The sequence below is a fragment of the Microlunatus elymi genome, from assembly GCF_007362775.1.
Taxonomy (GTDB): domain Bacteria; phylum Actinomycetota; class Actinomycetes; order Propionibacteriales; family Propionibacteriaceae; genus Microlunatus; species Microlunatus elymi.
On sequence record NZ_CP041692.1, the window covers coordinates 633,346 to 1,094,718 of the forward strand.

Consider the following 461,373-nt stretch of genomic DNA (forward strand, 5'->3'; position numbering starts at 1 on the left):
GAAGAACTTCACCCAAACCAGCTTCCCATACGTAGTCTCTTCCTGTAACGACGGCGTCGCATACGGCTTCGGTCACCAACATCGGGAGGTCGGTCGATCGGGCCAGAAGGATCCGAAAGTCGCCAATCCTGGCCACGAGTCGCCGATTTCCCTGAAATTGGCCCAGCACTGAGGGACAGCTCGCGAGGACCTCACTCATAAGGCGCCCGGTGTTGGGAAGTCCAATGGTCATGGGCCTTGACTCTGGTGATGGCCCCTTGAATCTATATGTCCACATGGCGAGATCCGATCATGCCTACCGTACGGTGGTACTCGACCCTCGCATGTGAGATCCAGACGATCCTCACCGAGTACATATCAGGCCCGGCATCCATCGGGACAGTGACCGAGATGCGCTGCTCGGCGAGCTGACTCCCGGGCTGTATGGCGTGGTACATCACGCCTACCTTCGACTTGTCCCGTACTTGAATGACTAAATTCCCGGATATTCGGGCCTTCGGGTCAACCGTCTGGCAGTGGATTTCTGCGGTTCCGCCAGCGTGCCATTTGACCGGCGTGCTCACTAGCAGTCGGACACCCTGAGGGGCAAGTGTTGTAGTGCCGCAAGCCAAACATCCGCGCTCCATGACCGGCACCCCGGCCTCATACGCATCGCTGTGTTCAACCTCATAGACACGCCCTCTGCAGAACTGGCAAATCGAGATCACCCTGCGATTGCGGGCGGCTCGCCTCCACTTCATAGCCTTGGTTAGGTTGTCGCCAACGCCCGCGAGTGATGATCCCCCTGATATCAATCTTTGCTCGACCAGAGAAATAATAGCTGCGTCCGTGGCGTCTACCAGGGTTGACAGCTTCTCGTTGGCTGTCGCGTCACGTTCTCTACCCGGCGGAGATCCACGATATGCGGCGAGGCGAACGCGACCTAGTGCGGCCTGGAGGTGCTGCGTCTCCGCCGCCTCGATTAGTTTCGTCGCGAATGCTGCTGAGACGAGGCGCTCCGTCGAAAGGGTGTTCCGTGGCAGATCACTCAGGCTCATATCGGCTAATTCTGGCAGTGACACAGTCACGTCTGTGCCGAGGCGTACGAAGTATCCGCCGAGACCATATCTGTAGCCGTCGTTCAGCCGATGGCAGATATCCCCCAACGTTTCGCCGCGTTGCCATGCACTCCGTATGAATTCGATCTGCTCAGGTGTGACCGGCATTTGACGCGTGGTGCCGACGACTTCCGTGAATCCTGATCTGATCGCGGTCATTGCGATCCCTGGCCGGGTATCACCGAAGGTGTACTGTCCGGCGACATTGAGGCTGTTGCACGACAGCAGAACCAGGACATCACCAGGCATATCGCGCACAAAGACTAAGCGGGCAGCGTAACGCTCCCTGACGCATCGGCGCAGGTCGGCAGAGCACGGTCCACCCATCGGACGGACCTCGCCGCAGACAACTGTACCGTCCTCCAGGATTATGTGATTGCCGTCGCCGTGTCCGGCGAGAACGATCAACAGTTTCCCGTCAGGCGACATGGCCAGAGGCGCATCTACTTCGGCGTTCCGAACGCGTAATTCAGAATTGGAGTCCGTGACGAACGTCTCTGGGGCCTCCATTGGGACAAGCAGCGAAGCTCCACCAGCTTGGGCCTTCTCCGCGAGCGCTTCGAGGTTGTCGAACGTCCACCCGCTGTCGATCTGCATTTCTGTTCCTAATCCGTCTGCATGGCTGGGATTTCGCATGTGTCCGCTCTAGCCACAGTTTCGGACGCAGCACGCGCGGTTGATCGGTCAACAACTGGCGAAAGCTCTGGGTTCCGGCGGCTGAGCGAACGGTGAAGCCGCGCCAACAGTTCGCGAGTCGGTTTTGGGCCGGACATGAACCGTGACAAGCTCCTGATGGTTATGTACGGTTCAGTGACATAGGCATCGAACGACAGCCGTGGTCCGTCTGCCGAATAGCTGCCCCACTCTGCATGGTGCCGCAGTTCGTCGGGGAAGCCCAGTTCAACAAGCTTCGCTTGAACCGTCGTGATGGAGTCCGCTGGACCGAAAAGACTACCGGGGACTCCACTATCTAGCAGGTCGTCCAACTGGATGCGGTAGTTGCGAGCCGAGAATTCGGATGTCTCGACGGCAGATCCGAATGGCTCGCCGACCTGCACGCGCATCGGGTGACATAGGACGGACAGAAGTGCCAGTAGGCTGGCCTCGGTACGGCATACACGTCCCCGAGTATGCCAACTTCGTGCCACCTTCCGGTCAATAGCCGGCAATCTCGTTGGGGTCAATTTGCCAAGGAACTCTTCGATCTGACCCCGAGACAACTCGCCATCTAGGCCGAGCCCTCCGACAATGACAGTCTTGTCGTCATGGCGAACTCGCCGCAGCGCCGTGATGAGGAGGGCCTCGCTTAGTGGGCTCACCACCCCAGGTGCTGGTCCGTTCGCCAGAACATCTCCGCCGACGTCGACGAGGGAAATCTCATCGGCCCGGTGCTGCTCTGCGAGATGCTCAATCTGTTGACTTAAGGGTTCGGCCACGTTCAGGGCATACAGCGGGGCCGGAGCCAAGATATCGGCGATTACCGGCAGCTGCGACGCGCACCCAAGAGCCGACGTTCCACCGGTAACGCGATAGCCGCCGCCGTCGCGGGCGATCCCTTTCAGATCTGACAGCGCTCTTGGCCCGACATGAGGATCGACAGACGGCCTTTCCCAAGGGATCGCCGCGTAGATCGCCCATCGGCGTTGAGTCTCTGCGATCGCTGCTGCCAGCAGTAGGTCGCCCAGACCGCCCGACGCGACGTAAAGGGTCACTCCTTGATGTCTGAAGGTCACCAGCTGAAGACTGCCGGCCCGACTTCGGACTCGTCGGCCTCCTCCAGCTCATAATCGCTCATGGAGTCGAGCAGATGGGCCATCACTTCGTCAAGGCCCGGGCCCTCGAGTTCGTTTGCGGGCTGTTCAACCGCCATTCGTCAGCTCCTTCGCTGGTCGCGCCATCGTGGCTTGCTGATCCTAACCGGGGCAAGCTCACTCGGCGATACTTTTTTGTAAGTTCTCGTAGCAGGGTCTGCCGCTGCGACCGGGGACGACCCTGGCCACATCCAGTCGAAGACAGTGTTGAGGACTGTAGTTGCAGAACCAACGTAGATCTGCCGCGATCTGGCTCTCAATACGGAACGAGCGGTTGGTGCATCCGACCCAACCTGAGACGGAGCCCTGTCGAAGCCGTCGCAAGGGGTTGTCAGGCCGTTGCCCCATCAGACTCATATCCACGGGCCTGCTGCATGAACAGGCTCCGATACTGGGTCTGTCTCGCCATGAGCTCATCATGAGTGCCCGCTTCGGCAATGCGGCCATCGTCGATTACGACGATTTGGTCAGTCATCGTAACTGTCGAGAAACGGTGTGAAACAAGAATCGTGACAGCTCCGGTGCGCGCGGCGATCGAGCGTGCTCGTTCGGCGAAACGTCTGAACAAGTCATGCTCGGCCTGCGGGTCAAGAGTGGCTGTCGGCTCGTCAAGTACAAGGATGACAGGATCGGGTCGCATCATGCCACGGCTAAGGGCGACTCGCTGCCACTGTCCCTGACTGGGGCGGTGACCATCAAAGGTGGATCCAAGCTGTGTTGTCCACTGCTTCGGGAGCCGCTCAATGAAGCTGTCGGCACTGCCCTCTTCGGCAGCTCGTGCTACGGCCGGAATGTTGTCGATCTCAGGCAGGTGCCCGATGCCGATGGCCTCATGCGCCAGCGTCTGGGGCCGGAGGTAGTCCTGGAACGTTGCTGACGTCGATTGAGAGAGCTGTCCGGGCTCCACCGGAGCGCCGTCAGCAAGCAGTTGACCGCCCGTGGGTGTATAGAGCCCCGTAAGCAGCATCACCAGTGTGGACTTTCCGGCGCCGTTGACGCCTACGATTCCAAGCACGCTTCCTGCAGGGATGTGGAGATTGATGTCGGTCAGGACATCTTTTCTCCCTCCGGGATACCGAAAGGAAACGTGGTCCAAACTGATCCCGTGTCTAAGCTGGCCGATTGGATTTCTAGCTCTGGGGAGCTCTTCTGTACGTTCCTTTAGCCATAGGTAGTGTTCGGTGACCCTTCCGGATTCGATGACACTGTTCCTGGCGCGCAGAACCGCGCTGACCTGCCCAAGCAAGCCAACCGTCAGCGCCATCGTAACGGCGATGTCGCCGATGCTTAGCGCCTGTCGATGCGCCAGTTCGATGACCCACCACGTGCTCAGGCCGATGCCGAGCGTGTAGAAGGCCCAGCCGCTGGCAGTGAGCGCCACGGTCACGGCGCGGACCCGTAACTCCTTCCGAGCCGCCTCAATCCAAATCTGCGATGCCGCGCGGTCGACGGCGTTTCCTTGGTCGGACCCCTTGATCTCAGCAAGGGACTCCGGCTTGGTCGCCAGTTGATGTAGATCTTCTTCCCAGCGCAGCAGATGCTCCGTGCTATCTACGATGTTGAGATGAAGTATTCCCGCCCTACCCGCAAGCAAGACAGCTGGCACTGTGAACACGACGACGAGCGGCAGAAGTATGTCGACGCGAAAGAGCAGGGCTAACGTGACCATGAGTGCGACAACGGTGCCAATCGCGGAGATCGCGGCCCATGCGGCGTACGCGACCGCCCCTGCATCACGAAGAACTCGACTTTGCCTGTCTAGGTATTCCGGCTCTTCAAGGTGCTCGACAGTCGCAGCCTCGGTAGACCAATGCAACAGGTCGGTAGTCAACTCCAACTCGGTCAGTTCCGACAGCTCTCTAGTGAGGCTGTACTCGTAGAGTCCGCCAATCTGGGCGACGACCAAGAATGCGGCACCAATTGTCCCGGCGAGGAAGACACGCAACAACAGCGTGTTCTGAAGACCGTCGACAAGTTGGCCTTGTGTCCAGGCGAGAACGCTCGGGGCAGTCACTCGGGCCAGGATCAGCGCAAGCACGGTTAGCGTCGTTGCGCGCCGCCGTCGTAAACACATGACCACTACATAAGCGGTGAACCTGACCTTCGACCACGCACGTGATGTGGTTTTCAATCCAACCCCTGCCCGAGGTTATTGCCAGCTGCTTCGAAGCGACTGGCTTGAAGCCGGAAAAGTGAGGCGTAGCGTCCACCAGCTGTCATTAGCTCGCCGTGGGTTCCGCACTCTGTCAGTCGGCCACCGTCTAGTAGCGCGATTCGGTCTGCGGAGCGAACGGTTGACAGTCGATGCGAGATCAAAACGACTGAGGCGCCGTTCAGGTTGCGCACGATCTGATCAAAGAACTCCGCCTCAATCGCGGCATCGAGGAAGGCCGTGGGCTCGTCCATAACCACGAGTCGCTTGCCACCGCGGACAGCATAGAGAATGCGAGCCAGTGCCACTCTCTGCCACTGCCCCCCAGACAGATCAATGCCGTCTCGCTGCTGTTTGGACAACACAGTGTCAATCCCGAACGGTAGCTGTTCGACTAGGTCCTCGCCAGCGGCCAATCGAATTGAGTCTAAGACAGCATCTCTGTCGATGGGGCCATCCGATGATATAGCGACGTTCTCGGCAAGGGTCAACGGATAGCGGACAAAGTCCGAGAACAGCACAGCGGTGTTGCTGGGGGGACCTGAATTGCCTGGCCAGGAAACTGAGCCTGTGGTGGGCTGGTACAACCCGGTGAGTAGCTTCGCGAGAGTTGTCTTTCCAGCGCCGTTAACTCCAACAAGCCCCACCACCTCTCCTGGCGCGATGTCCAGGTCAAAGTGATCGATCACAAGGGGACCGTCGCCATATCCAAAAGAAACCCGTTCCAGTCGGATCTGACCATCCGAAGAAGTGGCGAAAGGAGCCGGAGCATTCTCGGATGCACGTCGCTCAAGGTAGTCGACTGCCGCTAAGGCGCTCACTGCGAAGCTGGTCATTTGAGCCCTACCGCTGGGCCATGTCGCGAAATAGGCAGCCGATCCCGCCACGATCGCCCCGACGAACCCGGCTGTGCCGATCTGACCGTTCCAGGCAAGCCAGGACGGCCAGGCGAATATCACTGCAGCCGTTCCAGCCATCAACGCTACGACGCCGCGCTGGCCACGTAGCGCGTCGCGACGAGCGCGCCATAGAGGGTGCAAGTACTCGGTCGCTTGCCGGTAATGGCGTTCGCGGGCCCAGCCCCCTAGGCCGAAGACTCGCAGGTCCCGGGCACCCGCGGCGCCGACGGCCAATTCGCTCCAATAGGCGGTCCTGCGCGACCCAGCCGCTTCAATCGCGGCTCCGTCGTCTCCGCGCAGCGATAGTTGTTTGCGCCATTCGCGAAGACCGAGCACCAATAGCCCAACAGTTACTGCCAACGGAACGTTGGCCTGTCCGATCACGACGCAGGAAGCGATCATGCTACCTACTCTGAATAGGTCCTCCAGCTGGGCGAACGCTCCGCTGCCGATGGACTGGCTATACCCATTCGGGCCGCTGGAGGTCGTGGCTAGTGCAGCCGCGTCTAGTACCTCAGGGTCTTCTACGTCGCTCTGCTCAGGCATACCCGAGAGGAGGAGTCGAACACGGCTTCGGACGTCGCCATCTATGGCGCGCCCAACGGCACGATTCAGCACCTCCATCGTGTAGGCGCATAGCTCTCGCAGTGCGAGCAGAACACACAGTGCAACGATCAATTGAAGCGGCTGCCGCCCGTCTAGTGCGGCGCTAATAATCCCGGCAGTCAGAGCTGCAGACAGTGCTGGGGTAACTGCAAACCCAAGATTCGATATGACCAGCGCAACCAATAGTCCCTTTGGCGCCTGCAGTAGCATTGCCATCAGGCGGCCTCGCCGTATCAAAACGACACTCCAATCCAGCTGCGCCGGTCGTGAGCCAGCAGCTGCTCTGCAGCGGCGAGACGCAGGTTGAGCAATGATGGCACCGTTCGGCTAGCTCCGCCACTTTGCCTCACCGAGTGTGTCGTTGCATTGGCAACCTCCGCTGCTCTCACATCGAGCATCGGCCTCCGTATCGGTTCCGACACCGGGACACCGCAGCCAGAGGCATACGCGCTTGGGGAACGGTTGTCCGTAGGTCCCGTTTGGCACCAGGTGCCTGGACAGGTACTGCATACCGAACGCCAGGGGCCAGACGGCGTCGCGGCATCTGACAGAGCACAGGACCTTGTTCGTGCCCTTCGTGCCCTTCGTGCCCTTGTCTTGAATCACCTGATGCTTGACGGATCCGTCTCACCTGATTCTTGACACCTGGTCTAGGAATCTAAGGGGTAGCCGTCCGCGGTCGGTTGGACTTGATGTTAATCACCGGCGTTCTGGTGGTGCGCCGGACGACTCGGGTTCCACCGTCGTCCAGCTCGATCGCAAAGTCGTTTCGGAGACGTAGATCGTCACGGTGGCGTATCGGTGGATCCGGCCTAGCGAGACTCTCTGGCTGCAGATACTGATGGTGCCGTCCTTCGAGGCTCGGCGTTGCACCCGGATCGGCTCGACCGAGGGCCGCGGCGGTGGTCCGGCCGGCCGGAGCCCACGCAACCGGGCCACCTGTTCCGGGGTCAACGGGTTGGGCCGAGTCCGCAACAGCTCACGGGACTGGAGGTCGAAGAACTGCAGGGTGTCGGGCTCGATCCTGATCCCGACCCGGCGCCCGGCCAGGATCTCCGCGGCCAAGATCGTCTTGCCGCCCAGCGAGGTGATGCCGCCGCTTGCAATGGACCGGTCGACCTCCACCGCGGCACCGTCCTCGATCGGCGGCAACGGTGACGGGCCGGCGTTGACCGCACCCGCAGCAACCAACCGAGCCAGATCCTTGACCGTCAAATGTGACCGGACCGTTTTGACCCGAGCACCACCGATCAACACGTGGATCATGTCGACACTGGCCCAGAACCGCACCACCTGACCTGACCGGGCCGGTCCCAGCCAGAACTGCTTGCCACACAGCAGCATGTTCCCCGACGCCGGCACGACCCGATCCAACTCGACCGGACCACCAGCCCAGGACTCCTCCGGCGAGTCCGGGCCAGCATCGACCAAAGATTCCTTGTCAGTAAAGGATTCCTGGGCGGGTGGTGACTCGTTGTCGGTCACAGACTCGGTGGGTTTCAGGGCCGGTGGCAGCCACACGTCGATCAATGCCCGATCCGCTTCCGGGACCGGCCGGAACCGCTGGACCGGGGTCACGGGCAGCTGGTCGTCCAAGGCCTGGTGCGGCCGGTCGGTGTTGTAATGCTCAACCCAGGCATCGACTGCTGCCTGCGCCAAGATCAGGGACTCGAACGGCTCGGCCTGGTCTAGAAAGTCGGGCCGGAAGGTGCCGTGGAATCTCTCCACCTTTCCGTTCTGGTTCGGCGAGGCCGGCTGGGTCAACCGGTGGGTGATGCCGTTGTTGCGGCAGATCTTGTCAAACAACACCTCACCGTTGCGGGCTCCATGACGGCCGAACCGGTCGGTGAACTGCTTCCCGTTGTCGGTGATGATCTCTTCCGGCACCCCGAACCGGGCCAACGCCTCAGCCAGCGCCAGGCATACCTGCCGGCTGGTGGCCCGCTCCACCACCTTGGCCATCACACAGAACCGGGAATGATCATCAACCCCGGTGACGATCTTCGCACCGCGGATCTCCCCGGTCCGGGTGTCAACCAGATCGATCCCGCCGACAATATCGATGCCCCACATCTGCATCGGACCCTCACGCTGGAACCGGACATAGGACTCCCGCGGACGCTTCCGCGGCCGTGGCTGCGACAGACCTTGCCGATGCAGGATCCGCACGATGGTCCGCACCGAGGGCACCGTCAGCCCCTCGGCCGGCCGGCGCAGCATCTCCATCCGGATCCGTTTCGCACCCCACCGGGGATGCTTCCGTCGCATCTCCGCGACCAGCACCTCCACCGAGGTCGCGACCTGATGCGGACACGACTCCGGTCGATGCGACCGATCCGACAATCCCGCAACGCCCTCGATCAGATACCGCGCCATCCACCGATGCAACGTGGATCGATGCACCCCCACCGACAGAGCGATCTCGCCGACGTCACCGCCGCCCAAAGCCGCCCGAACCGCGTCCAGACGCTGCTCCACTACCGACAACACGATCAGTGCCAATCTCGGCCTCCTCCGAGTCCGACGCCCCGCGGAGACGCCAAACTCACAGTGGCCGAATCAGCCCATGTCGCACATCAGCTGGCACAAGAATGTCGCGCATCACCTGGCACAAGACATGCCCTTCGTGCCCTGCACTGCCGATACTGGCTCTGGTGTATCAAGAGCGGCTCGCTGCGCTCGCCGCTGGCGGGCGCGTGTCCTCGCTTCGCTGCGGGCCGCGCCCGCTCAGCGTAAGGGTCCGTCGAGCGGAACCTCGGAGAGCCCCGTCTGATTCACCAGATAGAACCACGGTCCCTCCGGCCTATCTGCGACTATCTGCTCCATCCGATTCCAGTACCGCACGAACCGGCCGAGCCAGTCCCAGGTCGACTGGTCCTGCTTTCCGCCGATCCTGAAGACGCGTAATCCAGATTCCCGAATTGCTTCACGCTCAGCCGGCCGAGTTCGAATGCGTTTGTCACGGCCGATTGCCACCAGTCCCCTCGCGGCCACCGCACGCATCCAGTCGTCGTCAAGTGTGCCGAGAGGGCACTCCGGGATTAGCGGGTGACCGACGTGGATAACATCCTTCCTCGCAGCCGTCAGAGTTCGCCCAAGCCCCAGCGCGCTCTCGTCAACGTAGAACCGCTCCGCACCTGACACGGCAGTCATCGGATGTCAGGCCGCGCGCCGTTGTTCGTACTCAATCGCCGCTACCACTTGCGGCACATCCAATTCGTACAACTCCGCGATCATCTCGATTGGGTCGCCGGCCCGATGAAGTTCGGCAAGGACCGAGGTCTCCACGCCGCGAACGACCGGCTCACCGAAGGAGCGGAGTGGGTCTATCTCAACTTGTCGATCCGTCCCGGTGGCCCAGACCAGAACCGGCAGCTGTAGTGGCGGAGACGACCACTTCAACGACTCCTGGAATCGGTGCGATGGTGGCGTCCAGTCGATGGGCAGCATTTGGTCATCCGTACGAACCACCCACAGGGATTGTTCGATCCCAACTTCGTCCTGAACGCGCGCAACGATTTCACGTCCCTGAGGTTCCAGCCACAGCTGAGCGGAGGCGAGCGGATACCGCGTGCCCAGCTCAGCTCTGAGCTTCTCGACCACCGGGCGCATGTGCAGCATCGGAACGCCAGCCTCGCGGTACTCCGCCAAGAACCGGCACTCTATAAACTCTCCCCAAGTGGCTACTGGGTTCCCCGTAGATCGTCTGCGAATGACCGGGGGGTAGTCGCGGCCCTGTCGCCTGTAGCCATCTATCCAACGCTGGGCGGTCGACCCTCTCAGCCCCAGCAGATCATCCACCTGGGCGAAGGTGTAAAGCCTTCGGTCAAGCAGACTGGTCACGGTCCCCATGTCGGAATGATTGCACGGTCGTCGGACCCTCTCCGGCACTCGCTCGAGTTCATGGATCCTTCGTGTTCGCCGCGTCCCCTCTCCGGACCAGTCTCCGGCCTCCACTCCGCGCGTCAAGGGCGCCTGCGGCGTCCTTCGGATTCCGCTGCGCTCCACCCTTGACCCACTCCGCTCCGACCTACGATTGGCGCCTACGAGGGGACGCGGCCGGTGTGGGTCGCCGGCTGGGTAGAGGGGCGAGTTCTGGTCTCAGTTTTGGTCTCATCCACCACCGTCCAGCGGCGTCCATGCAGGCCAATTCGGGCGGTACGTTACCCCGGCCGCAGCGAGAAATCGCTGCCCGGACCCCCACGAGACGACCTGCTAAGCGGGTTGAGGGCTCAAACCCTCTCGCGGGTTCAAATCCCGCCGCCTCCGCCCCTGCGAAGTGTCTGCGGACATCGAGTGATGTTCCCAGATCTCGCCCGGCCCGAACTCTCGTACGAGGGTTCGGGCCGTTTGCGTCTCCCGGCCCGAGTCCGCGGCTGCCCGCACTCCCGCGCGCAAGATCGACTCCCGCACCCGAACCCGCCGCCGACCAACACTGCCGCGCGCAAAACCGGCTCGCGCGGCCGAAATACCGGGTGCGGGAGACGATTTGGCGCGCGGCTACGACCGGCGACCGCGAAAGTGGCGGACGGCGTTCGTAGGAAGGGTTTCCTCAGCCGGACACGTAGTGCTGGATGGTGGGTCCGACCAGGCGAACCAGGGTGTCGGGGTCGGCGGAGGCCAGCGGTTCCAGGTGGACGACGTAGCGGGCGAAGGCCAGGCCGATCAGTTGCGAGCCGACGAGCTGGGACCGCAGCTGGGCGTCGTCGCTGTCGATCACCTGCTCGATCCGGGCAACGATCTCGCGTTCGATGAACTCCTTGAACGGCGTTGCCGCCCCGGACTCGGCTGATCGCATCAACGCGAACAGCGGATCGAACCGATCACGGTCGTCCCAGATGCCCACGAAGTGCCGCACGATGCGCTCGCCGAGACCGTCCACCCCCGGTTCGAGCAGCCGGGTGATCAACTCCGGAACGATTGCCGGGAGTTGCATCGAGGTGGCGAACAACTGCGCCTTGTTGGTGAAGAAGTAATGCACCATCGCCGGATCGACGTCGGCTTCGGCAGCGATCGCCCGGATCGTCGTAGCCGCGTAGCCACGCTCACCGAAGTTGCGTCGAGCAGCGTCCAGGATCCGTTCCCGGCTCTGTTCGCCGGTACGCCATCGGCCGGGTCGGCTGTTCTGTTGCGGCACGATTCCGGATGGTACTTCATTTTCTGTTGAAGAATCCGCGTCCGACTGTTAGCGTCAAACTCCAACAGTCGGTGAAGTTTATTCGGGGAGGCCGGGATGAGCGGCTACACAATTGATCTTCACGGGCGCGACGTGCCCGAGGACGAACGGCAGGACGGCGGCGCACCGTCCGCGCGGGACGTCGAGCTGATCGGCGGCAAGGGGCTCGGGCTGACGGCCCTGACCGCAGCCGGATTCCCGGTGCCGAACGGGTTCGTGATCACCACCGACGCCTACCGCGAGGTCGTCGCCGCGGCCGGACTCACCGCCGCCGATCCGGCGGAAATGCGGGCGCAGTTGCCGACGATCGCGATCTCGGCTCCGATCACCGAGCAGATCCTGACCGGCTACGCCCGGCTCAAAGCCGCGGCCGTCGCGGTCCGTTCGTCTGCCACCGCCGAGGATCTGGCCGGTGCCTCGTTCGCCGGACAGTACGACAGTTATCTGTCGCTGTCGACCGGCCAGGAGGTGCTTGACGCCGTACGCAACTGTTGGGCGTCGTTGTGGACGCCGCGCGCCGTCGACTATCGAGCGCAGCACGGCGCCGACGACCGGCGGTTGGCGATGGCGGTGGTGGTGCAGGCGATGGTTCCGGCGCAGTGGGCGGGGGTGCTGTTCACCGCCGATCCGGTGTCCGGCCGCCGCGACCGGATCGTGCTGGAGGCCGTTGCCGGACTGGGGGAGGCGCTGGTCAGCGGCACCGCGACGGGCGAACATGTCGATCTCGACAAGACCACCCTGGCGGTACGAGGTGAGCCCGGCCCGGGTGCCGCGGTGGTCCGGGAGCTGGCCGAGCTCGGTCTACGGGTCGAGCAGGAGTTCGGCGGGCCGCAGGACCTCGAGTGGGCCTACGCCGACGGCAAGATCTGGCTGCTGCAGGCGCGTCCGCTGACGGCGCTACGCGCCGAGCCTGCTTCCGGGAGGTCATCGCGCAGGCGGGGCCGACGGGATCGGCAATCCCGGCCGAGCCCGTTCGCGGTGACCGCCGACCACATGCCCCAGCCTCCGTACCCGATGGATCTGGCGCTGTTCGTCCGACCCGTGTTGCGTGCCGTACTCGGCGCGATCGCGTCCACCGGGCTGACCACCCCGCCGCTGGACGAGGTGCTGGTGGAGATCGACGACGGCGTGGTGCAGGTGATCCCGCCGAAGATCGGCTTCGACCGACGCGCACTGCTGGGCGTACCGGCCGCGCTGCCGAAGGTGGTCGGCTTGCTGCGCACCCGCACCGACGTCTGGCGGGCTCGCTCGGCCGAGACCTTGCTGCCGCTGGCCCGCCGACTCGACACCGAGGACCTCGATCGGCTGTCCGACGCGGAGTTGCTGGATCGCGTCGGCGAGCTCTTCGGTACCGCCGGCCGGCTGTCACCGAGCCGTTTCGGAGCGGTACCGATCGGAGCCGCCGCCGAGCAGGTGGCCGCACTGCTGCTCCGCCCGCTGGTCGGCACGCCGCGGGCAAAGCGACTGCGGGCCGATCTGATGGCCGACCTCGACTGCGTCACCAGCCGCGCGAACGCGGACCTGGCCCGGCTCACGAGGACCGTGCGCGACGCCCCTGAACTGCTTGCGGCCTATCGGGAGCGCGAGCCGGAGGAGTTGGGTGAGCGACTGGCCGGCTCAGAGTCCGGGCGCCAGCTGCTGCTGCAGGTCGACCGTTATCTGGCCGACTACGGCTATCGCGAGCTGGCGCTGCTCACGGTCGGGCAGCCGTCGCTGCGGGAGCGACCCGAGGTGGTGCACACGCTGATCAAGGGGCAGTTGGAGCGTGGTGACGACCAAGCTCCGCGCGATCGCGCGATCCGGGCCCGCGCCGAACTGGCTGCCGAACCGGGGCTGATCGTCGGCGCGCTGCGGCCGGTGCTGGGCAAGCTGTTCGACACCGCCCGGGATCGGACTGCCTTTCGTGAGGACAGCGACTACCAGTTGGCGATGGTGCCGTCGGTCGCGCGTCGGCTGCTGCTGGAGCTCGGCCGGCGGATGGTTCGCCGCGGCGCGCTGGCGGACCCGAACGACATCGCCTTCCTGGAGCCGGACGAACTCGACCTGCCGACCGACCGGACCCAGGAGTTGGTTGCCCGCCGCAAGCAGGCTCGGGAGGCGGCGCTGCCCGGCTACTCGATCATCCCGGCCCATCTGCTGGGCTCGGCAGCCGCCGGACAGGTCCGGGGAACGCCGGCCAGCCCCGGCTCGTACGTCGGCATCGTGCGGGTGGTACATGACGAGACGGAATTCGCCACCCTGAGGGCCGGCGAGGTGCTGGTCTGCCCGTACACCAATCCGTTGTGGACGCCGCTGTTCGGGTTGGCCGGCGCAGTGGTCGTCGACTCCGGCGGGGCCGCGTCGCACGCCGCGATCGTGGCCCGCGAGTACGGCATCCCGGCCGTGATGGGGACGCAGAACGCGACCCGTGAACTGATCGACGGCCAGCGGGTGCTGGTCGACGCCGACCGCGGCACGGTGACCACGGTCGGATCCTCGAGGACCACCCGTACGCCGGTCGGCCGCTGAGTCGCGGAACTCGGTTCAGACACGAAAAGGCGGCCCTCGGCGACGCTGCCGAGGGCCTGTGCATGTGTGGTCGACGGTGACCACACATAGCCGATCATCGACATTGATGATCAAGTTCTGCTGCTGTTAGCCAGAGAGTTTCTGCTTGAGAGCCTCAAGCTCTGTGGAAAGTCCTGCCGGCAGCTTTGGGCCGATCTTGCCAAACCATTCCTCGATCAGCGGAATCTCGGCCCGCCACTCCTCCGGGTCGACCCGGCAGGCTGCGGTCAGGTCGTCCTCGGTCACCGCAAGGCCGGCGACGTCGAGCGAATCGGCGGTGGGCGTGTAGCCGATCGGGGTCTTCTCGGCCGCCGCCGTGTGGTCGATCCGCTCGGCGATCCACTTCAGCACCCGGCTGTTCTCGCCGAAGCCCGGCCACAGGAAGCCGCCGTCCTCACCGCGCCGGAACCAGTTGACGTAGAAGATCTTGGGCAGCTTGTCCTGCTCGTGCCGCTCGCCCAGTCGGAGCCAGTGCGCCAGGTAGTCGCCGACGTGGTAGCCGATGAACGGCAGCATCGCCATCGGGTCGCGGCGCACCACACCGACCTTGCCGGTGGCCGCAGCGGTCGTCTCGCTGGACAGGGTGGCGCCGAAGAACACCCCGTGCGTCCAGTCCCGGGATTGGGTGACCAGTGGCATGGTGTCGCGCCGTCGGCCGCCGAACAGAATCGCGTCGATCGGTACGCCGGTCGGTGAGTCGTACTCCGGTGCCAGGATCGGCGTCTGCTTGATCGGCGTACAGAACCGGCTGTTGGGATGGGCGGCGGGCTCGATCTTGTCGCCATCTGGAACGGGCAGAGTGGGTCCTGATCCTGTCGAAGGACCCGTCTCGGGCGTCCAGCTGCGGCCCTTCCAGTCGGTCAGATGTGCCGGCGGCGTCTCGGTGGCACCCTCCCACCAGACGTCGCCGTGGTCGGTCAGTGCGACGTTGGTGAACAGCGAGTTGCCCCGGTTCATCGCCTGCATCGCGTTCGGGTTGGTGTGCCAGCCGGTGCCCGGCGCGACGCCGAAGAATCCGTACTCTGGATTGACCGCCCACAGCCGCCCGTCGTCACCGAATCGCATCCAGGCGATGTCGTCGCCCAGCGTCTCGGCCCTCCACCCCGGCACGGTCGGGTTGATCAAGGCCAGATTGGTTTTCCCGCATGCACTCGGGAACGCGGCGGCGATGTGATAGACCCGGCCCTGCGGCGAGGTCAGCTTCAAGATCAACATGTGTTCGGCCAGCCAACCCTCGTCGCGAGCGATCGCGCTGGCGATCCGCAACGCGAAGCATTTCTTGCCCAGCAAGGAATTCCCACCGTAACCGGAGCCGTACGACCAGATCATCCGATCCTCGGGGAAGTGGCTGATGTACTTCTCCGTGTTGCACGGCCAGGGCACATCATGATCACCGGGCTGCAGCGGTGCGCCCACCGAATGCAGGCAGGGTACGAAGTCATGATCATGATCACGCGTCATCGCGGCCAGGATGTCGGAGCCCATCCGGGTCATGATCTTCATGCTCATCACCACGTAGGCGGAGTCGGTGATCTCCACGCCGAACATCGGCTTCTCGGCCTCCGGGCTCCCCATGCAGAACGGGATCACGTACATCGTCCGGCCGTGCATCGCACCACGGAAGCGGTCGGTCAAGATCGACTTCATCTCGTCCGGATGCATCCAGTTGTTGGTGGGCCCGGCATCGTCGGGAGACTTCGAGCAGATGAAGGTCCGGCCCTCGACCCGGGCGACGTCGTCGGGATCGGTCCGGGCATAGAACGAGTTGGGTTTGGCGCGCTCGTCCAGCCGGACCAGGGTGCCGGCCGCGATCAACTGCTCGGCGAGCCGATCCCACTCCTCCCGTGAGCCGTCACACCAGTGCACCGCCGCCGGTTCCGCCAATTCTGCGATCTCCTGCACCCAGGCGAGCAGTTCGGCGTGCCGGGTGGGAGACTCCGCCACCGGCGTCGGCGCGTCCGGCGCCGGGGCATCCCGCCTGGGGGCTGTGGTGGTCAGAGCGGCGTTGCGAGCGGTTACGGCAGTCACGCGATCTCCCTCGAGAGTAGAACCAGTAGCTCTGGTGGTCTGACGATAGTCCACCCATGCCACTGGTCTTATCCCGATCGGCCGACATGAATCAGGTGATCGGAAGTCCGGTGCTCAGGTAATCGCTTGCCTCGGCTGGCAGCCGGCCGGCGATATGAGGCAGATCACGAAGGACTGGCCTTACCAGTGGTCCTACTGGTCTGCTCGCAGACGGTCGGTCGGTGGCTGTCGCCCAACATCCCCAAGTCGTGACAACACGAGTTCGGGCGGTCCGGTACGGCGTTCGGCAGCAGGAAGTCGTGACAACACGAGTTCGGGCGGTCCGGTACGGCGTTCGGCAGCAGGAAGTCGCGACAACACGAGTTCGGGCGGTCCGGTACGGCGTTCGGCAGCAAGAAGTCGCGCTGCCCAACCTGGCGCAGGGTCAGTGGAACTGCGGGATGATCAGATAGAGCCCGAAGGCGATCATCATCCCGATCAAGATCAACAGGGTCCAGCCACCGACCGATGCTGGGCCGGATCGGCGGCCTTCCTCGCCGGCCAGCCTGGCGTCGGACAGCAGCCGGATCGCAAAGGCCAGCAGCAGGGCGAACACCGCGGTGGTTGCGATCGAGACGACGGCCACGATCAGCAGTGAAAGCCAGTCGATCATCGTTCCTCACCTGCCGTCGGCTCGTAGCTCTCGGTCCGGGCCGGTTCGGACGACCGCTCGGTCGCTCGTTGCTCGGCAGGGCGCTGTTCGGCAGAGCTCTGCTCGGCGGTCGCGCTCGCATGGGGCCGCTCGGAGCCGGAACCGGAGCCAATGCCGGCTTCGGCTACTTCGTCCGATGCCTCGGACCGCTGAAGACCCTCGGCTTCTCGGAGTACTGCTTCGGCCCGCAGCCGCTCCTTTTCGCGTCGCTTGGCTTCCTTGCGCTGCGCCTTGGCGATCTTGTTCGGCTTGGCGGCGTTCAGCACCAGCACGTCGGGGCTCTCGGTGACGTTGGTGCGATCGACCTGGTTGCGCCGGGAGGCGAGCCAGATGATCAGGCACGAGATGCCCAGCAGTGCCAGCAGGACGATGGTGCCGACCATGCCCTGATCGGCCAGCAGCGCGGCCAGCCCACCGACGATGGCGGCGGCCGGCAGAGTCAGCAGCCAGGCGTACACCATCCGCCGGGCGACGCCCCAGCGCACGTCGGCACCCTTCCGGCCGACGCCCGAGCCCATGATGCTGCCGGTCGACACGTGGGTCGTCGACAGCCCGAAACCGAGGTGCGAGGACGCGAGGATGGTGGCCGTGGTGGCGGCGCCGGCGGCGGCGCCCTGCTCGGTGTCGATCTTGACGATGCCCTTGCCCATCGTGCGCATGATCCGCCAGCCGCCGGAATAGGTGCCCAGTCCGATGGCCAGCCCGGCGGTGCCGATCACCCACCACTGCGGGCCGGTACCGGAGGCCTGCAGGCCGGCGGCGATCAACACCAGGGTGATCACGCCCATCGTCTTCTGCCCGTCGGAGGTGCCGTGCGCCAGCGCGACCATCGCTGCGGTGAAGGCCTGTGCCCTCCGGTAGCCGCGTTTGGTGTCCTTCTTCGCCACGTCGCGGGTTACCCGGTCGGCGATCTTGATCCCGGCGGCCGCGGCCAGGCCGGCCACCACCGGTGCCACGACGGCGGGCAGCAACATTTTGGAGACGACGACCGAGTAGTTCACCGAGGCCAGGCCGGCGCCGACGATGACGGCGCCGATCAGGCCGCCGAACAGCGCGTGGGACGAGCTGGAGGGGAGCCCGAACAGCCAGGTGACCAGGTTCCAGACGATCGCGCCACAGAGTCCGGCCAGGACGATCTGAGGCGTCACCAGACTGTCGTCGAAGAATCCACCGGAGATGGTCTTGGCGACTTCGGTGGAGAGCATCGCGCCGACGACGTTGAGCACGGCGGCCAGCAGTACGGCGATCCGTGGCGTCAGAGCGCCGGTCGCGATCGGTCCGGCCATCGCGTTGGCGCTGTCGTGGAAGCCGTTGGTGAAGTCGAAGATGAGAGCGACGACGATGACGCAGATCACCACGAACAGGGCAACTGTCACGGTTTCCTCGCGACTTCTGGGCGATAGCTGTACGGCCGCGACACCGATGCAGCCGGTTGAACCGGCGCCGCTCGATGAACAATAAGTGACTGCGCCCCGGTACACCTATCTGAGCCGCCGCGCCACCTGTTTGACGGACACTGTCGGAACGCATTTGGGCGGATCGGGCCACGACCGCTAAGCTGACTCGGCGTTGCCGGACTTGAGTCGGCAACCTGCGCCCGTGGCTCAACGGATAGAGCATCTGACTACGGATCAGAAGGTTGGGGGTTCGAATCCCTCCGGGCGCGCCAGCGACAAACCCGCCCTGACTAGGGCAATCACCTCCCCGCCGATCCTCGCAGCGAGCCTGATTTCTCATCACGCACCGCCTTGGGAGCCAGACTGGGAGCCAACGGTCCCAAACAGGGCCGTACTCATCGCCTTCGACGCCTCACGTTTGTGCCCTTCGACCAGGTGTCCGTAGATGTCCTTCGTGATCGCGATGCTGGCGTGTCCGAGGACTTCTGAGACCACGTAGAGGTCGGTTCCCTGAGCCAACATGAGCGATGCGCCCGAGTGGCGAAGCTCGTGCGGATGCCAGTGCCCGAGTCCCGCCTTCGTCGTCAACCGGGCGAACACGTGGGAGAAGTTGTCCGGATCCAGCGGCGTCCCGATCTCGGTCGGGAAGACGAGACCGTGGTCCTGCCAAGCTGCGCCCGCAGCGATCCGCTCCGCCGCCTGTCGACCGCGGTGTTGCTTCAGCAGTTCGACCAGTTCAGGCGTCAGGAACAGCGTCCGGCGCGACCGCCGCGTCTTCAGCTCGCCAATCTCGAGCCGGGTCTTTCGCTTCGATTCTGTCCGATCTTTGACGCGTTTGACGCCGTGCGTCACCCGAAGCGTCATCGCATCGGCATCGAACGCCGACCAGTGAAGGCCCAAAGCCTCGCCCCGGCGCAGCCCGAACGCCAGCATGATCGAGATCAGCGCGCGATGTCGATGGGTCTTGATCGTGTCGAGCAGCTCCCGGGCCTGATCCACCGACATGGATCGTCCCTCGCCGGCATCCAGCCGCGGAGCGCCCGACAGTGCCGCCACGTTGCGGAGGATGACACCTTCCCGCTCCGCCTGGGTCAGCGCACGGCGCAGCACCGAACGCATGATGCGGATGCTGTTCGCGCTGTATCCCTGCTGCCGCTTCGACTGCCACAGTGCATCGACTTGGCTCACAATCAGCTTCCGAACGGGAATCCGACCCAGCCCCGGAACCAGGTGCAACCGCACCGTGTCCGCATAGCTGTCGGCAGTCTTTGCCGACACTCGGCCATCCAGCGAGAGCACCCAGCGATCAAGGAATGCTCCGGTCGTCAGCCGATCACTTGGTGCAGATACTCCTGCGTCCAACTCGCGGCGCAGCTCGCGGAGTTTGCGAACCACCTCGGCCCTCGAACGACCGCTGACCTTCTTCCGAAGCCTGCGGCCATTCACGCCGTAGCCAAGATCAACAGCGCCCCGCCATCGATCACCGTCGCGGTACACGGAGTCCTCGCCAGAGCTCCGACGCGTCATGACGACTCCTGATGCCCCGAGACGAAGTCGTGCAACGCCTCCGTCGATATCCGGCGAGAGCCACCGATCTTCAAGGACCGGAGCTCTCCAAGCCGAATCAGCTCGTACACCTTGCTCCGGCCGACGCGAAGCAACGCCGCCGCCTCCTCGGGCGTCACCAACAAAGCCAACCCATCGGGACCGGCACCACCTGCATCGCCGGTCGGCGCCGCAAACAGATCCATACTCGGAACACCCATGATCAAGAGTCCTTTCCGGTTGGGGGAGTGGCCTCCCCGACTTGTGATGGTCTGGTCCCCGGGCCGCGCGTCAAGGGCACTTCGTGTCCTTCGGATTCGCTGCGCTCACCCTTGACCCACGGCCCGGGGACCGCAAACTGGCTGGCTATCGGGGAGGCCACCCTGTGGTCACCCTCTTGGTCTCTGTTTCCTGGCGTTGGCTGGTCCGACGTTTCATGATCAATTGCCGAAACACCGTCCACAGGTTCGCGTTGTTTGGCTGCCTCGTACTGCTCCCGCCATCGGGCGCGCTCGTTCACCGACTGCAGAATCGTCCACACGTAGCCGGCATGATCAACTTTGGAATCGGACCACACGAATCGGGGTCGGCCGTCGGGCAAGGTGATCGACGCGGCGAGGCGTTCGATCTCCGGCGCGAGGATGCCCGCGTTCAGCAGTGCCTCGCGGACAACGGTGGCGCGGTCGGCACGGTGCTCTTGCAACGTCTTGCCCGACCATTGCCGCGATACCAGCACCCGCCGGCCGCCGATGCCCAGGTTCTCGCGATCGTGCGCCTTCGATGCGCAGGCACCTGGGCTGAGCCCGGGGCCGGCGTTCTTGGGTTGGATCCCGAAGCGGAGCCAGTTGGCGCATCGCTCACTGCAGGGCAGGTAGGTCAGTTCCTGATGGAGCCGGTTGACGTGCGCCTCGTATTCAAGATCAACATCGTCCCCGTCGACGTAGGCCGAGGCGATCGACTTCGCCAGGTACTTGGTCAGGTAACGGATCGCGCGATCGGCGTCCTCGCTCGGCGCGACGATCCCGGCCATGTCCAACTGCGGGCCCAGTCGCAGCACGTGCGCCGGCCGTGCCTGCTCGTCGAGGTTGGCGATGGCCTGATCCCAGCTGGGCAGTACCTCACCGGAGTCGGGATCGACGTAGTCGTGTCCGTCCCAGACCGGCGCCCTGTTCACGTAGATCGGGTGGTCAAATTGCGGCCACCACACCTGCGCGTAGGTCCCCGGGCAACTTGCCGGATCGTCTCTCGCGGGATAGCGCCACGAATTGCCGCGTGCAGATGCGGAGCGAGTCGTTTCTGCGGTTCCACGGCGGCGAAGTACTGCACCTTGAACCCGGCACAGCGGCGCAGGTTCTGCCAGAACCGGTCCACCAGCTTCGGGAAGTGCAGCGCATCCAACGCGGCGCGGCGGTAGTCGTACGTGCTCGGATCGACCGGGGCACCGTTGGGTTTCACCTTCCCGTACGAGGGAAGCGTGATCGTGACGAACATGCTCGGCCGGTACCGGCGCCCGTCGGGGGTCTCGAACACCCTTCCCACGGTCCGGTCCTCGACGGGGACTCGAGGGAGATCAGCGGCATCCTGTCGACGCCGTGTTGACCGGACCCGACGAGCGCCGGAGTCGTCAAGATCATCATCGGCGCTTTCAAGATCATCATCGTCATCCATACTCTCGCGGGTCGGTTGCCCGGCGTCTGGTTCGATGTCGCGGTGCCATCCCTCTGCGCATTGCTGGATCCGGAGCCGGCGGGCCTTGTCCGCACACGATGGGCAGACCGATTCGCGAGTGGACCCGCAGGGCAGCGCGACTCGAGTTTCCTGGCCGGTCTGCTGATCGAGCACTCGCCGCAGCAACGGCCGAATGCAGACCTTCTGCTCCACCGCCAGCTCCCGTGCCATCTCCGGGGTGATCCGGGGCATCGTCGCGACGCTCATGCCGCCACCTCACTCGCGTCCACACTTGCGGCATGTTGGCGGCCGGCCTCGACAATCCGGTCGTCGGTGACGTAGAAAAACCGCACTCGGCGGGGCTCGGCAATCCCGTCGACCACGACGTAGCCCACTCCCGGCAGACGTTCAGGGATCCGGTCGGCGAATGCCCCACGAGCTCGGGCGCCTTGGCCCAGCACCAACCCGACCTGTTCTGCCTCGCTGACGCGCAGCGCGATCCGGGTCGGGAACAGGTCCCGCATCGGCAGTACTTCCTTGCGGGGATCCTGCACGGCACCCAGGACCACGACGCCGACCGCTCGGCCCTGTGACAGCAGCAGCCCGAGTGCGGTCTCGATCCTCTTCTTCAGCGTGCGATCGGCTACCCAGCCGGACAGAGCAGCCAGCTCGTCGATCACGATGATCAACAACGGCTCATCCACACTCGGCTCGTGCAGCCGAGTCACGCCCCGCAGCAGATCCTGGCGTTGCCGCATCACGGTGACCGCATCGTCAAGCAGGACGGCGAACGCCTCTTCGTACGAGGCCGAGGTTGCGTCACCGTGGCAGAAACGATCAAACAAACCTACGCCCAGCGACAGCTCCATACCGCCCTTCGGGTCGATCGCCCAGACCCGTACCAGCCCGGCCGTGATCGCCGGCCGCAGCCCGACCAGCAGCGACCACACCACCGACCCCTTACCCGAGCCCGTCGCCCCCACCACCAACACGTGCGAACCGACGATCACCAGGCGGTGCACCTGCCCGTCCTCGGATCGTGCCACCGGGATTCCCCGAGTCAGATCGTCGACCGTGGTCGGAAATGGCTCGACGATCTGCTCGAGTGGTTCCTTGATCAACATCCACAGCTCCAAGCGGTGTGGACGTCGAGGAACACTGTGCACACGGCAATCCAGCGCGCCGAACGTCTGCGCCAACCGATCAGCGACGCCCGCGAAATCGTCCAGCACCTGGCCGGGCAACATCTCCACGGTGACCCGATCGACCGATCGAGAACTCCGCACCCGGACCAGACGGGGCACCTGCCGAGCCTGTTCGGTCACCCTGACCAGACCGGACGCGTCCATCGCACTGCTCCACTGACGCCGGTAGATCCGCCCTCCCCGCCGCACCGATCGCAGCGGCAGGCCCAGCACCCGGCCGAACCCGGACGGCCACAGCCACCGCCAACCCAGCAACACCACCACGACGGTCGGACCGAGTTGCCACCAACGCCAGCCGTAGACCGTCAGCAGCACGGCCCAGCCGGCCAGGGCGACAACGGCCAGCACCCCGAACGGCGCTCGGGCCAACCGGCGGGCACCTCGGGAGACGACCCGGCAGACAGCCAGAGTCACCACGAGCCAGGCCGGCTCGCGACGGATTGGCCCGATCCGCACCACGAGGCGCCGCATGATCAGGACCGCCCACTCACACCGGACGACTCATCGGCGCAAGGATCCGCGCCCGTCGATCGCGAGCCGCACCCATCGTCGCCGGCCTCGTACACGTTGCAGGCCACGTCGATGTCCCCGGCAGACTGCAGGAGTGCTGCCATGAGCTGACGGGCGCGCCGTATTTCGCGCTCGAACAACAGCAGCGCATCGGGATCGCGGCTCATCAGAGTCACTTCCGGCGCGATGTCGATCGACACGAACGGAATCGAGCCGGGGACCTCCCGCGCCGTCACGGTCCCCGGCGCACCCAGATGCACCATCACCGACGCCCGGCCCGAGTCGATCCTGCCGGGGATCATCAGGCAGCCCTGCTCGACTCGGACCGGGACTGATCTGTCTTGCTTGCCTGTGTCGGCTTCGGCGCAGCCAGGCCCGAGCAGCGCAGGCTGTAGGCGATCCGGGGCCGTTCGCCGTCTTTGATGTACGGCGTCATCAGCAGCCCTTCCAGATACACCGGTCGCACCGGCGTACCGGCAACCAACTGCGGCGGCACCGGCTGGACCTCGGCGACGACCTTGACCTTGAAAGTGCGCTCGCGTGCCTCGGGGTCGAAATCGATCACGTCGACTACCCAGACCGGCAGCCCGGACGCCTTGTCCCTCGCCTGAACCCGGTTGTCCTTGCTCGAACGCTCGAAGTCGGCCTGCGGCGCAACCTCGCTGACGACGCCCACGCCGTGCGGGAAGAGCTCGCCGCATTCGACCTTGAACGGACCTTGAACAGCCATGTCGAACCTCCTGTGAGGACTGATCCTGCCTAATAGGACTAATGCGACACTAGAGGCAGTATGAGTCACTGTCAAGGACCTACGCGTCCCTTTTGGACAGATTTTTCCTCTAGGGGACGGATGCGTCCTAGGGTTGACGGTGTGGAGATGTCCGAAGTGATGAGAGAGCGTCGAGCGGCCCTGTCGCTGTCGCAGACTGACCTGGCTGCAGCGGTCGGCCTCGACAAGCGACAGATCCGCCGCTATGAGGCCGGCGAAGCGCAGCCGACGCTTCCGGTCGCCAAGGCCATCGCCCTCGCACTGGACATCAGCATCGACGAGTTGGCCGGCCTCGGTGAACAACGCCTAAAGATCGCCGGCGATTGGTGGGCCACCTGGCAGACCTCGAAGGATGGCGAGGAGGTGTTCACCTGCCAGCCGATCCAGATTCGCCAGCGCGGCACTGACCTCGAGATCCGCGCGGTCGAGCGCGGGATCACCGTCGAAGAGGGCGGCTTCCTGTGGCGTGGCCAGCTTCGCCTTTGGGACAACGAGATCCTGATGGGTTGGTACACCGCCGACGATGAGGCGATCCGCTCCAAGGGCACCCTGTATCTGGTCATCCACCAGCACGGCCAGCAGATGCTCGGCCGCTGGGTTGGCCTCAGCTACGACGGAATGATCCAGACCGGTCGTGCGGCTATCGCCCGAACCGACGAAGCTGCGCGCGAACTCATCAAGAACGAGCCGATTTCATGACGGATCAACCGGACATCTGCGAGGTCGTGATCACCGCACCGGACGAGGCGTGGCTGCTGGCGTTCACCCGCCAACTCGTCGAGCGTCGACTGGCCGCCTGCGGTCACCACGCCTCGATCCGCAGCATCTACACCTGGCAACACAGCATCGAAGCTCATCAAGAGACCCGAGTCGCTCTCCATACCCGTGCCGAGCACGTCCCGGCGATCATCGAAACCACCAACAACCAGCACCCGTACGAAGTCCCGTGCGTCATCGCAACACCGATCATCCATGCTAACCCGGAGTACGCCCAATGGATCATCGACTCGACCAACGACCCGACGTGATTGGCCCGCGGACGCATCGCAGCCGCCTGTGCCAGTTCGTCATCGACGTCGATGATCTTGATCGCGGAGTCACGTTCTGGGCAGCAGCCCTCGGCGCCACCGAGGAACCGGTCGGGGTAGCGAGCCGACACGTTTACCGGCAGCTTCGGCTTCCCGACTCCGAGATTCGCATTCTGCTCCAGCACACGAACGATCCCAAGATCAACAAGGAGCGCATGCACATCGATATCGAAACCGATGACGTCGAGGCCGAGGTCGTCCGGCTAGAGCAGCTGGGTGCGGTTCGGATCGACCACCAGCAAGAACGCGGCTACGACTTCTGGGTCCTCCAAGTCCCGTGGGGCAACGAGCTTTGCATCCTGCAGTCGGTCTTTCCGCACCTCCTGGCCGCGCGCGTACCGTGGGCCGCTTCGGCAGAGCCGGTGCGGGCCTGATAGGCCGCGCCACGGTCAGGGCTACTGCCAATCGGCCTTTATGCAGTCTGGGATCCGGGATCGAAGCCATCGATTGCTGTTGTCGAACCCCCGCATGATCAGTCGAGGCAGAGCAAACCGGTCAGCCGTGTCTGTACCGCGATGTCACGATTCGATAACATCACCGAACTATTGGCCCCGGCTGTGTGTGGGCTTTGTAGCTTTCTCGCCAGGCGGCCTCCGCTTGTAGAGGCTCTCGGGTCTCAGTGGAGTGCGTCGTCATGGCCCTGGTTTATCGCGCCCTAAATCAGCTCAGTTCTGCGCCGCGTGGTTTGCGTGCCGGGATTTGCGGCCTTGCTGGGTTGATCACGTTCAGCGTGTTGGCGACGGATCTGTCGGTCCCGCTCGCACACGCTGATCCCGCTCCGACGCCGTCGACGGGGTCGACGCCTTCCAAACCAGGTTGGGTTGAGCCGACGGGCGATGGGCTGGTTCGCCCGGATGTGGTGTCTGCCCGGGTGACCGCTCGGGCGTCGGGCAGGCGGGTTGAGGTGTTGGCGCAGCGGTCGGAGACGTCGCGGACGTGGGCGAATCCGGATGGCACATTCTCTTCGGAGATGGCTGGCGGGCCGGTCCGGTTCCAGGATGAGTCGGCGACGAAGACGGATGGGTGGCGCGATATCGATGTCACGTTACGTAAGAACGCTGACGGGACGGTGTCACCGGCCGCGGCACCGAACAAGGTGGTGTTGGCCGGTTCGGGCGATGCTGCGGCGAAGTTGATTACGACCGTCGATGACGGAAACAAGGTGGTCCTGGGCGCCGGGATTGACGGCACCTTGCCGGAGCCGATTCTGGATGGGCCGACGGCGACGTATCGGGATGTGTTGCCGGGTGTTGATGTAAAGGTCGAGGTCCGGCCGACCGGGTTTGAGACGTTCTGGGTGGCTAAGGACCGTGCTGGTTTGGATCGCTTGTTGGCCAAGCAGCCGGGCGGCGATCAGGGCCTGTCGACGGATCTGACCACCGGCAAGGATGTGTCGGCTGTCCCGCGGACCGACGGCAGCGTCGCGTTGATTGATGGCCAGGACAAGGCGGTGGCGAAGATCGCGCCGGCCACGGTTTGGGATGCGGCCAGCACGGACCAGTCGTCGGCCGCGCCGACCCAAGTGGAGCCGGCGGAGTTGACCCTGACCGATGGGGACGGGAACACGGTTCCGGTCAAGCAGGACGCCTCGGGTGATCTGGGCCTGTCGATGGTTCCGGATCAGGATTGGTTGAACGATCCGGCCAGGGTGTTCCCGATCACCATCGATCCGACGTATGTGGCCGCGTCGGCGAAGCCGATCTATGACGGGTTTGTCGAGGAGACCTGGACCGGTGACCACTCCTCGGACGACAAGTTGAAGTTCGGCGACAACGGCGGCAATCCTGGGTTGAAGGCACGCACCTATCTGGCGTTCTCCACCACCGCGCTCCAGGGCAAGACGATCACGTCCGGATCGTTGGACCTGTATGGGACCTACACCCGCACCTGCGCGGCGCGGGGCTGGTCGGCGTTTGATGCTGGCGTGCCGACGACGGCGACGCGGTGGACGAATCAGCCGACGATCGGGGCGAAGTACGCCACCTCGACCCAGGCGAAAGGTTATCAGTCGGGCTGCCCGAACGGCACGGTCAAGATCGACATGACGAAGCAACTGCAGGCCTGGGCGGACAGCAGCACGAGCCCTCGGGGCATGTTGTTGCGGGCCGATGATGAGACCGACACGGCGTATTGGAAGGAGTTCGCCTCGTCGGAGACGACGCATCCGCCCGTGTTGCGATGGACCTACAGCCGCAACCCCGGGTCGACCGCGACACCGACCGTGTCGCCGGTCACCTCCTACAAGCCGTCGGGTTCGTCGACGAGCTACTACTACACGTCGGATCCGACGCCGAACGTGACCGCGGTGATGGCCGCCGATCCGGACGGTGATGTGATGCGGGGCCGATTCTTCGCCTTCGACAACCCGACCTCGGTGTTGGAGGCGGACAAGATCCGCAGCTGCGCGGGCAATGTCTGGCACGCCGCTGGAGAGAAGTCGATGTGTTGGTTCGGCACCGATCTGCCGGACAACACCACAGCATGGATCAGGGCCCGCTCGCAAGACAGCACCGGGTTGAATGGTCCGATGTCGGCGGCCCGGGAGATCCGGATCGCCTCGAAGGTGCCGACCAAGCCGGTGATCACCTGCCCGGGCTTGTCGAACAACACCTGGACCACCAGCGGCCCGTCGTCGGCTACCACGTGCACGATCACCGCAACCGGTAGCGGCTTCTCCGCACCGTCGACAATCAAATGGTCGGTCGACGGGAAGACCGCAACGTCGACACCGATCACCCAATCGACCTCGACCGCGACCGCGAAGACCACGGTGTCGCTGCCGGCAGCCAGCGGCGGGCACAAGATCACCGCTTATGCGATCAACCCGGCCGGCCTGACCTCGGCACAGTCCGTATTCCAGACCGGATGGGGCACCGCCTCGCTATCGGCGCCGAAGAACAGCCCTCAGGTGACCACGACCGACACGGTCACGGTGACCGCCGCCGGGCCGCCGAAGGGCGGTTCCGCGCTGCCGGGTGCGAAGGTGCAATGGCGGGTGTCGGGGGCGACCGGCACCGCGGGCTGGAAGGACGCCCCGGCCGGCACGAGCTTCACCGTGACCGATGATGCTGGCGGCACCAACGCCACGGCGAACTTCGACACGAGTCTCCTGGTCGGCGAGTCGGACGACTCGTCGGTGAAGGTGGGGGAGCGGACCGCGACCCTGCTCGACCTGCGGGTCTGTCTGACCTACGACTCCGGCATGCAGTGCACCGGTTCGGCCCGGATCCAACGGGTTCCGCACGCTTACGGTGATGGGTTCCCGACCGCTGATGCGGGTCCGAGCACGGTCGCCTTGTGGACCGGTGAACTCTCGGTCTCGGACAGTGATGCCGAGCTCGCCACCCCCGATGGCGGCCTGTCGGTGTCGCGGACGCACAGTTCGTTTGCCGGTCCGGCAGCCGGAGCGCAGAACCGGGTCTTCGGGCCGGGCTGGACCGCCTCGTTTGATGGTGATGACACCGGCGCCGGTGGCGCAGAGATCTGGGACAACAGCTACATCGACGGCTCGATCTCGGTGGTCGATGCCGACGGCGGTTTGTTGACCTACCTTCGCCCCGGCACGACCCCGGGTGCCCGGCGCACGACCGCGACGATGCCGACCGGCACCTGGGTCCCGGCCGACGACGACACCGCCGAAGCCGGCATGGCGCTGAGCATCACCGGCAGCGGCGCATCCACGATTTTGGAGTTGAAGAGCGCCGAAGGGGTGATCACCAAGTTCCAGGTCACCGCCGCCCCGGTCGCCAACGATGCCGCACTGTTCCGCACCCTCGAGGTCCGCGAGCCGGCCACCAGCAGCAAAACCACCTACACCTACGACTCCTCCGGCCGGGTCACCGCGATCGTTGCCGGACTTCCCGACGGAGTGACCAGCTGCGCCCCTGGCACGCCATCGGCCGGTTGTCGGGTGTTGAAGATCAGCTACGCCACCACAACAACCGCGACCGCCAGCACACCCGGCGACTACGCCGGTCAGGTGTCGAAGATCACCGCCCAGGTCAACACCGACAGCGATCGCACCCTGGCGACCTACAAGTACAACACGGCCGGCCAGCTCGTCTCGGCCACCGATGCCCGCACCAACCTGACCACCAGCTACGGCTGGATCGGCACCGGCACCGGGCTCCGGCTGGCCAGCTACACCCCACCCGGGCAGGCCGCCTACACATTCGTCTACGCCAACAATCGACTGTTCAAGGTGACCCGTCCGAACCCGGCCACCGCCGGCGGCGGCACCGCCCAACTCGGCGCCTACCTCTACAACGTGCCCCTCAACGGGACGGTGGCCGGGCTGCCGAACATGACCACCGAAGTCGACAAATGGAACCAGGACCGCACCCCGACCTGGGGAACGGCCGTGTTCGGCCAAGACAAACCGATCACCACCGCGCCAGCCGCGGGAAGTGACGACTGGAAGTACGCCGACCTGCAATTCACCGACGACCAGGGCTACACCCTCAACACCGCCAGCTACGGCGCAGGCGACTGGCAACTCACCGCCCAGGACTACGACGACCACGGCAACGTCATCCACTCCTGGGACGAACGCGCCATCGCCGGCATCCGCAACGGCAGCCTCCTGACCGGAGGATCAGCCACCGACGTCGCCACCATCACCGTCTACAACAACGACATCACCAACACCGCCGGCGACGTCGTCACACCCGCCGGGACCCTGGTCACCGACACCTACGGCCCGGTGCACGATGTGGTTGCCGCCGACGGCAGCATTCAGCCGTTGCGGCTGCACACCGCCACCACCTACGACCAGGGTGCACCCAACTCCGGCATCGACACCAACACCGGACAGCCCTACCGGCTGCCCACCAAGGTCGTCCAAACCGCCGAGACCGTCGACGGGGACCAGGACGGGAAACCCCTGTCGATCACCCTGACCGGCTACCAGCCGCTGCAGTCGGGCGACAAGTCCGGTTGGGACCTAGGCCAGGCCACCTCCAGCACAGTCGACATGGACTTGTCCGGCACCGTCACCTCCGGTGACATCACCAGCAAGACCCGCTACGACGAGCGGGGTCGGGTGATCGAGAACCGGCAACCCAAGTCCGATGGCACCGACGCCGGCACCCGGGTCACCGCCTACTACACCGCAGCCGCAACAGGCACCACCGGCTGCACCAGCAAGCCCGAATGGGCCGGCCAGGTCTGCCAGGTCGGGCCCGCCGCCCAACCAGCCGGCCAAACCATGCCCATCGCCAAGACCACCGGCTACACCTGGGACCTCCAGACCTCCAAAGAAGTCGACACCTCGGGCAGTGTCACCTCCACCACCACAACCAGCTACGACGCACAAGATCGGCCCACCACCGTGGCGACCACGGTCTCGGGACTGGCCAGTTCCGAGCCCGTGCCGGCCGTGACGACCAGTTACGATCCCGCGACCGGGCTGGACACCGGCACCACCTCCGCGGCCGGCACCACCGGGAAGACCTACGACAATTGGGGACGACAGGTCACCTACACCAACACCCCAGCCGTACAGGCGGCCGACAAAGCCACCACCACCTACAACACCGCCGGCAACATCACCGCCGTCGTCGACAACAACGGACAAACCACCTACAGCTACGACGGCACCGACGCCGCCGGAAACCAAGAACGCCGAGGACTGGTCACCGCGGTCAAGGTCAAGATCACCGGTGGCACCGAATACACCTCCACCGGCGCCTACGACACCGGCGGCGACCTCACCCTCGAAAAACTGCCTGGCAATCTGATCCGCCGCACCGACACCGACATCGCCGGCGACCAAGTCGGGCTATCTGTCAACGGACAAGCCGTCAACCCCGACACCGGAAATCTCGAGCCCGACCAGCCGTGGCTCGGGTGGACCACCACCGTCAACGCGCAAGACAAGGTCATCGGTGAATACTCGCCCGACAGCAGCACCCTCGAGAACGCCGACCAGGCCAACCGCACCTACACCTACGATCCAGCCGGCCGCCTCACGAGCGTCCAAGACGCCACCGGAACACCCGACGCCGACGGCAACGTGCCCTGCCAAACTCGCACCTACGCATTCGACGCCAACGGCAACCGCGCCAGCCAAAAGGCCATCCCGGCGGCCACGGACGGCACCTGCGCAACAACCGGCGGGACTGCCACAACTCGCGCCTACGACAACGCTGACCGGCCCACAACCGGAGCGGATGGAATCGGCAGCTATGCCTACGACCCACTCGGCCGACAGACCGCCATCCCCGCCGGCGACGCGCCGCAGCCCAGCGATGGCAACATCAGCCTCGGCTACTACGACACCGACGCCGTTCACACCATCACCCAAGGCACCTTGGGCTCAGGTGGAACGCGGCTCACCTACACCCTCGACGGAGCGCGACGGCGACTGACCGAAGAAGCGGAGAGTAACTCCGGCACTTCAACGCTAACCCGTCACTACGTCGACGACTCTGACAACCCAACTTGGTCCGTTGAAGGCAGCAGCAGTGGCACAACAACGACCACGCGATATACGGAGCTTCTCGACGGCCAACTTGGCCTCACGATCAGCGTCGCTGGCGCCACAACCAATGCCGAGATTGCCCTAGCGACACCGCGTGGCGACGTCGTGTCGGCAATCAGCCTCGAAACCGGCATGACGGGCCCTGCGGAGACTCCGGCAGAAGGAATCACCACGTGGAGCTCCTATGGCGAGTATGGCGCGGCGCAGCAGCCTTCAATGACAGCGCCGGACGGGGTAGCCCGAATCGGATACGGCTGGCTTGGATCACAGCAGCGCGCGACGACTGATGCTGGGTTGACGCTGATGGGTGCCCGAATCTATAACCCGGCAACTGGGTCGTTTACCAGCGCGGACCCCGTCTACGGTGGCGGGAGTACTAGCTATGGATATCCCACAGACCCGATAAATACGCAAGATCTGGACGGGAACACGTGGTGGAAGCGCGCACTGGGCTTCGCGGCCAGAACCGCGCGCGGCCCGGCCGAAGACGTAACCAATATGGCCGTCCGCGTATACAAGCACGTAGCACCAAAGCGGGTCCGGCGTTTTGGCCATAGGCATGTATATGGGTATAACTCGTACCTTTTTGGTGGGACCAGAGGGCATCGCAAGGGTAAGCTCAATCACAACTCCTACGTCAGAATAGGCTGGGATTGGCACGGCCCCAACGAACACAACGGTCGCAGGGTCTTCCGTATAGCTACGGGGACCATCAGGAAGAAGGTCAAGTACCGCCTGCCCCGGAGCCATTTCGACATCTATGACCCGTGGCGCTTCCGGTGAAGGGGCTCTAATGGTCTTACAACCATTTGAGGGCGTGGTCGTCGACGCAATCCAACGACTAGCGAAACTCTACGTGTGCCAGGTCACGGTCAACCCTGATGAGCATGTCGTCGGGGTCCGCGGGGGCGATCGGAATTGCACCATGAGTTTCTGTTACGGTGAAGAGGAGTCGCTGGGGATGGCGATTGGACTGGCCGGCTGGGATGACGGGTATACGGGGGTTGTGTCGCTCAGCGAACGCGCAGAAATCGCAACCTCCGTCGCAGTAGAGGTGCTGGCAGGTGCAATAACGGAAGAGGTGTGGCGACGGGGGTCGGAAATTGTGAAATCTGTAATTCGATTCCCGCGGATCAATGACAAATTCGTGTATCAGAAGTCGCTACTGATTCTCGGCGGTCCGCGGGAAATGATCCAGTACGAGCCCTACCCGCTAAAGTAGAATCAGTCGAACTTGTCCGCACTGCCGAAAACTGCCGGGGCCCCAACTCGGATAGAAAGATCAACTTCACAACACTCCAAAACTCGGCATGTCCCGGCCCAGCAGGCATCCGAAACTGTCGATATCGGACACACGGCTTGGGGCCTGCGCCGGGAAAGATAACTCAAATGTGGAGCCTGGCTCCGCAATAGTCGCTTGCGCGCTAGGCATGTTGAGCGGTTGCTGCCGCTCGAGCGCTCAGCAATGCGCCCCTCGACCGTCTGCCAACCTTGCTGAATTTGGCTCTACTGGATCAAGGCGGCGCTTCGCGCCGCCGGCCCGCGTCCTCGCTCGCTGCGCTCGCTGCGGCGCCGGGCCGTGAGTCCCATCTTTCCAGCGTGTAGCAAGGCGGAGATATCTGGCTCTTCGCAGTTGAGGGTGTAGAGAAGGTCGGCGCGTCGGTGCCGGGATAGGTGCCGAGGTCTTCCGAGGATGGAAGTTCTCACACTGCCCATCGGGAAGACCTCGACGTGTCCGACGCTACCTTCGACTGCCCTGATCTGACTACCTTCTGCCGGCTTGACGAACTCGGCCTCGTTGTCGTTGGTCAACGACTTGAGCCGGATCGTGCGGTACTGGCCTGCCGAGTCAGCGATCCCGATCAGTGGTGTCATCACTGCGGCTGCGAGGGCGTCCCGCGTGACACGGTGGTTCGGCGGCTGGCCCACGAACCGTTGGGTTGGCGACCCACCACGCTGGAAGTCAGGGTCCGTCGGTATCACTGCACCGGTTGTGGACAGGTATGGCGACAGGACACCAGTCTCGCGGCCGAACCGCGGGCCAAGTTGTCTCGGCGTGGTCTGCGGTGGGCCTTGGAAGGCATCGTCTGTCAGCACCTGACCGTGGCCCGCATCGCCGAAGGGCTCGGGGTGTCGTGGAACACCGCCAACGCCGCGATCCTGGCCGAGGGCCGACGGGTGTTGATCAACGATCCGGCCCGGTTCGATGGTGTGCGGGTGATCGGGGTCGACGAACACTCCTGGCGCCATACCCGTCGCGGGGACAAGTTCGTCACCGTGATCATCGATCTCACCCCGGTGCGGGATCGGACCGGTCCCGCGCGCTTGTTGGACATGATCGAGGGCAGGTCCAAGCAGGTGTTCAAGGGCTGGCTCGCCGATCGGCCACAGTTGTCGGCGTACTACCTCACATGTTGCATGGGGTACGACCTGACGTGTCGGTCTCGGCATGGTGATCATGGCATGGTTTCTCCTCCGGTGGTGAGGTTGAAGCGGTCTTTGAGTCGGTAGGAGGGTCCGTTGATGTTGATGACGTCGCAGTGGTGTAGGAGTCGGTCGAGGATGGCGGTGGCTAGGACGTCGTCGCCCAGGACGCTGCCCCATTCGGTGAAGGCCTTGTTCGAGGTGATGATCATGGAGCCGCGTTCGTAGCGGCGGGAGACGAGTTGGAAGACCATGTTGGCTTCGGCCCGGTCCAGGGGGAGGTAGCCGACTTCGTCGACGATCAGGACCGCGGGTCGGAGGTAGGTGGCGAGTTGGCGGTTGAACCGGCCGGTGGTGTCGGCGGCGCGGAGTTTGCGGACCAGGTCGTCCAGGGTGGTGAAGTAGATGGAGAACCCGGCTTGGCAGGCGGCGACCGCGAGGGCGACGGCGATCATGGTTTTCCCGACGCCGGGTGGGCCGAGGAGGACCACATTGGATTTGGTGCGGGCGAACTCCAGGGTGGCCAGGTCGCGGACCTTGCGGACGTCGAGGTCGGGTTGGAAGGCGAAGTCGAAGTCGTCGAGGGTTTTGTGGTGGGGCAGGCCGGACAGGCGTAGGGCGTTGCGGAACCTGCGGCCCTCGCGCAGGCCGACTTCTTCTCCCAGGAGCAGGTCGATGAAGTCGAGGTAGCCCAGTTGGGCTTGCTCGGCGCGGTCGACCAGTGGGCCGATCGATTCGGTCAGGTGGGTCAGTCCGAGTTTGGTGGCGTGGTCACGGATCCGGTCGCTGGTCAGGCTGTTCACCGGGCCACCACCCCGGTGCGGGCCTGGGCAGCGGTGACCGGGATGATCCGGTCGTGGTCGGGGTCGGTGTGCCAGTTGTCGCGTGGGCTGGGGGTTGTGGCCTTGATCCGCTGGTGCAGGTGGAGTTGGTGGAAGCCGAGCATGTCGATCAGCCAGCCCGGGTCGGCCGGTGGGGTCTGGCCGGTGAGGTATCGGCGAAGTTCGGCATGGACGGCCGGGCCGGCGGTGCGGAGGAATTCCTCACACAGGCCGAGCAGCTCGGCCAACGTGGCGGCGGTGTACTGGCTCAGCTCCACCCCGGCAGCTGCTGGTGTCGGGCTCGGGTCCAGGCTGTGTCCGGGCAGACCCTGGATCGACGACACGGAGTTGGGTGGGCCGCAAACCTTACCGCTGCTGCTGTTCGTGCTGTTGATCATGTCGTTGTTGATCATGCTCTCGTCGTTGTTGATCTTGTTCCTGTTGTTGATCATGGTCAGCTCCTGGCGGTGTGGGATCCGGCGGCGGGGTTCGTCTGGGCGGCGGGGTTGGTCTGGGCGGCGGTCTGGTAGTCCGACAGCGGCCGGACAGCGACCGGCTGGCCGGCGGCGTGATGGCTGGCCAGCAGCGCGGTCAACGGACTTGGCTCGGCCGGACCGGTTCTGGAGCGTGGTGCCGGTGGAGGGTCGAGACAGATGGCCCGGGTGTGACCGTCGGGCAGCCCGGCCCAATGGGTCTCATCGACGATCCACGAGCCCCGTCGGCGGGCCCGTTGGTGGGTCGCCAGCCAGCCGCCACCATCAACGGCGAGCGCGCTGATGGTCACGGTGTCGGCGTTCACGGCCACCTCGACCTGCCCACCGGGCCGGACCCGGCTGGCGGGCACGGAGTAGAAGCTGGCCTCAAAGGAGACCAGGGCGTCCTTACCGACTCGACGCAGATACCGATCGCAAACCAGATATGGCCGGTCCGGCAACGGCAACAGGGCGGCCCGATCGCCGATCGCGCGAACGGCGATGACCTGACCGTGGGTGCGGTGGACCTGCCCACGTCGGATCGGTAGCCAGGCATCGAAGGCGCCGTCCAACTCCTGGATCGAGTCGAACCAGCGGCCGGCGACCACGTGTTCACGCACGATGTTGACCTGGCGTTCGACCCGGCCCTTACCGGTGGGTCGGTAGGCGGCCAGAACGTCGATGACGAACCCGTAATGATCGGCGAACGCGGCCGCTTCCGGGTGCACCGGCACCGCCAGCCCGGGCGCGACATGGCGTTTGACCACGGTCTTGGTCCGGTCATAGACGATCGCACCCGGCACCCCGCCGAAATGGGCGAACGCGCGCCGATGGCAGTCGAAGAACGTGGCCAAATCCATGCTGGTGGTGAAACAGCAGAACGGGTCCCGGGAATGGGACAAGGTCATGTGGAACGAATACACATGGCCGATCCCGACATGGGCCAGCAGATCACCCTCATCGCCCCAATCGACCTGGGCCTGCGCACCCGGCACGACCTCGAACCGGCGATGGAACCCGATCAACGGGTTCTCATCGGTCTGGGCCAGCTCGGCGGCGATCCGGGGCCGGGCCTCGGCCAGGAACATCTTCACCCGCTGATACGACCCGGTGAACCCGTGCTCGGCCACCAGCCGCTCATGGATCACCGTGCCCTTCAACCCGACATCGGCACGCAGCCAGGCCTCGACCACCCCGATGAACGGGGCGATCACCCTCGGCTGCGTCCCGGCCCGGGGCGGTGGTGTCGGTGGGACCGAGGCAGCGTCCTCGATCAGATACCTCTTCACCGTGCGCCAATCCACCCCGCACTCACGGGCGATCTCGGCAAAGCTCGCGCCGGCAACATGCAAGGCGCGGAAACGACGGACATTCATCCAGGACTCCGTATCCAGGATCATGGAGCAAGTCACCCTTCGGACTCGTCTACTTGGCAGTTGACGAACCGAAGGGTGACCCAACTCAAGGCGAGCAGGGACTCAACTCGCCGAGACCGACCTACACGTCAGGTCGTACGGAGAACGACATGTGAGGTCGTACGCGGACAACAGTCCTGGCGCGACCAGATCGAGGTGGTCGGGATGGACGGTTTCACCGGCTACAAGACCGCCGCCACCGAGGAACTACCCGAGGCGGTGACGGTGATGGATCCCTTCCATGTCGTGCGGTTGGCCGGCGATGCGCTGGAGCAGTGCCGGCAACGGGTCCAACAGGAGACCCTCGGCCACCGCGGACGCAAGGGCGATCCGCTCTACAGCGCCCGCCGGACCCTGCTCACCGGCGAAGATCTCCTCACCGAGAAGCAACGCGACCGACTGGTCGCCGTGTTCGCCGCCGAGGGCCACGTGCAGGTCGAAGTCACCTGGGGTGTCTACCAAAAGGTGATCGCCGCCTACCGGGCACCAGACCCCGCGACCGGGAAGATGATCATGAAACAAGTCGTGGCGGCAACCTCCGGCAAGGTCCCGGCCGTGCTGGCCGAGATCGGCAAACTCGGCCGAACGCTGAAACGCCGCGCTGCTGACGTGATCGCCTACTTCGACCGGCCCCACACCTCCAACGGACCTACCGAAGCGATCAACGGCCGCCTCGAACACCTCCGCGGCTCCGCCCTCGGATTCCGCAACCTCACCAACTACATCGCCCGTAGCCTGCTCGAAGCCGGAGGATTCAGACCCCAACTACACCGTCGATTCTGAAGAGCCAGATATCTAGGGCTCAAAGTCTCTGGCCAGGCGTCGCAACGCAGCACGCTCGCCCTTTGTGCGGGGATTCCCACTCATGCTAAACATGACGGCGTGCCAAGGCGCATTCTCAAGCGGGTCAGGCATAACACCATGCAGAATTGCGGTTCCGTCACCGAGAGTGAGGTTGCGCACCTCACGAACTGGCAGCGCAAACAGCAATGAACCGGGCGCGAACCCACTCAGTAAATCCTCAACACTGCCGCTCAAGTCGCGCCAAATCCGCTCAATCGCGACCGAAGCGCAGGCACCAGAGAATCCATACGTTGCAGCATCGGCAGCCGATCTGTCCTGGAATGCGTTGCTCTGCGGGCGACCATTCTGCTGAAATATGGGCTGCACGACGCGTATTAGGGTGTCATCGTCCAGAATGGCTTCCGTGTCATCAACTAGCGATCGCAGCGGATCGCCCTGAGACCAAGTCACACTGATCCGTCAGTGGTGGGTGAGCTTCCATGCCCACTTTTCAAGGCCGTCTGGCACACTGTCTAACGACCCTTCCCACTCCGATCCCGTCGGCTCGTACACATACACGCTGGGCTTCCTCGTGCCATCAGTCTCAAGATGGACCTCGACACCGCCCGAAATGAACTCGGCGCTGAACCCGCGGTCTCCGCACGGGCTAACAAATGGCGCAGGCGACGACGACCACAGTGGATCGCTCAAGATTTGAAGGAGCTGCCAGCCTGCCTGTGCGCGAGGGTACATCGCATCGACTTCAATCTCTCGCACGATCACGTCCGCCACCAGCCGGAGCCAGTCCGGGGACCGATGCCCAAAAGGACGATAATCAAAGTCCAGGACGTCTGAGCCCGAAATCGTTAGCTGTGACGGCAGGCGGGGCGAGAAGGCGGAGAGCGGCACAGCGGACCAAACCGCCTCGGGCCGGCTTCCAACATAGTCGGTTTTCATCGCTGCCCCCACGACTGCCTCGCCTTCAATGACGTCATCGACAAAAATGATTGCACAACGGCCGACCGACCGCGAGCAAGTGCCTTCACAACAGCATCATGGCTCATTTCACCAGGCGCTCCCCGTGCGGTGATCTGGAGCACAATAAGAGGCGATGCATTCGGCGGAGCACGGTCAAAAGCCGGCTGCACCGAAACGTGCAAGCGCCATGGCGGGATGTCGTCAATCGGGGGCAGCCGGAACTGGGCCTGCCAAGTGTTCTGCTCAAGTTGGCCGCCGGGAAATTCCGGCGCACCCATCCACGAAAAGACCCCCGCCCACGACGAGTGATCTTCCCAAACCCCTTCAATCGGTCGAATGTGATTAATGTAGGTAATCTCACATTGGTCCGGACGAAGGTCCTCACCAATAGATCCCGCCCAATTTTGGAACTGAGCCCATCGGTGACTGAAAGATTCGCGGCGAGCCGGCCATCGGTCGTAGGTCGAAGTTGAACCATCGGGCCTGGCGCTTCGCCAATTTACCGCGAACCAATTATGTTGAACCTGAATCAACTCTTCGCGCGAATTACTTGTGAACCACAACCGTGGCATGGGAGGAGCGCTCGCAATCCCGAAACTAAATTCCGGAGGTCTGTAATTGCTCTCAAAACTCTCAACTGGTGCTTCGAATGGAGGCTGGACATTGACTGCCTCGAAGTCCGGCCTAAGTGTCGAGCGCCAGAAATCACCAAGGCTCAACGCAGCAACGTCGGACAGGCCGCCGAACCTCACCGATGCTACGACCTCGACGATTGGTGGCTGCGTGAAGGTGACGATGACGTCGTCAGTCATGGGGACCGGCACGCCTCCAAACATACTGGACCGGGCCAACCGTGGCTCCGGCCGTGGGAAGGGTGTTTCCTCAAGTTTCGGATCGGGCTTCCCGGTCTACGGAGACGTTGAAGCCAACGGCATGACTGGTTCAGTGACCCTGGCGAGCGGGTCGCTCCTCCAGCCAGACATACCGAGCTGGCCAGCACACCGCTTTGCCCGGCCGCTCGGATCGTCGCGCCGCGGGTTGGTTGAGCCAATCCCACCATTGGTCTTCTCCGATGAGGTGGACGTACCAGCCTCCGGCGTCTTGGAAGACTTCGGAGGCGATACGGAGGTCGAAGGTGGGACCGTTGGAGTTCCGGGTGGCGGCGCGGCGTCCGAAAACGTTGGGCACGTCCGTGACGTTGGCCCAGGTGATCGGTGGTGGCGGTCCGAATTCGACGAACTCGACGGGACCGTTGACGTCGACGAGACGGCCGTTCTCGTCGAAGGCGAGGTCTTCCCAGCGGCTTGGCCGTTCGGTCATGGTTTGACTCCTCGCGTGGTGAGCCATTGGTCGGGGTCGACCGGCGTGCCTGCTACTCGGATCTCGAGGTGGACATGTGGTCCGGTGGTGTTACCGGTGGCGCCGACCCGGCCGATGGTTTGGCCTGCGGTCACGGTGTCGCCTTCTTTGACTGTGATGGCGGATTGGTGTGCGTACCAGGTTTGCACACCGCCGGCGTCCTGCACCTTGGTCAGGTTTCCGTAGGCGCCGCCCCAGCCGGTCCAGACCACTATGCCGCTCAGGGTGGCGTGGATGGGTGTGCTGGTGGCGGCAGCGAAGTCGAGGCCGGTGTGACAGTTCGCCCAGTGCGATGAGCATTGGCCGAACGTGGCGCTGATCGTGTAGTGGTCGACCGGGAGCACCGGCGTACCGGAGTTCGTGGTCGAAGTCTGGCCGGCTTGGTTGCCGTAGACGGAGATGTGGACGTGGTCGCGGTGGGCGGCGGTGTCGTCGGGTCCGCTGTAGCAGCTGGCGTTGGGGCCGGCGCAGGCTCGCCAGCCTTCTTTCGCACGCGCGACGTTCCAGATGTGTGCGTTCCAGATGACGTACTTGACGCCGAGCCGCTGGCGGTTGGCGACGGCCCAGTCGGCGACGGTCTTGCCGAGCTTCCGTCCGATGTCGGTGTGGCAGTTGGGGATCATGGCGTCGATGGCGCGGCCTTCTTGGTGGTCGCGGTCGACGTTGCTGGGGCGGTCGCCGATGCCGCCGAGGCTGGTGACTTGTGGCCAATGCTGTTTTGTGCAGCGCAGCACGCGTAGTGCGTCGGGGGTGAGGCCGGCTTCGACCGGCATGCCGGTGGTGGGGCAGGATTGGGCGGCCCCGGTTCCGCACATCGCCGAGCCAGCCATGATCTGGGCTTGAGCGGTGCCGGGTTCGGCATGGGATTGGAACGTGGCGACCAGGCCGGCGGCAGTCTTCTCGAATTTGGTGTAGGCGTCTGGGAAGGCCGAGCGTTGCACGGCTTGCGCCGCAGCAGTTACCGACATCAGTTCCCAGCCGCGGGTCTTCTTTAGTGCTTGGAAGAACAGTCGTGCCGACTGTTTGGGATCGGCCCGATCGGTGTAGCTGCCCCAGCCGGCGCGCTGTTGGAAGAGCCCGACGGAGTCGCGGTCGCCGCCGGGCAGGTTCTTCAGCGAGGATTCTTGCAGCGCGGTGGCGATTCCAATGACCGCGGCCTGCCCGGGCAGGGACATCGAGCGGGCGACGGTCCAGATGATTCGGGCGTTCGTGACCTGTTCGCCGGTGAGTGCCGAGGCCGATGTGTGGTTGTCATCGCTCGTCTCGCTGCTGGTGGTGCAGGTGCCGGCATCGGTGGTTTGCTGCTGGTTGTGGTGGCTGACGCTGGCGGCGAGTTAGGTGGTCAGGATCCAGGGGCCGAAGGTGAGCGAGAGCACCGCGAGCATGGCCGCGAGGATCGAGCCGACGACCAGATAGCGCACCGCCTTGGAGCGGGCGAGGGTGAGGCCGATCTGGATGGCCATCTGGGCCGTTATCGGATCCACGGGCTTAGGCCTGTTCGACCGAGGTGGCGACCCAGCCGTGTTCGGCCTGCGGATCCGCCGCGAGGTAGATGCGGATCGCCGTGCCGTCGGTGAGCCGTTGGGTGTATTCGGCGCTGTAGGTGGAGACGTGCTCCAGCACCGGGGGACCAGCCGGCTTAGCGTCCGGAACGTTCTCCCTCGCCGTCATCATCAGCTGCTCGGCCAAGCCAGGCACCGCGGTACCCTGCAACGCTTGCTTGCGCGCGTCGGTGTCTGGTTCGAGCCAGGCCGCGACGAAATCTGAGGCCGCCGATTGGGATCCCGCAGGCGCACTTGTCGCTTTGGCGTCGTCTGATCCCGGCGGCGTCGAAGACCCGGGCACTGCGGACGAGCGAATCCCGGACGGTGTCGAAGCCGCGGGCACCGGGTCGTCGACGGCCGAGCTGGTGCGGTTGTTCGCGTGCAGCATCCACACCGTGAGCAGCGCCGCCATCGCGAGCACGCCGGCCAGAAGCAGGATCATCGGCCGACTCACCCGTGCACGAGAGGTGCGGTGTTGGTCGCCGAGGTCGTAGGTCAGCTGGTCACGGCGTCGCATGACCGGCTCCGGAGTGGTAGGTGACGTGTTCGTGTTCGCTGCCGTCCTGGGCAAGTTCGAGGTCGCCCATCGGGATGTACGTCTCCCGCGATCGACCATCGTCGGATTCGGACCGTCGGTACAGCGGAGCCTCGTCGTCGGCCACGAGAACACCGGTCGGATAGACCACCTGCTGGCCATCACCCTCGGGGGTCCCAGGTCGAGGTCGATCGCCGAACGCCTCGGTCGTGCCGACATCGCTCGCTGAGTCGCTGCGGGCGCTTTCAGGTTCTTCCTGGGGTGAGGTTGTGTTCACGACTTCGGTGTGGTCAGTCGCAGGCGAGCTGCCTGCGGCAATCGCGAGAACGGGCATGCGCGTTGCGGTGGGGCGTGACGGCGCTGCTGGCAGTTCGCCTGCCCGCGGTCCGGCTACGACGCCGGGCCAGACGGGGTCTTGGCTCCCGTTTGGTTGGGATCGTTGCGTGGGTTCGCTTTGCACGACCCGGATGCTGGCCGTCTGGTCGGCCGACTGCCATTGCGGCGCGGGCAGTGCGGGCAGTGATTCCTGCGCATCGGGCGAGGGTCGAACCGTGGTCGTCTTCTTCGTCTGGGTCGAGCATCCATCCTCGCCGTCGTCGTGTTGGCCGTCTTCGGCGCCGGCGCGGGCTCCCAAGTAGCTCGCGATGCCGGAGACGAGGGTGCGGATGTAGGAGCGGTTAGGGTCCATGCCCGGGACGATGGTTTTGAAGCTGCGCACCGGATGGGTGAGCACGATCCCGACGATGGTGGCCACGACGATCCAGAACAGTTTCGGCGCCCCGCCCAGATCGTCATTGGTTTCGATCGCCGCCAGCACCATTGTCATCACACCGCCGGCGATGACGAACTTGGCCACCGCGAGCAGCGCGGCGGTGAACAGATCCCACACCCGCGCGAGGGCGAACGTGTGGGTGGGCAGGATCCCGACGACCGCGGCCAGCGGTGCGGCCAGGGCGAGGCCTTGCATCATCAACCGGGCGACCAGGACCATGATCATCGACACGATCACGAAGAACGACATGCACAGCGCGAGCACCATCCCGAACAGGGCGGGTCCGGTCCGTTCACCTCTGCCGGTGAAGGTTTCGTAGGCGGCTTCGTCGCGGTCTTCGAGTTCGTTGGCGATCTTCTTGAATTCGTCGGCTTTGGCATCGTCGATGTCGTCTTTGGCATCGGGGTCGGCCTGGATCCGTTTGATGTCGGACCAGGAGTAGTGCGTGGACGCCATCAGCCGTGGCCCGAGGTCTTTGGCGACTTGGGAGTCGGGGTCGCCGAAGTTCCCGGCCAGCCAGGTCCGATAGGCGCTTTCTCGGTTGATCGCATCCGATGAGGAGTGTGGGAACTGGGAGCCTGCGGCGTCGGCCACGGTCACGACGGCCTTGTCAGCGGTTCTGGAGGCGATGGTGGGGTAGGCGAGGGCGAACACGGCCAGGCTGATCGCGCCGGTGACGATCATCAGGGTGCGCAGGGTGTCGGAGTAGCTGGCCCGTTTCGCGCGAACGCCGATGATCACCCCGACCCCGAGCAGGGCCAGCGGCAGCCAGACGGCCAGGACGGGGGTGCGGAGTTTGTCGGCGATGCCGGTGATCACGGTGGTGAGCCAGGCCAGCGACGAGGTACGGGCCATCTGCTCCAACGAGGCGACCCCGGCCGGGACCATGCCGACGAAGGAGAGGACGACGTTGCCGGATTTGGTGTTGGTGACCGCGACCGGGTCGCGGAGGAAGTCGTTTCCGCAGCCCAGGTCGTAGTTGGCCCATTGCCAGTTGTAGCCGTACACGTCCCCGATCGGCACCGACGTGTCGGCAAACGGATCCGGCGCCTGATCCGGGATGTCCTTCGGCCTGCTGGTCAACAATCCCGGCAGCCCCGACTTGGGCTCGATCGGCGCCGGCGCATCCTTACAAATATCCGCCGCCGCCGGCCGAGTTTCGACTGTCAGCACCGCAGCCGCCAAGATCAACAACACGGTGATCCGGACAATCCAGCGATGCCGGCCAGCGTGAGTGGCAAGTGCCGCCCTCATGCCGCCACCTCCACGGTGTCCTCGATCGGGATGTGGGGCACGTACTCGAACAGGTCCGGGTCGATGAACGGAGTCGGCTGCGGCTCCACCGGACCGATCCCACGAACTCGACCAGGTGTCGTCTGCAACGCCGCCCGCAACGCGGGATGCCAGTCCAGATCGATCCGAATCTTGCCCAACCGGCCGAGCGGGTCCAGCCAGACGAATTCGCCGGTCTCGGCCGTGGTTTCACCCTCACGGGGCTTCGGGGACAGGGCTTGGATGACCGGGGCGTAATCCTCCGGGCACTGGATCAGCTTGCACGCCTCGACCGCGGTCGCATCCTTCGTCAACCGGCCCACGAACGCCGACCCCATCAGCGCGTCCATCCGGCCGATCGACAGATGATCGGCAGGGTGCTGACTGGCCGCGCCGATCGCGGTGTTCCACTTCCGCGAATCCCGCGACAACCTCACGAAGAAAGCCCGTCCGGATCCCCACTGGCCCATCAGATGGTTCTCATCCAGGAACACGTTCTTGCGGACATCCCTCGGGCGGCCGTAGATGAACTTGGAGGCGAAGAACGCCGCCAAATGCAACAAGGGTTGGGTGTAGCGCTCTTCCGATCCCCAGAACTCCCGCTCCACCGATTCCGGTGGCGGCGCCAGGCCGGGCATGGTGACCACGACGAGGGTTTTGTCTTCGATTTGTTCGTCGTCGATCGGGGCCCGGTGGGGCGGCATGATCAACTCACCCAGCGGGAACTCCGAGGCCGCGCGGAGTTCCTCCACCAACTGGTGGGCCAGGTCCTTCGACGCCTCATTGGCGGTGTCGGCGAGCTGCTCGAGTTCTTCGATGATCCAGCGCGGATTGGTCCGGGTGTCGCGCAGTCCGCGTTTCTTCACCCGTTCGGCCACCTTGCGCAGCGCATCGCGCAGCATCACATCGGTGCCCGGATGGCGCAGGGTCGAGGACGGGAGCCACATCCGCAGCACGTCGAACATCAACTGCTGCCGCTCGGCCACCGCCCGCCGGACCGCCCGTTCGAACTCGACCTCATTCAGCCCGCCGGCATCGTTGGTGAAGGCGTCGCGGCTCGGTTCGGGCACCAGCTGATACGGCGACAACGTCCCCGCCCGGGAGGCGGTCAGATCCAGCACCCGCGAGAACGGCGCCAACTCCGGCAACTCACACAACCGGGCGAGCGGTCCAGACGGGTCGAAGATGATCGTCGGCTGCCCTGCCCGAACGGCGTTGTAGGCCAGGGTGCCGATCAGCACACTCTTTCCGCCGCCCGGCTCAGCGACGATCGGGAACAGACCGGGTGTTTGCAGCACCTCCGGGCCGTAGTGCATGTCGAACCGGGATGCCCGTCTGGCCGAGCCGATCCCGTACCCCAGATACGGGCCGGTCGGGGTGCCGAGGGCGCTGTCGACGTTCGGCAACGCGGAGGCGAGATAGCGGACCGGCATCCGGCGTTCGTAGCCGTGGGCGGCTCTTGGTTCGCCGGGGATGAATTCGCGCAGGGCGCGGGCCTGGCCGCGGGCATGATGCAGCGGCATGTTCAACCGCTCCCCATACAGATCGACCACGTCGCGGGCCCGTTTCAACGCCTCATCCTCGCTGGCCCCGTACACGGCAAGCCGGACCGTCCCGAGGAAGCGTGCGGCGGTTCGGGAGTCGCCCTCGGTGACCTCGTCCAGGTTCCCGGCCGCGGCCCGGATCGCCCGACCCACCGACGGAGGCGGCGCCATCCGATGTTCGTCGTAGTGGGCGGCGATGCCGGAGGCACGGTTTTGTTCGAACTCGATCGCCTTCGACAAAGTCTTCGCCGACAGGAGAGTGCCCGACAGTGACCACTCGACCGGGAAGCCGAGGCGGTTCGAGGCGACCATCCAAGGATCCTTCCCGTCGTCGGGCCAGGTCCGATCCGGCATCACCCCCATCGTCAACACCGCCGCCGACCGCGCGACTTGAGCACCACGGATCTCGGAGATCACCTGCACCGACGACCCGTACGGCTCACACAGCCAGGCCCGGCGTTCAGTGAACTCGGCCAGATCCCCGACATCCCAGCGTTCACCACCCACACCGGCGTGGACCGGTGCCGGGATGCCCATCGACAGGGAGCGGTGCATCAGGAACGCCATTTCTCGGCCGGTGGCGCGGCGGCCGTCGAAACCGGGGCCGGAGACGATCTTCTCGATCTGCAGAATCTGCTCGATGATCCCCATGGCTTCCCGCGACGGCGACGGCGCACCCTCCACCAGCTCCTCCCGCACCACCAGCTTCGGCGTCGGCGCCACCCACACCCCCAGCGCGGTGACCTTCTGGTCCAGGCCGGTCGATTGCAGCCGGCGTTGCGCATGCCCGAGGTAGTCGTCCCACGATTCGCCGCCCTCGACCTGCGGCAACGGATCCGGGGTCTGCTCATCCAAGCTGCGGGCATACTCAAACGACGGATACGGCCGGGTCGACAACCTGAGCCGGATCGGCCGACCCTCCGGACGCGAAGCCGCCAACTGGCCGTACCGGAAGGCTTGTTGATCCCACAGGCGGCGCCGTTCGTCCAGGGTGCGGAAGTCCCACGCCTGCCCTTCCAACATGAACCAGACGAACACGCCGCCGCGCGTGAACTGCAGCGGTCCGGCGATTTCCCGTGTCGCCAACGGGAACGTCACCTCCCGGCGGGCCATCAGCTGGCGATGTAGCCAGCCCTGCGTGGCCCGGCCCGGATGCACCTCACGGGCCCCGCTGGCCGGCCGCTCATCCTGCTGTTGTTGATCTTGCTCAACAACGCGACGTTTGAAGATCATCTCTGCTCCTCATCCGATTCCGGCCAGGCGCCGTCGAGCAGCGCATCGGTGTTCGGGTGCAACTCGCCCACCCTCGGCCACGGCATCTGCCACCGGGTGGACTTCTCGGCTGGCATCCGGGAGCCGTGGCCCCACTCCTGGCGCAGGGTGGTGATCTTGAACCGCAACGGTTCATCGAAACTCACCCCGCGCATCAGCCGCACCGCCACCCACACCCCGGCCGGGCCGCCGTAGATCAGGCCGAACCACCAGGTGAACCACGGCGGATGCCCCAACACCAGCAGGCCGCCGGCGGCGACGATCCCGGTGACCAACAGGACGCCGACCGGGATCATCAACAACGTCACCGCCCACTGGACATAGGTCCACTCAAACGGCAACGTCGCACCCTTCGGGCCCAGCCAGACCGCCCGCAGTTTCCGCGGACCGTCATCAGTACGCAACTCCGGCATGGTCGATCACCGCAGATCAGCTGATGCCCAGCGCGTTCAGGACCTTGCCGCCGAACGCGGCCACCCCGACAGCGCCCAGGCCGATCGCCACGATCACGATCGACACCATCGTGTTGAACCCGACCCGGGCAGTCTCCGAATACTGAGCCCGCTTCGCACCAGCCGCGATTGCGATACCGACCGCGATCACGACCAAGCCGAACACCGCCAACAGCAGGGTCTGGATCTTGCCCTCATCAAACATGACGAACTACCTCCAGGGGAGAGAAGGGAGCCGTAGCCAACTGGCATACGACGGACACGCCAGACAAAGCGCGTCGAACCAAGGGAGAAATCGCCCACGGCCCAGAACGAGCGCGGCCACAAGGCACCCGCCAACTGCCCCCGAATCGGATGCCACACGATGACGACCGAGCACCTCGAAGAAGCGCACGCCACCCACGGACCGGGCAACCGCCACAGCCGGGTGGGAGCTCACGCACGCCTCCGGGTGAAAGGAACGTCCGAAACGTTGCTCCCGACGCTTCCACCGATCTCAGCCGGGACTCAGCTGCGACACACCGGCGATTCCGGACTGTCAGCGGCACTTCACCCGGTGGTCGTAAGGCCCCGTACGAGAGGAGAACGGGCTCGGGCTTCGGGAGCCGATCTGGGAGCCAGCCCGACCAACCTTCATGACACGAGACCGGATCGCCCGGGACAATGTCCCTCACGAGCAAGTACGCAAATGTCCGGTTGGATCCACGACAAACGGCTGAACGAGACCTACGGATCAGAAGGTTGGGGGTTCGAATCCCTCCGGGCGCGCCGAACTCCGCCTGCGGCGTCTTTCCCGCACTTACGACTCTCTGCTGCTCTACGGTGGGAGCGCCGCGCACAGCTGCAGACTGGTCGTCTGCCGACCTGGAGCATCCCGTGAATAACCACGACAGCCAACTCGTCACCGAATTCAGCATCCGGCTGCCGGGTTGGCTGCGTACGGAGTTGGCGAGGCTGCCGGGCCACATCGCTGATCGCGACGACCGGATCCGGATCGTGAACGAGCTGGCCGGCCGGAATATTGCCGAGGGGACGGGCGGTCCGTTCGCAGCCTTGGTGGTCGAGCGGGACAGCGGCAAGCTGCTCTCGGCCGCGGTGAATCTGGTGCCGGAAGTTGATCTTGCTCTGGCCCACGCCGAGATGATCGCACTGAGCCTGGCCCAGGCTCATATCGGTTCCTGGAATCTCGGCGCAGATCCGGCGCGAGCTCACAGCCTGGTGATCAACGCCCAACCGTGCGCCATGTGCCTCGGCGCGTTGATCTGGTCCGGCATCGGCGAACTGGAGTTCGCCGCCTCGGGGGCGGACGTCGAACGCATCACCGGCTTCGACGAAGGGCCGGTTCCGCCGGACTGGCGGGAGCAGCTCGAGAGCCGCGGGATCGCTGTGCACGCAGGGAGATCGGCGGCCGAGGCGCTCGTTGTGCTGCAGGACTTCCGGGCCCGAGTGGCCGAGGGCAGCGCCACTCTCTACAACGGTTGACGGCCTCGGCGCTCCGGTTGCTGGTGCGAACCTGAGCCGGCCTCTGAGGGGCGTTTGAGAGAAGGTCGATCGTCGTTACCGCATTCCCGGCCGCTCGTGAACGCTCAGCACTGTCGGCTCGCAACGGCAGCTCGCAACGGCAGGGGGAGCAACGGTGTCTGCAACGGCGTCCGCACCGGGATCGGTGCCGCGTCTCGAATCGCCCCCTCGCGCACGGCGCGGCCTCGGACTGCCGGCGACCGCCGCGGCGATCTTCGTGGTGACCGTCGCGGCCAGACTGGTCCCGATGCTGCGCGGCGGCGGGTTGAGCGGCTACGGCTCGTACGACGACTCGGTCTACTTCGCCGCCTCGCTCGGCTGGGTGCACGGCCGCTGGCCCTATCGCGACTTCCTGCTCGTGCACCCGCCCGGCATCGTGGTCGCGCTGTCGCCCTTCGCCGAACTGAGTCGGTGGGTCGGTGACGCCAACGGGGTTGCTGCGGGCCGGCTGGCCTGGAACGTGATGGGCGGGCTGACCGCGGTCGGCATCGTGTTGTTGGTCTGGCGGCTCAGCCGGGCCGGCGCCGTGGTGGCCGGGCTGTTCTACGCGCTGCTGTGGCCGGCGGCCATGGTCGAGCGGCTGACCGATCTGGAGGGTCCGCAGAATTTCCTGCTGATCATCGCCTTGCTGCTGCTTCGACCCTTCGGCCCGGAGCGTCGTACACGAAGATCGGCGCAGGTCGCTGCCCTCGCCGCAGGGGCTGCCATGGGCTTGGCCTGGAGCGTGAAGATCTGGTGGGCCGCGCCGCTCCTGGTGCTGGCGGTCTGGCTCGCGTTCGGGCCACGACGGCGGCAGCTCGGCTGGTTCCTGATCGGTGTCGCGGCCGCACTGGCGGCGGTGTGCCTGCCCTTCTTCCTGACCGCCCCGCGGCAGATGTGGCGGGACGTGATCAGTGATCAACTCAACCGACCACGGCACAACTTGTGGCTGCCCAGACTGACCGACATCACCGGCACCACCCGGCTGCTGCACGGATCGCAGCGGCCAGAGGGTTTGATCTTGGTCGGGCTGATGGTGTTGATCATCATCCTGCTGTCCTGGCGGCGGCCGGGGGCGCGGATGATCTCCCTGCTCTACCAGACCATGCTTGCGGTGTTGATCATCTCGCCGCCGGTCTTCGTACACTACGGATCCTTCGTCGCCGTGCCGTTGGGGATCTTGATCGGAGTAGCCACCGGGGAGTTGCTCGGCCTGGCACGACGCATACCGTTGACGATCCTGCGGGTGGCCGGAACGACCGTCGTTGCCGTTGGCATCGCCGCCACGTTGGTGATCATGGCCGTGCCGATGGCCAGAGCGAAGGCGAACCAGCCGGTGGCGACCGGCCGGCTTGCCGCAGAGGTGGCCCGGATGCCGGGCTGCGTCTCGTACGATCAACCGTCGCAGGCGATCTCACTGAACGTCGTCACTCGTGATCTTGAACGCGGCTGTCCGATGATCGCCGATCTCGGCGCGACCAGCCACTGGACGAAGTTGAAGGCAACCTCGGACGGCTGCCTGACGCATTCGGAGAAGATCGCGCTGGACTACCTGCGGAGCGCCTCGGCCAGCCTGCTCTGGCGCTATCCGCCCGGGCACGGAAAGCACGCAGCGATCCACATCATCGGCGGTTGGAAGCTGCTGGCGCGCCAGCATCGACTCCGGCTGGTCGTCCCCGAACACCTGCCCGGCAGGGCCGAGCAGTGCGGCGCAGGCTGATCTTGGTCGCGAGTCTTGACCCTTCCTGAGCCGCATCCGGCGACTGTTGCCTGATCTTGACCTCGCCGCGATCGGATTGCGATCGGTTTGGTCCGTCGCTCGATTAGTTTGATCGAGCAATCATCGGGTGGATGGAGGACCATGTCGTCGAGACGCTGCCGGTTCGGCGCGGGCACGGCCGCGATCTTCGCGGCCGTAGTGCTGATGATCACCGGCTGTGGGCAACAGCCCGGCCACGTCTCCACGGCCGGGACGTCGCCGACTTCGGCCGGCACGACCAGTGGCCAGAATCCAACCACGACGGATCCGACCAGTACGGGGACCGCGTCGACCTCGACCGATCCGGGCTCCGATCAGACCGCCGGTAGCGATCCGAGCAAGAAGACCAGCCCGGAAACGACGCCGAGCAAGAAGCAGCCGTCCGGGCCGCCGATGCTGCTGGACTCGATCGTGCCCACCGACAAGAGCACGGTCGGGGTGGCGATGCCGATCGTGATCATCTTCTCTACCCCGGTGAAGAAGTCGGCCCGGGCAGACATCGAGCGAGCCGCCAAGGTCACCACGTCGATTCCGGTGACCGGCGCCTGGCACTGGTTCGGCGATCGGCAGGTCGAGTTCCGGCCGAAGGAATACTGGCCGAGCGGCGACGAGGTCACCCTGCGGGCCGAATTCGATCAGGTCGGTGACGGCTACGGACGCTACGGCACCCACGCCTACGTCCGCCACTTCACCATCGGCGGGGACTTCGAGACCAAGATCTCGGTGCCGCATCACACCACCAAGGTCTACCGGGACGGGAAGTTGATCAAGACCATGCCCAGCGATGCCGGCAGCCCGGAATTCCCTTCCTGGGAAGGGACGATGGCGGTCGTCGGCACCGTACGCAATCAGCACATGACCTCCTGCAGTGCCGGCATCACCTGCAACAAGCACAATCCGAACTATTACGACGGTTGGTATCCGTGGGCCGTTCGGCTCACCTACTCGGGCACCTTCGTGCACTACTCCGACGCCGACCCGCAACCGGGCCACGGCAACGGCTCGCACGGCTGCGTACACCTGTCCTGGGATGACGCGAAGTGGTACTTCCGGCACATCTCGGTCGGTGACCCGGTGACCATCACCGGCTCGGGCCGCGGCAAGGCGTCGGCCGACAACGGCTACGCCGCCTACAACCTGTCCTGGAGCCAGTGGCAACACGACAGTGGACTGGGCGCGGTCACCACAAACCAGAGCTGATCAGCTGGGCGCGGTCAGGCGTGCTGGGCGGCGAGCAGCGCCTCGACGGTAGCCAACCGGTGCCGACGCGAGGTGAGTTCGATCTCCACCGGATCGGCACGCCGGGCGATCAAGTCGAGAATTTGATCATGCTCGGCCACCGACTCCTTGGCCCGGCCGGGCACAAAGCTGAAGGTCGAATCGCGGAGCATTCGCAACCGTCCCCAGCCGCGATGCACCAGGTCGACCAGGTCCGGGTTGGGGCACGGCTCGAAGAGCACGGCGTGGAAGTCCTCGTTCAGCTGGGTGAAGCGGTGCGGGTCGAAATGATCAAGGGAGCTGCGGAGCCTGTCGTTCACCGCCCGAGCCTTCGCCAGCGCGTCGCCGTCCAGCAGCGGCGCGGCGAACCCGGTGGCCGCTCCCTCGACCACGGCGAGCGTCTGCATGGTGGCCACGTATTCGTCCTCGTCGACCAGCGCGACCTGGGCGCCGACGTTCGTCTCGAAGCTGACCAGGCCCTCTGCCTCGAGCCGGCGGATCGCCTCCCGGACCGGCACCGTGCTGACACCGAGCTGAGCCGCGATCTGGCTGAGCACCAGCCGATAGCCGGGTGTGAAGCGATGACCGACGATGCGTTCACGGATCCACTCGTACGCCTGCTGGGATTTGCTCGCGGCGGTCGTCGCCGCGCGGACTCCGCCGATGCCGGTACTGACCGTGTCGGCCATGGTGATCCTCCAGTCGGGCGAACAAACAACATCGAGGGCCGGATCAGCTCCGGGCGATCCACGCGGATCCCGCGTTGTGATCAGATATGAGATCGTATACGTTCAGTCCCATGACGTACGACGAAGTCCGTCCGCCGGTGCCGGAAACCGTCGACGCCGGGCTGGCTACGCATCCGCTTGTCGGTCGACCCGGCAAGATCATCGCAGTCCATCTGAACTATCCGTCACGGATCGCCCAGCGCGGCCGCCGACCCGCCAAGCCTTCGTACTTCCTGAAGCCGGTGACGTCGTTGGCTGTCAGCGGCGCGAGCGTCGAACGACCCTTGGGCACCGAGTTGCTCGCATTCGAAGGCGAGATCGCGTTGATCATCGGCCGCACCGCTCGCCGGGTGAATCCGGACCACGGTTGGTCCCACGTCGCCGGGGTGACGGCAGCAAATGATCTTGGTGTGTACGACCTGCGCGGCGCCGACAAGGGGTCCAACCTGCGCTCCAAGGGCGGCGACGGGTTCACCCCGATCGGGCCGTCGATGATTTCGGCTGAAGCGGTCGATCCCGCGCGGCTGCGGGTGCGTACCTGGATCAACGGTGAGCTCGCCCAGGACGACAGCGCCGCGACGGTGGTGTTCGGATTCGGTGAACTGGTGGCCGACCTCTCCCAGTTGATCACCTTGGAGCCGGGCGACGTGATCCTGACCGGCACGCCGGCGGGATCCTCGGTGGTGGTGCCGGGAGACCTGATCGAGGTCGAGGTCGACGTGCCGGACTCCGGCTTGACGAGCGGTCGTCTGGCGACCGCCGTCACCGAAGGTTCCACCCCGCTGCCGGAGTACGGCGCGCAACCGATGGCCGATGATCATCAACGGATCGAAGCGTGGGGAAGCGCTGAGGCGGCCGGGGTTTCGGAGGTCGAGGAGTTGGAACTGACCGACGAGATGATCAACAAGCTGCGTCAGATTTCCGTTGCCACGCTGGCATCTCAGCTGCGCAAGCACGGATACAACCAGCTCTTCATCGACGGCGTGCACACCAATCACCCCGGACACAAGATGATCGGCCGGGCGCGCACCCTGCGGTTCGTGCCGGCCCGGGAAGACCTGTTCGGCAGTCACGGCGGCGGCTACAACGCGCAGAAGAAGGCTTTCGACGCGCTGAATCCCGGAGAGGTGTTGGTGATCGAGGCCCGCGGTGAACGTGGCACCGGTACGGTCGGCGACATCCTGGGCCTGCGCGCGCAGGTCCGCGGTGCGGTCGGGATCGTCACCGACGGTGGCGTACGCGACTGGGCGGCGGTCGCCGAGTTGGACATCCCGACCTTCTCCGCCGGTCCGCATCCGGCGGTCCTCGGACGCCGGCACGTGCCCTGGGACAGCGATCTGACCATCGCCTGCGGCGGCGCGAGTGTGCAACCCGGCGACGTGATCATCGGAGACGACGACGGCGTGCTGGTGATTCCGCCGGCTGTGCTGTCGGAGGTGTTGGACGACAGCCTGGTGCAGGAGGCGGAGGAGGAATGGATCGCCGCCAGGGTGGCCGACGGCGAATCGGTGGACGGACTGTATCCGCTGACCGGCGCCTGGCGTCAGCGTTACCGTGATCAGAACAGCACGGAAGGAAGCTGAGATGGCAGCGAACCCGGCTGGATACCGGACTCGGCCCGACGAGTTGACGGGGTCCATCGCGCCGGTGGTCACGCCGTTCACCGAGGAAGGTGAAGTTGATCATGACTCGCTGGCCAATCTGGTCGATTGGCAGATCTCCCAAGGCTCCAACGGGATCTCCATCGGTGGCTCGACCGGAGAGCCGAGTGCGCAGACCATCGACGAACGGGCGGCCGCCATTGCGACGGTGATCAAGACCGCCGACGGCAGAGTGCCGGTGGTGCCCGGCACCGGTTCGGCGAAGCTGCAGGAGACCATCGACCTGACCGGGGCAGCGTACGAGGCCGGAGTGGACGCGGCGCTGGTGATCACTCCGTACTACGCCCGGCCGACGCAGGAAGCGCTGTACGTCTGGTACGAGACGGTGGCTGCCGAGTATCCGGACCTGCCGATCATCGCCTACAACGTGCCCAGCCGGACCGCGGTCGAGATCGCACCGCAGACGGTCGCCCGGTTGTTCCGCGACGTGCCGAATTTCGTTGGGGTGAAGGAAACCACGAAGGACTTCGAACACTTCTCCCGGGTGATCAAGGCGGCCGGCCGGGAGCTACTGGTGTGGTCCGGGATCGAACTGTTGTGCCTGCCGTTGCTGGCGCTGGGTGGCACCGGGTTCGTCAGTGCGACCGCCAACATCGCCCCGGCAGCGACCCGGCGGATGTACGACGCGTACACCGAGGGCCGATTCGACGAGGCACTCGAGATTCACTACGGGCTGCACCCGCTGGTCGATCTGATCTTCGTCGAGACCAATCCGGCGCCGGTGAAATGGGTGCTCGAGCAACGCGGACTGATCAACTCCGGGCACGTCCGGCCGCCGTTGATCACGCCGACCGACGCCGGCCTGGTCAAGATCACGTCGTTGCTGAACGAGGGTGCCGACTACCTGTCCCCGGTGCACGACAACGACACCATCGCCGCTCGCCGGTCCTCCCAGCCTGGAGCTAGTTGATCATGAACTCGAACGCAACGACAGCCGCCACCGGCGAGGTCACGACGCCGCACGTACCCACCGAGTTGCCGCCGCGGATCCAGCACTTCATCGACGGCGCGTTCGTCGACAGTGTCGACGGTGGCACCTTCGACGTGCTGGAGCCGGTCACCAACAGCACCTACCTGCAAGCCGCAGCAGGACAGAAGGCCGACATCGATCGCGCGGTGCACGCCGCACGGTCGGCCTTCGACGACGGACCGTGGCCGCACCTGCTGGCCCGCGAACGCAATCGAATCCTGAACAAGATCGCCGACATCGTCGAATCCACCGACGCTCGGCTGGCCGAACTCGAGACCTACGACTCCGGGCTGCCGATTACCCAAGCGCTCGGCCAGGCCCGCCGGGCCGCCGAGAACTTCCGCTTTTTCGCCGACCTGATCGTGGCCCAGTCCGACGACACCTACAAGGTGCCTGGCAGGCAGGTGAACTACGTCAACCGCAAGCCCAAGGGTGTGGCGGGCCTGATCACGCCCTGGAACACCCCGTTCATGCTGGAGAGCTGGAAACTGGCGCCCGCGCTGGCTTCGGGTTGCACGGTGGTGTTGAAGCCGGCGGAATTCACCCCGCTGTCGGCCAGCCTGTGGCCGGCGATCTTCCGTGAGGCAGGAGTGCCGGACGGAGTCTTCAACCTGGTCAACGGTCTGGGCGAGGACGCCGGCGACGCCCTGGTCAAGCACCCGGACGTGCAGTTGATCTCGTTCACCGGTGAATCGGCCACCGGGCAGTTGATCTTCGCCAATGCGGCGCTCACGCTGAAGGGCCTGTCGATGGAGCTGGGCGGCAAGAGTCCGGCGATCGTGTTCGCCGATGCTGATCTTGATGCGGCTTTGGATTCGACGCTGTTCGGTGTCTTCTCCCTCAACGGTGAACGCTGTACGGCCGGCAGCCGGATCCTGGTGGAGCGCAGCATCTACGACGACTTCGTCCGCCGCTACGCCGAGCGGGCGACCAAGATCAAAGTCGGCGACCCGCATGACCCGCAGACCGAGGTCGGTGCGCTGGTGCATCCGGAGCACTACGCGAAGGTGACCGGCTACATCGACATCGGCAGAACCGAGGCCCGGCTGGTCGCCGGCGGCGAACGACCGGAGGGTCTGCCGACCGGGAACTACGTGCAGCCGACCGTGTTCGCCGATGTTCCTTCCACAGCAAGGATCTTTCAGGAAGAGATCTTCGGACCGGTGGTGGCGATCACCCCGTTCGACTCCGAGGAGGAGGCGCTGCGGCTGGCCAACGACGTCAAGTACGGCTTGGCCGCCTACGTCTGGACCTCCGATCTGGAACGCGCGCACAATTTCGCGCAGCGGATCGATGCCGGCATGGTCTGGCTGAATTCGCACAACGTCAGGGATCTGCGCACTCCCTTCGGCGGGGTGAAGGCATCCGGTCTGGGACACGAGGGCGGCTATCGCTCGCTCGACTTCTACTCCGACCAGCAGGCTGTGCACATCTCACTCGCCAATGTCCACACACCGAAGTTCGGCGCTTGACCGGCCGCACCGCGCCATCAAGCGCCATCTGATCATGAAGGAACGTCAACGATGACCACCACCGATCCCGCTGCTGATGCCGCCGCCGACACCGCGGCGCCCGGCCTCGTACCACCGGACATTGTCCGCTGCGCCTATCTCGATCTGGTTGTCACCGACCTGGCCGCATCCCGGAAGTTCTACGTGGACGTGCTCGGCCTGGTCGTCACCGAAGAAGATGATCAAGAGATCTACCTTCGGCCGCTGGAGGAGTTCATCCACCACAATCTGGTCCTGCGCAAGGGACCGGTCGCTGCCGCAGCCGCGTTCGCCTTCCGGGTGCGTACGCCCTCCGATGTCGATCGGGCCGAGCAGTGGTTCGCGGCGCGCGGCTGCCGAACCGAGCGGCGAGAACACGGCTTCGTCAAGGGCATCGGCGATGCCGTACGGGTGATCGATCCGCTCGGCTTCCCGTACGAATTCTTCTTTGCTGTCGAGCATGTGGAGCGACTGGCCTGGCGTTACGACCTCTACACACCCGGTGCGCTGGTTCGTCTTGATCACTTCAACCAGGTCACCCCGGACGTGCCGAAGGGCCGTGCCTACCTTGAGGAGTTGGGATTCCGGGTCACCGAGGACATCAAAGATGATCAAGGAATCACGTACGCGGCCTGGCTGCGGCGTAAGGACACCGTGCACGACACCGCGCTGACCGGAGGCGACGGGCCGCGGCTGCATCACATCGCCTTCTCCACCCACGAACAGCACAACATCATCGCGATCTGCGACAAGCTCGGCGCGCTGCGGATGTCCGACGTGATCGAACGCGGCCCGGGCCGGCACGGAGTCTCCAACGCCTTCTACCTGTACGTCCGCGACCCCGATGGACACCGGGTCGAGATCTACACCCAGGACTACTACACCGGCGATCCGGACAACCCGGTGGTGACCTGGGACGTGCACGACAACCAGCGCCGGGACTGGTGGGGCAACCCCGTGGTGCCGTCCTGGTACACCGATGCGTCGCTGGTTCTTGATCTTGACGGCAATCCGCAACCGGTGGTCCAGCGGACCGACGCCAGCGAGCTGGCCGTCACGGTCGGCGCGGACGGTTTTTCCTACACCCGCAGGGATGACCAGGAAGAAGGCTTCAAGCTCGGAAACTCGGTCTGACCTCAGCCTGCTGACCCGGGCGAGTCCTAGGCTCGGCTCAACCGCCGCCGAGCAGTTGGGCGCTGGCGGATCGCTTCGTGTTGGGGGACGGGGAGCCATGAAGGTCCGGAGTCTGGCCGCAGTGGCGGCCTGCGTAGCGTTGATGATCACGGGCTGCTCGGCGTTGCCGCAACGATCATCCGGCGATCACCACACCGCGTCGGCCGGTCCGGTGGCCGGCCCGTCCGTCACTGCCTCCGGCGCCGGTGGCGGCACCACACCCTCTCCCACCGGTGGCGGCGCGACGAGCCCCGCCAGTCCGTCGAGCTCAGCCGCCGCGCCGCCGTCCGATCCGGTACGAGAGTTCGACGGCGCGAGCACTGCCGATCCGGCAGACTTCCCCGGCACGGTGACCAAGGTGGGCTTCAGCACGCCATCGAGAAACATCAGCTGCGGCATGCACGGCAGCACGGTGGTCTGCCAGCTGCAACAGTTCGACTACCATCCGACGCCGACGCGGGATTGTCGTGGCGGCGGCAATTGGGGCAGTCAGGTGCATCTGATCGGTGCCGGCAGTGCCGCGTTCGGCTGCGCCGGCGACGTCGAGAGTGGCGGCCCGCAGTTGCCGTACGGGGCCCAGCTGAAGACGGGCGTCGTCCGGTGTGTCAGCCGTGAGGACGGTGTGACCTGCCAGAACACCAGCAGCGGAAACGGCTTTCGGGTTTCGCGGCAGGGCTTTGTGTTCTTCCCCACAAGGGAAAGCTCGAATCTACCGGCGGCGCTGGTGGGCCAGTGGGACGGCCACGGCCGGCGCTTGGTGATCAAGGAATCGGGCGCGTCCGTGCTTACCTACCGGGCCTACCGCTACTGCAGCGACGACCCGACCAAACCGTGCGACAAGGTCAAGGGCAACGTGATCTACCCCGGCGGCAAGGTGAAGTTCACCCTGCAGCCCGGCGCGAGCACCATCTCCGCCAGCGGCAAGATCACCAGCTCCAACGACCCCGCCTACCCGGTCGGCGCAACGGCAACCGTCACCGTGTCCGGGTATCAGCGACTGCTTCGCCTTGCTGGCAAGACCTTCGCCAACTTCTGCGCTCCGGGCGATCCGAACCTGGGCGAGTGCGGGGCGTAGGTAACCCGCGGCCGGTTCAGCGGTTGATCCACTGCTGCATCCGTTCCGGGTAGCGGTTGGTGGTCAGGTCGACCTGGGCCGACACCTGGTTGAGTTGATCAAGGTCGGCGGCGGTGAGTTGCAGTTCGGCCGCGCCGGTGTTCTCCTCGAGCCGGTGGAGTTTGGTGGTTCCGGGGATCGGCACGTTGGTCGGATGCTGGGCAAGGATCCAGGCGAGCGCGACCTGGGCCGGGGTGGCGTTGTGCTGGCCGGCGATCGCGGTGACTTGATCGACCAGGCCCTGGTGCGCCGTGCGCATCTGTTCGGTGTAGCGGGGTGACCGGCTGCGGACATCCCCGTCACCGAACGACGTGCTGCCGCTGATGGTGCCGGTGAGGAATCCCTTGCCGAGCGGGCTGAACGGGACCAGACCGATGCCGAGTTCGTGCAGAGTGGGGATGATCTCGGCTTCGGGTTCACGCCACCACAGCGAGTATTCGCTCTGGAGTGCGGTGACGGGCTGAACGCTGTGAGCACGACGAATCACCTCGACGCCGGCTTCGGAGAGTCCGAAGTGTCCGACCTTGCCCGCCTCGATGAGTTCCTTGACGGTGCCGGCGACGTCCTCGATCGGTACGTCGGGGTCTACGCGGTGTTGGTAGAGCAGGTCGATCCGATCGGTGTCGAGCCGTTGCAGGGATTCGTCGACGGTGGCGCGGATGTGGTCGGGGCGGCTGTCCAGGCCGGTGGATGAACCGCCGTCGATGGTGAACCCGAACTTGGTGGCGATCACGACCCGGTCGCGGATCGGGGCGAGGGCTTTGCCGACGAGTTCTTCGTTGGTGTACGGGCCGTACACCTCTGCCGTGTCGAAGAACGTGACACCGAGGTCGACCGCCGCCCGGATCACGGTGACGGCTTCCTGTTCCGCCAGGGCGTGACCGAAGCCGTGGTTGAGGCCCATGCAACCGAAGCCGATCGCCGATACGGCGAGTCCGCTGTTGCCGAGGTTTCTGTTGATCATGCTGTACTCCTTGGGGATATGCCGGCTCCTCGCCGAGAACTGCGGGTGCTGGGCTGTCGGAGGTCTATCCGGGTTGGCCGGTTGGCCGCAGGAGGATCTCGTTCAGCGTCATCCGCCTCGGGCGGGTGACGGCGAAGGCGATCACACCGGCGACGTCTTCGGCGCTGATGGCGAGCTGTTCGTAGAACTGCTCGGACGCCTGTTTGGCGGTCGGGTCGGTGATGTGGTCGGTGAGTTCGGTGGCGACGGCGCCGGGTTCGATGACCGTGACGCGGACGGCGGGTTGGAGTTCCTGGCGCAGCGCCTCCGACCAGCCGTTCATCCCCCATTTGGTTGCTGCGTAGGCGGCGTTGCCGGCGCGAGCAGTACGGCCGGCGACCGAGGAGATGTTGACCAGGTCGCCACCGGATCCGGTGCGGAGTTGATCAAGGAAAACCTCGGTGGCGGTCATCGCACCGAGCAGGTTGACCTCGACCATCCGGCGTTGTTCTTCCCGTTGGCTGCTGTCGAACGGGCCCAGCAGCATCACACCCGCGTTGTTGACCAGCACATCGGCAGCACCCAACTTCTGCCGTACGCGTTCGGCCGCGGCGACCACGGCGCCGCGATCGGTGACGTCGGCGGCGATCGCCACCGCGTCACCTCCGAGCTCGACAGCGAGCTGTTCGAGGCGATCGGTACGGCGGGCCAGCAGAGCCAACCGGTAGCCGTTGGCGGCCAGTGCGCGGGCAGTGGCAGCGCCGATACCGGAGGACGCGCCGGTGATCACGGCGACGGGGCCGTCGGACGGATTGTCAGGCATGGCGGTCGGCACCTTGTCAGTCGTTGTCGGCAAAGACGGTTCGGACGACCTTGACCGCGGACATGGCCTTGGGCCAGCCGGCGTAGAAGGCGAGGTGGATGATCGCCTCGGCCAGTTCTTCCTCGGTGAGTCCGTTGGCCTTGGCCCGGCGCAGATGGCCGACGAGCTGTTCGGTGCTGCCGGAGGTGACCAGGCTGGACACTGTGACCAGACTGCGGTCCCGCTGGGAGAGTTCGGGACGTTCCCACACGTCGGCGAACAGGACGTTGTCGGTGAGGTCGGCGAGCTTCGGCGCGAAGTCTCCGGCCAACCGTTGGGCGGTTGTCAGATTGTCGTCGGACACGATGATTCCTTTCCAGGCAGGGTGCTGTTGGCCCTGGTGCGGGCGGTGCGGTGCGTCGATGCGGTTCAGCGGTAGCTTTCGTGGCCGCTGCCACGGGCTCCGGTCACGGTCAGCGCGGCCGATCGCCGGTCGATCTCGTCAATCTCGTCCGGGGTGAGCCGGACCTGCGCTGCTGCTGCGTTCTCCTGGACCCGGTCGAGGTTGCGGGAGCCGGGGATCGGCACCACGTTCGGAGACTTGGCCAGCAGCCAGCCCAACGCAACCTGCGCCGGCGTCACCCGCCGCCGGCCCGCGATGTCGACGACCAGGTCGACGACAGGCTGGTTGGCCTCGAGCGCCTCGGCGGTGAACCCGCGGGAAGCGGCTGCGGATATCCGTGCTCGCGAACTTCTGGCCGGTGCGGACCGCTCCGGTGAGGAATCCTTGCCCGAGCGGCGACCACGGCACCAAGCCGATGCCCAGCTCCGTACAGGTCGGTAACACCTCCGCCTCACACTCCCGGGCCCAGATCGAGTACTCGTTCTGCACGGCCGCGACCGGCTGAACGGCGTGGGCCCGGCGGATCGTGGCAGCACCGGCTTCGGAGAGTCCGAAGTGTCCGACCTTGCCCGCCTCGATCAGTTCCTTGACCGTGCCGGCGACGTCCTCGATCGGCACCTCGGGGTCGACGCGGTGTTGGTAGAGCAGATCGATCCGGTCGGTCCGGAGTCGCCGCAGCGACTGGTCGACCGAGGCGCGGATGGTGTCGGGTCGGCTGTCCAGGCCGGTGCGATCGGTGCCGTCGAAGCCGAAACCGAACTTGGTCGCGATCACCACCTGGTCCCGGATCGGCGCCACCGACTCGCCGACCAACGTCTCGTTGGTGAACGGCCCGTAGATCTGGGCGGTGTCGAAGAACGTGACGCCGAAGTCGTACGCGGCCCGGATCAGCCGCACGCCGCTCTCGGTCTCCACCGGTTCGCCGTAATTCATGCTCAGGCCCATGCAGCCCAGGCCGATCGCGGAAACGTCCAACGTTCCCAGGGAGCGCTGCTCAATGCTCATTTCTCCTTCCACGGTTCAGTCCTCGGGGATGTCTCGGCCGAAGGACGCGAGGGTGATCGCCTCGGGTTCGGGGCCGCCACGCCGGCCGGTGTCCAGGGCGTCGATCCGGGCCAGCTCGTCGGTGCTGAGATCGAAGTCGAAGACGTCGAAGTTCTCACCGATCCGCTGTGGGTTGGTCGATTTCGGGATGGCGGAGCGGCCCTGCTGCAGGTGCCAGCGCAACATCACCTGGGCCGGCGACTTGCCGTGTGCCTGAGCGATCTCGCCGATCACCGGGTCCTGCAGGGTGCTGGTGTGCTGGCCGTCGCGGTAGAAGGTGATGCCGCCGATCGGTGACCAGGCCTGGGTCAGGATGCCGTGCTCGGCGTTCGTCGTCTGTAGCCCGGGCTGGGAGAAGTACGGGTGCACCTCGATCTGGTTGACCGCCGGGACCACGTTCGCGTGATCCAGCAGGGATCTCAGGTGGTCGACCATGAAGTTGCTGACCCCGATCGCGCGTACCTTCCCGTCGGCCAGCAAGGTTTCCAGCGCTCGGTAGGCCTCCAGGGTCTTGTCGAAGTCCGACGGCAACGCCTGATGCAAGATCAACAGATCGAGCTGATCCAGGCCGAGCTTGCGTGCGCTCTTCTCGAACCCGTGCAGCGTCCGGTCATAGCCGTAGTCGCTGATCCAGATCTTGGTCTCCACGAACACGTCGGATCGCTCCAGCCCGGAAGCGGCGATCGCCTCGCCGACCTGGCGCTCATTGCCGTACGCGGCGGCTGTGTCGATCAGCCGGTAGCCGGCTGCCAGGGCCGCCGACACCGCGGCGCGGGTCTCGTCCGGCGGAGTCTGGAAGACGCCGAAGCCCAGCGCCGGCATCACGACCTCGTTGTTCAAGGACAGGGTGGAACTCTCAGACATGAGTGATCTCGATTCTTCGTTGTACAGAAGGGAAAGCGGCGTTGTTCCGGTCAATCGGTGACGGAGGACGGCTTGCTCGACTCGGTGGTCTCCTGACCGGCAGCCCAACTGGCCAGCAGCCGGAGTTGATCTTCGGCCGGTGACCCCGGATCGGCGGTGTAGGCGATCAGGACCAGGTCATCAGCCGGCAACTCCAAGGCGTTGCCGGTCAGCTCGATCTCGCCGACCACCCGGTTCTGCAGTCGCTTGCGGGTTGTGCGATGCAGCCGGACGTTCTGCCGTGCCCACCGGGCCACGAACTCGTCACTGCGGGTGGACAGTTCGCCGATCAGATCGCTCAGGGCCCGGTCCCGCGGGTCGCGGCCGGCCTCGATCCGCAGGGCGCCGACCAGGTCGTCGGCCACCGACTCCCAATCGGTGAAGAAGCCCCGTGAATGCGGATCCAGGAACAGATAGCGGGCCAGATTCAGCGGCAGCCGATCCTCATTCAGAGCACCCCCGTACAGGGCCCGGCACAGCCCGTTCGCCGCCAGGATCTCCATCCGCGGCGTGCGCACATAGGCGGGCAGATCGGCCATCCCGGCCAGGATCGACAACACCGCCTGACGGGGGCCCGTCGGGGGCGCCGGCTTGCGCCGCGGGCGAGACGCCGGCCGGGGCTCCAGCACCCGCGCAAGATCGAACAGATGCTGCCGTTCGGCCTCGTCCAACTGCAGTGCCCGCGCGACCGCGTCCAACACCGAATCCGAGGCACCGGCCAGTTGGCCCCGTTCCAGACGTGCGTAGTAGTCGACGCTCACCCCGGCCAGCGTCGCCACCTCCTCGCGGCGCAAACCCGCGACCCGACGCTGATCGCCGGTCCGGACCAAGCCGGCACGCTCCGGCGACAACCGCGCCCGACGACTGGTCAGGAACTCCTGAATATCCCTACGCCGATCCACACCGAGGACGGTACGGGCGAAGCAGCCGCCGAACCAGGACCTGTCAGTGCACCCCACGCACACCGCGGTAAAAATGTAGGAGCAGACGGCCCAAACCCCTCGAATTCGGGGGTTGGGGACCATCTGCTCCTACGTTTTTACCGCGGTGCCGGCGAGACAGGGGCGCGCGTACCTGCCTGATCAGCGGGCGGCGATGAAGGAGTCGACCGCGGCCGCTACCTGGTCGACCTGATTGATCAACTCGTCCAGGATGGCCGCATCGGCGATCAGCGGCGGGGCCAAGATCAACATGGTGGCGCCGCGATCGTCGGGGCGGGTGAGCAGGCCGGCTTCGCGCATCGCCGTCGGCATCACGCCGCGGACGAGCTGCTGCGCCTGGTCGGTGGTCAGCGGCCGGCCGCTGCGCCGGTCGGCGGTGAACTCGATCGCGTAGAAGTAGCCGGTGCCGCGTACGTCGGCGATCGTCGGATGGCTGTCCAGCAACGAATCCAGCCCGGTCTTGAACTGGGGTTCATGATCACGGGCGTTGCCGACGGCGTTCATCTCGATCATCGCGTCGATGTTGGCGACAGCGGCTGCGGTGGCGACCGGGTGTCCACCCCAGGTGCTGCCGTGGAAGAAGGAGCCGCCGTCGGGCGAGTCCCAGAGTTGCTCGACCAGGGGCGTACGCACCGCCATCCCGCCCAGCGGCGCGTAGCCGGAGGTGGCGGCCTTGGCGAAGGTGATCACGTCCGGCACCACCTCGAACCTCGTGCTGCCGAACCAGGCGCCGAGCCGGCCGAAGCCGCAGATCACCTCGTCGGCAACCAGCAGGATCCCATGCTGGTCACAGATCTTGCGCAGTTCCTGCCAGTAGCCGGCCGGCGGTACCAACGCTCCACGAGAGTTCTGCACCGGTTCGGCGAAGATCGCCGCGATCCGTTCCGGGCCGACCTCGTCGATCAGGGACTTCAACCGGGTGATCGACGGCAATCCGGCCGCGCTGCCGCCGTCGGGCACAACCTCGCCGAGGGTGTGCGGGAAGTGCCGGACGTCCGGCATCACCGGTTCGAAAGGTTCTTTGTACCAAGGGATTCCGGTCAATGCGAGCGCGCCCATGCTGACCCCGTGATAGGCCATGTCCCGGGCGATGATCACGGTCCGCTCCGGTTGTCCCTGACTACGGTGATATTGCCGGGCGAACTTCAACGCGGACTCGACCGCCTCGGAGCCCGAGTTGACGAAGAAGATCCGATCAAGATCACCGGGGGTCAGCTCGGCGATCCTGGCTGCTGCCTCGATCGCCGACGGATGCGCCGCGCCCCAGTTGGGCCAGTAGGCCAGCTTCTCCATCTGCTTCATCGCCGCCGCGACGATGTCCGTACGTCCGTGGCCGATGTTCACGCAGAACAGACCGGACAGCCCGTCCAGGTAGCGGCGCCCCGAATCGTCGTACACGTAGCAGCCCTCGCCGTGATCGATCACCGGCAGGTCGGGTGACCGCCACGCCTCGGCACGGGTGAAGTGCGGGAACAGGTTCCTGCGCGCCGCGGCACGGATCTCTGCGGGATCGGGCTGAGTCATGACTGTCCTTCATGGATCGAGTACGTCTACCGACATCTTCCGCCCCGCAGCGTTCGTGGTCCAGTCCCGCCTGAACCGCGCCCAACCGTGATCCCGAAGCGCTCGGATTCAAGCTCCCTGAGCTTGTCGAAGGGCACCCACCGCAAGATTCGGACCGCCCCAGCCCAAGATCCCTGAGCTTGTCGAAGGGCACCCAGCTCGCACCAGGTACGGTCCGCACTTCTTGCTCAGGACCCCTGGCTTGCGGGCAGGGTCACGCCGAACGGCAGCCCGCTGTCCGGTGTACGACAAATCTGCTGCAGCCGCCGGTATCCCTCGGCCACGACCTCGGGCCGCTGCGACCACAGATCGGTGGTCTCGTACGGATCGCGGTCAAGATCGTAGAGCTGACCGACCGGATGATCTTCGTCGAAGGCGACACCTTTCGGCTCGGTGAAGCCGGCACCCGAACCGGTGGTGAATTCGATCTTCCAGCGGCCCATCCGCAGACCGAACCGGCCGCTCAAGGTGTGGTGCACCAGCAGATCGTCCTCATCGTTGTGGTCGGGATCGGGCCGACCGAGCAGCAGCCGGGCCCTCGACCGCGAATCCTCGCCGCCGGTGCCCGGATCGACGGCACACAGCTCGGCCAAGGTTGCGTACAGATCGACCAGCCCGACCGGGTGATCGATCACCGCACCGGCGTCGATCTGAACTGGCCATCGCACCAACAGCGGCTCGCGATGGCCGCCCTCCCAGATGTCTGCCTTCTGGCCTCGGAACGGCCCGTTCGGCAGATGATCTTCGAGGCGACCGTCCTCGGCGAACAGGGTCGGTGCACCGTTGTCACTGGTGACGATGAAGATCGTGTCGTCCCGGGCGCCGATCTCGGTCAACGTGCGGTCGATCTCGCCGACCATCCAGTCCACCAGGCAGACAGCATCGGCCCGGTTGCCGATTCCGGTCCGGCCCCGGACGAATTCGGGCGGTACGCACGGCCGATGAGGGGCCGCGGGAGTCAGGTACAGGAAGAACGGTTGATCATGGTCCCGTTCTCGCAGCCAGCGGACCGCCTCTTGGGTGACTCGAAGATCAACTTGATCATCCTGCCAGCCCGGCGTCTGAAGTCCGGTCCGCTGCCCGGGAGCGTAGACCTGCTTGGGCTGATCCGGAACGCCGAGAGTTTGATCTTGGTCCAGGAAGCAGTAGGGCGCCATGTCCAGCGACGCCGCGATGCCGAAGAACCGATCGAAGCCGCGGGTCGTCGGGCCGTCGGCGAATCCTTGCTGGTAGTCGATCTCGGCCCCATCCTCCAACTCCTGCGGTGCCCCGAGTCGCGCATCTGCTCCGAACGCGCTGTCGAGATGGCCGTCCCGCCAACGCCACCCGACACCGAGATGCCATTTGCCGAAGGCGCCGCAGGCATAGCCGGCCGAGCCGAGCATGCTGGCCAGCGTCGGCCGATCGGGCTCGATGATTGCCGGGCCGTGCCCCATCAGCACTCCGGACTTGAGCGGCCCGCGCCAGGCGTAGCGGCCGGTCAACAGGGCGTACCGGCTCGGCGTGCAGACGCTGGAAGCCGAATGCGCATCGGTGAACCGGACGCCCTGGTCGGCGACGGCATCCATCGCCGGTGTCGGGATCGCCGTGGCACCGTTGCAACCAAGATCACCCCAGCCCATGTCGTCGGCGAAGATGATCACTACATTGGGACGGCGAACGTCGGAATCGGGCACGAGTCAACCCAACCACAGCCGGTGCGGCTGTGGCTCAGGTACGGCCGTGCTTCAGACACGACTGCGGGCCGCCACCCAGTTTGGGTGACGGCCCGCAGCCGTACGTGCTGGAACCTGGTCAGGCGTTGGCGGGCTCCTTGGCCGGGCGCTTCCAGGTGACGGTCGGGGCGAGGGCCTCGATGTTCACCCGGTCCTTGTGCGCCGCGACGATGTCGAAGAGCGATTCGATCAACGTGTCGGACAGCAGGTGCGGCTGCAGACCAAGATCAACAAGCCCGGTGTGCTTGACGTTGTAGTAGTGGTCGGACTGCTCGACCCGCGGGTTGGTGAGCCGCTCGATCTGCACCGGGCCGGGGAAGTCCTCGGCCACCTTGTCCGCCAGCTGAGCAACCGAGAACGACTCGGTCATCTGATTGAAGACCCGGAACTCGCCGCGGTCGGCCGGGTTCTCCACGGCCAGCCGCAGACACTCGACGGTGTCGCGGATGTCCAGGAAACCGCGAGTCTGGCTGCCGTTTCCGTACACGGTCAGCGGCTCGCCCAGCACGGCCTGGATCACGAACCGGTTCAGCACGGTGCCGAAGACGGAGTCGTAGTCGAAGCGGGTAGCCAGGCGCGGATCGAGCTTGGTGGCGTCGGTCTCCAAGCCGTACACCACGCCCTGGTTCAGATCGGTGGCGCGCAGCCCCCAGATCCGGCAGGCGAACTCAATGTTGTGCGAGTCGTGCACCTTCGACAGGTGGTAGAAGGATCCCGGCTTCTTCGGGTAGAGCATCCGGTCCTTGCGGCCGTTGTGCTCGACCTCCAGCCAGCCTTCCTCGATGTCGATGTTCGGCGTGCCGTACTCGCCCATCGTGCCGAGCTTGACCAGATGGATCTCCGGGTTGACCTCGGCGATCGCGAACAGCAGGTTCAGGTTGCCGATCACGTTGTTGTGCTGGGTGTAGACCGCGTGCTCGCGGTCGATCATCGAGTACGGCGCGGCACGCTGCTCGGCGTAGTGAATCACCGCGTCCGGCGCGAACTCGCGCAGCGTCTCGTACACGAAGTCGGCGTCCAGCAGGTCACCGACGTAGTTCTTGATGGTCTTGCCGGAGACTTGCTGCCAGGCCGTGACCCGCGTGTCCATGTCCTCGATCGGGACCAGGCTCTGCACGCCCAGCTCCTCGTCGTAACCACGGCGGGCCAGGTTGTCCAGGACCGCCACCTCGTGGCCGGCTTGGGAGAAGTGCAGGGCCGTCGGCCACCCGAGGTAACCGTCACCGCCCAGGATCAGTACTCGCACGAAATTTCCACCTCCGCGGATCGCTTCAAAACACAAGTTGCATCGCTAGTCTTAAGCGGTCCGCCGCTCAAAACCCTCATCGCATCGTATCTTGTCAATCCTGTTGACCAACTTTCGCTGACCGTGTGCCTGCTGTGAAGTTCTGCTGGATGGGCTTGTGAGCGGCTGAAGTTGGACCAAATGCGGACTTGCGCGCCGGAAGGTGAAGACTGAGCGACATGGCATCAGTCCCCGAAGTGAACGGCCCGACGGTGGATCCCGGCGTCGCCGAACCGGTCGGCTCGCAATCACTCGCTGGCACGGGCCCGGCCTCGCGTCACGGACTGTTCGGTCGGCTGATGCGGGCCGGGGTCACCTCGGTTGGGGCGACGATCCTGTCCCACGGCACCTATGTGGCACTGCTCGCTGCGGCGCACGCGAATGCGACCATCGCCAGCACGATCTCGTTCCTGGTCGGCGCCAGCTTCAACTACTTCGTCGGTCGACGGATCACCTGGGGGCGCAAGCACCGGCCGCACCCGATCAAGGAGACGCTGCCGTACCTGGCTGTCATCGCAGCCAGCGGTACGTTGTCGATCGTCGTGGCCACGGTCGTCCAGCACGTGATCGGTCCGATGGGGCTGTCCGACCTGCGGCGAACCGCCGTACTGGAACTGGCGAACATCTGTTCCTACGGCGTGGTGTTCATCTTCAAGTTCACCCTCCTGGACCGGCTGGTCTTCCGCCACCACGAGGACCACACACCCCGTTGAGTGGGCCTACTTTCCGGGACCGCGGCGGCGCAGCACCCAGCCGCGGAACCAGGCAGTCACCATCACTCGGCCGTAGTTGTAGCCGTAATAGATCGGGTGACCCTTCTTGGACTTGCCGGCCTTGCGGAGCAGCATCTTCACCGGCACCTCTTTGACCCGAGCGCCTTCGGCCATCGCCCCCAGCAGCAGCTGTGAGGCGTGATACTGCGGTTCACTCAGCCGTACCCGCATCAAGGTGTCGGTCCGCATGGCACGGAAACCGGACGAGGTGTCGGTCAGCTTGGTACGAGTCAGAATCGTGGCCAAAGTCGCAAAGAACCTGACCCCGAGCCAGCGCGTCCGGCTGTCGGCCTCTTCCAAGCCCATCCGCCGCGAACCGTTCACGAAGTCGGCGTCACCGGCCAGGATCGGTCCGACCAGCGCGGCCAGCTGATCTGCCTCGTACTGACCGTCGGCGTCGGTGATCGCGACGACCTCGGCTCCGTGGCCCGCTGCCAGGTGGTAACCCAGCCGCAGCGCGGCGCCGTGTCCCCGGTTCTTGGAGTAGGCGTGGGCGTAGATGTCGGAGTGCTCGGCCACGATCTCGGCCGTACGATCGGTGGCGCCGTCCACGATCACCAGGGTGGCGACCTCGACCTCCGTGCCGTCCGGGCCGGGAATCTTGCGCGGCACGGTGTCCAGCACCGGCCCGATCGCGCCCTCCTCGTTATATGCGGCGATCAGCAGCACAACCGGCGGGAAGGTGAAATCCCCGTACTGCTGATTGAACTTCTGCTCGGCGTCGTGATCGGCGGGCTCGGGGTACGCGGCGAGGGAGCCTCGCTTGGTTGCGCTCAACTCGGTGGTTCCCATCCTTCTGGTGCTGCGTCTTGTCGTTTGGTGAGGGCTGTGAACCCGATCGCGCCGGCCAGCGGGAAGAACACCAGCCCGGGGAGCTGATATCGCCAGGAGAAGAGATACGCATCGGCTCCACCGACCAGCAGCAACCCGAATCCAACCGCAACCATGGCCTCGGCGCGTAATCCGCCGCGCCGGACGAACATGCCGGCGACGCCGATCAGGCCGGCACCGGCCAGCAGGGTACCGGGGGTGTAGCCGCCATGCAGCTGGTAGGCCCGCAGGAAGGTGGTCAGCGGATGCAGCACGTGCGGCAGGGTGTTGTCGAACTGCAGCGTCAACGGGTCGGCATCGGTCCGGTACCACCGCGGGTAGTCGTGCTGGAACTGCCAGCGTGTCAGCGGTACGTCGTTGGCCGACGTGGTCTTGGTCCAGGCGAAGCCCTTGATGAAGTCCTTCAGGATCGCTCCGGCCACGTCCAGCGGCTGTTGCTTCAACACGGCGACGCCGAACTCGCGCCGCATCTGAGCCTGGGTCTTGCCCGGAGGCAGCGGATCGACCCGGGTCGTGCTCAGGTTGTTGTAGTAGTCGACGTTCTGACGTTCGCCGATCGGTGCCTTCGGACAGAGCTGCCGCAGATATTGATCAAGATCAAGACTGTCGCAGTCGGCAACCGTGGCCGCCCGCCCGTACAGCACACCCGAGGTGGCGCCACTCAGGCCCCATTGCCCGGTTGTGGCCCGGAACGCCGCAGCGTAACCGCCGAGCACGATCGCGAAGCCGGCCAGCCCGGCGATCAACCGGATGATCATGGCCTTCCACCACTGCCCGTTACGCCACCGAGCACCGGCGAAGATCAGGTACGCCACCAGTGCGATCACCAAGGTGATTCCGATGATGCGGATCGGCACATTGGCCGCGATCAGAGCACCAGCCAGGGCCGCCTGCCACCAGCGGGGACCCAACCGGGGCCGCTTGGTCGCGGTGTTGGCGCTGGAGCGGAATTTCCACGCCATCAAGGCCCACACCGCACCGAGCAGGATCGCCTCCGACCACGGCTCGGACATGATGTTCTGCTCGATCTGTAATTGGTAGGCGTCCAGCAGTATCGGCAGGGTGATCACGGCCGCGACGATCTGGCGGGCGCCGAGCCCGCGGGCGATCCGGTACATCACGATCGCCATGCCGAGCCCGACGAGGTGCTGAACGGCAACCGTGAAGGAAAGTCCCGAACCGAAGAGCTTGCCGAACGTCACCAGCGGCCACAGGATCAGTTCATAGCCGATCGGATGCAGGCCACCCATCTCGAAGGTGTGCAGATTGTTCAGGTAGGCGAACGAGTCGATGTAGAGCATCGCCGGCTGGTAGGCCAACCAGGTGATCACCCGCATCGCCAAGCCGAGGGCCAGGAAGATCGAGAACAACCAGTTCTGCCGGATCAGGGTGCCCAGGCGAGTGGTGATCTTGCGTCCCGACCGCCGGCCGGTGCCGCCCTCGGCGTCGGTTCCGGCAGTCGCGGTCTGATCGGTCGACGACGCGGCCGGAGCGCTGTCCTTCGCCGTCTGTGCGTCGGGGCTCACCGGGTCGACGGGGCGGGGTCGCACAACTCGTCGCGGACGAGCCGGGCCATCGAGGTGTTCGTTGCCGGCACGGGTGTCACCGCGTCGCCGATTCCCTGACTCGTCATGCCCATACGCTACCTGGCCGGTTCGCGACCCGGATCGGTGAACGGTCGATGGCGGGTCGGCGACACTTTCGAGCTGCCGCCGCGAGGCGGACGGTTATTTCGGTGGCTGCCGCGGTTGATACGTCTACTATCTGCGCAGGAGGCGCGGATGACCGACGTGCTGGTGCTGAACGCGAGCTACGAGCCGCTGCAGCGGGTGAGCGTGCGACATGCGATCGGCATGCTCTACCGCCAGGTCGCCGTGGTCGAGGAAGAGGTCGACGGTTCCCGGTTCGGCCCCTATCCGATGCCCCGCGTCCTCAGACTGGTCCGGTACGTGGTGATGAAGTGGGTGCATCGCGGTACACCGCCGTGCACGAAGGCCGGCATCCACGCCCGCGATCGGGTCTGTGCCTATTGCGGCGGACGCGCCACCACGGTCGATCACGTGCTGCCGCGCTCCCGGGGTGGCGGGTCGACCTGGCACAATCTGGTCTCGGCCTGCACGAAGTGCAACGAGCGCAAGGGCAACCGGACGCCGGCCGAGGCCGGCATGAAGCTGCGAGTCACTCCGTACGCCCCGAGTTATCTGCAGTTGAAGGCTCTCCGCGCCCGGCGCTGAGCCGGCCACAAGTTCCGGTTGGCCGCCCGGCAGAGCGCGGTTGCTTCACGCAACTTTCCTTCTGCCGTAGGAAAATCGCGAAAAAATCCTGATGTCGGGAATACCGATCACTCGTAGAGTTGCTGTCGGCTCTGGTGGTCGGTGCTGATCGCCCTGGAAGATCCCCGGCGGATCGTCCGGCCCGAGCCCGCCACCTCCTCAGCTCCGTCAACGGTGCTGCCCATCGAAGAGATTCGAAGTACGTCGCGCTGTCGATTTTCGGCCGACTGCTTCGACTTACTGTCGAGGGCGCCGAACACCGGGGCCAGTGACGTCAGAAAGGTCCAGTAGCGTGACGAGCCCCGAACTGAGCAACTCCGAACTGACCAACCCGTACGACATCGGTACTCGACCGGAGCGGATGTCGAGCCGCGACCGTACTGTCATCGGCATTTTGCTGATCGCCGCGTTCGTGGTGATCTTCAACGAGACGATCATGAGTGTGGCGCTGCCGCGACTGATGGTCGATCTGGATATCTCGGCCAGCACCGGGCAGTGGCTGACCACCGCCTACATGCTGACCATGGCGGTGCTGATTCCCACCACCGGCTTCGTGTTGCAGCGGCTGAGCACGCGCACCGTGTTCATCCTGGCGATGAGTCTGTTCAGCGCCGGCACCCTGCTGGCCGCCCTCGCCCCGGGATTCGGGCTGTTGCTGACCGCCCGGATCATCCAGGCTTCCGGGACCTCGGTGATGATTCCGCTGCTGATGACCACGGTCCTCAACCTGGTGCCGCCAGCCCGCCGCGGCAGCTTCATGGGCACGGTCAGCATCGTGATCGCGGTCGCGCCGGCCATCGGCCCGACCGTGTCCGGACTGATCCTGCAGTACCTGTCCTGGCGGTTCATGTTCCTGATCGTGCTGCCGATCGCGTTGGTCGCGTTGGCCATCGGCATCTTCCGGCTGACCAACGTCGGCACCGAGGATCATCATCCGCTGGACCTCCGCTCGGTCGCGCTGACCATCCCAGCCTTCGGCCTGTTCGTGTACGGCCTGAACGCGTTCGGTGTCAGCGGCGGCCAGGGCGTCCCGGTGGTCGGCATCGTGGCCGTGCTGGTCGGTGTGGCCTGCTTGTTGATCTTCGGTCGCCGGCAGATCACGTTGCAGCGCAGCGGCAACCCGTTGCTCGACCTGCGGGTCTTCGGCTTCAAGGACTTCCGCAGGAGCCTGTTGGTGATCTTGCTCGGCATGGTCGCCATGTTCGGGATGATCTTGATCCTGCCGTTGTATCTGCAACAGGTACGTGGTCTGGACACGCTGTCGACCGGACTGCTGATGCTGCCCGGCGGGATCCTGATGGCGATCATGGGCCCGATCATCGGCCGGCTGTACGACCGTTACGGCCCGAAGGCGCTGATGATGATCGGCACCGGTCTGCTGACGGCGATGCTGGTCGCCTTCAGCGTTGCCAATGAGCACACGCCGATCTGGCTGCTCGGTCTGCAGTACGCGATCATGATGGGCGCCGGGATGGGCATGATCATGACCCCGGCGATGACCAACGGCCTGAATCCGCTGCCGCCGAAGCTCTACTCCCACGGCAGCGCGACGCTGATGACCCTGCAGCAGGTCGCCGGTGCCGCCGGTACCGCGCTGCTGATCGCGATCATGTCGGTCCGGGCCAGCGGGTTGGCCGGCCGCGGAGTGGATCAGCTGCATGCCGAACTCGGCGGCATCCACGCCAGTTTCATGGTCGGCGCGGTGGCCGCTGCGATCGCGTTCGTGCTGTCGGCCTTCGTCACCCGCGCGGTGCCGGTCCAGGAAAGCGATCCGCACGTCGCCGAGCCGGTCGCGGTCAGCGAGGGCTGAACCACTCGCGAACAAAATCCCCCGTTGATTGGCGAAATCCGGCGGCCCTTTCCGACCTGATCGAGGCAATCAGCGGGGGCTCTTGTTCGCGGCTTCCCGTGCAGCGGCACCCGTGACCGTGGTGTCTGCTTCGATCAGCGCCGCCCGATCGCCGGGCCGGAGCAGTCCGGGCTGCATCACGGTTGCTTGCACGCCGAAGATCGGATCGAGGAACTGCTCGCCGGTGCGGGCGGCGCGGGCCAGGGTGCGGAGCAGGTTGCCGTCGCGTTCACCGGTCACCGGATGGATGTCGATCACCGCGCAACGGGCGATCGGGCCGGTGACCCGGACCGTGGCCGTGCCGATGGTCAGCTGCCGCCCGATCCAGTCGGACTCGACCGGATCGGTCAGCGTCCGGCCCTCGGCATGATCATCGACGACCGCGGTCGCCCGCAGCCGGGCAGGATCGATCGACCGGCCGATCAGTGTCGACAGCGCGGCCAGTGAACCGGTGGTGATCAAGCTCAGGCTGTCGCCGAAGACGACGTCCCCGGGGGCACAGGCGACCAGCTCGACCTCGGCTCCGAGGTAGCGTCCGAACGCCGCAGCCCACGGCCCGGTCACGCGCCGGCCGGACACTTGCCGTCCCCAGTAGTCGAACTCGATCGACTGCTCGTCGACCATCACCGCCTCGTCGACGCGGCTGCCGTCGGGAAAGGTGCAACTCAGCTCGGGGTCCCGCCAGTCAACCGTGACAGCAACCAGTTGTGGGGTTTCCACCGTCCGCAGCGCTCGGCGGCGTACCGGATCGACCAGGCAGAATCGGCGATCACCGACCGGTCCTGATTTTGTCAGCACGACCTCGGGCAACTCGCGGTGCCGGGTGCCCTTGATCGGCGCGAAGCCGACTCGCGCTACCGTCCACGTCACCGCAGCATGGTGCCACGCCGTTCAGCGTTCACAGCATCCGCGGCCCCTCTCAGGCCGCCCTCAGTGCCGTCGGCCTAGGGTGTGCTCCGGCACAACTGTCGGTTGTGAGAAGTGTTGTGAAGTCGATCATGATCAATTGAGGAGTGAGTGTGCTCAGCGGACGCGTTCCCGATCTTTCCGCCATGCAGTTGCTGTGTGCGGTGGACCGTTCCGGCAGCCTGTCGGCCGCCGCCCAGGAGATGGGCTACACCCAGCAGGCAGCATCGTCGCGGATGCGTTCCCTGGAAGGACAAATCGGCGCGGAACTGGTGCGACGGAGTCCGACCGGATCGCAGCTGACCCAGACGGGTCGGTTGGTTGCAGGCTGGGCACAAGGGGTGTTGTCGGCTGCGGAGCGGATGGATTTCGGGATCAGCGCGTTGCACGAGCGGCGGGCCTCCCGGATGCGGCTGGCGGCCAGCCTGACCACCTCGGCGCACCTGGTGCCGACCTGGTTGGTCGAGTTGCATCGTCAGCAGGTGCGGGTCGGTGCCAAGCCGACCGATGTGGAGTTGATCACCGGCAACAGCGCCAAGGTGATCGATCTGGTCCGCGACGAGAAGGCCGCCGTCGGCTTCATCGAGACTCCCGAACTGCCGCGCGACCTGAAGCACCGGGTGGTTGCCGAGGACGAACTGGTCCTGGTGGTCGCGCCCGATCACAGCTGGAGCCGGCGTCGGGCCGGCGTCACGCTCGAGCAGGTGGCGCGTACGTCGCTGGTCACCCGGGAACGTGGTTCCGGCACCCGGAGGGCGTTGGAGTTGATCTTGAAGCACGAACTCCCGGACGTCGAGGTCGCCGCGCCCGCGGTGGAGTTGAGCACCGAAGGGGCGATCAACGCGGCCATCGGCGGCGGCCTGGCCCCGGGCGTGGTGAGCCGGCTGGCGGTCGCCGATGATCTTGCTCTGGGACGGCTGCGCGAGGTCAAAATCCGTGATCATCACCTGACCCGGCCGCTGGCCGCGATCTGGCGCACCGGCCGCTACCCGAGCCAGGGCCCGAGTCGTGACCTGGTGGCCATCGCCGCCCGCGACGCCCTGGCTGCCTGACCCCGTACCGAGTTGTCAGCGGTAGAAGGCGCCATAGGGCCCCCTAACGCTCCCCTAACGCTGACAATTCGGATCAGGCTGCGTTGATGATCTTGTCCAACGCGGTCTTGAAGTGGGGGATGGCGATCTCGGGATCCTCGATCTCGGGATGCCAGGCCTTCTCCCACTCGAAGTCGACGTAACCGCCGAAGTCGGCATCGCGCAGCACCGTCACCAGGTCGCCCAGTGGCACGATGCCGGTGCCGGTCAGCACCAGATCGAAGCCGTCGGGCGTCGCCCGGCTCGCGTCCTTGGCGTGGACCTGCCGGATCTTCGGGCCCAAGGCGGCGTACGTCTGCTCGGCGGTCTCGCCGTTGCGGAAGCTGTGCAGGAAGTCCCACAGCACGCCGAGCCGATCACTCGACTGATCCAGCAGCGGCTGGATCGTGGCCGCCGTACAGAAGTCGTCGTGGGTTTCGACCAGGGTCTCGATGCCGGCCGCCCAACTGTCCTCGGCCACTTCGCCGAGCCCCTCGGCCACTGCGGTGGTGAATGAGCCCGGATCGATTCCGTTCGGCCGGGAACCGCCGAAGACGCGGAGATAACGGGCGCCGAGTGCGTTCGCGATCTCGCAGTTGATCTTGGCCAGTTCGCGCTGCGCTTTCCGTTCAGCCGCGTCGGCCGAACTGAAGCGGACGCTGGTGTCGATGCAGTTCACCTCGACTCCGGCGTCGTCGAACACCTTGCGGGTCTGTGCGATCGCCACCGGGGAGAACTCGTCCAACGTGGTGAGGTCGACCTCGCCGCGGATGAAACGGATCTCGACCCCGTCGAATCCTTCGGTGCGGGCCAGCGCTGCCACCTCGTCGACGGTGTACCCCGGACAACCGAGGGTGCTGAATCCGATCTTGAACATGGTTGACCTCTTTCGGCTCGGCGCACAGATATACCGGCCCAGGCTGCTCCGGGCAAGCGTTTGCCATCGCAACGGCCGGATGATGCCGCGGGGGAGCGGCTGCGTTGCCGTCGCCGCGGCGCCGCTCCCGTGGTCGGTCGGCCGTCCGGGCCTCATCCAGGTACGGTGATGCCATGGCAGACAGGGACGAACGCCGAGTCGCAGTCATCATCGAGGACGATGCCGACATCGGCAATCTGCTGGCCGCGGTGCTCGCCGAGGCAGGCTTCGAGTCGCATCAGGCGACCAGCGGGGTCGAAGGCATCGAGGCGGTCCGCGAGCACGATCCGATCCTGACCACGCTCGACATCAGCCTCCCCGGCATCGACGGCTTCGAGGTCGCGCGCCGAATCCGCGACTTCAGTTCGACGTACGTGATCATGCTGTCGGCGCGGACCGACGAGATCGACACCCTGATGGGCTTGGATGCGGGCGCCGACGACTACATCACCAAGCCGTTCCGGCCGCGGGAGCTGCGGGCCCGGGTGGAGGCGATGCTGCGGCGGATGCGGCGCACGCCGAACGGCCAGCCGGTTGACGGCGCCGTGGCCGAAGAGGCCGACGGGCAGCCGTCCATCGACGGTGGGGACGCCGGATGGCTTGCCCACAACGGGTTGCGGATGCATCCGCAGATGCGGCTGAGCGAGTTGGACGGTGAGCCGGTCGAGCTGACCCGCAGCGAATTCGATCTGATGCTGGCGATCCTGGAGCGGCGTCGGCGGGTGATCACCAAGAACGAACTGGTGCTCGAGTTGCGGGGCGACGGCAGCACCGGCGGCTACATCAGCGACAACGACCGGCGGGCGGTCGAGGTGCACCTGGCGAATCTGCGACGCAAACTGGGCGACCCGGTCGGCCAGCCGCGGTTCGTGCAGACCGTACGCGGGGTCGGTTACCGCCTCGCACCCTGACTGTCCGAGGTGCCCGATCCGCCCGATCCGCCCGATCCATTGGTCCGGTTGCCGCCGTCGGCCTCGATGTCGGCGAGCCGGAGTCCGGCCTGCCGGACCCGGGAGATGAGCCGGCGACGGCCGGCCTCGATCGCGGTCGCGTTCCCGGCCGCGACGCGGAGCCGGAGCTGATCGGCGGCCTCGGCCACGTCATCGGCGCCGACCATCGAACTGGACGTAGCCAGGCTGAGCAGGGCGATCGTCGCGGTGCTCAGATCGTCGGCTTCCAGGCTGTGCTCGATCCGCGCCACCCGGGTGTCCAGCAACCGGAGGTAGTCGCCGATGAAGCGGCGGACCACCGGCGCATCCAGGTGCAGGGTGGAGCTCAACGCGCGCAACTCGGCGTCGGTCGACGGTGCCATTCGTTTCTGCTCAGACCGATCGTGATCGGGCCGTCTCTCGTCCGGCCGTGTCTGCCCGGGCAGCTTCTGGTCTGGCATCGTCCTCCTTTCCGGACTCCCAACCGTTACCGATCCGGCCAATGAGCGGCCGCACCTAGACCTCTACTTTCCCTCAACATTCGACAAATCTGGCGACGAGCGGAATTGGAGAGGCGAAAGTCCATCGTTGAATTGAATGCTCAACGAATTCCGGCTGTCCGATCGGTGGGGCCACCACTGCCGGTGGTGGCTCGTCGACGCCGATGGTCGCTCGCGGCCGTGTCTCGAACAGCATGCGGTACCTTGAACCGGGCTCGATGGACGGGGAACTGCTGGCGATGACACTGACCGACCGGCTGCCGGCGACCGCGGATCCGGACGACGTGTACGAGGCGTTTTCCGAGTGGGCGTCCGAGCGCGACCAGACCCCGTACCCGATTCAGGTCGAGGCACTGATCGAGCTGCTCTCCGGCTCGAACGTGATCATGGCGACTCCGACCGGCTCCGGCAAAAGCTTGGTCGCAACCGGCCTGGAGTTCGCGGTACTGGCGGCTCGGCTCGCCGATGGTCAAGACGCTCCCGGACCGACCGGACGGGTCTTCTACACCGCTCCGATCAAGGCACTGGTCAGCGAGAAGTTCTTTGCCGCAACGGAAATCTTCGGCCACGACCAGGTCGGCATGATGACCGGCGACGCCAGTGTCAACGCCGATGCACCGATCATCTGCTGCACCGCGGAGATCCTGGCCAACCTCGCCCTGCGCGACGGCGCGCAGGCCGACGTCGCGGCGGTGATCATGGACGAGTTCCACTACTACGCCGACCCGGATCGCGGTTGGGCCTGGCAGGTGCCGTTGATCGAGCTGCCCCGGGCACAATTCCTGCTGATGTCGGCCACCCTCGGCGATGTCACCCGGTTCCGTGATGATCTTGAACGGCGGACCGGACGCTCGACCGCCGTGATCAGCTCCACCGAACGCCCGGTCCCGCTGAACTACGAGTACGTCACCAGCAGTCTGCACGAGACCATCACCGAGCGACTGGAAACGCATCAGGCGCCGATCTATGTCGTTCACTTCAGCCGCGCCGCCGCGATCGAGCAGGCGCAGGGACTCACCAGCCTGAAGGTGAGCAGCCGGGAAGAAAAAGATCGCATTGCCGAGTTGATCGGTAATTTCCGTTTCAGCTCCGGTTTCGGAAAAACTCTGTCCCGATTGGTGCGCAACGGCATCGGCGTCCATCACGCCGGAATGCTGCCGCGCTATCGCCGCCTGGTCGAGCGCCTGAGCCAAGCCGGTCTGTTGAAGATCATCTGCGGCACCGACACGCTGGGCGTGGGCATCAACGTACCGATCCGGACGGTGCTGCTGACTTCGCTGAGCAAGTACGACGGCGTACGTCCCCGGTTGCTGACCGCCCGAGAGTTCCATCAGATCGCCGGCCGGGCCGGACGGGCCGGCTACGACACCGTCGGCACGGCAATCGTCGAGGCGCCCGAGCATGTGGTGGCCAACGAGAAGGCGCTGGCGAAGGCCGGCGACGACCCGAAGAAGCGCCGCAAGGTGGTCAAGAAGAAGCCGCCGCCGGGAGTGGTCGGCTACGGCAGACCCACCTTCGACCGGTTGGTGGCCGCCGAGCCGGAGCCGCTGGAGTCCACCTTCGCGGTCAGCAACGCGATGTTGCTGAACGTGATCAACCGGCCGGGCGACTGTATGGCCGCGATGACCCACCTGCTCACCACCAACGACGAGCCACCGGCGCGGCAGCGACGGCACATCCGCCGGGCGCTGGCGATCTATCGCGGGCTGCGCCGGGCCGGCATCGTCGAGCAGCTGCCGGAGCCCGACGAACTCGGACGCCGAGCCCGGCTGACCGTCGACCTGCAGGCCGACTTTGCGCTGAACCAGCCGCTGTCGACGTTCGCCCTGGCGGCACTGGAATTGCTGGACGTCGAGTCGCCGAGCTATCCGCTGGACCTGATCTCGGTGGTGGAGGCGACGCTGGAGGACCCACGGCCGATCCTGACCGCGCAGCGGGACCGAGCCCGCGGTGAGGCGGTCGCGCAGATGAAGGCCGACGGTCTGGAGTACGAGGAAAGGATGGAGCGGCTGGACGAGGTCAGCTACGCCCGGCCGCTGGTCGAACTGCTGGAGCCGGCGTTCGCGACCTTCCTGCAAACGCATCCGTGGCTGGCCGACACTCCGGTGTCGCCGAAATCGATCGTCCGGGAGATGGTCGAGCAGGCGATGAACTTCTCCGAGTTCGTCGCCTCCTATCGGCTGGCCCGATCAGAGGGAATGGTGCTGCGGTATCTGACCGACGCCTACAAGGCGTTGCGGCAGACGGTGCCCGACGACGCCAAGACGCCCGAAGTGCAGGATCTGATCGAATGGCTCGGCGAGATCGTCCGGCAGACCGACTCGAGCCTGCTGGAGGAGTGGGAGCTACTGGCCCACCCCGAGCTGCTGCACACCGCGGATCAGGAAGTTGATCATGGTCCGCCGCCGGTGACCGCCAACGTACGCGCCTTCCGGGTGCTGGTCCGCAACGCGCTCTTCCGCCGGGTCGAGCTGTGCGCCGCCGAGGACTGGGACGCACTGGGTGAGCTTGATGCCGAACGTGGTTGGGATGCCGACGGCTGGGCGGACGCGATCGAGCCGTACTTCGATGATCACGACGAGATCCGGCTCGGCCCCGACGCCCGCGGTCCGGCGATGTTGATCTTGGAACAGTCCGGTCGGCAATGGTCCGCTCGGCAGATCTTCGACGATCCGGAAGGCGATCTCGACTGGGGCTTCTCGGCCACTGTCGATCTTGACGCCAGTGACGTCGAAGGAGTCCCGGTGATCAGTGTCAACTCCGCTGGTCGACTGTGAGCCGTTGTCGTCCCTCGGGCCGCGTGGCGGACGGCCGGGTTCGGTCCTCCGAGGTTAGGTAACCCTTCATCGGTGGCTAGACTGACCGGATGTCGCTGCTCCTTCCGCTCCCGTGGACGTCTGCGTCGGCGTACGCGCAAGGACTGCGATGAACGGGCTGCTGGACGGCTGGCCGTACCCGCTGGCCGTGCTCGTCCTCACCCTGGGTGCCTTCGTCCGCGGCAATCTGACCTACTGGCTCGGCCGGGCCGCGCAGGCCGGTGCCGAGCGTACCCGGGCACGGCGGATGATCGAGTCTGCCGGCTTCGATCGCGCCCGCCGGGTGATCAATCGCTGGGGCCCGCCGGCGATCAGCCTGTCCTTCCTCACCGTCGGCTTCCAGACCTTGATCAATCTCGCCGCCGGGGTGACCAAGATGCCGCTGCGGCGCTACCTGCCGGCGGTCGCGATCGGCGCGATCATCTGGGGATTTCTGTACGCCACGGTCGGCTTCGTCACCGTCGCCGCCTGGCTGCGATTGTACGAACTGTCGCCGGTGATCGCGGTGGTCGCGCTGGCTGTCGCCGCCCTCGCGCTGGCTGGATTCATCGGCTGGCAACTCAAAGGCAGGAGGGAACTGGATCCGAAGATCCCTGAGCCCGTCGAGAGGATCCCTGAGCCTGGCGAAGGGACGACCGGGGTCGGTGCCGTTCCAGGTCCTTCGACAGGCTCAGGACCCAGCCGCCGAGAGCCGAGGCGGGGATGAGCATCGATACCCACCAGGTCAGCAATCAGCCGCCGCCGCTGCTCGACTACGACGCCGCGACCGCCGATCCCATGATCAACTCCGTGCTGGGTGAGCGCGGTGTGGACCCGGCAGCGGTGTCCGGACTCGGGACGTTGATCACCGGCGCCGCGGTGCAGCGGTGGGCCGTTGAGGCCAATGAACAGCCGCCGCGGCTGCGGACCCATGATCGTTACGGGCATCGGATCGACGAGGTGGAGTTTCATCCGTTCTGGCACCGGCTGATGGAGCTGTCGGTCGGTCACGGGCTGCACGCTGCGGCCTGGGTCGATGATCATGATCATCCGCACCTGCGCCGGGCCGCCGGTTTCTATCTGGTCAGCCAGGCGGAGGCCGGGCACGGTTGCCCGATCTCGATGACGTACTCGATCCTGCCGGCACTGCGTGCAAACCCTGCGCTGATGCAGATGTACGGTGCCGGGCTCACCAGCAGGACGTACGACTTCGGGCTGGCCGATCCGCAACACAAGCGTGGTCTCATCGCCGGGATGGGGATGACCGAGAAGCAGGGCGGCTCCGATGTCCGCGCCAACACCACCCGCGCCGTTGATCAGGGTGACGGACCGTATTTGATCACCGGGCACAAGTGGTTCTGTTCGGCACCGATGAGCGACGTCTTCCTGGTGCTGGCTCAGCTGGACGACGCGGGGCTGAGTTGCTTCTGCGTGCCGCGGGTGCTGCCGGGTGGCGACCACAACGTGTTCCGGCTGCAGCGGCTGAAGGACAAGCTCGGCAACCGATCCAACGCCTCCGGCGAGGTGGAATTCGCCGACACCGTCGGCTGGCTGGTCGGCGAACCGGGGCGCGGTGTGAACGCAATCCTGGAGATGGTTGCGATGACCCGGCTGGACTGCGTGATCGGCTCCGCGGCGGGGCAGCGGGCCGCCCTCGTCCAGGCGATTCATCACGCCCGGCATCGGCGTGCTTTCGGCGAGTTGTTGATCAATCAGCCGTTGATGATCAACGTGCTCGCGGACCTGGCGCTGGAGTCGATGGCCTCGACCGGGCTGGCGCTTCGGCTGGCGGCTGCGGTGGACGACGGCGAGGTCGATCTTCTCCGGGCGGCGTTGCCGGCGGCCAAGTACTGGGTGTGCAAGCGCACTCCCGCGGTGGTTGGCGAGGCGCTGGAGTGCCTTGGTGGCAACGGATATGTCGAGGAGTCGGGGATGCCGCGACTCTTCCGGGAGTCGCCGTTGAATGCGATCTGGGAAGGCTCGGGCAACGTGATCGCCCTCGACCTGCTCCGCGCGTTGAACCGGCAGCCGGCCGCGCGAGACGCCGTACTGGATGAGCTTGATCAGGCGACCGGCCATGACCATGGCTACGACGAAGCGCTGCGGAGGTGGCGTCGCGATCTTGACCGAACCTCCGCGTCGGCAGCCCGGCGACTGGCCGGTGATCTTGGAGTCTTGCTGCAGGCAGCGCAGCTGATCCGATTCGGACCCGACGAGGCAGGCGAGCTGTTCTGTGCGACCCGGTTCGAGGGCGATCGCGGACAACTGTTCGGCACCATGGCCGGCGATGTCGCCGGCTCGGCGGCGAAACTGCTGGACCTCGCATTTGCACAGTGAGTCGCGATCCGTCGGACACGAACTCGCGCCGAGATCGGTCGGATACCGTGGGCCGGTGACCGATCAGGACCTAGCCAACCCGTTCCGGCCCGAGATGTGGAACCCGGTGCCGGGTTTCGACTTCACCGACCTCACCTACCACCGGGCGAAGGACGCGCCGGTAGTGCGGATCGCGTTCGACCGGCCCGAGGTTCGCAACGCGTTCCGGCCGCACACGGTGGACGAGTTGTACGCCGCTCTTGATCATGCTCGGACCTCGTCCGACGTGGGCGCAATTCTGCTGACCGGGAACGGACCGTCCCCGAAGGACGGCGGCTGGGCGTTCTGCAGTGGCGGTGATCAACGAATCCGCGGCCGGGCGGGCTATCAGTACGCCGACGGCGAGCAGGCGGCGGACGTCGACCCCGCGAAGCTCGGCCGATTGCACATCCTCGAGGTGCAACGGCTGATCCGGTTCATGCCCAAGGTGGTGATCGCCCTGGTCGGCGGCTGGGCCGCCGGTGGTGGACACAGCCTGCACGTGGTGTGCGATCTGACCGTCGCCAGCGCCGAGCATGCCCGGTTCAAGCAGACCGACGCCGATGTCGGTTCCTTCGATGGCGGCTTCGGCTCGGCCTACCTGGCCCGTCAGGTCGGGCAGAAGTTCGCCCGCGAGATCTTCTTCCTGGGGCAGGCCTACGGTGCCGACGACGCGCACCGGATGGGCATGGTCAACAAGGTGGTCCCGCATGCCGAACTGGAGGACGTCGGCCTGGAGTGGGGCAAGATCATTTGCGGTAAGAGCCCAACCGCCCAACGGATGCTGAAGTTCGCCTTCAATGCGATCGACGACGGCCTGGTCGGACAGCAGGTGTTCGCCGGCGAGACCACCCGGTTGGCGTACATGACCGACGAAGCGGTCGAGGGCCGCAACGCCTTCCTGGAGAAGCGCGCACCCGATTGGTCGGAATTTCCCTACTACTACTGAGCTTCAGCGACCGCGCAGTGACCGGGTCACGGTCCGAACCCTGAGAATGAGGACGCAGCCGGCGAAAATCGGCTCCACACAGCCGAAATGCCCGACTGGTGCCTCATTTTCAGGGTTTGCTCCTTCGCGCCGAGATCATGGCAGTGCCGATTTCGGCACTTCGACAAGCTCAGGGCCCTTGCGGCGGGTGATTGGCCGGCGCTGGTACGCGCAGGTGCCGGCCAACGCCTAACTCGCCAAGGTTCGGGCGGCCAGCTCCAGGTCGGCGACCAGGCCCTCGTACAGCACGGCCCGGTTCTCGGCGCGCAGCGCTGCGGACGGGTGGATTGTCGACACCGACCAGATCGGCCGGCCGGGCAGTTCGCCGACGGTGCCGCGGTGGGAGCCGACGGTGAAGTCCGGACCGAAGATCGACTTGCCGGCGACGCTGCCGAGAACCACAGCACCCTCGGGCTTGACCACGTCGAGTTCGGCTTCCAGCCAGGGTCGGCAGGCGTTGACCTGGGATTGGCTGGGGGTCTGATGGATCCGCCGCTTGCCGGTGGCGCCGCGGGTGCGGAAGCGGAAGTGCTTGACCGCATTGGTGAGGAAGACCTCGGAGCGTTCGATGCCCGCCTGGACGAGTGCCTTGTCCAACAGCCGCCCGGCCGGACCGGTGAACGGCCGTCCGGTGTGGTCCTCGACGTCACCGGGCTGTTCGCCGATCATGATCAACCGCGACCGCCGCAGCCCTTCGCCGAACACCGCCTGGATCGCGGTGGCATAGAGGTCGCAGCCGCGGCAGTCCTGCACGGCCGATCGCAACGAGGCGAGGTTTTGCCGCTGGGGCAGGAAATCCTCCGCGCCGGGGTAGTGCGTTGTCATGATCAACTCCTACCCGCACAGCAGGTCGGTGTCACGGCCGGCGTCGTGTGGTCGAGTGAATCAGGCGTCGGGAAGCACGCCGTAGAGCCGATCGCCGGCGTCGCCGAGTCCGGGCACGATGTAGCCGTGTTCGTCCAGCCGTTCGTCCACCCCGGCGACCACGACCGTGCAGGGCACGTGCAGGTCCTCCAGCAGCCGCTCCAGCCGCTGCAGCCCTTCCGGTGCGGCGAGCAGGCAGATGCAGGTGATGTGATCGGCGCCGCGGTCGACCAGGAAACGTACGGTGGCCGCCAGCGTGCCGCCGGTGGCCAGCATCGGATCCAGGACGTAGCACTGCCGCCCGGACAGATCCTCCGGCAGCCGTTCGGCGTACGTGGTCGGCTGCAGGGTCTGGTCGTTGCGGACCATGCCGACGAACCCGACCTCGGCGGTCGGCATCAGCCGGCTCATCCCCTCCAGCATGCCGAGCCCGGCCCGCAGGATCGGCACCACCAGCGGCCGCGGATGGGAGAGCTTGACCCCGTCGCAGGACGCCACCGGCGTCTGCACCCGATGCGGCTCGACCCGGACCTCCCGCGTCGCCTCGTACGCCAGCAGAGTCACCAACTCCTCGGTCAACCGGCGAAACGTCGGCGAGTCGGTGTCCCGGTCGCGCAGGGTGGTCATCTTGTGGGTGACCAGCGGATGATCGACGATGCGGAGTTTCACAACCTGCACGCTAACCGAGCCGGACATCGTACGGGAGGCCGCGATGGAGCCGGCGCTGTGAATTCGGCACCGAATAGTTATCGCTGTCGACGTAGGTTCTGACACCATAGGGAGTCGGTCCGGGAAGGCCCGTCCGGACCGTCGCAGAAGAGATCGTGGGCAGTTGGAGGGGAGATCGTGGCCGACTACGACGACGACGAGATTGAGTCCTTCGATCTTGACGACGATGACCCGCGTGAGTCCGCCTCCAGCCGTGATCTGGCCGAGGCCGATGACGACCTCGAGGCCGACGGCGACGACGATCTGGACGACGATCTCGAGGATGCCGATCCCGAGGACATCGATTTCATCATCGCCGCCTACCGCGAGGACGGCCAGAGCATGGTCAACGCGCTGTCGGAGGATCTGGCCAACGACCTCGAGGAGTTGATCACTCAGCTGCGCCGGTTGCCCGGCGACGGCGGCGCGGTCGGGCTGCTCAGCCTGGTCGGTGAGGTGGCGATCATCGTTCGAGTTCGTGGCCGCCATGTGCAGTTGATGCTGTCCGACAACGCCGCGGCCAATGATTGGCCGATCGCCCGCGACATCGCCGACTACTTGGGTGAGGACATTCCCGACGAGGATGACGACGACTCCGAGCCGATCGGCGACATGAAGATCTTGTCCGACCTCGGCGTCTCCGAATTCGATCTGACCACCATGTGTGACGATCTTGATCTTGGTAGTGATCAACTGCTGACCGAGGTGGCGGACAAGATCAAGATCGGCCCGCAGTTCCGCAAGGTGATCGACTCCGAGTTCGGTGACTGATCCTTCGGCATCGCCGCCGGCGTCGGTCGACTGGCGACAGCCGATGGCTCTTGCGCTGCAGGAGGCCGTCCGCGCGGCCGAACATCACGACGTACCGATCGGCGCAGTGATCCTCGATCGGGACGGACTGGTCGTCTCGGCCGCCGGCAACGAACGCGAACTGGTCGGGGATCCGACCGCGCATGCCGAGCTGCTGGCGATCCGCCGCGCGGCCGAGGCGATCGGCAGCTGGCGGCTGGATGATCACACCCTGGTGGTCACCCTGGAGCCGTGCACGATGTGTTCGGGTGCGCTGGTGCAGGCCCGGATCGGCCGGCTGGTGTTCGGGGCGTACGACCCGAAGGCTGGGGCGGTCGCCTCGCTCTGGGACGTGGTCCGCGACCGGCGGCTGAATCATCGCGTCGAGGTGATCGGCGGCATCGACGAGACCGCCTGCGGTGATCTGATCCGGGACTTCTTCGAATCTCGGCGGTGATCAATTTCGCCCTCGTCGGCCAGGATTGGTAGCCTCTGCGGCGGTGGCGTGTCTGAGCGGCCTAAAGAGCTCGCCTCGAAAGCGAGTGAGGGTTCACCCCCTCCGCGGGTTCAAATCCCGCCGCCACCGCAGAGGATGTCCGATGACATCTGATGGCCCGAATCCTCGGTCTCGAGGGTTCGGGCCAGTTTGCTTTTCGTCGCGGTACCGGACTTGGAGTGTCGAAGATGTCGCTCGATTCCATCGTGATGATCATGGTGATCTTCTTCGTCGCGGTGCTGGCCCCGTTCGTCGTCGATCGGCTCTCGCCGTGGGTCGCCGTGCCGAGCGTGGTGGTGGAGATCCTGCTGGGGATCGTGGTCGGTCCGACCCTGTTGGGCTGGGTCACCGACACCGGCGTGGTGTCCGCGCTGTCCGACCTCGGCCTGGCCTTCCTGATGTTCCTGGCCGGGTACGAGATCCAGTTCAACAAGTTGCGCGGCGATCCGTTGCGCCGGTCGGTGATCAGCTGGCTGATCTCTCTGGTGGTCGGCCTGGCCGCCGGGCTGCTGCTCGGCGGACTCTCCAGCGGAGTGGTGATCGGGCTGGCGCTGACCACGACCGCGCTCGGCACGATCCTGCCGATCCTGCGCGACAGCGGCGCCGCTGGGACGCGATTCGGCGATCGGGTGATGGCGGTCGGCACCGTCGGCGAGTTCGCGCCGATCCTGGCGATCGCCTTCGCGCTCAGCGGGGAACGCCCGCGCCACACCATCGCCGTGCTGGCGGTGTTCGCGGCGCTGGCGCTGGTCGGCGGCTGGCTGGCGAGCCGGCCACGGCATCCCCGGCTCGGCAGATTGGTCACCGCAACGTTGGGCACGAGTGCACAGTTGGCGGTCCGGTTGTGCGTACTGGTCGTGGTGGCGATGTTCGCGCTGTCCGAGTGGCTGGGGCTGGATCCGGTGCTAGGCGGGTTCACCGCCGGCATCCTGGTCAGCCTGTTCCTGAAGTCCGGCGATCCGGCCGAGGAGGCCGTCGTCAGTTCGCGGCTGGAGGGGATCGGCTTCGGCTTCCTGATCCCGATCTTCTTCGTGGTCAGCGGCGTCGCGTTGGACATCCGTTCGCTGCTGGCCGAGCCGATTGCGCTGGTCAGCGTGCCGGCCTTCCTGGTGCTGTTCCTGATCGTCCGCGGCATCCCGACCTACCTGCTGCACGTCGGCGTACTGGAGCAACGGGATCGGCTGGCCCTGGGACTGTTCGCCGCGGCCGGGCTGCCGCTGATCGTGGTGATCACCAGCGTCGGGGTGAAGGCGGGCCAGTTGGACGCGGCGCACGCGGCCGCGCTGGTGCTGGCCGGCGTGTTGTCGGTGTTGATCTTCCCGATCGTCGGCGGTCGCGTACGTCATCTCGAGGCGGTGGTCGCGCGCGGTGCCGACGAGCAGAACGAGATCTGATCCAGTCGGTCCGGCCCGTTCGGCCACCCTGCTAGCCCTTAGCCTCGATCCGTGGACGAGTAGTCGGTTGGGTGGGGCTGTCCAGCGTGTGAGGACGTGAGAGGCCTTCCTGGCAAGGGAGAATCTGTGTTGCTAACGCACTGATCCGACCGAACCAAGAAGGCACTGATAGTGAAACTACCTCATGGGTGGACGCGGGCTGTTCCGATGTTCGATGAGGAGCACCTGGTGTCGTGTGCCGGGCTGGCTCCGGTGATGGGTCTGGCCGAGCGGGCCGGCTTGTCGGAGTTGCTGGCCGACCGGGTTCGGGTCGATTCGGCATGGGTGGCCTCGTCTGGGGTCAACCCGGCGGGGAAGGTCACCTCGATCATCGCCGGGATGGCCGCAGGTGCGGACTGTATCGATGATCTGGACGTGATCCGGGCTGGTGGAACGGCGCGACTGTTCAAGCAGGTGTACGCGCCCGCGACCTTGGGTCAGTTCCTGCGCAACCTCAGCCATGGACACACCAGCCAGCTGGCGTCGGTGGCCCGAGCCCACCTGGTCAACCTCGTCGGCTGCAGCGACTTGTTGCCGGGGATCGAGCAGCGGGCGTTGATCGATATCGACTCGCTGCTCCGTCCGGTCTACGGGCATGCCAAGGAGGGTGCGAGTTTCGGGCACGCCAAGATCGCCGGCAAACAGGTGCTCCGCAAGGGCCTGTCGCCGCTGGTGACCACGATCAGCACTACCGACGGTGCCCCGGTAGTGGCGGGGATCCGGCTGAGGGCCGGGAAGGCCGGATCCGGGCGTGGTGCGGCATCGATGGTGACCGAGGCCATCGGCACCGCCCGACAGGCCGGCGCGACCGGCGAGATTTTGGTGCGGGGCGATTCGGCTTACGGCAACCACCTGGTCGCTGGAGCCTGCCTGGACCACGGCGTGCGGTTCTCACTGGTGTTGACCCGCAACGCCGCGCTCGACCAAGCGATTGCCTCGATCGCGGAGGATGCCTGGACTGCCGTGCACTATCCCGGTGCCGTCGTCGACCCCGACACCGGCGTGTTGATCTCCGACGCCCAGGTCGCCGAGGTCGAGGCGTTCACCGCCTTCGCCAGCACTGCCCGGCCGATCACCGCCCGGCTGGTCGTCCGCCGAGTGCGGGATGTCGCCAGGCTCGACGAGTTGTTCCCGGTGTGGCGCTACCACCCGTTCCTGACCAACAGTCTCGAATCCGTCACCCGAGCCGATGTGACCCATCGCCAACACGCGATCATCGAAACCGTGCACTCGGATCTGATCGACGGCCCGTTGGCTCACCTGCCGTCGGGCCGATTCGCCGCCAACACAGCCTGGGCGATCTGCGCCGGGATCTGTCACAACCTGCTCCGCGCCGCCGGCAGCCTGGTCGGCGGCCGGCATGCCGTGGCTCGGGGAGCCACCCTGCGCCGGCACCTGATCATGGTGCCCGCCCGGATCGCGCGGCCGGCCCGCCGAAAGTTCCTGCACCTACCCGCTCACTGGCCCTGGGCCGATCAGTGGCTCCGATTGTGGCACCACGTGTTCACCAACAGCATCGGGCCACCGGCAGCCACATAGCCCATCGACCCGACCGCCGCATCGGCGCCAACCGGAGAGCAGACGTGGAAAAGCTGGGCAGACCAGCAACTCACCCATGCCCCGACGACAAACAACGAGCCAATCCAAGATCAACATCACAAACCAAGATCAACACCCGAGCCAGTCCACGGATTGAGGCTTAGGTTGCGTACGATCTCTCCGCGCCCTTCAGCATCGTGCTGTCGGGCGTTGGCTTGTGTGTCGACTCGTTGTGGTCGGCACCATCTGAAGGAGAAGTGGATGACGATGGTTTCTCGCGCCCGGCCGACGGCGGGTGCGTTGTTGGCAGCGGTCCTGGTCGCTGTCGGTCTGGTGGCGTTGGCCCCGGCTTCGGCCGAAGCGGCCAGTGTTTCCTGCACCCTGGCGGCGCCGAAGACCGTACGCCAAGGAGATCACGGCAGCTGCGTCAAGCTGCTGCAGCAGCGGCTCGGCGGAGTCGCCGTTGACGGCAGCTTCGGCCCGGCGACCCTGCGCGCGGTCAAGTACTACCAAGGCACCAAGGGTCTGACCCAGGACGGCATCGTCGGTCCGAAGACCTGGAGCAAGCTGAAGACCCGTACCGCTCACGGCTCGGTGATCTACGCCGCCAGCAACATCTCGTGGTACGCGTGCCGCAACAGCGCCAACACCGCAGTCAAGTACGCCGTCGGCAACTCGCTGGGCTACTCCCTGAACATGGTCGAGATCAGCACCTCGAGCGGCAGCGGGACCTACGTCGACTACATCGCCAACCGGACCGTCAAGTCCGGCGGGTACTACCAGTACGAGGGCAGCCATCCCGTCTTCAAGCGGATGGACATCTGGCGCTACGCCAACTCCGGTCACAGCGTTCGCAACGTGACGATCGATTTCTACCGGGGCAATCGGGACTGTAATTTTAACGGTGTAACTCCTGAGACGAAGGAGACACCTGTGACTGACGTGACGAGTAGGGATGTGGCTGCTGCTGACGGGCAGGAGCTGTCGGCCAGCGATCAGCAGCTGGTGCGCGAGCTGACCGATCGGGCCCGGGCCAACGGGTTGCAGCTGACCGGTCAGGGCGGCTTGCTGGGCCGGCTGACGAAGATGATCGTCGAGGGCGCCCTGGAGGGTGAGATGGATGATCACCTGGGGTATGCCAAGCATGATCCGGTCGGCCGGGACGGCGGTAACTCCCGCAACGGCTACCGGGCCAAGACGCTGTTGACCGAAGCCGGGCCGGTTGATGTTTCGGTGCCGCGGGACCGGGACGGCAGTTTCGAGCCGACGATCGTGGCGAAGCGGCAGCGGCGACTGTCTGGGGTGGAGGACCTAGTGATCTCGCTGTCGGCGAAGGGACTCACGACCGGGGAGATTTCGGCGCACCTCGCCGAGGTGTATGGGGCGGAGGTGTCGAAACAGACGATCTCGACGATCACCGACCGGGTGATGGAGGGGCTGGCCGCCTGGCAGTCTCGTCCGTTGGACCCGGTGTATGCGGTGCTGTTCATCGACGCGATCCAGGTCAAGATCCGGGAGGGTGAGGTCTGCAACCGGCCGATCTACCTGGCCCTGGGTGTCACCGCCGACGGTGAGCGTGACGTGCTCGGCCTGTGGGCCGGTGAGCACGGCGACGGGGAAGGTGCCAAGTACTGGCTGCGAGTGCTGACCGAGATCAAGAATCGTGGCACCAACGATGTGTGCATGCTGGTCTGCGACGGGCTGACCGGACTCCCTGACGCGGTGTCGGCGGTGTGGGACAAGACGATCGTGCAGACCTGCATCGTGCATCTGCTGCGGAACTCGTTCAAATACGCCTCGAAGAAGGACTGGGGGTCGGTCGCCAAGGACCTGAAACCGGTGTATACCGCCGCCTCCGAGGCCGAAGCGCTGGACCGGTTCGCCGACTTCAGCTCCAAGTGGGAGAAGCGTTACCCGGCGATCATCCGGCTGTGGACCAACGCTTGGGCAGAGTTCGTCCCATTCCTGCAGTTCGACCGCGAAATCCGCACCGTGATCTGCACGACGAATGCGATCGAGTCGATCAACGCCCGACTCCGGCGAGCGGTCAATGCCCGCGGTCATTTCCCCACCGAGCAGGCAGCGCTGAAGTGCCTGTACCTGGCGATCATGAGTCTCGATCCGACCGGCCGAGGACGCAAACGCTGGACCAACCGATGGAAGGCAGCACTCAACGCCTTCGACATCACCTTCGACGGACGCCTATCCGCCGGACGCAACTAACAAGATCAAAAATCAGTTACACCGAAAACTTGACAGACCCGGGCAATCTGCCGGTCTGCTGACCGCTTTCGGTTCCGAACGGCCCGCGACCGACCCTGTCGTGTCGCGGGCCGCTCGCATTTCGGGCGCTAGACACTAGCCTCCCTCTTTCACGTGGCGGGAAGTTGATCATGGTCGTCGGGGTCGGTGGCTGGTCGTGGCTGTGGTGGGTGTTGGGGCGTGGCAGTGTCTCGCGTGGCGCTGCGGTAGCGGTTCTCCGGGGTCCTTGGGGTCGGGCGATGGTGGGTCGCGGCGGGTCAGGTGAAGGCGGCGCGTAATCGGTGGAAGCCTTCGGCGATGTGGACGGCCCAGCGCCAGGTTTTGTCGATCCGGAGCCATGTTTGCCGGGCGCCGCGGGTGATCCGTGCGGCCACGTGCAGGATCCGGTAGCGGAAGGTGGCGATCTCGCAGGAAGCGAGGTCGGGGTGATCGGCGAAGACGATCAGTTTGGTCCAGCAGATCAGGTCGGTCGCGGTCAGCACGACTTCGAGCCAGGCGGCGTTTTCGTCCCAGCCGTGGCAGGGCAGGTTCCGCAGGCCGGTGGCCTTGGCTTGGCGGATCCGGTCCTCGACGCGGGCGTGTTGGCGGTGTCGCAGTTCCAGCCCGGCGGCCTGTCCGGCCACGACACCGGGGCCGGTGTTGGTCAGGAATCCGGTGATCCGCATCCCGTCGGCATCGGCGAAGGTCAGTTGCGCACCGGGATGGGGACGTTCCTTGCGCAGGATCAACCTGGATCCGGCCGGCCAACCCGACAGGTCCACACAGTCGGTGACCTCGGCCACCCAGGCGCCGTCGCGGAGCCCGTCATCGCCTTGCAGGGCGGGCATCCAGCACGATTCGGGGATCGCGTCCACGATCTGCTGGACGCTGAAGCCGATCGGGAAGCCGAAGGAGAACTCCAGACCCCGCTCGACACACGCGGCGGCGAAATCATGGGTCGCGCCGGCCGAGTCGGACCGGGCCAACAGGCTCGGCCCGTCCGGATCGTCGGGCCGGGGCCGGGCCTGCTCGGGCAGGCTCGCCAATGCCATGTCCAACACGGCGATGTGGTCGGCGGCAGTGTTGGAGCCGGCATTGCCGCGCCGCAGCAGCCCGGCCAACGCTTCACCGGAAGCGATCTCGGGCCGGTCCAAGAAACACAACAACGGATGGAACCCGAACGTGCGTTTCCAGGTCGCCGCCGCGTTCTCCTTCTCCGAATGGGCGATCAACACCGACGCGTCGAAATCCAACGCCAACGTCGAAGCCAGATCGGGTCCGGCCCCGGCCGCCCAGGCCGCCTCCCGCGCCCCAGCCCGGGCCCGCCGAACCGCGGCCAGATGATCAACATCGATCCGGTCCAACACCCGCCAGGTCGTCGGCATCGAAGCGACCGGGCCGAACAGATCGGTCCGATCCCGCAACACACTGATCCCGCTGATCGCGTCCGCGCCGTCGGCTACCGCGACCGCCAAATCTGTGAACACCCGACCCGGCGGATGCACCGGCGGCCCGTCATAGGTGTCGATCAACGCCGCGGTGATCCCATCGACCAGGCCGGTGTCTACGGCCAACTCCCGCAACAGACCGATCCCGGCATGCGACACCACGCCATGACCATCCGCACTGACCCTGACTCGCTTGCTACGCTTCACCTGCAAAGTGCCCGCCCTACTGGAATAGTCCGACCGTCGCAAGCCGGATTCTTCCAAGCAGGACAGGCACTTTCGCGCATCCAGACCCAGTGTCGCCAAGATCAGCGTGAAACACGCAGGCTAGGGTCGGTCTGTGACCCAGCTCGATGCCGTACGCGACCACTTGATCGTCGTCGATCCGCGGGACAAGAACTGGAGTACGGCGTTGGCCGAGGCTCAGCGCGACGGCGCCGCGGTCGAGGTGGCGTTGTCGTCGATGTCTACGCCGATCTTCACGATCGACCTGGATGCCGTGGCGGCCAACATCGGCGCCATGCAGGCTTGGGTTGATGATCATGGCGCCTCGATTGCGCCGCACGGCAAGACCACCATGTGCCCGGCGTTGTGGCAGTGGCAACTCGATCGCGGTGCGTGGGCGATCACGGTGGCCAACGAGGCCCAGTTGCGGGTGGCACGCTCGGCCGGCGTCCACCGGGTCGTGGTGGCGAACGAATACCTGTCTCCACAGGGATTGAGCTGGCTGGCGCACGAGCAGGATGCCGACCCCGAGTTCGAGGTGATCGGCTGGGTCGACTCGGTCGCGGGTGTCGAGCAGATGACCGCCCACCTCAGCTCGGCGGGAGCGAGGAGACCGGTCTCGGTCTGCGTCGAGATCGGGCATCCGAGTGCGCGGGCCGGTGTTCGTGATCATGATCAGGCGTTGGCGATCGCTCGTGCCGTTGTGGCGTCGCCGCGGCTGAGCCTGCGCGGGGTCGCCGGCTACGAAGGCTCGGTGCCGTCGAGTGATCCGGCCGACCGGGTGATCAAGGTCAAGGAGTTCCTCACCGCGATGGGCGAACGGTTCACCGCGATCGCCCCGTTGGTCGAAGCGCCGGACGCGCTGCTGACCGCCGGCGGCAGTGCCTTCTTCGACCTCGTCGTCGAGGGGCTCGAGCCGGTGGCGCAGCAGGTCCCGGGCGCCATGCTGTTGCTGCGTTCGGGTGCCTACGTCGTGCACGACGACGGCATGTATGCCGGCCTGGCCCCGGCGGTCGATCGGTCCGGACCACGGCTGACCGCCGCCGCCCACGTCTGGGCCCGGGTGATCTCCACACCGGAACCGGACCTGGCGCTGCTGGACGTGGGCAAACGGGACATCCCGTACGACGCCGGCCTGCCGATCGTGCAGAAGATCGTCACCGGATCGGGTCTGGCCGACGCGCCGCCGGCAACCGTCTTCAACACCAATGATCAACACGCCTACGTCCGGCTGAAACGGCCCGATTCCTTGCAGGTAGGCGATGTCGTCCGGCTGGGCCTGTCGCATCCGTGCACGATGTTCGACAAATGGCGGACCGTCCTGCTCACCGAGGGCGGCCGGATCCGCGGCGCCGTCCCGACGTTCTTCTGATCATGACCATCCTGATCAGCGGCGGAACCGTGGTCGACCCGTTCGACGGGCAGTTCATCGCCGACGTACTGGTGGACGGCGATCGCGTCGTCGCGATCGGCCGAGATCTCGCGTCGGCGCGACGGCCGGATCAGACGCTGGACGCGTCCGGCTTGTTGATCATGCCGGGCGGCATCGATGCCCACTCCCACACCGACGCACGGATCCTGGACGAGGACGTTCAGCTCGCCCTGCTGCGATCGGGAGTGACGACGGTGATCACCGGGCAGGACGGGGTGTCCTTCGCACCCGGCGACGGCCGCTACGCCGCCGACTACTTCGGCTCGCTGAACGGCGCCCATCCCAGCTATCGCGGCGACGGGGTCGCGGGCCTGCTGCGCGGCTACGACGGACGGACCCGGCTCAACGTCGGATATCTGCTGCCCGCCGGGACCATTCGGTACGAGGTGATGGGCAGAGAGTCCCGGCGGCCGAGCGCCGATGAGCTGGCAACCATGATCGCGATGGTCGAGGCCGGCCTCACCGATGGTGCGCTGGGGTTGTCGTCCGGGCTGGATTACGTGCCGGGCACCTTCGCCGACGTTGACGAATTCGCCGCGCTGTGCGCGCCGGTGGCCGCGACCGGCGGGGTCTTCGTCTCCCACATCCGTGGCTACGAAGAGAACGCCGGCCCCGGCGTTGCCGAACTGGTCGAGATCTGCCGCCGCAGTGGCGTGGCCGGGCACGTCTCCCATTTCCACGCTCGGCCGGAGTTGATCAAGGAACTGCTGGACCGGGCCAGTGGCTCCGGAGTCGAGCTGACCTGGGACGCGTACCCGTACTTCCGCGGATTCACCCTGCTGAGCATGGTGTTGCTGCCGCCGGAGTTGATCATGCTGGGCAACGCCGAGGCGACGGCCCGGCTGCGCGATCCGGCGGAACGAGAGCGGCTGACGCAGGGCTTCGAACAGCGGGTGCACACGACCGAGAACCTCGGCGACGGTTGGGCCGACCGGGTCCGGATCGCCGACGCCGGTACCCCTGGCGGAGTTGATCTTGACGGGTTGACGCTGGCCGAGGCGGGGGACCGGCGCGGGCTCGATCCGTTGCAGCTGGGGTATCAGGTGCTGGCCGATTCGGAGTTGATGGCGACGACGGTGATGGAGATCCCGAAACCGCGTACCGATGATCAACTGGCCCGGCAGTTCGCGCTGCCCGCCGCCTGTTCCGGATCGGACGGAATCTTCCTCGGCGGCTCGCCGCATCCGCGCGGATTCGGTTGCCTGGCACGGATGTACGGAGTTTTCGGCCGCCAGCGTCGCGACTTCGACTGGCCCCAGTTGAGCATGATCGGGGCCGGTCGGGCAGCCTCCCGCTTCGGCCTCGGGGATCGCGGCCGGGTCCGGGTCGGCGGGTCCGCGGACCTGGTGCTGATGGATCCGGAACGGATCACTGACCGGGCCGACTACGCCCATCCGCGTCGGCTGTCCGAGGGCATCGACCGGGTCCTGGTCCGCGGCCGGTTGGTGCTGGACGGCGGCGAGCTCACCGACGATCTGGCCGGCGGCTCGGTTCGCCCGTCCCCGCGCTGATCCCCGCGCCCCGACGACCGCCCCGACGTCCCGGCCGACTGCTACCGAAGTCGCGACAACGCGAGTTCGGGTGGGGGTATCTGCGGTATGGGCGCCGGAAGTCGCGACAACGCGAGTTCGAGTGGGGATATCTCCGGCATGGGCGCCGGAAGTCGTGTTGTCGCGAGTTCGGGCGAGTGGTCAGCGGCCGCCCGGCGGGCCGCCGAAGACGATTTGGCGGCCGGACCCGCGGGAGGACTGCGCGTTGCTGGTCGGTAGTGGCTCACTGCGATCGGCGAGGACCACGGTTTGCCCCTCGGACAGACTGGAGGTGATCTGCACCATGGTCGAGCCGACGGCGCCGACCCCGACCCTGGTCGATTTCGGCTTACCGTCCTGCAACAGGGTGACCGTGCCGCTGTCACCGTCGCGCACCACCGCCGAAGCCGGGACGCGGAGCACGTTCTGCCTGCTGGAGATCGCGATCTTGGCCGTTGCGCTGGAGCCGTCGGCCAGCGACGGCGGTGGATTGTCGAAGGTGATGGTGATCGGGTAGCTGGTGCTACTGCTTCCGCTGCTCGACGACGGCAGCAGACCGATCGCGGTGATCGTTCCGGTCGCATCGGTGCCGCTGAGCTGGGCGTCCTGGCCGGTCTTGACCTCGGACAGCTGATCTTCGGAGACGTTCGCGGTCAGTTGCATCGCGCCGGCGCCGAGGATCTCGATTTTGTCGCTGGTCGACATCGACTCACCCTTGGTGAAGCCGACGGCGGCGACCGTGCCGTCGATCGGGCTGGTGATCGTTGCCTGATCCAACTGCTTCTCGGCGACGTCGAGAGCGATCTGCGCCGACTTCACGGACGCCTCCGCCTCGGCGACCGTGGTCGTGCCGGAGCCTCCTTGCCCGCCGATCGTCTGCTGGCCGGTGCCGTCGGAGACACCGCCGGATCCCGTACCTGCTTGGGAACCAGCGCTCGTCGGTACGTTTCCGGTCGAGCCCGCCTTTTCGGTCGACGTACTTCCGGTCGCGCCGGTGTTTCCGGTCGAGCCGGCCTTCTCCAATGAGCAGGTGTTCCCGGACGAGCCGGCACTCCCGTTGGTGTCGGTACGGGCGCTGGCGCCGGTGCTCTTCGCCGACCCGGCGCCGTTGCCAGCGGACCCGACACTGCTGGTACCGCTCGTGGACCCGCCAGATTTTGCCTTCGAATCCCCGGACGATCCGGCCGCCGTCGAGCTCGGGGCGGCACTGCTATCCGGAGTCGAAGCCGACGCCTGGTTCGCTGCCGACACCTGCTTGACCGCCGTCTGCAGTGCGGCGGTCAACCGCGCCGCGTCCTGGCCGGCAAACCGCTGTGCGGCGTCGACCGCTCCTTGGGCAATGTTCGTGGCCTCTATGGCCCTCGCACAGTCAGCCAGCTCGTCGGCGTCCGGTGCGTCGGTCGAACCTCCGGTCGGGTCGTCGACCGTTTGCGCGGTCACCGTCGAGCCGATGGGGAAGTCGGCATCGTGCGCTGTCTTGGCGCTCGGAGTGGTGGTCGACCCGGTTGGTTCTGACGAGCTGCTCGAGCTGGTGGGACCGGCCGAAGGGGACGCCGTCGACGTCGGGCTCGACGCGACCGAGTCGGTCGGAGTTGAGGACGGGCTGGAGGAGGTGGTGGTGGTTCCAGCGCTCGGGGACACGCGGTTCGACGCCGTCGCACTCGGTGTGGCGGACGCCGATCCGGAGGCAGAGGTGGTCGGGCTGGACGAGCCTGACGTGCCGGAGCCGTCGGTGAGGAAGCTGCAGACCTGCTGCTGTTTCTGGTACGCCACCGTCGACACCTTGATCAACTTCTGCAGCTGTTGCTGATCTTGGTCGACCTGGTTGCGCAGCTTGTTGACCGTGGTGAGATCGACCGCCGGCTTCGATCCGCCGGACTTGTCGGGTGTGGACGTGCTCGGTTCGCCCTTCTGCGCACCGGACGGAGTGTTCGAGGACGCGCCGGCCGTGGGTTTGGCCTGAGCGGTCGGTGACTGGGCGGCGGGCTGCTCGGCGGAGTTCTTTGAAGCCCCCGTCTGCGCGGAGTTGCTCGGCGATCCGGAGTTGCTCGGCGAGCCGGAATTGGTCGAGCCGCCGGAGCCCGTGCTCTGCCCGGCATTTCCACTCTGTCCCGAGTTCGTCCCTGCCGCCGAAGCGCTCGGCTGCGCGGACGCGCCGGTCGACACCGAGGCTGATGCGGACGTTGATGCGGACGCGGAAGCTGTGGAGGCGTTCTCGGCGGTCTCCAGTGTCTCCTTCGCCGAGGCGAGGTCGGCCTTGGCCTGGGTGACGGCCAGCTTCAGCTCGGTGTCGTCCATGGTGGCGAGCTTCTGGCCGGCCTTGACGGTGTCACCGACCGACACGTTCACCGAGTCGACAGTGCCGGAGGCCGGGAATGCCAACGATGCTTGGTTTTCGCTGCTGACGGTGCCGCTGACGTTGATCGTCTCGGCGACGTCACCGCGACTCACCCGGGTGGTGACGTAGTCGTCCGCGCCCGTCGCTGCGGTGGCTCGTACCGCAAACCAGGCGATCACCCCGAGGGCGATCAGCACCGGCAATCCGACCATGATCATCCGGCGGCGCCGGCGAGGTGCCGCGACCGCTGCGCTAGCCATTGGACCGCTGCCCCGGCATCCCGCCGAACCCCCCGAAACTGATCGTGCACTGGCCGTTCTTGCTTGCCGACAAGGTCATCGTGGTGGCCGTGACCGCGCCGGTGTCGTCACTCTTGCCGAAGGCGGACACGCATTCGTTCTTCTTCACCGCCGATGCTCCGGCGGTCTTGGTGATCGTCAGGTCTGTGTCCTTGCCGAGGGTCACGGTGACGTCGGAGGTGGTGGACGAGGACGAGGATGCGCGCTGGTGCGCCCTGATCACGAACGTCGATCCGTCGACCTGTGTGATCTTGCCGCCGGCGATGGTGCCCATCCGACCGGCGGCGCCCGACGGCATCCCACTCGGACGGCCGGACGGGAAACCGCCGGGTCGGCCCTGCCCCGATCCCTGGCCGGGTCTTCCGGATGGCATCCCACTGGGAGCGCCGTTCGGCCGGTCTCCGCTGCCCATACCGCCGAATCCGGCGCTGCAGCTGCCGTTGTCGGCCGCGGTCAACGTGACCGAACTTGCCGTCATGCTCGACGGCAACGACTGGGAGCCGGACCCGCCGTCGCTGCGGACCGTCGCGCACAGGCCCTTGGCGAGATCGGCGGCGGTCGCGCTGGTGGTCTTGGAGATCTTGGTCTTGCCGGTGTACGTCACCGAGGTCTGACTCGATTCGCTCTGCACCTGCAAGGTCTTGCCGTTGAGATCGGCGATCAGTCCGGACACACCGGGCCGGGCGTTCTGGCCGCCTTGGCTGTTGCCACCGGCCGGGCCGGCGGTCGAGGAGCTGCCACCCTGCGGCGCGGCCTGTGCCGTTCCGCCGGACGGGTCCGAGCCGGAGGAGCAGCCGACGACCATGATCATCGCCGCTCCCGTGATCACGATCGGTACGGCGATCCGAACGCTCGACCTCCACACCCGATTCGCCGACACCCCATTCGCGCGCGGCCAACGTGCTGTCATGATCATTCGCTCCTCAGTGCATCGATGGGGGCCATCCGGGCCGCCCGAGTGGCGGGATAGACACCGGCGACGACTCCGACGCCGATGGCCACCGCGAGTGCACCGGCCGACGCCGGTACGGACAAGGTGACGGTCTGATTGATCAACTTCGGCAGGACCACCGCGCCCAACCAGCCCACCCCGATGCCGAGTACGCCGCCGATCAGGCTGAGGGTGATCGCCTCCAACAGGAACTGGCGGCGAATCACGCCGGGGGTGGCACCGAGCGCCTTGCGCAGGCCGATCTCCCGGGTCCGCTCCGAAACCGACACCAGCATGATGTTCATCACGCCGATTCCGCCTACCAGCAAGGAGATTCCGGCCACCCCACCGAGCAGGATGGTCAGTGTCTTGCTGGTCGCCGTGGCCGTGGCGACCAACGATTCCTGACTGGTGATGCTGAAGTCGGCGTCGTCGCTGCTGACGTTGTGCCGAGTCAGCAGTGCCGCATTCGCCTCCTGGTACGCCGCGGACAGGGCATCGGCCGAGGCGGCCTTGAGGTAGATCGTGGAGACCGAGCCCGGGGTGGACGAGCCGAAGCGTTGCTGGGCGGTGGTGTAGGGAAGTACGGCCTGATCGTCCTCGTTGCTCGAGCCGCTCGAACCGGCGGAGGCGAACACGCCGATGACGGTGAAGGTGGCACCGTCGATGGACACGGTCTGGCCGACCGCGTTGCCGGTGTTGAAGAGCTCCTCGGCGGTGCTGGAGCCGAGCACGATCACCGGCGCCCCGTCGGCGTATTCGCTGCCGGTGAAGAACCTTCCCGAGCTCAGCGTCCGGGATCGGACGCCGAGCCACGCGGTGGTGGCGCCGACCGTCTGGGTGGTCCAGGTCGTCGTGCCGGCGGTCAGCACCTGGCTGCCGGACTGGACCGGTGCCACGCCGTCGAGGTCCGGTGCAACGTCGCGGTCTTGCAGGGCCTGCGCATCCGCCATGGTCAGCGTGGTCGCCGAACCCAACCCACCCCGTACGCCGCCGCTGCTGCTGGAGCCCGGCGAAATGATCAACAGGTTGCTGCCGAGCGCGTCGATCTGATCCTTGACCTCCTGCTGCGCGCCCTGGCCCAGCCCGACCGTGAGCACCACCGAGGCGATACCGATCCAGATCCCGAGCACCGTCAGCAGCGAACGCAGCCGGTGGCTGCGAATGGCGTCGATCGAGATCCGTAGTGATTCCGTCCACCTCATTGGGTTGTCCCATCCGCGCGGCCGGACTCGGCTCGGCCAGATTGACCCGATTTGCGTTTGGCCACCGCGAGCCGGTCGACCGCAGGCTTGCCGGCCGGATGGAGGTGGTGATCACGATCGGCCGCTTCATGATCATCGACGACCTTGCCGTCGCGTACCTGGATCACCCGGCCGGCTGCTTCGGCCACGTCGGCTTCGTGCGTGATCAACAGGATCGTCCGTCCGGAGCGATGCAGTCCGTCCAACAGCCGCAACACCTCGTCGCTGGAATGCGAATCCAGATTGCCGGTCGGCTCGTCGGCCAGGATGATCGCCGGATCGGTGACCAAGGCCCGGGCGATGGCCACCCGCTGCTGCTGCCCGCCGGACAGTTCGTTCGGCCGGTGATCGGCTCGGTCGGCCAACCCGACCTGCTCCAATGCGGCAAGTGCACGGCGCTTGCGTTCGGCCTTCGGCATCCCGGCGTAGCACAGCGGCAACTCGACGTTGCGCCAGGCAGTCAACGTGGGCAGCAGATGGAACTGCTGGAAAACGAATCCGATTCGGCGGTTCCTGACCTGCGCAAGATCATCTTCACTCAGTTCTTCGACCGAGTCGCCGTCCAGCAGATAGCTGCCCGAGGTTGCGACGTCCAGGCAGCCGAGGATGTGCATCAGGGTGGATTTTCCCGAGCCGGACGGGCCGATGATCGCGACGTACTCGCCGGCCGTGACGCTCAGGCTGACTCCGCGCAGGGCCTGTACTTGTGCCGCGCCGGTGTTGTACGACTTGATCACGTCATGCAGTTCGACGATCACCGGTTGCGCGATCGCCGGGGTCGGATCGACGGCCGTCGCGGTCACCGGTTGCCCTGTCCGCCGCCGGGGAAGCCGCCGCCACCCGGGAAGCCGCCACTGCCGCCGGGGAAACCGCCGGTGCCCGTGCCGCCCAGGCCGCCGCCCTGCCTGGATCCGTTGCCGCTCTGGCCGCTCTGGGATCCGGTACGACCCGGGAGATTCAACGTGACCTTGACTTGATCACCTGCGGACAGGCCGCTCTCGACCACGGTCTGGTTTCCCAGTGTCTGGCCGATCGTGATCTTGGTCTGCACCGTCTTGTTGCCGACGACCTTCTGCACGACCGGCTCGTTGTTCGCCGTCTTGATCGCCATCGTCGGCACGGTCAACGCGTTCTGCAGTTGCTTGACGATGATCGACACGTCGGCGGAAGCACCGGCGTGCAGGCCCGTCGGGGATCCGGTGATCTTGATCGTCACCGGGAACGTGCTGCTGCCGCTGTCCGACGACTCAGCCATCACACCGACCGATTGCACGGTGCCGAAGACCGTGTCGCCACCGCTGGAGGGCGTGATCTTGGCCTGCAAGCCCTTCTTCACCGAGTCCAGGTCGGAGCTGTCGACCGAGGTGTTAACGATCCAGGAATCGGTGCTGATCACCGTGATCGCCGAGGACGACGAGGAGGAGGAGGACGAGCTGCTGCTGGTGGATCCCGATCCGATCCCACTGGTGCCGCCCGAACCGCCCGTATCGCCCGACCCACCCGAACCGCCCGACGAACCGGACGAACTGGAGCCCGTACTGTCTCCCGCCGAGATCCCCACCTCGGCCACCACGCCGGCGAACGGCGCCGTCAGGTCGGCACCCTTCAAGGCGTCCTTGGCCTGCGCCAGTTCGCTCTTCTTCAACTTGACCGAGGCCTTGGCCGACGACAACTGGGCGGCGGTGCTGCTGTCGTCGTCCTGCAGGCTGGCCAGATCGTCCTCGGCGGCCTGGAGTGCGGCCTTCGTGGAATCGACATCGGCCTGCAGGCTCGCGTCCTCGATCTTTGCGAGCACGTCGCCCTTCTTGACCTTGTCGCCGACCTGGACGTCGACCTTTGTCACCGTGCCGCTACTGGAGAAGGAGAGGTCGGATTGCTTCGCGGGTTCGAGGGTGCCGGTGGCGCCGACCGTCTGTTGCAGGGTCTGCTTGCTCACGGTGTAGGTCTGATCCCGGCTGATGGCCGCGGTCGATCGATTGCCGAGCAGTTGCCAGGTCAAGACCCCACCGGCGATCGCCAGCACAAGGACGCCGGCGATCACGAGCGGCAACCAGCGCCGCTTGTGCCGCGGTTCGGCCGGGGTCTCGATCAGCAGGTCGGTCCTCTCGACCGTGTCGTCCAGCTCACCGGACGATTCGTTCTCACCTTCGGACACCCGACATCCCTCCGTACGCAGGGAACGTCGTGTCCCCGACGGCAGAGGTTGTCGATCAAACCTGGCACGCGCCTTGGGTTGGGATTTCAACCGGCTGTGAAGAATTCACGGGCAAATCTCGCCAGGGTCGGGCAGCACAGCAGCGGACCCGGAGCCGAGGTCATGGCCCGGTCCTGATATGTTTCCAGCTGGAATCATTTCAGCAGTAACATTCGGGCCGGGTCGCTGATCCGGACCACACGCGTTCCATCGAACCAGAAGAGGTGAGTGCTCATGATCATGAAGAGTGATCGTGAGGTTTGCCTGATGGTCACCGAACTGGCCAAGCAGATCGATGATCATCTCCGGTCACATCTGACCGGGCTGAATCTGACCGCGACCCAGGCGATCGCAATCCGCGAGCTGAGCTCACCGATGACCATGCGTGAGCTGGCTCATCAGATGACCTGCGAGGCGTCCAACGTGACCTTCGTGGTCGACCGGTTGGAGGCCGGCGGGTTGGTGGAGCGGACGCCGCATCCCGACGACCGGCGTTCCAAGCGGGTGGCGCTGACCGCCCAGGGCCGCGCCGTACGGGCTCGGCTGATGCGCCAGCTGACCAAGGATTCGCCGCTCGACCCCCTCAGCGCAGACGAACGGGCACGACTGCAAACACTGCTCGCCAAGGCCGTACGCACCTGAGCGGTACCGACGAAACACACTGCCCAACCGGGAAGGGGAGGCGATGATCGATCTCGATGTGATCATGCTGGTCAGCGCGGTCGTCCTCATCGCTGCGATCTTCGCCGCCCGGATCGGTGCCCGGTTCGGATTGCCTGCGCTGCTGCTGTTCCTGGGTATCGGCATGGTGCTCGGCGACTCGGTGATCGGGATTCACTTCGACAACGCGGAGTTGGCGCAGGCGATCGGTTTCGGCGCCCTGGTGTTGATCTTGGCCGAAGGCGGTCTGACCACCAAGTGGTCCAACATCAGATCCTCCACCGGGATAGCGATCGCACTGGCTACCGGCGGGGTGGCGATCAGCATCGCGCTGGTCGCGCTCTTCGCCTTTCTGGTGCTGGGACTGGATCCCTGGTTGGCGATCTTGCTCGGCGCGGTCACCTCGTCCACCGACGCGGCGGCGGTCTTCTCGGTGCTCCGCCGGGTGCCGTTGCCGCACAAGATCCGCGGCATTCTCGAGGGCGAGTCCGGCCTGAACGATGCGCCGACGGTGTTGGTGGTCGGCTTGGCCAGTTCGGCGGCGATCGGTGAGCACACCGAGGGCGGTGTGCCGGTGATGTTGTTGTTGATCGTGGTCGAGTTGGTCGGCGGCGTGGTGATCGGCGCGGTGATCGGCTGGATCGGCGTGCAGGTGTTGCGCCGGATCAATCTGCCCTCATCCGGCCTGTACGCGTTGGCCGCGCTGGGCTGGACCGTGCTCGCGTACGCGGTCACCTCGCAGGTGCACACCAGCGGATTCGCCGCCGTCTACGTCTGTGGATTGATTCTGGGCAACGCAAAACTGCCGTACCGGATGGCGACCCGATCCTTCGTCGAAGGGATCGGCTGGATCGCCCAGATCGGCCTGTTCGTGATGCTCGGGCTGCTGGCCTCACCGCAGCGGCTGCTGCTGTCCGACCTGGGCATCGCCCTGGCGGCCGGTCTGTTCCTGACCCTGGTGGCCCGGCCGGTCTCGGTCTTCCTGTCCACCGTCTGGTTCAAGATCGGCTGGCGGGATCAGGCGTTCCTGTCCTGGGCCGGTTTGCGCGGCGCGGTGCCGATCGTGCTCTGTACGATCCCGCTGGCCAGCGGCGTACCGCATGCCACCGCACTGTTCGACATCGTGTTGATGTTCGTGATCATCTTCACCGTGTTGCAGGCGCCGTCGCTGCCCTGGGTGGCCGACCGGCTCGGCCTGGCCCATCGTGATCAGCCCACCGACGTCGAGGTCGAGGTGGCGCCGCTGGAGCGGATGGGTGCCGACTTGCTGCAGGTCACCGTGCCGAAAGGATCCAAGCTCAACGGGGTGGAGATCGGCGAACTGAGGCTGGGCAAGAACGCGGTGGTTTCCTTGATCATCCGCGACCAGCAGTCGATGGTGCCGGGGCCGCGGGATCGGTTGAACATCGGCGATCAGATGTTGATCGTGACGCCGAGCCATCTGCGGGAACAGACCGAGCGCCGATTGCGGGCGATCGGCCGCGGTGGTCGGCTGGCCACCTGGCGAGAGTCCCACTCCCGGGGGAATCCGGGGCGCGGGCCGGTCGACACCGGCTGAACCGAGCCTGTGTCGAAGGCCCGGTCGGGATCAGCTCTTGGCCACCGGGCTGGCCGAAGCGGAGTCGGCGGGCAGGCAGACCGTGCTCGTCTTGACGGGGTAGGCCGCCTTCGCCTTGTCGTTGAAGCCGGCGTACTTGTCGCCGACCAGCACGTCGACGGTGTGATTGGTCCGCCCGTCGGCCTTGACCGTCGCCCCCTTGAAGAAGGACTTGACCAGCAGCACTTCGGGATTCTTCGCGGCGTTGCCGACGATCACCGTGGTGGTGACCTTCTGGTCGGTGTTGGTCGGCGTCAGCACGTTGAAGTCCTTGGCCCGCAAGTCCCGGGTGACGTCGCCGGCCAGGCCCTTCTTGTCACCGCCGTTGAACACCTGCACGGTCACCTGACTGGACTTCAGTTCCTTGTCGGTGACCTTGGTCGGCACGCACGGCGGCGGAGGCGTCTTCTGCGGCGGCGCGACGATGTTCTTCCAACCCCACCAGGCACCCAGGCAGAGAACGCCGACCAAGATCAGCAGCGTCAACGGAGTACGGATGATCCGGAACACCCGTCCGACCATTCGCCTCCACCTCCGTTCGCCTGTCCGCCGGTCCGACCTGTCCGCGCGGCGTGGGTTGATTCTGCTATATCAAGGGCCGAACTGTCTGTCGGCCGGGCCGATCGCCGCTATTCGTTCAGCTGCAGCACCCGGGCATGCATGGTCTGGCGCTGCTGCAGAGCCGCGCGCAGCGCTCGATGCAGTCCGTCCTCGAGATAGAGGTCCCCGCGCCAGGACACCACGTGGGCGAACAGGTCACCGTAAAAGGTCGAATCCTCCTCCAGCAGGGCCTCCAGGTCGAGGGTCCGCTTCGTGGTCACGAGTTGATCAAGCCGGACCTGATGCGGCGCGATGGCAGCCCACTGCTTCTGGACATACCCGTGATCCGGGTACGGGCGGACGTCACCAACGCGCTTGAAAATCACGCCGTCACTCTAGCCAGTGGGCCGGGGCGACCCGAACACGAGATCGTCACGATTTGGTAGCCGTGCTCAGGCGGCGACAGTTGCTCACAAACGGAACACTTCCCGCCTGCGAGTCACGTAGGCGGGAAGTGTTCGGCTGTGCGGGGGAGCGGGCCGAGTGGCCCGGTGCAGTTCACGCCCGGCCCCGGTTCGGACGCAGATGGCGGATGAACTGATGGCGGCGTTCGGTGCGCTCGATCTTGTGCAGCGTTCGATTCAGCTTGCGCTGCTCTCGACGCTGCCGATCCAGCTCGGCGAAGGCGCGCTGCAGCTCGTAGGCTTCTGCTGCCCGCATCGACCGGTCTCGATCATTCCGGAAGGGTTCCGGGAAGTTCGGGCTCTGGTACATGCTCATGATCATTTCCTCCTCTCGTTGATCAGTTGGGTGCGGATGTGTGGTGGTCGGCGCTGCCGACCGGATGATCATGCGAATCTCTTGATCGTGAGCAGCCAACGTGGTGTCCGCCGGCGTCTCTTCTCACGCTCGCGGTGCCGGAGCTCCCGAAGCGCCTGGTTGAGTTGATGGCGATGCGCGGCGTCCCGGCTCCGATCGAGGTTCGAGGTCCGGAGCCCGTCGTAGAGCGGGTCGGGTTGAAGCAACATGATGTGTTTTCCTTTGTGGATTGAGGATTCGTGCCCTGGGCAGCCTGCTCTCGGGCAGGCTCCATTCGGGCAGGGTGGGGCGACGTCGCGACACCGGGGCGGGAATCACTGACGACGGGTCGACAGGTGGCGTCGTCGATGGACTGTCGGCGGATCGGCGCCGACAGCGTTGTGTCAGGTAGCTGACAGATGGGTGATGGGCGTGATCAAACCGCAGCGTGAATGCCGGCTTGACGCCTAGCAGGCGACGGCGAGACCAAGGGCGATCCCGGCGTCGACGCGGCAGGATACCTGACGCTGAATCTTGTTGTCGTACACGGGAAATCACCTCCTGGCGGTTGTTGATCATGAATTGACCAACGCAGCAAAGACTCTACTCAGTGATCAACTTGGGTCGCAACCGGTTTATTTCCGCTGCGTGGCCGAAGACCAGATTGGCGGTGATCTTGTTCTCCTCGTACTGGTTCGATGGTAGCGGCGACTGCGGGCCGGCCGGCGGCACGGAGGTGCGTACGAAGACCAGCGTCGGGTAGGACTGCATCGAGATCCCGAGGGCGTAGTCGCGAGTTTGCCTGTGGCGGCGCCGGGAGTTGATCATGGTCCGACGACGCGGTCGTGGTGGGCGAGACCACCAGTGATGAGAGATTTCCTTCAGCATGACGTCCGTCCTGCCGCGGCCGTTGCGCGCGGCATCAAGGATTGTTTTGTGGCGGGTCGAGACGGGCGCAGGGCAATGCGGCCCGGTCCGTACGTGATGGCTGCGCGGGCAGCCGTCGACTAGGTAGCGGTCTGATCCATGAAGTTCGTCGGGCGCGGGGAGGCGAGTCCGCGGCGACGTCAGATCAATACGCGGCAAGAACCGCGCTGGCGGACCGGTGCGATGCGGCGAGCACCGGACCTGCCGGCCGACGAGCGGCCACGAAGTGCGTACCACCGGTCACCGACGGGCGGGACCCGCGATGATCTCTCCGGATGGAATGACCGCTGAACGCGTTCACGATGCACTTCCCTGAATGGGCTTGGGTGGGGGCGTTACCCGACGCTACGACCCTGCCCGGCCGGCTGCAATCAGTTTTCCGCGCGGGCCCGACCATGAACCCAACCGTGCGGGTTGGGTGTGGCGGAGGATACGAGATTCGAACTCGTCCTGAGTGTTGCGGTCGTGAACCCAACCCTGCGGGTTGGGTGTGGCGGAGGATACGAGATTCGAACTCGTGAGGGCGTGAACCCAACCCGCTTTCCAAGCGAGCGCCATAGGCCTCTAGGCGAATCCTCCAAGAGCAGGAGGGTACAGCGTTGCCGCGGTGATTTGCCAATCGGCGGTGCGCTCGGGCTGAACGTCTGTTTCAGCGGTGCCCGTACGGGCCGCCGCGGTTGTGGCCGACGTGCCGGCGTCGCCGGTGGACGTTCGCCGAGATGACGAACGGGACGAAGAGCAGCCACCACATGTCCCAGCCACGAACGGCACAGAAGACGACGAAGACCGTCCAGATCAGGCCGATCACAAGGGACTGACCGGAGAAGACGTTCATGCCTGAGCAGGAGCTGCCGGTGGCGACGGGCTGGACCGTCGGCGTGGCGGCCGGTTTCGGCATGGCGGTCGGATGCGTGCTGGTCGGATGAGGGGCGGGCAGATCGGCGAACAGCGGATCGAGTTCGGACTGCACCCGGGCGGTGAGGGCGACCTCCAACCGCTGCTCGAATTCCTCGGCGTCCAGCCGTCCGCTGGTCAGATGCTCGCGCAGGCATTCCGCGGCGAGGTCGCGTTCCTGATCGCCGATCCGCAGTCCGATCGGGGCCGTCGAGGCCGGTGTGGTTGCGACGGATGAAGTGCCGAGATTCGTAGTCACCCGATCAGCTTGCGCCGCGAAAGGGTCGCCCGCCCATGGCAACTGTCACCGAGTCGGCGGCTGCGGTCCGTCACCCGGCTCACCGCGGTCGGGGCCATGATCAACTTCGTTGTCGCCCTCGACCGCGCGTCGCTGCTCCTTCTCCCAACGCTTCCGATCCGCTGCATCCAGCGCCTTCTTGCGTTGCCAGATCGACGACAGCGCGATCGGCAGGAAGATCAGCCACCAGAAGTTTCCCCAGTCCAGCCAGGTGATCAGACCGATAGTGACCGGCCAGATGATCCAGAAGACGGCGTCGATGGTGTTCCGCGTCCTGAGCGGCATCCCCGGCGGGTGCTGCGCTACGGGCTGGGCAGCGTTCGCGGCCGTCGGCGCCAGACCAGTGCCGGGGTGGCGGGGATTCGGTGCCGGCAGATCGGTGAACAGCGGGTCGAGTTCGGTGCGGTATCGCGCGCCCAGTGCGGTGTTGAGCCGCTCGTCGAACTCGGCCTGGTCGAGTCGTCCCTGGGCGAGATGTTCCCGCAGGAATTCAGCAGCTCGATCGCGCTCGGCATCGCCGATCCGTTGCGGTACGGGTTCGATCGGATTGCTCACGCGGGCCATTCTCACAGGCTGAGGGCCGGATCGCGGCCGACTTTCATGATCAACTCGGCTGCGGGTGCTTGCCGGCTCGTGCCCTCGGACTCGGGGCTCAGCGTGGATCCAGGCTCAGGCCGGCGGGTCCCACTTGCGTCGTTCGTCATCCAGCCGGCGTCGCTCGGCCTCCAGGCGTCGCCGTTCGGCTCTCTCGCGGGCCTGGAGTTCGGCGTCGTAGCGGAATCGGGCCGAGGTCATCAAACCCCGGCGGCGATGCCAGGTGGTGGTCAGGGCGATGGCGGCCAGGATCAGGAACCACGCCTCGCCCTTGGACAGGATGAACAGTGCGATCGTCAGCGGCCAGATCGCAGCGGCCGCGATCGGCCAGACGTTCGACATCTTCGGCGGCCGCGGAGCAGACGCGGTGGCCGCCGACGCCTGGGCCGAACGCTGCACCGTACGCGGTGTCGGTGCGGGAAGGTCGAGGAACAGCCGGTCGAGATCGGACTGCCATTTCGCGGTCAGCGCAGCGGTCACCCGCTCGTCGAATTCCTCGGCGTCGAGCCGCCCTTGGGCGTGATGCTCGCGCAGGAACTCGGCGGCTTGATCCCGTTCGGCGTCCCCGATCCGCTGGGGTACGGGCTGCGACCAGTTGCTCACCCAGTAAGTATCCTCGCGCCGGTCTCGATCTTCAGCCCCTTCGCAGGATGAGTTCTCTGCCGGCCGAATGGGAGCGCGGGCGATGATCGCGTACACTCGTGGCCGGTCCCCCGCGTGGCGATATCTTGCCCAACTCCCCCAGGGTCGGAAGGCAGCAAGGGTAAGCGAGCTCTTTCGGGTACGCGGGGGGCTCTTTCATCTGTCAGGTCAGCTGATAGCGCGCCAGAATCCGTTCCAGTTCAGCGATTCCGGCGTCTTGCTCGAAGACCTCCGCCGCCAGCCCGGCTACTCGGGCGCCGGCCACATTCGCCGCCACGTCATCGACGAAGAGCGCCTCGTCCGGTTCGATGCCGAGCCGCTGGATGATCACCTCGAAGAAGGCCGGATCCGGTTTGGCCAGGCCGAGTTCGGAAGAGTAGAACTGCTCGTCAAAGACGTCGGCGTAGTCGGGCAGTGAGCGCATGTACGCGACCCGGACGTCCTGCTGATTGGTCGCCAGCGCACAGCCGATGCCGGACGTCCGCAGCTTCTTGATCCGATCGGTCAGCTGCCGGTCGACCACCAACGTCCGCCAACTGTCCAGGACGAGCTCGGGATCGGTGCTCAGCCCGCGCCGGCGCAACGTGTCGGCCACCAGCGCGCCGAAGTCGCCACCGGCGATCGTCTCCTCGCGCTCCCGGGTGAACAACTCGGCCAAGGTCTCGACCGGTTCATCGCCCAGTCGACCCAGCAGGCTGTCCTGCCAGCCCGGCGGCATCCGTTGCAGTACGCCGTCGGCGTCGAACAGCACCCAGCTGATGGTCATGCCGACTCATCCTGCCAGTCGCACCGCCGTCGAGGCGGCCGGCTTTCGGCCGGGAGTCTTGTCGGAGCCACGGGCTAGGGTTTCCCCCGTGCAGGAGGACCAGGCGGAAGTCACAGATCAGCCGGACGACGGCGCGCTGTTCGAGGCGGCCGCGCCGCCCGTCGCGCCGCCGTTGGCGCTCTATCGCCGGTATCGCCCGGACACGTTCGCGGAGGTCATCGGACAGGAGCACGTCACCGAGCCGTTGCAGCGTGCACTGGTCAACAACCGCGTCAACCACGCCTACCTGTTCTCCGGTCCGCGCGGTTGCGGCAAGACCACCTCGGCCCGGATCCTGGCCCGCGCGTTGAACTGTGAGCAGGGGCCGGCGGCCGAACCGTGCGGCGAGTGCGAGTCGTGCCGGGACCTGGCGACCGGGGGGCCGGGCAGTATCGACGTGATCGAGATCGACGCCGCCAGTCACGGCGGTGTCGACGACGCTCGTGATCTGCGCGAACGAGCCTTCTTCGCGCCGGTCAACAGCCGCTACAAGATCTACATCGTCGACGAGGCACACATGGTCACGACGGCCGGCTTCAACGCCCTGTTGAAGCTGGTCGAGGAACCGCCGCCGCACGTCAAGTTCATCTTCGCCACCACCGAACCGGACAAGGTGATCGGCACCATCCGGTCCCGCACGCATCACTACCCGTTCCGGTTGGTGCCGCCGCGGGTGCTCAGTGATTATCTGGCCAAGTTGTGCGTGGCCGAGGGCATCGAGGTGGAGAACGGGGTGCTGCCGCTGGTGGTCCGGGCCGGCGCCGGCTCGGTCCGCGATTCGCTCTCGGTTCTTGATCAACTGCTCGGCGGGGCCGACGAGCAGGGCGTGTCCTACTCCCAGGCTGCGGCGTTGCTGGGTTACACCCCGGACTCGCTGCTGGACGAGATGCTGGACGCGTTCGCTGCCGGTGATTCCGGCGGAGTGTTCCGCTGTGTGGACAAGGTGATCGAGGTCGGTCAGGATCCGCGCCGCTTCGCCGAGGACCTGCTTCGACGGGTACGGGACCTGGTGATCGTGGCCGCTGTGCCCGATGCCCTGACCTCCGGCCTGGTCGACGTTGCCGACGATCAAGCGGAGCGATTCAGTACGCAGGCGGCCGCGCTCGGCACCGGTGAGCTGACCCGCGCCGGCGAGGTGCTTGCGGCCGGCCTGACCGAGATGCGCGGGACCACCGCGCCGCGGCTGCATCTGGAGCTGATGTGCGCCCGGGTGCTACTGCCCGGCACCGATCTGGACGACCGCGGCGTGCACGCCCGACTGGACCGGATCGAGCGCCGTATCGGCATGACCGGCTCCGGCGCCGTACCCGCAGCCAACCCGTCCGGCCCGGCCACATCGGCACCCCAACCGTCGCGACCGGAATCTCGACCGCAGTCAGCCGCACCCAGTGGGCCTCGGCCCGTCGAAGGGCCAGGGACAGGATCGCAGGCAACGGCAGGGACCGCGCCGAAGAGCCCTGAGCCTGTCGAAGGGCCGGGAGCGGAATCGCAAGGAACGGGGGCGACCGCGCCGAAGAGCCCCGAGCCTGCCGAAGGGCCGGGAGCGGGAACGCATGGAACGGCGGCCAAGGGGCCGAAGGGCCCTGAGCTTGTCGAAGGGCCGGGAACCAGACCCGCGCAAACCGCCCCGCCGGGCGCGCCGCAGCATCCCCCGGTCGGCGACGATTGGCCCGAGCCCGCAACCCCGGGTGCACCCGCTGCGCCGGCGGCCGAGACCGCGCGCTCCCACAGCCGGCCGGCGCCGGACTCCGTCCCGGCTGCACCGCGGGCCGAACCGCAGCAGCCATCGCAAGGCAGCGGACTGACCGTCACCGACCTCCGCCGGTTGTGGCCGGAGGTCTTGGAGGACGTCAAGAACCGTCGCCGGTTCACCTGGATCCTGCTCAGCCAGAACGCGCACGTCGCCGACCTGACCAACCGCACCCTGGTGCTCGCGATGCCGAACGCCGGCGCTCGGGACAGCTTCGCTCGCGGCGGCAGCGAAGACGTGCTGAAGGAGTCGCTGATCGCGGTTCTCGGCGCGGACCTGCAGATCGAGACGATGGTCGACCCGAGTGCCGGCCCCGGTGCGGCCGGCCGCGGTGGCGGACGGCCACCGAGCCCGCCGCCGGGCGACCGGTCGCCGGAGGGATCCGGCGGATCCGCCGGCGCTGGTGGTGGATCCACGGAGATGCCGCCGGCGTCCTCGCCGCCTCCGCCCTGGGCCGTCGGATCGCCCGGTGAAGCGTCGACGCCGTCGTCCGCGGATCGGGCAGGAGGCTCATCAGCGCCGGGGAGTCCGGCCGACGGCAGCGATGCGGCCAACCGCGCTCGATCGGGATCGACGCCGGGCGCACCCGCTCAACAGGCCGACAGCCAGGCCGGCGCCGACGCGACTCGCTCGAGCATCGACGCCGCCGGCGCGAACAACCGCACCGACCCCGCGCGCGCGACCCAACCGGCCGACCGCGCCGCCTCGGCAGGCTCGACAGTTGCGCCGACTCGTCCGGGACCCGGCTCGGCGGACCCACCGCCGTGGGCCGTCGACGGACCCGCCGCCGGTCCTGACGAGTGGGAGGTCCGCGACGCGGCGGCGCACCGGGATGACGATGTGCTGAACGAGGCGGTGGAATCGCACACGGAGCTGCTGCAGCGGCGACTCGGCGCAGAGATCATCGCGGAGGAGGAGACGGGCGCATAGGCTGGGCCCTCGGACTGGCGCAGTGCGGGTTTCGCGGCCGGCCCGCAACGCCGTACCGCTGACAGCCGACGCAGGAGTTCCCATGTCCCAACCCAATTCGCCGGGAGAACCGGGCGAGAACGCAGCCGCAGGTGGTCTGCCCGATCTCGACGCTCTGAGCGGGCTGGTCGGCGGCGGTGGAGCCGGCGGGATGGACCTGTCGGGGATGCTGGCGCAGGCGCAAGCCATGCAGGCCCAGCTGATGCAGGCTCAGCAGGAGCTGGCCGAATCGACGTACGAGGGAACGGCGGGCGGCGATCTGGTGAGCGCCCAGGTGTCCGGGGCCGGCGAGTTGCTGGCCCTGACCATCAAGCCGGAGGCGTGCGACCCGGACGACACCGAGACGCTGGCGGATCTGATCTTGGCCGCGGTTCGGGCTGCGACCGATCAACAGCAGCAGGCAGCCGCTGAGAAGCTAGGCCCGATGGCCGGCGGTCTCGGGCTCTGACCTGCAGGCGAGGAGAACGATAGGTGTACGAGGGTCCGGTCCAAGACCTGATCGACGAACTCGGACGGCTGCCCGGCATCGGGCCGAAGTCCGCGCAACGCATTGCCTTCCACATCCTGGCCGCCGATCCCGACGACATCCGCAAGCTCGCCGACATCTTGATCGAAGTCAAGAGCAAGGTGAAGTTCTGCGAGATCTGCTTCAACGTCTCCGAGGACGATCAATGTCGGATCTGCCGGGACGCGCGCCGTGATCCGGCCCTGATCTGCGTGGTCGAGGAGTCCAAGGACGTGGTCGCGATCGAGCGAACCCGGGAATTCCGCGGCCGCTATCACGTACTGGGTGGGGCGATCAGCCCGATCGACGGCATCGGCCCCGCCGACCTCAAGATCAAGGAACTCTGCGAGCGGCTCGCCGACGGGACCGTCACCGAGGTCATCCTCGCCACCGACCCCAACCTCGAGGGCGAGGCCACCGCGACCTATCTCAGCCGGCTGCTGCTGCCGATGGGCGTCAAGGTCAGCCGCCTGGCCTCCGGTCTGCCGGTCGGCGGCGATCTCGAGTACGCCGACGAGGTCACCCTCGGCCGCGCCTTCGAGGGCCGCCGCTACGTCTCCGCCTAAGCCTGGATCCACCGGGCTAAGCCGACTTGTCAGAAGGTAGTTGGCCTATGACCCAACAACCTTCTGACAAGTCCGCGGTTATGCGGGCCGGGGACCGCTGATGTGCCAGCGATGACCGTACGGGTCGACGACCCAGGCATGGCGGTAGCCCTCCTCCGGACCGTCGTCGACCCCGCGTTCGACGGTGACTCCGCACTCGGAGAGGTGGGCGACGAAGGCGTCGGTGTCGGGCACCTGAATGGCCAGTGACACGGAGTAGCCGCCGAGGCTCTTCGGACTGAGCACGTTCATCTGACGCCATTCATCGGACAGGTAGAACTTCGCCTCGCCGATGGTGAATTCGGCGTGGCCGATTCGGTCGCCTTCGGGCAGCCGGAAGGTCTCCACGGCGCCGAAGGCCCGGGCGTAGAAATCCAGCGCCGACGCGGCGCCGTCGACGGCCAGATAGGGAATCACCGCAGTCGGTGTGGTCTCGGTCCGGCCCGGTGGTGTGCTGAGAGCGGTCATGATCATTTTCCCTTCGATGGTGACGGTTCGACGTACGGGATCAGCCAGCCCAGGACGTTGGGCCAGAACAGGAAGGCCTCGGTTCCACCCGGCAGCAGGTATTGGTGCACTCGGATCCTGGTGCCGGCGACGGTCGGATCGAAGCGGATCTCGGTCTCGGTGTCGTCGACGATGCCGCGAAGTTTGAGCAGCCGACCGGGCTGCCAGTCGATCACCTCCGCGATCACCAGCGCCGGATGCGGATCGCGATGCTCCAGCACCCGGCCGCCGAGACCGGGCTCGATCTCCATCCCGGTGGCGACGTCGGCCCGGAAGTAGTTGATCGGTCCCGGCACCCACCACTGGTCGATCTCCGCGGTGAACGCCGTGAACGCATGCAGCGGGTCGACTGCGACCTCGATCTCTGCCCGCGCCGAGGTCGACCTCACGGCCGGCTCCGGTCGGCGAACGCCGGCGTTCGGGATCGGCGCAGGAGCACCGATCGTGGGCCGAAGTTGATCATGAGGCACGACCTCCTTGACTCGTACGCCGATCAGGTTTTCCCTTGCTGGGTGTGGATTTCTCGACATGCTGCTTGAAGGCGGCGAGGTTCTGCTGCCAGTGCGCCTGCACCTGATCGAGCCAACTGCGGCAGTCTGCGAGCCGTTCCGGACGCAACGAGAACATGCGTACCCGGGCATCGTCGGGATGCCGACTGTCGGTGATCAACTCCAATTCCAGCAGCACCCGCAGATGCCGGCTCATCGCCGAGGCCGACAAGCCGGTCTGCTGCGCCAGCTCACCGGCCGATCGCGGCGCCGTGCCGAGGAGTTCGACGACCCGGCAACGCCGCTCGTCGGACAGTGCCTCGAAGGTGCGCGCCAGTGTGCTGCTTGTCACAATGCACAATAGTTCACGGGTGCCGCAACTATGTCAAGAGATCCGGCGCCCGACTCGAGCGGCGAACGCGGGCTCACCAGGGATTGCGGCCGGTGACCTTGCGATAGGTGCGCTTCCAACTGAGGCGGCGGATTCCGACGTACAGACCGACACCGCCGCAGCCGACCAGCACCACCATGAAGACCGCAGCCAGGGCGAGCCCGCCGGCGTGATGGCCGTCGATCACGGCGACGATCATCACCCAGACGCCGAACAGTGCGGTCACGCCGAAGATGACGATCAGCACCCAGGGCTCGCGGATCCGGTTCGGTGCGCTCATGTAGGCGAACGGTTCCGGTGGCAGTTCGGCCGGCCGGGCGGGCGGGGCCCCTGGTGCTGTCGAATCCGATGTCGTCGGATTGGACGCGGTCGGATCGGTCGCATCGGGAGCCTTCGCATCGGACGCCGTCGGATCGGGGTCTGGCGGATCCGGACTGGTCATCATCGTGGGTTGCTCAGTCGAGCACCGATTCGTCCTCGGCGTGGAGGACGCCGAGCTGTTCGGCCGCGTTGTTGAGGATCCGCTGCACGGCGACGGTGTCGTCCAGACTCATGATCGGACTCTCGATCTGCCCGGCACGGATCCGGTTGCCCACCTCGATGAACTGGTGCGGATAACCGTGGCCCAAGGGCTGACAGTTGATCAACTCGGGCTCCTTCCCGGCGCGGCACAAGGTGATCTTGTCAGGATGATGGAAGCGAGGCGGGATGTCGATCCAGCCGCCGGTGCCGACGATCCGCGCCGCTCCGGGTGAGGCGTTCTTGATCGAACCGAGCAGTGCGGCCGCCCTGCCGTCGTGGTAGCCGAGCAGCAACCCGAATTCGGCGTCGACGCCGGTCGGCCCCAGGGATCCGTTGATCAAGATCGACTGCGGGTCGCCGAGGATGTGCTGCGCGAACGAGACCAGGTAGACCCCGAGGTCTAGCAGTGCGCCGCCGCCCTGTCGCGGGTCGAACAAGCGGTCGGTGGGATCGTACGGCCGGTCGACCCCAAGATCGGCTTGTACCTGGCGAACGTCGCCGATTACCTTGTCTGCAATCAATTCGCGGATCTTCACGTACGCCGGCAGGAAGCGCGTCCACATCGCCTCCATGGCGAACACGCGCTGGGATCGGGACAGCTCGCGCAGCTCCTCGGCACCGGCGACGGTTGCGGTGAACGTCTTCTCCACCAGTACGGCCTTGCCGGCCCTGATCGCCGCGCGGGCGATCGCCAGGTGCTGCGGATGCGGGGTGGTGATGTAGATGGCGTCCAGCTCGGTATCCGCGATCAACTCGCGATAGCTGCCGTAGGCCCGCGGGATCAGATGGCGATCGGCGAACGCCCGGGCCCGGTCGATCGACCGCGATCCCACCGCCGCCAGTTCGGCGTCCGGCACCAGATCGAAGTCGGCGGCCTCGGAGTTCGCGATCCGTCCCGGCCCGGCGATCCCCCAGCGAATGATTCGTGGCTCGCTCACGCGATCACCGTAAGCGTTCGCGCTCCGGTTGGCGACCTGTCCGCCTCAACCGCAGGAACCTCCCGACGCCTGAACGCCCGACCGTCCCACCCAAACTCGCGACAACACGAGTTTGGGTGGGGCGCGGGTGTGTTGGGACCGCCGGAAGTCGTGTTGTCGCGAGTTTGGGCGGGGTGCGGCGGGCGCGCGGCGAGACGGAATCGTCGCCGGGCGGGGTGGGCGATTAGAGTTGTGGACGGCCCGGTCGCGGCAACACCAAGAACACGAGGGACGAAAGATTCTCCTGTATGGTGCCCAACCGGAGGGTGTCGTACAGAAGGAGTTCCTCGCATGGCCCGCGTCGTGCAGAAATTTGGCGGTTCGTCGGTAGCTGATGCTGACAGCATCAAGCGCGTGGCGAAGCGCATCGCCACGACCCGGCAGGCAGGGCACGAGGTCGTCGTGGTGATCTCCGCGATGGGCGACACCACCGACGAGCTGATGGACCTGGCGCTGGAGGTCTCCCCGCAGCCGGCCCCGCGCGAGTTGGACATGCTGCTGACCTCGGGCGAGCGGATGAGCGCTGCGCTGCTGGCGATGGCGATCGGTGACCAGGGCCTGACCGCCCGCTCGTTCACCGGCTCCCAGGCCGGTGTGATCACCACCGGCACCCACGGCAACGCCCGGATCATCGACATCACCCCGGGCCGGATCGTGTCCGCGTTGGAGTCCGGCGACGTGGTGATCGTTGCGGGATTCCAGGGGGTCAGCCAGGACACCAAGGACATCACCACCATCGGCCGCGGCGGTTCGGACACCACCGCGGTCGCGCTGGCCGCATCGTTGGGCGCCGACTACTGCGAGATCTACACCGACGTCGACGGGGTGTTCACCGCCGATCCGCGGATCGCGCCGAACGCCCGCCGCATCCCCAAGATCAGCTACGAGGAGATGCTGGAGATGGCCGCGTGCGGGGCGAAGATCCTGCACCTGCGCTGCGTCGAGTACGCCCGGCGCGAGCACGTCCCCGTACACGTCCGTTCGTCCTTCACCACCCAAGAAGGCACCTGGGTCACCGATCTCGAGGAGGGAACCGAGATGGAACAAGCCATCATCTCCGGCATCGCGCAGGACACGAACGAGGCCAAGATCACCATTGTCGGCGTGCCGGACCGGGTCGGTGAAGCGGCCCGGATCTTCGAGGCGATCTCCTCGATCGAGGTCAACATCGACATGATCGTGCAGAACGTGTCCGCGGTCTCCACCGGACGCACCGACATCTCGTTCACCTTGCCGAAGACCGACGGCAAGGCAGCGATCGACACCTTGAACGCGTTGAAGGAGAGCGTCGGTTTCGAGGACCTGCTGTACGACGACCAGATCGGCAAGGTGTCCGTGGTCGGAGTCGGCATGCGATCGCATCCCGGTGTCACGGCCAAGTTCTTCGCCTCGCTCGCCGACGCCGAGGTCAACATCGAGATGATCTCCACCTCCGAGATCCGGATCTCGGTCGTGGTCGATCAGGACGACGTGAACCGCGCGGTCCGAGCAGCCCACACCGCCTTCGGCCTCGACACCGAAGGCGAAGCCGTCGTCTACGCCGGCACCGGCCGCTGATCAACTCTCGCGGCCGCGAGCCGTGCAGGTGATCATGCTGATCGGAGCGGTCGCTGCCCTGGTGATCGTACTGATCCGGGCCAGCGGGCGGGCGCGTGCGATCGCCGTGATCGGGGCCGCCCTGCTGGTGCTGGGTCGGCTGTCGGGATACCTTGCGAGTGCCGTGATCAAGACGCTGATACCGCCGCCCACTGATCCAGGTGTGTACAGCTGGATCGAAGCGGCGAGCACGGTAACGTGGCTGGTCGAACTCGTCCTCACGATGGGCGGGCTGGCATCGCTGATTTGGAGCCTGATCATCGCTCAGCGTCAGACTCGGCCCAGCGGATCCGCTCAACCACCGGTCGTGACCGGGCATCCGTACGGTTCGACGGATCCGACGGTCGGGCACTCACAGGCACCGCGGAGTTGATCAAGGAATGATCTCTTCGGGCTACGCACTTCTGACGCTCTTCCCGACCTTACTGCTGCTGATCATCGAGATCGTTGCCTTGATCATCGTGCTGACCAGCCTGCGGCGTACGCCACGCATCCTGGCGGCGTGCGGCATCGGGTTGTTGATCTTGACGGTTCTCGGCCAGACGCTCTACACGACCATGGTGCCGACGATCATGGTCGCGATCCATGCCGACATTGCCGGCATCCGAATGTTGAGCCTCGGCGTGTACGCCGTAATCGCCGTGATCGGAGCGGGTGGCCTGTTACTGATCGGTCTCGCCATCGCAGCCCGCCGTAACCCGCGACCGGTAGGAGCTCAGCGATGATCTCGATTCTCAGCGGCGTGATCCCCGCGATCATCAGTGCCGCCGGCGGGGTGATCGTGTTGATCTTGGTGTTGCAGCGTTGCGCCGGCCGCGCGCGAACGTCAGGTCTGACCGGCGCGATCCTGTTGCTGGCAAGCCCGTTGACCCAACTGCTCTACTCGGTGCTGATCTTGCCCTGGCTCGCCGGCCGGGTCGCCGTCGACGCGTTGAGAGGCGTCCAGGTCGTGGTGATGATCGAAGGTCTGCTCACGGCCATCCTGTTCGGTACCGGGCTACTGCTTCTCGTGCGTTGTGTGCGTCTGAGCCACCGGGACGCGCCGGCGTCCCCGGTTCGGGGTGCCGCGCCCAACGGATCGGAGCAGCGCTACCCGCCGAATCCGTACGCCTGATCCTGGCCTCGTGATCAACTTCGATCGTTGATCACCTCCGGCTATTTGATCAATGCCGGTTCGGTCTTGTCGCTGATTTCGTCCTCGGAGACTCCCGGGGCGAGCTCGACCAGTTCGAGTCCGTCGGCGGTGACGTCGATGACGCCCAGGTCGGTGATGATCCGATTCACCACGCCGCGTCCGGTGTAGGGCAGCGAGCACTCGTTGACGATCTTGTACGAGCCGTCCTTGGCCACGTGCTCCATCAGCACGATCACCCGGCGGGCGCCGTGCACCAGATCCATCGCGCCACCCATCCCCTTGATCATCTTCCCGGGGATCATCCAGTTCGCGATGTCACCGCGCACCGACACCTGCATGGCGCCGAGGATGGCGGCGTCGATCTTGCCGCCGCGGATCATCCCGAACGAAGTGGCCGAGTCGAAGATCGACGCACCGCGGCGCAGCGTCACGGTCTCCTTGCCGGCGTTGATCAGATCCGGATCCTCCTCACCCTCGTACGGATACGGCCCGACCCCGAGCAAACCGTTCTCCGACTGCAACACCAATTCGACATCGTCGGGTACGAAGTTGGGCACCAGGGTCGGCAGCCCGATGCCCAGATTCACGTAGCTGCCGTCGGACAACTCCGACGCAGCCCGGGCCGCCATCTGATCCCGCGTCCAGCTCATGGCGCACCTCCCGTCGACCGCGTGGTGCGTCGTTCGATCCGTTTCTCGTTCTGCTCCGGAGTGAGCGCGAGCACCCGCTGCACGTACACGCCAGGGGTGTGGATCTCGGCCGGATCGAGTTCGCCCGGTTCGACCAACTCCTCCACCTCGGCGATGGTGAAGCGGGCCGCCATCGCCACCAGCGGATTGAAGTTCTGCGCCGACTCGCGATAGATCAGGTTGCCGTGCCGGTCACCCTTCCAGGCATGCACCAGCCCGTAGTCGCAGACCAGCGCCCGCTCCAGCACGAACGCCTTCTCGCCCTCGGCGGTGTCGAACCGCCGGGTCTCCTTGGTCGGCGAGGCGACCGAGACCGTACCGTCGGGGGCATAGCGCCAGGGCAGTCCGCCGTCGGCGATCTGGGTGCCGACCCCGGTAGCGGTGTAGAAGGCCGGGATGCCCGAACCGGCCGCCCGCAGCCGTTCGGCCAGGGTGCCCTGCGGCGTCAGCTCGACCTCCAACTCGCCGTGCAGATACTGCCGGGCGAATTCCTTGTTCTCGCCGACGTACGAGGCCACGATCCGGCGGATCCGCCGGCCGTCCAGCAGCACCCCCAGCCCCCAGCCGTCCACGCCGCAGTTGTTCGACACCACCTCCAACTCGGTGATGCCGGCGTCCAGCACCGCCCTGATCAGTGTGTTCGGGATGCCGCAGATGCCGAACCCGCCGACGCCGACAGTCGAGCCGGAGGCAAGATCGGCAACGGCCTGTGCTGCTGTGGGGACCACTTTGTCCATGCTGTCCTTCCTATCGCATCGGCAGACCGGTGGCGGTCAGCCGCAGCGTGTAGACGCTGGTGGAGGCGGTGACGAAGAGCTGATTGCGTTTCGGACCGCCGAAGCACAGATTCGCCGTGATCTCGGGCAGCCGCAGCTTGCCGATCAGCGTCAGGTCGGGCGCGTACACGTAGACCCCTTCGCGGGTGCCGGTCCACAGCCGGCCGGCGTTGTCGAACCGGATGCCGTCTGCGCTGTCGGTGATCACCACGTCGCCGCCGCTGAGCTTGCCGTCGTCGCCGACCGAGAATCCGCGCAGATGACCGCGCTGGGAGTCGACGATCAGCAACTGCGAGCGGTCCGGGGTGAACGCCAGCCCGTTCGGCCGGGCGAAGTCGTCGGCGACGACGGTCAGCTCACCGGACGGCGTGACCCGGAAGACGTAGCAGCCGTCCTGTTCCTGATCGGCCCGGAATCCCTCGTAGTCGCTGTCGATCCCGTACGCCGGATCGGTGAACCAGACCGCGCCGTCGGCGGCGACGACGACATCGTTCGGGCTGTTCAGCCGCTTGCCGCGATAGTTGTCGGCCAGCACCGTGATCGTCCCGTCGTGTTCGGTACGCGTGACCCGGCGGCTGCCCTGCTCGCAACTGACCAGTCGGCCCTGGGCATCGACCGTGTGGCCGTTGGTGTAGTTGGCCGGCGATCGAAAGACACCGACCTGGTTGGTGGTCTCGTCCCAGCGCAGAATCCGGTCGTTGGGGATGTCGCTGAAGACCAGATAGCGACCGGCAGCGAAGTAAGCCGGACCCTCCAGCCAGCGGCCGCCGGTGAAGATTCGCTCCACCATCTTGTCGCCGCCGATGTTGAACCGCTCGTCGAGCTTCTCCCAGCGGGCGGGGATGGGGTTGGTCAGGTCCAGATCAGACGTCGTCGGCACGCCCACATCATGCCGCACCGTTCCGGTACGTCGCCGTCCGCCTGAACCGATTCGAGACCTCGGGTTGCCGAGGGTGAGAATGGGTGCGATATGGACGTGGAAACGGGGCAGGTCCAGACCGTACCGAATCGGACTGGACGAGACGACGGAGCCGGCAGCCGGGCGACCTTCCTGGTCGCCGCGGTGCTGTCGCTGGCGGCGGTGATCGCCGCGCAGATCTGGCAGGCCGGCCAACAACCGCCGCCCGGTCTGCTCGAGACCCGTCCGCTGACCGGCTTCATCGCCGGGCCGCTTGAGTGGCTCGCCGTCATCGCAACCATCGGCACGGTCGGCTCGCTGCTGGCCGCGGCCTGGGGCTATCGGCATCCGCAACGCGGCAAGCCATGGAAGCTGACGGACCGCGAGTACGCGATCCTGGCCACCGCCCGCCGCTGGGCGACGCTGTGGGCGATCACCGCGATCGTGTTGATCCCGGTCAACGCCGCCGACACCAACGGCGTACCCCTCTCGTACGTGTTCGGCAGCTTCGGCGATTACCTGACCTCCACCCAGACCGCGCAGGCCTGGCTGCTGACCGCCGCGGCGGCGCTGGCGATCGCCATCGGCTGCTGGCTGAGCACCACCTGGCGATGGACCATCGGGATGACCGTGCTCGCGCTGCTGGCATCGCTGCCGACCGTGGTGACCGCGCAGGTGTCAGTCGGCGCCGGCCACGACCTGGCCACCGACTCGGCGATCATTCTCACCCTCGCGACCACGCTGTGGTTCGGCGCGACCTGGTCCGGCGGGCGGACCGCAGCCGCGATCGGCAACCGGACGACCCTGCATCGGCTGCAGTGGATCGGTTCGATCGCGGTGGTGGTCGCGCTGGCCGCTCGGCTGTGGATCGGGGTCTTCGAGCTCGCCGGCAAGGCGCCGCTGTCCGATCCGTACGGCATCGGCGTGATCGTGATCTTGGGCCTGCTGGTGGTGCTGGCGATCCGGATCGGGCTGCGCTGGCGCAGGCTACGCGGCGACGGCGAACTTCCCCGGCTGTACGGCAACGTCGTCGACATCGCGTTGATCGTGATCTTGCTCGGCGTGCAGACCTCGTTGCTGCGGCTGATCCCGCCGCGGTTCCTGGTGCCGCAGACACCGACGGAGAACTATCTCGGCTACAACCTTCCGAACCCGCCGCAGCTGTCCGAGGCGTTGCTGCCCGGACGCCCGAACCTGTTGCTGCTGGTCGTTTCGCTGCTGATGATCGGGCTCTACCTGTGGGGTGTCGTACGGCTGCACCGGTCCGGCGATCGCTGGCCGGTCAATCGGACCCTGTGCTGGATCCTCGGCTGGCTGATGGTGATCGTGCTGATCGGATCGAGGATGTGGACCTACTCCTCGGCCACGTTCAGCTGGCACATGGTCGTGCACATGACGCTGAACATGGGCGCGCCGGTGTTGCTGGTGCTCGGTGGGCCGGTCACCCTGCTGCTGCGGACCTCCAAGGCGCGCGGGGCGGGGGAGCCGGTCGGCATTCACGACGTGATCAGCAAGTTGCTGAACTGGAAGCTCGTGCAGAATCTGATGCATCCGATGCTGGTCTGGGTGATCTTCGTCGGATCGCTGTACGTGCTGTATTTCACCCCGCTGTTCGGGCTGATGATGCGCTACCACTGGGCCCATCAGCTGATGGCGGTGCACTTCTTGATCATCGGCTACCTGTTCTACTGGCTGGTGATCGGCATCGACCGGCCGCCGCGGACGCTGCCGCACATCGCCAAGCTGGGTTACATCTTCGCGGCGATGCCGTTCCACGCGTTCTTCGCGGTCGCGGTGCTGTCCGGCGGTGCCATCATCGGCGAGAACTTCTACGTCTCCTTGAACCTGCCGTGGCTGACCGATCTCGCGGCGCAACAACGCGCGGGTGGTCAGGTCACCTGGGCCACCGGTGAGGTGCCGCTGTTCATCGTGATCGTGGCCCTGGTCGGGCAGTGGTTCAGGCAAGATCAACGCGACGCCCGGCGCCAGGATCGTGCCCAAGACCTGGGGCATGACGATTCCCTGCAGGCCTACAACGAGATGCTGGCGGCGCTCTCGGCGCGTGATCGGGCGCTGGCCGCGCACGAGAAGCAGGCCGAAGATCCAACTTCGGAACCGCGATCATGACCAGCGCCCCGCAACTGTCGGTCCCCGACGTCGAGCGGCCGGTACGGGTCGAGCTGGACATCGGCGGGATGACCTGCGCTGCCTGCGCGGCCCGGATCGAGAAGAAGCTGAACAAGATCGACGGCGCCACCGCAATTGTCAACTATGCAACGGATCGAGCGGTGGTCACCGGACTGCCGGAGTCGGCGACACCCGAGCTGATTCAGGCGGTGAAGAAGGCCGGCTACACGGCGGCGCCGGTGCCGCGCGGCGACGATCCGTACGCGACCAGCCGGCCGGACCGGGCCCGGATGTTGTTGCGGCGGCTGCTGGTGGCGGCGCTGCTGACGTTGCCGCTGGGCAACCTGGCGATTGTGTTGGCCCTGGTGCCCGACCTGCGATTCCCTTACTGGCAATGGGTTTGTGTGTTGCTGGCGATTCCGGTGGTGTTCTGGTGCGCCTGGCCTTTCCATCGGGCCACGCTGCGGAATTTGCGGCACGGCTCGTTCAGTATGGACACCCTGGTGTCGCTGGGTGTGCTGGCGGCGTTCTTCTGGTCGGTGATCTCGATCAGTCTGGGACTGGATGATCAACCGGGCTACTGGCTCTTCTTCGGCCGAACACCGGCCGGTGCGGACTCGATCTATCTCGAGGTCGCGGCCGCGGTCACTACCTTCCTGCTGGCCGGGCGGTATTTCGAGGCGCGGGCTCGCCGGTCGGCGGCCGACGTGCTGACTGCGCTGAATGAGCTTGCTCCGAAGACGGTCCGGGTGGTGATCGACGGTCAGGAGTACGTGATCCCGGCCGAGAAACTTCAACCAGGACAGGATTTCTCGGTACGGCCGGGAGAGACCATTGCCGCCGACGGGGACATCGTCGATGGGAAGTCAGCGGTTGACACGTCGATGATGACCGGCGAGCCGGTGCCGGCCGATCTTGGTCCGGGTGCACGAGTGCTGGGCGGCACGATCGCGCTGAACGGCCGACTGCTGGTGCGAGCCGTCGCGGTCGGCGGCAAGACCCAGCTCGCCCAGATGGCTCAGCTCGCCGAGCAGGCGCAGGCCCGGAAGGCCGCCGTACAACGCCTGGTGGATCGGGTCGTGTCGGTCTTCGTCCCGGTGGTGCTCGGCATCGCCGTACTCACGTTCATCGGCTGGATGATCTTCGACGGCAACGTACGGAATGGTTTCAGCGCCGCGGTCTCGGTGCTGATCATCGCCTGCCCGTGCGCGATGGGCCTGGCCACCCCGACCGCGCTGATGGTCGGCGTCGGTCGCGCCGGTCAACTGGGCATCGTGATCAAGGGTCCCGAAGCACTGGAGGCCAGCGGCTCCATCGACACCGTCCTGCTCGACAAGACCGGCACCCTGACCTCCGGAGAAATGATCGTCGAGTCAGTAACCGCACTAGGGGGTTCTGATCCTGTCGAAGGACAGCACACCAAGCAGGACATCATCACCCTCGCCGCAGCACTCGAATCGCACTCCGAGCATCCCATCGGCCGCGCCATCGCCCGTGCCGTCGATCAACCGGCCGAAGTCTCCGACTTCCACGCCCTGGCCGGGCTGGGCGCGTCGGCGACATTGGACGGTCGCCGACTGCTGATCGGCAATCGCAACCTCTTTGCAGAGCAGGGAATCACGATCTCCGAGCGCGCAGAGGAGTCGGTCGATGCGGCCGAGGCAGCCGGCAAGACCGCTGTCCTGCTCGCCGTCGACTCCCGGATTGTCGGCGTGCTGGTGCTGGCAGACCAGATCAAGGATTCGGCTGCCGAGGGTGTCGCCGCGTTGCGCGAGCTGGGCCTGACAACCGTGCTGCTGACCGGGGACAACGAACGAGCCGCCGTTTCGGTCGGCGAATCGCTCGAGGTCGACCGGGTGATCGCCGGCGTGCTGCCCACCGGCAAGTCCGCGGTGATCGAAGAGTTGCAGGCGCAAGGAAAACGAGTCGCGATGGTCGGTGACGGCATCAACGACGCGACCGCTCTGGCCACGGCGAACCTCGGCCTGGCCGTGTTGAACGGCACCGACATCGCGCTGAAGTCGGCCGACATGATCTTGGTCCGCAAACACCTCGGCGTGATCGCCGATGCGATCCAGCTCGCCCGCCGTACCCTGAACACGATCCGCGGCAACCTGGTCTGGGCCTTCGCCTACAACATCGCCGCGATCCCGCTGGCCGCAACCGGCCTGCTCAACCCCCTGATCGCCGGCGCCGCGATGTCCCTGTCCAGCGTCTTCGTCGTCACCAACAGCCTCCGCCTGCGCTCGTTCCGCCCCCGCGGCGCCCCCGCCGAAGACCACGACTGACCTCTGGGTCCTGAGCCTGTCGAAGGACCAATGCGCAATCCGGGTCTGTTGCTGAGTGGTGTTGCGTGGTGACGTGCCGAACCGAATCGGCTTGCGAGCGGCAGCGAAGAACCCTATCTTTGCCGGAACGCGTTGACGGAGACGAGTAGTTCGAGATCACGCAGGCCGAGAGAGCCGCCGGCAGCTGGGAAGGCGGACCTGCGCCCCGGACGAAGACACTCCTGAGCGGCGGGGAGGAAATGCCCCGACCGGCTGGCATCCGGTGATCACTGTCGTACGAGGCCGTCCGGCTCGATGACGTACCGGTCGGTGAAAGTGCGGTGGCACAGCGAGTTTCCCCTTATCGCCCGCACTCCGAAGGGATCAGTTGATGTCCCGAGGAGGGCACGATGATCCACCACCCAGTAAGTCGCGTGCTGGCGGCCGAGTTGCCGCAGCATGTCGGAGAGGCCGTCGAGATCGACGGTTGGCTGCATCGCTTCCGCGAGTTGAAGTCAGTCAGTTTCATGATCATCCGCGATCGCAGCGGATTGTCCCAGGTCGTGATCACCGGAGGGTATGAAGCCCCGCCGGAGGAGTCCGTGCTGCGCATCCGCGGTGTGGTCACCGCGAACGGCCAGGCACCCGGCGGCGTCGAGATCACCGATCCGACGATCGAGGTCTTGTCGCGGGCCGAGCAGCTGCCGCCGTTCGATCTCTACCGGCCCCAGGTGCCGGGCAACCTGCCCACAGTTCTTGATCATGCTCAGGTGACGTTGCGGCATCCGCGGCTGCGAGCCCAGCAGACGTTGGCCGCGGCGTCGATCGGCGGCTTCCGCAGCACCCTTGATGATCATGGATTCACCGAGATCCACACACCGAAGGTGGTGGAGTCGGCCACCGAGTCGGGCGCGAACGTGTTCGAGCTGGACTGGTTCGGACGACGCGCCTTCCTGGCCCAATCGCCGCAGTTCTACAAGCAGATCATGGTCGGCGTCTTCGAGCGGGTGTACGAGACCGGTCCGGTCTTCCGGGCCGAACCGCACGACACCGCCCGGCATCTGGCGCAGTACACCAGCCTGGACGCCGAGTTCGGTTTCATTAGGGATCATCAAGACGTGATGATCATGGTCCGCGAGGTGATCGCCGGCATGATCCAATCGGTTCGCACGCGGGCGACGATGGAGCTGCAACTGTTGGACGTCGAGCTACCGAAGGTGCCCGAGGAGATCCCGCAGCTGCACTTTGCCGACGCCATGCGCCGACTCGGCAAGGACGATGTTGATCTTGCTCCGGCCGACGAACGGGCGCTGAGTGCCTGGGCGGTGGAGGAGTACGGCAGCGAGTTCCTCTTCGTCACCGGTTATCCGATGGCGAAGCGGCCGTTCTACACCCAGCCGGAGCCGGGAAATCCCTCGTACAGCAACAGTTTCGACCTGTTGTTCCGCGGGTTGGAGTTGATCACCGGCGGTCAGCGACTGCATCGGCACGGCGATTACCTGGCCGCGCTGGCCGAACGGGGTGAGCCGATCCAGCCGTACGCGAGCTATCTGGACACGTTCGCGTACGGGATGCCTCCGCACGGTGGCTTCGCCCTCGGCCTGGAACGCTGGGTGGCCCGCCTGGCCGGCGTCGACAACGTCCGGCTGACCACGCTCTTCCCCCGCGACCTGCACCGCCTGTCTCCGTAGCAGTTGTCGAGCACGACGTGATCGGGTGAGACTCGCACCGTCGTCGGTACGAATTTCACCCGATCAGGGTCTGGAGCAGTTGGGGCAGGGCGTGACCATTCCGGCCCAGCCGCCCCGGACCAGCATTTCTGCTACCTGCCATGCGATAGCGCATGGCTCCGTGTCGACATCGACACGGCCGTAGCGCAGCGTGACCTCACCTTCCAGCAGTGCGGCGTTGTCCCGGCGGAAGTCTCGGAAACGGTCTTCGCCGATGTGCCCGGTTTCACCGTCCAGTTCGACAAGTAGGTGGTACTTCTCGTATCGCACGTCCCGGTAGATCCGTCCTCCAGCCAATCGAGCGCCGACCTGCCGGCGGCCGCGCGGCAGCCCATGTGCTCGTTCGACATTTCTCAGATAGGCCAGCTCCAGCACGGACTGCGCTCCGCCGGCCACCTCGGAAATGATCTTCTCCACCAGACGGCGCCCGGCGAATCGTGAGCGCGCCGAGAGCGCCCGCTTCAGCCGCTTCGGTGTGGTCAGTTTTCGCTGTACCGCATCGGAGATCCAGCCATCAATTTTGCGTCCTCGACCGTCGATACCATCGCCTAGATCGCGAACGCTTTGCTCGCACAGATCGAGCACGGTGTCGTCGATCGAGGTCCGGGGCAGCGCGCCAACCGATCGACTGCGCACGCCCGCTCGCTCCCGCCGGAACAGCCACGGGGATACGGATTCCCGCTGGATTCGATGTGGCGTCAGCACCAGGATCGTCTTGGGTGGCTGGTCGGTGAGCTTGTGCAGGTAGGCCGCAGCCAACCCGCCGAGCCTGGCGTCGTCGCCGCCCCAGAGCGCTCCGGCCCACGCCAGGCTCAGCCACTCGACCGGTCCCGCTCTGGACAAGAGGAGTCCCGGTCCGAGACGCTGCCAGTGCTCTTGCTCGACCAGCCGTTGCTGAGACCGTGGGCCCAAGCCGAATGCGGTCGCTTGTTCCCTGGTGACGACGCCGGACTGGTGCTCGATCAACCGGCGCAGCTCGGGTGACGGATCGAAACGGCGGTACACCTGGTGGACTCTGACAAACCGATCGACCCCAGTGAGGGCGTTCGGCGAATCTGTGGACGACCCTTCGATGTACGTGCTGGGCTGTGGACAACTCCTGCGATGCCGATCGGGTGAGATTCACACCGTCGGCGGTACGAATTTCACCCGATCAGTGGCGAACTCCGCCGGGGTCAGAGCCAGCCGATGCCGGTGAGCCAGCGGCCACAGAGCTGCTGCCACTGGGCGACCAGCGGTTCCTCCTCGTCGGCGAGGCCGAGGCCGTGGCGGCCGTGCCGGAAGACGTGCGCCTCGAACGGGACACCGGCCACCGCCAGCGCGGTCATCAACTCCAGCGAGTGCAGTGCCGGGACGCCTTCGTCGTCGCTGGTGGTCCAGATGAACGACGGCGGGAAGTCCTCGGTCACCCGGGTGCTGGGGGACAGGTCGGCCAGCAGTTCGGCGCTCGGGTCGTGCAGCAGGTTGCGGGCAGAACCGACGTGCAGATTGGGAATCCGGCCGCTCAGCGTTTCCCGCAGATCGGTCACCGGGTAACAGAGGATCGCGGCGTCCGGCCGACCGGCGAAGGTGTACGACTCGGCGCCCATCACGTCGGCGCTGTCGCCGGCCAGCATGGCGGCGAGATGCCCGCCGGCAGAGAATCCGAGCACTCCGAGCCGATCGGCCGCGACCCGCACCCCGGCGCGGCCGGACCGCAGCTCGCGCATCGCTTGCCGGCCGTCGTGCAACGCACCCGGATGCGCGCCGTCGCCGATGGTGTAGCGCAGCACCGCCGCGTGCAGACCGAGCGTGTTCAGCCAACGCGCGACCGGTTCGCCTTCATGATCGGCGAGATGGGCGTATCCGCCGCCCGGCAGCACCATCACCGTCGGGCGCGCAGAATCGTCGATCGGGTACGTGGTCAGGTCCAGCGCCATGGCCGAATCTTGGCAGGTCGCCGGCCGATCCCGTCAGCCGAGGTCGGATTTCATGATCATTCCGGTGGGGTCACAGCACGATGTACTGCTTGCGGTCGAGCAACTCTCGCACGGCATCGAGGTGTCCCGCATGGGTTGCGGTCTCGACGATGACGTGCAGCAGCACCGCCCGCAGGTTCGGGAAGGAGAGTCCGGCCTCGGCCCACCAATCCTCCGGCTGAGCCGGCGGAGCATCAAGATCGAGCCCCGCGATGTAGGCGTCCGACCGGTCGATCGCGGCCCGGTAGTCGGCGATCACCGATTCCGCCGGCACTGCGTCAGGAACCTGCCAGTCGGCGTTGTCCCCTTCGGGCCAGAAATCCAGCGGCTTGCCCGCCATCACGACCTCGAACCAGTACCGCTCGTCGGACAGGGTCAGGTGTTGCACCAGACCGACACAACTCCAACCCGACGGCAGGACGGGGCGGCGCAACTGTTCCTCACTCAGCCCGGCGAGTTGATCAAGGATGTGCCGACGCTGCCCGGCCAGGCGTTGCAGCAGCAGATCGCGTTCCGCGGGAGCTTCAGGCATCGATTCCCCCGGCGCCCGCTCGACCATGCCGCCGGAGTGGATCGGTCGGATCTCCACACCACCGCCGGCCTTGAGCGCGGGATTGGTACGAGCGATCGCAACCGCTGCGTCCAGATCCGGTGCCTCGATGATGTAGAAGCCGGCGACGATGTCGGCAGCGTCGACGAACGGTCCGGCAGTCACGCCGGCACCGCGGACCGACGTCGCCATATTCCGCGGCGTGAACGCCCACGCACCGACCATCGCGTTCGCGGCGGTCACCTCGTCGGCATGCTCATCGCACTCTGCGATGTCATCGCTCGACGCATCCGGGGCGTGAGCCGAATCGCCGACATAGATCAATACTCCGAACTGGGCCACGATCAGCCTTTCTGGTTGATTCCAATGTTTCTCTTCATCCCTGAGACGGAGCAGCCGGCCCGATCTCGACATGTCCGGGACCGGAATCCTAGAGAACCGCAAGACTCGAGCCGTCATCGCCCGACCAGACCCCGGCCGACGGTCGACTGTCGGTGCCCGGATCTAACGTGTCGGGCATGACCCGGTACATCGATGAGGACCTGCACGATGCCGAGTTTCGTGAGTGCGACCTGACCGGGGCACGGCTGATCGGCGTGGTGATGCAGGACGCGGTGATCGACGGGCTCGTCACCAACCTGGTGGTGAACGGCGTCGAGGTCACCGCGTACGTCGAGGCGGAGCTCGACCGCCGACATCCGGTCCGGGTGCTGATCCGCTCCCAGGACGCCGCCGATCTCCGCGAGGCTGCCGGCCGCCTGCACGCCGCCTGGGACGCCACGATCGACCGGATTCGCGGGCGGCCCGGCATGGAACGACGCAGCGTGAACGACGAGCGGTCGGCCCTGCAGACCCTGCGTCATCTGGTCTTCGTGCACGACTCGTGGTTCCGCCGCTGCTGCCTGGGGTCGACGGAACTGTTCACCCCGTTCGGCATCGGACCCGACGTCGAGCCCTACCGTGCGGCGAACGGGCTCGACCCGAGTCTGGACGAGGTTGTCCGTGTGCGTCAGGCACAGGCCGTCGAGCTTGAGGCTTGGCTGGACAAGATCACCGCTGAGCAACTCGCGGCCCGCGCGCCAGTGCCCGATGACGACGTGTGGCCGCCGTACGCCCGCGGCCGCTCGGTGTGGCAGTGTCTCGGTACGGTGCTCACCGAGACCTTCGAGCACCACCGCTTCTGCGTCCGCGACCTCGACCTGATCGAGTCACAGGACGCGCACACAGGCATGATCAAGTTTGGGACGAAGTCGCAGGTTCAAATCCTGAGAGCGGGGGATGAGTCGCAATGATCGCAGGTCGCGCGGGTTGGTCCGCTGAGTCAGCAGTACGACGATCTGCCGTTGAGCACGACGGATGCTCGGTGATCGCGCTGGCCGACCGACTTGGCATTATCGAGGTGGCGACTTATCGAGGTGGCGACGCTGGATCGGCGGCACGTCAACGCTGTTCGACCACGCCACGTCGGTGCACTAACCGCATTTGTCGGAGCGACTCTGAGTCTCGACCGAGACCGGCGGCAGAACGTCCCGATGACGGGGAGCTGAAATTACTGCCACGTGCTGTGTTGTTGGAAGGCCGACTCTGATCGACTCAGCCGATCGCGCCAGTCCTGGCAGCTGGCCGTAATGCCGAACTGTTCGATCATCGTGCGGATGAACTTTTCTAGGGACACACGTCCTGACGGGATGTGAGCGCGCTCTATAAACACCCCGGAGTCGGACAGCGCTACGGCGCCGAAATGGTAGTGAGGCTCTTCGAAGTCGCTGACCTTCGACGACGGATGCCAGTGGGCGGTGAAAAGCTCACCCTTGCCGTCAAGCGCCAACGCGTACATGTAACCAACCGTTGTTACACGGAACCGTTCGCGTCAAGGAGCTTCCTTGCCACCATCGACGTACCGGAAGTGCATGGTTGCTGTGAACCGTCGGCCGGATGCAAGAGCGATTCCGTTGCCCTCGTTCAACGTCCAGAGATGAACATCACTGCCGCCGGATCGCGCCTTCGGGGAGAGCGAAAAGGTCGCACCACCGATACACGACACGGCATCCTTCAATGGATCCAGGAATGCGTCGAGTGCGGCCGACGGGTCCTTGCCAGGCACGTTCTAGTAAGTAGCCCAGTCACCGAACGAGCGGTAGGAGCATCTCTAGCCGGGACAGTGCGGCAACGTCCCAATCGTCCGGGAATCTGCCTGAATCGTAGGCGCCGAGGAACTCCTGGGCCGAGACGCCCAGCTCTCGCTGTGACTCTCGTTCGAGGATGGCCAGGCTCGCATCTGCCGTCAGATCGACGACTGATGTCTCCATGACACTCATGATGATGTTCCTCTCCCAGGACTGACCCTCACTGTACACAGACCAGAATGCGGCAGCGGTCTGACAGTCGAATTTCGCAGGTCCGGCCGGGCGGCCATCCCGCGAGAGATGCAAACGCCCGGCCGAGCCTCGGTGGTGGCATGCATGTTGCAACGGCCAGGAACCGAGAAGGGCCACCGGCTGGCGTTTCCGCTGGTCAGTGGCCCTTCTGCCGAAGTCGGGGTGACAGGATTTGAACCTGCGACTTCTTCGTCCCGAACTTGATCTTGGTCGTGGTGGCCCTTGCCTGGACACCGTCGCTAAGAGCGCGTGTGAGTGAGTCCGTCTGTCGATGTCGCGGTTGGAGGTAACACACTTCGTAACACGCGCTAGAACGGCGTGGTCCGTCGTGACCACAGCTGCCGCATCCCCTGATAGGTGCCGGTTGTAGGTCGGAGCGGAGTGGGTCAAGGCTGAGCGGAGCGAATCCGAAGGTTGCCTTGACGCACGGAGCGGAGGCCGGAGACTGGTCCGATCAGGGGGACGCGGCCTGGTGAGTGATCTGAGGGCGTGGCCACTTGGATCTGACCTGAGGTCGAACGCTCGGCCGCTGGTTCGCGATGGAGTGGGGCGTCGGTCGTGTGGCCGCTGTCATGGCCAGACCGTTGGGCAATCGTGGCGAGGACCGGCCCGCAGCGAGCGGAGCGAGCGAGGACACGGACCGGAGCCGCGCGCGGCGTCAGCCGCGCCTTGATCTATGAGAGGCAGATTCGGCAGAGCGCGGCCCAAGGCGGCCCAAGGCGATTGCACATCACCCGACGCATCACAGCCGCCCAGGCGATTGCGACTTACGGCAAGTTGTTCGTCCCGGGCGCGCTTCGGCGTTGAGAGGCAAAGCCCCGACAGGTGCCCGGCATAGTTTGGTGCCCCACTGGGCAACGACACGCAACAGTACGCAGGGTGGAGCGGCGTGCCTAGCTGGTGGGGGGCTTGACACCCTACGAACAGTCATGAGAAGCTCTGATGCTGCTACATAGCACTTCAATGAGGAGGATGCAATGCGCCTTACTAGGATCGCATCAACGAGTGCAGTCGTTGTCGCACTCGTTGGTGTCCCGACAGCCGCCTATGCGACTACGCTGTCACAGTCCTTTAACCCTGGGACTATTTCGATCGCCAATCCGACCCGCTTGCCGTCGTCGGAGTCGAAGGATGTCTCGCTTCCTTCGACGTCGAACGGTAAGTCAACGGCTGATGCCACTACCTGTGGTAAGGGGGGATTCAACTATCGCTTGCAGCGTGATCGTAGTGGCCTCCCGGATCAAACCATCCTTGAAGCCGACGGGATCATGTACTGCGATGCCAAGGACACCTTTACGGGATACAAGTGGTCGGCTGCGAAGTTCCATTTCGACGTCCGTCCCTACATCGTCGGGCAACCTGGTGCATCTGCCACGGTGACAGCCTCTAACTGAGGAGCAGGGTTGTGGGGTCGCCCGTGTTTGCCGCACGCAACGTGACCGTAAGGTTTGGTCGCCTGGTGGCCCTGGACGGTATTTCCGTCACAGGGTCGCCAGGCGTGACCGTTCTGCTCGGTCCGAATGGTGCAGGAAAGAGCACGCTGGTCGCTTGCCTACTGGGTGATCAGGTTCCGGACTCGGGAGAGGTAGAGGTTCTCGGGGGCCGTCCTGCCAAACGTGGGAGCCCTCAGCGGAGGATCGGCTGGTTGCCACAAGACCCTCAGCTGCCGCAGAGGTTCAGAGTCGCGGAGATGGTTACGTATGCAGGTTGGTTGAAGGGCCTCGATTGGTCGGACGCACGAACGGCCGGCATTGCCGCGTTAGAGCGGGTCGATCTAGTAGATCGGAGCGCCAGCCTCGTCAAGGAGTTGTCTGGTGGTATGCGTCGTCGTGCCGCGATTGCTGCCGCGACCGTTCATGAGCCAGAGGTGTTGCTCCTTGATGAACCCATGGCGGGCCTTGACCCCCAACAGCGTATTGCGGTGCGCGACGTGATTGCGAGATACGCAGACACAGCGACAGTGCTCATGTGCACTCACATACTCCAGGACGTTGTCGCCGTTGCGAACCGAGTTGTGGTGGTTGATCATGGAGTAGTTCGCTTCGATGGCGCTACTGAGGCGTTTACCGCACTAAGCGGTCGGACAGGAGACCTTGAGGCGGCGTACCTCTCTTTGTTCGACGTGAGGACCTCCGCATGAGATCTGGTGTCGGAGCCGTGAGTTTTGCGGCTCGACTGTCATCTGCGCGTTTTCTTGTTCCGTTCGCTCTTGTTGCCGGGATATTCCAATCCTTCCAGCAAGGATGGTCTGCGGGCGAGTGGGATGATGCGCTACGGATGGCGGCAAACCACAGTCTTGCTATTGATATAGCGGCGTCCGCAGCGGCTGTGTTTGACGCGAGCCGATTTCGCCGCAAGTTTCCCGGTGGTAGGACAAGTGTCAGACAACTGGGGTCTCCGTTAATCGGCTTGGGAGGGTCAGCGTTGTGGGGTGTAGCTGCGGTGATTTTCCTGAGTTTGATGGCGTTGGTCGGCACGGGCGCTGTCTCACAGTGGAGGACGCCGCATCTCGGGCTTACCCTGGTTGCTGCGGCTTTTGTCGTCGAAGTGGCCGCGCTTGGGTGGATGCTAGGTACATTTCTTCCCTTTTATGCATGCATTCCGCTCTTGGTGCTGGGTGTCTGGCTGGGCAATGCGTTTCTCGCAACCGCTACCGGGCATTACCCTGCTCTGCTTTCGGGTCTTGATGATGGCATATTTCCGGCTGGACTTGCGCCGGTTCGTGGAGTGCTGATCGGGCAGTTCTTGTTATTCATCGGGCTGGGGGCTGCTCTATTTGTCGCTGCCCAGCTGCGGGACTTGTCGGCCCGACTTCGGGTCGCGACCTCTGTGTTGTGTGTAGCGTTACTGATGGCGGGATCGGCACTCGTCCTCAGCTTCGGTCCGTCACGCTCGGCGATCGTGAATTCGGCCGGTGGCCCTCGGGTTTGCCTGAAAAGAGGCATCCTGGTGTGTAGTTGGCCAGACCACGCCAACGCTGGGGTTTTAGCTGCACGTGTGGCGAGTCCGATGTGGACGCCCCTAATCGTTGCGGGTGCTAACGCTCCGGCCGGCCTGGTAGACACCGGTCTCAGCGCGCCAGATACTTGGGCGCGCGCCAGCCTGTGGAATACCGACCCTGCCAGCATCAACGTCACTATCGCAGAGGCGACGTTGGTGTGGGAGTGGTGCCCCCACATCGGATCAACGCAGACACTGGCGGATTGGCCCCAGCCGGTCGCAGACCGTCTGACGTGGCTCGAGGCGCGTGTCGTAAAGACATCGTCAACTGCCTATAGCGCTTCTTCGAGAGCCATACTCCAAGCGCCGGAAAACGAGCAGGTCAGATGGGTCCTTCGACAGCCCGCAGGGGTACGGTGTCTCGTTCAGGAGTAGCGTTCCTGCACGCTCATCGAGTCCCAGCGTTTCTGGCCGTCGCCATATCGACAGGCTTTGTGGGGATCGGAATCGCACGTATTCCGCTGCCAAGTGCGAGCGATGCGCTCGATGGAAGCTATGTCCACGCGGTTGGCTATTTCATTGAGCCATTGCTAACGGTTCCGATCCTGGGGCTGGCGCTGATCGGAGATGTCGCTCAGTTAGAGCATCATGGAGCTCGTCAACTCGTTCCACAGCGGATCTTGCTCATCGTGATACTCACGGTTGTCCCGATCGCGTGTATGTTGCCGTCGGCCGCCACTCGTCCTGCGCCGCAGCCGGTACAGGTCATGATCGAGAATGTCCTCTTCATCACAGGCGAAGCGTGCGCGTTGGCTACGGCGCTACCGGCGAGTTGGCTGTGGGCACCGATCACAGCCGTCGCACTGATCGGTCTCATGGGCCCAGATGAAGGGCTTGTCCCGATCCTGACCGGCGTGAACCGCACCGCCTCTGCTGCGGACATCGTTGCTGCTGGTGTTGTGTTTCTGGCTGGTGGAGCACTGTATCTCGTGGTTCGGCCGAGACCGCGCTTGGAACGGCTTGTTGAACGTATCCGAGCAGCGCATTAGCCTTACGAAACGCTTCGAGTGACCGCCCGGCGGGAAGGGCGAATCTCTGCGCGATGGTCAGTACCCCTCAGTCCCAACAAGTCGATCCTGTGTCTCTGCGGAGATCGCCACAGCGCAGCCGTCGTGCCGACGGATCGTGGAGTCAGGTGATGGAGGACTGCTGGGCGGATCCGTGCTGTGGCGATTGGTGATGCCGTTGTCGGTGGCGGTCTAGTATCGCATGACGAGTGACCTGGGGCTATGACCAGGTAGGCGCCCGCTGGACGGATGGTTACGACACAGGTAGGGGTGAGGGCGAGCCTGCCGAACGTGCGCGGACCTTAGTCGGTTTTCGGCGACGCGATCCGTGGCAAGGAGCAGATCAACGCACGGTGTCAACTGCTCCGATCCGAGCCCCGCGAGACGATTTCTAGCGGCGCAGCCGTCGGACGTACGCAATGGTTGCGTCGTCATGTACCTTCGATCGTCTCCACCGTTCGCCGTTCGGATCGGAGTCCTCCGCTTGGCGTACGGCTCTGAGAACCGAGGCGGGTCCCTGGGCGCCCAATTGATCCATGAGCTGCGGCCATTCGGTCTGGTGGAAAAGATCTACGAGTCTGGTTGCGCCGTCGCTAAGTAGCGCTGCCTCGGTAACGGTTTCGGCCGGCCAGGCGAGGATCAGGCTCTGGGAGGCCGCGTCCGGCAGAGTTCCGGCAGTCCAGAAGCCGCCGGGGCGATTGCGGTATCCGCTCATGGCGTCGCCGCGTGCAGGCGGTCGCCCACCGGCGGTCAGTTGTGTCTTTAGCTGCTGCAGACGATTGTCAGTTATCGCAATCACGTCACCGGACGTCTTCTTGATCACCAAGGTGGAGTCTGCGAGGACGAGTCCTTCGATGACGTCGTTTGAGGTGCGCAAGATGACGACCGTGGCTGATGGGGCGTTGGGGTTGGTGAGGTCGCATCGATCTTCGTGGAGTACGCGGACGTCGGTGATGGCTCGCTCTAGTGAGGAGACGAGCGAGTTGGAGGACTGCCTAGCGTGGCGGAGGATCGCGGGACCGAGGCGATTAACGAACCACTCGACGCTGTGGATGCACCCGGTCGGTAGGTGCTTGGGGATGCCTGCGCCGTCGAGTACGACAATGACATTGGCCTCGTGTCCCGCCCAATCCTCGTTTGCGCGCTCAGCGGACCCGGGCCAGCTTTCGATCTGGACGTGCAGGCTCATGAGGTCACGGCCAAACCCGGATGCCGGATATGCGCTCTGCTTCCCGGATGGTTAGTCCGTCGAACGCTGTTTCGATCACTGTGGAGAGATTCGCGTCCATCTTGCTCCGCTGGTACAGCTCGGACAGGTGATTGATCACATAGGTGATGGCACCGAGTGATCCGATCGCGTGAACACCGGCGACGAGAAGCCGTCGGCTGTCGTCTGTGGTGCGCACGGACAAGTACGCAACGTCTCGATGGGTCTCGGGATCGTTGTCCAAGGGCGACTCGTAGGTTCGTTCGGTCGGAGTCTCGCGGATGCTCCAGCGGCCGTCGCGGTCGGGTGCGAACGTGAAGTGCGGGTCCGCGGCGATGAGCTCTGCGGCCTCTGCCGACGACTTGGGTCCGCAGATGATGACGGCATCGCCGTCGAAGTCGAGTTCGCCGCTGGCTGGGATCTCGTAGTGCTCCACGTCAAGCGAGAGTTTGCGGAGAGCTTCGGTGATCGCCTCGGCGGACCGAGTGTCCTCGGCAGCGATCATGCCGAGGTCGCGGTCCGGGACCGGGCGTATTGGGACTGCCACGGTGACGGGGCCCATCCCGAACAGGGCGCGCTCGACGGGAGGTGCGGATTGCCGGATCTGGGTGATCCGGCCCTTGGAAAGCCCTAGCTCTTTGGCCACTTGGGTGAAGGTCAGTCCGCGTGTCGTTGCTGCTTCCTCGATAGCTTCGCGCCGGAGCCGAGCCAGTTCGAGGGACTGCTGCTGGTACTCGTTGATGAGCGCTGACGCCTGACGTGCCCGGAGGATCGGGTCCGGCTCGTCGCGGATGGCGGTCAGTTCACTCTTGCTCGACACAGCGCGAGTTTAGAACCTCTTGACAGCGGCGATGATGCCGGTTAACGTGTTTATACCCCTAAACCAATCGAGGGCGGTTGTCGCATCAGCGGTTTAGACCCCCTCGACGACGAGAGGAAGCAGTCATGCCAGTTCAGGGACCGTTTCGTGTGGAGTGTGCCGAGGTCTTCCCGCATGGGGTAGGGATCGTCGGTGACGTGGCTCCGATGGCCGATTTCGATCGGTCGTCTCGGGAGAACCGGGTGCAGGCCACGGATAAGGACAGTGGTTTGCCGGTGTGGGTGGTGGATGTGATGGATTTCGATCCGGAGGCGCGGGAGCGGACGTTCCGGGTGAAGGTGGCAGCGCAGGTGCAGCCGGTTCCTCCGGCGGCGGTGTCAGGTGTGCCGGTACGGCCGGTGCATTTGGAGGGTTTGACGGTGACGCCGTATGTGAAGGAGGTCGGCACCTTTCATCGGATCGCGTATTCGTTCAAGGCGACCGGCTTCTCCGAGCCGCGGCAGGGCCGCAGTGGTGCTGCCGGTAGTTCGTCGTCGAAGGCGGCGTGAGCGATGTCGGGCAACGAGGTTGCTGGTCTGCGGGCGTGGGCGCGTGGTGATTACGGGTGCGAGGCGGCGGTCGAGTTGCTGGTCCGGGGCTTCGGTGGCCGGTTCGCCGCGGCCGGCTGGCCGTGGCTTCGGACCGATGAGTCGTCCGGGTCGTGGTGGGTTAATCCCGACGCGATCACGGCTGAGGCGGGTGTGTTGTCGTCGGGCGAACAGGCGTTCTTGATCTTGGTCGCCGCGCTCGGTGGCGGTCCGGCCGTGGCGGATCTCGGCGGTGTGCTGGCTCGGCTGGATCGCGAACATCTGGGCTTGGTGCTGGCCGGGTTCGCCCATGCGGGTGGGTCGCATGAGCACACGGTGATCGGCTGGACCGATGCGGGTGTCCGGTTCGACCGGCCCGGCCCGCTGCTGGACTGGCCCGACCTCGACTTCCCGGCGGTGGCGTGATGACCGGGCAGGCGGAACCGGCCCCGTCCGAGGCGGTGGTGGTGGGCCGGCCGGCGTGGGCGGTGGCTGCGGATCGGGATGAGATCGCGGATTTGGTGCCGTCGTGTGCTCGGACGACGCCGGATGTGTGGTTTTCCACGTCGGCGCCGGATGTGCGGCTGTGCGCCCGGATCTGTGCGGGGTGTCCGTTGCGGTCGGCGTGTCTGGCCGGTGCGCTGGTGCGGGATGAGGAGGCCGGGATCTGGGGTGGTGTCCGGTTCACTCCGGCGTGGGATGTCGGTGAGGTGGTGGAGCACCGGCACGGCTACGTGTTGGACGGTCGGAGTTCGGCTGGTACGGGGGTGGGTCGGGGCGCGTCGGATCTGGTTCAGGCGCGGGCTCGGTTGCGACGGTTGCTGTATCAGGGCCGGCGTCGCCGGTTCGTGACCCGGCTGGTGCATCGGGTGGGTAAGCCGGTGCGGATGGTGCCGGGTGGCTGGTGGGTTGGCCCGTGGATCGACCCGGACCGGGAGCGTGGCATGGCGCGGATGCGGGAGTTGCTGCCGGCGATGTTGGCTGGGCGGCCGGTGCAGCGGTGGCCGTGGGAGTTGCGCCTGTTGTTCGAGTTCCCCGAGTGTGCGATCCCCGAGCCGCGGCGGGTGAAGCGGTGGTCCTCGATGGATGAGCTGGACCCGGGTGTTGATCATGAACGCGAGTCGGGCCGGTCGGTGTTGGCGGTGCCGCACGGCCGGCGGGCTGGCGGCTGGTCGGAGGCGGCATGATCATGTCGATCCTGATCATGGTGCGCCGGGTTGTCCGGGCCGTCGGCTGGGAGTGTTGGTGGTGGCTGTCCGGTGGAGGCCGGCTGCTGCGCCGGCATCCGGTTCGGTCGGTGGCTTGGCTGCTGGCCGTGCTGGTCGGAGTGGTCGCGGATGCGCGGCTGTTGTTGATCATGGTTGTGGTGCCGGTGGCGCTGGTCGGGTTGTGGGCTCGGCTGCTGCCGGGGTCGTATCGGCGACTGGCTGCTGATCGGCTGTATCGGGCTTGGCTGCGGCGGTGGGTGCGGCGGTCGTGGCCGTCGTTGATGGAGTCGTGCGGCCTGGCCCGCCGCGCACCAGCGACGTCCCGCCGGCCTGGGCCGACGAGTGCGGCAGAGCGGCTGGTGGTGCCGCGGCTGGCGTCGTGCCGGTGGCGGCAGGGACGCCTCGTCATGGTTCCTGGGTTGGTGTCGGGGCAGACCGTGGCCGATGTCGAGGACGCGGCCGAGCGTCTGCGGACCAGTGTCGGCGCGGTTCGGCTGCGGGTGATCCCCGACAATGCGCGGACGTCGTGTCAGATCGTGGCCGGCTTCGAGGATCCACTCGCTCAGATGTTCACTGCCTCGCTACCGGATCCGGCCGTCCCCGCGGGGTCGGCTGGTCTGTCGGTGGTGTTGGGCCGGACCGAGGACGGCGAGCCGTGGCGGGTCGACCTGGGCGTTTCCTGCCTGACGGCCGGCTGTTCGGGTGCGGGCAAGGGCTCGGTGATGTGGTCCCTGGTGCTCGGCCTGGCCCCGGCGGTTCGGGCCGGCCTGGTCGAGGTGCATGGGATCGACTTGAAGGGCGGCATGGAACTGGGCCTCGGCCGACCCCTGTTCACCCGCTACGCCGACGACCCACAGCGGGCGGTGATCTTGCTCGAAGAAGCCGTCCGAGACTGCGAGAACAGGGCCCGCAGGATGGCCGGCACATCACGGCAGCATGTCGCGAGCGTGGGGGAGCCGTGGGTGGTGGTGATCATCGACGAGCTGGCCTCGCTGGTGGCCTACCTGCCCGACCGGGACCTGGTGCGCAGGGCTGAAGTGGCGTTGGCCCGGCTGTGTTCGATCGGCCGCGCACCGGGGTTCGTGGTGTTCGGATTCCTGCAAGATCCGCGCAAGGAAACCTTGAAAGCCCGGCACCTGTTCGGCCAGACCATTGCCCTGCGACTCCGTGAACGGGAAGAAGTCGCCATGGCCCTCGGCGACGGTGCCATCAGTGCTGGGGCGGCGTGTCATCACATCCCGCGGGATCTGCCCGGTGTCGGCTTCGTCATCGACGACACCGGTCGCCTGACAAGGGTGCGGGCCGGGTTCGTGCCGGATCGGATGATCATCGAGACCGCGCACCGGTTCGCCGCACCGCATCCGCGGCCGATCGAGGTCCCCGACGAGCCGGAGCAACAGTCGAAGAGCCGGTCGCGGTCGCGGAGTGCGGCATGAGTATCCGGATGCTGGTCGATCTGACTACCGACATGGTCCGCGAGCTCGCGATCGCCGAACGAGTCTGTATCCGCCCCCTGCTGCGCCGGGTGCTCGACCGCGAAACCGGCACCGAGGAGACCGTGCCGATCCCGTGCGGCTCAACCCTGGAATCGGTCTGCCCGTCGTGCGCGCACAAGGCAAGGATCCTGCGGATGCAGCAATGCGCCGAAGGCTGGCACCTTGGCACCGAACCCGACCAAGATCAACCCGACCAAGATCACGACACCGAAGAGAACGGCCAGGAGGACGAGCAAGATCACGAGCAGGCGGGCGACGAGAGTGATCGGCGGGTGCGGTCGACCCGGCGCAGACCTGATGTTGTTGATCTTCCCCGCGTCGCTGCGGAGGATCGCACGATCGGGCGCACGTTCACCAGCCCGGACGGCCACGAGTACCGACCCTCGATGTTCCTCACCCTCACGTTGCCGTCGTACGGTCCGATCACCGATGGCGCACCGACCGACCCGGAGTCGTATGACTATCGGCGGGCCGCGATCGACGCCCTGCTGTTCCCAAGATTGGTGGATCGGTTTTGGCAGAACCTGCGCCGCTGTGCCGGCTACAAGGTCCAGTACTTCGCCACCGTCGAACCCCAACGCCGCCTCGCACCGCACCTGCACGCCGCGATCCGCGGTGCGATCCCGCGCCAGCTGTTGCGGCAGGTGATCCGTGCCACCTACCTGCAGGTGTGGTGGCCGTCCTTCGACCGGCCGGTATTCGTGCAGCGGGTGCCGGTGTGGGATGGCACCGGCTACATGGACGCCGACACCGGCGAAGTCCTGCCGACCTGGGAACAAGCTATCGCCGATCTGGCCGACGATCCCGACAACCGTCCGGCGCACGTGATGCGGTTCGGCTCACAGGCCGACATCCGCGGAATCATCGCACCGTCCGAGGAGGCTGATCGGGCCATCCGCTACCTGACCAAATACCTCACCAAAGCCATCGCCGAACCCCTCACCGCCACCGACGAAGACGTTGTGGTCGATGAGCGGCGCATGGCGCACATCGACCGGCTGCACGCGCAGTTGCGCTGGCTGCCGTGTTCGGAGCACTGCGCCAACTGGTTGCGCTACGGCATCCAGCCCAAGAATCCGACCCCGGGCATGCAGGCCGGACACTGCCCGAGTAAGGCCCATGATCGAGAACACCTCGGCGTCGGCGGCCGCCGAGTGCTGGTCTCCCGGCACTGGTCGGGAAAAACCCTGGCCGAGCACAAAGCCGACCGCGCGACCGTCGTACGGGAAACGCTGCACGCGGCCGGGATCGTGCCACCCGAGGTCGAACGGCTCGCCGCCGACGTCACCGCGCCCGACGGGCTACCTCGGTACGTTTGGACCGATACTCGACCCGGCGATGCCGGCGAGTACCGCAAGATCATCTTTGCCGCGATCCAAGAACGACGCACCTGGCGAGAACAATACGACGCCGCCAAGATCATCACCGCGCCTGTGGACAACCAACCGGCAATCGATCGCGATGGCGGTGGGCCATCCCCGTAAGAGTCCGACGAGTTGATCAACAACCGGTCGTGCGTGGACAGGAGATGATCATGGAAACGAAGGATTCGAGGGTTTCCGCATTGGCTTACCGAGTTGAGGAGGCGGCTGATGCGGTGGGGGTCAGCAAGTCGCAGATTTACGAGTTGATCAGGTCGGGTCAGCTTCGAACGGTGAAGTTGGGCCGTCGCCGGCTGGTGCCGGTGCAGGCGTTGGCGGACTACATCGATGGGATGACGCGATGACGCCGCAGCGTGCGCATGGTGACGGCTCGCTGTACTGGAACGAGGAGCGACAGCGTTGGGTCGCGGACGTTTCAGTCGGTTACAACGGCAACGGTCGTCGGATTCATCGGCGTAGATTCTGCAGGACGAAGACCGAGGCGAAGGCCGTTCTGCGGGAGATGACGCGGGAGTTGGCCGAGGGGACGTTCGTTGATGATCGCGGGTACACGGTCGGCGAGGCCGTCGAGGACTGGTTGACCTACGGCCTGGTCCGCAAGGATCAGGCGACCCGGGACAACTGTCGGCACCTCTCCGAGAAGCACATTCTCCCGTGGCTGGGCGCTCGGAAGCTTCGTGAGCTGCGAACGCCCGAGGTTGAGGCCTGGTTGGCGAAGCTGGCCGAGTCGCTGAGTACGCGGACGATTCAGGCGGTGCGGTCGTGTCTGAACCGGGCGGTTCGTCGTGCGATGGCTCAGGAGCGGGTGCGACGCAATGTCGTCGAGCTGGCCGAGATGCCGCATGGCCGGCCCGGTCGACCGTCGAAGTCGCTGACTCCGGAGCAGGTCGACGCCGTGCTTGAAGGCACGAAGTCCGATCGGTTGCACAACTACATCGTGTTGTCGATCTTGACCGGTGCCAGAACGGAGGAGTTGCGGGCGCTGCGGTGGGATCACGTCCATCTCGACGCCCAGCAGGTGAACGGCCATGTGGTGCCGCCGCACATCGCGGTCTGGCGTTCGGTTCGCAGGAAGGGCGAGACGAAAACGCCGAAGTCGCGCCGGACGATCGCGTTGCCTGCGCTCTGTATCGAAGCGCTGCGACGAGAACGGGTTCAGCAGGCCGAGGATCGGCTCGCGGCTGGCTCTCGTTGGCGGGATAGCGGATTGGTGTTCGCCTCGGAGGTTGGCACGGAGATGCATCCGGCGAACGTTCGGCGATCGTTTCGTCGCGCGCTGCGGCTGGTCGATGGGATCGATCCGGAGGAGTGGACCCCGCGTGAGTTGCGGCACTCGTTCGTCTCACTGTTGTCGGATCGTGGGATTCCGGTTGAGACGATTTCCATGCTCGTCGGCCACAGCGGAACGACGGTCACCGAGCTGGTCTATCGGCATCAGATTCGGCCGGTGATCCAGACGGGTGCGCTGGTGATGGATGAGGTCTACAAGGCGAGCGGCGATGAGCTGAGGTAACACCGTTGGTAACACCGGAGTGCTTGGTGCTCCACCCGGGAAAGCGATCCGGCCCCTGACTGTGCTGGTCAGGGGCCGGTTTTGTGTGGTCGGGGTGACAGGATTTGAACCTGCGACTTCTTCGTCCCGAACGAAGCGCGCTACCAAGCTGCGCCACACCCCGGTGGCCTCGATCAACGAGGCCTCGGAGAGTTTAGCCCATCGCGGCCCGATGCTCCGAATCGGTTCCGCAACCCGGTCAGGACGGTCGCGGGACCAGCGTCAACAGGGTCGCTTCGGGGCGGCAGGCGAACCGCACCGGGGCGTACGGGGAGGTGCCCAGACCGGCGGACACGTGCAGGAAGGACCGCTTGCCACCCGCCTGGTAGGTGGACAATCCCTTCGCCTTGGCCGGGTCCAGATCGCAGTTGGCGACCAGCGCGCCGTAGCCCGGCACGCAGACCTGACCGCCGTGGGTGTGACCGGCGATGATCAGATCCATTCCGTCGGCGGTCATCGCGTCCAGCAGCCGCCGGTACGGGGCGTGAGTCACACCGAACGCGACGTCGGCGGTCGGGTCGGCTGGGCCGGCCACCTTGCCGTATTGATCAAGCTCCAGATGCGCGTCGTTGGTGCCGCGGAATTCGATCTCGGTGCCGGCGATGTTCAACCGCGCTCGGGAATCGGTCAGCTCCACCCAGCCGGCGTCCTGATAGGCCTTCTGCAGTTCGTCCCACGGCAGCTGCTTGCCGCCCGGCCGGGGCGTGTGCTGTTCCTTCTTCAGGTAGCGCAGCGGATTCTTCCACTTCGGCCCGAAGTAGTCGTTGGAGCCCCAGACGAACACCCCGGGCACGTCCAGCAGCCGGCCGAGGCTCGTCGTCACGTACGGGACGGCGTCGTGATCGGCCAGGTTGTCGCCGGTGTTGATCACCAGGTCCGGTTCCAGCCCGGCCAGCCGGGAAACCCAGCGTTGCTTGGCCTGCTGGTACGGCGTCATGTGCAGATCGGAGATGTGCAGCACTCGGATCGGCCGCGCGCCCGCCGGCAGCACCGGCACGTGCACCCGACGCAGGGTGAAGGCCCGCACCTCGTACAGGCCGGCGTAGGCCACACACGCCGCACCGAAACCGGCCACCGTCGCCGTGCCGGTTGCGATCCGCCGGAGCACGCTGCGGGCAGGGCGCTGCTCGTCGATCACCGGGGCGGACATGGCGAGAAGGCTACCCGAGCCCCGTGGGAGACTGAGCCACATGTCCCCCGAACAGTCCGACACCGACTCCGAGTTGATCACCCGCCTGCGTTCCGATCTGACGACCGCGCTCAAGGCCCGGGACCGGCTTCGCGCAGACACCATCCGCGGCGTGCTGACCGCGGTCAGCCGGGCCGAGACCTCCGGCACCGAGGCGGTCCGACTGACCGAGAACCAGGTCCGCGACGTGGTGATCAGCGAGGCGAAGAAGCGGCGTGAGTCGGCTGAGGCCTACCGCAACGCCGACCGGCCGGAGCTGGCCGACAAGGAGGAGGCCGAGGGCGCCGTGCTGGCCGAATACCTGCCGGCGGCGCTGTCGGACGAGGAGATCAGCAAGCTGGTCGCGGACGCGATCGCGAGCACCGGTGCCGCCGAATTGGGCGTGCGCGGCATGGGCAAGGTGATGGGAGTCGTCACCCCGCAGACCAAGGGCCGCGCCGACGGCAAAGCCGTCGCCGACGAAGTCAAGCGCCAGCTCAGCGCCTGATCGAGCCGCTGCACCAAGAATCCGGCCGCCGACCCCAACGGGTCGGCGGCCGGATCTGTGTCAGCTGCCGAGTCGGCTAGCCGCCCTTCTTGCCCTTCTTGCCGCCGTCGTTCTTCTTGTTCTTGCCGCCGTTGTCTGACTTCTTGTTCTTCTTGCCGCCGTTGTCGGAGTTGGACTTCTTGTCCTTCTTCGGCTGCGGCGCCGGACCGGCCGAGTAGACGGCGTAGATCGTGCTGAACTTCGGCAGCTTGCCGTCGTACTGGGAGAAGCCGATGAAGTAGCCGGCCGGCTGATCGCTGTACTGCGTGGTCGGCACCACGCTGAAGCCGGCGTCCTCCAGCTTGTTGGTGGCCTTCTTGATGCTCATCTGGTGAACGTCGGGCAGGTCGACCATCTTGGCCGTGTCCTTGTTCTTGTAGTCGGCGAACTTGCTCGGATCGACATCCTTCAGGGCCTTGCTCATCGCCGGCTTCCAAATGCCTGCTCCGGCATCGCCGCCGCCGGTCGCTTGCAGAGTCACCCCAGTGGACAGGTGGTAATACTCCAAGCCGCCGGAGCGGACGTGTCCGGCGCGGAACGGCTTCCTGGTGACGTCCTCGGCGACCGAGGCGACGCCGGCCAGGTCCGGGGTGTAGCCCGCGAACCAGACTGCCTGGTTGTCGTTGGTGGTACCGGTCTTGCCCGCTTCCGGACGCCCGTCCGGCAAAGCTGCCGGCGCACCGGTTCCGGTCATCACGCCTTGCAGAATGTCGTTCACACCGTCTGCGACGTCCTCGGAGATCACCCGCTTGCAGTTCGCGCTCGGCGCCTTGAGCTCCTTGCCGTCGGCGTTGGTGATCTTGTCGATGATGATCGGATCGCAGTGGATGCCGCGGGCGGCGAAGGTGGCGTACGCCTCGGCCAGGCTGAGCGGCGCGATGTTCGCCACGCCGAGGGTCAGCGACGGCGAGCGGTTGTACGCCGGCGACTCCGAGATCGGCTCTCCGGAGGCGAGCTTCACACCGAGCTTCTCGGCCATCTTCAGCACCGGGCACAGGCCGATAGTGTGTTCCAACTGCAGGAAGTACGTGTTCACCGAGTACTTCGCCGCTTTGCGCATGTCCATCACGCCGTTGACGCCGGTCGAGTTCTTCGGTGCATAGTGCTTGTCACCGAGGACAAAACTGCCGTCACAGGATTTCCAGGTGGTGCCGGTGAAATCCATCGGCGACTTCGCGTTGTACTTCTTCGACGGCGGCACGCCCGCCTCCAACGCCGCGGCCATGGTGATCGCCTTGAACGTCGAGCCGGACTGGAAACCGCCACTGCTGCCACCGAGATCCGGCGGGGCGGGGTAGGAGTAGTACGTCTCGCCCTTCTTGGCGTCGTTACCCATCACCGGCCGACTCTGCGCCATCCCGATGATCAACCCGGTGCCCGGCTGGATCATCGACATGGTCGCGATCACCGGATCCTTCGGGCCGACGTAGTTGCTGACCGCCTCTTGCGCCGCGTCCTGGGTCTTCGGATCGATCGCGGTCTCGATGGTCAGCCCGCCGCGCTTGATGGTGTTGATCCGGTCCTGCTCGGTCTTGCCCAGGCTCGGCTGCTTCAGCAGGCTCTGGTACACGTAGGTGCAGAGGAACGGGTACTGGCTGCTGATGCAACCGTTCTGCGGGTTCTGCACCTTGTCCTGATGGAAGCCGGCCTTCGTGGCCGAGGCCAGCTGCTGCGGCGTGATGATGTTCAGCTCCGCCATCCGATTCAGCACCACGTTGCGGCGCGCGATCGCCGCCTGCGGATGCTGGACCGGGTTGTCCGCGTCCGGGCTCTGCACCAGGCCGGCCAGCATCGCCGCCTGGTTGATGTTCAGGTCCTTGGCGTGCTTGTCGAAGTAGTGCTGGGAGGCCGCTTCCACCCCGTACGCACCGTCGCCGTAGTAGGCGATGTTCAGGTAGCGCTCCAGGATCTGGTCCTTGCTGAGCTTCTTCTCCAACCCGATCGCGTACTTGAGCTCCTGGATCTTGCGGGCGTAGGTGTCGTCCTGCGCCTCCTTGACGCCCTTCTCGTCGCCGGCCAGTTGCGCCTCAGTGATCCGCACCATCTTCACGTACTGCTGGGTGATGCTCGAACCACCCTGGGAGACGCCGCCCGACGCCGCGTTGGTGAGCAATGCCCGGATGGTGCCGGTGACGTCGATCGCACCGTGCTGGTAATAGCGGTGGTCCTCGATCGCCAGCTGCGCCTGCCGCATGATCGGCGCGATGTCGTCCAGCTTGACGTAGGTCCGGTCCTGGTCGAAGAAGTACGCCAGGGTCTTGCCGTTGGCCATGGTGACCTTGCTCTTCACCGGCTGCGGCGGAGTCTCGAACGCCTGCGGCAGGTCATCCACCGTCTTCTCGGCGGCGCGACCGCCGACGCCGGCCATCGCGGCGACGGGGACGGCCAGACCGGCCACCAAGAGTCCGGCAACCATGCTGACGACGAGAAACATCGCCGCGGAGTAGGCGACACTTCCGGCGCGCTTGGGGCTCAAAGGCATGGCTTACAGGGTACGGGAGGTTCAAGTGCCCGCCGAATCATCGTGTCCGACGTCGATGTTGCGAAAAAGTCTCGGGCCTTTAGCCCTAGTCACACACGGACTTCGTTCGTACTATTCCCTCATCTGATCCACAGGGGAAGCGCGGGCCACGGGTGGAGTCCGGGCGTGGATCGGGTCGAGTTGTATGGGGGTTCACGCAATGACTGCGTTGTTTCAAGAGGACTGGACGCTGCAAGCGAACTGTCGTGGGATGGAGGACGCCCTCTTCCCGGAGGCATCTGAGCAAAAACGCGCGCGTACGGTCTGTGCCGGCTGTCCGGTCCGTTCCGAGTGTCTGGCAGAGGCGCTGGACAATCGGATCGAGTGGGGTGTCTGGGGCGGCATGACCGAGCGGGAGCGCCGGCAACTGCTGCGTCAGCACACCGATGTCAGGAGTTGGCGTTCACTGCTGGTCGATCAGCGAGGTGCCCACATCCCGTAGCGCATCCAGATCGGTGACGTCGCGCGGCAGCGCCGGCACCCGAGCCATCGCGACGTCGGGTCGCGAACTTCGGAATCGGTCCAGCAGGCGCTGCTCGCGTTCGATCATCCGCATCCGGTCGGCATGCCGCCGCAGCGCGGCGATCTCAGCCGGGTGTTGAGCTTGGCCCCGGTGTTGATCTTGGCCCCGGTGTTGATCTTGGCCCGGATGCTGATCTTGATCGGAGCTCTGCAGGTCTTCGGCGAGCGCCAACGCGCGCTCGGCGGAGATCTCCAACTCGCTGGCGTGGGTGCGGTTGACCACGAGGCCGGAGAGCGGCAGTCCTGATTCGGTCAATCGGTCGACGAAGAAGTTGGCCTCGCGCAGGGTGTCCGGCTCCGGCGTCGCGACCACCACGAAGGTGGTCTGCTCGGAGCTGAGCAGCCGCAGGGTTTCCTGGGCGCGCGCCCGAAACCCGCCGAACAGGGTCTCGAAGGCGGCCGCGAAGGTCTTCACGTCGGTGATGATCTGGGCGCCGAGCACCTTCTCCATCGCCGAGTAGACGAGGTTGAAGCCGACGCTCATCAGCCGGAACGGGCCCTTGGCCGGAGTGAGCAGCATCCGCAGGAACTTGCCGTCCAGCAGGGCCGCCAAATGCTCCGGGGCGTCCAGGAAATCCAGCGCGGAACGCGATGGTGGCGTGTCCACGATGATCAGATCCCAACTGCCGTCGGTCTCCGCCTGGGCGGACAGTTGGCCGAGCTTCTCCATGGCCATGTATTCCTGGGTCCCGGAGAACGATGTCGACAACGCCTGGTAGAAGGGGTTGGCGAAGATCTGTTCGGCCTTGTCCGGTGTGGCGTGCGCGGTGACCACGTCGTCGAAGGTCCGCTTCATGTCCAGCATCATCGCGTCCAGCGATCCGCCGGCGGTGGTGTCGATGCCTTGTACGGGGCGGGGCGTGTTGTCCAGGTTGCCGACGCCGAGCGACTGGGCCAGCCGGCGGGCCGGGTCGATGGTCAGCACGACCGTCTTCCGGCCGGCCTCGGCGGCTCGCACGGCCAGCGCGGCTGAGGTGGTGGTCTTGCCGACGCCGCCGGAGCCGCAGCAGATGATGATCTTGGTCTGCCGATCGTCCAGGGTCGCCTGCAGGTCGAGGGCCCGATTGATCATGCTCGCACCTCGTCGGCCAACTGATCCTGCAGCGTGGCGGCGATGCCGAACAGCGACTCCACCTCGATGCCGAACGGGTCAAGATCAACTTGTACCAGTGGCCGGTCGAGCTGCTGCAGGCGAAGCCGTCGTTGGTGCTCGGCCAGCATCCGCTGTGCGTCGACAGCGAATTCGTCGGCCAAGGCCTTGTTGGCGACGTCGGACAGTCCGGGCACCGCGATCGGCAGCCGATGTTCGGCCGCCAGCGCGAGTTGATCTTGGTCCAGTGACGTCGGTGTGATCATGTTGGCGATCACCGCGCCCAATTCGATCTTGGTCGGCGTCAGGTCGTCGATGGCCTCGACGGTCTCGGTGATCGGCATGTCCTCCAGCAGGGTGACCAGGTGGACGACGGTGTGCTCGGAATGCAGTACGGCGTTGATCGAGTCGGCCTGGCCGCGGATCGGGCCGACCTTGGCCAGATCGGCGACTGCGTCGTGCACGTTGAGGAATTTGGCGATCCGGCCGGTCGGCGGGGCGTCCAGCACGACGGCGTCGTACGCGTTCGGCAGGCCCTTGATCAACCGGCGCGCGACCTCGTACACCTTGCCGGTGAGGAGTACGTCCTGCAGCCCGGGCGCGATCGAGGTGGCGAAATCGACCACCCCGAAGCGATCCAGTGCCTTGCCGGCCAGCCCGAGGTGATAGAAGGTCTCCAGATACTCCATCAGCGCGTTCTCGGGGTCCATCGCCAGCCCGTAGACGGTGCCGCCGTCCGGCGTCTTGATCAGCCGGCGTTCGCCGCGATTGCGCAGCGAGTCGGTGTTGAAGAGTTGGGAGATCGCGTCCCGGCCCTCGACCTCGCAGAGCAACACCCGGCGTCCGTCGGTGGCCAGCGCACAGGCCAGTGAACCGGCGATGGTGGTCTTGCCGGTGCCGCCCTTGCCGCTGACGATATGCAGGGTGTGCCGCGGGCCGTCGGACGGTGGCGGGGTCAGCCAACTCGGCCGGTGCACAGTCGTCATGATCAACTACCTCAGACGTCGGTGATGCGCAGGCCGGCGTGCGCCTTGTACCGCCGGTTGATCGCGATCAGGTTGGCGGTGAACGCCTCCACCTGCGCCGCGTTGCGCAGCCGGCCGCCGTAGATGCCGCGGGCGCCGGGAATCGCCGCGGCGAGATCGCAGACAACACCGATCGCCTGCCGGTCCTCGCCGAGCACCAGCACGTCCAATTCGATCTTGTCCACGTCCGAGTCGTCCAGCAGGGCGGAACTGACGTGGTGGAAGGCTGCGATCACCGTCGAGTCCGGCAGCAGCTCGGCGGCCTCCTGGGCGCTGGATCCGGCCGGCACCGGGACCGGGTACGGGCCGTGCTTGTCGAAGCCGATCCGGTTCACGCAGTCGACCACGATCTTGCTGGCCAGCTTGGGCGCCAGTTCGGTCAGCAACTCGGCGTGGCCGTCGTACGGGACCGCCACGATCACCAGGTCGGCCGCCGCGGCATCGGCGTTCACCGCGCCGCTGACGTCGCCTATCTCGGCGTACTGCTGTGCCGTCTCGGCCGCGCGTTCGGCACTGCGAGAACCGATCACCACCCGATAGCCCGCCGCAGCGAAACGACGCGCCAACCCGCGCCCCTGCGGACCGGTCCCGCCCAGGATCCCGATCGACCCGGGGTGCCCGGGATCAGCGGTGGAGGCGCCTTCAGTCATGGCCCCGATGTTAGTGCGCGCCGGATCCCACCCCGACTTGTCGCCCTGCTCGAATCCTCACGGCCCGCTCATCGCTCCTACTCAGGACCGGCAACGCGGGCCTCAGTAGGGTGAGCGCATGACGAAATGGGAGTACGTGACGGTGCCGGTGCTGGTGCATGCGACCAAGCAGATCCTGGACAACTGGGGTGCCGACGGCTGGGAGCTGGTGCAGATCGTTCCGGGGATGAACGCGGAGAATCTGGTCGCCTACCTGAAGCGGCCGATCGAGGAGCCCGGTTCGGGCAGCCAGGGCTGACCATGGCCGGGGATGTGAACCAGCGGCTAGCCGAGCTCGGGCTGACGCTGCCGGACGTGGCGTCGCCGATCGGTTCCTACCGGCCGGCCGTGGTGCTCGACGGGTTGATCTACAGCTCGGGACAGTTGCCGATGGTCGGCGGCGAGCTCACCGCCGTCGGCAAGGTCGGCGCAGAGGTCTCGGTCGACGAAGCGAGCGAAGCAGCCCGAATCGCTGCCCTGAATGCGGTTGCGGCGGCCGCGGCTGCGGTCGGCGGGGTGGACAAGATCAGCAAGATCGCCAAGGTCGTGGTCTTCGTGGCCAGCGCCCCGGACTTCACCGCGCAACCGACGGTCGCCAACGGCGCCAGCGATCTGCTGGCCGCGATCTTCTCCGAAGACGGCGTGCATGCCCGCAGTGCGGTCGGCGTTGCCGCGCTGCCGCTGGACGCGCCGGTCGAGGTGGAGATCATCGGCAAGGTTGTTTATTGACCATGATCACCTCGTCGCGGGATGTGCTGTCGGCGTTGGATCGGCGGGTGCCCGAGTCGGTGATCGCCAAGATCGACAGTCGGGCCGATTCGGTTGTCGTTCCGCATCCGGCGGCCAGCGTCGTGCTGTTGCGTGATCATGAAGGCGGCGTCGAGACGTACGCCCTGCATCGGCACAGCCGGATGCCGTTCGCGGCCGGCATGGTGGTCTTCCCTGGTGGTCGGCTGGACCCGGTCGACGGCGTACTGTCCGCCGGCTACACACCGACCTCCGGTCCGTTGCTGCGCTGCGCGGTCCGAGAGACCGAGGAGGAGACCGGAGTCCGGCTCGAACCCGAGCAGCTGCAGCCGTGGGCACACTGGATCACTCCCGAGCTGGAACCGCGCCGCTACGACACCTTCTTTTATCTGGCCGAACTGCCGGTCGGACAGACGGCCGCCGACATCTCCGGCGAGACCTGGAAGGCGGAATGGCGTACGCCGGCAGCGCTGCTGGCGGCTGCTGACGCCGGCGAGTTGGCGCTGATGCCGCCGACCCGCTCGATCTTGATCGAGCTGGATTCGTTCGCGACGGTCGCCGACGCGCTGGCCGGCTGTCCGGACCGGCGGGTCGAGACCGTACTGCCGCGGGTGGTTCGCGGACCGGCGGGTTGGATCTTCGACTACTCCGACTTGTCAGTCTCTGGTGTCGTTATAGCAACACCACCGACTGACAAGTCAAGAGACGGCGATGAGCGATGAACGGGTACGAGGCGGTGGCGCCTGGGGTGCAGAGATTGTTGGCGCCCAACCCTGGGCCGATGACCCTGGACGGGACGAACACTTGGGTGATCGGCGATCCGGCCCACATCGCTCCGGTGATCATCGATCCGGGCCCGCTCGACCAAGATCATCTGGAACGGGTACTGGAGATCGCCGGCGGTCAGGCCAGCGCAGTCTGGCTTACCCATCGACATCATGATCATTCCGACGGCGCCGCTCGGATGGCCGAGCTGGCGGGCTGCCAGGTGATGGCCGCCGATCCGGCGTTCGCCAGTGATCAGGACTGCGAGCTCGAGGACGGATACCATCTCGATCTTGGTGAGCTTGCATTGACGGCAGTGGAGACGCCCGGACACACCAGCGATTCGACCTCGTTCTTGATCACCGGGCGACACCAGCCGGCGATGTTGATCACCGGCGACATGGTGCTCGGCCGCGGGACCACGGTGATCACCCATCCCGACGGTGATCTTGCCGACTACTTCGAGTCCCTGCAGACCATGATCAACATCGTTGATGATCATGGCGTGGCCGAGTTGCTGCCCGGCCACGGTGATCGGGTTGGTGACCCGGCCGGGGTGTTGCGCTACTACCGGACCCATCGGCAACAGCGGCTGGATCAGGTGCGGGCGGCGCTGGACTCCGGCGCCCGGGCGCCGATGGACGTGGTCCGGATCGTCTACGCCGACACCGATCCGGGACTGTGGCCGGCCGCGGAGCAGTCCGTCCGCGCACAGCTTGCCTATCTGCAAAGGTCCTGAGCCGTAGCCGGGCGCTGAGCAGCACAAGGACAGTCGACAGCACCTTCACAGCAACGGCATAAGAACCGCGCGCAACCTGGGTGCATGAACGAGAACGTGCCCGGAACCGGGAACGACCCGCAGTGGCCGTCGAGCGCACCGCACGGTGCGGATTCATCATCGGAAGACCTGTCGTCCGAGGACAGGGTCCCGCGGTCGTACGGCGGACAGTCCTCGGCTCAGCAGCCCTACCCGCAGACCGGATTCGGTCAACAGCAGCCGCATCACCCCGGCTACCAGAACGGACCCTCTGATCCGGGTCCGTACGGTCCCGGGACGTACGGCACCGGGTCCTACCAGCCCACTGACCCGTACCGCAGTTCCTTCACCGAACAGTCGACTTACTCGGGTCAGCCCTCCTACGCCGGCCAACAGGACAGCGGCATGCCCGCCGGTGGATCATCGTCGGCTCAGGGCAGCGGCGCAGCGGGCGGTTCACTCCCTCCGACTAGCTACCTCCCGGTCGCGACGCCGGCAGCCAAGCCGCGGCGACGCGGAGCCCTGCTGATCGTGTCGTTGGCGGTTGCGGCGCTGGTCGGCGCCGGAGCGGGTATCGGCTCGTACGCCTATCTTGATCATGGTCAGGCCGGCAGCAGCGTCAATTCACCGATCACGATCAACACCCAGACCGCTCAACAGCAGGCCAAGACCGACGGCACCGTCGAGGGCGCGGCCAAGGTGATCGAGCCGTCGGTGGTGACGATCACCGTGCAGAGCGGCAGCAGCGGCGACATCGGCAGCGGCGTCGTACTGGACAACAGCGGGCACATCCTGACCAACGCACACGTGGTCGCCGACAGCTCGCAGTCGCAGGACGGCTTCCCCGGCAGCCAGCAGCAGTCGCCGACCAAGATCACCGTGACCTTCATGAACGGCAAGACCGCCAGCGCCTCCGTGGTCGGCACCGACGAGACCGATGATCTTGCGGTGATCAAGGTCCATGGTGTCAAGAACCTGACGCCGGCCGACTTCGCCAAGTCGAGTTCGCTGACGGTGGGGCAGTCGGTGGTCGCCGTCGGCGCTCCACTGGGACTGTCCCAGACCGTGACCAGCGGCATCGTCTCCAACACCGCGCGGCCGGTCCGTTCCGGCAACAACAACGACGCCGTCTACATGGCCGTGCAGACCGACGCCGCGATCAACCCGGGCAACTCGGGCGGGCCGCTGGTCAATCTGAACGGTTCGGTGGTGGGGATCAACTCCTCGATCGCCTCCACCGCGGACAGCCAGTCGGGTAGCCAGTCCGGCAACATCGGCATCGGCTTCGCCATCCCGGCCGACGTCGCCGTTCGGGTCGCGTCCCAGTTGATCGACAGCGGCCACTCGGCCGACGCCATCCTCGGCGTCACCATCGATGCCGGCGAGGGCGGCACCCTCGGCTCGACCACTGCCGGAGTTCAACTGCACAGCGTCAATTCCGGCGGCCCCGCTGCCAAGGCCGGGTTGAAGGCCGGCGACACGGTGACTGCGGTGAACGACTTCAAGGTGACCACCGCCGACGGCTTGATCGCGGCCACCCACTACTACGCCCCGGGCACCACGGTGACGGTCGACTACCAGCGCGACGGCCAGTCCAAGTCCACCCAGGTCACTCTCGGCACCGCCTGATCCGATCCTCACCGGGCGCCGAAACATCGCTCCCGCGCACCTTCGGTTCTCTCGCGCAGGCTGGAACTTGCGCGGGAGCGCCGCAGGTGCGCGGGAGCGTGATTCTGGTGCGGAGTTGGCGCGGATCAGGCCGGGGCGGTCAGCAGCTCAGCGGGCGCGGCGCTCCACCCGCTCGACGTCGATCAGGGTGACCGAACGGGGTTCCAGCCGGATCCAGCCACGGGCGGCGAAATCGGCCAGCGCCTTGTTCACGGTTTCGCGGGAGGCGCCGACCAGCTGGGCCAGCTCCTCCTGGGTCAGATCGTGGTGGACGTGGATGCCGTCCTCGCGATGATCACCGAACCGGCCGGCCAGATCGAGCAGGGCCTTGGCAACCCGGCCCGGTACGTCGGAGAAGACCAGGTCCGCCGTGGTGTCGTTGGCCCGGCGCAATCGGCCGGCCAACTGACTGAGCAGACCCTGGGCGACCTCGGGGCGGCCGACCAGCCACTGATTCAGGACGTCGTGCTCCAGCACCCGCAGTTCACAGCTGGTGACCGCAGTGGCGGTGGTGGATCGCGGGCCGGGGTCGAAGACGGAGAGCTCGCCGAACATCTGACCCGGGCCGAGCACGCCCATCAGATTCTCCCGGCCGGCCGAACCGCTGCGACCCAACTTGATCTTGCCGCTGACGACGACGTACAGACGGTCCTCAGTGTCACCCTCGTGAAACAGGATCTCGCCCTTGGCGAGCTTGAGGGTGCCCATGGTCGCGGACAGCGCAGCCACCGCCTCGTCCTCGAGCCCCTTGAACAGCGGTGCCTGCTTCAAGACTTCGGGGTCCACGTGCCCTCCTGGTCATCTGCATTTTCCACGACAGGCTACAGTCAGCGGCCCGGCTCTGCACCAGGTCCGTCGGCGGGCCGGAACAACGCAGGGAGGCTATCGAAGTTTCGCCGTCGACGGCACATCGCGGCCTCAGCGGTCCCGGAACCGCTGTCCGCGCCGCTCAGTAGGCTGACCGGCATGACTACAGGCTCGACCTCGTCCGCCCCGGCCGCGTCCGGCGCCGATCCCGTGATCGGCACGACGCCGGTCCACCAGGTCGCGGACAAGGCCGCTGCCGTGCCGAGGAGCCGCGTTGTGGACAAGAGCCGGACCGCGCTGGTCCGCCGAGCGCGCACGATGAACCGGGTCCTGCACGAGTTGTATCCGGATGCGCACTGCGAGCTCGACTTCGCCAACCCCTTGCAGCTGCTCGTCGCCACCATCCTGAGCGCGCAGACCACCGACAAGCGGGTCAATCTGGTCACGCCCGCGTTGTTCGCCCGCTATCCGGACGCGGCCGCGCTGGCCGGGGCCGAGCGGGCCGATCTGGAGGAGCTGCTGAAGCCGACCGGCTTCTTCCGGGCCAAGACCGACACGGTGCTCAAGCTCGGTGCCGCGCTGGTCGAGCGGTACGACGGTGAGGTGCCGGCCAAACTCAAGGAGCTGGTCACCCTGCCCGGCGTCGGCCGGAAGACGGCCAACGTGGTCCTGGGCAATGCGTTCGACGTCCCCGGGATCACCGTCGACACCCACGTCGGCCGGCTGGTGCGCCGCTTCGGCTGGACCATCGAGACCGAGCCCGACAAGGTCGAAGCCGAGATCGGCGAGCTGTTCCCGCGCAAGGACTGGACCCAGCTCAGCCAGAACATCATCTGGCACGGCCGCCGCCGCTGCCATGCCCGCAACCCCGCTTGCGGCGCCTGCCCGCTTGCCCGCTGGTGCCCGTCCTACGGCGAGGGGCCGACCGACCCGGCCAAGGCAGCCAAGCTGGTCCGGGAACCGCGCGGATGAGTGGTTCGGGTGTCCGGGGTCTTGTCGTTGCGGGGGTTGTCGGCGCACTTGTCGTGGTGGCCGGGTGTGGCAGTTCGGACGGCGCCGGACAGGCCGGGCCATCATCGATCGGGTCGCCGTCGTCCGCGGCGTCGAGTGCGTCGAGCAGCGAACTGGCCCAGTTGAAGAAGGAGGCCGGGATCGCGGATTGTCCGACCAGCGATCCCAACGTGGCGGCCCGGGCCGACGGGTTGCCCGACGTCACGTTGGACTGTCTCGGCGGCGGCCGCGAGGTCCGGCTGGCCGGGTTGCGGGGTACGCCGATGGTGATCAACATCTGGGCCCAGTGGTGCCGGCCGTGCCGGCAGGAGGCGCCGCATCTGGCATCGCTCTCGGCGAAGGCGGGCGACAAGATCAACTTCCTCGGCATCGACTACAACGATCCCGATCCGGCCGCCGCGATCCAGTATGCCGGAATGGCCGACTGGAGCTATCCGCAACTGCAGGATCAAGATCAACAACTCAAGGCGCCGCTGAAGATCCTTGGCCCGCCGCAGACGTTCTTCGTCGACGCGGACGGCAAGATCACCTACCGGCACAACGGTCCCTACACCTCCGATCAACAACTGCGGCGAGACATCGATGATCATCTCGGGGTCCCATTGTGAGGACCGACGACGAGTTACCGGCGTGGTTGAACACCCTGCGCGACACCTTGAGTGATCCCGGTACGCCGTACCGATTCACTCAGCAGGAACGTCGTCCCGCCGCGGTGTTGATCTTGTTCGGGGAAGGAGCTGACGGCCCGGATCTGCTGTTCATCGAGCGGTCGTCGTTGCTGCGTTCGCATCCTGGACAGATGGCGTTTCCCGGCGGGGGCTTCGAACCCGATGATCATGATCTGGCCGCGACCGCGCTGCGCGAGGCACACGAGGAGACCGGCCTGGATCCCGACGGTGTCGACGTGTTCGGCGAGCTCGCCACCATCGAGGTGCCGATCAGCGGCTACCGGGTGACTCCGGAACTAGGCTGGTGGCGGCGGCCGAGTCCGGTCACCGCAGCCGACCCCGGCGAGGTCGCCTCCGTACACCGGATTCCGATCGCGGAGCTGACCGAGCCCGCCAACCGTTTCGCGATGACTCACCCCAGCGGCCGGATCGGACCGGGCTTCCTGATCGGCGATCTGCTGATCTGGGGTCTGACCGCCCACATGGTCAACGGCGTACTGTCGCGCGGAGGATGGCAACGGCCATGGGATCGCCACCGCACCATGGCCGTACCGCAGCGCTATCTCGGCCGGCCGGAGAACACGGATCCCGGACCGGACGTGGTGGACGACAGAGAAGATGATCTTGAACTGGCAGAGGAGCAGCCCGATGACCGATGACCTGACCGACCAGCTGGCGGCCCGGTTCGCGAACCTGCTGCCGGAGCATGCCGATGTCGGCGGAGAGCTGCTGCAGCGCTACGCCGAGCCGCACCGGCACTATCACGACCGGCGGCACCTGGCTCGGGTGCTGGACCAGGTGGAAGGGCTGGCCACCGGCAAGCATGATCTTTTCCTGGTCCGGCTGGCGGCCTGGTTCCACGACGCGGTGTACGCGATTCCGGTCGGGCAGATCAGCAACGAGGAAGCCTCGGCCCGGTTGGCGATCCGGACGCTCGGACGGTGCGGATTCGAGCAGGAGGAGATCGGCGAGGTCGCCCGGCTGGTACGGCTGACCGAGACCCATCGACCCACCGGCTCGGATCCCGACGGCGAGTTGCTGTGCGATGCCGACCTGTCCATCCTCGCGGCGGAACCGGACGAGTATCGCCGCTACGTCGACGATGTCCGGCAGGAGTACGCGAAGGTCGATGATCATGACTTCGCCCGCGGCCGGCTCGATGTGCTGCTCAAGTTCGGCGGGCGGGAGATCTACCGGACCAGTAAGGGCCGCAAGCTGAACCCGGCCGCCCAGGCCAACGTCACCAACGAAGCATTCCGGCTGATCGAACAGCTCGGCATCGGTGATCAACTGGATCCGGACGGCTGGCCCCTCAACACCCGCTGACCCCAGCTGCTCGCCCGGCCCCTGATCTCGATTCGGGCCACGCATCTCCACACTGGTACAACTCCGGCCTGTACCGCCCGATCCCCTGCCTGTCGGCAATCGACCGGCAGCCCGAACTCGTGACAACACGACTTTGGGTGGTGCTGCGCGCGGCCCAACCGCCGAGCTTGCGACAGTGCGAGGAACCAGGGCTGATCCCGCCTGTCGAAGGGCGCGCGGGTATTTGTCCGAGGTTGTTCGGATTATTCCGAGCTAACGCAGCAGACTTCGCCCGATCGTGTGCTGCTGGCTCGGCCAAACAGTAGGACCCTCGGCGAAATCTAGTGATCTCGAGCAATCGACCCATTGCATCCATTGCGGCTTGGGGATTCCTTGTGGGTTGGTCGACTCTGCGAATTGCAGGAGGTTCTGGTCGATCCGGGCCTGCTGTGGGTGCGGGACCTCCTCGGATCCGAGCCCGTTGGGATGAGCGCTGGAGCGGCTCCTTGGTTCGGCAGGGTGTGCGAATTGCAGGAGGTTCTGGTCGATCCGGGCCTGCTGTGGGTGCGGGACCTCCTCGGATCCGAGCCCGTTGGGATGAGCGCTGGAGCGGCTCCTTGGCTCGGCAGGGTGTGCGAATTGCAGGAGGTTCGGGTCGATCCGGGCCCGCTATGGGTGCAAGACCTCCTTGGATCCGGTCCTTTCGGATCTGATGGACGGCGCGCTTTGGTGACCGGGGCGCGAACCGGCGCCGTCACCGGCGCGGACCGCGACTTTGGTGACCCAGGTTGCGAAGCGTGGCAGGAGGCTGCTGTGGCGACAGTCCCGCTGGGGTAGAGAGCCACGCGTTGAGCGGGTCCGCGGACGGATTCGGCGCGGATGACCTGGATGGCCCGGCCATCCGCACCGTGCCAGCTCGTTACCGCATCACAGCTACCTGGCGGATCGATGCAGCATGCGTACGCCGTGCGGATTGTGTGCCTGGGGTCGTGATCATCCGAGCGGCCGACGGCGAGCTGGGTACTGGCGCTAGCTCCTGCTGGTGTGCAGGGCTTCGCGCAGGGAGACTCGGGATCCCGTACGAAGCAGGGCGTTGCGGTAGATCCGGGCGGCGACCAAGATCACCACGACGGTGCTGGCGACCAAGATCAACAGCGACAGCAGCGGTTCCCACCAGGCGGCTTCGGAGAGGAAGATCCGCAGCGGCATACCGACGGCGGCCGAGAACGGAACGTACGACATGATCGTCACCACGAGATCGTTGTTGTTGAAGAAGATCACCAGGAAGTACGGGATCATCACCAGCATGGTGACCGGCGCCACCGTGGACTGCACGTCCTCCTGTCGCGACACCAACGACGCGGCGGCGGCGAACAACGCAGCCAGCAACACGAATCCGATCACGAAGAAGACGACGAACCAGGCCAGCGGCGCGCCCAGTGCCGACAACAGCTCGTTGTTGCCGGTGACCGTCATGCCGATCACCGCACAGGCACCGATCAGCACCACCTGGCCGAAGGCGAGCAAACTGTTGCCGACGATCTTGCCGGTCAGCAACACCCGAGCCGGGATGGTGGACAACAGGATCTCGACGATCCGGGTCTGCTTCTCCTCCACCACACTCTGTGCGATGGTGCCGCCGAAGGTGGTCGCCGAGATGAAGAACAGCAGCCCGAATCCGAGCGCTGCCAGGTAGCGCACCCCGGGTGGTGTCGCGTTCGGGTTGAGCAACTCCACCGATGGGCTGATGCTGAGCGCGGCCACCAGGTTGTCCGGGGCCGAGTCGTCGGCGATGATCTTGAAACCGGTCGGGTTGCCGGAGTCGCTGATCACCGCGGCGTCGACGGTGCCGTCGTTGATCAACTTCTCCGCGGCATCGCGATCGGGTACGGACTTCACCGTGACGTTGGGTACGTGGGCGAGTTCGGCGGCGGCCGGTCCGACCGCGGCGACGGCGACGGTGGTGGTGGACTGGCGTTGGCTGAGTGCACCGCCGATGATCACTGCCGCCAGCACCGCGACCAGCATCAGCCCGGTGGAGATCAGGAATGCCTTGCTCCGGACCCGGGCGATGATCTCGCGTTCGGCGACCAGCCAGACGGACTGGCCGAGATTCGGCGTCGACGGGCCGTTGCCACCGGCCGGGGACGTCGTGGACTGAAGGGTGCTGGTCACTGGATGACCTCCTTGAAGATCTCGGCCAGCCGGGGCCGGTGCGGGGTGAAGTTGAAGACGGGACCGCGTTCGATCGCGTTGCGCAGCACGGCCTGCGCTGCCTCGGGCGACTCGGCGTCGAAGAGCGCGTTCGGTCCGTCGAACTCGCGGACCACGATGCCGGGTTGATCACGGAGCCAGCCGGCGTCGGCGCCGAACGTGGCCCGATAGCTGCTGCCGGCGTACTGCTCCCGCAACTCCTCCCGGTCCCCGGCGGCGCGGATGCTGCCATCGGCAATGATCACCAGGTCGTCGCAGAGCCGTTCCACGATGTCCAACTGGTGCGAGGAGAACAGCACCGGCACGCCGGCAGCAGCACGTTCGGCCAGCACGCCGAGCACCACCTCGACGGCCAGCGGATCGAGACCGGAGAACGGCTCGTCCAAGATCAACGCCTCCGGGTCGTGCACCAGCGCGGCCGCGACCTGGGCTCGTTGCTGGTTGCCCAAGGAGAGTGCCTCGACCCGATCACCGATCCGGTCGGCCAACCCGAGCTTGTCCAGCAGGTCGGTGGTGTTGCTGCGGGCCGCCGCCGGTGTCAGTCCGTGTAGCCGGGCCAGATAGATCAGCTGCTCACCGATCGGCATCTTCGGATACAGCCCGCGTTCCTCCGGCATGTAGCCGAAGCGGCGCCGGTCGGACTCGGTGATCTCGGCGCCGTTCAGCCGCACCTCGCCGCTGTCGGCGGTCAGTACGCCGAGCATGATCCGCATCGTGGTGGTCTTGCCGGCACCGTTGCGTCCGACGAACCCGGTCAGCCGTCCGCTCTCGACGGTGAAGCTCACGTCGGTGAGCACCCGGCGCCCGTCGAACGATCTGTTGATCTTCTTCACTTCCAGCATGCTCACACCGTACGAAGATCAACATCGTCGGCGCATCCCCCGCACGGTGGGTCTTCGTCCCTCCACCTCACGACGGAGATCCTCCGACTTGCCAGCGTCAGGAAGCGCGATAGCGCCTTCTCCCGCTGACAAGTCGGGGGTTATGGGGTCAGTTCGGCTTGCTGGACGCAGATCGCGATCTGGACCCGGTTGTTGAGTTCGAGTCGGTCCAGCAGCCGGGACACGTACGTTTTCACCGTCGGCACCGACAGTTGCAGCCGGCCGGCGATCTCGGCGTTGTTGGCGCCGTCGGCAATCGCCATCGCCACCTCCAACTCCCGTTCGGACAACTCGGCGAGTCGTGCCCTGGCCCGCTCCCGGCGCTCGGTTCGGTCATCGGCCTGGACGTGGTGCAGCAGCGTACGAACCGCACTCGGCGACAGGATCGGCTCGCCGTCGCGGACCGCGCGGATCGCGGACACCAACTTCGCCGGCGGCGTGTCCTTGAGCAGGAATCCGTCCGCGCCGGCGGAGAGCGCGGCCAGCACCATGTCGTCGGTGTCGAAGGTGGTCAGCGCGATCACCGTGATCGTCGGGTGGCCGGCGGTGATCTCGCGGGTGGTCCGGATGCCGTCCAGCACCGGCATCCGCAGATCCATCAGGATCAGGTCGGGTTGCAGGGTTCCCAACTGTGCAAGGCAATCTCGGCCGTTGATCGCCTCACCGACGACGCTGAAATCGGGCTGACCGCCGAGCATCAGCCCCAGCGCCGACCGTACGATCGGATCGTCGTCGACGATCAGGATCCGTGTCGGTCGGCTCGGATCCGACTCGGTCCCGGTCGATCGGCCAGCTGGCGGCTCAGTCACGCCGACCACGGTAGCCGGACCTGCAGTTGGTAGCGGTCGAAGCGGCTGCCGGACTGCAGCGTGCCGCCGAGCAGCGCCACGCGCTCCTGCAACCCGATCAGGCCGAAGCCGGAGTCGGGCAGTGACGAGCCGACGATCCGCAACGGGTTGCTGATCGTCACCGTCACCTGCTCGCCGACCGCGCCCTCGATGGTCACACTCACTGGCGCACCGGGTGCGTGCCGGGACGCGTTCGTCAACCCCTCCTGGACGATCCGGTAGACGGCCCGGCCGAGTTGGTCGGGCAGCCGCTCGGAGATCATCGGGTCGATCTGATCGATCACCTCCATCCCGGCGGCTCGGTTGAAGGTGATCAACTCAGCGACGTCCGCCGAGGTCGGCAACGGCCGGGTGCCGTCGCCGCCGTCGGTGTCCCGGAGCACACCGAGCACGTCGCGCAATTCGATCATGGCCTGATGGGAAGCCTGCTGGATGATCTCCATCGACTGATGCAGTTCGGTCGCCGACAAGCCGTCGCGAAAGGCGAGAGCGCCCGCGTGCATGGAGATCTGCGAGATGCGGTGCGCCAGCCCGTCGTGCATCTCGCGGGCGATCCGCTCCCGTTCCAGGCTGCGAGCCTGGGCCACCCGAAGATCGCGTTCGGCCTCGGCGCGTTCGGCCCGATCGCGCAGCGTCCACAGCAATTCCCGGCGGGCACCGACCTGCCCACCCCAGGCGGCGATCAACACCATCAAACCGACCACGACCAAGATCAACAGCACCACGACGAGCAGGGTGATCGGCCAGTAGGACAGCAATTTCCCGTTGGCGTCGCGGAATCGGATGTCGTCGAACACGTGCGGATCGTGGATCGGTGCGTACGCGAAGCTGGCCGCCAGACAGGCGCCGGCGACGAGTACGTACTGCGACCAGCGACGGGTGGTGGCCAGCGAGAAGCCGGCCCAGAGGGCGGGTCCGGTGGACAGCGGTGAGACGGCAGCCAGCAGGCCGATGATCAACGCCACCGCGGCGGGCCGGCGACGACGCCAGAACACCAGCGGCCAGCAGATCGCGGCTGCGACCAGATCGACGATCAGCATCACCGTCGACGCGTCGGACGAGTCGGCGATGAAAACCGTCAGGCTGATCGCCGCCGCAACCAGGATCCGCCACAGATAGCCGCGGCGGCTGACGGGCGGCGGTTGATACTTTCCGACGTTCACCTGAGCGAACCTAACCTGCCGATCGGCGAGGTTCGAGCCGGCGATCGGACGATCGTCATGCGACCAAAGGATGACCGAGGTCGATGCCGTCGCCCGATACCGTACGGACGCGACGGCAACGAGGCTGAGGCCATGATCGTTGCGAATCAAGTTTCCAAGCAGTACGGCGCCGCGCACGCGCTGCGCGACGTCTCGTTCGGTTGCGAACGCGGCCGGGTCACCGGCCTGCTCGGCCCCAACGGTGCCGGCAAGTCCACCATGATGCGGATCATGGTCGGTCTGTCCCGACCGTCAGCGGGTGCGGTCACCTTCGACGGTGTGCCGTACGTGCAGCTTCCGTCGCCCGGACACGTGGTCGGCGTGATGCTCGATGCGGGCGCCCAGCACGGCGGCCGGACCGGCGCCGAAGTGCTGACGCTGGGGGCGCGCAGCCTCGGGTTGCCGACCCGGCGGGTGAAGGAGGTGCTGGACCTGGTCGGCCTGTCGACCGCGGAAGCGAAGCGCCGGGTCAGGGCGTACTCGCTCGGCATGCGGCAGCGGCTCGGCATCGCCCACGCGCTGCTGGCGAATCCGGAGGTGTTGATCTTCGACGAACCGGCCAACGGGCTGGACCCGTCGGGGATCCGCTGGATCCGGCAACTGCTGGCCGACCACGCGCAGGCCGGCGGCACCGTGCTGCTGTCCAGCCATCTGATCCACGAGGTGGAGCTGGTGGCCGACGATCTCGTCCTGATCGGCGACGGGCGGGTGCTGGCCACCGGCACCAAACAGGATCTGCTGAACGACCTGACCAGCACCAGCACCCAGGTCGACTCCGACGACAACCGAGCTTTGGCCGGCGCGCTCGCCGCGGCCGGACATCAGGCCCGACCGGACGGCATCGGACTGACCGTGAACGCCGAGCCGGCTGCCGTGGGCGCGGTCGCCGCAGCACAGCGGATCGCTCTGAAACACCTCAGCCGGGCCGCCGGCAGCAGCCTGGAGGAGGAGTTCTTCCGGCTGACCAGCGGGACCGCGCGCGAGTCGGTGGGCGGATCTGCGGCCGTACCCGATCTTGATCCGTCCAGCCGGCAGCACGACAACAACCTGACAGGAGCCGTCCGATGACCACCGCCGCCACCGTCCCGGCGCGGCCGCAGGGCCGCAGCATCCCGTCCGTTGCCAACCGCTTCGACCGGCAGGTGCTGGTGGAGCTCCGCAAGTCGGTCGACACCCGGTCCGGGCGTACGTTGATGATCATCATCGCCGCCCTGGTGTTGGTGGTGTTGGCCATCCAGATCGCGCTCGGCCGGACTGTCGACGAGATCGGTCTGTCCTTCGGCGATCTTGCCTTCACGACCGGTGTCGCGACCGCGATGTTGTTGCCGATCCTGGGCATCTTGTTGATCACCAGCGAATGGAGCCAGCGAACCACCTTGATCACCTTCACTCTGGAGCCGCGCCGGATCCAGGTGATCGCGGCCAAGCTGGGCGCGGGGGTGATCATGGCGGTGGCCGCGACGGCGGTCGTACTCGCGATTGCTGCCGCCGCCACACCCGTTGCCGGCGCGATAGCGGACCGGCCGGTCGACTGGGCGTTACCGATGGGACCGTTCCTCGGATTCCTTGCTCAGCAGGTGATCGCGGTGATCAGCGGGATGGCGCTGGCGGCGTTGATCTTGAACACGCCCGCCTCGATCGTCGCCTATGTCGGGTACGCGTTGGTGTTGCCGATGCTGCTGCCGCTGGCGTCCTTGTGGAAGCCGGCCGAGAAGGTCGTGCCTTGGATCGACTTCTCCGGTGCTCAGGCCGGGCTGACCGCGACCATGGCCGGGTCGGACTGGGCCCACCTGGCGGTGTCCGGTGGGATCTGGCTGGTGCTCCCGCTGGTGCTCGGCACGATCCGGATCGTCCGCAGCGAGATCTCCTGATCACTCTCGATATCCCCGACTTGTCAGCGTCAGGAGGCGCCATAGCGCTCCCTGACGCTGACAAGTCGGTGGATGGGGGCAGGTTCAGTCGGCGGGGATGACGATCTGGTTCTCGTAGGCGTAGATCACGGCCTGGATCCGGTCCCGGAGCTGGAGTTTCGCCAGCAGGTTGGAGACATGAGTCTTCACGGTTGCTTCGCCGACGACCAGACAGCCGGCGATTTCGGCGTTGGACATGCCTTGGGCCAGCAACCGCAGCACCTCGGCCTCGCGTTCGGTGAGTTGCGGTGGCGCAGGTGTCCCGGCCGGTCGCGGTCGGCGAGCCGCGACCGGTTTTTGATCATGATCTGCCCGGTACTCATGATCAAGACGTCCCGCGAAGCGGGCGATCACCCGTTTGGTGACCGCGGGGGACAGCAGCGCATCGCCGGCGGCCACCACTCGTACGGCCTCGATCAGACTCTCCGGAGAGCTGTTCTTCAGCAGGAATCCGCTGGCGCCGGCCTGCAGGGCCTCGTACAGATAGTCGTCTCGGTCGAACGTGGTCAAGATCAACACTGCCGCATCCACCCGCGGATCGTCGACCAGCTGCCGGGTCGCTGCCAGGCCGTCCATGATCGGCATCTGTACGTCCATGCAGATCACATCGGGCTTCAGCTCCTGCGCCCGGAGAATCGCCTGCTCACCGTTGACCGCCTCCCCGACCACGTCGATGCCCTCGGTCAGGTCCAAGATCACTCGGAATCCGTACCGGACGAGTTCTTGATCATCGACGATCAGCACCCGGACCGGAGCGGCCGCGGTGATCATGGCCGGCTGCCGGTCGGTCGGGGCAGCGGCATCCGGGCGCGGACCAGGTAGCCGCCCCGTTGCAGCGGGCCGAGTTCGACGGTGCCGCCCGATGCTGCCACCCGCTCGCGGATGCCTTGCTGTCCCAGTCCGGTGCCGTTGCCGCGGGTGGGCCGCTGGCTGCCACTGTTGCTGATCTCGATCTCCACTTCGTCCGGGTAGTAGCGCAATCGGACGTCGGCGGTCGCTCGCGGCCCGGCATGTTTGCGTACGTTGGTCAAGGCTTCCTGGGTGATCCGGTAGATGTTCAGATCGGTCACCGATGGTAGCGGTCGAGGCTCGCCGATCACCTCCAGCCGGACCGGCATTCCGTCCATGATCAACTGCTGGACCAGTTCGTCCAGACGCTGGACGCCGATCGTCGGAGCGGAGTTGATCTTGCTCTGATCCGGTGTGCCGGGTTCGTCCCGCAGCGTGCCGAGGATGCCGCGCAACTCCTCGATCGCGTCCCGGGCGCTCGACTCGATCTGATCAAGTGCGACCCGGCTGGTGTCGGGGGATCGGTCCAGGGCGAGCCGCGCAGCCCCGGCCTGGACACCCATCACCGAAACGTGATGGGCCACCACGTCGTGCAACTCGCGGGCGATCCGGAGCCGTTCGAGCATGATCGCCTGCCGGGTCGAACGGGCGCGTTCTTCTGCCAACTCCTGGGTCCGGCGGAGCAACGTGTCCTGCTCGATCGCCTGCGCGTAGCTGCGATTGCCCAGGTAGTAGGCGCCGACGAAGAAGGTGGCGTTGGTGAGCAGCTGGATCAGCGCGATCGAGACGAACGGCGAGAACGGTCCGGTCTGCGCCGGTGCGTCAGTCATCGGCCGGGTGGCGTAGATGAAGATCGCGATGATCAACCAGGCGAACATCCCGGCCATGATCAGCAACCGGGTCCAGCGGGCTCGCTGCCGATTCGGCTCCCAGGCGCCGACGGTGTAGAACGCGACGAACAAGGCGATGTTGTGGAAGAACAACGACACCCCGAACGCGATCCCGCCGGCCAGGAAGGCGGCAGCGACGATCAGCGCCACCAGGTTGGGATGTTGCCGGCGCCAGATGAGCGGCACCGTGAGCACCGCGGACCAGATCAACTCCAGCCAGAGCGGAGCATGGGTGGGCGAGGCCAGCCCGGCCCACGGATAGAGCGGCATGGTGATCACCGCGGCCACGCAGAGCGCGATCGCCGCAACCAGGTCGGCTCGCCGCCCCACCGGTCCCGGAGCCGGCCGATGCCAACCCGGATAGGGCGGATCGATGCTGGGCATCAACTCGCTCAGCGAGTCGGAGATGTGGACATCACGGCCCGGCGGCGGACCGTCGTACGATGTCGAGCCGGCTGGTGCACTCACCGGACCACCGTAACCAGCCGCTCGACCGCAGGGATCCCTCGTACGACGGAGATCCCTGCCGACTTGTCAGAACGTGGTTGGCCTATAGCCCAACCACGTTCTGACAACTCGGTCAGTGGGAGTCGGTGGGCAGGGCCGCGTGCGCCGGCGTGGCCTCGATGGTCTTGGCGGTGGCGGCAGCATTGCCGCGGGCGATCGCGGCCTTCACCGCGTTCGCGGTCTGCTGCCCCTGGGCGATGGCGCGCTCGGGACCCTTGATCTTGCGGACCAGCACGTAGCCGATCAGGCCGAGCACACCGGCGATCACCACCAGCACACCGGCCATGATCACGAACGCCACCGCGATCGGCACGTCCAGCCACTGCCAGATGAACAACGCGCCGGCGATGAAGAGCAAGATCAACGCGTTCAGAACCAGGTAGAGCGCGCCGGAGAACATGCCGGCACCGGCACCCGCCTTCTGCGCCGACGGCATCAACTCCTGTTTGGCGAGTTCGACCTCACCCTGGATCAGCGTCCTGATGTCGCCCTGGATGTCCTTGACGATGTCGGCGACGCCGGGAGCCTCGGGGGTCGATCCAGGAGTCTGCTCCGATCGCGAGTTCGCCATGACCGCGTTCTCCTCCCGCGTCGCCGAACGACGCTAGACGCCGATGAACCTCGGTTGAGCCTATCGGAGTGGATGATCATCGGTTGCTTACCCATCCGGCAGTGTCAATCAACGTTGCTGACTCGGCGTCGTGATCGGCTCCGCCGGGTCAAGCTGATCGTCGCCAGGATCCCGGCCAGTACGGAGCCGATGAGCACCGCGGTCTTCGCGTGTTCGGCGAGTCCCGGGTCGTCCGGGAAGGCCAGGTCGGAAACCAGCAGAGCGACGGTGAACCCGACCCCGGCCAGCACCGCCACCGAGAACACCTCCCGCCAGCGCAGCCCGGGCGCCAACTCGGCCCGCGTGAACCGGGCCGTCAGATAGGCGCCGCCGAAGACGCCGATCGTCTTGCCGAGCACCAGGCCGGCCACTACGCCGATCGCCAGCGGCTCGTGCACCAGCTGGGCCAGCACCCTCGGGCTGAGCGAGACGCCGGCCGACAGCAAGGCGAACAGCGGCACCGCGACCGCGCTGGAGACCGGCCGCCAGACGTGCTCCCAGCGCTCCACCGGCGGGTGATCCTCCCGAAGGCCCGAACGGGTCACCAGACCGATCGCCACGCCGGCGATGGTCGCGTGCACTCCGCTCTGCAACGTGCAGACCCAGGCCAGCACACCGAGCGGCAGGAAGATCCACCAGCGGTCGATGCGCCGCCGCTGCAACAACCACCACAGCAGGACACAGCCGGCCGCGCCCAGCAGCCAGCCGAGCCGGATGGTGTCGGTGAAGACGGTCGCGATCACGGCGATGGTGCCGAGGTCGTCGACGATCGCCAGGGTCAGCAGAAACGCCCGCAGGCTGGCCGGCAGTCCCCGGCCGACCACGCCGAGGATGGCCAACGCGAAGGCGATGTCGGTGGCCATTGGAATCGCCCAGCCTTCGGGCCGTCCGCCGCGGGCGGGCAGATTGATCAGCAGAAAGACGACCGCCGGCATCACCATCCCGCAGACCGCCGCGACGATCGGCACCAGCGCGTCGGCCGGACGCGACAGCGAGCCGACCGTCAGCTCCCGTTTGAGCTCGAGCCCGGCGACGAAGAAGAAGATCGCCAGCAGCCCGTCGGATGCCCAGTGCTCCAGGGACAGCGGCCCCAGCCGCACGTCGCGGACCAGGTCGTACGAAGCATGGTCGAGATTGGCCCAGATCAGGGCGACGGCGGCGGCCACCAGCATCAGTACGCCGCCGAACGTTTCGTCCCGCAGGATCTCGGCGATCGTCCGGCGGTCGGGTCCGGCGCCGAAGATCATTCGGCGTCCGGCGGCAGGATCGGAATTGGAATCGGAGTCGGTCACGGGGCCCTTCCGGGGTCGACAGCACACGTTCTGCCGACCAGACTTCCCGGCGCTCCACCGGTCAGCCTATCGGTACCACCCGCCATTCCTCCGCGACCGAGTCCGGAGCGCCCCGTCAGTTCAGCGCCAGTCGCCCGGCTTCGGAGGCTGCTGACCGGGTTGGCCGACCTGCGGCGGGCCGACCTGGGGAGGGGGCACCTGCGGCGAGTAGCCGTGAACCCCCGGCTGCGGTCCCGAGGGTTGCGGTGCCGGGCCCGAGGGTTGCGGTGCCGGACCCGAGGGCTGCGGAGCCGGTTGGCCCTGCCCGGGACGCGCCTGCTGCGGCGCGGCCGGACGATGACCCGACTGTACGGCCTGCTGGATCGACTGCGTGGTCGCTCCGGCTTCGCCGTCAGCGAGCGGCCGGACGACCACCGCGGTGCCGTAGGCGCAGATCTCGGTGAAGTTCTGGCCGATGTCACCGGTGTCGAACCGCATCCCGATGATCGCGTTCGCGCCGCGCTGCTGCGCATCCGCCCACATCCGGTTCATCACTTCGTTGCGGCTCTCGTACACGAGCTTGGTGTATTCGGTGACTTCGCCTCCTCCGATGGCCCGGAAGCCGGCGACGAAGTTGGCACCGATGTTGGCCGCGCGGACGGTCATGCCCATCACTTCGCCGAGGACCGCCTCGATCCCGTACCCGGCCACCTCGTTGGTGGTGACGATGATCATCTTCTCAGTCCTCGCTCGGAGCGGTGGCCAGGTTGGTCTTGATCAGGTCCATCACCGTCGAGTCCTGCAGAGTGGTGACGTCGCCGAGCTCGCGGTTCTCGGCGATGTCACGCAGCAGCCGCCGCATGATCTTGCCCGAACGCGTCTTCGGCAGCTCCTCCACGATCATGATCTGCCGCGGCCGGGCGATCGGACCGATCTCGTTCGCCACGTGCTGACGCAGCTCCTTCACCACGTCCGCTCCGCCGTCGCCCGCCTCGGACCGCAGGATCACGAACGCCACGATCGCCTGCCCGGTGGTCTCGTCGGTCGCCCCGACCACCGCGGCCTCGGCGACCTTCTCGTGCGACACCAGCGCCGACTCGATCTCGGTGGTCGACATCCGGTGCCCGGACACGTTCATCACGTCATCGACCCGGCCGAGCAGCCACAGATCACCGTCGGCGTCCTTCTTCGCGCCGTCGCCGGCGAAGTAGAGACCGTCGAACCGGGACCAGTACGTGCTGACGTAGCGTTCGTCGTCACCCCACAACGTACGCAGCATGGCCGGCCACGGCTTGGTGATCACCAGGTAGCCGCCCTCGCCGTTGCCGACCGGATGGCCCTCGTCGTTGACCACGTCAATGCTGACCCCGGGGAACGGAGTCATCGCGGCACCCGGCTTGCCGGACGTGACCCCGGGCATCGGCGTGATCATGTGCATGCCGGTCTCGGTCTGCCACCAGGTGTCGACCACCGGGGTGCGGTTGCCACCGATGTTCTCCCGATACCAGACGTAGGCCTCGGGGTTGATCGGCTCGCCGACCGAGCCGAGCACCCGCAGGCTGGACAGGTCGAACTTGGCCGGGATGCCGGCGCCCCACTTCATGAAGGTGCGGATCGCGGTGGGCGCGCAGTAGAGGATGGACACCTTGTACTTCTGGATGATCTCCCACCAGCGGCCCTGATGCGGGGTCTCCGGCGTGCCCTCGTACATCACGCTGGTGGTGCCGTTCACCAGCGGCCCGTAGACCAGGTACGAATGCCCGGTGACCCAGCCGATGTCGGCCGCGGTCCAGAAGACGTCGGTCTCCGGCTTCAGGTCGAACGTCGCCCAATGGGTGTACGCGGTGCCGACCAGGTAGCCACCGGTGGTGTGCAGGATGCCCTTCGGCTTCCCGGTGCTGCCGGAGGTGTACATGATGTAGAGCGGATGCTCGGCCGGGAAGTTCTCCGGCGTGTGCTCGGCGGACTGTTTGCCGACGAAGTCGCCCCACCACAGGTCCCGGCCCTCGGCCATCTCGACATCCTGGCCGGTCCGCTTGACCACCAGCACGTTGCGGACCTCCGGGCACTGCTGCAGCGCCTGATCGACGGCCGGCTTCAGCGAGGACGCCTTGCCCTTGCGGTAGCCGCCGTCGGCGGTGATCACCACCTCGCAGCCGCAGTCGGTGATCCGGCTGGCCAGCGCGTCGGCGGAGAACCCGCCGAAGACAACCGTGTGCGGTGCACCGATCCGGGCGCAGGCCAGCATCGCGATCGCGGCCTCCGGGATCATCGGCATGTAGATGGCCACCCGGTCACCGGTTTTCACGCCGAGTTCGAGCAGCGCGTTGGCCGCCTTCTTCACCTCGGTGGTGAGTTCGGCGTAGGTGATGTCGCGGCTGTCGCCCGGCTCGCCCTCGAAGTGGAACGCCACTCGGTCGCCGTTTCCGGCTTCGACATGCCGATCGCACGCGTTGTAGGCCGCGTTCAGGGTGCCGTCGGCGAACCACGTGGCGAACGGCGGGTTGCTCCAGTCCAGGGTCTGGGTCGGCTTGCTTCCCCAGGTCAGCAGGTCGGCGCGCTCGGCCCAGAACGCCTCCGGGTCGGCATTCGCCTCGTCGTAGGTCGCCTGGGTGATGTTGGCGTCGGCGGCGAGATCCGCCGGCGGTGGAAACCGCCGATCCTCGGAGAGCAGATTTTCCAGGGTCTCGTCACTCACAACACGCCTCCTTGGGTGAACACGATTCGCGGGCGACAGCCTAGTGACCGTTGTCGGCCCCTGTCCGGGGCGGGTCGCGACCCGAAGTGGTAAGAATGTCGGAGCAGATGGCCCGCACCCCCTCGAAACGGGCCGTTGCGGCAATCTGCTCCGACATCTTTACCGCTTCGACGGTCCTACTCGGGGAATCCCCTGATGTCTGAGTTGGCTTCGTCAGTAACACTTAGCCGGGCGCGGATACGGTGTTGTATTCCGAGCTGCCCGCTGGACCCGCCGATGTCTGTCCACCGGGAGACCGTGACCGCGAAGCTTCTGGGGTTGAATTCACATGGGACGTCTGGCCAATCTGAGCCTGCGCAATCGCGCCCTGATCGCATTGGTCACGATCTTCGTGATGATCTTCGGCGCGATCACCGCCGGCCAGCTCAAGCAGGAACTGATCCCGTCGATCAGCGTGCCGACCGCGGTCATCACCACCACCTACACCGGCGCCGCGCCGCAGGTGGTCGACCAGCGGGTCAGCACTCCGATCGAGCAGGCCGTCGGCGGAGTGTCCGGCATCGACACCGTCACCTCGACCTCGTCCACCGGCATGTCCCAGGTCATCGTCAACATGCAGTACGGCACCAACATGACCGCCGCGCAGCAGGACCTGGAGGCCGCGGTCAGCCGGATCAAGTCGACCCTGCCCGACGACGTCGACACCCAGGTCAGCACCGGCAGCATCGACGACTTCCCGGTCATCCAACTCAGCGTCACCAACAAGTCCGGTGACGAGGGCAAGCTCGCCGACCAGCTGAACGACATCGCCGTACCGGACCTGCAGAAGATCGACGGCGTTCGTGCCGTCACCGTCTCCGGCGCACCGGATCCACGGATCCAGGTCGATCTTGATCTGGACAAGCTGCAGGCCAAGGGGCTGACCACCACCGATGTCAGCCAGACCTTGCAGAGCAGCGGAATCGTCAGCTCCGCCGGCAGCATCGACTCCGGCGACAAGACGCTGTCGGTGAACGTGGGTCAGCGGCTGACCTCGGCCAAGGACGTACGCGATCTTCAGATGCTGAGCCCGTCCGGCAAGACGGTCACCATCGGCGAGGTCGCCACCGTCACGCAGACCGATGCGCCCGCCACCTCGATCTCCCGCACCAACGGCAAACCCAGCCTGACGCTGTCGATCACCAAGACTCCCGAGGGCAACACCGTCGATGTCAGCAACGGCGTCAACGACGCCTTGCCCGGGCTGGCGGACAAGCTCGGCGACGGCGTCCAGTTCCACACCGTCTTCGATCAGGCTCCGTTCATCACCCAGTCGATCGACGACCTGCTCACCGAGGGCGGGCTCGGTCTGGCGATGGCGATCGTGGTGATCTTGATCTTCCTGATGTCCGGCACCTCGACCCTGGTCACCGCGATCTCCATCCCGGTGTCGGTGTTGATCACCTTGATCGGTCTGCGGGTCTCCGGTTATTCGTTGAACATCCTGACGCTGGGTGCCTTGACGATCGCGGTCGGCCGGATCGTGGACGACTCGATCGTGGTGATCGAGAACATCAAACGCCACCTGTCCTACGGCGAACCGAAGCTGAAGGCGATCACCACCGCGGTCCGGGAGGTGGCGACCGCGATCACCGCAGCCACCATCACCACGGTGGCGGTGTTCCTGCCGATCACCCTGGTCGGCGGCCAGGTCGGCGAGCTGTTCCGCCCGTTCGGGTTGACCGTGGCGATCGCGTTGCTGGCTTCGCTGCTGGTGGCGTTGACCATCGTGCCGGTGCTGGCGTACTGGATCCTGCGGACGCCGAAGAGGAAGGTCGATCCCGAACACGTACGGGAGACGGCCGAGGCCAAGGAGCGGCGCAACCTGCTGCAGCGCGGCTACGTGCCGATCATCAAGTCCGCCACCAAGCATCCGCTGGTCACGGTGTTGATCGCGTTGCTGGTGATGGGCGGTACCGGGTTGCTGGCCGGCCAGTTGAAGACCGACTTCCTGGGCAGCAGCGGGCAGAACACGCTCACCGTGACCCAAGAGTTCGCCCCGGCACTGAGCATGGACACCAAGAGCAAGAAGGCGGCCAAGGTCGAGGACGCGATCGAGGGCGTCGACGGTGTGGAGACCGTGCAGACCACCATCGGTGGCGGCGGATTCGCCGGTTTCGGCGGCGGTCAGGACTCGGCGTCGTTCACGGTCACCACCAACGCCGATGATGATCAAGATCGGATCCAACGTGACGTCTCCGACAGGATCAACAAGCTCAGCGACGTCGGCGATGTGACGGTCAGCAGCAGCGCCGGCTTCGGCACCAGCTCCGATGTCGAGGTCGACGTGACCGCACCGGACAGCCAGCGGCTGAATCAGGCGACCCAGCAGGTGCTGGACCGGATGAAGAAGATCTCCGGTGTCACCAACGTCAGCTCCTCGCTGACCGCAGCACAGCCGATCGTGCAGGTCGACATCGACCCGATCAAGGCCGCCAAGCACGGACTCACCACCAGCCAGGTCACGCAGACCCTGCAGGGTGTGCTGTCCCCGGCGAAGATGGGCAGCATCGAGACCAGCGGTGACGACGAGGACGTGGTCCTGAAGGTGGCCGATCCGCCGGTCGGGCTGAAGGAACTGAAGAACCTCAAGATCACCGTTCCTGCCTCGGCGGCGGCCGGTGCGTCCGCCGGCTCCGCCGGGGCTTCCGGCTCGGGAGCTGCTTCGGGTCAGACCGGTGCTTCGGGTCAGACCGGCGCCTCCGGTCAGGCCGGAACTTCGGGCGGCGCAAGTGGGCAGGGTGGGCAGTCCGCGACGCAGACCGCCGCGCCCGAGCAGATCAAGCTGTCCGCGGTGGCCGACATCAGCCAGACCGAGGTGCCCCCGACGATCACCCGCAAGGACGGACAGCAGAGCGCGACGGTGTCGCTGACCCCGACCGGCGACAATCTGAGCACGGTCAACTCGGACGTCACCAAGGCACTGGACGAGCTGCAGTTGCCGTCCGGCGCGCAGACCGAATTGGGCGGCGTCAGCTCCGACCAGTCGGACGCGTTCACCCAACTGGGATTGGCTTTGCTGGTCGCGATCGCCATCGTGTACGTGGTCATGGTCGCCACCTTCAAGAGCCTGGTGCAGCCGTTGATCTTGCTGGTGTCGATCCCGTTCGCGGCGGTCGGCGCACTGCTGGCGTTGGTGATCACCGACACCCCGCTCGGCGTACCGTCCTTGATCGGGTTGTTGATGTTGGTCGGCATCGTGGTCACCAACGCGATCGTGTTGATCGACCTGGTGAACCACTATCGAGCCGCCGGGGCGTCGGTGAACGACGCGTTGATCGACGGTGCCCGGCGACGGCTGCGGCCGATCCTGATGACGGCGATCGCGACGATCTTCGCGCTGATCCCGATGGCGCTCGGCGTCACCGGCGGCGGCGTGTTCATCTCGCAGCCGTTGGCCATTGTGGTGATCGGCGGCCTGGTGTCCTCGACCGTGCTGACGTTGATCTTGGTGCCGGTGCTCTACCGACTGGTCGAAGGTCGGCGGGAGAAGAAGGCGCTACGCCGGGAGAGCGAACGCGAGGCGCACGAGGCCGAGGTGGCGTCGCAGCGGGCAGCGGAGATCCGGGCAGCCGAGGAAGCCGAAGCCGCCAAGGCCGCCGAGCAGGAAGCCGCCCGGCAGGCAGCAGAAGAGGCTCGCCGGGCCGAGGAGGAAGCTGCCCGGCAGGCCGAGGAAGAGGCCGCTCGGCGAGCCGTGGAGGAACAGCAGCGGGCTAACGGAGGACTGCTCCGTAGGTGGCTGCGACGCTGATCGCACCGGCAAGATCAACTTGAGTATTGCCCAGCTGGGCGGCGGAAAGGTCGATGCCGTCCAGCTTGGCCCCGATCAGGCTGGCGTCGATCAGCCGGGTGTTGCGCAGGTTGGCGAAGGCCAGGTTGCAGTCGTCCAACCGGGCGCCACTCAGATCGGACTCGGACAGATCGGCGTCGCGCAGATCAACACCGGAGAAGTCGATCTTGGTCAGATCGCCGCCGCGGATCACCACGCCCTGCCACAAGCCGCCCTTGATGGTGATCGGATGGAACTCGCAGTCGACGAAGGTGGAGCCGGACAACTTGCAGCCGTCCAGGGTTGCGGAGAAGAACGAATCCCGGGCGAAGGTGCAGCCGATGAACGCGGTCTCGCGATGTTCGGAGACGTTGAAGGCGCAGTTGGCGAACCTGCAGTCGTCGAAGATCACGTTGCGGGTGCGGACCTCGGTGAAGTCCACCCGGCTGAATCTGACACTGCTGAATCGCGTGCCGGCCAGCTCGTTGCCGTACCAATCCTCGTCGACTATGTCCTCATCGACGACGTCCTCGTCGCTGCGCTCGTCCATGCCGGCACTGTACGGCGTACCTCCGACAGCGCAGGTCGGCCGGACTCGTACTCGCTCAGAAGCCGAGCGGAATCTCCAACGCCTCGTCGTCCTCGACGCCGCTCGGCACCAACTCGCTGTGATCGACCCGGGCTCGCCAACACGAAGCCTGGAACGGCAACAGCAGCGGTTCGGGAGATCGGGCGTAGGAGTCGTACAACCCGCCGACCTCGTTCAGCAGCCGATCGCGATCCGCCTCGGCCAGCTGTGCGGTCACCGGGCGCCGACGAACCATCTGCAACAGGCCGTCCCGGTTGATCGGCACCCAGTTGCGGAAGTCCTTGCGCTCCAGGTCGGTGAAGTACGGGCCGTCGGCGATCGCGCTCACGGAATCCTGACCGAAGTCGCCCCGCATCGCTTCTGGATCGACGAACTGGAGGATCCGGGCGAGCTTCTTCACCCACGGCACCGTGTCGTCGCGCGTGTTGTAGACGGCGACCAACCGGCCACCGGGCCGGAGCACGCGGGCCATCTCCGCGCCGACCAGGCCGGGCGCGAAGCGGTGCAGGGATTCCGCGGAGCTCACCACGTCGAACTGCTGGTCGGCAAAGGGCAGCGCCTCGGCCTGCGCCGAGGTGTGCAGTCCGTTCGGGATCAGGGTGGCAATGCGTGCGATCTTCTTCGCAGACCGGTCCAGGCAGTAGACCTGATGCCCGGCGGCCGCCATCATCCTGGCCAGCCTGCCGCGATCCGAACCGAGGTCGAGCACCCGTAGCGGCGTCTCACCGAGCATCCAGGTGATCGCCGCCTCCGGGAACGCGGTCCGTCGGGGTTCAGGCATGGGGCGATCCTAATGGTCCCGGTCGGTCTGCCGGCCCCGACCATGCTGACTCGACCGCGGTACGTCGTGCGGCCGCCGCACCTGCCAGCATGGCTGCGCACGGGCGCTGGTCAGCTACGGAGGAGGCAGGACATGGCATCGGTTCCGGCGGATCCGCTGGCCGAGTTGGCGCGGCTGGAAGGTGTGCCGTCGGCGCTTGCTGCCGCGCGCGACACGGTCGATGCCGTGCTGCGTGATCGCGGGCGTCGCCGGCTGAGTCCGGAGCAGACTGCGTCCGCGTTGTTGGCGGCCGCTCGGGCGAGTGCGGCCCTGGAAGTTGATCATGAACAGCGTGATTGGCTGCCCGGGACGATGCGGCTGTATGTCGAGGTGCCCGACCTCGCCAGGTTGATCCGGGTCGCTCCGGGCCAGGCGATCGCGCGGGCGCACGCCCTGCTCGGCCGGGGTGTGCTCGAGGACGATCAGCTCGGCCGGGTGCGTGCCGAAGATGATCTTGGTACGCGGCTGGCGTCGCTGCAGCAGACCCTGTCGGCGAAGACCGAAGCGCCGGTGATCGTGGTCGCCGGCATCGCTCACGCCGAGTTGCTCACGTTGGCTCCTTTTGTTGCCGGTAACGGAATCGTGGCTCGCGCAGTGGAGCACCTGGTGTTGATCTCGGGCGAGGTCGATCCTGCCGCGGTGATCGTTCCGGAGGCCGCGCATCGGGCGCTGGAGCGGGACTATCGCTGGGCATTGGAGCGCTATCGAACCGGCACGGCTGCCGGTGTACGGGATTGGTTGCTGCATGTGGCTGCCGCGGTGTCGAAGGGTGCGGAGTTGTCCGGGCTGAGCCCGGCCGGTCGCCGGCCGGCGCCACGATCGGGGCCATCCGGACGCTGAACCGAACGCGTACCCCGGGAAGTCTGTTCGGTCAGGTGGATTCGGCGCCTGTCCGGGAGTGTCCGAATCGCCTTGCTGGTAAGGAGATTCGGTCAGGCTGCGCATCTCGGCGGGCTGGTTGAGCCGCCGGCGCGAGATGCCGCCTCGTAATCGGAGCCTGGCCCCGGCCGAGGAGCCGGGGCGGCACGATGCGGTTGTCGAAATTGTGGTGTGTCCAGGAGTCGGTCCCGCGGGAAGGGCGGCAAGCCCTCATCGTCGACGGTGATGGACGCGCGACGCGGCGCCCACACCTGACGGGTGGGCGCCGGTCTACGCACTACATCCAAGCGACCAAGCGTGCACACATGATGTTGGCCCAGGCAAGCCTGGATCGCAACTGCCCTCTACGGATGGGTGATCACCGCGTGGGTACTTGGACTGTGCGTGAGAATTGCTGCTGATCTTCGCGTCGACTGCCGGGGACCTACTCCGGGTCCAGATCTCGGGTCTCGACGCTGTGCCTTCGTCCCGGCGGACTGGCACGAAACCTAACAATGGCGACGATCCCGTCCTGCACTCGGTGCGAGATCATTCAGTTCTTCTCTGGCTCTCTTTCTACCCCCTCGGCGACGGTTTGAGAAGACCTGCGCGCAAAAGATCTGGCCCCGATCTCGTTCCACGACGGCGTCGAGCCGGATGAAGTTGATCATGAAACCAATCGGCAACCGTTCCGCTGTGGCAGGTCGTCGTGAGCAGTTATCCACAATTCGAGGCGCATCGTTGGTTATCCACAGATTCGTCCGCAGGGCGGCCACCTTCGAGGCAAAAGTCGCAATGTGAAGGTATGCGGGCAGACAAGGGTGAGGGACACGCAGTGCGGGCTCGGCGTGCCGGGGTCACGGTGAGCGCCGCCGAATCGGCCCGGTCGCCGGCACAGCAACCGGGGCCGTTGGTGGTGACGGCCGATCTGGAACTGCTCGACAACGTCCTGGCTGCGGCTGCGGCCGCCGGGGTAGAGCCGACGGTGACGGCCGAGCCAGGATCGATCCGTCCGCTGTGGTCGGCGGCACCGTTGGTGGTGATCGGCGCGGATCGAGCCGGTCAGGTTGCCGAGCTGGTGCTGCCGCATCGGACCGAGGTGTTCGTCGCGGGTGTCGACGACGACGTCGCTGGGCTGGCGCGCTGGTCCGCGCCGCTGGGAGCTGCGGTGGTCGGGCTGCCGCAGGGCGCCGGTCTGCTGACGGCGGCCATCGCCGACGCGACCGGCCGTCCCAGCGGCAGCGGTCGCGTGGTGGTCGTCGTCGGCGGCTCCGGCGGGGTCGGAGGATCCTCGGTCGCGGCCGCGCTGGCGGTCGGCGCGGCCGACCGAGGACTCTCCACCATGCTGGTCGACCTGGACCGGTTCGGCGGCGGGATCGACCTGCTGGTCGGTGCCGAGTCGGTGGCCGGCTGGCGCTGGCCGCGATTGAGCGGAGCCGAGGGGCACCTCGGCGACCTGACCGGACACCTGCCGCGGGTAGCGGGCATCGACGTGCTCTCGGTTGCCCGGGAGGGTGAGCTCGGGCTCGCACCCGGCCCGGTGAAGTCGGTGTTGTTGTCGGCGACCCGCAGCCATCGCCTGGTGGTTGTCGACCTGCCGCGGGGCCAGGATCCGGTCGCGGCCGAGGCGTTGCGCCGGGCCGCTCTGACCCTGGTGGTCGCCGGTGCCGACGTCCGCGGTATCGCCGCCGCACAGCAACTGCTCCGGGAGTTGCGGGGCACGACGGCCGAACTCGGCGTGGTGGTCCGCCGCCCGCGTGGCGGCGGCATCGGCGCCCAGTTGGTTGCCGACGCGTTGCAGCTGCCGCTGGCGGGTGTGGTCGGTGAAGACGCCTCGATCCGTCACGGTGCCGAGCGCGGCGACCCTCCGGGCAGGGCGACGCGCAGTCCGCTGGGCAAGCTCAGCCGGCGTTTGCTGGATCGGCTCGACTTCCGGGATCTGGCGGCGTGACCGGCGCGGTCGATCTGGATCCGATCCGGGCGAAGCTGGCAACTCTGGGCCGTGTGCACACCTCGGCGGACGTGGCCGAGGCGATGCGCGCCGAGGGTCTGCTGGTCAGTGACGCGAGCCTGCTGGAGACGGTGGCGGCGATCCGTCGGGACAGCGTGGGCGCCGGCCGGCTCGATCCGCTGCTGCAGCTGGACGGTGTGACCGACGTGCTGGTGAACGGTCCGCACGCGGTCTACGTGGACCGCGGCCACGGTCTGCAGCCGGCTGGGGTCGCCTTCGAGTCCGATGCCGAGGTTCGCAAGCTGGCACAGAGGTTGGCGGCATCGGTCGGCAGGCGACTGGATGAGGCGTCCCCGTTTGTCGATGCCCGGCTGGCCGACGGGACCAGGGTGCACGCGATTCTCAGCACACTCGCCGATCCGGGCACCTGCATCAGTCTGCGGGTGCCGGCTCGGCGCAGCTTTTCCTTGCAGGACATGGTTGATTCGGGTTCGTTGCCGCCGGCGGGGGCGCAGTTGCTGACCGAGATGATCAAGGTCAAGGCCGCGTTCATGATCAGCGGCGGGACCGGTTCGGGCAAGACCACCCTGCTGGCCGCGTTGCTGGCGTTGGTGCCGGCGAGCGAGCGGTTGGTGATCGTCGAGGACTCCCGTGAGCTGGCGCCGGATCATCCGCACGTGATCAGACTGGAGGGTCGCCCGGGCAATGCGGAGTTGACCGGCGCGGTCACGTTGACCGATCTGGTTCGCCAGGCGCTGCGGATGCGGCCCGATCGGTTGATCGTCGGCGAGGTGCGCGGTGCGGAGATCTGTGACCTGCTCGCGGCCATGAACACCGGCCACGAGGGTGGCTGCGGCACGGTGCACGCGAACTCGGCCGGCGACGTACCGGCCCGGTTGGAGGCACTGGCCGCGATCGGCGGGATGGGCCGCGAGGCGTTGCATGCGCAGGTGGCGGCCGCGTTGGATGTCGTCGTACACATCACCCGGATGTCGTCCGGACGCCGGCGGATTGCTCAGATCCACGTCCTGGAAAGAGATCTGCGTACCGGGTTGGTGCACACTGCGCCGGCGCTGACCTTCGACGAGCGGGACCGTGCGATCGCCGGGCCGGGGGCGCGCAGGCTCGAAGAATTGCTGTCCCGATCATGACCGGGATCGCGGTGCTGCTGGCGGGATTCACGGCCTGGCTGCTGATCGGTCCTGCACCAGCACGGACGATGCGACAGCGACTTGCACCGGTTTCGGAGCAGCTCGGCAAGGCAACGTCGTCACGATCCGCGCTCGACCTCACGCCGTTCCTCGTCCTGCTGTCAGGTCCGGTTCTGGCGGCGGTTCTCTTTGGTGTGCAGGGATTCTGGCTGAGTCTGCCGGCGGTGATCATCGCCGGCACGGTCGTGATCACCACTCGGCGTGCGTTACGGCGACGGCGTGCGGCGGCGCGCCGACGTGAAGTGGCACAGGCCTGCTCGGTGCTGGCCGCTCAAGTCCGGGTGGGCCAGGTGCCGTTGGCCGCGTTACGTTCGGCGGCCGACGACTGCGCGATTCTGCGGCCGGCGGTAGCTGCAGCGGATCTGGGTGGAGACGTGGCGGCCGGCTGGCGTGCGCAGGCAGCCGAACCCGGACAAGCGGGATTGGCGGACCTCGCGCGTGCCTGGAGCCTGTCGATCTCCAGCGGGGCTGGGATGGCACAGGCGCTGGACGACGTCGCCGAGGGTCTGGCGGAGGACGAGTCGTTGGGGCTGGTGATCAACAGCGAGGCAGCGGCGCCGCGCGCGAGCGGCAAGGTGATGGCCGTACTGCCGCTGGTCGGCATCGGTCTGGGCTATCTGATCGGAGGAGATCCGATGGGATTCCTGACCGGATCGCCGTGGGGATGGGCATGCCTGATCGGCGGCTCGATCTTCGTGGCCGCCGGCGTGCTTTGGATGGAGGGCGTCGCGGACCACGCGGCGGTGGGAGGTTGACATGGGGCCACAAGCAGAGTTGGTGTTCGCGGTGATCTTGGTCGGGCTCGCGGCTGCCGGGTTGGTCGGCAGCCCTCCGGAGCAGGTCCGACGGATCAGCCGCCAGGGCGGACGCTTCTCGCTGGCGCCCACGGTGTCCGTGCCGACCCCGCTGGTCCGGCTCGGTGAGTTGATCAAGGCCAGGCCGGAGGCGCCGCCGGCCAGGCAACGGTACGTAGCCGGACTGGTCGCCGCAGGGGTCGTCCCGGTGCTGTTGCGGATGTTCCTGCCGGACCTGGGTTCGTCGGTGTGGCTGACGGCGCCGCCGGTGGCGGCTGCCATGATCATCTTCCTCGGCAAGGTCGAACGGCCGGCGGCGCGGCGACGACGTGAACGGATGATCGAGGAACTGCCGCACATCCTGGAGTTGATGGCGGCGGCGATGAGCGCAGGTCTGCCGTTGCGGGCTGCCGTTCGCGAGGTGGCGGCGGTGTCGGACGGGCCGCTGGCCGAAGACCTGGCGGAAGTGGTGAAGAATGTTGATCTTGGTCGGGCCGAGTCGGAGGCGTGGCGTGGCCTGCGTACGCATCCGACACTGGGCCGGGTCAGTATCGACCTCGCGCGCTCCGTCGATTCAGGCACGATGGTGGTCGCGACCTTGCGGAGGTATGCCCAGACGGCCAGACGTGATCGCCGTGGGGTGCTGGAGGCCCGGGCGAAGACGGTCGGCGTGAAGTCGGTGCCACCACTGATGGTCTGCTTCGTGCCCGCCTTCTTCCTGGTCTGCGTGATCCCGTCGGTCGTCACCGCACTCCAGCACGCCCTCTGACCGAACACGGTTGCCTGCGGTGCGGCATGGTGATCGCCATCAACGCTCCGGCGCAAGATTCCGATCAAGCCGTGGTTGAGCAGGCGCCACGTGTGGACGCGCCCGAGCCTGGCCGCTTTCGCGTGGACCGGATCCCGATCGACCGCACTCATGCCCCAGATCCCGCATTGCGGAAGTCGCCGCCGGTGCAGACCAGCACCCGTTCGTCCGGAGCCGAGTGGATCCCGGACGTCGAACGAGCTTGCCCACGGGAGTGCGCCTGTCGCCCCAGTGTGAGTCCGCCGGCCCTCTCGGAGGCTGACCCTGCGAAATGAGCCGATCCGGCTCAGAGTTCTGAGCCCGTCGCGCGACCGGCAGGCATGTCGCGGCCCAACCCACTCAGCTTGTCGAGGATGGCCCGTCAGATTCGGCCCGTTTGTGCGCGCCTCGAGTTGATCAACGGACGGCGAGCGCTACTGGGCCATGCGAGTTGCGGGCGAAGTCGCGCGTTTGCGCTGTCAACGCGCGCGGCGCGCGGGCACGCACCTCGCGGCGTTCGGCTCGGTCGCATTTCGCCCGGTAGCCCTTCCGTCGCCGTCCTCCGCGCGGTGACCGGAGCGTCGCCGTGCGACGACACGCCCGCAGCCGGGCATCGCCAAAGCGTGCTCACCACCACCGAACCCTCAACCTTCGGATGGCGAATTAGTAGCGACGCTCTGCCAGCTCGGGCCTGTCCCGGCGATCACCGCGATCACGCCGCGGCACCCGCCTCCACACCGTTGGTGCCTGGAAAGGACCGCGGCGGGATTGCAGGAGGTTCCGGCCGTTTCGTGCCGGCTGTGGGTGCGCACCCTCCTGCAATTTGCTCGTTGGGCCCCTCCAGAAAGCCTGAGCCGGCCGTGGGAGTGGGCACCAGAGTGGACTTTTCGGTGCCGGAGGCCTTGGAGAACTGGGAAACGCGACCTCTACGGGAACGATCGCCGCAACGCCGCCACCATCCAGTCCATGTTCTCGGTGCCGCTGGTCATCGACACCCGGGCACCGGAGGAGATCGCGTACCACTCGACCGGGACCTGCAGTTCCTCGGCCAGATCGAGGGCGGCGATCACCCGGCTGCACTCGGCCTGCGACAGCGCACCCAGCGACTTGGTCGGGTCACCGCACAGCACCACCGGGTGATGCCCTGCGGATGCAGCTCGGTCGGCGTGGAGCAGACAACAGCCGGTCGAAGCGAGCCGATGAACCGGGTCGGCCGAGTGCGGGGTAGTTGATCTTGGTTGTGGTGAGCCCGACGATTGTGGCGACCGGGCGAGAGCGCGGTTCGCGAGAATCCTGCATCCCAGGAATCGGCTCGCCGTCGCCGCGCACCTGGATCCCACCGGTCCCGACAGGTCGACGACCCGGAGGGGTGAACGGCAGCGACGGCGGGCCGTAGGTCGGCAGTACCGAGCCGAGGCATCTGCCGACGGCCGAGTCCAATGTTCGCGATGGCCCGACGCCGGCCACAGGTGTGGGATCGGCGCGATCGTTCTACGTGGCAAGAGTTCGTCGGCGACGGTCGTCGGGCGGGTGTGCACATCCGAAACTCATCAGTCCTTGAGACCAAGACACAGCGCGCTTGTGCGCAGCGAGGCTCCGCTCTTGCTGCGCCCCCACTCCCGGCGGTCCGGTTGCATCCCAGTCTCGAACGGTCGGTCGTACCAACTGTCCGCGGACCCTGCTTGCCCGGGCACTCCGCTGCCCATCTCATTGAGACCATGAATTCCGCGCCCGGCCACGATCGGCTCGCCGGCATGGCTCATTCCTTTGCAGGATGCCGAGCGGCGGCAGATTTCGAGTGGGCCCGATGGACTGGACCGCTGGCGTCATGGCTTGCCGGCTACGGCCGGATCCGACGTCACGGCCGACTGTGCGCGGCACAGTCGTTGGCTCAGTGTGCAGGTCACGCCGATGTGGGCTCGGGCCGAAGATCATGTCGGCCCAAGATCATGTCGGCCCAAGATCATCTCAGCCCCTTGACCGGCAGCGCATCCGACACCGGTCGACCTCCGTGGGGAACCGATGAGGGTTCCTAACCGCCCGGTTTGCAAGGCTCGGTCCACGCGATTCCCAAGCTCCGTCATCCACAGAAATGTCCGTTATCCACAAGGAAAAACGTAGTTCGAAGCGCTGTCCACAGGGGTGAACACTTCGTCCCAAAAAGTCACAAGCTTCAGATGTAAGGCAGGCACGGCATCACCGGATGCCATCTACACAGAGGAGCTGACATGTCGGAGTACGTGGTCGAGATCGCGCCGGTCGACACCGGGGCATCGGTCTCAGATCAGAGCAACAGCAAGCGGGCGGCGCGGCAGGCTGGCCCGGTTGCGTGGTTCACCACGATGCTGGGATTCGTGCTGTCGCCGCCGCGGGCAAATGAGCGCGGCATGGTGACCGTCGAGTTCATCTTCGGCGTCCTGATCGCGATCGCCATCGTCACTGTTGTGGTCACCGCCCTGGGCCAGAAGGAACTGGCCACTTTCTTCCTCGGCGTCCTGAAGAAGCTGGTGAGCTTGATCTTCAAAGGCATTTGATCACCGAGGCCAGGAGTGGGACGTCTCCCCTACGTCCCAGGGCGTCACTGAAACCGATCGCGATGACCTGGGACGCCGGCAACTGCTGACAAGCGCTGCCGGCGTCCCACGCCAAGGAGGAGCGGCGTGAACAAGTTGATGATGAGCCGGCAGACGGCCCGCGATTCTGATCAAGCTGGTTGCCAACGTCGGGCTGACTGGACTTGTGTACGGACTGGACGGAATGGGGCTCAACCGGGACGGGGTTGTGGTCGGCATGTGCCTGGTCGGGAAGCGCGAGGTGCCGGCCGTCAAACTCGACCCGTACCACGTTGGGATCCGGACCGGGGCATGGTCACGGTCGAGCTGGTGTTCGGAATGATGATCGTGACAATGATGCTGGCGCTGTTCGGCTGGGCGGTCTCGTTGTTCGGCCTGCAGGCCATGTGCATCGATTCCGCAAGTGACATCGCGCGGCAAGCGGCTCGCGGCGACCAGGCTGCGGTCGATCGCGAGAAAGCCTCCGCACCGAAGGGATCCGTGATCGACATCGACGCGAGTGGGGGTGAGGTCCGCGTTGTCGTGAAGGTCAGGTCCCAACCGCTGCAGCTTGTTCCGGGGATCACCCTGCAGGGGTCTGCAACGGCAGCCAAGGAACCGGGGAAGTCCCAATGATCATGGTCGTCGGCCAGGCTCAGTTCAACGACACATGGCCATCGGTGACGGCGCGAGCATTCCGCGGGCGAGGGGTATCGGTTCGCCAGAGAGGCAGGAGATCCAGATGATCAAGGTTGTTGGCGCGGCTGGCCGGGATGACCGGGGCAGCGGGACGATCATGCTGATGTCCGTGGTGATCTTCATGATGCTCATCGCCAGCGGATTCAGCGTCGTCGGCAGCTACATCGTGGCCAGTCACAAGGCCCGGGCAGCCGTCGATCTCGCCGCGTTGGCCGGAGCTGCTGCTTTCGGGTCCGGGCAGGACGGCTGCACCAGTGCGGAGACGTACGCGACGAAGAACGATCATCGCGTGACTGACTGCTCTGTTGTCGGCGACCCGTCCGACTTTCTGCTGACAGTCCGGGTTGCGGTCCCGGCGCCGATCAAGCTCCCCGGTCTCCCCGACGAGGTCACCGCAGAAGCGAACGCCGGCCCGGTGCGATGACGGAAGTTAGTTCATGACTCGGAATGCTGATCTTGGACCCGCATTCGGTGAGGCACTCGAACGGGAGTCGGTTGTCCTTACTGCGCCCGGATCGACTCGCCCACAGGCCTCGGTTGTCACCCGCTACGAGTGGTCGGCTGTACCGGCAACTGCAGGTCTGGTTTCGTCCTGCGACGAACATGCGGACACTCAGGAGTGCGCACGAGTCGCTTCCTGCGGCCCGGGCGCCGACGAAGAAGCGGACATGTTGATCATGAGCCGTAGTCGACGGCGGGACCAACTTCCGCCGAGTGCGCCGAGGTGTGGAGTTGATCTTGAATCGGACTTGATCATGAAGTGCCGTCGTCGCCGCGTTCGCCACCCGATGCGAAGACGTCGCGTTCGGACGCGAGAGACATCAGGTTCGGGCGCGATGATCTCACCGCTGCAAAGCGTCCTCCCTCGCGGACGGCGCAAGACGTCGGGATGGCGGGTCGGTCAGGCGGCTCGCCACCCCGCGTCATCGCGGTCTGGCGGAGAAGGGCGCCTCGGTCCGCGCATCCGCGGCTCGACGCCTCGCACTCGAGATCGATGGGATCGGCGTCCTGCTCGCCGAGTTGTCGCCGTAGTCGCTGCGGGCCGTTGGCCAGGGTCTGGCCCGCTGCGGGGAGAAGCACCCAACACCGGCAATAGGCTCGGCGATCAACGCCGACGAGGCACTACCGCTGGTAGCTGTGTCCCGGTCACCCGTTCTGGGACTGGATGTCGCAGCGCAATCGGCGGATCCGCAGAATGCGTCAACGGTCCAGCTCGGATGCCGGTGGCTCACACGCGAGCTCGAGCGGTTCTCGTGATCTGCTGCGGGTTTGGTGAAGTTATCCACAGCCAGGGCGATGGATAGCCCGTTTCTGTTTAGACTCTGTCCCCACTCAGGTCGATCAAAGGTGAAAGGCGATGTGGATGTCGGCACGACGAGCCGCCGCTGCGTTGGCTGTGGCCGCGCTGGTGCTGTGCGGCCTGGCCGGGTGCGGCGGTGGAGACGACGACTCCGTTTCCATCCCATCGACAGGCGGGCCGCCAAAAACGGGTGCTTCATCGCAGACACCTGCGGCGAGTTCCACAGCGACTTCCGACCGGACTGCCCAGGTTGCAGACGCACAGCGGAGCTATGTGAAGTTTGAGACGGCATTCACGGATGCAGGCCGGAGCGCTCCGACCGGGAAGCCGCCGGAATCGCTACTCGCCCTCGTAGACCCTGATGGGCCCATGCCTGATTGGCTCAAGCAGTCGTTCGAGGGATCGAAGCGAGTTGGAGCCAGAATCGTTGGTGGGCGGGTCGTTGTGACGACGGGGCCGGAAGTAGAGCGACACCCGGAGCAACCCGGGGTTGTTCAGTTTAAGGCCTGTAACGACTCGCGAACGTTGCAGGCTGAGAATCGCGGCAAGCCGTCATCTCGGATCGATTGGCAGTTGCTGCGAGTCGAGATGCGCGCAACTGGCGGGGATCAGGACGCAAACCCATCGGCATGGAGAGTCCATTCGATGGACCAGATAAGTGTGGATGAGCCATGCACCATCGGTTAGGGGCATTGCGAGCGACAGCTGCAGTTGTTGCGGCTGGACTTGCGGTCTGCTTGGTCACTCTCGCCGCGTCCGCCGATACGAGCATGACGCTTACGGATACGAACTCTGGCGGAACCTACGACGCGGGCGCAGGCAAAACGACACCGAGCGCGACGGCGATCACGCCTGAGGATCAGAAGTCGTCGTCCAATCCACCAGCTGCCCAGCACAACGGCTCGACATCGCAGGGGTCGAACGAGAATCGGCCGACCGGTCCGTCGTTAGCCGAGTTGGTCAGTCGGTGGAAGTCGGTTGAGGGTAGGGATGATCTGGCCGCGGAGTTGGCGGCAGGGCAGGCGTTGTTTGATGCCGTGGGCTGTGGGGTGCGTTATTCGCCGACCTCGGAGTGTGTCAGCGCGCTGCCGGAGGCGCCGTCGGGCCAGGCAGCCGGCGGCGGGGGGCAGGTGAAGCCGAAGTTGACGGCTGAGCAGGCGTATCAGCAGGTGAAGGCGTCGTTGTCGTTCGATGCTCCGGCGCCGGGGGTGGGGCCGGATCACTCGAACAACCACTTGCGCAGTGAGGTGACCGGCAAACCACTGGATTCGGTGGTCGGGTATCCGTTGTGGTTCTGGGCGGTCGGCGGCGACCAGAAGGCCAAGCAGGTCAGCAAGTCTTTGGCTGGGATGAAGGTCGCGTTGTCGTTGCGGCCGGCGGGATTGACTGTCGACGCCGGTGACGGGACGCGGTTCACCTGCTCGTCGATGGGGACGCCGTGGCGGCGTGGGATGAAGCCGGCGACGCCGTCACCAACCTGCGGGCACATCTACCAAAAGGTGGGGACGTACCGGGTGTCGATGACGACTCGGTGGTCGGTGCATTACGAAGTCGACGACGGTTCGGGTACCGCGTTGTCCGGTGACGAGGTCGTGAGCGGTACGCGGAGCCGGTTGCTGCGGATCGGCGAATTGCAGGTCGTCGTCGACGGTTGAGCGCAGCTACAGCTGAACGTTGCCGAGCCGGCCAGCACTTCTTGGCCCGCGGACGCATCGTCCGGCGAGCTCGATCAGTCGATCAGCAGTGCCTCGAGCAGCCAGATCGCGGCCTGCTTGTCCAGCATCTGATTGGCGTTCCCGCACTTCGGCGACACCACGCAGGACGGGCATCCGGCGGTGCATTCGCAGGACCTCAGCCGATCCAGCGTTGCCTGCCACCACTCCTCGGCGACTCGATATCCGCGCTCGGCGAATCCTGCGCCGCCCGGATGGCCGTCGTGCACGAACACGGTCAGCTCACCGGTGTCGGGATGCAAGATCGTCGACAGTCCGCCGATGTCCCAACGGTCGCACGGGGCGAACATCGGCAGCAGGCCGATCGCGGTGTGCTCGGCGGCATGCGCGGCCGACCCGAGTTGTATCGCAGACAGGTCGAGCGCTGTCGGCGCCAACGTCCACCAGACCGCCTTTGTACCCAATCTGCGTTCGGGCATCTCCAACGGCGTCTCATCCCACACGTCACCGGTGATCTCGTCCCGCCGCAGATAGCCGGTCACCTGCGAGAACACGTCGACGTCGCCGAGATGCAGCACGCCGCTGCCGAACGGTCGACTGCGTTGTTCCTCGACCACCTCGATGTCGTGGCTCCCGCGGGGCTGGGTGTAGTAACCGGGCTTCGCCGGCCGGACCAACGCTTCACACGCATCATGATCAAGTTCGTCCACCAGATAGCTGTCGCCCTGATGCAGATACACGGCTCCTGGATGCACCGTTCCGTCCGCCGCCGCCTGATCGACAGTTCCCAGTACGCGGCCGCTGTCGAGTTCGACGATCTCGATCACCGGGCCACCCGATCCGCGCAGATCGATCGCGTCTACCGCACGCTCCGGTCGGGGCCAGAACCAGCCACCCGGCCGCTTGCGCACCACACCCTGGGCCTCCAGTCGCGGCAGGGTTTCGATCATGGTCGGCCCGAACCACAGCTCGTCCTTGATCGTCAGCGGCAGCTCCTGGGCTGCCGCTGCCAGATGTGGGCCGAGCACGTACGGATTGTCAGCGTGCAGCACCGTCTGCTCGACCGGCTGATCGAACAACAGCTCCGGATGATCGAAGTAGTACGCGTCCAGTGGGTTGTTGGCGGCGATCAAGATCACCTCGGCGTCGCGACCGGTTCGCCCGGCCCGTCCGGCCTGCTGCCAGAGCGCCGATCGGGTGCCCGGAAAGCCGCTGATGATCACCGCGTCGAGGCCGGCGACGTCGACACCGAGCTCCAATGCGTTCGTCGCCGCCAATCCGCGCAACGAGCCGTCCTGCAGGGCCGCCTCCAATGCGCGCCGGTCGGCCGCGAGGTAGCCGCTGCGGTAGGAGTCGATGCGCGAGGGGCGTGAGCGGTTCGCGACGTGTCGGAGGTCGTCGGGCCGTTCGACCGATCGGTACGAGTCGCAGTCCTTCGACGAACTCTGCTCCGTCGTGGCCGAGTTGTCGTCGGCCGGTCCGGTCGATGAGGACGCTGTGCGGTCCTTCGACAAGCTCAGGACCCTTGTCTTCGGACCGTCGTCGGACTTGCCGGTCGTCGGGTGCATGTCGGGGTCCTCCGACGACTTCGGGGCGCGCGTGGCCGGTTCGTCGGCGGATGATTCCGTCGATGGGCTCGCCTCGCGGTCCTTCGACAGGCTCAGGACTCTTGTAGTCGGCTCGTCGGACAAGGTGGTTGGCGGCTCGTCGGACAGTGCTGGGGTCAGGACGAGGTCTTGGGCGCGGACGGCTACCAACTCGGCCATCCGGCGGGAGGGGATGAAGGCGACGGTCTGCAGGCCGGCGTTGACCAGGCCGGCCAGCAGTTCGGTGGCGTCGTCGGTGGGGTGGCCGTCGGGTTGCCACATGATCATCTCGACCGCGCCGTGCGGTGACGCGTCATGATCAACAACGCTGACCTCGTCGGCCGCGCAACCGATCAACTCGGCGGCCATCCGGTCCGCGCCGGTCACGGTCGCCGACGCCAGGATGAAGGTCGGCATCGAACCGTGGGCCGCGCACAGCCGCCGCAGCCGCCGGACCACCTGCGCGACGTGACTGCCGAACACCCCGCGGTAACGATGCGCCTCGTCGATCACCACGTACCGCACGCCGGCCAGGAACGACGACCAACGGCCGTGATTCGGCAGCATCGCGTGATGCAGGAAGTCCGGATTCGTCAACACGTACGCGGCATGCTGGCGTGCCCAGTCGCGTTCAGCCGTCTCGGCGTCGCCGTCGACGGCGGCCACCCGCCAACTCGGCAGCCCGAACCCGTTGGCGACTCGAAGTTGATCATGAGCCAACGCCTTGGTCGGGGCGAGATAGAGGGCGGTGTGCGGCCGCTTCGGCGCCAGCAGGGTGTCCCTCAACTCGGCGCGCGGCCCCACCGGTCGCCGCGCCGTCGCCGCCGGACCGCCGTACGTCGCGGCCATCACCGGCATCAGATAACCCAGCGTCTTGCCCGAAGCGGTGCCGGTGGTGATCGCGACCTGCGACCCGCCGTAGGCCGCGTCGGCGGCCTGCACCTGGTGCAGCCACGGTGCGTCGATGCCGCGTCCTCGGATCGCCGCCAACACCTCGGTCGGCAGCCAGTCCGGCCACGGCGCGAACTCGGCCGACCGCTCACCGAAGCGGCGCCGCAAACGCACCCTCTCGGGGTCCTGCAGCACCCCCGGCGCCTCGGCCGTCGTCATCACCACGGCACCAGTCTGAGCCCACCGTCCGACATTTCGCAGCGGGTCCGGCGCGAGCACTCCGACCCCGCGAACACAATCGCCCGCGCAAACGCCCGGATCGCCGCTCAACGGAGGATTTTCGGCAATCAGCGGGGGATTCTGTTCGCGGCGCGTCGGGTAACCGCCAACCTGAGCCCGGACCCAGCGACGGAGCCCGCCTCGGCCGGAGCGAACCCGGCTGAACTCGCGAAGCCGCGCCAATGTGACCCGCGTCATGCGGGCGTCGGTACCTCGCCGTTAGACTCCCGGCAAGCTGCGCGCAACGGCGCGTCGTGGAGTAATTCTCTCGAGCTTCCCGCAGCAACAGGAGTGCACTGTATGTACGTTCCTACGGCCCTTGAGGTGACGTTGTCCGCAGGCAACCTCACCGTCGCCGCAGTCGTCGCGGCCATCGCGCTGATCGCGCTGGCCATGGCCCTCGTCTTCCGCAGACAAGTGTTGGCGGCCGGCGAAGGCACCCAGAACATGCAAAATATCGCGCTCGGCGTCCAGGAGGGCGCCGCGGCTTATCTCGGCCGGCAGTTCAAGACGCTCGGCGGTTTCGCGGCCGCGGCGTTCCTGCTGCTGCTGGCACTGCCTGCGCACACCGACACCGGCGCCTCCCAGGTGCTGCTGCGGATCGCGCGGTCGATCGCGTTCATCGTCGGCGCCTTCTTCTCCGCCATGATCGGCTATCTGGGCATGTGGCTGGCCGTCCGTGCCAACGTACGAGTTGCTGCCGCGGCCCGCGACGAGGGCCGCGACCCGGCCATGCGAATCGCGTTCCGTACCGGCGCGCACGTCGGCATGTCCACCGTCGGCCTCGGCCTGCTCGGCGCCTCCGTGGTGGTGTTGATCTTCCGCAGCGACGCACCGACGATCCTGGAGGGCTTCGGCTTCGGCGCGGCCATGCTCGCCATGTTCATGCGGGTCGGCGGCGGCATCTTCACCAAGGCCGCCGACGTCGGCGCCGACCTTGTCGGCAAGGTCGAGCAGAACATCCCCGAGGACGACCCGCGCAACGCAGCAACCATCGCCGACAACGTCGGCGACAACGTCGGCGACTGCGCCGGCATGGCGGCCGACCTGTTCGAGTCGTACGCGGTGATGCTGGTCGCGAGTTTGATCTTGGGCAAGGCCGCCTTCGGCGAAGCCGGCTTGATCTTCCCGTTGATCGTGCCGGCGATCGGCGTGATCACCGCGATCATCGGCATCTTCCTGACGCGGCCCCGGCCGACCGAGAGCGGCCTCCGTACGATCAACCGGTCCTTCTATCTGTCCGCGCTGATCTCTGCGGTCTTCGTCGCCATCGCCTCCTTCATCTACCTGCCGTCGAAGTTCGCCGACCTCCACCTGCCGGCCGGCACCGTCTTCCACGGCCCGATCGACGATCCGCGGATCGTCGCCCTGCTGTCGGTGATCACCGGCATCGTGCTGGCCGTGGTGATCTTGTCGCTGACCGGCTACTACACCGGCACCGAGGATCGGCCGACCAAGGATGTCGCCAAGACGTCGCTGACCGGCGCCGCGACGGTGATCCTGTCCGGCATCTCGCTCGGCCTGTCGTCGGCCGTCTACACCGGTCTGGTGATCGCCGCCGCCGTCTTCGTCGCCTTCCTGATCGGTGGCTCCGGCATCGTGGCGCTGTTCTGCATCGCCTTGGCCGGTTGCGGTCTGCTCACCACTGTCGGCGTGATCGTGGCGATGGACACCTTCGGCCCGGTCTCCGACAACGCTCAGGGCATCGCCGAGATGTCCGGTGACGTCGAGGGTGACGGCGCCCAGATCCTGACCGAGCTGGACGCGGTCGGCAACACCACCAAGGCGATCACCAAGGGCATCGCGATCGCGACCGCGGTGCTGGCCGCGACGGCGTTGTTCGGTTCCTACACCGACGCGATCCGCGGCGTGCTGGCCGAGGCGTACACCAAGTTCACCGCCGATGCGGTGGTCTATGCGCCGCCGACACTGGTCGGCATCATTGCCGGCGCCTCCGTGGTGTTCCTGTTCTCCGGGCTGGCGATCAGCGCGGTCGGCCGAGCCGCCGGCGCCGTGGTGTACGAGGTACGCCGCCAGTTCCGTGAGATCACCGGAATCATGGACGGCACCGGCAAGCCGGAGTACGGCAAGGTTGTCGACATCTGCACCCGGGATTCGCTCCGCGAGCTGGCGACGCCGGGTCTGCTGGCGATCATGGCCCCGATCGCGGTCGGCTTCGGTCTCGGTGCGCCGGCGCTGGCCGGCTACCTGGCCGGTGCGATCGCGGCCGGCACCATGATGGCGGTCTTCCTGGCCAACTCCGGTGGCGCCTGGGACAACGCGAAGAAGATCGTCGAGGACGGCCACTTCGGCGGCAAGGGTTCGCCGGCCCACGAGGCGACCGTGATCGGCGACACCGTCGGCGACCCGTTCAAGGACACCGCCGGTCCTGCCATCAACCCGCTGATCAAGGTGATGAACCTGGTCGCCGTGTTGATCGCCCCGGCCGTGGTGGCGATGTCGCCGCTGAGCGATTCGGCCAACCCGCTGCGGTACGTGATCGCGCTGGTCGCCTTCGCGATCGTGGTGATCGTGGTGGTGATCAGCACCCGTCGCCGGGTCGGCATTGCCGAGGACGAGGAGTCCGCGGAGTCCAGTGACCGCAGCGGCGGCTCCGACACCGGTGCGGGCAGTCCGGGGGCGGGCGCTTCCGGCACCGACCGTGCCGCCACCGGGGCGGGAACCGGGTCGTCCGATGCCACCAACTCGCCGGAGTTCGCTGTGGATAAGTCTGACTAGGTTTTGGGCCGGGCTGCGAGAATCGGCCGCATGAGCGCGCCCCAGCAGCCGCCCCGCGGCCCGGCCCCGTACGGTCAACCCGGTCCGGGCAGCCAGCCCGGACCGAACGGGCAACCCGGGATGCCGAACCCGAATCCGTACGGTCAACCAGCGCCCGCCCCGCACCAGGGCTGGCCGAACCCGTATCAGCCCGGCCCCTACGCCCAGCCGATGCCGTACGGGATGTATCCGCCGGATCCGAGGTGGAGGCCGAGCCCGCTACCGATCGAATCGGTCGAGTATCAGCAGCTGTTGCGCGGTCCGCGGTACCGCGGCTGGCGTCCGGTGCTGGCCCTGCTCCTGTGCCTGGTCTTCGCACTCGGCGCGCAGGTCGTGCTCGGCATCATCCTGGCGGTGATCGTGATCGCGGCCGGCGGCGACCTGAATTCCCTGCTGGACACGCTGTCGTCGAAGTCGATGGGGCCGCTGGCCTTCGGCTATGTGATTGCGGGCTTGATCAGCCTGATCCCGTCGGCGATGTTCGCCAACTGGATCGTGCACGGGATCCGGCCACGGTTCCTGTCCTCGGTGGCCGGCGGGTTTCGCTGGGGATGGCTGCTGCGCTGCTTGATGATCACGGTGCCGCTGTTCGTGATCTACCTCGGGCTGCAGTTCCTGGTCGGCTGGGACTACGGTCCGCGGCCGCAGCACTGGGGAGTGTTGTTGATCATGGTGGTGATCGCCATCCCGTTCCAGTCGGCCGGCGAGGAGTACGCCTTCCGCGGTTTCATCCTGCAGAACGTCGGTGCCTGGTTCCGCAACCCGAAGGTCGGTCTGGTGGTGGCGATGGTGCCGTCGATCGTGCTGTTCGCCTTGGCCCACGGCAGTTTCGACCCCTGGACCTTCCTTGATCTGGCGATCTTCGCGGCCTCGTCCTGCATCCTGGTGTGGCGCACCGGTGGCCTGGAGGCCTCGATCGCGTTGCACGCGACCAACAACGTCGCGATCATGATCGCCACCTTGTTGTTCGGTGGTTGGGCTGCTGCCTTCGTCAGTTCCGACACCCACAGCAGTCCGCTGGCGCCGCTGGTCACCCTGGTGGTGAACGGGGTCGCGGTGGTGTTGATCTTGTGGATGGCCAAGCGGCGTCGGCTGCAGCGCACCTACCAACCGCTGCCGGCACAGCAGCCGGCGCCGATGATCATGCAGCAGCCGGCCGGTTACTGAAGGTCACCGCGAACCCGCGATCCAGCGACGCCAGCAGCGTCCTGGCGACCGGCCGCAACAGGGCCCGATCCATGATCGGCAACGACGGGAGTCCCAACTCCTGCCGGACCCAGGGCGGCAGCGACGCGATCGCACCGGCCGCGAGCAACCGATAGCCGGCTCGTACGGCGCCGGTCAGGGGCGGGTGCCAGAGCAACAGGCTGGTGGCAGCGCGGGCCTGTCCGCCGCCGCGCAACTCGGGCCGGAAGGAATCGAACTGCCGCCGAAGTTGATCAACATTGCGCGGCGGCTCCAGGACACCGAGGGCGGTGCCGACCCGAGCAAGATCGGCAACGTAGAGGTCCGCGTCGCGTGCGCCGAGCGACTGATGCCCGTACAGCCGGTGCGCGGTCAGGAAGCTCTCCGCCTCGGCCACGTGCACCCAGCCCAACAGGTGCGGATCCGAAGCCCGGTAGGGATCTCCGGCAGGTGTCACCCCGGATACATGATCATGAATCCGGCGGACCCGGGCGATCGCATCGAGAGCCTGATGGCACGAGCCGAAGGTGGTGATCGCGATGAACGCGGCGGTCCGCTGCAACCGCCCCCACGGGTCGCTGTGATAGCCGGAGTGTTCCTCGACGGCCTGCATCGCGACCGGATGCAGAGATTGCACCAGCAGCGCCCGGATGCCGCCGATCAGCATCGCGATGTCGCCGTGTACCAGCCGAACCGGCGAGTCAGCCGGATACCACGGCTCGCCCGAGTCGCCCGCCCGCAGCGCGCCGAACGCCGACTGTGGATCATTGGCACCGAGCACGCCGGTCACCGCATGCGCCATCCGGACCCGGATCCGGTCCAGCGGCAGCACCTCAAGCGGCCATCCAGTCATGACCCTCAGGCTAATCCGGCGGCACCGCTTAACAACCACCCCTGGGTGGGGTGCTGGACCGGCCTCAACGCCGAGCCGCCGCAGTGTGGTGTGATTCTTGGTGTGATTATCGTCATGTCCGGCTTGCCAATTTGCGCGCTGCGCTTGGGGTGATCGACCGGATGAAGTTAGGCTCACCTTATGACCACTGCGACCGTCGCGTCCGCGCGCCCGGACGGCGCCTCGCGGACGGTCGTATCGCCGCAGCGGCGGAAGGCGGCTCGGATGGTGCCCGGGTTGATCGCCTGCGCTGCCGCCCTGGTCGTGCTGTCGGTGCTCAGCATGGCCGTCGGTGCGCGCACCATCTCCCCCTCGGTGGTCGTGCAGACCTTGGGCGACTTCAACATCTTCCACGCGATCGGCGCGCACGACGTGATGGCCGGACTGCCGCAGCGGTATGCCGATGACACCGATCGGCTGGTGATCTTAACGTTGCGCCTGCCGCGCACCCTGCTGGGTCTGATGGTCGGTGCTGCCCTCGGGCTGGCCGGCTGCGTGATGCAGGGCGTCACCCGCAACCCGCTGGCCGATCCCGGCATCCTCGGCGTCAACGCCGGTGCCGCGCTGTGCGTGGTGCTGGCGATCACGTTCTTCGGGGCGAGCAGCCCTGGCGGCTATGTCTGGTTCGCCTTCGTCGGTGCTGCCGTTGCCGCCGTGATCGTGTACGGGATCGCAGCTCTCGGACGCGACGGCGCTACCCCGGTGAAACTGGCGTTGGCCGGGGCCGCGATGTCGGCTGCCTTCGCCGCCGTCACGCAGGCCTTCCTGCTGCTGAATCAGAGCACCTTCGATCAGATGCGGTTCTGGCAGGTCGGCGCGCTGGCCGGTCGTGATCTTGATCAGGTCGGCCAGTTGGCCCCGTTCCTGCTGATCGGCTGTGTCGCGGCGCTCTTCCTCGGTCGCACGCTGAACACGCTCTCGCTCGGTGACGACGTCGCCCGCGGACTGGGCGCGCATGTCGGTCTCTCTCGGGGGTTGTCGGCCGCGGTCGTGGTGCTGTTGTGCGGTGCGGCCACCGCCGCAGCAGGTCCGATCGGCTTCGTCGGCCTGACCATCCCGCATGTCGCGCGGATGATCACCGGCCCGAACTATCGCTGGACGCTGCCCTACTCGATGCTGCTGGCGCCGATCCTGCTGCTCGGCGCCGACATCGTCGGCCGGGTGATCGCCCGACCCGGCGAGGTACAAGTTGCCATTGTGACTGCGGTGATCGGCGCGCCGGTCTTCATCGCGCTGGTCCGTCGCAAGAAGTTGGCCGAGCTGTGACCGCCACGCTGCCGCACCTCGATCTTGACCTGCAGCCGGTCCGGACCGTACGCCGGCGGTTGCGGCGGCGTACCTTGATCGTCTGTGCCGGTTTGCTGGCCGCGTTGTTGATCATCTTCTGTGCCGCCATGGTCGTCGGCGATTTCCCGCTCAGCTTGAAGGAGCTGTTCTTCGCGCTCACCGGCCGCGGTTCCGCGACGACCAACTTCATCGTGTACGACCTTCGGTTGCCCCGAGCGGTGACCGGGATGGTGGTCGGGCTGTGCTTCGGGATCTCCGGCGCGATCTTCCAAGCCATGATCAGAAATCCGCTGGCCACCCCGGACATCATCGGCGTCAGCTCCGGCGCCAGCGCGGCGGCTGTGTTCGCGATATTGACTCTCGGGCTGACCGGGGTGGCGGTGTCGGCCTTCGCCTTCGGCGGCGCCCTGGTGATCGCGATGTTGATCTACCTGCTGGCCTACCGCGGCGGGATGTCGGGCTACCGCTTCGTACTGATCGGCATCGGCCTGGCCGCGGTGATGAGCGCGCTGATCGAGTATCAGATGACCAGGGTTGCGGTCGAGGATGCGCAGACGGCGCTGGTCTGGTTGACCGGCAGCCTTGCCGGCTCGTCGACCTCCGGCATGCTCACCCTCTCGGCGCTCGCCGTGGTGATCATTCCGGTGACCTTGATCGCAGGCCGTTGGCTGGGTGGCCTGCAACTCGGCGACGACACCGCGTCCTCGATCGGCGTTGCAGTACAGCGGTCCCGGCTGTTGTTGATCTTGCTCGGGGTTGCACTGGCCGCCATCGCGACCGCCGCGGCCGGGCCGATCGGGTTCGTCGCGTTCGTGTCCGGTCCGATCGCGCGGCGGCTGACCGGTGGTACCGGCAGCGCGCTGACCCCGGCCGGACTGGTCGGCGCGTTGGTGGTCGGAGTCGCCGACTTCGCCGGCCAGCACCTGCTGCCCGTCCAGCTGCCGGTCGGCATCCTCACCGCCGTGATCGGCGCTCCCTATTTGATCTTCCTGTTGATCAGGTCGAACCGACTCGGCGTCGGAGGTTAGGACCACCATGACGATGACCAAGCAACCGGTCGAGCTGCCGCAACCGGGGATCGCGGGCGAGACCCGGCCGGTGACACCGCGACGGCTGCAGACGAACAACGTCAGCCTCGGCTACGGCGGCCGGCAGATCGTGTCCGACCTTTCGCTGCAGGTGCCAACCGGGCAGGTGTCGGTGATCATCGGTGCCAACGGCTGCGGCAAGTCCACCCTGCTGCGCGGGATGGCACGGCTGCTGACCCCGGCCGGCGGCGCGGTGCTGCTGGACGGCAAGAACGTACATTCCATGCCCAGCAAGGAAGTCGCCAAGATCATGGGGCTGCTGCCGCAGTCGCCGAACGCACCCGAGGGCATCACCGTTGCCGACCTGGTCGGTCGCGGCCGTTACCCCCACCAAGGCTGGTTCCGGCAGTGGACCGCCGACGACGATCGTGCCGTCACCGCGGCGCTGATCGCGACCGACACCCTCGCGCTGGCCGATCGGCCGATCGACGAGATGAGCGGCGGGCAGCGGCAGCGGGTGTGGATCGCGATGGCGCTGGCGCAGGAGACCGATGTGCTGCTGCTGGACGAACCCACCACGTTCCTTGACCTTGCACATCAGCTCGAGGTGCTCGACCTGCTGACCGATCTGAATCGCCGTCGGGGCACGACCATCGTGGTGGTGATGCACGATCTCAACCTGGCGTGTCGGTACGCGGATCATCTGGTTGCGATGTGCGACGGTCAGGTGATCTCCAGCGGTACGCCGCGCGAAGTGATCACCGCCGAGTTGATGCGCGACGTGTTCGGGCTGTCCGCCACCGTGATCGACGACCCCGTCTCCCACACCCCGACCATCATCCCGATCGGCCGCCACCACTGCGACGACCTCACCCCCTGAGCGCCGCCTCCCCGTACCCCCTCGCCACGCGCCCACCCAAAGTCGTGACGACGCGAGTTGTGGTGGTTCCGGGGGTGTCGGCCGAGTCCAGAAGTCGTGACAACGCGACTTTGGGTGGCCGAGTCGGCGCATTTCCCAGCCCGAACTCAAGTTGTCGCGACTTTGGTCGGGGCGTCCCTGGGGTCGGTGGAGGGACGTTGGGTTCGTCGGGTCGCCCGGTCGCCCGGTCGCCCGGTCGGCCTGGGCGTCGCAATCGCAGGAGGTCGTGCACCCATATGCGCGCCCGGAAAGCCCGTACCTCCTTGGATAGTTCCTGGATTTTCGCGACGTGCTGTGCCGTGAGGTGCCAGCGAACTGAGCGCTCGGATAGAACCGCGGCCACCGACCGCCGAGTCGCACTACGATCTGGGTAGGAGACGTCCGGCTGCTTGTGTGCAGGCAGCAGCAAAGCCAACCGGTGGAGGAGCTGAGGTGCGGTCACGACGCCGATCCCGCGGCGGCCTGGAAGAGGCGGTCGTGGAGGTGCTCAGCAAGGCCAAGCGGCCGATGACCACGGCCGAGGTGCGCGAAGCGCTCGGCGGGGACCTCGCCTACACCACCGTGATGACCGTACTTGCCCGGCTGCACGGCAAGTCCGCGGTGACCCGTCAGGCCGAGGGCCGCGGCTATGCGTACGCAGCGATCCGCGACCCGGCCGAGCGGACCGCTCGTCGGATGCAGCATCTGCTCGCCGGCGATGCCGACTCGGCGACCGTGCTGACCCGGTTCGTCGACAACCTGAGCCCCGCCGACGAAGCAACTCTGCGCGCCCTGCTCGAGGTCGATCGGCCCTCCGCACCATGATCGCGCCCCGCACGATGTTCACGCCCCGCACGATGTTCACGCCCCGCACCATGTTCACGCCCCGCACCATGTTCACGCCCCGCACCATGTTCACGCCCGCATGATGATCGCGGGCGCGGCCGCTGCCTTGCTGGCGCTGCTGGTCTTCGCCGGCGTCGCCCCGGTTCTCGGTCGCCGCATCCAGGCCTGGCAGGCGACCGGCATCCTGGTTCTGGGCAGCGTCCTGGCCGCCGGCTCGGCGATCCTGGTGCTCGGCGTACTCGCCTCCACCTGGCTCGGCGAGCTGACCTGGGTGCGGGCGATCGTGCCGTGGTCGGAGCGGACGTTGACCCTGACCAATCCGGTTCCGGTGCAGATCGGTATGGCCAGTACGGGGATCCTGACGTTCTTCCTGCTGGCCGGTGGGTACGTGGCCGTCCGCCGGATCTGCCGCCAGGTGGCGTTGCTGCGTGCTGCTCCGACCGGCCGGGTCGGCACGGATGCCTGGGCCGGGATGCTGCCGCCCTCGTCCAGCGCCACCGACCTGACGTCCAGGACGGAGCAGGCGGCCCTGCTCGATCGGGCGGTGTTGCTGGACGACCCGGTGCCGGACGCCTTCAGCCTGCCGAAGCCGGTCGACCGGATCTTCCTCACCAACGCGATGGTGAACCGGTTGAATCCGGCGGAGCGGGAGATCGTGTTACTGCACGAGCGCGCCCATCTGCGCTATCACCACGGCTGGCTGCGGCTGGCTGCCCAACTCGCGGCCGATTTCGTACCGGTCCTGCGGCCCGCCGCGACGGCCGCCAGAGCAGCCACCGAACGATGGGCCGACGAGTATGCCGCCCGCCGGATCGGAGATCGCCGCGCGGTCGCGCTCGCGATCGCCCGAGTCGGTCTGCTCCATCCCTCGACTCAGTCCGACGTGCCGGCAGGTGTCCGGTCCGCGGCCGGCGACGGCGAGGTGCCCCGTCGGGTCCGAGCTCTGCTCGCACCGGCACCCGTTGCGCGTACGGGATTGGCGGGCATCCTGGTCGCCTTGCTGTTGACCGCCGGTGTCTCCAGCGCGATGGTGGCGTTGACCGGCGAGGACCTGTTCGAGGATGCGACGCCGGCGGCGCCGACCACCGTCGTCACTGTCCCCGGGGCACTGCCGCATCAGCAGGCGCACGTCCGTCAGCGGTGATCCTCGCTCCATGGCCGGCGCCACCCGCGGCGACGGGCCGAGCCTGTGGATGTCCACAGACACAGCTCGGCTACTACCAAATGCGTAGTACCGTCTTCCTCGTGTCGACTACTGGCGGGGTAGTAGTGCCCTTGGGGCTGCGGTCGGTGCGATGAGCGGGGACGAGTTGATCTTCGATCGCATCCAGCAGTTCCGGGCAACGACCCCGGCGCTGCATCAGCCGCTCGCCGCGTACGCGTTGTGGGGCGGGCTGGCGTTGCTGGCTTGCCTGTTGATCATCGGCTGGTGGTTCATCGCCCGCCGTGCCGACCGCCCGTACCGGGCGGTGGCGATCGCCGTGCTGACCGGTGTCGGCAGCGTCGTCGCGCTGTTGGCCAATCAGCACCTGTTGTCACCGCTGATCGCCCGTCCGCGGCCGTGCCAGGTGATCGCAGGCGTACATCCCTTGCTGGCTTGCAATTCCGACTTCTCGATGCCGAGTGATCATGCGGTGATCGCCGGCGCCCTGGCAGCCGGGATGATCTTGCTGAATCGCCGGCTGGGGGTGTTGGCAGCGGTGCTGGCGCTGCTGCTCGCCTTCAGCCGGGTGTACGTCGGAGTGCATTATCCGTCCGATGTGCTCGCCGGACTGATCTTCGGCGCCGCCGTGACGGTGATGTTGATCTTGGTCCTGCGCGTACCGGTCGAACGGCTGGCGCGGGCTCTTCCCGCCCGGCTGGGAATCCTCGTGGCCGCCGGACCGATGCGTCGATCGGGGGACCGTTCGGCCTCAGCGATCGTCGAATCACCCGAGAGGGCGACGGATGGCTGACGGAGCCTGGGCAACCGACGACGTGTGGCCCGATGACGAACCGAGGCCGGTCGGCTGTCCGGAACACGGCCGCGGCTATCTCCGCCCCGCCCGTGGGACCTGGGAATGCGGCGAGGACGCGATTCTGATCAGCGGCCACGCGACCTACCGGTGCGCGGCCTGCGGTCGGGTTTTTGATCATGACATCTCCGGCCCCGACGTGCAGTGGATCATCCAGCACGGGGCCTGATCGCGCCGGGCCTGATCACTCCGCGTAGCGGGCCAAGATCATCGTCGCCACCGCGGCGAGCACGAAGCCGACGGCCGCCACCGGCGCCATCCCGGGCTGCACCCGATCGCCGAAGACGATCAGGCCGACGATCGACGGCAGCACCAACTCCACCGTGAACGAGATCGCCGTGATCGCGGTGACCGGTCCGCGCTGCAGCGCCAGGGCGAAGAACGCCATCGCGACCACACCGCCGACGATCAGCGACCACAGCAGCGGCTGCGCCAACAACGGCCAGCCGAACCGCAACCCGCCGATCCCGCGCGCGGCCACCCCGACAACGGCGAAACCGAGCCCGGCGGCAACCGCCAGCAGGATCCAGGAGGACCGGCCGGCCGCACCCTCGCCCTTGCCCAGCTGTTCGGACTGTCGTAACCCGATCAGGCCGACCAAGATCGGCACGATGCAGCTGATCAACACCAGCCAACCGAAGATCATCGTTGTCCGGGGCGCGGCTCCGGTACCGGCAGTGATGATCAACAACACCAGCCCGAGGCCGAGCATGGCCAGCGAACACCAGCCACGGACACCGAGCTTGGCGCCGCGCCAGGCGGCGAGCCCTGCCGTCACCCCGATGCTGGCCGTCATGATCGACTCCACCAGGAACAGCGGCAATTGCCGTGCAGCAACGACATTCGCGATGAAGGCGATGCCGTCGGCGGCCAGTCCGAGCAGGTACGGCAGTTGCCGCACGATCGCCGCCACCGCGCCGGCGCCGGCGACTCTGGGCGCCTGCCGGGCGCCGATCGACTGCAGGACCGAACCCACCCCGTACCCGAAACAGCAGACGAAGGCAGCGATCCAACTCGCGATCAGCACGCTGACAGTCTGCCCGGCTCGGCGGCCGAGACTGCCGAGTCAACCTGTGAACCGCGGCCGAACCATGACATGATCGGGGCCAAACTCCCCAGTGCAAAGGATCTTGACTCATGGCTGGTCGTCTGGTTGTCGGTGTGGACGGTTCGACGGGCAGCGCCCGCGCCCTGGAGTACGCGGCGGCCGAGGCAGCCCGCGGCGGGCTCGTACTGGAGATCGTGAACGCGCTCGATCTGCCGACCGATGTCGACTTCTACGGCGTAAGGCTGGCGGCGCCCGACATCGAGGCCATGCAGTCCTACGCCGAGAACCTGCTCAACTCGGCCAGGGCCAAAGTGTCCGAGCTGCATCCCGAGGTGACCTGCGAGACCCGGTACGAGATCGGCAACACCAGCAACGTCCTGATCGACGCGTCGCACGGCGCGACCGCGATGGTGCTGGGCACCCGCGGGATGGGCGCGGCAGGCCGTACCTTCCTCGGCTCGGTCAGCACCCGGCTGGCCTCCGACGCCAAGTGTCCGCTGTTCGTGATCAACGAGGATCACGACCTGCCCACCTCGGGACCGGTCGTGGTCGGTGTGGACGACTCCGAATTCAGCATCGCCGCGCTGCGGTTCGCGATGGAGGAGGCGGAACGACGCGGGGTGGAACTGCGCGTGGTCACGGCCTACCGGACCCCGGCGCTGGCCATCCCGGTCGATTCGGACGTGATCAACAACCTGCACAGCTCCGAGCAGGACGGCGCCGAGAAGCTGATCGCCAAGGTCGTCGCGGCCGCCCGCCAGGCCGATCCGATCAACGTCCGGATCGAGGAGGTTGCCGTCGAGGCAGCCCCCGCCGAAGCCATCCTCAGCCAGTCCGCCGACGCGCAGTTGATCGTCGTCGGTTCGCACGGCAAGGGCTGGGCCAAGCGCCTCTTCGTCGGCTCGGTCAGCCGCCACGTCCTGCACAGCGCCGAGCGCCCGGTCGCCGTCGTCAACCACCACGAGTCCTGACCGGCCCGGCCCCGGCCGCGGTCCCGCCCCATCATCCGCTTCCCGCGCACCCTCGGTGCTCCCGCGCAGGTTCCAGCTTCCGCGGGAGAGCCGGAGATGCGCGGGAACGTGTGGGAGGGGCTTGACAATACAGCTGGCCACAGGGACTAATATTTGACCATGCGGTCAGATCAGCGTACGGAGCGGACGTTCACCGAGCGGGCGCGGCGGGCCCAGATCCTCGATGCGGCGGTCGACGTGCTGGCCGAGCGGGGCTACAACGGGGCGTCGCTGTCGGCCATCGCCGAGCGGATCGGCGTCAGCAAGGGCGTGATCTCCTACCACTTCGCCGGCAAGGACGAGTTGCTGCGCGAGGTGGTCAGCTCGGTGCTCGCCGACTCACGCGACTACATGGGCCCACGGGTGGAGTCGGCCACCTCGTACGCGGCGGCACTGCACGCTTATGTGCAGTCCAACCTCGAGTTCCTGGACCAGAATCGGCACCGGATCGTCGCGTTGATCGAAGTGGTCAACGGCACGCCGCCGGACCGACCGGCCCCGTACGGACCGGGTCATCGGAACGCGGTCAGATCGTTGACCGGGATGCTGGAGCGCGGCCAGCAGTCGGGTGAGTTCGGCAAATTCGATCCCCACTTCGTCGCGGTTGCGCTGCGCGCCGCGATCGACGCCTGTTCGGAGCTGCTGCGAGACGATCCCGAAGCGGACGTGAAGGCTTATGGGGCACAGGTGCTGGAGATCTTCGAGCGGGGCGTACGGCCGTGAACGCAGTCGACTCGTCACTGCCACCCGTACCCGAGACGCCCGGCAAGGCCGCAGCCATAAGCGCCGCGGTCGACGCGTTGCGGATCGACGAACTTCGCAAGACGTTCGGTGACACGGTGGCGGTTGATGACGTCGACCTGTCCGTTCCGCAGGGTGCATTCTTCGGGTTGGTCGGACCCAACGGGGCCGGGAAGACGACGCTGCTGTCGATGGCGGTCGGTCTGCTGACGCCGGATCGCGGCAACGCCTGGGTGTCCGGTGCAGCCATCTGGCCGGTCGCCGGATCCGAGCAGGCCAAGGCCGCCCTGGGCGTCCTGCCGTCCGGCCTGGCCATGCCGCCTCGGCTGACCGGCGCGGAGTTGCTGCACTACCTGGGATTGCTTCGGGGGATGCGTGCCGCCGTGGTCAAGGCGCGGACCGATGAGTTGTTGGATGTGCTGGATCTACGAGCTGCCGAACGGACCCTGATCGGCGACTACTCGACCGGCATGCAGAAGAAGATCGGGTTGGCGGCTGCGCTGCTGCACGGGCCCCGGGTGCTGGTGGCCGACGAGCCGTTCGAGGCCGTCGACCCGGTGTCGGCTGCGGTGGTGCGCGCGATTCTGGACGGGTTTCTCGCTGCCGGTGGCACGGTGATCATGAGCAGCCACGTGATGGCGCTGGTCGAGCAGTTGTGTGATCACGTCGCCGTTCTCGATCACGGACGGGTGCTGCGGGCCGGGACGTTGGACCAGGTCCGCGCCGAACTCACCTTGCAGGAAGCGTTCGCTGCCCTGGTGGGCGCGAAACCGCCGTCCCGGGGGCTGTCATGGTACGAGTCCTGATCGACCTGCAACGGACCATTGCGCGTCGGCAACTCGTCGGCTCGCATCCGGCGATGATGATCACGACGGTGGTGTTCGCCGCGCTGGCTGCCGTCGGGACGCTGCTGCTCGGGCTGGCCGAGAACGGCGGCCCGGCGGGCTGGGCCGATGTCGTGGCACTCAGTTCACTGCTCTGGGTCGGCGGCCGCATCGCCCAGTCCGCGATGGCCGGCGAGCCGGTTCTGCGACCGGAACTGTTCGCGGTGCTGCCGCTGCCGCGCCGGAAGCTGGCAGCCTCGTTGATGTTGATCGGGCTGCTCGACCCTGCCAACGCCTTTCTGTTGGTGGCTTTGGGTTCGGTCGTCGTCAAGGGTGCGTCGTACGGGCCGGCCGCGGCCGTGATCGCGGCTGTCGCCCTGGTGCTGACCGTTGTGTTGACCAGCGTGTGTGCGACGTTGGCCGCCGGACTGTTGGGGCCCGGTTCGGCCCGCGGTCGCGACCTCGGCACGCTCGTGGTCGCGGTGGCGATCAGCCTGTTGGCGATGACCGGCACCCTGTTGCCGTCGCTGCTGATCGCGTTGCGGCAGCAATCGGTCGGTTGGTTATCGCAGTTGCTGCGGGTGCTGCCGACGGGGTGGGGACCGTCGGCCGTGGTCGCGGCCGGTAACGGGAGCGTGGCCGGAGCCGTCGTTTTGTTGGTCGGCCTGTTGACGTTGATCGCCATTGCAGGTCTCGCCGGGCCCGTCGTGCTGGGTCGTCGAATGTCGGGACGACGGCCGCGGCACGGCCGCCGCGGCCGGGCACGGTCACGGCGGTTGCTCAGCTCGAACGCGACCGCGGCGGTGATCGCGAAGGAGCTGAGGTTATGGGTTCGTGATCCCATGCGGCTGACCTGCCTGGTGATCGCGCTGATTGTCGGCACCGGCGCCTGCGTGGTGCCGCAGCTGACCGCCGGCACCGATCTGCTGCTGCCTTATGGGGGAAGCCTGGCGGCGGTGATTGCTGCGGCCTGCGCCTGCAATCTGTACGGCAACGACGGCGCGGCCATCTGGTTGACGGTGACGGCTCCGGGTTCGGTCACGGCCGACGTGGTCGGACGTCAGCTGAGCTGGCTGATCGTGGTGGCACCGTACGCGATTGCCTCGACGGTCGTGCTGACCGCGCTCAGTGGTCAGCCGGCGAACTGGCCGTGGGCGCTCGGGCTTCTTGCCGCAGTGCTCGGCGGCGGGGTCGGACTGGCACCGCTGAGCTCGGTGATCTCGCCGCAGCCGCTCGACGCCGCCGGCGGACCGACACCCGCCTTCTCGCTGAAGGTTCACGTCGCGCTGATCGTCGCTGCGCTCACCGCGGCACCGACCCTGCTCGTCCTGCTGGCCGGTGGCGGCTGGCGGGCCGTCCCCGTCGGCGTCCTCACCGGACTCGTGTTCGCCATCGGCTGCGGTCGGCTTGCGATCGGCCGACTGAACACCCATCAGGTCGACATCCTGCAAGCTGTCATTCGCACCACCTGACCCGCCCCGTACGCGCTCCCGCGCACCCACGGCCCTCCGGCGTAGATTCGAACTTGCGCGGCTGCGCCGTGGGTGCGCGGGAACGCCTGATGCGGAACCGGGCAGGTTCGCAACCGGGCGGCGCGGCGGGCGCGGGCGCAGCGTTGGAGGTGGGCGGGCGGTCGTGGGACGATGCCGGCGTGCTGGCAGATGATGATCTTGAACGGCTGCGGTCGCGATTCATCGAGGTGGACTACACCGTCGACGCGATCATGAAGTTGGTCGGCGACTCCGCGCAAGCCGCGCTCGGGCGCAACAACACCACGCCGGCTCGCCGCCGGCTCGCTGATGATCATGGTCCGGTGGCGACCCTGGCCAAGCTGTGGCCCTTGCAGGCAAGGGTTTCGTCCGATGATCTTGACCGAGCACTACCCGGGATGCGGCAGTCACTGCTCGATACCGGGATGATCCGGATCGATCATGATCAGGTCCGCGCGCTGATCGATCTTCGCCCGTACGGCAGCGATGACGGTGCGGCCGGCTGGATCTTCTCCGATCTCACACCCGGTTTGGACGGGCCGATGACACCGGTCGCAGAGGACTTCGTGCTCGGTGTCTCGCCGGCGTCGATGACCCTGGCCGAACTGACCTTCCGCCGGCCGGTCGGGTCCGCGCTCGACCTGGGCACCGGCTGTGGAGTGCAGAGCCTGCATCTGGCCCGGCACGCGGACAACGTCGTGGCTACCGACGTCAACCGGCGCGCGCTGGCGATGGCCCGTGCGACCATGCGGCTCAACGGCGTCGACGTCGACCTCCGCGAGGGCAGCCTGTACGAACCGGTCGCCGACGAGGCGTTCGACCTGATCGTCACCAATCCGCCGTACGTGATGTCGCCGCCGGCCACCGACGGCCGGCTGACCTACCGCGAGGCCGGTCTGGTCGGCGACGAGTTGGTCCGCCGTGTCGTCGTCGACGGCGCGGCGCGGCTCAACCCGGGCGGCAGCCTGCAGGTGCTCGGCAACTGGGCCCAGCTGACCGGCCGGCCGTGGCAGGAACGGCTGCAGGGCTGGGTCGAGCCGACCGGCTGCGATGCGCACATCCTGCGCCGCGAGGAACTCGACCCGTACGAGTACATCGAGATCTGGCTGGCCGACGCCGGGCTGGTCGGATCGCCGGACTACCGCAGCCGGTACGAGGCCTGGTGCGACTACTTCGACCGCCTCGGGATCGAGTCGGTCGGGATGGGTTGGCTGACTCTCACCCGGGCCGAACGGGAACGTCCGGCGATCACCATCGAGGACTGGCCCTATCCGGTTGAGCAGCCGATCGGGCCGGCCTGGGCGGAGCGCCGCGACGCGGTCGAGCTGGCCCGGCGGCTGAGCGATGCCGAGCTGCTGAACCGGCGCTGGCAACTCGCCCCCGACGTCGAGCAGGAGACGGTCGGCAGGCCGGGTGTGGCCGATCCGGAAGCTATTGTGTTGCGGCAACAGCGCGGATTCCGTCGCGCCGTACGGGCCGGGACCGTGCTGGCCGGCGTGGCCGGCGCCTGCGACGGTGACCTGCGACTGGACCAGATCGTCGGCGGGGTGGCGACCATTCTCGACCTGGACGCACAGATCGTGGCGGGCGAGGTGTTGACCGAGGTCCGGCAGCTGGTCGTCGACGGTCTTCTCAGGGAAAGCTCAATTCAAGACGTAGAGTGACCCTCTGTGTCGCCCGGCAGGCGCACCGAAGCGGCTCTCCGAGCGCTTCGCGTATATATGGACAACATCGATCGGGCTCCCCCGGGGCGTACTCTCGGGCGCCGGCTCAGGTTTTGCAAAAGAGAGGACGCAGTGGCAACGAACACCGGACACCGCTTGGTGATTGTCGAGTCACCGACCAAGGTGAAGACGATCGCCGGCTATCTCGGCGACGGCTTCGTGGTCGAGTCCTCTCGCGGCCACGTCCGTGATCTGCCCACCGGTGCCTCCCAGGTGCCGGCCAAGTACAAGGGCGAGAAGTGGGCCCGCACCGGCATCAACGTGGAGAACGGCTTCCAGCCGATCTACGTGGTCTCGCCGGACAAGAGGGCCACCATCAAGCAGCTGAAGCAGGCGTTGGACGGTGCCGACGAGTTGCTGCTGGCCACCGACGACGACCGCGAAGGCGAGGCCATCGCCTGGCACTTGTTGGAGGAACTGAAGCCCAAGGTGCCGGTCCGCCGGATGGTCTTCCACGAGATCACCCAGGGCGCGATTCATGACGCGTTGGCCAATCCGCGGGACCTGGACATTGACAAGGTCGACGCCCAGGAGACCCGCCGGATCCTGGACCGGTTGTACGGCTATGAGGTGTCGCCGGTGCTCTGGCGCAAGGTGATGCCGCGGCTGTCCGCCGGCCGGGTGCAGTCGGTCGCCACCCGGCTGGTGGTCGACCGGGAACGCGAACGCATCGCCTTCCGCAGCGCCGGCTACTGGGACCTGGACGCCATTCTTGACGCGAGCGAGAGCTCGACCCTTGACGCGAGCGAGAGCTCGGGCGGTCAGGCCGATCCGCCCCAGTTCCCGGCTCGGCTGACCCACGTCGGCCAGGCACGGGTGGCTCAGGGCCGCGACTTCGACGATCGCGGAAACCTGAAGACCGGCTCCGACACCCTGGTGCACCTGGACCAGACCGCTGCCGAGTCGCTGGCGGTCAAGCTCCGCGAGGCCGCCTTCTCGGTGGTCAGCGTCGAGTCCCGGCCCTACACCCGCAAGCCGTATGCACCGTTCCGCACCACCACGCTGCAGCAGGAGGCCGGCCGCAAGCTCGGCTTCACCGCACAGCGGACGATGTCGGTCGCCCAGGATCTGTACGAGGGCGGCTTCATCACCTACATGCGAACCGACTCGATCACGTTGTCCAGCTCGGCCGTGCATGCCGCCCGGGATCAGGTGTCGCGGTTGTTCGGCGACGCCTACCTGCCCGAGGCGCCGAGAACCTATGCCAGCAAGGTGAAAGGCGCCCAGGAGGCACACGAGGCGATCCGTCCGTCCGGTGAGTCCTTCCGCACCCCGGCACAGACCGGTCTGACCGGGGACCAGTTCCGGCTCTACGACCTGATCTGGAAGCGCACCATCGCCTCCCAGATGCGTGATGCACAAGGCAACACGGTAACGGTCAAGATCAACGCCGCACCGGCCGATGGCGATCACTGCACGTTCGTCGCCTCCGGCCGGACGATCACCTTCCACGGATTCCTCAAGGCCTACGTGGAATCCCGCGACGACGCCAGCGAGACTGATGATCAACAGACCCGGCTGCCGAATCTGACCGAGGGGCAGACGCTTCGGCCCGAGGAGGTCACCGCCTCCGGTCACGAGACGAAGCCGCCGGCCCGTTACACCGAACCGTCGCTGGTGGCCAAGCTGGAAGAGCTGAACATCGGCCGGCCGTCCACCTACGCGACCATCATCCGTACCATCACCAGCCGTGACTACGTGTTCAAGAAGGGGTCCGCGCTGGTCCCGACCTGGTTGGCGTTCGCGGTCACTTCGCTGCTGGAGAAGCATTTCCCGCGGCTGGTCGACTACCAGTTCACCGCCGGCATGGAGGCCGAACTGGACAAGATCGCCGATGGCGATCTTGCTCGGCTGGAGGTGCTGAAGGAGTTCTACTTCGGCAAGGGTGATCAAGAAGGTCTGCACAAGCTGGTCAACGAGCTGGGCGACATCGACGCCCGAGCACTGTCGACCTTCCAGATCGGTGATCTTGATTCCGGTGTGGTCGCCCGGGTCGGTCGCTACGGCACCTACGTCGAGGACGGCGACGGCAACCGAGCCTCGGTCGCCGATGATCTTCCGCCGGACGAGCTGACAGTTGATCTTGCCAAGGAGCTGCTCAGCAAGCCGATGGGCGAAGAACATGATCTTGGTGTCGACCCGGCCAGCGGCCATCAGGTGGTGGCCAAGAACGGCCGCTTCGGCCCGTACGTGACCGAGGTGCTGGATGAGAACGCGCCCAAGGGCGCGAAGCCTCGTACCGGTTCATTGTTCAAGTCGATGAGCATCGACACGGTCACTCTTGATCAAGCCCTGCAGCTGATGAATCTGCCTCGGGTGGTCGGCGTCGCCACCGATGGCGTGGAGATCACCGCGCAGAACGGTCGCTACGGGCCGTACCTGAAGAAGGGTACGGATTCCCGCTCGCTGACCAGTGAGGAACAGATCTTCGACATCACCCTGGACGAGGCGGAGAAGATCTACGCCCAGCCCAAGCAGCGCGGTCGGGCAGCCGCCAAACCACCGCTGAAGGAACTCGGCGACGACCCGGCCACCGGCAAGCCGATGGTGATCAAGGACGGCCGCTTCGGCCCCTACGTCACCGACGGTGAATACAACGCCACCCTGCGCCGGGACGATTCGATTGAGTCGATGTCGGCCGAACGGGCTGCCGAGTTGCTGGCGGAGAAGCGGGCCAAGGGCCCGGCGCCGAAGAAGCGGACGGCCAAGAAGTCCGCTGCCAAGAAGGCCCCGGCGAAGAAGACGGCTGCGAAGAAGACGACCGCCAAGAAGGTGACCGCGAAGAAGACGGCGGTCAAGAAGTCCTCCTGACCGATGAGCAAGATCGATCAGCGTACGCCGCTGCTCTTCGACCTGCCGTTCACCGCCGAGGTGGCCCGGCTCGACCAGCCCGAGGTCGGGCTGGCCAAGGTGATCTCGCTGGTCGGCCGGGACGCCTCGTACGCGGCCGAGGTGACGCTGCTGGATGTCGCCGATCATCGACTGATCCGCTCCGGCGTCGAGTTGGCGCACCGGGTGATCGAGGGCCGCGGCGACTGGTACCTGCGGGCTCCGCAGTGGCAGCCGTTGCTGCCGGCCGAGCGGCTCGAACCGTTCGCCCGGGGTGATCTGCCGGACGACCTGGCCGACCTGGTGCTGCCGTTTCGCCGCCGGGGTGCGCTCGGGCCGGTGGCCGCGATCAGCTATGAACGGCACAGCTTCGAATTCCGCGCGGCCGACGGAGCTGCGCTGGCACGCCTGCAGGACAGCCGGATCACCATCCGCCGTGGCGGGGTGACGACGGCGCGCTACCGCGAGGTCCGGGTCGAGCCGTTGGATCCCGGGCTGACCGGCCAGCAGCGGGACTGGCTGATCGCGGCGCTGAGCGACGCGGGCGGCACCCTGGTCGACGATTTTCCCGAGTTGGCGACCCGGTTGGGCACACCGGCCACCGGGCTCACCGACTATCCCGAACCGCGCCCGATCGAGCCCGACTCCAGCTTCGAGAGCTTCGTCGAATCGGTACTGGCGGCGAGGTTGCGGGAGCTGATGCTGGCCGACCTCGCCATCCGTACCGACAGTGTGCCGGCCACCCGGCTCGGCGAGGTCGTCGACCGGTTGCGCGGCGAGCTGAACGGACTGGCAGCCACCCTCGACCCGGAATGGCTGGCCGAGTTGGACGAGGAATTGCGCTGGCTGCTGGCCGAGTTGACCGAGGCCGAACGGGAACCGGCTCGGCTGCGTTCGTTGCTGCGGCGGGAGCGTTACCTGCGGCTGTTGGATCTGCTGGTCACCGCCGTGCGTGGTCCGAAGGTGGACGAGAACGCCGCGGAGTTGAAGGCGGGCGACATCGTCATCGGACTGCTCGACCACAGTTGCAAGAAGCTGCTGAAGATCGCCGGTGCGCTGGGTCCGGGTGCCGGCGGTCGGGCCTGGATGACCGCAGCGGTCGCGGCCGAGGAGACCGCCAGGATCGACCGGTTGGCGGCGTTGGTGGCCGGCAAGAAGGAACGCCGGGTCGCCCGTCGGCTGCGGCCGGCGATCAAGCTGCTGCTGGCCTCGCAGACCGACGCCGAGCTGGCCGCCGCGGCGCAGCGACAGGCTCGCTTCGCCACCGCGGCCGAGGCGTTCGAGTTGGGCCGGGACTATCAACGGCTGCGGCAACGTCAGCACGAGGCCGAACGCGACTTCCTCCGGCTGTGGCCCCGGATCGTGGCGAAGGTGCATCGGTGAGCGCGGCCGGCCGCGGCTTGTTCGTGGTCTTCGAGGGCGGGGACGGCAGCGGCAAGAGCACCCAGACCGCGTTGCTGTGCGATTGGTTGGCGGCCACCGGCCGGAGCTACCTGAAGACGTTCGAACCCGGCGACTCGACGGCCGGGCAGTTGATCCGCAGGATCGTGTTGGATCCGAGCACCGGGGAACTTGCCGCCAAGGCCGAAGCCCTGTTGTACGCCGCAGACAAGGCCCACCACCTCGATGCGGTGGTCCGGCCGGCGCTGGCCCGCGGCGAGGTCGTGGTCTGCGATCGCTACGTGGATTCGATGCTGGCCTATCAGGGCGGCGGTCGTGATCTTGATCCCGGCGAGCTGGAGACGTTGGCTCGGTGGGCCACCGATGATCTTCGTCCCGACCTGACAGTGTTGTTGGACGGCGATCCGGCCGAGTTGGTCGCGGCGATGGTGAAGAAGGACCGGATCGAAGCTGCCGGCGTCGACTTCCACCGGGCGGCCCGGGCACGCTTCCTCGCCCTGGCTGCATCCGATCCGGATCACTATCTGGTGTTGCCGGCGCGCGAGGACCGGGAATCGATCGCCGCCGCCGTACGGGATCGGGTTGCCGCGCTGCTGCAGTAGCTCACGTCAGCTGGTCCGGCGGGACCGGCCGAGGTCGGCGGCCAAGATCAACAACCCGACACCGAGCAGCAGACCGTGGATGATTCGTGCCTCGATCGGGGCGAAGAACTGCGGCAGGTAGCCGATCAGGCACAACCCGGCCAGCGCCAGACCCGCCCTGCTCAGCACCGAGCCGGAGCCGCGTACCAGCAAGATCATCCGCAACCCGCAGGCGGCGAGGGCGAGCAGACCGGCGGCGAAGACCGTCATCGCGACCGGGTTGTAGCGGAAGGTGTCCGCGGTCGCGATCATCGCTGCATCGTGATGATCAAGAGCGACCTGACCGAGCGCATGCAGACCGAACGCCTCCGCGCCGTAGTACGGCAGGACCAGCACAGCGCCGGCCCAGGCGAACCGGCTCGCCCAGCGGTCGATACTGCTCAGACCCCAAGCCAGGAAGACGAAGCCGAGCATCCCCAGGCAGTGCGCGAGCAGCCATTCACCCCTGGCGTAGAGCGCGGCACCGGTCCATCCGATCTCTGAGCCCGAACCGCGCAGGATCGGGTAGGCACCGAATGCGATGGCAGCGACGGCGAGGGGGAGAGCCCGGAACCTCGAACCCGCGGCATCGGTCGACGTGGTCGGATCCGGGCGATCCGTGGTCGGACGGACGGCTGGTGTGGTGATCATGATTCCTCCTGAGAGCAGTGCTCACTTCTTGCTCATCAGCATGACGCCCTTCATCGCGTCGCGCAAGAGCACTGCTCACATTTGCGAGAATTGGTCGCATGCCGCATGATGGGCCAATGCCAGGTCCGACACCACGACAGCTTGCTCGCGAGGAAACGCTGCGCCGGATCAAGCTGCTGGCCCTGCAGCAGTTGGCCGAGTCCGGCGCCGGTGAACTCTCGCTGCGCGCGATCGCCCGGGAGCTCAACATCGTCTCCAGCGCGATCTACCGCTACTTCGGCAGTCGAGACGAGTTGATCACCGCGCTGATCACCGACGCCTACAACGACCTCGCCGAGGTGTTGGAGGCCGCGGTGGTGGGGTCGCGACGATCGGCGCAGCGGCGCTGGCGGGACCTTTGCGCGGCTCTGCGGGATTGGGCGCGGGGCGAACCGCATCGCTTCGGTCTGATCTACGGCACCAGCATCCCCGGCTATCGGGCGCCACAGACCACGGTCGAACCGGCGGCGCGGGTGTTTCGGGCGTTCTGCAGATCCGTCGCGCCGGCGGTCGGCGACCAGTCCGAAGTGCACGGCCGCCAGCTCCGCGTCCAGCTGGCCGATCTGGCCGAGTTCGCGGAGTTGGACATCGACGAACCGGCCATGCTGGCCCTGTCCGCCGCCTTCGGTCAGCTGATCGGGATCGTCAGCCTCGAGCTCGGCGGACACTTCGTCGGCGTCTTCGAACCCGCCGACGACCTGTTCGCCGCGATCGTCGACCGCGAGGCCGACCACCTCGGCCTCAACTCCTGACCTGCCGATAGCGCACCGGCCACGCACCCGGACCACCCAAAGTCCGCGACAACGCGCTTCTGGTGGGTGCCGGGGTCGGTCGGATCGCTCGAAGTCGCGACAACGCGGCTTCTGGTGGGTGTCGGGGTCGGTTGGACCGCTCGAAGTCGCGACAACACGACTTCGGGTGGGTGTCGGGGTCGGTTGGATCGCTCGAAGTCGCGACAACACGACTTCGGGTGGGCGGGGCGTGGTCCGCTGTCGGTCGTACCGGGCAGAATCGGGGCATGACGTCGGGGATTCAGCTCAGCGGGCCGACCAGCAGCTCCGCCCTGACCGGTGTCTGGTCCGACCTGGTCGGTCAGGCCGGGCCGGTGGCGACCCTGCAGCGTGCGGTCGCAGGCGGTTCCCACGCGATGAGCCACGCCTGGCTGATCACCGGCCCGCCCGGCTCCGGCCGTTCCAACGCGGCCCGCGCGTTCGCGGCGGCGCTGCAATGCCCCGATGGCGGCTGCGGCCACTGCCAGCAGTGTCGTACGGCGCTGTCCGGCGCGCATCCGGACGTCACGTTGGTGCGCACCGAGCAGCTGTCGATCGGCGTCGACGAGGTACGAGAACTGGTTCGCCGGGCCGCGATGAGCCCGACCCTGGGACGACGCCAGGTGCTGGTGATCGAGGACGCCGACCGGGTCACCGAGCGCGGCGCCGACGCGCTGCTGAAGAGCATCGAGGAACCGGCCGCCAAGACGGTCTGGATCCTGTGCGCGCCGACCTCCGACGACGTGGTGGTGACGATCCGATCCCGCTGCCGGACCCTGCAACTGCACACGCCGACCGTGGCTGCGGTGGCCGGGCTGCTGCAGCAGCGCGACGGCATCGAACCGACGCTCGCCGACTACGCGGCGCGCGCCTCCCAGGGCCACATCGGCCGGGCCCGGGCGCTGGCCCGCAACCCCGAGGCGCGGGCACGCCGAGAGCAGGTGCTGAGCATTTCGGACCGGCTGAACGGACTCGGCGGCTGCCTGGAAGCAGCAGCCGACCTGGTCAAGGCCTGCTCCGACGAGGCCGAGCAGCTGACCGGACAGCTCGACGCTCGGGAGCGGGCCGAGCTGGAGGAGGCACTCGGCTTCGGTACCAAGGGCGCCAAGCCGCGACAGACGGCGGCCGCGATGAAGGATCTGGCCGACCAGCAGAAGGCGCGGGCCAAACGGCTGCAGCGCGACGCCATCGATCGGGCGCTGACCGAGCTGACCGCGTTCTATCGCGACGTGCTGAGCGTGCAGACCGGCAGTGGTGCCGAGCTGGTCAACCCCGAGTTGGCCGCCCGCATCGGCGACCATGCACGCCGTACCGCGCCGGAGTCGACGCTGCGCCGGATCGACGCCCTGCTCGGCTGCCGCGAGGCGCTGGAGAACAACGTCGCTCCGCTGCTCGCCGTCGAAGCGACCCTGATCGGTCTGGAGGAGGGCTGATCGGCCTGGTGGAGGGCTGATTGATCCGGTGGAGGGCTGATCGAGCCGGTGTGCGGGCGCCTCCGGTGATGGTGGTCGAGCCGGCGGACGACTCCTCGGCGAGTCTGAGCGGCGGACCAGCCGCGACGTGGCGTCCGGAAAGCGTTGGCCGTGACCTGGCCGTAACTTTTTGCTCAGGACGTACCCGTGGTGTTTCTTGAGCTTTCAACCGAATCCACGCGAAGGGCTTGGTTCTTCTTGAGGAAACCCTCGCGGAGGCCTGCGTGTCCTCGCGCGCACGTACCGTGCGCGAGCGTTTCACTGAGCCGGACTGACTTGCGTGAGCCCGGACCTGTTCTTACGGTGATGTCTGCTTCGTAGCCAAACCGTTATCAACGACGATGACGCAGAGGGTGCGGGGTGACCGGTCATGTCAGACACGTGGCCGGCACGTGCTCAGAGCGCCGGTCCTCGCCGACAGCTGAGCCGTCCGGAAGAAGAACCCGTCCAATCGGGGGGTTGCCGGATGCCGGGAAAGTCCCGGGCGGAAAGGCGAGGGTGGGTTTGACCCGGGGGTCCAGCGTGCGGCCGATGAGCCGCCGCCGAGGGTTTGATTCACGAAGTGTGGCGTTGACGCCGGGATGGTGGGTTCACCATGCCGACGCGGACGCGACGGGCGCCTGACAGCCCGTACGTCGGCCACAACTTCTAGGTGCACGTCAGGAAAGGTACGAAGGACTTGTCCAACTCCAAGATCACCAAGCGGGTTCTCGGCGCTAGCGCGGCCGTTGCAGTGGCTGCCGGAATCGGCATGGCGACCTCGACCCCGGCGCACGCAGACGTCTGGGACAAGGTTGCGCAGTGTGAAAGCGGCGGCAACTGGGGCATCGACACCGGCAACGGTTTCCACGGCGGCCTGCAGTTCACCCAGTCGACCTGGAACGCCAACGGCGGTTCGGGTAGCGCGGCCAACGCGTCGAAGAGCGAGCAGAAGCGCGTCGCTCAGAACGTGCTGAAGTCGCAGGGCCCGGGCGCATGGCCGGTCTGTGGCGCCAAGGCGGGCCTGTCCCGTTCGAACGGCTCCACCGGCAGCTACAGCTCCTCCAGCAACAGCTCGAGCAACTACAGCTCCAGCAAGAAGAGCTACAAGAGCAACTACAGCTCGAACACCACCTCGCGGAGCAGCTACCGTCCCAGCTACTCCACCAACAACAGCCAGTCGGGCACCACCTCGACCAGCACCTACACCCCCCGGCACAGCACCGGCACCTACTCCCAGCAGTCGTCGAGCTACCAGCTCCCGAAGCACGCCTACAAGGGCACCGGCGAGTACGTAACCATCAAGTCCGGTGACTCGCTGGCCAAGATCGCCGACCAGCACAACGTCAAGGGCGGCTGGATGGCTCTGTGGAGCATCAACCACAGCAAGATCTCCAACCCGAACCTGATCCTGGCGGGCGACAAGATCGAGCTCTGATCCCACCTCGGACCCGATCCCGAATCAAGATCACGCAGAGGGCGCACCCACACGGGTGCGCCCTCTTCGCGCTCCCAGGCGTGCGCCGCCCTCACCCACAGTGCGGGAGTCGCGAGCCGTCGTCAGCTCGGATCTTCCGCGTTGTGATGGCGCCGGCTTCTTGGCGAGTGGGCCCGGTTGGGGTTCCCCCGATTGCGGAGGTTCTGGGCCGTCGTCGGCTCGGGTCGTCCGCGTTGGCATCGGGCCGCTGTTGGCGCGGGTTCTACGCGCTGGCGGGCGCGGAGGGTGCTGGCCGACTTGCGTCCGGCGTCCTCGATCGGTCCCGCGCGAGCCTGGTGCAGGAGTTGTGGGGGCCGTTGTCTGCTCGGATCTTCCGCGTTGGCATCACGCCGCCGCGCCCCGAGGTTGCTGGGAGCTGGGCGTGGGTGCTGGCCGACTTGGCGGCCGGCGTCCTCGATCGGTCCGCGCGAGCCTGGTGCGGGAGTTGTGGGCCGTCGTCGGCTCGGGTCTTCCGCGTTGTGATGGTGTCGGCTTCTTGGCGAGTGGCCCCGGTCTGGGTTCGCCCGATTGCGGAGGTTCTGGGCCGTTTGTCGGCTCCGATCTTCCGCTTTCGCATCACGGTCGCAGCGCCCCAGTGCTGGCGGGCGGTGGCCGTGGAGTGCTGGCCGATTGGAGCCCGGCGTCCTCGCGCGGCCTAAAGAGGGCTACCTGTGGATAACCCTCCGGGTGGGCGGGGTCGGATGCTTCAAGGTTCGTGGATGTACTCACGCATTGACCCGTCGCCCGAACTGCGACGGCTGGCCGAACTCCAGGCGGGAGTCGTGACTCGGGAGCAGGCCGTCGGACTCGGGTTCGGCGTTCGCGGCCAGCGACGCATGGTCGACCAAGGACATTGGCAGCGGCTGTCGCCAGGCATTCTGCTCACCCATGGGCTGTCGGCCGATTGGCTCGCTCTCGCCTGGGCGGGGGTGCTTCGCGGGGGCGACACGGCTCGGTTGAGCGGGCTCTCCGCGGCGTACCTGCATCGATTGATCGACGAGCCGCCGGACCGCTTCGTGATCTTGATACCGGGTGAGCAGCGACGGCAGTCGGAGCCGCCCTGGACGTTCCGCAGGGAACGACCTGGCGTTCGTCGGGCGCGCTCGGTCGGTGGCCCGCCGCGTACAACGATCGAGGACACCGTGCTCGATCTGTCCGACGGAGGCTTTCCCGAGGCCGGTCGCTCCGCTCTGGCCTGGGTGACCGATGCCGTGCAGCGCAGGCTCACGACCGTCGAGCGATTGAGCCGGGCACTGCGACAGCGGCAGCGACTGGCCGGTCGGTCGGTGCTGGCCGCGATCCTCTCCGATGTGGAGGAGGGCGCCCACTCGGTGCTTGAGCATCGCTACCTGGTACGGGTCGAACGTGCCCACGGACTTCCCCGGGGTGCGCGCCAGGTGCACGCCGAGGGCGGTCGGCGGCAACGCCTATCGTGATGTCCGCTATCGCGAGTATCGGCTGCTGGTCGAGCTGGACGGCGAGGTCGGCCACACGGGGATGGATCGATTCCGCGACTTCCGACGGGACAACGCGGCCCTGCTCGAAGGCGAAATCACCCTCCGCTACGGGCGACAGGACGTCTTCGACGAACCGTGTGCGGTTGCCCGTCAGGTTGCGGAGATGTTGGTCCGCGGAGGGTGGGGCGGCGACTTTTGGTGCTGTCCCTCGTGTCGAGCCCGCTAGCCACCAGCGCGAGGACGCCTGAGCGCGGAATCCGCGGGCCGACCACGGTCCGGCTCTTCCACGTCGCCGCGGTCCAGGGCCGTAGGGTGTCGCTATGTCCCGTGTGATGGCCGTCTCCTTCGAACGGTACGGGCGGCTCTACTACCTCGATGCCGGAGAGGCCGACTACCAGATCGGCGATCGGGTGCTGGTGCCGACCGAAGGCGGGCCCGAGGTGGCCGAGTGCGTGTGGGCGCCGGAGTGGCTGACCGAGGACTTCGGTGAGTTGCCGCGCTGTGCCGGCAAGGCGGACGACGCCGCGCTGGATCGCGATACCGCCAACAAGCGCCGCCGGGCCGAGGCCAAGCTGGTGGCCAAGAAGTTGATCAAGAAGCACGAGCTGCCGATGAAGGTGGTCGGCATCGACTACCTCGATCGCGGGACCGACTTCGACGAGTTGGTGGTGATCTATTTCACTGCGCCGCATCGGGTCGACTTTCGTACGCTGGTCAGCGACCTGGCCCGCAGTCTGCGAGCCCGCATCGACCTGCGTCAGGTCGGAGCCCGCGACGCCGCTCGGCTCACCGGAGGCATCGGCAGCTGCGGCCGGGATCTCTGCTGCGCAACGTTCCTGAAGGACTTCGAACCGGTCAGCCTGCGGCTGGCCAAGGCGCAGGACCTGCCGGCCAATCCGTTGCGGATCTCGGGCGCGTGCGGCCGGCTGATGTGCTGCCTGAAGTACGAGCATCCGCTGTACGCCGGCTTCGCTCGGACCGCGCCCAAGGTCGGATCGAAGGTGTCCACCGACGACGGCGACGGCGTCGTGGTCGCGCACCAGGTGCCGTCGGACTCGGTGGTGGTGCGGATGCGCGATTCGGGTGCGATCACCAGCTGCGCGGTCGCCTCGATCTGCGGCTCCCGGGCGGCGTACAAACAACGCGAGCCCGAATCCGACACCGAGGCCGAGGACCGGCGCTCGGATCGGTCCGGCGGCCAGTAGCCTCGGGGCGTGCACCCACGACGATCCGCGGCGGTGGCGCTGCTGATCGCATTGCTGCTCACCGCGGCCTGCACGGCGCGGCAGGCCCCGCCGAAGCATCAGACCGGCGCGGCCTCGACCGGCGCCTCCCCGTCCAGCACGGCCGTCGGGATCCCGTCAGTGACCGCCACCAAACGTCCGCTGGAGCCGATCCCGGACGTCCGGCCGAAGGGCATGCAGGATCCGCCGCCCGGCAACGGCATCAGCAGATACACCGACCAGAAGGTGGTCTGGCGGGATTGCGCCACGAAGAAGACGCCGACCAAGCAGTGTGCGACGCTGCTGGTGCCGCTGGATTACCGGCACCCGAACGGGCCCGCGATCACACTCGCCATCGCGCACCGGCCGGCTACCACGAAGAACTCGCTCGGGGCCCTGTTCATCAACCCGGGCGGTCCGGGCGGTTCCGGCGTCGACTACGTCGACAGCTTCGAGTCGCACGGGCTGGAGAAGTCGTACGACATCGTCGGCTGGGACCCGCGCGGGGTGGGGAAGTCGACGCCGGTGGAGTGCTTCGACTCCGCGCAGATGGAGACGTACACCGCCTTCGACTACTCGCCGGACGATCCGGCCGAGGTCAAGGCGTTGACCGCGCTGAACACCGAATTCGGTCGTGCCTGCCTGGCCAAATCCGGTGACCTGCTGGAGCACATCTCCACCGCCGACACCGTGCAGGACCTGAATCTGCTGCGGCAGCTGCTGGGACAGCGGAAGCTGACCTACTTCGGCTCGTCCTACGGCACCTCGATCGGCGCGATGTACGCGACCCGCTATCCCGACAAGGTGGGCCGGATGGTGCTGGACGGGGCGACCAACATCGGCGGCGGCAGTGAGGTGAGTCAGACGTACGGATTCAACCGCACGCTGGGCAACTTCGCCGAATGGTGCGCGCAGAAGGATTGCCGACTCGGCAACACCAGGGCGCGGGTGCTGGACTCGATCACGGGGCTGCTGCAGCGGTTGGACCAACACCCCATCCCCGGGGGCAGACGAGACCTGACCCAGGCGCTGGCGACCAGCGGTCTGATCTACGCGCTGTATTTCCCCGCGTCCAGTTGGCCGGTGCTGCTGACGGGGTTGGAACAGGCGATCTTCAACAACGACGGCACCGCTCTGCTGACCTGGGCCGATCAGTACAACCAGCGCAATGCGGCCGGGAATTTCGGTCAGTTCAACGCGGCCTTCCCGGCGATTCGCTGTCTCGACATCACCGATGACGGCGTCAAGGGTGCGCTGCGCGAGTGGCACCAGGTGGAGAAGAAGGCGCCGACGATCGGGCCGTTCATGGGGCCGGATCTGGGCTGCCCGACCTGGCCGGTCAAGTCCACCGATGATCTTGCGGCCAAGATCAAATACAGCGGACGGCCGCCGGTGTTGATCTTGGGCACCACCGGCGATCCGGCCACCCCGTACGAGTATGCCGAGCACATGCATCACGAGCTGACGTCGAGCCGGTTGATCACCCTGAAGGGCAACGGTCACCTGGCCTTCGACCAGAGCAGCTGCGTACAACGCACAGTGCTGGCCTACCTGGTCGACGGCACGATCCCCGCCGACGACAGCATCTGCACCGACAGTTGATCACCCACAAGTGACCGTTGTGGCCGATCAGGCGGTGTGGTCGTCCGGGTTCTCCCAGTAGTAGCACTCCGGATCGTAGACCGCGGGGGTCGGATGGATCCACGGGTTGACGAAGCCACCCAGCGCCAGATTCTCCTTCCTCGGGACGTTGCGCAGATCCTTCTTGATCACCATCACCTGCGGGTAATTGGCCACGCAGCCCATGAAGAACGGACCTTCGGTGGTGTGGATCTTGAAGATCTCCCAAATCAGCTCGGCCCGCTTCAACTCGTCCGGCTCGACCCGGGCCTGGTTGTAGAAGTCCTGCAATTTGGCCACCGGGCTGTCGGCCTCCGGCTCGACCCGTGGCGGGTGCCGCTTGTACGGGTCGACATCCAACTCCTTCTTGAGTTCCGGAGTGCCGAGCAACGAATACCAGCGGCCCTGCAGCGGCGCCCAGTGGTCGACCTGGACGGGGACGACCCAGCCGGCGTAGATCAGCGGGTGCCCGTCGCCGACCTCCCAGTTGGTGTGCGTCATCAGCTTGCCGGTGGCCCACTGATCGCCGAAACTCTGCGGCGGGATCGGGTTCTTGTCCATCCGCAGGCCGACCGCCTTCAGGTCGGCAATCAACTGATTGTCCTTGGCCGTGTGTTCGGCCGACTGATCGGCCGAGTAGTCGAGCCGGAGCTTGAGCGGCTTGCCTCCTGGCAGCTCGCGGAAGCCGTCGCCGTCGGTGTCCTTCAGTCCGAGCTCGTCCAGAATCTGCTTGGCCTTGTCCGGATCGTGTTGGACGTAGGAATCTCGCCAGTCGGTGTAGACCTTCTTGCCCTCGTCGTTGATCTGGAATTCCTTGGCCTTGGGGCTGAGCGTGCCGGTGGTCTTGTCGCCGGTGTTGAAGTAGACGCCCTTGCGGACGCTGTCCCGGTCGAACGCGTACGAGACGGCCTGCCGGAATTTCGGTTCCCGGAACAGCTTGCGCAGGGTCGGATCGATGTAGTCGTAGTTGAAGAAGAAGATCGAGCCGGTGCCCGAACCGCTGTCCCACAGGACGATCTCGGTGCCTGCCTTCGCGGTGGAATCGCGGATCCCGGCCACGTCGGTCAGCCCGATCTGGTTGAACGATCCCTGGCAATAGTCGATCGAGCCCTGCTGGACCTGGAGTTTGCCGGACTCGGGATCGCTGATCACCGAGACCTGGATCTCGTCGATGTACGGCACTTGATCGCCGTTGGGCATGACCGCCCAGTAGTACGGATTGCGTTCCAGCACGACGCCCTTGTTGCTGTTGAAACTCTTGCAGCGATAGCCGGTCATGGTCGGGCAGTCGGGATTGCGATGCCAGTCGCATTTGGTCGTCATGATCCCGCCGACGCTGTCCCAGTCGTCGGGAACGTTCTTCCCGTAATCGGGGTGGAACTGCTTCAGGTAGTGACTCGGCATCATCCAGATCGGACCGTTGTCCCCGTTGGCACCGTTGGCCCAGGCCGCCAGCTTGTCGGCCGTCATCGGAGCCGGGGCGTCGAAGGTCATCGTGAGCGTGAGGTCATCCGGGGCGCTCAGCTTCGCGATCGTGCCCTTGCCGGAGCGGGTGTCGTCGGGCGGGATCTGCGACATCTTGCCCGGCAGCACGAACTTCTCCCACCACCACATGATGTCGCCGGTGGTCCAGGGCTCGCCGTCGGACCACTTCAGCCCCTTCCGGAAATGGAAGGTCCACTCGGTGGCGTCGTCGTTGGCTTCCCAGCTCTCGGCCAGCCCGGGACCGATGTCCTGGCCGTCGTTGAGGTAGCGGACGATCGAGTGGCCGTAGAAGAACTCCTTGTCCGAGTTGGCCTTCGCCGCACCCTGGGTCGAGACGACGTTCATGTTCAGCTGGCCGCCGTACTTGCCCGGCTTCGCCCAGCGGTGCGGGATCACGTACGGGTTCTCCGGCAGCCGTTCGGCGACCGGGGGCAGGCCCTTGCCGTCCAGGGAGGGGGCCTGCTGGTACGCATTCGGCTTCGGCAGCGGCTTGGTGGCCGATCCCTTCGCGCCGGAGCCGCTGCCGCCGCCGGTCTGGTCGGTGGGCTTGTCGTTGCCGGTACAGGCGCTGAGTGCTGCACCGCCGGCCACGGCCGCGGCCGCATACAGGAACCCTCGGCGCGTCATCGAGGAGAGTGTGGGCTGGTGGGAAGCGGTCATCGTCGATCCTTCCGGTCAATCGAGGCACAGGTATCCGGGACACTAACGGCGTGGCGATCGGCCGACGTGTGCGAGGTGACGCGTTTCCATTGGCTGAGACGGCGCTCAGGAAGTCGGTCGCCGCTCGCGCGATTTCTGCGCGAGGCTCGGCCATCGCTATAGTTGGCTGCCGCTGACCGTGCGAATACGCGCGGCGAGCGCGCCACCTTAGCTCAGTCGGTAGAGCGATTCACTCGTAATGAATAGGTCGTCGGTTCGATTCCGACAGGTGGCTCCATCCCGAAATCCCTCTGACCTGCGGGAACGCCGAACCAGCGGCCAGGTCGAGGGGTCCGAGGGGCCCCAGCCACTGCGATTCAGGGCCGAAGAGTGACTAACTGCGTGACTAGGCACCCTCGCCACCTTTGCTCTCCGGCAGCGGAAAAAGCGTGTCCATCATGGTTGCCCCGGTCTGAATCACCGGTCGCAGATGATGCCGATAGACCAGCTCGGTCGTCTTGGTGTCCTTGTGCCCGACCAGGTCAGCAATCGCCTCCAGGGTCAGCCCGGAGTCCGACAGCAACGACACGAAGGAGTGCCGCATCTCTCGCGGCGTCCACTCCTCTGGAACAACACCCGGAACCTTCTGCAACGCCAGCCGGAAATCCCGGATCACGTTGTTGGCGTTCATCACCGTTCCGGCAGAGGTAGCGAACACCAGCCCGGAATCCGCCCAACTCGTCGCCTTCAGCCGGGCCTCGGCCTGCCGCGCCTTGTGCTCCTTCAACACCATCACCGCCAGAGCAGGTAATGCGAGCGTCCGCCGAGACGTCCTGGTCTTCGTATCGCCGCCGGCCCGGACCGATCGCCAGACCTCGACCAGTGGCGGGTCCTCGTCCAGGTGGACATGCTCCCAACGCAACGCCCGCATCTCCTCCGTCCGAGCACCGGTCAGCAGCGACACCGCGATATAACAGTGCATCCGATCGCCCCGCGTGAACGTGAGCACGGCCTCGGCCTGCTTCAACGTCAACGACTTGGACCTCCGACCGACCCGGCCACGAGGCGTCCGACACAGATCCACCACGTTCCGCTCGACGTAGCCCCGCTTCATCGCCCGAGTGATCGCCGAACTCAGACACCACTTCACCAACCGCAACGTGCTCGACGCGAGCTCAACGGCCAGACCCGCCAGCCACTCGTCCACCTCCTCCGGGCGCAGCTCGCGCACCTTGCGACCGCCAAGGTTCGGCACCACATGCCTGGCACACAAGCTCCGATACCGCGTCACCGTGGTCGGATCGGCATCGCCCTGACCATGATCAAGCCAATCCTCGACGGCCTGCCCGACCCGATAATGCTCCGAACCACGCACCAGCCCGAACCGGTAATCCCGCACCCGCTTATCCAGCGCCCGCAGCGCCGCAGCCTCGCTCCGACCCGACGCCTTACGGACAATGCGCTTGCCACGGCCGTCGTAGCCGACCGTCTTCTCGGCGATCCAACGTTGCCGCTGCTCACTCCAAGAGACGCCGCCCTCACCCGGCCGTCGCCGTCGTCGGTGACCACCACCCTGATCACTCATGCCGCATCCAGACTGGCAACCCACTCCGCCAGTGCGTCGACCGGAACCCTCCGACGGTTGCCGATCTTGACCGTCCGCAACTGCCCCGACCGGATCAGCTCGTAGATCGCACACTTACTGAGTCGGAGCGCTTCGGCGGCCTCATTCACGTTGTACAACACCGGAATCACCGTCCGCGCTACTTCACGATCACTCATCACACCCACTCCTCTCCGTCAGCTAGTTGATCTTGAAATTTGTTGATCTTGGACGCCCGCCATTGGTCGTACTCCCGCGCCCTCGCGGCCGCCGCCAGCGCCAACGCCTCATCGCCGGCATTCGGCCAACCGGTGCCCTGGAACCGCCATTCACCGACGACCAGGGTCGTGTCCTCGTCCTCGGCGAGCAGTCGGGCTTCAAGATCACGAACATCTAGCGGATTGCCGGTGCGGCGGGCTTCGGCGGCCAATTGTTGGAAGCGGTGTCGGGCTCGGCGGAGTGCGCCGAGGGTGACCGAGTACCGGCGCGACTTGCTGGAGAAATGCCCGCGAAAGCCGAGCATGTGCGCCCACTTGCCGAGCAGCCGGTAGGGGGAGTGGACATGATCATTTCGACGGCCGCGGTCGGCCAGATCCCGGGCGGTTCGGGCGAGCCGGTCCAGATGTGGCCGTAACCGTTGATCATCTTCGCGCAGGCTGCTGGCGTCCTTGGTGGCGTACTTGGCCAGGTACCCGGCGACCTGCTCGGCGGTCAGCGCGCCGGTTGGGTCATCGGTTCGTGACCCGGCACGGACCACTCGGACGTCGATTTGGTTGCCCCAGGCCAGTCGGCGCGGTTGATCATTGTCGTCGACAGCGGGGGCGGTGTAGGTGACGGATCGAGCGGCCTGGTCGACCAGGGCCGCGAGTTGATCACCCAACAGCGGAGAAGGCGATCCCGGCCCGTCCGGTCCGTCGATCCGGATCAGGGCGTGGAAGTGGACCAGGCCGCGGGCCTGGTACTCGGCGACCTTCGCGAACTGCACCGACGCGACCCGTTTCAGGTGTCGCTCACTCACTTGCAGTTCGGCCGCGACGGCGCGACGAAGCGCGATCGTGGTGCGCCGCCAGAGTTCGGGTGCCCACCATTGCCAGACGACCGCCGAAGTCCAGTCGTAGCAATCGGCACACAACGGTGTGCCAACGATCGGATCATCATGATCATGGACGGCCATGCAGCCGATCCGGCGTCCATGATCACAAACCTTGACCCGATCTCGCGGCCGACAACGTGCCCCCGACTTCTGTCCGTTCTTGCCGTGTGATCCGTGGACGTGTCCGAACGACGGGGCAGTCAGGGTGACGAACAGGAGTGGGTTGTCTGCCACGGTTTCGGGAACGGTTTTGCCGCCGGCCACGCCGGATTTGATCATGGCGAACGTGTCGCGGGCGTAGGTGCGTGAGCACGATGGGCACACGTCGGCGCGCCGGTTCCCGCACGCCCGATACAACACCCCCAACGGCGCATCGGTCGAGGAGAACGACGACAACACCTCACCGGTCGCCGTATCGATCGTGGTCGAGCTGCCCGTTAGCCGGATCGGGTGCGCGCAGTAGCCAACCCCGGCAGCGGTCTGGGCGAACGCATCATGGGATTTGTCGACCAGTCGAGCCAGGATGCCCGCTTCGGCGGCCGGCGACAGGTTCGCCAGGTCCAGCGGGACGTCCTCGCTGAAGCCCGGAAACTCCCGGACCGTGGGCTCGCTCGTCATCGTGGTCATGCCGCTTGACCGTCAGCGGTGTCGTCGAGGTGTTGCCAGGCACCGGCCCAGAAACCACCGGTCACCTCGGCCTCCTGGACGTAGTCGCGGCAGGCGTCGATCACCGGGCAGCCAGCGCAGGTCCGGATCATCTGATCCAGGTCGGCCTGGTCGAGCGAATGACCACGCCGCGCCCCGATCCACGGCAGCCCGGGCCGATCAACACAGGCGGCCTCATTGGTCCATCCGAGCCCGGTCATTGCGTGCTCCGGTACCGGCGGCGGACCTTGTTGCGCTGCATTCGCTGCCACAGATCATCTCGACCGGCCTCGTACAGATACCGCTCCAGGGCCGGGGCCTGGAGCCGGTCGATGGCCGCGGCCAGGGTCAGATCGGGATCGAGGTCGAGCAGATCCTCGACCTGCAGGGCCCACCACTGCCGAGTACGGACACTGCGGTGTCTGGTCAGACGATCGAGCAGGTCGCAGCGGCCCGCCTGACGCAGGCCATTGCGCACCGTCCTCGGTGCCCGGCCGAAACGGGTCGCTACCCGGGCAACCGTCCAGCCCGGATCGGCGTCCAGCAAATGCTCAACCACCACAGCCCACTGATCCGCCGTTCGCGGAGGCTCGATCAGCATCCGGTAGCTCTGCGATGCGACGCTGGCCTGCGGATATTCCGCGTTCACCGGTCGTGCGTTGGGGTCGTCGATCCCGTCACCCGACCACACACACGGCAGCGGCCACGCCAACCCAGCCGCACGATTCCGCGCCCAGGTCGCACCCATCGACGCCGGTGGTGCAGGTTGTTGGGTGAGTTGTTCGTACAGGCTGCTCAGCCGATCCCGAGTGGCAACCCGGATCACGCGGGATCGCCCGGCCAGGGTCGGCCACAGGATCCCGTCGGGAAGTTCAGCCATCTTCGCGATCGACTTCACCGACCAGCCCAACGCCACAAGAGCCCGGAGCCGGCGCATGGTGCCGATCGGATTGACCCAACCGGACTGTTCGGGGCCGATCAACTCCGGCTCGACCGCCAGCAGACGACCGGCGGTGTCCTGCCTCACCCGCTCGGATGGGCCGCGGCCATGGACGCCGACCAGCAGGGCAGTGATCGTGTTCGTGGCCAGCCCGGACCTGCGCCCGATCTGCGGCTTGGTCAATCCCGCCGCCAACAGTCGCTCGACATGGGCACGGACCGGTGCCGGGTCCACCCACACCGTGCGCCCGGTCATGCCGCACCCGCCTTCGGTGTCCGGACACGCCGGGACCGTTCCCGTTGCCGGTCGACCGGTTCCGTCGGGGTGATCAGGACCGCCTGCACGCCTGTCCGAAACCGGGTCGCGACCTGGCGGATCTGATCGTCGGACCAGTAGTCGGCCCGGACGCGATCGGTGCTGCCAGTGTCCTCGACCAACCAGCCCACACCCGGCGTCGCCGGACTGATCCGATGCGCCGGGGCGAGCTTGGCCATGCCATCGCCAAGCACCATCGAGGTTTCCTCGCCCGACCGCAGCCGCAGCGCGACAGTTTGGGTGAACAGCCCGCGCATGCCCACGATTTCCTTGCGCGGGTCCTGGACGAAGGCGACCACGACGACGCCCAGGGCGCGGCCCTGAGTCAAGATCCGTGCCAGCAGTCGGTCGGCTTCCTTCTTCACCTCCGCCGGGGCGTAGGCGGTCAACGCGGCCAGCTCGTCGATCACCAACACGTGCAGCGGATCACTCGGCGCCGGTCGGTGTTGCCGAGTCCGGCCGGCCATCGCCTGGCCGCGTTGCTCAGTCACCTCGGCCAACGTGGCCAGCACCCGCACCGCCTCATCGGCCGTCCGGGCGAACGCGGAGAACAGGTGGCGGCCGGTGGCCAGCTCGACGCCGGCCTTCAAGTCCACGCCCCACAACCGAACCAGGTCGGCATGCACAGCCGGAGCCAGGCCACAGCAGATGCCCCACAGCACCGAACCCTTGCCCGATCCCGAAGCGCCGACACACAGGGTGTGGCGTCCAGTGATCGGCAATAGCCAATCCCTGCCCGCCTGCGTCCGGCCCAGGCGAACCGTGTCCACCACCAGGCCGTCGGGTTCGGTTCCGATCGTCGGCGTGATCAACACGTCCCGCATGATCAACTCGATCGCCACCGTCGATCCCGACACCGGCCAACACCGGACCGCGACAGCATCGAAGATCGAGCCGATCCGTTCCGCGCCGGCCTCCAACTCCGTCACCGTCTGACCCGACCGGGCCCGGATGATCAACTCCATCGCATGACTGGTCGTCCGAACCCTGGCCAGTCGGGGACAGCGCCACGATTCGGTGATCATCCGCTCACCGGTCAGCGATCGACGCTCCACCCTCCGCCGCTCGGCCAGGTGCGCGTCGCGACAGACCGCCTCCCACCGCGAGGTGATCACACGCCGCCACCGAAGCCGCCGCCACGGTCCAGCCGCCAACCGCTCGAACGATCGAGGAGATGCCGCAACCCACGTCGCGCCGACCAGGCCAGGCGACACACCAACCGCGACCACCACGGCGACCAAGATCAACTCCTGGCTCAGCCACCAGACCGTGACCGCTGTCAGCAACAGCAAGGCGAGCCAGCACTTGGCCCGAAGCAGCCAACGGCCCAGCCACCGCAACCCCCGAGCCGCGGTGGCTGAACCGACAGTGCTGCCAGTCATGACGCCGCCAACTCCACCGGGCCGGCGTTCACATGGATGTTCGCTGTCGCCAGCAGCAGATCCGGCACCACCTCAACCACACGCCGCGGGGCCAAGATCGGTGCACCCCAGAACTGGCCGCCGCAGCTGCACGACCAGGAATCGGCGCTGAAATCGACCCGATGCCCACCGCCTTCCAGCCGCCGGACAGGGCCGACCTGCGAGCACCAGCGGCACAACACCACGCCGCCAGCGAAGAAGTCGAACCAATGCGCCGAAGCACTCCGCCCGCCGTACCCGCAAAGATCACACCAATACAGCGTCAACTGTGCGGTGCTCATCACGCCGCCCGAGAACCAGAGCCGCCGCTGGCCGACCCACCAGGCTTCTTCGCCTCACCCGGCGCCATGATGTCCTCGGCCTTGAACGACCACGCCACCCGCGCACGATCGCGACCCTCACGATCCTTCCCACCGCCGTAATCCACCCACGCCAACGCCGTCAACCCGACGAACTCCACCGGCCGCCAAGGAGTCCCGGTCGGATTCTCCGGCGGCGTCGGCTGCACCCTCGCTGCCAACTTCACCGTCACCGCCGTATCCCGCTTGCCCGCCTCATCGTCGGCGTCCAGGACCGTGACCTGCCACAACGGCAGGCCAGTGTCCTTGTCGAGTTGTTGCGGACGTGACCCGTCCTGTCGCTGCGGTGCGGTGAAATCAGCCACCGCCTCAACCGAGCCCTTCATGTACGCGCCCATCGGGAACACATCACCGTGAGCGACCTTGAACCGCTTCTGCAACGCCATCGTCTTGCCCTTCCACTCGCTGAATACAGCACTAACGCTGTACACGCTATACAGCACTCGTGCTGTAGTCAATGGCTTCGTCGATTCAACTGTGATGTGTCGCGGCCAAGCAGAGAGGGGCCAAATTAGGGGCCAGTTGGAGGTGACCGCCGGTATGGTTCCCGCCATGTCTCGCCTTTGGTTCGACACGGAGTTCATTGACGACGGCCGGCGGATCGAGCTGCTGTCGATCGGGGTGGTTCGCGATGACGGCGCGACGTACTACGCCGAGCCGATCGAAGCGGACCGCGAGGCGGTCAATCCCTGGGTGCGCGAGAACGTGTTGCCAAAGCTGTGCGGACCGCAGAAGGCCCGACACGAGATCGCGGCTGACCTGGTTGCATTTGCCGGTGCGAATCCGGAATGGTGGGCCTACTACGCCGACTACGACTGGGTAGCTCTGTGCCAGCTATTCGGCCCCATGGTGGATCTGCCGAGCGGGTGGCCGATGTTTTGCCGCGACCTGGAGCAGCTCGCAGTTGATCTTGGGATTGACATTGAATCGAGCGTGCCGCCCAGTGGTCAACATCACGCCTTGGCGGACGCTGAATGGACCCGCGCCGCGTGGGACTTCTGCCAGTCGGTCAAGCTGGGGAGCGAATCAGTTCTCTGACTGCATCGGCACGCTCCGGCGCATGCGAAGACATGATCTTGGAAGCCTCCCGTAGCTTCTCGACCGCATGGCGATTCAGAGCTACGGCATCGTCTGCAATCTCATTGGCCACCTTCACACATCCGTCGACTTCGCCGCTTGCTGCGAGGGCGAGCGAGAGGCAGCTACCGATCCAGGCCTGGTCTCGCGGATAGGTCGACTTGATCCGCTCGTATCCAGTGGAGAGCAGATCAACGGCGACGGGGAAGTTGCCGAGTTGCAGCTCGATCGTTCCTTGTTGCCTAAGAAGCCAATCCTCGTCGTAGAAGTACAGCCAATCGGGGGCGGCCTTCGCAGAATCAGACGCAAGTTGCAGGAGCTCGCCAGCACGCTCAAGCTCGGCTCTCGCCGTTTCTGCGTCGCCAGCCAGTGCGAACCCTCGCGCCGAAGTCTGACGAAGCATTCCGCTCAGCCCAGGGGAGAGCCCGTCGTACTCATCGGCGGCCGCGATCGAGCGCTGGCACAGTCGTGCGTCGCCCTGCCCCCAAGCGTGGTGCGCCTGCATACTCAGCGCGGTTGCAGCCAATTCCGAATGATCCGCTTGCTCGGCCCACTCTCGTGATCGCCCGTACCAAGCCGATGCCTCGGCGTGATCGGCCGTGGTGACCGCCATCCACCCCAGGAACTGCGCGTACTGCGCCGCCAAGTCGACGGCGCCGATCCGCAGGTCACCCTGAGACTTGTTCGCGATGTCGATCACGGCGTTCAACTGCGCACGAGCCACCGGAGCAATTGGCTCTGCGCCAAGATCATCTTCTGCCGTCCGATGCCGAGCCAGGCAGTCCGTGATCCAGTCGAGCGTGGCGGCATCCGGACGACGCAATCCCGAGACCACACCATCGACTCGTTGCGCCTCGTCTGGATCAGGGGCGATATTTGGCAGGTTCAGAGTTGGAATCGGAGCGTTCCCGCGTAGCGCCTTCGCAGCAGTGCGCGACTCCTGAACACGGTCGAAAGGGATGCCGCCAACATCGGCAATCCACCTTGCCCAATGGTGTTGAGGAACACGAACCCCGCGCTCCCACCGCGAGACCTCGGTCCTCGTGAGCGTGACTTCGCCCGACGCCTGGTTCAGCTCGTCGGCAAGATCACCTTGGGACCACCCGTTAGCACGACGGATGCTCGCGATCAGATCGCCGATCACCATATCGTCCGCCATGGCCAGGTTCACCCACGCTCGCGCTTCTGAGCCTGGCGCTTCCTGGGACGGCTCGCGTGCCACTCCTGGATGGTCTCCGGGCGCCACAGCCGCATGTTGCCCATGGTTCGGTCGGGTGTAGGCATTTGGCTGCGAGCCAGGTACGCCCGGATGGTGGAAGCGGACACGCCCAGCGCGTTAGCCACATCCTCTGTCGTCCACCAGTCAGTCGGCGGATCGCCTCCCGGCACCATGTGTCCACCGTACAAGGCCCGTGCTGTACTCCAATGCGGCTGTTGTCTGACGCACTGCGCGTCCACACTGCGACGTTCGCTCGGCGGAAAGTTCTCTCCGGCACTACTTGGCCAGTTACCCACGACGTGACTACTCCTCTAGCCACCCCGATGGGATGAGAGCAACGCCGTTGCGCCAGTTGTCTATCACCGCGTCCTGGAACCATCCATCGGCCAGGTTGGCGTGGTCGCACACGATGACCTGCAGCGAGCCATCGAGAGCAGCCACGACGTCCCGCATGAGAGTGAATTGTCGTCGCACAGCTTCCCAGTCAGCGTTTTCATCATCCGCGGCGTCGACAATCTCCTCAGGAAAGAATGCTTGCGTCGGCTGGTCGAACATCAGGAAGCGCGGGACTGGTCGGTCATTAGTTGCGAACCAATGATGAAGAGCGAGGTGCGCGGCCAGATGGTAGCCCACCCAGTTCTCTGCACTACCCATACGAGCTAGCGGAATTCGGCCGCCAGGGCGCTGGATTGCCACGGTCAGCTGGACCGGGTCAAGGCGGACGTAATGCTCAGACCCTTCGAGTTGGAGGAACCGCGCATAGTCAGTCATCAGATCCGAAATTGCGTCCACCGCCGACCGAAGCAAGGCGTCGGGGTTATCGCGATCCGCCAACTCCTCGAGCCGGGCCAACCGTCCTCGCTGCTGACGTTCGGCAGCTCTCAACTCGGCGAGGTCCCCGGCCACGTCTACGCCACGTTCCAACTCCTGACTGACTCGGCCTTGGAGAAAAGCGATTCGCTCGGCCCGTTCCCGGCCATCCGCTATGGCGCCTTCTTGCTGTGCTAAGGCGTCAAGTTCAATCAGATTCTCTTGAATTGCCTCTATGAGTGGGGCCCGTCTGCCGCGCAAGCGTTCGATGCTCGCATCACGTCGTGCGGCGGCTCCAGTCGAGGACTGAAGGCGCAGCTCCAGGCGCTCCAACACTGCACGGAGTTCATCAATCGTTTCGTCTCGATGAGACAGGCTTTGGTCACAAAGCGGGCACACGCTGACATCGCCATCGGTTAGGTCCCCAGCTGGCACTAGCAAGTCCAAAGCTCGTAGCCGCTGTACCTGATAGCCGGCTTCGCCCAGTTCGTCCGATTGTTCCTTCCCTAGCCGCTCCAGTAACTCAATCTGGTCGTCGATCTCGCGAACGCGACTCCTGAGGGAATTGCGTTCCTCCGTCAGTAGGCGCCGCCGCAACGATGTTTCGTCCCCACCGCCCAAGTCTGAGGCCGTCGAGTAGGCCATTATCTCCTCAAGGAGCGACAGTACTCCTTCACGCGCTAATACGGCGTCGCCCGGAAGCACGTCGAGGGATGTAGCAGACTCGATAATGTGGGTGATACGCGCGTCTTGCTGCTCCAAGTCCTGTTCCATGGATCTCATCGCGTTTAACGTCCGTTGGAGAGCCCGTCGGGCGGTCACCAGTTGGCGTCGAATTGCAGCCTGCTCGGGAGTCGCGGCGCCCAGAAAATACGGGAGCGTCTCACGAATGGTTCCGCGGATCTCATCCTTTACCTGCCGATGGAACAGTATGTCGCGACTTGCAATTTCCCCTTGCGTTTGGAAGCAAAAGAACAGCGCCTGGCGGACCGAGACATCGAAAGACGATCGTAGGGAACTTGCATCCGCCTCAACCGTGAATGCTTCTATGCCGAGGCGTCCCGAAAGTGTGTCTCGAACGACGTCTGTGTCGGCATTAACCTCCAATTCCGCGAAATCTGGGGCTGTGAGATCTAAGCCCCCGGTTCGAACCATTGCCCGGTTGGTGGTCGCCGTTTCAGGGTTCGGCCTGCAGATGAGCACTCTTTCGTCAGAAAACTGCACCAGTACGTAGTACCAAGATGCGATATCACTGATTGTCCCTTGCGAGATCGTAACTGTATCGCGGCCGAGACAATATTCAGCGATGTCCAAGATCGCCGTTTTCCCTGTCTTTGATTTGCCCGTCAAAATGTTTAGTGCGTTGGTCTGGAACTTCACATCGCGCCTTTGGCCCTTCTTCCCGTAGACGCCGAGCGCAACTAACTGCATGTCAATTTCCGATCCCAAGCAACTCAAATGCCATGTGTGTGTCGACTGCGTTGAACCATTGGCCGCAGATCGCAGCCGCCCGAACGGACTTCTGAAGTTCTTCCGGCCAATTCTTCGCTGGCTGTTTCGGTCGCTTCAATGCCACGAGAGAAGTTCCATCCATGCCCAGCCGGCGTGCTCGCAGTCCGTGGCGAATTGCCCGCTTCGTCGGCTGCACCATTGTTGCGACCCGGTACTCCATGTCGGCAAGCAGGTCGGGCTGCCTTACTGCCCATCGCGAGAGCGTGATCCGGCGATCTCGCGGTAGACTTTCGCGCGTTGGCGGGTGCAGGGTCAATGGGAGAATCAAATACGCAGCGGGCCAGTCCAACCCGCTCGAACCTATTCGAGCCTTATTCCAGCACGCATTCACCAACAGTTCCGACGTGAAGACAACGTTGAACAGTGCGATTGCCTCGGGTGACCTTGCCGTCCGAGAAGAGTCATCGCTTCGCATCTCAGACATGAATCAGTAAGGCCTCCAACTTCTTCTCAAATTCAGGGTGCCACCCGATTCTTTGGCCCAATTCTCCGTCCGCAAGTGCATGAAGCATCCCGCGATTGAACCACTGTTCGTCGAACCGCTCACGTACCCGTGCGCGACAGGTCTTGGTAAGTTCCGCCAAGATTTCCTGCCCGACAAGCTCTGCGTCAGTGCGTCCAGAATGCGACATGGAGGCCATGCTCGCATCGAAGATCTGCTCCCACTCGTCGTGCAACTTGAACGCGTAGCGATCCAACTCCGCTTCCGCAAGTAATTGATGCCTGAGCCAAAAGGACCGTTGAGAATAGGCGCGATGGTAATCGCGGATCGCTTTCCATAACCGGTTGTTTTCGAACGCTATCCAGAGCAGTTGTTGAACAAAGGGTCGGTCTTTATAGGTGTCGACTATGGACTCATCGTAGTCCTGCATTACCTGTGGATCCACAGGTAAAGTGTCGTGCTTCAGCTGATCTGCAATGTCGTTGACTTGTAAGACGAGGTCGTTTCCCGTGATCGCCTCGAGATTGCCCGCAAGCAACTGGACAGATATTCCCGCCCACCAGCCCTTGATGAGGTGCGTGAAGACAGGTTCCTTGCCAACCGGGATGGCGAATCGAAAGGTTCTGGTCAAGTCCTTGTCGAAATCAGAGGCTTGAGTGGAGTTATCGTCAATCACGATTTTTCCGATCAACTCCTCCTGGCCGTCGATGCCCATCTTGATGAATTTTTGTCGCCATGGTGCGCTGGTGCTGCTCCGCGACTCCTCTGCGGCCTTAACCAGAGCGCTCAATGCGCCGGCTGTATCCCGATCGGCCCCGGACCGCAGGCCACGAAGGGGGGAGTTGCTGGGGATCTTCTGGGTCGTAACCAGGCGCAGCAGTAAGTCTTCGCAGGACTGTAGGTCCATCCAGACATTTAGTGTCCGCCACAGATCCGTGCTGGACGGAGTGAGGGAGCCCGAGGACGATCCAATGTGATGCTTTGTCTGGAGAAGCTCTTCTGGAGTGCCGCTCGCGTCAAACTGAATATCGTCCAGGCACTCCAATCGAAGCTGGGTCGCAGGATCTGGGGCGCGGCGCCCCAGCTCGACGAGGGCCCACATGCATTGGTGGAGATAGCCAAGCGCCTGCCCAGCAGCGCTGTGCTGCGGCGCGCCAGATGCCACGAATCCAATTCCTTTCGCGTGGGGCCAAGTGTCGCGAGCCTAATGCCAGATACGGCGCCGTGCGGGCGATCTCCCCGTTTTGTCGGGCCTAGCTGTCTGGCCTACTGGTCTGTGGCAGACCTTGCAGACCTCGCAGACCTCGCAGACCTTGTTGTGATCCGACAGGTGATGTGCGACAGAGTTCCGCCAGCTGATGTGCGACAGCTGGCCTAGGAAACTGAGGGTTCAGCGGTCCGTGGCCGCTGTCCCTTGATGCTACGCACCGGGTCGATGGTGGTCCTGCGGACCACGAGTTCATCGGCTCCGGGCAACTCGATAGCCAGACTGGTCTCGGACACATGCACGGTGACGGTGCGGTGTTGGTGTTCTCGGCCGAGCGCGACGTGCTGGCCGGCGACGGTGACGACGCCGGTGTTGGAGGCCCGCCGCTGGACGGTGATCGGCTCGGTCGAGGGCCGGGGAACCGGGCCGACCGGGCGGGCGTGTCTGAGATCGAACGCCTCACCCGGTTCCAGCGGGTTGGGTCGCACCCGCAGCAGTTCTCGCGTGTCGGGGTCGAAGAACAGCAGCGGGGCACCTTCCTCGATGAAGATGCCGACCCGACGCCCGGCCAGAATCTCCGCTGCCAGGACCACCCGGTTGCCCAGCGACACGGTGCCGGCTCGGCCCACGGTCCGCTCGACCTCGGTCACGGTCCGACTGGCCCGGCTGCCCGGACCGGGCTTGGCCGGCAACGGCGGCGCACCGGCCGGCACCGCACCTTGGCCGGTCAGCACATCGAGGTCGGTGACGGTGAACCGAGATCGCAAGGACTTGACCCGGGTTCCGCCGATCGACAGGTGCACCCATTGGCAGTCGATCCAAAACCGCACCACCTGACCTGCCCGGCCCGGTCCGAGCCAGAACTGGTTGTTGCACAACGCCATGTTCCCCGACGCCGGCACCACCCGATCCAACTCGATCGCCGCACCACTGCCCGGCACCCGAACCGCTGGTTGCCCGCTCACCGGTTCATGATCATCACCCAGGTCATGAACACGCGGCGGTTCGTGATCATTTGCTGACTTGCCGGCGTTGGCGGGATCGCTGGTGGTGTTGAGGATCCCTAACCCGGTCGGCACCCACAACCCAATCCCTGGCACGGCCGCAGCGGGGGTGAACCGGTCGGCCGGCACTACCGGCACCTTGTCGTCTAGTGCCTGGTGCGGCCGGTCGGCGTTATAGCCGGCCACCCAGGCATCCACCGCGGCCTGGGCGGCCTCAACCGATGCGAACGGGCCAGCCTGATCGAGGAAGTCGGGCCGGAACGTGCCGTGAAATCTCTCCACTTTGCCGTTCTGATTCGGCGAGGCCGGCCGGGTCAGCCGGTGCGTGATGCCGTTCTTGCGGCAGATCTTGTCGAACAACACCTCACCCCGGCTGGGCCCATACCGGTTGAACCGGTCGGTGAACTGCTTGCCGTTATCGGTGATCACTTCCTCCGGCACCCCATACCGGGCCAGCGCCTGCGCAAAGGCCAGACACACCGCCCGGCCGGTCGCCCGTTCCACCACCGCCGCCATCACACAAAACCGGGAATGATCATCAACCCCGGTCACGATCTTCGCGCCCCGAATCTCCCCGGTCCGCACATCGACCAGCTCGATCCCGCCGACAATATCGATGCCCCACAACTGCATCGGCCCCTCACGCTGGAACCGGATAAACGACTCCCGCGGCCGTTTCCGCGGCCGCTGCCGCAACAACCCCTGACGGATCAGGATCCGATCGATCGTCCGCTCCGACGGCACCGGCAACGGCACCGAACCATCCCGAGCCCAAGGCAGCGGTCCACGCAACAACTCCAACCGGATCCGCCGCGAACCCCACCGCGGATGCAACCGCCGCATCTCCGCCACCGCCACCTCGACCGGCTCACCAGCCTGATGCGGACACGACACCGGCCGATGCGACCGATCCGCCAGACCGCCGATCTGCTCAGCCAAATAGCGGGCCACCCACCGATGCACCGTCGCTCGATGCACCCCGGTCCGGGCCGCAACCTCGACCACATCCATCCCACTCAGCACTGCCCGGACCGCGTCCAGACGCTGCTCCACCACAGACAAGACAACCAGTACCAATCCCGGCCTCCCTGACTCCGAGACGCCCCACGGAGACGCCCAAAATCAGAGTGCCGACAAGACCGGTGTCGCAGATCAACTGACGGACGTGTGTCGCACATCAACCGACGGAGCACACCTCGCAGACCTTGTGGTCCGTGAGGACTTTCTTTACTGGTTCAAGGCGCGCCTTCGGCGCGCAGCCCGGGCACCCCGGGGCCCCGCCTCGCTGCGCTCGGCACCCCGGGGACCCCACCCGGGCAAACCAAAGGGAGCGCCCGATCCCGCAAGATCAAGACGCTCCACTCATCGACCAAGGCCCGACGATGCCCTGGTCTGCCGATCAACTCACCTCCGAGCCGCCGACCCGATGTTTGATTGTCACTCGCCGCCGGCCGGCGTCAAGAGCACTCCGCTGCGCTCCGTGGCCCAAGGGCTGCCTTCGGCACACTTGACTCCGACCAACGCCGAGTAATTGGCTGGCTATCGGGTCGGTGGCTCTCCCTGGCCAGCGCGGGTGACGAACTGGGTGACAACCCACGCTCACCACCACCACAAACCAGCAAACCAATCCGACGGTCCACCACCGCGACGATAGGCACCGGACGGCGCCCCAGCCGGCTCGTAATGAATAGGTCGTCGGTTCGATTCCGACAGGTGGCTCCATCCCGAAATCCGCTCTGACCAGTACTTTGTAGCGGCCCACCCACAGCAGCTTCAGCAACGACCGATCGGCGAAGGAGCGAACGCCAGCGCTGCGCCTACGGCGTACTTAAGCTTTTCGGTCAGACCGTTCCCAGCCCTGCCGCTGAATCCGGCAGGACCTGACCACCCGCCGGCCCCACGGCGAGTGTGTCTCGACCGGATCCACTACCCGGGCTCCTGGGGCCAGTGGCGGTGCTGTTCGTCGCCTGTTTCGGGTGAGTCGATGGTGGTCGGGATCGGGCTACGATCGGCGGCAGCGTGGGTGGGCACGGCCGACCGGGTGGGGTGATCGGGCGGTGGATCGACCGAACGTGTTGTTCTTCCATGTGGACAATCTCGGATTCGGTGAGCTGAGCTGCTACTCGGGCGGACCATTTCGAGGGGCGTCGACGTCGCGTATCGATGCGTTCGCCGGCGACGGCTTCCGCTTGACCAACTACTGCCCTGAATCGCAGTGCACCCCGAGCCGGTCGGCCCTGCTGACGGGTCGCCACTCGATCCGATCCGGAACCCACAGTGTCCCGATCGGCGCCGGCTCCAACTGGGGCCTGGTCGCGTGGGAAAGGACACTTGGCGACCTGTTGGGGGAGGCGGGCTACGCGTGCGCCGCGTACGGGAAGTGGCACGTCGGGGAGGGGCCGGGACGGTGGCCCACTGATCATGGGTTTCGGGAGTGGTACGGGCCGCCGCGCACTACGACGAGGCGTTGTGGCCTACTGACCCCTGGTACGTCCCGGGCCGAGACCCGGTGTCGCGCATGCTGGAGATCCGTGCCGGATCCGACGTTCCCGCCGAGAAAGATCAGCTGACCTTGGACATCCGGCGCGACTGCGATTTGGACTACCTCCGGCGCGTCGAGGACTTCATCCGTGCCAGTCACGCTCAACAAACGCCGTTCTTCGTGTACTTCAACCACTCACTGATGCACATGCCGGTGATCCCGCGTGAAGAGTTCGGTGGCCGGACCGGTCAGGGAGAGTGGGCCGACAGCTTGCTGGAACTCGACAGCGATTTTGGCCGGCTTCTCGACCTCATCGACGATCTTGACCTCGCCGGCAACACCTTGGTGGTCTTCGCCGGCGACAACGGACCCGAAGACATCTTGCTGTGGCGCGGTTCTCCCGGCTACTGGGAAGGCTCCTACTTCGCCGGGGGCGAGGGCAATCTCCGCACTCCCTGCATAGTGCGATGGCCACGGCATATCCCCGCGGGCACAAGCAGTGACGAGATCATGCACGTCACCGACTGGTTCACCACAATCCTGCACATGGCCGGTCTGACGGCACCCACCGACCGCATCATCGACGGCATCGACCAGACAGACTGGCTGACCGGAAACAGCCAGCAATCGGCGCGTGAGGGGTATCTGTACTGGATGGGCCCCGAGTTGTACGGCGCCAAGTGGCACAACTTCAAGCTCGTTCTCGTCGCTCAGCGGTACCTGGAGGACACGGCCGCCAAGCTCCCCACCCCACGCATCATCAACCTGACCACCGACCCCCAGGAACGCGAACCCGTCGCACTTCCGTACCTGCACACCTGGACCGCCAAACACTTCAACGCCATGATCGAAGACTTCCAGGCCAGCCTGAAGCGCGAACCGCCAATTCCAGTTGGCGCCGCACTGGACTGGGTCCCCACGTCATAACCACAAAGCGATGGTCCAGGCCATGAGCCAGCCCGCCACCAGACCCGAAGGCATACCGTGGCCGAGGTCGTAAGTATCGATGGCAAGCCCTACCTGAAACGCAGGCCGATCGCTGTACTCCTGCTGACAGTCGTCACACTCTTCGTCTACTGGGTCATCTGGTACTACAAGATCAACAACGACGCACGCCGCTACCTCCGCGACCCCACCATCAAACCCTGGCTCAGCGCACTCGCGATCGCACCCGGACTCATCCTGATCGTCCCGCCATTCATCTCCATCTACCGCACCGGCACCCGCATCCGCAGGATGGAATCCAGCGCCGCGATCGACAAACCGCTCCACCCACTACTCGGTGTCCTCTGCGCCCTGCTCACCAGCATCACCCTCATCTTCGCCGGCGGCACCGGCTACTACTACCAACAACACCTCAACACGCTCTTCACCAAGGCCGCCCGTTAGCCACGCCGAACCTGCGTCTTGCGGCTCCTGGCCACCAGCAGTGCACCGGCCGGGTGAGCGCGGCGCCGAGGACGGCGGTCGCCCAGAGACCTTCGGCGGCACCGGTGTTGGGCAGCGCGCCGGCGGTGCCCGGGCCGCCTTGGCCGCCGTTGCCCGCCGGGCCGTTGCCTCCCGGAGTCACGGTGCGGTGTTCTCCGTCGTCGCTCTTCACCGACGTCACGGTGTTGGTCACCGTCAACCGGGCGATGCCGCGAGGCCGGACCGTCGCCGACTCACCGCTGCCCTGGGCCGTGACCTCGACGGTCCTCGATGCGCCGGTGGCGGTCTCGGTGACCGTGCACGTCGTACCGCCGGGTATCCCGCCCCGGTAGCGGTGCTGACTACCTGCTTGGGCTCCGGCCGGGATCACCCAGCTGGCCGCCTTGCCCAAGGCCGGGCAGGACACCAGGAGTTCGATGTCGCCTTGCTCTCCGGCGGCCGGTCCGGTGATCGTCTTGTCCACCCAAACGATTCCGGGCGCCAAGTGGTAGACGTTCGACGGGCCGGCGCCGACTTGTCCACCGGCCGGCATGGTCACGGTCACCGGTGCCCGATCACCGCGAGGACGTATTTGTCCGTGAAGTACCAGATGGCTGCCTGCACGGCAGCAGCCCTCTGGTTCGTGGTCAGTCCGGCGGGGGCGTCGGTCTGCGGGTAGTACTCGTTGAGAATCCTCGCCACCAGTCCGACGTTGGGCACATTGGATTCATCCCAGGTGCCGAGTTCATAGCCGATGCCGATCTGTGTCGTGGTCCTGATGTCGATGCAGTACAGGCTCGTCTCGGCACCGCCGCCGGCCGGTGTGCCGCGCAGGATTCCGGCAAAGCTTTCGTTGAGCGGGCTGAATCCCGCGGTCGGATCAGAACTGGGATACGGTTCGACGGACGAGTCGAACGGATTGTCGAGGTCGGCGATGTAGCCCCGGACTGCCTGACCGGGACCAAGGCTGGTGAACGTGATCTGCGTGTTGTCGCCGCGGATCGACGGGGCCGGGCCGTTGCCCGGTATCGCCGCAGCAGTTCCGGTTGCGAGCAAACACAGCGTTATCGCCACGATCAACGCGCCCGCGGCCCGGAAGAAAGATCGCATGGTCGGGAGACAAAGACTCTGAGGCCCGCCTGACCAGACCTACGGGCCCGCACCACTCGAATTACGGCTGTCCTCAACTCCGAGCGAAGAATTCAAGAGTCTTCTGACCCAAATGCTGAATTCGCGATCAGCCTGCCCGGTATCCCGGGCGGCTGATCGCGATCAGGGGCCACGGCAATGGACCTCGGTCAGCCGTGCGGAACCGTTGCGGTGAAGCGATGTTCGCCGCTGCTCACCACCTCGCTGGTGCCGTCGGGCAGTTCGACCTGAGCGGTGCTGCCACCAGGAATCGTCACGTCCAGGCTGAATTGATCACCGTCGAGCCGCCAACTGCCGTGCACCTCGCCGTTCGGCGTGACCAGGCTGCTCTTGGCCCAGGTCAGCCCACCGCCGGGCTCGGGCGCGATCTTGATCTTGCGGTAGCCCGGCTCGAGCGCGTCGATGCCGGTGACGACCTTGTGCATCCAGTCCGCGACCGCGCCCAGGGCGTAGTGGTTGAAGCTGGTCATCTCGCCGGGGTTGATGGTGCCGTCGGGCAGCATCGAGTCCCAGCGTTCCCAGATCGTGGTGGCGCCCATCGTCACCGGGTAGAGCCAGGACGGGCACTCACGCTCCAAGAGCAGCTTGTAGGCGGCGTCGGTGTGCCCGGTCTCGCTCAGCGCCCAGGTGACGAACGGCGTACCGGCGAAACCGGTGGAGACCCGATAGCCCGCCTCCTCGACGACCTCGGCCAGCCGGTCGCCGGCCCGCTGCCGCAGGTCTGCGTCCAGCAGACCGAAATGGATCGCCAGCGCGTACACGGTCGCGCAGTCGCTCTGCACGATTCCTTGATCATCAACGTAGTGATCGAGAAATGCCTGCCGAAGATCAGCGGCCAGCTTCCGGAAGTGCTGTTGATCTTCGTCGTGGTCAAGCAACTCCGCGGTCCGAGCGGTCAGGTCCGCGGAACGGTAGGCACAGGCGGTGGCCACCACACCCTTGTCCGCCTTCGCGTCGGCCGGCTTGTCCGGCGGCGCGTCCGGATCCAGCCAGTCCGCGAACTGGAAGCCGGTGTCCCACAGGCCGGTCGGGGACAGGTTGCGTTCGATCGCTCGTACGTGTGCGGTCATCGAGTCGTACTGCGCCCGCAGCACGTCCTCGTCACCGTAGGCCTGGTAGAGGGTCCAGGGCACCCAGACCGCGGCGTCGCCCCAGATCGCGGTGACCGGTTCGTCCCGCGGCCCGTTCTTGCTCCGCCCGAGGGCGATCACGTCCGGGGCCACGAACGGCACTCGGCCGTCGGCGGAGAGTTGCTCGGCGCGAAGATCACGAAGCCAGTCAGCGAGGAAGTCCTTGACGTCGAACAGGTACGTGGCGGTGGGTGCGAACGCGGCGATGTCACCGGTCCAGCCGAGCCGTTCGTCGCGTTGCGGGCAGTCGGTCGGGACGTCCAGGAAGTTGCCCCGCTGCCCCCAGACCACGTTGCGGTGCAACTGATTGACCAGCTCGTCGGAGCAGGAGAAGTCGCCGATCCGGCGCAGATCGGAGCTGACCACCACGGCTTCCAGCCCCGCCGCGGCAGCGGACTCCAGGGTGAGTCCGCCCGGCCAACCGTCCACCTCGGCGTAGCGAAATCCGTGGAATGTCTTCGTGGGTTCGAAAAAGTCCTCGCCACCGGAGAGGATGAACCGGTCGGTGGCCTTGGCGGAACGCAGCGGCCGGGAGCCGAGCTCGCCGTGCTCCAGCACCTCGGCGTGCCGGATGGTGATCTCCTGCCCGGCCGGTCCGGTGAGCGAGAATCGCAACCAGCCAACGAGATTCTGACCGAAGTCGATCAAGGTCCTGCCGGAAGGAGAGGTGATCACCTCGACCGGTTCGACCGCTTCGTGTCGGATCACCGGCGGCCCGATCGGCGCGGTCAGCAGACCATGATCAAATTCGAGTCGGTGGACGCCGACCCAATCGCTGACGTCCAAGCCCGGTGAGGACCAGCCCGGGATGGCACGGCGAGCGTCGATGGTCTGGCCGTCGTAGATCTGATTCTCGGTGCTGGTCGAGGGGCCGGCCCGCCAACTCTCGTCGGTGACGACGGTCTGCTGGTGGCCGTCGGCATAACGCAGGTCGAGCCGGGCGATCAGGCCGAGTTGATCACCGTACAGGCCGCGGCCGCCCTGGAAGCCCAGCCGGCCGCGGTACCAGCCGTTGCCCAGCGAGGCGCCGAGTGCTGCGGCCTCGCCCGGGGCTGGTAGCAACCGGGTGACATCCCAACTGCGGTAGCGAATCCGCCACTGGTAGCTGCTCCAGCCCGGCGTCAACACGTCCGGGCCGACGGGTTGGCCGTTGATCTCCAGTTCGACCAGCCCCAGTGCGGTGGCGGTCAACTCGGCCGAGACCAGTGGGCCGTGGTCGGAATCAAGATCAAATTCGGTGCGCAGCAGTGGCGCTCCCGAGAAGTCGTCGTCAGCGGCGATCATGGTCGCCCCGGTCAGCGGCACCTCTTCCGCCATTGGAAGTCCGTCCTGTCGTCGTCGGGTGTTGAAACGTTCTAAGCAGCAAGCGAACCAGTCGCCATCGGCACTGTCAAGGTGCGCACCGGTCGATTTACACCCCGATTCAGCTCGCCTTCCTCGACCGGCCCGCGCGAACCCGCGACAACGCGACTTGTGGTGGTGCTGGTGGTCTCCGAACCGCCCGAAGTCGCGCCAACACGACTTTGGGCGGTGGATCGCTTGGGTTCGAATGCCGGAAGTCGTGTTGTCGCGGGTTAGGGCTGTTTCGGGGAGGCGTTGGACCGCCGGAAGTCGTGTTGTCGCGACTTCCGGCGGCCCGAAGCTAGCGGTGGTAGGGGGCGGAGCCGACGTGCCGGCTACTTCTCGTACGCGGCTGGGCGGATCTGCGCGGCGCGTACCCGCTCGACGTCCAACTTCTCGGACCGGTCGAAACGGTAGATGCCGTTCTCCTCCTGGAAGACGTCGGTCAGCTGGGTGTAGCAGTAGCCGAACATGTTCTCGTCGTCCAGCAGGGCGCCGACCAGGCCGGCGAAACGATCTTGGAATTCGGCCTCGTCGGCGACCCGATCGCCGTACCCCCAGGACTCTTCCCGATCGGTGCCGGCGACGGAGGCGGCCAACTCCGGGTTCCACCAGATGCCGCCGAACTCGGAGACGAAGTAGGGCTGACCGCCGTACGGGATGGAGATCGCGTGTCCGTCGTGCTCGTTCAGGTAGGGGTCGTCGGTCGCGAGCCCGGCCTGGTTGGCGGAGAACTTGGCCGGATCCTGTTCGTAGTCGTGGCTGTCGTAGACGTCGGTCTCCGGCACCCGGTGGGAATATCCGCTGGTGTCGAGCACCGGCCGGGTCGGATCGGCGACCTTGGTGGCCAGGAACATGCCGCGCATCACGTCGTCCAGCTGGGTGATCTTGTCGGTGATCACCTGCCAGGTCTCGTTCATCGGGCACCAGCCGATCAGCGACGGATGGTTGAAGTCGCGCTCGACCACCTCGAGCCACTGCGTGATCATGGACGCGGTCGGACGCTGATGATCTTCGTACGGCCCGTAGCCGCCGACGCCCCAGTCGCCGAACTCGCCCCAGACCAGATAGCCCAACTTGTCTGCGTGGTAGTAGAAGCGTTCCTCGAACACCTTCTGGTGCAGCCGTGCGCCGTTGAAGCCGGCGGCCAGCGAGAGCTCGATGTCGCGCTTCAGGGCCGCATCACTGGGCGCGGTCATCAAGGACTCCGGCCAGTAGCCCTGATCCAGCACCAGCCGCTGGAAGATCGGCTCGCCGTTGATCTTGATCTGCTTGCCGTCCAGGGACACCGAGCGCAGTCCGGCGTAGCTGGTGATCTCGTCGACCACCTGTTGATCGGCATCCAGCAACTGCACCGTCAGGTCGTACAGATGCGGATCGCGGGGCGACCACGGGCGAACCCGATCGGCCGGAATGATCAAGGTCGCCGCCGGAGCAAGATCAAGATCGGCGCGTACGTGCTGGGTCGCGACCTCGCCGGCGGCGTCGGACAAGATCACCCGTACGGTGTGCCCGGGCCGGTTGGCCGACAGGGCGGTCTCCACCACGAACGACGACGAGGCGAGCTGCGGGGTGACCCGAAGCCGCTTCACGTACGTCTGCGGTACGGCTTCCAGCCAGACGGTCTGCCAGATGCCGGTGGTACGGGTGTAGTGGCAGTCGGCGTTGTCGAATCGCAGCGACTGCTTGCCGCGGGCCTGGATCGCCTCCCGCGGATCCCGGGCCCGGACCACGATCGTCGCCTCGGAAGCCGGAGCCTGTCGAAGCGCGTCGGTGATCTCGAAGGTGAACGAGCTGAAGCCGCCCCGATGCCGGCCGACCTCGACGCCGTTCACCCAGACGGTCGCGTCATGATCAACCGCGCCGAAGTGCAGCAGCACCCGGCGGCCGTCCCAGTCCGCCGGCACGCTGACGGTGCGGCGATACCAGACGGCCTCGAGGTAGTCGGTGTTGCCGATGCCGGAGAGCTCGGTCTCCGGCGCGAAGGGGACGAGGATCTCGCCAATCAGGTCGCGATCGAGCAGGCCGCGGTGGATGCCGCTGTCGCCGCCGTCGATCTCGAACTGCCAGGTTCCGTTCAAATTCAGCCACTGCGAGCGCTGCAATTGCGGGCGTGGGTGTTCAGCCTTGGGCACGGTCATGAAGCGCGACCCTAACAGCAGCCGTCGCGGCATTTCAACGCTGTAACCCCGGATCCGAGACCGTCTTCGGATGAGGTTGTGCGGCATCGCAGCCGCGCGCGAGGTGTGGGTCCGCGGATCCCTCGTCTACCGTGTCGGGAATGCAGCGGATCAGCTGGCCCGGAGCGGGCTTCGAGGACCTCGTCGAGCGGGCCGCCGCGATGGTCCGAGCGTCGGGCAGCCGACGCCGGATCCTCGGCATTGCGGGTGCGCCGGCCTCCGGCAAGTCGACCCTGGCTGCGGAGTTGGCGGCCCGCTTGCGACGCGACTTCGGCCCGCAGGTCGCGACGGTCGGGATGGACGCGTTCCATCTGGCCCACCGCATCCTGGAGCAGCGCGGTCAGGTCGAGATCAAGGGCGCGCCCGAGACGTTCGACGGGCTCGGCTACCTCCGGCTGCTGGAGCGGCTCAAGCGGTCCGACGAGACGATCTACGCGCCGGTGTTCGAGCGCACGATCGAGGACTCGATAGCCAACGCGATCGAGATCACGGCGGAGGCGAAGTTGATCATCACCGAAGGCAACTATCTCTTGCTGGACAGCGATCCCTGGCGCTCGGTCCACTCGACGCTGGACGAGGCCTGGTACGTCGACCTCGACGATTCCGTACGCCAACAGCGACTGCTGCAACGGCATCTCGATCACGGACACGAACCCGGCGAGGCCAAGGAGCGGACCTCCGGCAGTGATCAACGCAACGCGGAGTTGATCATGAATTCCATGCTGCCGCCGGATGCCTGGATCGAGCACCGGGCGACGCCGCTCGACTGATCAACTCGGGTCGACCGGAGCCGATCGACGCTGCGGCGTGGTCAGGGGCGCGCGGGCGCATCCAGGATCGCAGCCAGCAGCCCCGGGAAGCGTTCCTCCAAATCCTCGGTACGCAGCTGAATGATTCGGGTCCGACCGACCACCTCGGTCGAGGTGACGCCGGAGTCGCGCAGCACCTTCCAGTGGTGGGAGATGGTCGGCGCGCTCACCTCAACCCCCGACGCCTCGGCAACGCCGCTGCAGTTGACGGGCTCGGTCTGTCGTCGGAGCGTCCGGGCGATCTCCAGTCGCACCGGATCGGCCAGCGCGGCCAGCACGGTGCTCAGATCGATCGAGTCGGTGGTCGGTTGGGGAAGTGTGCGCGCCATCTTTTCTCCGAAACACATTGACAGTCATCGAACAATACTCGTACCGTCGTCGATGTGACGATTCGACAACTATCGAACAATCGCGGGACCGGGAGGGTCGGCACGGCCAAGTTGGCGCTGCTGGCGATCGGTACGTTCACCCTCGGGATGGACAGCATGGTGCTGTCCGGCCTGCTGCCCCAAGTGGCCGCCGATCTTCGGGTCTCGGTGCCGACCGCCGGCCAGTTGACCACGATCTTCGCGATCACCTATGCGATCGCGTCGCCGCTGATCGCCACGCTCACCGGCCGGCTCGAGCGCCGGACGGTGCTCGTCGGCGGCATGATCATCTTTCTGCTCGGAATCTCGGCGCAGGCACTCGGTACGACTTTCCCGATGGTCGCCGCCGGACGGGTGTTGGCCGCGATCGGTGCGGCCGGGTTTCAGGCGAACGCGTACGCCGTGGCCGGGCTGCTGGCCGAGGACGGCAAGCGAGGCCGGGCGCTGGCGACGATCAGCACCGGCAGCACGGTGTCGACGGTGCTCGGCACACCGTTCGGTGTGCTGGTCGGTCAGTCGCTGGGCTGGCGTACCTCGATCTGGCTGATCGCCGCACTGGCGGCGATTTCTGCGCTGGTCGTCCCGTTGTTGCCGGCGGTGCGGATGCCCGCGGTCGCGCTGCAGCAACGGATTCGGGTGCTCGGGCAGCCCGGGTGCTGGTGATCTTGATCGGTACCGCGCTGATCCTGCTGCCCACCTTCGCGGTGACGTCGTACCTGCCGGTGGTGGCGGCGCCGGTGGTCACCGGTTCACTGCTGGCGATCGCGATGGTGATCAACGGTGGCGGTCAGGTGATCGGGAATCAGGTCGCCGGCCGATTGATCGACACCCGTGGCGCGTTGCCGGTGGTGTCCATCGCGCTCGCCGGATCGGTACTGTCTTTCCTGATCTTGCCCGCCGCCCGGCACAACCCGTGGTTGTTGTTGATCATCCTGCTGGTGCTGGGCGGTCTCGCCGGCGCCGACGTCGTCCCGCAGCAACACCGACTCTTCGCCGTCGCCGGCGACTCCGCCACCACCGCGCTCGGCCTGAACGGGTCGGCGATCTACCTCGGCATTGCCGCCGGCTCGGCCATCGGCGGCCTCTCGATCCGGACCGTCGGCGTCGGCTGGCTTCCGGTGGTGGCCGCCGTCCTCGCCGCGGCGGCGTTGTTGTTCATCCGGCGAACCGCCCCGGAGCGGCAAACGCGGCCGGGTCGGCGCTCCGGCGCGCCCACGGCCCGATGAGGCAACCGTCGTCCCAGCTGTGAAAAACGACCGAGTGCTCGCGAACCATCGCACGCGGTCCTCGGACGTGCTTATACTCATCCCGCCGGACCGCGGGGGTGGTCCGTGAAGATTGTTTGGGGGAGCAATCTTATGAGCAAGAGCTTGCGGCTTCGCCGCGTCATCGCCGGTTCTGCGGCGTTCTTCACCGCACTCGCTGGAGCAATCTTCTTCGCCGGCTTGACTGCTCCGTCCGCGCACGCGGCGGTGAGTCCGGTCGTGCCGCGGCCGGCGAATGCCGTGACCGCCGACGTGTTGCCGACCGTGCAGATCGACAACAACGGCATCGTTTGGACCCAGGCGATCCACGGCAACACCGTCTACGCCGGTGGCAGCTTCAGCTACGCTCGGCCGGCCGGCGCAGCCGCAGGCACCAACCAGACGTCGCGGCCCAACCTGCTGGCCTACGACATCACCACCGGCCAGCTGAACACCGGCTTCAATCCTGCGCCGAACGCCGTGGTCAAGGCCCTGACCGTCTCACCGGACGGGTCTCGGCTCTACGTCGGCGGCAGCTTCACCACCATCGGCGGTCAGACCCGCTATCGGATCGCCGCATTCAACACCGCGACCGGTGCGCTGATCAGCAGCTTTGCGCCGTCGCTGAACTCAACCGTGACGGCGATTGCTGCCACCAACGACACTGTCTACGTCGGTGGTTGGTTCAGCACGGCCAACGGCAACGGCCGCACTCGGCTGGCGGCATTCCAAGCCAGCAACGGAGCCCTGCTGACCTGGGCGCCGACCGCCAACGCCGACATCACCAGCATGGTGATGACGCCGGACGGTTCGAAGGTCGTCATCGGCGGGGCGTTCCAGAACATCAGCGGAGTCCCCAACATCGGTGTCGCCGCAGTGAGCGCCTCCACCGGAGTACCGGTCTCCTGGCCGGTCAACTCGGTGGTGCAGAACGGCGCGGCCCAGGCCGGCACGTACAGCCTCAGTGCCGACAACGACACCATCTACGGCACCAGCTACAACTTCGGCGACGGCAACTTCGAGGGCGAGTTCGCCATGAACACCGACGGCAGCATCAAGTGGCTGGCCGACTGCCACGGCGACACGTATTCCGCCTTCAGCGTCAACAACATCGTGTACGGGGCCGGTCACCAGCACTTCTGCAGCAACATCGGCGGCTATCCGGAGTTCAACCCGCGGATCGAGAAGCACATCGTCGCGTTCACCAAGGACGCCACCGGTACCGTGTTGCCCAACGGAGAGGGCGGCGCCGGTTACGGCAACTTCGCCGGCCAGCCGTCGCCGTCGATCATCGACTACTTCCCGGACTTCACCACCGCCAACGTCTCGGGCGCCCACCAGGCCGTGTGGAGCCTGACCGGAAACTCTCAGTACCTGGCGGCGGGTGGCGAGTTCCCGACCGCGGGCGGCAAGGCACAGCAGGGACTTGTCCGGTTCGCCATCTCCTCGATCGCCCCGAACAAAGTGGGCGTGAAGGATCTCGGCGGCACCACCAATCCCACCGTCTCGGCGATCCCCGGTTACGGAGTCCGGATCAACTGGAAGCTCAACTGGGACCCCGACGACATGGCCCTGACCTACAAGGTCATTCGGCAGGACAAGGGTACGGGCGCGCCGCTGCAGACCGTCACCTACAACTCGACCTGGTGGACGCGGCCGACCGTCTCGTTCGTCGACAAGACGGCCCAGCCCGGACAGTCGTACAACTATCGGATCATCGTCTCCGACCCGTCCGGCAACGGCACCCAGAGCGATTGGGTCGGCGCGACCATGGCCGCCGGCTCGATCTCCGACTACAGCAAGGACGTCCTCAACGACGGCGCCAGTAACTATTGGCCGCTCGACGATGCCGGACAGAGCACGCTGAGCGACCTCGCCGGCGGCAGCTCGATGACCGCGCAGGCCGGGATCACCTCAGTCACTCCGGGCGCCATCAACGGAACCGACAACGCGGCCGCCTTCAACGGATCCGCCAACGCCGGCACCCAAACCGCGGTCAGCGGGCCGCAAACCTTCAGCGCGGAGACCTGGATCAAGACAACCACGACTCAGGGCGGGAAGATTCTCGGCTTCGGCGGCTCCCCGGTCGGCAGCACGAGTTCGTCCTACGACCGGCACATCTACATGGACAACGCCGGCCACATCACCTTTGGCGTCTACCCGGGTGCGGTCCGGACCGTGACCACGTCGGGCACCTACAACGACGGGCAGTGGCACCACATCGTGGCCTCGCTGTCGTCGGCGGGCATGGAGCTTTGGGTCGACGGGGTGCGCCGCGGCGTCGATGCCAGCACGACGTCTGCCCAGGACTACACCGGGTATTGGCGGCTCGGCGGCGACAACCTCGGCGGCTGGCCGAACACGGGTTCGTCCACCAACTTCAGTGGCCAGATCGACGACACCGCGATCTATCCGACCGCGCTGACGGCGACGCAGATTCGTGATCACTACACCGAGGCCGGCGGTACGCTGAACATCCCGGCCCAGCCGTCCGACGCCTACGGCAAGGCCGTCTACAACGACAATCCGACGCTCTACTGGCGGCTCGACGACGCATCGGGACCGACGATCGCCGATGCCGGTACGAACCTGCAGCCCGGCGTCGCGTCCGGCGGGATCAGCTATCGCTCGTCGAGCCCGGTGACGGCCAACGGGACAGGTGTGACCTTCGACGGTTCGAGCGGAACGATCGCCTCGGCGAACCAGTTCACCAACCCGACCACGTACTCATTGGAGCTGTGGTTCAACACCACGACCACGCACGGCGGCAAGCTGATCGGCTTCGGGGACAAGCAGTCCGGGACGTCGAGCAATTACGACCGACACGTCTACATGGAGAACTCCGGGCAGCTCACCTTCGGCACGTACACCGGAACCACGAACACGGCAACCTCGGCCGACAGCTACAACGACGGAAAGTGGCATTATCTCGTTGCCACGCAGGGATCTGACGGCATGAAGCTCTATGTCGATGATCAACTGGTCGGTACGAACAGCCAGACCCAGGCGCAAAGCTACGCCGGCTACTGGCGCGTCGGCGGTGACACGGTCTGGTCCGGTGACAGCAACTTCTTCGCCGGCAGCATCGACGAGGTGGCCGTCTATCCGACCGTGCTCAGCCAGGCCGACGTCGACGATCACTACGCCGCCTCGCCGGCCGCGGTGATCAACAAGGCGCCGACCGCCGCGTTCACGTCGTCGTGCACCGAACGCGACTGCACCTTCGACGGGTCAGGCAGCGCTGACCCCGACGGAAGCATCGCCGGCTACGCCTGGGACTTCGGCGACGGCAGCACCAGCACCGACGCCAAGCCGAGTCACAGCTACTCCGCCGACGGCACGTACACCGTCGCGCTGACCGTCACCGATAATCAAGGCAAGACCGACGTGGTCAAGCACGACGTGACCGTCAAGGCCAACCAGAAGCCGGTCGCCGCCTTCACCCCCACCACGGACGGGCTGAAGGTCAGCGTCGATGCGTCGGCCAGCTCCGATCCGGACGGCACGATCAGTTCCTATGCGTGGGATTTCGGTGACGGCGCTACCGACACCGGCAAGACGGCAACGCACACCTATGCGGCGGCCGGTGACTACACGGTGAAGCTGACCGTGACCGACAACGACGGCGCGACCGACTCGACCACCAAGACGGTGACCGTCGCGGTGCCGGTCAACCAGAAGCCGACCGCGGCATTCACCACCACGACGGACGATCTCAAGGTCAGTGTGGACGGCTCCGGCAGTTCGGATCCGGACGGCACGATCAGCTCTTATGCGTGGGACTTCGGTGACGGTGCTACCGACACGGGTAAGACCGCCTCGCACACCTACGCGGCTGCTGGTGACTACACGGTGAAGTTGACCGTCACCGACAACGACGGTGCCACCGACTCGGCCACCAAGACGGTGACGGTCACCGCGCCTCCAACCGGGCCAGACGTCATCGCCAAGGATGACTTCAACCGCGACACCACCCGGTGGGGGACGGCCGACGACGGCGGCGCCTGGACCTACCCGGCCGGCGGGGGAGCGTTCAGCACCAACGGCGAGACCGGGGACGTGAAGCTGACTGCCGGGACGGCGGCAATAGCAACGCTGAACGACGTCAGCGCCGCCGACTTCAACTTCAGCATCGACATGAGCGCCGACAAGGTGGTCGCCGGTGGCGGCGCCAACGTCGGAGTGATCGGACGCAAGATCGGCAACACGTACTACTCGATCAAGGTCCGTTACCTCGCCAACGGCGTCGTACATCTGGTCGCGGCTCGTACCGTCAGCAACTCCGAGACGATCATTCAGGAAATCAACGTCCCGGGCGTGACCTATGCGGCCGGCGACGTGCTGCACCTGGACGCGTCGATGACCGGGGCATCGCCCACCACACTGGCTGCCACGGTGTGGAAGGACGGGACGACCAAACCCGCGAACCCGCAGCTGAGTGTGACCGACAGTACGGCGGCGCTGCAGTCGCCAGGAGCGGTGGGCGTCGCCTGCTATCTGTCCAGTGCCGCCAGCAACGGCCCGGTGACGGTCAGCCTCGACGACATGGTCGTCACGTCGACCGACGGCACCCAGTAGGAGTCGGTGATGATGCGAGCCTCGATCACCACGCAAACTGCCTCCCGGATCCGGAGTGCCCGGACTCGGGGGCTCCGGACGCGGGCCTGGGCCGTGGTCTGTGTGCCGGTGGTTCTGCTGGCTTTCCTGGCCGGTTGTGCCGACAACAGCCAGGCAACGCCGCCGACTCACACGCCGGGTGCGGGGCAGTCGAGCCCGGCTGCGTCACCGTCCGAATCCGCGTCGTCCTCGGCGAAGCCGTCCAGCCCGACGAGTGCGTCGCCGCGGAAGACGTCGCCGAGCGCCAAATCGCCGAGCGCAAAATCACCGAGTCCCAAGTCACCAAGTGCCAAATCATCGAAGACAGGGGCGACCTCGGCAGCCTCCGGCAGCGCCTCGGAGCCGGCCCAGAAGCCGAGCAAAGGCAGCATCAAGACAACCGTGAAGTCCAAGACGGTACGTACTGCTTCGGCGGTCCCGGTCGGCAACGGCACCGCAAAGGTCAACAACCAGATCACCGTCCGGATCACCTCGATCGGGCATCGTTTCGTCACGGCGAAGCTGCCCGGGCAACGATCAGGTGACTCGGTGGTCCTCGGGCTCCGGATCGACAACCAGGCTGCGCAGCCGCTCGACCTGAATGCCGCCGTGGTGACCCTGACGGACTCCGCCGGGGATCCGGCCACCGCCATCACCACCGACCCCGCCACCACGTTCCCGAACGAGCTCGCGCCGGGTGAGTCTGCGACCGCGACGTACGTGTTCATCGTGCCGAAGAATCGTCGCGACCCCGTCGACATCGACGTCACCGTCAACGCCGACCAGCAGGTCGTGGTCTTTCACGGAGACGTCGGCTGACGGCCGGCGGTACAGCCGCGGCGCGTCTCGCCATCTGGACAGCACCTTGACGCATTGCGTCAATCTTTGACATCTCAGGTTTTCCCTAGCGCTTGCCCCTTGGTCATCCGTTTGCAGTACGTCCGGCCGACGGACGCGATGACCTAGTCAGCAAGGAATCCCGGACACGGTCAGGCTGTCGGCGCGGTGGCGGCCGGTGCTCTGTTTTCCACCCTGCCGATAGGCGGCCTACGAATTCGAGGTGCCGCCGATGATCACGGTTAGGTAAATGTTGATCTTGCCAACGTGGCCTCCGCCGGGTTTCAATCCCGCCGCAAGGTACGGCTCGTGGACCGTCCACCAGCCTTCTACCAGGAGCCCACTCATGACGATCTCCCCCGGATCGCGTGCGGTTCTGAGCTTCGCAGGCGTGGCGGCAATTGTCGCGAGCACCCTCGTCCACACATCGTGGGCGGCGGCAGACGAGTCAGCGAGTTCAGGCCAGCGATGTCAGTCGATGACCTCTCCGGTGTACGAATCGACCAATCCCACGTCCGACGCGACGCTGCTCACGACCTCGTCGAATGAGTCAGAGCAGGCGAAGGCGAAGTACGGATTCACCAACAGTCTGGGAACTCCGTTCAGTGCCAGTACGTCTGCGGCCGACGGACTGGTCGCCGTACATCGCCTTTACAACAACGCGTCGCACGACTTCCTGTGGACGAAGTCGACCACCGAGGTCACGTCGGCCACCACCAAGTACGGCTACGTCGACCAGGGTGTGGACTTCTACGCGTCGGTCTCCGGCGGGTCCTGTCTGACCGCGGTCGACCGCTACGTCAAGAACGGTGTCCGCCAGTATGCGAGCACCCCTGCCCAGCGGCAGGCACTGGCCAACAACGGCTGGACCTACGAGAGCATCGCCTTCTACGCGGCGACCAACACCTCGACCGCGGGCGACAGCACCACAGAACCGGCAGCGCCACCGGTCGACTCCACCGGCCAGCCGAGCTCCGGACCGTACGAGTGGCCCGCCTACCTGAACAAGTCCACCCAGGCGTGGAACGCGTACACGAATGAGACGAACACGACGAACAAGGGACTGATCTACCAGATCGCGTCCACGCCGACCTCCATCTGGCTGGGCGGCCGATCCGACGATCAGGCCCGGGTGGACAAGATCATGGACGAAGCCGCGGCCGCGCATCAGACGCCGCAGTTCGTTCTGTACGCAATCCCGAATCGGGACTGCGGCAGCTACTCCGCCGGTGGACTGAGCACCGTCAGCCAGTACGAGAACTGGATCGACGAGGTCCGCAAGGGGATCGCCGGGCGCAAGGCCGTGATCATTGTCGAGCCGGACGCCATCGGCATGGGCTGCCTGTCCAGCAGCCAGCAGGCCGACCGCTACACCATGCTCAAGTACGCGATGACGACGCTGAGCTCGGCGAACACCTGGACCTATCTGCATGCCGGCAGCTCGGGCCTCGGCGCGAGCGACGTCGCTGCCGTACTGAAGAAGGCGGGCATTGCCGATGCTCGAGGCTTCGCGGTCAACGTGTCCAGCTTCGACTCGACCGCCAACGAAATCGCCTACGGCAACTCGATCATCAAGGCGCTCGGCCTCAAGACGCACTTCGTCATCGACACCTCGCGCAACGGGCTCGGACGTTACAGCGGGGACAACGGCGGTGCGCCGGGCTGGTGCAACCCGCCCGGCCGCGCACTCGGTGAGCGACCGACCACCGATACGGCCGACCCGAACGTCGACGCGTACCTGTGGATCAAGGCGCCGGGCGACTCCGACGGATCGTGCCATTCCGGCGATCCGGCGTCCGGTCAGTGGTTCTCCTCCTACGCTCTCGGGTTGTCCCAGCGAGCGCTCGACAACAAGATCATCAGCCGCCGAAGCCTGCCGTGAACGCGTCGCCGGTCCGCCGATCGTGGCGGACCGGCGTGTCGCGAGCCTTGCCAGTGCCCCCGCAGACGGGCTTTAATCCCACAAGGAGTCCCCCTTCGGGGCAAGGAACTACCTTGCTCCGCCTCCAAGGAGCACACGCCATGACGATCTCCCCCGGATCGGCTCGCGCGCCCATCGCATTCGCTGCGGTTGCTCCACTGATGGCTGCGATAGCCATCAGCACGACCGCAGCGTCGGCCGAACAGACCGCGCCAGCAAATCAGCGCTGTCGGTCCATGTCCGCATCGGTCTACGAATCGACGAATCCGCAGACCGGCGCGACATTGCTGACAACCTGGAAGAACGAATCGACCAAAGCCAAGGCTCAGTACGGCTTCACGAAGAGCCGCGGCACTCCGTTCAAGGTCAGCCGCAACCCCCCTGCCGACGGCCTGATCGCCGTCCACCGGCTGTACAACAGTCGCTCCCACGACTTCATCTGGACCAAGTCCAGCAAGGAAGTCCAGAACGCCACCGCCGAGTTCGGTTACCGCGATCAAGGCACGGACTTCTACGCCTCGATGTCCGGAGGAGCCTGTCTCACGGCCGTCCACCGTTATGTCAAGGACGGCGTCCGCCGCTACGCCACGACTGCCTCGGAGCAGAAGGACCTGAAGTCGGCGGGCTGGCGCTACGAGAATGTCGCCTTCTACGCGGCCTCTGCGAAGCCTTCGGCACCGAAGACCACAGCCGGGGCGACATCGCCGAAGGCGAGCAACGCGAAGCCCGCCACCGCGAAGGTGGCCACGTCGACGACTAACAAGACTGCTGCATCGCAGGCCGCGGTGAAGACGGCCGGCTCACGCCCGAGTTCGGGACCGTACGAGTGGCCGGCCTACCTGAACAAGTCGACTCAGGCGTGGAACGCGTACAGCAAACAGACGAACAGGACCAACAAGGCGCTGTTGTACCAGATCGCGTCGACCGAGACGTCGATCTGGCTGGGCGGACGCACCGATGATCAGGTCCGGGTGGACAAGATCATGGACCGGGCCGCGGCAGCACACCGAACACCACAACTCGTGCTCTATGCGATCCCCAATCGCGACTGCGGCGGGTACGCCGCCGGCGGACTCAACACGGTCAGCCGGTACAAGGGCTGGATAGATTCGGTGCGTAGAGGGTTGGCCGGGCGCAAGGCCGTGATCATCGTTGAACCGGACGCTATCGGGATGGGTTGCCTGTCCAGTAGCCAAAGGGCCGATCGGTATTCGATGCTGAAGTACGCGATGACCACGCTGACCTCCGCGAACACCTGGACCTATCTGCACGCCGGCAGCTCCGGTCTCGGCGCAAGCGACGTCGCGGCCGTGCTGAAGAAGTCGGGCATCGCCGACGCCCGCGGGTTTGCCGTCAACGTATCGAGCTTCGACACCACATCGAGCGAGATCAAGTACGGCAACTCGATCATCAAGGCACTGGGCATGAAGAAGCACTTCGTGATCGACACCTCCAGGGGCGGACTCGGCCGCGCGAGCTCGAACGGTGGCGCGCCGGGCTGGTGCAATCCGCCGGGTCGCGCACTCGGCACTCGGCCCACGATCCACACCGCCAACTCGAATGTGGACGCCTACTTATGGGTGAAGCCGCCGGGTGAGTCCGACGGCTCCTGCCACAGTGGCGACCCGGCATCCGGCCAGTGGTTCGGCTCCTACGCGCTCGGACTGGCCCAGCGGGCCCTCGATCACAAGATCATCAGCCGCAGGGCGCTGCCCTGAGCCGCCTCCGATCAACGCGCGGACAGTGGCGTCCGCCTCGCGGCTACCCGGTGTCGTCTCGATATCGGAGCAGACGGGCCGGAACGCCTCCGTAGATGCCGTACGGGGCATAGTCCCCTGCCGTGACGACGGCACCGGCTGCGATCACGCAACCGTCGCCTATGTTCGCGCCGTCCAGCACCGTTGCCTTGGCGCCGATCCAGCAGTCTTTCCCCACACGGATCCCGGCGTGTCGTACGCCCTGAAGCCGAATCGGAATGTCTCGCCGATCGGCTACGTGGTTCTCCGAGTGAAAGGTGACGTAGTTTCCGACCAAGCAGTCATCGCCGATCTCGATTCCGCCGGCGCAGCCGTACAGGCAGTCGGTGCCCAGACCGACGTTGTCGCCAACCGTGATCCCGCGCCCGAGCTGTTGGAGGTTGCCGGTGCACTCGATCCGGGTGTTGCGGCCGACCGAGACGTTCCGTCCGAACGTCACGCCGTCGGTCGACATGGCATCGACCAGCGATCCGTGCCCAAAGGTGGTGCCTGGGCCGAACCGGACCTGGCCGCGGGTCCAGACCCGTGCGCCCTGTCCGACGAAAGCCGTAGCACCTCGCCTGCCGAAAATCGCGATCGCGCGAGTCCGCATCGCCGCACGCTCGGCGGCAATTCGTGTCAGCCCGGTGATAGGGATTCGAGCATCGATCATGTACGACGAACCCTTGACCTTGGTTGCCAAGGAGTTGAGCACAGCAGTCGATCGACTCATGACTTATGACCTCCAGATACCGACTCCAGTCGCGCGAGCATGATCTCGTTCTGCCATTGAGGGTGGCCCGTGGCCAGACGATGGCGAATGCGATCCGCCCAGTACGCCGCTGCAACTGGATCGACTCTGTCCATCGGTCGCCTGCGATTGATGACACCCGTTGCGGCTTCAAAGTAGGCCCGGTCGGCGCCGGGTGGCGCAACCGTCGCATCCTCCCAGTCGAACAGCCAGAGCTTGCCACGATGATCGACTCTCAGGTTCCATGGGCTCAGGTCTCCATGTGCGGGCACCCAATCGGGATGCACCCGCTCGATCAGGCCGGGGTGTGATCGCAGGACTGCCAACAGCTGGCTCTCGAAGCCCTCGGACAAGCGCATCGAAGGACGGTGCGGAGCGGCAAACACCATTTCCTGGGCGGACCAGCTTCTCCCGTCGGCCAGACTGCCGATGTCAACGGGGCGGGGCGCACTGAACGCGAGTGGCGACTGTCGCTGAACTGCGGCAAGGAGTTCCTGCTCCAACGCGAGGGACTCACCCGTCCTTCTGATCTTGATCAGCAAGGAGCCGGCCGATCCGACCGCGACGTAGGTCTCCCCGCTTCGACCATCCCGGCGTTTGAAGGCGGCAACCGAATGAAGGCCGTCCCGGCCAAATCCCAGTGCTTTCGAGATCTCGGCCGTCTCGGGGATGTCGATGCGTGCAGTCCGTCCGGGGAGCGTTCGAGGTCCGAGAGTTTGAATCCAAGCCCAGGCAGCCCATTGTGCGCCGAGGATCCGACGACTCGATGCGGTATAGAGCGTGAGACCTCTCTTCGCGCATTCACGATTGTTTCTCGGGATCAGCACAACCTCCCGACCGGGAGGAAACCACACTGCGGGCGCGGAACTCATACCCAGTCCCAGGTGAGACCGGTCAGCTCGCGCAGCCGCTTCGCGTCGTCGCGCAGCAGCGCTTCGACCTGCAGACGGGTGTCGTCGTCGAGCGGGCTGCCGGGGGCCGCGTTCTGTGGTTCACCATGGCCGAAGCGTCCCGGCTCGATGCCGAGGAATTCGGCGGCCTGGTTCAAGGAGGACCCGGGATCGGCGTAGTAGTCCTCACTCTTGATCAACAAGAAAGATGATCTTGGAAAATGTTCGAACCAGCGCTCGAGCGCGGCGCCGTAGCGGCTCTGTTCCAGATACGACTGTTGCTCGTGGGGATAGCTGTAGAAGTGTGGATCCTGCCGCAGCCGCTCCGCGTCGTTGCCGACCCGGGACGACTCCTGCTCGACCGCGTCCAGGAAAGGCAGTGACTCCTGGCCCTCGCGGACGCGTTCCTTCCAGTGGCTGTGCGTCCGCAACACCGGATCCCGCAGCACGGCGAGCAACTTGACCGAAGCAAGATCACGAGCAACGCGCTCGGCGGCTGCCGGATGCGTCAGATAGTACGGAGATCCCTCGCCGGTGACGACCGGTCCGCCCGCTTGCCGCGTCTGGTGTTGCCGCGCCCGGGCCGAGGGCAGATGGGACGCGTACCACCGTCGGCTGCGGTAGTAGTTGCTGTCGAAGTAGTGGATCCCCTTCGTCGCCGCGGCCTTCGGCAGCCGATCCGGCCGAGGGAAGAGCAGTGCGACCTGCGGATGCGTGATCAGGTCGAAGTAGAACGAGGTCGAACCGCCCCGCTTGGCGCCGATCAACAGGAAGTCCGGGTCGGGACGCCAAGTCGCGGTCGCCATACCGAAGCCGCGGATCGCGGTTCGGCCGGCGTTGATCACTCCACGCCGGCCGATCGTCTTCACCGACTTGATCATGATCGCTCACCTACCAGCTGCTGGGGCGGCATGCTTGCCGCTGACTGACCAGGATCCTTGGTCTGCAAGGTGATTCGGCGGCCGTCGCGCGAGTATTCGTGATAGGCGAAGCCGAGCGCACCGAGTGTCATGCCGAATCCACGCAGCGCTGTTCGGGCCCCTCGGGCCTTGCCTGCTTCGGATCGGGCAATCTGGGACGCGCCGATGCGCAGCCCGCCGCCGATCAGTCGGGCGCCACCGCGTACGGACAGTCGCGCGCGCGTCGCGAGCCGTGCAGGAGTCGTCCCGGAGAGTTTGAGCGCCACCAGTGACGTGCTGTTGCCGGTGCTGATCGCTCGCTGGCTGACCCAGCGCCGGGTCGCCCGATGCGCCGGAACGATGTCCACCACGAATGCCTCGTTGCACCACACCATCGGGACACCGGCGCGATGCAAAACCCTGGTGAAGAGGGTGTCCTCACCGCCCGTCGTGCCCAACGCAAGATCAAATCGAAGCCGCAGCCGGCGGACCGGCTCGAGCTCCAAGAGCAGGTTGTTGGTCACCGCGACGTCCAGCGGCGTGCCGGTCGGCATCCGACGCCGAGCAAAGAAGCCGCCTTGTTCGATCCACGGATCCAACGGAGCTTCGAACTCGGATCGCACCGGACCCTGGACGACCTGAGCACCATAGCGACTGCGAGCCTCCAGCAGCAGCGCCAGCCATCGGTCGGTCGGCCGTTCGTCATCGTCGATGAAGACGAGAACGTCGAAGGCAGCAGCCGCGTCCAGGGCGCGATTGCGTGCCGCCGAGATGCCCGGCGTCGGCTCGGGCTTGTAGTCGATGCTGACGTCGTCGTGCTCGACGGCTGCGGCGGCGACGATGGATTCGGCGCTGCGATCGGGATCGTTGTCCACGATCATGATGCTGGCTGTCCTGGTCGTGGAGCGGACGGAGCGTATCTGATCCACCAACTGCGGCAGCAGGGACTGAAGATCGACCGGACGGCGATAGGTCAACACGGCGATGACGACTCGCTCGACCTGGTCCGGTCCCGGATCGTCCGATGTCATGATCAACTCCCCTGCGCTCGGGCCGGCCCGGTCGTGCCGCCCACCGGTCGATGACGAAGCGTTCTCTTGCCCGTCTTGCCGTCGACTGCGTCGGTGATGATCTTGGTGATCTCGTCCCCGTAGCGTTGCGCCGAGTAACGGACGCGCGCGTACGCGGCATCGGCAACGGCTCGCGTGCGGTAGGAATCCCAGTCGTCAGCGATGGTTCTCACGGCATCGGCGATCGCCTCGGCGTGGCCGGCCGGGACCCTGACCGCCGACCCGATCCCGGCGCTGGCCTCGATCAGGCCACTGGTGTTGCTGACGATCGACGGCCGAGCGGCCAGCGCTGCTTCGACGGCTGTATTGCCGAAGGGTTCATCCAGCGTGGACGGGATCACGCAGATGTCGCCGTCCGCGCTGTAGGGCCAAACGTCGGATTGAAATCCGTGAAAGATCACTCGATCTTGCAGATCGGCCCGCCGGACAGCGGTGCGCAGTTCTTCTTCGAACCACTCGTAGCCGGGGAACACCGCCCCGACCAGGTCGAGCCGGACGTCCAACCCCTGCTCAGCAAGAAGCCGCACCGCCTCCACTGCGACGTGCGGACCCTTCCGCGCCGAGAGCCGGCCGACGAACACCAGCCGGATAGGCGGGTCGAGCGTTTTCCTCGGCGGCGTTGGGTTTTCGGGCCCTGGAACTGCGTTGTAGACGATGGTCGAGCGACGATCCAGCGGCGGCAGTGCGTCGGTCATCACCTGGTGGCTGAAGCGGCTGTTGACGATCAGTCGATCGGTGAAGATCAGCGGCAGCGCGAGGGCCCGACGCAAGAGGGACGACACGCTGGCCTCTCCCTCGTGGACGTGACCAATGGTCGGCACGCCCAGCAGCCGAGCGACCGGAAACCAGATCGGGGCGGTGACCGTGTTGACCACGACGGCGCGCGGGCGTAACCGACGAATCAGCGAGATCGCCGCCGGGATGCCGTACGCGGTGTCTCGGAGAAGCCGCGCCATCCCCGCCGGCCGCAGCGAAGACTTCCGGATGATCGGCGTGGCCGTGATCATCGTCGTGGCGCCTCGGCGCTCGACCTCCGCAGCCAACGGACCGTAGTTGGGCATGGTCACCACAACGGACAGGCCCCGTCCGACCAACGCAGACACCGTCTCCAGCATGACCCGGTCCGAGCCGTAGAGATCCGATCCGGGGTTCGCGATCAGGATCGGCCCCGACCGCGGGTGACGTCGTCGCAATGCCGGCATCGGTCAGACTCTCGTTCCCCAGTGTTCATCGACCAGGGCGCGGGTCGAAGCGATGTTGCTCCGCGACGACGCGCCGAACACAATCGACTCGACTCCGGGCTGGGAGCACACCCAATCGATCGCTTCCGCAGCCGGAATTGCGCCGGAGGCGAACACGGACATGGCGACAACCCGAGCTTGGCGCTCGCGCAGCGCTCGGGCGTACGCATCGGGACCGCCCGACATCCGGAAGCCGATCTTGTTGATGTTGGAGCAGACGAGCGGGTTCTCCACCCCGACCCCGGCCAGCCGGTCGAGCAGCAGCGGCAGGTTCATCGTGATGAAGCCGGGCTCCGCGTTGTAGCGGCTGCGGACATGATCGGCAAAAATGCGAAAGGCCTCGTCGAATCCGAGCCCGAGCAGCAGATCGGTAACCACGTTCTGCAGCCAGATCGCCGGCGTCGGCAAGCCCTGGAACATCTTCATCTCGGCGTCGACGAGCAGGGTGACGATACCCTCGATGTCCTTGCGAGCCAGCGATGAGGTCCCGCGGAGCGCCGCGTCGAAGAACCCGCTGTCGGGCATGAATTGCTTCAGCGCGCCGATCATGCCGTAGTCGGTGACAGCGTTGGCATACTTGTGCGCGTACGGCATGCAGGGAAAGAAGGTCATCCGGTCGTATCGATCCGGATCCGCCCTGACCACCGAGCAGATCTCGCCGACGCGGTCGTGGGTCGTGCACATGAAGGTCGTGATGCCCTCGTCGTACGCCGCGTCCAGGACCTGCATGATCGCGCGGGTGTCCTGAAATCGCATCTGCTGCGCGCGTGCCTTCTCCTCGGACATGTGGTTGACGCCGAAGAACTGGTTGTCGCCGAACAGGAGCCGATCCATGATCATCTTCTGGCCTTCTGATGGAATCCGTTGTGGGGCAGGCTTGTCACGATCATCGGCGGACCAGTCGTCGCGCCAGTCGGCCGACCCGGCCACCTCGCGGACTCGAGCCTCGCGCAGGAGTCGCCACGGTGGACTCGTCGTAGCGAGTCATCGAAGCCCGCTGTGCGTCGATGATCATGGTTTCGATCGTGCGATCGGTGATCACCGAACTCTCGAAGGAGTTCTCGCCGTCGACCTCGCCCTTCTCGCAGCGGGTGATGAAATGGGACAGCTCGGCGCTGTATTCCTCTCCGCGCAGATAGAAGTCGACGGGCTCGGTGAGCTCGGTGGTGTATTTGACGTTCCAGCCGGGCTGATAGTTGCCCGGTCCCGATGATCGCATCGGAGAGCCGTCGCGCAGATACACGCGGCACTCCTGCCGATCGACGGAGATCCGGCCTTCGGTGCCCCAGAGGGTCAACTGGGTGGACATCTTGCGCACCGACTCGTCTGACCAACTGACCGAGATCTGCGCGGTACGACCATGATCGAAATACAGTGTCGAGGCGACTTCGTCGTCGATCTCACGTGAGAACACCCGATTCAGCACGGTGCCGCCTGCGCCGAGAGGCGTGCCGAGATACCAATTGATCAAGTTGATTGGGTGCGCTGCGTAGTCGTAGAGGCAGCCACCGCCCTCGGATCGTTGGCTGCGCCAGGTGCCGCCGGACGGCCGCAGCACCACCGGGCCGTACGCTTCGGCGAGCGCGTGCGTGACGTCTCCGATGGCGCCGTTGTCGATCAGCCGCTTGGTTTCGGCGAATGCGCCGACGAACCGATTGTGATAGCCGACCTGGGTCACCAGATTCTTGTCCGCAGCCGCGTTCGCGAGAGCGGTGCCATCGGCGGTGCTGAGGCAGAACGGCTTCTCACAGAAGATGTGCAGACCATGATCAATAGCCAGCCGGACCATGGGCGCGTGGAGTCGCGACGGCGTCGCCACCACCAGCGCGTCCAGGTCGGCCTCGTCCAGCATCGTCTCCAGGCGATTGAAGACCGGCACTCCGGTGTATTTGTGCAGCACCCCGAGCAGATAGCTGTTGGTGTCGCAGATGCCCGCGACTTCGACCTGCGGATGAGCCCCCAGGATCGCCTGATGGGACAAGCCCATCTTTCCGAGTCCCGCGATTCCTATCTTGATCATCACGCCTCCCTGGCGACTGTAAGCGATGCCGGGTTTTCGATGTCTGTCGGCAGATGCTGGGTCAGCAGACGCTCGTACTGTCCGGCGATCTGCTCCCAGGTGAAGAGATCTGCATGGCGTTGCCGGGCTTCTGTCGACAATGTGCGGCGTAGGTCCGCGTCGTCCAGCAGCGTGCTGACGGAGCGATCGACATCGTCCTCGGTCCGGAAGTACAGCGCGCCGGCGCCGGCCACCCAGCGGTTGTAGACGTTGTCGTGCGCGATCACCGGGTTACCGGAGGCCATCGCCTCGACCAGAGATGGGTTCGTTCCGCCGACGGTGTGTCCGTGCAGGTATCCCAGCGCATGGAAACGAATCGTCTGCGTCACGTCCGGCCGATAGATCGACCCGAGGAAGACGACTTCGTCGCTGGCAGCGGCGCGCACCGCGCGATGGTAGGGATCGGTGCTTCCGTCGTAGTCACCGAGGATCGCCAGCTTGACGCCGCGCGGGCGTGCGGAGAAGCCGCGCACGATCTCCAAGATCGAGTTCTCCGGGATCGGTCGACAGATCAGGGTGAGGTAGCTGCTCGGCGCCAGACCGAGGGAGCGCAACGGATCCACCGGAGCATCGGTGACAGCGTCCGCGCCGTAGGGGATCATGGTGATCTTGCTCGCCCGGGCGTGGCGCCGCAGGTAGGTCTCGATCTCGGGATGGTCGGCGATCAGGTCGTGACCGAGCAGGCAGCCGATTCTCTCGTTGACGTACAGGATCGCCTGCCTGGCTTTGCCCCAACGCTTTCTGGACCATTCGATCCCGTCCATGTTGAAGACCAGTGGCACGCCGCGCGCTCGCTGGAGCACGTTGACGACGGCGGTGTTGTAGCCGAACACCAAGCAGACGTCGCGGTGCCGAGAGGCATGCATCGCCGACAGCAGATCGAATTTCGAGGTGCCACGCCAACCGGGCAGATCCACCGGAATAGTTACTCGCTCGATGCCTTGCCAAGTGTCGTAGCTCGCCTTGCCCGTGCCCTCCGCCTGGCAGTAGATGATCACCCGCCAACCGGCCCTGGAAAGGTGCAGACCGACGTTCTCCGCTGCGGTCTCGAAACCCCCGTACTGGGCGGGAACGCCATGGGTCCCCAAGATTCTGACCGTGCGTGAGCGCGCGTGCGAACGACGTCGAAGTGACATGCCTGAATTCCCCCGAAATCAGTTGAACCGCGGCAGGTCAGGATCCTGCACCCGTCCGCGTCATGACGAACTTTAGCTGCTGTTGGTCCAGTTGAACCCTCTTCCTGGCAGATCTTGCGAGAATCGGGGCGGTCCGATGGAAAGGGCCAGTCCGAGTGTCAGGGCGAGCGCTGGAGCCGACGAGTAGAGCGGGCTGAACGGCAGGTTCCAGAGCGTGTAGCAGACCAGGAAGATCAACAAGCCGTTGCCCTCGCGCGCGCTGATCGACTGCGCTGCGCCACGGATGGCGAGCAGCACTATGACGACGGCCATCGCGAGCCCCGGAATCCCGAACAACGCCCACAGGTCGCCGGCGCTGGAGTGCAACTCGACATGCCCGCCGAACATGAAGCGTTCCACATAGCCGTTGTCCGGGTCGTAGTTGATCTTGATCATGCCCGCCTTGGCGGTCATCACGTCGAAGATGTTCGGCGCGACACCGACACCGAAGCCCCACGGGTCATGTCTGATCAGCGCGAGGGTGGCCGCCAACTCCGGCCGACCGCCCAAGATCAGCGAGCCCGCGGTCTCCACCTGGAGTTCACTGCGTTGCTGAACCTCCGCGCCGAGCGCACCGTCCAGCATCAGCGCCGTCGCCAAGTTGTAGATCGCCGCGGCCAAGCCGCCGACCAGCGCTGCCGTCCAGCCCCAGGCGATCGGCTTGGCGCCGCTGCGCGGTCGGAGCTGCCAGCCCACCAGCACGGCCGCCAGCAGGAGCGTGCCGAACAGCGATCTCGAGTCCAGGGCAGCGGATATCCCTGCCAAGACGAGAAGAACGACCACGCTACCGATCTTGCTGCGCCGGCCGCTGACGATGGCCAAGGCGATCACGACCAGGGGAAGCGAATAGACGAACTTCCACATGTTCGTCGGCGCGAGCACATCGGGATGCGTGATGTTGCGGAGCAACATGCCGACCCCGAACGAGGCCCCGATCCAGCCCAGGTTGAGGATCGTCCGTGCCCAGAGCACGACCCCGACCCCCGCCAAAGTGCCGATCCACAGACTCGAGTCGTGCAGGATGTCGTGGAAGGCGGCGTGTCGATGATCCTGCGCGGCGAACGCGGTCAGCGCCATCCCGCTGAGGTAGGTCAAACCTGCACAGACGAACAACAAGGTGCCATGCCGATAACGGCGAGCCACCCCGATCCAAATGGGGCAGAGCAGCAGAGCGGCGATGTAGCCGACGGTCAGCCCGCCCTTGACCATCATTCGCCATCCCAGCAGGAACAAGACGATCACGCAGATCAGTTGTTCCAGCGTCCGCCAGCCGCTGGAGGCGTCCACGTCGACCGACGAGCGCTGATCGTCGCCACTCGCCGCGACGACGGCGCCGGTGAGTCGATGCACCCGCGGATGATCAAGCAGTGACATCGGGGACCTCGCCTGAGCCCGCTGCCCGACGACGGCGTCCGACGTAGATCCAGTTGGCGACGACCTGGCACAGCAACACGCCGACGGCCGATCCGATCGCCGGACCGCTCGCGCCCAGCGGACCGGTCAGCCAGATCGACAGCCCGAGATTGAGGGGCAGCATCAGCAAGATCATCACCGCCTGGAAGCGCAGCCCCGACGGCTCGGTGAGATACATCCCCAGCGGGTAGTTCACGCCCTGCGCCACCATCAGCACCGAGAAGCTGATCAACAACAGCAACGGCAAACCGACCTCGCCGCCGGTGGCCAGGTCGGCCAGCCATGGCGACAGCACACTCATCGCGATCGCGGCAACGCCGCCGAGTCCCGCGAACACCAGTGCCATCCGATGCGGTGAAGTGCCGGACTCGCCGATGCCGGCCCGCTCGCGGGCAAACACTGCCCACAAGGTCATCCCGGCCGAACTCATTACCAGCAGGATCGGCGTATAGAGCTGGGTGGCGAGGTTGTACCGGTTCAGTTGCTCGAGATCCGACAGGTGACTCAGCACGATCCGATCCGACTGCAGCGCGATCGGCAGCGCGACCATCTGCATCAGCATCGGCCAGGCAACGTCGAAGACGCGCGCGCCCCGCACCGTACGGAGTTGGAGGGATTGCCGGAGCGCGACACCCACTGCCGGAGCGATCCTGCGGGCTGCGATCACCGTCATCAGCAGGCTGATCACCGCCGCAGCGGCGTAGACGATCGGCGCGACGTAGCCACCAATCGCGGCTCCGGTCCAGATCGCGACCAACAGGGCGAGCAACACCAGCGGCCGGTTCAAGCTGGTCAGTACGATCGACACGTGGTTCTGGCCGATCCCGGTAAGGATCCGCTGCCCGACGCCGAACGGCAGTGCAAAACCGATCAGCGCCAGACTCAGCCCTGCGGCCAACGAACCGGAGGTCGGCGTCAATCCGTTCCCCAGCAGGGATCTCCAGTCACCGAATGCGGTGATCAGGAACGCGACTGCGATGATCACCGCTGCTGATGCGGCCAGCAGCCGGAAGGCGCTGACCAGGGTCAGTCGCACCTTCTCGTCCTGATCCGGACGATCCGAGGCGGCAACGGCGTTCATGATCGCCGCGGAGAGTCCAAGGTCGGCAAACGGCAACAGGTTGGCTATGCCGACCAGCAGCCCGTACTGGCCGAACGCGGCCTCGCCGTAGTGGGTGATCACCAAACGGGTGATGATCAGGCCGACGACGGCGCCGACCGGCAGCATGACGATTTTGATGCCGGCGCTCTTGGCAACGCCTGACCAGGTCTTGCGTGCGCTGCTGGTGGTCGAGACCTGTGCCTGCTCTGGTCCGATCGCGGTGCGGCTCATCGGTGGCGCCAGGCGCCCCGCTCGAGCATGATCAAATAACGGACTTGGACAGGCGTCACGGCTTCAAACATCGGGTCCCCCTTCCCGAATGCACGCGGTCAGCAGCGTCCTCTGACTGCGCGCGCAGGCAAGGTTAGCGCCTCCGCGGGGTCGCCACGTCCGGTTCGCAGGATTGGCCGGAAGGCTTTTTGAACGCCAGATGAGCACCGGTCTTCGCCCGATCCGACGGACTGGCCCCGGGCGACCTAGGATGTAGCTGCATTGTGGCTGCGCAGCCGTCGGTTTCTGCGCGTCGCGGACTTCGGGGGAAGGTTCGTCCAGATGGACTTGCGTGGCTATCTCAACGCGCTCAGCAGGAACTGGTTGATCATCTGTCTGCTCGTCGTGGCCGGGTTGGGTGCCGCGTTCGGTGCCTATCGGGTGACGCCGGCGACGTACGCGTCGACGGTGACGTTCTACGTCGCCTCGCCGCTGGCCGAGGGTTCGAATCCGCAGGCGGCCGGGCAGTTCGCCGAAAGTCGAGTCAGCTCGTATGCCCTGCTGCTGCAGGGAGATCGGCTGGCCGACGAGGTCGCGGACCAGAGCGGAATCCCGGCGAACGAGATCCGTGGCAACATCACCGCCTCGGCGCAACCGTCGACGGTGTTGGTCACGGCGACGGTCACCAGCGGTTCGGCGCAGGACGCGCAGACAATCGCACATTCGGTGGCCAGCGTCTTCCCGCCGATGGTGGATGAACTCGACAATCAGGGCTCGAGCCAGACCATGGTCGAGGTGTCGGTGGTTTCCGGGCCGACCGAAACCGTCCAGGTGGCGCCGAGCCTGAAGAAGTACCTCGTTTTCGGTTTCGCCGGTGGCCTGCTGATCGGCGTGGCGATCGCGTTGCTGCGCGAGCTGCTGGACGTCACGATTCGTACGCCGGAGACTGCGGCGGCGCTGGTCGGCGCCCCCGTGATCGGCACGATTGATCATGACGGCGCGGTGAAGAAGGAGCCGCTGATCGTCGGACCGGCAGCCACCTCGAGCCGAGCAGAAGGCTTCCGGCAGCTGCGGACGAATCTGCTCTACATCGACACCGCCGAGGCCACCGACGTGCTGCTGGTGACTTCGTCGCTTCCGTTGGAAGGCAAGTCGACGGTTGCGGCCGATCTTGCTCTGACCTTGGTCGAGTCGGGCAATCGGGTGTTGTTGATCGACGGTGATCTTCGGCGACCGTCGGTCGCCAAGTTGTTCGGCCTGGAGCCTGGCGTCGGACTGACCAATGTCCTGGTCGGGCATGTGTCCGTCGACGAGGCGATCCAGAGCTGGGGGGACAAGGGACCCGACGTACTCACGTCGGGCGGATTGCCGCCGAATCCTTCCGAGCTGCTGGGCTCGCCGAAAACCGAAAAGCTGCTTCAGGAGCTGCGCGGACGATACGACAAGATCATCATCGACGCGCCGCCGCTGCTGCCGGTTGCCGACGCGGTCATCGCCTCGGCACTGACCGACGGGGTGTTGTTCGTTGTCCGGTACGGAAAGACGACGCGGACGACTGTGGCCAACTCCGCTCGCGCGCTGCACGGGGTCGACGCACGGATCGTCGGCACTGTGCTGAACATGCGGCGGATGAGCCGGCGCGAGCGCAAGCAGTACGCAGGCGACGGCTATGCCGTCCTGAGCGATACCACGGTCGGGCTGAAGGCCGCCGACAGCGGGGCCGAAGCAGCAATCCCATCGGACGGTGGTCGCCGACTCGGCCTCGAGAGCGCAGAGAAGAACCCCGTGCCCCAAAGCGCGGCGGCGACGCCGCGGTGATCGCTGATCAACCCGAACCGCGACGCATCGGTGACTGATGACGTCACCATGATCGACTGACAGCGGCTGTCGCCGAAGATCAGTCGGGGAGCATCTGCCGGATCGCGCGGTCGATCACCTCGGCGCAGGCACGGAACCTGCGGTACGACCGGCCGACCGGATCAGCAAGATCAACATCGTCCGGCTGGATCTGCGTCTGTCCCTGGGCCGACTTCACGGCCTCCAGCAGGGACGTCCCGTCCAGGGATGACGTTCCGGTCAAGTGTCTGGGCCGCGGGACGAGTGCGTTGGCGTGCGCCACCTCCGCCAATGCGGCGAATTGCAGCAGCGGAAAGGTTCGCGCCATCAGGTCCGGACGTGATCCGACAATCATGGTCCGATGCTCGCGGGTGGCAGTCAAGATCAACTGACTGTTCTCCAGCATCCAGCGTTCGACCCGCCGGGAACACCAGTCGCCGACGTCGATGCCGCGTGAATGCAGCAGCCTGCTGGCCTTCTCGTCCATGCCCCGACCGGGGCGAGCATGGGTGCCCGCCGAACCGACACGCCAGTCAAGCCCTCGGCGGGCGACGACATCGCGGAGCAAGAACTCCGCCATCGGCGAGCGGCATTGATTCGCTGTGCAGATCAGCAGGACGTCGAAGGTCTGGGGCATCTCCTACCTACCGGCTCGGCCGGCGTCTCACGACGCCGGCGCTCGGATGTACGTACGCGCGCTGTCGACCGGGCGTGGACCTCTGCGTGCCCGATCTGGTTCTCAATAAGCCCCGCGGCCGGCAAATACGGCGGTTGCCGTCCGAAGGATGATGTTGACATCAAGCCCGATCGACCAGTTCTCCACGTAGCTCAGGTCCAGCCGTACGGACTCGTCCCAGGTCAGGCTCGAGCGACCGCTGACCTGCCACAGGCCGGTCAGTCCCGGCACGACCTTCAGTCGTCGGTGCGTGTCGGTGGCGTACTCGTCCACCTCGGACTGCAGCGGCGGCCGCGGCCCGACGAGCGACATGGTTCCGTTCAGTACGTTGAACAGCTGGGGCAGTTCGTCGATCGAGTACTTGCGGATGAAGGCGCCGACCCGGGTCACGCGGGGGTCGTGTTCCATCTTGAATAGTGGGCCGGCGCCTTCGTTCTGGGTGGCCAGTGCGGCCAATCGTTGCTCCGCGTCGACGACCATCGAGCGGAACTTGTACATCGTGAAAGGTCTCCCGTCGATCCCGATCCGGGACTGCTTGAAGATCACCGGGCCACGACGGTCTTCCAGCTTCACCGCCAGTGCGGTGACCGCCAGGATCGGCCAGATGATCAACAGCCCGCCGCTGGTCATGATCACGTCCAGCATCCGCTTGGCCCGGCGTTGCCATCCGGTGAACCGCGGCTGTTCGACTTGGACCAGCGACAACTCGGGATGGGACTCCAGCCGGACCCTCGATCGGGTCACCCCGACCAGACCGGAATGCACCAGCACGTCGACGTCCTGATCCTCCAGCGACCAGGCCAGCCGGCGCAGGAATCCCGGCGGCGTCCCGTCCGTGCCCGCCACCGCGACCGCATGGCAACCGAGATCGCGGGCGATGGTCGCCACGTCGGCCAGATCACCGACGACCGGTAACTCCAGCGACCGGGCGCGGACCAACTCGTCGGTCGGCACGCAGACACCGAGGACCTCCATGCCTGCTCGATGATCGCGGTCGATCGTACGGCGCAACTCCGCCACCGAGTCTGCGCCGCCGACCAAGATCAGTTGGCGACGCGATTCGCCGGAGCGGTGCTCGCGACGCCGCAGTTGGCGGACGGCCAGCCGGCCGGCGACGCTGACTACGGCAGCCGTCGGAGCGGCCACGAGGACCGCCCGAACCACCGGCACCGATCCGAGCCACGCTGCCGGCAGACAGACCAGCATCACCATGATCAGCATGGCCGTCAGCGCGGTCCGGATGCTGCCACCCGACTCGAGCCGGCGTCGCTGATAACCCGAAGCGGCCGCGTTGGCGACCGGCCAGATGATCATGGCAACGCCAAGAAGCGTAAGCCAGTAAGCGATCCCGGCGGCGTTGACCCACGGCAACCAACCGATCGCGGCCACCGCCGACATGCCGGCAACCACGTCGCAAGCGACGAGCATCCGGACGTAGTAGCCCGTTCGTCGCCGGTAGTCGTTCGTCCTCTCCGCTGCTCGACGGGCTCTTCGAACTGCAAGCTCGTCGATCTGTGCTGCTGAAGTCGCGTTGATGAGTGCGCCGTCGTTGAAGTCCTCGGCCCCGATGCTGTCAGGCCCAAAAACAGTGACGGCAGTGTCAGGTGCTGACATGCCTGATATCCCCCGATATCCCCCGCAATGTCGCGCCACTGGCGCGTTGTGCAACCACGGGGTCAAGGGTCTTGCGGGCCTGCGACCAGGTCGCGGCCATGGACGCGAACCGTGGGTCGCATGCAGCGATGCCGCAGACCCGCGCAACCAATCTCCCCCGAGATTCGGATTGATGCTATCGCGTCGAGTGCCACGACGGGGAGAGTTTCGGTGAAAGAACCTCGTCGGATGTGTTCCGTGTCGCGTCAGCCAGGTCCGGGCGGTGTGAAGAAGGGGAGTGTGGGGTGATCAGTGGCGGCCGAGACGCAGCCAAAGCAGTCGGCCGACCTGAAGATCTGCCCACGGCACGTCGACCTCGTACGCAGCCAGGGTCGCCGTCGGGTAGCGACTGTTGATCACATCCAACGAACGCTGGTCCGAACCAGGGCCCGCGAGCTCGACCGCCAGCCGCGGCAGCGCCGGCCCGTGCCCGATGATCATGGCGGTGACGACCTCCTCGTCCAGCAGCCTGGCCGATTCCAGCAGGGTGTCGCTGCCGGCGCTGTAGATCTCGTCGCTGAATTCGATCTTGCTGTCCAACCCGAGCGCCGACCAGGTCTGCCGGGTCCTGGTTGCCGAGGAGCAGAGCACCTGATCGATCGACACGCCTTCCGCGCGGATGGCGTTGCCGACCTCCGTCGCCTGCTCGATGCCACGGTCGGTCAGCGGACGCTCGTGGTCACGGACCCCACCGGCGTATTCCGCGGCCTGCGCGTGCCGCAGCAACAACAGCGTGTGCTTGCCTGCCATGTGCTCACCCTACGATCACCACGGTGACTGCGGCAGCGCGGTGGCTCTAGGATGCCGGCTCATGGCGATGTTCGATCTTGATCTTGATCAACTGCAGCAGTATCGGCCGGACGTGTCCGAGCCGGGCGACTTCGACGACTTCTGGACCTCGACGCTGGCCGAGGCTCGGCAGCTCGATCTGAACCCGACCTTCGACAAGATCGACGCGGGCACGCCCGTCTTCGACACCTACGACGTCACCTTCAGCGGCTTCGGCGGCACCCGGGTCAAGGGCTGGCTGACCGTGCCGGCCGGCGCCACCGGCCCGCTGCCGACCGTCGTCGAATTCCTCGGCTACTCCGGCGGCCGTGGCTTCCCCTTCGGCCGGACCGTGTACGCGGCCGCCGGGTGGGGGCACGTGATCATGGACACCCGCGGCCAGGGCTGGAATGCGGGCGGCTATGCCTCCACACCCGACGATGCCGCGGAGGCCGGCTTCAATCACGCGCCCGGCTTCATGACCTCCGGTCTGGACGACCCGACGAACTACTACTACCGCCGGCTCTACACCGACACGATCCGTTGTCTGGAAGCGGTCCGCAGCAATCGGCTGGTGGACAGCTCCAAGATCATCGTGACCGGCGGCAGTCAGGGCGGTGGTCTGTCGATCGCGGCCGCCGGGCTGGCCCCGTACGCCGGGATCGAACTGGTCGGCTGTGCGCCGGACGTCCCGTTCCTGTGTCACTTTCAGCGCGCGCTCAAGATCACCGAGGCCTCGCCGTACTCGGAGATCACCAACTATCTGCACGGCTGGCGCGATCAGGTCGAGACCGCCTACCGAACCCTGTCCTACTTCGACGGCGTCAACCTCGGCCGGCGGGCCACCGCACCGACGCTGTTCTCGGTCGCGCTGATGGACAACACCTGCCCGCCGTCGACCGTCTACGCCGCGTACAACTTCTACGGTGAGAATTCTGGCGAGCCGCCGGTCAAGTCGATCAACGTCTACTCGCACAACAACCACGAGGGCGGTGGCGACTACCAGACCCAGGCCAAGCTGGACTGGTTCGGCAAGATCTTCAGCTGAACGAGGCGACGCGTCGACCCACCGAAGGTCCCTCCAGCGATCTCGGCTGGAGGCGGCGGGCTTCTCGTCGTACTGGGGCGTCGATCCGGGCGAGATCTCTGTGCAGGCATGGGCACTCGTCGACGGGAAGTACGTTGAGGCAGCTGCCAGCTCCGGTGCTGAGCTGGTCGAGTTGATCAGCCCGTTCCCGGTCTCGTTCCGGCCGCAGGAGTTGTTCGACTGATCGTGCCAGGGGATGGTTCGGGGAATCGGTGGGGGATTTCGCCGATATTCCGATCGCCGAGTGCGACCTAGCGTCAGCGACGTGAACTTCACCCCGACCCGAATCGTCGCAGCCCTCTGGACGGTGATCTTCGCCGCCCTGCAGATGATCTTGGTTGCCTGGTCGGGCCGTGGCCGCCTGCCGGTCGATCTGCCGCACGTTGTCGGCCGAACGGCGGACTATGGCATCGCGGTGATCGGCGGCCTGCTCGTTGCGGCCGCGATCGCCCTCTGGGGACGGCGGTGGATGTTGATCTTGGTCGGTCTGCTGGCCTTGGCGCGTGGACTGGCCGGCATCGGCTACCTCGGCTACCGGGTGAGTGTCGGCGGCAGCATCGACGCGGACCGGTGGTGGGTGCCCGCGGCCTTCGTCCTCGGCGCCGTGCTGTTCATGATCGCGCAACGAAAAGCCCGGCAAGGCCAGGACGCTCTGCCCGGATCCGGCGCCGAGCTCAGCTCCGGCGACCGACCAGGATGTCGCGGTTGATCGACGCGTCGACCCGGTGCGCGAAGCGCAGATAGGGCCCGTCGTTCAGCGGCTCCAGACCGTTGTTGATCATGATCGAGGAGAGTTCTTCGCGGCCGATCCGGTACGTGTTCCAGCTCAGCCCGAGCGCGCCGCCGCTCTTCAGCTGCCCGGCCCAGACGCCGATCGCCTCCGACAGCAGTTGTGCGGCCGATCCGGACTTGCCCTTGCCCGGGCTGTCGTGCACCACTCCGTACGGAGCATCGGTGACGACGAGATCGAATTTGCGCTTGCCGTAGAGCGCGGCCGACTGCCGGGTGTCGCCGGTGAAGACGGTCAACTGCTGCGCCGGACCGCCGGTCGGCGGCGTCACCTCGACCTGCAGTCGGCGGCCCAGGCTGCGGCCCTCACGGCGTACAGGATTGAAGTCGGCCTTGTGCTTGATGCGCTTGCGCCGCAGGTAACTCTTCAGGAAGGCCGCGTAGGCCTCGACGGATTTCTGCTGTGATTCGACCCCGGCCACGTCGTAGCCGAGCATCAGCCCGACACTCAGCGTGGTGCCGCGACCGCACAGCGGATCGAGCAACTGCAGCCGTTCGTCGGCCGCACCGGACCGCCGACGCACGGCGGCTGCCGTCACGTTGACCATCATCCGGGTGAACTGCTCGTTGGTCTTGCCCTGATACTTGGGGATGGTCACCAGGTCGTCGGAGAACCGGTCGGTGTTGATCAACTCCAGCGGACGCAGCAGGTCACCGTCCACCAACTCGAAGATCGCGTACGTCGACGACAGTCCGGCGATCGTGTGCAGCCAGCGCGCATCTTGCGCGGCCGCGAGTTCGAATCCGAGGTAGTCGATCCCGGCCAGCTCGCGGTTGCCGATGTCGCTTACCTGCAAGGAGGCTGCGCTGGCACAGATCTCCAACTCGGCGGCGGCCAAGTCGGCCGCCTGTCCGGCGAACACCCGGTTGGCGGCCGGCGCGACCAAGATCAAATAGCGCTGGTTCGGGCTCACCGCAGGCTCAGTGGCCCTCGGTCTTGGCCCGCTCGAAGCTCGCCAGCACCTCGGCCTCTGCCTCCTCGACGCCGGTCCAGCTGGAACCCTCGACCGACTTGCCCGGCTCGAGGTCCTTGTAGACGGTGAAGAAGTGCTCGATCTCGAGCAGGTTGTACTGCCGGACGTCGGTCACGTCGCGTAGATGATCACGACGCTGATCACCGGCCGGCACGCACAGCACCTTGTCGTCCTCGCCCTTCTCGTCCCGCATCCGGAACATCGCGATCGCGCGGCACTTGATCAGGCAGCCCGGGAAGGTCGGCTCGGAGACCAGCACCAACGCGTCCAGCGGATCGCCGTCCTGGCCCAGAGTGTCCTCGATGAAGCCGTAGTCGGCCGGGTATTGAGTGGACGTGAACAGGGTCCGATCGAGTCGGATCCGGCCGGTTTCATGATCGACTTCGTACTTGTTCTTCTGGCCCTTGGGGATCTCCACCGTGACGTCGAAGGTCAACCCGCTCAGCGGCTTGGTCGGAACCGATGGTGATGCGCCTTGATTCAGTCCGGTCACGGATCTGGGCCCTTTCCTTGTCGCCTGGCGGGCGTTGTACGACATCGCTCGCCTTACTCTTCCGCCGCGCGTCAGGAACATGGGTGGTTCCTGAACAACGACGACGGTGTCGAGGAATTTGCGTCGGCAAGCCCTGAGCGTAACGCCACCGGGCCGACTGGTACGAACGCGTCCGGGACTGCGGGCGGTTACTGTGAGCACTCTCACTCATGGCGGCAGGACGTCGAGCCGTCGGAGAGCGTACGTTGAGCCGGTTCTTTCGGTGCCGAGCCCGGTCCGGCGAACACACGGGAATCGAGGTGGCGGTGGGCAAGCGACGGGTGCTGGTGGTGACGACGGCCGCCGCGGTGGCGGCGGCCGCAGTGACGGTGGCCGCGACCGGTGTGCTACGACCGTCGCATCCGGGCACCGCAGCGGCCGGCGAACAGTCGGTTACACCGAGCCCGAGCGCAACCCCGTCGAGCACGCCGACACCGTCCGCAGCGGCAAGCCTTGATCCGGTGCTTGCCGCCGTCGACTCCGCTCGCGCCACCGACGCCGCCGAACTCGCCCGCCGGATCGCCGGCGCCGGAAAGTCGGGCGGCAAGGTCAGCGCGGCGGTGTTGTCCGGCCAGACCGGCAAGCTGCTCTACGGCAGCGGTGCTGACTCGGCGTTGATCCCGGCCTCGACCAACAAGCTGCTCACCTCCGCGACCGCGCTGCAGCTGCTCGGCCCGCAGCACCGCTTCACCACCAAGGTCGTCGCCACCGCACCGCTGCCGACACCGGCCGCCGATCCCGCCTCTGCCGGTCCGACGCCGACAACCGGCGCCAAGACGACCGCTAGTAAGAAGAAGATGACCGGCAGCATCGTGCTGATCGGCGGCGGCGACCCCTATCTGGCCGGTGACGCCGACCGCGTCACGGATCCCGGCCAGTCATCGCTGGAGAGCCTGTCGGCGGCCACTGCGAAGCGGTTGAAGAAGGCCGGGCTGACCTCGGTCAAGCTCGGCTACGACGCATCACTGTTCGCCGGGCCGGCGTGGAATCCGCACTGGCCGACCGGGTACGCCGACGTCGTCACCCCGACCTCGGCGTTGTGGGCCGACGAGGGCCGGCTGTACGGAGCCGAGGGGCCTCGGCAGAGCGATCCGGCCAAGTCCGCGGCCAATCTGTTCGCCGCGCAGCTGACGAAGCGGGGCATCAAGGTCAGCACCGTGACGACGACCGACGTCAACGCCAAGGTCGCCGGTGCCGCCGACAACCAGGTCGCCGCGGTCGAGTCGCTGTCGCTGGAGAAGATCGTCGAACGGTTGCTGATGGCCAGCGACAACGACGCCACCGAGGTGCTGCTGCGGCAGGCCTCACTGGCCGCCGGCGGCGACGGTTCGATCACCAGCGGCGTCGCCACCGTACGGAAAACTCTCGGCAAGCTCGGCGCCTGGGTGGGCAGCACCCACACCTACGACGGCAGTGGCCTGTCCCGCAGCAACCGGGTCTCGGCCGACCAACTGGTCAGGGTGATCGATCTCGCGGTGTCCGGCAAGCAGCCGCGGTTGAGTCCGTTGATGACCGGGCTGCCGGTGGCCGGTGTCGAAGGCAGCCTGCACTACCGCTTCAGCCAGTCGGCGGCGGCCGGCGGTCGCGGACTGGTCCGGGCCAAGACCGGCACCCTCAGCCAGGTCCACTCCCTGGCCGGGTACAGCTACACCCGCGACGGCGAGCTGCTGGTGTACGCCTTCGTGGTCAACCAACCCAAGAACGACTGGGCCTCGGTCGCCTGGCTGGACCGGGTCTCCGCCGCCGTCGCCACCTGCGGCTGTCGCAGCTGAGGCGCCGGCGGGCGACACATGATCCCCGGTTCACTGTCGTCGGCGGTGAACCCACCGGCGGGCCAGCCGGTAGGCGTCCGCGTGCTGCAGGCCGCCCAGATCCCAGTCCCGTTGTTCCAGATCCGGCCAGTCGGCGGGCGGATGCTGCCGGAGGTCGCTCAGCGCGGCAGTGATCGTCTGGGCACTGATCGGCCCGGAGTAGGTGTGCACCCAACCGGGCCCGACCTCGGCGGCGAGCTTGTGGTTGACCTCGTTGTCGGGCACCAGCACCGGACGATCCAGCGACAGCGCGGTCAACACCGCGGCCGAGTTGTGCATCTCGGCGTACGGCAGTACCACCAGCTCGGCCTCGGTCACCCCTCGTACCAGTTCGGGATCCTCGACGAACTCCAGCCGCAGCCGGACGCGCTGGTCCTTGCCGGCCGCCTGGATGATCTCGTCGGCCAACTCGGTCGTCGACGGACGGCCCAGCACCTCCAGGCTGAGGGTTGGGTCGGGGCTCTCGGTGAAGGCCCGCACCAACGCCGGAACACCCTTGTAGCGGCGGACCAGCCCGTAGAACACGATCCGACCGGCGACCATGGTCGACTTCTGCTGGCTGCCGTACCAGTCCCGGTAGTGACCGTGCAGCACGGTGACTCCCGGCCGGCCGGCAGGCAACTCGGTGCTCGTGTTCAACCGGATCCAGACGGCGGTCTGACGTTCCGCGGCCCGAAGCAACGCGACCTCGATCGGGTCGATGCCGCTGGGCAATTCGAGGTTGTGCATCGTGCGCACGATCGCGATCCGCCGGATCCGCATCCGGGCCAGGAAGATCGCGAACAGCACCCGCCGGGCCGCCGTCTTCGCAGGCGTACTTCCTTCCAGCAGAATCTCCGGCCAGTGCACGTGAAACACGTCGTAGTCGCCCAGCAGCGCGGTTCGCCAGGAGAAGTACTTGATCTTCAACCCGGGTGCCTTGCGCAATCCGCGTTCGAGCAACAGCCGGTACGGGTTGGCCTTGGGCGGCGTCGCCGGAAACGACATCAGCGCGACGATCGGACTCGCATCCGCATCCTCCACCCGAGGTTCCTGAGCTCGTCGAAGGGCCGGCTCCGCGGTATCGGATATCCCGTCTCGACGCACGGGGGATCGCATCGAGCGGGCCGCGATTCCCAACCCTGCCAACGATCCGGCAACGCTGGCGATCAGTGGGGCGGGGGAGTGCAACAGCTGTCGTCGACCACCGCGGAGCAAGATCAGCCAGCTCTCGCGCGGAGTCGTGATCATCCAGTTCAACCGCTGCCGACGGCCGAGCTGCCGGGACGCGAAGACCAGCCGATTGCGGCAGTTGTAGAAGTAGTAGCGGTTGGACAGCCGGCGGTCATGATCATCGCGTTGGGTGCCGCCCTCGCTGTGGGTGACCACGAGGTCCTCGCGGACTACCGGCCGGCCACCGACCCGACGGACGCGCAGGCTGAAGTCAACGTCTTCCCAGTAAAGGAAGTAGCCGTCGGGCATGCCGCCGACCCGTTGCCGCAATGTCTCGGAGAACGCCAGGCACGCGCCGCTGACCCAGGCTGATTCATGCCGACGAATGTCGCGCAACCCAGGTCGCCCGCGCATCCTGCCCGTCGGCAACTCCACTGCCATCCCCGCCGACCAAGTGCTGCCGTCCGGGCGCAGGACCTTGGGTGCAACCAGGTCCAGCGGATGCGCGCGTACATGATCATGAAAGGCAGCCAGCGTGTCTGAATCGATCGTTGCATCCGGGTTGATCAACAGGTACGCGTCCGCACCGGCCCGGCGGGCAGCCGCGAGCCCGGCATTCACTCCCGCGCCGAAGCCGGCGTTGGTGTCCAACAGCACCGCGGTCCAGCCGAGCTCGTGACACAGTTCGGCGACCCGGTCACGTTCGGCCTCACCGGAATAGTTGTCCACCACCACGACCCGGCAACCCGGTACGCCGGCCAATCCGGCCAGGTTGCGTCTCAGCAGCCCGGTCGAGCCGTAGTTCACCACCACGACGCCGATCACTGATTGCGATCCGTCCTGCATGCGGTCCTGCTCCCCCGATCCGGCCGCCGCCTTCTCCGATGGCCGGAGCATCCCCCGATGGCAGGCGTGCCGTCGGGCCACATCGTAGAAGGCCGCCGCGTCAGATGGGCGGAAACCCGCGAGGTCGGCGCGATCAGCGGGACTGGTCGAGGAGCCGCTCGACGTCCTGGCGGTGATGCACCAACTCGTGAACGGTGTGGGCGGCTAGCCATCGCAACGTCTTGGTGGCCGGCTGGGGATAGTTGTAGACAACGGTACGAGACCAGTCGTCCTCGTCCATCGCCTCGAGAGAACGCGCCAGCCAGTCGGCGGTCATGCGGATCTCGGCCTCGAGCTGGCCGGCATCGATACCCTCGTACTCGCGCCATTCGACGCGTTCATCGCGGCCCATCGGGATGATGGTGTGACCGGAATGGAGTCTCGCAGCGAGTACGCGTTCGCGCTGCACGAGCAGCACATCACGAACGTGCCCGCCGTATTCCAGTGCCGACCATTCGCCACCTGGACGACGCGTCACCGCAACCGGATCGGAGTGGGCGAGTCGGTCGGCCAGCTCTCCGGCCTCGAAGCGAATCGCCCTGGCGGCCGTGGCGGAAGCGACCGAACCGTAGTCGAATCCACAGTGTTCGCACTGCTCATCCATGGCGCCATGCTTTCATCGCGCCGCGGCAATCCCACGGTGCGCCATCACGGGGGTCGGCTCAGGGTCGCGACCGGCGGGTTCACTGACCATCGACCGCATAGAGTTCCGGGCATGAGTACAGCGATGGTCGACTGGAACGTCGCGGTCAAGACCGCCCGCAAACTGGTCAAGCCCGGCCCGGAGATCTCGATGGAGGGTGCGTTGTCCGCGGTTGCGGAGCTGCGCGATGCCGCCGAACGTGCCGAGACCTACGTGCAGCAGGTGACCGGACTGACCGTGCCGAGCGCCACCGCGCCGGTGCTGGTGGTCGATCGGCCGGGCTGGATCCAGGCGAACGCCGACGCCTTCAAGACGATCATGGAACCGCTGAACGTCCGCGCAAGTCAGCGGCTGGCGGCCACTCGCGGCGGCGCCCAGCTGCAGCAGGTCAGCTCGCGGGTGAGCGGCGCCGAGGTCGGCGCGCTGCTGAGCTATCTGGCACCGAAGATCCTCGGTCAGTTCGACCCGTTCTATCCCGGCGAGCCGGGGGAGGCGGGCGGCCGGCTGCTCCTGGTCGCACCGAACGTGGTGATGGTGGAACGCGAGCTCAAACTCGATCCGGCCGACTTCCGGCTGTGGGTCTGCCTGCACGAGGAGACCCACCGGGTGCAGTTCACCGCGGTGCCGTGGTTGCGCGAATACCTCAATGACCAGGTGGAACAGATCGTCGGCACCACCGACCTGGAACCGGGCGTCGTGCTGGAGATGATCAAGAACGCGGTCGGCAAGGTCGGGGAGGCGATCCGCGGCAACCAGGAGATCTCGATCGTCGATCTGGTGCAGACGCCGGCCCAGCGGGAGACGGTGGAACGGATCACCGCGGTGATGAGTCTGCTCGAGGGGCACGCGGATGTAGTGATGGACAGCGTCGGGCCGAGCGTGGTGCCGTCGGTGGATACCATCCGAGCCCGGTTCAATGTACGCCGGCAGGCGCAGGGCATCGATCGGCTGGTACGCAAGCTGCTCGGTCTGGACGCGAAGATGCGGCAGTACCGGGACGGCGCGAAATTCTGCAACCAGGTCATCGACGCCGTCGGCATGGACGGCTTCAACCGGGTGTGGATCGGGCCGCAGACACTGCCGACGCCGGCCGAGATCGCCGACCCGTCACTTTGGGTCAAGCGGGTCCACGGCACCTCGCCCAAGGGATCCTGAGCTTGTCGAAGGACCGTAACTCCTTCAGCACGAACCATGGCTCGTAAGGCACTCGGCCCCGCGACGCTGCAGGTCGTCCAAGCCGTACGCGCGATGGCCGAACGCCCGATCGTCGCCGCCGTCTCCGGCGGCGGCGATTCGCTCGCCCTGGCCTTCGCAGTCGCCGAGGTCGCCCGCAAGCTCGGCCTCGACCACTCGGCGGTCACTGTTGATCACGGACTGCAGGCTGGGTCGGCGGAGCGAGCCCGCCTGGTTCAAGATCAACTACTACGGTTCGGCTATCCCGACGTCGTGCTTCGACGGGTCGAGTTGACCCCGGACGCCGGGCCGGAAGCCGATGCACGTACTGCTCGCTATCGAGTGCTGGAAGCAGAAGCAGCCGAACGCAACGCGGATCTGTTCCTCGGCCACACTCTGGATGATCAGGCCGAGACCGTACTGCTGGGCCTGGCCCGCGGATCCGGTGTCCGGTCACTGGCGGGGATGGCGCCGCGATCAGGTCGCAGGGTTCGTCCCCTGCTCGGGGTGCATCGAGCTACAACGCAGGCTTGTTGCGTCGAACTCGGCCTTGAGGTCTGGAACGATCCGCACAACAGCGATCCCCGGTTCACCCGCTCCCGACTGCGACAGCGAGTGCTGCCGAGTCTGGAGAATGATCTTGGTCCCGGTGTCGCCGAAGCCCTGGCCCGAACCGCCGAACTGGCCCGCGCCGATGCCGATCTGCTGGACCGGTTGGCCGAGGAACTCCACGCGGCTGCCACCGCCGGGCCCCAGCCGCCCAACCTGGAGGTGATCAACGACGAGGTGCCTTCCGCGAACCGCGGATCGCGGAAGGTCCCGGTTGGTCCGGCGCTCAACTGCCCGATCCTCGCAGCCGCCGAGCCGGCGTTGCGGGGCCGGGTGATCAAACGCTGGTTGCTCGATTGTGGTGCCCGCGACATCGCGCTGCAGCATGTTCGTGCGGTCGAGTCGTTGATCATCGACTGGCACGGTCAGCGCCAGGTCCAGTTGCCGGGGATGACGGTCTGCCGCCGCGCCGGAGATCTGCTGGCGTCGGCCGCAGGTTCAACTCCTCGGCGGTAAGAACGTCGGAGCAGATGGGATCTACCCCACCGATCGCCGGGGGTTCGGGCCATCTGCTCCGACGTTCTTACCGCTCGGACCGGATCAGTGCGGCGGTTCGACCGGGATCCGCGCGTCCACTTCGGTCTCGGTGCGCGGGTCACTGCCGCGGACCAGGATCCACCGGTCGGTCACCCGCATCCGAAAGATGCGCAGCTTCCCGGCGCCGGTCACCTCGAGCTCGTCCAGCTGGTTCGGCTCGGGCAATCCGCGGTTGAGCGTCCCCAGCCCCTCGGCGATCCCGGCGTGATGAACCAGGGACGCGTGTCCGACGAGGTATGCCGCCGACGCGGCACCGACCGGCGCGGTCGAGTCGAAGACGGTGGCCGCGACCGCGTCCCGGGCAGCGATGTTGCTCGAATGCCTGCTCCCGGGCGCGGACACCCAGAAGACGTCGCCGATCTCGTTCATCCGGAAGAACACCGGCGACGCCCAGGGCAGCCCGTCGTCGTCCGCGGTGGCCAGCACCAGATAGTTCAGCCTGGCCACGATCTCGCTGAATTCCTGCCAGGACGCGCGCTGCGAATCGATGGTGATCATCGCCCAACCTCCATGTCGCCTTCCATCCTGCCGTCGTCCGGGAGCGATCGGGCCAAGTGGAGGTTGCGATGTCATCACCGAACGCGGCTGAAGGCCACCAGTCCGGTCGCGGCCTCAACCGGAACGGGTTGCGGTCACCACCAACAACCGGCTGGTGTCGGTCAGTGGTTCGTTCCGCCAACCGCCGGCGATTGATTCGATCCGCAGCCCGGCATCGGCCAGGTCGGCGGTCAACTCCGTACGCGTCCGAAAGGCCAGCACAGTAGTGAAGACGACGTGCTCGCCGGTGGCCTCGAAGACGTTGTGCGCCGCAAACGTCAGCTGGCCGCCGTTGCCGTCGTCGAAGCCGGTGACCGCGGTGATCTCGAGCCATTCGGTCAGCGGACCATGATCGGTATCGCGAGTGGCCATGGTGTTCTCCGCTGACCAGGACTCCCAGGCCCGAGCGGTCGGATTGCGGGTCTCGAAGGTCAGCACTCCGCCCGGTCGGAGGACTCGCGCGACCGATCGCAACGTACGGTGCCAATCCGCGCCGACGATGTGCTGGGCGGTGTTGCCGGACATGATCACCAGATCGACCGAGCCGGGGTGCAGCAACGCGTCCAGCACACTGGCATCGCCGTACTGCCAGATCACCTGATCATGTCCGGGCCGGGCCTTGGCGAGGTCCAACATGGTTCGCGACGGGTCGATTCCCAGCACCGTACGATCCGGGCCGGCCAGCGTCACGGTCAGCAGCCCGGTGCCGCAACCAAGATCAACAATTCTGCGGACGCCGGCCCGGCCGGCCGTCCGGCGGAAGTAGTCGTGATCTTCGCCGGCCGGGTTGTCCGCGTCGTACAACGCGGCCAGCCGGGGATCACCGAACGGATCATCGGTCACGTCACAACCCCGTACGGCCGTCGATGCACTCCCGAAGCAGGTCTGCGTGGCCACAATGCCGGGCGTACTCCTCAATCAGATGTACGAGGATGTCGCGGACACTGGCGGACTCGCCGCCGTCGGGCAGGCGGACGCGTTCGCCGAGACTGTCGTCGGATCTGGTCCCCAGCCAGGTCTCGGCGTTCGTGATCACCCGATGCCAGGTCGCGAACGCGTCATCGCGGCACTCCTCGGTGCCGGCCGCGCCGTTGAAGTCGAGGTCGTGATCGGATTCGCTGCGATACATCCGCGGCCGATCCCACTGCCCCTGCAGCACCCGGACGAACCAACCGTCCTCGACGGCCGCCATGTGTCGGACCAGCCCGAGCAGTGACAGGTTGCTCGGCGGCACGCTAGCGGTTGCCAGCTGCTCCGGCGTCAGGTCCTGACACTTCAGCTCGAGGGTGAGCCGGTACTGCCGCAGATAGTCGCGATAGGTGGCGAGTTCCCCGTCCGGCGTGCTCCGGTTCGGCCGCGGATCCCGTTCCGGCGGCAGCCACAACCCCGCATACCCCGCCGGCGATTCATCACTCATACCGCCACCCAACCGGTGTTGCTGTGCCTCGGCAATCCGATATCGCGATCTGCAGCGCCGCTCTCGGCTCGACCGGGTGTCCCTGGGTGCCCATGGGTCGGAGACGCTCGGGACGGACCCGGCAGCTGGCGTCGTTTGGCAACTGCGGGTGGGAAAGGTCCGGGGTTCGATCGGGCTCGCTGGGTCGTTTGTCCACTCCGGGTGGGAAACGGACGGGATTCGGTCGGGGTACCGCGTCGTTTGCCCGCTCCGGGTGGGAAACGTCCGGCTCCGGACCGTTCGATCGCGGCGTCTGGCGGCCGCGGGCGGGAAAACGTCGTTCCGAACGACGCCGAGCGGCGGTCCGTCTACGAGACCCGAACCCCGACGAGCGCTCAGACCGTTGGCGCCGCGCAAGGTCTCGAATCAGCGATGAACGACCCGTCGAGCGCGCCAGCGCGAGACCGACTCCGCATCATGCGGAGGAGTCGGAGCGAGGTGCCAGCGATGGCGGGACCACGGCGGGGGTACGGGCTCCGGTAGTCGCCACCCGGAACGCAACCTGCGCACGCAAGACGGGTGGCAGCGGCACTCAAACGGACCGCTAATCTGACGCCGTGGATGACGCGCACGTCGGCAATGAACTGACGCAGGTCCTGTACACCCCCGAGGATCTCTCGGCCCGGCTGAAGGAAGTGTCGGCCGAGATCGATCAGGAGTACAAGGACAAGGACCTACTCCTGGTCGGCGTCCTGAGTGGTGCGGTGATGGTGATGGCCGACCTGTCCCGGGCGCTGACCATCCACTGCGAGATGGACTGGATGGCCATCTCCTCCTACGGCTCCGGCACTCAGTCCTCGGGCGTGGTCCGCATCCTCAAGGACCTGAACACCGACATCGCCGATCGGCACGTACTGATCGTCGAGGACATCATCGACACCGGTCTGACCCTGTCGTACCTGGTCAGCAATCTGCGTTCGCGCGGACCGGCGAGCCTGGAGATCATGACCATGTTCCGCAAGCCCGAAGCGGCCAAGAGCGACGTGGACGTGCGCTGGGTCGGCTTCGACATCCCGAACGAGTTCGTCGTCGGGTACGGGTTGGATTACGACGGCCGCTACCGCAACCTCACCTCGGTCGGCACCCTGTCGCCGCACATCTACAGCTGACCGCCGCCGACCCTCAAACCACCGATTTCCACCCTGAGCCGGGCGGGTTTCGCCCGCGATCGGCGTCCGACCCGAGTACCCTTCGCGGCCGCCCATCGGTCCAGTTGGCAAGACCGGCTAGCCTTAGGCACCGTGTACGGTCGGATGATCCGAAAATCAGGCGGAGTGTGTCTTCGTCGACCAGTCGCGCCCCAACCCGGCGCCGCCGGAACAGATCAACTCGGCGTAGCCGGAACTGATCAGACCGGGCGCGGCTGCGACCCCACGAGCAGGACGTCCGATTAAGAACCGACAAGGCAGGTCATGAACGTCAAGCGCATACTCCGCGGCCCCTTGTTGTGGTTCGTCGTGGTCATCATCGGTATCGCCATCATCGTCGAGGTGGTGAATCGCAGCGACGGCTACAAGGAGGTCCCGACCTCGCAGGCCGTCGCGCTCGTCCAGGGCACCGAGCACCTCAAGCAGGTGACTCTCGTCGACGGCGATCAGAAGATCCAGATCGTCAAGGACGACGGCAGCAAGGTCGAGGCCGTCTGGGTCGGCGACCAGGGTTCGCAGTTGGCGGCCGATCTGCAGAAGCGGTACGACAACAAGACCCTGGACAACTGGGTCGGCCGCAACCCGACCCCCGGCTTCTTCTCCAGCATGCTGGGCACGCTGATCCCGTTCCTGCTTCTGGGCGTCCTCTTCTTCTTCTTCATCAACTCGATGCAGGGCGGCGGCGGCCGTGGCGTGATGCAGTTCGGCAAGTCGCGGGCCAAGATCGCCAACAAGGACACCCCGAAGACCACCTTCCACGACGTGGCCGGTGTGGACGAGGCGATCGAGGAACTGGAGGAGATCAAGGAGTTCCTGGCCGAGCCGGCCAAGTTCCAGGCCGTCGGAGCGAAGATCCCCAAGGGCGTCCTGTTGTACGGACCGCCCGGCACCGGCAAAACCCTGCTGGCCCGCGCGGTAGCGGGCGAGGCCGGAGTGCCGTTCTACTCGATCTCCGGTTCTGACTTCGTGGAGATGTTCGTCGGTGTCGGCGCCTCCCGGGTGCGCGACCTGTTCGAGCAGGCCAAGGAGAACGCCCCGGCGATCGTCTTCATCGACGAGATCGACGCCGTCGGTCGGCACCGCGGCGCTGGCATGGGCGGCGGCCACGACGAGCGCGAACAGACGCTGAACCAGCTGCTGGTCGAGATGGACGGCTTCGACGTACGTGGTGGCGTGATCTTGATCGCCGCCACCAACCGTCCCGATGTTCTGGACCCGGCGCTGCTGCGGCCGGGACGGTTCGATCGGCAGATCTCCGTCGAGGCGCCGGATCTGAAGGGCCGTTTCGAGATCCTCAAGGTGCACGCGCAGGGCAAGCCGATCGACCCCAGCGTCGATCTGGTCACGGTGGCGCGGCGGACCCCGGGCTTCACCGGCGCCGACCTGGCCAACGTGCTGAACGAGGCCGCACTGCTGACCGCGCGTTCCAACGTGCAGGTGATCACCAACAGCTTCCTGGACGAGGCGATCGACCGGGTCGTTGCCGGCCCGCAGAAGCGCAGCCGGTTGATGGACGAGAAGGAGAAGTTGATCACCGCGTACCACGAGGGCGGACACGCTCTGGTGGCGGCGGCGCTGCCGGGCACCGACCCGGTGCAGAAGGTCACCATCCTGCCGCGCGGTCGCGCGCTCGGCTACACCATGGTGCTGCCCGAGCAGGACAAGTACTCCAATTCGCGTGCCGAGTTGCTGGATCAGCTCGCCTACATGATGGGTGGTCGTGCGGCCGAGGAGCTCGTCCTGCACAACCCGACCACCGGCGCCAGCAACGACATCGAGAAGGCCAGCGGGTTGGCCCGTGCGATGGTCACCCAGTACGGCATGACCGAGCGGCTGGGTGCGGTCAAGTACGGCTCGGGTGACTCGGAACCCTTCCTGGGCAGGGATTACGGCAGTGGCCGCGACTTCTCCGAGGAGGTTGCCGGAGTGGTCGATTCCGAGGTGTCGTTGTTGATCAACAACGCACACCAGGAAGCCTTCGACATCCTGAACGAGAACCGCGAGGTGCTCGATGCCCTGGTCCGGGCCCTGTTCGAGAAGGAGACCTTGGATCGGCGTCAGGTGGCCGAGGTGTTCAAGCCGCTGAAGGTGCGTCCGGCACGCCCGCCGTGGACCGGTTCGCCGACCCGCAAGCCCTCGTCGCTGCCGCCGGTGAAGCCGCCGCAGAATCAGAACGGCCAGCGTCCCGGCATTCCCGGTCCGGTGCCGAGCACCGACGGTCTACCGCCGGGCCATCAGCCGACTCCGCCGGGTCTTCCCGGCGGTGGTCCGGGGCACCACGGCAGCGGCCCCACCGCGCCGGGTCCGGACATCCCGAGCACGCCGGGTTACGGCGGACACGGGCAGGGTCACTTCGGTCCGAACCAGTACGGTCAAGATCGGTATGGGCAAGATCAATTCGCCCAAGATCAATTCGGTCAAGATCAACAGGGTCAGGCCCAATACGGCCAGTCCTCGTACGATCAGAGCCAACCGGTTCAAGATCAATACGGGCAGGGCCAGTACGGTCAAGATCAGTTCGGGCAAGATCAATACGGGCAGGGCTCCTACGGCTCCGGTTCCTACCCGCAGGGTCAGTACACGCCGGAGGCATTCGGCCGACCGGCGCAGGACCCGGCCGGCTACCAGGACGAGTCACAGTCGCAGCATCGTCCCGAGCAGCCGTACCGCAATCCGCAGGCTCCGGGCGAGCAGCCGAACCAGGGCGGTAGTGATCAGTAGCCGTGGTTGACAACCAAGTCGCCAGCACCAACGGCCGGGCCGTGGAAGCCGATGTCAGCAACGGCGCGCTGCTGGGCCCCGGCCATTCGGCGCCGTTCGATCATGATCGAATTGCTCGCGCCGTGCGTGAGTTGTTGATCGGGATCGGCGAGGACCCCGATCGCGACGGGCTGCGGGACACTCCGCAGCGCGTCGCCCGGGCGTACGCGGAACTCTTCGCCGGGCTGCATCAGCAACCGTCCGAGGTGCTCGCCACCACGTTCGATCTTGATCATGACGAGATGGTGCTGGTCAAGGACATCGAGGTGTGGAGCGTCTGCGAGCATCACCTGCTGCCGTTCACCGGAGTGGCGCACGTCGGCTACATCCCGGACGAGAACGGTCGGATCACCGGGTTGTCCAAGCTGGCCCGGTTGGTGGACGTCTACGCCAAACGACCGCAGGTGCAGGAGCGGCTGACCACTCAGATCGCCGACGAACTGGTCAACACGCTGAGCCCTCGGGGCGTGATCGTCGTTCTCGAATGTGAGCACCAGTGCATGACCATGCGCGGTGTTCGTAAGCCTGGTTCGAAGACGATCACCAGCGCCGTACGTGGTGGCATGCGGGACCCCGTCACCCGGGCCGAGGCGATGAGCCTGATCACCGGCTGAATCGGCCGAATTCCAAGATCATCGCCAGAGATCACGGATCGGGGTAGCGGTGGCGCTGTGCCCGAGTCGGGGCAGCCGGTAGGTGTCCTCGAGCAGGCGCAGCAACGAGTAGTGGGTGACGCGCTCGCTGATCGTGCCGACGCGTACGTGATCTCCGACGATCACGGTCGGCACCACGTTGTCGGCCGTCTTGTCGTCCTCGTCCGCGGTGATGATCAACAAGCTGTTGTGCGTACGGGCCCAGGTCACGTAGCGGGACAGATGCTGTTGGAGCCAGCTGTCGGCTTGGCCGATCGTGCCGTCGTGCATGTCGTGATCAAGATCGGGAATCACGAACGCCACCGTGGGCAGCTTGTTGTAGTCGGACGGGAAGTCCTGCAGCGGTCGACTGGTGGCTGCCGGCAGATCGGTGAAGTTCGTCCACGGCGCATGCTTGCGGGCATAGCTGCCGGAGCGGCACACCGTCGATCCCGGCTTCGGCAGGCCTTCCGCATACCCGGCGAAGGAGCGGTGGTGCGACCTCAGTTCGGAGCCAAGGTTCGGCCTTGTGAATCGGTGCGGGCAGGAGTCGTCGCGGACCTGTTGGGTCGAGCCGGAGAACAGCGCCAGATAGTTCGGCTGACTGGGATGCGTGATCGCGTGATAGTGGCTGAACCGCGCGCCGGTCGCGGCGAGATGGCGAAGGTACGGCGCGGAGCTGCTGCCGAGCACCTCGGCCGACGAATGGTTCTCCTCGACCACGATCAGCACATGCGCGGGTCGTACGACCAGGCTTGCGGCCTGGGCAAGGGTCGGCCCGGTTCGCGACGCTCGACTTGGTGACGTGGCGCCGGCCGTTGGTGCGGGACTTGTTGCTGGTGTGGGACTGGTCCCGACGGCACGCCCGGACACGGAGTGATCGGCACGGTGGGCGCCGACCGAGGCGGCAGGCGCGCCGCAGGCAGTGATCGACAACGTCAGCCAGCACGCGCAGACGGCGAACGCGACGCGGGATCGATGGTGAGTCACACTCATGCCGCCCTCCGATCGGGTTGCTCGACCCGTTGCCGGAGAGTCGAGGAAGTGGCGGGCTCCGGTTCCATCATCAGCCCAATAGGGTGTGTTGGCGTGAACCAGTTTCCCGTCGTCGCCGGCCTGCCCGCGCCGGGCCGAACAGTGGTGATGGGCGTGGTCAACGTGACGCCGGACTCGTTCTCCGACGGCGGCGACTTCTTCCGCGTCGACAAGGCGATCCAGCACGGTCGCGACCTGATCGCCGAGGGCGCCGACCTCGTCGACGTCGGTGGCGAGTCCACCCGGCCGGGCGCTGTCCGGGTGGATCAGGACGAGGAACTGCGCCGCGTCATTCCGGTGATCACCGAACTCGCCGCCGAACCAGAGGTCCGTACCGGTCGAGTCGCGATCAGTGTGGACACCATGCGGCCGGCGGTGGCGCGCCAGGCGGTCGCAGCAGGGGCGAAGTTGATCAACGACGTGTCCGGCGGCCAGGCCGACCCGGCCATGATCCCGACCGCCGCCGAACTCGGCTGTGCCTACGTACTGATGCACTGGCGCGGGCATTCGGCCGACATGCAGAGCCGCGCGCACTACACCGATGTGGCGGCCGAGGTACGCGACGAGCTGGCCCGGCAGGCCGAACACGCGCTGGCCGCCGGCATCGCCGAGGATCGACTGATCCTGGATCCCGGATTCGGATTCGCCAAGACCGGCGAGCACAACTGGGAGTTGTTGCAGCACCTCGACGTGATCGCCTCCCTCGGCCGCCCGCTGCTGTTCGGCGTGTCCCGCAAGCGTTTCCTCGGCACCCTGCTCGCCGCCGAGGACGGCACCCCGCGACCCGCGAAGGGTCGCGACGACGCCAGCGCCGTCCTCACCGGCTGGGCTGCGACCCACCGCATCTGGGGCGTCCGCGTCCACACCGTCCGCCCCAGCCGCGACGCCATCGCCGTCTTCGAGCGGCTGTTTGGTTGACGCGGTCGGGTTGGGCAGCAGGCACCGACTCGACCGCGCAACAGAGCAGTGTGCAAGACTCCTGCGGGTGCCTGGTTGGGTTCAACTGACTAGGCTGCACTCGCGAGCGGAGGAGGTGACATGACAGGCGACCCCGAAAACACGGTGCAAATCGGCACCAACCAGCAGGTCCTGGATCGGATCGACCTGCGTGGCATCTCCGGGTACGGACATCACGGGGTTTTCGACTTCGAGCGAGAGCAGGGGCAGCGATTTGTCGTCGACGTCACCTGCTGGCTCGATTTGAGCGCCGCGGCCGCCAGCGACGATCTCGCCGACACTCTCGACTACGGTGCACTTACCCAAGCGGTGGTGGCCGATATCGAGGGCAAGCCGGTGAACCTGATCGAGGCACTGGCGCTTCGCGTCGCCCGTACCTGCTTGGCATCGGCGAGGGTCGAGAGGGTGCAGATCACCGTGCACAAGCCCGACGCGCCGATCGATCTGGCCGGTGCCGCCGCCCCAGGCGAGCGGAACGGCCGGCGGAACGCAGAGGTGGCCGACGTGGCCGTGACCCTGACAAGGAGCAGAACCCGTGACTAGCCCCAACCCCCACGCGATCGACGCCGACACCCTCAGTGGCATGAAGCCGCTGCGCAAGGTGGTCTTCTCCCTCGGCTCGAATCTCGGCGACCGGCTGGCCAACCTGCAGGGCGCCGTCGACGCGATCCGCGACACCCCGGATGTGATCGTGGTCGACATTTCTTCGGTGTACGAGACCGCACCGGTCGGTGCCCCGGACGGGAGCCCGGATTTCCTCAATCTGGTGATCGTCGGCGAGACCACCCTGGAGCCGCGGACCCTGCTGGAACGGGCCCAGGCCATCGAGGACGCCTTCGGCCGGGAACGTGACGAGCGCAACGCTCCGCGGACCCTCGACGTCGACCTGGTGATGGTCGGCACGACCGAGACGCAGCAGGGCGATCTCAGCCTGCCGCACCCCCGCGCCCACGAGCGCGGCTTCGTACTGCTGCCGTGGGCCGAGGTCGATCCGGCCGCCGAACTCCCCGGTCGCGGTCCGATCGGCCCGCTGATCGAGGTTGTCGAGACAACGGGCGTCGCCAAGCGCGACGACCTCGTCATCGAGGGTGACTGACCCTGCGCGATTCGCACGATCCACAGCTGGGCGGCAACGAGCCCCCGGACACCGGCGGTGATCGGCCCGACCGGGACGATCGGCCGCCCGAGGGTCGCATCCGGCGTACGTCGGCACGGTTGTTGATCGTCGCCGGACTGATCGGTGCTCTGGTCGGCTGGACGATCGCCGCGGTCTCCGGCTTCGACGGCGTCCCGGTGGGAGTCGCCTGGTCCTGGCCGATCACCTTGGTGGCAGCCGCCGCCGTACTGTTCTGTATCGCCTACGTCCTGCATCAGCGGCTGCAGGTCAACCGGCTCCGCATCGACGATCGGCAGGCCGTGGCCTGGCTCGCGTTGGGCAAGGCGGCCGCGCTGATGGGCGTCGTGATGGCCGGCGGCTACGCCGGTTTCGCGGTACGGTTCCTGGCCGAGCTGACGATCGAAGGGCCCCGCGAGCGGGTGATCCGCTCGGCGGTGGCGATCGTCGGCGGGGTGCTGATCACCGTCGCCGGGCTCCGGATCGAGAGGGCACTGATGGTGCCGACCGACGATCAGGACGACGACTCCGGCCAGAAGTGAGACCGCGTGGCGAATGTCTCAGGGCCGCCACGCGTGGCGGGCGCGGATCGGCGGCTTCCGCCGGTTAGGGTCTGGGCGTGAGTACGACTTCCGCCGGCCGTCATCATGCCTCGATGCCCCGCTTGCTGCGGGCGAGCCAGATTGTCCTGATCATCGGCGCGGTCGCCTGCGCGGCCGCGGCTCTCGGCCCGCAGTGGCTGGTACGGGTGGGCATCGGTCTGGCGATCGCGACCGGGGTGATCGCGGTCGTCCTCGCGTTCAAGCACATCCGGCAGCTGCGTCGTGAGCACGCCGCCCGGCTGCTCAAGATGACCAAGGACCACGGGGCCGCGCTGACCACCGAGCGGGACCGCAACGCCGAGGTCGTGCAGGTGCTCACCGACCGGGCCCAGACCGCGGTCGAGCAGTCCAAGAAGCAGCGGGTCCGAATCGGCGAGCTGAACGCGAAGGTGACCGAGCTGACCGGCGACAACGCGGCGCTGCGCAGCAAGGTGAAGTCGCGCGACGTCACCATCGCCGGGCTGCGGGAAACCGTACGGTCCCGGGACACCGAGATCCAGCTGCTGCGGGCCGATCTTGATCTTGAGGCGATCGACGCGCCGGTCGGCGACGTACACGGGCTGCCGCGGCATCTGCAGAATTCCGAGGGTTCGATCGAGGACGCAGCCGGCGACGACGAGCTGTGGGGCGATGCGGATCATCCGACCGTGGTGGACATGCGGGCGATCGAGGCACCGATGCCCAACCTCGAGGTCGATCAGAAGCTCGCCTGAGTTCGCAATTCAGCGTACGGAGCCGGATGGGTCAGCCGACCTCGTCCGGCTCTTCTGCTTCTCTGGCTCGCCGGCGCAGCGTACGCAGCCGCAACGGCCCGACCAGCCGGGGGCCGGACAGCCGGCCCTCCAGCTTGCGCGCCTCCCGCCGCAACGGCTGAGCGATGTACTCGCCGAGGATGACGCCGGAGGCCAGCGCGATCGCGACCCCGGCGGCGGTGACGAAGTCGACCAACCCGGCGGAGTCGCCGACGGTGAACAAGGACAGCGCACGGTAGATCGACAGACCGGGCAGGAACGGTGTGATCGCCGAGACCACGATCACCAGCGGCGGCACCCTCACCCGACCGGCCACGCCGTAGCTGACCACCCCGATGCCGATCGCCGCCACCGCCGCCGCCCAGGGCCGGCCGAATCCCTGCGACTGCAGCAGGTACGCGATCGCTTCGCCGCCGGCCGCGATCGCCCCGATCGGCCACAGCGCCCGAGCCGGGGTGTACGCGACGAAGCCGAACGCGACCGCGCACAGGGCCGCGCCGACCAACATCGGCGGAAGGTTGGTCAGTCCGACCGCGCCCGGCGTCAACGTGAGCTCGACGCCGATGATCCGACCGACGCTCAACCCACCGCTGACGCCGATGATGATGCCCGCGGTGGCCATCATCACCTCCAGGATCCGGGCCGACGCGGTCAGGTAGTAACCGGTCAAGGCGTCCTGCGCCGCACCGATGAAACCCAGTCCGGCCAGCAACACCACGATCGTCGCGCTCACCACCAGCGACGGGCTCAACGGCAACGGCGTCCTGGCCAGGCCGACCGCCAGTAGGGTGGCCAGCAGACCGCCGGCCATCTGCTGGTAGATCACCGGCAACCGCCATCGAGACAGCAGATGCAGCAGCCGATCCAGGCCGAGCCCGGCCGTCAGGGCGATGATCAACACCAGCGGGCCGCCGCCGAGCAGCAGGCCGACGCCGAGCGCCAGCACGCCCCAGCCGACGGTGATCGCCCACCGTGGCCGGGCATGGCCGGAGGACACCACTCGGGCCAGTTCGCTGCGTGCCTCATCTCGGGAGATCCGGCCCAGCAGCAAGGCGGTGACCAGATGATCGACTCGGGTCAGGTCCTCGTAGTCGACGTCGCGCTGTTGTACGTTGCGCCGGCGCACCAGCATCGGTTCGTCCGGGCCGACCTGATGGGCAACGGTCAACGCGGTGTAGGTGACGTCGACGTCGGCGCCGCGCAGGCCGAGGTGCCGCAGGATCGAGTCCATGGTGGCGGCCACATCGGCGGCGCCGGCTCCATTGGACAACAGCATCTCGCCGACTCGCAGCGCGAGATCGAGTGACTTGATCACGTCGGCCGCGTCCTCGGCATGCTCGGGACGAGGTGTGTCTACGCTGGTCACGCTCCGAGTTTGACAGAAGGACTATGAACGCAGCGGCCACCCGCTGCGGCGCTCATTTGTCGATGTCACCGATCACGTATCCGTGGGCGGCGAGCATCAGTTCGAGATCACCGACCCGGCAGCCGGGCAGCAGCGCCTCCAGCGCGGCGACATTGTTGAAGCTCGGCGTCCGCAACTTCAATCGCCACGGCGTCTTCTCCCCGCGGGACACCAGATAGCAGCCGGCCTGCCCGAGCGGCGCCTCGGTGGCCAGATAGATCTCGCCCTCGGGCAGCTTGACGATCTTGCCGAGGCGGACGCCGACCGGTCCAGCAAGATCCCGCACCCGTTCGGCGACGGTGATGATCATCCGCGCACTGCTGCGCAGCTCGTTGATCATGGTCGCGAACGTCGCCAGCACCGAACCGTCGGCTCGTACGGCGTCGGCGTCGTCGCCGAGTTCGCCGTCCAGCTCGGCATAGCAGAGGTACGGCTGTTGCCGACGTAGATCAAGATCAACACCGGCAGCCCGGGCAGCCGGGCCGGTCACCCCGTAGCCGTCGACCAACTCGGCGGTCAACCTCGGCATCCGCGCCGATGCCTGCGCCAGTGCCGGCTCCATGATCAACTCTGCCGCCCGGTCGGCGACAGCGACGGCCGCCTCGGCCAGCTCCGCTTCGTCGATCAGCCAGCTGTCGTCGACGTCGGCGGCCAGACCGCCGAGCCGGTTGATCATCGGATGCACGCGGTTCCCGGTCCAGCGTTGCAGCTGATGGCGCAGTCGTTCGCGCAGCCCGGGCACCGGTGACGGCGCCGGCCCACGACGCAGGAGATAACCCAGGAAACCGAGGTGGCTGAGGATCCGGTTGTGTTCTGCCAACAGGGTGCGCAGCCACTGCGCGCGGGCTGGAGTTTCCAGGCCGAGCAGTCGTTCGCAGGCCAGCGCGATCGCCAGTTCGGCCGCGGCCGGCGCCTGCCAGTCGTGCCGGTCGGCAAGCATCAGGATCTGTCGATAGTCCCTGACCTCGTACAGTTTCTCGGCTCCGCGATGCATCGCGCCGACGATCACCTCGGCACGCTCGATCGGCTGCTGATCGATCTGCGGTCGATCATCGGCCGCCAGGTCCTCGGCGAGCCAGATCTTCAACTCCAGCAGCCCCGCGCGGCTCGGGTGGTCGGCGCCGAGATCGAGCAGGATGACGCCGGCCGGCTGCCATCCGCCGCCGACCCGCTCGGCAGCGGGCCCGGCGACGACTCCCGATGCAGCGGAGCCGACCAGGACGCGAAGCGGTGAGCGGGCGGGCACGCCCACAGTCTGCCGGTGATCGGGCTTGACGATGAACCGGCCTGCCTCTATGGTTAGTTACTCAAGTAATGAACCAAGGAACGAGGTTCGCCAGACCATGGTCGGGCAGCGTCTGTGCAGGTGACTGCAGCACGTGTGCGGAGCGCGTCCGACGGCGGAAAGACGGTGATGAGTGATCGCGGACGACAGGCCGATCTTCATACAGATCGCCGAGATGATCGAGAACGACATCGTCGAGGGGGCGCTGGCCGAGGAAGCGCAGGTGCCCTCCACGAACGAGTTCGCTGCCCATCACCGGATCAACCCGGCCACCGCCGCCAAGGGGATCAATCGGCTGGTGGACGAAGGAATTCTCTACAAGAAACGGGGGATCGGCATGTTCGTCTCCACCGGGGCGAGGACTGCGCTGCTGGACAAACGGCGCGCACAGTTCGCCACCACCTACCTGGAACCGATGCTGGCCGAGGCACGAAAGCTGGGCATCAGCCCCGCCGAGGTCAGTTCCATGATCACCGGGAGTGATCGAGCCACCAGCACCAACGGAAGGCAGGCACGACGATGACCGCAGCTGTCGTCGAAGTACGAGACCTGGTGAAGACCTATCGCGAGACCAACGCTCTCGACGGGGTTTCCTTCACCCTGCAAGAGAACAAGCTGTACGGGCTGCTCGGCCGCAACGGCGCCGGCAAGACCACGGTGATGTCCATCCTGACCGGGCAGGGCTTCGAGACCAGCGGTCACGTGTCGGTGTTCGATCGCCATCCGTACGAGAATCAATCGGTGCTGTCGCGGATGTGCTTCATCCGGGAGTCGCAGAAGTATCCCGACGACTTCACCCCCGGCAACGCATTCCGGGCCGCGTCGATGTTCTTACACAACTGGGACGGTGCCCTGTGCCAGCAGCTGATCAAGGACTTCGAGCTGCCGACCAACCGCAAGATCAAGAAGTTGTCGCGCGGCCAGCTGTCCGCGGTCGGAGTGATCATCGGGCTGGCGTCGCGCGCCGAACTGACCTTCTTCGACGAGCCGTATCTCGGTCTGGACGCGGTGGCTCGGCAGATCTTCTACGACCGGCTGCTGGCCGACTACTCGAAGTTCCCGCGCACCATCGTGTTGAGCTCGCACCTGATCGACGAGGTGGCCAATCTGCTCGAGCACGTGATCGTTCTTGATCATGGTCAGGTGCTGATGGACGCCGACACCGACGACGTCCGCGGCAGCGCCTTCACCGTGATCGGCAAGCGCGGCCTGGTGGAGGACTTCATCGCCGGCCGGGAGGTCATTCACCGAGACGCCTTCACCGCGTTCGCCTCGGTCACCGTGCAGGGCGCCCTGTCGGACCTGGAACGTCGGGAGGCCAACGAGTTGGGGCTGGAGATCGCGCCGGTTTCCCTGCAGCAGTTGATCGTACGGCGCACCACCCGACATGCCGAGGACGAATTCGGCGGTCAGATCAAGCCGGAGTTGGAGGAGGTCCGATGAGCTACGTGATCAACGTCGGCCGGATGCAACTGGTCAACCGATACACCTTCCTGGTGGTTCCGTTGATCATCATGTTCTCGGCGCTGGCGATCGTGATCTTGATCGGCGCGATCCTGGTGCCCGGCAGTCAGTCCTTCTACACCGGCGCCGGACAGGCGCCGCTGTGGTATTTCTTCGCCTCCGGGATCCAGGCGCTGGTGCTGACCTTCCCGTTCTCACAGGGATTGAGCATCAGCCGCCGCAACTACTTCATCGGGACCACGGTGACCTTTGCCCTGCTGGCGTTGGCCTTCTCTCTGCTGTTCTACCTGCTCGGCTTGATCGAGAAGGTGACCGACGGATGGGGCGTCCACGGGTACGTGTTCGCGTTGCCCTGGGTGACCTCGGGACCGTGGTACGCGACCATCCTGTTCATCTGGCTGCTCACGTTGTTGATCTTCATGATCGGCTTCTTCGGGGCGACGCTGTACAAGCGGTTCCGGATGACCGGGCTGATGATCGCGTCCTTCGCCGCCACCCTCGCCCTCATCGTCGTGGCCGGGTTCTTCACGCTGACCCACAACTGGGGCGCCTTTGCTCGCTGGGCCGGCGACCAGACGACGCTCAGCGTCAGTTGGCCGGCGGCGGTTGCGATCCTGGTGATGGCCGCGGCCTCGTACCTCGCCCTGCGTCGCGCCACCCCGTAACCCACTCCGACTTGTCAGCATCACGGGGCGCTATAGAGCCTTCTGCTGCTGACAAGTCGGGGTTACCGCGGGGTGACTCGTTGCAGCAGCCAGCGATGATCACCGAGTGTCTGAGTCAGCAGCCGTCGCTCGGAGCGTTGCTGGAGTCGGCCGAGCGTGCCGAGCGACGGGTTGTCGGCGTTCGGCAGTAGTCGAGCCAGCGCGTGTTGCTGATCGGTGAGGAACTCGGTGCTCGCGCCGGCCGACTCGCCAGCCGCGGCCGCGGCATCGACGGCAACGTGCGCGGTCAGGTTGATCGCCGGATCCGGCCGGGCGGGCACCTGCCGCCCGTCGACGTAACCGGTCAGGGAGCCGGCTCGCGGCCGGCTGTCCCGGGTGTGGCCGTAGTCGATCATCAAAGCCAGTCCGCCGCATCGGGTCAGCGCGCTGATCAGCGAACGCCAGGCGTCGTCTCGGGTGATGCCGCATTCGGCCCGATCGCCCGGTTCGGCGTCCGGCCACCAGTGCTGCATCCAGTCGTCGGTCGCACCCCTCAGCGTGGGTCCCAGGCTCTCGGAGCCGTCCGGGTGAACCAGTAGACGCCGCCACGTGGTGCCGTCCCAGCCGACGACGGGACAGGGCAGATCGTCCAGCCATTCGACGCAGATGATCATGGTCGGCCGATCCAGGTCGCCGAACAGTTCTGCCGCCGGCCCGTGCCACCGGCGCTGCTCGACATCCCAGTGGCCGATGCGCCAGTCGACGCCGGCACCGATCTCCGTATCACTGTCGGGGGGTGTTCCGGATCCGGCAGGGGCGACACCGGCCGGTGCCGGGCGCAGCTCGGCGGCGGCGTACCGCGGCCCGGGCAACCGGGTACGGAGTCCGGTCAACAGGGTGCCGTCGCCGGCGCCGACCTCGATCACGTTCTCGAGCTCCGGCGACCGGCCGATCAGGGTCGCGATCGCCTCGGCCAGCTGGCTCGTTCGGGACGCCGTCCGGAACTGACCACCGACCCGGTGGGTACGCCAGAAGCCGGCCGGACCGGTGGCAGCGGCCGCCCAAACTGACTGCCAGTCGAGGGCGGGCCCGACGGATGAAGGGTCATCTGTCACTTTGCCGCCACCTTGCTTCATATCGAGTCGTCAGGACATTTATCGCCACGCAATATCGGCGGCAACTAGCCCGACGAATTTTCAGACATCTCCGGCTGTCGGGCGTGATCATCGGGTAGAGTCCCCGGTTGGGGGAAACGCTCCACACGGCAGGAGGAATTGCAGATGGCTCAACGCGTCCAGATCATACTTGAAGATGATTTCGACGGTGGCGAGGCCGACCAGACCGTTGCCTTCGGTCTGGATGGCTCGGATTACGAGATCGATCTTTCATCCGAAAACGCGGCGAAACTCCGTGACGCACTGGCACCGTGGGTTGCCAGCGCGCGTAAGACCGGAGGTCGGCGGTCGCGACGCACCCCGCGTACGGGTTCGGGGCCGGGTTCGGCCGAAATCCGCGCCTGGGCTCAGGAGAACGGCATGCAGGTATCGGCTCGCGGCCGAGTGTCTGCCGAAGTACGTGATGCCTACGCCAGAGCGCACAGCTAAACCGCAGCGAGAAACTCAGTTGGACCGCGTGATGCGGTCAACCGACGGACCCAGGGCATCGGAAATCTCCGGTGCCCTCGGTGCGTCCTGAGCAATTCCTGCGCTGCAGCAATGAATTCCATCTGCCCTTCGGTGGCGTCCTGTGGGCGGCGGTCGGAGCTTGCCGACCATTGGCTCGGCTCACCGACCGCAGGTGTTTCGCTCGGTGCCGAACGCGCGTCGCCGAGCATCGGGCTCGGCCGGCGCCTCCCGCTGGGTTCGGCCCGCCGATCTCGTTGCGCCCAGAGCGAACGAATCGGGCCCGGGCTCCAGGAACACGCGGCGCTCTCGACGGGTTGCGCACTGCGTAGTCACCCGGATCAGGCGGGGATCGGACGGTTTACCCGTCATCTGTCGGCCACCGCACCCGAGCTCGTACGGCATCGCAGACGAGGCCATCTCATTGGTCAACCAACGGCGCGAGTCAGCCGAGCGAGTGACGACTAGAGTTGGCAGCGATGTGACCCGGCATCGGGCCCCCAGTGGTCATGGATGGGGCCTCGAGTCGGGTCGAGCTGCATCACCAGCGAGGAGCTAGCAAATGTTTGAGCGCTTTACCGACCGGGCTCGCCGGGTCGTTGTTCTGGCCCAAGAAGAAGCCCGCATGCTGAACCACAACTACATCGGCACGGAGCACATTCTGCTCGGGCTGATCCACGAGGGCGAAGGTGTGGCCGCCAAGGCGCTGGAGTCCATGGGTATTTCGCTCGAAGCGGTACGGGAGAAGGTCGAGGAGATCATCGGCCACGGGCATGAGAGCCCGGCCGGCCACATTCCTTTCACGCCGCGGGCGAAGAAGGTTCTCGAGCTGAGTCTGCGCGAAGCGCTGCAGATCAACCATTCCTACATCGGCACTGAGCACATCCTGCTCGGCCTCATTCGCGAGGGTGAAGGCGTCGCTGCTCAGGTCCTGGTCAAGTTGGGTGCCGATCTCAATCGCGTACGCAGCACTGTTCTTCAGTTGCTCAGCGGATTCCAAGGAAAGGAAGCCGCGACTTCCGGTGCTCCGGAGCAGGGGAATGCGCCGTCGTCGTCGATGGTGCTGGACCAATTCGGACGCAATCTGACCCAGGCTGCTCGGGAGAACAAGCTGGATCCGGTGATCGGCCGGGAGACCGAGATCGAACGCGTGATGACCGTTCTTTCCCGGCGTACCAAGAACAACCCGGTGCTGATCGGAGATCCCGGTGTCGGCAAGACCGCGGTGGTCGAAGGGCTGGCCCAATCGATCGTTCGCGGCGACGTGCCGGAGACCCTGCGGGACAAGCAGATCTACACCTTGGATCTCGGCGCTCTGGTCGCCGGGTCTCGGTATCGCGGTGATTTCGAGGAACGGCTCCGCAAGGTGCTGAAGGAGATCAAGACCCGCGGCGACGTGGTGCTCTTCATCGACGAGATCCACACCCTGGTCGGTGCCGGTGCCGCCGAAGGCGCCATCGACGCCGCCAGCATCCTGAAGCCGATGCTGGCCCGCGGTGAGCTGCAGACCATCGGCGCGACCACCCTCGACGAGTACCGCAAGTACGTGGAGAAGGACGCCGCCCTGGAGCGCCGGTTCCAGCCGATCCAGGTGGCCGAGCCGTCGATCGCGCTGACCATCGACATCCTGCGGGGGCTGCGTGACCGGTACGAGGCTCACCACCGGATCACCATCACCGACGAGGCGCTGGTGGGCGCGGCGCGGATGGCCGACCGGTACATCTCCGACCGGTTCCTGCCGGACAAGGCGATCGACCTGATCGACGAGGCCGGTGCCCGGTTGCGGATCCGCCGGATGACGGCTCCGCCGGACCTGCGCGAATTCGACGAGAAGATCGCAGCAGTGCGGCTGGAGAAGGAAGCCGCGATCGACGCTCAGGACTTCGAGCGGGCGGCCGGGCTGCGCGACGACGAGAAGAAGTTGTTGGCGCATCGGGCCGAGCGCGAGTCGCAGTGGAAGCAGGGTGACCTGGACGCGGTGGCCGAGGTCGATGAGGAGATTATCGCCGAGGTGCTGTCCACCACGACCGGTATCCCGGTCTTCAAGCTGACCGAGGAGGAGTCCTCGCGGCTGCTGCGGATGGAGGAGGAGATCGCCAAGCGGTACGTCGGTCAGCACGACGCCGTCAAGGCACTGTCCCGCTCGATCCGTCGTACCCGTGCCGGGCTGAAGGATCCGAAGCGGCCGAGTGGCTCGTTCATCTTCGCCGGCCCGTCCGGTGTCGGCAAGACCGAGCTGACCAAGGCGCTGACCGAGTTCCTGTTCGGGGACGAGGACGCCATGATCACCTTGGACATGAGCGAATACTCCGAGAAGCACACGGCGTCTCGGCTGTTCGGTTCGCCGCCCGGTTACGTCGGCTACGAGGAGGGTGGCCAGCTCACCGAGAAGGTGCGCCGCAAGCCGTTCTCGGTGGTGCTGTTCGACGAGATCGAGAAGGCGCACCCGGACATCTTCAACTCGCTGCTGCAGATCCTGGACGAAGGTCGGTTGACCGACGCACAAGGCCGGGTTGTGGACTTCAAGAACACCGTGATCGTGATGACCACGAACCTCGGTACTCGTGACATCGCCAAGAGCGTTTCGCTGGGCTTCTCGCAGTCCGGTGACGCCGAGGGCAGCTACGAGAAGATGAAGGCGAAGGTCTCCGACGAGCTGAAGCAGCACTTCCGTCCGGAGTTCCTGAACCGGGTCGACGAGATCATCGTGTTCCGTCAGCACACGCTGGAGGACATCGTCAAGATCGTGGATCTGATGGTCGCCGAGATCGAGACGCGGCTGAAGGACAAGGACATGGACATCGAGCTGACACCGGCAGCCAAGCAGTTGGCCGCCAAGCGAGGCTTCGATCCGGTCCTGGGTGCTCGTCCGCTGCGGCGTGCGCTGCAGCGTGATGTCGAGGACATCCTGGCCGAGAAGATCTTGTTCGACGAGCTGAAGCCGGGCGAGATCGTGGTTGTCGACGTCGCACCGGAGGGCTCCGAAATGCCGTTCAGCTTCACCGGCACCCGTCGCGCCGAGGTCCCCGACACCCCGGTCGGCGTCACCGCCGGTGGTGAAGGCGGCGCGGAGGAGAACGCCTCGTAAGGAACCCGACAAGCGGGCCCTGGTGATCATGATCACCAGGGCCCGTTTCGTTTGCCTACAAGGGATCCGCGGATCCCGGCCCCGGGTTCCCCGAGCCCGTCGACGCGCCCCGGAGCCCAATCTGGCGGCCGCGCTCGTTCGCCCGCGGTGCCCATCGCAGGAGGTTCGGGTCGATCCGGGCTCGGTATGGGTGCGGTACCTCCTTGGATCCGGACCTTCGACAAGTTCAGGACCCGTTGTCAGAGCTCTGCTGACATCACCTGGCCGGAGCGGATCACCGTACGGGGGCGGGTGTCGTCCCAGAGCACTGTCGGGTCGAAGATCAGGTTGCCGTCCAAGATCAACAAGTCGCCGATGCAATCGGCGGCGATCCGACCAAGATCATCACGCTGGATCAAGGCTGCGTTGACGGAGGTGGCGCAGCGGATGGTCTCCAGCACACCGAGCACCTCCGCCTGCAGACGGAGTCCGTTGAGTTGCTCGTCCTCCAACTCACCCATCAGGTCCGAGCCGAATCCGATCGAAACGCCGGCATCGCGGGCGAGCTCGATCGCACGCTGGCCGGCGTCCAGCACCTCGGCGTTCTTCTGCATCGACACCGGCGGCAGACCGAGCGCTGCGGCCCGTCGTCCCATCGCGTCGTACGCGGCCAACGTCGGCACCAGGAAGGCGCTGTGCTCGGCCATCAGTTTCGCGGTCGGCGCGTCGATCAGGTTGCCGTGCTCGATGCTGCGTACTCCATTGCGTACGGAGTGCCGCACCGACTCGGCCGAATAGGAGTGGGCGATCACATAGCTGCCACGCCGAGTCGCCTCGTCGACAACCGCCCGGATCTCCTCGGCCGAATACTGCGGGATGGCGATCGGATCCGACGGCGAGATCACCCCACCGGAGGTCATGATCTTGATCGCGTGCGCGCCGCGGCGGAAACGATCACGAGCCGCAACCCGCATCGCTTCCACACCGTCGACGATCTCGACCGGATGCGCGCACGCCGAACTCTCTGGATCCCGTTGATCACCGTGCCCGCCGGTCTGGCTGAGCGGCTCACCGGTGTAGAGATACCGCGGGCTGGGAAACAGCCCTTCCCGCGCGGCACGTTCGAACGCAGGATCGCCGCCGGCCGGATCTCGTACGGTGGTGAAGCCGCGACGCAGCGCGGCGGTCAGACGGCGGGCACCCATGATCCCGACGTACGTCATCGGGATACCCTGTGTCCCGGTCAGGTAGGTGGCGAACGCGTGCAGGTGAGCGTCGATCAGGCCAGGCAGCACCGAGCCGCCGCGGGCGTCGATCACCCGCTCACCCGGCGGGACGTCGGTGCCGACTTCCACGATCCGGCCGGCCTCGATCCTGATCGAACCCTCGAACGGTTCGGAGCCGGTGCCGTCGATGATGCTCGCGTTGATCACGGTCAGATCGGATGCGATCACCGGTCGCGCACCGGTCCGCGCGCTCACCGTCGGCTCGATCCGCACATCAGCCATGGCATTCACCCTGTCACACCCCCGCCGGGGTGGAAAGCGCCGCGATCCGACCGCCCAAACTCGCGACAACACGAGTTGTTGCTGCCAGATCGTCGAGATCGTCGCCGGAAGTCGTGTTGTCGCGAGTTGGTGCTGTCGGGTGGTCGGAATCGGCGCCGGAAGTCGTGTTGTCGCGACTTTGGGCGGCGGGGCGGTCGTACGAGGGCATGGCGTTCGGGTGGCTAGGGTGACCGGATGGGCTGGCTGACCGGGGTGCTGCGTCGGGTCCCGGCGCCGATGTTGATCATCGCCGGAATCATCTCGCTGCAGGTCGGCGCGGCGATTGCCAAAGGGCTGTTTGGCGAGCTGCCGCCGATCGCCTTCGTCTGGCTGCGACTGCTGACGACGGCGGTGATCTTGCTGCCGGTTGCCCGGCCACGCCTGCACGGGCAGAGCAAGCACGATCTGCTGGTGGTACTGGCATTCGGCTGCTGCCTGGCGATCATGAACTTCGCCATCTATCAGGCCATCGCGCGGATCCCGCTCGGCGTCGCGGTCACGATCGAATTCCTCGGACCGCTGACGGTGGCGATCGTGTCGTCGCGGCGGCCGCGGGATTTGATCTTGGTCGGTCTGGCCGGTGTCGGTGTTGCCTTGTTGGGCTTCACGCCACACGGCTTGAACGTGCCCGGGGTCGCCTTCGCGTTGCTGGCCGCGGCGAGTTGGGCCGGGTACATCCTGCTCAGCCGGGAGACCGGGCGGCGATGGCCGGGCATCTCCGGACTGGCGCTGGCCAGTTCGGTCGGTGCGGTCGGGCTCGCAGTGCCGGCGATCCTGGCCGCCGGCGATCGGCTGCTGGAACCGAAGTTGTTGATCACCGGCGTACTGGTCGGACTGATGAGCTCGGTGATCCCGTACAGCCTGGAGTTGAGCGCCCTGCGGCGCATCCCGCCCGGCGTCTTCGGCATCCTGATGAGCCTGGAACCGGCCGCAGCGGCGCTGGCCGCGATGCTGGTGATCGGCGAGTTTCTGCAACCCCTGCAGTGGATTGCCGTCGGCTGTGTGGTCGCCGCCAGCATCGGCACCACCAGTACGCTGCGCCGTCCGGCCGTCCGGGAACGCCGCTGAGCCCTTCCCAAACCACAGCCGCACCACTTGCGTGCAGCCGCACCGGTTGCAACTGGTGCGGGAGCAGGTAAGTGGTGCGGCTGTGCCGGGAAGACGGGGACGCGGCGGTCAGAAGATGAAGCCGGCCGGGAACGGGTCGCTGGGATCGAGCAGATATTGTCCGAGGCCGCTGACCCAGGCACGGCCGGTGATGGTCGGCAGCACGGCGGCGCGATCACCGACCGTTGTCTCGCCGATCAGCCGACCGACGAAGTGCCCGCCGATGAACGACTCGTTGACGAAGTCGGTGTTCAACGCCAGCTCGCCACGAGACCACAGCTCCGCCATCCGGGCCGAAGTTCCTGTGCCACAAGGGGATCGGTCGAACCAACCGGGATGGATGGCCATCGCATGCCGGGAGTGCCGAGCATCCGAGCCGGACGCGATGAACTCGACATGATGGCAATGATCAACACCGGCGATCTCGGGATGCTTGGGCGGATCGAGACTGTTGATCGCATCCATGATCGCCAGCCCGCAGCCCAGGATGTCGTCCTTGCAGGCCCGATCGAACGGCAGCCCGACATCGTCCAGATTCACCATCGCGTAGTAGTTGCCGCCGAAGGCCAGCGAGTACGAGATGCTGCCGTGGCCGGGTACGTCGATGGTGGCGTCGAGTCGTTCGGTGAAGGACGGCACGTTCTCGATGGTGACCGAGTCCGCGTGCCCGTCGCTGACCGCGACGTTGGCGATCACCAGTCCGGCCGGAGTGTCCAGCCGGATCGTGGTGACCGGCTCGGTCACGGTCACCATGCCGGCCTCGACCAGGGCGGTGGCAACGCCGATCGTGCCGTGCCCGCACATCGGCAGGCATCCGGACACCTCGATGTAGACCACGCCCCAGTCGGCGTCCGGGCGGGTCGGCGGCTGCAGAATGGCGCCGCTCATCGCACCGTGGCCGCGTGGCTCGTCCATCAGGAAGTGCCGAAGATGATCAAGGTGCTCGATGAAGTGGAGCCGACGCTCGTTGGCTGTCTCGCCCGGGATGGTGCCGATGCCGCCGGTGACGACGCGCGTCGGCATCCCCTCGGTGTGGGTGTCGACGGCCTGAATGACTCGAGACGATCTCATGATCAGTTCGCGACCAGGTCGCTCGGGGTCCGTTCGGCGAGGAACTTGATCGCGTGCTCCATCTCGGTGCGCACCTGGACTTCGTGCTGCGCCGTCAGTGCTCCCCGTGGTGGGCGGCACGGGCCGCCGAAGCGGCCGACCATGTCCATGCCCAGCTTGATCGCCTGGACGAATTCGGTCCGCGAGTCCCAGCGGAACACGGCCACCAATTCGCGGTACAGGTCACGTGCTTCGTTGATCCGACCGGCTCGTACGAGGTGGTAGAGCTCGACCGACTCTGCCGGGAAGACGTTCGGGAAGCCGGCGAACCAACCGACCGCGCCATCGACCAACAGCTCGAACAGGACATCGTCGGCACCGGCGATGACATCGATGCTGCAGAGCTCGGAGATCTCGAACGCGCGTCGCACATCGCCGGAGAACTCCTTCACCGCAACGACATTCTCGATCCGAGACAACTCCGCGACCAGCTCCGGCACAAGATCGACTTTGGTGTCGATCGGGTTGTTGTAGATCATCACCGGCAGGCCGACCGAGGCGACTTCGGTGTAGTGGTCGATGATCTGCGCGTGACTGGCGCGATACATCGTCGGTGGCAGGCAGAGTACGGCGTCGGCCCCGTCCTCGCCGGCGAGCTCGGCCCACTGCTTGGCCTGGTGCGATCCGGGCGCGTGAACGCCGGCGATCACGATGCCGCGCCGGTCGACCGCGGACACCGCGGTGCGGACAACCTGCCGGCGTTCATCGTCGGTGAGCGAGGAGTATTCGCCCAGCGATCCGTTCGGGCCGACGCCGTGGCAACCGTTGCTGATCAGCCAGTCGCAGTGCTCGGCGTACTTGTCGTGGTCGACGGCGAGGCCGGCGGGAGCGGCGCCGTCCTTGCGGTAGGGGAGCGCGGTCGCGACGACGACTCCGCCAAGGTCGGGTTTACTCATTCCTGCTTGCCTCCTGGTCAGTGGTGATGGCGCTCTCGCCTTCGGCGAGTTCGGAAAATCGGATCGGCGCGGCGATCGGCCGTCGGTCGATCATCACACCGTCGGTCACCGGCCGGGTCCCGCCGGCGGTGACGATGTGTTCGATGGCTCGGCCGCACATCCTGCCCTGGCAGGGACCCAGGCCGGCCCGGCTGGTGAGTTTGATCGAGCGGAGACCGCTTGAGGTGGTGCCGTCGAGCACGCTACGAAGCTGGGCGTAGCTGACCTCTTCGCACCGGCACATCACGGTGTCCTCGGTGAGCCACTCGGTCCACCGTGATCCCGGAGCGTGACCGATCCGGACGCTACGGGCCAGATGCTCGAGACGACGTTGCCGAACCCGGACCTCCTTCAACGCTGGGTCATCGAGTTCGCCGCCGGCCGCGAGATGACCGGCGATCCGGCCCTCGATCAGAGCAAGATCAGAACCGCCGATGCCGGTCGTCTCACCGACCGCGAAGACGCCTGACTGCGACGTTCTTTGTCCATGATCAACTTCGACGAACCTGTCAGTGGTGATCTTGCAACCGGCTGCGATCGCCAGTTCCAGGCGTGGCGTGAAGCCGTGGCTGACGCACACCGCATCCGCTTCCAGGTCGCGTTCGGTGCCGGGAACAGGGCGCCAATGACGGTCGACCTTGGCGATCGTGACGCCCTCGACGGCGTCGCGCCCGTGCGCGCGGACGACCGCATGCCCGATCCGGTACGGGATCCGGTGCCGGGCGAGTCTCGCCAGATATCCGGCGAACTCCGGGCCCTTGCCGATCAGCCAGGGTGCATTCGGCAGCCAGCCGGAGGCGAGTCGGCCGACCCGGCTGGCCTCGTACACTCCCAGCACCTGGGACCCGATCCGTGCCAAGGAGGCCGCGACCGGCAGCAGGAACGGACCGGCGCCGGCCACCACCGCCCGCTTCCCGACGGCGACGCGTTCCGACTTGACCAGCGATTGGGCTGCGCCACCGGTGAAGACTCCCGGCAGGTCCCAACCAGGGAAGGGAAGTGTGTGATCATGTGCGCCGGTGGCGATGATCAGCGAGTCGGCGGAGAATGTTGCCTGGTGGCGATCCGCGGCATCGGCCGGACCGATCGCGGCATGCACGCGCGGCGCCCCGTGTTGATCATGGTCGATCGCCCAGACCTGGGCCTCGGTGACCACTCGCGCTGCCGGATGGCTGCGGATCAGCTGATTCAGCTCGGTGAAGCGGCGCCAGTTGTGCTGCAGGGTGCGATCCACCGGAATGTCGTCGGGCGGGTGGCGCCAGAACTGGCCGCCGAGCCGTTCACCGGCGTCGAGCAGGATCACTTCCGCGCCGTTCTGCAAGGCCGCTTCGGCAGCCGCCAGGCCGGACGGGCCGCCACCGATGACGATGACCGACTTCATCATTCGCCTCCGGGGATCTTGGGTAGCGCCTCGTCCTGGAATTCGATCACGTCGCCGTCGGTGGCGCGCCGCTGACAGGCGCGGATGTCGCGGATGCCGTTGACGGTGACCAGACAGTCGAAGCAGACGCCGATTCCGCAGAAAACACCGCGGGGCCGCCGGCCGCGCGCGGTGGTGCGCCAGGAGAGGCGGCCGGCGGCCAGCATCGCAGCGGCAACGGTTTGTCCTGCCCTGGCAGAGATCTGCTGACCCTGGACCTGCAGGGTGATCACGGAATCGGCGAACGGATCCTTCATCGGGCGGCGCCTTCGAGCAGACTCGGGCGGGCGGGATCGAACGGGGTGTGGTCGATCGCCGGCCGGCGGCCCATGATCAGATCGGTCAGCATTTCGGCGGTGCCGAGGGACAGGCCGATCCCCGCGCCCTCGTGGCCGCCGGCGTGCCAGAGGCCGTCGATGCGCGGATCGGGCCCGATCACCGGCAGGTGGTCAGGCATGAAGGGACGAAAACCGCCGTAGACCCGCATCACGGCAGCCTCGGCGAGGAAGGGAAAGATGCGCACCGCCTTGCGGGCGATCTCTCGTACAGAAGGAAGATCCAGCGCGGTGTCGAAGCCGGACTGCCGTCGCGACGACCCGACCAGCACGGTGCCGGCCGCGGTGGATTCGATCACGCTCGAGGTCTGCAGATCTTGATCATCGGATTCGACGGCACCGACGTAGTCGGCGTCGTACACCTTGTGAAAGATCCGATGTGGCATCCGCGTGGTGACCAGGATGACTCCGCGCCGGGGCCGTACCGGGATCCAGGTGCCCAGCGACTCTGCGACGTCGGCCGCCCACGGCCCGCAGGCCAGGACAACCAGTTCGGCTCGGCGAACGCCGGCTGTGGTGCGGACCCCGATGATCTTGTCGTCGGCGCCGCGGACCGAGCCGATCACGCGCTCGCCGAAGATGGTGCGCGCGCCGTGGCTGCGTGCGGCCGCGAGCAGGGCTTCGGTGGCGATCACCGGCTGCACCTGGGCATCCTCGGGGTAGTGCACGGCGGCGGTGATCTCGGGATTGACGTGCGGTTCCAGCTCGAGCGCTTGATCATGATCGATCGGCCGGGCGTCGACGCCTGCTTGTTGTTGATCTTCAGCGAATCGGAGGAGCGGAGCGGCGCCGTCGGCCGTCGTGGCCACCACCAGGCCGCCCTTGCGCTCGTACTCCATCGATCCGAAGCCCCTCGGCAGTCGTTCCCGAAGTTGATCTTCGATCTCGTCCCAGAGACCGAGGGAGTAGCGAGCAAGCTCGAGCTCGGCGCCCGGGCCCTTGTCGGAGACCAGCAAGTTGCCCTCGCCTTGGCCGCTGGTCCCGGATGCCGCCGCCTTCTCCTCGATCACGGTGACCGACAGTCCGGACCGGGCAAGCGCATGCGCACACGCGGCGCCGATGATGCCGGCGCCGATCACGATCGCATCGCTGCGCATGCCACCACCTCCGTTCGGTTCGAGCCGTGGCGTCCTGATGAAACCCTAAGCCTCGATCCGTGGACGAGTAGTCGGTTGGGTGGGGCTGTCCAGCGTGTGAGGACGTGAGAGGCCTTCCTGGCAAGGGAGAATCTGTGTTGCTAACGCACTGATCCGACCGAACCAAGAAGGCACTGATAGTGAAACTACCTCATGGGTGGACGCGGGCTGTTCCGATGTTCGATGAGGAGCACCTGGTGTCGTGTGCCGGGCTGGCTCCGGTGATGGGTCTGGCCGAGCGGGCCGGCTTGTCGGAGTTGCTGGCCGACCGGGTTCGGGTCGATTCGGCATGGGTGGCCTCGTCTGGGGTCAACCCGGCGGGGAAGGTCACCTCGATCATCGCCGGGATGGCCGCAGGTGCGGACTGTATCGATGATCTGGACGTGATCCGGGCTGGTGGAACGGCGCGACTGTTCAAGCAGGTGTACGCGCCCGCGACCTTGGGTCAGTTCCTGCGCAACCTCAGCCATGGACACACCAGCCAGCTGGCGTCGGTGGCCCGAGCCCACCTGGTCAACCTCGTCGGCTGCAGCGACTTGTTGCCGGGGATCGAGCAGCGGGCGTTGATCGATATCGACTCGCTGCTCCGTCCGGTCTACGGGCATGCCAAGGAGGGTGCGAGTTTCGGGCACGCCAAGATCGCCGGCAAACAGGTGCTCCGCAAGGGCCTGTCGCCGCTGGTGACCACGATCAGCACTACCGACGGTGCCCCGGTAGTGGCGGGGATCCGGCTGAGGGCCGGGAAGGCCGGATCCGGGCGTGGTGCGGCATCGATGGTGACCGAGGCCATCGGCACCGCCCGACAGGCCGGCGCGACCGGCGAGATTTTGGTGCGGGGCGATTCGGCTTACGGCAACCACCTGGTCGCTGGAGCCTGCCTGGACCACGGCGTGCGGTTCTCACTGGTGTTGACCCGCAACGCCGCGCTCGACCAAGCGATTGCCTCGATCGCGGAGGATGCCTGGACTGCCGTGCACTATCCCGGTGCCGTCGTCGACCCCGACACCGGCGTGTTGATCTCCGACGCCCAGGTCGCCGAGGTCGAGGCGTTCACCGCCTTCGCCAGCACTGCCCGGCCGATCACCGCCCGGCTGGTCGTCCGCCGAGTGCGGGATGTCGCCAGGCTCGACGAGTTGTTCCCGGTGTGGCGCTACCACCCGTTCCTGACCAACAGTCTCGAATCCGTCACCCGAGCCGATGTGACCCATCGCCAACACGCGATCATCGAAACCGTGCACTCGGATCTGATCGACGGCCCGTTGGCTCACCTGCCGTCGGGCCGATTCGCCGCCAACACAGCCTGGGCGATCTGCGCCGGGATCTGTCACAACCTGCTCCGCGCCGCCGGCAGCCTGGTCGGCGGCCGGCATGCCGTGGCTCGGGGAGCCACCCTGCGCCGGCACCTGATCATGGTGCCCGCCCGGATCGCGCGGCCGGCCCGCCGAAAGTTCCTGCACCTACCCGCTCACTGGCCCTGGGCCGATCAGTGGCTCCGATTGTGGCACCACGTGTTCACCAACAGCATCGGGCCACCGGCAGCCACATAGCCCATCGACCCGACCGCCGCATCGGCGCCAACCGGAGAGCAGACGTGGAAAAGCTGGGCAGACCAGCAACTCACCCATGCCCCGACGACAAACAACGAGCCAATCCAAGATCAACATCACAAACCAAGATCAACACCCGAGCCAGTCCACGGATTGAGGCTAAGCGCAAATTGCGACCGTCCCGGACCATCTCCGGATTCGCTCGATTGCAGAAGCATGAGTCCCTGCAGGACTCGGTGCTCAACGCACTCGTGTCGGACCTGCGCTCGCGGACCCGGCTGCTCGGGCTGACGCCGCTGCTGGAGAGCGGCCAGTTGCAGACCTCCGCCGCCGAGCATCACGAGTTGCTGGACCTGATCGAGGCACGCGACGCGGACGGCGCGTTCGAGCTGATGGAGCGGCACATCGGTCACGTCCGCACCGAATGGGCCGGTCCCCGGCAGTGAGACCTTGCAGCACAGCGATATTCGCCCGTGCTGCCAGCAGTCAGTGGCCGAACCCGTCGGAGTCGGTGACGTGCGCCTCGCCGCGGTTCAGCGCGCTGATCGACTCCAGTTGTTCGGTGGTCAGCTCGAAGTTGAAGATCGAGATGTTGTCCCGGATCCGGGACGGGGTGGCTGACTTCGGCACCGTGACGAAACCGAGTTGGGTGTGCCAGCGCAACACGATCTGCGCCGGCGTACGTTGGTACAGCTCGGCCAACTCGGTGATCACCCGCTCGTGCAGCATCGACGACGGCTTGATCGGACTCCACGACTCGGTGACGATCTTGTGCTCGCGGTGGTAGTTGACGGTCGCGTCCCGAGTCGCGTACGGGTTCAGGTTGATCTGGTTGACGTCGGGCGCAACGCCGGTCTCGGCGATGATCCGATCAAGGTGCGCCGGCTTGAAGTTCGAGGTGCCGACGGCCTTGATCAAACCCTCCTTGAGCAGCTGCACCATGCCCTTCCAGGCGTCGACATAACGATCTTGGTCCGGGTTGGGCCAATGGATCATCAGCAGGTCGATGTAGTCGGTGCCCAGCCTCTCGGCGGCACTCTCGAACGCCTGCCGAGCACCGTCGACGCTGTGCCACTGCTTGTTGAACTTGGTGGTGATGAAGACCTGGTTGCGAGGGATCCCCGCTTCCTTGATGCCCTGCCCGACGCCGGACTCGTTGCGATAGTTCTCGGCCGTGTCGAACAGCCGATAACCGCACTCGATCGCGGTCACCACGGCCTCTGCTGTCTCGGCGTCATCCATCGGCCAGGTGCCCAGGCCCACTTGCGGCATCTGCGCGCCGTGGGAGAGTCCGACGGTCGGTACATCGTTTCTCATAAGAGATCAATCTACGACCTTCAACGCGGCAGTGAACAGCCGTCCGCGTCCATGATCATCAGGCCGTCGGCCAGCAGCGTGTCCCGGGCTCGCTCGGCCTGGCGTTGATCCGGCCAAGCCACCAGCAACTCGTCCTCGGCGACCGGCGCATCGGCCGATCGCAGCACCGACAGCAGCGCACCGCGGCATTGCCGGTCGGTGCCGTGGTAGCGCTGCCCGACCCGGGGCGGACCATCCCAGGAGGGACGGCCGGCCCGATGCCAGCTGCACTCCGTACGCACCGGGCAGACGTCACAATCAGGCGTTCGGGCGGTGCAGACCAGTGCACCGAGCTCCATCGACGCCACCGCCCAAGCAGCAGCCCGTTCTGCCCTGCTGGGCAGGAAATCCTCGGCCAGTACGCGTTCGGCGGCCGTTGCCGAGGTGTGCGGAAACTCGACCCCGAGAGCGATCCGGGTCTGCACCCGGCGGACATTGGTGTCCAGCACGATGTGGCGTTGTCCGAAGGCGAAGCTGGCGATCGCGGCGGCGGTGTAGTCGCCGACCCCGGGCAATGCGCGAAGGGCGGCGTAGTCGTCGGGCACGTGACCGTCATGATCATCACGGATCGCGGTGGCCGCCCGGTGCAGCCGCAAGGCCCGGCGTGGATAACCGAGTCGGCCCCAAGCCCGTACGGCCTCGCCACTGGGGGCCTCTGCCAGTGCGGTCGGTGTCGGCCATCGTTCGATCCATTGCTGCCAGGGCTGCAGCACCCGAGAGACCGGCGTCTGTTGCAGCATGAATTCGCTGACCATGATCGACCACGGCGACGCGTCGGGCCGGCGCCAGGGCAGATCCCGCGCGGCGCCGGCGTACCATCGCAGCGTCTTCGTCACCACGGTCGAACGGCTCACCGGGCCACCGTAGTCGCTCGCTCCGCGGTCGTACGGCGTGGCGACCCAAGGGCGACGATCGGCCTGCCTATGGTCGGCTCATGAGCGGCGTCATGCGTCCCGTCGGTCCCGAGTCGCAGGAGACTTACTGGGTCAGGCGCGCCCTCGTCGTCGGCGCGATGCTGGCCTTGTTGATCATCGTGCTGGTGTTCCTGGTCAACCTCGGCAAGAGCCCGGGGCAGGCCGCACCGCCGGCGGCCAGCCCATCGCCCTCGGGCGGATCCTCGCCGCTCGCGTCGCCGAGCCCGTCCAGTAGCCCATCCGCGCCGGCAACGTCGGCAGCGGCCACGCCGACCGCATCGGCGTCCAGCACTTCGAGGAAGAGCAGCCCGTCGGCCTCCAGCGCCCAGAAGCAAACCGCCAAGTCCCAACCGAACAAGGCGAAGCCGAAGCCCAGCGCCCCGGCCAGCGCGAAGTCGACGGCGTCCGAACCGGCTGCCCCGGCCGCCTGCATGCCTACGAATCTGAAGGCGGGCATCAAGGGCGACGGCCATCAGGTGCGGATCGGGGCAGCCGTTGACTTCCGGCTGACCCTGACCAACCGTTCCGATCAGAGTTGCCTGCTCGATCTCAACGCCGACAACTACGAACTGAAGGTCTACTCCGGCACGGATCGGATCTGGTCCACCGACGATTGCACCCGGCTGGTCACCGATCGCAAGCAGACACTGGAACCCGGCGAGGCGGCAGCGTGGAAGATCTCCTGGAACGGCAAGCGCTCCCGTCACGGTAAGTCCTGCCAGACCGGCCCGGAGATCCCGCGGGCCGGCTACTACTACGCCACCTCGCAACTCAACGGAGCCAAGCCGGTGCAGTACCTGCTGATCTTGAAGTAGTCGACGGATCGAACCTGAGAATGTGGACGCAGTTGACGGTTTCGCCTTTCGGTCGTCCGGAATCGCCAACTGCGTCCGCAAAACCAGGATCCTCCCCGTCCGTCACCGTTGACGAATCCGGATGGCATCCCTGGCAGCTGCCTGGTTAGATCGCGGACGTGGACAGCGCACCCCTCCAGGACAAGCCGACGTTGGTCGGAGAGCTGATCACGCTTCGGCCATTTCGGCCCGGTGATGTCGACGCGATGGCGGCGATCCTGGCCGATCCCGAGGTGCTGCGACTGACCGGCTCGACGCATTCGTCCGGCGACACCGACCGCGAGACCGGGCTGCCGGATGATCGGCTACGGCAGTGGTACGGCAGCAGGAACGATCAAGTCGACCGACTGGACCTGGCGATCATCGATCGTGATCATGATCGCCTCGTCGGCGAGGTGGTGCTGAATGATCTCGATCCCGGCAACGAATCCTGCAGCATCAGGATCCTGATCGGTCCGGCCGGCCGCAACCGAGGGCTCGGCACCGAGGCGATGCGGCTAATGGTCGATCACGCCTTCGGTACGACCCAGCTGCATCGGCTGGAGCTCGAGGTGTACGCGTTCAACCCGCGAGCGCAGCGCGTTTATCAGAAGCTCGGGTTCGTCCATGAGGGCCGACGCCGTGCCGCACTGATGTTCGACGGAGAACGGATCGACGCGATCACGATGTCGATCTTGAGGCCGGAGTGGGAACAGGATCGGACGGCTCGGCGAGCAGGACAGCGGTGAAGACGCGGACGCTGGTCGTCTGTCGCGAGCGGCAGCTGATGTGGGATCTCGACGCCGAAACGGCCAGCTGCGACGATCCGGACCATGATCACCAGCAGCATGAACTGCACGTCCATCACGATCCGGTTCGTCTTCCGGACGGCACCGTGATCACCGCGGTCTCCTACGACCCCGGCCATCCCTACGACCGGGAACTGCCACCGGACTTCGGCCTCTATCTCGATCAGCGCTGGCAGCCGCCTTGGCACCATGATCATCTCGCTTGGCCGGACTTCGATGTGCCGGACGACAACGAGCAGGTCCGATCGGCGCTGGAGTCCTTGATCAAACGTGCCCGCGCCGGTCTGCGGGTGGAACTCGGGTGCGTCGGTGGGCACGGCCGCACCGGCACCGCCCTGGCCGTTGCCGCAGTGCTGACCGGACTCGATCCGGCAGGAGCTGTCGGATGGGTTCGAACGACTTATTGTCCGGCTGCGGTGGAGACTCCGGCGCAGGAGGATTTTGTTGCCCGTTGGCGATTCTGATGACCCTGGCGTGGCTCAGGGAGGTTATTCCGTTGGATTGCGGCGCAGGGTCTGTTGCAATGGCCCGCATGTCGGACTGGCCGAACAGCTCTGTGCGGGAGCGGCACGCGGCGGTGTCCACCTCGCCGGACGTGTTGAGATCGTTGGTTCGCCGAGCCACCGGTGATGATCTTGATCAAGTCGCCCGCATCGTCGAGGGCTACGACAACGAGGTCTACCGGGTACGGACCCGGTCGGGACAGCGGGTGTTCGTCCGGATCAGGCGCTTCGGCGGTGGGCTGGAGAGCGCCAAGTGTGAAGCCCGCATGATCGAGCGTGCCCGCAGCGTCGGCGTGCCCGGACCGGAGATCCTGCTGCTGGACCAGGTCAGGATCGACGCCACGGACTATCCGGTGATGGTGCAGCGCGGCGTACCCGGCCGCGCCCTGATCGAGACATACGGCACCCTCACCCGGGAGCAGCGTCGGCGTTCTCTCAGCGAACTCGGATCCTTGATCGCACGACTCAACAGTCTCCGGGCCGACGCCGACTGGCGGGACGGATTCCGAACGGAGATAGGAAATCGGCGCGACGAACGGGCGGCGGTGCTCTCCGCCGGGTTTGGTTCCGACGAGTTCGCAGCCATGATCACCGCGCTGGAGGGGTACGTCGATCACTCATCAGATGGGCACGCCGCCATGTGTCACGGCGACCTCGGACCGCGGCACATCTTCTTGGATCCGGACGGCTCGATCTCCGGAGTGATCGACTTCGGCGACACCCATCCGGCCGCCCCGCTGCACGACCTCGCAGTGCTTCGCGTCAGGGGATCAGGTGTCGGCGGAGCAGGTCTGGATCTGGCGCCCGTGCTGACCGGCTACGGCGCCCTGACCACGCCGGACTTCCGACGTCGTCTCGATCTGCACACGCTGATGATTTCGCTGTCCTCATTGGGCATCGGCGTCGATGAGGGCGACGAGGCCTGCATCTTCCGGGAGACCGCGAGGATCCGTACCCTGCTGAAAGAAATCAGGAGGTAGCGTCAGTCCCTCGCCCGGATCGACTGCGAGCCGTGGGTGGGGTCAGAATCCAACAGGAGCGGAAAAGTTCGGGTGCGGGACCGTAGGCGGTGATCAGCTCGGCTCGGTGATCTGCTCGGCGGCTCGGGTCACCTGGGCCGTGTTACGGCGCCGTTGGCGTACGGTGATCAACGTGCCGACGGTCAAGATCATCAGGGCGATCCAGACCAGGCCGAAGCCGATCCAACGACCGGGCGGCATCTGCTCGCCGAAGTAGAGCACGCCGAGCAGGAACTGCGTTGTCGGGGTGATGTATTGCAACAGGCCGATGGTGCTCAACGGGATCCGGGTCGCTGCGGCGGCAAAGAGCAGCAGCGGGATCAGGGTGACCAGCCCACCGGCGGCCAGCAGCAGGCTGTGCACCCAGCCCTGGTGGCCGAAGGTCAGCCCACCGGTGACCTGCAGGAAGACCAAGTACGCCGTCGCCGGCAGGAACATGAAGCCGGACTCGATCACCAGCGTCTCGACCGCGCCCTTGTGGACAAGGTTCTTCAGCAGTCCGTAGGTGCCGAAGCTGACCGCCAGGGTGAGTGCGATCCAGGGCAGCTGACCGTATTCCACGGTGAGCACGACCACGGCTGCGGCGGCGATGCCAACCGCGAGCCACTGCCAGCGACGCAGCCGTTCATGCAGAACGAAGACGCCGACCAAGATCGAGAAGATCGGGTTGATGTAATAGCCCAGTGCCGTCTCGGTCACGTGGCCGTGGGTGGTCGCCCAGATGTAGACACCCCAGTTGACCGACACCAGGACGGCCGCTGCCGCCAACATGAACAGGTTGCGTCGGGTTGCGACCTTGCGGAACCAGCCGCGCGGCAACACGATCAGCGCCAGCACGATCGCGAACACCAGCGACCAGACCATCCGCATCGCCAGGATCTCCAGCGCGGAGGCGCTCTTGACCAGGTTCCAGAACAACGGCACCAGGCCCCAGATGCCGTAGGCGCCAAGCCCGTAAAGGATCCCGCGTTGAGTTTGGTCCTTCGACAAGCTCAGGACCCTCCGTGCCGGCCGGTGTTGATGATCTTGATCAAGCGACGGTCCAGGTGTCCTTGCCGCTGATCAATTGCTGCAGCGCGTCGCTGTCGTGCGGCTTCTGCTGCGCCTCGGCCACCTGGTCCCGGGCGAGATCGTCGTACACCGGCGCGCCGACGCTGCGGAAGATGCCGATCGGTGCCCGCTCCAGCACCCCCGGCGTGGTCAGTCGGGACAGTGCGAACGCGTAGGTCGGATCGGGGTTGTGCTCGTCGTGCACCAGCACGTTCTCCAGACCCACTTCGGCCACCTCCGCGACCATGACCTCGCCGGTCTGCCGATCACGGACAACACCCAGCCGGTTGTCGACGCCGAACAGGATCGGCTCGCCGTGAGTCAGCGGGATGATCGCCTCGGCCTTGCTGTCCTTCTCCTTCACCGCCGAAAACGCGTCGTCGTTGAAGATCGGGCAATTCTGGTAGATCTCGATGAACGACGCCCCACGATGATCGGCGGCAGCCTTCAGCATCGCGGTCAGATGCTTGCGGTCCGAATCGATGGTCCGCGCGACGAAGGTCGCCTCCGCACCGAGCGCCAGCGACAACGGGTTGAACGGGTTGTCCAGCGACCCCATCGGCGTCGACTTGGTGATCTTGCCCAACTCCGAGGTCGGCGAGTACTGGCCCTTGGTCAGACCGTAGATCCGGTTGTTGAACAACAGGATGGTGAAGTTCACGTTGCGGCGCAGCGCGTGGATCAGGTGGTTGCCACCGATCGACAGCGCGTCGCCGTCACCGGTCACCACCCAGACACCAAGATCGGGACGAGCGGTGGCCACGCCGGTGGCGATGGCCGGCGCCCGACCGTGGATCGAGTGCATCCCGTACGAGTCAACGTAGTAAGGGAATCGCGAGGAACATCCGATGCCGGAGATGATCACGGTGTTCTCGCGTTTGATGCCGGCCTCGGGCATGAAACCCTGGAACGCCGACAACACCGCATAGTCGCCGCAGCCCGGGCACCAGCGGACTTCTTGATCACTGGTGAAGTCCTTGCGGTTCAGCGGTTCCAGCGCCAGTGGCACCCCGGCCAGGCCGGACGGTCCATGATCACCATTGCGGTGACCGTTGGTGGTGGTCTTGATCTCGACGCTCACGCGTTCGCTCCCACGGATGTATTGCTTCGATCGGGTGACTGGCTCTGGGCCAGTTCGTCGATCTCGGTCTGCAGGTCAATGGCCAACTCCGACAGGGAAATCGGCAACCCACGTACTCGAGAATAGGAATGCACGTCGACCAGGTAGGTGCCGCGCAGCAGCAGCGCCAACTGGCCGAGATTCATCTCCGGCACGATCACTCGTCGGTAGCTCTTCAGCACCTGGCCGAGGTTGGCCGGGAACGGGTTGAGATGCCGCAGATGTGCCTGTGCGATCTGCCGGCCGGTCGCGCGGACCCGGCGTACCGCGGCAGTGATCGGGCCGAAGGTCGAACCCCAGCCCAGCACCAGCACGTCGGCGTCACCGCTCGGGTCGTCCACCTCGATGTCGGGGATGTCCTGCACGATGCCGTCGATCTTGGCCTGGCGGATCCGCACCATCTCGTCGTGGTTGGCCGGGTCGTAGGAGATGTTGCCGGTCTCCTTGGACTTCTCGATGCCGCCGATCCGATGCTCCAGTCCGGCGGTCCCGGGGATCGCCCACGGCCGCGCCAGCGTCTGCGGATCGCGATGGTAGGGGTGGAAGATCTCCTGACCGTCCTTGGTCACATTCGGGCCGGTGGCGAAATCCGGATCGATCGGCTCGATCGCCGACAGGTCAGGGACCTGCCACGGTTCGGCGCCGTTGGCCAGGTAGCCGTCGGACAGGACGATCACCGGGGTCCGGTACTTGACCGCGATCCGGGCCGCCTCCACCGCGATGTCGAAGCAGTCCGAGGGGGACTGTGCGGCCAGCACCGGCACCGGCGCCTCGCCGTTGCGGCCGAACAGCACCTGCAGCAGGTCGGCCTGCTCGGTCTTGGTCGGCATACCGGTGGACGGTCCGGCGCGTTGGATGTCGCAGACGATCAACGGCAACTCGGTCATCACGGCCAGACCGATGGTCTCCATCTTCAGCGCAATGCCCGGACCGGAGCTGGTGGTGACACCCAGATGCCCGGCGAAGCTGGCACCCAACGCGGCGCCGACGCCGGCGATCTCGTCCTCGGCCTGGAACGTGGTCACGCCGAAACGCTTGTGCTTGCTCAACTCGTGCAGCACATCGGAGGCCGGTGTGATCGGGTAGGCGCCGAGGAACAGCGGCAAGCCCGCCTTGTGGGCACCGGCGATCAACCCGTACGCCAGGGCCAGGTTGCCGGAGACCTGCCGGTAGGTGCCCTTCGGCATCGGAGCCGGCGCGACCTCGTAGCTGTAGGCGAACACCTCGGTGGTCTCGCCGAACGCGTACCCGGTCTGGAACGCCTTGATGTTGGCGTCGCGGATATCCGGTTTGGTGGCGAATTTGCTTTCCAGGAAGGAAACCGTGCCCTCAGTGGGCCGGTGATACAGCCAGGAGAGCAGACCGAGAGCGAACATGTTCTTGCTGCGACCGGCGTCCTTGCGCGTGAGGCCGAACTCCTTGACCGCCTCGGTGGTCATCCCGGTCAGATCGAAGGCGTGCACCTGGTAGTCGGCCAGCGAGTCGTCCTCCAGCGGATTGGATGCATAGCCCACCTTGGCCAGGTTGCGCTTGGTAAAGTCCGCGGTGTCGGCGATGATCACGCCGCCACGGACAAGATCACCGACGTTGGCCTTCAACGCGGCCGGGTTCATCGCGACCAGCACGTCCGGTCGATCGCCGGGGGTGACGATGTCGTAGTTGGCGAAGTGCAGCTGGAAGCTGGAGACACCCGGAATGGTCCCGGCAGGAGCCCGGATCTCGGCCGGGAAGTTCGGCAGGGTCGAGATGTCGTTGCCGAAGATCGCGGTCTCAGCGGTGAAGCGGTCGCCGGTGAGCTGCATGCCGTCGCCTGAGTCGCCGGCGAAGCGAATAACGACGCGGTCCAGGGTCAACACCTGGTTGCCGTTGACCTCGCGGTCGGAAGTTGCTGAGGACAAGGGAGCCTTCCTGGTGGCGCTCGTGCTGTGCTGGAGGGTTGTCGGGCAACCCGATCCATAGTAAGGGCCGCCTACCGCGCCGAGCACCGTCGTCCGGAGAGCGGTCATCGCCCAGCCTAAACCTCAATCAAACTTGAACATCAACCCGAGGTCCCGTGAGAGTGGTCACGTCTTGCCCGGGCTCGTCGGTAGGGTCTGAGGGGTGGCGGGGATGCAGTTCTGGGACTGGTACGGCGACGGGTCGACCTACGTGGTCGACATCGGGCTGGCCTGCTGCACCCTCGAATTCGAGGCGGCCGCCGGCGCTCGGACCGCGGTCGATCTGACGCCGGAGGAAGTGCCGCCACATTCTCGTGTCGTGGTGGTTGTTTCCGGCACGGTCACCGACCGGCTGACCGATCCAGTGCTGGCCATCATCGACCGGGTACGCCGTGCGGTGCCCGAGGCCAAGGTCGTCTCCTTCGGGGCCTGCGCCTCGGCCGGTGGCCCGTACTGGGACTCGTACGCGGTGACCAAAGGCATCGACCAACTCACCCCAGTCGACGCCTACGTCCCGGGCTGCCCGCCGCCACCGGACGCCTTGAACCGGACCGTCGCCGAGCTCACCGAGCGCGCCGATGTCTGACTTCACCGAACGGGCGAGAACCCACGCCGATGGGCCTGAGGTTGTCGATGAATCGGGAACGCAACAGGCCGCACCCAACCCTCTTGACGACGAGCTCCGAAAGATCGACCCGACCGACTGGCGTACGGCGGTGGCCGCGGCGAAGCAGGACGGCTACTGCTTCTTCGACTGGCTCGGTGCGGTTGACCAGATCGGCCGCGCCAACACCTTTGAGGTGGTCTTGCGGTTGGTCGATCGGGGCGAGGCCGGGCCGCGGGCGATCCGACTCCGTACGTCCGTCCCCCGCGAGGATCCGCGCCTGGACAGCATCGCCGACATCTTCGCCGGTGCGGGCTGGCACGAGCGCGAGTCGGCCGAGCTGTTCGCGATCACGTTCACCGGCGGCGACCCGAGGCGACTGCTGCTGGCCGACGACTTCGTCGGCGCACCGCTGCGCAAGGACGCCGTACTCGCCGCTCGCTCGGGGGTCGACTGGCCGGGCGCCAAGGAGCCCGGTGGTGCGCCGAGTCGGCGGCGGATGGTGCCGCCCGGGGTACCGGAACCGGAGGTCTGGGGCGATCGCGATCCGTCCGCGGCTGAGCCCGATCCGGCCGAGGTGGCCGAGTCCGCGGTGGGTGGGCGGGTTCGTCGCAGGAGAACGGGTTCGGGTGGGCGAGGTCCGGTCCTTCGACGGGCTCGGGACCCTTGGGGCGGATCCCCGGGAGTGGGCGATGAGTGATCTGCCGGCGTCGACCAACGATGTTGATCATGGCGCGATCAAGCTGATCGAGGAGAACTGCACCTCCTGCATGATCTGTGCTCGCGAGTGTCCCAGTTGGTGCATCAGCATCGACTCCCACACCGAGCCGATTGCGGATCTGCCGCCGGGGGCGCGGGAGCGGACGACGAACGTGCTCGATCGCTTCGCCATCGACTGGTCGCTGTGCATGTTCTGCGGGATCTGCGTCGAGGAGTGCCCGTTCGACGCCCTGGAGTGGGCAGCCGAACCGGTCGCCGGTCAGCCGAGCCCGGCCGGCCTCGTACACGAGATCGAGGATCTGCGCTGAGCTGTGGCGGCAAAACCCGTCCAGATCCACGAAAGTCTTGTCTGACCTGGGGCCTACGATGGCGCCATGTCAGCGCAGTCGCACGACCCGCGGCCGACTTGGCCGGACAAGACTCCGGCTGGAATACGCGCATGTCTGCTGCCGGAAGACCTGGACGAGTTCGATGCCGAGTTTCATCAGGTGATGAGCGAAGCGACCGCGTCGTACGACCTGAACGGCGTCAACGACTTCGTTCAGCGGTGGTATCCGGTTGCGGTGTCGTCGCTGGACCCGCAGTCGCATCGCCGAATGCTCGAGACGGCGCGCAAGCTGAATGCCGGCGAACACGTTCCGACAGAACCGTGGGAAGAGACGCGTCGACGGCTCGGAATATAGCTAGGCTTTGATGTATCACGTCGGGGGCAGACGACCAAGTCCTGGACGCGTTGGCTGTCTTCAACCGCGAGGCGCAGCTTGCGTATGCAGAGGTGATCGCGGACCTTGAGGTCGCACCCTGGAATGGAGTCCCATACCGGAGTGGGCGCCCCGACTCGAACATGCGCGCGATGAGCTTCGGCCGCGGCGCCGGAATGGTGATCTATCGCGTGCTGGAGGATCAGCGACGCGTGGAGTTGATCCGGGTGTTCTGGCTCGGCCGATCGCTTCGTGGTTGGGTGGGCCGGTGAAGACGATCGTTCTGGATGATGACCCGACGGGCACGCAGTCGGCGACCGGCGTCAAGGTGTTGCTGGACAGCGATGCCGACCTGTTGACGGCGGCATTGACCGAAGCCGACAGCGTGTACGTACAGACCAACAGCCGTGCCCTGCACGAGGACGCCGCGATTGGGTTGGTACGGCGGATACGCCACGACGGTGAGGAAGCTGCGCGCCGACTCGACGACTCGGTGCGGTTCGTGCTGCGCGGCGACTCGACGTTGCGCGGACACGTGTTTGCCGAGACCGAGCAGTTCCTTCACGACGACGCGGTGATGATCTTCGTGCCGGCGTTTCCGGCCGGCGGCCGGACCACCCGCGACGGCGTGCACTACGTACGGATCGGTGATCAGGAGGTGCCGGCGGGTCAGACCGAGTATGCGCAGGATCCTGTTTTCGGTTTCTCCACAGGGAATCTGGCCGACTACGTACGGGAGAAGTCGACCAGGACGCCGGTCCCGGTCGACCTGGCCGCAGTACGAACCGGTGAGCTGACCAAGATCATGATCAACTCCGAGCCGGGCTCGGTGATCCTGCCGGATGTTGTTGATCAAGACGACATCGAGGCGATCGCCCGGGCGATCGACGACGCCGAGGCACAAGGGCGGACCGTGGTGATCAGATCCGCCGCACCGCTGGCCGCGGCGCTGGCCGGCGTCACCAGCACCGGACTGCTCGATCGGCCCTTGATCAGCGAGCCGGCGCCGACCCTTTTGGTCTGCGGATCGCACACCGCCGGAGCCACCGCCCAGCTCGGCGAAGTGATCAAGGTCTGGGGCGATCCGGCCGTGGTCGACACCGATCGAGCGTTGCAGCAGCCCGAGGTGGCAGGGCGTGCGGTGGCCGAGATCGCTTCCAGGCAACTGGATCGCCGGCAGCTGGCGATCATCGCGAGTGATCGGATCCGGCGCTCCACCGACTCCACTCTTGATCATGGCGAGAAGGTGATGACGGCGCTGACCACCGCCGTTGATCAACTCGGGGACCGGGCCGACGTGGTGATCGCCAAGGGTGGCATCACCTCGGCGGAGGTGGCGAGGACCGGTCTTGGTGCGCGTTCGGCGATGGTGCTCGGCCAGGTGCTCACCGGTGTCTCGGTGTGGCAGCTGGAGAGCCGCAGCGGCCGATCGATCCGCTACGTGGTGGTGCCGGGCAACGTCGGCGGACCGGAAACTCTGATCGACGTGCTGGCGGCGCTGGGACTGACCGGGCACTGAGACCTCGCGAACAATATCGCCCGCTGATGGCGGGATTTGCCCGCCAGGAGGGGGCGATTCGCCGGTTTGCGCGGGTGGTTGTGTTCGCGAACGGTTGGCGCTCAGCGGGGGAGCAGGGCGCTGATGTCCGCGGCGGCGGCGATGGTGTCGGCCGCGATCGAGTCCAGCACCGGATCGATCCGGTAGCTCGGACCGGACATGCAGATGGCACCGATCGGCCGGGCGTCCGCATCGACCAGAGCTACCGCGACCCGGGTGATGTCGTCGCCGTGTTCGATGGTCGCCCAGCCGAGTTCCTGAGCCCGTTCGATCTGGGCGGACAGTTCGACCCGTTCGCTACGGCTCAGCCGGACGTCCTCGACCGCCATCGACTCGCGCATCAGCTGGGCTCGTTCGTCATGATCAACTGCGGCCAGCACCGCGATCCCGACCGCCACCTCATGAATCGGCCGAGGCACCATCGGGATCTCGGTGCGGACCGCCTTGGTGGTCTGCAGGTAGTCCAGGAACAGCATCTCGCCGCCGTTCACCACGGCCAGGTGGATGGCCTCGTCGTGGATTGCGTGCAGCAGTTCCAGACGATCACGCGCCAACGCCGCAACGTCCTGGACACCGGGACGTCGGTGGGCGAGCTTGGCCAGCTGCGGGGTCGACAGATAGCGGCGATCGAGATCCTGGCGGACGTAACCCGCCTCCCGCAGGGTAGCCAGGATCCGTGATCCGGATGACTTGTCCAGACCCAGCTGTGCTGCGACCTCGGTGACGGTGACGCCGCGTTCGCCGGCCTGGGCGACCAGTTCGAGGGCGGCCAGTCCACGCTTCAGGGAGGAGGTCTGCTTGCTGGCCGAGCCGTCCGTCGCCTCGTCGGGGAGCTTCCTGTCGGACATGGGTCCATCCTCTGGTCGCGATCGGGTCAAGCGTCCCAGCCGAATCGTTCGGCGGCCACTGACGAGTCGTAGAAGGAATCATGCCCTCGGAGTGGACGCCGCAACGGCACCTGCGGAAAGTAGCGCCGATGCAGTTCCTCGCTCGGCACCTCGCTGGCCGTTTGCCGGGCAACGGCGTAGAACACCTCGGCTCCGCTCAGGTCGGAGTCGATCACTGTCAGACACAGCCGAGCGGCATCCTCGATCGGTGTGTAGCCCCACAGGTCCGCGGCGGCTCGATCGGGTCGGCTCCGGACGGCCGCGAGCCGGGGTTCCCTGTCCTGCAAGGCATGTAGCCGCAGGCAGGCGATCGCGGTTTGCGGGAATCGCCGGGCGACGGACCGAGCCTGCTCCTCGAGGATCAGCTTCGACAGGCTGTACGGGTCCTCGGCGTAGCTCGGATGTGCTGTGTCCACAGGGAAGTAGTCGAATCGCGGACTGCGGCTGAAGACACCGCCGACGGCGTTCACGCTCGACATCGCGGTCACCCGTTCGACGCCCTCGAGGGCAGCGGCCAGCAGCACGTTGTAGGAGCCGATGACGTTCTGGCTGTGCACCTGGTGCCAGGGGTGATCGAGCGGTTGGGTTATCGCCGCGCAGTGCACGACGGCATCGATCCCGCTGATCGCGTCCCGTACCGCATCGAAGTCGGCGACATCGAGCCGTACGGTCTCGACCGGGCCGCCGAGATCGACGACGCCGTCCGGGGCAACCCGATCGCAGGCCAGCACCTGGTGTCCGAGGTCGGCGGCCGTACGGGTGACCACACGGCCGAGCCGCCCCTGCGCCCCGGTGATCATGATCTTCATCGCGACTCCGGGAAGCTGAAGTTGATCAAGAGAGGTTGAGCAAGGCTGATGACTTCCGAACAGCGATCAGCTCCACAGGCGATCATGGGCGTGCTCGTTGTCCCATTCGGCGGTGTCGGCGAAGAGCAGCGGCGCGCGAGGATCCAGATGCTCGGCAAACAACTCCTCGTTGACGTCGTCGAAGCCGAGTCCTGGCTTGTCCGGTACGTCAATGTGGCCGTCGTGGATGATTGGATTCGGCAGCCCGGTGACAAGATCATTCCAGAACGGCACATCCGCGGCATGGTGTTCCAGGGCAAGGAAGTTGTGGGTTGCCGCGGCCAGATGCACGCTGGCCATGGTTGCCACCGGCGAGGCGGCCAGATGCAGGGCCATCGCGATGCCCTTCTCCTCGGCCCGGTTGCCCAGCCGCTTGGTCTCGGCGATGCCGCCCGACGTCGCCGGATCGGGATGGACGATGCGGATCGCCTCGGCGGCCAGCAGGGGCTCGAAATTCTCGGCCAGGTAGATGTCCTCGCCGGTGCAGGTCGGCACCGCGACCGCCTCGGTCAGTTGCCGCCACTGATCGGTGAACTGCCACGGAATCAAATCCTCGATCCAGGCCAGCGTGTACGGCTCGAGCGCGCGGCCGATCCGGATGCAGGAGTCGAGGGCGATGTGGCCGAAATGATCAGCTGCCAGGGCGATGTCGTAGCCGACGATCGAGCGCACTTCCTCGACGAAGGCGGCCAGTTGTTCGACGCCCTTCTGAGTGACCTGGATGCCGGTGAACGGATGCATCAGGTCGTCATCTTCGAAGGCACCGTCCGGGGCGATCAGGGTGCCGGGTGTGTTGCGGAGCAGGTTGATGCCGACATCCATCTTCAGCATGGTGAAACCGCGGCTGCGCCGTTCCAGCAGCCGAGCGCCCATGGTCTGCGGATCGAGCTCGGTCGGGGTGTCGGCGTAGCAGCGGACCCGATCCCGGAACTTGCCGCCGACCAGTGCGTAGGCCGGCACTCCGTACGCCTTGCCGGCCAGGTCCATCAGCGCCATCTCGATCCCGCAGACGCCGCCGCCTTGCCGGCCGTGGAAGCCGAACTGTCTGATCTTGCGGAAGATCTTGTCCAGATTGCACGGGTTCTCGCCGATCAGGCGGCTCTTCAGCAGCAGTGCGTAGCTCGCACTGGCGCCGTCGCGGACCTCGCCGTAGCCGACGATGCCCTGGTTGGTCTCCAGCCGGATGATCGACGATCGGAACGGCACACCGACCAGGTTGGTGATCTTCATGTCGGTGATCCGCAGCTGGCTGGGCCGGGACGCCGTGTTGACGTTCTGCTCGGTGGGGGTTGTGGTGTCCGTGGTCATGATCATCCTGTCGGCGCGCTGGCCATCTTGAGTGGGATTCGACTTGTGGAGTAGGGGATTCGCGCGGTTGCGTCAGACTGCGGCCGGCTGCGGGACGCGATCCCGGGTCGCGGCTTCGATCAGCCCGCGCATGTATCCGACTGCGTACAGGCGACCGAGCGTGCCGTAGCCGACGTTCGTGGTCGGCTCGCCGTACATGTTCGGAACATGATCACAGCGCATCAGCCCGTCGAAGCCGATGTCCCGGTACGCCTTGATGCAGGCGTACATGTCGGTCGGGCCGGCGTCGTGCCAGGTCTCGGTGAAGTGATCGGTGTTTCCTTCGACATCGCGGAAATGGATGAAGAAGATCTTGCCGTCGGCTCCGAGTTCGCGGATCGCAGCGGGAAGATCGTCGGTCATCAGCCGGAAGTTGCCTTGGCAGAAGGTGATGCCGTTCATCGGGCTCGGCACCGTCTGCAGGAGCCGCCGATACCCGTCGAGGCTCGACATGATGCGGCCGATTCCGCCCAGGGGCGAGACCGGCGGATCGTCGGGATGCATGGCCAGACGTACGCCGGCGTCTTCGGCAACCGGGACCACTCGACGAAGGAAGTACTCGAGGTTGTCCCAGAGTTGATCTTCCGAGATCGGATCCGCGCTCGGCGGCCCGGCCTCGAAGACATCGCGATCGAAACCGGTCACCAGCGACCCGCCGCGGGCCTGCGTGGAGGTGCTGGTGCGGACCCAGTTCCGGTCCGTCATCCACTCGTAGCACCAGACCGGAATGCCCAGACGGCCCATGCTTCTCAGCAGGGCGCACACGGCGTCGATCTCGTCGTCACGGCCGGGCAGGCCGCGTTTGGCACGGTTCAACGGCGGGCGCCACTCGATCACGCCGAGTTCGAAGCCGAACCTGTTGTACGCATCCTTCAGCCGCTGGAGCGGCAGGTAGTCCCACGGCGCATCACCCTCCCCGGTGTTGATCTTGCTGACCGGCGGAAGCGTTCCTACGGCGTCGGTGACGCCGGCTTGCAACATCAGATGCCACAGCGGGCTGCCCGGCTGATCGCCGGGCAGGATTTCTGCGATCTTCATCGATCTGATTCCTTCGTTGATCTTGAAAGTCGTCCAGCCGGCGCTTGACCGACGCGTCAGCGGATCGGGTGGTCGACCGACCATTGCTGGTAGTCGGCCTCGATGTGATCGGCCCAGGTGCCGACGTCGATCTCGGTGGTGGTGTAGACGCGTTCGGCCAGGCGCTGCTTGCCGAACGTGTCGCGATGGCTGGTCCGCCGACTCTCGTCGGCGACCTGAGCGGCCAGCTGCGGCGGGATGAAGGTGACGCCGAGTTCGGTGCCGAGCACGACGTCGCCGGGCAGCACGGTGGTGCCGCCGATCATCACCGCGCCGTTCATCGAGCTCAGCACGACCTGCCGGATGGGTGACGGATCGGTGTCGCGGAAGTAGAAGTTGGCCTCCAGTTCGCGCAGCCCGGTGAGGTCGCGGACGCCGCCGTCGATGACGGCGCCGACGCCGGTCCTGGAGGCGACCGCGGTGCCGAGATTGTCGCCGACCACGGTGCCGTTGAAGACCTTGGAGAAGATGTCGACGACCAGACAGTCGCCGCTGGACAGGGATTCGATCACCCAGGTGTTCTGGCGCTCGCCGACGGTGAAGCCGTGTTTGCGCCCGTCCTCGACGACTGCCTGGTTGTGATCTGGCCGGTACGGCACGAAGGCGCAGGTGACCGCGCGTCCGACGAAAGCCCTTCCAGGCTTGGATTGTGTCCAGCCGCCGACGTACTGCTGCGGGTAGCCGTTGCGGTCCAGGACGGACCAGGCGTGCTCGGCCGTCGCATCGGCCAGTGCGTTCAGGTGAGCGTCCGGCACCAGCGGCCGGCCGTCGGAGGATCGGTCACCTGCCCACGTCGGAGTGAGCTCGACAACCTGCTGGGGAGTAAGAAGCATCGCGCATCCTTGAGCGGGGAAAGAGTTGCGTGAAGTGCAACTGCGTTGTTCATACTGCAACTGATGGCCGCTGTCGTCAAGCATCACGACGAACTTCTGCGGTCCGAGTCAGCGGCCGAACAGGGTGTTCCGCAGCCAGTTCAACCAGCCGCGAGACGAGTGCGGCGGGCCGTCGCTCTCGTCGGCGTCGAGCGCCCAGCTCGGCGGCCGCAGCGCCGCCTCCTGTGGGTCGTAGCAGACCAGACCGTGCTGCTGGGCGAGCTCGGCCGCGTACGTGGCCACCTCGTCTGCCCGTGCCGGCCGAATGCCGAAGTAGATCCAGCCGCCGGACGCGTTGCCGATCAGTGGCCCGTCCGACCAGGGAACGTCTTCGCTTTCCTGGTCCTCGGGCCAGCGTTGCAGCAGCGCCTCGACGTAGCCGCGGATCCGCTCAGACGGCGGATCGCCGTCGTACATCCGCTCGGCCAGTTGTTCGTAGACACGAGTTGCCTCGGCGTCGGTCTCCGGCCGCCCGCCCTCCCAGATCGCCAGGTCGTAGCTCATCGCGTCAGGCCAGCGCCGCCAGTCGATTGCTTGCCTCGGCCAGCAGTTCTGGACGTTTGCAGAAGGCGAAGCGTACGTAGGTCATCGCCGGGCCGGGATCGAGGTAGAAGACCCGGCTCGGTACGGCGACCACGCCGGCCTTCTTCGGCAGGTCGCGGCAGAAGTCGACGCCGTCGGCGTAGCCGAGCTCGGCCACGTCCACGGTGAGGAAATAGCTGCCCTGGCAGCGAAACGGCGTCAATCCGGCCGCGGTCAGTCCCTCGCGAAGTTGATCACGACCGCTACGCAGCCGTTCGGTCACCTCGGCGATCCGCTCCGGCGGCAGCCGCAGCGCCTCGGCCACCGCGTACTGGAACGGGCCGCCACTGACGTAGGTGAGGAACTGCTTGGTCGTGGTCACCGCGGTGATCAACTCCGGCGTCGAACAGACCCAGCCGATCTTCCAACCGGTGACCGAGAGTGTCTTGCCTGCTGAGGAAATCTGGACCGTACGCTCCCGCATCCCGTCGAAGGTGGCGAGCGGCCGATGCACGCCTTCGAAGGCGAGATGCTCGTACACCTCGTCGGTGATCACGATCAGGTCCCGCTCGATCGCCAGCTCCGCGATCCCGGACAGCTCGGTCTCGGTGAGCACGCGGCCGGTGGGATTGTGCGGACTGTTGATCAACAAGATCCTGGTCCTGTCGGTCACCGCGGCCCGCAGCCGATCAAGATCAAGATCGAAATCCGGCCCGTCCAGCCGGACCGGTTTGAGCACGGCGTGGGCCATTGCGATGGACGCCGCGTACGAGTCGTAGGTCGGCTCGAACGCGATCACCTCGTCGCCCGGTTCGCACAACGCCAGGATGGCAGCGGTGATCGCCTCGGTGGCGCCGGCGGTCACCAGCACCTCGCGATCCGGGTCGTAGTCCAGGTCGTAGTAGGCCCGCTGATGATCTGCGATGGCCTGCCGCAAGTCCGGGACACCGCGGCCCGGCGGGTACTGGTTGTGTCCCTCCCGGATGGCCCGGACGGCGGCGTCAAGGACCTCGACCGGACCGTCGGTGTCGGGGAATCCCTGTCCCAGATTGATCGATCCGGTCTCCACCGCGAGCGCCGACATCTCGGCGAAGATGGTGGTGCCGAACGCGCGCATGCGTTCCACCAACGGATGATCGAGACTTCGGGCTGCCGGCGACTGTGCGTGCATGAGAACTGCTTACCAGATGCGACTCGACGTCCGTCGGGACGTATCAGGTCGCAGAATTCTCGAGTCAGCCCGCGGCGTTGCGCTTCCGGTTGGCCGTCGCCAAATCCGTGAGCAGGTCCTCGGTTGTCTCCCAGGAGAAACACGCATCGGTGACGCTCTGACCGTAGGTGAGCGGCCGCCGGGCGGTGACGTCGAGAGCCTGTGAGCCCTCGACCAGGAAGCTCTCCAACATCACGCCGGCGATCACCGGTGAACCGTCGGCGATCTGACCGGCCAGGTCCCGAGCGACCTCGGCCTGGCGAAGATGATCTTTGCCGGAGTTGGCGTGGCTGGCATCGACCACCAATCGAGGGGTGATGCCGGCATCGGCGGCCAGCGCCGACGCCGCAGCCACCGGGCCGGGACCGTAGTTGGGGCCCGACCGGCCGCCGCGCAGCACGACGTGGGCGTCCGGATTGCCGGTGGTGCGCACCAGCGCGGCCCGGCCCGAGCCGTCGATGCCGAGGAAGGACTGCGGTGCGGCCGCGGCCAGGCAGCCGTCGACCGCCAGTTGGACGTCTCCGTCGGTGCCGTTCTTGAAACCGACCGGCATCGACAACCCGGAGGCGAGCTGCCGGTGGATCTGGCTTTCGGTCGTACGCGCGCCGATCGCCGCCCAGCTGATCAGGTCGGCGACGTACTGCGGAGTGATCGGCTCCAGCAACTCGGTCGCGGTCGGCAGGCCGAGCTCACCGACGTCGAGCAGGAACTGTCGCGCCATCCTCAAGCCCGCGGCGATGTCGTGGCTGCCGTCCAGGTGCGGATCGTTGATCAAGCCCTTCCAGCCGACCGTCGTACGAGGTTTCTCGAAGTAGCTGCGCATCACCACGACAAGATCATCATTCAGCCGATCGGCCAACCCCCGCAGGCGATGCGCGTAGTCGAGGGCTGCCGCCGGGTCGTGTACCGAGCACGGTCCGACGATGATCAACAGCCGATGATCAACTCCGGACAGCACGTCGGCGATCTCGGCCCGGCCGCGCTCGACGACGGTCGCCGCCGCGACGGATGCCGGCAGCTCGTCCAGCAACTGCGATGGCGGTGACAGCGGTTCGAACTGGCGGACGTGTCGATCGGTTGCCGGCTCGGCGATGGTGGCCGTCATGGTGGTCCTCTCCGGCGGACCGTCTTCCGAGCCCGCCTGACATGGCAAAGGACCAGGAGAATCCTGGTCCCGTTGGCTCTGGAAGGGTGTGAGGTCGTGTGCTACCGCGACGCCGGCCCCTCCAGAGCCAACGCGAAGTAGAAATACCAACGACGAGTCACGCGCCGAAGCTTAGCCCAATCCCCGCCGCCCGCAACCGATCTACGCCGCACGTCCCATTCCCGCGCACCTACGAAACCGCTGATCCAGTTCCCGCGCACCGTCGGTGCTCGCGCGCAGGTAAGTACTTGCGCGGGAGTAACAACGGTGCGCGGGAAGGCAACGATGGGCCGGAGGGTACGCCCGGCCGTGCTGGTCGCAGGGTCAGTTTGGGCGCTCCCAGAGGCCGGTGCCACCGCGCTGCCAGGGGTGCGGCCCGGATTCGGGGCGGTAGTTGACACCGAGCAGGTCCAGCCGCTTGAGGTGTCCCTGCAGCCGGGTCGAGAAGTCGGTCCAGTCACGGTTCTCCGGCTCGGACCAGGCGGCCTCGCTGTGGGCGCAAGCCCGCGGGAAGGCCATGTACTGGACTCGGCGCATGGTCGGCATGTACTCGGTCCACAGCTGGCACTGGGTGCCCAGAACTTGATCATGGAGCTCGGCCGGGATGCCGTCGGTCGGGTCCAGGCTGTAGGCCCGCTCGGTGGTGATCAAGTTGCCGATGCTGTACGGCTCGTCCCGGCCGCTGTCGGGGTAGTAGTCGAAGTAGGTCTTGCTGACCGGCGACATCACCACCGGCAGTCCGCCCTTGGCCGCGGCAACGCCGTACTTCTCGTCCCGCCAGGCCATCGTGACCGCGCCGTCGAGGATGCCCTCGTCGTTGATCTCGTCCCAGCCGACCAGTTGCCGGCCGCGTTCGGCCAGCCAGTCCCGGAGCTGCTCGGTGAACCAGCGTTGCAGATGATCAACATCGGGCAGTCCGCGGTCGGCGGCGAGCTGCCGGGCCGCCTCACTCTGCTGCCATTCGACGCGAGGGCACTCGTCGCCGCCGACGTGGATGTACTTGCTGGGAAAGATGTCGAGCACTTCTTCCCAGATGTCGAAGGCGAACTGCAGTGCCGCATCCGACATGTTCAGCACCTCGGGGAAGACGCCCCAGGTGGTGGCCGGTTCGTAGTCGGAGTCCGGGTTGTTGCCGAACTGCGGGAACGCCGCGAGCACCGACAGTACGTGCCCGGGGAATTCGATCTCCGGCACCACGGTGATGCCGCGCTGTCCGGCGTAGCGGACCAGCGCGCGAAGTTGATCTTGAGTGTAGAAGCCGCCGTGCGGGGTGCCGTCGCCCTTCTCCCACAGGGGATTCTGGCTCTCCCTGCGCCAGCAGGAGGTCTCGGTCAGCTGCGGATACTTCTTCGACTCGAACCGCCAGCCCTGGTCCTCGGTCAGGTGCAGGTGGAACGTGTTGTACTTGTGCATCGCCAGCAGGTCGACGAAGTTGATCAAGTCCTGGTACGGGGTGAAGTGCCGGCCGGTGTCCAGCATCACGCCCCGCCAGGCGAACCGGGGTGCGTCGGTGATCTCCACCGCGCCGATGATCAACTGGGTACCGGTCGGTGCGGGTGCGTAGGCGTCGACCGGCAGCAGTTGCCGCAACGTCTGGGTGGCCCAGTTGACGCCGCGCTCGTCGGCAGCGGTGATCTGGATGCCGTCCGCGGTCACCGACAGCTTGTACGCCTCTGCGGACAGCGTCTCGTCCTTGATCAACTTCAATGCACCGTCATCGGCAACCGGCAGCTCCAGCCCCGTACCGGAGCCGATCAGCCGTCGTACGATCGGCGCCCATTCGGCCGGACCGCTGATCGCCAGGTCGTCGGTCAGGATGAAGGTCCCGTCAGCGGTGGCGACGGATGACGGTTGGGGGAGCAGGGCGAGTTGCTGTGCTTCGGACATGGGACAGACCTCTTCGACTGGGCGGTGGAGCGGGCCCAGCCTAATGGGATCGACTGGCGGTCTGTGCGCGACTCCGTCAGATTTCGAGCAAAACTGCGCAACGCCTCAGCCGAGCTACTGCGCGGCGAGCGCCTCGATCCCCACCATCATCGCCGGATCGGACAGCGCGGCGACCTCGGCCATCAGACTGGCCGGCCGACAGTCGGCGTCGGCCAGGATCTCGGTGATCACGTCGTAGTTCGCGGTCACGGCGGCGATGTCGGTGGTCACGATCCGCAGCTGCATCACGTCGCCGAGGCTGAATCCGGCCTGCGACGGCCGGTCCCTCAGAGCATCTGAATGTCGGCGCCGTGGCCTCTGGATCGTCTCCGGCGCTCGTCCCGGGTGATCAACGGGCAGCCGAGCGATTCGGCCAGCGCGACGTATGCCGCGTCGTCGGCGCTGAGATTGTGTCGGAGTGTGAAGGCGCGCAACCGGAGTCCCGAATTTGGCCGTCCAGCGTTCGATCGCCAGATCATCGAAGTCGGTCAGCGCGTCCTCGGCACGGGCTGCGCTCAGTGCGCCGCCGAGGGCCAGCCCACGAACGGCAGATACGACCTCGTAATCGATCAGCATCGGCGCGTGCAGTTCCTCCATGCTGAGCCGGCGATTGAGATCATTGCAGCGTTACTGCCGCCTCCGGGGTGAAGTTCAGGAAGGTGATCGACTCCTGTAAGTACAGCTCGATGGTGTCGTGATCATGGGCGTGGTAGCCGATCGAGGTGTCCTGGCCCAGCCGCAGCGAGAAGTCGCCGCCGCGGGTACTGAGCAGCACCGCACCGGTGATCGCCGGCGCCCAGATGATCTTGCCCTCGCTGCCCAGCACGCGTTGCACCTGATCGATGATCGGTACGCCGTGGTCGGACGATTCCGAGACCAGGGTGTAGAGGTCGGCCGAGAGCAGCAACGCCCACGGGCCGTCGACGCCGGCCAGCCGCAGCTTGCTCACCGCCCGGGCGACGGTGTCGTTGATCACCATCACGTCGTCGCTCAACTGGACCGATGCCGTGTCCGGGGTACGCAGTCCGCTGATGCCGGCCGACGCCAGTCCGTCGGTGATCAGTCGATCCTCGGCGAAGGCCAGCTTCCGGGCAGCCTCCTTGGCCGGCTCCCAGTCGGCGTCCTGCGCACCACGGGCGACGTCGTCGACCTCCTCCCGGTCGACGGTGAACGGCACCTTCAATTCGATCATCGGCACCGACAATCGGCGGGCCGCGACGACCCCGGCGGACGGTTCCGGCAACGACTCGCGACGGCCGGTGCCGATCGCCGCCAGCTCCAGGCCGTCCGGGCCGTCGACGTCCACCACCCGGCGACCGGCCAGATGCCGTGAGAGCGTACGCCGGGTCTCGGTCTCCAGGTCCTCCCAGGCAGCCGAGGAGATGGGAGCGAGTTCGCGATGCAGATTGTTCATCAGACGCCTTTCAGAGATCCGATCCGCAGTGATGTGTCGTCGTCGTCAAGTGGTGCCGGGCCGGGCTCACCGACCAAGATCTTTTCCGCAGAGTCCAGGCCCGCTTGAGCTTCCTCGCGCTCACGGGAGTTGATCACGGCCGGCGGATCGGGGAGATCATCGAGGAAGTCCCGGGACGGGACGAAGAACAGGGCGCCGGTGAACGCGGTCGAGAAATCGAGAATCCGGTCTGTGGTGCCGGGCGGATCGCCGATGAACATGTTGATCAACATCCGCTCGATCACCGCCGGCGATGCGCTGTAGCCGATGAAGTAGGTGCCGAACTCACCCTCGGCGATCGACCCGAACGGCATGTTGTCCCGGACGATGTCAAGATCATTGCCGTCCTCGTCGGTGATGGATGTCAACGCCACATGAGAAGTCGGCGGCTTGACGTCGTCGGCCATCTCGATGTCGGACAGCTTGCTGCGGCCGATCACACGTTCCTGCTCCTCGACCGAGATCGCATCCCAGGCGGCCAGATCGTGCAGATACTTCTGCACGATCACGAAGCTGCCGCCGGCGAAGTCGGAGTCCTGATCGGTGATCAAGGTCGCCGTCTCGGCGTCGGTGCCGTCCGGATTCTCTGTGCCGTCGACGAATCCGAGCAGGTCACGTTGCTCGAAGTAGCGGAAGCCGTGCACCTCGTCGGTGATCGTGATCGCCGACCCGAGCGCGCCGGTGAACTGGGCGGCGAATTCGAAACACAGATCCATGCTGGCCGCGCGGACATGCATCAGCAGGTCGCCGCCGGTGGCCGGCGCGCGATGTCGATCACCCTCGATCGCGGCGAACGGGTGCAGCTCGGCCGGTCGGGGACCGGCGAAGAGCCGGTCGTAGGCGTCCGAGCCGATCCCGATCACCGGCGCGAGACGATCGCCGGGGCGGCGGAAGCCGACGGCTCGCGTCAGCCCACTGAAGTCGGCCAGCGCGTCCCGTACGGCGTCTTCCCCGCCGGGATTGATGTCGGCGGTGAGGAAGACGGCTGCGGAGGTCAGACCGGCCAGTACCGGCTGCGGGACGGGGGCTTCGGCCACGGACACTCTCCTCACGTCGGGTTGCTGCACATCCACCGATGCTCTGGAGCCAGACATTACCGGCCGACGTGTGGCAACCCCTTGCCGCCGCGAGAGCGGGCTGACTACGGTCTTGGAACATGACTTCACCGTTGACGTCCCAGACCGTCCTTTCGGCCGAACAGCTCGCCCAGTTCGATGAACAGGGCTACGTGATCATCAAGGGGGCGTTGAGCCGAACCGAAGCGGAGGCGTACCGGCAGTCGATCTTGTCGATGATGCCCAGCAACCTCGAGCTCCCGCCGCACTGGGGATCGTACGAGGGCCGAATCAAGCCGATGGCCGGTCCGGACGACCAGACCTTCGACACCCCCGAACTGCTGCCGCTGATGACCAACGAGAAGCTCTATCGGGCTGCCGGCGAGTTGCTGCAGTCGTCGGCCCTGCGGGTGATGGACGGTTCGGTGGGCATCACCATCCGCAACGACTCCCATCGTGATCAGCCGCTGAGTCAGACCCTGCATCTGGACGCGTCGGTGCCGAGGACGGCCGACGATTTCACCTTCACGGTGCAGGAGTTGCAGGTCGGCGGCTGTTACTACCTGACCGACGTCGAGCCGAACGGCGGCGGCATCCACGTCGTGCCGGGAGGTCACAAGATCGTCGAGGAAGAGTGCCGGGCCGCCGGCAGCGGAGGGCGGCACCTGCACCAGGACTGGAAGCAGATCGAGCACCTGGAGAGCGTCGAGATCACCGGCGAGGCAGGTGACTTCGCGTTGCTGCACCACCTGATGCCGCATGGCGCTTCGCACAACCGCAACCCCACCGCTCGGGTCGCCTACTTCGTCCGCTGGGTACGGGAGGACCAGACCTGGGGCGCGGGCGCCAAGCCCGAGCCGGGCCGCTACGACGAGGCTCAACTCGCCGCGATGGGTGACCTCGGCCGCAAGCTGTTCGGCGTCGAGGACTGGTAACTCACCGACTTGTCAGCGTCAGGACGCGTCATAGCGCCTCGTGACGCTGACAGGTCAGGAGAATTGGTAGTCCACCACGACGGGTGAGTGATCGCTCATCCGGGATGCGTAGTCGGGCTCGCGGTCGGTGCCGCCGCTGACCGCGGTGCGGGCCAGTCCCGGAGTCGCCAGTTGGTAGTCGATCCGCCAGCCGGTGTCCTGGTCGAACGCCTTGCCTCGCCACGTCCACCAGGAGTACGGACCGGTCCGATCGCCGTGCAGTGAGCGAACGACGTCGATCAAGGTACGCGGTCCCAGGATCGAGCCGAACCACTCTCGTTCGTCGGGCAGGAAGCCGGAGTTCTTCTGGTTGGCGCGCCAGTTGCGCAGGTCGAGCGCGGTGTGCGCGATGTTGAAGTCGCCCATGATCACGAACTCACGGCCGGCCGCTTGCGCACGCCGACGGGCCTGCGGAAGGTAGTTGCGCAGCGAGGCCATGAAGCTCAACTTCCTGCGGTGCTTGGCCGTTGCGGCCGGACCATCGGTCGGCCGATCGCCCTTGGGCAGGTAGAGCGAGCCGACGGTCAGTCCCGGATGCCCGTCGGCCGGTTCAAGATCAACTTCCAGGTACCGGCCCTCGGTGTCGAATCGTCGGTTGCCGAAACCTTCGCGAACCGCGATCGGCGGCCGGCGGGTGAGCACGGCGACCCCGTTGCGTCCGGCCAGCGTGCCGGGGTGGTAGCTGAGGTGATAGCCGTCCAGCACGGGCAGCTGATCAACGGGGCAGCGCATCTCCTGCAGACCGACCACATCGGGCTCGCGGTCCTTCAGCCAGACGTCGAAGCCGCGCCGGACCGCGGCCCGGATCCCGTTCACGTTCATCGAGGCAACACGCAACACCCGAGCATTCTCCCGCGGAGCGCCGGAACTGTTCACCTGCGTCCCTGCCGGAACGGCTGCTCCGCGTTGTTGATCTTGTCGTCCAGTTCGAGCAGGTTCACCTCGGTGATCCTGCGTCGGCGATCGACCGGGACGCGGAACGTCCGCAGCTGGTAGGGCGTCAGTTCGCAGCTGATCGTCCGTCCGACGACAGGCAGGAGCACGTCGGCGGCGGCCCGCCGTCCGTTGGTCTCCGACAGTCGCACGATCAGGTCGCAGCGGCCGTCGTCGGTGGCGTCCTCGGCACCCTTGATCGCCGTCGCCAGCACCTGTCCGTCGTCGCCGGTGGTGATCACCTCGACGAAGGACCGGGCCGACGGCATCGTGCCGTCGTGGAACGTCTCCAGCATCGCCCGCGGCGCGGACCCGAGTTCGGCGGCTCGGCGGGTCGGCTGAGCCGACCTCCAATCACCGGCGTGCGGCACCAGCAGGCAGCGGAATTCCTGGAATCCCTGTGCCTGATAGGTGTAGATGCCGTCCTCCTCCAGCTCCTTGGGGTCATGCCAGGCAAAGACCGGACTGCGGACCGCGCTGATGCCGATGCTGGGATCGGTGCCGGACACCGGCGAGTCCGCGGGCGAGGCGTCGTAGCCGTGCTTGGCGTTGTTGATCACCGCCAGGCCGGCTCGCTGTCGCCGCCGGCCGGCGCCCGTCGTACCGGTCAGGTCCACCCACGACTGCGCCGGCTCCTCGGCGCCGTCCACCGGTCGCTCCAGAGTCGCGAACGGGATCTCGTACGTTGCCGTCGGATCCTCAACCGACACAGGGAATCTCACCTTCAACAGGTGACCCGGTTCATGCCAGTCGATGGCGTACCGCACCTCGAGGGCGTCGCTGTCCCGCCCGAGCACAAAGGTCTCGATCATGGTGGAACGACCCCAACTGCGCTCGACCCGCACCGACGCCCGTACCGGACCGCTCTCGACCACCCGGATCCGATCGACCGGCATCTCGTCGCCGGGCCACGCGTACGAGACGACCCGGTGGCCCCAGGTGTCGGTCGGATCGCTGCACAGCTGGAGGTGTGGGCCCGTTCCTGCCAGCTCGGCACCGGTCCGCCGGTCCAGCAGCGACGTCAACCAGCCTGTCCGCGGATCGATCCGGACCTGCAGCAGCGGATTGCTCATGATCACCTGGCCGTCGTCGGTGACCTGGACGTCCAGCTCGGTCGCCGGAGCGTACGCGCCGGGATGGATCCGATAGAGCCGATATCCCAGCGGTGGCAGGTCTGCCTGGAACACCAGTGCACCGCGGGCGCGATGGTCGGTGGTCGACACCTGTTGCACCGGCTGCGAGTTGATCATGGTGTCGTCGGCGGTTCGGACGTGCGCGCCGTTCGGCTGGCCGCCGTAGTTGATCTCGATCGGCGCGGTCACCGGCCACGGGTGCGGGTTGAACACCACCACCGGTTGGGTGTTCTCGACCATCGGGATGTCGATCTGCCGGGCGATGATGTTGTGGGCTCGGACGATGATCCGCTTGCTGATCGACACCGCCTCGCCGAGTTGATCACGGGCGTCGTCGTACGCCGATTCGATCGCGGATCCGGGCAGGACGTCGTGGAACTGGTTGAACAGCACCTGTTTCCAGGCTCGACCAAGATCATCCGTCGGGTAGCGCAGGGCCGGGTTCGCGCCGGCTCCGAGGACGTCGGCGATCGCCGCCCACCGCTCGGCGGCCAGCACGGCGTGCTGGGCACGCCGCTGCCAGGCCTTGATTGCTGAGTGCGCCGAGTAGCATCCGGCGGCGTGGTGCTGCAGATCGTTCGACCAGGTCGGTAGCGCATCGGTGCCGGCTGCAGTCACCTCGTCGAAGAAGTCCCGTGGCGAGCTCATGATCAACTCTCCGAAGCTGCCGAGCCGTTGGTAGCGATGGATCGAATCGATGTTGGCCCTGGTCGGTCCGCCGCCGTGGTTGCCGACGCCGTAGAACACCATCATCGGGCTGAATCCACGGTCCAGTTGGCCCAGTGCCTTCTCGGTCTGGAAACTGATGTCTCCCGGCGGGGAGCAGTATTCGAAGGGGATGCGCGATGCCAACACCTGCGAGCCGTCGGGAGCCCGCCACCAGAACGGGGTGTCGAAGAGATCTGCCTCATGGGGCCCGGGGCGCAGGAAGGTGTAGCTGTCCATGCCCTGCCCACGCAGGATCGCCGGGATCATCGCGTTGTGACCGAACGGGTCGACGTTCATCCCGACCGTGGCGGCGACGCCGAACTCGGCGAGCAGGAAGCGTTGACCGTAGAGTCCTTGCCGGACAAAGGATTCGCCCATCGGTGCGTTGCAGTCCGGCTCCACCCACCAGCCGCCGACGTTCACCCACCGCCCTTCGGCAACCCGAGCCCGGATCCGTTCGAACAGCACCGGATCGGACTCCTTGACCCAGTCCAGCAGCACCATCTGGTCGCAGCTGAAGATGAAGTCGTCGTACTCGTCCATCCGTTCGATCGCCGACGCGAAGGTCGCCCGCGCTTCGGCGTACCCCTCCTGCCAGGGCCACAACCAGACCGGATCGAGGTGAGCGTTGCCGACCAGATGAATCCGGTACGGGGCCGCAGCGCGCGGCGGTTCGACCGGCAGGCCGGGTGCCGGGCGACGGGCTGCTGAGTCCACCTTCGGACCTCCTTCGTCGCAACCAGCCGACGTTCGGATCGGCAGCCGGCCGTGGCCGCCACACTATCGGCCCGGCCCTGACCCAGGCCCGGCCCGGCCGGGGATCGTTCCCGGCTCAGTCGGCGCGTACTGCCGGCTCGGCCAGCGTCACTCGTCCGACCAGGGGCTGGCTCAGCCGGACTGCTCCCATCACCATCGCCAGCGACACGCCGATCCCGCCGAGGAACATGATCGGGCCGAGCTTCGACAGCCCGATCAACGCGAGCCCGAACGGCGCGACCATGATCAACGACACCACCGCCGCGATCAGCACCGAGGAGATCAACGGCAGCCAGGTCTCTCGCAGGCGGGCCTGCTCCAGCACGGAGATGTCGGTGCCGGCCAGGTGCAGCATCCGGTATTGATCTCGCTGGTCGTAGACCCGTGCCGCCTGGTTGACGCCGCTGGAGACCGCGGCCAGCAACGCCGCGATCACCAGCGTCACGGTGGCTCCGGTCATCAGGTCCACCGGCAGGTATTGCAACGGGCCCCGGTCGGCCTCCGGCTGCGAACCGGCGATCGCCGGCGCGATGCTCAGCACGCCGGCCACGAAGGTCGCCAACGTGACGCCGGCGACCGTACGCCAGGCGCTCTTCGGATCGTCGATCAACCGGCGAGCCGCCAGCAGCTTGGGCACCGAGCCGGCCCGACGCGCGCTGAGCTTGCCGATCAGGGCCAGCACGAACGGGCCGATCAGATTCAGCACCGCGAAGCAGGCCGCGAAGACGACCATGATCACCGTGATCTGGGCGGCGAAGTTCACGCTCTGCATCAACGGGATCCAGATCGCCAGCACCGCGGCGCCGACCGCGACCCGGACCCAGGTGACGCGGCCCGGCGAGGTGCGCCGGGCAACTCCGAGCGGGCTGACCACGAGCCGGGCGAGACTGATCGTTGCCGAGATCGCGGCCAGCAGCACCACCGCCCCGACCGCGCCGATCAAGATCATCGGGCCGACCCACAACTCGGACCAGGCGAACGGACGGCCCTGGAAGTTGATCATGGCGATGCCGGGCAGCGCGATCAGATACAGGGCCACTCCGAGCACCGCCCCGGCCAACGCCTGCGCAGCCGCATCGATGATCGCGATCAAACCGACCTGGCCGCTGGTCGCGCCGGCCAGCCGCAGTGCGGCCAGCCGTTCGTCCCGCCGCGAGATCGACAGCCGGGCCGCCGCGCCGCCGAGGGTGAAGACCGGGATGACCAGGATCACCGTCGCCACCTGGGCCAGCATCACGTAGGTGTGATCACCGCCGCGTTCGGTGAACGCATGCAGACCGCCCAGCACCGTCAACAGCGCACCGGTCGCCGTACCGAAGGCGATCAGCGCCAGCGTGATCGTCAACCGCTGCGCATCCTGCCGCCGCAGCAGCCGCCACCACAACCGGAGCGCGATCATCGGGCGGCCTGCAGTTGCTGCGGGGCCCGGCCGGGCGCGTGATGTTCGGCGACGATCCGGCCGTCGCGCATGACGATCGTGCGGTCGCAATGCCGGGCGACGCCGGGATCGTGGGTGACCACCACCAGGGCTGCGCCGACCCGCGCGGTGGAGCCGACCAGCACGTCCATCACCTCCTGACCGGTCTGTTGATCAAGGGCGCCGGTCGGCTCGTCGGCGAACACCACCGCCGGTTCGGCCACCAGCGCCCGCGCGATCGCGACCCGCTGAGCCTGACCGCCGGAGAGTTCGCCGGGGCGGCGATTCTCCATTCCGGCCAGCCCGATCATCCGCAGGTACGTGTCGGCCCTGCCGATCGCGAGCTGGTGTTTCATCCCGTCCAACATCAACGGCAGTGCGACGTTCTCGTTCGCCGGGAGCTCGGCCAGCAGCTGGCCGGACTGGAAGACGAAGCCGAAATCCCTGCGTCGCAGCGCAGTACGTTGCCGGTCCGACATCGCCGACAAATCCTGCCCACGCAAACAAACGGCACCGCCGGTCGGCCGGACGATGCCGGCCAGACAGTGCAACAGGGTGGTCTTGCCGGATCCCGACGGTCCCATGATCGCCAGCGAACCCGGCCCGATGTCGAGGTCAACCCCGGCCAGGGCGTGGGCGGCAATTCCTCCGGTGCCGTAGGTCATGCTGAGCTGGCGAGCGGAAATGATCATGACGACGAGTCTCTCGATCGGGCCCGGGTGGGACATCTGGCCGCGGTGATCATTCGTCGACCCGGCGGTCCGACCGTGGGCAGAGGGCAACGGCCTTCGGTCGTACTGCGAGCAAGTCCGCTGCAGCCGGCCGTTGCCAAACTCAACGCCTTACCGTACGGTAATGAATTACCAATCAGTAATGCATTAGGAGTTGATCATGCCGCAGGTGACCAGCACGCTCGACATCGCTGCCCCGCCGAGCAAGGTCTGGCGGTGGTTCACCAGCCAGGAAAAACTGCGCCAGTGGATCGCGCCGACCATCGAGATCGACCTCCGGGTCGGGGGCGACTACCGGATGGTCGGGCCGGACGGCACCAAGATCAGCGGCGTCGTGCTCGAGTACGTACCGGAGGGGCAGTTGGTGCTGTCCTGGATCGAGGAGGATGCCGGCTGGGCCCATCCCGGTCGGTTGGTGATCACGCTCACGCCGATCTCGTCCGGGACTCGGATGACGCTGATGCACGACGGATTTGCCGGGATCGGCAAGCAGGGTTGGCAGTCCACCATGGCCGCGTACGAGCGGGGGATCGATCGGCATCAGGTCCTGCAACATCTGGCGGCAGCCGTGACCGGTCGTGAATGACGCCGCCGGATCGGAGAACAGGCAGGACCCCTTCCGGGTCCTCGCCGATCCGACCCGGCGTCGGATGCTCGACCTGCTCGCCGAACGCGGCAGCCTGGCCGTCGGCGAACTGGCCGCGGAGTTTCCTGATCTTGTGACGTCGGGGATCTCCAAGCATCTGATGGCGCTGCGGGCCGCCGGGTTGGTGATTGCCGAGAAGCACGGCCGGCACCAGCTCTACCGGATCGACGGCGACGGATTCCGGCGCGCATTCGGCTCCTGGGTGGCGCGCTACCAGACCTACTGGACTGCCTCTCTGGGCAGGCTGCAGGCGCTGGCCGAGGACGACGACAAGGGCGCCGACTGACGCGCCCCGGACACGAAGGCGGCGCGCCGACGCGCGTTCCCTAGACTCGCCGTCGTGGACTTCTACAGCTCCTACGCCCACGGCTACGCCCGCGTCGCCGCCTGCACGGTGCCGATCGCGATCGCCGATCCGCGCAGCAACGCCCGAGCCGTGCTGGAACAGGCACGTGCCTGTCATGACGAGGCGGTCGCGGTCGCGGTCTTCAGCGAGATGGTGCTGACCGGCTACGCCATCGATGATCTTTTCCTGCAGGACACGCTGTTGGAGAGTGTGCAAGCCGCGATCGGTGATGTGGTCGAGGCATCCGCCGAGCTGTTGCCGGTGCTGGTCGTCGGTGCCCCGCTGGTCTACGGCAACGGGGTGATCAACGCGGCCGTCATCATCCACCGCGGCCGGATCCTCGGGGTCGCACCGAAGTCCTATCTGCCCACCTATCGGGAGTTCTACGACGGTCGCTGGTTCGCTGCAGGGGTTGAGATTCGCGGCACCATGCGGTTGGCGGGCCACGAGGTGCCGGTGGGTCCTGATCTGCTGTTCGCCGCGACCGACGTACGGGGTCTGGTGCTGCACGTCGAGGTCTGCGAGGACCTGTGGATCCCGGTGCCGCCGAGCTCGGAGGCGGCGCTGGTCGGGGCGACGGTGCTGGCCAACATCTCGGGCAGTCCGATCACCGTCGGCCGGGCCGAGGATCGGCGTCTGTTGGTACGGGCATCGTCGGCGCGTGGCCTTGCCTCGTACGTGTTTGCGGCGGCCGGGCAGGGTGAGTCCAGCACGGATCTGTCCTGGGACGGTCAGACGATGATCTACGAATGCGGGGAGTTGCTGGCCGAGTCCGAGCGGTTCCCCGACGGGGCGCGCCGGTCGGTCGCCGATGTTGATCTTGATCGGATTCGGATGGACCGGATCCGGATGGGCACCTTCGACGACAACGCCCGCAGCATCGCCCGGCGGATGGGCGGACCTCGATTCCGGACCGTCGAATTCACGCTCCAGCCGCCGTCCGGAGACGTCGGTCTACGGCGGGAGATCGCGCGTTTCCCCTTTGTGCCCAACGATTCGCAGCGGCTCGCGCTGGACTGCTACGAGGCGTACAACATCCAGGTGTCGGCACTGGAACAGCGGTTGCGGGCGATCGGCCGCGGGCGAGCTCACGGGCCCAAGATCATCATCGGCGTCTCCGGCGGCCTGGACTCCACCCACGCGCTGATCGTGGCCGCCAACGCGATGGATCGGCTGGGCCGGCCGCGCAGCGATGTGCTCGCCTTCACCATGCCGGGCTTCGCCACCAGCGAGGACACCAAGTCCAACGCGATCGCGCTGATGGATGCGTTGGGCACGACCTACGAGACCCTGGACATCCGTCCGGCTGCCGAGCAGATGTTGCGTGATCTTGGTCATCCGTTCGCCGACGGCAAGCCCGTCTACGACGTCACCTTCGAGAATGTCCAAGCCGGCCTGCGATACGACTACCTCTTCCGGTTGGCCAACCAGCGTGGTGGCATCGTGCTCGGCACCGGCGACCTGTCGGAGTTGGCGCTGGGTTGGTGCACCTACGGCGTCGGCGATCAGATGTCGCACTACGCGATCAACACCGGCGTACCGAAGACGCTGATCCAGCACCTGATCCGCTGGGTGATCAGCACCGAGGCGTTCGATGCCGAGACCGACCGGGTGTTGCAAACGATCTTGGAGCAGGAGATCAGCCCGGAGTTGGTGCCGGCCGCGGAGGGGGAGAAGCCGCAGAGCACGGAGGCCGCGATCGGCCCGTACGCGCTGCAGGACTTCACCCTCTTCCACGTGCTGCGCTACGGCTTCGTGCCGAGCAAGATCGCCTTCCTGGCTTGGCATGCCTGGCATGACCCGGATGCGGGCGGCTGGCCGCCGGAATTCCCCGACAAGAACAAGATCAACTACGACCTGCCGGAGATCCGGCACTGGCTGGAGGTCTTCATCCGCCGCTTCTTCGCCAGCCAGTTCAAGCGGTCGGCGATCCCGAACGGCCCCAAGGTCAGCTTCGGCGGCACCCTGTCGCCGCGTGGCGATTGGCGAATGCCGTCGGACGCGGATCCGGCCGCCTGGTTGGCCGAGCTGGAGAACGTACCGAAGACCTGAGTTCGGTCGACTGGACGATCACCGTGCCCGTCGGTGGCGCATGCGCATTCGTTGAGCTTCGGGCGGCTGTGTCATCGGCGTACTCGGTATCGCAGGTGGAGCACCCGGTTCCCTTGGATGACGACATGCGGATCCTCAAGCAGGCACACGGCGTCGATGGAGCCGAAGTAGCGCTTGCCGGAGCCGAACACGACGGGTACGACGTCCATGGCCACTTCGTCGACGAGGCCGAGTGCGAGGGCTTGGCCGCCGAGGTCGCCGGCTGCGATCGTGACGGTGCGCCCGGCGGCCAGTTCCTGGGCCCGGGTGACGCCTTGGGTGACGTCGTCGATGAAGTGGTAGGACGCTTCGGGATGCCAGCCGGCGGGCTTGGGCCGGTGAGAGACCACGACCACGTGGTCACCTACCGGCGGTGTGCCGTCCCATCCGTTCATGATGTCGAACAGGTGGCGCCCGATGACCATCGCGCCGACCTCGCTCCACTGTGTTCTGACGTAGTCGGCCGAGGCTTTCGACACTTTGAACGAACCGCCCTCGGTCAGTGGAACGTCGCCGTTGAAATACCAGTCGAACAACGGCCCGATGTCGTCGTTGTCGTCGGCGATGTATCCGTCGACCGAGACCACGTTGGCCATCACGATGCTTCCCACGAGTGTGCCTCCTTCGGTGTCGGGTCTGCTGCGCTCGTGCGGTTCAGGGCTTGCTGCCGATGACGGCGCCGTTCGCGCCCGGGGCTTCGAACCGGATGGTGTGGATGTCGCGGAAGCCGGCGTCGTGGAGCCAGCCGGTGTACTCCGCGCTCGTGTAGTTGCGGCCCTCGGTCTCGATCAGCATGTTCATGCTCATCAGCGCGGCGGCCGGAGGCCCGGTCTTGTCGTCATCGACGAGGAGTTCGGCGATGATCACCTTGCCTCCGCTCCGCAGCCCTTCCCAGCACTTGCGCAGAATGTCGCGATCGTGCTGCTCGTTCCAGTCGTGCATGATCATGGACAGCAGTACGACGTCATGGCCGGACGGCAATGCTGGATCGCTGAAGAAGTCGCCGACGACGGTCTCGATGCGCTGTGACAGGCCGGCCCGACTGATTTTGCTGGTAGCGATTTCGGTGATGGGTGACAGCTCGTAGACCGTGGCGGTGAGGTCCGGATACCGCTTGCAGAGTTCGATGTCGAACGCTGCTGAGCCTCCCCCGAGGTCGAGCAGCTTGTGGGAGCCGCTGAGGTCGACCACGTCTGCGAGCACACGCGCGGTGAACGTCGACAACGAGTGCATCGCTTCCCAGAAGCCTGCCAGCAGCTGGGGGTCTTCACCGTCGAACAGCGACCCCTGTCGCTCCGGGTCCCAGGTGGTGGGGCGGTTGGTGCGGACCGCCTCGACCAGCCTTCCCCACCCCTCGTACAGCCGCTGGTCGAGCATCTGAACGAAGCCACCGAAGTAGTACGGCGTACCCCGGACCAGGTATTCCTCCGCCAAGGCGCTGTTGACGTATCGGCCGTGGTTGCCCTCCAACAAGCCGAGCGCGGCGCAGCCGGTGAGGAGCAGCTCTGCGGGCCGCTGGTCGATCTCGAGATCTTCGGCAACGTCCGCTGGCGTCACCCCGGAACTCCCGGACAGTCGCGAGAACAGATCGAGTTCGTGGGCGACGGCGAGCGTCTTGGATGCCCAGAAGCCTGTCGCCACCTGCATCAGCGGCACCGGCGACAGCACCTTCTCAGGGTCTTCCAGCATTGCATTCTTCCTCTCAGTCTTGTCCTACCTCGGTCCGGTAGCACCGCGGCCGAGTCGAGGGGTGAGCGGCGTCAGGCCGTGCGGTACCCCTGACCGGCGGGGACTCGGACGGCCCGTGATGCCGGCCGTCCTGGATGGACACGTTCACCCTCTCCGGGCGCGCGTTCAGATCCCATCCCCCGGTGGGCAGGCATCTTTGGCCCGGACCCCTACATATGGAGGGTGGGGAAGCGCGCCCGAAGCGGGCACACTAGCGAGAATGACCTTGAGAACCGTCGAGTTCGGGTTGGACGCTGTCCAGGACGCAGCGCTGAGCGCGGGCAGCGGTGAGGAGCTCTTCGAGCAGGTTTCCAGTCGGCTGCGCCGGATCATCCCGTTCGACGGTGCGACCTGGTTCGCGACCGTCCCGTCGACCGTTCTGGCCACCCTTCCCGTTCGTGTGGAGAACATCGAGGATGGTCATTGCGACACATTCTGGGAGCGCGAACACCAGGTGGAGGACGTGCTGCTGTTCCGTGACCTCGCGCGTACCCGGTCGGGTGTCGGCACCCTTCACCAGGAGACGGCGGGGGCACCTGAACGCAGTGCCCGCGCCCGCGAGTTCCTCCATCCGCAGGGGTACGGCGACGAGTTGCGCGGCGTCTTCCGTACGGGATCGAGCACCTGGGGTGTGGTCGGGCTGCTCCGCGAGCAGAAAAGGCCACGATTCACACAACGAGACACTCGAGTCCTGAGCAACCTTGGTTCTGCGATCGCCGACGGACTGCGCCGGCTCGCCGCCCGTCGGGCCGATGCCGCAGTAGAGGACGGTGCGCTGGGGACGCTGCTCTACGACACCGACGGCCGCATGCTCTCCCGCGATGCGGCAGCGTCCCACTGGCTCGGCGAACTGGTCGGCCATGAGTGGGGTGGCACCACGACAGAGAGTGGGGTGGCACCACGACAGAGTTGAGCAATGCCACGCCCGAGTTGAGCAATGCCACGCCCGAGTTGAGCAAAGCCAGACCAGAACTGAGCATGATCTTCGCCGCGGTGACTCGGGCACCGATGGTCGCCGCCCGCCGGGAAGGCACCCCGGCGATCTCCCGCATCCGAGCCCGCTCGGGGCGATGGATCATCGTGCAAGCCTCCTCGCTCCAGGGGCTGGACGGATCGACGGGCCCCATCGCGGTGACGATCGGCCCGGCCATGTCATCCCAGATCGCTCCGATCATCATCGAGGCCTACGGCCTGACTCCCCGCGAACAAGACATCACCAAGGCGGTCGCGCGCGGCCTATCCAACGCGGAGATCGCCGCAGCCCGACACCTCTCGCCCCTGACCGTCCGAGACCACCTCAAAGCCATCTTCGCAAAGGTCGGCGTCAGCACCCGCGGCGAACTCGTCGCCAAACTCTTCGCCGACCACTATCGCCCGACCATCCACGCCCCCGGCGCGGCCACACACGCCTTCTTCTGACCGCGGAACGTCAGCATTCGACTCGTACCCAACGATTCCACGTCGTTCGCACCGTGCACCAGCGGATGGATCCGACCCGACACCTGTAAGCCAGGAAGACAACCTATCGACCCGGCCGTGTCTCACGGCATCCTCGAGGGACATGCAGTCAGCTCAGGCTTGTGCGCATCGTGGCAGAATGCGTGATCTTGAAGCCGGCCCGTTCGTAGAGCTGCCGCCCGGCCTCCGTCGCCATCAATTCGGCCCGGCCGACGCCCGTCTGACGCGCCCACTGCATGACCGCATCGAAAACCGCCCTGCCGTAACCTCGCCCGCGACACCTCGGTTCGGTGCACACGTTGCTGATCAACACGTCACCACCCGACGGGACGCCAGGCGAGGGTGCGGCGTCCCGAAGTGCCCCGACCGCGCACGCGACGACTCTGCCATCATGTTCGACCACGAAGATTCCGTAGGCGGGGTCATCGATTCGCGCTCGGAACCACGCGTGAGCGTTCGCCCGCCAGTCCTCGCAGCCATCGTCGACGCCCATCGCCTTGAACATCTCGGCACGCAGCGTCACCAGAGCAGCGACGTCAGAGCCCACGGCGCGCCGGGGGACCTGCACGCAGCCGTGATCGTCCTTGCTGATCGATGTACCCGACACGGACCAGACTCTAGACAGGGCGACGGCGCGAGGCATCCGGAGGCTGACAGCACCCTGCGACCGCAGTTCAGGTGCGACACCTCTGTCCCTCGGTAGGTCGAGACGTCATCCGCGGCGCAGAGCGCCAACCGAAACTGGGCAACCCCGCCGGGCTGGGCTGGGAGACTGATCTCATGACAAGGACTCGGAAGGTCGATGGCATCGAATGCCTGCCGATCTACCTGGTGTCTGCGAAGCCGCCCCGGGTGATCAGCGAGGACGACTTCATCGACAGCATCCCGCTTCCCGAGTTGATCGGTCGCCTTGAGCCTGGAGATCACCTTTACCTGGTCGACTACGCCAGCAACCCGGGACGGACCCGGCTCACGCAGCGGGACTGTAATTTTAACGGTGTAACTCCTGAGACGAAGGAGACACCTGTGACTGACGTGACGAGTAGGGATGTGGCTGCTGCTGACGGGCAGGAGCTGTCGGCCAGCGATCAGCAGCTGGTGCGCGAGCTGACCGATCGGGCCCGGGCCAACGGGTTGCAGCTGACCGGTCAGGGCGGCTTGCTGGGCCGGCTGACGAAGATGATCGTCGAGGGCGCCCTGGAGGGTGAGATGGATGATCACCTGGGGTATGCCAAGCATGATCCGGTCGGCCGGGACGGCGGTAACTCCCGCAACGGCTACCGGGCCAAGACGCTGTTGACCGAAGCCGGGCCGGTTGATGTTTCGGTGCCGCGGGACCGGGACGGCAGTTTCGAGCCGACGATCGTGGCGAAGCGGCAGCGGCGACTGTCTGGGGTGGAGGACCTAGTGATCTCGCTGTCGGCGAAGGGACTCACGACCGGGGAGATTTCGGCGCACCTCGCCGAGGTGTATGGGGCGGAGGTGTCGAAACAGACGATCTCGACGATCACCGACCGGGTGATGGAGGGGCTGGCCGCCTGGCAGTCTCGTCCGTTGGACCCGGTGTATGCGGTGCTGTTCATCGACGCGATCCAGGTCAAGATCCGGGAGGGTGAGGTCTGCAACCGGCCGATCTACCTGGCCCTGGGTGTCACCGCCGACGGTGAGCGTGACGTGCTCGGCCTGTGGGCCGGTGAGCACGGCGACGGGGAAGGTGCCAAGTACTGGCTGCGAGTGCTGACCGAGATCAAGAATCGTGGCACCAACGATGTGTGCATGCTGGTCTGCGACGGGCTGACCGGACTCCCTGACGCGGTGTCGGCGGTGTGGGACAAGACGATCGTGCAGACCTGCATCGTGCATCTGCTGCGGAACTCGTTCAAATACGCCTCGAAGAAGGACTGGGGGTCGGTCGCCAAGGACCTGAAACCGGTGTATACCGCCGCCTCCGAGGCCGAAGCGCTGGACCGGTTCGCCGACTTCAGCTCCAAGTGGGAGAAGCGTTACCCGGCGATCATCCGGCTGTGGACCAACGCTTGGGCAGAGTTCGTCCCATTCCTGCAGTTCGACCGCGAAATCCGCACCGTGATCTGCACGACGAATGCGATCGAGTCGATCAACGCCCGACTCCGGCGAGCGGTCAATGCCCGCGGTCATTTCCCCACCGAGCAGGCAGCGCTGAAGTGCCTGTACCTGGCGATCATGAGTCTCGATCCGACCGGCCGAGGACGCAAACGCTGGACCAACCGATGGAAGGCAGCACTCAACGCCTTCGACATCACCTTCGACGGACGCCTATCCGCCGGACGCAACTAACAAGATCAAAAATCAGTTACACCGAAAACTTGACAGACCCCACGCAGCTGGTTTGATCCAGGTCCACCAGCGACGGTGACTTCACCGCGTCTCTTCACGTCCTGCAGTGGACCGATCGCCGGGCGGCCAGTTGAGTGCCGCGGATCTGTTGCGTTCCCGCTGGAGCGTGCTGAACCGCTCGCCGCGGACCGGCTCGTCCGGCGTCGATCCCTGGGATCAAGGCGTCAGATCGCGAAAATCGCGGTCCGCAGGTGATTTTGACCATCTGGCGCCTCATATTCAGGTTCCCGGACCGCCAGGGCGTGCCTTATCCGGGCATGTTCACGTGGTTCGAATACTTCGTGTTACCGATTTCGGATGCCCGGAGTACGGGCGACGTACGGGAGTTCCTCGGTTCCAGCTTGCCGTTCGTGGCCGCACGCTCGGCAGAACAGCGCAACATCGCTGGCCGAGCTGCGGCGCTTCGGACTAACATCCGCTGTCTGAGCATCATCAGCCAACGGCGGCGACAGAATCGGGTGGATCATGACGGTGATTCGGGCGGCGATCAGTCAGACGACGTGGACCGGCGACAAGGATTCGATGCTGGACAAGCACGAGCAGTTCGCCCGGGACGCGGCCGCCCAGGGTGCTCAGGTGATTTGCTTCCAGGAGCTCTTCTACGGTCCGTACTTCGGCATCGTCCAGGATCAGAAGTACTACCGTTTCGCCGAGCCGGCCGACGGGCCGATCGTGCAGCGGTTCGCGGCGTTGGCCCAGGAACTCGGGCTGGTGATGGTGTTGCCGATCTACGAGCAGGAACAGGTCGGCGTCTACTACAACTCCGCGGTGCTGGTCGATGCCGACGGCACGGTGCTCGGCAAGTACCGCAAGCACCACCTGCCGCAGGTGGAGAAGTTCTGGGAGAAGTTCTACTTCCGCCCCGGCAACCTCGGCTATCCCGTGTTCGACACCGCCGTCGGCAGGGTCGGCATGTACATCTGCTACGACCGGCACTTCCCGGAGGGGTGGCGTGAGCTCGGCCTGAACGGCGCAGACATGGTGTTCAACCCGAACGCGACCAAGCCCGGTCTGTCCAACCGGCTCTGGGAGATCGAGCAGCCGGCGGCGGCGGTGGCCAACGGCTACTTCGTGCTGGCGCCCAACCGGGTCGGCCGTGAGGACAACGAATTCGGCGACGACGCCGTGGACTTCTACGGCAGCAGCCAGATTGTCGATCCGCGCGGCAATTACGTCGGCGAGCTGGGCTCGGGCAGCAAGGAGGAGTTGCTGGTCCGAGATCTTGATCTTGATCTGGTACGGGAGATGCGCGAGGACTGGCAGTTCTACCGGGACCGCCGCCCGGACAGCTACACCAAGATCAGCAAACCCTGACAGCCGGACGGCCGGGAGCCCTTCCCGGCAGATGATGATTTGCGGAGGCGATCGAAGTGACCACGACGTTGATCACCGGCGGCACCGTTGTCAATGCCACCGGAACCAACCGAGCCGACGTGCTGATCGACGGCGAACGGATCGTCGCCGTGCTCGCGCCCGGGTCGACCCTGCTCGGGCATGATCTTGCCGCCGGCGTCGATCGGCAGCTCGACGCGACCGGCAAGTACGTGATCCCGGGCGGCATCGATGCGCACACCCACATGGAGATGCCGTTCGGCGGCACCACCGCTTCGGACACTTTCGAGACCGGCACCCGGGCCGCCGCCTGGGGCGGCACGACCATGATCATCGACTTCGCCATCCAGAAATACGGCGAACGGGTCGAGGACGGGTTGGCCGAGTGGCATCGCAAGGCCGATGGCAACTGCGCGATCGACTACGGCTTCCATCAGATCATCGGTGGCGTCGACAACGACAGCCTGAAGGCCATGGATTCCTTGCTGGACGAGGGAATCACCAGCTACAAGCTGTTCATGGCCTATCCGGGCGTCTTCTACTCCGACGACGCGCAGATCCTGCGGGCGATGCAGAAGGCCGCCGACCTCGGGCTGATGACGATGATGCACGCCGAGAACGGGCCGGCCATCGACGTGCTGGCCGAACAGCTTGTCGAGCAGGGCAAGACCACTCCGTACTATCACGGCATCGCCCGAGCCTGGCAGCTGGAGGAAGAGGCGACCCATCGGGCGATCATGCTCGCCGATGTCGCCCGGGCACCGCTCTACGTCGTACACGTCTCGGCCAAGCAGGCGGTAGCTCAGCTGACCGCTGCTCGTGATCTCGGCAAGAACGTGTTCGGCGAGACCTGCCCGCAGTATCTCTATCTCTCCTTGGAAGAACAGCTCGGTGCTCCCGGCTTCGACGGTGCGAAATGGGTCTGCAGCACCCCGTTGCGGTCGCGGGCCGAGGGGCACCAGGACTCCTTGTGGCAGGCGCTGCGGAGCAACGACCTGCAGATGGTCTCCACCGATCACTGCCCGTTCTGCATGAAGGAGCAGAAGGAACTGGGCAAGGACGACTTCCGCAAGATCCCGAACGGGATCGGCTCGATCGAGCACCGATTGGATCTGCTCTATCAAGGCGTCGTGACCGCCCGGATCACCTTGCCCCGTTGGGTGGAACTCACTTCGACCACGCCGGCCAGGATGTTCGGCGTCTACGGCCGCAAGGGTGTGATCGCCCCCGACGCCGATGCCGACATCGTGATCTACGACCCGCAGGGCCACACCTCGATCGGGCTCGGCAAGACTCACCACATGAATCTTGATCACTCGGCCTGGGAGGGCTTCGAGATCGACGGTCACGTGGACGTGGTGCTGTCCCGCGGTGAGGTGATCGTCGACGAGTCCGGATACGTCGGCAGCAAGGGACACGGCCGTTACGTCAAGCGCGGCCTGAGCCAGTATCTGCTCTGACCGTTGGACGCTGCCCTGACAGGGGGAACGATGGACTTCGGGATCGTCTTGCAGACCAACCCGCCGGCTGCCCGTACGGTGGCGTTGGCCAGGTTGGCCGAGGAGTACGGCTTCAGTCACGTCTGGACCTTCGACAGTCACCTGTTGTGGGAGGAGCCGTACGTGATCCACAGCAGGATCCTGGCCGAGACCCGCAAGGTGATCGTCGGGCCGATGGTGACCAATCCGGCCACCCGCGAGCCCACCGTCACGGCATCGGTTTTCGCAACCCTGAATGAGATGTACGGCAATCGCACCACTTGCGGCATCGGCCGTGGCGACTCCGCGGTTCGGGTGACGAACGGCAAGCCGACCACCTTGGCCGAGCTGCGGGATGCGATCATGATCATCCGCGGCCTGGCGAGTGGCGAGGAGATCGATCTTCGCGGCAGCAAGCTCCGCCTCCCGTGGGCCACCGGCAGTCGTTTGGAGGTCTGGGTCGCCGCGTACGGGCCCAAGGCGCTGCAGTTGGCCGGCGCGGTCGGCGACGGCTACATCCTGCAACTCGCCGATCCGGACATCGCCCGCTGGATGATCAAACTGGTCCGGCAGGGGGCTGCCGATGCCGGCCGCGACCCGGACAAGATCAAATTCTGCGTCGCGGCCCCCTTCTACCTGGGTGATGATCTTGATCATCAGCGGGACCAGGTGCGCTGGTTCGGCGGCATGGTCGGCAATCACGTGGCGGACCTGGTCGAGCGTTACGGCACCGACGCCGGCCTGCCGCATGCCCTGATCGACTACATCACGGGCCGGCAGGGCTACGACTACAACGAGCACGGCCGAGCCGGCAACACCCACGCCGACTTCGTACCGGACGAGATCATCGACCGCTTCTGTGTCCTCGGCAGCGCGGCCGACCACATCGGCAAGTTGCAGCAGCTGAAGGAGATCGGCGTCGACCAGTTCGCCGGCTACCTGCAGCACGACGCCAAGGAGCAGACCCTGCGCGGCTACGGCGAGACCGTCATCCCTGCGCTCCGCGAGCAGATCGCCGCCAAGTCCTGATTGAAGGTCGGTGAATCACTGATGCTTGTAGGCGAGCATCCCTGATGTCATGCTTGTGGCATGCGGACGACGGTGAGGCTTGACGAGGACGTTGTCGCGGCAGCGGAACAGCTTAGGCGACAGCGACATATCGGGTTCGGCGAGGCGGTGAACGAACTTGCCCGGGCCGGCATGCACGCTGGGTCGGCTCATCATCGCCCTAGGTTCCGGCAGAGAACTAGCCAACTCGGACTGCGCGTCGACGTGTCCAATGTCGCAGACGCGTTGGAGGCTTTGGACGGTCTGGAGCATCGTTCGTGATTGTCGACGCCAACATCCTGTTGTACGCCGTCGACACCAGTTCGAGATTCCACTCCCGGGCCCGCGATTGGCTTGAGGAAGCTTTCAATGGGGTTGAGCGAGTCGGCCTTCCGTGGGTGTCGCTGACCGCGTTTCTGCGCATCGCGACCCATCCACGAGCGTCGGAAAACCCGTTGTCGGTGGAGGATGCATGGCAGTACGTGGATGACTGGCTCGCTGCCGAGATGACCTGGATTCCTATGCCCACTGAAGCACATGCCGACGTCCTGAGGCGGCTGATCATCGAAGGAGATCTCCGCGGCAACTTGATCACCGATGCCCAGCTTGCTGCGTTGTGCATCCAATACGGCGTGCAGATCTGCTCTGCGGATTCGGACTTCGCGCGATTCGCCGAAGTCGATTGGATCAATCCGTTCGCCGTGTAGTGCGGCGGCCTTTGACGGCGTGAGACTGGCTCAGGCGAACCTGAGAATCCTGGCAGCGCGTGTCGTTGACCGGCCGAACGCCCGCGCCGTACGTTCCGAACATGACGGATGCCAAGGGCGGGATCCTCGCGACGCTGGACAATCGTGAGATCGGCAGCTTCTACATCTATCTCGCCGTACTGGCGACGATCGGTGGCTTCCTGTTCGGCTTCGACTCGTCCAACATCGGATCCGCGTTGGTCTTCCTGCCCTTCGATCTCGGTGCGGTCGGCACCGGGATCACCGTCGCGGGCGCGTCGCTGGGGTCGTTCGTCGGCGCGCTCGTCGCCGGACCGCTGACCGACCGGTTCGGCCGGAAGTCCTTGCTGCTGGTCGATTCCGGGTTGTTCGCGCTCGGGTCGCTGGTCTCGGCGGTGGCGCCGAACGCAACCACGCTGGTGATCGGCCGGCTCATCATCGGCCTGTCGATCGGCGCGGATTCGGCCATCGCGACGGCCTACATCGCCGAGTTCGCCCCGAAGAGCCGGCGCGGCTCACTGTCGATCATCCAGCAGTGGATGATCACGATCGGCATTCTCGCGGCGTACGTGGTGGCGGTGGTGATCTTGCTGATCGCCCCGCACGCCGCGTCCACCGTCGACTGGCGGATCCTGCTGGGGGTGGGATTCATCCCCGCGATCATCTCGCTGCTGATGCGGGCCAGGATGCCGGAGTCGCCGCGTTGGCTGCTGGAGAAGGGCAGGGAGGCCGACGTCGTCAAGGCGATGGACAAGCTCGGAGTGGTCGTCACCGCAGAGCAGGTGCACGCCGAGGCGCTGTCGCTGCAGGCCGAACGGGCGCAGGTGGAGGCGAGGACGAACTGGACGCCGGCCGTCAAGCGTGCGCTGATCGTGGTCTGCGTCTTCTTCATCTTCCAGCAGATCACCGGCATCAACGTCGCGTTCTACTACGGTCCGCATCTGCTCACGCCGTACTTCACCGGCCCGCACACCACCGCGGTCCACGCCGAGGTCGCCGGTGTGATGGCGGCCGGCATCCTGGCCGTGGTGAACGTCGCGGCGACCTACTTCGCGTTCCGGTTCATCGACAAGATCGGCCGCCGTCGGCTGGCGATCGGCGCCTATCTGTTGATGATCATCTTCCTACTGATCGGCGCTGTCGGATCGGCCTTCTTGCACGGTGTCGCGCAACTGCTGGTGATCATGGTCGGCTTCGCGCTTTTCATTGCCTGCTTCGCGATCGGCATCGGTGGCACCGGTTGGCTGCTGCAGGGCGAGGTCTTCCCGACCGCCGTACGAGGCCGGGCGGCATCGATCGGCGCCGCGGTGGACTGGCTGGCCAACTACGCGCTGGTGATCGTCTTCCCGATCTTGCAGGTCGGGATCGGCCTGGCTTGGATCATGGTGATCTTCGCCGTGCTGTGCGCGCTCGGTGCCATGTTCGTCTACCGTTTCCTGCCCGAGACCAAGGGCAAACCTGCCGAGGAAGTGATCAAGCTCTTCGAGGGGCCGGTGAATCGAGCCAACCCGTCGGAGCCGTCCGGACCGGTCGCACGCGCAGTTTGATCTTGAACCGAGCCTGGTGATCAACGGTAGTTGGTGAACTGAACGGCGAAGTCGTAGTCCTGTTCCTTGATCAAGTTCTGTACCTCTTGCAGGGCATCACGGCTCTTGCTGGACACCCGCAACTCCTCGCCCTGCACCTGCGCCTTGACGCCCTTGGGGCCCTCGTCGCGGATCAACTTGGACACCTTCTTGGCGTCCTCGGTGCTGATCCCCTCCTTGATCGAGGCGGTGATCTTGACCAGCTTGCCGGAGGTCCGCGGATCACCCGCATCCAGTGCCTTCAGGCTGACCCCGCGCCGGATCAGCTTGGTCTGGAAGACGTCCAACGCTGCCTTGACCCGTTCCTCGGAGTTGGCCTCCAGCTCGACCAGCTCGCCGGACCAGCGGATCGCCGCGTCGGTGTTCTTGAAGTCGAACCGTTGCCGCAGCTCCTTGGCGGCCTGGTTGAGCGCGTTGTCCACCTCCTGTCGATCGACCTTGCTGACGATGTCGAACGAACTTTCCGAGGCCATGGCTCCTCCTTCGTCGAGGTCGGTTCCGATCGATGGCCGTCGATCAGCAACCGGTGGACTTGCTGGTTAGCGTAGGGCGTTCGCGTCGGAATGGCTGCTACAGGTCGATTGCCCGGTTGAGCCAGACGTCGCCGATCACCATGCCCACCTTCTGATACAGCGTCAACGCGCCGGTCCGGCTGTCGGTGGCGAGCGAGGACCGGCTGGCACCGTGCCCGCGGCCGCGTGCGAACGCGTCGACCAGCAGCGCCTGCGCCAGGCCCCGGTGTCGTTGATCATGACGCACTGCCAGCCGATCCACGTACGCCTCGTCGGCCGGGTCGCCGGCCATGATCACGTACGCGACGCCGACGACGTGCTCGTCGGGATCGACGGCAACCCGGAGGTTCCACGACTCGAAGCCCGGACGGCGTACGGACTTGGCCAGAAAATCCTGGTACGGCTCACGATCGCGCACCGACCACTCCAGGAACGCATCCTCCAGGACCTTGTGCACCTGCGGGTATTCGTCCGGGTGCGCCTCGCGAACGGAGTAACCGGCGGGCGGACGACGATCCGGGATCGTCGTGCCGGCCGGCAGCGCCAACACCCAGCTGGTCCAGCGCACCCGGTAGCCGAGCGAGGTCAGCAGCCGATCGCCGGGCGAACCCTGCGGGACGGGTGTGCCGACCACCGACGAGCCGAGCTCGCGAGCGCGGCGCTGCAGCCAGCCGGCCAGTGCCGTGCCGATGCCGCGCCGGCGATGGTCGGGATGCACGGCGGCATCACAGCGGTCCGGGGCGGTGAGCTCGGCATAGCCGATCAGGTCGGCAGCATCGAAGACGCCGATGGTGCTCGCGCCGATGTCGTAGCTGGGGCGCTGCCAGTCGGCGACGATGTCGGCCGGCTCGATCTCTATCTTGCCGAGGTCGTGCTGCTCCTGGGCCGCGGCCAACTCGTACACCGCTCGGGCGTCGGCCATGGTCAGCGGGCGAGTGGTCAGCGACGTTGCCGAGCGGAAGTCGATCATGAGGCGATTCCAGCAGGTCGAGGTACGCATCGCATGCCGATTTTGCACATCTCGACGACGTTCTTCGGGCTGCCGACCTCAGCCGCGTTGCCGGTATCCGCGGATCGCCTTGACGATGTCCAGTACCCCGATCAGGACGACGATCAACAGGACGAAGTGGACGCCGACTCCTGGATCGAGGTCAGGGGAGGATTGCCGGAAAGCCACCACATAGCGGGGATCGAGGACCTGTTGGGTGGTGAACATGACCACGACGAAGCCGACGGCTACGGCGTTGTAGACCACGTTGATCATCATCACCGGGAAGGTCCAGCGGCGCGCGCGGAAGCTGATCACGGACACCGCGACGTCAGCGACCAGGAACACGATCAGCACCGGAAGCCAGAAGGACCAGAGCGCTGGATCGAGGACGGGAATCGGGTCACCGTCGGGTGTCTGGAAGCTGGAGAGGAACTGCTGCGCGAGCAACCAGGCCAAGATCACCAAGGAAACCACGGCCGAGATGATCGTGCCGGACAACCGGATCGGCCGACCGGCCGGCAGTTTGGGAAGCTGCGACGGGCGCCAGGCCTGCCCCGGTTCGGTCGAATTCGTCGCACCGGTGGACGTTGTGCGGGACCGGGCGCGCTCGGCGAGGGCGAACGCGACGACGGTCCAGAAGGCCAGCTGCACCGCTACCTGCAAGGTGAAGACGACACCCTCACCGATGCCGGCGCCGAGGGACTTGTCCTCGATCGCCAGGTTGACCGTGATAGCCACGATCAAGGTGACGGGGACGACGATCGCCAGCAGGGTGGTCACGGTGCGGCGGAAGTCGTAGAAGAGATCCGGTCCGATCAGTTGCCGGGCGCCACCGCGGTAGCGACTGGCGAGCACGGCGGGGTCGCCGAGTTCAACCAACACATCGCCGACCACGGATTCGGTGACGGAATCGGCCGAACCGGCTCGGCCGCTCGAGATAGGCATTGCCATCGGGTCCCCGGACAGTGCTGCCAACCGGTCCTCGGACATGTCTGCGATGGTGGCGCGCAGTTCGGCGCCGACGTCGTCGCGCTGGCCGGCAGGCAGCCGGTGGGTGACGGCCCAGACGTAGCGCTCGGTCAGGTCCGAAGTCGTCTCGGTCACTGGTGTTCCCCCTGCATCACTGTTTCCCTGCCTCACGATTTGTCCTGCTTCACGATTTGTCCTGCATCACGGCCCGGATGTTGGAGTTCAACTGCTCCCACTCCTGGGCCAGTTGACCGAGCAGCCGTTCGCCTTCCGGGCTGACGGTGTAGAACTTGCGCGGACGCGACTCGTCGGTGTTCCAGTTGCTGGTCAGCAATCCCTGCTTTTCCAGCCGCCGCAGCAACGGGTACAGGGTGTTGGCCTCGACCGGGAAACCCGCCGCCTCCAACGTGCTGAGCAGCGAGTAACCGTAGTGCTCCTGGCGCAGCACCGCCAGGCAGGCGACCACCACCGATCCGCGGCGGATCTCCTGCAGGTGCGCGGCCAGCACACTCTCCTCGTCCACAACCGGCACAATACTGTGCGTCACACACTATTGCAACACGGCACGACCGAGACGCGCCCGATCGGCATGGGAAACGTGAAGATAACGATTACGCAGGACGTCGCTATATAGTCCGGGGAGCGACAAGCTGCACCGATCTTGTCGCCGACCCCTGATCGAGGACGGGTGAGTCGATGCCGACGATCAAGGACGTGGCCGAACGGGCCGGCGTCTCGGTCGCCACGGTGTCGCGCGCCCTGAACGGTGTGCCCAGTGTCGATCCGGTGCTGGCCAAGCGGGTGCACGCCGCGGCCCGGGCGCTGGGGTATCGGGCGAACGGGGTCGCCCGCAGCCTGCGCCGACGGCAGACCGACGTCTGGGCCTTGATCATCTCCGACGTCGCCAACCCGTTCTTCACCGCGATCGCCCGCGGCGTCGAGGACGTCGCCCAGCAGGCCGGCTACTCGGTGTTGTTGTGCAACGCCGACGAGGACGCCGCCAAGGAGGCGCGCTATCTCGAGGTGGCCGAGCGCAGTTTGGTATCCGGTGTGCTGTTGTCGCCGACGATCACCGGCAGCGACATAGGTCGGTTGCAGGCCAGCGGAGTCCCGGTGGTGACCGTCGACCGCAACCTCAGTGAACCGGTGGACAGTGTGCTGGCCGACTCCGCTACCGGCGCGTTCAGGGCTACGGAACACCTACTGGAGCAGGGATGGCGGCGGCCGGCGTGCATCACCGGACCTCGGCAGGCGGCCACCGCGGAAGACCGGATGCGGGGTTTCCTGGACGCGTTGGCTCGGCATCGGATCAGGCGGGGGCGCAGCCTGGTCCGGCATACCAACTACCGCGCCGACGGCGGTCGGGAGGCGACGGCGGAGCTACTGGACGCGGCAGATCCGCCGGACGCGTTGTTCGTGGCGAATTCGGAGCTGGCGCTGGGCGCACTGGAGGAGTTGACCGCACGCGGCCTTCGGCTCGGCCGCGACATCGGCATGGTCGCCTTCGACGACGCGCCGTGGGCGGCGTTCATCGAGGCGCCGCTCAGCGTCGTGGCCCAACCCGCGTACGAGATCGGGGTGGAAGCCGCGCGGCTGCTCCTTGATCGGATCACGGCAGCCCGCAAGCGACCCAGTGATCACCCCGGCGCGCCGGCCCCGCCGCGAACCGTGCTGCTGGGGACTCGGCTGATCGTCCGGGAGAGCTCGCGCCGGCACCGGTGATCAGTCGTGGAGGTGCGCCGGCGCCGATGTCTTGACGGCATCTGACAGCACACCTAGAGTGCGAACGAAGCGGGTAATCGTTTCCTCAATGGTCCCTAGTGGTCATCGACGCAATCAGCGGGGATGACCACCTGCGATGAAGCAAGGTGAGACACATGAGTACGACCGGTGCCGGCGAAGTCAGTCGCCGTACGATCTTGAAGGCGGGCGCTGCGGCGCTCGCGGTGCCCGCGGCCGGCGCACTGGCGGGCTGCAACGACTCCGGCGGGCAGCAGTCCGGGGAGAAGGACGCGGCCGGCCCGCTGACTTTGATCTATCTCGGCGACGCCACCCAGCAGAAGGCCTTCAATCAGCTCTTCGATGCATTCCACAAGTCGCATCCCAAGATCGAGATCAAGGCGACCGGAATCGCCGCGGGCGACTGGGCCACCTTCGCCCAGACCGTGTCCACACAGATCGCCGGCGGCAAGATCCCCGACATCGTCGACGTGGCGACCGAGGGTCAGCGGCTGATGGCCTCGAAGGGCCTGCTCGAACCGCTCGATGATCGGATCGCTGCGGACAAGGACGTCACCGACCCGTTCTTCAACGGCATCGCGCCCAACCTGAAGGACTGGAGCAAGAAGTACGGCTCTCCGGACGGCAAGACCTACTACATCCCCGGCGGCTACAACACGGTGGTGACCTACTGCAACACCGACGTCTTCGAGAAGGCCGGAGTTGATCTTCCGGACAAGGACTGGACCTGGGACGAGTTCAAGGAGGCCGGGCTCAAGATCAAATCCAAGACCGGCGCGTTCCTGTTGCCGTTGGGCTACGGCTTCCCGTTCGTCGACATCATGCCCTGGCTGCTGACCAACGGAGCCAGCACGTTGGACGCGGATTGGAAGACGGCGACATTTGCCTCTGCTGCGGCGATCGAGTCGGCGACCTATGTCAAGGACCTGCTCGACGCCGGGCTGTCGCCGAAACCTGGCGGGACCTTCGACGCCGCTGCCCAGTTCGCCAAGGGCAAACTGGCCACGTTGGGTGGCGGCCGTTGGCCGACCCTGGACATGCGCCGACTGAACATGGTCGACAAGACCCAGATCGTCAACTGGCCGACGAAGGCGCAGAACGGCTCGCCCGCAGGCTGGGACGGCTGGCCGATCTTGAAGGCGTCCAAGCGGAAGAACAACGCCTGGACCTTCCTGAAGTGGATGATGTCGAAGGAAGCGGGCGAGTTCTACGCCAGCATCGGCGGCACCAACGTGCCCGCCCTGACCGAGGTCGCCAAGAGCGACGTGTTCACCAAGGACGCGCCGAAGGGAACCACGTTGCTGGTGGACGCGATCAACTACGCGACGCCGATTCCCAGCCCCGATCAGGGTGCGCAGATGCAGGCCGCGGTGACCAAGGGCTGGCAGGCTGCGCTGACCGGGACCCAGCCGGTACAAACCGCGCTTGAGACTGCGAACAAGTCGATCCAAGCCCTGCTGTGACAGCGACCGTCGCTCCGGTACGACCGTCCCGCGACATCGATGGGACCCCGCGCGCCGGCGGCCGCAGCCAGTGGTTGGCCGGGTCGATCTTCGTCGGCCCGGCGCTGCTGCTGTTCGTGATCTTCGTGCTGGGCCCGTTCATCGCCGCCATCGTGCTCAGCCTGTTCAGCTGGGACATGCTCACCCCGGCAACGTTCAGCGGGCTGAAGAACTTCAAGGCCATGCTGTCTGATGACCTGCTCTACAAGGCGCTCGGCAATACCTTCGTCTTCGCGCTGGCCTCGGTGGTGACCCATCTGATCGGCGGGCTGTTGCTGGCGCTCGGGGTGGACGCGCTGCGGAGTCGGGCGGCCTCGTACTTCGTCCGGACGTCGTTGTTCTTCCCGTTCGTGATCTCCTGGGCGGCGGTGGCGTTGTTGTGGAAGTACGTGCTGGATCCGACCTTCGGGATGGGCACCTACTATCTGACCAAGATCGGATTCAACCCGCCGGACTGGTTCACCGACCCGTCCTGGGCGCTGCCCGCGATCATCGGCATTGACTGGTGGCACACCATCGGCTTCACCTTCGTGATCATGCTGGCCGGGTTGCAGACGGTGCCCGGTCAACTGATCGAGGCGGCCCGGGTGGACGGCTGCGGATGGTGGCAACGGCTCTGGCACGTGATCATCCCGATGATGTCACCGACGATCTTCTTCGCCGCAGTGATCACCTTCATCGGCGCGTTCCAGATCTTCGATCCGGTGCAGATCATCACGCCGAACGGCGGCCCGGAAAATTCCACGCTGACGATCGTGATGTACCTCTACCAGAAGGGATTCCAGGCCTTCCAGGTCGGCTACGCCTCGTCGGTGGCGATCTTGGTCTTTGTGATCATGGCGATCGTCACCGCACTCCAGTTCTGGTTCGCCCGACGGTGGGTGCATCAGTCGTGACCGGACGGCAACTCGGCCGGATCGCGCTCACCCTGGTGCTGGTGGTGCTCGGGTTGATCATGCTGGCACCGCTGATCTGGCTGATCAGCGAGAGCCTGACCAAGGAGTCGGACGCGTTCGATCTGCCGCCGAACTGGATCCCGCATCCCTTCACCTGGGCGAACTTCCGAGGGATCACTGACCTGATCCCGTTCTGGCGGATGGCGTTGAACAGCCTGATCGTGGCCGTCATCTCGACCGCAGGTTCGATCCTGGTCAGCCTGTTGGCCGCCTACGGCTTCTCCCGGTTGCGCTTTGCCGGCAGGGAAAGGATCTTCTCGTTGCTGCTGGTGGCGTTGATGGTCCCGGTGCAGATGACGATCATCCCGATCTTCATCCTGATGCGGAATCTCGGCCTCGTTGATCATCTGGCGGCGCTGTGGCTGCCGGCGTTGATCAACGTCTTCTCGATCTTCTTCTTCCGGCAGTACTTCAACACGATCCCGCGGGATCTGGACGAGGCGGCAACGCTGGACGGCGCAGGGCACGGCTGGATCCTGTTCCGGATGCTGGTGCCTCTGTCCGGACCGGCGATCGCGGCCATGACCATCCTCAGCTTCGAGGCAGCCTGGAACAACTACTTCGGGCCGTTGATCTTCCTCAGTGACCCGCAGAAGATGACGCTGCCGATCGGCTTGGTCACCCTGCAGGCCGGGCAGGGCGGGTCGTCGGTGGTCGTGTTCGCCGCGATCACCGCGGTGGTCGTGCCGGTGCTGGTGGTCTTCCTGGTCTTCCAGCGAGCGTTCGTCGCCAGCGTCGCCTCGGCCGGACTGCGGGGATGATCATGATCGAGACGCCGCCAGGAATCGCTGCAGACTTCGGTGATCGTGCCGGCGACTCGGTCCGGGCCGATCAGGCCGTCGTGCTGCGACGGGCGATCCGCGGTCTGTGGACCCAACTGCCGACGCTGTCGGTGGCCGGTGCCGTCGTGACCGGTGCAGCCGTGGTGTCGATCGTGATCAGTCAACTGTCGATCATCGGACTGGTCCTGGTGCCGCTGCTGGTCGGGCCGTCCGCCGCCGCGGTCTGCGCCGTGGCCGACGACGTCCTGGCCCGCGACGACACCTCGCTGCGATCATGGTGGGCGGCGCTGGGTCGATTCGCCGGCTTCGGTACCCGGACCCTGATCATCGCCGCGGCTCCGGCAACGCTTCTGGTGTTGGCGTTGTTGGCTCTTCAGCAATCCGGAAGCTCGATCGCGTACCTGCCGGTGATCGTCTCGGCGATCGTCACGGTGGTCGTCGGGGCGACCATGATCGCCGTGTTGCCGCTCGGCGTGTCACGTCCGGGGCTACGCGGTCGGCTGTTGTGGCTGACGGCCGCTCATCTGGTCGCCCGTTGGCCGGTCCGGTTCCTGGCGCCGATCTGCCTGCTGGGGCTGGGGATCTGGGCCTGTGTCGCGTTCACCGGCACACTGTTGATCTTGGTGCCGGCACCGGTCGCACTGCTGGCTACGGCAGCCTGCTGGACGTCGGTGCTCGAACTGGGCGCCGCCGGTCCTCCGCGCCACCAGGAGGTGGCGTGCCATCAGGATGACGACGCTACGAGCAAAGGTGGGGCGACGACGTGACCGGACCCGATGATCTTGCTGCGGACCTCGAAACGACGCCGCCCGAATGGCCGCGGGTGCGAACCTTCCGCGGCGACGAACTACTCCGGGTGGCGATGCCGGTGGGCGGCATCGGCACCGGCTGCATCAGCCTCGGCGGACGCGGGCAGCTGATGGACTGGGAGCTGCTCAACCGGCCGGCGAAGGGACACGATCCGCAGTCGTTCTTCGCTGTCAGGGTTGAGGATCCGGCGCCGGCCGAGGGTTCTGCGGCAGTGCACACGCGACTGCTCGAAGGTGCGCTGTTGCCGGGGGAACGGCAGGGAGCCCACGGCAGCGCCGTCCCGTTGGCCGGCATGCCGCGTTTCCGGGACGCGGAGTTCGACGCGGCCTATCCGCTCGGCCAGGTCACGCTGACCGATCCGGCGGTTCCGGTGCAAGCCGTGCTGCAGGTGTTCAATCCGTTGGTGCCGGGCGACGCCGAGGCCAGTGGACTGCCGCTGCTGGCCTATCGGGTCAGCCTGCGTAACCTCACCGACCGGCCGCTGCAGGTCAGTGTCTGCGGCAATCTGCAGCACGTGATCGGCGCGCATGCTGGGCCGGACGGCGGCTACCGGATCCCACCGGGCAACGTGTTCGTGCCGGTGACCGGGGCCGGGTACGACGGTCTGGTGGGACACAGCACCCAGCTGGACGAGACGGACGAGGCCTGGGGCACGCTGGCGATCGCGCTGGCGGGGCAGTCGGCAACCAGCCGTCGTACGAACTGGGCCGGCCTGTCCTGGGGCGACTCGCTGCTGGACTTCTGGGACGACTTCTCGGCAGACGGCCAGGTGGATGATCCGATCGGCAAGGGTGCCAGGACGCCGACCGCCAGCCTGGTCGCCAGCGGAACCCTGCAGCCCGACTCGGTCTGGCGGGCCCGGTATCTGATCGGCTGGCACCTGCCGAACCGTCGCGGTTGGCTGGACGATCCGGCCGACCGGGCGGAACCGGGCCGCGCCGATGTGATCGTCGGGAACCAGTATGCCGGCCGGTTCCGCGACGCTGCCGACGTGATCAGTCGGGCGGTCACCGATCTTGATCAACTCGAGTCGGCCACCGTTGCCGCTGTACGAGCGGTGGTGGACAGTGATCTGCCTCGGCCGGTGGCCGACGCGGTGCTGTCCAACGTCGCCGTACTGAAGTCGCCGACCTGCTTCCGGATCGCCGAGGGCACCTTCCTGGGTTGGGAAGGCTGCAATCTGCGGACCGGCAGTTGTCACGGCAGCTGCACCCATGTCTGGAACTACCAGTACGCGGTGGAGCAGCTGTTCGGCGATCTTGGTTGGAGCATGCGCGAGGTCGAATTCGTCCACTCGTTGGACGATCGCGGACTGATGAGCTTCCGGGCCGGGCTGCCGTTGGCCGAGGGCACGGGTTGGCGGATCGCTGCGGCGGACGGCCAGATGGGTGCGCTGGTTCGGCTGCACCGGACGTGGCGGCTGACCGGCGACACCGATCGGCTGCGAGAGCTGTGGCCCAATGCTCGGCGGGCGCTCGAATTCGCCTGGATCGACAAGGGCTGGGATGCGGATCGGGACGGCCTGATGGAGGGCTGTCAGCACAACACCATGGATGTCGAGTACTACGGGCCCAGTGGGGTGAACCAGTCCTGGTATCTGGCGGCATTGGCGACCTGCAGCGAGCTGGCCGACGCGGTCGGCGATCATGATTTCGCGTCGCGGTGTCGCGACCTGGCCGAGCGCGGCGCGAGGTTGACCGACGACGTGCTGTTCGCCAGTGGGTATTACGCGCAGGACATCCGACCACCGATGACGGCCGATAACATCGCCGAAGGGCTGCGGATCCGTTACCAGGGAGAGAATCCCGCGGTCGGCTCCGATGATCTTGTCGATCCCGATCTGCAGATCGGCAGCGGCTGCACGACCGATCAGCTGGTCGGACACACGGCGGCCGCGATGAGCGGAGTGGTGACGGGGCTCTCGCCGGCCAACGTGTCTGAGGCTTTGGCCAGCATCGTGCGGCACAACCATCGCGACGGCTTCACCGACCAGGTCAACCATTTGCGGACGTACGCGACAGCAGACGAGCGAGGCATGATCAACTGCTCGTTTCCTCGCGGTGACCGCCCGGAGCGCCCGTTCCCGTACTGCTACGAGGTGTGGACCGGGCAGGAGTACAGCCTCGCGGTCGGCCTGGCCGTCGAGGGCGAGCTGGACGCCGCGGCGGCGGTGGTCGCCGACGCACGGGATCGGCACGACGGTCGTTCGCGGAACCCGTTCAACGAGACCGAGTGCGGCAATCATTACGTCCGGTCGATGGCCTCCTTCGGCCTGCTGCACGCCTGGTCCGGCGCGGTCGTCGACGCGACGTCGGACCGACTCACGGTCGCCGCCCGCCCGGGAAAGTGGCCGATCATCGTCGGCGAACGGGTAGGTCAGGTGGTCGTCGAGGGCGAGCCGCAGGCTACGTCCGTACGCTATGAGCCGATCCTCGGCCCCGCCTTCGGCACCGTCGAGATCCGCCCCTGAGCCGGTGGCCGACCACCCGGTTTCCATCTCTCGCCCCGACTTGCTATCGTTCCCTCGCCGTCCAGAAATGGCACGGCGCGGCAGGTTGCCCGAGCGGCCAAAGGGAGCGGTCTGTAAAACCGTCGGCTTCGCCTACGAAGGTTCGAATCCTTCACCTGCCACCACGTATGAAATCGGCGTCTGACTAGGGCAGACGCTGATTTTCATTTCGCCCGGATTGTCCGGCTGTGTCCGGCCAGATCCGGCTACAGACGGACGTTTTCTCCCAATGCTCTCCCACGGGAGTGATCAGCTCTGGGTCGCGTCGAGGATCTTCTGCAGACTCTCGCTGCCCGCGCCGGACACGCACTTCGCGTAGACCCGTAGCAGAACGAGGACGCTATGGCCGGCCCACGCGGCGACTTGGGCTGGATCTCCGGTGGCCTTCAGCCAGGTTGAAACCGCGGCGTGCCTCAACGAATAGGGCACATCCAGGAGTGGTGACGCGGCCTCCTCGGGTGTCAACGCTGCGGCGCGTGCTTCATGGAAGATCTTGAGGTAGGTCCGGTCGGTTACCGCGCCGCCGTGGGCGCCGATGAAGATGTGGCCGTCAGGGGCTGGGCCGTACGTCGCGAGGTGGTGGCGCAGCATGCGGGCGAGCTCGGGATGCATGGGGACCGACCTCGTATCTCCGACGGCGCGGTGCTTGAGCGGCGCCAGCTCTCGGGGCATGCCGCTCTCCGTCCACCGGCTGCCGGATCGCGGGATTGAATGGGTGAGGTGGAACTCGCCCCAGGTGTTCGGCTCGTCCGGGAGGGTCGCAAGGTTCGTGACGCGCAGCGCTGCGGCCTCCTCGGGACGCAGACCGGCGTAGTACATGCAGCCGAAGAACGCCTTGAGGCGTGCACCTCGTTCACTGTGCCGCTCTACTGCGTCGAGAAACCTCTTCGCCTGGTCACTATTCACGACCACGCGAGGATCGACCGCCGATACTGATCTTGGTCGAGTCCACTTGACGTAGGTCAGCGGATTCACCAGCAGCAGTCCGCTCTCGCAAGCATGATCAAATGCGTTGTGCAGCACCATCCGCTTGCGGTTCGTCGTGTTCGCTGCCGCCCGTGTTCCATCCTTCCTTTGGCTGAGACGGACCAACGCAGCTCGGACGAGCTTGCCTCCGGTAGACCGATCGCCAAGAACATCCATCCCAACGGTGTTCTTCCGCAGCCAACTCGCCGCATCGACGATCGACTTGTCCGGCTCGGCTGACGGATCGATGATCTTGGTGCTGAAGGCCCAGCGCATAGCCGCGCGAAGCCGTTCTTGGTCAGGGCGGCTGTCCTTGGTGATGAACGCTTCGGTGCTATCGATCAATGCTTCGGCGATGCCACGCCGGTAGTTCGGAGAGGCCTGCTGCCACTTGGCTGCGGCGTAGCCCTCGGCAAAGGTGAACCACGTGATTTGCTGTTTGGGCCGATCCCATGACGCTGGTTCGCCGGTGTCGCTCCGGAATACCTCGCCCCGCTTGGCGGCACCCATCAACTCCGATCGAAACGCATCCGCGAGTGACCGGGAAGGAAAGCTACGACGGTGCAGGCGCTTGTTGATGCGCCAGCAGACCCGAAACGACGTGATCTTGCCGTCGCGATTGCGCCGTTTCTCCAGGTTCTGAATCCGTACGTCGTAAGACAGATCAGCCAAAGCTTCCTTCTTCATGCTCCGAGAGCCACTGTTCAAGATCACTTCGGCGGACTCGTAGGTCGCCGTTCGGGAGTTTGATGCACCGTGGCGCGTTCCCCTTGGCGCGCCAGTCATAGAAGGTGGAGCGGGCTACCTGGAGCTCGTCGCAAAGCTCGGCGAGGGTCAGCTTGTCATCAGCGGCAGGGCGGATTCGCCGCTTTCTCTTGGGTGCAAGTGATTTGGCTTCCACGATCCTCGGGATGGCCGACGCCTGACTCATCGACGCCTCCTACGGATGTTCGCGCACCACTGGGTAGTTCCGGTCGTCATCGCTCTGCACCGTTCACGCTGTGCAGCCGCGTCGCCGGGCGCGCGCCGTTGAGGAGGCGGTTGACGTCCAGCCGCATCAGTTCAAGATCACGAACTTCTCGGTAGGTTCGCTCCATTCCCGTCCACAGGTGTTCGCGATCATCGCGGCTGAGTCCGCCACGGAACTCGGCCCGATCATCGCTGGCGATGGCGGCGGCCAGGCACTCGCCGGCGACCGGGCAACGCTGGCACATCTCGACGCACACCTCTGAGCTGCCTCGGCAGGCCGCGGAATCGATCCACTCGAGCACCCGCCACTCGGCGGTCACGCCGAGCCGGCGTACGACGAGGGATCGGTACTCGAAGACGGCGAGGTCGACGAGTCGTTGCCGGTCGACGGGTCCGGTCTCGGTTGTCATCTGTGCTCCTCGGTCCACGTGATCTCGCTGCGAGGATGCGCCGCGAAGCGCCCTCACAGTGAGAATGGCGAAAATCTGTGGACATCTACACCACATCTCCCGGACATCTGGGGACATCTACTGTGGGCCACATGGCTGCGCTCAATGATAACTTGAGTTATGACCAATCGCCGACTGCGCGGCGCGATGCTGAACGCCGAGCTGACACCGGCTCGACTCGCTGAGCTGGCGGAGGTCGACGTGAAGACGGTGCAGCGCTGGCTGAACGAGGACCGGATTCCCTATCCGGCCACTCGGCGGCACGTGGCCCAAGCTGTCGGCCAGGAGGAAACGTACCTTTGGCCGTCCGTGCTTCTCGATGGACGGGCGGCCGCGACAGCCGGAGATATCTCAGGCATCTGGCCGACGTGCTCATCGATCTCCGCCGAGACCTGGCACGTCTTGTTCGAACGAGCCACCAAGCGCCTCGACATCCTGGCGTACGCCGGCACCTTCCTGCTTGAGGTAGTCGACCTCGGTTCGGTCCTCCGCTCCATTGCGGGTAAGGGAGCCAGCGTCCGCATACTCGTCGGCGATCCATCAAGTCCGGCCGTCAGGGCGCGTTCAGACGAGCTGGGCACCGAGGTGCTGCCCGAACATTGTCGGGAGATGCTTCACTACCTGCAGCACTCGCTTGGCCGAGGAGTCCCCGTGCGTCAACAGTCCGCGACGATCTATGCCGGCCACTTCCGGTTCGACGACATTCTGTTGATCAACCCACATGCGTACGGCATACCTGCGGCGGAGTCGCCCGTGCTGCAGTTCCAAGATCGAAACAGTCCGGCCTTCACCTTCTACACCAATGCCTTCGAGCGTGCCTGGGTGACGGGTGCTCCAACGGGAAGCGAGCGCGCAGGCGCCCCGGATCTCGGTGGCTACCGTTGAGTGATGTGGTTCTTAGTCCTTTGTCTGCTGGTCGTCGCTGGTGTGGTCGTCTACAAGAATCGGGTGCAGATCATCGCCAAGCTGACCGGCCAGCCGCCGGATCGGATTCGGCGAGCCCTGGAGCAGCGGAAGAACGGACACCAGTGAGATTGGCCGACCGAACACACGGGCGAGGCCGTCGAGGACAACCTGGACCCCTTCCTCGACCGCCTCTATGAATAGCCCCGTGGCGGTGGCAAACGACAGCTGGGCGAGTTGGTGAGCGATCTGGAGCAGATGTGTGAACCTCGATGACCGACATGGTCGAGCGTTTGTCGCTAGCCTGACCAACCGTCGCGAACACGCCCAACCAGACCATGATCATCCACGACATGAACGAGGCGCCGTTGAGAACCCATCCCGACGGCGCCTCACCCTGCCCACTTGACAAACCATCACTACATATCAGCTGATCTTCATTCCGAGGGCGGGCACGAAGCTAAATTCCTCCTCGGCTCCGTCCGGCAGGATGGCCCCGCTTCCGGGTTCGGATAGTGCGGCCCGGTCGATCACGCCGTTGGCGATGGGGAACGGCTTAGACTGTGTTGCCTCTCGCATCGGGTTCTTAAGCGTGCAGACCTCGAGCAGCGGCATACCCAGTGCAAACGCGACGTGTGCGCTGTTCAGCAGTTGCACGCCGCTTCCCCAGACGTGCGGGATCGAATCGACGCCTCTCCGGCGGGCATCCGTCACGACGCGGCGGAATTCGGCGAAGCCGCCGACCATCCCGACATCCGGCTGAACGACGCGGACGCCGTTGGCGTCCATCAGGTGCTCGAACTGATCACGAATGCTGTAGCTCTCTACACCGGATACCGGCACGTCGAGGGCTACGGTCACGGCTGCGTAGCCGGCGACGTCCTCGGCGGCGCAGGGTTCTTCGTACCAGTGGAAGGGCAGGGTGGTCTGGAACGCTTGGCCGACCTTGATCGCATCGTCGACGCTCCAGGGTCGTGACGCGCACCCTTGTACGAGGTCAAGAGCGACGCGAGTGCCGGACTGAAGCAGCGGCGCGATGTGCTCCATCAACGCGACGGTTGTCTGGGGATCGCGCATCGCGCGAATCTTGACGGTTCCGAAACCGGCGTCTTCCTGCTGGGCCACCCACTCGTGGACCTGCTCCTTGGTCACCCCCAGGCCGCCGCTGGCGTAGCCACGGATGGAGTCCGGCACCGCGTCCGGGTCTTCGGCGAGATGCCGCCAGAGGGGGACTCCGTTCTCTTTCGCTTCGGCATCCAAGCAGGCCATCTCGACCGCGGCGATGACTCCCGAGGCGATTCCACCGCGCGCCCAGAAGCGAGTGAAGGATCGAAGATGATCACCGATGTCGGCCGCGCGGAAGTCGTCATCAGGAAGATACGGCTCGAGCGCCATCAGCAATCCTGGCACTGCTTCGGCCGCCATGGTCGCCTGGGACACCTCACCGAGCCCGATGGTGCCATCGGGCGTACGCACCTCGACGAGAGCCGCATTCCACGCCCAGATTCGCCCGCCGACCCATTCCAACGGCGGATCGTTGCGATTGTCGTAGGTGAGGAGCACGGAACGGACGGTTTCGATACGCATGGAGTCTCCTTCGACGAGATGATTGGTCCAACCGGACATCGATGCCTGGCCGCCAAACTAGCGGACTCGAGTCATCGATTCCAGTGATTGGCCCAACCAATCTCAATCTTGGCTCTCCGGACCTTCGAGCGCTTCCCGCAGCCGTCGCTCCACAGCCCCAACGTGGGCGGCGGCTGCTGCGCTGGCCCGGGCTGGGTCCCGGTCCCGGATTGCATCGAAGATGGGTGCGTGCTCGCTGCGGGCATCGGCGGGACGTGCACTCGATCTGTACACGCCGCCGCGGACTCGCAGTCGAAATGTCGAGCTGTTGAGCGCGGTGTCAAGCGTGCTCAGTGCCGGATTACGCGCTGCCTCGCAGATGAGTCGGTGAAAGCGGATGTCCTGCTCCACCGTCTCCGGTGACGTGTCGAGCTCTGCATCAAATGGTGTTTCGGGCATCCCCTCCAGGCACTCCCTCAACCCAACCAGTTCCGCTTCGGTCATTCGTACGGTGGCCAAACTCGCAGCCTCGGCCTCGACGATCCTGCGTAGGGTCAGGAAGTCCAGCAGTGTCGCCATCGGCGAGACTTCGATCATGAACGAGACACCGTCGAGCAGCACGTGCGGCTCGAGCTTCCGGACGAAAGCTCCAGAGCCCCGCTTGATCTCGATCACACCCATGTGCTCCAGGGAGGAGAGAGCCTCGCGGATCGTGTTGCGGGAGACCGTCATCTCAGCGGCCAGCGCTCGCTCGGGTGGAAGCCTGTCGCCGGGCTGCAGGTCGTTCGCTCGGATGTGTGTCTTGATCCTGCCGACCACCAGATCGACCGCGTAGCGGCCATTGGATGAGGTTGTTGGCGTCTCATCAGTCATATCTGAAAGGTTCCCACTTCGTGGGCTAACTGCGCCATCGACCGTGCGGCTCAGGCTGTGAGTGCTTCGTCCAGCGCGCGATTGCTCGATCGATTCGGCAAGATCACCAGGAACGTGAATGCACCGAGCAACGCAATGCCACCCGTGAGCAGCAGCGGCACGATGAAGGATCCGGTCACGGTGATGATGGCGCCGGTCACGATCGGGCCAAGGAAGCCCGCCACGTTGCCTGCGGAGTTCTGTACGCCCGCCAGGGCACCGATCTGCGAGCCCTGCGGTGCATAGATCGACGGAAACGTACCGAGCGACGGTCCGCCGACCAGCAGGGCCCCATAGCTGAGCGTGAGCAGTGCCAGGGCAACGCCGGCGGATGGCACAAGCACCGCCAAGGCGATCACGCTGGAGATCAGCATCCCGATGACGATGAATCCCTTCCTGACCTTGATCGGATTCCTGCCCATGCCGATGAACTTGTCTTGCAAGAAGCCGCTGGAGAGCTCGGTGAACACGGCAACCAGGCCTGGGATCGCGCCGAAGAAGCCGAGCTTCAACAGGTTGAAACCTCGTTCCTTGACCAAGTACGAGGGAAACCAGGTGATGAAGAAGTACGCCGTGTAGTTGAAGCAGAAGTATCCGAGAATCAACGCCCGGGTGGACCGGTGGCGGAACAACTCAACCCAACGAGGCTTGGTGCGCTCGGTCGGCTGCTCTTCGCTTCCCTCAGTGATCAGGGCGCGTTCGGCCGCGTTCACCCGTCGATGCTCGCTCGGCGCGCGGTACTCAATCAGCCAGCCGATCGCCCAGATGAGCGCCAAAGCGCCGACGACCACGAAAGCGGTCCGCCAGCCGGCGACACCGATGATGCCTGCCACCAAGGGCAGCGTGATCACCCCACCGACTCGCGCACCCAAGTCCCAAAGCCCGGTTGCCGCAGTACGTTCCCGCAGCGGGAACCATTGCTGCGTCGCCTTGATGCAGGACGGGTACTGGGCTGCCTCGCCCACTCCCAGCAACAGCCGCAGGCCCAGAAGCGAGACGATGCCGGTCACGGCCGCGGTGGCCAGGGTTGCGATGCCCCAAAGCACGCCGCCAATGCCGTAGACCAGCCTCGCCCCGAACTTGTCGACCAGAACCCCGGCCGGTAGTAGGACGATCGCATAGGCAAGGAAGAACCAGCTCAGGACAAGCCCCTCGATGATGGGAGGGATGTGTAAGTCGTGGCTCATGAACGGCAGTGCCACGCTGATCGTAGAGCGATCGATATTGGTGATGACGGTCCCCAGGCCCGCCAGCCCGGCGATCTGCCAGCGGATCTTTGAAGCTCGTGGAGTAGCGGTGGGCTGCATGGATCTCCTCATTGAGTCGGCCCAACAATCGGCAAGTGGTTGGACCACGGTCACAACGCTCGCGGCGGACGCTACCAAACTAGCTTGCCGAATGTAAGATCTGGCCCAACCAATTTCTTGACGCCGCGAGGTGCGTGCCCTACGTTGAACAGCGCCTTCACGTTGTTTGCGAACGCCGCCGGAACAGCTCGTGCGACAAAGGAGATGCGCTCAGTGACCAACCTGCCACCCTCGTCCGCCGTCCTCGACGATCGGGTCACATCTGCCCAGCTGTCGGACTCCCTTGATGCGCTGGGGGAGCGGGGCCACGTCATGTCTGCCGCGATCAGACCGCTGCGGCCCGGGGCACGCATCGTCGGCAGGGCTCGTACGATCCGTTTCGAGCCCATCGCGGAACCCGCCGAGGTTGTGTACCAGAACCCTGATCCGTACCGGCCGTTCATCGAGTTCATGGATGGAGTGCAGCAGGGCGACATGATCGTCGTCGGGACCGGCGGCGATCAGCGCAGCGCCTATTGGGGCGAGCTTTTCTCGGCAGCCGCCATCGGGCGCGGCGCGATCGGAGTGATCTGTGACTCGTACACGCGGGATCGTCCGAAGGTCGAGGCGCTCGGGTTCCCCGTGTTCTCTGCCGGCACGCGCCCCCTCGATTATCGAGCTCGGATGCGAATCGAATCGACTCAGCAGCCGATCACGTGCGCCGATGTTCAGGTGTCACCCGGCGATCTGGTGCTCGCTGACGACGACGGAATCGTGGTGGTGCCTGAGGCAGTCCGCGAGCAGACCGTCCGGCGTGCAAACGAACGCGCCACCACGGAGTCAACGGTTCTTGACGAGCTTCTGGGCGGTCGCACCCTTGGTGAGGTTTGGAACGCGTACGGCGTGCTGTGAGTCCCGGCAAGTTTGTGATGCGCGGCCAACATCTGAGCGTCCGGGAAGCCGCATCTGAGTGAAGGTCAATCAAAGGAGATGAACATGACCTACGATCCGTCCCCGAACCAGATCAGCGAGATAGCCATCCGGGTGTGTCGAGGCGACGGCCAACAGACCGATGTTACGCAAAGTGCGAAGCTTCGCGGAGGTCAACGACGACCGTTCCTGGTCCTGACATTGACGACGGCGGACGGGACCACGGGCACGTCATTCGGATTCTCCACCCTGAACCCCCGGACCGCCGGCGAAGGGATGGTGCCGCTGAAGCAGTTCTTCCTCGGTCGCGATGTCTACGAGCGAGAGCGCGCGGCACTTGAGTTCCGCAAGTTCGACCGCAGTTGGACACTGTCGCCCAGCTACACCTATGGGCCGTTCGACAATGCCATGTGGGACATCATCGGCAAGAAGTCCGGAGTGTCCGTCTCTCGACTGCTGGGTCGATTCCGCGACCACGTTCCGGTCTACGTCAGTTCCATGTTCCACGCCGGAGGGGTCGACGCCTACCTGCGGGAAGCCGTCGAGGCGAAGGAAGCCGGCTTCCAGGGTTACAAGATCCATCCCGGAGGTGACGTGACCGAGGATCTCGAACTCTATGCTGCCGTACGCGAAGCGGTTGGTCCCGACTTCACGCTGATGTCCGATCCAGTCGGCGCCTACACCTATAACGAGGCCATGATCGTCGGACGAGAACTCGAACGCCTGAACTATCGCTGGTTGGAAGAACCGGTGCACGACGTCGACTGGCACAGCCAGAAGCGCCTACGAGAGCAGTTGGACATCCCGATCGTGGGCACGGAGACGAGCCCCTGGGGCAACAGGGGTACGTCCGCGGCCATCGCCAACGGCCAGGTAGACGCAGTGCGTGCCGACGTCTCCTGGCGAGGTGGCATCACCGAGGTGATGAAGATCGGCTCGCTGGCCGACGCCTTCGGGATGCGTTGCGAGCTGCACTCGTGCATCTACCATGCGCTCGAGTTGATCAACCTGCAATGCGCCTCCGCGATGACCAACTGCAGCTACTTCGAACTGCTCTACCCATTGGACGACTACGACTTCGGGTTGAAGACCGGCATCCAGATCTCAGACGGGTACGCCACCGTCCCTGATGAACGCGGCCTCGGGCTGGACTACGACTGGGACTTCATCGACAACGTAACTGAAGCCCTCCTTTAGCCAGCCGGGTTGTCGTGCGAGAGAGCTGCGCCCCGGCGTCGGTGATTCACAGCTCGCGGCTAGCTAGCCAGCCGCCTGATCGATCGCGGCCTCGTAGAAGGCATCGGCGAGCGCCACGATGATGCCGTTGATGCCCGGACCATCGCTGAAGAAGTAGTCGGCCATCGTGTTATGGGCTTCCTGGTTGTCGACCACGGCCTCGGTGACGGCGGCCTGGAAGTCCTGCGACTCCATGAACTGCTTCTTGGAGTTCACCTTGGTCTGCTTGACAAGATCCGGGTCGGCCAGCAGACGCTGAACGAGCCCTTGCACGAACTCCCGGACCTGGGACTCGGTGAAGGACTCGGCGCCGAAGAGGTCGTTCATCTTGTCGATCACGGCCTGCAGGGCGACGTACTTCGGCTCCTTCTTCGTCCCCGTGCCCGCGCCGGTGATGCCCTTGAGCTGGCCGTCCCCGATCAAGGAAATATCGAGAGTCGGTGCCTTCGTGTGCTTCACACCGACCAGGACTACGTCGGAAAGATCAACATCGGCGGCCCAGGCCGACTCGGCGATGACTCGCTCCAGCAACCGCAGGAAGATAGAAAGCTCTTCCAGGTATGGGTCGCCATAGTCGACGATCTGGCTCATGAAGTCGTAGAGCCGGACGTAGGTCGAGACGTCCTTGCGGAAGAGGTCCAAGGTGTTCAGCGTGACCTTGTCGTCCTCCTCGATGGCGCGTGCGTAGCGACGTTTGAAGTCGTGCTGGGCAGGACTGATCGCCGCCGATAGAGCGTTGTTGCCAGCCCGTGTGACCCACAGCTTGGCAACCTCTTTGACCTGGTCATCGCTGTAGATCCCTGCCTGGGCGAGCTTGTTGGACAGGTGGATGACGACGTACGGATCGGTTTCGGTCTCCAGGGTTGCGTTCTTGAAGTAGGGCTCGAAGGCGGTTTTGATGTCCTCGGGCTTGTTGACGAAGTCGATCACGAAGGTCTTGCGCTTCTGCTCTCCGCCGGCCGTCCGGTGGGTCCGGTTGAGTCGCGACAGCGTCTGCACGGCGGTGACACCGGAGAGTCGCTTGTCCACGTACATGGCCGAGAGCAGCGGCTGATCGAAACCGGTCTGGAACTTGTTGGCGACGATCATGATCTTGTACGTGTCGCCTCGGAACGCCGCAGCCAAGTCCGAGCCGGCGCCGGGATTCATGTTCGCCTCGGAGAACTCGTCATCCTTCGTCGGAGCCGGACCCCAATCCTCGCCCCACTCCTCGTCCTCGGACATGGTGACGGACCCGGAGAACGCGACGAGCGTGCGATAGGTGTACGCCGCATCCTCGGCTGCGCGCTTGGCAATGTAGGCATCGATCGCCTTCTTGTACTTGACCGCCGCCTTGCGCGAGTCGGTCACCACCATGGCCTTCGCCTTGCCTTCAAGGAGATATGCGATGTTGGTGTGGAAGTGCTCGACGATGATCTGGACCTTCTGACTGATGTTCGTCGGGTGCAGCTTCACCCATCGCATCAGGCCCTTCCGCGCGGCGGACTCCTCGACTTCCTTACCGCTGGCGCCGGCGTCGGCCTTGCCGGCGATCTTCAGGGCGGTGTCATAGGACTGGTACCCCTTCAGCACATCTAGGATGTAGCCCTCCTCGATCGCCTGCTTCATCGAGTAGAGATGGAACTCCTGGGGCCTTCCATCGGGCCCCTTGCGCCCGAAGAGCTCGAGCGTCTTGTTCTTCGGCGTCGCGGTGAACGCGAAGTACGAGATGTTGTTCGACTCTGCACGCTCGGTCATTTCCGCGGCCAGGATCGCCTCGACATCGACCTCGCCGCCTTCTTCGATGTCCTTAAGCTCATCGGCGGTCAGCACCTCCTTGAGCTTCGAGGAGATCTGGCCGGATTGCGACGAATGCGCTTCATCGGCGATGACGGCAAACGTCTTGCCCTTCACACCCTTGTCGGCTCGGATCTCATCGAGTGCGAAAGGGAAGGTCTGCACCGTGACGGCGATGATCAACTCGCCGTTCTTCAGCGCAGTGGCCAGCAGGCCGGACTTGGACTTGGCGCCGGCTTTGCGTACGTCTTCGGGACTGATGGTGGCAACGATCTTGCCGGTGCCATCTATCTGCCGGATCGCGTCCTGGAGCTGGGTATCGAGCACGGTGCGATCCACGACCACGATGACGGAGTCGAAGACCTTCTCGTTGGCTACATGCAGTCGTGCGAGACGGTGCGCGGTCCAGGCGATGGTGTTCGTCTTGCCGGAGCCTGCGGAGTGCTCGATCAGGTACCGCTGACCGACGCCCTCCTCGATGACAGCGGCGACGATGTTCGTCACGGCCTCCCACTGGTGGAAGCGGGGGAAGAGCATGTTGGTCCGCCGGATCGACGATCCGGTGGCGACATCCCATTCCTGCTTGGTCTCCACAATCATCAATCGGCCGATGATGTTGAGCCAGGAGTGCTTCTCCCACACCCGTTCCCACAGGTACGCGGTGGCGGACTTGCCATCGGCGCCGGGCGGGTTGCCGGCACCATAGTCGAAGCCGACGTTGAATGGCAAGAAGTGAGTCTTCTCGCCCTCCAGCCGAGTGGTCATCGCCGCAAGGTCATTGGAGACCGCGAAGTGGACCAGCGCTCGGTGGCCGAATGAGAGCAGTGGCTCCGCCCGCCCGTTGGTGAGAGGCTTGCGATCCTTCTTGTACTGGTTGATCGCCTCGTCGAGAGATTGAGTGAAGTCGGTTTTCAGCTCGACCGTGGCGACCGGGATGCCGTTGACGAAGAACACCAGATCGATGCTGCGCTGATCTGCGGTAGAGAAGTGCACCTGGCGCATAACGCGAACCCGCGTCGCTGAGTACTCGGCGTTCGTCGTCTCGTTGAGTGAGGTCTCCGGACGGAACTGAGCCATCTTCAACCGGCCGCCACCGATGTACTGAACCCCGTTGCGCAGAATGTTCAGCGTGCCACCGCCATGCTCCAGTGGCTTGTCGAGTGCGGATACCAGAACATCGAGGAGCTTCGGCTGTGAGCTGGCAGCCTTCAACGCTTTCTGGTACCCCGTCGGCTGGGTCTGCTCCAGCCATGCGAAGAGGTCCCCGGGGAAGAGGGCGCGTTCGCGATCGTAGCCCGTGTCCTTGGTCGAGTAGAGCCAGCCGTTGGCCTCGAGATGCTGACAGATCTCGGTCTCGAAGATCACCTCGTTGTGATCGGCCATTCGTTATCGCCTCAATTCCGCCACATTGGCGCTCAGACTTCGGATGGCGTGATCGATGTTCTTCAACGCCTTGTCCTCTCCAGATGCGGTTCGAGCCCCTGTGCTTGGCACGGGGGCAGCGGCCAGAACCTCATCCAGCCCGAAGGTGTAGTGATCGCGATACTCGACGCCTGCGTCGTCCGTATAGACGGCAGTCACGGCCTGTGCGGCTGGCGCACCAGCCGTTTCGCCATCCTTCTCGTAGGACCACATCACACGAATGCGCGACCCCGGAGCCAGCAATCGTGGCGCCTTCATAAAGGCAAGAAGTCGCTCCGTTATGTGATCGGTCTCTCCCTGCGCGGCCCAGGGCTCCGTTTCAAGGATGAGATTGCGCGCCATCGAGCGACCCGTGTTTCGGACGACAAGGTCCAGGGCAGGCGGCGGGTGAAATCCAGGGACGACCTCTAGGACGACGTATGGCCGAGCCTGTGATCGTGACTGCTCCTGGAGCAGTCGAAGCTGATCGCGTGCACCGCCGAGCGTTCGCCAGCCGACAAGCCAGAGGCCTACCGTCGCCACAGCCGTGACCACCGATCCGATCGCCGTGATCAAGAGCAAAGCGTGATCATTCATCGAGCTGCCTCTCGCACGTCGATCTGACCAGTCACCGCCGCTGTGATGAGTGCAGCACGGCGTTCGCGTGAGAGCTCGATGAATCGCTCTGCTTCGTTAATGAGGGAAGCAATCTTGGCGGTCTGGTCGTCGAGGTAAGTGGCAATCCGGCGTTGATCGACGAGCGGCGGAGCGAGCACTCGGAATTGCTTGAGCGCCTCACATGTCAGGCCACCTTTTGTGCTGCCATTCTCTTCGCTGATCCTTCGAAGATCCGAGTATGAGGCTCTGATCGACCAAAGGAGATACTCCGGGCACCACACATTGCGATCTGGCGTGACGTACGCAACGTGCTGATTGACGGTCGCCTCGATATCGAGGATCGTCGCGGTACCACGTGTCTTCCCCTGGCCTGTCAGGCCGATCAGCACTGAGCCTGGCGTGACGATCGGGAGATGGCATTCCTTCATCGCTGTGTCAGTTACGAATTGGTCAGAGTCGGTGACCCGCTGCTGATTGACCACTGCGCTGTTAAGCCACGGGGTGTGGCCCCCTTCCCAGTAGGTCAGGTTGTCGCGCCTTGGCGTTGATCCGTTTCCGATTCGGGCTGAGCGTCCGAGTTTGTCTCCTCTGACTGCTGAGAGCGACGGCCAGCTGAGGGCGTTTGTAACGACAGCGAACCGTCGCTCACGGAGCAACTTGATTAGCTGCTGCTGCTCGTCGATGAGCGTGTCTATGCGGGCCGTCTCGCGGTCGAGGTAGCCGGCGATGGCGAGCTGCTCGCCCAACGGCGGCACAAGTATCGGTAGGTTGTTGAGGTCCGGCTGCTGCACACGTCGGTCGAACGTGGTTTGTGCACGTGTGTACAGCATGTATTGGTCGAGGTATGCTTGTGATCGCAGCAAGTAGTGAGCGAACCGTGGAAGCAGGTCTCCGCGAGGTCGAAAGACCCGGTAATCGGGGCTAACCGCGCCGGCACGTTGCGTCACGCCGATTCCGCCACCGATTAGCCACATCGGGTTAACTACAAGATCGTCAACTTCAGCGATGAGGTATTTCGGCCGGCTGGCGTCGTCAGGCTCCTGCCGCCCTCCCATCTCGGAGCGCGCGACAATGTCACCCGTCGAACGTAGCGACAACATTTCGTACGTGAGGTCGTCATTGCGCCGCTCGCGACGGTCCAACAGGCTTTTAAAGCGAATGGCCTGCCAAGTCGGAGGTCGGGTCTCTAGCAATGGAGCGACGGCTCGGTGTACACCGATCAGTGGCAGCGAACTCACCCTTCCACCTCACTCATAAGATGAATGATTATGGCAACCTGCTTCTCCAAGTCAGCATCGATCTCCGCGAGTGGCCGAGGCGGGATGTACTTGTAGAACTGTCGGGTGAACGGAATCTCGTAGCCGATCTTGATCTTGACCCAGTCGATCCATGCGTCCGGAACATACGGCTTGACCTCGGCATCGAAGTAGGCCTGGACGACCTCAGTCTTCCCGGCCGCGCCAGCGGTCGAGCCGCCGTAGGTGAAGGGGACGTTCTCCGTGTCGCGCTTCTTGGCATCGGGCCTCGGTTTGCCCTTGCGGTCAACGGCTGGGGTCTCGTCTTCGTCCAGCAGTGGCCGTTCGACGGTGACGGTCCAGTAGCCGAACTCATCGTTGCTCAGCACCTTGGACAGCTCGGGGTCGGCGTCGTCGAAGTCGGCGTACAGGCGTACGACCTCGGCGCGGTCGTCGTCGCCCATCTCGCGATTCTTGGAGCCCAAGTTCTTGCGCATCTTGGTCCAGAAGGACGTGCCGTCGATCAGTTGGACCTTGCCCTTGCGTTCTGGCTGTTTGGTGTTGTCGAGGATCCAGATGTAGGTGGCGATACCGGTGTTGAAGAACATGTTGGTCGGCAGCGCGACGATCGCATCGACAAGATCATTCTCGAGCAGCCAGCGACGGATGTTCGATGGCCCGGATTCCGCGGCCCCGTTGAAGAGCGGGGAGCCATTCATGATGATGCCAACGCGGCCGCCGCCGTCCTCGGGAGCCCGCATCTTGTGCGCAAGGTGGAGGAGGAACAACATCTGGCCGTCGGAAGTGGACGGCAGACCGGGAGCGAATCGGCCGTACGGGCCGGCGGAGTCGCGTTCGTCCTTGATCGCCTTGGCGTATTGCTTCCAGTCCACTCCATACGGCGGATTGGACATGCAGAAGTCGAACTGACGGTTCTTGAACGCATCGTCGGTCAGTGTGTTGCCGAAGGCGATATTGGTGCCGTCGTGGCCCTTGGCCAACAGATCGGACTTGCAGATCGCGTACGACTGCGGGTTGTACTCCTGGCCGTAGAGACGCAGCCGCGCGTCGGGGTTCTGGGCGAGCAGGTGTTCCTCGGCCAGGGAGAGCATGCCGCCGGTGCCGGCTGTCGGGTCGTAGAGCGTGCGGACGATGCCGCCCTCGGTGAGGTCGGCGCCCTTCTCGGCGAAGAGCAGATCGACGAGCAATCGGATCGCGTCGCGGGGCGTGTAGTGATCACCGGACGTCTCATTGGCGGCCTCGTTGAACTTGCGGATGATGTATTCGAACGCGTCCCCCATGTCGGAGTTCGACACAACCGACGGATGAAGATCAACAGTGCCGAAGGACTTCACGATCTCGCGCAGCAGCCCCGCCTTCTCCAGTGCGAGGATCTCCTTCTTGAAGTCGAAGTACTCGAAGACATCTACGTCGTCGGAGAACCGATCGACATAGTCAGCCAGATTGTCTGCGAGTCCGTCCGGATCGGCCAGAAGGTTCGCGAAGGAGTACTTCGAGGTGTTGTAGAAGGGCCGGTCCGTGGCCTTCTTGACCTCGACCTTGAGCCGGTTCGGGTTGTCGAACTTGGCGGCGAGTTCACGTACGACCTCACGGTCGGGCTCCAAGATGCAGTCCAGCCGGCGCAGGATCGTGAACGGCAGGATGACGGTCCCGTATTGGTTCGGACGGTACGGGCCGCGGAGCTGGTCCGCGATCGACCAGATGAAAGTTCCGAGCTTGCTCACGAGCGTTCCTTAAAGGCAAATTGTGTAGTTGCTGAGGTTACTTGATGCCCCTCTGGCTTCGCGGCAGCTACTGCACATCAGCAGTGGGTGTGCCAGCGGAACCCGCGCGCGTGCGCCAAGGTTCACACAGCGACAACCAGCGCGGTCTGGCTTATCGCCGACTAATAGATGGCCCGGTCGTTGACGGTCAGGGTCGCCGGGACTTCGATGTGCCGCGGCGGTCGGAAGGGGTCGGCCAGACGTTCGAACAACAACCGCGCGCCGGCACGGCCGACCTCGTACGGGTTGCTGTCGATCACTGTGATGCCGAACTCGGCGGCGAGCGAAAACCGGTCGAAACCCAGCACTTCGGGCCGGTGCTCCGCGAAGAGCCGGGATTGCAGCAGGCCGGTGCACAACCGGTTGTTGTCCACCACGACGGCATCGGGCTCGGCACGCATGATTCGATCGGCCGCTGCGGTCGCGTCCGACTCGGTGTACAGGCCGTGTCTGACGAGTGATCGGTCGACTTTCATGCCAGCCTCGCGCAGTGCCGCGCGGTAGCCGGACCATCGGCCGTTGGCGCCGCTGCCGCCGCGGGGATGGCCGAGGTAACCGATCCTGCGATGGCCGCGCTGGATCAAGTGTTCGACTCCCAGTTTGGTGCTTGCAAAGTTCGTGGTGGTGACCGAGTCTGTCGCGCCCTCCAGTCCGAGCGGTGGAGAATCCACGAACACAACCGCCGAGCCGTAGGCGACCTCGTTGGCCAGGTAGCTGAGATCGTCGCCGCTCGGCGCGATGATCAGGCCGGCAACGCGGTGTGCAAGGAATGAGCGGATGGCGCGTCGCTCGATGTCCCCGTCGTTCTGAGCGTCGGCGGTCAGGACCAGGTAACCGTGTTCGGCAGCGACGGCGTCGATGCCCTTCAGCATCGGTGCAAAGAACGGGTTGGCAAAGTCACCGAGCATCACGCCGATCGATGTCATCGCTTGCGTCTTCCTGCGAAGCCCGGCGGCGACGTCGTTGAGCTGGACGCCAAGGCGGTCGGCCTCTGTCTGCACCAACTGGCGAGTCGACTCCGCCACGTTGGATTCTCCGCGCAACGCACGCGACACGGTCTTGATGCTCAGCCCGGTTGCGACAGCGACATCCTTCAAACGTGGCCGTTGACGAGCCAACGGTTGTGCGACGCCGCCTGTCACATCCGATACGCGGTCGACGGTCATGGGGGCATGGTAAATGGCGCCGTCGATCCGATCGGAGCGCTCGCCGGGAGCGGTCACTCGACTACCTGGAGCCACGCTTCCGCGATGGCTTGATGACCGGCCGCTGTGGGATGTACGCCGTCGGGTGCCCAGTACTGGGGACCGGTGACTGCGGCAAGCTCGGCGAACATGCCGTCGGTCGCGATCAGCTGGGCGCTGTACTGCCCGGCAAGATCGCGGACCACCTGGATCTTTGGATCAAGGTCCGCTCGCCAGTGGCGCTGGTCGTCGTTCACGGGTAGCAGGAAGGGCTCGATCAAGATCAACTTTACTCCTGCTTCGGCAAGTGGATCCAGCAGAGCTGAAAAACCGGAGCGGTAGACGCTCTCTGGTACTGGGCTTGAATCGGCGAAGTACCGCGACGCGCAGTCGTTGATGCCGACCATGACCGACACGACGTTCGGTCTGGCGTCGACGACGTCGCTGTGCCAACGCGCCTGGAGGTCGGCAACCTTGTTGCCAGAGATGCCGCTGTTCAACCAGATTGGCTGCCTGTCTGGATGCGCGAGCCCCCATTGGCCGGCCACACGCAGGGGATACCCGTACCCCAACGGATTGTCGGTCTCCAACCGCCTGCAGTCGGTGATCGAGTCGCCGGTGAACATCACTCTGGTGCCGGTCTGCAGCGAGATCGTCATCACTTTCCCTTCGCGAAGTCCATGCGGTCCAGCGGCTGAATGACCTGTCGATGACTCGTAGCAGGTGAGCTACTTCGTCAGTCGTGGTCGTTGTCGCACACAGATCTGGGTTGGGCGGATACGCCCGGCGGGCGGTCTTCGGCGGCGCGTTTCCGGCGAAGACCGTGCCGGCCGACTCTCTTGGAACGCCCAGGATCCGCAACCTGAGTGTGCCAATGTAGACAGCGACTGTCAACGTTGACATTTTCCCGAAGGTTGGCAATGATCAGTGGAAGTTCGCCCGTACGATTCCAGGATTTCAGGCCGGCCGATGGGCTGGTGGGGAGCGTACGGACCCCAGTCCAATGACAGTGACGACATTGTTGACCGGTAGCAGGCATGCCCCAGGGGGCAGCGCTGTGAGCTCGGCCTGAGGGGAGATCATGAACACATTCACGCGAAGAACCTTTGGAGCGACGGTGCTGGGTGCCGCCGCTGGGTTTGCGGCCACGTCGGCGCGTGCCTACGGCGTCACGCCACGTTCGACCGATGCGAGTCACAAAGGCTCGGATACGGCTGGCCGTCACCAGCATGGTCGCGATAGCTGGAGCCCTGTCGCCTCAGCGGATGAGTATCTGACGCAGGCGTTTCGAGCGTTCGGCAACTCCGGTGGCGGCTGGTCTAACCACGGCGGCTGGGCGGCCTCTGACGGCGTCTTCTCGGCAGTGCTGCCGGGCCGGCGGATCGTCTGGCTGATGAACGACACCTTCCTGGGACCGGTGAACGCGGACGAGAGTATGACCAATCCCGGTTTCATCCACGGCTCGATCCTCCTCGCCCGTCGTGACGGGGTGCCGTACACCACGATCACCGCGGGCACCCACGAAGCACCCGAATCGATCGCGTCGCCTCCTGGCGCCGTCAACGGTGACCCCTGGTACTGGAACGGGGACGGCATCGTCGACGGCGGCAAACTCCGCGTCTTTCAAGGCAGAATCGGCAAGACTGACGGTGATCCACCATGGAACTTCGGCTGGCTCGGGTCCGACGTCGTGACGTATCGACCGGACTTCAGTGTCGAGAAGATCACCGAAACGTACGGCGAGCCGGGCGGGGTGAACTGGGGCAACGAGCTCGTCAGAGTTGGATCGCACATCTACATCTACGGCAACAAAGACGGCGCCGCATACGTCGCACGCTGCCGCAACGGTAGCCTGATGGAGAAGGATTGGCAGTTCTACACCGGCGACGGCTGGTCCACCGATCCCGGCGCCGCGACGATGATCACCAACGACGTCGGGGCCTCGTACAGCGTGACGCCGATGTCCGGCCGATTCGTGCTCACAACCACCTCGACGGCGATCTTCACCGATCACAAGATCTATGTCGCGTCGGCATCGTCCCCGGTCGGGCCGTTCGGCGCGCGGACCGCCGTCTACACCGCGCCGGAGGGCGGGGTCGGAAACCTCTACGCTCCGTACAACGTCGCGGCTCATCCGGGCATCAGTCGCGGCCGGGAGTTGATCATCTCCTACAACGTGAACAGTCAGTCAGGCGACGACCTGCTGGCGAACGCGAACAACAACCGTCCGCGTTTTGTCAAGATCAACTTCACGCGGTCGGGTGGCTGAATCGTGGCAGGGCATGTGATGTCCGCCGACGGGGGAGCCTCGCGGGCAAGCAACATTCCGACGATCACGGGCCGGCGAGGTAGCCGATTCACCCATCGCCAGCGCAACACCTTCACTGCGTACCTGTTCATCCTCCCGACAATCATCGGCGTATGCGCGTTCATGTTGTACCCGCTGGCAAGCTCGCTGTATCACGCATTCACCAAGTGGGACGGGCTGAGCCCGGCGAAGTGGGACGGGCTGAACAACTTCCGCTACATGTTCTTCCAGGATCCGACGTTCTGGCCGTCTCTACGCGCGACCGCGTACTTTGTCCTGCTGAGCGTGCCGTCCGGGATGATCTTCGGGCTTGCCCTTGCCGTGTTGCTCAATCGGGCACTGACAGGAGTTCGGATCTTCAGAACGATCTTCTACCTGCCCGTGGTCTTGCCCTCGATCGCCGTACTGACCCTGTGGAAGTACATCTACGACCCGCTGTACGGACTGGCGAACGAGGTGTTGACGAGGCTCGGGTTGCCGACGAGTCAATGGCTGCAGAGTCCGGACATGGCGATGCCTTCGATCGTCATCGTCGGGATCTGGGGTGTCGGTGGATCGATGATCATCTTTCTGGCGGGCTTGCAGAACGTGCCGGTAGAGCTGTACGAGGCCGCCCGAACCGACGGTGCCGGTCCGGTGCGGACCTTCTTCTCGATCACGCTACCGATGATCACGCCGATCCTGCTGTTGCAGCTGATTCTGGGGTTGGTGCTCGCGTTCCAGGCCTTCAATCAGATCCAGGTGTTGACCAACGGGGGCCCCGGCACCTCGACGTTGCTGTTCATGTACAAGATCTACAACGATGCCTTCGGCAGTTATCCCAATCTCGGATTGGCAACTGCTGAAGCGTGGATTCTGTTCGTGGTGATCATGATCATCACCGGGGTCGCGCTGAAGACCTCGTCAATGTGGGTGTTTGAGGAGAACCAGTGACCAGCGAGGCTCCGACGGCGTCCCAACCCGCGCCGGCGGCAAAGGCGATGAGCGTGATCGCGACCACACCGCACCGCCGGTTGCCGCTCAACCGACGAGTCCCGATGATCATCTCGAGGATCGCGTGGTATCTGCTGTGCGGTCTGCTCGGATTCACGATCCTGGTGCCGGTGCTGTGGATGATTTCGATTGCGCTCAAGCCCGACAGCGACATCCTCCAGTTGCCGCCGCAGTTCCTACCGAGGACGTTCCAGTGGTCGAACTTTGTCAACGGACCCAAAGAGGTCAACTTCTACCATCTGCTGGGCAACACGATCGTGATCACGGTCCTGTCGGTCTTCGGTGCAGTGACCAGCTCCATGCTCGCCGGTTATGCGATTGCTCGCATTAACTTCCGCGGGCGCAGCTTCTGGTTCTACCTGTTCACGTTCTCGATCTTCGTACCGGGAATCGTGACCTTGATCCCCATCCAGCGGTTGTTCTTCTCGCTGCATCTGGTCGACACCTGGTTTCCACTGTTCGTGCCGGCGTTCCTCGGCAACCCCGTGTTCATCTTCCTGGCCCGTCAGTACTTCATGTCGGTACCGCGTTCGATCGACGAGTCCGCCATGATCGACGGTGCCGGGCACTGGAAGATCTTCACCCGGCTGATGATCCCACTGACCAAGCCGCTCTGGATCACGATGACCATCATGTCGTTCCAGGCCGTCTGGAATGACTTCCTGAACCCACTCGTCTACCTGAACAGCACCCAGAAGTACACGCTGTCGCTGGGGATGGCGAGCTTCATGGGCAACCTGAACCAAGGGTCGCCCGAATACAACTACTACATGGCATCGAACCTGTTGTACATGCTGCCGCCGCTGCTGCTGTTCTTCTTCGCTCAGCGCTACTTCATGATGGGCCTCGGCTCGCTCGCCATCACCAACAAATAGCAGTTCATCGGATGCTTCCACAGCACGTGAAAGGTACGAACGATGAAGTCACCATCGACCATTAAGCGCCTCCTGGCCTGCGCAGCCGCGTCCGTGCTCACCGTCACCGCCCTGACCTCATGCAGCGGCTTCAGCGGAGGCAACGGCAGCAGCGACAGCAACGACAACAGCTCCGCGAGCGCCAAGACCGTCTCCCTGATGACATGGGCAAGCCCGAAGGACCGCAAGCTCTATCAGGACTCGCTCGACAAGCTCACCGAAAAGACTGGGATCAAGGTCAACCTGGTCTACGTGGGCGCCGCCGCCCAGTACTACCAGAAGATCAACTCCATGGTGCTGTCCAACACCCTGCCGGACATCTTCTGGTGCTCGAACCTGAATGCCAGTTTCCAACCGCTTGCCGCAAGCGGAAAGCTGTACGACTGGACCCCGTACGTCAACGGCACAGCCAGTGGGGCCAAGAGTGCGGAGCTGGACAAGAGCAAGTTCGGGCCGGGCTACCTCGACCTCTACCAAGTCGACGGCAAGCAGTACGGGGTCCCCAACGAGGCGAACACCTACGGTGTCTTCTACAACGCAGACATGTTTAAGAAGGCCGGCCTCTCGCTGCCGACAGCGGACTGGACCTGGGATGACCTCTTCAAGGACATGAAGGCTCTCACTAAGAAGAATGGCGGCAAGGTCACCCAGTACGGCATGCAGACCGGCTGGGGGGATCTCTACGATCCGGTCGGCGCGTCGATCTACTCCCTCAGCAACGGCGGCAACGGGCTGGCCAGCGAGCATCTCTGGAAAGGGGTCACGAAGTTCACCGACGATCCGCAAGTCGCGGCCGGGCTGAAGCGGTGGAACCAAGCGATTGCCAACGGTTCGGTGACCGGACCCGAATTCACCGGCCAAAGCACCTGGTCTGCGTTCGCCAACGGCAAGGTGCCGATGGCTTGGGGTGGGCAATGGAACGCCGTCGCGGTGTTCAACACCAAGACCGACATGAACTGGGGATACGCGCCCATTCCGCGCGGCTCCTCGGAGCAGTTCGCTCCAGTCGAATCCAACGCGTTCTGCTCGCCGTCGAAGCTCAAGAACTCGGATGCGACCTGGAAGGTCATCTCGTACATGCTCACCGATGTCTTCAACGACGCCTACGCCCAAGACCCGGTCGCTCCCATCGCGTACCTCCCGGGGACGACGGGATACTTCGAGAACCTCAAGACGCACGGCGCCATCGGCAACGGCATTGTTACCACGGTCCAGCAGGAGCTGAAGAATCCCAACAAGGTCGGCACCGGATTCCTAGACCCCTGGGCCGGCAAGGCGGGCAACCTGAACACGAGCCTCTGGAATCCCATGCTCGAAGGAAAGAAGCCGGTTGACCCGACTCTGAAGGATTACGTCGATCAGGTCAACAAACTGATCGCCGCGCAATGACCGTCCCACAGTATTGGAAGCCGTCTTCGGTGTCGTCTGACCAGAAGAGCTGACCATGACTCTTTCCATCAAGATCGCCGATGCGTTGCCGCCGACGCCGTCTCCAATGTGGGACCTCTGCAAGCAGATGGGCATCACCGACGCTGTTTGCAGCGTTCCGGAAGGCCCCGATCAGCCGCCGCCGTGGGACTTCGACCATCTCTTCCGGCTCAATCAGCGGTTCGCCGACGCAGGTCTGCGCTGGTCGGTGATCGAGTCCGCGCCGGCCGCGATCCAGGAGCCGATCAAGCTCGGTCTACCGGAACGTGACCGGCACATCGACCAGTTCAACCAGTTGCTGGAGAACATGGGCCGGCTGGGGATCGAGGTCATCTGCCACAACTGGATGGCAGGTCTGAGCTGGATGCGCACGTCGTTTGCATTGCGCGGGCGTGGCGGCGCGCTGGTCACCGGTTACGACCACTCCGCACTGGCGAATGCGCCGCTGACTCGATGGGGCGAGATCTCGGAGAGCCAACTGTGGGAGAACATGCACTACTTCCTCGAGGCCGTAGTTCCGGTCGCCGAGCAGAACGGGGTCCGACTCGCCGTACATCCCGACGACCCGCCCATCTCACCCATCCGTGGCATCGCGCGTATCCTCACCAGCCCGGAGGCGATGAAGCGGGTGATCGATCTGGTGCCGAGCCCGAACAACGGCGTGACCCTCTGCCAGGGCACGGTCTCGTCGATGGGGGTGGATATCCCGTCGGCGATCAAGCTCCTCGGCAGTACCGGACGAGTGTTCTTCGTCCACTTCCGAGACGTCCGCGGCGGACCAGAACGGTTCACCGAGACGTTCCAGGACGACGGTCAGACCGACATGGCCGCAGCCATCCGAGCGTACGAGGAGGTCGGCTTCGACGGTTATCTGCGGGTCGACCACGTACCGACGATGGCGTCGGAGGACAACGACTCGCCGGGCTATGAGACGCTCGGCAGGCTGTTCGCTGTCGGGTACGTCCGCGGGCTCATCGACGCTACCAACCACGGAGCACTGACATGACCGCCAGCACCCGAAGCGAGCCGCGTACCCTCGACATCACTGACCTGGAACGCATCGCACGATTCCGCCGAGCCGGCTATGGAGGCAACGTCTCCGACGCTCTCTGGCGCTGCGGCATCACCGACACCGTTCTCTCCGAAGCCTTCCGACCGCTGCGGCAGCACATGCTGCTGGTGGGCAGAGCCTTGCCCGTCAAGCTGCACTCGCTCGCAGACCAGGGACTCACCCCCGAGGAAGCTGCAGCCCAAAAGGCGGCTTGGGAAACGAAGGGCGGACATCCACAGAAGCAAATGATGCGTACGGTCGATCAGCGTCCGGATGGCACCGTGCTGTGCTTCGACACTGGACGTGACACCCAGCCGGCGCATTTCGGTGAGATGAGCTGCCAGCTCGCATATGCCCATGGATGCCGCGGCATGCTACTGGCCGGAAACTGCCGCGACACCGAGTACGTCTTGCGCATGCCGGACTTCCCGGTGTTCAGCTTCGGTACCCGACCCAACGCGTTCGGCGGCTGGACGATCACCGACGTGAACAGGCCGATCTATCTTCCCGGACATCTCACCCACTACGTCCGGGTCACCGCGCAAGACTTCATCTTCGCCGACAACGATGGCGTCCAACTGATCCCCGGTCCCTACGTCGACGAGGTGCTGCTCCAGGTCGAGGACACCTTCGCCAAGGAGAATGCGCAGCGCGAGCAGATTGCCAGCGGGATGCCCATCGACGAGGTCTACCGCGAGTTCGGCGTGCTATGAGTCTGCGAGGCACGGTCACCGTCGTCACCGGGGGATCAACCGGAATCGGTCGCGCGGTCGTCGAGAAGCTCGCCGTGCAGGGCGGGGCCGTCGTCTACTGCACCCACGACCAAGCCACCCTCGACGCAGAGGCCGACGCACGGTGGGAAACAGTCTTTGGCACCGTCGCCGACGTGCGATCTGCGCACGACATGTCCCGAGTGATGGACGAAGCAGTACGCCGGTACGGCGGACTGGACGGGCTAGTGTGTTGCGCTGGGATCCAGACCTACGGCACGGTCGAGGACACCACCGAGGCCGATTGGCATTACGTCCTCGACACCAACCTCACCGGGATGTTCCTGGCCGCCAAGTACGCCGTGCCGCGCCTCCGTGAACGTGGGGGAGGGGCGATCGTCACCATCTCCTCGGTGCAAGGTCTGACCCCAGCGGAGCGGGTCCTCGGTTACTCGGTCAGCAAGGCCGGCATCGATGCCCTGACCCGCTCGATGGCCGTCGACCACGCGGTCGACCGCATTCGCGTGAACTCTGTTGCCCCCGGGCCGGTTGACACGCCATTGGTCCGGGCGGCCGGGACACCTCCGACGCGCCCCAATCCGCACCCTGGACAAGTGCCTCCTGGTTCACCCCGAGCCCGAATGGCCTCCGCGGACGAAATCGCCGACGTCGTGCTTTTCCTGCTCGACGGCACATCGTCGTACCTGACGGGTGCCACCATCCGGGCCGACGGGGGCATGCACGTCAACCAGAGCGATGTACTGCTGGTCCAACCGTGACACACCTCTTGCAGATCCTCTGAATGGTAACTACAGTTATGGCTCGTGATGACCATTCACGTGCTTCACGCGGGCGACGGGTACCTCTACCTGCTGCGCTCGGTAGCGCGTCACGATGATCATCATGCTGGAGATCGCTCGCTGGCCGAGTACTACACGGCGACCGGGCAGCCGCCCGGGCGCTGGTCGGGGTCTCTCGCTGCGCAACTCGAATTTGACGGTGTCGTAACTGAGGAACAGATGCGGGCGCTCTTCGGTGAGGGGCTGCACCCGAACGCGGGCGCCATCCGGCAAGCCCTGATTGCTGCCGGAGCAACCGCCGAAGAAGCCGACGCGGCCGTGCGGCTCGGGCGTCGGTTTCCGGCGTACGGCACCGGGCCGTTGCGTTCCAAGATCGCGCAGTTCTATCGCGAGCAGGAGCGCCGGCTCGGGCGGCTGCTGACCGACGACGAGAAGCTGGAGATCCGGCAGAGTGTCGTCGCTGAGGAGTTCGTCCGACGTACCGGACGGAGACCGATCGACCCGATTGAGCTGGCTGACTTGGACGCGCCAACTGCTCGTCACGCGGTGGCCGGGTACGACCTGGTGTTCACGCCGGTCAAGTCCGTCTCGGTGCTGTGGGGTCTGGGGTCGGCGCGTACCCGACGGGAGATCTACGAGGCACATCGTGCGGCGGTTGCCGACTGTCTGGACTGGCTCGAACGCAACGCCGCTTACACGCGAGCCGGCAGCCAGGGACAGGCACAGATCGACACCACTGGTGTGATCGCGGCAGTTTTCGATCACTGGGATTCGCGCGCCGGCGACCCTGATTTGCACACCCACGTTGCGGTGTCCAACAAGGTGGTGGGCAGCGACGGCAAGTGGCGTTCGCTCGACGGTCGGGCTCTGTTTGCCGCGGCGGTGTCGCTGTCCGAGCGTTACAACACCCGCATCGAGGACGAGCTTCGGCAACGGCTCGGCGTCCAGTTTGAAGAGCGTGATGATCTTGGTGCCGATCGTCGGCCAGTACGAGAAATCGTCGGGATCCCGGCTGATCTGATTGGGCAGTTCTCCAAGCGTCGACAGAACATCGAGCAGCAGTATCGGTCCTTGCTTGCTGACTATCGAGCTGCGCACGGACGCGAACCGACGGATCCGGCCAGGCTCCAGCTTTATCAGCAGGCGACACTCTCCGAGCGACCGGACAAACAACTCGGACGATCGCTGCAGCAGATGGTTCAGACTTGGATCGTCGAGGCCAGACCGCTTCTCGGAGTTGACGACATTGCTGCCCATCTTGAGCAGGCGGCCTTGCGTCGCGGAGCTCCCTCCCCACAAGCAGCTTTGCCGGAAATCGCTGATGAGGTTGTTCGCGTTTTGTCAGCCACCCGGTCGACCTGGAACGTGCACCACATCCGGGCCGAGGCGCACCGCCAATCGCGCTCCATCGCAACGCCAGATCGCGACGCATTGGTTGAGCAGATCGTCAACACCGTCACCGATCCGACGCGCGCTATTCGCATCGACACTCCTCGCCTTGTTGAAGAACCGGTACCGCTTCAGCGGCGCGACGGCGAGTCCGTGTTCATCGAGCACGCGTCCACGCGATTCACCACCACCGAGATCCTCGACGCCGAGGAACGGATCTTGGCCGCGGCGCGCCGGGGCCACGCGCAGCGGATCGATGTCGGCGCCGTACAGAAGTCGATCACCCATTCCGCCGCAGCGGGTCGCGAGCTGAATGCCGGTCAGCAACGACTGGTGAGGGCGTTCTGTCTGTCCGGGAAAGCGGTTCAGCTCGGGCTCGCGCCTGCTGGAGCCGGCAAAACGACGGCGTTGCGTGCGGTGGCGAACGCCTGGACCAGCACCGGGCACCTGGTGCTCGCGCTGGCGCCATCGGCAGCCGCGGCCGACGTCCTCGCTCACGAACTCGGCGTGCAGACCGACACGGTCGCCAAGTTTGATCATGATCAAGACGAGATCCCGTACCGGGCGATGATCTTGGTCGACGAGGCCGGAATGACGGGGACGCTGATGTTGGATCGGCTCGTCCAGCGGGCTCGTGACGCCGGTGCCGTCGTACGACTTGTCGGAGACGATCGCCAGCTCGGTGCCGTCGAGGCCGGGGGAGTGATCCGTCAACTCGCCTACGACGTCGGCGCCATTCGGATGGAGCAGGTCGTCCGATTCGCCGACCCGGCCGATGCGCAGGCGACGTTGCTGGTCCGCGAAGGACAAGTGGCAGCCCTCGACTTCTATCTGAGTCGTCAGCGGGTGACCGCCGGCGCGACGGAGACGATTCCCGACGCTGCCTACCAAGGCTGGCTTGCTGACGTTCGAGCCGGGCGCGACAGCCTGCTGCTCGCGCCATCGAGCACAGAGGTGTCGGCGCTGAACGCACGTGCTCGTGCAGATCTTGTGCTTGCCGGCCGAGTGGCAGTCGACGGAGTCGCGCTTCGGGACGGCAACGTCGCGGGTGTCGGCGATCACGTCGCCACCCGGCGCAACGAGCGACTGCTCACGGTGCACGGCGGTCGGGACTGGGTCAAGAACGGTGACTCGTGGTTGGTCGAGCGCGTACTCGAGGACGGCGCGCTCACCGTCGCGCATCGGCGACACCGTGGTCGGGTGACGCTGTCTGCCGAGTATGTTCACGCGCACGTTGAGCTCGACTACGCCCGGACTATCCGTCGCTCGCAGGGTCTGACCGTCGACCGCGCCCACTTGATTGTTGATCCGACGATGGTGCGGGAGGATCTGTACGTCGGTCTGAGCCGAGCACGACAGTCGACCCAGCTGTACGTCGAAGTGCTGTCCGATCGGGGCCCCGACCATCAGCCCGATGTCGCCGGCAGTGCCGCCGAGGTCCTGCAGTCGATCATCCGCCGGACCGGGTCCGAGTTGTCCGCTCTGCAAACGATCCGCGAGGCGATCGCCAGCACTGATGATCTTCATCGGACGGCCCTCGAGTACGAGCACGCGCTCGGCATGCAGACCGGTGATCGTTACCGCGAGTCTGCCGAGCGGATCCGTCCCGGGCTCACTGGCGACCCGGCCTGGCCGAGCGTCGTACATCGACTCCACGTTGCAGAGGCGAACGGCTGGGACGCCGAGACGGCCCTGCGCACGGCCGAACGAATGCGCGACTGGACCGATGCCCGTTCCGATGCCCAGATCATGGCGCACCGACTGGACGTACTCATCGGTCACCATGATCACGAAGCGCGCGACGCCCCCGTGCCGAGCTGGTTGGCGGCATCATCACCCCGTGGGTTGCAAGCGCCGTGGGACGAGTATCTGCCCCGGAGATATGGGGAGATGGCGGACCGCATCACGACTCTGGTCGCCGGCGCCGAAGCTACTGCTCCCAGCTGGCTCGGTGAGATCGGCCACGGAAAAGCTCGCGGTACGGCGCTGCGGGAGGTTGTCGCGTACCGGGCAGTGTGGAACGTCAACACAAACGATCCGCTCGGCGCGGAGCCGCGGCAGCAAACCCAACAGCACTCCGCGTGGACCTCCGCATCGCGTGCCGTCCGCGCAAGTCACAACGCCGAACAGCCGAGCGGAACCGAACGGCTGCAGGCCGCCCTCGCACTCGAGCCTGCCCCTCTCGACGTCGACGCGATGGCCGCCGAATGTCGCGGATCGACCCGACACATCTAGGAATCCAAGGAGATCACCATGCCGCAAGCACCCAGCGCAGGCCGCCAAGACCGATCCCTGATCGGGACGCCGGACGTTCCGCTGATCGTCGAACAACTGCAGAATCAGATCGATGACCTGACGGCCGCGGTACGAGCGCAGCAAGATCAACTCGCCCATCAGGCGGCGCGGATAGCCGCGCTCGAACGGTCGTGAACGACCGTGTCCGAGGAGTCAGCGGCGCGACCACGCGTGACGATCGAGGAGCTGCATGATCAGCTGCGCGCCGCGGTCGACGCGATCGAAACCGGCAAGCAGTGGCAGTCGTGGCTCGACTTTGCCCGTCGACTTCACCGGTACAGCTTCCACAACCTGATGTTGATCATGGCTCAGCGACCGGACGCGACAACGGTCGCCAGCTACAACACGTGGAAGTCGACTCGCCGGCAAGTCCGCCGCGGCGAGCGGTCGATCAAGATCCTCGCCCCGGTTACCCGACGTGTCGAAGTGACGGACGAACTGGGTCGACCGAAGCTCGATCCTGACGGCCATAAGACGGTCCGGCAGCACGTGGTCGGGTTTCGCCCGGCGTCGGTGTTCGACATCAGCCAGACGAGCGGGCCACCGATTCCCCAACCCGTACAGCCGAATCTGTTGGCGGGCAGTGCGCCGGCGGGTCTGTGGGACGCGCTGGCCAACGAGATCAGTGAACGTGGCTACCGGCTGCTCCGCGCCGGCGACGAACGTCTCGGCCAGGCGAACGGGCTGACCGTTCCGAGTCAGCGAGAAGTGGTCGTCCGCGACAACGTCGACGCCGCACAGGCCGTCAAGTCGCTGGCCCATGAGCTGGCGCACGTGCTGCTGCACGTACAGGGTGAAAGCGACGACGAACCGTGCCGCGGGATCAGAGAAGTGGAAGCGGAATCCGTTGCCTACCTGACGCTCAGCGCCCGTGGTGTGGTCACCGATGCCTACAGCTTCCCGTACGTCGCGCTGTGGGCCTATCCGATTGCCGCCGTCGAGCATGTCGAGCTCAGCGAGATCGTTAGCCGAACCGGTCAACGCGTCATCGACGCCGCCAGGACGATCATGGACGCGATCGAGCCGCACATGGCCAAGACGTCATCCCCGTCGGAGGCCGCGGTTGCTGTCCGCGTCACGGAAGCCGCCGAACGCACCTCCGTACTCCGAGACGAAGCCAAGGCGCTTGCCCTACCGCCGGACGCCCGATCAATCCTGGTGGCGATCGTGGCGGACAGCCAGGCGTTCCTCCGTCAGCACGTCACCGGCTCGTGGGTGCCGAACTACCTGGCAGAGCGTGCCCTCCTACCCGCCGTCAACAGCCACGGGGTCGGCTACGCGCCCACCGGCTGGACGAACCTGACCGATCATCTTCGGTCCCTGGGCTACAGCGACGAACACATCGAAGCCGCGGGAATGTCGACGCGCGCCAGAACCGGGCACCTGATTGATCGCATGCGAGACCGGATGACTCTTCCCGTTCGTGACGAACGCGGTGATGTGGTGGGTTTCACCGCGCGTGTCCGGCTAGACGCAGGCGACGACCTGCCGAAGTACGTGAACACGCCGACGACGCTGATTTTCCACAAAGGCGATCTGATCTACCGACTTGCAGAATCGTCAACCCTGTTGCGTAACGGTCACCGGCCGGTGATCACCGAGGGACCGCTGGACGCGATCGCTGTTGATCTTGCGGCCCAGCAGACGGGCAGTGACCTGGTTGGGCTGGCCACCTCCGGTACGGCATTCACCGCCGACCACGAACGGCGGCTGTCCGACGTCGTCGGCACTGCTCCGATCTACCTTGCGTTCGACGGCGACGAAGCCGGCCGGAAGGCAGCCGAACGCGCCTGGAGCCGACTCGTGGACGCCGGCCACCGCGAGGTGAAGGTTGCCGATCTTCCTTCGGGTACGGACCCTGCCGCACTCGCCGAGACCAACGCTTCGGCACTCGTCCGGGTCCTCGATGACGCCGGAGACGCAGCGTATGTGTTGGCCGATCGCAAGATCGCCGAAGCGAACATCGGTGACGACGACGTTGATCGACGGCTCGCAGTCTTCCGCGAGTTGGCCACCTGGGCGGAACGCCTGCCGCTTGAGCAGCGCGTCGACTTCGTACGCCATCTCGCCGACGGCACCGGGATGGACCCCGTCGATGCGGCCGCCGACGTGGCAGAACGGCATCCGACCTTCCTGTCGGACGGAGCACCCGGCAGGGCACTCTGCAACAGCGCAGTCCTCGCATCGATGCTGGACGACGGTGCCTCATCAGCGCAGACCGATCAGATCGGCGCCCCAGTCGCGGAACGAGCATCGCATCGCGCCGAAGTCGCAGGTTAGGGAGAGGCGTCATGAGCGGGCCCACGGACGAACCAGGCGAGAACCCGGCATTTGAGATCCCCACATGGGATCCCGTAAAGATCACAGAACGTCGCGCCGAGGAGGCGCGCACACAGCGCGACGCCGCCATCGCGGATCTCCGTGACTCCATGGACGACGACGAGATCTTGAACGAGTTCGGCCTTGACCTTGGTCAGATCGGGGACTGAGCCATGGAGTTGACAGTCGCCGAAACGATCACCCGAGCAGCACGTAACGAGGCCGAGCAGCGCGCCCGCGACGACCTTGATCAACTGCGCAAGCGGGCCGTTGCCGCCGGAAGGCAGCGGTCTCGCAAGATCATCAAGGTCACGGCGATCAATGAGACCACAGGATCGATCCGTCACCTACCGACCGGACGGTTACTCCGTGACTGGTACGTGCACGTCTACATCAACACGCTGCGAGCCAATCTGAGCCAGCCGTACGAGCCGATCGACGCACAACAGGTGGAGGACACTGCTGCGATCCTTCGGCGTGCTCGGCCCAACGCTGAGCCACGAAGTTCGCTGCAGGCTGTTGGCGTCGTACGCGACATCGCGTTTGCCGACGCGTCGACCGTGGCCGCGAGGATGACCGAACGACTGCAACGAACCGGCGAGGGCCGCGCGATCAACTACGCACCCGATGATCGCTTTGACGGTGATCAACTTCGCGTGCACGTGACCCGTCACTGGTACAAGCGCTGTTACGACAACGTTGTCGATGGCGCCGTGATGGCACGTCATCCACTTGCCGCGGTCACGGACGCAGAACAGCTCGAGGTGGCGAAGGTGATGGCCAATAGAGAAGTGCGGCGTCTGATCGGTCGCGACAACATCCCGCTGGTGACAGCGCACGGCACCAAGATCACCGAGGTCGACCGCGGCCTGGCCTCCGGCGAGGTGGGCCTGGTGCCTGCACTCCCGCCCAGGATCGGGAAGGTCACCAACGCCATGAGCATCGAGGATCGGATCCGCGAGGCGTGGAACGACATGCCGCGAAACACCCGCCAGCACTGGCTTCGCCTCGCTGCTGTCTCACCGACTTCTACGCGGGCGAGCTGGGGTGGCCTCGATGAGAGCAAGAAGGCCGCGTTGGTCGAGCACTACCGGATGACCTACCTGCCCGACCTCGCGGACACGCGCTTCCGCGGACAGTTGATCAAGGAACCGGACGCCGAAGCAGCCCGCCAGATGTTCAACCACCCGGCGACACTGATCGCCCCAGCAGCTGGTGCAGCCGGACCCGGACGGCCCGAATCTGCAAGCGAGGTGGCCGTGGACGACGTCGTGTCGCGAACCGCAGGAGTTCATCGTCATCGCTCGCTGATTCAAGTCCCGGCCACCAGGCCCGAGTATCAAGGAACATTGGTTTTCGATTGAAGGATGAGGAAGTGACCCGATCCGATGACTGCGGATGTCGACCGCCTCCACCTCGCAACCACCCTTCGCGCGCACCTTCCGGATCGCGCGGCCCCGGCGTTCGAGCGGGAAGTCATGAGACTCGTCGGAGCCGTCTGGGCAGGCGACAGCGAAACCGTATGGGAGCGAGTGAGCGTCGCGCTGCAGCGCGAGGGGCTCGATCACCCCGACTCTCCCTACCTGCCGCAGATCCGAGACGAGGTCGCCCGGTTGGCCTTACGCAGCAGAATCATGCAGCGGACGGGGCTAGGTCGCGACCACAAGATCAGCGCTATCACCGATCTTGACGTGTCGATTGCGCCGAGCCGAAGTCTCAAGATCAGCGGCAAATGCCGAACCAATCCGGCACTGCCGACGACGCGGTGATCGAATTGACGCCGCACGGTCGGATCGACAGCGTACGTCGGTGCGGGGCGGGAGAGGATGCGTACGATCTCGAGCTCAGCGGTCCCGATGCCATGAAGATCATCGTCAGCCCCGCGATCGCCGAGGTCGACCAACGATCGTTCGAAGAACAGGTCCGGAACGCAATCGCTGAGGTCGCTGACATGTTCGACGTCACGATTGGCGCGCCGACTTCGACCACGGATGACTCACACGATCCGCCCCAGCGTCAGAACGCCCGCTTCAGCGACGAGGCTGCGCGGTTGAGCCAGGCTGACTCTATGAGCCTTGCAAGCGTGGAGCGCACGGCTCAGCACGCGTACGATCAGGGCCGCAACTGTGGCATCGAGATTGCCGCCGAAGTCGGCGAGATCACTCGACCGGAATCGGATCCAGCGATGGCATATCGACTCCATGTCTGGGACGACGAGGTCGAGCTTCGAGCCATCCTGCACCGGCTTAGAGCTGATCATTCGCGGCTTGACACTGACTTGCCGATCGACGCGGCAGAAAGTTATGCGGCCGCACCCAGGGTGCCGGACTACACCTGGACCACATCATCGACAACTGAATCTCACGGACTCCTGGGCACAATGTCACGGCTCGTTCGTTCACTGCGCGGCGCTTCCAGCGCCCACCTGACGGAGCATGCCTTCTATCTCTATCCGTACGGCGGATCGCGCAAGCCCGTACCGCCTTTCGTCAAACCCGAGGTGCCGCTCATTCACGAGGTCCACGAGTTCGAGCCGCTGAACGAAGACGATCCCTACGAGTCCGACGCCAGGAACACCGCGAGAATGCGGGCAGCCATCATTACCGACGGGCTGGTGCACGCTGGGCTAGATGATCACGTCTCCGTCTTCATCGAAGACGCGCCCGAGAGCTCCAAAGTCCGGTTGTGGATCGACACCCCACAAACGGGTGAGGAGTCCGTCGTACGAAGCTTGATCGCCCGTGCCGTCACCGAAACCCGCTCGTCCCGTACCAGCGTCGCCGACGATCAACTGCAGGAGCTTCGGCTGGGTGCGACCAATCCCGCAGTGGACACCGCTCTTCAGCCATCGGCTCACCTCGGCGTCGGGCAACCCGACTGTTTCAAAGTCTCGACGATGCCACCGCACCTCGGGGGACCTGCGGCCGAGGCATTCAGTGAAGCGAAGGGCCGGCTGTTCTGGTCGTACGACCAGGAAGCAGGCTACGGGCATGATCTTGTGACGCCAGCCATGGAAGATCGTCTTGAGGACGCCGGCAAGATCCTGGACCGCGGACTGGATCTCTACGCTGACCGACTCCTGCAGAGACTAAACACGGTGATGGATGCCGCAGGGCTGACCGACCAGGTCACGATTCACACCGAAGCCACCAAGAACCCGACCGTCCGCGAGATCGAAATCTCCGGACCGCGACCGGCAGCTCACGCGGCCCAGCAGCTCGCAAACGAAGTAAGGAGCACCGTCCACCTGACCCAGAGCGGCGACGGCTGGAGCGTCACTGTGGACGAGATCGAGTTGGCATCGGTGCGACGTCATCGTGCGAGGCTGCCCAGATGCGTGCCCGCGAACCCAACGCGCACTATGTGAATGCAGTCCAGGCGTACCTGAGCAGCGTCGACCCACGGCAAGCGTGGCACGTTCCCCAAGCTGAGCAGCACGACTGGCTCGAGACGATGCGGCGCTACTCGGCGATCGTGCGCGCTGGTCGAGCCGCCTCCGATCTTCACCTGGATCCTCACACCGAGATGGCGAAGGCACTCGACACGTCCGAGCAAGGCGGCGCGTTGCCACACTCGGACGTGATCCGGCATCGGCTTGCCGAACTCGACCTCGCCACTCGGGTTGATGCTCGCGTCAACACGCAGTTGGCCGCCGTCAACGCCTGGATCTCCGATGTCAAGATCACCAACGCGGACGTTCAGGTCCAGATTTCGCAATACCGAACGCCTCCGTCAAGTCATGTCGGGCGCGATGAAGCCGACCTTGATCAACATCAGCTGCTTTTCGACGCCTCCAACAACCTGACGCTCGCGGTGTTGACCCGCGACGGCGTCGAGTGTGAACGGTCCGGTCGCCAGGTCGAGCCAGACTTGATCGGCTTCACACAGGACGGCCTGTCCAGGGTGGTCGAGACGCTGGCTCAGGCCGTCGCGGAAGCGCGGAAGGAGACCGCCGAGCTGTGGCACGTCGACACGGTCGCGTCAGCGGCTGAGCATCGCGACGACATCGCCAATCGAACCGAGGGGATCGCGCCGGGTCGCCGCCCACTCGTGGGCGAGAGTCGGGAAGACTGGCTGGCGGACATTGCCGCCCAGCAGGCGGCTGTCAAGATTGCCCTAACCTCGCAGGAAGATGCCGACCGAGCCATCGACATGGATGACGCTCACCGCGGCGACGGGGGAGTGACGCGAGCGATCTGGTGATCGTCCACCGCTGGTGCTCCGAGTCTCAGGCGCGTCGCACATCGCTCGCCGGCACCCACAGCCCGAACCCGTCGATCCGCTTGTCGTCCAGGCGTACGAACACCACCGGACGGACCCAACGGATCGCCTCGCCAGGCAGCCACACCTCGCCGTCGTTCTCGAAGTCCACCCGTGCCTGTACCGCGATTGGCTTGCGGCGCGGAAAATACCGAGCGATCGGATCCGGCGGCCATTCCTGATTGGTGACCTTCTGCACGAGCGACAACCGATGGACAGGCGCGAACTCCCTCATTCCGTGCCAGTTCGGTCCGTACGCCATGCGTCGACTATCGAACAACTGTGCGAGAAATGCAATCCTGTGGGATGCGGTCAGTCAGGTGGCCCGTCGGAAAGGCGCCGAGAAGTGGTGGGACTGTCCAGTAGTGATCTGGGTGCTCATCGGTGTGGACTTCAATGATGGCCCTGCCGACCTCAGGATGCATCGAACGGACCCATCCACCTCCACCCAGAAGGCATTTCAGCTCAGCAGACGGGAGCACTCGGCCGCGAAACGCTGGAAGCAGCGGCAGATGGTCGCGGAGTTTGGCCGGGGTGAGCCGGGACGCGGGTCCGTTGATACAGATCGCAGCCGTCACGTTTCCGTCGCTGTCCTGTAGCGGTGCCGCGATCCCGTTGACGTCCGGGTAGTTCTCACCAACGCAGGTCGCGTACCCGAGCCGTCTAATCCGAACCAGTTGCTGGCGCAAGCGGGTCGGCGTCGCGATCGTCCGCTCGGTCCTCGGCTCGAAGCTGAGAGTTCGGATGATGTCGTCGGCATCGTCGCCGGGCATGTGAGCCAGCAGGACCTTTCCGACTGCGGTGGCGTTGAGCGCATCTTTGTTGCTGGGGTGCGTCACTGCGGCGAACGACCTGCTCACCCCCCCTCGCGGGCGCCGTCGACAATCGCGATGTTCATTTGACGACCGGCCTCGAGGACTCCGACGGCGACCTGGTCCCCGACGTAGCCGGCCAGCCCGGCTGAGCTGCGGTTTGGAGTCTCCGGCGGATGCCCTCGTACGCCTTCTCATCCACACCGGCCAATCGAAACACAGCCGACCCGGGTGTGTATCGCCGTGTGCTCGGCAGCTCATCCGCAACCCCAAGTTGCGCCAAGCGGTCCTGCGCAACGCACCCACCAAGGACAACCTCGCCCAAGGAGGCTTCGTCAACTCACGGGTCCACCGACTCCGGCCGTCTACGATTCCGAAACCTGGTTTTGGTTGGTTCCTCACGCAGATGCCGTCGGGCTTCAGATCCGGGCTGAGTTCCCCGCAGATGGACGGTGGGCCGAGCCCGCCGTTTGAGGTCCGCTTATCGGTCCCGCCGTCCGGCTTGGACGGGCTTGCGGCTGGCGTCCGGTAGAGGGTCCGCAGCGGGCACGTGTTAGATGCCGGCCAGGGGACCGCTGCGCTGCTGGTCAGTCGAACTGAATCGGTACGGTCGAATACCGTCTGACGGCTGCGAGCACTTCATCCAGCGTGGCGTCGTAGTTCGCCACGCCGATGATCAATCCAGCGACCGGCTTGGTGCCGGCCCGGTTGGCAAAGCGGCTCTCTTGTGCGAGGAGGAACTGGATCACCCGCGCTCTCTGGTGAAGTCGGCGCGGGTGCGCGAGTGGACCCCAGAAGTACCTGACGCGAACGGTCTCCATCCGCGACCAGGAGACCAGCGGCTCTCCGCTTCGGGTTATGCCATCGCTGTCGATGCGGATCGCGACTTGACCTTGCTGGCGCGCCCGGAGAGCGGCCACGGCGACCCCCACCCGAACCGCGAGGAGCACCGCCGCGAAACACAGCAATACCACAGTCGACGAATCATCGGGACCGCCGTCCAGTACGACGGCAACAACGACGACGATCGCCAAGCCCAGAATCACTGCCGCCTGGCGCAGCGGGGGTCCCAGCGCCACGTGCAATTCCATCGGCTACACCTCCGCTCAGCCGACACTTGGCAACGGAACTCAGCCATACGTACTGCCGTCCTCGTCATCCGCTGCGGTCCGAACGGCAAGTTCGGACGCGGCCAGGTAGCGGCGACACGACCGGACGTCACGGACCGCGTACACGATCAACGGGACCAGAACTATTGCGAAAGCGATTCGCCCGATCTGGATCCACGCCTCGGTATCGGTCAACGCTCCCCCGAACAGGATGAACACCAATGGCCAGGCGAGTCGGAGTGATCGCACCTGACTTCGGCCCCAGAAGAACGCGATTGCCTCAAGATCAACCCCGACCGGAGCATCGCCCGTCGCGCCGCGCCGGATACAGCGCAATGCTCTGCGTTTGGTCCGACTGTCCAGCCGGGCCAACGGGTTCACGCGTTCTACCCGGCTCCCGACTATGGGCATGCTGATCGTCGTCACGATCGCGGCCAGCCCAGAAACGCCGCAAGCCATACCCACGGCGTCACGCCAATCCGACCAGCCAGCTGTCACGCCGACCACAATCAGCGTGAGCAAACCACTGCCGGATGTCACAATGATCGCCACCCGCCTCCGGCGACGCGACAAACCCCACGCCCGCGCGGCATCGAATGACATGGGCCATGTATAGCTGACCGGGAGGATTTCCGGGCCGAAACGATACGACTCAGGTCAGCGACGGGACGCAGATCTAGAGCACGCCGCGTTATGCCGTCACACGGTTTCCCGCACCGGCCGCCTAGTGGTTAGCGCGCTTACGCTCCATGACCGGTCCAGCGAAGGTGCGAGCATCGACACCAGATTCGGTGTGGTCGCTGTGATCTACCAATCCAGCAGCGAGGGAGAGACGATTCTGCGAGTGTATGGCCGTGATGCCGATCCTCATCGCCGCGTTGTTGTTCGCCAGCGCGATCGCCATCACCGCATGCTCCCAGCTTTGGGACTGGCGACGGGCCACGTCACGCGATGAGTTGAGAAACCCGACCGCATCTCTTCGGCGAAGGTTGATCCTCGAACCCATCGTCGGAGCTGTGATTGCAGCGCTAATCATCTTCCTCGGTACCCGCTACGCGGGCCCATGGAGTGTCGTAGCCGGCGGGGCCGTCGCGGCAATCTCCAGCGTGGTGAGCGCTTGGCGACGGTATCGGCGACGGAAGGCGGTCGAGTACGACCTGTGAACAACAGATGCTCTGGACCATGTGCGTGGATCGACAGAGGTTCTTTGGCGCATGCCGTCACCGACCTCTGACACCGGCACCAGGCAGACGGCCCGGACACCTTAACGGCCTCCTCAAGCGCGCCCAGGACGCGGTGCGCGGATCGGATCGCTCAGCGGGCCCTTGGGGCGTTCGAGCGACCGGTGGATTATCTGTTTGTCATCGGCAGATCCTTACGCAACCGTTGCGCTGTGCTCCCTGAGGAACTGGCCGCGCTTGCAGTCAGCGACGCGAACGCCAACGGTCCGCAATCGTGGCGACTGTGCAATCAGCTGGGCGGTGGCCACCAATCAGGAGCGTGGCGGCTGGAATCCGACCGTCGGCAGGTCGCGGTGCTCAAACTCGCGACGCCGAGCTGGGCGCAGCAGATGATTCGAGCCGAACGCGCCGTGGCGAAGGTTCGCGCAGCCGGCTACCCGACGCCGGCCTGGCTCGCGACCGGCCAGACCAACGGGATCGGATACCAGATCCAAGAGTTCGTTCAGGGAACAGAAGTTGCCGTGATCGGCATCGCCGAAGCCGCCGAGTTGATCAAGGTGCTCGAACTTCAGGCGGGCCTCGACCCTGATCCCGACCGGTGCTGGAGCGACTACCTCGCCAACCAGCTCAAGGCGGGGCTGGACGCTCTGCGAGCTGACGTGGCCCTGACCGGAGCCCCTGGTCGCGACCTCATCTTGGCGTGTAACCAGCTGCTGGCTACGACCGACCCCGACGCTTGCCTCCTGCGTACCGACATGGTGCACGGTGACTTCCGCCACTCCAACGTGCTGCTCGATCACGGCACAGTCAGCGGAGTGATCGACATCGAGGCGATCGGAAGCGGCTCCCGTGTCAACGACTACGCAACGCTGCTCGACCACACCGATATCGAACCCGATGCGCTCGAACTGCTAATCAATGCCGCAGTCGAAGCCGCCGGGCCAGATGCGCTACGAGCCTGCTTCGCCTTGGTGGCAATGGATCTGGTTCGGTTCATGTACAGCCGTTCACCCGCCCTTGATGTTCGACCGCTGGCCAACCGGATCGTGGCACTGACCGATCGGGCCAAGACGCTCGATCGAATCACACGGACCAAGTAGCCACAGAGCCCGCTCGACGGCGTCCGCAAACGGCGGACCCGTGTGCTAGGTGGGATCCTTGGTCGGGCACCCGCTGGACGTGGATGCCCATGAGACCCGCGCGTCGCTTACGGAGGTCCGTACCGCTCCCACAAATCGATGCGGTGTGGTCCCTCAACAGGCTTGGCATCGAACACAAGTCCGTCGTCGTACTCGAATCTGCCCGGTTCCAGTTCGGCTACGAGGTACCACTCCGGGCCATAGTCTTCGTTCGAATGATCGCGGCGGCCGTCGAGCCAGTTCACCTGGTACCACAGCCACTCGTGCTTGACCCAGAAGAACGGAAGACCGCGCATGCGGCTCACTTCGGTGGTCATGAACGCCTCCACGCGGCCATCACGGCTCAGCTCCCAGACGGCGTCGCGAAAGGGATCGAGTCGGAGATCGTGAGGCCACGGGCCGGAGAACACCACAGAAGGAAGTATCGGGTGTGCGACCCAACTCACGGCCGACGGGACAAACTCACCGCCCCGCCGGCGGATCGATCAGCGGGCTGGGACAGCGATGGCATCGAAGTCGCACACTTGGAGCGTCCGGATTTGGATGGCCGGCTGGCCGACGGCGGTGGCCTTCAAGAGTCGATGCACACCGTCAAGAATCGTGATCCGCCCAGCTGGACCGACATAGCCGTCGAGCGGATACCGCAGGTCCGAAGCCATGGTGCGGTGCCACTGGCCCGCGTGCCGTTCGGGATCCGCCATCACCTGGGCTGGCGCAACTTGGAACGGTCGTCCGTCGACCGCCCAGAACGGAAGCTGAAGATGCCATGCCAGTTCGACGACCGGAATCTCACACTCCGGCAACCGCACGGCGTGCAACCGATCCAGATCCCAGTGAAAGTCCAGAATCACGCCGCGCAGGCTGTCGGGCAGCTCTGCGAGCAGCGGAAACGGAGCTCTGGTGACGCCATGCACGCCGACAGTCTGGTCAATCTCGGCAGGCCAGTCACTTTCGACACGGCGAGCGGTCTGCTGACCCTGGTTGCAGGTGCGCGATCGCATCACGAACGCCCGAGGCCGTATCACCCAGAGGTAACGTCCTCGGCGTTCAGCGACCGAACGCAAGGGAGACGCAATGCTGAGCAGCATCGGACCAGGAAACCTTATGACTGCGTTAGCCGGCGAGCTGGTAGCGGTCTTCCACGCTCATCCAGACGACGAAGTGTTCGCCACCGCAGCCGCTACTCATGGGCTGGCCGCCGCAGGCGCACAGGTCCAGCTGTTCATCGCGACCCGCGGAGAACTTCCCGAACAAAGTGCTGACCCCAGCCTCAACGAAGCATCGGCACGTAGCGCCAGGGAGCGCCGCCTGGATCAATCGTGCCAGTTGCTCGGCGTCAGCCGCTGGTCCTACCTCACCCGGCCAGGTCGCTGGATCGACACCACCGATCGGTCACGAACCTTGGCTGCCGCACCGATCCCCGATGTCGCGGCAGCCATCAGATCCGTAATCGATGACCTGCGACCGCAAATCGTCTGACGTTTGCGCGGACGGACTCACCGGACACCCCGATCACATCGCCATCCACAATGCCGTCGCGACAGCCCTCCAGATGCCAGGCTGGGCTCCACGTGACGCCTGGGGCGCCGCCGTGATCGACTCCGAAATCAACGCCGCACACGCCGAAATCGCGCAGATGCGACCCAGTCAGACAATGAGCACCTGCGACGAAACGGTCGAGGGCGTCTCGGCTTCCTGCATCACCCAAATCAATCCACAGCTGCGGCGTCGGCGCTGCCCGACGGCAGGCGATAGATCTCTACCTCGACGGTCTCGGCACATGGCCTATCGACCAACTGATCGCCCGGCACGGACTACGGAGAGCATCGCTCGCCCTGCGCGGACTGTTCGATCTGACCGGCTGGAAAACCGACCACTTCGTCCAGATCCGACCAGACACCACCTGACCGCCTGCAGGGGGTTCCTCCTGCGACACTAGGTCGCCGCTGTCAGATCATGATCAAGTTCTGTCCCAGTAGCGGATCCTGCACCGGGCACCAGTTGCTACGGCGGCAAGGCCCCTGACCGGGCACCTCAAGGCGTTCCGGCCGCGGCCAGCTCGTCAAGATCTCTCGCCGAGCTGATGGGCAGACACCTTGAGACGTTCGTTGGCGCGATAGGTACGCAGGACCAGGATGATGGTCCGAACCAGAATCGTGGCCGCGGCCATCAAGATCAACGCCGCCGGCCACGTGTCGACATTGATCTGATGCTCGACACTCAGCCGCCCTAACGCTGCACCCCCACCGTTGGTAGCGAATAGCTGGAACGCCAGCCGAGCCCCATGCCGACAATCCACAAGATCGCAGCCCACGCAGTGGCGCGGAGCAGAACGACACCGTCGCGTTCGTGCACCCGGGTCAAGAGTCCGACCCCCGCGCCGATGCCTGCTCCGACAATGATCGCGACCACGACAATCGTCAAGCTGTTTCCACTCGTCGGGACGGAGTGAACATAGGACACGATCGCCCAAGTGATGATGGCGATCGGAAGCACATCTGCAGTACCGACAGACGTCGGTCCCGCAGCTGCAGCACAACCAGCCCAATCAGAACAATATCGATGATCCAGTCGGTAACACTCACCCATCCAGGCTCCCGATTAGAGCTAGCGATTTGCCCTCAACCCACGGGTGGAGCTTCGGGTGGAGATGGTGAGACCGTAAGCCGTTCCTTGTCGGACACAGCTGCCGAGCGCCCGCCGGCGCCCGGCAGGTCGTGGTCAGCGCGTGTCACATGGGATCCGTGACGGCGACCCGAGTCTGTGAGCGTGGTGCCCGGTGACCAGGCGGGTGGACCCGCTGAACGGGCGCTTGTGTCCGGGGCGCGCGGAATTCTGTTTGCAGAAGCACTGGCCGATCTGGGCACCATGCCCCCGTGACCGTCACGACGTTCTTGGAAGACCTTTTCCTCGGCGGCATGCTTGCAGCGATCGCCAACGAGCCTGCCGCGCGCAGCCTTGACGCTTCTGCAGCGATCCGACGCGAGGGCTGTGAGAGCGTCGTCCTCGAAACACCAAACTGGATCATCCTGTTCCCGCGCCACCGCGATACTGCCAGGTTCGAAACCGAACTTGCCGTCCTGACCCACGTCCGCGGACGTCTTCCAGTTCAGACGCCGGACGTGGTCTGGACCGGCGACCACACCTGCTGCATGGCCTATCCCAAGATCACCGGCACCGACTTCATCCCACAGCATTGGCACGCCGCCACCAGCGTGGAACGCCAGCGGCTCACCGGCTCACTCGCCGACCTGCTCAGCGCCTGGCCGGATGCATTCACCACCGCCGACATCCCGCAGCTGGGCATCTCGTCAATCGGCGGGCCTCCCTACCTGGGACAACTCACCGCAACACTCGCCAACTTTCCGCAGCAGTTAGCCCGGGCATCGAGAAGCTCCTGACTATCTACCGCGACCTTTACAGCCAGGAACTCGCCACTACCGGCGAGCGTGTGCTGCACGGCGACTTCCACCTGGGCAACATGGTGCTCGACTGCCCGTGTGGCATCGTGACCGGGCTCTGGGACTTCTCTTGCGTTGCGACCGGCGCACTCAGCTGGGACGTGCACTACCTCGCCGGCGAGATCAGCGCCCCGCCCGACGACGCCGCGCCACCAGGATCCTGGCCACACCTGGACCTCCTTCGCGGCGTGCTCGACCGGCTGTCGAACGTCAGCACCGAACGCGAAACGACCCTGCTTCTCTCTGATCTGATGCAGTGCGCCGAATGGATCGGCGACCACGATCCCCAGGACTCGATGCACTGGAATCCCTGGCTCAAGCAACTCGAAGGCCGAGAGCCGATCCCCACGGCCGGCCCACCGTCCTGCAAACAACAACACGACCACACCTCTTCACCGCAAGGGGTCCGCTTGTGCGACAAGGAACGCGCCAAAGCGCTCCCTGTAACGCAGCCACGGCCAAACCGGTGAGGGAACCGCTTGCGGGCGGCATCCGAGCGCGGAAAACTCGATCGCGGTGGAGCGCTCCGAACAACGTGGTAGCGCGAAGAGGTGTAGCTAATGCCGTAGTCGAGAGTGTTGCTACTGCTTGGGATGTGCTGCGTTGTGGTGGCAGCGGTAATCGAGCTGGCCACCGGTGGGGTCTGGTGGCCGGTTTCGGTCGTGCTGATCTTGGGGGCGGCAGTCGTCGGGGGCCTTGGCCATCAAGGCTCGCACCAGGCAGTGACCTGCGGATAGCCGCCCGGATCCGGATCCCAACCGCGCCGGCGATCGCAAGCTCAGCTCGGTGACCGGTGAGGGTGCCCGATGGCCTGCCGGCGCCGGACGCTGCCGGGGCGGTGGCCAGCCGTATCAGTCTGGGAACGGCCTGCGGGCGGCGAAAATGACCTCCTATTGCCCGTCAAGCTGGGGTTTCGTAGGTCCTGACGGTGTGCAGCAGACGCCTTACGACAGTTCTTGCACGATCCGGCGGGTTTCCTCGTCAATCGTCACTGTCGCCAGGGCACCGTTGATCAGCGGGAGGTGCGGAGGCACGTGGCCTATCTCGAGGTCAAACACGATCGGCAGATCGAGGCGGCCCAGGGCGTCGAGCACCGCCTCGTTCTGGGTCATCTGGGGATTGTCGGCTGCGTTGGTTCGTCCGATGAGGATCGCGTTGGCGTGCTCGAACCATCCGGCCAACCGGAGCCCGTGGAGATTGCGGCAGATGGTCGCGGCGTCGTCTTCGCAGGCTTCGAGGTAGATGATCAAGCCGTCTTCGGCATGTTGTTGACCGAACGCAGGAACGTCGCCATACAAGGTGCCTGCCAGGTTGGCGATGGTCTCGATGCAGCCGCCGATCAGCCGCCCGGTCGCAGAGAGCGACTCGACGCCGTCGAGTCGCCAGGTTCCGGTTCCGACGTCCTTCCAGTCGACGGCCTGGGGGTCTTCTTCGAATCGGCGCCAGGTGGCGATCAGGCCCGAGTCGCTCTGGACGTGCGGTCCGCTGCCGGAGGCGAGTTCGATCCAGGACTTCAGCCCCGCGGGCGTTCGGTATGGCGTGTCGGCGAGGTTGTCGCCGTGCATGGTGGCCCAGCCGAGGCGGGTCGTGACGGGCAGCAGGACGGTCGATATGTCGGAGTAGCCCACGAGCCAGGTGGGGTCGGAAGTGGATAGGGCGTCCCAGTCGAGCAGGTCGACGAGGTCGATCGCGGTTTCCCCGCCCCACGGTGGAAGGACACATCGGATCTCCGGGTCGCACAGCATCGCGGTCAGTTCGGCGGCGCGTCGCTCGGCGGGCGCGGAGGTGAGTCCCGACCCGTCCATGCACTGTCCGACAATCACCTCATAGCCCTGATCGCGCAGCCAGTCCACGCTGAAGCGGACCCGCTCTGCGCCTGCACCGCTTGCCCCGGCCGATGGTGACGTCACGGCGATCTTGTCGCCCGGCTTCAGCGGGGGCGGGAAGCGCAGCATGGGCCTGATCATGCCAGTCGCGATCGACCTCCAAGAAGTCCGCCCGGTGACCGATCCGTGACCTTGCACGTCAGAGCTGAGTCCCTGCCCGGTGATGACGTGGCAAGGTCCCCTGACCGGGCGGCTCCCCGGCGATAGATGACCGGGCGGCCGAGATCGGCCATTTCGGGGAGGGGGGAGGGGGTAGCTCATCCGCGTCGGGGGTGTCCATGGGTCAGGGTTGTGGAGATAGCTGTTCGGCGAAGAGTTCGGCGAATCGGCCTGGCTGGTTGAGGAGTTCGGAGAAGGTGCCGACCTGGACGATTCGGCCGTGGTCGAACACGTAGATGCGATCCATCCCTCTTAACGTCCAGGCGCGGTGGGAGACCACGATGGTGATCCGGTCGTGTTTGTCTTGTTGCAGGGCGGCGAAGATTTCGGCTTCGGCTTCGGCGTCGATCGCGCTGGTGGGTTCGTCCAGAATCCAGACTCCAGCGTCCCTCAGGTAGATTCTGGCCAGGGCGAGACGTTGCCATTGACCACCCGACAGCCCGACCCCGCCCCATTGCTGACCAAGCTGGGTATCAAGGCCATCTGGAAGGTCGCGGATGCGGCCCCCGATCCGTGCCTTGTCCAGGGCTACCCAGATCTGATCATCGGAGTAGTTCTCCGCCGAAGTGCCGAGCCCGACGACGTCGCGCACGGTGAACTCGTACCGGCCGAACTCTTGGATCAGGAGGCCGAATTTCGCCGAGGTTTCGGGGTCGAGTGGAGCTTGGATCTGCTGGGCGTCGATCCGAATCGTCCCGGCCTCGCCACTGACGACGCCGATGATGGAGTTGATCGTGGTGGTCTTGCCCGCACCGTTGACTCCGACCAACGCGATCATCTCGCCCCGCTCGACGGCCAGTGAGACGTCGTCGACCGCCGGGCCCGAGGCTCCCGGATACCGGACCGTGAGCCGGTCCACCTCGAGCCGGCCGGCCCGAGCGCCCGGTCGTACCCTGGCCTGGTGCGATGCGTCGGTCACGGTGCGTTCGTAGGTCTCGGCCTGGGGTGCAAGGGATACCAGGTTGCCGAACGCATGGCCGGTGAATCGGATAGCGGACAATCCCGACAAGATCCCGGCGATTGCGGCCGCAGCCAGCGCCGCCCCGGCGTCGGTGACCACCAGCGCCCACAGTGCGGCAGCCAACAGCACGGCGGTGCCGACCGACGCGGCCGTTTCCCACCGCATATCCGCCGCCAGCACCTTGTCGAGCAAGATCATCCCCTGCCGCTGCTCACGCGAGACCCGGTCGGCGACCTTGTGTCCGGTGCCGAGCAGGGCAAGTTCGGTGCCGGATCGTTGCTGCAGCAACTGCTCCATCGCATAGGCCGAACGCCGCTGCACTGCCGCCACCGGCGGCCAGCCACGCGCCTCCACTCGGGCGATGAACGTCATCGCCACGACCGTCGGCAACAACGCCGCCAACGCCAGCAGTCCAGCCGCGGGACTGAACGAAAAGATTGCTACACACAGCCCGGCGGCGGTGATCGCGGTTCCGATCAGCTGCAACGCCATCCCCGGCGCCCTGGTCATCGGTGCGATCGCGATGTCGGCGACCTGCAGGTCGGTGGTGACCTGTGGGTCGGCCAGCCGCCGCGGCTCCAACGCCGCAGCAGCATGAGCCAACTTCGCGCGGTAGTACCAACCCAGCCGCAACCCCGTGCGCTGCGATGCCGTCAGCGCCAGATACCCGATGGAGAAGTTCAAACCGACAGCAACCGTCAACCCGGCCAGCGCCAACAGCAACTGCCGGGGATCGCGATCCGGTGCGCTGATCTGGTCGATCAACCGCTTCAACAGCCACACCTCGGCCGGCGGAACCAACGCATGACACAGGCTCAACACCGCGGCGATCGCAAACCACCGGCTACCTTCACGCGCCGCGTCATGGATAGCACGCCACGATGTGCGCGCCGCGACCAACAACGCATGAGAAGCCGACAAATCCTCTGACTTAGCCACTGAATGCCCTCCCAGCAATGCGGACAGAACAGGGCAGCACAAACCGCCGGCAGGCCTTTCGCCGGAAACTAGGTCGTGCTACCCGTGGCCAAATGCATTGTCGTCCTCACAGGAGGATCCAGAGGCAGAGTGGCTGCGGTCCGATCAAGCTACCACCCGGCAAGTAGGCGCCACAATCAACTCCGGCGGTGTTCGCGACAGGTTCCGCGCGCCCAAAGAGGTGCAGAACGCCACGCCCGACAACCGGCTCAGCGCACGCGACACCGGAACCGATGCCCGAGCGGACTCACCGGAGTCTCGCAGCGTGCCAGTTGCGTCTTAACCGCGGCTTCCACCCGCCCGGTCATCGCTCCGCTTCCGGGACGGGCTCTTGCCAGTCAGACCATGATCAAATTCCGTCTCGATAGCGGATCCTCCTACGAGACGCCAGCTGCGAGTTTCGTCATAGGCGGACGCCGACACGGCTGAGCGAACGACTACCGGGTCGTGATCCGGACGCCAGCGTGCGACGCGTTCTTGTTCCGCGATGCGTTGATGGTCCAGCAGCCCGAGATCGGAAACGTGAAAGCCATGCCCCATTCGTCCCCGGGCGCAGAGAAGTTGCTGGCTCGGCCATGTGACTCCGGGCCCCAGTCTGGGCGAATTGTGGATCCCGATGGCCCAGTGGCAGTGAACTGAGCGGTGCCGGCGCCGGTGAGTCGCCAGACGAATTTCGTGCTTTGGCCCGGATGGATCGAGCCGCTCGGCCGAAAGAGGAGCCCATTCATTGTCAGTTGGCCATGTCCGATGAGCGGCGAGTTCTGCTCGCCGGTCCCGTCCTGGCATTTTGTGCTCGTGTGGGTGTGATGGCTGGGCTCCGCGCCACCCTGCTGGCTCGCGCCGGTACCTGTGGTCGTGCACCCTGCGAGCAGCATCGTTCCTGAGACGAGGAGTGCGCAGGTACTTCTCCTGCCGCAAGAGAGGATCGCCGTCGACCCACGAGCGTGCATGTTCGCACGCTACCGTCGAATCGGCACGCCTGTGAGAATAGATGAGGGCTCTGGCCGGGGCGGCGTATCGGTGCAGGATCCTTCGCGGTCACCGCATGGTCGTGATCTTGATGCTCATAGCCGGAACTCTCACGTGCGTCCTGCGGCACTTCGTCCCCTCGAATTGACGGATCGATCGCCCGCCCGGTCCTGTCGGGGCTGGCGTGTATAAGTAGACGCGGCATGGGATACAGGATGCGAGAGAGCGAGGCCCAAGATGGCTCGTGCGGTTCGGCGGGAGCGCCCACAGCGGAAGCGGACGTCAGCCACGGTCGTCCGGACGCATGTCGCAGTGATCACAGGGATCGATGACGGCGGCGCTGAGATTCTTAGCCTTCACCACGAGATCGAGCTGATCAAAGCGTCCCTGCTGTACGCCGACTCCGTCGAGGTCCTGAGCCTTGGCAATCAGATGGTCCGGCAGTTCAGTGACTTTGCCGCTGGCGATCCTCGCAACTTGCTCGCCTTGATCGGATCCCTCGACGATGACCAGCTACGGAGCATGGATCCCAGACTCGACCCAAGCCAGCTCAGGGAGGTCTTGCCGATTCTGTTTGCCGACCCGAGCGACATCCGCGCGGCCATCGGATTCGGCGACCCCGATGTCAATTCATTCCTCGGCGTATTGGAAGGCGTCCAGGGAACTACGTCCGAGGCCATGTCAGAGATCCGGACAATCGTCAGCGGGATTCGGGACAGCTCGGGCCTGTCCGATCTCGACAGGGCCATCGATCGGAAACTCCTTCGCTTCAACGACCGGGTCGAGCTTGAGGGTGACAACATGCTCGACCAGTTCGCAAGCGAACTAAAGAAGTACCTGATGGACCCGACCCGGTTCCTTCTGTTGGACGCGACGGTCGCCTCCCTGATCCAGTCCATGATCAGCGAAGGACTCGTCACCCCGCCACAGCGCACGATCGGCAACGCAGGTGAAGCTGTCATCGGGACGGGATTCATTGCCCGCCTCCCAGCGTTCCCGACGGCCCACGTCGACGAGGTAGTGGACTTGCGAAGCGACCTTCAAGACCCGCTCACGCGCTACCGCAGTAAGGTCGCGAAGCTCCGCGGCGAACTGCAAACCGGGCCTTTCGACGAGCACATCCAAGCGGAGATCGATGCGCTGTGGCGACCTGACGTAGATCCGGCCCTCGCCGACCTGCGGCAAGCCATGGCCGATCACGGGCTCGTGCGGGACATGGTTCGAGCGGCTGGCGGCGATCTCGGCAGCTTCGCGCTCGGACGATGGGCCCCCGCCGCCGTCTCCGTCATCGCAGCCAACACCTTCGACCTCGGCACTGCAGTTGCAGCCGGTATAACCGGAGCTGCGGCCATGGCCCCATCCGTCGCACGGGGACTCATCAGTCACGGGAGCTCACAACGGGCGGCAAAGACCGGCGACCTCTACTACCTGTATGCGCTGGATCGAGCCCTCGACAGGGCACAAGTCTAGACAACGCGGCTACGCCTGCTGTCCGCTGGAGGATCCGTGATCGATTACCGGAGCAGGTCTGGCAATGTGTCGATCCAGCTGGTGAGAAGACCGTGCCATCGGTGGAGCTTCTGCTTCATGGTGTCGCTGATCGCCGGATCGGTTTGGAAACCACGCCAGTTGTCTTGAGTCAGCCAGTTGATACAGCCGATGGCTCGATAGAGCAGGATCAGCTCCCTCGGGTAGGTGCGTCCGTAGCCGCGCCAGAAGGCCTGCGGCAGTCCTGCAAGCAGTCCGTTGAGGTAGGCGTGCTCGTCCAGTGCGCTGAGCTCGGCTAACGGGTAGCCAACTTCGGGGTAGTCCCAGTCGATAACGCGTACGCCGTGTTCGGTGACGATGAAGTTGTCGAGGTTGTTGTCTCCGTGGAGGAGGCAGGGGTGCTCTGCACGGATTGACTCCGCGTGCTTGTCGAGCAGGCCGGTGAGGCGGTCAGGTAGGTTAGCCGGTCGTTCGCCGCGCTGGGTGATCCAGGAGCGTGCTCGGTTGAGGCTCGCTAGGAGGTCGTCGACCGGATCTTGAGGCTTCAACGTTAGTTCTGTTGGGCCGACCGGTCCCTGCAGGGGTTGGGGAAAGGTCACAGCGTGGACGGCTGCGAGGCTTTCGCCCAGCCAGGTCCAAACGACGTCCTCCGGGTCGGGTGTCGTCTCTGGGGCAGCGAGTCGGTCGGCGAAGGAGACCCCGGGGATCCACTCGACCAGGCTGGAGCCGTCCGGGGCGGTTGCGTAGACCTTGGGGAAACCGATGCCGAGTTGGGCCAGGAATGATGACCGGGGTGCCTGGTCCTGCAAATCGTCGGCGGCGATCGGCTTCCGTGCAAGGAGCTGCTGGCCGTTGGTCAGAGTCACCAAGGTCAGTTTGTTGTCCATTCGGGCCCCGCCAGTCAGGGCCTCCAGGTGTTGGATGCTGGGCAAGCCGGAATCGGCGACAAGATCGCGAATGGTCATCGCCCGCATGCTTCCGAACGAGGCACGGGTACGCAACTGGAATCATCGCGCGATTGATCGCTAACTGCCCTCTGCAGGCGGCTTTTATGTCCGTCGGGCGGGTCGCAGAGAAGCAGCCATCGACAGCCGGCACGGAACCGCAGCCGTCCCTCTGCTGCGTCGCAGACTAGTCGCCCCGCCCGGTGATGGGTCCTCGTGCGAACACGTGTTTGATCAGCGCGCAAGTCCCCGCAACGGCAGACCAGGCGTTCGGCGTCGATTAGTGCTCGCCGTCGAAGCGCAGAAGGATGCGGCCTGTGTCGGACTTCCAAATGTGGCCGACCCATTGGAGATCATTTGGGCTTGGACGTCGTCCCGAAACGAGCCGCGGCGCAATCTCGGCCCATGCGGACGCGGCTGACGAACCGCTGTACCAGGTCCAGCCGTCGGGGTAGACGTCAGTCATCACCGCGGCGCCGGCGGCGATCAATTCCAATCCGCTCGATCGCCGGCGAAGACGCTGGTCGGTGTGTCGATAGACCTCGCCGTCGGGGCCGAGTATCGAACCGTCGGGCAACTCGGTTGGTGCGTGTTCGTTACCCACGTCCAGATCCTAGGGACGAGTGGTCTGTCACGGGCCTCATCAGAAGTTACCGGCGTCTGGCAACACTCCGTCTCGGCAGACGTTCGCCAACGGGACCGCGTCCCAGCGGGAACGCTTTGGTAGCCAAGCGTTCTCGCTAAGCCTCAATCCGTGGACTGGCTCGGGTGTTGATCTTGGTTTGTGATGTTGATCTTGGATTGGCTCGTTGTTTGTCGTCGGGGCATGGGTGAGTTGCTGGTCTGCCCAGCTTTTCCACGTCTGCTCTCCGGTTGGCGCCGATGCGGCGGTCGGGTCGATGGGCTATGTGGCTGCCGGTGGCCCGATGCTGTTGGTGAACACGTGGTGCCACAATCGGAGCCACTGATCGGCCCAGGGCCAGTGAGCGGGTAGGTGCAGGAACTTTCGGCGGGCCGGCCGCGCGATCCGGGCGGGCACCATGATCAGGTGCCGGCGCAGGGTGGCTCCCCGAGCCACGGCATGCCGGCCGCCGACCAGGCTGCCGGCGGCGCGGAGCAGGTTGTGACAGATCCCGGCGCAGATCGCCCAGGCTGTGTTGGCGGCGAATCGGCCCGACGGCAGGTGAGCCAACGGGCCGTCGATCAGATCCGAGTGCACGGTTTCGATGATCGCGTGTTGGCGATGGGTCACATCGGCTCGGGTGACGGATTCGAGACTGTTGGTCAGGAACGGGTGGTAGCGCCACACCGGGAACAACTCGTCGAGCCTGGCGACATCCCGCACTCGGCGGACGACCAGCCGGGCGGTGATCGGCCGGGCAGTGCTGGCGAAGGCGGTGAACGCCTCGACCTCGGCGACCTGGGCGTCGGAGATCAACACGCCGGTGTCGGGGTCGACGACGGCACCGGGATAGTGCACGGCAGTCCAGGCATCCTCCGCGATCGAGGCAATCGCTTGGTCGAGCGCGGCGTTGCGGGTCAACACCAGTGAGAACCGCACGCCGTGGTCCAGGCAGGCTCCAGCGACCAGGTGGTTGCCGTAAGCCGAATCGCCCCGCACCAAAATCTCGCCGGTCGCGCCGGCCTGTCGGGCGGTGCCGATGGCCTCGGTCACCATCGATGCCGCACCACGCCCGGATCCGGCCTTCCCGGCCCTCAGCCGGATCCCCGCCACTACCGGGGCACCGTCGGTAGTGCTGATCGTGGTCACCAGCGGCGACAGGCCCTTGCGGAGCACCTGTTTGCCGGCGATCTTGGCGTGCCCGAAACTCGCACCCTCCTTGGCATGCCCGTAGACCGGACGGAGCAGCGAGTCGATATCGATCAACGCCCGCTGCTCGATCCCCGGCAACAAGTCGCTGCAGCCGACGAGGTTGACCAGGTGGGCTCGGGCCACCGACGCCAGCTGGCTGGTGTGTCCATGGCTGAGGTTGCGCAGGAACTGACCCAAGGTCGCGGGCGCGTACACCTGCTTGAACAGTCGCGCCGTTCCACCAGCCCGGATCACGTCCAGATCATCGATACAGTCCGCACCTGCGGCCATCCCGGCGATGATCGAGGTGACCTTCCCCGCCGGGTTGACCCCAGACGAGGCCACCCATGCCGAATCGACCCGAACCCGGTCGGCCAGCAACTCCGACAAGCCGGCCCGCTCGGCCAGACCCATCACCGGAGCCAGCCCGGCACACGACACCAGGTGCTCCTCATCGAACATCGGAACAGCCCGCGTCCACCCATGAGGTAGTTTCACTATCAGTGCCTTCTTGGTTCGGTCGGATCAGTGCGTTAGCAACACAGATTCTCCCTTGCCAGGAAGGCCTCTCACGTCCTCACACGCTGGACAGCCCCACCCAACCGACTACTCGTCCACGGATCGAGGCTAAGGGGGGACTGTAATTTTAACGGTGTAACTCCTGAGACGAAGGAGACACCTGTGACTGACGTGACGAGTAGGGATGTGGCTGCTGCTGACGGGCAGGAGCTGTCGGCCAGCGATCAGCAGCTGGTGCGCGAGCTGACCGATCGGGCCCGGGCCAACGGGTTGCAGCTGACCGGTCAGGGCGGCTTGCTGGGCCGGCTGACGAAGATGATCGTCGAGGGCGCCCTGGAGGGTGAGATGGATGATCACCTGGGGTATGCCAAGCATGATCCGGTCGGCCGGGACGGCGGTAACTCCCGCAACGGCTACCGGGCCAAGACGCTGTTGACCGAAGCCGGGCCGGTTGATGTTTCGGTGCCGCGGGACCGGGACGGCAGTTTCGAGCCGACGATCGTGGCGAAGCGGCAGCGGCGACTGTCTGGGGTGGAGGACCTAGTGATCTCGCTGTCGGCGAAGGGACTCACGACCGGGGAGATTTCGGCGCACCTCGCCGAGGTGTATGGGGCGGAGGTGTCGAAACAGACGATCTCGACGATCACCGACCGGGTGATGGAGGGGCTGGCCGCCTGGCAGTCTCGTCCGTTGGACCCGGTGTATGCGGTGCTGTTCATCGACGCGATCCAGGTCAAGATCCGGGAGGGTGAGGTCTGCAACCGGCCGATCTACCTGGCCCTGGGTGTCACCGCCGACGGTGAGCGTGACGTGCTCGGCCTGTGGGCCGGTGAGCACGGCGACGGGGAAGGTGCCAAGTACTGGCTGCGAGTGCTGACCGAGATCAAGAATCGTGGCACCAACGATGTGTGCATGCTGGTCTGCGACGGGCTGACCGGACTCCCTGACGCGGTGTCGGCGGTGTGGGACAAGACGATCGTGCAGACCTGCATCGTGCATCTGCTGCGGAACTCGTTCAAATACGCCTCGAAGAAGGACTGGGGGTCGGTCGCCAAGGACCTGAAACCGGTGTATACCGCCGCCTCCGAGGCCGAAGCGCTGGACCGGTTCGCCGACTTCAGCTCCAAGTGGGAGAAGCGTTACCCGGCGATCATCCGGCTGTGGACCAACGCTTGGGCAGAGTTCGTCCCATTCCTGCAGTTCGACCGCGAAATCCGCACCGTGATCTGCACGACGAATGCGATCGAGTCGATCAACGCCCGACTCCGGCGAGCGGTCAATGCCCGCGGTCATTTCCCCACCGAGCAGGCAGCGCTGAAGTGCCTGTACCTGGCGATCATGAGTCTCGATCCGACCGGCCGAGGACGCAAACGCTGGACCAACCGATGGAAGGCAGCACTCAACGCCTTCGACATCACCTTCGACGGACGCCTATCCGCCGGACGCAACTAACAAGATCAAAAATCAGTTACACCGAAAACTTGACAGACCCGCTAAGGGATCCCTTCAGGTCAGCCGGCTGGCGATGTTGATCATGGAACCTCTTGCGAGAACAACTCGGTTGATGTGTTCAGAGCAGTGGTGAGACTGTCGACCTGCTGCTGTTGACTGTCGCGACAACGAGAGGTGATCGGCGTGGTTGTCATTCCTGAGCGGCTACGTCTGAAGGCTTCTCAGACTGCGGACCGTCGTGAGTGGTTAGCCACCTTGCCCGGAGTATGTCGTCGTCTGAGTGCCGAGTGGTCGGTGGAGCTAGGTTGTCGGTTGCCAGCGGGAAGGGACCGCTTCGGAGCCGGTTTTGCCATGAGGATGGGACCACTGGTTTGCCAGTGATGGGACCACCTGGCTGACGGTTTTGCCAGTGATGGGACCACCGTTGGCGCGCCTGCCGGGGTCTCGGTTGTTCGGCCGATCTATTGGCCCTATGAGCTTCCGGGAGGTTTCGGTGGTCGAGATCCGAGAGATCTTGCGATTGTGGCTGGCGGGTACCGGTCTGCGGGAGGTGGCCCGGTTGTCGGGCACCGATCGGAAGACGGTCCGCCGGTATGTGGAGATGGCGCAGTCCCACGGCCTGGACCGTGACGGGGACGCGTCCCAGCTGACCAGTGAGTTGATCACCGCGGTGGTCGGTGGAGTTCGTAGCAAGCGTCCCAACGGCAAGGGTGAGGCGTGGGAGACGATCGCTGTTCATCATGATCAACTCAAGGCCTGGTTGGATCAGGGCCTGACGTTGACCAAGATCAACATCTTGTTGGGTCGTCGGGGTGTGGTGGTGTCGTATCGGACCCTGAATCGGTATGCGACCAGTGAGTTGGACTTCGGTCGTCGGCGGGCCACGGTTCGAGTCGCTGATTGTGAGCCGGGTGCAGAGTTGCAGGTCGACTTCGGACGACTCGGGATGATCGAAGTTGATCATGGTTCCGGTCAGGTTCGTCGTCGGGTGACGAAGGGGTTGATCTTCACCGCGGTCTATTCGCGGCACATGTTCGTCTATCCGACCTTCGGTGAAACATTGCAGGAGGTGATTGCCGGGTTCGAGGCGGCGTGGGAGTTCTTCGACGGCGTGTTCGCGGTGGTGATTCCGGACAACATGAAGGCCATCGTCGACCGCGCGGACGCGACCGATCCGCGGTTGAACGAATCGTTCCGGGAGTATGCCGAGTCCCGCGGGTTCGTGATCGACCCGGCCCGGGTCCGCAGCCCGCAGGACAAACCGAGGGTCGAGCGGTGCGTGCAGTATGCGCGCTCGAACTTCTTCGCCGGCGAGTCCTTCAACGGCCTGGACGATTGCCGGGCTCGGGCCGAGCGGTGGTGTGCTGAGACCGCCGGGATGCGGGTCCATGGCACGACCCGGCTCCGTCCGGCCGAGGTGTTCACCGCCGACGAGCAGCCGAAGCTGCTGGCCCGCCCTGTGACGCCGTTCGACGTGCCGTCCCGGACCCGGCCGAAGGTGGCCCCGGACCGGCACGTCCAGGTCGCCAAGGCCCTCTATAGCGTCCCGGGTGATCTGATCGGGCAACGGATCACCGCCCGCGCCGATGCGGCGACGGTGAAGCTGTATTGGCGGGCCGAGTTGATCAAGGTCCACCCGAGGGTGGGACCTGGTCGTCGGCAGACCGATCCGGCTGATCTGCCGGCGCATCAGTCGGTCTATGCGATGCGTGATATCGACGCCCTGCAACGCAAAGCCGCGATCCACGGCGACCACATCGGTGTCTATGCCGCGCAGGTGTTGGAGCATCCGTTGCCGTGGACCAAGATGCGGCAGGTCTACCGGCTCCTCGGCCTGGTCAAACGCCACGGCCCAGAAGCGGTCGATGACGCCTGCCGGCGGGCGTTGGAAGCCGAAGTCATCGACATCGGCCTGATCGACCGCATGCTCACCCGCGCCACCACCCAAGCCATCCAGGCCCAGCCCGCGCTGCTGCCAGCAACAGCGGACTCGGCGACACCGGGTCCAGCGAGATCGGTGTCAGCGCCGTCCCGGTTCGTCCGAGACACCGGCGACTTCGCCATCCGGCGATCAACGTCAACATCAAGATCAACGTCGAGACCAACACTTTCAAGATCAACAGCAGGTTCCGACTCGTCGTCGGAGACGGTCCGGAGGTTGCCATGAGCACGAGCCAGCGCGCGAGTCGTCGACCGGATGCCGAGCCTGCGGTCAAGCCGATCGAGGTCACCCCGGAGTTGAAGTCGTTGATGCGTCGGTTGAAACTCGGTCAACTCCTCGACACCCTGCCCGACCGGCTCGCGTTGGCACGGTCGAACCGGATGCCGCACCACGACTTCCTGGAAATGATCTTCTCCGACGAAGTCACCCGCCGCGACCGCCAATCCGCCCAACGCCGCGCCAAAGCAGCCCACCTCGACCCGCAGATGCAGCTCCAGGCCTGGGACGACACCACGCCGGCCAGCTTCGATCAGGACCTATGGCAGGAACTCACCTCACTGAGGTTCCTGGCCGATGCCTACAACGTTCTGATCATGGGACCCGTCGGCGTCGGGAAGACGTTCCTGGCCAACGCACTCGGCCACATCGCCGTCAGACGTCACCACAGCGTGCACGCCGAACGCGCCGACAAACTGTTCAAACGACTCCGCGGCGCCCGGCTCGACGGCAGTTACGACGACGAGATGCGTAAACTCCACCGCGTCGACTTGTTGATCATGGACGACCTCGCCCTGCACCGCCTCGAAACCACCGAAACCAGCGACTTCTACGAACTCATCGTCGAACGACACCGCAAAGGCTCCATGATCATCACCAGCAACCGCGAGCCACCCGAAATCCTGACCATGATGGCCGACCCGCTGCTCGCCCAATCCGCGATGGACCGGTTCCAATCAGCCGCCTACGAACTCGTCGTCGAAGGCGAGTCCTACCGCCAACGACAACGGCCCCGACCCGGCAAACCAGCCGAGTCCGACCAGCAGGATTGACCAGAACCCCACCCATCAGCAATCATCGGTCCCACGGTCGACCACCGGGGACGAACCCGGTCCCATCCTCATGGCAAACCGGTGGTCCCTTCCTCCTGGCAGGCGACACTAGCCTCCCTCTTTCATGCGGTGGGTAGTTGATCATGGTGTCGGTGTGGTTGGTGCGGGGATGTGTTTGGAGTGGGTCGGGGCGCGATGATGTACCGCTTGGCGCTGCGGTGGCGGTTCTCCGGGGTCCTTGGGTTGGCCGGGTGGGGTGGGCCGAGTGGTTAGTCGAAGGCGGCGCGTATTCGGTGGAAGCCGTCGGCGATCTGGGCTGCCCAGCGCCAGGTCTTGTCGATGCGGAGTCGGGTTTGTCGGGCGGTGTGGGTGATCCGGGCGGCGACGTGGAGGACTCGGTAGCGGAACGTGGCGATCTCGCAACGGCCCAGAGAAGTGGAGTCGGCGAAGCCGATCAGTTGGGTCCAGCACACCAGGTCTGCGGCCATCAACACGACCTCCAGCCAGGCGACGTTTTCGTCCCAGCCGCGGCAGGGCAGGTTCCGTAGTCCGGCGGCCTTGGCCTGTCGGATCCGGTCCTCGACGCGGGCATGTTGACGGTGTCGCAGTTCCAGCCCGGCGACCTGGCCGGGCACAACCCCTGGGGCGGTGTCGGTGAGGAACCCGGTCACGCGTAACCCGTCGGCGTCGGCGAAGGTCAGTTGGGCGCCGGGATGGGGTCGTTCCTTCCGCAGGATCAACCGGGTCTGGTCGGGCCAGCCCGACAGGTCGACCGCGCCGGTAACCTCGGCCACCCAGGCACCATCGCGGAAGCTGCCGTCGGCCTCGATGGCCGGATGCCAACACTGCTCGGGAATCACATCGACGATCTGTTGGACACCGAAGTGGATCCCATAGCCCAAAGAGAATCCGACGCCCCGGTCCCGGCAAGCCTGCGCGAAGTCGTGGGTCGAACCGGCCGCATCGGCCCGGGCCAACAGTCGTGGCGAGCCGGGATCTGTGGGCCGCGGCCGGACCCGCTCGGGCAGGCTGGCCAACGCCATGTCCAGCACCACCGCATGATCAGCAGCGGTGTTGGAGCCGGCATTGCCCGGCCGTAACAGCCCGGCCAGAGCTTCTCCGCCCGCGATCTCGGGCCGGTCCAGGAACGCCAACAACGGATGGAACCCGAAGGTCTTCTTCCAGGTCGGCTCGGCTGATTCCTTCTCACTGTGCGCGATCAGCAGCGAGGCATCGAAGTCGATCACCAACTCCTGGTCCAAGTCGGGGCCGCCACCGGCAGCCCAGGCCCGGTCCCGCGCCATCGCCCGAGCCTGACGCACCGCCTCGACATGGTCGGCATCGACCCGGTCCAGCACCCGCCAAGCGGTCGGCATCGAGGCCACCGGCCCGAACAAGTCTTCCCGATCGGCCAGCGTGCCGATCCCCGACACAGCAGTTGCCCCGTCAGCGACTGCGGCTGCCAGGTCGGCCAGCACCCGCCCCGGGGCATGGGTCCACGGTCCCCGATAGGTATCGGCCAACGCGGTGTTCAACGCCGCCACCAGGCCGGTATCGACGGCCAACTCCCGCACCATCTCCAACCCGGCATGAGACACCACACCGGTGCCGTCAGCGCTGACCCTGGGCCGTCTGCCGCGACGCTTGTTACCCTTCACCCTGGAAGTGCCTTCCTACTTGGGATCCTGGACTCTTCGACAAGCCCATTTTCCCTTACAGGACAGGCACTTCCGCCCTTCTCAACCCAGGTGTCGCAACCACCGCATGAAACACCGAGGCTAGGTACCGCATTTGACGACTGCCATGTCTCGCTCGTGGTGTCTGCTGTCCGCGTACGACCTCACATGTCGTTCTCCGTACGACCTGACGTGTAGGTCGGTCTCGGCGAGTTGAGTCCCTGCTCGCCTTGAGTTGGGTCACCCTTCGGTTCGTCAACTGCCAAGTAGACGAGTCCGAAGGGTGACTTGCTCCATGATCCTGGATACGGAGTCCTGGATGAATGTCCGTCGTTTCCGCGCCTTGCATGTTGCCGGCGCGAGCTTTGCCGAGATCGCCCGTGAGTGCGGGGTGGATTGGCGCACGGTGAAGAGGTATCTGATCGAGGACGCTGCCTCGGTCCCACCGACACCACCGCCCCGGGCCGGGACGCAGCCGAGGGTGATCGCCCCGTTCATCGGGGTGGTCGAGGCCTGGCTGCGTGCCGATGTCGGGTTGAAGGGCACGGTGATCCATGAGCGGCTGGTGGCCGAGCACGGGTTCACCGGGTCGTATCAGCGGGTGAAGATGTTCCTGGCCGAGGCCCGGCCCCGGATCGCCGCCGAGCTGGCCCAGACCGATGAGAACCCGTTGATCGGGTTCCATCGCCGGTTCGAGGTCGTGCCGGGTGCGCAGGCCCAGGTCGATTGGGGCGATGAGGGTGATCTGCTGGCCCATGTCGGGATCGGCCATGTGTATTCGTTCCACATGACCTTGTCCCATTCCCGGGACCCGTTCTGCTGTTTCACCACCAGCATGGATTTGGCCACGTTCTTCGACTGCCATCGGCGCGCGTTCGCCCATTTCGGCGGGGTGCCGGGTGCGATCGTCTATGACCGGACCAAGACCGTGGTCAAACGCCATGTCGCGCCCGGGCTGGCGGTGCCGGTGCACCCGGAAGCGGCCGCGTTCGCCGATCATTACGGGTTCGTCATCGACGTTCTGGCCGCCTACCGACCCACCGGTAAGGGCCGGGTCGAACGCCAGGTCAACATCGTGCGTGAACACGTGGTCGCCGGCCGCTGGTTCGACTCGATCCAGGAGTTGGACGGCGCCTTCGATGCCTGGCTACCGATCCGACGTGGGCAGGTCCACCGCACCCACGGTCAGGTCATCGCCGTTCGCGCGATCGGCGATCGGGCCGCCCTGTTGCCGTTGCCGGACCGGCCATATCTGGTTTGCGATCGGTATCTGCGTCGAGTCGGTAAGGACGCCCTGGTCTCCTTTGAGGCCAGCTTCTACTCCGTGCCCGCCAGCCGGGTCCGGCCCGGTGGGCAGGTCGAGGTGGCCGTGAACGCCGACACCGTGACCATCAGCGCGCTCGCCGTTGATGGTGGCGGCTGGCTGGCGACCCACCAACGGGCCCGCCGACGGGGCTCGTGGATCGTCGATGAGACCCATTGGGCCGGGCTGCCCGACGGTCACACCCGGGCCATCTGTCTCGACCCTCCACCGGCACCACGCTCCAGAACCGGTCCGGCCGAGCCAAGTCCGTTGACCGCGCTGCTGGCCAGCCATCACGCCGCCGGCCAGCCGGTCGCTGTCCGGCCGCTGTCGGACTACCAGACCGCCGCCCAGACCAACCCCGCCGCCCAGACGAACCCCGCCGCCGGATCCCACACCGCCAGGAGCTGACCATGATCAACAACAGGAACAAGATCAACAACGACGAGAGCATGATCAACAACGACATGATCAACAGCACGAACAGCAGCAGCGGTAAGGTTTGCGGCCCACCCAACTCCGTGTCGTCGATCCAGGGTCTGCCCGGACACAGCCTGGACCCGAGCCCGACACCAGCAGCTGCCGGGGTGGAGCTGAGCCAGTACACCGCCGCCACGTTGGCCGAGCTGCTCGGCCTGTGTGAGGAATTCCTCCGCACCGCCGGCCCGGCCGTCCATGCCGAACTTCGCCGATACCTCACCGGCCAGACCCCACCGGCCGACCCGGGCTGGCTGATCGACATGCTCGGCTTCCACCAACTCCACCTGCACCAGCGGATCAAGGCCACAACCCCCAGCCCACGCGACAACTGGCACACCGACCCCGACCACGACCGGATCATCCCGGTCACCGCTGCCCAGGCCCGCACCGGGGTGGTGGCCCGGTGAACAGCCTGACCAGCGACCGGATCCGTGACCACGCCACCAAACTCGGACTGACCCACCTGACCGAATCGATCGGCCCACTGGTCGACCGCGCCGAGCAAGCCCAACTGGGCTACCTCGACTTCATCGACCTGCTCCTGGGAGAAGAAGTCGGCCTGCGCGAGGGCCGCAGGTTCCGCAACGCCCTACGCCTGTCCGGCCTGCCCCACCACAAAACCCTCGACGACTTCGACTTCGCCTTCCAACCCGACCTCGACGTCCGCAAGGTCCGCGACCTGGCCACCCTGGAGTTCGCCCGCACCAAATCCAATGTGGTCCTCCTCGGCCCACCCGGCGTCGGGAAAACCATGATCGCCGTCGCCCTCGCGGTCGCCGCCTGCCAAGCCGGGTTCTCCATCTACTTCACCACCCTGGACGACCTGGTCCGCAAACTCCGCGCCGCCGACACCACCGGCCGGTTCAACCGCCAACTCGCCACCTACCTCCGACCCGCGGTCCTGATCGTCGACGAAGTCGGCTACCTCCCCCTGGACCGGGCCGAAGCCAACATGGTCTTCCAACTCGTCTCCCGCCGCTACGAACGCGGCTCCATGATCATCACCTCGAACAAGGCCTTCACCGAATGGGGCAGCGTCCTGGGCGACGACGTCCTAGCCACCGCCATCCTCGACCGACTCCTACACCACTGCGACGTCATCAACATCAACGGACCCTCCTACCGACTCAAAGACCGCTTCAACCTCACCACCGGAGGAGAAACCATGCCATGATCACCATGCCGAGACCGACACGTCAGGTCGTACCCCATGCAACATGTGAGGTAGTACGCCGACATCTGCCGAGCGCGGTTCGACCGCGGCGGGGTCTGTCAAGTTTTCGGTGTAACTGATTTTTGATCTTGTTAGTTGCGTCCGGCGGATAGGCGTCCGTCGAAGGTGATGTCGAAGGCGTTGAGTGCTGCCTTCCATCGGTTGGTCCAGCGTTTGCGTCCTCGGCCGGTCGGATCGAGACTCATGATCGCCAGGTACAGGCACTTCAGCGCTGCCTGCTCGGTGGGGAAATGACCGCGGGCATTGACCGCTCGCCGGAGTCGGGCGTTGATCGACTCGATCGCATTCGTCGTGCAGATCACGGTGCGGATTTCGCGGTCGAACTGCAGGAATGGGACGAACTCTGCCCAAGCGTTGGTCCACAGCCGGATGATCGCCGGGTAACGCTTCTCCCACTTGGAGCTGAAGTCGGCGAACCGGTCCAGCGCTTCGGCCTCGGAGGCGGCGGTATACACCGGTTTCAGGTCCTTGGCGACCGACCCCCAGTCCTTCTTCGAGGCGTATTTGAACGAGTTCCGCAGCAGATGCACGATGCAGGTCTGCACGATCGTCTTGTCCCACACCGCCGACACCGCGTCAGGGAGTCCGGTCAGCCCGTCGCAGACCAGCATGCACACATCGTTGGTGCCACGATTCTTGATCTCGGTCAGCACTCGCAGCCAGTACTTGGCACCTTCCCCGTCGCCGTGCTCACCGGCCCACAGGCCGAGCACGTCACGCTCACCGTCGGCGGTGACACCCAGGGCCAGGTAGATCGGCCGGTTGCAGACCTCACCCTCCCGGATCTTGACCTGGATCGCGTCGATGAACAGCACCGCATACACCGGGTCCAACGGACGAGACTGCCAGGCGGCCAGCCCCTCCATCACCCGGTCGGTGATCGTCGAGATCGTCTGTTTCGACACCTCCGCCCCATACACCTCGGCGAGGTGCGCCGAAATCTCCCCGGTCGTGAGTCCCTTCGCCGACAGCGAGATCACTAGGTCCTCCACCCCAGACAGTCGCCGCTGCCGCTTCGCCACGATCGTCGGCTCGAAACTGCCGTCCCGGTCCCGCGGCACCGAAACATCAACCGGCCCGGCTTCGGTCAACAGCGTCTTGGCCCGGTAGCCGTTGCGGGAGTTACCGCCGTCCCGGCCGACCGGATCATGCTTGGCATACCCCAGGTGATCATCCATCTCACCCTCCAGGGCGCCCTCGACGATCATCTTCGTCAGCCGGCCCAGCAAGCCGCCCTGACCGGTCAGCTGCAACCCGTTGGCCCGGGCCCGATCGGTCAGCTCGCGCACCAGCTGCTGATCGCTGGCCGACAGCTCCTGCCCGTCAGCAGCAGCCACATCCCTACTCGTCACGTCAGTCACAGGTGTCTCCTTCGTCTCAGGAGTTACACCGTTAAAATTACAGTCCCCCGCGGCGGTGTTGAAGGTGCCGATGCCCGCAGAGATCGAGCTCGGAACTCTGGCTGCAACCGCTCGGGCTGGGGAGGCAGAGGCTCTGCGGCTCTGGGCAGGACATGGTGCGGTTCGGTTGCTGGAACACGATGCCGCCACCGGGGCGATGTTGACCGAGCGATGTGTCCCCGGTAGTTCGCTGGAGGACATTCTCGATGGAGCCGAGACCGACCGGGTGGCAATCGCGCTGTTGACGCAACTCCACGACCCTCAAGGCGCGGAAGGATTCGTGCGGCTCGCCGATCGTGCTACCGCGCTGGCTAAGGACATCGTGGTGCGGCACGAGCGATGCGGGGCACCGTTTGATCAGTGGCTGGTGGACCTGTCGGTTGACTTGCTGACCGACCTGGCGAGTTCGGAGTCGGCGCCAGTGATCTTGCACGGCGATTTTCATCACCACAACATCCTGGCTGCCCAGCGCGCGCCGTGGTTGGCGATCGATCCGCTGCCAATGGTGGGGGATCCTGCCTACGATGCGGTGCAGTATCTGTTGTTCCGCAAGGGTGATCTCGCCGACCCGGAGAAGGAGTGGGGACCGGTCATCCACCAGTTCTGCTCCGGTCTGGGAGTTGATCCCGAGCGAGTCATGGCCTGGCTGTTCGTCAGACTCGTTTCCGACGCGGTAGCTGCGCATGTTGAGGAGGGTGAGCCGGTGGCCTTGCTCGAACATGACCAGGCCGACCTCTGGTCAGCTCGCCTCATTCATCGGCTTCGCGCTTGATCAATCGCGACCACGCCGAGTGATTTCTCGGTGCAGGGTTGCCGCGAACTGCCCGGTTGCCGATCCTCCACCGGGCTGGTGACGGAATCAGGTCGCGTAGACACACCGGTTGTGATGCGATATCGGTCCGTGACGTCGAACCTTGATCACCATAGGCCTGTGTCAGTACCTGAGGGTCTCGATGACGGATTGGACGAGCGCGGCCGGATCCGCCGCGAAGGAGACCTCAGCCGCATCGACGCAGTCTTCGCTCCGCTGATAGCCGAGGCGGCGTCGGCCCTCCGCCGACTCCTCGGCCAACGCCTGCACAGCATCTACCTGTACGGCAGCGTTCCTCGCGGCACCGCTGTCGCCGGTCGGTCAGACCTCGACCTCGAGGTAATCCTGCACAACGAGCCGACCGAGACAGAACGCGCCGCCGTCGCCCGGCTCGCTGCCGAGCTCGACCAGGGCACCGGCGCGGTCAACGAGGTCGGCATCATCGTCGCGAGCCGTCCTCGGCTGCTCTCGGCCGCCGAGCGGTACGACAACGCATTCCAGATTTCGTGTCTGTGCACGCCACTCTGGGGACCGGACCTGGCCGACGAGCTTCCCGACCAATACCCGACCATCGAACTGGCTCAGCACATCACCAGCGGAACCCGGGCCGCCTTCACCCGGCTGGCTGCCGAACTGAACGCCCCAACGACATCACGGCCAGACTTCACCCGGCAACGCGTCGGCCGACGAATCGCCCGGCTGGCCTTCACCTGCGTCCTGTTCCGCTGGCCGGGCTGGACCAGCGACCCGGCGACCATGCAACGAGTCATCACCGCCTTCTACCCCGACCACACCGACGAATTGGCCACCAGCATCCAGCTCGGCTGGGGTCGGCTCGCGGGCCACCCGCCCAACACACCGGCCGATCATGACAAGGCCGTCGAACTGCTCAACAGTGCCGCACCGTGGTGGATGAACGAACACGGCAGAGTCACCGCCCGCACCGGGTGAGACCGCGCCACAAGTGGATCGCCAACCGGGCGACCGGCCCGCGCCGCTGCGAGCTGGGCCCGGCTCGTTGCGTGGCGTGTGGAGCTGGGAGACTCCGCAGCATGAGCGGGAGAGCGATCGTGTTGGTTGGCGTGTCCAGCGTGGGCAAGACTTCAGTGTCGGAACAGCTGCAGCTGCAGCTGAGCGAGCCGTTCCTCCACGTCGGACTGGATCACTTCCTGGCGATGTTTCCCCAACGCTGGAAGGGCCAAGAGTTCGGCCCGGGTCCTGGTATGTGGTACGACGACACGATTGATCCCGACGGAGCGGCACGGGGCCGGATCCGGTACGGGGACGCGGGTCGCCGAGTGCTGGCTGGCATGCGCGGCGCGGTCAACGCTCTCCTTGCCGCGGGAAACGACGTGATTCTTGACGAGATGCCCCTGGACGAGACGATCGTCCCCGGCTGGCGACGCGACTTGCGTGCATCAGCAAGCTTCTGGGTCCATCTCACCGCGCCGCTGGAAGTCTTGGAGCAGCGCGAACGCAGCCGTACTCGTGGCCAGCACATCGGCAACGCCCGCGGTCACTACGGGATTGCGCCTGACGACGGATGGGATCTCACCCTGCCCGTCGCAAAGCTGACGCCAGACGAGGCGGCCGCGCGGATCATTGACGCGGCCCCGTTCCTGCGCGCCGAGTAGGTGACTCGCGCACTGCAAGATCACGACTCCGGCTGTGCGGTCGCGGATCGTCCATCGGGCGGCATGCGGTGACCGACTAGCTCTGGCTGTCTGTTTCGGCTCCCCAACAGTCGACCGCGATCCTGGCGATTGAGGACCCAAGATCGTCAGTCGGACCGAGGACAGATTCACCCAGACCTTCCACAGGTTGAAAGCCGCGCCACCACTGCCGCAACTCTGCCTCCCCGAACTCGGTAGGCACCGGCTTCGTGGCGTGCCGACGCACCGTCTCCTCAAACGGCAGGTCCCAGATGTAGGACCGCGACACCCCGCCGTGATCTCCGACCAGCCGAACCAACGACTCGGTATATAGCGCCGCGTTCAAGATCCCTTCGATGATCACATCGAACCCACGATCCAGCAGCAGACGAGCCATCGCGTCGATCAGCGCGATCGCATGTCCGTCCCGATCATCGCCGTGCACAGAAGCTGACGCCGAATGACGTCCTGGCCGAGGATCGCAACCGATCCCTCCGTTGACACCGTAACGATCGAATCGCCCCAGCCACAGTCGACTTTCCGGAACCGCTGCTGCCTCGCAGGGTGATCAACCGAGTTGAGCCTGAACCGACAGTCACCGGAGCGTTTGTAGCCGTCACTGGTGAATTGTCCCAACAGCTGCCATCGACGTCGTCTCGGGCATGCACCACAACGACGTCACGGTCTGGCGGGGAGTGGCGGGCGCCGGATGGATCTCTTGCGGGGACGATGCCGAGCCGTGATCCTCAATCGGGAATGTCTTGCGGGCCGGTGCCGGCTGGGTTGAGAGCAGCGTGCTATCTGGTGCCATCGCCATCGCCATCAGTGAACTGCGTGAGCATGGCACCCAAGTGCCTTGCAGCATCGCGACTGACAATGAAACCCATCGAGGTTCCTGCTGCGTCGTCGAAGTCGACTCGCACCGGGTCAACTCCGAGTTCGCTGTCTATGTCGCTCTCGGTATGTACCCGGAAGTTGGTCGCCCTGAGTCGCCCCTCACCGCTGAGGTCGTCTCCCATCAGGAAGACGTTCTGGTTGCCGTCCCACTGCCACCGTTGACCAGCGTCAATACGTTGTTTGTGTTCCTCGCACGGGAGCGACTCGGCCGGGTCGCCGAAGGCCATCACAGTCGCTACGTAGGCGCCCTGGGCATCGCACCTGAGCACGGCGCACGGCGGCAGATTGCCACCCGGGATTGGTCCTTGAATTCTGAGCATGCGGTCAGTCTGTCTGTGCCAGACGGTTCTTGCTGAGAAACCCCGTGACCTGTCAGGGATCGATCACCGGCCGCAGTCGGTCGGTAGGGTCGCACGGTGAACAGCGGCGGCGAAGAGTTCGCGATCTTTGTCAATGGCTCCTACGGCGTCGGGAAGTCCTCCACGCTCGACCACATCGGCGACCTGTTCGCCAGTGCGGGACAACCCTTCAGCCTGATGGACGTTGACTGGTACCACCGGTCCTGGCCACCGGCCGACCCGGACAATGGCAACAAGATCATCGAGGCCCAGAACATGGCATTCGTCTGGTCCAACTACAAGACCGCTGGACCGCGACAACTGGTCATCAGCGGAGTCATCGCCACCTCCGGAGCACAGCTTCGCTACTCCGAGGCACTCGGGCTTGCCATTCGGTCTGTTCGGCTGGTCGCGAGCCCGGCAGTTACCGAACGCCGCCTCCGCGGACGCTACACAGCTGCCCAAGCCACCGCATTCGAATGGCACGCGACCCGTCACGAAGAACTGACCGCCCGCCTGGCCGAGGCCGACCTGGACGAGACCATCATCGACACCGACACCAAGCAGCCCCACGAAGTCGCCCACCTGGTGCTTGAGCACTTTGGATACCGCTAAGTGCGCACGACGACCTGCCCAGAACGGATCCGGTTCCGGGCGGGTCCGCCGGCCGAGCGAGGTAGCCGGTGATCACGCAGCCGGGTCCGCTGACCGGACATTCGGGGCGAACCTTATCCGGGCAGTCTGGACCAGATCGGATTGTGCCCAGTAGACCGTCCTGGCATCGTTGACGTCACGACCGGCGCAGATGGAATGAACCATCAGGGAGTCCCGTCGAGGTCCATCGAACGCCTGGGTGGATCTCCTCTCGACGGAGGCAACCCATGCCGACAGATCCAGCTACCAGCCCACTCCCTGTTGCCCCCTCGCCGGCTTCATCGGATGACGCTGCCGAGATCCTGCACCTGAGGGACCGACTCGTCGACTGGATGCAGGATCGAGGAATCAGCCAATGGCAGCACGGCGATGTCTCGGAGGAAATGGTTCGACGACAGGCCGAACGCGGTCAATGGTGGCTCATCCGATCCGACCCTGCAGGCCTGATCGCGGCTGTCCGGATTCTCAGCGCAGATCCGCAGATCTGGGGCGAGCCCGACCAAGCGGCGGTCTACGTGCACGGGCTCATGGTCAACCGCGGATACGCCGGTCACGGCCTCGGCCGCCAGCTGCTCGACTGGGCCGCCGAACACGGACGCCACCACGGCGCCGAGGTCCTCCGACTCGACTGCGTTGCCACCAACCCGGGACTGTGCGACTACTACCTGGAACAAGGGTTCACCCGTGTGGGAACCAAGGAACTGCCGCCGCAATGGAGATCTGCAGCCCTGTTCGAACGGTCAAATCTGATAGGTCGAACCAAGATCAGAATGGTCCTCGCAAGGGGATCCTGCAACGGGCATCGTGTTCAGAAGATCGTTATAGTCACCGGCATGACCCGGCACTGACCTGAGTCCGCTTCCACTGCTCAACTGTCAACCCGAGGCCACTCTCATGCCCAAAAGCACCCTTATCGGCAACCTTGCCAACCTCGCTCGCCTCGACCGGCAGAGCTCCAACCGCCAGATGAACTTCGAGCCACTCCATCGCAGACACCGCCAACAAGTCGCCGAGCTGTACCTCGCCTCTTGCCCTCCCAACGTCGGCGCGACAGACCTTGACGACGCACTCACCGAAATGGATGCGACCTACGCCGGGGACTTCGGAGAGCTGATTACCGATGCGTCACTAGTCGCCCTGCGGGGTGAACAAGCGGTCGGATCAATCCAGGTCGTCCGTCGATCGCCCTGGGACCCCGACCTCGACTGCCCATTCATCATCGAGCTGTTCGTCCGGCCGGACGCCCGTGGTCACGGCATCGCTCGAACACTCCTCACCCGTGCAGCGCTCGCCTGCCAACGGCTCGGCGAAATGCAGATCGCCCTTCGCACCAGCGATGAGGGCGGGACATCACAGGCGGCCTTCCACCTCTACGATCAAGCGGGCATGCTTCCGCGACCAACAGCCAAATAGTCACGGAAGTTCCGCCGCAACTCGGTACAACCCTGGACCGTAAGCGGTTCCCTGCGGACGCCACTGGCAGCCGCCCGATAGCGGCCGGCGACGGGCAGACCAACGGGCAACTTCACCGGCACCCCAGTTGAGCGCGGAATCGGCGTCGCACACAGGATCGCCTCGCGGGCTTCAGCTCCACCGGCGGCTTGCGTTGATCTGTTCCTTGGCGCGGATCGCTTCGCCGAGGTCAATGTCCAGGCGATTCGCAATGGTCGCCAGGACGATGAGAATGTCAGCCATCTCGTGGGCGGGATTCTCCTGGTGCTCAGTCGCAACATCCACCCCGACGCCGGATGTCTTGCGGACCGACCTGAAGAGTTCGCCCACCTCCTCACCAAGCAACAGACACTTCTGAAGAACGCTCTCGCCTGCAAACCCGCGATCCTGCTCAAGCTTCTTCACGTAGTCCTGGAACTGAGCGAATGTCGCGGATCCCGCCGGCCCTCCGTCATTGGTACTCACGCTGACTGACCCTACTGGCGGGTGTGCTCGACCAGGCCCGCAAGCATCCCCGGCAGCCGCCGGCGTACGGCGCCCGCACGCGGTCGCTGGCGGGCAGCGTGTCCGGCAGCGTCACCGGGCACCAGGCTGAGCGCGGAATCGCTGTGTCACAGACGATCGGTGACCGAGCCTGGGTTGCTACGGTCGCCAACTCTCCAGCAGCTCAGCGGCTGTTGTCAGTCGCTCAGGCTGGTTGTACTGCAGATAGTCGCGGATCGCCTTGTTGTCGGTTTCGTCACCCGTGTCCCTACCTGAGACCAGATCCGTCGGTACCAGGTAGTGATAGCCGCGTTCGTCAGCGCCCATGATCGCGTAGAGCACGCAGCAAACCAGCTCGACACCGCAGATGATGAGGCCGTCGATCTCACTGTCCTCAAGCTCGCGCACGAAGTCGGCGCTCTGCCAGCAGTCGAATCGATGCTTGACGACGGTGACCGAGCCGGCCACGGGCTCGAGGTACAACTCGGCACCCCACGTGCCGACCGCGCACAGTCCGCCAGGGGTCTCCCAGCGTCGCTGACGGTCCGACAGAGCGTCCCAGTCCAGCACTTGCTGGGTGTAGATGACGTGAGCGCCCATCCCGGCTGCCTCCCGGGCGAAGTCATTAGCACGCCGAGCTGCACGCTCGTTGTTGACGTTGGGTGGCGGCGAGGTCCCGTCGCCAGCATCCCGGCTGCAGAAGTCGTTCTGGAAGTCGACCAGCACAATCGCAACGCGGTTGAGCGGTAGAGAAAGCAGGTCGGCAGGTTTCGCAGTCATCGCACGCATCCTCCCGTGAGACGCGCCACGTGCGCAGCTCCTTTCTCTTCGGCGGGCCTCACCCAGGATGTTGGGCGGGATCGCTGACCGACTGGGGCAGCTGCCTAACCGAAACCGATTGCGCGGTCAGCTGAGTCACTGGAATGGTCCCGGTATGGGCACTGCGACGCCATCGGACCGGAAGCGGCAGCAACTGCTTGACTTCACACTGAGCCAGCTTGCACCGCACGACGTTGTCCGCGGAGTCGTCGCGACCGGCAGTGTGGCGATCGGGCGAGCACGGCAAGGCGACGAAACCGTACCCGGCTCAGACATTGACGCCGTTGTCTTCATGGACCCGCTCGACCTCTACCTAGCCCCAGCAGAGTTCGTCTGGCGACCTGCCGACAACACCTACCACTCGATCTTCTCCGATGATCCCGAGCTTGACCGAGTCGGCATCCAGCTCGACCTTCACCGATACGACCTGGCCCAATGGCGATCGCCAGACTTCGACTGGCCCGAACCACAGCGAGCCGAGCTGGCCGGCGGATGGATCACCTACGACCCGACAGGCGAGATCAAGGACCTCATCGCTGACCGAACCAGCATGTCCGATCAGCAACGACTCGCCATCCTCGATGCGTCGCTGAACCAGGCGTTCGCACTGATCCCCGACGATGATGCGGAGGGACATTGGAACATGCTCGGCGGGCCGGAGGCCTTCGACCGGCTCCAGGCCGGCTACCAGGAGCTCGCCCGCGCCTTGTTCGCCTATCACCGGAAATGGCGTCCCTGGCGATCCCGAGAGCTTCGCGGGCTCCAAGACCTCACCTGGCTCCCCACCGGGTTTCGCGACAACGCCGCAGAGCTTCTGACCGCCAGCGGGCATGACTTCACTGCCTACAGACGTCGAGCTGCGGCCCTCCGTGCCGCGTTCAACGCACTCATCGCCAGACTCCAAGCGGACGGCACCTACGGTGATGATCCCGACAACGAGTCCTTCCTCCGCATCTACGACGAGCCAGGCCGCGCCTGGAACATGGACGACTGGAACGCAGAACACACCCGACGCCACAGCCCGTAAGACGTTCGCCAGGCGCACCAACTCCGCCGGCCGATCGGCACTGCGGCCGCCTACGAAGCCGGGCAGACCCTCACCGGGCACTCGGCTGAGCGTCGGATCGGTGTGTCAGATGGGATCCATCACCGGACAGGCAAACATTCTGGGCGCCCAGCGTGTGGAGTTAGTTACAGCAGTCGCAGCCGGGCTCGCAGGTGCTGCAGTTCTCTTCCTCAGGTTGCAGGGTTAGGCCGACCGGTGCGCAGCAGTTGTCGCCGCGCCAGGCTTGAACTCCTTCACGAACGGCGAGGCCGGCGATCACCAATGCCACGAGCGGATCGGCCCAAGACCAGCCGAGCAGCGCGTTGAGCACCAGACCGAGCAGCAGTACCGCCGACAGATAGGTACAGATCAGGGTCTGCTTGGAATCGGCAACGGCCGAGGCCGAGCCCAACTCTCGCCCGGTGCGACGCTGCGCGTAGGACAGGAACGGCATGATCATCACCGACAATGCAGCCAACACGATGCCCGGTAGGGATTCCTCTGCCTGATGGCCACCGATCAGGGCGATCGCCGCATTGACGGTGACGTAGCCGGCGAGGGCGAAGAACGACAGGGCGATGATCCGCAGCGCGCGGCGTTCTCGTGCCTGCCGAACCGTGTGGTCGCGGGCGGAGAACTGCCAAGCCACGGCAGCGGCCGAGGACACCTCGATCACCGAATCCAGGCCGAACCCGACCAAGGCGACTGATGACGCCACGGAACCGGCGACGATTGCTACCACGGCCTCGATCACGTTGTAGGTGATCGTGGCCGCGACCAACAGCCGGATCCGTCGAGTGAGGACATCGCGCCGGCTCTTCACGCCGGGAATGCTGAGGTCGGTCATGGGCAGCTGCACCCTTCACCGTCACAACAACCCGGTTCGATGTACAGGACCACCTTCATCAGCTCGTCCAGCGACGGGGCCAGGTGGGAATCCGACAGCCGGTACCAGACCCGCCGACCGTCCGGGATGGCCTCGACCAGACCGCAACCCCGAAGACAGGCCAGCTGGTTGGTCATCACCTGACGCGAAACTCCCAAGGCGTTGGCCAGATCGGACGGGTAGGCGGGTGCTTCACGCAGGGCGAGCAAGACTCCCGCCCGGGTCGGATCCGACAACGCGTGGCCCAGTCTGGCCAGCGCAGCCGTGTGCGGCAGAGTTGCCGTGGCAGTGGACATGGACCTGATAGTACAGCGAAACGTGTACTAAATGAACCGACAGAGATTCCCGTTGATGCAGACCAGTCAATGGAGCGCACTGCCCGGAAGCCGTTCCACCACGGCGACCGGCGCACGCCGCCCGCAAGCGGCCCCTGGCGGGCGGACCCATCCGGGCAACATCACCGGGCACGCCAGCCAGCGTGGAATCGCTGTGTCACTGACGATCCTCATCCGGGCCGGCCTGACACTCCCGCGCCTCGCATCGGGGCGCCACCCGAGAACCATCCCGGCCGCCCCGGTGATTTGGTTCCCGCCGCCGGGTCCATGGGTTCCTCAGTAGTCCATGTTGTCGATCATCGCTTGCTGGTAGGCGTGCGCGTCGACCAGCTTCTCCAAGTCGCCCTCCGACTCAAGGCAGCCGACGACCTGCGCCATGAACTCGGCGTCGAACTGGACGTCGAGGCAGGAGTCGATCCACTCCATCGCGTGCGGGATGGTCTTGGCGAGGTAGGCGTCGATCTCGTCGAACAGGGTGAAGACGCCTTCAATGTCGGTCTCCGACACAGAGTGGAACGAGAACAGCGGGCTGTCGCGGATGCTTGACAACCCAACGGGCAGGGCGCCGATACCCGGCGTGTGCAGGTAGATGGTGGCACCGTGCCCCTTCTCGAACCCGCCGTGCGAGTAGGGGTTGCGCCACCGCTCGACGACCTCGGCCAGTCGCTCCCGCAGGCGTACCGCTTCCGGGTCCGAGTGGCCGATCACGCGCCGCCACTTCTCGCCCCAGCGGTCCCCGATGATCTTGGTCAGGTCGTCCGTCGTTGGGTCGAAGTCGAGGAAAGGTAGCGCCAGAACGAGGTCGTGCTCCAGCGAACTCAGGAAGGCAGAGATCGCGGCCACCAGATCGTGGGATGCGTTCAGCGCCATTACGTTCTTGCCCAGTAGGAACGATGACCAAGTGGCTCCACCCTGCGACACCCCGCTCTCGCTCACGTCCTCGACCGTCGCGGGATTGGTTGCCCGCTCACGGAAGTAGTGGTACGCCCGGCGCAACTGCCGGTGCTGGTTCACGACGGTGACGTTGCCGGCATTGAGGGTTTCGCTCGCCGTCTCGGCCAGCACCCCTTCCACGGTCCGAACCGCCGACACCAACTTCTTCCGCATCTCCGTCAGCAGGTCGTCCGCCTGCTCTTCGGTGAGGTCGCCGCCGATGCGCAGCCGGAGGCCGAACTTCTGGTGCGCGAGTTCGCACGGGTAACCCTTGTAGGTGAACGACACCCACCACGCGACCTTCTCGCCGGGTCCGTTGTGGCGTATCCCGATGAGGGTGAGGGCGTGCCGGAGCAACACCGGGACCGGAGCCTCCGCGGGTGACAGGCTCACTCGGTAGGACGGTAGGTCGTAGTCGCGTTCCGCGTGGAGAATCGGCTGGCCAAAGTCCCGCAGCGCGGTCTTGGACAGTCGCTCGCCCGCCGCTTCCTCCGTTGTTGACACACCTCTGAGGATGCCAGGGAGCGCACCGCTTTAGCATCCTCCACCGGGCGGGTGATTTGGGCTGCCAGGTAGTCCGCAAGGATGTCGCGGTGACCTCCGATTACCTGATCGTGTTCGACTGCGATGGCGTGCTCGTCGACAGCGAACGGCTCATGCAGGACATCGACCTGGAGATGATCGCCAACCTCGGATGGCCGATCACCCGCGAAGAGATTATGGAACAACATCTCGGACGATCCGAGGCAACCGTCACGGCCAACATCGAACGTCATCTCGGCAAACCAGTCCCCGACACATTCGTCGAGGATCGACGAGCCGCCCATGCCGCAGCATTCCGAACCGACCTCACCGAAGTCGCCGGCATCACCACCACGCTGTCCGAACTCCAGCAGGCCGGCTACGCCACCTGCGTCGCATCCTCGGGAACCCACACCAGGATTCGTCTCATGCTCGCCACCGCGAACCTGCGCGGCTTCTTCGCCGATCGGATCTTCAGCTCCGAGGACGTCGAGCGAGGCAAACCCGCCCCCGACCTGTTCCTTCACGCTGCCCAGGCGATGGGATTCGAACCTGGTCGATGCGTCGTGGTTGAGGACAGTCCATCCGGGGTCGCGGCGGCGACCGCGGCCGGGATGGATGTGATCGGATTCTGCGAGACGACGCCGGCCAAAGCGCTTGGCGACGCGACCGTGCTCATCTCGGAAATGGCCAAACTCTCTGACGCGATCCATCAGCTCACCGAACGAACCGAGTAACTATCCAAGCGCAGCGCTGAGTGCATCCGCGGGCACAGGACCAATCCGGCAGCAGCGATCACTCCTCCACTTCCGTCCAGAAGGGATTCCGGCCGACGACGGCTGCAACCGCCCGATAGCGGCCCGTGGCGGGCAGGCCTTTCGGGCGCGGTCGCCGGGCACGCGGTTTCGCGGCGGATCGGTGTGTCACAGACGATCGATCACCGGGCGTTCTTGCCAGCGGCTACCGCACCAGATATTGATGACGGGTGCCGCGCGACGTTTTCCTCTCCGCCGTTCTCATCGGTGGCCCTGCTGCTTCCGGAAAGACCACGATCGCCAGACTGCTGGCCCGCAGGCGCGGTTTGCGCTGGTACAGCACGGACGCACATGGTTGGAGCCACCGCGACAGAGCCGTCGGCCGCGGCCTGCACGATGAGGGCGACCCAACACCGGGCACCTTTGACCGCGCACCGATGATCCAGGAAGACCTCGACCTCCTGGCCGTCCAGACCCCGACAGTCGGCGCCGTCGTCGAGGGTGCACTCATCGCACCCGCCTTCGCGCCCTTGTCCCGTTCGGTCTGGTTGATGCCCTCATCGGCCGAACACCAGCGGCGACTCACTCACCGATCCGGCAGCACCGGCATCCATCACGGACTGCTCTACGGGCACCGCCTGATCACCGAACAACTCTCCGGAACCGCGGCGAGCGTCATCAACGTTGACGGACAGACAATCGCCGAAACCCTGGCCGCCGTCGAAACAGCTCTCGGCCCGGCACTCGACGAACTCCCGGTCGCCCAGACGATCTCCGAACGCCGGGCCACGATCCGCTACGGTAACCACAGCCTGACCGACCAGCTCCGCTTCAAGATCGACAACGGTCAGGCTGATCCGACCCAACCCGAGTCACGCGGCTTCTTCGACTGCGAATGCGGACGGCCCGGCTGCACAGCCACCATCCGGCTCCGGCCCATCGACGCTATTCGACTGACCGACCGGGAACCCGGCGCCATCCACGCTGAAAAGCACCCCGACAGCTAACCGGCTGGCCCTACCTCCGATGTCGCAGGATCACTACCGCGATTTTGTGAATGTGATCACAAATACCTTTCGGTGGTCGCTGGGTCGGTGCCAGGATCGGGACCCATGACCAGTGATGGCGTAAGGGACCTGACTTCTTCTGATCTTGATTGGGTGCTGGATCTCGGGGCAGAGCGCCGAGCCCGGTTGGTTTCCTATGCCCCGCGGTTCTGGAATCCCGCGCCGAATGCGCGGGACGTGCACACCAAGTTTCTGGGTAACAAGATCGCCGATCCGAACGTGCTGTCCATCCGGACCGATCACGGATTCCTCTTTGGATATCCGAACGATGATCGGTACGACGTTGACGACATGGTGTTGGACGACGAGTCGTTGTGGCCAGCCGATGGGGTGGCCATGCTGCGTGTGGCCGGCGCTGATCGATCCTTGAATTTCGGCTGCCCAGTCCCGGAAACGGAACGGCGCGCTGCCGCCGAAGGTCTCGGCCTGGTCTGCGCTGAGTCGTGGTGGCATAAGGACCTGGATGCCGCCGTTGATGGGACCCCGCCAGCGGACCGCAAGATCACCGTCGAAGGGGCCTCCGGACTGGTCCTTCCCGCGCCGCCGGTCTATGCCCCTGGCGGTCCGGTATTGCTCACCGGTGATGTGGCAGACGCGGCAAGTCTGGCCGCGATCGAGAAGGCCGCCGCAGCAGCCGGTGCGCCGGTTGCGGTGGTGATCCAGCAAGCCGACCAAACGCCCCGCGCCGAACTGCTCGATCAGGCCGGCTACATCCGAACCAACGATTCATACCGCGGTCGACTGCACCCCACCAACTGATCGGCTGGCACCGTTCCTGAATGGAGTCAAGGATGACTGATCCCATCACCCCGCAACTGACCGCGGACTGGGCACAACCCCGCGCTTGGAGACTGCAGAACTACGAACGCAACAACGGCTACCAGGCACTGCGCCATGTGCTGGCCGGCGATCCGGCTGATGTCGTGCAAACGATCAAGGACTCCGGCCTGCGAGGGCGCGGCGGTGCAGGTTTCCCCACCGCGATGAAATGGAGCCTGCTCGACCCCGACATGTCCAAATCGCGTTACCTGGTGGTCAACGCCGACGAGTCAGAACCCGGCGCCTGTAAGGACATGCCGCTGCTGATGGCCTCGCCCCACAAGCTGGTCGAGGGCATCGCCGTCACCTGCTATGGCATCGGCGCCCACAACGCCTTCATCTACATCCGCGGTGAAGTGCTGCACGTGATCCGCCGACTCCAACAAGCCGTCGCCGAGGCCTACTCCGCCGGCTACCTCGGCACAAACATCCTCGGCTCCGGGTTCGACCTGGACCTGATCGTCCACCCCGGCGCCGGCGCCTACATCTGCGGCGAAGAAACCGCCCTGTTGGAATCCCTCGAAGGCCGACGTGGCCAACCCCGCCTGCGGCCGCCGTTCCCCGCCGTCGCTGGTGTCTACGGTTCCCCGACCGTGATCAACAATGTCGAAACCATCGCCACCGTGCCCGTGATCATCCGCAACGGATCCGACTGGTTTAAAGCCCTCGGCACCGAACGCAGCCCCGGGATGGGTATCTTCTCCGTCTCCGGTCACGTCACCCACCCCGGCCAGTTCGAGGTTCCTCTCGGCACGACCCTGCGGCAACTCCTTGACTTCACCGGCGGTATCCGCAAAGGGCACCGGCTCAAGTTCTGGACTCCCGGCGGCTCGTCCTCGCCGATCTTCACCGACGAACACCTCGATCTGCCCCTGGACTACGACTCCGTCATCGGCGCCGGGTCGATGCTCGGCACCCGATCCATCCAAGTCTTCGACGAAACCACCTCCGTGGTCCGGGCCGTGTTGCGGTGGTCGGAGTTCTACAAGCACGAATCCTGCGGCAAATGCACACCCTGCCGCGAAGGGACCTGGTGGCTGGTCCAGATCCTCCAGCGACTCGAAGCAGGCCAAGGCCAACCCGGCGACATCGAAAAACTTCTCGACCTGTGCGACAACATCGGTGGCAAAGCGTTCTGCGGCCTCGGCGACGCCGCCGTCAGTCCCATCAACTCAGCGATCAAATACTTCCGCGACGAGTTCGATACCGGCATGCACACCCCAGCCTGGGAACGCCTCCCCTACCAAGCCAGCACACTCCACAACAACCAAACCAACGCCATGGCATAGCCCGCCCGGTGATCGTTCCCCAGCCGACATCGCCGTACGCCGCCCCGCAAGCCGGCCCTGGCGGGCAGACCCTCCGGGCAACCTGACCGGGCACGCCGGTCAGCGCGGAGTCGCTGCGTCACAGACGATCCATGACCGGGCAGGGTTGACCGTCGAGCGTCTAGACGAGGCGATTCGGTATGACCAGGCCGTCGCTGGCAGCCGATAGCGCAGCGATTGCCTGATTCCAGCCCGCCTCGCGCGCTGCAGGCGTGTCCCAAGAGCTGTATAGCGGTACCGAGACGAACCGGTGTGGTCCGAGCCTCGTCAAGCGGTCTTGCCACGGCTCCCCGTAACGGCCTTCCACGACAGCACGACGAAGGTTTCCCGACTCTAGTGTGTTCAGGAGTGCTGCGGGATCGACAAGCTTTGGAGCGGACGCCGAGTTGATCAAGACAGCACCGCGGGCACGCTCGAGTGCCGTACCGATCAGGCCCGCTGGGGCACTGTTGGACGTGTGCACGCTGATGAAATCCGATTCCGCGCACAGGTCATCCAGCCCGCGGCGTTGGGCGTGAAGATTTCCCCCTACCTCCTCGGGGTGTTCGTGACGAGAGGTGTAGCAAATCTTCATTCCCATCGCCACCCCGATCTCGGCCACTCGTCGACCGATCTGCCCGAGGCCGACAATCCCCAGCGTCGCCCCGGAAAGCCCTCGGCGGTTGATCACTGAGGACGAGACAGTTGCTGCGGCCACCAGGTCCAGGTCTGCAGCGATCATCATCCCGATCGCAGCCTCAGCGACCGCGTCACCAGCAGGAGTCGTGGCCAGGGCAACCCCTGCAGACCGGATCGCATCGAGATCGACAAAGCTCGTGTAGTCCTGGGGTTCCTGCGACTGGCCCAGGTAGACGACGATCCGTAGCTTTGGCATCCGCGCGAGCACGTCAACGGTGACCGGCTCTGGTTCATGCCGACCAAATGAGTTCATGACGTAAGCCACAGCCTCGTCCTGCACCTGGTCATCGCCGACCCGCACGAACTCGATCCCAGCATCGCGGGCTGCCGCATCCGCCCAGTCCGGCGGGTTCTCACCAGCGACCAACGCACGCAGCATGCACAGACCGTAGCGGGGATCGGGCACGGGTCACCTGCCCTCCCGGCGAGTCGCGGCTGCTACTCGCCGGTGTAGCAAAGGCAGAAGGGGTGACCGGCAGGGTCGGCGTAGACCGGGCAGCTGCCACCTTGCGCCGGCAGTCGGCTCGCACCGTGGCTGAGTGCTACCCGTTCCTTCATTGTCCGGTCGTCGAAGCCGATATCCAGGTGCATCTGAGCCGGATGCAGCGGATCGGGCCATTGTGGCGGCCGGTAGTCCTCGACCGACTGCGCGGCGAGCATCGGCAAGCTCGGAGTCTCGCCTGTGATCACAATGCGGTGCGCCGTGTCCTCGGCTCGATTCGGCATGTCGAGTACGGCCGACCAAAACCTCGCCAGTAGTTCCGGATCGTCGCAATCCATCACCACGCGGGCCAAGACTCCCAATCGGTCAGGGCCCACAGCTCGGCCGTCGGTGTCTGGATACAGGCAGAACGGATGTCCGACCGGATCTGTGAACACGCGATGATCATCAAAGTCCTCGAGCGCCACCGCCCCATGGCCCAGCACCACGGCTTCTGTGTCTTCCAAGTCTGTGACAACGAAGTCGAGATGGATCTGCTGTGGTGCTTCTGGATCCTGCCAGGAGGGGCGGCGGCCCAGCCCCTCGCCGAATCCCAAGGGTGCACGGGCGAGAAGGTCGTAGAACGCCCGCAACCGTTCGGCATCCTCGTCGTCGCACCCGACGACGATCCCAAAGGTGCCGTCCAGCTCGTCCGGCTTGATCGCGAAGCCGTCGATCTTGCCGGCCTCGTCGAATAGCACCGTGACGAATGCCTGGCCACGGGAGCCTTCGAACACGACCCGTCCCAAGACGTTATTGACGTGCCGCTGTCCGACCAGTGTCCGGTCGGCTCCTGCCAGATCATCGAGCCGGGGACGCCAGACGTCTGCGATCCACTCCTCCGGTACCCAGTCCCAATCCCGTGCCCGAACCGACAGCACCGACTGGACCATGCTGATGTCTGACCGTTCCAACGCTTCGGCGATCTCTCGGGCCACTGCACCCAGACTCACCGCTGCCATGTCCTCGATGGTGCCACCTGAACCCGACGCCGTCGATCCCTGCCCGGTGGAGATTCCCCAGCCGACATCGCCGTACGCCGCCCCGCAAGCCGGCCCTGGCGGGCAGACCCTCCGGGCAACCTGACCGGGCACGCCGGTCAGCGCGGAGTCGCTGCGTCACAGACGATCCTCTTGCGGGCCGTAGGTTCAGCGGTTCAGTTTGAGGAATCGGGTGGCGTTGGCGAGTGCTTCGCGTCGGAGACGATGGGGTGCGAGCACGACGACGTCGGCACCGAGGCCTCCGAGGAGTCCGATGGCGCCGTCCCAGTCTTCGGTGTCGAACTCGGCTTCAACCCAGCCGTCGGGGTCGGGTGTGCCGAGAGATTTGCTTCGGGCGTGGGCCCAGCCGGCTCGGGCGAGGGCCTCACCGCGGATTCGGAGCCGGACCGGGTAGGAGCCGAACCGTCGTGTGTATTCCTGTTGTGACTTGCGCCAGTGCGTAGCCAGGTCGAAGGTGGTGGGGCGGCTGAAGGTGGCTTCGGTGACGGTCAGTTCGTGGATCCGGGAGATGCGATAGGTCCGAACCTGATCATGGACCTGGGCGATGAGATACCAGCGGGTTCCCTTGCGCACCAGCCCGTACGGAGCCACCTGGCTGACGGTGTTGCCGCTTCCATAGCGCAGTTCGACCATCCGGTCGTCCCAACTGGCGGCGACCAGTTGCCGGAGCTTGGGGCTGGGATTGCTGGCGACCGGCTCCCAGTAGAGGTCGGGGTCGATGTGGATCCGTTGCCGGGCGTGCTCGGCTTGCTCGCGGGCCGCGGGGGCAACCGCGGCCAGGAGTTTTAGGACAAGTTCTTCCCCTGGATCATCGAGTCCGAGGTCTGTGAGGATGCCGCTGGGGTGGCCGATGATCGTGGCCAATGCTTCGCTGGCATTCAGGCCGGTGAGGCTGGTTTGGTATTCCTGAACCAACGACCAGCCACCGGCACCGCCACGAGTCGAGTAGACCGGTATCCCTGCAGCGGAGAGCGCCTCCATGTCGCGGCGGATGGTGCGGGTGGAGACCTCGAGTTCGCGGGCGAGCGTGGAGGCTGTGACCAGCCGCCGACCTTGGAGGCGGAACACGATTCGGAGCAGACGATCGGCGCGCATACAAGACAATCTCCCACGTATAGGACACAGGGTGTCTTATACGAATTGGGATGCTGTCACTGGCTGTCACCCACAATTGCCTGATCACGGGAGTTGAGTCAGATGCAGCAACCTGCCCTGAATGTCGGCGCAGTGACGATCACCTCCGAGCCGCAGCGGGCCCGGGAGTTGGCCGATTTCTATCGTCGGCTCCTCGGCTGGCCGATCGTGGATGTCGGTCCGAAGGGAGGCTGGGTGCAGTTGCGTCCACCCGAGGGCGAGACCGGGCCGACGATCAACATCGAGGAAGACGTAGCACATTCGCGCCCGGTGTGGCCAAGCCAACACGGTCGGCAGACCGCGACCATGCACCTTGATATCGGCGTCGATGACCTGGAGGCGGCGGTCGCCTGGGCGATCGAGGCGGGAGCGAGCCAGGCCGAACACCAGCCGCAGCAGCACGTTCGGGTGATGCTGGATCCGCACGGCCATCCGTTCTGCCTGTGCTGAGGTGTTGATCATGATTGGCCGAATGATCATGGAGGCGACATGAACGAGCGAGTGGTCCGCTTCACGACGCGGGAACTGTCGATGCGGACCATTGATGATTTCGAGCAGTTCTTCTCCCAGGTACACGGTTGTGCCTGCACGCTGTATTTCTTCGGTCGGCATCTGTCGTCGGTGTCCGGCACTGCGCAGCAGCGCGCCGTGCGACTCGGAAGCGCGCCGGATCGGTCCCGGAAACACTTCCCGCATCAGGAACTGATGCGCAAGCGTGAGGCCGCCGCGGTCCGAGACCTGGTCAGCAAGGGCCAGGCTCACGGAATCCTGGTCTATGCCGACGGGGATCCTGTCGGTTGGTGCCATTTCGGCCGGGTGGATGAGTTGCCGGTGCCGAGTGAGGAATCCGATCCCGACACGATCTATGCCCGGCTCGACACCACCGAGTGGGTGATCAACTGCTTCACCACCCGGATGGACCATCGCAGACAGGGTGTGGCAACGCGTGCGCTGAACGCGGCCGTAGCCGCGATCAAGAAGCGGGGCGGCGGCTGGATCGAAGCTGTTCCGATGGCGTTCCCGCACGACGACCCGACACTACGGAAGTTGCGGCGAACCTTCCGTTGGCGTTCGCCGCAGGTGGCTGAGTATCTGCGCGACAACTGGCCGACCAAAGAGCTCCCCGCCATCGGCGAAGTCAGCGCCTGCCTGAACTCGACCAGAACCATGGGACATATGGGGAACATGTCGATGTTTGAGAAAGCCGGCTTCACAGCAATCCAACGCGACGATTACCGCAGCGCCACCGATCCCTACCACCGAGGCGACTTCATCGTCATGCGCCGACACGTCTGAACCACCAACCAACGGGAGCTGCGATGCCCAAGGACTCGGCGGCTGCCCGGTGATCGATCCGGATCCGGGCGCGCTCTGGAACTGAGTCGGGTGCCCGGTGACCACGCGGCGAGGTCCCCTCACCGGACAGTTCACGCGCACCACCACCGCGCGCCCGCAGCGGGCGGCGAGGGTCAGCGACCAACTGCTGGTGGTGGGCAGGCCGTTAACGGCAACCTGGACCGCCGGCCGGCGTCCAGCCGTCCCATGATGACCACCACCGATCGTCACGACGGACCAGGTCGGCAACCTGCCGTGCGGCCGCCAACACCCCCAAGACTTTCGATGAGTTGAGCCGACCGTTCCCGATCATCACATCGAGGTGATCGACATCCTTCCAGACAACCTCTTGGCCGGGATTGACGATCAAGTCCAGCCCGTAATCGTCGGTGTCGAATCCCCCTTCGTCGCCGACAACCGGTGCCTCAAAGTTGATGTACCAGTTCCGGAATCGTCCCTGATCAAAGAACAGCCACACCGAGTACCACAGGCCGACCCGATAAAGCTGCAGTACCTCAGGTCCTCGCCACTCCGACTGCCCCGACCAGGGATGCACGCCCTGGGGATGGTCATGGAAGGTGAACTGCGAGCCCGGCTGAAGCAGCACAGCGAATTCGTCACCGCGATCATCGATGACCGTGAC

Annotated in this window: 418 protein-coding genes, 6 tRNA genes, 1 other RNA gene, 7 pseudogenes and 1 riboswitch (2 of these 433 cut by a window edge); of the genes and pseudogenes, 210 read left to right on the plus strand and 222 right to left on the minus strand. The window is 65.8% G+C overall.

The features are described 5' to 3' along the window. The 11 genes and pseudogenes from hisG to FOE78_RS02785 form a co-directional block, all read right to left on the minus strand. Positions 1-232, minus strand: partial view of an ATP phosphoribosyltransferase gene (gene hisG, locus FOE78_RS02750; RefSeq protein ID WP_168207343.1) — the beginning only. Its footprint begins 371 nt before the window's first position; only the first 232 of its 603 coding nucleotides appear in the window; its start codon is at positions 230-232; its stop codon lies beyond the left edge, outside the window. 31 nt (positions 233-263) lie between these two features. After that, complete coding sequence (locus FOE78_RS02755) at positions 264-1,694, minus strand: hypothetical protein (protein WP_143984964.1); 1,431 nt, start codon at positions 1,692-1,694, stop codon at positions 264-266. Between the two features lie 8 nt (positions 1,695-1,702). After that, entirely contained in the window at positions 1,703-2,809 is a 1,107-nt protein-coding gene (locus FOE78_RS02760; protein WP_168207344.1) for a DUF1152 domain-containing protein, read from the minus strand. A 17-nt stretch (positions 2,810-2,826) separates the two neighbouring features. Continuing rightward, positions 2,827-2,967, minus strand: coding sequence for a hypothetical protein (locus FOE78_RS23505; RefSeq protein WP_168207345.1), 141 nt, complete (start codon positions 2,965-2,967; stop codon positions 2,827-2,829). Positions 2,968-3,239: 272 nt separating this feature from the next. After that, positions 3,240-4,946 carry an ATP-binding cassette domain-containing protein gene (locus FOE78_RS02765; protein ID WP_168207346.1) on the minus strand — a complete coding sequence of 569 codons (1,707 nt, stop codon included), beginning with the start codon at positions 4,944-4,946 and terminating at the stop codon, positions 3,240-3,242. 89 nt (positions 4,947-5,035) lie between these two features. Continuing rightward, entirely contained in the window at positions 5,036-6,361 is a 1,326-nt protein-coding gene (locus FOE78_RS02770; RefSeq protein ID WP_168207347.1) for an ATP-binding cassette domain-containing protein, read from the minus strand. A gap of 903 nt (positions 6,362-7,264) precedes the next feature. Next, the gene (locus FOE78_RS02775; RefSeq protein WP_210414770.1) at positions 7,265-9,067 is read right to left on the minus strand and encodes an IS481 family transposase; all 1,803 of its coding nucleotides are present in this window, start codon (positions 9,065-9,067) and stop codon (positions 7,265-7,267) included. A gap of 225 nt (positions 9,068-9,292) precedes the next feature. After that, positions 9,293-9,718: a PIN-like domain-containing protein gene (locus tag FOE78_RS24655; RefSeq protein ID WP_407662604.1), complete on the minus strand. Its 426-nt coding sequence runs from the start codon at positions 9,716-9,718 to the stop codon at positions 9,293-9,295. Between the two features lie 6 nt (positions 9,719-9,724). Continuing rightward, positions 9,725-10,216, minus strand: a complete 492-nt coding sequence (locus tag FOE78_RS02780) for a DUF433 domain-containing protein (RefSeq protein ID WP_168207349.1) — start codon at positions 10,214-10,216, stop codon at positions 9,725-9,727. Positions 10,217-10,225: 9 nt separating this feature from the next. Continuing rightward, positions 10,226-10,417, minus strand: a pseudogene (locus tag FOE78_RS24660) (hypothetical protein); the annotation flags it as partial. Positions 10,418-11,117: 700 nt separating this feature from the next. After that, complete coding sequence (locus tag FOE78_RS02785; protein WP_143984969.1) at positions 11,118-11,702, minus strand: TetR/AcrR family transcriptional regulator; 585 nt, start codon at positions 11,700-11,702, stop codon at positions 11,118-11,120. Between the two features lie 96 nt (positions 11,703-11,798). On the opposite strand from FOE78_RS02785, the gene FOE78_RS02790 reads away from it, so the two are divergent. Next, complete coding sequence (locus FOE78_RS02790) at positions 11,799-14,249, plus strand: PEP/pyruvate-binding domain-containing protein (RefSeq protein WP_143984970.1); 2,451 nt, start codon at positions 11,799-11,801, stop codon at positions 14,247-14,249. Positions 14,250-14,375: 126 nt separating this feature from the next. Here FOE78_RS02790 and FOE78_RS02795 read toward each other — a convergent pair whose 3' ends face one another. The 3 genes and pseudogenes from FOE78_RS02795 to FOE78_RS02805 form a co-directional block, all read right to left on the minus strand. Further along, complete coding sequence (locus FOE78_RS02795) at positions 14,376-16,316, minus strand: phosphoenolpyruvate carboxykinase (GTP) (RefSeq protein ID WP_456082365.1); 1,941 nt, start codon at positions 16,314-16,316, stop codon at positions 14,376-14,378. 424 nt (positions 16,317-16,740) lie between these two features. Continuing rightward, positions 16,741-16,968, minus strand: coding sequence for a hypothetical protein (locus FOE78_RS02800; protein ID WP_143984971.1), 228 nt, complete (start codon positions 16,966-16,968; stop codon positions 16,741-16,743). 308 nt (positions 16,969-17,276) lie between these two features. Then, positions 17,277-18,383, minus strand: a pseudogene (locus FOE78_RS02805) (anion permease); the annotation flags it as partial. 217 nt (positions 18,384-18,600) lie between these two features. On the opposite strand from FOE78_RS02805, the gene FOE78_RS02810 reads away from it, so the two are divergent. After that, a tRNA-Arg gene (locus FOE78_RS02810) sits at positions 18,601-18,676 on the plus strand. 67 nt (positions 18,677-18,743) lie between these two features. Here FOE78_RS02810 and FOE78_RS02815 read toward each other — a convergent pair. The 7 genes from FOE78_RS02815 to FOE78_RS02840 form a co-directional block, all read right to left on the minus strand. Beyond that, positions 18,744-19,799 carry a tyrosine-type recombinase/integrase gene (locus FOE78_RS02815; RefSeq protein ID WP_168207350.1) on the minus strand — a complete coding sequence of 352 codons (1,056 nt, stop codon included), beginning with the start codon at positions 19,797-19,799 and terminating at the stop codon, positions 18,744-18,746. Between the two features lie 128 nt (positions 19,800-19,927). After that, positions 19,928-20,170 carry a helix-turn-helix domain-containing protein gene (locus tag FOE78_RS24510; protein WP_143984974.1) on the minus strand — a complete coding sequence of 81 codons (243 nt, stop codon included), beginning with the start codon at positions 20,168-20,170 and terminating at the stop codon, positions 19,928-19,930. A 2-nt stretch (positions 20,171-20,172) separates the two neighbouring features. Then, positions 20,173-21,123: a replication initiator gene (locus FOE78_RS23715; RefSeq protein WP_210414771.1), complete on the minus strand. Its 951-nt coding sequence runs from the start codon at positions 21,121-21,123 to the stop codon at positions 20,173-20,175. Next, positions 21,120-21,884 carry a replication initiator gene (locus tag FOE78_RS23720; RefSeq protein WP_210414772.1) on the minus strand — a complete coding sequence of 255 codons (765 nt, stop codon included), beginning with the start codon at positions 21,882-21,884 and terminating at the stop codon, positions 21,120-21,122. The genes FOE78_RS23715 and FOE78_RS23720 overlap by 4 nt, the downstream gene beginning before the upstream one ends. Next, complete coding sequence (locus FOE78_RS02830; RefSeq protein WP_143984975.1) at positions 21,881-23,293, minus strand: FtsK/SpoIIIE domain-containing protein; 1,413 nt, start codon at positions 23,291-23,293, stop codon at positions 21,881-21,883. Before FOE78_RS02830 ends, FOE78_RS23720 begins: the two co-directional genes overlap by 4 nt. A 2-nt stretch (positions 23,294-23,295) precedes the next feature. Then, positions 23,296-23,634, minus strand: a complete 339-nt coding sequence (locus FOE78_RS02835; protein WP_143984976.1) for a hypothetical protein — start codon at positions 23,632-23,634, stop codon at positions 23,296-23,298. After that, complete coding sequence (locus FOE78_RS02840; protein WP_143984977.1) at positions 23,634-24,062, minus strand: hypothetical protein; 429 nt, start codon at positions 24,060-24,062, stop codon at positions 23,634-23,636. Before FOE78_RS02840 ends, FOE78_RS02835 begins: the two co-directional genes overlap by 1 nt. A gap of 147 nt (positions 24,063-24,209) precedes the next feature. Here FOE78_RS02840 and FOE78_RS02845 point away from each other — a divergent pair, with 147 nt between their 5' ends. The 6 genes and pseudogenes from FOE78_RS02845 to FOE78_RS02870 form a co-directional block, all read left to right on the plus strand. Then, positions 24,210-24,800: a helix-turn-helix transcriptional regulator gene (locus FOE78_RS02845; RefSeq protein ID WP_143984978.1), complete on the plus strand. Its 591-nt coding sequence runs from the start codon at positions 24,210-24,212 to the stop codon at positions 24,798-24,800. Further along, positions 24,797-25,129: a divalent-cation tolerance protein CutA gene (gene cutA / locus FOE78_RS02850; RefSeq protein ID WP_143984979.1), complete on the plus strand. Its 333-nt coding sequence runs from the start codon at positions 24,797-24,799 to the stop codon at positions 25,127-25,129. Before FOE78_RS02845 ends, cutA begins: the two co-directional genes overlap by 4 nt. Continuing rightward, entirely contained in the window at positions 25,096-25,563 is a 468-nt protein-coding gene (locus FOE78_RS02855; RefSeq protein ID WP_143984980.1) for a VOC family protein, read from the plus strand. The genes cutA and FOE78_RS02855 overlap by 34 nt, the downstream gene beginning before the upstream one ends. Before the next feature lie 530 nt (positions 25,564-26,093). Further along, a complete protein-coding gene (locus FOE78_RS02860) occupies positions 26,094-32,453 on the plus strand; it encodes a DNRLRE domain-containing protein (RefSeq protein WP_143984981.1) in 6,360 nt (2,119 codons plus the stop codon). Positions 32,454-32,487: 34 nt separating this feature from the next. Continuing rightward, entirely contained in the window at positions 32,488-32,892 is a 405-nt protein-coding gene (locus FOE78_RS02865) for a hypothetical protein (protein ID WP_143984982.1), read from the plus strand. 509 nt (positions 32,893-33,401) lie between these two features. Continuing rightward, positions 33,402-34,061: pseudogene (locus FOE78_RS02870) on the plus strand (ISL3 family transposase); the annotation flags it as partial. 65 nt (positions 34,062-34,126) lie between these two features. Here the strand turns inward: FOE78_RS02870 and istB (FOE78_RS02875) are convergent. The 3 genes from istB (FOE78_RS02875) to istA (FOE78_RS02885) are packed head-to-tail and all read right to left on the minus strand — an operon-like array spanning position 34,127 to position 36,788. Continuing rightward, positions 34,127-34,897, minus strand: coding sequence for an IS21-like element helper ATPase IstB (gene istB, locus FOE78_RS02875; protein ID WP_143984779.1), 771 nt, complete (start codon positions 34,895-34,897; stop codon positions 34,127-34,129). Then, on the minus strand, positions 34,894-35,367 hold the full coding sequence (locus tag FOE78_RS02880; protein WP_143984780.1) for a hypothetical protein: 474 nt from the start codon (positions 35,365-35,367) through the stop codon (positions 34,894-34,896). Before FOE78_RS02880 ends, istB (FOE78_RS02875) begins: the two co-directional genes overlap by 4 nt. 2 nt (positions 35,368-35,369) lie before the next feature. Then, positions 35,370-36,788, minus strand: coding sequence for an IS21 family transposase (istA, locus tag FOE78_RS02885; RefSeq protein ID WP_210414671.1), 1,419 nt, complete (start codon positions 36,786-36,788; stop codon positions 35,370-35,372). Positions 36,789-36,935: 147 nt separating this feature from the next. On the opposite strand from istA (FOE78_RS02885), the pseudogene FOE78_RS02890 reads away from it, so the two are divergent. Beyond that, positions 36,936-37,586: pseudogene (locus FOE78_RS02890) on the plus strand (ISL3 family transposase); the annotation flags it as partial. A 953-nt stretch (positions 37,587-38,539) separates the two neighbouring features. Here the strand turns inward: FOE78_RS02890 and FOE78_RS02895 are convergent. The 9 genes from FOE78_RS02895 to FOE78_RS02930 form a co-directional block, all read right to left on the minus strand. Next, the gene (locus FOE78_RS02895) at positions 38,540-39,376 is read right to left on the minus strand and encodes a TIGR04255 family protein (protein ID WP_168207351.1); all 837 of its coding nucleotides are present in this window, start codon (positions 39,374-39,376) and stop codon (positions 38,540-38,542) included. A 130-nt stretch (positions 39,377-39,506) separates the two neighbouring features. Further along, positions 39,507-39,884 (minus strand): hypothetical protein, encoded by a 378-nt coding sequence (locus FOE78_RS02900; RefSeq protein WP_143984984.1) that lies wholly within the window; start codon positions 39,882-39,884, stop codon positions 39,507-39,509. After that, positions 39,881-41,098: a M23 family metallopeptidase gene (locus FOE78_RS02905; protein ID WP_143984985.1), complete on the minus strand. Its 1,218-nt coding sequence runs from the start codon at positions 41,096-41,098 to the stop codon at positions 39,881-39,883. Before FOE78_RS02905 ends, FOE78_RS02900 begins: the two co-directional genes overlap by 4 nt. 159 nt (positions 41,099-41,257) lie before the next feature. Then, positions 41,258-41,386, minus strand: coding sequence for a hypothetical protein (locus tag FOE78_RS24380; protein WP_266095003.1), 129 nt, complete (start codon positions 41,384-41,386; stop codon positions 41,258-41,260). A 25-nt stretch (positions 41,387-41,411) separates the two neighbouring features. Beyond that, on the minus strand, positions 41,412-41,909 hold the full coding sequence (locus tag FOE78_RS02910) for a hypothetical protein (protein ID WP_143984986.1): 498 nt from the start codon (positions 41,907-41,909) through the stop codon (positions 41,412-41,414). Positions 41,910-41,970: 61 nt separating this feature from the next. Beyond that, a complete protein-coding gene (locus FOE78_RS02915; protein WP_143984987.1) occupies positions 41,971-43,593 on the minus strand; it encodes a hypothetical protein in 1,623 nt (540 codons plus the stop codon). A 431-nt stretch (positions 43,594-44,024) separates the two neighbouring features. Next, positions 44,025-46,823: an ATP-binding protein gene (locus FOE78_RS02920; protein WP_143984988.1), complete on the minus strand. Its 2,799-nt coding sequence runs from the start codon at positions 46,821-46,823 to the stop codon at positions 44,025-44,027. Beyond that, positions 46,820-47,266 (minus strand): hypothetical protein, encoded by a 447-nt coding sequence (locus tag FOE78_RS02925; RefSeq protein WP_143984989.1) that lies wholly within the window; start codon positions 47,264-47,266, stop codon positions 46,820-46,822. The genes FOE78_RS02920 and FOE78_RS02925 overlap by 4 nt, the downstream gene beginning before the upstream one ends. Positions 47,267-47,291: 25 nt before the next feature. Continuing rightward, the gene (locus tag FOE78_RS02930) at positions 47,292-47,519 is read right to left on the minus strand and encodes a hypothetical protein (RefSeq protein ID WP_143984990.1); all 228 of its coding nucleotides are present in this window, start codon (positions 47,517-47,519) and stop codon (positions 47,292-47,294) included. A 671-nt stretch (positions 47,520-48,190) separates the two neighbouring features. Between FOE78_RS02930 and FOE78_RS02935 the strand changes: the two genes are divergently transcribed. From FOE78_RS02935 to FOE78_RS02945, 3 genes are all read left to right on the plus strand, one after another. Further along, entirely contained in the window at positions 48,191-48,796 is a 606-nt protein-coding gene (locus FOE78_RS02935; protein WP_210414773.1) for a nucleoside deaminase, read from the plus strand. A 154-nt stretch (positions 48,797-48,950) separates the two neighbouring features. Then, positions 48,951-50,534, plus strand: a complete 1,584-nt coding sequence (locus tag FOE78_RS02940) for a hypothetical protein (RefSeq protein WP_143984992.1) — start codon at positions 48,951-48,953, stop codon at positions 50,532-50,534. 141 nt (positions 50,535-50,675) lie between these two features. Further along, a complete protein-coding gene (locus tag FOE78_RS02945) occupies positions 50,676-51,773 on the plus strand; it encodes a L,D-transpeptidase (protein WP_228266016.1) in 1,098 nt (365 codons plus the stop codon). A gap of 14 nt (positions 51,774-51,787) precedes the next feature. On the opposite strand, the gene FOE78_RS02950 is transcribed toward FOE78_RS02945, so the two are convergent. Then, positions 51,788-52,480 (minus strand): GntR family transcriptional regulator, encoded by a 693-nt coding sequence (locus FOE78_RS02950; RefSeq protein WP_143984993.1) that lies wholly within the window; start codon positions 52,478-52,480, stop codon positions 51,788-51,790. Between the two features lie 110 nt (positions 52,481-52,590). Here FOE78_RS02950 and FOE78_RS02955 point away from each other — a divergent pair, with 110 nt between their 5' ends. The 5 genes from FOE78_RS02955 to FOE78_RS02975 all read left to right on the plus strand — a co-directional run bounded on the left by FOE78_RS02955 (position 52,591) and on the right by FOE78_RS02975 (position 58,888). After that, a complete protein-coding gene (locus FOE78_RS02955; protein ID WP_143984994.1) occupies positions 52,591-54,102 on the plus strand; it encodes a fumarylacetoacetate hydrolase family protein in 1,512 nt (503 codons plus the stop codon). A 1-nt stretch (position 54,103) separates the two neighbouring features. Continuing rightward, a complete protein-coding gene (gene dapA, locus FOE78_RS02960) occupies positions 54,104-55,090 on the plus strand; it encodes a 4-hydroxy-tetrahydrodipicolinate synthase (protein ID WP_143984995.1) in 987 nt (328 codons plus the stop codon). Positions 55,091-55,092: 2 nt separating this feature from the next. Then, a complete protein-coding gene (gene hpaE, locus FOE78_RS02965) occupies positions 55,093-56,622 on the plus strand; it encodes a 5-carboxymethyl-2-hydroxymuconate semialdehyde dehydrogenase (protein WP_143984996.1) in 1,530 nt (509 codons plus the stop codon). 51 nt (positions 56,623-56,673) lie between these two features. Continuing rightward, entirely contained in the window at positions 56,674-57,774 is a 1,101-nt protein-coding gene (gene hpaD, locus FOE78_RS02970; protein WP_143984997.1) for a 3,4-dihydroxyphenylacetate 2,3-dioxygenase, read from the plus strand. Positions 57,775-57,871: 97 nt separating this feature from the next. After that, a complete protein-coding gene (locus FOE78_RS02975; protein ID WP_143984998.1) occupies positions 57,872-58,888 on the plus strand; it encodes a hypothetical protein in 1,017 nt (338 codons plus the stop codon). 16 nt (positions 58,889-58,904) lie between these two features. On the opposite strand, the gene FOE78_RS02980 is transcribed toward FOE78_RS02975, so the two are convergent. The 9 genes and pseudogenes from FOE78_RS02980 to FOE78_RS03020 form a co-directional block, all read right to left on the minus strand. Further along, the gene (locus FOE78_RS02980; protein ID WP_143984999.1) at positions 58,905-59,891 is read right to left on the minus strand and encodes an aldo/keto reductase; all 987 of its coding nucleotides are present in this window, start codon (positions 59,889-59,891) and stop codon (positions 58,905-58,907) included. A 64-nt stretch (positions 59,892-59,955) separates the two neighbouring features. Next, a complete protein-coding gene (locus FOE78_RS02985) occupies positions 59,956-60,693 on the minus strand; it encodes an SDR family oxidoreductase (protein ID WP_143985000.1) in 738 nt (245 codons plus the stop codon). Positions 60,694-60,709: 16 nt separating this feature from the next. Continuing rightward, complete coding sequence (locus tag FOE78_RS02990; protein WP_143985001.1) at positions 60,710-61,036, minus strand: carboxymuconolactone decarboxylase family protein; 327 nt, start codon at positions 61,034-61,036, stop codon at positions 60,710-60,712. 65 nt (positions 61,037-61,101) lie between these two features. After that, positions 61,102-62,080, minus strand: a pseudogene (locus tag FOE78_RS24665) (aldo/keto reductase). Between the two features lie 15 nt (positions 62,081-62,095). After that, entirely contained in the window at positions 62,096-62,983 is an 888-nt protein-coding gene (locus FOE78_RS03000) for an aldo/keto reductase (protein WP_143985002.1), read from the minus strand. A 50-nt stretch (positions 62,984-63,033) separates the two neighbouring features. Further along, complete coding sequence (locus tag FOE78_RS03005) at positions 63,034-63,981, minus strand: helix-turn-helix transcriptional regulator (RefSeq protein WP_323125709.1); 948 nt, start codon at positions 63,979-63,981, stop codon at positions 63,034-63,036. Between the two features lie 123 nt (positions 63,982-64,104). After that, positions 64,105-65,487 carry an aspartate aminotransferase family protein gene (locus tag FOE78_RS03010; RefSeq protein WP_143985004.1) on the minus strand — a complete coding sequence of 461 codons (1,383 nt, stop codon included), beginning with the start codon at positions 65,485-65,487 and terminating at the stop codon, positions 64,105-64,107. 227 nt (positions 65,488-65,714) lie between these two features. Then, the gene (locus tag FOE78_RS03015) at positions 65,715-67,202 is read right to left on the minus strand and encodes a sulfatase family protein (RefSeq protein WP_143985005.1); all 1,488 of its coding nucleotides are present in this window, start codon (positions 67,200-67,202) and stop codon (positions 65,715-65,717) included. Positions 67,203-67,320: 118 nt separating this feature from the next. Continuing rightward, positions 67,321-68,487 carry an NAD-dependent epimerase/dehydratase family protein gene (locus tag FOE78_RS03020; RefSeq protein WP_143985006.1) on the minus strand — a complete coding sequence of 389 codons (1,167 nt, stop codon included), beginning with the start codon at positions 68,485-68,487 and terminating at the stop codon, positions 67,321-67,323. A 218-nt stretch (positions 68,488-68,705) separates the two neighbouring features. Here FOE78_RS03020 and FOE78_RS03025 point away from each other — a divergent pair, with 218 nt between their 5' ends. Next, a complete protein-coding gene (locus tag FOE78_RS03025; RefSeq protein ID WP_143985007.1) occupies positions 68,706-69,239 on the plus strand; it encodes a GtrA family protein in 534 nt (177 codons plus the stop codon). Between the two features lie 6 nt (positions 69,240-69,245). Here the strand turns inward: FOE78_RS03025 and FOE78_RS23725 are convergent, their stop codons facing one another. Together FOE78_RS23725 and FOE78_RS23730 are read right to left on the minus strand one after the other, a co-directional pair. Continuing rightward, entirely contained in the window at positions 69,246-70,076 is an 831-nt protein-coding gene (locus FOE78_RS23725) for a glycosyltransferase family 2 protein (protein WP_210414774.1), read from the minus strand. Then, complete coding sequence (locus FOE78_RS23730) at positions 70,073-71,656, minus strand: hypothetical protein (RefSeq protein WP_210414775.1); 1,584 nt, start codon at positions 71,654-71,656, stop codon at positions 70,073-70,075. The genes FOE78_RS23725 and FOE78_RS23730 overlap by 4 nt, the downstream gene beginning before the upstream one ends. Before the next feature lie 255 nt (positions 71,657-71,911). On the opposite strand from FOE78_RS23730, the gene FOE78_RS03035 reads away from it, so the two are divergent. Both FOE78_RS03035 and FOE78_RS03040 read left to right on the plus strand, forming a co-directional pair. Beyond that, on the plus strand, positions 71,912-72,364 hold the full coding sequence (locus tag FOE78_RS03035; protein WP_143985008.1) for an HNH endonuclease: 453 nt from the start codon (positions 71,912-71,914) through the stop codon (positions 72,362-72,364). 331 nt (positions 72,365-72,695) lie between these two features. Further along, positions 72,696-74,213, plus strand: a complete 1,518-nt coding sequence (locus tag FOE78_RS03040) for an MDR family MFS transporter (RefSeq protein ID WP_228266017.1) — start codon at positions 72,696-72,698, stop codon at positions 74,211-74,213. A 69-nt stretch (positions 74,214-74,282) separates the two neighbouring features. Here the strand turns inward: FOE78_RS03040 and FOE78_RS03045 are convergent, their stop codons facing one another. Continuing rightward, a complete protein-coding gene (locus tag FOE78_RS03045) occupies positions 74,283-75,122 on the minus strand; it encodes an MOSC domain-containing protein (protein ID WP_143985009.1) in 840 nt (279 codons plus the stop codon). A 143-nt stretch (positions 75,123-75,265) separates the two neighbouring features. On the opposite strand from FOE78_RS03045, the gene FOE78_RS03050 reads away from it, so the two are divergent. Beyond that, the gene (locus FOE78_RS03050) at positions 75,266-76,210 is read left to right on the plus strand and encodes a LysR family transcriptional regulator (protein WP_210414776.1); all 945 of its coding nucleotides are present in this window, start codon (positions 75,266-75,268) and stop codon (positions 76,208-76,210) included. Positions 76,211-76,283: 73 nt separating this feature from the next. On the opposite strand, the gene FOE78_RS03055 is transcribed toward FOE78_RS03050, so the two are convergent. Next, entirely contained in the window at positions 76,284-77,105 is an 822-nt protein-coding gene (locus tag FOE78_RS03055) for a sugar phosphate isomerase/epimerase family protein (RefSeq protein WP_168207352.1), read from the minus strand. Between the two features lie 173 nt (positions 77,106-77,278). Between FOE78_RS03055 and FOE78_RS03060 the strand changes: the two genes are divergently transcribed. Continuing rightward, on the plus strand, positions 77,279-78,055 hold the full coding sequence (locus FOE78_RS03060; protein ID WP_143985011.1) for a response regulator transcription factor: 777 nt from the start codon (positions 77,279-77,281) through the stop codon (positions 78,053-78,055). On the opposite strand, the gene FOE78_RS03065 is transcribed toward FOE78_RS03060, so the two are convergent. Continuing rightward, on the minus strand, positions 78,037-78,456 hold the full coding sequence (locus tag FOE78_RS03065) for a hypothetical protein (protein ID WP_143985012.1): 420 nt from the start codon (positions 78,454-78,456) through the stop codon (positions 78,037-78,039). The two genes, FOE78_RS03060 and FOE78_RS03065, sit on opposite strands and share 19 nt — an antisense overlap. 356 nt (positions 78,457-78,812) lie before the next feature. On the opposite strand from FOE78_RS03065, the gene FOE78_RS03070 reads away from it, so the two are divergent. The 4 genes from FOE78_RS03070 (at position 78,813) to FOE78_RS03085 (ending at position 84,672) form a co-directional block, all read left to right on the plus strand. Continuing rightward, the gene (locus FOE78_RS03070; protein ID WP_143988480.1) at positions 78,813-81,350 is read left to right on the plus strand and encodes a DEAD/DEAH box helicase; all 2,538 of its coding nucleotides are present in this window, start codon (positions 78,813-78,815) and stop codon (positions 81,348-81,350) included. A gap of 148 nt (positions 81,351-81,498) precedes the next feature. Continuing rightward, entirely contained in the window at positions 81,499-82,095 is a 597-nt protein-coding gene (locus FOE78_RS03075; protein WP_143985013.1) for a DedA family protein, read from the plus strand. Next, complete coding sequence (locus FOE78_RS03080) at positions 82,092-83,705, plus strand: acyl-CoA dehydrogenase family protein (protein WP_143985014.1); 1,614 nt, start codon at positions 82,092-82,094, stop codon at positions 83,703-83,705. Before FOE78_RS03075 ends, FOE78_RS03080 begins: the two co-directional genes overlap by 4 nt. Before the next feature lie 94 nt (positions 83,706-83,799). Further along, on the plus strand, positions 83,800-84,672 hold the full coding sequence (locus tag FOE78_RS03085) for a 1,4-dihydroxy-2-naphthoyl-CoA synthase (RefSeq protein ID WP_266095018.1): 873 nt from the start codon (positions 83,800-83,802) through the stop codon (positions 84,670-84,672). Positions 84,673-84,900: 228 nt separating this feature from the next. Here FOE78_RS03085 and FOE78_RS03090 read toward each other — a convergent pair whose 3' ends face one another. Next, the gene (locus FOE78_RS03090; RefSeq protein ID WP_143985016.1) at positions 84,901-85,536 is read right to left on the minus strand and encodes a UdgX family uracil-DNA binding protein; all 636 of its coding nucleotides are present in this window, start codon (positions 85,534-85,536) and stop codon (positions 84,901-84,903) included. A gap of 60 nt (positions 85,537-85,596) precedes the next feature. Further along, positions 85,597-86,202, minus strand: a complete 606-nt coding sequence (gene upp / locus FOE78_RS03095; protein WP_266095019.1) for a uracil phosphoribosyltransferase — start codon at positions 86,200-86,202, stop codon at positions 85,597-85,599. Positions 86,203-86,421: 219 nt separating this feature from the next. On the opposite strand from upp, the gene FOE78_RS03100 reads away from it, so the two are divergent. From FOE78_RS03100 to FOE78_RS23990, 7 genes and pseudogenes are all read left to right on the plus strand, one after another. Next, a complete protein-coding gene (locus FOE78_RS03100) occupies positions 86,422-87,054 on the plus strand; it encodes a tRNA adenosine deaminase-associated protein (protein WP_143985018.1) in 633 nt (210 codons plus the stop codon). Positions 87,055-87,097: 43 nt separating this feature from the next. Next, positions 87,098-87,529, plus strand: coding sequence for a nucleoside deaminase (locus tag FOE78_RS03105; RefSeq protein ID WP_143985019.1), 432 nt, complete (start codon positions 87,098-87,100; stop codon positions 87,527-87,529). 42 nt (positions 87,530-87,571) lie between these two features. Beyond that, positions 87,572-87,658 (plus strand) — tRNA-Ser (locus FOE78_RS03110). Positions 87,659-87,756: 98 nt separating this feature from the next. After that, on the plus strand, positions 87,757-88,962 hold the full coding sequence (locus FOE78_RS03115; RefSeq protein ID WP_143985020.1) for a cation:proton antiporter: 1,206 nt from the start codon (positions 87,757-87,759) through the stop codon (positions 88,960-88,962). 171 nt (positions 88,963-89,133) lie between these two features. After that, positions 89,134-90,540 carry an IS1380 family transposase gene (locus FOE78_RS03120; protein WP_168207289.1) on the plus strand — a complete coding sequence of 469 codons (1,407 nt, stop codon included), beginning with the start codon at positions 89,134-89,136 and terminating at the stop codon, positions 90,538-90,540. 267 nt (positions 90,541-90,807) lie between these two features. Beyond that, positions 90,808-91,050, plus strand: a pseudogene (locus FOE78_RS23985) (peptidoglycan-binding domain-containing protein); the annotation flags it as partial. A 471-nt stretch (positions 91,051-91,521) separates the two neighbouring features. Further along, on the plus strand, positions 91,522-92,763 hold the full coding sequence (locus FOE78_RS23990; protein WP_168207653.1) for an IS256 family transposase: 1,242 nt from the start codon (positions 91,522-91,524) through the stop codon (positions 92,761-92,763). 296 nt (positions 92,764-93,059) lie between these two features. On the opposite strand, the gene FOE78_RS03130 is transcribed toward FOE78_RS23990, so the two are convergent. Further along, positions 93,060-94,442 (minus strand): IS1380 family transposase, encoded by a 1,383-nt coding sequence (locus tag FOE78_RS03130; protein ID WP_143985022.1) that lies wholly within the window; start codon positions 94,440-94,442, stop codon positions 93,060-93,062. Between the two features lie 127 nt (positions 94,443-94,569). On the opposite strand from FOE78_RS03130, the gene FOE78_RS03135 reads away from it, so the two are divergent. Both FOE78_RS03135 and FOE78_RS03140 read left to right on the plus strand, forming a co-directional pair. Further along, positions 94,570-95,826: an alanine racemase gene (locus tag FOE78_RS03135; protein WP_143985023.1), complete on the plus strand. Its 1,257-nt coding sequence runs from the start codon at positions 94,570-94,572 to the stop codon at positions 95,824-95,826. A 2-nt stretch (positions 95,827-95,828) separates the two neighbouring features. Continuing rightward, complete coding sequence (locus tag FOE78_RS03140) at positions 95,829-97,397, plus strand: N-acyl-D-amino-acid deacylase family protein (protein WP_168207353.1); 1,569 nt, start codon at positions 95,829-95,831, stop codon at positions 97,395-97,397. Positions 97,398-97,577: 180 nt separating this feature from the next. On the opposite strand, the gene FOE78_RS03145 is transcribed toward FOE78_RS03140, so the two are convergent. The 5 genes from FOE78_RS03145 to FOE78_RS03165 are packed head-to-tail and all read right to left on the minus strand — an operon-like array spanning position 97,578 to position 104,382. Beyond that, the gene (locus tag FOE78_RS03145) at positions 97,578-100,013 is read right to left on the minus strand and encodes an efflux RND transporter periplasmic adaptor subunit (RefSeq protein WP_143985025.1); all 2,436 of its coding nucleotides are present in this window, start codon (positions 100,011-100,013) and stop codon (positions 97,578-97,580) included. Then, positions 100,006-100,962 carry a hypothetical protein gene (locus FOE78_RS03150; RefSeq protein WP_143985026.1) on the minus strand — a complete coding sequence of 319 codons (957 nt, stop codon included), beginning with the start codon at positions 100,960-100,962 and terminating at the stop codon, positions 100,006-100,008. The genes FOE78_RS03145 and FOE78_RS03150 overlap by 8 nt, the downstream gene beginning before the upstream one ends. Positions 100,963-100,964: 2 nt before the next feature. Next, complete coding sequence (locus tag FOE78_RS03155) at positions 100,965-102,188, minus strand: ABC transporter permease (RefSeq protein WP_143985027.1); 1,224 nt, start codon at positions 102,186-102,188, stop codon at positions 100,965-100,967. Next, entirely contained in the window at positions 102,185-103,030 is an 846-nt protein-coding gene (locus FOE78_RS03160; RefSeq protein ID WP_323125710.1) for an ABC transporter ATP-binding protein, read from the minus strand. Before FOE78_RS03160 ends, FOE78_RS03155 begins: the two co-directional genes overlap by 4 nt. Further along, entirely contained in the window at positions 103,027-104,382 is a 1,356-nt protein-coding gene (locus tag FOE78_RS03165) for an efflux RND transporter periplasmic adaptor subunit (RefSeq protein ID WP_143985028.1), read from the minus strand. The genes FOE78_RS03160 and FOE78_RS03165 overlap by 4 nt, the downstream gene beginning before the upstream one ends. Before the next feature lie 273 nt (positions 104,383-104,655). Here FOE78_RS03165 and FOE78_RS03170 point away from each other — a divergent pair, with 273 nt between their 5' ends. Together FOE78_RS03170 and FOE78_RS03175 are read left to right on the plus strand one after the other, a co-directional pair. Then, a complete protein-coding gene (locus FOE78_RS03170; protein WP_210414778.1) occupies positions 104,656-105,063 on the plus strand; it encodes a MarR family winged helix-turn-helix transcriptional regulator in 408 nt (135 codons plus the stop codon). Positions 105,064-105,106: 43 nt separating this feature from the next. Beyond that, positions 105,107-106,639 carry a potassium/proton antiporter gene (locus tag FOE78_RS03175; RefSeq protein WP_143985029.1) on the plus strand — a complete coding sequence of 511 codons (1,533 nt, stop codon included), beginning with the start codon at positions 105,107-105,109 and terminating at the stop codon, positions 106,637-106,639. A 30-nt stretch (positions 106,640-106,669) separates the two neighbouring features. On the opposite strand, the gene FOE78_RS03180 is transcribed toward FOE78_RS03175, so the two are convergent. From FOE78_RS03180 to FOE78_RS03215, 8 genes are all read right to left on the minus strand, one after another. Beyond that, positions 106,670-107,200: a LytR C-terminal domain-containing protein gene (locus tag FOE78_RS03180; protein ID WP_143985030.1), complete on the minus strand. Its 531-nt coding sequence runs from the start codon at positions 107,198-107,200 to the stop codon at positions 106,670-106,672. A gap of 107 nt (positions 107,201-107,307) precedes the next feature. Continuing rightward, a complete protein-coding gene (locus tag FOE78_RS03185; protein ID WP_143985031.1) occupies positions 107,308-107,604 on the minus strand; it encodes a type II toxin-antitoxin system VapB family antitoxin in 297 nt (98 codons plus the stop codon). A gap of 172 nt (positions 107,605-107,776) precedes the next feature. Continuing rightward, a complete protein-coding gene (locus tag FOE78_RS03190) occupies positions 107,777-107,998 on the minus strand; it encodes a hypothetical protein (protein WP_143985032.1) in 222 nt (73 codons plus the stop codon). 621 nt (positions 107,999-108,619) lie between these two features. Continuing rightward, entirely contained in the window at positions 108,620-108,904 is a 285-nt protein-coding gene (locus tag FOE78_RS03195; protein ID WP_143985033.1) for a hypothetical protein, read from the minus strand. A gap of 530 nt (positions 108,905-109,434) precedes the next feature. After that, positions 109,435-109,522, minus strand: a tRNA-Ser gene (locus FOE78_RS03200). A gap of 70 nt (positions 109,523-109,592) precedes the next feature. Further along, positions 109,593-110,096 carry a DUF1707 SHOCT-like domain-containing protein gene (locus tag FOE78_RS03205; RefSeq protein WP_210414779.1) on the minus strand — a complete coding sequence of 168 codons (504 nt, stop codon included), beginning with the start codon at positions 110,094-110,096 and terminating at the stop codon, positions 109,593-109,595. A gap of 45 nt (positions 110,097-110,141) precedes the next feature. Continuing rightward, positions 110,142-110,690 carry a DUF1707 SHOCT-like domain-containing protein gene (locus tag FOE78_RS03210; protein WP_210414780.1) on the minus strand — a complete coding sequence of 183 codons (549 nt, stop codon included), beginning with the start codon at positions 110,688-110,690 and terminating at the stop codon, positions 110,142-110,144. A 114-nt stretch (positions 110,691-110,804) separates the two neighbouring features. Next, the gene (locus FOE78_RS03215; protein WP_168207354.1) at positions 110,805-111,332 is read right to left on the minus strand and encodes a DUF1707 SHOCT-like domain-containing protein; all 528 of its coding nucleotides are present in this window, start codon (positions 111,330-111,332) and stop codon (positions 110,805-110,807) included. Positions 111,333-111,433: 101 nt separating this feature from the next. Between FOE78_RS03215 and ffs the strand changes: the two genes are divergently transcribed. Beyond that, positions 111,434-111,530: signal recognition particle sRNA small type (gene ffs, locus FOE78_RS03220), an RNA gene on the plus strand. A gap of 4 nt (positions 111,531-111,534) precedes the next feature. Here ffs and FOE78_RS03225 read toward each other — a convergent pair. Further along, the gene (locus FOE78_RS03225) at positions 111,535-112,137 is read right to left on the minus strand and encodes an HAD-IA family hydrolase (protein ID WP_143985036.1); all 603 of its coding nucleotides are present in this window, start codon (positions 112,135-112,137) and stop codon (positions 111,535-111,537) included. Here FOE78_RS03225 and FOE78_RS03230 point away from each other — a divergent pair. From FOE78_RS03230 to recR, 3 genes are all read left to right on the plus strand, one after another. Then, positions 112,136-114,856, plus strand: a complete 2,721-nt coding sequence (locus tag FOE78_RS03230; RefSeq protein ID WP_407662607.1) for a DNA polymerase III subunit gamma and tau — start codon at positions 112,136-112,138, stop codon at positions 114,854-114,856. The genes FOE78_RS03225 and FOE78_RS03230 overlap by 2 nt on opposite strands. Before the next feature lie 190 nt (positions 114,857-115,046). Continuing rightward, positions 115,047-115,343, plus strand: a complete 297-nt coding sequence (locus tag FOE78_RS03235) for a YbaB/EbfC family nucleoid-associated protein (RefSeq protein ID WP_143988487.1) — start codon at positions 115,047-115,049, stop codon at positions 115,341-115,343. A 23-nt stretch (positions 115,344-115,366) separates the two neighbouring features. After that, complete coding sequence (gene recR / locus FOE78_RS03240) at positions 115,367-115,966, plus strand: recombination mediator RecR (RefSeq protein WP_143985038.1); 600 nt, start codon at positions 115,367-115,369, stop codon at positions 115,964-115,966. Positions 115,967-116,044: 78 nt separating this feature from the next. Here recR and FOE78_RS03245 read toward each other — a convergent pair whose 3' ends face one another. From FOE78_RS03245 to FOE78_RS03265, 5 genes are all read right to left on the minus strand, one after another. Beyond that, positions 116,045-116,473 carry a VOC family protein gene (locus tag FOE78_RS03245; protein ID WP_168207355.1) on the minus strand — a complete coding sequence of 143 codons (429 nt, stop codon included), beginning with the start codon at positions 116,471-116,473 and terminating at the stop codon, positions 116,045-116,047. A 2-nt stretch (positions 116,474-116,475) separates the two neighbouring features. Then, complete coding sequence (locus FOE78_RS03250; RefSeq protein ID WP_143985040.1) at positions 116,476-116,901, minus strand: SRPBCC family protein; 426 nt, start codon at positions 116,899-116,901, stop codon at positions 116,476-116,478. 70 nt (positions 116,902-116,971) lie between these two features. Then, entirely contained in the window at positions 116,972-117,352 is a 381-nt protein-coding gene (locus FOE78_RS03255; protein WP_143985041.1) for an ArsR/SmtB family transcription factor, read from the minus strand. 73 nt (positions 117,353-117,425) lie between these two features. Further along, complete coding sequence (locus tag FOE78_RS03260) at positions 117,426-117,671, minus strand: hypothetical protein (RefSeq protein WP_143985042.1); 246 nt, start codon at positions 117,669-117,671, stop codon at positions 117,426-117,428. A 175-nt stretch (positions 117,672-117,846) separates the two neighbouring features. After that, a complete protein-coding gene (locus FOE78_RS03265; protein WP_143985043.1) occupies positions 117,847-118,851 on the minus strand; it encodes a Gfo/Idh/MocA family protein in 1,005 nt (334 codons plus the stop codon). 330 nt (positions 118,852-119,181) lie between these two features. On the opposite strand from FOE78_RS03265, the gene FOE78_RS03270 reads away from it, so the two are divergent. From FOE78_RS03270 to FOE78_RS03285, 4 genes are read left to right on the plus strand one after another with little or no spacing between them, the layout of a single operon-like run. Continuing rightward, positions 119,182-120,447, plus strand: a complete 1,266-nt coding sequence (locus tag FOE78_RS03270) for an aspartate kinase (RefSeq protein ID WP_143985044.1) — start codon at positions 119,182-119,184, stop codon at positions 120,445-120,447. A gap of 28 nt (positions 120,448-120,475) precedes the next feature. Then, a complete protein-coding gene (locus tag FOE78_RS03275; protein ID WP_143985045.1) occupies positions 120,476-120,859 on the plus strand; it encodes a hypothetical protein in 384 nt (127 codons plus the stop codon). Positions 120,860-120,866: 7 nt separating this feature from the next. Beyond that, on the plus strand, positions 120,867-121,211 hold the full coding sequence (locus FOE78_RS03280) for a hypothetical protein (RefSeq protein ID WP_143985046.1): 345 nt from the start codon (positions 120,867-120,869) through the stop codon (positions 121,209-121,211). Next, on the plus strand, positions 121,208-121,600 hold the full coding sequence (locus FOE78_RS03285) for a hypothetical protein (RefSeq protein WP_143985047.1): 393 nt from the start codon (positions 121,208-121,210) through the stop codon (positions 121,598-121,600). The genes FOE78_RS03280 and FOE78_RS03285 overlap by 4 nt, the downstream gene beginning before the upstream one ends. Before the next feature lie 41 nt (positions 121,601-121,641). Here the strand turns inward: FOE78_RS03285 and FOE78_RS03290 are convergent, their stop codons facing one another. From FOE78_RS03290 to FOE78_RS03300, 3 genes are read right to left on the minus strand one after another with little or no spacing between them, the layout of a single operon-like run. Beyond that, entirely contained in the window at positions 121,642-122,271 is a 630-nt protein-coding gene (locus FOE78_RS03290; RefSeq protein WP_143985048.1) for a CoA transferase subunit B, read from the minus strand. Further along, entirely contained in the window at positions 122,268-123,047 is a 780-nt protein-coding gene (locus tag FOE78_RS03295; RefSeq protein ID WP_143985049.1) for a CoA transferase subunit A, read from the minus strand. The genes FOE78_RS03290 and FOE78_RS03295 overlap by 4 nt, the downstream gene beginning before the upstream one ends. Positions 123,048-123,057: 10 nt before the next feature. Then, a complete protein-coding gene (locus FOE78_RS03300) occupies positions 123,058-123,966 on the minus strand; it encodes an SMP-30/gluconolactonase/LRE family protein (protein ID WP_228266021.1) in 909 nt (302 codons plus the stop codon). Between the two features lie 90 nt (positions 123,967-124,056). On the opposite strand from FOE78_RS03300, the gene FOE78_RS03305 reads away from it, so the two are divergent. The 3 genes from FOE78_RS03305 to aspS all read left to right on the plus strand — a co-directional run bounded on the left by FOE78_RS03305 (position 124,057) and on the right by aspS (position 130,069). Beyond that, on the plus strand, positions 124,057-126,111 hold the full coding sequence (locus FOE78_RS03305) for a cytochrome c oxidase assembly protein (RefSeq protein ID WP_143985050.1): 2,055 nt from the start codon (positions 124,057-124,059) through the stop codon (positions 126,109-126,111). Further along, on the plus strand, positions 126,108-128,399 hold the full coding sequence (locus tag FOE78_RS03310; RefSeq protein WP_143985051.1) for a heavy metal translocating P-type ATPase: 2,292 nt from the start codon (positions 126,108-126,110) through the stop codon (positions 128,397-128,399). The genes FOE78_RS03305 and FOE78_RS03310 overlap by 4 nt, the downstream gene beginning before the upstream one ends. 389 nt (positions 128,400-128,788) lie before the next feature. Further along, complete coding sequence (aspS, locus tag FOE78_RS03315) at positions 128,789-130,069, plus strand: aspartate--tRNA(Asn) ligase (protein ID WP_143985052.1); 1,281 nt, start codon at positions 128,789-128,791, stop codon at positions 130,067-130,069. A 63-nt stretch (positions 130,070-130,132) separates the two neighbouring features. Here the strand turns inward: aspS and FOE78_RS03320 are convergent, their stop codons facing one another. From FOE78_RS03320 to FOE78_RS23735, 3 genes are all read right to left on the minus strand, one after another. Next, positions 130,133-131,113, minus strand: a complete 981-nt coding sequence (locus FOE78_RS03320; RefSeq protein WP_143985053.1) for a type IV toxin-antitoxin system AbiEi family antitoxin domain-containing protein — start codon at positions 131,111-131,113, stop codon at positions 130,133-130,135. 170 nt (positions 131,114-131,283) lie between these two features. Continuing rightward, positions 131,284-132,027: an alpha/beta hydrolase gene (locus FOE78_RS03325; RefSeq protein WP_143985054.1), complete on the minus strand. Its 744-nt coding sequence runs from the start codon at positions 132,025-132,027 to the stop codon at positions 131,284-131,286. 70 nt (positions 132,028-132,097) lie between these two features. Beyond that, entirely contained in the window at positions 132,098-133,075 is a 978-nt protein-coding gene (locus FOE78_RS23735; RefSeq protein WP_210414782.1) for a mycothiol transferase, read from the minus strand. Between the two features lie 59 nt (positions 133,076-133,134). Here FOE78_RS23735 and FOE78_RS03340 point away from each other — a divergent pair, with 59 nt between their 5' ends. Beyond that, entirely contained in the window at positions 133,135-133,908 is a 774-nt protein-coding gene (locus FOE78_RS03340; RefSeq protein WP_143985055.1) for a DinB family protein, read from the plus strand. 257 nt (positions 133,909-134,165) lie between these two features. Here the strand turns inward: FOE78_RS03340 and FOE78_RS03345 are convergent, their stop codons facing one another. Both FOE78_RS03345 and FOE78_RS03350 read right to left on the minus strand, forming a co-directional pair. Next, on the minus strand, positions 134,166-134,453 hold the full coding sequence (locus FOE78_RS03345) for a hypothetical protein (RefSeq protein WP_143985056.1): 288 nt from the start codon (positions 134,451-134,453) through the stop codon (positions 134,166-134,168). Between the two features lie 286 nt (positions 134,454-134,739). Further along, complete coding sequence (locus FOE78_RS03350; protein WP_143985057.1) at positions 134,740-134,934, minus strand: hypothetical protein; 195 nt, start codon at positions 134,932-134,934, stop codon at positions 134,740-134,742. A 1,558-nt stretch (positions 134,935-136,492) separates the two neighbouring features. On the opposite strand from FOE78_RS03350, the gene FOE78_RS03355 reads away from it, so the two are divergent. Both FOE78_RS03355 and FOE78_RS03360 read left to right on the plus strand, forming a co-directional pair. Beyond that, positions 136,493-137,134 carry an ATP-binding cassette domain-containing protein gene (locus tag FOE78_RS03355; RefSeq protein ID WP_168207356.1) on the plus strand — a complete coding sequence of 214 codons (642 nt, stop codon included), beginning with the start codon at positions 136,493-136,495 and terminating at the stop codon, positions 137,132-137,134. Between the two features lie 1,294 nt (positions 137,135-138,428). After that, complete coding sequence (locus FOE78_RS03360; RefSeq protein WP_168207357.1) at positions 138,429-138,983, plus strand: hypothetical protein; 555 nt, start codon at positions 138,429-138,431, stop codon at positions 138,981-138,983. A gap of 409 nt (positions 138,984-139,392) precedes the next feature. Here the strand turns inward: FOE78_RS03360 and FOE78_RS03365 are convergent, their stop codons facing one another. Together FOE78_RS03365 and FOE78_RS03370 are read right to left on the minus strand one after the other, a co-directional pair. Then, the gene (locus FOE78_RS03365; RefSeq protein WP_143985060.1) at positions 139,393-140,190 is read right to left on the minus strand and encodes a protein phosphatase 2C domain-containing protein; all 798 of its coding nucleotides are present in this window, start codon (positions 140,188-140,190) and stop codon (positions 139,393-139,395) included. A 4-nt stretch (positions 140,191-140,194) separates the two neighbouring features. Further along, a complete protein-coding gene (locus FOE78_RS03370) occupies positions 140,195-141,028 on the minus strand; it encodes a hypothetical protein (RefSeq protein ID WP_143985061.1) in 834 nt (277 codons plus the stop codon). 206 nt (positions 141,029-141,234) lie between these two features. Between FOE78_RS03370 and FOE78_RS03375 the strand changes: the two genes are divergently transcribed. The 7 genes from FOE78_RS03375 to FOE78_RS03405 are packed head-to-tail and all read left to right on the plus strand — an operon-like array spanning position 141,235 to position 147,193. Then, complete coding sequence (locus tag FOE78_RS03375; protein WP_228266023.1) at positions 141,235-141,576, plus strand: hypothetical protein; 342 nt, start codon at positions 141,235-141,237, stop codon at positions 141,574-141,576. 3 nt (positions 141,577-141,579) lie between these two features. Further along, positions 141,580-142,020 carry a hypothetical protein gene (locus tag FOE78_RS03380; protein ID WP_143985063.1) on the plus strand — a complete coding sequence of 147 codons (441 nt, stop codon included), beginning with the start codon at positions 141,580-141,582 and terminating at the stop codon, positions 142,018-142,020. After that, entirely contained in the window at positions 142,020-142,781 is a 762-nt protein-coding gene (locus FOE78_RS03385; protein ID WP_143985064.1) for a WhiB family transcriptional regulator, read from the plus strand. Before FOE78_RS03380 ends, FOE78_RS03385 begins: the two co-directional genes overlap by 1 nt. Continuing rightward, on the plus strand, positions 142,778-144,238 hold the full coding sequence (locus tag FOE78_RS03390) for an FtsK/SpoIIIE domain-containing protein (protein ID WP_143985065.1): 1,461 nt from the start codon (positions 142,778-142,780) through the stop codon (positions 144,236-144,238). Before FOE78_RS03385 ends, FOE78_RS03390 begins: the two co-directional genes overlap by 4 nt. After that, positions 144,235-145,782 (plus strand): replication initiator, encoded by a 1,548-nt coding sequence (locus FOE78_RS03395; RefSeq protein ID WP_210414783.1) that lies wholly within the window; start codon positions 144,235-144,237, stop codon positions 145,780-145,782. Before FOE78_RS03390 ends, FOE78_RS03395 begins: the two co-directional genes overlap by 4 nt. Positions 145,783-145,832: 50 nt before the next feature. After that, positions 145,833-146,024: a helix-turn-helix domain-containing protein gene (locus FOE78_RS03400; protein WP_143985066.1), complete on the plus strand. Its 192-nt coding sequence runs from the start codon at positions 145,833-145,835 to the stop codon at positions 146,022-146,024. Beyond that, positions 146,021-147,193, plus strand: coding sequence for a site-specific integrase (locus FOE78_RS03405; RefSeq protein WP_143985067.1), 1,173 nt, complete (start codon positions 146,021-146,023; stop codon positions 147,191-147,193). The genes FOE78_RS03400 and FOE78_RS03405 overlap by 4 nt, the downstream gene beginning before the upstream one ends. A gap of 86 nt (positions 147,194-147,279) precedes the next feature. Here the strand turns inward: FOE78_RS03405 and FOE78_RS03410 are convergent. After that, positions 147,280-147,356, minus strand: a tRNA-Pro gene (locus tag FOE78_RS03410). 75 nt (positions 147,357-147,431) lie between these two features. Next, positions 147,432-148,382, minus strand: a complete 951-nt coding sequence (locus FOE78_RS03415) for a metallophosphoesterase (RefSeq protein WP_143985068.1) — start codon at positions 148,380-148,382, stop codon at positions 147,432-147,434. A 40-nt stretch (positions 148,383-148,422) separates the two neighbouring features. Here FOE78_RS03415 and FOE78_RS03420 point away from each other — a divergent pair, with 40 nt between their 5' ends. Continuing rightward, positions 148,423-148,908 carry a GatB/YqeY domain-containing protein gene (locus tag FOE78_RS03420; protein WP_143985069.1) on the plus strand — a complete coding sequence of 162 codons (486 nt, stop codon included), beginning with the start codon at positions 148,423-148,425 and terminating at the stop codon, positions 148,906-148,908. 76 nt (positions 148,909-148,984) lie between these two features. Here the strand turns inward: FOE78_RS03420 and FOE78_RS03425 are convergent, their stop codons facing one another. After that, positions 148,985-151,429 (minus strand): transglycosylase domain-containing protein, encoded by a 2,445-nt coding sequence (locus tag FOE78_RS03425; protein WP_143985070.1) that lies wholly within the window; start codon positions 151,427-151,429, stop codon positions 148,985-148,987. A 199-nt stretch (positions 151,430-151,628) separates the two neighbouring features. Here FOE78_RS03425 and FOE78_RS03430 point away from each other — a divergent pair, with 199 nt between their 5' ends. Then, positions 151,629-151,910 (plus strand): WhiB family transcriptional regulator, encoded by a 282-nt coding sequence (locus tag FOE78_RS03430; RefSeq protein WP_143985071.1) that lies wholly within the window; start codon positions 151,629-151,631, stop codon positions 151,908-151,910. On the opposite strand, the gene FOE78_RS03435 is transcribed toward FOE78_RS03430, so the two are convergent. The 3 genes from FOE78_RS03435 to npdG are packed head-to-tail and all read right to left on the minus strand — an operon-like array spanning position 151,872 to position 154,755. Next, positions 151,872-153,062: an ArsA family ATPase gene (locus tag FOE78_RS03435; RefSeq protein WP_143985072.1), complete on the minus strand. Its 1,191-nt coding sequence runs from the start codon at positions 153,060-153,062 to the stop codon at positions 151,872-151,874. The genes FOE78_RS03430 and FOE78_RS03435 overlap by 39 nt on opposite strands. Beyond that, positions 153,059-154,066: an ArsA family ATPase gene (locus tag FOE78_RS03440; protein ID WP_143985073.1), complete on the minus strand. Its 1,008-nt coding sequence runs from the start codon at positions 154,064-154,066 to the stop codon at positions 153,059-153,061. Before FOE78_RS03440 ends, FOE78_RS03435 begins: the two co-directional genes overlap by 4 nt. A gap of 11 nt (positions 154,067-154,077) precedes the next feature. Continuing rightward, positions 154,078-154,755: an NADPH-dependent F420 reductase gene (gene npdG, locus FOE78_RS03445; RefSeq protein WP_143985074.1), complete on the minus strand. Its 678-nt coding sequence runs from the start codon at positions 154,753-154,755 to the stop codon at positions 154,078-154,080. A 118-nt stretch (positions 154,756-154,873) separates the two neighbouring features. Here npdG and FOE78_RS03450 point away from each other — a divergent pair, with 118 nt between their 5' ends. From FOE78_RS03450 to FOE78_RS03470, 5 genes are all read left to right on the plus strand, one after another. Continuing rightward, complete coding sequence (locus FOE78_RS03450; protein WP_143985075.1) at positions 154,874-155,053, plus strand: DUF4177 domain-containing protein; 180 nt, start codon at positions 154,874-154,876, stop codon at positions 155,051-155,053. A 2-nt stretch (positions 155,054-155,055) separates the two neighbouring features. Then, complete coding sequence (locus tag FOE78_RS03455) at positions 155,056-155,523, plus strand: RidA family protein (protein WP_143985076.1); 468 nt, start codon at positions 155,056-155,058, stop codon at positions 155,521-155,523. Between the two features lie 2 nt (positions 155,524-155,525). Beyond that, complete coding sequence (locus FOE78_RS03460; protein WP_143985077.1) at positions 155,526-156,263, plus strand: NUDIX hydrolase; 738 nt, start codon at positions 155,526-155,528, stop codon at positions 156,261-156,263. A 59-nt stretch (positions 156,264-156,322) separates the two neighbouring features. Beyond that, positions 156,323-157,045 (plus strand): MBL fold metallo-hydrolase, encoded by a 723-nt coding sequence (locus tag FOE78_RS03465; RefSeq protein ID WP_228266024.1) that lies wholly within the window; start codon positions 156,323-156,325, stop codon positions 157,043-157,045. Between the two features lie 84 nt (positions 157,046-157,129). After that, the gene (locus FOE78_RS03470) at positions 157,130-158,692 is read left to right on the plus strand and encodes a S1C family serine protease (RefSeq protein ID WP_143985079.1); all 1,563 of its coding nucleotides are present in this window, start codon (positions 157,130-157,132) and stop codon (positions 158,690-158,692) included. Positions 158,693-158,839: 147 nt separating this feature from the next. Here FOE78_RS03470 and FOE78_RS03475 read toward each other — a convergent pair whose 3' ends face one another. After that, positions 158,840-159,517, minus strand: a complete 678-nt coding sequence (locus tag FOE78_RS03475) for a Crp/Fnr family transcriptional regulator (RefSeq protein WP_143985080.1) — start codon at positions 159,515-159,517, stop codon at positions 158,840-158,842. Between the two features lie 339 nt (positions 159,518-159,856). On the opposite strand from FOE78_RS03475, the gene nth reads away from it, so the two are divergent. From nth to FOE78_RS03495, 4 genes are read left to right on the plus strand one after another with little or no spacing between them, the layout of a single operon-like run. Beyond that, positions 159,857-160,510: an endonuclease III gene (gene nth, locus FOE78_RS03480; RefSeq protein ID WP_210414946.1), complete on the plus strand. Its 654-nt coding sequence runs from the start codon at positions 159,857-159,859 to the stop codon at positions 160,508-160,510. A gap of 53 nt (positions 160,511-160,563) precedes the next feature. Further along, complete coding sequence (locus tag FOE78_RS03485; protein WP_228266025.1) at positions 160,564-161,157, plus strand: TlpA family protein disulfide reductase; 594 nt, start codon at positions 160,564-160,566, stop codon at positions 161,155-161,157. After that, positions 161,154-161,876 carry an NUDIX hydrolase gene (locus tag FOE78_RS03490; RefSeq protein ID WP_168207358.1) on the plus strand — a complete coding sequence of 241 codons (723 nt, stop codon included), beginning with the start codon at positions 161,154-161,156 and terminating at the stop codon, positions 161,874-161,876. Before FOE78_RS03485 ends, FOE78_RS03490 begins: the two co-directional genes overlap by 4 nt. Then, positions 161,866-162,543 (plus strand): HD domain-containing protein, encoded by a 678-nt coding sequence (locus FOE78_RS03495; RefSeq protein WP_143985084.1) that lies wholly within the window; start codon positions 161,866-161,868, stop codon positions 162,541-162,543. The genes FOE78_RS03490 and FOE78_RS03495 overlap by 11 nt, the downstream gene beginning before the upstream one ends. Positions 162,544-163,551: 1,008 nt before the next feature. Here FOE78_RS03495 and FOE78_RS03500 read toward each other — a convergent pair. The 4 genes from FOE78_RS03500 to FOE78_RS03515 all read right to left on the minus strand — a co-directional run bounded on the left by FOE78_RS03500 (position 163,552) and on the right by FOE78_RS03515 (position 167,628). Next, entirely contained in the window at positions 163,552-164,697 is a 1,146-nt protein-coding gene (locus FOE78_RS03500; protein WP_143985085.1) for an ABC transporter permease, read from the minus strand. Beyond that, complete coding sequence (locus FOE78_RS03505) at positions 164,694-165,578, minus strand: ABC transporter ATP-binding protein (protein WP_143985086.1); 885 nt, start codon at positions 165,576-165,578, stop codon at positions 164,694-164,696. Before FOE78_RS03505 ends, FOE78_RS03500 begins: the two co-directional genes overlap by 4 nt. A 140-nt stretch (positions 165,579-165,718) precedes the next feature. After that, complete coding sequence (locus FOE78_RS03510) at positions 165,719-166,426, minus strand: response regulator transcription factor (RefSeq protein ID WP_228266026.1); 708 nt, start codon at positions 166,424-166,426, stop codon at positions 165,719-165,721. Then, positions 166,423-167,628, minus strand: coding sequence for a sensor histidine kinase (locus FOE78_RS03515; protein ID WP_143985088.1), 1,206 nt, complete (start codon positions 167,626-167,628; stop codon positions 166,423-166,425). The genes FOE78_RS03510 and FOE78_RS03515 overlap by 4 nt, the downstream gene beginning before the upstream one ends. Positions 167,629-167,760: 132 nt before the next feature. Here FOE78_RS03515 and FOE78_RS03520 point away from each other — a divergent pair, with 132 nt between their 5' ends. Beyond that, positions 167,761-168,735 carry an ATP-binding cassette domain-containing protein gene (locus FOE78_RS03520; RefSeq protein ID WP_143985089.1) on the plus strand — a complete coding sequence of 325 codons (975 nt, stop codon included), beginning with the start codon at positions 167,761-167,763 and terminating at the stop codon, positions 168,733-168,735. Then, complete coding sequence (locus tag FOE78_RS03525) at positions 168,732-169,538, plus strand: ABC transporter permease (protein ID WP_143985090.1); 807 nt, start codon at positions 168,732-168,734, stop codon at positions 169,536-169,538. Before FOE78_RS03520 ends, FOE78_RS03525 begins: the two co-directional genes overlap by 4 nt. Before the next feature lie 84 nt (positions 169,539-169,622). Here the strand turns inward: FOE78_RS03525 and FOE78_RS03530 are convergent, their stop codons facing one another. The 6 genes from FOE78_RS03530 to acs all read right to left on the minus strand — a co-directional run bounded on the left by FOE78_RS03530 (position 169,623) and on the right by acs (position 176,342). Continuing rightward, on the minus strand, positions 169,623-170,348 hold the full coding sequence (locus tag FOE78_RS03530; RefSeq protein ID WP_143985091.1) for a response regulator: 726 nt from the start codon (positions 170,346-170,348) through the stop codon (positions 169,623-169,625). Next, positions 170,345-171,724, minus strand: a complete 1,380-nt coding sequence (locus FOE78_RS03535) for an ATP-binding protein (RefSeq protein WP_143985092.1) — start codon at positions 171,722-171,724, stop codon at positions 170,345-170,347. The genes FOE78_RS03530 and FOE78_RS03535 overlap by 4 nt, the downstream gene beginning before the upstream one ends. A gap of 112 nt (positions 171,725-171,836) precedes the next feature. Next, a complete protein-coding gene (locus tag FOE78_RS03540) occupies positions 171,837-172,334 on the minus strand; it encodes a phage holin family protein (protein ID WP_143985093.1) in 498 nt (165 codons plus the stop codon). Between the two features lie 104 nt (positions 172,335-172,438). Then, positions 172,439-173,665, minus strand: coding sequence for a Na+/H+ antiporter NhaA (gene nhaA / locus FOE78_RS03545; RefSeq protein WP_228266027.1), 1,227 nt, complete (start codon positions 173,663-173,665; stop codon positions 172,439-172,441). Positions 173,666-173,785: 120 nt separating this feature from the next. After that, the gene (locus FOE78_RS03550; protein WP_143985094.1) at positions 173,786-174,379 is read right to left on the minus strand and encodes a YbjQ family protein; all 594 of its coding nucleotides are present in this window, start codon (positions 174,377-174,379) and stop codon (positions 173,786-173,788) included. Positions 174,380-174,383: 4 nt separating this feature from the next. Continuing rightward, complete coding sequence (gene acs / locus FOE78_RS03555; RefSeq protein ID WP_143985095.1) at positions 174,384-176,342, minus strand: acetate--CoA ligase; 1,959 nt, start codon at positions 176,340-176,342, stop codon at positions 174,384-174,386. Between the two features lie 328 nt (positions 176,343-176,670). On the opposite strand from acs, the gene FOE78_RS23740 reads away from it, so the two are divergent. Beyond that, entirely contained in the window at positions 176,671-180,132 is a 3,462-nt protein-coding gene (locus FOE78_RS23740; protein ID WP_143985096.1) for an efflux RND transporter permease subunit, read from the plus strand. Here the strand turns inward: FOE78_RS23740 and FOE78_RS03565 are convergent. Together FOE78_RS03565 and FOE78_RS03570 are read right to left on the minus strand one after the other, a co-directional pair. After that, positions 180,095-180,700: a pentapeptide repeat-containing protein gene (locus tag FOE78_RS03565; RefSeq protein ID WP_143985097.1), complete on the minus strand. Its 606-nt coding sequence runs from the start codon at positions 180,698-180,700 to the stop codon at positions 180,095-180,097. The genes FOE78_RS23740 and FOE78_RS03565 overlap by 38 nt on opposite strands. 55 nt (positions 180,701-180,755) lie before the next feature. After that, positions 180,756-181,520, minus strand: coding sequence for a class I SAM-dependent methyltransferase (locus FOE78_RS03570; RefSeq protein WP_143985098.1), 765 nt, complete (start codon positions 181,518-181,520; stop codon positions 180,756-180,758). 132 nt (positions 181,521-181,652) lie between these two features. Here FOE78_RS03570 and FOE78_RS03575 point away from each other — a divergent pair, with 132 nt between their 5' ends. The 5 genes from FOE78_RS03575 (at position 181,653) to FOE78_RS03595 (ending at position 187,142) form a co-directional block, all read left to right on the plus strand. Next, complete coding sequence (locus FOE78_RS03575) at positions 181,653-182,399, plus strand: Fic family protein (RefSeq protein WP_143985099.1); 747 nt, start codon at positions 181,653-181,655, stop codon at positions 182,397-182,399. An 823-nt stretch (positions 182,400-183,222) separates the two neighbouring features. After that, a complete protein-coding gene (gene ssd, locus FOE78_RS03580) occupies positions 183,223-184,368 on the plus strand; it encodes a septum site-determining protein Ssd (protein WP_143985100.1) in 1,146 nt (381 codons plus the stop codon). Then, positions 184,365-185,519 carry a TadA family conjugal transfer-associated ATPase gene (locus tag FOE78_RS03585; RefSeq protein WP_143985101.1) on the plus strand — a complete coding sequence of 385 codons (1,155 nt, stop codon included), beginning with the start codon at positions 184,365-184,367 and terminating at the stop codon, positions 185,517-185,519. The genes ssd and FOE78_RS03585 overlap by 4 nt, the downstream gene beginning before the upstream one ends. After that, entirely contained in the window at positions 185,516-186,334 is an 819-nt protein-coding gene (locus tag FOE78_RS03590; RefSeq protein ID WP_143985102.1) for a type II secretion system F family protein, read from the plus strand. Before FOE78_RS03585 ends, FOE78_RS03590 begins: the two co-directional genes overlap by 4 nt. Before the next feature lies 1 nt (position 186,335). Beyond that, positions 186,336-187,142 carry a type II secretion system F family protein gene (locus FOE78_RS03595; protein WP_143985103.1) on the plus strand — a complete coding sequence of 269 codons (807 nt, stop codon included), beginning with the start codon at positions 186,336-186,338 and terminating at the stop codon, positions 187,140-187,142. A gap of 944 nt (positions 187,143-188,086) precedes the next feature. Here FOE78_RS03595 and FOE78_RS03600 read toward each other — a convergent pair. Beyond that, the gene (locus FOE78_RS03600) at positions 188,087-188,293 is read right to left on the minus strand and encodes a hypothetical protein (protein WP_210414784.1); all 207 of its coding nucleotides are present in this window, start codon (positions 188,291-188,293) and stop codon (positions 188,087-188,089) included. A 1,107-nt stretch (positions 188,294-189,400) separates the two neighbouring features. Here FOE78_RS03600 and FOE78_RS03605 point away from each other — a divergent pair. From FOE78_RS03605 to FOE78_RS03620, 4 genes are all read left to right on the plus strand, one after another. Continuing rightward, on the plus strand, positions 189,401-189,694 hold the full coding sequence (locus tag FOE78_RS03605) for a hypothetical protein (protein WP_143985104.1): 294 nt from the start codon (positions 189,401-189,403) through the stop codon (positions 189,692-189,694). 330 nt (positions 189,695-190,024) lie between these two features. Continuing rightward, positions 190,025-190,348, plus strand: coding sequence for a TadE family type IV pilus minor pilin (locus FOE78_RS03610; protein WP_143985105.1), 324 nt, complete (start codon positions 190,025-190,027; stop codon positions 190,346-190,348). A gap of 106 nt (positions 190,349-190,454) precedes the next feature. Beyond that, the gene (locus tag FOE78_RS03615; RefSeq protein WP_168207359.1) at positions 190,455-190,835 is read left to right on the plus strand and encodes an Rv3654c family TadE-like protein; all 381 of its coding nucleotides are present in this window, start codon (positions 190,455-190,457) and stop codon (positions 190,833-190,835) included. A gap of 1,925 nt (positions 190,836-192,760) precedes the next feature. Then, positions 192,761-193,366 (plus strand): hypothetical protein, encoded by a 606-nt coding sequence (locus FOE78_RS03620; protein WP_143985107.1) that lies wholly within the window; start codon positions 192,761-192,763, stop codon positions 193,364-193,366. A gap of 74 nt (positions 193,367-193,440) precedes the next feature. Here FOE78_RS03620 and FOE78_RS03625 read toward each other — a convergent pair whose 3' ends face one another. After that, positions 193,441-196,080, minus strand: coding sequence for a DEAD/DEAH box helicase (locus tag FOE78_RS03625; RefSeq protein ID WP_143988496.1), 2,640 nt, complete (start codon positions 196,078-196,080; stop codon positions 193,441-193,443). Positions 196,081-196,440: 360 nt separating this feature from the next. Between FOE78_RS03625 and FOE78_RS03630 the strand changes: the two genes are divergently transcribed. Further along, positions 196,441-198,879, plus strand: a complete 2,439-nt coding sequence (locus FOE78_RS03630; RefSeq protein WP_143985108.1) for a sodium-translocating pyrophosphatase — start codon at positions 196,441-196,443, stop codon at positions 198,877-198,879. A 30-nt stretch (positions 198,880-198,909) separates the two neighbouring features. Beyond that, positions 198,910-200,085, plus strand: coding sequence for a CPBP family intramembrane glutamic endopeptidase (locus FOE78_RS03635; RefSeq protein WP_143985109.1), 1,176 nt, complete (start codon positions 198,910-198,912; stop codon positions 200,083-200,085). Here the strand turns inward: FOE78_RS03635 and FOE78_RS03640 are convergent. After that, positions 200,060-200,956, minus strand: a complete 897-nt coding sequence (locus tag FOE78_RS03640) for an oxygenase MpaB family protein (protein ID WP_143985110.1) — start codon at positions 200,954-200,956, stop codon at positions 200,060-200,062. The genes FOE78_RS03635 and FOE78_RS03640 overlap by 26 nt on opposite strands. A 180-nt stretch (positions 200,957-201,136) precedes the next feature. Here FOE78_RS03640 and FOE78_RS03645 point away from each other — a divergent pair, with 180 nt between their 5' ends. From FOE78_RS03645 to FOE78_RS03675, 7 genes are all read left to right on the plus strand, one after another. Then, on the plus strand, positions 201,137-202,261 hold the full coding sequence (locus FOE78_RS03645; protein WP_143985111.1) for a FecCD family ABC transporter permease: 1,125 nt from the start codon (positions 201,137-201,139) through the stop codon (positions 202,259-202,261). After that, positions 202,258-203,310 (plus strand): FecCD family ABC transporter permease, encoded by a 1,053-nt coding sequence (locus tag FOE78_RS03650; protein ID WP_228266028.1) that lies wholly within the window; start codon positions 202,258-202,260, stop codon positions 203,308-203,310. Before FOE78_RS03645 ends, FOE78_RS03650 begins: the two co-directional genes overlap by 4 nt. 13 nt (positions 203,311-203,323) lie before the next feature. Further along, entirely contained in the window at positions 203,324-204,190 is an 867-nt protein-coding gene (locus tag FOE78_RS03655; RefSeq protein ID WP_143988499.1) for an ABC transporter ATP-binding protein, read from the plus strand. A 471-nt stretch (positions 204,191-204,661) separates the two neighbouring features. Continuing rightward, positions 204,662-205,033: a BlaI/MecI/CopY family transcriptional regulator gene (locus FOE78_RS03660; RefSeq protein ID WP_228266029.1), complete on the plus strand. Its 372-nt coding sequence runs from the start codon at positions 204,662-204,664 to the stop codon at positions 205,031-205,033. Positions 205,034-205,133: 100 nt separating this feature from the next. Further along, complete coding sequence (locus tag FOE78_RS03665; protein WP_143985113.1) at positions 205,134-206,198, plus strand: M56 family metallopeptidase; 1,065 nt, start codon at positions 205,134-205,136, stop codon at positions 206,196-206,198. Positions 206,199-206,349: 151 nt separating this feature from the next. Beyond that, complete coding sequence (locus FOE78_RS03670) at positions 206,350-207,009, plus strand: phosphatase PAP2 family protein (RefSeq protein ID WP_143985114.1); 660 nt, start codon at positions 206,350-206,352, stop codon at positions 207,007-207,009. Continuing rightward, positions 207,002-207,238 (plus strand): hypothetical protein, encoded by a 237-nt coding sequence (locus FOE78_RS03675; RefSeq protein WP_143985115.1) that lies wholly within the window; start codon positions 207,002-207,004, stop codon positions 207,236-207,238. Before FOE78_RS03670 ends, FOE78_RS03675 begins: the two co-directional genes overlap by 8 nt. A gap of 15 nt (positions 207,239-207,253) precedes the next feature. Here the strand turns inward: FOE78_RS03675 and FOE78_RS03680 are convergent, their stop codons facing one another. Further along, entirely contained in the window at positions 207,254-208,096 is an 843-nt protein-coding gene (locus tag FOE78_RS03680; RefSeq protein ID WP_143985116.1) for a hypothetical protein, read from the minus strand. A gap of 110 nt (positions 208,097-208,206) precedes the next feature. On the opposite strand from FOE78_RS03680, the gene FOE78_RS03685 reads away from it, so the two are divergent. The 8 genes from FOE78_RS03685 (at position 208,207) to tmk (ending at position 218,738) form a co-directional block, all read left to right on the plus strand. Continuing rightward, positions 208,207-209,088, plus strand: coding sequence for a universal stress protein (locus FOE78_RS03685; protein ID WP_143985117.1), 882 nt, complete (start codon positions 208,207-208,209; stop codon positions 209,086-209,088). Positions 209,089-209,247: 159 nt separating this feature from the next. Then, a complete protein-coding gene (locus FOE78_RS03690) occupies positions 209,248-209,850 on the plus strand; it encodes a TetR/AcrR family transcriptional regulator (RefSeq protein WP_143985118.1) in 603 nt (200 codons plus the stop codon). Beyond that, a complete protein-coding gene (locus tag FOE78_RS03695) occupies positions 209,847-210,674 on the plus strand; it encodes an ABC transporter ATP-binding protein (RefSeq protein ID WP_228266030.1) in 828 nt (275 codons plus the stop codon). Before FOE78_RS03690 ends, FOE78_RS03695 begins: the two co-directional genes overlap by 4 nt. Next, positions 210,659-212,164 carry a hypothetical protein gene (locus FOE78_RS03700; protein ID WP_143985119.1) on the plus strand — a complete coding sequence of 502 codons (1,506 nt, stop codon included), beginning with the start codon at positions 210,659-210,661 and terminating at the stop codon, positions 212,162-212,164. Before FOE78_RS03695 ends, FOE78_RS03700 begins: the two co-directional genes overlap by 16 nt. Before the next feature lie 179 nt (positions 212,165-212,343). Continuing rightward, positions 212,344-213,846, plus strand: a complete 1,503-nt coding sequence (locus FOE78_RS03705) for a DUF7059 domain-containing protein (RefSeq protein ID WP_407662609.1) — start codon at positions 212,344-212,346, stop codon at positions 213,844-213,846. A 132-nt stretch (positions 213,847-213,978) separates the two neighbouring features. Beyond that, the gene (gene topA / locus FOE78_RS03710) at positions 213,979-216,717 is read left to right on the plus strand and encodes a type I DNA topoisomerase (protein ID WP_228266031.1); all 2,739 of its coding nucleotides are present in this window, start codon (positions 213,979-213,981) and stop codon (positions 216,715-216,717) included. 3 nt (positions 216,718-216,720) lie between these two features. Beyond that, positions 216,721-218,118 carry a CYTH domain-containing protein gene (locus FOE78_RS23995; protein WP_143985122.1) on the plus strand — a complete coding sequence of 466 codons (1,398 nt, stop codon included), beginning with the start codon at positions 216,721-216,723 and terminating at the stop codon, positions 218,116-218,118. Then, positions 218,115-218,738 (plus strand): dTMP kinase, encoded by a 624-nt coding sequence (gene tmk, locus FOE78_RS24000; protein ID WP_143985123.1) that lies wholly within the window; start codon positions 218,115-218,117, stop codon positions 218,736-218,738. Before FOE78_RS23995 ends, tmk begins: the two co-directional genes overlap by 4 nt. Before the next feature lie 6 nt (positions 218,739-218,744). Here the strand turns inward: tmk and FOE78_RS03725 are convergent, their stop codons facing one another. Then, positions 218,745-219,407, minus strand: a complete 663-nt coding sequence (locus FOE78_RS03725; RefSeq protein WP_143985124.1) for a hypothetical protein — start codon at positions 219,405-219,407, stop codon at positions 218,745-218,747. A gap of 116 nt (positions 219,408-219,523) precedes the next feature. Between FOE78_RS03725 and FOE78_RS03730 the strand changes: the two genes are divergently transcribed. The 6 genes from FOE78_RS03730 (at position 219,524) to FOE78_RS03755 (ending at position 227,426) form a co-directional block, all read left to right on the plus strand. Further along, entirely contained in the window at positions 219,524-220,198 is a 675-nt protein-coding gene (locus tag FOE78_RS03730) for a TetR/AcrR family transcriptional regulator (protein WP_143985125.1), read from the plus strand. A 266-nt stretch (positions 220,199-220,464) separates the two neighbouring features. Further along, complete coding sequence (locus FOE78_RS03735) at positions 220,465-221,649, plus strand: DNA polymerase III subunit delta' (protein WP_143985126.1); 1,185 nt, start codon at positions 220,465-220,467, stop codon at positions 221,647-221,649. 718 nt (positions 221,650-222,367) lie between these two features. Further along, the gene (locus tag FOE78_RS24520; protein ID WP_210414786.1) at positions 222,368-223,105 is read left to right on the plus strand and encodes a transglycosylase family protein; all 738 of its coding nucleotides are present in this window, start codon (positions 222,368-222,370) and stop codon (positions 223,103-223,105) included. A gap of 758 nt (positions 223,106-223,863) precedes the next feature. Beyond that, positions 223,864-224,580, plus strand: a complete 717-nt coding sequence (locus tag FOE78_RS03745; RefSeq protein ID WP_143985127.1) for a type IV toxin-antitoxin system AbiEi family antitoxin domain-containing protein — start codon at positions 223,864-223,866, stop codon at positions 224,578-224,580. Positions 224,581-224,921: 341 nt separating this feature from the next. Further along, on the plus strand, positions 224,922-225,806 hold the full coding sequence (locus FOE78_RS03750; protein ID WP_143985128.1) for a PSP1 domain-containing protein: 885 nt from the start codon (positions 224,922-224,924) through the stop codon (positions 225,804-225,806). Between the two features lie 9 nt (positions 225,807-225,815). Then, positions 225,816-227,426 (plus strand): alpha/beta hydrolase, encoded by a 1,611-nt coding sequence (locus FOE78_RS03755; protein WP_143985129.1) that lies wholly within the window; start codon positions 225,816-225,818, stop codon positions 227,424-227,426. Positions 227,427-227,453: 27 nt separating this feature from the next. Here the strand turns inward: FOE78_RS03755 and FOE78_RS03760 are convergent, their stop codons facing one another. After that, complete coding sequence (locus FOE78_RS03760; RefSeq protein WP_143985130.1) at positions 227,454-229,589, minus strand: ABC transporter substrate-binding protein; 2,136 nt, start codon at positions 229,587-229,589, stop codon at positions 227,454-227,456. 201 nt (positions 229,590-229,790) lie between these two features. Here FOE78_RS03760 and FOE78_RS03765 point away from each other — a divergent pair. Further along, positions 229,791-229,866: transfer RNA gene (locus FOE78_RS03765), tRNA-Thr, on the plus strand. A gap of 108 nt (positions 229,867-229,974) precedes the next feature. Here the strand turns inward: FOE78_RS03765 and FOE78_RS03770 are convergent. Genes FOE78_RS03770 through FOE78_RS03805 form a run of 8 tightly spaced genes read right to left on the minus strand, consistent with a single transcriptional unit; the run spans position 229,975 to position 236,387 of the window. Further along, positions 229,975-231,153 carry a site-specific integrase gene (locus FOE78_RS03770; RefSeq protein WP_143985131.1) on the minus strand — a complete coding sequence of 393 codons (1,179 nt, stop codon included), beginning with the start codon at positions 231,151-231,153 and terminating at the stop codon, positions 229,975-229,977. Continuing rightward, the gene (locus FOE78_RS03775; RefSeq protein WP_143985132.1) at positions 231,150-231,350 is read right to left on the minus strand and encodes a helix-turn-helix domain-containing protein; all 201 of its coding nucleotides are present in this window, start codon (positions 231,348-231,350) and stop codon (positions 231,150-231,152) included. The genes FOE78_RS03770 and FOE78_RS03775 overlap by 4 nt, the downstream gene beginning before the upstream one ends. Then, positions 231,350-232,891, minus strand: a complete 1,542-nt coding sequence (locus FOE78_RS03780; RefSeq protein WP_143985133.1) for a replication initiator — start codon at positions 232,889-232,891, stop codon at positions 231,350-231,352. Before FOE78_RS03780 ends, FOE78_RS03775 begins: the two co-directional genes overlap by 1 nt. Continuing rightward, on the minus strand, positions 232,888-233,130 hold the full coding sequence (locus FOE78_RS03785) for a WhiB family transcriptional regulator (protein ID WP_143985134.1): 243 nt from the start codon (positions 233,128-233,130) through the stop codon (positions 232,888-232,890). The genes FOE78_RS03780 and FOE78_RS03785 overlap by 4 nt, the downstream gene beginning before the upstream one ends. Continuing rightward, positions 233,127-234,104: a hypothetical protein gene (locus tag FOE78_RS03790; protein WP_143985135.1), complete on the minus strand. Its 978-nt coding sequence runs from the start codon at positions 234,102-234,104 to the stop codon at positions 233,127-233,129. Before FOE78_RS03790 ends, FOE78_RS03785 begins: the two co-directional genes overlap by 4 nt. Next, a complete protein-coding gene (locus tag FOE78_RS03795; protein WP_143985136.1) occupies positions 234,101-235,546 on the minus strand; it encodes an FtsK/SpoIIIE domain-containing protein in 1,446 nt (481 codons plus the stop codon). The genes FOE78_RS03790 and FOE78_RS03795 overlap by 4 nt, the downstream gene beginning before the upstream one ends. Then, on the minus strand, positions 235,543-235,866 hold the full coding sequence (locus FOE78_RS03800) for a hypothetical protein (protein ID WP_143985137.1): 324 nt from the start codon (positions 235,864-235,866) through the stop codon (positions 235,543-235,545). The genes FOE78_RS03795 and FOE78_RS03800 overlap by 4 nt, the downstream gene beginning before the upstream one ends. Then, complete coding sequence (locus FOE78_RS03805; RefSeq protein ID WP_210414787.1) at positions 235,866-236,387, minus strand: plasmid replication, integration and excision activator; 522 nt, start codon at positions 236,385-236,387, stop codon at positions 235,866-235,868. Before FOE78_RS03805 ends, FOE78_RS03800 begins: the two co-directional genes overlap by 1 nt. Before the next feature lie 85 nt (positions 236,388-236,472). On the opposite strand from FOE78_RS03805, the gene FOE78_RS03810 reads away from it, so the two are divergent. After that, the gene (locus tag FOE78_RS03810) at positions 236,473-236,982 is read left to right on the plus strand and encodes a 3'-5' exoribonuclease domain-containing protein (protein ID WP_210414788.1); all 510 of its coding nucleotides are present in this window, start codon (positions 236,473-236,475) and stop codon (positions 236,980-236,982) included. Here FOE78_RS03810 and FOE78_RS03815 read toward each other — a convergent pair. The 6 genes from FOE78_RS03815 to FOE78_RS03835 all read right to left on the minus strand — a co-directional run bounded on the left by FOE78_RS03815 (position 236,954) and on the right by FOE78_RS03835 (position 244,226). Further along, on the minus strand, positions 236,954-238,192 hold the full coding sequence (locus tag FOE78_RS03815) for a helix-turn-helix domain-containing protein (protein WP_143985138.1): 1,239 nt from the start codon (positions 238,190-238,192) through the stop codon (positions 236,954-236,956). The two genes, FOE78_RS03810 and FOE78_RS03815, sit on opposite strands and share 29 nt — an antisense overlap. Beyond that, positions 238,189-238,413, minus strand: a complete 225-nt coding sequence (locus FOE78_RS24670; protein WP_143985139.1) for a helix-turn-helix transcriptional regulator — start codon at positions 238,411-238,413, stop codon at positions 238,189-238,191. Before FOE78_RS24670 ends, FOE78_RS03815 begins: the two co-directional genes overlap by 4 nt. Positions 238,414-238,543: 130 nt before the next feature. Further along, complete coding sequence (locus FOE78_RS03825) at positions 238,544-240,481, minus strand: DUF3732 domain-containing protein (protein WP_143985140.1); 1,938 nt, start codon at positions 240,479-240,481, stop codon at positions 238,544-238,546. A gap of 1 nt (position 240,482) precedes the next feature. Beyond that, complete coding sequence (locus FOE78_RS24675) at positions 240,483-240,986, minus strand: three component ABC system middle component (protein WP_407662610.1); 504 nt, start codon at positions 240,984-240,986, stop codon at positions 240,483-240,485. Next, the gene (locus FOE78_RS03830) at positions 240,979-242,169 is read right to left on the minus strand and encodes an ABC-three component system protein (protein ID WP_143985141.1); all 1,191 of its coding nucleotides are present in this window, start codon (positions 242,167-242,169) and stop codon (positions 240,979-240,981) included. Before FOE78_RS03830 ends, FOE78_RS24675 begins: the two co-directional genes overlap by 8 nt. Before the next feature lie 209 nt (positions 242,170-242,378). After that, positions 242,379-244,226: an IS481 family transposase gene (locus tag FOE78_RS03835; RefSeq protein WP_407662642.1), complete on the minus strand. Its 1,848-nt coding sequence runs from the start codon at positions 244,224-244,226 to the stop codon at positions 242,379-242,381. A 1,076-nt stretch (positions 244,227-245,302) separates the two neighbouring features. On the opposite strand from FOE78_RS03835, the gene FOE78_RS24680 reads away from it, so the two are divergent. From FOE78_RS24680 to FOE78_RS03845, 3 genes are read left to right on the plus strand one after another with little or no spacing between them, the layout of a single operon-like run. Next, a complete protein-coding gene (locus tag FOE78_RS24680; RefSeq protein ID WP_407662643.1) occupies positions 245,303-245,785 on the plus strand; it encodes a sulfatase-like hydrolase/transferase in 483 nt (160 codons plus the stop codon). Continuing rightward, positions 245,734-246,624 carry a sulfatase-like hydrolase/transferase gene (locus tag FOE78_RS03840; protein ID WP_210414791.1) on the plus strand — a complete coding sequence of 297 codons (891 nt, stop codon included), beginning with the start codon at positions 245,734-245,736 and terminating at the stop codon, positions 246,622-246,624. The genes FOE78_RS24680 and FOE78_RS03840 overlap by 52 nt, the downstream gene beginning before the upstream one ends. 57 nt (positions 246,625-246,681) lie before the next feature. Beyond that, positions 246,682-247,086 carry a DUF4234 domain-containing protein gene (locus FOE78_RS03845; protein WP_143985143.1) on the plus strand — a complete coding sequence of 135 codons (405 nt, stop codon included), beginning with the start codon at positions 246,682-246,684 and terminating at the stop codon, positions 247,084-247,086. Here FOE78_RS03845 and FOE78_RS03850 read toward each other — a convergent pair. From FOE78_RS03850 to FOE78_RS03865, 4 genes are all read right to left on the minus strand, one after another. Further along, positions 247,067-247,669 carry a DUF5979 domain-containing protein gene (locus FOE78_RS03850; protein ID WP_143985144.1) on the minus strand — a complete coding sequence of 201 codons (603 nt, stop codon included), beginning with the start codon at positions 247,667-247,669 and terminating at the stop codon, positions 247,067-247,069. The genes FOE78_RS03845 and FOE78_RS03850 overlap by 20 nt on opposite strands. Next, positions 247,666-248,214: a thioester domain-containing protein gene (locus FOE78_RS03855; RefSeq protein ID WP_143985145.1), complete on the minus strand. Its 549-nt coding sequence runs from the start codon at positions 248,212-248,214 to the stop codon at positions 247,666-247,668. The genes FOE78_RS03850 and FOE78_RS03855 overlap by 4 nt, the downstream gene beginning before the upstream one ends. Positions 248,215-248,402: 188 nt before the next feature. After that, on the minus strand, positions 248,403-250,700 hold the full coding sequence (locus tag FOE78_RS03860; protein ID WP_228266032.1) for an alpha-L-rhamnosidase: 2,298 nt from the start codon (positions 250,698-250,700) through the stop codon (positions 248,403-248,405). 359 nt (positions 250,701-251,059) lie between these two features. Then, the gene (locus FOE78_RS03865) at positions 251,060-252,865 is read right to left on the minus strand and encodes a glycoside hydrolase family 2 protein (RefSeq protein ID WP_143985146.1); all 1,806 of its coding nucleotides are present in this window, start codon (positions 252,863-252,865) and stop codon (positions 251,060-251,062) included. 140 nt (positions 252,866-253,005) lie between these two features. On the opposite strand from FOE78_RS03865, the gene FOE78_RS03870 reads away from it, so the two are divergent. Continuing rightward, on the plus strand, positions 253,006-253,674 hold the full coding sequence (locus FOE78_RS03870; protein ID WP_143985147.1) for a nucleoside/nucleotide kinase family protein: 669 nt from the start codon (positions 253,006-253,008) through the stop codon (positions 253,672-253,674). Positions 253,675-253,715: 41 nt separating this feature from the next. Here the strand turns inward: FOE78_RS03870 and FOE78_RS03875 are convergent, their stop codons facing one another. After that, a complete protein-coding gene (locus FOE78_RS03875; protein ID WP_143985148.1) occupies positions 253,716-254,042 on the minus strand; it encodes an ArsR/SmtB family transcription factor in 327 nt (108 codons plus the stop codon). A 54-nt stretch (positions 254,043-254,096) separates the two neighbouring features. Between FOE78_RS03875 and FOE78_RS23755 the strand changes: the two genes are divergently transcribed. From FOE78_RS23755 to FOE78_RS24525, 3 genes are all read left to right on the plus strand, one after another. Continuing rightward, positions 254,097-254,744 carry an MFS transporter gene (locus FOE78_RS23755; protein WP_210414792.1) on the plus strand — a complete coding sequence of 216 codons (648 nt, stop codon included), beginning with the start codon at positions 254,097-254,099 and terminating at the stop codon, positions 254,742-254,744. Then, positions 254,735-255,307 carry an MFS transporter gene (locus FOE78_RS23760; RefSeq protein ID WP_210414793.1) on the plus strand — a complete coding sequence of 191 codons (573 nt, stop codon included), beginning with the start codon at positions 254,735-254,737 and terminating at the stop codon, positions 255,305-255,307. Before FOE78_RS23755 ends, FOE78_RS23760 begins: the two co-directional genes overlap by 10 nt. A gap of 132 nt (positions 255,308-255,439) precedes the next feature. Further along, positions 255,440-259,903 (plus strand): PKD domain-containing protein, encoded by a 4,464-nt coding sequence (locus FOE78_RS24525; RefSeq protein ID WP_143985149.1) that lies wholly within the window; start codon positions 255,440-255,442, stop codon positions 259,901-259,903. Positions 259,904-260,070: 167 nt separating this feature from the next. Here FOE78_RS24525 and FOE78_RS03890 read toward each other — a convergent pair whose 3' ends face one another. Continuing rightward, positions 260,071-260,334: a hypothetical protein gene (locus tag FOE78_RS03890; protein WP_143985150.1), complete on the minus strand. Its 264-nt coding sequence runs from the start codon at positions 260,332-260,334 to the stop codon at positions 260,071-260,073. Between FOE78_RS03890 and FOE78_RS03895 the strand changes: the two genes are divergently transcribed. The 3 genes from FOE78_RS03895 to FOE78_RS03905 all read left to right on the plus strand — a co-directional run bounded on the left by FOE78_RS03895 (position 260,324) and on the right by FOE78_RS03905 (position 264,397). Further along, positions 260,324-260,740: a DUF4352 domain-containing protein gene (locus tag FOE78_RS03895; protein ID WP_143985151.1), complete on the plus strand. Its 417-nt coding sequence runs from the start codon at positions 260,324-260,326 to the stop codon at positions 260,738-260,740. The genes FOE78_RS03890 and FOE78_RS03895 overlap by 11 nt on opposite strands. A 496-nt stretch (positions 260,741-261,236) precedes the next feature. Beyond that, the gene (locus FOE78_RS03900) at positions 261,237-262,640 is read left to right on the plus strand and encodes a glycoside hydrolase family 6 protein (RefSeq protein ID WP_168207362.1); all 1,404 of its coding nucleotides are present in this window, start codon (positions 261,237-261,239) and stop codon (positions 262,638-262,640) included. Positions 262,641-262,915: 275 nt separating this feature from the next. Continuing rightward, positions 262,916-264,397 carry a glycoside hydrolase family 6 protein gene (locus FOE78_RS03905; protein ID WP_168207363.1) on the plus strand — a complete coding sequence of 494 codons (1,482 nt, stop codon included), beginning with the start codon at positions 262,916-262,918 and terminating at the stop codon, positions 264,395-264,397. A gap of 43 nt (positions 264,398-264,440) precedes the next feature. Here the strand turns inward: FOE78_RS03905 and FOE78_RS24530 are convergent, their stop codons facing one another. The 10 genes from FOE78_RS24530 to FOE78_RS03955 form a co-directional block, all read right to left on the minus strand. Further along, a complete protein-coding gene (locus FOE78_RS24530; protein ID WP_143985154.1) occupies positions 264,441-265,148 on the minus strand; it encodes an acyltransferase in 708 nt (235 codons plus the stop codon). Then, positions 265,145-266,038 (minus strand): phosphotransferase, encoded by an 894-nt coding sequence (locus FOE78_RS03915; protein ID WP_143985155.1) that lies wholly within the window; start codon positions 266,036-266,038, stop codon positions 265,145-265,147. Before FOE78_RS03915 ends, FOE78_RS24530 begins: the two co-directional genes overlap by 4 nt. After that, complete coding sequence (locus FOE78_RS03920; RefSeq protein ID WP_143985156.1) at positions 266,035-266,937, minus strand: sulfotransferase domain-containing protein; 903 nt, start codon at positions 266,935-266,937, stop codon at positions 266,035-266,037. Before FOE78_RS03920 ends, FOE78_RS03915 begins: the two co-directional genes overlap by 4 nt. Continuing rightward, a complete protein-coding gene (locus tag FOE78_RS03925; protein WP_143985157.1) occupies positions 266,934-267,986 on the minus strand; it encodes a glycosyltransferase family 2 protein in 1,053 nt (350 codons plus the stop codon). The genes FOE78_RS03920 and FOE78_RS03925 overlap by 4 nt, the downstream gene beginning before the upstream one ends. A gap of 2 nt (positions 267,987-267,988) precedes the next feature. Continuing rightward, positions 267,989-269,227 carry a glycosyltransferase gene (locus FOE78_RS03930; RefSeq protein ID WP_143985158.1) on the minus strand — a complete coding sequence of 413 codons (1,239 nt, stop codon included), beginning with the start codon at positions 269,225-269,227 and terminating at the stop codon, positions 267,989-267,991. 3 nt (positions 269,228-269,230) lie between these two features. Then, positions 269,231-270,100, minus strand: a complete 870-nt coding sequence (locus tag FOE78_RS03935) for an aldo-keto reductase family protein (protein ID WP_210414794.1) — start codon at positions 270,098-270,100, stop codon at positions 269,231-269,233. A gap of 52 nt (positions 270,101-270,152) precedes the next feature. Then, positions 270,153-271,286 (minus strand): Gfo/Idh/MocA family protein, encoded by a 1,134-nt coding sequence (locus FOE78_RS03940; RefSeq protein ID WP_143985160.1) that lies wholly within the window; start codon positions 271,284-271,286, stop codon positions 270,153-270,155. After that, a complete protein-coding gene (locus tag FOE78_RS03945) occupies positions 271,286-272,413 on the minus strand; it encodes a DUF1972 domain-containing protein (RefSeq protein WP_266095005.1) in 1,128 nt (375 codons plus the stop codon). The genes FOE78_RS03940 and FOE78_RS03945 overlap by 1 nt, the downstream gene beginning before the upstream one ends. Before the next feature lie 120 nt (positions 272,414-272,533). After that, positions 272,534-273,874, minus strand: a complete 1,341-nt coding sequence (locus FOE78_RS03950) for a hypothetical protein (RefSeq protein ID WP_143985162.1) — start codon at positions 273,872-273,874, stop codon at positions 272,534-272,536. After that, positions 273,861-275,246 carry a lipopolysaccharide biosynthesis protein gene (locus FOE78_RS03955; RefSeq protein WP_143985163.1) on the minus strand — a complete coding sequence of 462 codons (1,386 nt, stop codon included), beginning with the start codon at positions 275,244-275,246 and terminating at the stop codon, positions 273,861-273,863. Before FOE78_RS03955 ends, FOE78_RS03950 begins: the two co-directional genes overlap by 14 nt. A gap of 321 nt (positions 275,247-275,567) precedes the next feature. On the opposite strand from FOE78_RS03955, the gene FOE78_RS03960 reads away from it, so the two are divergent. After that, a complete protein-coding gene (locus FOE78_RS03960; RefSeq protein WP_143985164.1) occupies positions 275,568-277,043 on the plus strand; it encodes a polysaccharide biosynthesis tyrosine autokinase in 1,476 nt (491 codons plus the stop codon). A 79-nt stretch (positions 277,044-277,122) separates the two neighbouring features. On the opposite strand, the gene FOE78_RS03965 is transcribed toward FOE78_RS03960, so the two are convergent. The 3 genes from FOE78_RS03965 to FOE78_RS03975 all read right to left on the minus strand — a co-directional run bounded on the left by FOE78_RS03965 (position 277,123) and on the right by FOE78_RS03975 (position 280,140). Then, positions 277,123-277,698 (minus strand): arsenate reductase/protein-tyrosine-phosphatase family protein, encoded by a 576-nt coding sequence (locus FOE78_RS03965; RefSeq protein ID WP_143985165.1) that lies wholly within the window; start codon positions 277,696-277,698, stop codon positions 277,123-277,125. 102 nt (positions 277,699-277,800) lie between these two features. After that, entirely contained in the window at positions 277,801-279,351 is a 1,551-nt protein-coding gene (locus FOE78_RS03970; RefSeq protein ID WP_143985166.1) for a sugar transferase, read from the minus strand. A gap of 288 nt (positions 279,352-279,639) precedes the next feature. Further along, positions 279,640-280,140, minus strand: coding sequence for a SixA phosphatase family protein (locus FOE78_RS03975; protein WP_143985167.1), 501 nt, complete (start codon positions 280,138-280,140; stop codon positions 279,640-279,642). 61 nt (positions 280,141-280,201) lie between these two features. Here FOE78_RS03975 and FOE78_RS03980 point away from each other — a divergent pair, with 61 nt between their 5' ends. The 3 genes from FOE78_RS03980 (at position 280,202) to FOE78_RS03985 (ending at position 281,954) form a co-directional block, all read left to right on the plus strand. Continuing rightward, positions 280,202-281,206, plus strand: a complete 1,005-nt coding sequence (locus FOE78_RS03980; RefSeq protein WP_143985168.1) for an acetylxylan esterase — start codon at positions 280,202-280,204, stop codon at positions 281,204-281,206. A 100-nt stretch (positions 281,207-281,306) separates the two neighbouring features. Then, positions 281,307-281,429 (plus strand): hypothetical protein, encoded by a 123-nt coding sequence (locus FOE78_RS24385; RefSeq protein ID WP_266095006.1) that lies wholly within the window; start codon positions 281,307-281,309, stop codon positions 281,427-281,429. 81 nt (positions 281,430-281,510) lie between these two features. Then, on the plus strand, positions 281,511-281,954 hold the full coding sequence (locus FOE78_RS03985; RefSeq protein ID WP_143985169.1) for a hypothetical protein: 444 nt from the start codon (positions 281,511-281,513) through the stop codon (positions 281,952-281,954). Here the strand turns inward: FOE78_RS03985 and FOE78_RS03990 are convergent. Both FOE78_RS03990 and FOE78_RS03995 read right to left on the minus strand, forming a co-directional pair. Next, positions 281,920-282,948, minus strand: a complete 1,029-nt coding sequence (locus FOE78_RS03990) for a TRM11 family SAM-dependent methyltransferase (RefSeq protein WP_143985170.1) — start codon at positions 282,946-282,948, stop codon at positions 281,920-281,922. The two genes, FOE78_RS03985 and FOE78_RS03990, sit on opposite strands and share 35 nt — an antisense overlap. Before the next feature lie 7 nt (positions 282,949-282,955). After that, entirely contained in the window at positions 282,956-283,492 is a 537-nt protein-coding gene (locus tag FOE78_RS03995) for an inorganic diphosphatase (RefSeq protein WP_323125721.1), read from the minus strand. 308 nt (positions 283,493-283,800) lie between these two features. Between FOE78_RS03995 and dacB the strand changes: the two genes are divergently transcribed. After that, positions 283,801-285,312, plus strand: coding sequence for a D-alanyl-D-alanine carboxypeptidase/D-alanyl-D-alanine endopeptidase (gene dacB / locus FOE78_RS04000; RefSeq protein WP_168207365.1), 1,512 nt, complete (start codon positions 283,801-283,803; stop codon positions 285,310-285,312). A gap of 30 nt (positions 285,313-285,342) precedes the next feature. Here dacB and FOE78_RS04005 read toward each other — a convergent pair whose 3' ends face one another. After that, the gene (locus FOE78_RS04005; protein ID WP_168207366.1) at positions 285,343-287,349 is read right to left on the minus strand and encodes a glycosyltransferase; all 2,007 of its coding nucleotides are present in this window, start codon (positions 287,347-287,349) and stop codon (positions 285,343-285,345) included. A gap of 133 nt (positions 287,350-287,482) precedes the next feature. Next, complete coding sequence (locus tag FOE78_RS04010) at positions 287,483-287,992, minus strand: DinB family protein (RefSeq protein ID WP_143985173.1); 510 nt, start codon at positions 287,990-287,992, stop codon at positions 287,483-287,485. Positions 287,993-288,103: 111 nt separating this feature from the next. Here FOE78_RS04010 and FOE78_RS04015 point away from each other — a divergent pair, with 111 nt between their 5' ends. Further along, complete coding sequence (locus FOE78_RS04015) at positions 288,104-289,186, plus strand: zinc-dependent metalloprotease (protein ID WP_228266033.1); 1,083 nt, start codon at positions 288,104-288,106, stop codon at positions 289,184-289,186. 36 nt (positions 289,187-289,222) lie between these two features. Further along, positions 289,223-290,269 carry a tRNA lysidine(34) synthetase TilS gene (gene tilS / locus FOE78_RS04020; RefSeq protein ID WP_143985174.1) on the plus strand — a complete coding sequence of 349 codons (1,047 nt, stop codon included), beginning with the start codon at positions 289,223-289,225 and terminating at the stop codon, positions 290,267-290,269. Between the two features lie 84 nt (positions 290,270-290,353). Here the strand turns inward: tilS and FOE78_RS04025 are convergent, their stop codons facing one another. The 3 genes from FOE78_RS04025 to FOE78_RS04035 form a co-directional block, all read right to left on the minus strand. Continuing rightward, on the minus strand, positions 290,354-290,848 hold the full coding sequence (locus FOE78_RS04025; RefSeq protein ID WP_168207367.1) for a pyridoxamine 5'-phosphate oxidase family protein: 495 nt from the start codon (positions 290,846-290,848) through the stop codon (positions 290,354-290,356). 114 nt (positions 290,849-290,962) lie between these two features. Continuing rightward, positions 290,963-291,730 carry a class I SAM-dependent methyltransferase gene (locus FOE78_RS04030; protein WP_143985176.1) on the minus strand — a complete coding sequence of 256 codons (768 nt, stop codon included), beginning with the start codon at positions 291,728-291,730 and terminating at the stop codon, positions 290,963-290,965. Between the two features lies 1 nt (position 291,731). After that, on the minus strand, positions 291,732-292,304 hold the full coding sequence (locus FOE78_RS04035; RefSeq protein ID WP_143985177.1) for a DinB family protein: 573 nt from the start codon (positions 292,302-292,304) through the stop codon (positions 291,732-291,734). Between the two features lie 596 nt (positions 292,305-292,900). Here FOE78_RS04035 and hpt point away from each other — a divergent pair. The 3 genes and pseudogenes from hpt (at position 292,901) to folE (ending at position 296,865) form a co-directional block, all read left to right on the plus strand. Continuing rightward, a complete protein-coding gene (hpt, locus tag FOE78_RS04040; protein WP_143985178.1) occupies positions 292,901-293,452 on the plus strand; it encodes a hypoxanthine phosphoribosyltransferase in 552 nt (183 codons plus the stop codon). Positions 293,453-293,755: 303 nt separating this feature from the next. Continuing rightward, positions 293,756-295,813: pseudogene (ftsH, locus tag FOE78_RS04045) on the plus strand (ATP-dependent zinc metalloprotease FtsH); the annotation flags it as partial. A gap of 470 nt (positions 295,814-296,283) precedes the next feature. Beyond that, positions 296,284-296,865, plus strand: a complete 582-nt coding sequence (gene folE / locus FOE78_RS04050; protein WP_266095021.1) for a GTP cyclohydrolase I FolE — start codon at positions 296,284-296,286, stop codon at positions 296,863-296,865. 18 nt (positions 296,866-296,883) lie between these two features. On the opposite strand, the gene FOE78_RS04055 is transcribed toward folE, so the two are convergent. Further along, on the minus strand, positions 296,884-297,606 hold the full coding sequence (locus tag FOE78_RS04055) for an alkaline phosphatase family protein (protein ID WP_210414795.1): 723 nt from the start codon (positions 297,604-297,606) through the stop codon (positions 296,884-296,886). Between the two features lie 366 nt (positions 297,607-297,972). Here FOE78_RS04055 and folP point away from each other — a divergent pair, with 366 nt between their 5' ends. From folP to FOE78_RS04080, 5 genes are all read left to right on the plus strand, one after another. Beyond that, on the plus strand, positions 297,973-298,836 hold the full coding sequence (gene folP / locus FOE78_RS04060) for a dihydropteroate synthase (protein WP_323125711.1): 864 nt from the start codon (positions 297,973-297,975) through the stop codon (positions 298,834-298,836). A 120-nt stretch (positions 298,837-298,956) separates the two neighbouring features. Then, positions 298,957-299,418, plus strand: coding sequence for a dihydroneopterin aldolase (gene folB, locus FOE78_RS04065; RefSeq protein ID WP_143985181.1), 462 nt, complete (start codon positions 298,957-298,959; stop codon positions 299,416-299,418). Beyond that, positions 299,411-299,971, plus strand: coding sequence for a 2-amino-4-hydroxy-6-hydroxymethyldihydropteridine diphosphokinase (gene folK, locus FOE78_RS04070; protein WP_228266034.1), 561 nt, complete (start codon positions 299,411-299,413; stop codon positions 299,969-299,971). The genes folB and folK overlap by 8 nt, the downstream gene beginning before the upstream one ends. A 119-nt stretch (positions 299,972-300,090) precedes the next feature. Further along, on the plus strand, positions 300,091-300,531 hold the full coding sequence (locus FOE78_RS04075) for a DUF3180 domain-containing protein (RefSeq protein WP_168207368.1): 441 nt from the start codon (positions 300,091-300,093) through the stop codon (positions 300,529-300,531). 77 nt (positions 300,532-300,608) lie between these two features. Further along, the gene (locus tag FOE78_RS04080) at positions 300,609-301,304 is read left to right on the plus strand and encodes a hypothetical protein (RefSeq protein ID WP_143985183.1); all 696 of its coding nucleotides are present in this window, start codon (positions 300,609-300,611) and stop codon (positions 301,302-301,304) included. 31 nt (positions 301,305-301,335) lie between these two features. Here FOE78_RS04080 and FOE78_RS04085 read toward each other — a convergent pair whose 3' ends face one another. Further along, positions 301,336-302,709 (minus strand): threonine/serine exporter family protein, encoded by a 1,374-nt coding sequence (locus tag FOE78_RS04085; protein ID WP_228266035.1) that lies wholly within the window; start codon positions 302,707-302,709, stop codon positions 301,336-301,338. Positions 302,710-302,761: 52 nt separating this feature from the next. Continuing rightward, on the minus strand, positions 302,762-303,994 hold the full coding sequence (locus FOE78_RS04090; protein WP_143985184.1) for an NADH-quinone oxidoreductase subunit D-related protein: 1,233 nt from the start codon (positions 303,992-303,994) through the stop codon (positions 302,762-302,764). A gap of 172 nt (positions 303,995-304,166) precedes the next feature. Between FOE78_RS04090 and FOE78_RS04095 the strand changes: the two genes are divergently transcribed. From FOE78_RS04095 to FOE78_RS04105, 3 genes are read left to right on the plus strand one after another with little or no spacing between them, the layout of a single operon-like run. Further along, entirely contained in the window at positions 304,167-304,556 is a 390-nt protein-coding gene (locus FOE78_RS04095) for a GntR family transcriptional regulator (RefSeq protein ID WP_228266036.1), read from the plus strand. Next, a complete protein-coding gene (locus FOE78_RS04100) occupies positions 304,553-305,476 on the plus strand; it encodes an ATP-binding cassette domain-containing protein (protein ID WP_143985185.1) in 924 nt (307 codons plus the stop codon). The genes FOE78_RS04095 and FOE78_RS04100 overlap by 4 nt, the downstream gene beginning before the upstream one ends. Beyond that, positions 305,473-306,162, plus strand: coding sequence for a hypothetical protein (locus FOE78_RS04105; RefSeq protein WP_143985186.1), 690 nt, complete (start codon positions 305,473-305,475; stop codon positions 306,160-306,162). The genes FOE78_RS04100 and FOE78_RS04105 overlap by 4 nt, the downstream gene beginning before the upstream one ends. A gap of 62 nt (positions 306,163-306,224) precedes the next feature. Here the strand turns inward: FOE78_RS04105 and FOE78_RS04110 are convergent, their stop codons facing one another. After that, on the minus strand, positions 306,225-307,256 hold the full coding sequence (locus tag FOE78_RS04110) for an SAM-dependent methyltransferase (protein ID WP_168207369.1): 1,032 nt from the start codon (positions 307,254-307,256) through the stop codon (positions 306,225-306,227). Positions 307,257-307,421: 165 nt separating this feature from the next. On the opposite strand from FOE78_RS04110, the gene FOE78_RS04115 reads away from it, so the two are divergent. After that, entirely contained in the window at positions 307,422-307,745 is a 324-nt protein-coding gene (locus FOE78_RS04115) for a histone-like nucleoid-structuring protein Lsr2 (protein ID WP_143985188.1), read from the plus strand. 580 nt (positions 307,746-308,325) lie between these two features. Beyond that, on the plus strand, positions 308,326-310,851 hold the full coding sequence (locus FOE78_RS04120; protein WP_143985189.1) for an ATP-dependent Clp protease ATP-binding subunit: 2,526 nt from the start codon (positions 308,326-308,328) through the stop codon (positions 310,849-310,851). 239 nt (positions 310,852-311,090) lie between these two features. Here FOE78_RS04120 and FOE78_RS04125 read toward each other — a convergent pair whose 3' ends face one another. Next, positions 311,091-312,338 (minus strand): metal-dependent hydrolase family protein, encoded by a 1,248-nt coding sequence (locus FOE78_RS04125; RefSeq protein ID WP_143985190.1) that lies wholly within the window; start codon positions 312,336-312,338, stop codon positions 311,091-311,093. Between the two features lie 234 nt (positions 312,339-312,572). Here FOE78_RS04125 and FOE78_RS04130 point away from each other — a divergent pair, with 234 nt between their 5' ends. Next, the gene (locus FOE78_RS04130; RefSeq protein ID WP_143985191.1) at positions 312,573-313,445 is read left to right on the plus strand and encodes an EamA family transporter; all 873 of its coding nucleotides are present in this window, start codon (positions 312,573-312,575) and stop codon (positions 313,443-313,445) included. A gap of 108 nt (positions 313,446-313,553) precedes the next feature. On the opposite strand, the gene FOE78_RS04135 is transcribed toward FOE78_RS04130, so the two are convergent. From FOE78_RS04135 to FOE78_RS04155, 5 genes are read right to left on the minus strand one after another with little or no spacing between them, the layout of a single operon-like run. Then, positions 313,554-314,555, minus strand: a complete 1,002-nt coding sequence (locus tag FOE78_RS04135) for a proline racemase family protein (protein ID WP_143985192.1) — start codon at positions 314,553-314,555, stop codon at positions 313,554-313,556. Between the two features lie 2 nt (positions 314,556-314,557). After that, the gene (locus tag FOE78_RS04140) at positions 314,558-315,490 is read right to left on the minus strand and encodes a dihydrodipicolinate synthase family protein (protein WP_143985193.1); all 933 of its coding nucleotides are present in this window, start codon (positions 315,488-315,490) and stop codon (positions 314,558-314,560) included. Further along, entirely contained in the window at positions 315,483-316,913 is a 1,431-nt protein-coding gene (locus FOE78_RS04145; protein WP_210414796.1) for an FAD-dependent oxidoreductase, read from the minus strand. The genes FOE78_RS04140 and FOE78_RS04145 overlap by 8 nt, the downstream gene beginning before the upstream one ends. Then, positions 316,910-317,206 (minus strand): (2Fe-2S)-binding protein, encoded by a 297-nt coding sequence (locus FOE78_RS04150; RefSeq protein WP_143985194.1) that lies wholly within the window; start codon positions 317,204-317,206, stop codon positions 316,910-316,912. Before FOE78_RS04150 ends, FOE78_RS04145 begins: the two co-directional genes overlap by 4 nt. Further along, positions 317,203-318,381 carry an NAD(P)/FAD-dependent oxidoreductase gene (locus FOE78_RS04155; RefSeq protein WP_143985195.1) on the minus strand — a complete coding sequence of 393 codons (1,179 nt, stop codon included), beginning with the start codon at positions 318,379-318,381 and terminating at the stop codon, positions 317,203-317,205. Before FOE78_RS04155 ends, FOE78_RS04150 begins: the two co-directional genes overlap by 4 nt. A gap of 179 nt (positions 318,382-318,560) precedes the next feature. On the opposite strand from FOE78_RS04155, the gene FOE78_RS04160 reads away from it, so the two are divergent. Next, positions 318,561-319,967 (plus strand): IS1380 family transposase, encoded by a 1,407-nt coding sequence (locus tag FOE78_RS04160; RefSeq protein WP_168207289.1) that lies wholly within the window; start codon positions 318,561-318,563, stop codon positions 319,965-319,967. Positions 319,968-320,173: 206 nt separating this feature from the next. Continuing rightward, positions 320,174-320,413 (plus strand): FCD domain-containing protein, encoded by a 240-nt coding sequence (locus tag FOE78_RS24030; RefSeq protein WP_228266037.1) that lies wholly within the window; start codon positions 320,174-320,176, stop codon positions 320,411-320,413. Between the two features lie 40 nt (positions 320,414-320,453). Here FOE78_RS24030 and FOE78_RS04170 read toward each other — a convergent pair whose 3' ends face one another. The 3 genes from FOE78_RS04170 to FOE78_RS04180 form a co-directional block, all read right to left on the minus strand. Beyond that, entirely contained in the window at positions 320,454-321,284 is an 831-nt protein-coding gene (locus FOE78_RS04170; RefSeq protein ID WP_143985196.1) for an aldo/keto reductase, read from the minus strand. A gap of 20 nt (positions 321,285-321,304) precedes the next feature. Beyond that, the gene (locus FOE78_RS04175) at positions 321,305-322,177 is read right to left on the minus strand and encodes an HhH-GPD family protein (protein ID WP_228266038.1); all 873 of its coding nucleotides are present in this window, start codon (positions 322,175-322,177) and stop codon (positions 321,305-321,307) included. Between the two features lie 124 nt (positions 322,178-322,301). After that, positions 322,302-322,670 carry a hypothetical protein gene (locus FOE78_RS04180; protein ID WP_143985197.1) on the minus strand — a complete coding sequence of 123 codons (369 nt, stop codon included), beginning with the start codon at positions 322,668-322,670 and terminating at the stop codon, positions 322,302-322,304. Here FOE78_RS04180 and FOE78_RS04185 point away from each other — a divergent pair. From FOE78_RS04185 to FOE78_RS04200, 4 genes are all read left to right on the plus strand, one after another. After that, positions 322,669-323,052: a BsuPI-related putative proteinase inhibitor gene (locus FOE78_RS04185; protein ID WP_143985198.1), complete on the plus strand. Its 384-nt coding sequence runs from the start codon at positions 322,669-322,671 to the stop codon at positions 323,050-323,052. The genes FOE78_RS04180 and FOE78_RS04185 overlap by 2 nt on opposite strands. A 158-nt stretch (positions 323,053-323,210) precedes the next feature. Further along, complete coding sequence (locus FOE78_RS04190) at positions 323,211-323,819, plus strand: GNAT family N-acetyltransferase (protein ID WP_228266039.1); 609 nt, start codon at positions 323,211-323,213, stop codon at positions 323,817-323,819. Further along, positions 323,816-324,343 (plus strand): protein-tyrosine phosphatase family protein, encoded by a 528-nt coding sequence (locus tag FOE78_RS04195; RefSeq protein ID WP_228266040.1) that lies wholly within the window; start codon positions 323,816-323,818, stop codon positions 324,341-324,343. The genes FOE78_RS04190 and FOE78_RS04195 overlap by 4 nt, the downstream gene beginning before the upstream one ends. Positions 324,344-324,402: 59 nt before the next feature. Beyond that, positions 324,403-325,362: a phosphotransferase family protein gene (locus FOE78_RS04200; protein WP_168207370.1), complete on the plus strand. Its 960-nt coding sequence runs from the start codon at positions 324,403-324,405 to the stop codon at positions 325,360-325,362. A 93-nt stretch (positions 325,363-325,455) separates the two neighbouring features. On the opposite strand, the gene rarD is transcribed toward FOE78_RS04200, so the two are convergent. The 3 genes from rarD to FOE78_RS04215 are packed head-to-tail and all read right to left on the minus strand — an operon-like array spanning position 325,456 to position 329,469. Continuing rightward, positions 325,456-326,391: an EamA family transporter RarD gene (gene rarD / locus FOE78_RS04205; protein WP_143985200.1), complete on the minus strand. Its 936-nt coding sequence runs from the start codon at positions 326,389-326,391 to the stop codon at positions 325,456-325,458. Between the two features lie 40 nt (positions 326,392-326,431). Then, positions 326,432-327,532, minus strand: coding sequence for a 2-oxoacid:ferredoxin oxidoreductase subunit beta (locus tag FOE78_RS04210; protein ID WP_228266041.1), 1,101 nt, complete (start codon positions 327,530-327,532; stop codon positions 326,432-326,434). Beyond that, entirely contained in the window at positions 327,529-329,469 is a 1,941-nt protein-coding gene (locus FOE78_RS04215) for a 2-oxoacid:acceptor oxidoreductase subunit alpha (protein WP_228266042.1), read from the minus strand. Before FOE78_RS04215 ends, FOE78_RS04210 begins: the two co-directional genes overlap by 4 nt. 211 nt (positions 329,470-329,680) lie before the next feature. Here FOE78_RS04215 and FOE78_RS04220 point away from each other — a divergent pair, with 211 nt between their 5' ends. The 5 genes from FOE78_RS04220 to FOE78_RS04240 all read left to right on the plus strand — a co-directional run bounded on the left by FOE78_RS04220 (position 329,681) and on the right by FOE78_RS04240 (position 333,052). Continuing rightward, complete coding sequence (locus FOE78_RS04220; RefSeq protein ID WP_228266178.1) at positions 329,681-330,094, plus strand: NADH-quinone oxidoreductase subunit B; 414 nt, start codon at positions 329,681-329,683, stop codon at positions 330,092-330,094. Next, positions 330,087-330,812 (plus strand): NADH-quinone oxidoreductase subunit C, encoded by a 726-nt coding sequence (locus FOE78_RS04225; RefSeq protein ID WP_143985203.1) that lies wholly within the window; start codon positions 330,087-330,089, stop codon positions 330,810-330,812. The genes FOE78_RS04220 and FOE78_RS04225 overlap by 8 nt, the downstream gene beginning before the upstream one ends. After that, positions 330,805-331,140 carry a 4Fe-4S binding protein gene (locus tag FOE78_RS04230; RefSeq protein ID WP_143985204.1) on the plus strand — a complete coding sequence of 112 codons (336 nt, stop codon included), beginning with the start codon at positions 330,805-330,807 and terminating at the stop codon, positions 331,138-331,140. Before FOE78_RS04225 ends, FOE78_RS04230 begins: the two co-directional genes overlap by 8 nt. Positions 331,141-331,206: 66 nt before the next feature. After that, positions 331,207-331,515, plus strand: a complete 309-nt coding sequence (locus tag FOE78_RS04235) for a DUF6247 family protein (RefSeq protein WP_143985205.1) — start codon at positions 331,207-331,209, stop codon at positions 331,513-331,515. A gap of 286 nt (positions 331,516-331,801) precedes the next feature. Next, on the plus strand, positions 331,802-333,052 hold the full coding sequence (locus tag FOE78_RS04240; protein WP_143985206.1) for a four-carbon acid sugar kinase family protein: 1,251 nt from the start codon (positions 331,802-331,804) through the stop codon (positions 333,050-333,052). Positions 333,053-333,153: 101 nt separating this feature from the next. Here FOE78_RS04240 and FOE78_RS04245 read toward each other — a convergent pair whose 3' ends face one another. The 12 genes from FOE78_RS04245 to FOE78_RS04300 form a co-directional block, all read right to left on the minus strand. After that, positions 333,154-333,939: an IclR family transcriptional regulator gene (locus FOE78_RS04245; RefSeq protein ID WP_143985207.1), complete on the minus strand. Its 786-nt coding sequence runs from the start codon at positions 333,937-333,939 to the stop codon at positions 333,154-333,156. 26 nt (positions 333,940-333,965) lie between these two features. Beyond that, on the minus strand, positions 333,966-334,787 hold the full coding sequence (locus tag FOE78_RS04250) for an NAD-dependent epimerase/dehydratase family protein (RefSeq protein ID WP_143985208.1): 822 nt from the start codon (positions 334,785-334,787) through the stop codon (positions 333,966-333,968). Positions 334,788-334,853: 66 nt separating this feature from the next. Beyond that, positions 334,854-336,134 (minus strand): mandelate racemase/muconate lactonizing enzyme family protein, encoded by a 1,281-nt coding sequence (locus FOE78_RS04255; RefSeq protein ID WP_143985209.1) that lies wholly within the window; start codon positions 336,132-336,134, stop codon positions 334,854-334,856. A gap of 72 nt (positions 336,135-336,206) precedes the next feature. Next, a complete protein-coding gene (locus FOE78_RS04260) occupies positions 336,207-337,211 on the minus strand; it encodes a mannonate dehydratase (RefSeq protein ID WP_143985210.1) in 1,005 nt (334 codons plus the stop codon). Positions 337,212-337,267: 56 nt separating this feature from the next. Next, complete coding sequence (locus tag FOE78_RS04265; protein WP_143985211.1) at positions 337,268-338,083, minus strand: RraA family protein; 816 nt, start codon at positions 338,081-338,083, stop codon at positions 337,268-337,270. A gap of 108 nt (positions 338,084-338,191) precedes the next feature. Beyond that, positions 338,192-338,626 (minus strand): hypothetical protein, encoded by a 435-nt coding sequence (locus FOE78_RS04270; protein WP_210414797.1) that lies wholly within the window; start codon positions 338,624-338,626, stop codon positions 338,192-338,194. A gap of 4 nt (positions 338,627-338,630) precedes the next feature. Next, positions 338,631-339,815, minus strand: a complete 1,185-nt coding sequence (locus FOE78_RS04275; RefSeq protein WP_143985212.1) for a pyridoxal phosphate-dependent aminotransferase — start codon at positions 339,813-339,815, stop codon at positions 338,631-338,633. Positions 339,816-339,879: 64 nt separating this feature from the next. Continuing rightward, complete coding sequence (locus tag FOE78_RS04280; protein ID WP_143985213.1) at positions 339,880-340,959, minus strand: 3-deoxy-7-phosphoheptulonate synthase; 1,080 nt, start codon at positions 340,957-340,959, stop codon at positions 339,880-339,882. A gap of 363 nt (positions 340,960-341,322) precedes the next feature. Beyond that, complete coding sequence (locus FOE78_RS04285; RefSeq protein ID WP_143985214.1) at positions 341,323-342,885, minus strand: beta-N-acetylhexosaminidase; 1,563 nt, start codon at positions 342,883-342,885, stop codon at positions 341,323-341,325. A 114-nt stretch (positions 342,886-342,999) separates the two neighbouring features. Beyond that, positions 343,000-343,521 (minus strand): Rid family hydrolase, encoded by a 522-nt coding sequence (locus FOE78_RS24890; protein WP_210414798.1) that lies wholly within the window; start codon positions 343,519-343,521, stop codon positions 343,000-343,002. Between the two features lie 19 nt (positions 343,522-343,540). After that, the gene (locus FOE78_RS04295; protein ID WP_143985215.1) at positions 343,541-344,338 is read right to left on the minus strand and encodes a family 1 encapsulin nanocompartment shell protein; all 798 of its coding nucleotides are present in this window, start codon (positions 344,336-344,338) and stop codon (positions 343,541-343,543) included. After that, complete coding sequence (locus tag FOE78_RS04300; RefSeq protein ID WP_228266043.1) at positions 344,338-345,414, minus strand: Dyp-type peroxidase; 1,077 nt, start codon at positions 345,412-345,414, stop codon at positions 344,338-344,340. Before FOE78_RS04300 ends, FOE78_RS04295 begins: the two co-directional genes overlap by 1 nt. A 119-nt stretch (positions 345,415-345,533) precedes the next feature. Here FOE78_RS04300 and FOE78_RS04305 point away from each other — a divergent pair, with 119 nt between their 5' ends. Further along, complete coding sequence (locus tag FOE78_RS04305; protein WP_143985217.1) at positions 345,534-346,367, plus strand: phytanoyl-CoA dioxygenase family protein; 834 nt, start codon at positions 345,534-345,536, stop codon at positions 346,365-346,367. A 54-nt stretch (positions 346,368-346,421) separates the two neighbouring features. Here the strand turns inward: FOE78_RS04305 and FOE78_RS04310 are convergent, their stop codons facing one another. The 4 genes from FOE78_RS04310 to FOE78_RS04325 form a co-directional block, all read right to left on the minus strand. Further along, complete coding sequence (locus FOE78_RS04310; protein ID WP_143988532.1) at positions 346,422-347,243, minus strand: exodeoxyribonuclease III; 822 nt, start codon at positions 347,241-347,243, stop codon at positions 346,422-346,424. A gap of 35 nt (positions 347,244-347,278) precedes the next feature. Continuing rightward, positions 347,279-349,897 carry an alpha-mannosidase gene (locus FOE78_RS04315; protein WP_210414799.1) on the minus strand — a complete coding sequence of 873 codons (2,619 nt, stop codon included), beginning with the start codon at positions 349,895-349,897 and terminating at the stop codon, positions 347,279-347,281. Positions 349,898-350,012: 115 nt separating this feature from the next. Continuing rightward, positions 350,013-351,335: an ABC transporter permease family protein gene (locus tag FOE78_RS04320; RefSeq protein WP_143985219.1), complete on the minus strand. Its 1,323-nt coding sequence runs from the start codon at positions 351,333-351,335 to the stop codon at positions 350,013-350,015. Beyond that, positions 351,332-352,045, minus strand: coding sequence for an ABC transporter ATP-binding protein (locus tag FOE78_RS04325; RefSeq protein ID WP_210414800.1), 714 nt, complete (start codon positions 352,043-352,045; stop codon positions 351,332-351,334). The genes FOE78_RS04320 and FOE78_RS04325 overlap by 4 nt, the downstream gene beginning before the upstream one ends. Positions 352,046-352,244: 199 nt before the next feature. Here FOE78_RS04325 and FOE78_RS04330 point away from each other — a divergent pair, with 199 nt between their 5' ends. The 3 genes from FOE78_RS04330 to FOE78_RS04340 are packed head-to-tail and all read left to right on the plus strand — an operon-like array spanning position 352,245 to position 355,128. After that, entirely contained in the window at positions 352,245-352,670 is a 426-nt protein-coding gene (locus tag FOE78_RS04330; protein WP_143985221.1) for an SRPBCC family protein, read from the plus strand. Beyond that, complete coding sequence (locus FOE78_RS04335) at positions 352,663-353,016, plus strand: ArsR/SmtB family transcription factor (RefSeq protein WP_143985222.1); 354 nt, start codon at positions 352,663-352,665, stop codon at positions 353,014-353,016. Before FOE78_RS04330 ends, FOE78_RS04335 begins: the two co-directional genes overlap by 8 nt. 54 nt (positions 353,017-353,070) lie before the next feature. Beyond that, positions 353,071-355,128, plus strand: coding sequence for an NAD(+) synthase (locus FOE78_RS04340; RefSeq protein WP_143985223.1), 2,058 nt, complete (start codon positions 353,071-353,073; stop codon positions 355,126-355,128). A gap of 71 nt (positions 355,129-355,199) precedes the next feature. Here the strand turns inward: FOE78_RS04340 and FOE78_RS04345 are convergent, their stop codons facing one another. Together FOE78_RS04345 and FOE78_RS04350 are read right to left on the minus strand one after the other, a co-directional pair. After that, positions 355,200-355,763: a dihydrofolate reductase family protein gene (locus FOE78_RS04345; protein WP_228266044.1), complete on the minus strand. Its 564-nt coding sequence runs from the start codon at positions 355,761-355,763 to the stop codon at positions 355,200-355,202. Between the two features lie 58 nt (positions 355,764-355,821). Next, the gene (locus FOE78_RS04350; protein WP_210414801.1) at positions 355,822-356,856 is read right to left on the minus strand and encodes a methyltransferase; all 1,035 of its coding nucleotides are present in this window, start codon (positions 356,854-356,856) and stop codon (positions 355,822-355,824) included. A 259-nt stretch (positions 356,857-357,115) separates the two neighbouring features. Between FOE78_RS04350 and FOE78_RS04355 the strand changes: the two genes are divergently transcribed. Next, the gene (locus FOE78_RS04355; RefSeq protein ID WP_143985225.1) at positions 357,116-357,808 is read left to right on the plus strand and encodes a hypothetical protein; all 693 of its coding nucleotides are present in this window, start codon (positions 357,116-357,118) and stop codon (positions 357,806-357,808) included. Between the two features lie 65 nt (positions 357,809-357,873). After that, positions 357,874-358,314: a helix-turn-helix transcriptional regulator gene (locus FOE78_RS04360; protein ID WP_143985226.1), complete on the plus strand. Its 441-nt coding sequence runs from the start codon at positions 357,874-357,876 to the stop codon at positions 358,312-358,314. A gap of 148 nt (positions 358,315-358,462) precedes the next feature. Here the strand turns inward: FOE78_RS04360 and FOE78_RS04365 are convergent, their stop codons facing one another. Beyond that, positions 358,463-358,960, minus strand: a complete 498-nt coding sequence (locus FOE78_RS04365; RefSeq protein ID WP_210414802.1) for a GNAT family N-acetyltransferase — start codon at positions 358,958-358,960, stop codon at positions 358,463-358,465. Between the two features lie 173 nt (positions 358,961-359,133). Here FOE78_RS04365 and FOE78_RS04370 point away from each other — a divergent pair, with 173 nt between their 5' ends. From FOE78_RS04370 to FOE78_RS04400, 6 genes are all read left to right on the plus strand, one after another. Further along, entirely contained in the window at positions 359,134-360,669 is a 1,536-nt protein-coding gene (locus FOE78_RS04370; protein ID WP_228266045.1) for an IS256 family transposase, read from the plus strand. Between the two features lie 525 nt (positions 360,670-361,194). Next, entirely contained in the window at positions 361,195-362,043 is an 849-nt protein-coding gene (locus FOE78_RS04375) for a nitrilase-related carbon-nitrogen hydrolase (protein ID WP_143985228.1), read from the plus strand. Between the two features lie 56 nt (positions 362,044-362,099). Further along, entirely contained in the window at positions 362,100-363,521 is a 1,422-nt protein-coding gene (hydA, locus tag FOE78_RS04380) for a dihydropyrimidinase (protein ID WP_143985229.1), read from the plus strand. 30 nt (positions 363,522-363,551) lie between these two features. Further along, complete coding sequence (locus FOE78_RS04385) at positions 363,552-364,568, plus strand: TIGR03842 family LLM class F420-dependent oxidoreductase (protein WP_143985230.1); 1,017 nt, start codon at positions 363,552-363,554, stop codon at positions 364,566-364,568. Positions 364,569-364,864: 296 nt separating this feature from the next. Then, positions 364,865-365,293 (plus strand): type II toxin-antitoxin system VapC family toxin, encoded by a 429-nt coding sequence (locus tag FOE78_RS04395; protein WP_143985232.1) that lies wholly within the window; start codon positions 364,865-364,867, stop codon positions 365,291-365,293. A 101-nt stretch (positions 365,294-365,394) separates the two neighbouring features. Continuing rightward, positions 365,395-366,858 (plus strand): sugar porter family MFS transporter, encoded by a 1,464-nt coding sequence (locus FOE78_RS04400; RefSeq protein WP_143985233.1) that lies wholly within the window; start codon positions 365,395-365,397, stop codon positions 366,856-366,858. 20 nt (positions 366,859-366,878) lie between these two features. Here FOE78_RS04400 and FOE78_RS04405 read toward each other — a convergent pair whose 3' ends face one another. From FOE78_RS04405 to FOE78_RS04420, 4 genes are all read right to left on the minus strand, one after another. Continuing rightward, complete coding sequence (locus tag FOE78_RS04405) at positions 366,879-367,370, minus strand: YajQ family cyclic di-GMP-binding protein (RefSeq protein WP_143985234.1); 492 nt, start codon at positions 367,368-367,370, stop codon at positions 366,879-366,881. Between the two features lie 97 nt (positions 367,371-367,467). Next, positions 367,468-368,379: a GNAT family N-acetyltransferase gene (locus FOE78_RS04410; protein WP_143985235.1), complete on the minus strand. Its 912-nt coding sequence runs from the start codon at positions 368,377-368,379 to the stop codon at positions 367,468-367,470. 78 nt (positions 368,380-368,457) lie between these two features. Beyond that, positions 368,458-369,504, minus strand: coding sequence for a hypothetical protein (locus tag FOE78_RS04415; protein WP_143985236.1), 1,047 nt, complete (start codon positions 369,502-369,504; stop codon positions 368,458-368,460). A 49-nt stretch (positions 369,505-369,553) separates the two neighbouring features. Beyond that, positions 369,554-369,916: a PadR family transcriptional regulator gene (locus tag FOE78_RS04420; protein ID WP_210414803.1), complete on the minus strand. Its 363-nt coding sequence runs from the start codon at positions 369,914-369,916 to the stop codon at positions 369,554-369,556. A 149-nt stretch (positions 369,917-370,065) separates the two neighbouring features. On the opposite strand from FOE78_RS04420, the gene FOE78_RS04425 reads away from it, so the two are divergent. From FOE78_RS04425 to FOE78_RS04455, 7 genes are all read left to right on the plus strand, one after another. After that, entirely contained in the window at positions 370,066-371,091 is a 1,026-nt protein-coding gene (locus FOE78_RS04425) for a LacI family DNA-binding transcriptional regulator (protein WP_143985237.1), read from the plus strand. A gap of 155 nt (positions 371,092-371,246) precedes the next feature. Beyond that, on the plus strand, positions 371,247-372,572 hold the full coding sequence (locus FOE78_RS04430) for an ABC transporter substrate-binding protein (protein WP_143985238.1): 1,326 nt from the start codon (positions 371,247-371,249) through the stop codon (positions 372,570-372,572). Next, positions 372,569-373,507 (plus strand): carbohydrate ABC transporter permease, encoded by a 939-nt coding sequence (locus tag FOE78_RS04435; protein WP_143985239.1) that lies wholly within the window; start codon positions 372,569-372,571, stop codon positions 373,505-373,507. Before FOE78_RS04430 ends, FOE78_RS04435 begins: the two co-directional genes overlap by 4 nt. Next, positions 373,504-374,328: a carbohydrate ABC transporter permease gene (locus tag FOE78_RS04440; RefSeq protein ID WP_228266046.1), complete on the plus strand. Its 825-nt coding sequence runs from the start codon at positions 373,504-373,506 to the stop codon at positions 374,326-374,328. Before FOE78_RS04435 ends, FOE78_RS04440 begins: the two co-directional genes overlap by 4 nt. After that, positions 374,325-375,116, plus strand: coding sequence for a hypothetical protein (locus FOE78_RS04445; protein ID WP_143985240.1), 792 nt, complete (start codon positions 374,325-374,327; stop codon positions 375,114-375,116). The genes FOE78_RS04440 and FOE78_RS04445 overlap by 4 nt, the downstream gene beginning before the upstream one ends. After that, complete coding sequence (locus FOE78_RS04450; protein ID WP_210414804.1) at positions 375,113-377,629, plus strand: GH116 family glycosyl-hydrolase; 2,517 nt, start codon at positions 375,113-375,115, stop codon at positions 377,627-377,629. Before FOE78_RS04445 ends, FOE78_RS04450 begins: the two co-directional genes overlap by 4 nt. Positions 377,630-377,708: 79 nt before the next feature. Continuing rightward, a tRNA-Tyr gene (locus FOE78_RS04455) sits at positions 377,709-377,793 on the plus strand. 124 nt (positions 377,794-377,917) lie between these two features. Here FOE78_RS04455 and FOE78_RS04460 read toward each other — a convergent pair. From FOE78_RS04460 to FOE78_RS04470, 3 genes are read right to left on the minus strand one after another with little or no spacing between them, the layout of a single operon-like run. Further along, positions 377,918-379,321 carry a tyrosine-type recombinase/integrase gene (locus tag FOE78_RS04460; RefSeq protein WP_168207371.1) on the minus strand — a complete coding sequence of 468 codons (1,404 nt, stop codon included), beginning with the start codon at positions 379,319-379,321 and terminating at the stop codon, positions 377,918-377,920. Next, positions 379,299-379,565, minus strand: a complete 267-nt coding sequence (locus tag FOE78_RS04465; RefSeq protein ID WP_143985242.1) for a helix-turn-helix transcriptional regulator — start codon at positions 379,563-379,565, stop codon at positions 379,299-379,301. The genes FOE78_RS04460 and FOE78_RS04465 overlap by 23 nt, the downstream gene beginning before the upstream one ends. A gap of 46 nt (positions 379,566-379,611) precedes the next feature. Next, the gene (locus FOE78_RS04470) at positions 379,612-380,013 is read right to left on the minus strand and encodes a WhiB family transcriptional regulator (protein ID WP_168207372.1); all 402 of its coding nucleotides are present in this window, start codon (positions 380,011-380,013) and stop codon (positions 379,612-379,614) included. A gap of 159 nt (positions 380,014-380,172) precedes the next feature. Between FOE78_RS04470 and FOE78_RS04475 the strand changes: the two genes are divergently transcribed. After that, the gene (locus FOE78_RS04475) at positions 380,173-380,937 is read left to right on the plus strand and encodes a helix-turn-helix domain-containing protein (RefSeq protein ID WP_143985244.1); all 765 of its coding nucleotides are present in this window, start codon (positions 380,173-380,175) and stop codon (positions 380,935-380,937) included. A 3-nt stretch (positions 380,938-380,940) separates the two neighbouring features. Beyond that, positions 380,941-381,084, plus strand: a complete 144-nt coding sequence (locus tag FOE78_RS23520; RefSeq protein WP_168207274.1) for a hypothetical protein — start codon at positions 380,941-380,943, stop codon at positions 381,082-381,084. A 297-nt stretch (positions 381,085-381,381) separates the two neighbouring features. On the opposite strand, the gene FOE78_RS04480 is transcribed toward FOE78_RS23520, so the two are convergent. The 3 genes from FOE78_RS04480 to FOE78_RS04490 form a co-directional block, all read right to left on the minus strand. After that, positions 381,382-382,542: a mandelate racemase/muconate lactonizing enzyme family protein gene (locus tag FOE78_RS04480; protein ID WP_168207373.1), complete on the minus strand. Its 1,161-nt coding sequence runs from the start codon at positions 382,540-382,542 to the stop codon at positions 381,382-381,384. 102 nt (positions 382,543-382,644) lie between these two features. Further along, positions 382,645-383,394, minus strand: a complete 750-nt coding sequence (locus FOE78_RS04485) for a FadR/GntR family transcriptional regulator (protein WP_143985246.1) — start codon at positions 383,392-383,394, stop codon at positions 382,645-382,647. A gap of 50 nt (positions 383,395-383,444) precedes the next feature. Then, positions 383,445-384,740: an MFS transporter gene (locus tag FOE78_RS04490; RefSeq protein WP_168207374.1), complete on the minus strand. Its 1,296-nt coding sequence runs from the start codon at positions 384,738-384,740 to the stop codon at positions 383,445-383,447. A 213-nt stretch (positions 384,741-384,953) separates the two neighbouring features. Here FOE78_RS04490 and FOE78_RS04495 point away from each other — a divergent pair, with 213 nt between their 5' ends. Beyond that, on the plus strand, positions 384,954-385,631 hold the full coding sequence (locus tag FOE78_RS04495) for an RraA family protein (protein WP_210414805.1): 678 nt from the start codon (positions 384,954-384,956) through the stop codon (positions 385,629-385,631). Positions 385,632-385,715: 84 nt separating this feature from the next. After that, entirely contained in the window at positions 385,716-386,846 is a 1,131-nt protein-coding gene (locus FOE78_RS04500; protein ID WP_168207375.1) for an enolase C-terminal domain-like protein, read from the plus strand. A gap of 63 nt (positions 386,847-386,909) precedes the next feature. Here FOE78_RS04500 and FOE78_RS04505 read toward each other — a convergent pair whose 3' ends face one another. From FOE78_RS04505 to FOE78_RS04530, 6 genes are all read right to left on the minus strand, one after another. Next, the gene (locus FOE78_RS04505; protein WP_143985250.1) at positions 386,910-390,044 is read right to left on the minus strand and encodes a type I restriction endonuclease subunit R; all 3,135 of its coding nucleotides are present in this window, start codon (positions 390,042-390,044) and stop codon (positions 386,910-386,912) included. A 3-nt stretch (positions 390,045-390,047) separates the two neighbouring features. Then, complete coding sequence (locus FOE78_RS04510) at positions 390,048-390,425, minus strand: hypothetical protein (RefSeq protein WP_143985251.1); 378 nt, start codon at positions 390,423-390,425, stop codon at positions 390,048-390,050. Between the two features lie 230 nt (positions 390,426-390,655). Further along, complete coding sequence (locus FOE78_RS04515) at positions 390,656-391,918, minus strand: restriction endonuclease subunit S (protein ID WP_210414806.1); 1,263 nt, start codon at positions 391,916-391,918, stop codon at positions 390,656-390,658. Continuing rightward, positions 391,915-393,660, minus strand: coding sequence for a type I restriction-modification system subunit M (locus FOE78_RS04520; protein WP_143985252.1), 1,746 nt, complete (start codon positions 393,658-393,660; stop codon positions 391,915-391,917). The genes FOE78_RS04515 and FOE78_RS04520 overlap by 4 nt, the downstream gene beginning before the upstream one ends. 161 nt (positions 393,661-393,821) lie before the next feature. Then, entirely contained in the window at positions 393,822-394,922 is a 1,101-nt protein-coding gene (locus FOE78_RS04525; RefSeq protein WP_143985253.1) for a LacI family DNA-binding transcriptional regulator, read from the minus strand. Further along, a complete protein-coding gene (locus tag FOE78_RS04530; RefSeq protein ID WP_143985254.1) occupies positions 394,919-395,542 on the minus strand; it encodes an SGNH/GDSL hydrolase family protein in 624 nt (207 codons plus the stop codon). The genes FOE78_RS04525 and FOE78_RS04530 overlap by 4 nt, the downstream gene beginning before the upstream one ends. A 734-nt stretch (positions 395,543-396,276) precedes the next feature. On the opposite strand from FOE78_RS04530, the gene FOE78_RS04535 reads away from it, so the two are divergent. The 15 genes from FOE78_RS04535 to FOE78_RS04600 all read left to right on the plus strand — a co-directional run bounded on the left by FOE78_RS04535 (position 396,277) and on the right by FOE78_RS04600 (position 413,293). After that, on the plus strand, positions 396,277-397,152 hold the full coding sequence (locus tag FOE78_RS04535) for a hypothetical protein (protein ID WP_143985255.1): 876 nt from the start codon (positions 396,277-396,279) through the stop codon (positions 397,150-397,152). A 162-nt stretch (positions 397,153-397,314) separates the two neighbouring features. Then, positions 397,315-398,124 carry a carbohydrate ABC transporter permease gene (locus FOE78_RS04540; RefSeq protein ID WP_210414807.1) on the plus strand — a complete coding sequence of 270 codons (810 nt, stop codon included), beginning with the start codon at positions 397,315-397,317 and terminating at the stop codon, positions 398,122-398,124. A 164-nt stretch (positions 398,125-398,288) separates the two neighbouring features. Next, on the plus strand, positions 398,289-399,059 hold the full coding sequence (locus FOE78_RS04545) for a carbohydrate ABC transporter permease (protein WP_228266047.1): 771 nt from the start codon (positions 398,289-398,291) through the stop codon (positions 399,057-399,059). A 42-nt stretch (positions 399,060-399,101) separates the two neighbouring features. Next, positions 399,102-400,487 (plus strand): ABC transporter substrate-binding protein, encoded by a 1,386-nt coding sequence (locus tag FOE78_RS04550; protein ID WP_143985256.1) that lies wholly within the window; start codon positions 399,102-399,104, stop codon positions 400,485-400,487. A gap of 55 nt (positions 400,488-400,542) precedes the next feature. Next, entirely contained in the window at positions 400,543-401,532 is a 990-nt protein-coding gene (locus FOE78_RS04555; RefSeq protein WP_228266048.1) for a mannonate dehydratase, read from the plus strand. Then, positions 401,529-402,290 (plus strand): RraA family protein, encoded by a 762-nt coding sequence (locus tag FOE78_RS04560; RefSeq protein WP_210414808.1) that lies wholly within the window; start codon positions 401,529-401,531, stop codon positions 402,288-402,290. The genes FOE78_RS04555 and FOE78_RS04560 overlap by 4 nt, the downstream gene beginning before the upstream one ends. Further along, complete coding sequence (locus FOE78_RS04565; RefSeq protein ID WP_143985257.1) at positions 402,287-403,066, plus strand: SDR family NAD(P)-dependent oxidoreductase; 780 nt, start codon at positions 402,287-402,289, stop codon at positions 403,064-403,066. Before FOE78_RS04560 ends, FOE78_RS04565 begins: the two co-directional genes overlap by 4 nt. 48 nt (positions 403,067-403,114) lie before the next feature. Further along, positions 403,115-406,711, plus strand: a complete 3,597-nt coding sequence (gene mobF / locus FOE78_RS04570) for a MobF family relaxase (RefSeq protein WP_143985258.1) — start codon at positions 403,115-403,117, stop codon at positions 406,709-406,711. A gap of 18 nt (positions 406,712-406,729) precedes the next feature. Beyond that, the gene (locus FOE78_RS23525) at positions 406,730-406,906 is read left to right on the plus strand and encodes a hypothetical protein (RefSeq protein WP_168207376.1); all 177 of its coding nucleotides are present in this window, start codon (positions 406,730-406,732) and stop codon (positions 406,904-406,906) included. Between the two features lie 36 nt (positions 406,907-406,942). Next, the gene (locus FOE78_RS04575; RefSeq protein ID WP_168207377.1) at positions 406,943-409,051 is read left to right on the plus strand and encodes a toprim domain-containing protein; all 2,109 of its coding nucleotides are present in this window, start codon (positions 406,943-406,945) and stop codon (positions 409,049-409,051) included. An 11-nt stretch (positions 409,052-409,062) separates the two neighbouring features. After that, complete coding sequence (locus FOE78_RS04580) at positions 409,063-409,260, plus strand: hypothetical protein (protein ID WP_143985260.1); 198 nt, start codon at positions 409,063-409,065, stop codon at positions 409,258-409,260. Between the two features lie 3 nt (positions 409,261-409,263). Then, on the plus strand, positions 409,264-410,454 hold the full coding sequence (locus FOE78_RS04585) for a hypothetical protein (RefSeq protein ID WP_143985261.1): 1,191 nt from the start codon (positions 409,264-409,266) through the stop codon (positions 410,452-410,454). Between the two features lie 24 nt (positions 410,455-410,478). Further along, entirely contained in the window at positions 410,479-410,859 is a 381-nt protein-coding gene (locus FOE78_RS04590) for a hypothetical protein (RefSeq protein ID WP_143985262.1), read from the plus strand. Then, positions 410,823-412,457 (plus strand): hypothetical protein, encoded by a 1,635-nt coding sequence (locus FOE78_RS04595; protein ID WP_143985263.1) that lies wholly within the window; start codon positions 410,823-410,825, stop codon positions 412,455-412,457. The genes FOE78_RS04590 and FOE78_RS04595 overlap by 37 nt, the downstream gene beginning before the upstream one ends. Then, positions 412,424-413,293: a hypothetical protein gene (locus FOE78_RS04600; protein WP_143985264.1), complete on the plus strand. Its 870-nt coding sequence runs from the start codon at positions 412,424-412,426 to the stop codon at positions 413,291-413,293. The genes FOE78_RS04595 and FOE78_RS04600 overlap by 34 nt, the downstream gene beginning before the upstream one ends. A 25-nt stretch (positions 413,294-413,318) precedes the next feature. Here the strand turns inward: FOE78_RS04600 and FOE78_RS04605 are convergent, their stop codons facing one another. The 5 genes from FOE78_RS04605 to FOE78_RS04625 form a co-directional block, all read right to left on the minus strand. Then, on the minus strand, positions 413,319-413,549 hold the full coding sequence (locus tag FOE78_RS04605; protein WP_143985265.1) for a hypothetical protein: 231 nt from the start codon (positions 413,547-413,549) through the stop codon (positions 413,319-413,321). A gap of 70 nt (positions 413,550-413,619) precedes the next feature. After that, entirely contained in the window at positions 413,620-414,210 is a 591-nt protein-coding gene (locus FOE78_RS04610) for an IclR family transcriptional regulator (protein ID WP_210414809.1), read from the minus strand. 539 nt (positions 414,211-414,749) lie between these two features. After that, entirely contained in the window at positions 414,750-415,253 is a 504-nt protein-coding gene (locus FOE78_RS04615) for a hypothetical protein (protein WP_143985267.1), read from the minus strand. A 39-nt stretch (positions 415,254-415,292) separates the two neighbouring features. After that, positions 415,293-415,682 carry a hypothetical protein gene (locus tag FOE78_RS04620; protein ID WP_143985268.1) on the minus strand — a complete coding sequence of 130 codons (390 nt, stop codon included), beginning with the start codon at positions 415,680-415,682 and terminating at the stop codon, positions 415,293-415,295. A gap of 313 nt (positions 415,683-415,995) precedes the next feature. Further along, complete coding sequence (locus FOE78_RS04625; RefSeq protein WP_143985269.1) at positions 415,996-416,175, minus strand: hypothetical protein; 180 nt, start codon at positions 416,173-416,175, stop codon at positions 415,996-415,998. A 441-nt stretch (positions 416,176-416,616) separates the two neighbouring features. On the opposite strand from FOE78_RS04625, the gene FOE78_RS04630 reads away from it, so the two are divergent. Beyond that, entirely contained in the window at positions 416,617-417,552 is a 936-nt protein-coding gene (locus tag FOE78_RS04630; RefSeq protein ID WP_168207379.1) for a phosphotransferase, read from the plus strand. A gap of 107 nt (positions 417,553-417,659) precedes the next feature. Here FOE78_RS04630 and FOE78_RS04635 read toward each other — a convergent pair whose 3' ends face one another. Both FOE78_RS04635 and FOE78_RS04640 read right to left on the minus strand, forming a co-directional pair. Beyond that, entirely contained in the window at positions 417,660-418,004 is a 345-nt protein-coding gene (locus FOE78_RS04635; RefSeq protein ID WP_143985271.1) for a hypothetical protein, read from the minus strand. A gap of 72 nt (positions 418,005-418,076) precedes the next feature. Then, positions 418,077-418,679, minus strand: a complete 603-nt coding sequence (locus tag FOE78_RS04640; protein ID WP_143985272.1) for a hypothetical protein — start codon at positions 418,677-418,679, stop codon at positions 418,077-418,079. Here FOE78_RS04640 and FOE78_RS04645 point away from each other — a divergent pair. Then, complete coding sequence (locus FOE78_RS04645) at positions 418,666-419,070, plus strand: PIG-L family deacetylase (RefSeq protein WP_143985273.1); 405 nt, start codon at positions 418,666-418,668, stop codon at positions 419,068-419,070. The genes FOE78_RS04640 and FOE78_RS04645 overlap by 14 nt on opposite strands. A 750-nt stretch (positions 419,071-419,820) precedes the next feature. Here FOE78_RS04645 and FOE78_RS04650 read toward each other — a convergent pair. Further along, positions 419,821-420,003, minus strand: a complete 183-nt coding sequence (locus FOE78_RS04650) for a hypothetical protein (protein ID WP_210414810.1) — start codon at positions 420,001-420,003, stop codon at positions 419,821-419,823. Positions 420,004-420,467: 464 nt separating this feature from the next. Between FOE78_RS04650 and FOE78_RS24535 the strand changes: the two genes are divergently transcribed. Both FOE78_RS24535 and FOE78_RS04660 read left to right on the plus strand, forming a co-directional pair. Further along, on the plus strand, positions 420,468-420,992 hold the full coding sequence (locus FOE78_RS24535) for a protein kinase family protein (protein ID WP_143985275.1): 525 nt from the start codon (positions 420,468-420,470) through the stop codon (positions 420,990-420,992). A gap of 50 nt (positions 420,993-421,042) precedes the next feature. After that, entirely contained in the window at positions 421,043-421,522 is a 480-nt protein-coding gene (locus FOE78_RS04660) for an aminoglycoside phosphotransferase family protein (protein ID WP_143985276.1), read from the plus strand. A gap of 474 nt (positions 421,523-421,996) precedes the next feature. Here the strand turns inward: FOE78_RS04660 and FOE78_RS04665 are convergent, their stop codons facing one another. Beyond that, positions 421,997-423,007, minus strand: a complete 1,011-nt coding sequence (locus FOE78_RS04665; protein WP_143985277.1) for a S66 family peptidase — start codon at positions 423,005-423,007, stop codon at positions 421,997-421,999. A 214-nt stretch (positions 423,008-423,221) separates the two neighbouring features. After that, the gene (locus tag FOE78_RS04670; RefSeq protein ID WP_143985278.1) at positions 423,222-424,997 is read right to left on the minus strand and encodes an ATP-binding cassette domain-containing protein; all 1,776 of its coding nucleotides are present in this window, start codon (positions 424,995-424,997) and stop codon (positions 423,222-423,224) included. Positions 424,998-426,317: 1,320 nt separating this feature from the next. Between FOE78_RS04670 and FOE78_RS04675 the strand changes: the two genes are divergently transcribed. Further along, positions 426,318-427,475, plus strand: coding sequence for a hypothetical protein (locus tag FOE78_RS04675; RefSeq protein ID WP_143985279.1), 1,158 nt, complete (start codon positions 426,318-426,320; stop codon positions 427,473-427,475). Between the two features lie 44 nt (positions 427,476-427,519). Here the strand turns inward: FOE78_RS04675 and FOE78_RS04680 are convergent, their stop codons facing one another. The 3 genes from FOE78_RS04680 to FOE78_RS04690 all read right to left on the minus strand — a co-directional run bounded on the left by FOE78_RS04680 (position 427,520) and on the right by FOE78_RS04690 (position 430,748). Continuing rightward, complete coding sequence (locus FOE78_RS04680) at positions 427,520-428,458, minus strand: phosphotransferase family protein (RefSeq protein ID WP_168207380.1); 939 nt, start codon at positions 428,456-428,458, stop codon at positions 427,520-427,522. A gap of 259 nt (positions 428,459-428,717) precedes the next feature. After that, positions 428,718-429,041, minus strand: coding sequence for a hypothetical protein (locus tag FOE78_RS04685; protein ID WP_143985281.1), 324 nt, complete (start codon positions 429,039-429,041; stop codon positions 428,718-428,720). Positions 429,042-429,341: 300 nt separating this feature from the next. Next, positions 429,342-430,748: an IS1380 family transposase gene (locus FOE78_RS04690; RefSeq protein ID WP_168207289.1), complete on the minus strand. Its 1,407-nt coding sequence runs from the start codon at positions 430,746-430,748 to the stop codon at positions 429,342-429,344. Positions 430,749-430,979: 231 nt separating this feature from the next. Here FOE78_RS04690 and FOE78_RS04695 point away from each other — a divergent pair, with 231 nt between their 5' ends. The 3 genes from FOE78_RS04695 to FOE78_RS04705 all read left to right on the plus strand — a co-directional run bounded on the left by FOE78_RS04695 (position 430,980) and on the right by FOE78_RS04705 (position 435,212). Next, positions 430,980-432,221: an IS256 family transposase gene (locus FOE78_RS04695; RefSeq protein WP_168207653.1), complete on the plus strand. Its 1,242-nt coding sequence runs from the start codon at positions 430,980-430,982 to the stop codon at positions 432,219-432,221. Positions 432,222-432,693: 472 nt separating this feature from the next. Next, positions 432,694-434,388 (plus strand): IS21 family transposase, encoded by a 1,695-nt coding sequence (istA, locus tag FOE78_RS04700; protein ID WP_210414811.1) that lies wholly within the window; start codon positions 432,694-432,696, stop codon positions 434,386-434,388. Continuing rightward, positions 434,385-435,212, plus strand: a complete 828-nt coding sequence (locus tag FOE78_RS04705) for an ATP-binding protein (protein WP_143984739.1) — start codon at positions 434,385-434,387, stop codon at positions 435,210-435,212. Before istA (FOE78_RS04700) ends, FOE78_RS04705 begins: the two co-directional genes overlap by 4 nt. Before the next feature lie 269 nt (positions 435,213-435,481). Here the strand turns inward: FOE78_RS04705 and FOE78_RS04710 are convergent, their stop codons facing one another. Beyond that, positions 435,482-436,870: an IS1380 family transposase gene (locus FOE78_RS04710; protein ID WP_143985282.1), complete on the minus strand. Its 1,389-nt coding sequence runs from the start codon at positions 436,868-436,870 to the stop codon at positions 435,482-435,484. Between the two features lie 313 nt (positions 436,871-437,183). On the opposite strand from FOE78_RS04710, the gene istA (FOE78_RS04715) reads away from it, so the two are divergent. The 3 genes from istA (FOE78_RS04715) to istB (FOE78_RS04725) are packed head-to-tail and all read left to right on the plus strand — an operon-like array spanning position 437,184 to position 439,845. Beyond that, positions 437,184-438,602, plus strand: coding sequence for an IS21 family transposase (gene istA, locus FOE78_RS04715; RefSeq protein ID WP_210414671.1), 1,419 nt, complete (start codon positions 437,184-437,186; stop codon positions 438,600-438,602). Positions 438,603-438,604: 2 nt separating this feature from the next. After that, a complete protein-coding gene (locus FOE78_RS04720) occupies positions 438,605-439,078 on the plus strand; it encodes a hypothetical protein (protein ID WP_143984780.1) in 474 nt (157 codons plus the stop codon). Next, positions 439,075-439,845 carry an IS21-like element helper ATPase IstB gene (istB, locus tag FOE78_RS04725; protein WP_143984779.1) on the plus strand — a complete coding sequence of 257 codons (771 nt, stop codon included), beginning with the start codon at positions 439,075-439,077 and terminating at the stop codon, positions 439,843-439,845. The genes FOE78_RS04720 and istB (FOE78_RS04725) overlap by 4 nt, the downstream gene beginning before the upstream one ends. 131 nt (positions 439,846-439,976) lie before the next feature. Here istB (FOE78_RS04725) and FOE78_RS04730 read toward each other — a convergent pair whose 3' ends face one another. Then, positions 439,977-441,218 carry an IS256 family transposase gene (locus FOE78_RS04730; protein ID WP_168207653.1) on the minus strand — a complete coding sequence of 414 codons (1,242 nt, stop codon included), beginning with the start codon at positions 441,216-441,218 and terminating at the stop codon, positions 439,977-439,979. Between the two features lie 118 nt (positions 441,219-441,336). On the opposite strand from FOE78_RS04730, the gene FOE78_RS04735 reads away from it, so the two are divergent. The 3 genes from FOE78_RS04735 to FOE78_RS04745 all read left to right on the plus strand — a co-directional run bounded on the left by FOE78_RS04735 (position 441,337) and on the right by FOE78_RS04745 (position 443,750). Beyond that, complete coding sequence (locus FOE78_RS04735) at positions 441,337-442,077, plus strand: aminoglycoside phosphotransferase family protein (protein ID WP_143985283.1); 741 nt, start codon at positions 441,337-441,339, stop codon at positions 442,075-442,077. A 159-nt stretch (positions 442,078-442,236) separates the two neighbouring features. Next, positions 442,237-443,067 (plus strand): nucleotidyltransferase domain-containing protein, encoded by an 831-nt coding sequence (locus FOE78_RS04740; RefSeq protein WP_168207381.1) that lies wholly within the window; start codon positions 442,237-442,239, stop codon positions 443,065-443,067. A 101-nt stretch (positions 443,068-443,168) separates the two neighbouring features. After that, entirely contained in the window at positions 443,169-443,750 is a 582-nt protein-coding gene (locus FOE78_RS04745; RefSeq protein ID WP_143985285.1) for a phosphotransferase-like protein, read from the plus strand. Positions 443,751-443,826: 76 nt separating this feature from the next. Here the strand turns inward: FOE78_RS04745 and FOE78_RS04750 are convergent, their stop codons facing one another. Beyond that, positions 443,827-444,213, minus strand: coding sequence for a P-loop NTPase family protein (locus FOE78_RS04750; RefSeq protein ID WP_143985286.1), 387 nt, complete (start codon positions 444,211-444,213; stop codon positions 443,827-443,829). 352 nt (positions 444,214-444,565) lie between these two features. Then, a complete protein-coding gene (locus FOE78_RS04755; protein WP_143985287.1) occupies positions 444,566-444,892 on the minus strand; it encodes a hypothetical protein in 327 nt (108 codons plus the stop codon). Between the two features lie 189 nt (positions 444,893-445,081). Between FOE78_RS04755 and FOE78_RS04760 the strand changes: the two genes are divergently transcribed. The 3 genes from FOE78_RS04760 to FOE78_RS04770 all read left to right on the plus strand — a co-directional run bounded on the left by FOE78_RS04760 (position 445,082) and on the right by FOE78_RS04770 (position 447,070). Further along, positions 445,082-445,618: a hypothetical protein gene (locus FOE78_RS04760; protein ID WP_143985288.1), complete on the plus strand. Its 537-nt coding sequence runs from the start codon at positions 445,082-445,084 to the stop codon at positions 445,616-445,618. A 167-nt stretch (positions 445,619-445,785) separates the two neighbouring features. Continuing rightward, positions 445,786-445,865: riboswitch (ZMP/ZTP riboswitch) on the plus strand. Between the two features lie 19 nt (positions 445,866-445,884). After that, positions 445,885-446,505: a GNAT family N-acetyltransferase gene (locus tag FOE78_RS04765; RefSeq protein WP_143985289.1), complete on the plus strand. Its 621-nt coding sequence runs from the start codon at positions 445,885-445,887 to the stop codon at positions 446,503-446,505. 46 nt (positions 446,506-446,551) lie between these two features. Continuing rightward, positions 446,552-447,070 carry a GNAT family N-acetyltransferase gene (locus FOE78_RS04770; protein WP_143985290.1) on the plus strand — a complete coding sequence of 173 codons (519 nt, stop codon included), beginning with the start codon at positions 446,552-446,554 and terminating at the stop codon, positions 447,068-447,070. 171 nt (positions 447,071-447,241) lie between these two features. On the opposite strand, the gene FOE78_RS04775 is transcribed toward FOE78_RS04770, so the two are convergent. Continuing rightward, positions 447,242-447,574: a MazG nucleotide pyrophosphohydrolase domain-containing protein gene (locus FOE78_RS04775; RefSeq protein ID WP_143985291.1), complete on the minus strand. Its 333-nt coding sequence runs from the start codon at positions 447,572-447,574 to the stop codon at positions 447,242-447,244. Positions 447,575-447,751: 177 nt separating this feature from the next. After that, entirely contained in the window at positions 447,752-448,372 is a 621-nt protein-coding gene (locus FOE78_RS04780; RefSeq protein ID WP_168207382.1) for a cysteine hydrolase family protein, read from the minus strand. Between the two features lie 331 nt (positions 448,373-448,703). Here FOE78_RS04780 and FOE78_RS04785 point away from each other — a divergent pair, with 331 nt between their 5' ends. Then, complete coding sequence (locus FOE78_RS04785) at positions 448,704-449,438, plus strand: hypothetical protein (RefSeq protein WP_143985293.1); 735 nt, start codon at positions 448,704-448,706, stop codon at positions 449,436-449,438. Positions 449,439-449,598: 160 nt separating this feature from the next. Here the strand turns inward: FOE78_RS04785 and FOE78_RS04790 are convergent, their stop codons facing one another. From FOE78_RS04790 to FOE78_RS04800, 3 genes are all read right to left on the minus strand, one after another. Further along, positions 449,599-450,303, minus strand: a complete 705-nt coding sequence (locus FOE78_RS04790) for a cation transporter (protein ID WP_143985294.1) — start codon at positions 450,301-450,303, stop codon at positions 449,599-449,601. Beyond that, positions 450,300-450,638 carry an ArsR/SmtB family transcription factor gene (locus tag FOE78_RS04795; protein ID WP_143985295.1) on the minus strand — a complete coding sequence of 113 codons (339 nt, stop codon included), beginning with the start codon at positions 450,636-450,638 and terminating at the stop codon, positions 450,300-450,302. The genes FOE78_RS04790 and FOE78_RS04795 overlap by 4 nt, the downstream gene beginning before the upstream one ends. Positions 450,639-450,953: 315 nt before the next feature. Further along, positions 450,954-452,114 carry a hypothetical protein gene (locus FOE78_RS04800; RefSeq protein WP_143985296.1) on the minus strand — a complete coding sequence of 387 codons (1,161 nt, stop codon included), beginning with the start codon at positions 452,112-452,114 and terminating at the stop codon, positions 450,954-450,956. An 89-nt stretch (positions 452,115-452,203) separates the two neighbouring features. On the opposite strand from FOE78_RS04800, the gene FOE78_RS04805 reads away from it, so the two are divergent. The 4 genes from FOE78_RS04805 (at position 452,204) to nuoF (ending at position 456,062) form a co-directional block, all read left to right on the plus strand. Next, positions 452,204-452,869: an HAD family hydrolase gene (locus FOE78_RS04805; RefSeq protein ID WP_143985297.1), complete on the plus strand. Its 666-nt coding sequence runs from the start codon at positions 452,204-452,206 to the stop codon at positions 452,867-452,869. 455 nt (positions 452,870-453,324) lie between these two features. Continuing rightward, positions 453,325-453,894, plus strand: a complete 570-nt coding sequence (locus FOE78_RS04810; RefSeq protein WP_143985298.1) for a hypothetical protein — start codon at positions 453,325-453,327, stop codon at positions 453,892-453,894. Between the two features lie 105 nt (positions 453,895-453,999). After that, entirely contained in the window at positions 454,000-454,713 is a 714-nt protein-coding gene (locus tag FOE78_RS04815; protein WP_143985299.1) for a hypothetical protein, read from the plus strand. A gap of 32 nt (positions 454,714-454,745) precedes the next feature. Next, positions 454,746-456,062 carry an NADH-quinone oxidoreductase subunit NuoF gene (nuoF, locus tag FOE78_RS04820; RefSeq protein WP_143985300.1) on the plus strand — a complete coding sequence of 439 codons (1,317 nt, stop codon included), beginning with the start codon at positions 454,746-454,748 and terminating at the stop codon, positions 456,060-456,062. Positions 456,063-456,222: 160 nt separating this feature from the next. On the opposite strand, the gene FOE78_RS04825 is transcribed toward nuoF, so the two are convergent. The 3 genes from FOE78_RS04825 to FOE78_RS04835 form a co-directional block, all read right to left on the minus strand. Further along, positions 456,223-457,158: an NAD(P)-dependent oxidoreductase gene (locus FOE78_RS04825; protein ID WP_143985301.1), complete on the minus strand. Its 936-nt coding sequence runs from the start codon at positions 457,156-457,158 to the stop codon at positions 456,223-456,225. Positions 457,159-457,217: 59 nt separating this feature from the next. Then, complete coding sequence (locus tag FOE78_RS04830) at positions 457,218-458,198, minus strand: VOC family protein (RefSeq protein ID WP_210414812.1); 981 nt, start codon at positions 458,196-458,198, stop codon at positions 457,218-457,220. Between the two features lie 210 nt (positions 458,199-458,408). Then, entirely contained in the window at positions 458,409-459,356 is a 948-nt protein-coding gene (locus tag FOE78_RS04835; protein ID WP_143985303.1) for a helix-turn-helix transcriptional regulator, read from the minus strand. 102 nt (positions 459,357-459,458) lie between these two features. On the opposite strand from FOE78_RS04835, the gene FOE78_RS04840 reads away from it, so the two are divergent. Further along, positions 459,459-459,845 carry a VOC family protein gene (locus FOE78_RS04840; protein ID WP_143985304.1) on the plus strand — a complete coding sequence of 129 codons (387 nt, stop codon included), beginning with the start codon at positions 459,459-459,461 and terminating at the stop codon, positions 459,843-459,845. A 39-nt stretch (positions 459,846-459,884) separates the two neighbouring features. Beyond that, a complete protein-coding gene (locus tag FOE78_RS04845; RefSeq protein WP_143985305.1) occupies positions 459,885-460,691 on the plus strand; it encodes a GNAT family N-acetyltransferase in 807 nt (268 codons plus the stop codon). 205 nt (positions 460,692-460,896) lie between these two features. On the opposite strand, the gene FOE78_RS04850 is transcribed toward FOE78_RS04845, so the two are convergent. Next, positions 460,897-461,373 carry the 3' portion of a DUF402 domain-containing protein gene (locus tag FOE78_RS04850; protein WP_168207383.1) on the minus strand. 102 nt of this gene lie beyond the right edge of the window, so only the last 477 of its 579 coding nucleotides appear in the window; its start codon lies off the right edge, out of view; the stop codon is at positions 460,897-460,899.

Excerpts from the sequence above, each read along its gene's own strand:
- FOE78_RS02755 (WP_143984964.1), bottom strand. The coding sequence starts at position 1,694 with ATGCAGATCGACAGCGGGTGGACGTTCGACAACCTCGAAGCGCTCGCG.
- FOE78_RS23505 (WP_168207345.1), bottom strand. The coding sequence starts at position 2,967 with ATGGCGGTTGAACAGCCCGCAAACGAACTCGAGGGCCCGGGCCTTGAC.
- FOE78_RS02770 (WP_168207347.1), bottom strand. The coding sequence starts at position 6,361 with ATGATCGCTTCCTGCGTCGTGATCGGACAGGCCAACGTTCCGTTGGCA.
- FOE78_RS24655 (WP_407662604.1), bottom strand. The coding sequence starts at position 9,718 with ATGACTGCCGTGTCAGGTGCGGAGCGGTTCTACGTTGACGAGAGCGCG.
- FOE78_RS02790 (WP_143984970.1), top strand. The coding sequence starts at position 11,799 with ATGAGCGGCTACACAATTGATCTTCACGGGCGCGACGTGCCCGAGGAC.
- FOE78_RS02800 (WP_143984971.1), bottom strand. The coding sequence starts at position 16,968 with ATGATCGACTGGCTTTCACTGCTGATCGTGGCCGTCGTCTCGATCGCA.
- FOE78_RS24510 (WP_143984974.1), bottom strand. The coding sequence starts at position 20,170 with ATGGGTGTTCCGAGTATGGATCTGTTTGCGGCGCCGACCGGCGATGCA.
- FOE78_RS23720 (WP_210414772.1), bottom strand. The coding sequence starts at position 21,884 with ATGAGCGTCGCGACGATGCCCCGGATCACCCCGGAGATGGCACGGGAG.
- FOE78_RS02830 (WP_143984975.1), bottom strand. The coding sequence starts at position 23,293 with ATGCGGCGCCTCGTGGTGCGGATCGGGCCAATCCGTCGCGAGCCGGCC.
- FOE78_RS02835 (WP_143984976.1), bottom strand. The coding sequence starts at position 23,634 with ATGATCCCCGGCAGGATCGACTCGGGCCGGGCGTCGGTGATGGTGCAT.
- FOE78_RS02840 (WP_143984977.1), bottom strand. The coding sequence starts at position 24,062 with ATGGCTGTTCAAGGTCCGTTCAAGGTCGAATGCGGCGAGCTCTTCCCG.
- FOE78_RS02845 (WP_143984978.1), top strand. The coding sequence starts at position 24,210 with ATGTCCGAAGTGATGAGAGAGCGTCGAGCGGCCCTGTCGCTGTCGCAG.
- cutA (WP_143984979.1), top strand. The coding sequence starts at position 24,797 with ATGACGGATCAACCGGACATCTGCGAGGTCGTGATCACCGCACCGGAC.
- FOE78_RS02855 (WP_143984980.1), top strand. The coding sequence starts at position 25,096 with ATGGATCATCGACTCGACCAACGACCCGACGTGATTGGCCCGCGGACG.
- FOE78_RS02880 (WP_143984780.1), bottom strand. The coding sequence starts at position 35,367 with ATGATCAACAACAGGAACAAGATCAACAACGACGAGAGCATGATCAAC.
- istA (WP_210414671.1), bottom strand. The coding sequence starts at position 36,788 with ATGATCCTGGATACGGAGTCCTGGATGAATGTCCGTCGTTTCCGCGCC.
- FOE78_RS02895 (WP_168207351.1), bottom strand. The coding sequence starts at position 39,376 with ATGACTGACGACGTCATCGTCACCTTCACGCAGCCACCAATCGTCGAG.
- FOE78_RS02900 (WP_143984984.1), bottom strand. The coding sequence starts at position 39,884 with ATGACCGAACGGCCAAGCCGCTGGGAAGACCTCGCCTTCGACGAGAAC.
- FOE78_RS02905 (WP_143984985.1), bottom strand. The coding sequence starts at position 41,098 with ATGTCCCTGCCCGGGCAGGCCGCGGTCATTGGAATCGCCACCGCGCTG.
- FOE78_RS24380 (WP_266095003.1), bottom strand. The coding sequence starts at position 41,386 with ATGGCCATCCAGATCGGCCTCACCCTCGCCCGCTCCAAGGCGGTGCGC.
- FOE78_RS02910 (WP_143984986.1), bottom strand. The coding sequence starts at position 41,909 with ATGATCCTGCTTCTGGCCGGCGTGCTCGCGATGGCGGCGCTGCTCACG.
- FOE78_RS02920 (WP_143984988.1), bottom strand. The coding sequence starts at position 46,823 with ATGATCTTCAAACGTCGCGTTGTTGAGCAAGATCAACAACAGCAGGAT.
- FOE78_RS02930 (WP_143984990.1), bottom strand. The coding sequence starts at position 47,519 with ATGTTTGATGAGGGCAAGATCCAGACCCTGCTGTTGGCGGTGTTCGGC.
- FOE78_RS02945 (WP_228266016.1), top strand. The coding sequence starts at position 50,676 with ATGTCGTCGAGACGCTGCCGGTTCGGCGCGGGCACGGCCGCGATCTTC.
- FOE78_RS02950 (WP_143984993.1), bottom strand. The coding sequence starts at position 52,480 with ATGGCCGACACGGTCAGTACCGGCATCGGCGGAGTCCGCGCGGCGACG.
- FOE78_RS02955 (WP_143984994.1), top strand. The coding sequence starts at position 52,591 with ATGACGTACGACGAAGTCCGTCCGCCGGTGCCGGAAACCGTCGACGCC.
- dapA (WP_143984995.1), top strand. The coding sequence starts at position 54,104 with ATGGCAGCGAACCCGGCTGGATACCGGACTCGGCCCGACGAGTTGACG.
- hpaE (WP_143984996.1), top strand. The coding sequence starts at position 55,093 with ATGAACTCGAACGCAACGACAGCCGCCACCGGCGAGGTCACGACGCCG.
- hpaD (WP_143984997.1), top strand. The coding sequence starts at position 56,674 with ATGACCACCACCGATCCCGCTGCTGATGCCGCCGCCGACACCGCGGCG.
- FOE78_RS02975 (WP_143984998.1), top strand. The coding sequence starts at position 57,872 with ATGAAGGTCCGGAGTCTGGCCGCAGTGGCGGCCTGCGTAGCGTTGATG.
- FOE78_RS02980 (WP_143984999.1), bottom strand. The coding sequence starts at position 59,891 with ATGATCAACAGAAACCTCGGCAACAGCGGACTCGCCGTATCGGCGATC.
- FOE78_RS02985 (WP_143985000.1), bottom strand. The coding sequence starts at position 60,693 with ATGCCTGACAATCCGTCCGACGGCCCCGTCGCCGTGATCACCGGCGCG.
- FOE78_RS03000 (WP_143985002.1), bottom strand. The coding sequence starts at position 62,983 with ATGTCTGAGAGTTCCACCCTGTCCTTGAACAACGAGGTCGTGATGCCG.
- FOE78_RS03010 (WP_143985004.1), bottom strand. The coding sequence starts at position 65,487 with ATGACTCAGCCCGATCCCGCAGAGATCCGTGCCGCGGCGCGCAGGAAC.
- FOE78_RS03025 (WP_143985007.1), top strand. The coding sequence starts at position 68,706 with ATGGCATCAGTCCCCGAAGTGAACGGCCCGACGGTGGATCCCGGCGTC.
- FOE78_RS03035 (WP_143985008.1), top strand. The coding sequence starts at position 71,912 with ATGACCGACGTGCTGGTGCTGAACGCGAGCTACGAGCCGCTGCAGCGG.
- FOE78_RS03055 (WP_168207352.1), bottom strand. The coding sequence starts at position 77,105 with ATGTTCAAGATCGGATTCAGCACCCTCGGTTGTCCGGGGTACACCGTC.
- FOE78_RS03060 (WP_143985011.1), top strand. The coding sequence starts at position 77,279 with ATGGCAGACAGGGACGAACGCCGAGTCGCAGTCATCATCGAGGACGAT.
- FOE78_RS03065 (WP_143985012.1), bottom strand. The coding sequence starts at position 78,456 with ATGGCACCGTCGACCGACGCCGAGTTGCGCGCGTTGAGCTCCACCCTG.
- FOE78_RS03070 (WP_143988480.1), top strand. The coding sequence starts at position 78,813 with ATGACACTGACCGACCGGCTGCCGGCGACCGCGGATCCGGACGACGTG.
- FOE78_RS03075 (WP_143985013.1), top strand. The coding sequence starts at position 81,499 with ATGAACGGGCTGCTGGACGGCTGGCCGTACCCGCTGGCCGTGCTCGTC.
- FOE78_RS03080 (WP_143985014.1), top strand. The coding sequence starts at position 82,092 with ATGAGCATCGATACCCACCAGGTCAGCAATCAGCCGCCGCCGCTGCTC.
- FOE78_RS03085 (WP_266095018.1), top strand. The coding sequence starts at position 83,800 with ATGTGGAACCCGGTGCCGGGTTTCGACTTCACCGACCTCACCTACCAC.
- FOE78_RS03090 (WP_143985016.1), bottom strand. The coding sequence starts at position 85,536 with ATGACAACGCACTACCCCGGCGCGGAGGATTTCCTGCCCCAGCGGCAA.
- upp (WP_266095019.1), bottom strand. The coding sequence starts at position 86,202 with ATGACCACCCTGCGCGACCGGGACACCGACTCGCCGACGTTTCGCCGG.
- FOE78_RS03105 (WP_143985019.1), top strand. The coding sequence starts at position 87,098 with ATGGCTCTTGCGCTGCAGGAGGCCGTCCGCGCGGCCGAACATCACGAC.
- FOE78_RS03115 (WP_143985020.1), top strand. The coding sequence starts at position 87,757 with ATGTCGCTCGATTCCATCGTGATGATCATGGTGATCTTCTTCGTCGCG.
- FOE78_RS03140 (WP_168207353.1), top strand. The coding sequence starts at position 95,829 with ATGACCATCCTGATCAGCGGCGGAACCGTGGTCGACCCGTTCGACGGG.
- FOE78_RS03145 (WP_143985025.1), bottom strand. The coding sequence starts at position 100,013 with ATGGCTAGCGCAGCGGTCGCGGCACCTCGCCGGCGCCGCCGGATGATC.
- FOE78_RS03150 (WP_143985026.1), bottom strand. The coding sequence starts at position 100,962 with ATGACAGCACGTTGGCCGCGCGCGAATGGGGTGTCGGCGAATCGGGTG.
- FOE78_RS03155 (WP_143985027.1), bottom strand. The coding sequence starts at position 102,188 with ATGAGGTGGACGGAATCACTACGGATCTCGATCGACGCCATTCGCAGC.
- FOE78_RS03170 (WP_210414778.1), top strand. The coding sequence starts at position 104,656 with ATGATCATGAAGAGTGATCGTGAGGTTTGCCTGATGGTCACCGAACTG.
- FOE78_RS03175 (WP_143985029.1), top strand. The coding sequence starts at position 105,107 with ATGATCGATCTCGATGTGATCATGCTGGTCAGCGCGGTCGTCCTCATC.
- FOE78_RS03180 (WP_143985030.1), bottom strand. The coding sequence starts at position 107,200 with ATGGTCGGACGGGTGTTCCGGATCATCCGTACTCCGTTGACGCTGCTG.
- FOE78_RS03190 (WP_143985032.1), bottom strand. The coding sequence starts at position 107,998 with ATGAGCATGTACCAGAGCCCGAACTTCCCGGAACCCTTCCGGAATGAT.
- FOE78_RS03195 (WP_143985033.1), bottom strand. The coding sequence starts at position 108,904 with ATGCTGAAGGAAATCTCTCATCACTGGTGGTCTCGCCCACCACGACCG.
- FOE78_RS03230 (WP_407662607.1), top strand. The coding sequence starts at position 112,136 with ATGCCGACTCATCCTGCCAGTCGCACCGCCGTCGAGGCGGCCGGCTTT.
- FOE78_RS03225 (WP_143985036.1), bottom strand. The coding sequence starts at position 112,137 with ATGACCATCAGCTGGGTGCTGTTCGACGCCGACGGCGTACTGCAACGG.
- FOE78_RS03235 (WP_143988487.1), top strand. The coding sequence starts at position 115,047 with ATGGACCTGTCGGGGATGCTGGCGCAGGCGCAAGCCATGCAGGCCCAG.
- FOE78_RS03245 (WP_168207355.1), bottom strand. The coding sequence starts at position 116,473 with ATGACCGCTCTCAGCACACCACCGGGCCGGACCGAGACCACACCGACT.
- FOE78_RS03260 (WP_143985042.1), bottom strand. The coding sequence starts at position 117,671 with ATGAGCGCACCGAACCGGATCCGCGAGCCCTGGGTGCTGATCGTCATC.
- FOE78_RS03270 (WP_143985044.1), top strand. The coding sequence starts at position 119,182 with ATGGCCCGCGTCGTGCAGAAATTTGGCGGTTCGTCGGTAGCTGATGCT.
- FOE78_RS03280 (WP_143985046.1), top strand. The coding sequence starts at position 120,867 with ATGATCTCTTCGGGCTACGCACTTCTGACGCTCTTCCCGACCTTACTG.
- FOE78_RS03285 (WP_143985047.1), top strand. The coding sequence starts at position 121,208 with ATGATCTCGATTCTCAGCGGCGTGATCCCCGCGATCATCAGTGCCGCC.
- FOE78_RS03290 (WP_143985048.1), bottom strand. The coding sequence starts at position 122,271 with ATGAGCTGGACGCGGGATCAGATGGCGGCCCGGGCTGCGTCGGAGTTG.
- FOE78_RS03295 (WP_143985049.1), bottom strand. The coding sequence starts at position 123,047 with ATGGACAAAGTGGTCCCCACAGCAGCACAGGCCGTTGCCGATCTTGCC.
- FOE78_RS03305 (WP_143985050.1), top strand. The coding sequence starts at position 124,057 with ATGGACGTGGAAACGGGGCAGGTCCAGACCGTACCGAATCGGACTGGA.
- FOE78_RS03310 (WP_143985051.1), top strand. The coding sequence starts at position 126,108 with ATGACCAGCGCCCCGCAACTGTCGGTCCCCGACGTCGAGCGGCCGGTA.
- aspS (WP_143985052.1), top strand. The coding sequence starts at position 128,789 with ATGATCCACCACCCAGTAAGTCGCGTGCTGGCGGCCGAGTTGCCGCAG.
- FOE78_RS03325 (WP_143985054.1), bottom strand. The coding sequence starts at position 132,027 with ATGGCGCTGGACCTGACCACGTACCCGATCGACGATTCTGCGCGCCCG.
- FOE78_RS23735 (WP_210414782.1), bottom strand. The coding sequence starts at position 133,075 with ATGACGGCTCGAGTCTTGCGGTTCTCTAGGATTCCGGTCCCGGACATG.
- FOE78_RS03340 (WP_143985055.1), top strand. The coding sequence starts at position 133,135 with ATGACCCGGTACATCGATGAGGACCTGCACGATGCCGAGTTTCGTGAG.
- FOE78_RS03345 (WP_143985056.1), bottom strand. The coding sequence starts at position 134,453 with ATGTACGCGTTGGCGCTTGACGGCAAGGGTGAGCTTTTCACCGCCCAC.
- FOE78_RS03350 (WP_143985057.1), bottom strand. The coding sequence starts at position 134,934 with ATGAGTGTCATGGAGACATCAGTCGTCGATCTGACGGCAGATGCGAGC.
- FOE78_RS03365 (WP_143985060.1), bottom strand. The coding sequence starts at position 140,190 with ATGAGCCTGCACGTCCAGATCGAAAGCTGGCCCGGGTCCGCTGAGCGC.
- FOE78_RS03375 (WP_228266023.1), top strand. The coding sequence starts at position 141,235 with ATGGCCGATTTCGATCGGTCGTCTCGGGAGAACCGGGTGCAGGCCACG.
- FOE78_RS03380 (WP_143985063.1), top strand. The coding sequence starts at position 141,580 with ATGTCGGGCAACGAGGTTGCTGGTCTGCGGGCGTGGGCGCGTGGTGAT.
- FOE78_RS03385 (WP_143985064.1), top strand. The coding sequence starts at position 142,020 with ATGACCGGGCAGGCGGAACCGGCCCCGTCCGAGGCGGTGGTGGTGGGC.
- FOE78_RS03390 (WP_143985065.1), top strand. The coding sequence starts at position 142,778 with ATGATCATGTCGATCCTGATCATGGTGCGCCGGGTTGTCCGGGCCGTC.
- FOE78_RS03395 (WP_210414783.1), top strand. The coding sequence starts at position 144,235 with ATGAGTATCCGGATGCTGGTCGATCTGACTACCGACATGGTCCGCGAG.
- FOE78_RS03400 (WP_143985066.1), top strand. The coding sequence starts at position 145,833 with ATGGAAACGAAGGATTCGAGGGTTTCCGCATTGGCTTACCGAGTTGAG.
- FOE78_RS03405 (WP_143985067.1), top strand. The coding sequence starts at position 146,021 with ATGACGCCGCAGCGTGCGCATGGTGACGGCTCGCTGTACTGGAACGAG.
- FOE78_RS03415 (WP_143985068.1), bottom strand. The coding sequence starts at position 148,382 with ATGTCCGCCCCGGTGATCGACGAGCAGCGCCCTGCCCGCAGCGTGCTC.
- FOE78_RS03420 (WP_143985069.1), top strand. The coding sequence starts at position 148,423 with ATGTCCCCCGAACAGTCCGACACCGACTCCGAGTTGATCACCCGCCTG.
- FOE78_RS03425 (WP_143985070.1), bottom strand. The coding sequence starts at position 151,429 with ATGCCTTTGAGCCCCAAGCGCGCCGGAAGTGTCGCCTACTCCGCGGCG.
- FOE78_RS03430 (WP_143985071.1), top strand. The coding sequence starts at position 151,629 with ATGACTGCGTTGTTTCAAGAGGACTGGACGCTGCAAGCGAACTGTCGT.
- FOE78_RS03435 (WP_143985072.1), bottom strand. The coding sequence starts at position 153,062 with ATGATCAATCGGGCCCTCGACCTGCAGGCGACCCTGGACGATCGGCAG.
- FOE78_RS03440 (WP_143985073.1), bottom strand. The coding sequence starts at position 154,066 with ATGACGACTGTGCACCGGCCGAGTTGGCTGACCCCGCCACCGTCCGAC.
- npdG (WP_143985074.1), bottom strand. The coding sequence starts at position 154,755 with ATGACTGAAGGCGCCTCCACCGCTGATCCCGGGCACCCCGGGTCGATC.
- FOE78_RS03450 (WP_143985075.1), top strand. The coding sequence starts at position 154,874 with ATGACGAAATGGGAGTACGTGACGGTGCCGGTGCTGGTGCATGCGACC.
- FOE78_RS03455 (WP_143985076.1), top strand. The coding sequence starts at position 155,056 with ATGGCCGGGGATGTGAACCAGCGGCTAGCCGAGCTCGGGCTGACGCTG.
- FOE78_RS03460 (WP_143985077.1), top strand. The coding sequence starts at position 155,526 with ATGATCACCTCGTCGCGGGATGTGCTGTCGGCGTTGGATCGGCGGGTG.
- FOE78_RS03465 (WP_228266024.1), top strand. The coding sequence starts at position 156,323 with ATGACCCTGGACGGGACGAACACTTGGGTGATCGGCGATCCGGCCCAC.
- FOE78_RS03470 (WP_143985079.1), top strand. The coding sequence starts at position 157,130 with ATGAACGAGAACGTGCCCGGAACCGGGAACGACCCGCAGTGGCCGTCG.
- nth (WP_210414946.1), top strand. The coding sequence starts at position 159,857 with ATGAACCGGGTCCTGCACGAGTTGTATCCGGATGCGCACTGCGAGCTC.
- FOE78_RS03495 (WP_143985084.1), top strand. The coding sequence starts at position 161,866 with ATGACCGATGACCTGACCGACCAGCTGGCGGCCCGGTTCGCGAACCTG.
- FOE78_RS03505 (WP_143985086.1), bottom strand. The coding sequence starts at position 165,578 with ATGCTGGAAGTGAAGAAGATCAACAGATCGTTCGACGGGCGCCGGGTG.
- FOE78_RS03520 (WP_143985089.1), top strand. The coding sequence starts at position 167,761 with ATGATCGTTGCGAATCAAGTTTCCAAGCAGTACGGCGCCGCGCACGCG.
- FOE78_RS03525 (WP_143985090.1), top strand. The coding sequence starts at position 168,732 with ATGACCACCGCCGCCACCGTCCCGGCGCGGCCGCAGGGCCGCAGCATC.
- FOE78_RS03530 (WP_143985091.1), bottom strand. The coding sequence starts at position 170,348 with ATGATCACCGCGGCCGCTCCGGTCCGGGTGCTGATCGTCGATGATCAA.
- FOE78_RS03540 (WP_143985093.1), bottom strand. The coding sequence starts at position 172,334 with ATGGCGAACTCGCGATCGGAGCAGACTCCTGGATCGACCCCCGAGGCT.
- FOE78_RS03550 (WP_143985094.1), bottom strand. The coding sequence starts at position 174,379 with ATGATCATCGTCACCACCAACGAGGTGGCCGGGTACGGGATCGAGGCG.
- FOE78_RS23740 (WP_143985096.1), top strand. The coding sequence starts at position 176,671 with ATGGGACGTCTGGCCAATCTGAGCCTGCGCAATCGCGCCCTGATCGCA.
- FOE78_RS03565 (WP_143985097.1), bottom strand. The coding sequence starts at position 180,700 with ATGGACGAGCGCAGCGACGAGGACGTCGTCGATGAGGACATAGTCGAC.
- FOE78_RS03570 (WP_143985098.1), bottom strand. The coding sequence starts at position 181,520 with ATGCCTGAACCCCGACGGACCGCGTTCCCGGAGGCGGCGATCACCTGG.
- FOE78_RS03575 (WP_143985099.1), top strand. The coding sequence starts at position 181,653 with ATGGCATCGGTTCCGGCGGATCCGCTGGCCGAGTTGGCGCGGCTGGAA.
- ssd (WP_143985100.1), top strand. The coding sequence starts at position 183,223 with ATGCGGGCAGACAAGGGTGAGGGACACGCAGTGCGGGCTCGGCGTGCC.
- FOE78_RS03590 (WP_143985102.1), top strand. The coding sequence starts at position 185,516 with ATGACCGGGATCGCGGTGCTGCTGGCGGGATTCACGGCCTGGCTGCTG.
- FOE78_RS03595 (WP_143985103.1), top strand. The coding sequence starts at position 186,336 with ATGGGGCCACAAGCAGAGTTGGTGTTCGCGGTGATCTTGGTCGGGCTC.
- FOE78_RS03610 (WP_143985105.1), top strand. The coding sequence starts at position 190,025 with ATGGTCACGGTCGAGCTGGTGTTCGGAATGATGATCGTGACAATGATG.
- FOE78_RS03615 (WP_168207359.1), top strand. The coding sequence starts at position 190,455 with ATGATCAAGGTTGTTGGCGCGGCTGGCCGGGATGACCGGGGCAGCGGG.
- FOE78_RS03625 (WP_143988496.1), bottom strand. The coding sequence starts at position 196,080 with ATGACGACGGCCGAGGCGCCGGGGGTGCTGCAGGACCCCGAGAGGGTG.
- FOE78_RS03630 (WP_143985108.1), top strand. The coding sequence starts at position 196,441 with ATGTACGTTCCTACGGCCCTTGAGGTGACGTTGTCCGCAGGCAACCTC.
- FOE78_RS03635 (WP_143985109.1), top strand. The coding sequence starts at position 198,910 with ATGAGCGCGCCCCAGCAGCCGCCCCGCGGCCCGGCCCCGTACGGTCAA.
- FOE78_RS03640 (WP_143985110.1), bottom strand. The coding sequence starts at position 200,956 with ATGACTGGATGGCCGCTTGAGGTGCTGCCGCTGGACCGGATCCGGGTC.
- FOE78_RS03645 (WP_143985111.1), top strand. The coding sequence starts at position 201,137 with ATGACCACTGCGACCGTCGCGTCCGCGCGCCCGGACGGCGCCTCGCGG.
- FOE78_RS03655 (WP_143988499.1), top strand. The coding sequence starts at position 203,324 with ATGACCAAGCAACCGGTCGAGCTGCCGCAACCGGGGATCGCGGGCGAG.
- FOE78_RS03665 (WP_143985113.1), top strand. The coding sequence starts at position 205,134 with ATGATGATCGCGGGCGCGGCCGCTGCCTTGCTGGCGCTGCTGGTCTTC.
- FOE78_RS03670 (WP_143985114.1), top strand. The coding sequence starts at position 206,350 with ATGAGCGGGGACGAGTTGATCTTCGATCGCATCCAGCAGTTCCGGGCA.
- FOE78_RS03675 (WP_143985115.1), top strand. The coding sequence starts at position 207,002 with ATGGCTGACGGAGCCTGGGCAACCGACGACGTGTGGCCCGATGACGAA.
- FOE78_RS03685 (WP_143985117.1), top strand. The coding sequence starts at position 208,207 with ATGGCTGGTCGTCTGGTTGTCGGTGTGGACGGTTCGACGGGCAGCGCC.
- FOE78_RS03690 (WP_143985118.1), top strand. The coding sequence starts at position 209,248 with ATGCGGTCAGATCAGCGTACGGAGCGGACGTTCACCGAGCGGGCGCGG.
- FOE78_RS03700 (WP_143985119.1), top strand. The coding sequence starts at position 210,659 with ATGGTACGAGTCCTGATCGACCTGCAACGGACCATTGCGCGTCGGCAA.
- FOE78_RS23995 (WP_143985122.1), top strand. The coding sequence starts at position 216,721 with ATGAGCAAGATCGATCAGCGTACGCCGCTGCTCTTCGACCTGCCGTTC.
- FOE78_RS03725 (WP_143985124.1), bottom strand. The coding sequence starts at position 219,407 with ATGATCACCACACCAGCCGTCCGTCCGACCACGGATCGCCCGGATCCG.
- FOE78_RS03730 (WP_143985125.1), top strand. The coding sequence starts at position 219,524 with ATGCCAGGTCCGACACCACGACAGCTTGCTCGCGAGGAAACGCTGCGC.
- FOE78_RS03735 (WP_143985126.1), top strand. The coding sequence starts at position 220,465 with ATGACGTCGGGGATTCAGCTCAGCGGGCCGACCAGCAGCTCCGCCCTG.
- FOE78_RS03745 (WP_143985127.1), top strand. The coding sequence starts at position 223,864 with ATGTACTCACGCATTGACCCGTCGCCCGAACTGCGACGGCTGGCCGAA.
- FOE78_RS03750 (WP_143985128.1), top strand. The coding sequence starts at position 224,922 with ATGTCCCGTGTGATGGCCGTCTCCTTCGAACGGTACGGGCGGCTCTAC.
- FOE78_RS03760 (WP_143985130.1), bottom strand. The coding sequence starts at position 229,589 with ATGACCGCTTCCCACCAGCCCACACTCTCCTCGATGACGCGCCGAGGG.
- FOE78_RS03770 (WP_143985131.1), bottom strand. The coding sequence starts at position 231,153 with ATGAGTGATCAGGGTGGTGGTCACCGACGACGGCGACGGCCGGGTGAG.
- FOE78_RS03775 (WP_143985132.1), bottom strand. The coding sequence starts at position 231,350 with ATGAGTGATCGTGAAGTAGCGCGGACGGTGATTCCGGTGTTGTACAAC.
- FOE78_RS03780 (WP_143985133.1), bottom strand. The coding sequence starts at position 232,891 with ATGACCACGATGACGAGCGAGCCCACGGTCCGGGAGTTTCCGGGCTTC.
- FOE78_RS03785 (WP_143985134.1), bottom strand. The coding sequence starts at position 233,130 with ATGACCGGGCTCGGATGGACCAATGAGGCCGCCTGTGTTGATCGGCCC.
- FOE78_RS03790 (WP_143985135.1), bottom strand. The coding sequence starts at position 234,104 with ATGACCGGGCGCACGGTGTGGGTGGACCCGGCACCGGTCCGTGCCCAT.
- FOE78_RS03795 (WP_143985136.1), bottom strand. The coding sequence starts at position 235,546 with ATGACTGGCAGCACTGTCGGTTCAGCCACCGCGGCTCGGGGGTTGCGG.
- FOE78_RS03800 (WP_143985137.1), bottom strand. The coding sequence starts at position 235,866 with ATGAGCACCGCACAGTTGACGCTGTATTGGTGTGATCTTTGCGGGTAC.
- FOE78_RS24670 (WP_143985139.1), bottom strand. The coding sequence starts at position 238,413 with ATGGTGCCGGGAGGCGATCCGCCGACTGACTGGTGGACGACAGAGGAT.
- FOE78_RS03825 (WP_143985140.1), bottom strand. The coding sequence starts at position 240,481 with ATGCAGTTAGTTGCGCTCGGCGTCTACGGGAAGAAGGGCCAAAGGCGC.
- FOE78_RS24675 (WP_407662610.1), bottom strand. The coding sequence starts at position 240,986 with ATGTCTGAGATGCGAAGCGATGACTCTTCTCGGACGGCAAGGTCACCC.
- FOE78_RS03835 (WP_407662642.1), bottom strand. The coding sequence starts at position 244,226 with ATGGATGTGGTCGAGGTTGCGGCCCGGACCGGGGTGCATCGAGCGACG.
- FOE78_RS03840 (WP_210414791.1), top strand. The coding sequence starts at position 245,734 with ATGCTGGAGATCCGTGCCGGATCCGACGTTCCCGCCGAGAAAGATCAG.
- FOE78_RS03855 (WP_143985145.1), bottom strand. The coding sequence starts at position 248,214 with ATGCGATCTTTCTTCCGGGCCGCGGGCGCGTTGATCGTGGCGATAACG.
- FOE78_RS03860 (WP_228266032.1), bottom strand. The coding sequence starts at position 250,700 with ATGGCGGAAGAGGTGCCGCTGACCGGGGCGACCATGATCGCCGCTGAC.
- FOE78_RS03865 (WP_143985146.1), bottom strand. The coding sequence starts at position 252,865 with ATGACCGTGCCCAAGGCTGAACACCCACGCCCGCAATTGCAGCGCTCG.
- FOE78_RS03870 (WP_143985147.1), top strand. The coding sequence starts at position 253,006 with ATGCAGCGGATCAGCTGGCCCGGAGCGGGCTTCGAGGACCTCGTCGAG.
- FOE78_RS03875 (WP_143985148.1), bottom strand. The coding sequence starts at position 254,042 with ATGGCGCGCACACTTCCCCAACCGACCACCGACTCGATCGATCTGAGC.
- FOE78_RS24525 (WP_143985149.1), top strand. The coding sequence starts at position 255,440 with ATGAGCAAGAGCTTGCGGCTTCGCCGCGTCATCGCCGGTTCTGCGGCG.
- FOE78_RS03900 (WP_168207362.1), top strand. The coding sequence starts at position 261,237 with ATGACCTCTCCGGTGTACGAATCGACCAATCCCACGTCCGACGCGACG.
- FOE78_RS03905 (WP_168207363.1), top strand. The coding sequence starts at position 262,916 with ATGTCCGCATCGGTCTACGAATCGACGAATCCGCAGACCGGCGCGACA.
- FOE78_RS24530 (WP_143985154.1), bottom strand. The coding sequence starts at position 265,148 with ATGAGTCGATCGACTGCTGTGCTCAACTCCTTGGCAACCAAGGTCAAG.
- FOE78_RS03915 (WP_143985155.1), bottom strand. The coding sequence starts at position 266,038 with ATGAGTTCCGCGCCCGCAGTGTGGTTTCCTCCCGGTCGGGAGGTTGTG.
- FOE78_RS03920 (WP_143985156.1), bottom strand. The coding sequence starts at position 266,937 with ATGATCAAGTCGGTGAAGACGATCGGCCGGCGTGGAGTGATCAACGCC.
- FOE78_RS03925 (WP_143985157.1), bottom strand. The coding sequence starts at position 267,986 with ATGACATCGGACGATCCGGGACCGGACCAGGTCGAGCGAGTCGTCATC.
- FOE78_RS03930 (WP_143985158.1), bottom strand. The coding sequence starts at position 269,227 with ATGCCGGCATTGCGACGACGTCACCCGCGGTCGGGGCCGATCCTGATC.
- FOE78_RS03935 (WP_210414794.1), bottom strand. The coding sequence starts at position 270,100 with ATGGATCGGCTCCTGTTCGGCGACAACCAGTTCTTCGGCGTCAACCAC.
- FOE78_RS03940 (WP_143985160.1), bottom strand. The coding sequence starts at position 271,286 with ATGATCAAGATAGGAATCGCGGGACTCGGAAAGATGGGCTTGTCCCAT.
- FOE78_RS03950 (WP_143985162.1), bottom strand. The coding sequence starts at position 273,874 with ATGTCACTGCTTGATCATCCGCGGGTGCATCGACTCACCGGCGCCGTC.
- FOE78_RS03955 (WP_143985163.1), bottom strand. The coding sequence starts at position 275,246 with ATGAGCCGCACCGCGATCGGACCAGAGCAGGCACAGGTCTCGACCACC.
- FOE78_RS03960 (WP_143985164.1), top strand. The coding sequence starts at position 275,568 with ATGGACTTGCGTGGCTATCTCAACGCGCTCAGCAGGAACTGGTTGATC.
- FOE78_RS03965 (WP_143985165.1), bottom strand. The coding sequence starts at position 277,698 with ATGCCCCAGACCTTCGACGTCCTGCTGATCTGCACAGCGAATCAATGC.
- FOE78_RS03970 (WP_143985166.1), bottom strand. The coding sequence starts at position 279,351 with ATGTCAGCACCTGACACTGCCGTCACTGTTTTTGGGCCTGACAGCATC.
- FOE78_RS03975 (WP_143985167.1), bottom strand. The coding sequence starts at position 280,140 with ATGGCAGGCAAGCACACGCTGTTGTTGCTGCGGCACGCGCAGGCCGCG.
- FOE78_RS03980 (WP_143985168.1), top strand. The coding sequence starts at position 280,202 with ATGGCGATGTTCGATCTTGATCTTGATCAACTGCAGCAGTATCGGCCG.
- FOE78_RS04005 (WP_168207366.1), bottom strand. The coding sequence starts at position 287,349 with ATGCAGGACGGATCGCAATCAGTGATCGGCGTCGTGGTGGTGAACTAC.
- FOE78_RS04010 (WP_143985173.1), bottom strand. The coding sequence starts at position 287,992 with ATGGATGAGCAGTGCGAACACTGTGGATTCGACTACGGTTCGGTCGCT.
- FOE78_RS04015 (WP_228266033.1), top strand. The coding sequence starts at position 288,104 with ATGAGTACAGCGATGGTCGACTGGAACGTCGCGGTCAAGACCGCCCGC.
- tilS (WP_143985174.1), top strand. The coding sequence starts at position 289,223 with ATGGCTCGTAAGGCACTCGGCCCCGCGACGCTGCAGGTCGTCCAAGCC.
- FOE78_RS04025 (WP_168207367.1), bottom strand. The coding sequence starts at position 290,848 with ATGATCACCATCGATTCGCAGCGCGCGTCCTGGCAGGAATTCAGCGAG.
- FOE78_RS04035 (WP_143985177.1), bottom strand. The coding sequence starts at position 292,304 with ATGAGTGATGAATCGCCGGCGGGGTATGCGGGGTTGTGGCTGCCGCCG.
- folB (WP_143985181.1), top strand. The coding sequence starts at position 298,957 with ATGACAGGCGACCCCGAAAACACGGTGCAAATCGGCACCAACCAGCAG.
- FOE78_RS04100 (WP_143985185.1), top strand. The coding sequence starts at position 304,553 with ATGACCGCAGCTGTCGTCGAAGTACGAGACCTGGTGAAGACCTATCGC.
- FOE78_RS04105 (WP_143985186.1), top strand. The coding sequence starts at position 305,473 with ATGAGCTACGTGATCAACGTCGGCCGGATGCAACTGGTCAACCGATAC.
- FOE78_RS04115 (WP_143985188.1), top strand. The coding sequence starts at position 307,422 with ATGGCTCAACGCGTCCAGATCATACTTGAAGATGATTTCGACGGTGGC.
- FOE78_RS04120 (WP_143985189.1), top strand. The coding sequence starts at position 308,326 with ATGTTTGAGCGCTTTACCGACCGGGCTCGCCGGGTCGTTGTTCTGGCC.
- FOE78_RS04125 (WP_143985190.1), bottom strand. The coding sequence starts at position 312,338 with ATGGCTGATGTGCGGATCGAGCCGACGGTGAGCGCGCGGACCGGTGCG.
- FOE78_RS04130 (WP_143985191.1), top strand. The coding sequence starts at position 312,573 with ATGGGCTGGCTGACCGGGGTGCTGCGTCGGGTCCCGGCGCCGATGTTG.
- FOE78_RS04135 (WP_143985192.1), bottom strand. The coding sequence starts at position 314,555 with ATGAGATCGTCTCGAGTCATTCAGGCCGTCGACACCCACACCGAGGGG.
- FOE78_RS04140 (WP_143985193.1), bottom strand. The coding sequence starts at position 315,490 with ATGAGTAAACCCGACCTTGGCGGAGTCGTCGTCGCGACCGCGCTCCCC.
- FOE78_RS04145 (WP_210414796.1), bottom strand. The coding sequence starts at position 316,913 with ATGATGAAGTCGGTCATCGTCATCGGTGGCGGCCCGTCCGGCCTGGCG.
- FOE78_RS04150 (WP_143985194.1), bottom strand. The coding sequence starts at position 317,206 with ATGAAGGATCCGTTCGCCGATTCCGTGATCACCCTGCAGGTCCAGGGT.
- FOE78_RS04155 (WP_143985195.1), bottom strand. The coding sequence starts at position 318,381 with ATGCGCAGCGATGCGATCGTGATCGGCGCCGGCATCATCGGCGCCGCG.
- FOE78_RS04170 (WP_143985196.1), bottom strand. The coding sequence starts at position 321,284 with ATGAGAAACGATGTACCGACCGTCGGACTCTCCCACGGCGCGCAGATG.
- FOE78_RS04185 (WP_143985198.1), top strand. The coding sequence starts at position 322,669 with ATGCCTACGAATCTGAAGGCGGGCATCAAGGGCGACGGCCATCAGGTG.
- FOE78_RS04180 (WP_143985197.1), bottom strand. The coding sequence starts at position 322,670 with ATGCAGGCGGCCGGGGCAGCCGGTTCGGACGCCGTCGACTTCGCGCTG.
- FOE78_RS04200 (WP_168207370.1), top strand. The coding sequence starts at position 324,403 with ATGGCCCGCATGTCGGACTGGCCGAACAGCTCTGTGCGGGAGCGGCAC.
- FOE78_RS04220 (WP_228266178.1), top strand. The coding sequence starts at position 329,681 with ATGCAGTTCTGGGACTGGTACGGCGACGGGTCGACCTACGTGGTCGAC.
- FOE78_RS04225 (WP_143985203.1), top strand. The coding sequence starts at position 330,087 with ATGTCTGACTTCACCGAACGGGCGAGAACCCACGCCGATGGGCCTGAG.
- FOE78_RS04230 (WP_143985204.1), top strand. The coding sequence starts at position 330,805 with ATGAGTGATCTGCCGGCGTCGACCAACGATGTTGATCATGGCGCGATC.
- FOE78_RS04235 (WP_143985205.1), top strand. The coding sequence starts at position 331,207 with ATGTCAGCGCAGTCGCACGACCCGCGGCCGACTTGGCCGGACAAGACT.
- FOE78_RS04245 (WP_143985207.1), bottom strand. The coding sequence starts at position 333,939 with ATGTCCGACAGGAAGCTCCCCGACGAGGCGACGGACGGCTCGGCCAGC.
- FOE78_RS04250 (WP_143985208.1), bottom strand. The coding sequence starts at position 334,787 with ATGAAGATCATGATCACCGGGGCGCAGGGGCGGCTCGGCCGTGTGGTC.
- FOE78_RS04255 (WP_143985209.1), bottom strand. The coding sequence starts at position 336,134 with ATGACCACGGACACCACAACCCCCACCGAGCAGAACGTCAACACGGCG.
- FOE78_RS04260 (WP_143985210.1), bottom strand. The coding sequence starts at position 337,211 with ATGAAGATCGCAGAAATCCTGCCCGGCGATCAGCCGGGCAGCCCGCTG.
- FOE78_RS04265 (WP_143985211.1), bottom strand. The coding sequence starts at position 338,083 with ATGCTTCTTACTCCCCAGCAGGTTGTCGAGCTCACTCCGACGTGGGCA.
- FOE78_RS04270 (WP_210414797.1), bottom strand. The coding sequence starts at position 338,626 with ATGAGCTACGACCTGGCGATCTGGGAGGGCGGGCGGCCGGAGACCGAC.
- FOE78_RS04275 (WP_143985212.1), bottom strand. The coding sequence starts at position 339,815 with ATGCACGCACAGTCGCCGGCAGCCCGAAGTCTCGATCATCCGTTGGTG.
- FOE78_RS04280 (WP_143985213.1), bottom strand. The coding sequence starts at position 340,959 with ATGACGGCCACCATCGCCGAGCCGGCAACCGATCGACACGTCCGCCAG.
- FOE78_RS04285 (WP_143985214.1), bottom strand. The coding sequence starts at position 342,885 with ATGTCCGAAGCACAGCAACTCGCCCTGCTCCCCCAACCGTCATCCGTC.
- FOE78_RS24890 (WP_210414798.1), bottom strand. The coding sequence starts at position 343,521 with ATGGAGGAACTGCACGCGCCGATGCTGATCGATTACGAGGTCGTATCT.
- FOE78_RS04295 (WP_143985215.1), bottom strand. The coding sequence starts at position 344,338 with ATGAACAATCTGCATCGCGAACTCGCTCCCATCTCCTCGGCTGCCTGG.
- FOE78_RS04305 (WP_143985217.1), top strand. The coding sequence starts at position 345,534 with ATGACTTCACCGTTGACGTCCCAGACCGTCCTTTCGGCCGAACAGCTC.
- FOE78_RS04320 (WP_143985219.1), bottom strand. The coding sequence starts at position 351,335 with ATGATCGCGCTCCGGTTGTGGTGGCGGCTGCTGCGGCGGCAGGATGCG.
- FOE78_RS04325 (WP_210414800.1), bottom strand. The coding sequence starts at position 352,045 with ATGATCATTTCCGCTCGCCAGCTCAGCATGACCTACGGCACCGGAGGA.
- FOE78_RS04330 (WP_143985221.1), top strand. The coding sequence starts at position 352,245 with ATGCCGCAGGTGACCAGCACGCTCGACATCGCTGCCCCGCCGAGCAAG.
- FOE78_RS04345 (WP_228266044.1), bottom strand. The coding sequence starts at position 355,763 with ATGGCCAACGTGGTCTCGGTCGACGGATACATCGCCGACGACAACGAC.
- FOE78_RS04350 (WP_210414801.1), bottom strand. The coding sequence starts at position 356,856 with ATGCTGGAAGACCCTGAGAAGGTGCTGTCGCCGGTGCCGCTGATGCAG.
- FOE78_RS04355 (WP_143985225.1), top strand. The coding sequence starts at position 357,116 with ATGACCTTGAGAACCGTCGAGTTCGGGTTGGACGCTGTCCAGGACGCA.
- FOE78_RS04360 (WP_143985226.1), top strand. The coding sequence starts at position 357,874 with ATGATCTTCGCCGCGGTGACTCGGGCACCGATGGTCGCCGCCCGCCGG.
- FOE78_RS04370 (WP_228266045.1), top strand. The coding sequence starts at position 359,134 with ATGACAAGGACTCGGAAGGTCGATGGCATCGAATGCCTGCCGATCTAC.
- FOE78_RS04375 (WP_143985228.1), top strand. The coding sequence starts at position 361,195 with ATGACGGTGATTCGGGCGGCGATCAGTCAGACGACGTGGACCGGCGAC.
- FOE78_RS04385 (WP_143985230.1), top strand. The coding sequence starts at position 363,552 with ATGGACTTCGGGATCGTCTTGCAGACCAACCCGCCGGCTGCCCGTACG.
- FOE78_RS04400 (WP_143985233.1), top strand. The coding sequence starts at position 365,395 with ATGACGGATGCCAAGGGCGGGATCCTCGCGACGCTGGACAATCGTGAG.
- FOE78_RS04405 (WP_143985234.1), bottom strand. The coding sequence starts at position 367,370 with ATGGCCTCGGAAAGTTCGTTCGACATCGTCAGCAAGGTCGATCGACAG.
- FOE78_RS04410 (WP_143985235.1), bottom strand. The coding sequence starts at position 368,379 with ATGATCGACTTCCGCTCGGCAACGTCGCTGACCACTCGCCCGCTGACC.
- FOE78_RS04425 (WP_143985237.1), top strand. The coding sequence starts at position 370,066 with ATGCCGACGATCAAGGACGTGGCCGAACGGGCCGGCGTCTCGGTCGCC.
- FOE78_RS04430 (WP_143985238.1), top strand. The coding sequence starts at position 371,247 with ATGAGTACGACCGGTGCCGGCGAAGTCAGTCGCCGTACGATCTTGAAG.
- FOE78_RS04445 (WP_143985240.1), top strand. The coding sequence starts at position 374,325 with ATGATCATGATCGAGACGCCGCCAGGAATCGCTGCAGACTTCGGTGAT.
- FOE78_RS04460 (WP_168207371.1), bottom strand. The coding sequence starts at position 379,321 with ATGAAGAAGGAAGCTTTGGCTGATCTGTCTTACGACGTACGGATTCAG.
- FOE78_RS04465 (WP_143985242.1), bottom strand. The coding sequence starts at position 379,565 with ATGAGTCAGGCGTCGGCCATCCCGAGGATCGTGGAAGCCAAATCACTT.
- FOE78_RS04470 (WP_168207372.1), bottom strand. The coding sequence starts at position 380,013 with ATGACAACCGAGACCGGACCCGTCGACCGGCAACGACTCGTCGACCTC.
- FOE78_RS04475 (WP_143985244.1), top strand. The coding sequence starts at position 380,173 with ATGACCAATCGCCGACTGCGCGGCGCGATGCTGAACGCCGAGCTGACA.
- FOE78_RS23520 (WP_168207274.1), top strand. The coding sequence starts at position 380,941 with ATGTGGTTCTTAGTCCTTTGTCTGCTGGTCGTCGCTGGTGTGGTCGTC.
- FOE78_RS04480 (WP_168207373.1), bottom strand. The coding sequence starts at position 382,542 with ATGCGTATCGAAACCGTCCGTTCCGTGCTCCTCACCTACGACAATCGC.
- FOE78_RS04485 (WP_143985246.1), bottom strand. The coding sequence starts at position 383,394 with ATGACTGATGAGACGCCAACAACCTCATCCAATGGCCGCTACGCGGTC.
- FOE78_RS04490 (WP_168207374.1), bottom strand. The coding sequence starts at position 384,740 with ATGCAGCCCACCGCTACTCCACGAGCTTCAAAGATCCGCTGGCAGATC.
- FOE78_RS04500 (WP_168207375.1), top strand. The coding sequence starts at position 385,716 with ATGACCTACGATCCGTCCCCGAACCAGATCAGCGAGATAGCCATCCGG.
- FOE78_RS04505 (WP_143985250.1), bottom strand. The coding sequence starts at position 390,044 with ATGGCCGATCACAACGAGGTGATCTTCGAGACCGAGATCTGTCAGCAT.
- FOE78_RS04510 (WP_143985251.1), bottom strand. The coding sequence starts at position 390,425 with ATGGCGCGCAATCTCATCCTTGAAACGGAGCCCTGGGCCGCGCAGGGA.
- FOE78_RS04530 (WP_143985254.1), bottom strand. The coding sequence starts at position 395,542 with ATGACGATCTCGCTGCAGACCGGCACCAGAGTGATGTTCACCGGCGAC.
- FOE78_RS04535 (WP_143985255.1), top strand. The coding sequence starts at position 396,277 with ATGAACGACACCTTCCTGGGACCGGTGAACGCGGACGAGAGTATGACC.
- FOE78_RS04540 (WP_210414807.1), top strand. The coding sequence starts at position 397,315 with ATGTTGTACCCGCTGGCAAGCTCGCTGTATCACGCATTCACCAAGTGG.
- FOE78_RS04550 (WP_143985256.1), top strand. The coding sequence starts at position 399,102 with ATGAAGTCACCATCGACCATTAAGCGCCTCCTGGCCTGCGCAGCCGCG.
- FOE78_RS04555 (WP_228266048.1), top strand. The coding sequence starts at position 400,543 with ATGACTCTTTCCATCAAGATCGCCGATGCGTTGCCGCCGACGCCGTCT.
- FOE78_RS04560 (WP_210414808.1), top strand. The coding sequence starts at position 401,529 with ATGACCGCCAGCACCCGAAGCGAGCCGCGTACCCTCGACATCACTGAC.
- FOE78_RS04565 (WP_143985257.1), top strand. The coding sequence starts at position 402,287 with ATGAGTCTGCGAGGCACGGTCACCGTCGTCACCGGGGGATCAACCGGA.
- mobF (WP_143985258.1), top strand. The coding sequence starts at position 403,115 with ATGACCATTCACGTGCTTCACGCGGGCGACGGGTACCTCTACCTGCTG.
- FOE78_RS23525 (WP_168207376.1), top strand. The coding sequence starts at position 406,730 with ATGCCGCAAGCACCCAGCGCAGGCCGCCAAGACCGATCCCTGATCGGG.
- FOE78_RS04580 (WP_143985260.1), top strand. The coding sequence starts at position 409,063 with ATGAGCGGGCCCACGGACGAACCAGGCGAGAACCCGGCATTTGAGATC.
- FOE78_RS04585 (WP_143985261.1), top strand. The coding sequence starts at position 409,264 with ATGGAGTTGACAGTCGCCGAAACGATCACCCGAGCAGCACGTAACGAG.
- FOE78_RS04590 (WP_143985262.1), top strand. The coding sequence starts at position 410,479 with ATGACTGCGGATGTCGACCGCCTCCACCTCGCAACCACCCTTCGCGCG.
- FOE78_RS04595 (WP_143985263.1), top strand. The coding sequence starts at position 410,823 with ATGCCGAACCAATCCGGCACTGCCGACGACGCGGTGATCGAATTGACG.
- FOE78_RS04600 (WP_143985264.1), top strand. The coding sequence starts at position 412,424 with ATGCGTGCCCGCGAACCCAACGCGCACTATGTGAATGCAGTCCAGGCG.
- FOE78_RS04615 (WP_143985267.1), bottom strand. The coding sequence starts at position 415,253 with ATGGAATTGCACGTGGCGCTGGGACCCCCGCTGCGCCAGGCGGCAGTG.
- FOE78_RS04620 (WP_143985268.1), bottom strand. The coding sequence starts at position 415,682 with ATGCCCATAGTCGGGAGCCGGGTAGAACGCGTGAACCCGTTGGCCCGG.
- FOE78_RS04625 (WP_143985269.1), bottom strand. The coding sequence starts at position 416,175 with ATGGCGATCGCGCTGGCGAACAACAACGCGGCGATGAGGATCGGCATC.
- FOE78_RS04645 (WP_143985273.1), top strand. The coding sequence starts at position 418,666 with ATGCTGAGCAGCATCGGACCAGGAAACCTTATGACTGCGTTAGCCGGC.
- FOE78_RS04640 (WP_143985272.1), bottom strand. The coding sequence starts at position 418,679 with ATGCTGCTCAGCATTGCGTCTCCCTTGCGTTCGGTCGCTGAACGCCGA.
- FOE78_RS04665 (WP_143985277.1), bottom strand. The coding sequence starts at position 423,007 with ATGCTGCGCTTCCCGCCCCCGCTGAAGCCGGGCGACAAGATCGCCGTG.
- FOE78_RS04680 (WP_168207380.1), bottom strand. The coding sequence starts at position 428,458 with ATGACCATTCGCGATCTTGTCGCCGATTCCGGCTTGCCCAGCATCCAA.
- istA (WP_210414811.1), top strand. The coding sequence starts at position 432,694 with ATGAGCTTCCGGGAGGTTTCGGTGGTCGAGATCCGAGAGATCTTGCGA.
- FOE78_RS04705 (WP_143984739.1), top strand. The coding sequence starts at position 434,385 with ATGAGCACGAGCCAGCGCGCGAGTCGTCGACCGGATGCCGAGCCTGCG.
- istA (WP_210414671.1), top strand. The coding sequence starts at position 437,184 with ATGATCCTGGATACGGAGTCCTGGATGAATGTCCGTCGTTTCCGCGCC.
- FOE78_RS04720 (WP_143984780.1), top strand. The coding sequence starts at position 438,605 with ATGATCAACAACAGGAACAAGATCAACAACGACGAGAGCATGATCAAC.
- FOE78_RS04735 (WP_143985283.1), top strand. The coding sequence starts at position 441,337 with ATGCCCGCAGAGATCGAGCTCGGAACTCTGGCTGCAACCGCTCGGGCT.
- FOE78_RS04745 (WP_143985285.1), top strand. The coding sequence starts at position 443,169 with ATGAGCGGGAGAGCGATCGTGTTGGTTGGCGTGTCCAGCGTGGGCAAG.
- FOE78_RS04755 (WP_143985287.1), bottom strand. The coding sequence starts at position 444,892 with ATGGCCTTCGGCGACCCGGCCGAGTCGCTCCCGTGCGAGGAACACAAA.
- FOE78_RS04765 (WP_143985289.1), top strand. The coding sequence starts at position 445,885 with ATGCCGACAGATCCAGCTACCAGCCCACTCCCTGTTGCCCCCTCGCCG.
- FOE78_RS04770 (WP_143985290.1), top strand. The coding sequence starts at position 446,552 with ATGCCCAAAAGCACCCTTATCGGCAACCTTGCCAACCTCGCTCGCCTC.
- FOE78_RS04780 (WP_168207382.1), bottom strand. The coding sequence starts at position 448,372 with ATGACTGCGAAACCTGCCGACCTGCTTTCTCTACCGCTCAACCGCGTT.
- FOE78_RS04785 (WP_143985293.1), top strand. The coding sequence starts at position 448,704 with ATGGACCCGCTCGACCTCTACCTAGCCCCAGCAGAGTTCGTCTGGCGA.
- FOE78_RS04790 (WP_143985294.1), bottom strand. The coding sequence starts at position 450,303 with ATGACCGACCTCAGCATTCCCGGCGTGAAGAGCCGGCGCGATGTCCTC.
- FOE78_RS04795 (WP_143985295.1), bottom strand. The coding sequence starts at position 450,638 with ATGTCCACTGCCACGGCAACTCTGCCGCACACGGCTGCGCTGGCCAGA.
- FOE78_RS04810 (WP_143985298.1), top strand. The coding sequence starts at position 453,325 with ATGATCCAGGAAGACCTCGACCTCCTGGCCGTCCAGACCCCGACAGTC.
- FOE78_RS04815 (WP_143985299.1), top strand. The coding sequence starts at position 454,000 with ATGACCAGTGATGGCGTAAGGGACCTGACTTCTTCTGATCTTGATTGG.
- nuoF (WP_143985300.1), top strand. The coding sequence starts at position 454,746 with ATGACTGATCCCATCACCCCGCAACTGACCGCGGACTGGGCACAACCC.
- FOE78_RS04825 (WP_143985301.1), bottom strand. The coding sequence starts at position 457,158 with ATGCTGCGTGCGTTGGTCGCTGGTGAGAACCCGCCGGACTGGGCGGAT.
- FOE78_RS04835 (WP_143985303.1), bottom strand. The coding sequence starts at position 459,356 with ATGCGCGCCGATCGTCTGCTCCGAATCGTGTTCCGCCTCCAAGGTCGG.
- FOE78_RS04840 (WP_143985304.1), top strand. The coding sequence starts at position 459,459 with ATGCAGCAACCTGCCCTGAATGTCGGCGCAGTGACGATCACCTCCGAG.
- FOE78_RS04845 (WP_143985305.1), top strand. The coding sequence starts at position 459,885 with ATGAACGAGCGAGTGGTCCGCTTCACGACGCGGGAACTGTCGATGCGG.